Origin of the sequence: Streptosporangium longisporum, from assembly GCF_039534895.1 — a bacterium.
Lineage (GTDB): Bacteria > Actinomycetota > Actinomycetes > Streptosporangiales > Streptosporangiaceae > Streptosporangium > Streptosporangium longisporum.
In genome coordinates this window covers 402,566-863,938 of record NZ_BAAAWD010000006.1, presented here as the reverse complement: position 1 = coordinate 863,938, position 461,373 = coordinate 402,566, and the positions used below count along the sequence as shown (strand labels likewise).

Below are 461,373 nucleotides of genomic sequence, written 5' to 3'. Positions count from 1 at the left end.
TGGGGCTACTTCCAGTACTGGTGGGTGCTGGTCAAGTTCGCCATCACGCTCTCCCAGCTCTACGCGGGCATCTTCCTGCTCAGCCCCAGGCTCACGGCGCTCGCGCACGGTACGCGCGACGCCGACCCCGTCCTTCTCGGGGCGACACTGCTCATGGTCTCGGCCATCGCCTTCCAGGCGTGGGTGTCGGTGGCCAAGCCGTGGAAACGGACCCCCTGGGGGACGAGGCCCGTGAAACCTCCCGCGCCGCCGGCCTGGGTGTCCGGCTTCGTGCTCCTGGCACCCGTTCTCGACTACGTCCTCGCCACGTTCGTGGTCGGCAATCCGACGCCGCTGTTCTGCGTTCTCATCGCGCTCCTCTACCCGCTCTGGCGGGCCCGCGCCTCCCGGCGGGAGAAGGACGGCCGGGTCCCCGCCGCACGCTCGCGCGAGTGAGCGAACGGCCCGGGAAGCAGGTCCCGCGAGTGAGCGGATGGTCCGGGAAAGCTGGCCCCCGCGAGTGAGCGGACGGTCCGGGAAGCAGGTCCCCATGGGTGAGCGGATGCTCCGGGAAAGCAGGTCACCGCGGGTGAGAAAGGGGACTTTCCGGGAAGGTGGCTCCGCGATGGGCGACCGCGCGCCGAGGCTCGGCCGAGCCGCCCGTTCTTCCGGGATGCGCTCTTACAACAGGCTGTCATCACTGTAAAGAGCGAGCGTTAACGAACACCGGTGTTGATCTTGACGAAGATCTGCTTCGGTGTTCACGGCCGTTTCGCCGCATTGTTGGCCGTGGCAGATTTCTGCCGCCCACGAGGCACACCCCCCGGACAAAGGCAGAGACCATGGTCAAACGCGCCCTGGCAACCGTCGCCCTCTTCCTCGTTGCATCGCTCGGACTGGCGCTCCCCGCTCACGCCGTGACGCTGGAGCAGAAGCTCGCCGCGCTCTCCAACTTCTCCCAGCCCACGGCGGCCAGCGCGTCGAGCTGGCGTGCCGCCTGGCAGAACCAGGGAGCCTGGGCGGGCTACGGGTTCGACTGGTCGACCGACCTGTGCTCGACCAGCCCCGACCAGCCGCTCGGCTTCGACTTCCGGATGCCGTGCCGCCGTCACGACTTCGGCTACCGCAACTACAAGGCGGTGAGCCGGTTCCCGGCGAACAAGGCGCGCATCGACAACGCCTTCTACTTCGACATGAAGCAGGTCTGCGCGGGATACTCCGGCGTCTCCAAGACCACCTGTGACGGTCTCGCCTGGACCTACTACCAGGCGGTCAAGGAGTTCGGCACCCTCAACGTCACCAAGGCGCAGATCGAGCGGGTCCGCCAGGCCGCGCAGGAGCAGGCGGCGCAGGAGCAGGCCACCCAGGACCAGCAGGCCACCCAGGACCAGCCCGCTCAGGAGCAGGCGACCCAGGAACAGAGCACCCCGGAGCAGCCCGCCCAGGAGCAGGCCGCGCAGGAGTGAGTACGAGGCGGCCCGGGAACGGGCCGCCCGGCAGCCGGTGCGTGACCCGTCCGCTCCCCGCGCGAGCGGGGGGCGGAGGATCACCGGCGACATGACGAGGCCCGCCCGGATCGCCCGAACCCATCGGGGTCCACCGGGACCGGACGCCTGACGGAGACCGGAGACGACCGGGGCCCGGATCGGGGACGACCCCCCGATCCGGGCCCTGCTCGTGGAACGTCCGTGTTCAGGAGGACGTGGAGCCCTCCTCCGGGGCGAACTGCGCGAGCGCGGCCTCGACCGCGGCGGCGGTGTCGGCCTCTCCCGCGGTGCCCGAGGCCTCGACCGTGGCCGTCCACGCGCGCACCGACCGGAGGGAGAACTCCCGGCCCTCAGGCAAGTCCGCCACCGTGAGGGGATCGGGACCGCTCTCGCCGCCGACGAAGAGGTCCAGTGCCAGAAGGGCGCTGTCCCATCCGGGCCCGACGTAGAGCGCGCCCGCACCGCTGCCCACCATCGCCAGGGGAACGGTGTGCTCGAGTTCGAGGGTGGTGCCCTCTCCGGCCGGGATCAGGCGCACCTCGACCAGGCTGCTCTCGCCCCCGAAGGTCACCCTGAGCAGACGGGGCGGCTCGCAGCGCAGGATCCTCCCGCCCGCGTTGCCCTCCAGCTGGAAGTCGCCGCCGACGCGCAGGTCACCGCTGATCGGCAGGAACCAGCGCTTCATGCGGTCGGGGTCGGTCAGGGCGTCCCAGACGTCCTCGGCCGGGGCGTCGTAGTCGCGTCGCAGCAGGACGGCAACGTCCTCGCCGCCGGCGCCACCGTCGCCGGGCCGGGTGCCGACCTCGCGGTGGATGGCGTTGATCTGGGCGATGATGTCGAACATGACCTTCTCCTAGGTATGAGGGGGGCCGGGCGTGGTGTCCGGGTCCCCGGTCGTCGTGTCCGGGGCCGTGGGCGAGCGGCGTTCGCGCCCGCCGCGGGAGAGCTCGGCGGTCAGCGCGTCGAGGTGCCGGCCCCAGAACCGGCGGAAGCGTTCCAGCCACATGTCGATCTCCCGTAACGGTGCGAGGTCCAGGGCGTACAGGCGTCGGTTGCCCTCCGGCCGGACCGTCGCGAATCCGCTGTCCCGCAGCACGCGCAGATGCTGCGACACCGCCGATCGGGAGATCGCGAACTCCTCGCGGATCGTCGAGGTGATCAGGCCGGAGGCCTGCTCACCGTCGACGAGCAACTCCAGGATCCGGCGCCGGACCGGATCACCGAGAACGTCGAAGGCGTTCACGGATCCGACTATGCCAGCCTGAGCTTATATAAGTCAAGACTGCTATAGCGGTGACCTGGCGACTTCCCCCCGCTTCCCGCACCGGCACGGGATCGAACGCGTCCCGCCCCGTCCCGCCCCCGTCCGGCCCCTCACGAGCGGCCTCGGCCCGGCCGTCGTACGACGGCTCAGGGCCGGTCCACGACCGGATCCTCCAGGACCTGGACGAGGGTGCGCGCCTGGACCCCGTCGCCGTCGGGGCCGGACAGGCCGGCCATGGTCACGAGGGCCTTCCACAGTGCCCATCCGCGTGCGCGCCGCCAGGCGTCGCCGGGAAGACCGGCGGCCTCCCGGAAGATCTTCCGCTCGTCCCCGGCGAAGTGGGTCCACGCCATGACGAGGTCGCAGGCGGGGTCACCGACGCCGCAGGTGCCGAAGTCGATGACCGCGCTGAGCCTCCCCCCGGTGGCGAGCAGGTTGCCCGCGGCGACGTCCCCGTGGAACCACACCGGCGGGAGCGGCCAGGCCGAGGTCAGCGCGCTCGCCCAGACGGCCCGGCAGGCCGCGGCGTCGACGCCGTCCCCGAGCCTGGCGAGGGACTCCTCGACCTCGTCTCCGTAGGCGCTGGGATGGCAGCCCCGGAAGAAGGAGTGACGGCCCGCGGCCGGTCCCCGCTCCGCGGGGGCCTGGCGGAGCGCGGTCAGGAAGCCCCCGAGATCGCGCGCCAGCTCGGCCCGGTCGACGTCCGCGGCTCCGTCGACGGTCTCCCCGGGGATCCAGTGCCGTACCGACCAGGGGAACGGATAGCCGGCCCCCGGGCGCCCGATCGCGACCGGCGCCGGTACGGGCAACGGCAGGTGCCCGGCCAGCGCGGGCAGGCAGCGGTCCTCCTTCTCGACGCTCGCCACGTACCCCTCGTCGCTCGGCAGGCGCACGGACAGCCGGTCGCCGAGCCTGAAGGTGCGGTTGTCCCAGCCCTGGCGGGGCACGGGCTCGACCGGCAGGTGGGCCCACCGGGGGAACTGCTCGGAGATCAGGGTGCCTACGAGGCCGGCGTTGATGTCGATCACGTGCCCCATTCTGCGCACACCCGGCGGGCGTCATCCACCGAGATAATCCTCCGCGCGGCAGGAGCGCGGTCAGCCGGAGGAGTAGCGGGCCGCCATGGCGCGGGAGGTCTCGGCGAGGCGTGCCCGCAGCTCCGGTGGCCCCAGGACCTCGACGTCCGCGCCCATCGCGAGGAACACCCCGTGGGCGTGGTCGATCGACTCGATGGGCAGCAGCGCGCGGATCCAGCCGTCCGGCTCGGCGGTCCCGGTGCCGTCCAGGGCCCGGGCGGCCGCGCCGGTGAGGCGGGACGCGGCGCGGGGCGAGAGGCGGACGACCGCCTCGTCCCGGTACAGGCGGGCGTGGAAGCCGGCCTGGTACCCCTCCCAGTGGCGGGCCAGGTCGAAGTCCCCGGGAGCCTCGAACTCCTCGTCCCGCACGGTGAGGCCGAGGATCTGGTCGACCCGGTACGTCCGCGGCCCCGGCCCGGCCACGACGTACCAGCGACCGGCCTTGAGCACCAGCCCGTACGGCTCCAGGCGCCGGTCGACGTCGGTCGGCTCCTTCCAGCGGCGGTAGCGGACGTCGAGCACACGGCCGCGCCACACCGCGTCGGCGACCTGCGGCAGGTACGGCACGTCGTCGTCCCCGGCGTACCAGCCGGGCGCGTCGAGGTGGAAGCGGGAGCGCATCCGGTCGGCCTGCGCGCGCAGCTCGGGCGGGAGCGCCGCGCGCAGCTTGAGCTGGGCGGTCGCGAGCGCCGAGCCGAACCCCAGGTCGGCCGCGGGCCCCGGGATGCCGGACAGGAACAGCGCCTCGGCCTCGCCGGTGTTGAGCCCGGTCAGGCGGGTGCGGTAGCCGGCCAGCAACCGGTAGCCGCCGGAGTGGCCGGCGTCCCCGTACAGGGGCACGCCCGCGCCGTGCAGCGACTCGATGTCGCGGTAGACCGTCCGGATCGACACCTCCAGCTCCCCGGCGAGCTGGGCGGCGGTCATCCGGCCCCTGGTCTGGAGCAGCAGCAGGATCGACAGGAGCCGGCTGGACTTCACTGACACAAGATGTCAGTGAACCGGCCCTACGGTCCAGCCATGGCTTTCACCGAGAAACTGCTGCGGGTGCCGCCCCCGATCGAGGTGGCAGGCCGCCGCGTCAAGCGCTACCACGTCACCGCCGACCCCTCCGGCATCGATCCGGCGGTCGAGAAGGCGGCGTACGCGATGCTCCCGGAGCTGCTTCCCGAACCGGACGGCACGCCACCGGCCACCTTCGTCGTCCTCCACCGGGGCGGGGACAACGGGGCGTACATCAACGCGTACAGCTGGGTGTGGGACAACGCCCTGCACTTCGGCGGGGCGGTGGCGGGCCAGCCGGTGCTGGGCTGCCCGGACACCGACCCGTCGAACTTCGTCCGGCTGGAGCGGCCGCTGATCGGCTGCGTCTGGGAACTGCCGCCCGTCCTGCACGAACGCGACGCCTGGGTACGGCACGTGCTCGCGCCCACCTCCCCCGACCTGGACGCCTACGTCGGCGACTCGCTCCCCGAGGGCACCACGGGGGACCGCCCGTGAACGACTTCGACTTCCTCGTCGGCACCTGGGACGTCGCCAACCGGCGGCGTACGGACTTCCTCGACGGGACGAGCGAGTGGGAGGAGTTCCCCGCCGTCAGCCGCGCCTCCCGGCACTTCGCGGGCGGGGCGAACTTCGACGAGATCACGTTCCCGACCATGGGCTTCACCGGGCTCACCCTGCGGCTGTACGACGTCGAGCGCGAGCAGTGGTCGCTGTACTGGTCCAACAGCCGCACCGGCACGCTGTTCCCGCCGGTCGTCGGCCGCTTCACCGGCGGCCGGGGCGAGTTCCACGGGGACGACACCCACGCCGGGCGAAAGGTCCGGGCGCGCTTCGTCTGGTCGGACATCACCGAGCGGTCCGCCCGCTGGGAGCAGGCGTTCTCACTGGACGGGGGAGTGACCTGGGTGACCAACTGGATCATGGAGATGACCCGTCGCTGACAGGTCGCGCGGGGGGCGTGACGGCCGTCCCGGCGCCGGCGGGCCACGCGTCGGCGCCGGTGGTCGCGGGCCACGGCACGACGGCACCTCCACCGGCGGCGATGCCACCGGTGGAGGTGCCGTCGTGGCCCCCGTGACGCCGCGGCGGGCCCGGGATCTCCTTCCGGGCCGATCGGAACGTCAGTTCCAGTTGTCGATCTTGACGTCGTCGGGGGCCGGGGAGCCCTTACCGTTCTCGATCAGCGACTTCAGGCTCAGCAGGAAGGTCGCCCACTTGGTGCTGCAGTGGTGCATGAACTCCACCGGCTCCTCCCAGCCCTTGTGCTTGAAGAGAATGACGGTGTGGTCGTCGGCCTGGGAGAGGTCCCAGTCCACGTGCGTGCCGATCCACTCCGCGGGTCCCTCGACCACTTCCCAGAGCACGTGCTTGTCCGGGTCGAGGTCGAGGGTCTTCATGTCGAACCCGCCGTTCGGGAACTGGAAGCGGAGCACGCCGCCGACGTCGTTCCCCTTCCCCTCGGTGTCGGTCGTCCACCAGCCGGCGAGCCCTTCGGTGGTCGTCAGGGCCGAGTAGACCTCGGCCGGAGACGACTTGATCGCGATCCTGTGCAGGATGTCCACCATCGTTGTTCCTCTTCCCCGTGTTGATTCTTGGATGATCTTCATGGATCTCACCGCTGCGCGTCGCGCTGGTCCTTCGCGCGCTGGACGGCCTCGGCGATCCGCTTGATGTGCCGGAGCCTGGCGTCCCATGACGCCCCCACCGACGACAGCTGCGCGACCGCGCGGGCGAGTTGCGCCTCGTCCACCCGGTATCTCCTCTCCCGGCCGGCGGACGTGGCGTGAACCAGGCCGACGCGGTCGAGGACGCCGAGATGTTTCGCGATGGCCTGCCGTGTCACGGGCAGCCGTTCGCTGAGGCTGGTGGCGGTGCCGTCACCGTCCGCCAGGAGCAGGTCGAGCATCCGCCGACGGGTCGGATCACCGACCGCGGACCACAGGTCGTCGTCGACGGCCGCGGTCACGAGGCCGACGCCAGCCGCGTGGCGTACTCTCCGAGCCGGGGGACGAAGGTGTCCCAGCCGTTGACGTGCTGGCCGTACTGCTCCTCCAGCTTGGCGGCCTCCCAGCCCATCTCCCGGAACCCGGTCTCGGTGAGCTTGATCGTGGTGCCCGTGCCCGACGGGGTGAGCTCGAAGACGACCAGCAGCGAAGGGGCGGTGTCGTCGACCTCGCCACCGGGGTAGCCCCAGCGGAACGAGAACAGCCGGGGCGGTTCGGCCTCCACCACGGTCATCGGGGCGACGTCGACCCTGTCGCCCCAGACGAACTCGCCGACGGCTCCGGGCTTCGTCTCGAAGTGGGCGTCGTCGGTCCACCACTGCGAGATGTGCTCGGGACGGCTGACGACCTCGAAGACCACCTCGGGCGAGGCGTCGACGTGGATCTCGCGTTCGATGCTGCCGTACTCCATGATCTTCACCTCTCCACGCGCAACGTTTGGTTGCACTTCACTGTAACGCGCCACGCCTCTTCGCGCAACCATCGGTTGCGGGAGGGGGGGAGCGGCCCGTCCGAACCCCGCCCGGCGGGCGGGAGGACGCGGCCTGCGGACCGGCCCGACGTCCGGGGCCGCCCTTCCTCAGCGGTGCGCGCGGTGGGTGCCGGGGGTGTGGCCGAAGGCGCGGCGGAAGACGTCGATGAAGGCGCTGCTGGAGGCCCAGCCGCACCGGGACGCGACGACCGTGACCGGGACGTCCTCGGCCAGTAGCCGCAGGGCGTGGTGCAGGCGCACCTGGGTGCGCCACTGCGGGAAGCTCATCCCGAACTCGGCCCTGCAGGGCCGGCTCAGGGTACGGTCGCTGACGCCGGCCTCGGCGCCGAGCCGTGCCAGGGTCCGATCGTCGGCCGGATCGTCGCGCAGGACGGCGCACACCGCGGCCAGACGCGGATCCCTGGCGGCCGGCACGTGGACGGGCTGCTGCGTGGAACGGCGGAGCCGGTCGAGCAGGACGGCCCGCAGGCGGAGCCGCTCGGCGGCCGGGCCGTCGGACCGCCCGGTGTAGGCGATGATCAGCTCGCGCAGCAGCGGGTCGACGCCGATGACCGCGGGCCGGTCCAGGCCCAGCGGGTTGTCCTCCACCGGCAGTCCCACCAGGTGCAGGACGGTGTCCCCGTAGGCGCGATGCTCGTGGACGGCCCCGGCGGGGATCCAGATGGCCCGGGTGGCGGGGGCGACCCAGATCCCCGCGTCGGTGGTGACGGACAGCACGCCGCGACCGGCGTAGACGATCTGGTTCTCGTCGTGGCGGTGCGCGTCGATCCCGGCACCGGCGGCCAGGGGACGCAGTCCCGTCATCGCGACCGGGGTGTGGCGGATTTCCGACATCAATTGTCATTTTATCGGAAGCGGGACGCCGTACGCGGAACCGATCATCGAGGGGACGGGTCCCGAAGAGCCCGTCACCCCTTTCCGCACGGTCTTCAGGAGCCCTCATCATGGACGATCTCGCGATTCCCTCCCTGGCGGAGCTGCGCAGGCGCCGCAGCGCGAAATGGCGGACCTTCCCCGACGACGTCCTGCCCCTGCCGGTGGCGGAGATGGATTTCCCCCTGGCCGAGCCGATCGCCAGGGCCCTGCGTGAGGCGGTCGACCGGTCGGACACCGGCTACGCGGCACCGACCCGTGACCTCGCGGACGCGGTCAGCGGCTACGCCCGGCGTACCTGGGACTGGAAGATCGACACCGACGGCGTGCGCACCGTCGCCGACGTCGGGATCGGCATCGTCGAGGTCCTGCGCCGCGTCACCGGTCCCGGGGACCGCGTGGTGATCAGCCCGCCGGTGTACGAGCCGTTCGCCTGGTGGGTGCGCGAGGTCGGAGCCCAGGTCGTCGAGGCGCCGCTGGCCGAAGGGCCGCGGGGATGGCGGCTCGACCTGGAGGCCCTGGAACGCGCCTTCGCCGACCGCGCCACGGCGTACCTGCTGTGCAACCCGCACAACCCCGTCGGGCTCGTCCACCCTCGCGAGGACCTGGTCGCGCTCGCCGGGCTGGCCGACAGGTACGGCGTCCACGTGCTGTCCGACGAGATCCACGCCCCCCTCGTCCTCCCAGGGGCCGAGTTCGTCCCGTTCCTGGAGGTGTCGGACGCGGCCAGGCGCCGGGGGTTCTCGTTCCTGTCCGCGAGCAAGGGCTGGAACCTGGCCGGGCTCAAGGCGGCCGTCGTCGTCACCGCGGACCCGGCGCCCAGGCGGTACGTCGACCGCCTGCCCGCGCACTCCCTCTACCGCACCGGTCACCTCGGGGTGATCGCCACGGTGGCCGCGTTCGACGAGGGTGACCGATGGCTCGCCGGGGCCCTCGGCATCCTCGACCACAACCGGAGGCTGCTGGGCGAGCTGCTGGCGGAGTCGCTCCCCGAGGCCCGTTACGGACCACCGCAGGCGGGCTTCCTGGCCTGGATCGACCTCCGGGCCCTCGGCTGGGGCGACGACCCCGCCGCGCACATCCTCGACGCCGCCCGGGTCGCCCTGAACGCCGGGCACCGCTACGGCTCCGCGGGCGCCGGGTTCGCCAGGCTGAACTTCGGCTGCTCCCCGCAGACCCTCACCGAGGCCGTCGCCCGCATCGCCGCGATCCGCTGAGAGGCCCGTGAGATCACGGGAACACCGGCCGCGTGCCTGCGGAGGCGTCCCGTCTCACCGCACGGTCCGGCGCGAGACGATCCGCGCCACGACGATCTGCCACGCGGCGTACGCGAGGACGAGGATCCGCTCCGGCCATCCGATCGGGACGTCGGGGCCGAAGCCACCGTCACCGGCCCCGAGCAGGACGGCCTGGGCGACCATGAACATGACCAGCGCCGCCGCGGGCAGCGCCGCGCTCCACCACAGTCCGCGCCTGACGGTGGAGAACGAGCCGTCACGGGCGAGCCCGAAGGTGATCAGCAGCGCCGCGACCGGGAGGAACATCAGCGCGAGGCCGGCACCGAGCCCGTGCAGCGTGCCGCTGGTGGACAGCTGATCCTGCGGGGTGCCCAGGGGATCGGTGACGAAGACGCCGCCGGCGACCGTGCCGGCGGCCACGACCGCCAGGACGACCGCGCCGATCCGGGCGGGGAGCCGCCGGGGCCGGGCGAGGAGGGCGATCGCCAGGGCCCCGTAGCCGGTCGCGGACAGCAGGAACGCCACCGTCATGAGCCACCCGAGGTCGCCGAGCGCGTACTCGCTGGTCGTCTGCCAGCTCGTCGAGACGTCGGGACGGATGAGGTGGAGCAGGGCGAGCAGGAGCAGGAACGCGATGCCCGCGATCGACGAGACGTCGGCGGCGCGGGCCGGGAACGACCGCTCCGCCGGTACGGCCGTGCGCCGGTCGTCCTGCGGGGGCGAGGGAGGTGTGAGGGTCACGATGCACTTCTTCCTGGAGCCGGACGGCGTCCTCGGAAGGTGGTAGAAGCCACGTCGCGGTTCTCGACATCGGCCGGTCCGGGCGTCAGCGCCGGGCGTCGTCCAGCTTCGCGCGGAGCGTCGCGGCGTCGACGGGGACTCCCGGGGACTCCCGGAAGTTCTCGGTGTCTCCCCCGTAGACGAGGCCGTACGCCGGGGTCCCGGGCTGGAAACGCCACCCGTCCGCGAGCATTCCCGCGTCCACGGCGTCGTACCCGATGCGGTCGAGGAACGCGGTCGCCTTTTCCTTCGCGTCGGCGTCGTCGCCCGCGATCGCCAGGGCGCTGCGGTCCGCCGCGCCCGAGAGCCTGGCCAGCGCCCGCAGGTGCCCGAAGTAGATGTTGTTGAACACCTTGACGACCCTGGACGTCGTCAGGTGCCGCTGCAGCAGCTCACCGGTCGTGGTGGACGCGTCGTCGAGCTCCGGGATGTTCCCGTCCCGCCCGGGATAGTAGTTGTTGGTGTCCAGCACGACCTTGCCCGCGAGCGGCTCCACCGGAACGTCGCGGTAGGCCCGCAGCGGAACGCTGACGACCACCAGGTCACCCGCCTCGGCGGCCTCGGCGGAGGTCGCGGCGCGGGCCCCGGGACCGAGCTCGCCGACCAGTTCCCTCAGCGTCTCGGGACCTCGGGAGTTGCTCAGCACCACGTCATGGCCGGCCGCGACGGCGAGCCGGGCGACCGTGCCGCCGATGTTCCCGCTGCCGATGAATCCGATGGTTGTCATGGCGACCACCAACCTTCCCCTCCCACCTGTCATTCCCGGCGCCGCGATCATCTAGCCTGACCGGCCATGGAGTACTTCGTGTACGGCCGCGACCGCCCCGGCGCCTTCGACCTCAAGATGAGCCTGAACGACGACCACTGGTCCTTCATGGACGGGTACGGGAGGCTCCTGATCGCCCGCGGACCCACACTGAGCGGCGACGGCGACGACGCCGAGTCCACGGGCAGCCTGCACATCGTCGACCTCCCGGACGCCGAGGCCGCCCGCAGGTTCGCCCACGAGGAGCCGTACTACCGCGCCGGGGTCTTCGAGTCGGTGCTGCTGTGCCGTTTCCGCACCCCCCAGGGCCGCACCATGTGGGACTTCACCGAGGCCGTCGACGGCTACGGCCGGTTCCTGGTGATCACCACGGGCGACTCCGCCCCCGTACCGGTCCCGTCGAAACACATGATCGTGTACGGCGAGCTGCTCACGCTCGACGGCGAGGCGCGGCTCGGCCGGGCGGCCATGGTGGAGGCGCCGGACCCGCAGGCCGCCGCGGCGATGCTGCCGGCCGGGGACGGCCGTACGGAGGTGCATTTCTGGCGCTTCGGCGGCAGGCCACCGAGCGCCACCGCGTGACCCGCGGGAAAGTGCTCCGGGTGCCCGCGCCTGCCTTCTGAGGGACACACGACGAGCGCGAGAAAGGAAGGGACTTTTTCCTCCTCACCTCCGCCAGGCGTCCAGGCAGCGTGCCATGAACCGGAAGGGGACGGCCTGCCCCTGCACCTGGTCGACGGTGCCGGCCAGGTGCAGGTCGAGCTCAGGACAGTGGAAGAGCCAGGTCCCGGTGACTCCCGAGTGCCCGACGAGCGTGACGGGAGGGCGCCCCGACGACATGAGCCGGCCGACCCGGAAGAACATGGTGCCCAGTCCGTACCGGAGGATGGGGATGTCGCGCAGCCGGTTGCGCCGCTCGGTGAGCAGTTCCAGTGAGCAGGCGTCATCGAAGAGGTCTCCGTCGAGCAGCGCCCGCTGGAAGACGAGAAGATCGTCGGTGGTGCTGAACAGGTCGTTTGAGGACTCGATCATCGAGGTCAGCTCCACACGGCGCTGCTTCGCATGAAGCGGTGAGGGCGCCGCGGTCGCGGGATCCGGCGGGCGATGTCCCGGGAGCCAGGTGTGCATGAGGCCGAGCGGACCGAGGATCCGTTCGGTCAGCAGCTCGGCGAACGGCCGGCCGGTCACCGTCTCCATGATGCGGATGAGCAGCTGGAAACCGGTGTCGGAGTAGCGGGCCTTCTGCCGGGCGGCCGTGAGGTCCTGCGGCTCGAAGTGCGGGCGCTGCTCGCGTGTGGCCCGCATCGTGTCCTCGAAGGTCCAGGCCACGTCCTGACCGGCGACGAGGCGCTCGTGCAGGCTGGGGCCCTCACCGCGCTTCTCGAAGTGGTCCGGCAGTCCGGACGTGTGACTCGCGAGGTGGCGCACCGTGATCGCGGACGTCCGGTCGACCCCCCTGAGGACATGGAGCCCGCCGATCGTCTCCGCAGGCAGATAGTCGCCGATCGGCGCCGCCAGTTCGAGCTCGTAGCGCTCGTACGCCTGCAGCACCAGCGTGACGATGAAACGCTTGGTGACGCTCGCGATGAAGAACGGGGTGTCGGGACGCGGCGGGTGACCGTCGGCGTCGGCGGGCCCGGCGGCGGCGGACCAGCGCTGTTCCCCGTCACCGCTTGTGACGGCGACGTTGGCGTGGTGTACGCCGCGGTGCGCGACGAGGCTCTCCAGCAGGCGCGTGAACCGCGCGTTGACGTCGTCGGGAACGCGATTGTCGTGGGCGAGGGTCGTGGCGAGCGGCGATGTCACGTGAACGTCCCCTGTCTGCGTCTTCTCGAGGTGCCCCCGGGGCCACGCCCTCCACCGGCCGGGGCGGGGCCGGTCGGCATCGGTGACGGCCGCCGTGACCATGAGCATCACCTCTCGGGGGTGATGACATGTCTAATAGACATGTCTATGAGAGTCAATAGACTCGACCGGTGGCCCACGTGATCCTCGGTCTGCTCCTGATCGCCCCGCAGACCTTCTACGACCTCATCAAGGGATTCGAGGCCGGCATCGCGCTCTTCTACAGCGCCAGCTCCGGCAGCATCAAACGTGCGCTGGACACCCTGCTCACGCGAGGGCTCATCGAGGTCGCCAGCGTCGAGGCGGCAGGCCGGGGACGGAAGGTGTACCGCCTGACCGACGCCGGTCGCCAGGAGTTCCACGCGTGGATGACCGGGGACCTGACCGGGCCCGACCTGGAGACCGCGGCGCTGTCCAGGCTCTACTTCCTCGGCCTGCTGGAGCCGGCCGAACGCGTACCGGCGCTCCGCCGCATCACGGCGCGCATCGAGGCCGACCTCGCCACCCTCTCGGCCCTCGACGAGCACCTCGGCACCCCGGACGTTCCCGAGGAGCACCACGACCTCGCCACCCACCAGCGCGCGACGCTCGACTACGGCATCGCCTCACACCGCTTCGCGCTCGACTGGTTCCGCGCCCACATCGACCGGCACGAGCCGCCGGACCACTGACACCGCACCGGGTCCCGGCCGGGCCGGTCGACCGTCTCGGCAAGGTCGTCGCCTCCGTACGGCGGCACGCCCGGTGGCGGCGATCCAGTCGTATTGAAGAACTGGAAGGACCCTGCTTCTTCCAACGACGATCTTGATTGAGGCCGGTTGGACGATCAACCGGCATATGGGCCCTGCCGTACACGCCCAGTTCCTTGATCTTGTGACCGAAGAGTTCGAACTGGTCGATCTGCTTCCTGCGGACGTGCGGCGGATGGCCGAACTCGTCCGGCTCTACAGGGACGCCCGGCTCGATCCGGCTGACGTGTCCGTGGTCGCCATCGCCGAGCGTCTGGGCGTCACGCGGATCGTGACGATCGACCGACGAGATTTCACGCTCATCCGCCCTCTGCATGTGCCGGCGTTCACCTTGCTGCCAGAGGTGCTCGCGTGAGGGGCGGCGAGGGGACGACGGGAATCGAACCCGCGCCGTCGTCTTGAGAGACGACTCTCTGCCACCGGAGTCGACGGCATGACGATCAAGCTCTTGACCTCAGTCGTTTCCACCATGAAGGCCTGATGACGCGGGCGGTGGTCCCGTGCGGTACCTCGCCTGTGACGGCGTACGTGAAGAAAGCCTGAAGGTCATGCTCGGTCCCGTTGTCGATCCGCTTGGCGACCTTGTTGTGTGGATAACCTCGAAGTCCCTGGGGGCTCTCCACGGCGGCGGCGTTCTCGACGGTGCAGTACGCCCATACCCAGTCGCTGTTTCGGACGATCATCTCGCCCAGGTACGCCCCCGCACTCATGATCACGCTGTGGGTGACCTCGGGGGACGGTTCGGAGGCGGCGAACTCGGTGCAGTAGGCGTCAAGATGGTGAATGAGCGCCGGGTCCCAATCGAAGAAGTATCCGTCTTCACGTGTGTGCTCGACGAAGTGCCCGGCCAGGCTGCGCATGTGCTCCGCCGTCTCGGCGTCGCTCGGTGGCGGTGGCATCTCCTGTCGTGAGTTCCTGCTCACCATCGACTCCTACGTCCCGCTCCAGATCATCGGCGCAGCTTCTCACGACACGGTCTGAGAACGAAAGCCCTGTTTACGTCGCATGCACCTTACTCACCCGATCGTCCCGTTTTTCGCCAATCTAACTTGTGCTCTGTGCTCGGTTGGTCCTGGCTCGCGACAGGCAGGACGATCGTGTCCCTGTTGCGATGACCGGTGGGCCGTGGTGGGGAGCATGCTCCTGGCGATCATCTTGAAGCCGGGACGTTCCGCCGGAGACCGCTTCAGACCAAGGACGAGTTCGCCTCGGCATTCCTGACAGGCGGGCCGGTCGACCCCTTCTTTCGGCTTCCGTTGTGCCGGCACGCGTCTGTCACGTGATCAAGGTCCTGACCGCCTCCTTGTCAGGACAATTCAAGCCGTCGAGGCTGCTGAGAATGAAACTTTCAGTGGTCAAGCTGAAGTTTCGTGGATCGCGTCTCCGTGTATTTCCTGCTCGTTACAAGGGTGGCGTGACCGATGATACGTGAGATGTTTTTGAGGCCGGGCCTCGAATGGCCATGCTGGACGGTCCAAGATCTGTTCTATAACCTCCGGGTGGTCCAGCACTTTTGAATGATGAGGTGTGAATTGACCGAACGCTCGCGGGGACGTCGCCTGACGACGCCGATCGCACTCGTCATCACGGCATTGGCCGCGATTCTCCTGCCCGTCACACCCGCCCATGCCGCGTACGGCCCGGATCAGCAGGTCTACGTTCAGGTGACCGCCAACGACGGATCCGGAATGCAGCTGGCCCGCCTGGAAGGGACCGTCGCGTTCGACGATTCCAACACGAGGTACCGCTACTCGCTGAACCTCTGCTGGCAGAGCGGCTCCTATCCCCAGCCGTACTTCTCCATCAAGGTCAACGGCTCGCCCGCGGGCTCCCCGGTCTGGACCGGTAACACCTCGGCTGCCGGGTGCCAGCTGGTGGCCCTGTACAGCGCCGACGTCAACGTCGGCAGCGCCGTCTACAACCTCAGCTTCGACGTGACCGCGGGCTGGTTCAGCAGCAGCAACGGATATCAGCACAGGACGCGTACCAAGAGCAGCGGCATCTACGACAATCCCTTCAACTGAGCCGCGTCACGTGATCGCCGTCCGGACCGACGAGCGGACGGCATGGCCGGCAAGGCGGAAGGCGAGGACGGAACATCCGTCCCGGTCGGCCGAAGACACACCCCTTGTTCCCTGACCGGGAACAGGGGGCGTGTCATGACAGCGGAGCGCAGGCTGAAGGTTCGGGGAAATGAAGAGGAAGCCGTACTTCTCGTTCACGGCGAACTCACGATGCCTGCCGGCGAAGCCCGGTCATAGGTGAAGTCCATCCAAGCCGTACGTCACAACCGCCGCACGGCGGTACTGAGCCACCGGTTCGAAAAATTTCGGTACAGGGTTTCTTGAAATGCTGTGATGCGGGTGAGAGACGGTATTTCTCCTTCCCGTGAGTCCCGTGGTGTCGACGATGAGTGAAACCCGACCCCGTGGTGACGATTGCCCGCATTCGCCCTTGAGCTCAGGCGACACCATCGGGGAAAGATTATGCGTCGTTGGCACCGGGTTCTTGAACGACGGTTCCCTGATGGTAGAGAACCGTCCATCCATGAGAATCGTTCTGCCAGATCGTGTCGGCGAAGTACGGGCGAGAGCGCTCAAGGACCGAGGGCCTCCCCGCCCCGCGCGAAACAGGCCTGCGCTTCGCCATCGCCCAGGACGGCGGGAGATGCGTGTGCACCTCGATCACCCCCGGCAGCCCGCGCCGGGACCCGGTCGCCCGTACCGCGTCGTCCGTGCCCCGACGTCGATGGGTCAAGCGGTAATCCGGGTCATCTCCCGCAGTTCCCCCCGGGTCGACTCGCAGTCCATCGCCCGTAGCCGGGCCAGCACCGGTCCGGCGTCCACGTTGAATCGCAGTTCCTCCGGGCAGCTCTCGACGATCCGCCACAGCAGGGCCATGGCCGCGCCCGAGTCGCCGTCCATCGCGTGCGCGGTGGCCACGGCCAGCAGGTGCCGCGCCTGGCGGTCCTTGTCGGGGAGGCGGTCGGCGTCGACGCCCGCCGCGAGGCGGATCGCCTGCGCGTACCGGCCCATCCGGACCGCGACCGCCACCCGGTGCAGGTCCACCTCCAGCGCGAAGTCCGGGCCCAGCCGGTCGCCGATCTTGCGGGCGTGGTTCAGCAGCTCCTCGGTTCGCAGCACGTCGCTCTCCTCGGCGGCGGCGAGCGCGGCCGTCAGGTAGCAGAGCCCGGTGACCTCCGGCGACTCGGGCCGGTCGTCGATCACCGCCAGGCACAGCCAGCGCGCGTCGGCGTACCGGCCGAGCGAGACGAGCACGCCCGCCAGCTCGGCCTTGGTGATCGCCGAGCCCGCCGAGGAGGCCACCGCGCGATCGGCGGCGACCAGGGCCAGCGCGTGCTGGCCGCAGCTTCGCAGCAGCGCCGCGACCAGCCGGTACGCCTGGGTGAGGATGGCCGTACCGGCCTCCCGGTCCGCGCCGGTGGCGACCCTGGCCGACAGGTCGGCCGTCGACAGCAGTGCCGGCAGGCGGCGGCGCGTCTCGGTGTAGCGATGGGGCGAGCGCTGCCAGACCTCCCATGCCGTCGTCACGTGGCGCCGTACCCGCGGCACGCTCTGGGGCGCCTCGCCGGTGAACCGGCCGGGCAGCAGCAGCGCGTTCCCGACCTCGTCGAATTCGCCGTGGTCGCAGGCGTGCGGGAGTTTCGCCCGGCCGCCGACGAGCTCGGAGAGATCCTCGACGCGGAGCACTTCGGCGATCCGCATGATGGTCGACAGCCGGTCCAGGGGTCTCACCCCGTTCTCGACCAGGCGGAGCCATTCTTCACTGCAGCCGACCAGGTCGGCCAGAATTCTCCGGGTAAGGCCGCGCGAGCGGCGCCTGGCCATGATCCGCGCGCCGTCAACCAAGAAATCGCCGGCCATGCCGCCACATTAGGTGAGGAATTCGAGACCCTCGGTGGCCGGAAACGACGGCAACTTCTTGCCATTCATACCCCCCTGAAATGTGGGTTATACTGAAGGGTTCGCCATGACGCAACTCCAGTTGGATTCAGCCGGTCGGGCTCCGCCGACACTGCCGCTACACCATTCGGCAGGAGGAGACCACGATGGCGATCGACGTCGAGTCGATTCGGAAGGAATTCCCGTTTTTCGAAACCGCCCCTGACGGTTCCCGCCCACCCGTATACCTCGACAGCGCCGCCACCACACAGAAACCCGCCGTTGTCCTGGACGCGCTGAACCACTACTACATCCGCACCAACGCGAATGTGCACCGGGGCGTGTACCGGCTGGCCGTACAGGCGACAGAGCTGTACGAAGGGGCGCGAAGCACGATCGCCGCGTTCGTGCGCGCACCGCGGGCCGAGGAGATCGTGTTCACCAAGAACGCGACCGAGGCCGTCAACCTGCTGGCCAACTCGTTCATCTGGGCGGACGGACGGCTCCGCGTCGGCCCCGGCGACGAGATCGTCCTGACCGAGATGGAGCACCACTCCAACCTGATCCCCTGGCGGCTGCTGGCCGAGAGGGTGGGGGCGACGGTCAGATATCTCGGCATCACCGACGACGGCCGCCTGGACCTCTCCGACCTGAACGAGAAGATCAACGAGCGGACCAAGGTCGTCGCGGTCGTGCACGCCTCGAACATCCTGGGCACGGTGAACCCGGTCGCGACGATCGCCGCCCGCGCGCACGAGGTCGGCGCACTGATGGTCGTCGACGCGGCCCAGTCGGTCCCGCACCTCGGCATCGACGTCACCGCGCTGGGAGCCGACTTCGTCACGTTCTCCGGCCACAAGATGTGCGGACCCACCGGAATCGGCGCCCTGTGGGGCAGGTACGAACTCCTGGAAGCGCTCCCGCCCTTCCTCGGCGGCGGCGAGATGATCGAGAACGTCACGGTGGACGCCATGCACTACGCCGCGCCCCCGCTCAAGTTCGAGGCCGGCACACCCCCGGTCGCGCAGGCCGTCGGCCTCGGCGCCGCCTGCGACTTCCTGAACAGGATCGGCATGGACGCGATCGCCGCCCATGACCAGGCCCTGATCGAGTACGCCCTGGACCGGCTCGGCGACGTGCCCGGCATCCGCTTCATCGGCCCGACCGGCACCGCGAACCGGCTGCCGCTGCTGTCGTTCGTGGTGGACGGCATCCCGCTGCAGCGCATGCGCGCGAGCCTGGACGAGGCGGGCATCGCCGTCCGGTCCGGCAACCACTGCGCGCAGCTCGCGTGCAGCAGGTTCGGCGTCCCCGCCGCGATCCGGGCCTCGTTCTACCTGTACAACTCTCCCGACGAGGTCGAGGTCCTCGCCGAGACCCTGGAGACGGCCACGAGGTCCAGGACCGCCGTGACCGCGGACACCTCCTTCGACGTCGGCCAGGTACGGCCGTACAAGGACATCCTGCTCCCGTCGATCTTCCAGCCGTGGGCGGAGCACCTGGTCGAGGCGCTGGCGCCGGCCCCCGGTACCAAGGCACTCGACATCGGCACCGGCCCCGGCACCGTCGCACGGGTGCTGGCCAGGGCGGTCGGCCCCACCGGCGCGGTGGTCGGCACCGACCTCAACCCCGCCATGCTCGCCCTCGCCGTCGAATCACCTTCCGTCGACGGCGCTCCCATCCAGTACGTGGAATGCGGCGCCACCCCGCTGCACGTCTCCGACGAGGCGTTCGACCTGATCACCATGCAGCAGGTCCTGCAGTTCGTTCCCGACCGCGGAGCGGCGCTGGCCGAGATGCGCCGGGCCGCCCGCCCCGGCGCGCGGATCGCGATCGCCACCTGGCAGCCGCTGCACCGCAACCCGCTCTTCCGTGCCCTGTACGACGCCGTCGCCACCGTCCTGGGCCCCGACAGGGCGGATCTTTTCGAGGAACCGTGGTCCCTGCCCGGGATCGAGGTCGCCACCCTGGCGAAGGAGGCCGGTTTCGTCGACGTCGAACTCCGCGAGTGGACGCTGCCGGCCACCGTTCCCGGCGAGCCCGACGCGATCTGCTGCCTGTTCGACTTCTCCGCGGTCAGCCCGTACATCGGTTCGCGTCGCGCCGACCTCACGGCCGCCGTACGCGCGAACCTGGCGCACTGCACGGACGGGACCGGCGTCCACTCGGAGACCGCGGTGACCCTGGTGACCGCCCGAGCCTGACCGCCGCTCTTCCCCGCGAAGGCCACCTCCCGCCGGGAGGTGGCCTTTCCGGCGCCCTCCACCCGTCCCCGGCCACTCTCGGGGGTCAGCCGTCATCAGACGATCGTGAGAGGCCTGCCTGGAACGGCCCGCCCTCGTCACGGCATGCCGGGATCATGCCGCACGAAAGATCCCGGACGTAAGCCGGCCGCTCCGGATCGCGTCACTCCTCGCCGGAGAAGCGCTCCCACGCGGATTGGCGGGTGATTCCGAGAGCCTGGCCGACCTCGGTGGACGGCTTTCCGCAGAAGGAACACCGAGCGAGTTCGGCCAGGGTGTCAGGCGGTGTCACAGCACACTCCTAAGGTGTCAGGGAGCCCTGACACCTCTTGCGCGCGTCGCACGTACCCCCGCCCGGCTCTTCCCGTCTTTCCTTGGTGTGTGGCACCTGTCATCCGAACGCGTCCCCCGGACGGTAGTCATCGCCGGGGCAACGAAACGGAGATGACGGATGGACGATGGATTTGCCGAATATGTGGCGCACCGGCGCTTACGGCTGTGCCGGATGGCATACCTCCTCACCCAGGATTGGGGCACAGCCGAGGATCTGGTGCAGACCGCACTGTCGAAGGCCTGGCTCGCCTGGCGGCGGGTCGAGGGCAACCCCGACCCGTACGTCTATCGGATCATCGTGAACACCCACGCCTCGTGGTGGCGAAGGCGCTGGCGCGGGGAGGTGCCGGCCGCGACCGTCCCCGAAACGGCCGATCCACGCGACACGTCCGCCGAGGTGGACGACCAGGCCGTGTTGTGGAGTGCGATCGGCACGCTTTCCCCGCGCCAACGTGCGGTGATCGTTCTGCACTACTTCGAGGGACGGACGCTCACCCAGGTCGCGGACATCGTCGGTTGCTCACCGGGGGCGGTGAAGCGCCAGCTCAGCCGGGCACTCACCCGTCTTCGCGTCGATCCGGACATGCAGACCATGAAGCTGGAGAGGGTTTAGCGATGAGGCACACCGAGAGTGAACTGCGAAAGCTCCTGACCGAGCACGGCGGGGAACGGGCCCACCACGGACCGTCCGTTCATCTCGACGCGATCGTGAAGCGGGGGCGCCGCACGCGCCGTATTCGGCGGGCGGTGACGGGCGGGACGGCGGCGGCCTTCGCCGTCGCCGCCGTCGGACTGGTGAACGGTCTGCTGACCGGGCCATCCGGGATGGCCGAGACGATGGTCGCCCAGCGTTCCGCGGACTCGGCCCAGGTGGACCCCGGACCGAAGCTTCCCGAAAAGTTTCCCGTGGTGCTGGGAGCCAACAAATTCGACCTTCCCCTCATTCATTCCCAGCGGTTCAAGACGGAAGGCGTCACCCGGACGGTGACCTTCACCCCGAGCAGTTTCTTCACCGGGTACAAGGTGGTCTGCGACGATCCTCGGGCTTGGGTCGTCACCTCACATCAACTCAAGAGCGGCGAGGGCGGCGGAACGGCCGGACGCTGCAGGGAGGGGGTGGGTGGACACCACGACCGGCTCTCGGCGCCCTCCGATTGGCTGAAGCGTCCGCAGTCCATGCAGGTCTGGGTCTTTCCGGCGGATGCCCCGGTCAAGGAGGTGGCGAAAGCCGTCACAGGCTGCCGGCCGATCTGGAAGTCGAAGGGGTGTGACGAGACGGCCCAGTCCCGCGAACTGATGCACCCCGAAGTGCGCGAACGTCTGCTGGCCGAGATCGGCGAACAACCAGGAGGGTGGGCCGTCGGGATCTACGACCGCTCCGCCACGGCCGAGCCCGCGCCGAACGGCGAACCTCCGGCGAACATCGAACCTCCGACGGAAGGCACGTCCACGCCGGCCGGCCGGTAAGGAGCGCTTCAGGGACAAGCGTGTCCTTCGATTCCCAAAGCGGCGAAGGCCCCGGTCCGGATTTACATCCCGACCGGGGCCTTCGCGCGTGGAGCGGGGGACGGGGATCGGACCCGCGCTGTCGGCTGAGAATCATCTACTGACCTTGGCGTCCCGAACCGGGAAACGGGGGACGGGGATCAGAGGGGGCGAGTGAACCGCGCCGAGTTTCGTGGACTTTGTGGTCTGCCCCGGGTCCGGTGGAGTTGATGTACCCCGAGTTCGGTGGAGTCGGGGCACATCAGGTGAGCGGTCCCTGTCACTCCTTGTGCGTTCCTGGCTGATGGCGTGGTTGATCCGCCTGCTTCGTTCGGCTAACCGGCCAGGAGGTCGATCTGTTCCGCTTGGTCGTCTCCCACGGAGATGGTGAACCGAACACCTATCGCTCTGCCGATCCGGTCGAGCATCTCCAGCGTCGGTACTCCACCACCCAGTTCGATACGCGACAGAGCCGGCTGGGAGATCCCTGCTCGCTTGACGACCTCGGCCTGAGTCAGGTTCCTCGCCACACGCACCTCACGGAGCCTGTCTCCGAGAGTCATGTCCCGGACGGCTCGTGTGTACTCGGGGTTCTCTTCGGTCTCGGCTTCCATGAGCCGTTTGGCCTTCAGGGTCTTCCACGTGCTGTGTCCAGCCATCACGATCTCCTGTCGAAAACGTGGACGACGGTCATGTCGTGTTCGAGCCGGCAGGTTTTCTTCGCTTTGACCGCACGCTCCACGTCATCATGCTGTGGCCCGTTGCGGGTCTTGCAAACACCGTGAGCAGAACGATCGCCCTACCTCCGGGTCTCCAGAACGTGATCCGCCAGGACCGTTCCCCGAGGGGCAACCTCAACTCGCTGACGCCATCACGCGGACTTTTGACCTGATCGCCATCCGGCAGGCCACCTCTCTCCGCGAGATACCGGTCCACCTTCGCCATCGCCCGCTGGAACTGCCCGAACGGCAACCCCGTCTGTTCTGGCACGGATCCGGCACGTGATCAACGCCGCCCAGGAGACCTGGACGAGTAACCAAAAGCGAGAAGTGGACGCAGGGCAGACCTGGCGCTCAGCTCCCATTGGGCGTGGCCATCGCCGTCGGTAGCATGAGAGGTAGGATAGAGAGCATGAGTGAGCCTACCGGCAAGTACTCGATCACCATGCCGCGTGACATCGCCGAGGCCGCACGGTCCCGGAGCGGCCCTTCCGGTCTGTCCGCCTACGTCGCCGCCGCCGTCGCTCGCCAGATCGAGCGCGACAACCTCAGCGAACTCATCCAGGTCGCCGAGGCCGAGCATGGCCCCATTGCCGACGACGAAGTCCAGGCACTGCGCGACCAACTCAACCAGGCCCGGCAGGGACAGGCCCACCGTGGGGCGGACACTGCATGACCCGTTCTCTCGCCACCCCCGGCGGCACGCTGGTCCTCGACAGCGAGGGACTGGCCAAAGTCGTCTTACGTGACCGCACGGTCACCACATGGCTCACCCTCGCCCGCGCCGACGATCTCCGCGTCATCACCTCCGCCGCCACCCTCGTCGAAGTGGTCCACCCCCGCATCAACCGCCCGGCTCTGGAGTGGTCGCTGTCCCGCCTTGTCGTTGAACCGGTCACCGAACCGATCGCCCGCCACGCCGCCGCACTTCTGGCTGGCGCCGGCCTGCACGGGCACAAGTACGCCATCGATGCGATGCTCAGCGCAACCGCCCTCGCTGCCCCCGGCCCCGTTACGGTTCTCACCTCCGACCCGGAGGACCTTGCCGCCCTGTGCGGCGGACGCGTCACCGTCATCAAGGTCTGAGCCGCGCGCGATGACGAGCATGACGGAGCGGTGGGAGCGACGAGAGCCAATGGCCCGAGAAGATCGGACAACCTGGAAACGACGAAGGCCCGGCTCGGGAACGCATCCCTGACCTGGGCCTTGAAGCGTGGAGCGGGTGACGGGAATCGAACCCGCGCTGTCAGCTTGGGAAGTCTCTAACCCACCTGGGCGCTGAGCTGGCGAAATGCTGACCTGCGGGGGAGTGCTTCGGTTGCCCGTGATTCCCCGTCAGTTCCCCTTGCTCCCTCTGCTGACGGGCACGCAACGGGCACGGCCTGGGAACCCCGTGCGGACGCACACGCCCCCTCCACCGGATCTTCCCGTCTGCCTCGTCCCACCCCGGAGGGGCAACAGCTCGGGGACGGAGGATCAAGGCCGTCTTCGCGTGTACGCCGGCCGGTAGACGTTCCTCGATCATGGGATGCCAACGATCACAGACGGCCTTGATCCGGAGGAGTCGAGATGTTGGGCTTGCCTGGGACGAGGGAGACGGGAAGATCCGGCTCCTACCTCAGCTACCTACGGCCCTCGGGGTGCAACATCGATCATCCCGGAGCCGAAGTGCCCCCGCCGGAGGCACAGCGGTTTTCAAGAGGACCGTGTTCTTGACTAGGCCATGCCCTACCACCCAGGCGGAAGCACCTCATGCGCTCTTGATCACCAAAGGTTATCCCGCAAATATCCCCCGAACTCCCCAGTTCCCATTGAGGATGATGCAGCTACAGACCATCCCTCTCACCTGCGAAGGCTTGTCTATTACATCATCGGACATACCAAGCACAGTGCCGGTAGCTCACGAGCGTTGGTCGCCTTAAGCGTCTGTTGATCATGTGCACGCTGTCCCATGGAGAGGCAGCCGGCCTGCCCGGACTGCTCCACACATGACCAACCGGCCGAACCGGCTAGTCATGTTTCCCGCTTCACCTGTAGGTGTCGAAGCAAATGACTCTTCTAGTACACAATAGGGATGAATCCTGCTTCAAGCCGTAGCATACAAGTAGATGGTGCTAACCTCGCCATACACCTCACTCGTGCCGCTCAAACTAAGAAATGAGGATTCGAAATGGACCTCATGGACTTCCATAAGCTGACGGACTTCGACTTCGAATGTCTCTGCAAAGATGTATTCGAGAAATTACTTAATGTCAGGCTGGAGATTTTCACATCCGGAAGTGACGGCGGTATTGATTTAAGATACATGAATCGTTATGGCGACAAGGTGATCATCCAATGCAAGCATTGGATGAAAAGCGGCAGGGCAAAGCTTGTCCGACATATGTTAAATGAAGAACTTCCCAAGGCGAGAAATCTTAATCCGACACGTTACATAATTGCATCTACAGTCGAAATGACCAGAGATGCGAAAGATAAATTATACAAAGCATTCGATCCATTTATAGTCTCTCCAAGCGACATCTATGGGGCTCATGAGCTTCTATCCATAATAGGAGATAGCCCGAATATAGTAAGAAAATACATGCGACTTTGGCTCAGCGATGCCAACATGCTTGAAGCTGCAATCTCAAAAAATATTTTGTGGCGATCTGAGCATTTTGCTGAAGAGATAAAAGAAACATTGAAGACGTATGTCCCCTCTAGCAGCTATAGGCATGCACTCAAGATGCTGGATGCGAACCACGCATGCATAATTACTGGAGGCCCAGGAGTGGGCAAGACATCTCTAGCCCAAGTACTCAGCGCACATTATGCATACTCAGGTTATGAACTAGTGGAGATCTCGGAAAACATTGAGGACGCTTATCGAATGTGGGAGTCCGAGGCTAAACAAATATTTGTCTACGATGACTTCCTCGGCCAGAGCACTCTTGAAGATAAGCTATACAAGAATGAGGATGCCCGACTAATATCACTAATGAAGAGAATTGGCAAAGATCCTCACAAAAGACTCATATGCACAACGCGCAGCTACATTTTAGCTCAAGGCAAAAACCGCTATGAACGCCTTGATCGTGAGAATTTTGAGCCAATTACCTGTGTTGTAGACCTGGATTCATATAGCAGGGAGACGAAAGCTAGGATTCTCTACAACCATACATTTTGGTCAACCTGGCCAGCCGTCGAGAAGGCGAAACTCGCCCAGCCCGAGAGTTATCGGAAGATTATTGATCACATAAACTTCAACCCGCGGGTCATATCCGATGTCCTAACAGCTCGTTTCAAAATGAGCGGTGTGTCGGCTGGTGACGGCAGACTCAAGCGGACAAACTCAACCGCGTGTCTTCCCCCGACCTCGTTCCAAATGATCTATGGGAGCGCATAGCTCCGCTCCTGCCGCCCCATCCACCACGCCGCCGACACCATCCAGGACGGCGGCCGATCGACGACCGCATGGCCTTGGCCGGCATCGTCTACGTGCTGCGCACCGGCGTGGCCTGGCGCGATGTCCCGGCCTCGACCATCGGCTGCTCGGGAGTGACCTGCTGGCGGCGACTACGCGACTGGACCGAGGCCGGCGTGTGGCCACGCCTGCACCAGCTACTACTGGACGAATTGCGGGCCGCGGGCCTGCTCGACCTGAATGATGCCGCCATCGACGGATCGCACGTGCGCGCCCTCAAAGGGGGGACCACGTCGGCCCGTCGCCGGTCGACCGAGGCCGGCCCGGCTCCAAGCACCACCTGATCGTCGACGCGCACGGCACGCCGCTGGCAGTGTCGGTGACCGGCGGCAACCGCCACGACGTCACCCAGATGCTCCCCTTGCTCGCGGCGATCCCGCCCATCCGCGGTGTACGAGGCCGACCTCGGCGCAAACCCCGGCGGCTGTACGCCGACCGCGGCTACGACTACCCCAGCCACCGCCGCCACCTGTGGAAACGCGGGATCAAACCGGTCATCGCCCGACGCGGTAGCCCGCACGGCTCAGGACTGGGAACCATCCGGTGGGTGGTCGAGCGGACCTTCGCCTGGCTACACCAGTTCAAACGGCTGCGCATCCGCTACGAACACCGCGCCGATCTCCATCAAGGTCTGCTCGATCTGGCATGCAGCCTCATCTGCCTGCGCCGACTCCGAACCTCATTCTGAAACCGTCAGTAAGTAGACCTTACGATCCCACTTGGGGCGACATCACGACACAGCTATCAGTTAGCTTGGATGACCCGACGCGTGTATGGAGGCATATCTTCGATAATCAACTGACGGAAAAGGAAAGAATTCTTCTAGCTACCTTGTTTTCTCTAGGAGGAGATTCGCTGCTTGAGGAAATAAGAGAAGCGCTCCTACACCGAGCGGACTGGGATGTTTCCCAGGTCAGACGCAGCCTCCAAATCCTCGATGGCACTTTTATTAAGGTATACCACGAGCAGTCGCACCAATACGTGGAGTTCAGCAACCCTTCTGTAAATGACTTCGTTATCCGGAAAATGAGAGACGAAACTGGATTACTGAGAAACGTTCTACTTAATGCACATTCGTTCGACCAGGTCGCCAACATTTGGTTCTACCATCCCGACGCCAACACTTGCGCAAGTAATTATTTCAGCATTGATCTGCGCCACTTATCTTGCGAAATAGAAAAATCCGCACTGTCAACTCTAGAGGCGTCGAATATTTCCGCACGCAAGCTAGTTGGCCATCTAGCTACAGCGCTCGAAATTTCTGACAAGCTCGGCCTTACTCGTCTTGGTGAGCACGTTGCAACTTATCTTAGCAAGCAAGGTTGCATCTACGGTGGACAGCATGAAGATATCGCATATTTAATTAGAAAAGTTGCTGATTCTCCGAATGCTCACATTCGCAAGCACCATAAGGCGGTTCTTATGGAGGGCCTCACGGCTCTATTTAATCGCGATCGCAGAAATAAAGGACTATTTATAGCCGCTATCTATGCGCACAGGCTGGCCGAGTTCGTGGACGAGAGAGTGCTGCATGATATTGATGACCAAGCGGCAGCACGGGCCGACCACCTGATGGAACTTCAAGAATTTGGTTCTCCTGATGAGGAGATTGACGATGAAGAGCTCGTGTCCGCGCTTGAATACATGAGTATTTTCTCAAATTTTCATGACCGCTGGCCGGGGGCCGGTGAAATTATGGATGACCGCGGCCTTAATTTCGGCGATTATAGCGATGAGGAGGAGGGAGACGAGGAGGGTGATCCTAAATGGACAGACGGTCTCATCTACACCATTATGAGCTTTTTGAAGCGCGCCGATGATTAGAACTAAAATCATGATTTAATTCCGTGATCGTATTCCAAGATTTACAAATGCCGATCAGTGCGGCATGAAGATATGGTACCAATGATTTTTCCAATGCCCGAGACCGTACATCCTAAGTGGCTGTGGTCCACTCTCTAATACGCTGGGAATTCGTTTTTTCGCCTCTCATGCCTCACCGCCTGTGAACGCCCTTCAAAAGGCAAGTCGCAATCACTGCTTCACCAGACTGCATGGTGCAACGGTAACAAGCCAGCTTTCGCGATGAGCCAGGATGAGGAACGAACCCTGGATCTTCGATTGCCCCAAGCACCTACAGCATCCAGCCATGTAGTGGCGATCGCAGAGCCGCATCTGTGTGGCGGCGTGGCAACCCTGGTCGGCGCGTTCGGTTGGTACGGCGGGGCCAGCGTGTGGTGCCCGGCCCGGTGTCCCGCCGCCGTTCGGGACCGGCCTCCAGGCCGCACGCCCGGACGGCGGGCGGGCGGAGGGCCGGGGGTACGGCGGCGCGCCGCGCCGCCTTGATATCTACAAGAACAATTCGGCAGACAAGCGGGTCGCGACAAGCGGGTCGCGACAGCTGAACTTGGTTAGGTGATGTGGGGGTATCAACCTGACAGTAGTGTGTCGGTTTCTGCAGTCCTATTCTGCAAGATATGCACAGGGCAAGGGCTGACCGGTGGAGGAGTGCAGTCGACTTTAAGCCGTGGAGTTACCGCGGGCATAAGATCGAACAGAGGAGATAGCCAGCAGCTCTTCTTGTATCTCTTCGCTATTTCAAAGATGCGAACTCCATTAGCATAGTCGCCACTATTCCGGATACGTACTGCTCTTGAGGTGATCCCGCGAACTTTCCTTGTATTTCTTCTAGCAAATCTTGAATGCGAGAATTATCGGGTTTTGGCGATTGGATCTCTCTTGACGCGTTAGCGAGTTGCTTTATAATATGAGAGAATTCCGGACTGATTTCAAGGTGCCGCATAATGGCGTCTCGTAGAAGTATTATTCCCGGATGTATGCGATTAGATCCTGTTGTGGGATTTTTGGTGATATTGCTAGATGGGCCTATAGTCATATAGTCGACGTGTACCGAGCCGTCGGACACCCATAGTCCGTGATTTGTTGGTATTCCCTGCGCCTTGTCGCGTGTGGTTATGTGTAAAGCAATAGCCCTAATGAATTTGGGTGCATATGGCAGCAGAAAGATAATCAATGCTAGCTGCAGCGTCAAAGCAATGTACTCGCCTCCCGGGAGCGGTTGTACTATGCCAGGAAGTACAAGCGCTGCTGCAGCAATGGCAAGTGCGCGACTTATTGGCGCTAGCTCGTCGTCTCGGGTTTTTATCGAACGCGGAATAAACTCTACGCCGCCCTGCTCATTATGTGGAATCAGCCTTATGTTGGGTGATTCGGCGGCGGATAGGGCCATTTTAAGCGTCACAGTGTGTTGGCGCTCTAGGTGTCCAATGATAAGAACCAGGTCGCTTCCGTCTTCTCCACCTTCTGTGACTACGCCAAACTCGGGTTCGGGTAGGGGGTCAAGAATCCACTTAAGAAGCCTTGCGCCCTTGATGTTCATTCGAATGCGCTGATTCTGAACGAGGCGGTTTCCTGTATTTTCGACAAACAGTGTAACAAAGTACAGATTGGAGACTTCTGTCTGGTCGTATTTTACGGACACGGGCTCGGCTAAGCTGCCTGCTGCTGCAGGAAGCGCCAACTGCTGATTTAAATCATATGAAAGCTGCTTGCGTTCTTCTCTTTGCTTCGAGAGATACCAAAACACATAGGAGGATAAGAATGCAAGTAAAGCTGCTACTCCCGCCACGATAAGTTTGCCCCAGAAATCATCATTTACAAACGCCACTGTTCCTCCGAAATTTTGGGCGCAACTTACCATCATCGCGACTTGTGAAGATATCTAACGCTGAGACGTCAGTCCAAGAGTTCTGGCCGGCGATTCGCTAGCGCGGCACGTGCTGAGGCAAAACGCTCATGGAACTCCACAGCAAGCGTTTCCCTTCGATACTGCTTCTGTAGCACGCGGTCGAGGTCTGCGGCGCGGTTGACGAGGTCCGTAAGAGACTTCCGTTCGATGTCAAAGGCGGCTATGCCTTCTTCGACGGCGGCATCTAGGTTGCCGCGTCGGGCATGGACAATCCCTAAATCGATGTGGGCATCAGCAACTCGCATAGGGGCGTTTGATGTGCCGTCCGGACGAGTATGCATCTGAATTGTCTCAAGGGCATGCTCTTCGGCGCGGTCGTTGTCTTCGAGCCACGTGTACGCGGTGGCGGCATAGAAGACCCACTTGGCGTGGTCGAACACGAAGTGATGATCCGGGTTCCCAGGAAGCGGGAGCTTTGCTAGGGCATCGGCTCCTCGGGTGAGGGCCTTGTCAGCTTCGCGGCGGTCGCCGATTCGGGCCAGTCCGCGGGCCTCTTGAAGAGTGAGTTGGACTTGAGCGCTGGATTGGCCGGCGACAGCCTGGCCCATGCGTGCAGAGGTGACGACATCTTCGTAGCGGCCCTCGACCAGGGCGAACCACGCGGACATCTCGTGCGCCCAGCCCATGAGTTCCCCGTGGCCGACCTGGCGGCCCATCTCGTAGGCGGCGCGGCGAGCGGTCTCGGCTTCCTCACGCTCCCCGAGGTCGTAGTGAACGCATCCGAGTAAGGCCGTCAGCCATCCGGTGATGACCAGGAGTTCGCGGTGCTGGGCGAGGGTGATCCGTCCACCGAGTAGACCGTTGACCTGGGCGAGACGCTTCTGGGTCCTGTCACGCAACGTGGCGGCCGAGACGACGGGATAGGCGCGGCAGAGCAGATCGACGGCCTCGGCGAGGGCTTCGAGGGTGCCGGTTCCGACGTCGGACGCCTGGAGCTGCTGGGCGAGTTCCATGGTGCCGTACAGGTCGGCCTCGGCTCGCAACGCGTCCATGGGAATGATGCTGGTGGCTTCGATGAGCTGGCCGGCCCCGCGTCTGTTCGGCCGGAATCCCAGGTCTTCGGGTTGAAGGCCGGTCAACTGGATGATGGCGATCCGGTACTGAGAATGAGGCCATCTGACCTCTCCGGCCTCCCAACGTCGGATGCGCTCCTCATCACACGCCAGGGACTCCTTGATGCCGATCGGTGTCGCGTTGATCCGGTGGGCCAGTTCGGCGCGCGTCAGCCGGTGCTCATTCCGCCACGCTCGGAGCTGGACGTTGGGGATGTTGTCGGGCATCTGGGGCCTTCCTCCCGGCTGGGGGCTCAAGAGGGGGAATTCGGGGGAGCGTTTAGGGGTCCTGACGATCTTGAATTGCCGGTGGACTTGCCATCAAGCAACACGGTACGTCAGCCCGCTTTCCGCCGCAGGAAACGCGGATCAAATTCGAGGAGATGGCGACGGTGACCCGGCCAGACGAGACCAGCGAGACACGCCCCTGCCCCGCGTGCCGGGGGCGTGGAACCAAGCTGCGCAGCTCGCGCCGTGCCCTTCTCGTCGGCGAGAGCAGCGGTGATCACGAGACGCAGGGAGAACAGGCATGTCTCGACTGCCTCGCAACCGGCCGGGTCGAAAGGAACGTGAGATGAACCCGATCATGCAGATCGCTGCGGTCTGCCTCCAGCAGGAACGCCAGCAGAACGAGGCGTTCGCCCTCATGCGGCTACGGGACGCACTGCTGCGGCTACGCGTACGGGCCGAACTGCGCGACAACGACAGCGCGCTGATGATTCCTCGTCCACAGGTGGGACTGCCGGTGTGGGTGTTCGTCGGCTACGGCGGCGCCTTCTACTCCTGGCAGTCCGCCGAGAAGCGCCACCCGATCAACGACGTGGCGGGCGCTGCCCAGGTTCTGGCCGATTACGTCGGTCGATAGGCGGGCGCGGCGGGGCGGTGTCCTTTGGTGCGGAGGGCACCGAAGAGCGTTGCCGCTGCCCCGTCGCGCTCTTCAACATCCCGGCAGGCAGCAGAGCCGGCGCGTGCGGCCCACCCCGTGTAACCGCAGCGTCCTTCTTCCCTCTCTCTGTCTGCCGGGATCTTCTCTGCTCTCGTTCCCCTGCCTGCCGGTGACGTGACAGGCGCGGGGAAGCCAGGTTACGCTCTGACTTGGTAAAACAACCTGTCGGGTGATGGACGGTCGTAATGTCATTAGAGTCTGTGCCGCCGAAGTACGCCCAGCTTGTTCAGGCACTTCAACGGCGCATCGAGTCGGGGGACTACCCTCCGGGCTCACTTCTGCCCAGTGAGAACCAGCTCATCAACGAGTTCGGCGTCTCCCGGCCCACCGTCGTCGCCGCACTGCGCGTGCTACGCGAACAGGGCTGGATCGACTCCCAGCAGGGCAAGGGCCGCTTCGTGCGAGGCCGCCCGGCGATGACCTCGATGGAACAGCCCCGTCCCGGACAGGCGTATCTGATCGGTCCAGAAAGTTCCTCCGACGGTGAGGTGGTGGAGGCGGCGGCGCTGGCCGTGCCCAACCGCATCGCCGCCCTGTTGGACATCGACCCGAAGAGCAAGGCGTTCCTGCGGCGTCGCCTGGTTAGCCGGAACGGCGAGCCCACCGAGATCGTCTCGGTGTGGTTGCCGCTGGAACTCTCTGAGGGCACCGACCTGACCAGTGCCGACCCGCTGGACGAAGGACTTCGCGAGCATCTCCAATCGCGCAAGGGGGTGCGCTTCGACCACATCGTGGAACAGATCGTCGCGCGCATGCCCACCACCGAGGAGGCCAAGCGGCTCGGCATGCTGAAGAACGTCCCGCTGCTGTGTGTCTACGCGGCGGTGCGCGATGCGGCCGGCCATGCCCTCGTCGTGGCGGAGGTGCTTCTCCCGGCCGATCGGCACGAGCTGGAGGACGCCTATCCGATCGGTTAGCTCAGTCTCACCCCGCGAGCCCGCTTAGGTACTTGACCTACCAAGCGGGCTCTCTTATTCTCAAATCACTTGATAGGTTAAGTGTCTATCACTCGATAAGAGGAGTGCCATCATGGCTCTGCAAGGACCCATTCCCGTCACCTTCGCCCAGGTCTTCCCGCACGGCTGTTACGTCGTCGGGGAGGTCGAGGCGGTCAAGGACTTCGACGCCTCCACCAACGGGCGCTTCGTCCAGTCCCGCGACAAGACCACCGGAGAACTCGTCTGGCAGGTCGCGGTTATGGACGCCGACCCGACCGTCAAGCCCGGTCAGAAGACCGTGGCCGTCAAGATCCTCTCCCCGGTCCAGCCCGTTCCGCCGGCCCCCATGCCGAACCTGCCCTTCACCCCGGTCGAGTTCGACCACGTCACCGCAACCCCGTACGTCAACGGCGCCGGACGTCTCGCGTACTCCATCAAGGTCCGCGAGATGCGTGCCCCGCGCACCGTTCCCGTCGCTCTCGCTTCCGCACCCGCCAAGCACACCTCCACCGCTGGAAAGGACGTCGCCTGATGACGCGTCGCAGGACTCACCGCATCAGCACCATCACCCTCAACACCGGCCGTGGCGCCCGCGCCACCAACCACCCCTACCCGGCCCGGACCCCGGTCCTGGCGCTCGACTTCGGCGCCGTCTCGCTCCTGGTCACCACCTCGGCCGGCGACCTCGTCACGGCCTCCGACGTCGAGTTCGCCCGCCAGCTCGCCCACGAGGCCGACCAGTTCGCCCGCTCGGTCGAGAGCAAGTTCACCATCCCCGACCAGGCCGACAGGTCCGACCAGGACAAAGCGGCCTGACACGTAAGCGGGGCCGCTGGAACTGGCATTCCGGCGGCCCCTCGTCTCCCCAGACAGCGAATCAAGAGAGGGCTCAAGCCTATGTTCAAAAAACTGCCCGGTGACGAGGCGCAACACCTCGTCACCACGACCCCCGACACGGCCGTGGTGTTCCGCCCGGCCGTACTCAAGACCCCCGCCATCGTCACCATCGTCATCTTCACCTGGCGGCTGCTGGCCGGTGCCGTGCGGCTGCTGTGGCGCTACCCGATCGCGTCACCCGTCGCCGTCGCTCCCGGCGCGCTGAGCTGGCTGTACGGCTGGCAGTGGGGCATCGCGCTTCTCGTCCTGGTGCCCGTCGCTCTCACCACCTGGCGGCTGGTCGACCGGGCCTCGTTCCTGCGCCTGGTGGGCTGGCGGCTGCTGGCCTGGTGGCGACAGGTGTGGACTTACCGGCGGCACTGGCAACCGGTGATGATCGTCTCTGGTCTCGGCCGTCACCTGCGGGGCCGTGACTACCTGCCCCGCCTCGTCCGCGTCACCTGCACCTCGTGGGCGGACCTGGTCGCGGTGAAGATGCTCGCCGGACAGTCGGTCAAGGACTGGTCCGACCGCATCGAGAACCTGGCCCATGGCTTCGGCGCCACCTCGTGCCGGGTGACCATCGCCCGGTCGGGCCGTCTGCTGCTGGCCTTCCCTCGGCGCGATCCGCTGGCCGTTCCCTTACCCGCTCTACCGATTCCCGCCGTGGCGTCGGTGGAGCCGGTCGAGATCGGCAAGCAGGAGGACGGCACTCCGTGGCGGCTCAAGGTCCACGGCACTCACGTCCTGGTCGCCGGGGCCACCGGGGCGGGCAAAGGCTCGATCATCTGGTCCACCATCCGGGGCCTGCTGCCTGCCGTTCGTGCGGGTCTGGTGCAGATCTGGGCGCTGGACCCCAAGTTGATGGAGCTGTCCTTCGGGCGTGACCTGTTCGACCGCTACGCCGCCGACCCGGCCGAGTGCGCCGATCTCCTGGAAGCAGCCGTGAAGCTTATGCAGGAGAGGGCGGGCCGATTCGCCGGAGTGCAGCGCAACCACATCCCTACCATCGATGACCCGTTCGTCCTGGTCGTGGTCGACGAGGTGGCGTTCCTGACCGCGTATCAGTCCGACAAGGGTCTGAGGGTGCGCATCTCGGCGGCACTGGCGACCTTGACCACGCAGGGCCGCGCGGTGGGAGTCGCCGTCCTGGCGGCGTTGCAGGACCCGCGCAAGGACGTGCTGAGCATCCGCAACCTGTTCCCCGACAAGATCGCGCTGCGGCTGGACGAGTCCGAACAGGTGGACATGGTCCTCGGTGACGGCGCTCGGGATCGGGGCGCGCTGGCCGACCTGATCTCACCTCAGCCGGAGCTCGGCGCGGGCATCGCCTACACCCGTCTGGAGACCTCACCCGAGCCGATGCGTGCCCGTGCCGGCTACGTCTCCGATGCCGATATCCGCGACATGGTCGCCGTGTTCACCGCCGACACGCTGCCGCTGACGGGTGAGGGGGCCTGATGAGAGTCATCCTGCACGGCACACCCGCCGAGATCGAGGGCCTGCCCTTCCGGCGGCTGCGGACGCCCAACGGCTCCGACCTCGCCGAAGTGACGCTGATCGTCGACCTCGACACTGCCTGCCTCCGCAGACACCCCTACAACGACGCCTGCCGGATCATCGCTGACGTGGTCAGCCGAGAGGAGGCCATGTGACCGACACCCCTCCTGTTCCACCGTCCACCAGCCCACCGGACGGCTCCGATCGCACCTTGCCCCGCCTCGTCCGTGACACCCTGCCGTTCGCCCTGGACGTCGCGATCGAGGTCGCCAAGAACAACGGCGTCTGCATCCGGCCGATCGAGTTGCGACGCCTCGACACCCACACCGGTACGGCCGAGTCGTTCAACATCCCCTGCGGCGCCACGCAGGAGGCCAAGTGCCCGCCGTGCGCCAACCGCAACCGCCAGCTCCGCCGGGCACAGTGCCGGGAGGGCTGGCACCTCGACCACGAACCGATCGCCGAACCCAACCCCTCCACCGAGGACCAGCGGTGGCTGATCGAGTTCCGAGCCGACGTGCAGGCCAAGCGCGACGAGGCCGAGAGAAACGGGGAAGACACCTTCAACTGGGACGAGGCGATCGCCGGGATCGACGCGGAGATCAACGCCGCTGGGATGCGGGGCAACGTCCTGGGCGGGCGGTCGACGCCCAAGCGCTCGCGCTCGACCAGGCGGCGTCAGGACGCTCCGGACCTGCCCAAGCGGGCCAAGCAGGATACGACCCTCGGGCGAACCTTCGTCGCCTCCGACGGCAAGGTCTACCGGCCGTCCCTGTTCGTCACGCTGACCCTTCCCTCCTACGGGCGCGTTCGCAACGGCGTCCCGGTCAACCCGAGCACGTACGACTACGCGGCGGCGGCTCGTGATGCCCTGCACTTCTCCAAGCTCGTCGACCGGTTCGTGCAGAACCTTCGCCGGGTGGCCGGCTACGACGTGCAGTACTTCGCCTCCGTCGAACCACAGAAGCGGCTCGCTCCTCATCTGCACATGGCGATCCGCGGGACCATGCCGCGTGCGGAGGTCAAGGCCGTCGCCGCCGCGACCTACCACCAGGTGTGGTGGCCGTCCGTCGATGAAGTCCGCTTCGACGGCGACCACCTGCCGGTCTGGAACGAGCGGGCCGAACGGGCTGAGCCCTACCTGGACGGGCAGGCCGGCGACTACCTCGACCCGGCCACCGGGGAACTCCTGCCCACCTGGGACGAGGCGCTCGACCAGCTCGGCACCGACGAGACGGCCGAACCACTGCACGTGGTCCGCTTCGGTGCTCAGGTCGATGTTCAGGGCGTGCTCGCTGGATCACCGGACGCTGACCAGTGCATCGGCTACCTGTCGAAGTACCTGACCAAGAGCCTCGGCGACCCCCTCGACCCTGAGGACCCGGACAACCACGCTCGCCGTGACCACGCGACCCGCATGGTCGAAGCGCTGCGCTACGAGCCCTGCTCGCCCACCTGCGCGAACTGGCTGCGGTACGGCGTGCAGCCCAAGGGTGCCAAGGCGGGCATGCTGCCGGGCCGCTGCAAGGGCAAGGCGCACAAGGCCAAACACCTCGGCTACGCGGGCCGTCGCGTCCTGGTCTCGCGTAAGTGGTCGAACAAGACCCTGCGGGAGCACAAGCAGGATCGGCGGGCCTGGGTGCTCGACATGCTCGGCCTGCCCGACGAGACGGTGACCGACCCGCATCGCTACGTCTGGCGGCCGGTCTCCTCCAAGGATCCCAACCGCACCCCACTGGCCAAACGGCTGCTACGTGAGGTCGCCAACCGCCAGCGCACCCGCGCACGGCTGATCGAACTCCAGGCCAGGGCGGACGGCCTCCCTGTTCCAGATCTTTCGGCAACTCCGGGACTGGAGGTGGCGGCATGACCAGGAAGACCAGGCAAGAGCCCGCCTCACCTCTCCCGGAACTTGCTCAAGGCCGGCTGCTCACGGTCGAAGAGGCGGCCGAACGGCTGAACACCTCGGTCCGCTTTCCTCGTCGCCTGATCGAGGAACGACGGATCGCCTTCATCCACGTCGGACGCAACGTCCGCATCCCCGAAGCGGCGCTTGAGGCGTTCATCGCTGCCGGGCTGGTCGAACCGATCACCACCACACGACGCAGGAGGGCCGCGTAATGGCCAGGACCACACTCGCCACCCCTGAGGAAGAGCCCCGGAACTCCGCCAAGGGCAAGCCGGCCAAGAGGCGCTTCGGACGCGTTCGGCAACTCCCGTCCGGCCGGTGGCAGGCTCGCTACAGAGGACCGGATGACATCGACCGGGCGGCCCCGGAGACCTTCTCGACCAAGCGCGACGCGGAGGTCTGGCTGACCAAGAAGGAGGCCGAGATCCTCGTGGAGGACTGGAGCAGTCCGGACCTCGGCAAGGTGGCCTTCAAGGAGTACGGCTCCGACTGGGTGAACGAGCGTCCCGGCCTGCGGCCTAAGACGGTCCAGCTCTACGAGGGTCTGCTCCGCCTGCACCTGGTCCCGACTTTCGGCAACCTGGCCGTGAGTGAGATCAAGGCGGCTCACGTGCGCAAGTGGCGCAAGACGCTCCTGGACGGGGGAGTCGGGCCGGTCACCGTCGCCAAGGCGTACCGGCTACTCAAGGCGATCATGAACACAGCCGTGGAGGACAAGATGATCAAGTCCAACCCGTGCCAGATCAAGAGCGGCGGTAAGGAGGAGTCGCCCGAGCGTCCGACGCTCACCATGGAGCAGGTCTTCACGCTGGCCGGTGCGATCGAACCACGGTTCCGGGCGCTGGTGCTCCTGGCGACGTTCGGCAGTCTGCGGTGGGGTGAGCTGGCGGCGCTCCGGCGCAAGAGTCTCAACCTGGATGCCCGCACGGTTCGGGTCGTGGCCTCCACCACCGAACTCAAGGACGGATCGGTAACCATCGGCCTGCCCAAGTCCGTGGCCGGTACGCGGACGGTCGCCCTTCCCGAGGTGGTTGTCTTAGAACTTCGCACGCACCTCGACACGTACACCGACGAGCATGACGAGGCGTTCGTCTTCCTCGGCGCGAAGGGCGCGATGCTGCGGCGGCCGGCCTTCAGCCGGATCTGGGCCAAGGCGCTGAAGCAGGCGAACCTCTCCGGCGTCCACTTCCACGACCTTCGCCATACGGGCAACACGTTCGCCTCGCAGTCGGGTGCGACGCTGCGGGAGCTGATGAACCGGATGGGGCACTCGACCACGCGGGCCGCGCTGATCTATCTGCACACCGAGAACGGACGGGATCAGATGATCGCCGACGGCATGGGAAAGCTCGCCGAAGCCGTCCTCAAAAAAGAAGATCCACCGGCATCGGGCACGTAACGGGCACGGAAGATCGAAGAGGCTCAGAAAACAACTAAGGCCCCGGTTCGGATTCGCATCCTGACCTGGGCCTTTGTGAGTGGAGCGGGTGACGGGAATCGAACCCGCGCTGTCAGCTTGGGAAGCTGATGTTCTGCCATTGAACTACACCCGCGTGCGGTGTGCCGCGTGACCACTCTAGCGGAAACTCGGGAGGCTCTGGACCTCCCCGGCACGAGATTCTCGGCATCCCGAGGGGCGGGAGGCCGCCGTCGCGGGGGCGTGGCGTTGGTAGGTTGCCTCACGTGCTGCTTTCCGATCGTGACATCGCCGCGGAGATCGAGGCCGGAAGGGTCAGGATCGACCCCTTCGAGCCGGAGATGATCCAGCCCTCCAGCGTCGACGTACGCCTGGACCGTTACTTCAGGGTCTTCGAGAACCACCGGTACCCGCACATCGATCCGGCGGTCGAGCAGCCCGATCTGACGCGGATGGTGGAACCGGACAAGGGCGAGCCGTTCATCCTGCATCCGGGGGAGTTCGTGCTGGCCAGCACGTACGAGGTCGTCACGCTGCCGGACGATCTCGCCTCGCGGCTGGAGGGCAAGAGCTCGCTGGGCAGGCTCGGTCTGCTCACCCACTCCACGGCCGGGTTCATCGACCCCGGGTTCAGCGGGCACGTCACGCTCGAACTCTCCAACGTCGCGACGTTGCCGATCAAGCTCTGGCCGGGGATGAAGATCGGCCAGCTCTGCCTGTTCCGGCTCAGCTCTCCGGCCGAGTATCCCTACGGCTCGGAGAAGTACGGATCGCGCTACCAGGGGCAGCGGGGGCCGACGCCGAGCCGGTCGTACCTGAACTTCCACCGGACGCCCATCTGACGGTCACCGGATCCGGGCCGACCGAAAGCCGGGAACCAGGAGTCCGGAAGCTGAGGGACCGGAAGCCGGGGGCTGGGGAAGCCGGAAGTCGAGGGCGGCGAAGCCATAAGTTCCGGGAAAGGGAGCCGAAAGCCGCGAAACGGAAGCCGAGAGACCGAAAGCCGAGGGAGCCGGAAGCCGAAGGGCCGTACGGCCGGGGAGCCGGACGCGGAGAGCGCGGGCGCCGGACGAGGTGGGCACGCGACCGGGGACCGGGAACCGGCCGGGAGCGGGACGGCCTGCCGGGAGCGAGACGCGGTCTGCCGGGGAGGCCGGACGCGGTGGGAAGGCAGGTCGTGATGGAAATCACCCTGCTCGTCGTACGGGATCACGGACCCCGGCCGACCTCCGTGGATCTCCGTCAGGCGCGCCGGAATCGGGGATCCCGGAGGACGGCGCGGGCGACGCGCCGGACGGGCTTCCCGGAGAGAGTCCTATATGTGACCTGGCTTCGGCATAATGTGGCCGAAAACCAGCAAAACGGTCACGGAAAGTTGCCCTCCAGGCTGCCTCAAGCCGAGTGTCTCCGGGTATGCGCCGGGTAGCGACATGAGGAAGAGTGCGTGTCTAGCGGGTGAAGTTCGTATTTCCGCTGGTAACCCGTACCCTTCTCTGCGGACCATCCCCGCACATCTGGAGAACGACGTGCGCCTGCGTCTCACACCGAGTGAGGACAGCTACTACGACTTGTTCGCCGACTCGGCGAACAACCTCGTCACAGCGTCCCGTCTGCTGGTAGAGATCATCAGTGACGGATCGGACCGGGAAGCCCTGGCCGAGAAGATGCGCGCCTGTGAGCACGCCGGTGACGAGCGTACTCACGCGATCATGAACCGGCTCAACGAGAGCTTCATCACCCCCTTCGACCGCGAGGACATCTACCGTCTCGCCTCGAACCTCGACGACGTCATGGACTACATGGAGGCGGCCGCCGACCTCATCGTCCTGTACCAGATCGACCACCTTCCCAAGGAGGTCGTCCGGCAGGTCGAGGTCCTGGAGCGTGCCGCGGAGCTCACCGCCGAGGCCATGCCCAGGCTGCGCTCGATGAAGAACCTGAACGAGTACTGGATCGAGATCAACCGGCTGGAGAACCAGGCCGACCAGGTCTACCGCCGCCTTCTCGCCAAGCTCTTCGGCGGGGAGTACGACGCGTTGACCGTCCTCAAGATGAAGGAGGTCATCGACCAGCTCGAGATGGCCGCCGACGCCTTCGAGCACGTGGCCAACACGATCGAGTCGATCGCGGTCAAGGAAAGCTAAGTGGATCTCACGCTCGCACTCGTCATCGGCGTGGTGGTCGTGGCGCTGGTGTTCGACTACACCAACGGCTTCCACGACGCCGCGAACGCGATCGCGACCTCCGTCTCGACGCGCGCACTGACGCCGAGGGCCGCGCTGTTCATGGCCGCGGCCATGAACTTCCTGGGTGCGCATCTCGGTACGCAGGTGGCCGCCACGGTCGGCAAGGGCATCATCGACGCCCCGAGCGGCAGTCACGGTCTCGTCATCGTGGGGTCCGGCCTGATCGGAGCGATCACCTGGAACCTCGTCACGTGGTACTTCGGTCTCCCCTCCTCCAGCAGCCACGCGCTGATCGGCGGCCTGGTCGGCGCCGCGCTCGCCTCGGCGAGCACCGTCCACTGGGACGGGGTGCTGGAGAAGGTCGTCATCCCGATGATCCTGTCCCCGCTGGTCGGCTTCAGCCTCGCCGGGCTCATCATGATCGCCATCCTCTGGGGGTTCCGCAGGTCCCAGCCCTCGAAGACCAACCGCGGGTTCCGGCTCGCGCAGACCGTCTCCGCCGCGGCGATGGCGCTCGGTCACGGCCTCCAGGACGCCCAGAAGACGATGGGCGTCATCTTCCTGGCCCTCGTGGTCGGCGGGTACCAGAACGACGGTGACCCGATCCCGCAGTGGGTCATCCTCTCGGCCGCCACGGCCATCTCGCTCGGCACCTACGCGGGCGGCTGGCGGATCATGCGGACCCTGGGCCGCCGGATCATCGCGCTCGACCCCCCGCAGGGGTTCGCGGCGGAGGCGGCCGCGGCGACCGTGCTCTACACCGCGGCCATCGGCTTCGGTGCCCCCATCTCGACCACCCACACGATCACCAGCGCCATCATGGGCGTCGGCGCCACCAAGCGCCTGTCGGCCGTGCGGTGGGGTGTCGCGGGCAACATCGTGACCGCCTGGATCCTGACGATCCCGGCCGCCGCGCTGGTCGCCGCGCTGTCCTACTTCGCGCTCCACTGGATGGTCGAGTAGCGGGCCGCGAGGGCCGGGGCGGGCGCGCCGCCCCGCGGACGCCCTCGCCGACGACCGTGCGGGAACGCCGGCCGGGATCCTTCCCGGCCGGCGTTCCGTCGTCACGGGGCCGCGCGGCGGACGCCGGGGAACGGGAGACGGGCGGCGGGCGGAGCGGCCCGCCGCAGATACGTCGCCTCAGCGTTCCGGCGCGCTCTACCGCCGGTACATCACGTCGACGTCCCACCGGGTGAAGCCGAGCTTCTCGTACAGGCGGACCGCCGAGGGGTTGCTCTCGTCCACGTACAGCATCACCTGACTCAGGCCGCGTGAGCGCAGGTACTCCAGGCCCGCCAGGGTCAGCGACCGGCCCAGGCCGCCTCCCCGCTCGCCGGGGTCGACACCGACCACGTACACCTCGCCGATCGGCTCGTGGGCGTGGTCGCCGTCGTCGTGCACCTTGGTCCAGTGGAAGCCCACCAGCCGGTCGGCGCCCCCGGGGCCGTCCTGCCGTACGGCGAGGAAGAAGCCGGCCGGGTCGAACCACGGTTCGTGCCGGCGCAGCCGGAGGTCCTCGATCGTCCACGCACCCTGCTCGGGGTGGTGGGCGAAGGCCCGGGCGTTGAGCGCCACCCACGCCTCCGGGTCGGAACCACCGGGCTCGAACGTGCGCAGCCGTACGCCCTCGGGGAGCTCGAAACCGGGCAGGTCGCCGGACAGGGGGCGGCGCATCCGCCACAGCGATCTGACCTTCTCGAACTGCGCGGACCGGGCGAGCGCCTCGGCCGCGGGGTGCCCGCCGTGCGCCCACAGGCGCAGGCGTCCCCCGGCCCGGTCGAGCGCGGCCCGCAGCAGGTGCGCCCCGTGCCCGCGCCGCCGGAAGGCCGGGTGGACGACCAGTTCCCCGACCGGGCCCTCGACGGGATCGACCGGGTCCACGTGCGCGTAGCCCACCAGGTCGTCCCCCTCGTACAGGAGCACCGCCCCGATCTGCTCGTCGCCTCCGTAGCGCAGGTGCAGCAAGGCCTGTTCGTTGAGCGGTCCGACCCCGTCGGCCTCGGTGGCCGCCTCCGCCACTTCGAGGATCGCGGCCACCTCGGCGCCGCCGAGCGATCCCCGGTGTTCCACACGCGCGTTCATGATGTGGACTCTAGGGGGGCGCGCCGGCCCCGCGTACGACGGGGACTGGCAAAAGCCGCCATGTAGTGATCCGGTGAATCGTTATCTCTCGGACGTTCCACCGTCAGACGGTCCCCCTAGTGTCGTGGTCCATGATGTCTCGTTCCTTCCAGCGGCTGGCGATGGCGGGCGTACTCGCCGGGGCCGGTCTGGTGCTCGCGATGGGACCAGCCGAGGCGGGCAACAAGCCCGCCAAGACGGTGCCGGTCCGCCTGCTCTCCCTCAACGACTTCCACGGCAACCTCGAGCCTCCGACCGGGTCCTCCGGCCGCATGGTCGACGAGACCGGCGCCACCGTCGAGGCCGGTGGCGCCGCGTACGCCGCCACGCACCTCAAGCAGATGTCGGACAAGAACACCCTCAAGGTCGCCCAGGGCGACCTGATCGGCGCCACCCCCCTGATCTCCGCGGCCTACCACGACGAGCCGTCGGTGGAGTTCCTCGGCAAGATCGGCGTCACCGCCTCCGCCGTGGGCAACCACGAGTTCGACGAGGGCTACGCCGAACTGCGGCGCATCATGAACGGCGGCTGCCACCCGGTGGACGGCTGCTCGCCCGCGGGTGAGTGGAAGGGTGCGAAGTTCACCTACCTCGGCGCCAACGTGATCTTCAAGCGGCCGACGCAGACCGCGGAGAAGCAGGCGCTGGACGCCCTGGGCGGCAAGAACACCGGCGCGCTGCGCAACCTGCTCCGGCAGTACGGCATCCCCGCGCTGCCCCCGGTCGCGATCCGCTGGATGAACGGCGTGCCGATCGGCTTCATCGGCCTGGTCACCCAGAGCACCCCGAGCATCGTCACCTCCGAGGGCATCAAGGACCTGGAGTTCATCGACGAGGTCAAGGCCGCGAACGTGGCGTCCAGGCTGCTCAAGCTGGTCGGCATCAAGGCCCAGGTTGTGCTGGTGCACGAGGGCGACCAGGTCACCGCAGGCCAGTCGCCGGACGCCTGCAGCGCCCAGCCGGGCGCGGGCAACCGGATCGCCACGCAGGTGGACGCCGAGGTCGACATGATCCTCAGCGGTCACTCGCACCAGGCCTACCTGTGCACGGTGTCCGACCCCAAGGGCGCCAAGCGCCTGTACAGCCAGGGCGGTTCCTTCGGCCGCGTCATCACCAAGGTCGACTTCCAGGTGGACGTCAGGACCCGTGACGTGGTGCGCTCCACGGTCGTGGCCGACAACCAGGTCGTGACCAGGACCGTCACCCCCGACCCGGAGATCGCCGCGTTCGTCCAGACGTGGAAGGACCGCGTCGCGCCGGTGGCCAACAGGCCGATCGGCAGGATCACCGCGGACATCACCAACACCGCCGTGGCCTCCGGGGAGTCCCCGCTGGGCAACCTCATCGCCGACGCCCAGCTCGCCGCGACGAGGACCGGCGGCAACGCCCAGATCGCCCTGATGAACCCCGGTGGCGTACGGGCCTCCCTGAACTACGCGGGTTCGCCCGCGGGTGAGGGCGACGGCGTGGTGACGTACGGCGAGGCGTTCACCGTGCAGCCGTTCAACAACCTCACGCAGGTGGTCACGCTCACCGGTGCCCAGCTCAAGACCGTGCTGGAGCAGCAGTTCACCGGCGGGCCGAACGCCCAGGCGTTCACCAAGATCCTGCAGCCCTCGTCGAACTTCACCTACACCTACAGCGCGAGCGCGCCGTGGGGTTCGAAGGTCTCCACCATGAAGATCGACGGTGTCGACGTGACGGACACCCAGACGATCCGGGTGGCGGCCAACAACTTCCTGGTCGGCGGCGGGGACGCGTTCCTGGCCTTCAGGGAGGGCACCGACCTGTGGAGCGGCCCGCTGGACATCGACGCCTTCACCGCCTACTTCGCGGCGAACCCGACGATCGCCCCGCCGGTGCCCGGCCACATCACGGTCGTGCCGTAACACCGGCGGAACACGCGCCGCGCCCGTCCGGGCCGGCGCGGCACTCCGCCGGGACGCGGCACGCCGCTCCGGCCGGGGCGGGAACGGGCACGGCGTCGCGTACGCGGTGAGGTACGACCTCGCGGGTGGGGCCCGCCGGAGAGAACGTCCGGCGGGCCCTCACGTGTGTCCGGCCCTCACGTGTGTCCGGCCCTCACGTGTGTCCGGGCCTCACGTGTGTCCGGGCCTCACCCGCGCAGGGCCCACGTGTTGTCCGGACCTCACCCGCGCAGGGCCGCAGGGCGGTGTCCGGACCGCAGGGCGTGCCCGGCCCCCAGGGGGTGTCCTGCGGCCGGAGGCCGCGCGGTGTGCGGGCCGCGGGCCCGGCGCGTACCGCAGGGGATGTACGCCGATCTCCTCCTTGCGCCGGTCGGCGGGCGGGAGCGCCTGTCCTACCGTGTCAGGGTGAGGATCGGGAGGGCGGACGCGCTGATCGCGTTCGGCGTGCTGACGGGGATCGTCGCGGGCGTCTACGGCCAGATGTCCACCTCGGGCTCGCCGGAGCGCCCGCTGGACGTGTTCGGCATCGCGTTGATCATGACGTCGGCGCTGCCGCTGGCGGTGCGGCGGAGCAGGCCCGCGACGGTGGGGGTGATCACGGTGGGGTGCGCGCTGGCCTACTACGCCTGCCGCTATCCCGGGGTCTTCACCGCCGCGCCCGCGCTGATGTCGGTCTACACGGCCACGTCCATGGGACGGCGCCGCCTGGCGATCGCGCTCGCCGCCGCGCTGGGCGTGGGGATCTACGGCCTCATCGCGCTCTCCGACGTCGACCCTGCCCCTCCGGGAGGGCTCTCCCTGATCAGCGGCTGGCTGGTGGCGGTGATGGTCGTCGGGGAGACGACCAGGAACCGCCGCGCCTACCTGGAGGAGGCCGAGCGGCGCGCGGCCGAGGCCGAGCGCACCCGTGAGGAGGCGGCCCTGCGCAGGGCGGGCGAGGAACGGCTGTGGATCGCGCAGGAACTGCACGACAGCCTCACCCACAGCATCTCGGTCATCAACGTCCAGGTCTCCGTGGCCGCGCACCTGCTGGATTCGGACCCCGAGCGCTCCCGGGAGGCACTGGCCGCGATCAGGGAGGCGGGCCGCGACGCCATGTACGAGCTCCGCGCCACGCTCGGGGTGCTGCGGCAGGGCGACCCGGACGACCCCGGGGCGGGACTCGCCCGGCTGCCCGGCCTGGTCGCCCGGGCCGAGGCGGTGGGGCTGCCGGTCAAGGTCCTCGTCGCGGGGGAGCCGCGGGACCTGCCCCCGGTCGTCGACCGGGCGGCCTACCGCATCACGCAGGAGGCGTTCACCAACGTGCTCCGGCACGCCGGGCCCGCGTCGATCACGCTGACCACCGAGTACCGGCCCACGACGATCGTGATCTCCGTGGAGGACGACGGGGCGTCGGACGCGGGGGTCGTCACGCAGGGAATGGGGCTGATCGGGATGCGCGAGCGGGCCGTCGCCGTCGGAGGGTCGTTCACGGCCGGGCCGCGTGCGGGAGGGGGGTTCGCCGTCCGGGCCGAGCTGCCGCTCACCGGGCCGTTCGCGGCCGGGTCCTCCGTCACCGGGGCGCCGCCGTCCGCGGGCGGGCCACCGCCCATGCCCGAGCCGTCCGGAAGGGGACGGCGATGATCAGGGTGCTGCTCGCCGACGACCAGGCGCTGATCCGGGCGGGTTTCCGCGCGCTGCTCGAGACGGCCGGTGACATCGTCGTCGTCGGCGAGGCGGGCAACGGCGTCGAGGCCGTCGAGCTCTCCCGCGCGCTGCGGCCCGACGTGGCGCTGCTGGACGTCAGGATGCCGCTGCTCGACGGGATCCAGGCCACCAGGAGGATCGGCGCCGACTCCGAGCTCGACGCGGTGCGGGTGGTGATCCTGACCAACTACGCCCTGGACGAGTACGTCTTCGCGGCCCTGCGCGCCGGGGCCGGCGGTTTCCTGGTCAAGGACATCGAACCGGCGGAGCTGCTGAGGTCGGTGCGGGTGGCCGCGGCGGGGGAGGCGCTGCTCTCGCCCTCGGTGACCCGGCGGCTGATCGAGGAGTACGTGTCCACCCCGCCCAGGCCCGTGGCCGGACCGGGTCTGGGACGCCTGACCGTGCGGGAGCGCGAGATCCTGGCCCTGGTCGCCACCGGCATGTCCAACCTGGAGATGGCCGAGCACCTGACGATCAGCCACGCCACCGTGAAGACCCACGTCAGCCGGTCGATGACCAAGCTCGGGGCCCGGGACCGGGCGCAGCTCGTCGTCTTCGCCTACGAGTCGGGGCTGGTCACCCCCGGTGCCCCGCCGGACGTGCGTGCCTGACGCCCGACGTGCCCGACGGCGGACGTGCGTGCTCGGCGCAGGTGAGGGTCCGTGGCCGGCGCGTGACCGGACACGGGACGACAGGACGGGTGCGGGGCCGTGACCGGCCGTTAGTTGTGGGCGGGCTCGCGCTCGTCGACGGGCTCGTTGCCGCGCTCGGGCACGAACCGGTACCCGACGTTGCGCACGGTGCCGATCAGCGCTTCGTACTCGGCGCCGAGCTTGGCGCGGAGCCGCCGGACGTGGACGTCCACGGTGCGGGTGCCGCCGAAGTAGTCGTACCCCCAGACCTCCTGGAGGAGCTGGGCGCGGGTGAAGACCCTGCCCGGGTGCTGCGCCAGGTACTTCAGGAGCTCGAACTCCTTGAAGGTCAGGTCCAGGGCGCGGCCGCGGAGCCGGGCGGTGTAGGTGGCCTCGTCGATCGACAGGTCGCCGTTGCGGATCTCGTCGGGGACGTCCTCGGCCGCGGAGAGGCTGAGCCTGCCCACGGCCATCCGGAGCCGTGCCTCGACCTCGGCGGGACCGGCGGTGTCCAGGATGACGTCGTCGACACCCCACTCCGCGGTCAGCCCGGCCAGGCCGCCCTCGGTGACGATCACCACCAGCGGGCAGGCGACACCCGTGGTCCGCAGCAGCCGGCACAGGCTCTTGGCCTGGACGAGCTCGCGGCGCGCGTCCACCAGGATCGCGTCGGCGGGCGGGGCGTCGATCAGGGCGGACGCCTCCGCAGGCGAGACCCGTACCGAGTGCAGCAGTAGTCCCAGCGCCGGAAGCACCTCGGTCGAGGGCTCAAGGGCGTTGGTGAGCAGCAGGAGATTGCTCACGATGTCTCCTTCCCGCGTCATGCCGGCAATAAGCCGTACAAACACGTAAGGACCCGGGGGCTACATTGCCCAGGTCCCGTAGTAGGTGAGGATAACCCACGGGGATGAAGCGTTCAGCGAACGTCCACCTGATGAACACGGGTTCTCCAGGTGAATTCGCCGTAATGACGTGGTAACCCTGCGTGCGGTCGAGGAGATGATTCACAGATGGCGACGGGCATCGTCAGGTACTGGGCGGCGGCCAAGGAGGCTGCGGGTGTGGCGGAGGAGCCGTTCGAGGCGGCCACCCTTGCCGAGTTGATGACCAAAATCACATCGGGCCGTGACGCGCTCGCTCACGTGGTGAGACGATCGTCGTTCCTGGTCAACGGGGATCCGGTGGGGCTGCGGGCCCACGAGAGGGTCGTCCTGGCCGACGGGGCCACGGTGGAGGTGCTGCCCCCCTTCGCGGGCGGCTGAGCCGCGGGAGGCTACCACCTGGGCGTCGTTTCGGACAGGATGGCCAGGGGAGATCACGCCCACGGCCTCACCCCGGAGCCGGAGAGTGAACAGGGAGTCGGATGCGTAAGCTCATCGCTTTTCTGGTCCTGCTTCTCGTCCTCGTCGCGGTCCTGGACCGGGTGGCCGTCACCGGGGTCCAGCGCGAGATCGCCCGGCAGGCGACGGCCAAGTACGACCTGTCCGCCCCGCCCGAGGTGACCATCGAGGGCATCCCCTTCCTCACCCAGGCGATCGCCGGCCGCTACGAGAGGGTCGACGTCGCCGCGGGCGCGATGACGATCTCGGGCGTGGCGCTCTCCAGCGTCGACTTCACCCTGCACGGCGTCACCGCGCCGCTGGAGGGCCTCATCATGCGTCCCCAGCAGGTGGACATGCGCGCCGAGCGGGTGGAGGGGGCCGTCGTGGTCCCGGTGCGGGCGCTCAACCAGCGGGCGCCGCGCGGGGTCAAGATCAGCGTCGCGGGCGACGCGCTTTTGATCAAGGGGGAGATCACGGTGCTGGGACAGAAGGTGCCCGCCGAGGCGACCATGAAGGTGGAGATCGTCCAGGGCGGCCTGCAGCTCCTCGCGGAGAAGGTGACCCTGGGCGGCGGCATCGCGGTGCCCGACCCCCAGCGGTTCCTCGACTACCGCATCCCGCTCGGGAAGCTGCCCTACAACCTCAAGCTGACCGACGTCCGGGTCGTCCCCGAGGGGCTGCGCATCTCGGGGACGGCCTCCGACGTGCCCCTGCGCGGCTGACCGTGTCCCGTGTCTGAACCGGAACGCCCCGCCGTACGTCGTGAGGGTGTGAGCCAAGCCGGAACCGCCGACGAGCAGCTCGTCAGGGCGCTCTTCGACGAACACGGCGGGCCGCTCTACGGCTACGTGCTGCGGCTGACGGGAGACTCGGGAAGGGCGGAGGACGTCGTGCAGGAGACACTGCTGCGGGCCTGGCGCCACCCGGACGCGCTGACCGGACGGTCCATCCGCGCCTGGCTGTTCACGGTGGCCCGCAACCTCGTCGTCGACCAGCACCGGGCGCGCAGCTCGCGCCCGCCGGAGACCGGTGACGAGGCGCTCGCGGTAGTGCCCGCCGAGGACGAGCTGGAGCGGGCCGTGGAGTCGTGGGCGGTGGCCGAGGCACTGGCCGCGCTCAGGCCCGAGCACCGCGAGGTGCTGGCCGAGGTCTACTACCAGGGCAAGTCCGTCCGGGAGGCCGCCGACGCGCTCGGCATCCCCGCCGGAACGGTCAAATCGCGCACGTATTACGCGCTTCGGGCGCTCAAGCTGGCGCTGGAGGAGCGGGGGCTCGCGCCATGACGACGACCTGTGACGAAGTACGGATGTCGCTCGGGGTCTACGCCCTCGGTGCGCTGGAGCCGGACGAGCGGACGCTGGTCGAGACCCATCTCGCCGGGTGCGCCCGGTGCCGCGCGGAGCTGGAGGAGCTGACCGGGGTGGCCACGTTCCTGGGCAAGGTGTCCCAGGCCGACGTGGCGCAGGTGGCGAGCCCGCCCGGCGCGGTGCTCGACCGGCTGCTCAGCGCCGGTGCCCGACGACGCCGTACGACCCGGCTGATGCTCTCGCTGGCCGCCTCGGTGCTGGTGGTCGGGCTCGGCGGCGGGACCCTGTGGACGGTCTCCCAGTCCCAGCAGGACGTCGGCACGGCGGTCTCCGCGCCGCAGCCGGCCGCGGGCGCCGAGACGGAGGCCGGTCAGGGGGCGGACGCCCGGAGCGGAGGCCGGGAGCAGGGGGAGACGCTGCGGGACCCGGGCTCGTCCCAGGACGACGCCCAGACCAAGGCCGCGCCCTCGTCGCCCACCTCCCGGCGGCCCCTTCCGTCGTCCTCGCCGTCCTCGACCGGGGCCCGCCCGTCCGACCCGGAGTCGCAGATCATGCTCGCGCCGAGCGAGGTGCGGGCGGCGGATCGGCGCGGCGCGGTCCGCGCGGTGGCGACCGCGTCCGTGGCGCGGGGGGTCACCACGGTCAGGGTCGTGCTCACCGGGGTGGCCGACGGCACCCGCTGCCGGCTGAGGGTGTTCGGCGACGGCGGTCTCAGGCAGACGGCGGGTGTGTGGACCGTCGGCGGGGCCGCCCAGGACGCCTCGGGCGCCTTCGTGACGACGACCACGATCCCGCCCGAGCGCATCACCTCGTTCGAGATCGCCACCGCCCGGGGACGGGTGCTGATCACCCTCCCCGTCCCCTGATCGCCTCCTGATCGCCCGCCGGCCGGCACCGGCCCGCGTCCGCGGGAATCGCGCGGGGGCCCCGGCGCGTTGTCCTTCGTCATGACCGGGTGGACGGTACTGGCCGTCACGCTCGCCCTGGCCACGCTCGCGGGCGTGCTGGTGCGGCGGCGCGACGGCGTGGTGCGGAAGGCGAGGGGCGGGGTGGAACGGCTCACCGCGGACGACCTGCAGGTGGAGCTCGGAGAGCGGGCGACCCTCGTGCAGTTCTCCAGCGCCTTCTGCCAGCCGTGCCGGGCGACCCGGCGGATCCTCGACGAGGTGGCCCGGATGGTGCCGGGCGTCGCGCACGTGGAGGTCGACGCCGAGTCCCGCCTCGACCTGGTCCGGTCGCTGAACATCATGCGCACCCCCACGGTCCTCGTCCTGGACGCGTCCGGCCGGGTGGTGCGGCGGGCCTCCGGCCAGCCACGGAAGGCGGACGTGATCGGCGCCCTGGGAGCGGCGGTGGGCGAGTGAGCGGGGCACCCTACCGTCCACCGAACGATCTTGTCTCAGAAATTGGACAGGGATGTGACAGATGGCGGGACGCCGGGGTAATGTCATGGGCATGAACCCGACGACAGAGCTGCTCACGAAGCGGCGCGCGGTTGATTTCTGCCGCGTGACCACCGCGCTCTGTCGCGCTTCCTAAGGGCGATCTCAAGCGGCCGTTCGAGCCGCACCGATCTGCACGACCCTTCAGGAGCATCACGCGATGCAAGCCGATCCCCGAGCTCTCCGTTTCGCCGCGGCCGTCACCGCCGTCGTGCTCGCGCTCGTCCTGGTCACCGGTAACCCCTGGTTGCTGGCCGCCCAGGCCGTGGTGTTCGCACTGGGCGTCGCCGGCCTGTCGCCGTACGGAACGGTCTTCAAGGCTCTGGTGAGAACTCCTCCCCGGCAGGTGGAGGACGCCTCGCCGCCGCGCTTCGCGCAGGCGGTGGGACTCGCCTTCGCCCTGGTCGGCCTGGTCGGATACGTCGCACAGATCACGCCGCTGGCCCTCGGCGCCACCGCCGCGGCACTCTTCGCCGCCTTTCTCAACGCCGCTTTCGGGCTCTGCCTCGGCTGCGAGATGTACTTGATCATTCGTCGTTTACCACCCGCCGCACGATGATCCCGGAGGATCAAAAATGAGCCGCTCCGCCGTCCTGGTCGACGCCGACTGGGTCGAGGCCAACCTCGACGCCCCCGGTGTCGTACTCGTTGAAGTGGACGAGGACGCCAGTGCCTACGACACGGGCCACATCCGTGGCGCCGTCAAGATCGACTGGAAGCAGGACCTCCAGGACCCGGTCCGCCGTGACTTCGTCGATCGCGAGGGCTTCCAGGCGCTGCTGTCGTCCCGGGGCATCTCCAACGACGACACCGTGGTCCTCTACGGTGGCAACAACAACTGGTTCGCCGCCTACGCCTACTGGTACTTCAAGCTCTACGGCCACGAGAACGTCAAGCTCCTCGACGGTGGCCGCAAGAAGTGGGAGCTCGACTCCCGCGAGCTCGTCAAGGACGTCACCGAGCGTCCCGCGACGAACTACCAGGCCAAGGACCAGGACCTGTCCATCCGTGCCTTCCGCGACGACGTCGTCGCCGCGATCGGCAAGCTCAACCTGGTCGACGTGCGCTCGCCCGACGAGTTCAGCGGCAAGCTGCTCGCGCCCGCCCACCTCCCGCAGGAGGCGGCGCAGCGCGGCGGCCACGTCCCCACCGCCCGCAACATCCCGTGGTCGAAGACCGCGAACGACGACGGCACCTTCAAGACGGACGAGGACCTCAAGGCCCTCTACGAGGGCGAGGGTGTCGACTTCTCCAAGGACACCATCGCCTACTGCCGTATCGGGGAGCGCTCCGCGCACTCGTGGTTCGTCCTCCACGAGATCCTCGACCAGGCCAGCGTCAAGAACTACGACGGATCGTGGACCGAGTACGGCTCGCTGGTAGGCGTGCCGATCGAACTGGGAGAGGCCCGCTAATGACTCAGGGATGCGCAGCTCCGGAACAGACGGCCGCCATTCCGGCCGGGATCGACCTCGCGGGACAGGCCGTGATCCAGGGCGTGGTCTCGGGCGCCGGCAGGGCGTACGCCCGCCTGCTCGACCACGCCGGCGAGTTCACCGGTGAGGTGGTGGTGTCCGACGAGGGCGTCTTCCGCTTCTTCGCCGCCCCCGGTGACTGGACCGTCCGCATCATCGCGGGCGGTGGCGTCAGCAAGGACATCCCCGCCCAGGCGCGCCTGGGCGAGGTCACCCAGCTCGCCGTGAGCGTCTGACCCGGTAGGGCCGGACCCGTTCACCTCGTCAAGGACCGGTACCCCCTCGGGGGTGCCGGTCCTTGCGCGATGCGGGACCTTTCCGGTGTCTCCGGCCGGTGAGGTCCTCGCGGCCTTACGCCGTCCCCGTTGAAAGGTCAGGCGGGAAGGCGGTCCTCCACCCGCCGTACGGCGTCGGCGTAGTCGGGCTCGGGGGACATGGCCGCCGCCAGGCGCAGGTGCGGCAGCGCCTGCCCGTGCCGCCCGGCGCGCTCCAGGGTCCTGCCGAGCAGGAAGCGGGCGTAGTGGTCGCCGGGGGCACGCTCCAGCAGCGACTCCAGCGTCTCCCTCGCCCGGCCGAGCTGGGCCGAGCCGAAGTAGGCGCGGGCCGCCAGCAGGCGTACGGCCGGGTCGTCACCGTGCTCGGTCAGCAGCGGCTCCAGCGTCCGCAGCGCGCCGAGCGGGTCCCGCAGACCCAGCAGCGCCTCGGCCTGGCGCAGCCACCGGACCTCGTCGGGGAGCTCCCGCGGCGGAGCGGCGTCGCGTACCAGGTCGGCGAGGACCTCCGGGGGCTGCGCGCCCGTGACCGCGGAGGCGCCGACCACGAAGGTCGGTGAGGTGGCGACCCCGTGCGCCTTGCCACGCAGCAGCTCGGAGCGGACCTCGTCCGTGCCGTCGCCGCGCTCCAGCGCCTCGGCCATGCCGTCCAGGCCGGCCTCGGCGGCGAGCGCCGCCAGGGTGGCGCGGTCGGCGATGTCGGCGCCCTCGGTGAAGTGGGCGCGCAGGATCCGCTCGACGACCGCGTCCTGCAGCGCCGCGCCGCCCCGCCCGTGGGCGAGGGCGATCACCCGGTGGGCGTCGAACGTGTTCGCCCGCCACACCGCGCCGTGCCGCCGGTCGGCGCCGCTGCTCCCACCGGTCCGCGGGTCGGTGCTCTCGCCGATCCGCTCTGTGGCGGCGGCGGTTGAGAGACTGGCCCGGTTCCCGGCCGGGGGCAGGGCGGGGTGGCAGGCCCGCAGCGCGCCCTCGGCGACCGGGTCGCGAAGGGCGTCCTCCAGGGGCTCGGACGGTACCGGGGCCATCGGGTCGATGAGGTACGGCCGCCAGACGACCTCCACGTCCTCACCGAGTCCGGCCTTCTCCAGGCGTCGCTTGCCGACGTAGGCCCAGGGGCAGACCATGTCCGCCCAGATCTCCATGCGCTTCATGGCCTCTGCAACACACGACAGGCGTCGTTTATTCGACACATGTCGTTTAGGCTGGGCGGCATGCCCGCAGACGATCCGAGAATCCGCAGGACGCGGGCCCGGCTGCGCTCCGCCGTGCTGGAGCTGGCCGGCGCGCGCGACCCCGACTCGATCACCGTCGCCGAGATCGCCCAGCTGGCCGGGGTGAACCGGGCCACGGTCTACGTCCACTACCGCGACCGTGACGACCTGGTGCTCGACGCCATGGAGACCGCCGTCGCCGAGCTGGCCGCCGACGCCGCGCGGTGCCCCTACCGGGAGCCGGGGCCGGTGCCCGCGTCGCTGATCGCCCTGTTCGAGCACATCGGGGAACGCGCCGGGCTGTACCGCAGGATGCTCGGGCCGTACGGCAGCGCCCGGTTCCGCGCGCGGCTGCACGAGGCCCTGGCCGCGGGACTGGACGACCCCTTCGCCGCGGGCTCCAGGCCTCCCGGGCACGACGACGTGCCGCCGGAGATACACGCCCATCACGTGGCGGGCGCGCTGGTCGGGATCGCCACGTACTGGCTGGGGGAGCATCCGCCCCGTCCCGCGGCCGACATCGCGGCGGCGGCGTGGAGCCTGGTGCGCTGAGCCCTCCGCCGCGTCGGGCGGTTTTCCTGTGGCCGGTGAGGCCGGGGCCCTACGATGCATCGGGTGTCCGGAAGGTCTGTCATGCCGCCAGCTCCGTCCGTTCCCGCGCCGCCCGCGCCGTCACGGGCCGCCGGACGGGAGCCGGCCTCGCTCTCGGCGGCCTCGCTGCCCTCGCACATGCTCGGGATCCTCGCGGCCGGCGCCCTGTCGCTGGTCGTCTGGTTCTCGATGGGACGGGTGGTCCGGGCCCTGCTGATGGTGGCCGCCAGTGAGGTCTCCCACGGCGACCACCGGCAGGTGCGGCTGGTCGTCACCATGTTCCTGTTCACCCTGATCGTGCTGACCGAGCTCGTGGTCATGGCCGGGATGCTGCACTCGGTACGCGGGGCGCTGCGGGAGATCCGGGCCCGGCGCCAGGACGGCGAGGCGGACGAGGGCATGTTCGGCGCGCTGAACCGCGCCACCCTGGTCTTCGCCACCATCTACCTCGCCTGGGGCTTCCAGAGCGCGGACGCCCGGGAGTTCATCGCGGTGGACACGGCCAGGCGGATCGACCAGGACCTCGCCGGGAGCCTGGCGGGCAGGGAGATCGAGGGCGGCACCGGCCTGATCGCGCTGGACCCGCGGATCTCCCTGACCGTCGCCGTGGTCGCGTACCTGCTCAGGACGCTGTTCGGCTGGTGGCACGCCAACGGCAGGGTCACCGGGAGCGGCGTGGCCGCGACCTTTTTCGAGCTGGCCTTCGCCTTCTACAGCCTCAACGCGCTGTTCGCCTTCGCCGAGGCGCGCTCGGACTGGCTCGACCACCGGGCCGTCGTGTCGGCGGTCGAGGGGTGGGCCGAGGACGCGCGCGAGAGCCTGCCGTGGTGGAAGACGTTCTCGCACGCGGCCGGCGACGTCTGGCCGCACGTGGTGGAGGGCCTGATCGTCCCGCTCACCTGGCTGACGGTGGCCTCGCTCGTCTACGGCGCCTTCGCCGAGGACACCCGCGCGGTCGTGCGGGGGACCCGGCTCGACGACGTGGCGACCCGGGTGGAGCGCTCGCACCGCCTGACCCGCACCACGATGAGCCAGGCCACGACCGGGCTCCAGGAGCGGTGGATCCCCCCGGTGAACGCCTTCCGGCTGGTCACCCGGGGTGGTCCCGCGCTCTTCGGCCTGTTCTGCCTGTGCCACGTCGGGATCCGGGTGGCGGCCGACTACGCGGACCGGGGCGTCCGGATGCTGATCGGTACCGAGGAGCCGTTCGTCTGGGTGGCGCTGGGCGGGCCCACGGGTTTTCTGCGGGACCTGGTGGTGGCGGTGCTGACCGTCTGCCTGCTGGCGGCCACGTTCGACATCGCGGCCACCCGGAGCCGGGAGACGGGCCGGGCGCTCACCGGGTGAAGCGCAGCACCAGGTCCTGGGGGATCTCCTCCTTCGCGCTCCTGGCGAACATGTCCTTGACCGACTCGTCCTCGACGATGCGGGCCGTGGAGGGGCGCACGTGGACCTCGACCTGCCCGGCCACCCCCGAGGGCACCATGCCGACCAGGTCGTAGGAGTAGGGCGTTCCCGTCCTGTGGTCCTTGACCTCGTCGGGGAGGTCGTCGCCCTCGGGCAGGGCCTTCCAGACGCGGCCGTCGGGATGCCTGATCTCGACCCCGGGCTCGCCGCGCCGGCTGACGCCCTCGGCGTCCAGGGAGGTCCTGGTCACCTTGATCCTGAGCCATGTACGGCCCGGCGCGGGCTTCTGGCCGGGCAGGTCGTCCAGTTCCCTGACCGCGACCTTCCAGGAGACCCGCATCAGGGTCGCCTCGGCTCCCGCGGCGACCGTCAGGATCCTGTCCGGGGGGTGGGTGTCCCGGTAGACGCTGTAGCCGTTCCAGGTGGAGGCGGCCAGGGCGAGCACCACGGCCCCGGCCGCCCCGGCGGCCCGCAGCGCGGTACGCCCGCGCGGACGCGAGCCCGCGTGACGCCCGCGGGACCGGGCGGACGCCTCACCCGGGGACGGCGCCTCGTCCCGGCCGGGCGGCCTTTCCTCCCGGACGGGCATCCCGTCCCGCGCAGGTACCTCGTCCCGCGCAGATACCCCGTCCCGCGCAGGTACCCCGGCCCGCACGGGAAGCCCGGCCCCGTCCCGGACGGGCGGCCCGCCCCGTGCGGGGAGCCCGTCCCGGGTGGGCCGCGGCTCCCGTTCCGGTGAGAACCAGTCGCGCTCCGGCTCGTGCCCCGGCGTGCCCCGGTACGGCGTTCCCATCAGCCCGTCACCCCCTGCCGGCCGGCGTGTAGACGTCCTTGGCGGCCGCGATCAGGCGCTTGGCGGCCTCCTCGTCCAGTCCCAGGTCGATCTCGATCTCGGGCCCGTTCGGCTCGACGACGAGACCGCCCTGGGGGGCGAGCACGATGCGGGAGCCGGCCAGCTCCCGGGGCGGGATCTCGAAGACCGCCACGCCCTCGGTCCACCAGCCCGGCTGGACGAAGGGGTAGACGATGGTCGAGGTCTCCTCCATCCGGTCGGTCGCCTCGTAGCCGCGCCCGCTGTCGGCCAGCAGCACCGGGGCGCCCAGCCGCTGCGGCTCCCGGGTCGCCGTGGCGCCCACCTCCACGATGACGAAGATCCCTTTCGTGGTGACCCGCTTCTGCCCGTCAGGGGAGTTCCCGGAGCCGCCCGGGGACGCGTTCGCGATGGACCGGGCGGCGTGCACCGCCTTGACCCGGGCGGAGAAGCGGGAGCCGGTGACGTTCTCGCCGACGCTCCCGGTCCAGGTGAGCGGTGCGTCGTGGTCGGAGACGTCCGCGCCGAAGGCGTGCAATCCCACGGCCGCGACCGCCAGCGCGATGCCGGTGAGCACGGCGCCCGCGGCGCGCCACCGGCCCGGCCGCTCGCCGTCGCGGCGGCCGGGTGTCCCCGGTCCTTCCCGGGACTCCCCGCGCGGTCCCGTCTCCGGGTGGGGGCGGACGGGGGTGCTCACGAGCGCGTTCCCTTCGGCACGACGGGGAGCGTGACCCGGGCGGCGGTCACGGGCCTCTGCTTCTTCCCCTCGCCCTTGGTCACCAGGTGCCAGCCCGGCGTCAGGGTGATCCCCTCCCTGAACTCGTACCTGCCGACGTCGATGGTCAGCTCCCGGGGGGCCTGCTGCCCCTCCGTGAGCTCGTAGGCGACCACGACCCTGGCGGGCAGGGCCGGGTGCAGCTGACCGCCCTCCCCGCCGGGGCCGGACACCGACGGGCCGTAGGTGCCGCCGAGTCTGGGGGTGATCGCCAGCAGGGACGAGCCGAAGGACGGGCCGCCCGGCCCGCCGCTGTACGGCAGCCCCATGGACGCGGTCTCCTCGCCCTTGTTGACGACCTCGAACTCGATCTCCAGCAGGCGCTTGGCCGGGCCGCCGAACGCGCCGGGCTCGCTCACCGTCCGGGACTCGACGAACCGGGTGCTGAACTGCTCCTGGTCCAGGGTGGCGCCCGGTCCCAGCCGCTTGGGCGGACGGTCCGGAGCGGTCGCCAGGCCGCCGAGGGCGGCGACGATCGCCAGGCAGGAGGCCGCCGTCAGGGCGGCGAGGGGGACCGCGACGGGACGCCGCCGGCGGGTGGGCCCCTCGGGGGGATCCTCCGGGGAGGCAGTCATGGGAGACGATGGTAATCGGTGAGTCCGTCCCATCCGCCTCATTTATCCCTTAAGCACGGGTGAACCCGGGGAAAATGCAGCGGATTGGCGGGAACGCTGCCCGAATGGGAGGTCGAACTCTTACGCTGTCTCCGAGGCTTCCGATGAGCCCGATGGCGGAGGTTCCGTGGCGGACGTGCATCCCGAGCATGCGCAGCTCCAGGCGGACCGGATCTACCTGGGCTGGCAGTATGCCTTGTTGCACCCTGATCCGGGTCCGGCCCCCAAGCGACCCTCCCCGCTGGAGAACCCTCCCGAGCCCGTCGATCCCGAGTGGATCCGCAGGGAGCGCCTGAACGAGGACCTGCTGAACCGGCCGGTCAGGATCGTGCGCGCGTTCATGGCCGGGCTGGCCACGCTGATCCTCGTGCTGGGCGTCACCGAGATGCTGAGCTGGTCGTTCGCCGCGGTCGGGGTGATCGCCGCCGGTGGCATCGCGGCGTTCTGCAGCTACGCCGTGCACCAGGGCGACCGGGCGGTCCGCCACCGCATCAGGGAACGCGAGGCGGCCGGGGACCGGCTGCGCGAGGAGCGTGACAGGGAGCTCTTCCTCGCCCAGGAGGAGCACGCCGCCCGCTACCGCGAGTGGGCCGAGAAGAAGGAGCGGCACGACCGCCAGCTCACCTGGTACGCGGTGGCCGTACCCGACGAGATCGACCGGATCGACGTCGCCGGGGGCACCCTGCCCGGCTGGTCGGCGCTGATCACCCTGCTCGGCGCGACCCGCCTCTACAGCGGCGGCCACCTGACCGTGCTCGACCTGTCGGAGGGCGCGGTCGCCAAGGACCTCATCGAGCTGGCGCGCAGGGGCGGCGACGAACCCCTGGTCTGGGTGCTCCCGGTCGACCTGCCCCGGCTCGACCTGGGCGCCACGCTGGCCCCGGAGGCCTTCGCCGACGTCCTCGCCCACGTGGTCAGCGTCAGCGAGGAGCACCGTACGACCAGGGACCTGTCGTTCGACAACGCCATCCTGGAGCGCGTCCTGGAGGTCCTGGGCGAGAGCGCCACGATCAACCAGGTCACCGCGGCGCTGCGCGCCCTGGCCCAGGTCGGCGACCCGCGCGAGGACCTGCGGCTCGGCCTGATCACCGCCACCCAGCTGGAGCGGATCGGCACCCTGTTCGGCCGGGGCGTCAGCGACCGGGTGGTGATCGAGCGGGCGTGGGCTCTGGAGTCGCAGCTGCGCAAGCTGGAGACCCTGGGCTCGGAGGCGGTGCGCCTGCCGCCCGCGCGGCTGCGGGTCGTGTCGATGGACCGCCAGGCGGGCGTGTTCGGCAACCGGGTCCTCGGCACCTACGTGGCCACCGCGCTCACCCACATCCTGCGCCAGTCGCCCGCCTCCGAACGGCCCTGGTACCACACGATCATCGTGGCGGGTGCGGACAAGCTCCGCGGCGACGTGCTGGACCGGCTCATGGACGCCTGCGAGACCTCCAGGACCGGCCTGGTGCTCACCTACCGCTCGCTCACCCCGACCGTACGGGAGCGGCTCGGCCGGGGGCACGCGGCCGTGACGTTCATGCGGCTGGGCAACGCCGAGGACGCCCGGATCGCCAGCGAGCACGTCGGCACCGAGCACCGCCTGGAGCTCGCCCAGCTCACCGAGACGATCAGCGCCGCCGGGGCCGGGATGGACGGAGGCTACGTCTCCACGGTCGGCCAGGCCGAGGAGGGCGAGGACGGGCGCGAGACGACACCCGCCGACCTCAAGGAGGACATCACCGAGTCCACCGAGTGGGGCCGCCGCGCGACCAAGGCGATGGGCGACACCGAGCGGGTGCTCCACCGCTCCAGGGAGTTCCTGGTCGAGCCGCACCAGCTCCAGCAGCTTCCCACCACCTCCGTGATCGTCACCGACGCCACCGCCGAGGGCCGCAGGGTCCGCCTCGCCGACGCCAACCCGGCGATACTGACCTTCCCCAGGACGACGCTGGGCGAGTTCGACGAGATCAGGGACGCCGTGCTGGAGCGGGCGCAGGACAGGCGGCCCGACCCGCACGAGCCGAACCCGTTCGAGGACGCGCCGCCCAACCTCGGCCCGCCCCCGGCCAGGCTCGACTGGCGCCGCCGCCGATGAGACGACGACCGGGCCGGTGGGTACGTCAAGGGGGCGTCCGTATGTCGTAATGGGATGGTCAATGCGGAGGTGCGAGCCCCGAGTCAGGTTCGACCGTGGTCACGGGGGTGGCCCACCCCCGATTACGCGTCGGCCGGTACGGCGGAGCGATCCGTGAAGCGTCAACCCTCCGGCCTGGAGCCGGGTCCCCCGGGTGGAGACCAAATGCAGCCAAGTGTGTCCCGTCCGCCCCATGCCCTGACCGGGCCCTGGTACAGAATCCAGGCGATCACGGCGCCCTCGCGCAGTTCCTCGGCCGAGTGGGACTTCGTCACCGTCCTGCCCGCCGTGCTCTCCACGGCCCAGCGCGGCCGGCCCTTCGTGGTCGGCTGGCTCTCGCGGGGATCCGGCGCCCCGCTGGAGCTGATCACCAACGCGGGGCCGCTGACCCCGCCGCGCCCGCCCCGCAGGGCCGCCACCGCCGAGCCGGAGCCCGTCCCGGCCGGTCCCGAGCCGCTGCTCTTCCCCGGCGGCGCCCGCGGCGTGCGGATCGGCGACGAGTGGCTCCGCGACCTGTCGGACCTGGCCTGGACCGTCTGTCCCGGACGGCAGGCCCCGCCGCTGGGCGGGCGGCGCGAACCGGACGCCGACGAGATCAGGCGGCCCACGCTCTTCGAGTCGACGCTGGTCACGCTCATGTCCCGGCCGTTCGCCTGGCTGGTGGTGGCCGAGCAGACCGACCTGCTGGACGCCGAGGTCGCGCACCTGCGCACCCAGCTCAACGTGCTGCGGCAGTACGGCGACGCCTCCGAGCGATCCCGCTACGACGCCGAGCGGGCCGAGCGGCGCATGCAGGAGCTGGACGCCTTCCGCGAGGCCGGGCTGTGGAACGTCCGGGTGCTGGCCGGGGCCGCCGGGCCCGACGAGCTGCGCCAGATCGCCCCGGTGCTGGTCGGCTCCGCCGAGATGAGCCACCACCCCTACCGCCTGCGCAGCGCGCTGTCCGGTCCCGTCCTGGGGTTCGCCGAGGCACTCGCGACGACGCTGCAGGACCCGGCCGACGGCGCCGCGGCCCCGTTCGCGGCCACCGCCGGGGCGCTCGCCGCCCTCGCCGGGCTGCCGCACCGGGAGGTCCCGGGCGTGCGGGTGCTCGACGCGGGCTTCTTCGACGTGACCAGCGAGGCCGACACCGTGCCCGGCGCGCTGACCGTCGAGCTCGGGTCGATCCTCGACGGCCAGGACCGGCCGGTCGGCTCGTTCAAGGTCCCGCTGGCCACCCTCAACCGGCACGCGTTCATCACCGGCGCCACCGGTTCCGGCAAGTCCCAGACCGTCCGGCACCTGCTGGAACAGCTCACCGGCGCGGGCATCCCGTGGCTGGCCATCGAACCGGCCAAGTCCGAGTACGCCGCGATGGGCGGCCGCATCGAGCACCTCGCCCCGGTGACCGTGATCAACCCCTCGGCCCCGGAGAGCGTGCCGTTCAGCGTCAACCCGCTCGCCCCCGAACCCGGCTACCCGGTCCAGGCGCACATCGACATGGTGCGGGCGCTGTTCATGGCGGCCTTCGACGCCGAGGAGCCGTTCCCGCAGATCATGTCGCTGGCCCTGCAGCGGGTGTACGAGGCCAACGGCTGGGACGTGGTGACCGGCTGGGCGGCCCCCGGCGCGGCGGTACGGCCCGCGGTGCCGACCCTGGAACAGCTCCAGCGGCACGCGATGGACGTGATCAAGGAGATCGGGTACGGCCGGGAGGTCCAGGCCGACGTGGAGGGCTTCATCTCACTCCGGCTCCGGTCGCTGCGGGTCGGCTCGGCGGGCCGGTTCTTCGAGGGCGGGCACCCGGCCGACATCGGCGACCTGCTCCAGCGCAACGTGGTGCTCGCCATCGAGGACGTCGCCAACGACGAGGACAAGGCGTTCCTGATGGGCACGCTGATCATCCGGATCGTGGAGCACCTGCGGATGCGGGCCAGGAAGGAGCGCAGCAGCGGGCTGCGGCACGTCATCGTGATCGAGGAGGCGCACCGGCTGCTCCGCGACCGGGGCGCCGGGCGGGCCAGCACGCACGCGGTCGAGCTGCTGGCGGGCATGCTGGCCGAGATCCGCGCGTACGGGGAGGGCATCGTGGTCGCCGAGCAGATCCCCACCAAGCTCGTCTCCGACGTGGTGAAGAACACCGCGCTGAAGGTCATCCACCGGTTGCCCGCCGAGGACGACCGGCACCTGGTCGGCGCGGCGACCAACCTGAGCGAGGAGCAGTCGCGCCAGGTCGTCTCGCTCCCGCCGGGGGTCGCCGCGGTCTTCGCCGACGGCATGGACCGGCCGCTGCGCATCCAGGTGCCGCTGGGCGAGGACCGCGAGCGCCCGGTGCCCGGTCACCTGCCGCCGATCTGCGGGCGCCGCTCGGCCGCGTGCGGGCAGGAGTGCCAGGAGGGCCGGGCGTGCACGCTGGTCGAGCTGCGCGAGGCCGACCTGCTCGCCGAGGCGCCGGAGTGGGCCTGGCTGCGGATCTGGACCGACACGCTGGTGCTGGCGTTCTGCACCAACCGGCCGGTGCCGGGGGTGCCGCGGGCGCTGGCCGACCTGTGGTCGGAGCTGCCCGCGCGGCGCCGCGAGTGCCTGCTGGCCACGACGGTGGAACGGAGCGTGGGCCGCCGCGCGTGGTCGCTGCGTACCGTCGGCGACCCGGCCACGCTGACCGAGCAGGTCGCCGCGGTCGCGACCCGGCTGCTCGGCCCCGACCGCGAGCCCGGCGAACGGCCGGGACCCGCCTGGGTCATCCCGCAGGTGCGGTGGCTGCACGAGGTGGACCGGCTGTTCCCGTACGGCAGGCCCGCTCCCAACCCGCGCGGAGCCGCGCCGGTGATGGAGTACGCGCTGTTCAGCCGCGCCTCGGGCGCCTCGGAACTGCTCGGCCACCGGGCCAAGGCGTTGCGCCACCACCCCCTGTCGATGGAGGTGGACCGCAACCGGGAACTGGCCTGGCGGGCGATCCTGGGCGACGACGAGCGCGAGGGGGTGGACCGCGACGTCGACACCGTCACGATCGGCATCGACCCGGCCGAGCGGCTCCGGCACGTGGCCCAGACGATGGGGGCGGGCTGGCTGGAGAGCGTGCTGTCCTGGCCGCACCGGTTCGTCCTGCCGTTCGACGGCGGCTCACCGGAACCGGCCGAGCTCGCCTTCGCCGAACGGTGAGGCGTCCCGTCCACGGACCCGGGACGGCCCGGAGCGGTGTCCGGGGTGGCCCGGGTGGCCCGGGGCGGCGTTCCGTTCCCGTCCGGCCCGATGATCCGTTACGGGCGGGCGTACGGCGCGCGGCCGGAGGTGGAGGTACCGAAGCAGGGCTAGGATCTGCGGCATGAACGATTCGGCGATCCCGGTCCCCGGGCGGGGCCCACGGGCCGCGGGGTCGTTCCACGACCGGTCGCCACGCGAGGAGACGGCATGACTCAGCTTCCGCTGCGGGCGCAGCTCGCGACCGCTCTGGGCCGCACGGCCGCCACCCTGTCCCGGGTCACCGGACGCGGGGACGGGTCGGTGATCGGGGGCCGGGTCAGCCTGGTCCTGGAGCCCGACCTGCTGCGCAAGCTCGCGCACGACCGCAAGCTCGTGCTGGTCAGCGCGACCAACGGCAAGACCACGACGACGCGCCTCATCACCTCCGCGCTGTCGGAGCTCGGCGACGTCGCCACCAACGCCTTCGGCGCCAACATGCCCGCCGGGCACGTCTCGGCGCTGTCGTCGGCCAAGCACGCCCCGTACGGCGTGCTGGAGGTCGACGAGAAGTACCTGCCCGAGGTGATCGACACGACCGGCGCGGGGGTCATCTGCCTGATGAACCTCAGCCGCGACCAGATGGACCGGGCCGGGGAGATCTGGCTGCTCGCCCAGAAGTGGCGGCGGGCGCTGGCCGGGAAGAACACCCACGTCATCGCCAACGCCGACGACCCGCTGGTGACCTGGGGCGCCTCCACCGCCGCCTCGGTCACCTGGGTGTCGGCCGGGCAGCCGTGGAAGGAGGACTCCTGGTGCTGCCCCGAGTGCGGCGGCCCCCTCGACCGCAAGGGCATGGAGTACGTTCCGCCGGGAGGCGTGGGCACCGGTGCCCCCTCCGTCGCGGGGGAGAACGACTGGGCCTGCCGCGAGTGCACGTTCCGCCGCCCCGAGCCGTCCTGGGTCCTCGACGACGACGCGGTCGTCGACCCGCGCGGGCGGCGCTGGGTGCTGGACATCCAGCTCCCCGGACGCGCCAACCGGGCCAACGCGGCGATCGCGCTGGCCACCGCCGAGGCGTTCGGCCTGCCGGTCGAGCGGGCGCTGCCCCGGCTGCGCGAGGTCAGGTCGGTCGCCGGCCGCTACACCACGGTGGAGCGCGACGGCCGGCACGCCCGGCTGCTGCTGGCCAAGAACCCGGCCGGCTGGCTGGAGGCCTTCGACGTGCTCGACCCCTCGCTGCCGGTCATCCTCTCGGTCAACGCCCAGGGGCCCGACGGCCGCGACACGTCGTGGCTGTGGGACGTCGACTACCGGGTGCTGCGCGGCAGGCCGGTGCTCGTGACCGGCGAGCGCAGGCTCGACCTCGCGCTCCGGCTGGACGTCGCCGACGTGCCGTTCCAGCTCGTCGGCTCGTTCGAGCAGGCGCTCGGCGCGCAGCCACCGGGCAAGGTCGACGTCATCGCCAACTACACCGCCTTCCAGCAGATTCGATCGGAGTTCGGTCGTGCAGTCTGACAGCGCCCTGCGCCTCGTCTGGATCTACCCGGACCTGTTGAGCACGTACGGCGACCAGGGCAACGTCCTGGTCCTGGAGCAGCGCGCCCGGCGTCGCGGCATCCCGGTCGAGACCGTGCACGTGCGGTCGGCCGACGCCGTCCCGGAGAGCGGTGACATCTACCTCATCGGCGGCGGCGAGGACCGGCCGCAGATCCTGGCCGCGGAACGGCTCCGCCGCGACGGTGGCCTGCACCGGGCCGTCCAGCGGGGCGCGGCCCTGCTGGCGGTGTGCGCGGGCTACCAGATCATGGGCACCACGTTCGGCGGCGAGGAGGGCCAGCCGGTCGACGGCATCGGCCTGATCGACATCGCCAGCGGCCGGGGCGAGGGCCGGGCGGTCGGGGAGCTGGCCGGGGACGCCGACCCGGTGCTCGGCATCCCGACGCTGACCGGGTTCGAGAACCACATGGGCGTCACCCGGCTGGGACAGGGCGTCCGGCCGCTGGCGCGTACCGCGGTGGGCACGGGCAACGGCGACGGCACCGAGGGCTGCCACATCGGCAAGATCGTCGGCACCTACCTGCACGGCCCCGCGCTGGCCCGCAACCCCGGTCTCGCCGACCTGCTGCTCACCTGGGCGGTGGGCGCCCAGCTTCCGCCGATCGACGACGCCTGGTTCGAGCGGCTCCGCGAGGAGCGCCTGGCCGCGGTACGCCCGGGCTGAGGCGATCGCGGGTACGGGTGCCCGCATGGGTCTCCGGCCGGGGGTCCCCGGCCGGAGCGGGTGCTCCCGGCCGGAGACGCCGGAGACGGCGAGGGGTCCGCCGGTGGACGTCGTTCAGTAGACGAGGGCCTGGACGCCCTCGCCGAGGACCTCCTCGACGAACGTGGGGGCGCCCGCGATGCGGACCCCCTCGATCACGTCGTCGACCGTGATCTCCCGCCGCGCCGCGCACTGCGTGCAGAGCGTCACCCTGCCACCGGCCAGGACCGCGCCGAGCAGGTCGCCCAGCCCGGCCGCGTGCGGGAGGGAGAACGTCTCCGCCCGCCCGGGAAGGGCGAACCACGACGCCTCGCCGGTCAGCCAGAGTGAGACGGGGACCCCGCTCGCCAACGCCGCCGCGGCCACCGTGAACGCCTGGTTGCAGCGCTCGGGTGCGTCCTCGCCGGCGGTCACCTTGATCACCAGTGATCGTGCCATGTGCGAAGCCTATGCGGGTCCCCCTCGCGGGCGCGAACCGTACCGGGGCGGCTCTAGGCTCGGATCCATGGACGTTCCCGAACTTCATCCCGATCTTGAGCCGATCGCCTTCCTCGTGGGCAGGTGGGAGGGCGCCGGAGTCGGGGGATATCCGACGATCGAGAGCTTCAACTTCGGCCAGGAGATCGTCTTCGGTCACAACGGCAAGCCGTTCCTGACCTACACCAGCCGCACCTGGCTGCTCGACGAGGCGGGCGCCAAGGTCCGACCGCTGGGCACCGAGACCGGTTTCTGGCGCCAGCTTCCCGGACGCCAGCTGGAGGTGTGCCTGTCCCACCCCACCGGCATCGTGGAGATCTACGTCGGGGAGGTGGTCTTCCACAAGATCGAGCTCCAGACCGACGTGGTCGCCCGTACCGCGACCGCCAAGGAGTACACCGCGGGCCACCGCCTGTACGGCCTGGTCAACGGCAACCTGATGTGGGCCTACGACATGGCGGCGATGGGGCAGCCGCTCCAGTCGCACATCTCGGCCGAGCTCAAGCGGGTGGGCGACTTCGTGCCCGACAGCTGATCCGCGGGAACCGGCCGGGGGCGCCGCCGGGTCGCGGGCCGCTCCCGGCCACCGGCCGGTCGCGGCCCTCGTCGGGCACCGTCGGGCGCCGTCAGACACTGTCAGACACTGCCGGGCGCTGTCAGGCGCTTCCCGACCGGGCCGCGGGCCGGCCGGGAGCCGCGTCCGCGGTGGTGTCCCGTGCGGTGGTGTCCCGTGCGGTGACGTCCGTCCCCTCGGCCGCGTCGGTCCCGGGGCGGCGCAGCGTGAGGAGCGCGACCACGAGGGCGGTGAGCAGCAGGGCCGCGGAGACGGTGAAGGCCAGGCGGAAGCCGCCGGTCAGCGCGGCGGCCTGGTCCTGACCGGCGGCCAGCAGCTCCCCGGTACGCGAGGCGGCCAGCGTGGACAGCACCGCGACACCGACGGCCATGCCGACCTGCTGGGTGGTGTTGAACAGTCCCGACGTCAGGCCCGCGTCGTCGGCCCTGGCGCCGGACATGCCGAGCGAGGTCAGCGCGGGCAGCACCAGCCCGCCACCGGCGATGAGCAGCATCACCGGGAGCAGGTCGGTGACGTAGTCCGCGTTCACCGGGACACGGCTGAGCCAGCCCATCGCCCCGAGCAGCAGCGCCAGGCCCGCCACCAGCACCGTGCGCTCGCCGAAGCGGGTGTTGAGCCGTGCGGAGACGAACAGGGACACGCCGCCGATGGCCACCGCCGCGGGCAGCATCGCCAGGCCGGTGTCGAGCGCGCCGTAGCCGAGGACCTTCTGCACGTACAGCGCCAGAAGGATCTGGAAGGCGAACATGGCCGAGAGCGTCAGCATCTGCGCGAGGTTGGCGCCCACGACGTTGCGAGAGCGGAGGATGCGCAGCGGCATCAGCGGGGTCCTGGCGGTGGCTTGGCGGACGAAGAACGCGGCCAGCAGCGCGAGCGACACCGCGCCGAGGCCGAGGGTGTGCGCCGCGAGCCAGCCGTACTGCTCGACCTTGACCACGGTGTAGATGCCGAGCATCAGCCCTGCGGTGACCAGCACGGCGCCGAGCGCGTCGGCTCCGGCGGCGAGCCCGGCCCCGCGGTCGTTCGGCAGAACCCGGATCGCCAGCGCGATCGTGGCCAGCCCGATCGGCAGGTTGATGAAGAAGATCCAGTTCCAGCTGAGCGCGTCGGTGAGCACCCCGCCCAGCACCTGGCCGATCGAGGCCCCGGCGGCACCGGTGAAGCTGAAGACCCCGATCGCCTTGACGCGCTCGCGCGGCTCGGTGAACAGCGTCACCAGGATGCCCAGGACGACCGAGGAGGCCATGGCACTGCCGACGCCCTGCAGGAACCGGGCGCCGATCAGCAGGCCGGGCCCGGTGGCGGCCCCGGCCAGCAGCGACGCGGCGGTGAAGACCGCGTTGCCCGCCAGGAACATGGTCCTGCGGCCGATCAGGTCCCCCAGCCGGCCGGCCAGCAGGAGCAGCCCGCCGAAGGCGATCAGGTAGGCGTTCACCGTCCAGCTGAGCCCGGCGGGGGAGAAGCCCAGGTCTCGCTGGATGGCCGGCATCGCCACGGTGACGATGCTGCCGTCCAGGATCGTCATCAGCATCGCGGCCGACAGGACGGCGAGCGCCGTCCAGCGTGACCTGCCGGTGCCGGCCGGTGCCGGCCGGGAGGAAGGGGTGGGTGACATGGTCGTCTCCTGTCCGAGAGGGAACAGGAAAGACCGTAGCAGATAGTTTTGTTATAGACGATCCTCGTCGGATCTACTTCGTGCTCTGCCGTGCCCTCCGGGCCGCCTGCGGGGCCTCGACCGGGGTGGCCAGGTGTCCTTCCGTCAGCCGTCTCATGGCTCTGACCAGTACCTCGGCCTCGTCGCCCGGCAGCGAGTCCAGGATCGCCCGGTGGACGCCGTCGACGATCTCCTGACTCCGCCGCGCGACCTGGGCGCCCTTCTCGGTGACCACGATGATCCGTGCCCGCCGGTCCGTACGGGACGGCCGGCGCTCGGCGAGCCCGGCCTTCTCCAGGGCGTCGACGGTGACGACCATCGTGGTCTTGTCCATGTCGCCGAGCTCGGCGAGCTGGATCTGGGTGCGCTCCTCCTGCAGGGCGTGGACCAGCACGCAGTGCATGCGCGCGGTGAGCCCGATGTCGGCGAGCGCCGCCGCCATCCGGGTCCTCAGGACGTGGCCGGTGTGGTCCAGCAGGAACGACAGGTCCGGCTCGGTGCAGGTGACTGCCATGGCGATCATGTTCCTCAGTCTACCAATTGGTTTCCTTGTGGATTATCTATGTCAGGACGCATGTGGGCCGGACGCCCCGCGTCTCCGGGAACGACCCGTCGTTAGGCTTCCGGGATGGACACTCCCTTCACCCCCGACGTGGTCGAGGCGATCAAGCGCCACATGAACGACGACCACGCCGACGACGCGCTGCTGATCTGCCGGGCCCTGGGCGGGCGGCCCGAGGCCACCGCCGCGACGACCACCGGCGTCGACGCCGAGGCGATCGAGTTCGCCGCCGTGGTCGACGGGCGGGAGGTCACCGTACGGGTCCCGTGGGGCACCAGGCTGACCGAGCGCGCGCAGGTCCGCGCCGAGGTGGTCCGTCTCTACCGCGAGGCGTGCGCCGAGCTCGGCGTCCCCGCCCGGGGCGAGCACTGATCCATGAGCGGTGATCGGGTGTGCCGGCCGACGGGTCCTGACGGGTGGACCCCGATCGGTGGACCCCGATCGGTGGACCCCGATCGGTGGACTCCGACGGTGAACTCTGACGGGGTTCCCACGGTGGATTCCGAGGGGGGCTCCGGCGAGGCTCTGACGGTGCGCTCCGACGGGGGATCGAAGGCCGGGCATCGTGCGCCGGGTGCCGACCGGCGGGGACGGGACGCGGTCCGGGGCGGACGGTCGGTGAGGCGGTCGGTGACGGTCGGGTCACTGCCGAGACTCTGCGTGACGTTCGTGGAAAGCTCCGAGTACCAAAATTTCCTGACACAGGGAGGTGCGGTGAAGCCACGAGCGCTCGTCCTGGCGCCCATGCGGGGTCCGGAATGGAACCGCCTCAGGGAACTGGCCGACGTCCACTACGACCCGGCCGAGCACCGCCCCCACCGGGCGGACGACCTCGCCCGCCGCCTGGCGGACACCGGCGCGCGCATCCTCGTCACCGAGGCCGACGAGGTGGCCGGCCCGGTCCTGGACCTTCCGCTGCTGGTCGTGGGCTGCGCCCGCGGTGACGCGGAGAACGTGGACCTCCCGGCGGCCACCGGCAGGGGCATTCCCGTGGTCTGCGCCCCGGGGCGGGACGCCGACGCGGTCGCCGAGCTCACCCTCGCGCTGATCCTCGCGGTGACCCGCCGGGTGGCGGTCGGCGACCGGGAGATCCGGCAGGGCGTGGTCTCCCGCCTCCGGCACCGCGCCTGGGAGCTCGCGGGCCGGACCGTGGGCCTGATCGGTTACGGGGCGGTCGGCCGCGCGGTGGCGTGGCGGATGAAGGGGCTGGGCATGCGCGTCATGGTGTACGACCCCGAGGCGGAGGAGAACCGGTACGGTCTCGGCGTCCTGCTGGCCCAGGCCGACGTGGTCTCGGTGCACGCCCCGGCGTCGGCGGGCCCGCTGGTCGGCGCGGCGGAGTTTGCCGCCATGAAGACCGGAGCGATCTTCGTCAACACCGCCGACCCGTATCTGTACGACATGAACGCGCTGGTCGGGGCGTTGAAGACGGGCCATCTGGCCGGTGCCGGTCTCGACCGGTTCGCCGGGGAGTGGCTGGAGCCCGGTCACCCGCTCACCGACATGGACAACGTGGTGCTGACCCCGCACGTGGGCGCGTCCACCTACGACACCGAGATCAACCACACCAGGATGATCTGCGAGGACATCGTCAGGGTGCTGGGCGGGGAACGCCCGCTGCACTGCGCCAACCCCGGCTTCCGGGAGTGACCGTCGCGCAAGGGGAGGGCCGGGAAGGGAAGAACCCCGGGCCACTTCCTCCTGCCGGGCAGGAGGGCCGGTGGACTACAGGCGGGATGAGACTCCCGCCCTCCGGCGGCCCGGGGTTCCGGTGATTGTCGTGGATTCGCCGAACGTCGCCAGACGCCCGGACAGAGTCCGGTCGCGGCGTCCTAGCGGACAGCCACCTCGCTAGCCCAACTATGATCAACCATTGTTCGGACCACCTCCTTTCGGCGTGCCTGTACGTTATGAAATCCTGGGCCCGAGGGCAAATGAATATCCACACCGGTCGCGAAGATCTTCGGACCCGTCCCTGACCAGGTGTTTCTCCCGGCCGCGGCGCCGCTCACGGGGCCGTCCGCGGCGCCGCTGCGAAGCGCCCGCACAGCCGCCGGCGGCACCGCCCGGACCGTCCGCGAGACCGGGCGGGAAGAGGGCCGAAGATCCGGTGATCACGACGGCGAGCAGGGCCCCGGTGCTCTTAGACTCGAGCCATGACCGAGACGTCGTGGCATGAGGAACTGCGGGCGCGCGGTTATCGGGTCACCCCGCAACGCCAGCTGGTGCTCGAGGCGGTCAAGGACTGCGAGCACGCCACCCCCGAGGAGATCTGCGCCCGGGTGCGGGAGACCGCCCGCGGGGTGAACATCTCGACCGTCTACCGGACCCTGGAGCTCCTGGAGGAGCTCGGCATGGTCACCCACAGCCATCTCGGGCACGGCGCCCCCACCTACCACCTGACGGCCGAGGCCGACCACGTGCACCTGGTCTGCCGCGGCTGCGGGGAGATCAGCGAGGTCAGCCCGGACCTGGTGAAGAACTTCGTCACCCACCTGGACACCGAGCTCGGGTTCGCCACCGACGTGCACCACCTGACGATCTTCGGCCGCTGCCGCGACTGCCGCTGAGCCGCGGCCGTCGCTCCCGGCGGGGCCTCGTAGGCTGGGGGTATGCGAAGCCCTCTGCTGGACACTCCCGGCGCGGTCGCGGCCGAGGCCCCCGACGCCGACGTCGCCGGACACTACGGCGACCCGTTCGCCGAGCAGCGCGCGCTGCTCGCCGGGGAGGCGATGGTCGACCGGAGCAACCGCGAGGTCGTCAAGATCGCCGGACCCGACCGCCTGAGCTGGCTCAACAGCCTGACCTCGCAGAAACTCGACGACCTGCCCCCCGGACGGCCGACCGAGACGCTGCTGCTGGACGCCCAGGGCCGGGTGGAGCACCACCTCGTCCTCGTCGACGACGGCGAGGCCGTGTGGGCCCATGTCGAGCCGGGCACCGGTGCCGCGCTGGCCGCCTTCCTCGACCGGATGCGGTTCATGCTGAGGGTCGAGGTCACCGACGTGACCGAGCGCTACGCCGTCGTCTCCGTGGGCGCGAAGGCGCATCCCGTGACGCCCGAGGGGACCGTCGTCATCGGGCAGGACCTCCTGCTCCCGCGCGAGCTGCTGGCGGTCGGGGTCGGCCTGGGCCTGGCCGGGCTCTGGGCGTACGAGGCACTGCGGATCGAGGAGTACCGTCCCCGCCTGGGCTTCGAGACCGACCACAAGACGATCCCGCACGAGGTGGGCTGGATCGGCACGGCCCTGCACCTCAACAAGGGCTGCTACAAGGGGCAGGAGACCGTGGCGCGGGTCCACAACCTGGGCCACCCGCCCCGGCGCCTGGTCTTCCTGCACCTGGACGGCAGCGTCGACACCCTGCCCGGGCACGGCGCCCCGGTGACCCACGACGGCACGGAGGTCGGCTCCGTCGGCAGCTCGGCGCGCCACCACGAGCTGGGTCCGGTCGCGCTGGCCGTGATCAAGAGGACCGTGCCGGTGGACGCCACGCTGGAGGCCGGGGGGGTGGCCGCCTCCCAGGAGGTGGTGGTGCCGCCGGACGCCGGGCGCAACGTCCAGATCGACCCCGCGCTGCGCCGCCGCATCCGCTGACCGCGCGACGCCCGGCCCTGACCCGTCCGGCCACGCCCTGACACGTCCCGGACCGGTCAGGTCCTGTCACGCCCCGGACCGGTCAGGTGCTGTCACGCCCCGGACCGGCCGGATGCTGTCACGCCCTGGACCTCAGGTCCTGTCACGTCCCGGACCGGCCAGGGCCGAGGTGGTCACACCTCCAGGATCAGGGTGATCGGCCCGTCGTTGGTCAGGGCGACCTTCATGTCCGCGCCGAACACCCCCGTCTCCACCCGGGCGCCCAGCTCGCGCAGCGCGGCGCAGACCGCCTCGACCAGGGGCTCGGCCACCGGGCCCGGCGCGGCGGCCTGCCAGGTGGGGCGGCGTCCCTTGCGGGCGTCGCCGTACAGGGTGAACTGGCTGACCACCAGCAGCGGCGCGCCGATGTCGGAGCAGGACCTCTCCCCGGAGAGGATCCGCAGCCCCCAGAGCTTGGCGGCGAGCCTGGACGCCTCCGCCGGGGTGTCGGTGTGGGTCACGCCCACCAGGACCAGCAGTCCGGGCTCGTCGACGGCTCCGACCGTCACACCGTCCACCGTCACCGACGCGGAACTCACCCGCTGCACCACAGCACGCATGTCCCCCATCATCCCGTGCCGTGCCCCCTGCCTAGACTCTGGGCGAAAGGAGACAACGGTGTCTGCTGAGTCATTGTTCGTCGATGTCGTCCGGTCGGGGTTCGTGGAGTCGGTCCACCGGGCCAGGGTGCTCGCGGTGGCCGCCGACGGGTCGCTGGTCAGGGTGCACGGAGCGGTGGACGCCCTGGCCTCGCCGCGTTCGTCGGTGAAGCCCCTGCAGGCCCTCGCCATGGTCCGCGCCGGGCTCGGCCTGACCGGGGAGGCGCTCGCGCTGGCGTGCGCGAGCCACTGGGGGGAGCCGTTCCACGCCGAGGGGGTACGCGGCATCCTCGCCGGGGCCGGGCTGGACGAGAGCGCGCTGCGCTGCCCGGAGGACCTGCCGCTGGACGTCACCACCCGTGACGGGATCCTGCGCTCGGGGAACGGCCCGGCCAGGGTCCACATGAACTGCTCGGGCAAGCACGCGGCGATGCTCGCCACCTGCGTGGTCAACGGCTGGCCGACGGAGAGCTACCTCGACCAGGTCCACCCGCTGCAGCGGGCCGTGCGCGCCACGATCGAGGAGCTGACCGGCGAGCGGATCGCGGCCGGAGGGGTGGACGGCTGCGGCGCCCCGCTGTTCTTCGTCTCCATGCTCGGTGTGACCCGCGGGTTCCGCGCCATGGTCACGGCGGAGCCGGGCACCCCGGAGCGCCGCGTCGCCGACGCGTTCCGCGCCCATCCCGAGTGGACCTCGGGCACCGGCCGGCCGGAGGCCCGGCTGATGCGGGCCGTCCCCGGCCTGATGGTCAAGGGCGGCGCCGACGCGTTCCTGGCCTTCGCCCACACCGACGGGCGCGCGGGAACCGTCAAGATCGAGGACGGTGGCCAGCGGGCCGTGGTCCCGGCCACGGTGACGGCCCTGACCGCCCTCGGGTTCGAGGGGCCCGAGCTGGACGAGCTCGCCACCGTGAGCGTGCTCGGCGGCGGGCGCCCGGTGGGCGAGATCCGGGTGCGCTGACCCTCCCGCCCCCGTCCCCGTCGTCCCCGCCGTCCCTCCCGGCCCGGGGAGTGCGGCGGGGGCGGGGTGTCAGAGCGAGCGGAACTGCCGGGTGGTGGAGATCGCCCCCGAGGTGGTCATGGTGAACGTGCGCATCGAGTCGGCGAACCTGGACAGGTCCCACTCGGCCGGGCCGTGGTACCAGTACAGGTGGTCGGCCTCCTGGCCGTTGCCGGTGACCGAGGAGACCACCCGGGCCCACCGGTCCACGCTGTCGAAGATCACGGCGTAGGGCAGGTAGCGGGAGAACAGCTCCACCCGCTGGGCCACCGGGACGTCGTGGCCGATGTCGCCCGTGGACAGGTACTCCCTGAACCCCAGCGTGTGGGCGAGGGCCCCGGCGCCCTTGGCGGTCTTGGCGGGCATGTACTGGCCGCCGACGGCCAGGGCCGCGCCCGCGATGATCAGCGCCAGGCCGAGCAGCCCGTACGTGGTGAACCAGGCCAGCGCGACCGTGGCCAGCACGCCGAGCACGGTGAGCACCACGCCCCCGGTCGTCCAGCGGGTACGGACCGTGTCGGGGCGGCGGGCGAACCAGCCCTGCGAGACCACGTCGCGGTAGAGCGCCTCGCGGACCTTGCCGAGCTTGGCCCCGAACGAGCCGTGCAGTTCCGAGAGCAGCACGGCGTCGCGGTCGTCGAAGATGGCGTCGTAGAGCTCCCGCTCGTACGGCATCAGCGAGGTGACCTGCCCGCCGGGCAGCCGCACCAGCCTCCAGTCGGGCGTCTGGTAGGTCTGCCGGGGCTGCTCGTCGATCCTGAGATAGCCCCGCACGGCCAGGTCGACGATCGTGGCGGTCACGTCCACCACGTCGGCCTGCTCGTCCATCAGGGTGCCGATCTGGCCGGGACGGACGCCGTCCGGCGGGGCGAAGTGACCGTCCCGCACGCCGCTGAGCGAGCCCGACTCGTGGCCGACCACGCGGGCGTCGCGTCCCCGCGTCCAGTACAGCAGGGCGAGGCCGCCGAGCAGCAGGAGCAGCAGGGCGGCCAGCGCGCCGCCGGTGACGGTGTTCACGGCGAAGGCGTTGGACAGCTCGAAGCGGCGCTCCAGGACCGGTGTGCCCTTGCTGGCGTCGGCGGGATAGCCGACGACCACGGTGAGGACCTCTCCGGCGCCGAGCCCCTGCTGCCCGAACTCGGCGGTGACGCCGGTGTGGTCCATGGACGCCTCGGTGCAGGCCATCGCCGAGGCCGGCGGGCCGGCGAAGCACGACAGGCTCTGCATCGCGGCCGGGCCGTTCACGACGACCTTGGCCCGCTCGACCGGGACCGACCAGCCGCCCACGGCGTACCAGCGCAGTTCCTGGGCGCCGGCCATCGGGGTGACGGTGCCCCCGACGTCGTACTCCAGCGTGGCCTTGCCGGTGCCCTTCAGGGTGATGGCGCCGTCGGCCAGCGTGGCGCCGCCCTTGAGGCCGGTGACCGGGTAGAGCCGGTCGGCGGTGTCGTCGTGGCGGGTCCGGCCGACGAGGCTCCGCGACGGCGGGGGCCCCTCGAAGACGACCTCCTCCTTGACGTGCAGTACGCCGTCCTGCCGGAGCTCCAGCCGGACCGTCGTGCTCGTCACTCGGCCGTCCCGCGCGGCGGGGACGGAGCCCATGGAGCCCGCGGAGCCCACGAGGCCCCTGGAGGCGACCGAGGCCGTCGGGCCCACCGCGGCCACGGAGGTCACCGGGGAGCCGGGGAGGGCGACCACGGGGGCCGGGACGGGGGACGCGGGCACCGAGGGGGCCGCGGAGGCCGGAACGGGGGACGCGAGGCTGGGGGACGCGCCGAGCGCCAGGATGAGCACGGCCGTCACGGCCCGTCTCCCGGCCACCCGGCGCCAGAGGGATGCCGCCATGGCTCGCGAGCTTAGCGAGAACCGCCCGCCCATGACGGACACTCCCAAACCCGGATTTTCACCCGATGAGAACTCATGTACGTCATCCGGTGGATCGTGACGCGGCCCGCGTCCCGGATCCGTCGTGGGGATGCGGCTTTCCGGCCCCGCCCACCGGCGGGTGTCTGCCATCATGTCGGCAGTCCGACGTTTCCCGAGGTGGCATGCGCGCGCCCGTACACAGACGACCGTGGGCGTCCGCGGTCGCGTTTCTCGTGGTGATCTCCTGTCTCGTCCCGGGATGCAGCCTCGGGGGCGTCACGGCCGTACCGGTTCCGGGCGGTACGCCGCACCCCTCCTCCGCCGTGACCATGCCGCCGTCCCGGGCCCCGCTCGTCATGGTCATCGGTGACAGCTTCACGGTCGGCTCCGGTCCGGTACGGGGATGGAACGGCTACGCGGCACGGGTGGCCCGGGAACTGGGCTGGCAGCTCGTCACCGCGGGTGCCGCCGGGACGGGCTACGTCAACCCCGGCAGGGTGGGACGGACCTTCCAGCGCTCCTTCGAGGAGGAGCTCTCCTGGCGTCCCGCACCCGACCTGGTGATCGTCTCCGGCGGGCGCAACGACCGCCGGATCGGGGCCGCCAGGATCGAGAACGCGGCCGTCCGGCTGGTGGGGTCGATCAGGCGGCGGTGGCCGCACACCGGGATCGTGATGGTCGGCCCGATCTGGGTGGCCAAGGCGCCGCCGTGGGCGTACCGGATCAGGGAGGCCGTCGCGATCGCGGCCGAACGGCTGGAGGTGCCCTTCCTCGATCCCCTCGACGTGCTCGACACGCACGGCCGGGGGTGGGGCCGCGGGGCCGTCCTGCCCGACGGCGTGCACCCCACCCTCCTCGGCCATCTGCGCCTGTCCCGCTGGATGATCGCCGAACTGCGGGAACACGGCATCGAGGCCGGCTCGCCGTAGCGGGGCTGCCCCCGGACCGTACGGCCCCGCGCGGGCCGGTGGGATCCGCGCGGGGCCGGGTCGGGGGCGGTGCTCAAAAACGGTGCTCAAAAAACGGTGTTCACAGGACGGTGCTCAGGGGACGGCGGTCAGGAGAGGACGGGGGTGGGCGGGGCTCCGGTGCCGTTCCAGGTGCCGATGAAGCCGAAGGTGGTCGATCCTCCGGCGGGGACGGAGCCGTTCCAGGCGGCGTTGACGAAGGTGAAGGCGGTTCCGGCACCCGAGACGGTGGAGCTCCAGCTCTGGGTGACGCCCACCCCGGCCGGGTAGGTGAGGGTGGTTCTCCAGCTGGTGACGGCACCGGTGCAGGTGACGGTGACCTCGCCCTGGAAGCCGCCCTGCCAGGAGCTCACGGTGCGGTAGGTGGAGGTGCAGCCGGTGGGCGGGGTGGAGGTGGTGGTGAAGGTGGTGGTGGCCGAGGGGGTGGAGGTGTTGCCTGCGGCGTCGCGGGCCACGACGTGGACGGTGTAGGCGGTCTGGGCCGCAAGTCCGGTCAGGGTGATGGAGTTGGTGGTGCTGGAGCCGAGTTTGGTGGTTCCGCGGTAGACGTCGTAGCCGCTCACGGCGCGGTCGTCGGTGGAGGCGGTCCAGGTCAGGCGTGCTCCGGTGGAGGTGATCTGGGACACGGCCGGGGTGCCGGGTGTGGTCGGGGCCTGCGTGTCAGGGGTGCCGGTCCCCCCGGCCAGCGCGTCGTGCACCGCCGTGTAGGCGGGCTTGGCGGCGTAGTTCTCGTCGTAGATCAGGGCCGCGCCCTGGCCGGAGAAGGTGTCGGGGACCCAGGAGTACCTGTCGGTGAAGCCCCACAGCGTGATGCCCGCGCACTGGGGCACCGCGAGACAGGCCTTGACGACGTTGGTGTAGTAGGTGGCCTGCAGGGCGTCCTTGGTGGCGTCGCGCGGCGTCTGCATGCGGATGTCGATCTCGGTGAACCGCACCTGGACACCGAGGTCGGCGAAACGCTGCAGGTTCTCCTGCACCTGGCCCGGGAAGCCGTACTGGATGGCCAGGTGGCCCTGGAAGCCGACGCAGTCCACCGGGACGTCCGCCGCCCGCAGCGAGCGGACCAGGTTGTACATCGCGGTGCTCTTGGCGTTGACGCCCTCGACGTTGTAGTCGTTGATGCAGAGCCTGGCGTCGGGGTCGGCGGCCCGCGCGGCGCGGAAGGCGTCGGCGATGTAGCTCTCGCCCAGCTTCTGGTACCAGAACGAGGTGCGCATGGTGCCGTTGTCGTCGAAGACCTCGTTCACCACGTCCCAGGAGACGACCGTGGGGTTGGAGGCGTAGCGGCCGACGACCTTGGCGATGTGGTTCTGCATGGCCGCGCGCATGGCGTCGGCGCCGAGACTCTGCACCCAGTCGGGCGTCTGGTTGTGCCACACCAGCGTGTGCCCGTGCACCTGCTGGTCGTTCTGGGTGGCGAAGTCGACGATCGCGTCCGCCCCGGCCCAGGTGAACTGGTTCGGGCTGGGTTCGGTGTCCGTCCACTTCATCGCGTTCTCCGCGGTGATCTGGTTGAACTCGCCTCCCGCGATGTCGCGGTAGGCGCTCTCGCTCGCCAGGGGGCCGGTGGCGAGCGCGGCGCCGATGAACTTGCCGCGCGCCTCGGCGTGCTCGCGCAGGGGGGAGTCGGCATGGGCCGGGGTGGCGGGGAGCAGCGCCATGGCGGCCGTGGCGATCGGGATCAGGGCGGCCGCGGCCACCCTGAGCGCCGTGCGGAAACCGGACACGGGAGGTCCTTTCTCGGGGCCGGGAGATCCGGCCGGGAACTGCGATCGGGAGGTCGCCGGGATGTCTGAAGGCGGAACCGAGGGAGGGGGCACGGCGGGTGGCCGTGCCCCCTTGCCCGGCGGACCGGGCTCCGGGCGGTCCTTCCACCGGACGCGCTCCCCGGGAGAGCCGTGCCCTGGGGAGTCGCGTGGAAGGTCTCCGCGAGAAAGCCGCCGTCGTCCGGGCGGGTCCCGTACGGGTGCGTCGCCGTACGGGACCCCGTCGGGGGAGCCGCTCCGTGGGAGCCGCTCGCGAGGAGAGGAGTGGGAGGACCGGGAGGACTAGGAGAGGACGGGGGCGGGCGGGGCTCCGGTGCCGGTCCAGGTGCCGATGAAGCCGAAGGTGGTCGATCCCCCGGCGGGGATGGAGCCGTTCCAGGCGGCGTTGGTGAAGGTGAAGACGGGCGCGGCCGCGGAGAGGGTGGAGCTCCAGCTCTGGGTGATGTTCACGCCCGCGGGGTAGGTCAGCACGCTCTTCCAGCTGGTGACGGCGGCGGTGCAGGTGACGGTGACCTCGCCCTGGAAGCCGCCCCCCCAGGAGCCCGCGGTGCGGTAGGTGGAGGTGCAGCCGGTGGGCGGGGTGGAGGTGGTGGTGAAGGTGGTGGTGGCCGAGGGGGTGGAGGTGTTTCCTGCGGCGTCGCGGGCCACGACGTGGACGGTGTAGGCGGTCTGGGCCGCAAGTCCGGTCAGGGTGATGGAGTTGGTGGTGCTGGAGCCGAGTCTGGTGGTTCCGCGGTAGACGTCGTAGCCGCTCACGGCGCGGTCGTCGGTGGAGGCGGTCCAGGTCAGGCGTGCTCCGGTGGAGGTGATCTGGGACGCGGCCGGGGTGCCGGGCCTGGTCGGGGCCTGCGTGTCAGGCGTTCCCGTACCGCCGAAGATCGTGGCCTCGGCCGCGGTCTGCGCGATGCCGTTCGCGCCGTTGAAGAGCCGCTCTCCCCAGGGGGTGAGGTTGGCGACGTTGAAGTTGGTCACCTGGTCCAGGTACTCGACGCCACCGCCGTTGCCGCTCCACGACCACCCGAAGTAACCGATGCCCCTGGCCTGGGCCTGGGCCATGATCGTGTCCTCGTCGGGGTTGCCGTCGGAGTGGTTGAAGCCGAACTCGCCGACCACCAGCGGCAGCCCCGCGGTCTGGAACGCCTGCAGGTAGGAGGTGACCTCGGCGGCCGTGTCGAACACCCCGTACATGTGCACGGAGAAGACCGTGTTGCGCTGCGGGTCGGCGGCGGCGACGGTCGCCGCGTTGTCGCGCATGGTGAAGCTCCAGTCCTGGCCCCAGTTGGGGGCGTCCACCATCAGCAGGTGCTGGAACCCGTTGCTGCGCATCCGGGTGATCGCGGCGGAGGTGGCCTGGGTCCAGTTCGGGGTGGTGGCGTTGTTGCCGATCGGCTCGTTGCCGATGTTGATGACGACGTAGTCCTCCTGGCCGACGAGCGCGCTCTTGATGCCGATCCAGTAGTCCACGGCCTGGTCGAGGGTGTAGGCGCCGCTCTGCTCGCCGTAGCCGGTGGTGTCGTGGTTCTCCAGCACGCAGATGAGCTTGTTCTGCTTGCAGAGCGAGACGACGTTCGCCACGTCGGCGGCGTTGTTGGCGGTCCACCGGCCTCCGCTGAGGACCACCCGGACGGCGTTCGCGCCGAGCGACTTGATGTCCGCGAACGAACCGGTCTGGCTCGCGTACCAGGTGTGCGCGTGGCTGGTGCCGCGCATCACGAACGGGGTGCCGTTGCCTTCGACGATCTTCGTGCCGCTGACGTGCAGGCCGACGGCGGCGTGGGCGGGGGACATCGAGACGAAGAACGAGAGAAAGAGCGCCGCGAGCAGCGCCAGTCGTGTTCGCATGACCTACCTCTGGTGGAGAGTGCCCGGCCGGGCGGAGGGGTCGTCGCGCCCGGCCGGGGCGTGGGGACGGCGGCTCGTGGGAGCCGTCGCCGGGATTCCGGGACGAGATCCCGGCCCGCGGTGCGCATCACCGGGACCGAGATCTGGGGAGGGCGGGATCGGGGGGCCGAGGTCCGGAGGGGCGGGGTCACGGCCCGCGGTGCGCATCACCGGGGCCGGGGTCCGTGGAGATCTGGAAGGAGAGGGCCCGGCCCGCGGTGCGCATCACCGGAGCCGGGACCCGGGGGAGGACGGGGGCCCGGCCCGCGGAGCGGATCACCGGAGCCGGGACCTGGGAAGGCGAGGTCCCGGCCCACGGCGGGTGGCACCGCGGGCCGGAGCTCAGCCGGTGGTGCAGTTCACCGGAGTGGGGACGCCGTTGGTGCCGTTCTGGCTCGCGGTGAAGCCGAACGACGTGGAGGCGCCGGGGGCGAGAGCGCCGTTCCAGGCCGCGTTCCTGACCGACACGTCCGCTCCCGACTGGGTGTGCGCGCCGCCCCAGAGCTGGCTGATCGTCTGCCCGTTCGGGAACCTCCAGGTGACCGTCCAGCCCGTGATCGCCGAGGTGCCCTCGTTCTTGACGGTCACCTCGCCCTGGAAGGCGCCCTGCCAGTTGCCGCTGACCTTGTAGGTGGCGACGCAGCCGCCGGCCGGGGCGTCGGTGGTGGTGAAGGCGGTGCTCTCGGAGGCGGCCGAGGAGTTGCCGGCCGTGTCCCTGGCCACCACGGAGACGGTGTAGGCCGTCGCCGGGGTCAGGCCGGTGAGGACGTGGGAGGTGCCGGTGGCGGTGGCGACCTTGGTGGTGCCCCGGTAGACGTCGTAGCCGGTGACGCCCACGTTGTCGGTCGAGGCCGTCCAGGTCAGCGTGGCGCCGCTCGCGGTGATCGCCGACACGGCGGGCTTGCCCGGCCGCGTGGGCGCCACGGTGTCCTCCGCCGGGGCCTCGGTGGTGGTGAAGGCGGTGCTCTCGGAGGCGGCCGAGGAGTTGCCGGCCGTGTCCCTGGCCACCACGGAGACGGTGTAGGCCGTCGCCGGGGTCAGGCCGGTGAGGACGTGGGAGGTGCCGGTGGCGGTGGCGACCTTCGTGGTGCCCCGGTAGACGTCGTAGCCGGTGACGCCCACGTTGTCGGTCGAGGCCGTCCAGGTCAGCGTGGCGCCGCTGCCGGTGATCGCCGACACGGCGGGCTTACCGGGCCGCGACGGCGCCACGGTGTCCTCCGGCTCGTCGCCGGGCGGGTTGCCCCAGATCCTCGTCGTGCCCGAGTGGACCGTGATGTTCTGCACCCGCACCGGGGTCGCGCCCGGGGTGGGGGCGACGCCGGTGTAGGACCAGTCGTTGGACGGGTCCCACGTCCCGGTGCTCGCGAGGCGGAACTGCACCTCGCGCCGGTGCTGCGACTGGCCGGCCGGGGCGATCGAGGTGTTCGAGCAGTCGATCGTGACGTAGTAGGTCTTCCCGGACAGCAGGGTCGGGCCGGTCGGGGGCTTGCACTGGTTGTAGGCCGAGGTCACCGTGACCTGGCTCGCGGTCGTGTCGCCGTCGAGGGTGAAGTAGTAGCGGAACGAGCCGTCGGTGAGCTGGCGGGCCGGCCAGGCCGACTGGTTCCTGACGATCGCCTTGATCTCGGTGAACGTCGAGCCGGTGGCGTTCACCCCGGCCTCGATGAAGATCTCCGGGCCGTCCGGGGTCTCGGCGACCGGGAAGTTCGCCGCGGGGGCGCCGCCGTACTCCTTGTACAGGCGGGCCAGCGCGCTGGTGAAGCCCGCGTTGTAGTCGGTGGCGACCTCGTTCATCACGTAGTCGTCGCGCTTGTCGGTGTAGGCGTCGTCGGGGTCGGGCGGGCCGCCGACGAGGGCGCCGTACAGGGTGTGGCGGGTCTCGACCGGGTTGGTCATCTGGTCGGTCCACGAGCCGTGCGCGGTGCGGTGGTGCGGGTTCTTCGGCGGGTTGACGCCGAACCCGATCATGTACGAGGAGTTGCGCGGGTTGTCGCCGAGCGCGTAGTTGATCTGCCGGACCGCGAAGTCGTGGTAGCGCGCCTTACGCGTCGCGTCGGTGATCGAGTCCGAGTGGACCAGCGCCGCGAACGAGGTGTTGGCCGCGTAGCGCAGCGAGCCCCACCGGTCCAGGACCGCCTGGCCGCCCGGGGAGTAGCGGATCCGCTGCCCGTTGACCCCGACCGTCCAGTAGTCCAGCCAGCGGTTGGCGTCGTCGAGGTAGCGCTGCTTGCCGGTCAGCTTGTGCAGCAGCACGTAGGCGCCGTAGGACTTGTCGTCCCAGGCGATCGTCCACTTGTAGGACTTGGTCGTGGACTGCGGCTCGGTGCCGAGGTTGTCGTAGTACGCCTCGGCCTTGGCCAGGTAGGAGGCGTCCTGGGTGGCCCGGTGCAGCCAGATGGCGCCCCAGACCAGCTCGTCGTTGTAGCCGCTCCAGGACTGGTAGTACCCGGCGGCGTCGGTGATGCAGTCGCTGTACTTCTTCCGCACGGTGTCGGCGAAGGTGTAGAGCTGCTTGGCGTGCGTGAGCAGCGTGTCGGCGTACGCCGGGTTCGTCGGGCGGAAGACGATCGACGAGGCGGCCATCGCCGCCGCGGTCTCCCCGGCCAGGTCCGACCCGCCGCAGGAGGCGTCGATCTTGTACGAGGGCCGTTCCATCTGCATGGCCTCGGCCGGGCCCCACCAGGCGTGGTCCTTGCCGCCGTTGCCGATCTGCCCGTAGAGCACGTTCGGCGACGGGTGGGCCTTGATGAAGTAGTCGTTGACGAACTTGAGGTTGTTCAGCAGGTGGGTGAGCTGTCCCGAGGAGGCGTACGCGTCCCGGTACTCCACCGCTCCCCAGGCCAGCATCGTCGCGCTGGCCGCCATCGGCAGGCCGAACTTGACGTGGTCGCCCGCGTCGTACCAGCCGCCGGTCAGGTCGAGGCCGACGTCCTGGCCGTCGGTGAGGGCGGAGTCGCCGCGCCAGCTCACGCGGTTCCAGCTCGGCAGTTTCCCGGCCTGCTGGGCCTCGTAGAACCAGATGGACTTCTGCAGCGCCTCGCCGTACGCGAAGGCGGGTGCGGCGGTCCGTGCGGTGGTCTGGGCGGCTGCCTGGGCGGCGGCCGGTACCGGCACGGCGGCCAGTGCCAGCAGCGCGAGCGCCGCCAGGGTCTTCTTCATGGGGGGTGCCTCTCGGGGGTGGTGCTCGGGGCGTGACAGCAGGTCAGGGATGCCGTCACCTCCCCGAGGTCTCGGGGAGGTGACGCCGGTCCGGCGGGCCCGGCTCACGAGGAGCCGGGCCCGCCGGGCGCGGGATCAGGGGAAGAGCCGGCCGTACTCGGCCAGGGCGACGGCGACGTCGACCTGTGCCCAGAAGCGGTGGTAGTTGAAGGACGGGGCGGGCCCGGTGCCCTTCAGGAAGGCGTCCACCTTCGGCCAGTCCGGGTCGTTCTTGTAGAAGGACCGGATCGACATGAAGGTCGAGTTGGAGTTGATCACGTCGCCGTTGGGCATCTTGCCGGTCCAGCCCGGGGGCACGTAGACCGGGTCGTTGAGGCGGCTGTAGTCGGCCTTGGTCTCGGTGACCGAGACGCCCTTGGCGTCCTGGTTGTTCCTCCAGAGACCGTCGAGCAGACCCTTGGCCACGTTCTTGGCGACGGCGTTACCGGACTTGGCGGCGTAGTACGTCAGCACCTTGGCGTACGAGCCCGCCACACCCACGTCGGTGGTGTAGTCCCTGATGCTGACGTGCAGGCCGGCGTTGGAGCCGGGGCTGGTCGGGTTCCAGGTGTCGGGCTGGCCGGTCCACACCAGCGTCGAGGGGATCTGGTAGGTCCCGTCGGCGTTGATCGTGGTGTTGTCGGTGGCCCACTTGACCCACTTGTCCAGCACGGCCTTGGCGTCGGCGTTGCCGGTCGCGTAGTACAGCTCCGCGACCCGCTCCATCGACCAGGCCTGGAAGCCGAACCACTGGTTGGACGGCGGGTCGTGGTAGACCGGCTGCCAGTCGTAGGCCATGCCGTAGAAGGTCGGCAGCGTCGACGGCGGGGCCGCGTAGTGACCCTGCCAGCTGTTGGTGGCGCCACCGGCGATGGCACCCTCGGTCGACTGGAGCCAGCGGTAGAACTCCAGCTGACGCTTGGTGCTGGTGGTCCAGTCCTGCACCGCGGTCGCACCCTTGGGCTTGAGCGCGTCCACGCTGGACAGGGCCCAGGCGGCCATCGGGTTCTGGTAGCCCGAGTGGTTGTGGCTGGAGCCGATCCTCCAGGCCCAGCCCGCGGAGGTGTCCAGGGCGCCGCCCCAGGCGTAGTACCAGCTCAGCAGGTAGGACGCGCTGTCCTTGCCGGTGCCGGCCGGGCAGGAGGTGCTGGTGCAGCCCTGCTTCTTGAAGTACTTGTCGAACAGGGAGTAGCGCAGGTAGTCACCCATCTTCGCGGCCTTGGAGACGGTGGCCGAGACCTGGGCCTCCTTGCCCTGCTCCTTGGCCCAGGTGTGCGCCCAGTAGGCCACCTGGACGGCGCGCGCGTCGGCGTCGGGGGCGTTGGTGTACTTCCACTGCTTGGCGTAGGAGCTGTCCCCGGTGAACAGGTCGAGGAAGCCGTTGGGGCCGCCGTGCTTGAAGGTGTCGCAGGACGGCTGCGGAATCGTCTCGAAGACCGACTCCTCGGGGCCGCGCTGGTAGGTGTTGATGTACACGGGCTTGGTGGTGCCGTCGCCGCAGCGGCCGAAGCCGTAGGTGTTGTCCACGTCGAGCAGCCAGTGCATGCCGTAGACGTCACTGGTGCCGTAGGCGGTCTTCAGCTCGTTGCCGATCGGGTCGACGCCGACCGAGACGCCGCCGTCCAGCTTGGACGGGTACTGCTTGATGTCGTCCCACTCGCCGGCGTACGTGGCGGGCTTGGCCGGGTTGTAGAAGGAGTTGGTCGGCTGGTCGGCCGTGGCCGGGATGATGTACTTCTCCATCGAGGCCCAGGCCTCGTTGAACTTGGTCCAGTCGCCGGTCACCTTGCCGTAGGCGGCCTCCAGCCACAGGTAGTAGCTGTAGGCCTCGGAGGTGGTCTCGTGCCCGTGGTCCGGCGCCTCGACCAGGAAGGTCTCGACCGAGTGGTAGGGCACGCCCTGCGGCGAGAAGTACCCGTTCGCCGGGTCCTTGAGCTTGTTGTACATCGTGGTGAAGCGCTTGATGTACTCGTTGTCGCCACCGGTGGAGTCGTTGTCGACCTCGGTGGCGGTCGCCTTGGCCGCGGTGTGACCGGTGGCGGTCGAGGTGAACTCGGCGCTGCCGGAGGTCTCGTCGCTGTCCTCGGCGGCGGCGATCCGGACCGTCTGGGCGGTGTTCCAGTTGGCCGTGGTGAAGGTCAGCGACGCGCCCGAGGAGACGGTCAGGTCGCTGTCACCGCTCGTCCTCGCGGTCGTCACGGTGACGTTCGAGGCCGGCGCCTTGGAGAGCTTGACCGACAGGTCGGCGTTGCCGCCCTCGGCGACCGCGAGCGTGGCCGGGGTGACGACCACCGCGGCGGTGGAGGTCCCGGAGACGGTGATCCCGGCGGGCGCGGACGTGGTGGCCAGGCCCTTGTCGTCGGTCGCCCGCGCGCTGACCGAGTAGCTGCCCGCGGCGACGTTCGTCCAGTTGTACGTGTACGGCGCGGTGGTGTCGGTGCCCACCACGGTGCTGCCGTTGAGGAACTCGACCTTGGAGACCGTGCCGTCGGGGTCGGAGGCGTTCGCGGTGAACTCCACCGTGGCGGGCGCGGTGAAGGTCGCTCCGGCCGTGGGCGCGGTGAGCGTCGCGGTCGGCGGCTGGTTGACCGGGGTGGTCCCACCACAGACGGTGCCGTTGACGGTGAAGCTCGTCGGCTTGGGGTTGGTCCCGGACCAGTTGCCGTTGAACCCGACGCTGGTCGAGGCGCCCGTCGCCAGGTTGCCGTTCCAGGCCAGGTTCTTGGCGGTGACGGACTGGCCGCTCTGAGCCCAGGTGGCGCTCCAGCCCTGGACGAGCTTCTGCGTGGTCGTCGGGAAGTCGAACCCGAGCGTCCAGCCGGTCAGCGGGTCACCCAGGTTCTTGATCGACACGCTGGCGGTGAAACCGCCCTGCCAGTCGTTGGTGCTGTAGGTCACATCGCAGGAGACGGCCGCGGCTGCGGGGGAGGCCGCGAGCGCGGTGGTCGTCCCGGCCGCCAGGCTGATCAGCGCCAGCGCGGCGACCCGCCTTCGGAGGCGTGGGAGCGCTCCCGCTTTGATGGGGAATCTATACATGAAATGGGCCTCCATGGGTGGGATCGACGCTAAGCCGCTGGTGGTGACTTTGAGTCGGATCGAGCAGAGGAGAGAAAGGGTGGGAGCGCTCCCATAAGGGATTCTGGGGACGGGGGCGGGGATGTCAATGGCATGTGCCCCCGGTTACGTCGATGTTTCAGGCCCCATGCCGCCAGGCTGCTGCGATCCGGGCGGCGTTTTTCCCGAGTCGTGAAACTTTCAAGCTTTCCCGATCTTGAGGCTCGAGCGCTTGCTTGTGGGCGGGCCTCCCCCGGCCCCCGCCCGGCCCTCGCCACCGGCGAGGTCAGGGTCGCCCGCCGGTGGCCGGACACCCGTCGCGGGGGACCCGCGGGCCCCGTGCCGCGCCTGTGCCGTGCCGGTGCCTCGCCGTGCCGGGAAACGGCGGCGGCCGGGGACGTGAAAGGCCCCGGCGCGCCGCGGAGGTCGTGGGCTCCGGCGCGCGCCGGGGCGCGAATTCACGGTCCGCCGCGTTTTCCCGGCATGCCGTTCCCGGGTCGTTCCGGGTCGTGTGAATCGCCGGACGGAATGGCCCGGCGGCCGTTCCCGGGAATGCGGGCGGATGACATGCGTAAGGGACGTCCCCGTGGATCAGCCGCGATGACGGCGATTGCGCCCGCGGTCCCGCAGGGTTATCACGCTCCCGTCACGCTGGCGGTTTTTGATGCTGCTCCGCTCGCTCCCGCCCGTGGACCGCGCGGACGCCGCCGACGCGCAGAGGCCGTCGGGGCCGACCACCAGATCCAGCGGTACGGAGGCGCCGGGATCGAGCAGGGCCGTTCCCGGGAAGGTCGCCACGAGGCTGCGGATCCCCGGCGGCAGGCCGGTCACGGTCAGGGTGGCCTGGCCGCCCGCGTCCAGCAGGGCCGCGCCCACGCTCACCCCGTCGGAGAAGAACTCGACCGGGCCGGTGGGCGCGGTGGGTCCCGCCGAGGTGACGGTCGCGGTGGCGAGAAGCCTGCCCCCCGGTCCCGGTGAGCAGGCCGCGGACAGCGTGACGCCGGTCGACCTCGGCGGGTCGGCCGCGCACAGGGACCGGGCGACGATGTCGGTGTCGAGGGTGACGGCTCCGTTGCGGGCCAGCAGGCGGCCGTCGACGGTCACGTCGATGGTGGTGGTGATCGAGGTCAGCGCGAGGATGTTGCCCGCGAAGCTGGAGCCGGTGCCCAGCGTGGCCGAGCTTCCCACCTGCCAGAACACGTTGCACGCCTGGGCGCCGTTGATGAGGTTGACGGTGCTGGCGGAGGCGGTCGTCAGGGTGGAGGCGGTCTTGAAGATGAAGACCGCGTTCGGGTCTCCCTGGCCGTCCAGGGTCAGCTCCCCGGTGATGCCGAAGGTGCCCGCGGCGGAGTCGTAGGTGCCGGGGGGTGACGGTGGTGCCGCCCAGCTCGGTGGGCAGGGTGGCGTCGACGGCCTGACCGGCGGCGTCGTTGTAGGCGGTGGTGAGGTCGACCTGGGCCTGGGCGGCGACGGCGTCACCGGCGTTGACGGTGCCGACCACGACGCCGGGCGGGAAGCCGGTGACGGCCACCCCCGGGCTCACCCCGACATCGCCGGTGATGACGGTGGTACCGGTGTTCGTGACCGTCGTCCCCGCCAGGACCGCGAAGTTCCCCGCGGTGCCGAGCGGCACCGGGGTCGCCGCGGCGGCGGTGCCCGGTGCCGCGGTCACGCACCCCAGCGCCACCGCACCGGCCAGCGCCCCCGCCAGCCAGGAACGAACGATATTCCGAGGGATGGCGCGCGAGAAGCCCATGCCCGTCATAATCATTTCCTCTTCTTTTGGTATTTCCCCGTTCAGACGCATTGCCGATGATGCGCCATTTTTCTCACTGTAACGATCGGCCACATCGTATTCGTCATACGACATGCGGGATTTTTCCTGCGGCCATTGATGCCGAATGCGAGGAATGTACGGTGGGCATGCCGCGGGGGCGTGCCGCCCGGCGGCACGCCCCCGCGATGTCGACGGGCGACGCCCGTCATGGGAGTGGGAAAGGATCAGGAACAGGCGATCCCGGACGCGCCGGGGGTGGAGGGGCCGTTGGCGGTGAAGCCGACGACGACGGACTGACCCGCCCCCAGGTCGGCCGCGTGCCCCGGTGCCTTGGCGGTGAACGTGGTCCCGCTCTGCGTGACGGTGGCGTTCCAGCCGCTGCCGAGCGTCACCCCCGACGGCATGGTCCAGCTCGCCGACCAGTTCCTCCAGGTCGACGTCCCGGCGTTCTTCACGGTCAGCGCGCCCTGGAAGCCGCCCGACCAGGAGTTCGTCACCGCGTAGGTCGCCTGGCAGGTCGTGGCCGTCGGGGTGGGCGTGGGGGTGGGGGTGGGCCCGCCGCCCCCGCCGACCGGCGGGATCAGGTACGGCTGCAGGATGCTCTGCTTGGCCTGGTCGATCGTGGTCCAGTCGTCCTTGGCGATGCCGCCGGTGTCACCGGAGTTGGGGTTCCACGACCAGTAGGTGAAGGACATCCCGTTGACCCCGGTGCCCGTGTACTTCATCAGCTCCTGCAGCCAGGTCTTGTCCACGGCCGCCTGGAGCGTGGTGCCGAACTCGCCCAGCATGATCGGGGCGATGTTCTGCTTGTGCAGGTAACCCCAGTACTTGTCCCAGATGGCGGGCATGTTCGCCGGGTAGTCCGGCGCGTCGAACCACGCCTGGCGGTAGACCGAGGTGGCGTACTCGTGCGGCGAGTAGACCAGCCGGTTCGGCACGTTCAGCCGCACCGGGAACTCCCCGGCCTTGGAGAGGTTCCCGCCCCACCAGCCGCAGTCCTCGTCGTTGCTCGGGTCGTTGTCCCAGACGTTCGACAGGCCGCCGCTCGGGCAGCTCACGCCCTCGACGAAGATCAGCCAGTTGGGGTTGACCGAGAGCACCGCGTTGCCCGCGCGCTCGGCGGCCAGACGCCAGTCGCGGGCGGTGTCGCCGCATCCCCAGCAGGCCCCGGTCGCGGCCGGGTTGGTGCCCTCGGCGTGCGGCTCGTTGTGCAGGTCGGCGCCGATGACCGTGGTGTTGCCCGCGTACCGCTGGGCGAGCGCCTTCCAGTCGTTGATCCAGGTGCTCTCGGGCGTCGAGGGGACGTACCACAGGGCCGACTGGCCCGCGGAGGTCGGGCGGTGGCGGTCGAGGATGATCCGCATGCCCTTGCTGCCGGCGTAGTCGATGACCTTGTCGAGGATCTGCAGGGGGCTGTTGCCGACCAGGTCGGGGTTGACGAAGTCGTTCACGCCGGAGGCCGTCGCGCCCGGCTTGAGCGCGTCGTTGGAGAACGGCACGCGGAGCGTGTTGTAGCCGAGCGAGGCCATCGTGTCGATCTGGCCCCGCCAGGGGTTGTTCGACCACAGCCCGTGGAAGGTCTTGTTGTCGGTCTCCATGCCGAACCAGTTGATGCCGGTCAGCCGGACGGTCGCGCCGGTGCTGTCGACGATCTTGTTGCCGGAGGTGTGCAGGTAGCCGGTACCGGTTCCGCCCGCGGCACCCGCGGGAGCCGAACCGAGCGCCACCGTCAACGCGGAGGTGGTCAGGAGCGCCGCCAGCGCAGCCGACCACCTGCGAAAACGCAGGACTTTCATGGGAGCCCTTCGAGGAGGGGAACTGATCGCGGGCAGGAGGTCCCGCGATCGAGGGGTGCGGCCGGTCGCGTTCGTCATGGTTCGGCGCCCACCCCGTGGTCGTCAACATCACGGCCGCGGCCGCTCCCGCCGGAAACGGACCCGCGACCCCGTCTAGCTCGCCCGGGGCGTCCGCGGCCCGGACCGGCGACAGGTGAAAGTTTCACCGGCCCCGCGAGGAGCCGGTGAGGGAACGCCGGACCCGGGACGTCGCGTGCCGGACGGCCTCACCCGGCCGGCTCTCGCGTGCCGGACGGCCTCACCCGGCCAACGCGACCGAGACGAACACGAGTTGCGCCTCCAGCGCGTGCCGGAAGTCGTCGGGCAGCGTCCCCTCCCGGTGCCGGTCGGCGATCTTGCCCCGGATCGGGGCGAGGTCGCGGGAGCAGCAGACGCTGTTGGCCAGCACCTGCCGCAGGTCCAGCGCCACGTCGGGACGGATCCTGCCCTCGTTCTCACCCCTGGCCAGCACCGCGTTGAAGCGGCGCACGCTCTGGCTGAGGCTCGGGACGGAGGAACGGATCGCCTCGGTCCAGGGCGTCTCCTCCGCGGCCTGCCCGCCCCGCTCGGGGGGGTCGCGGAGCTCGCGGCGCGGGGAGGGCGGGAGGCTGAGGGTGGGACGGGCCGAGGCGACCGGGGTCGGACCGGCCGAGTCCAGGACGGTGGGAGGGGCCGTGCCGTGCGCCCGCGGACCGGCCACCTGACCCGTGTGAGGCCCGGACAGCTGGGTCCAGATCGTGACCCCGGCGAGCAGCGCCACGGCCGTGGCGACCACCGCCCAGCGCAGCAACCGTTCCCGGGCGGCCGGACGGGGCGGGGCCAGGGCCAGCCTCAGGCCGTCGGCCACCTCCTGCGCCCTGGGCCGCGCCTCGGGCCGCTCCAGCAGGCAGGACTGGCAGAGCGCGCCGATCCGCGCGGGCATCCCCGGCACCTCCGCCACCGGGGGCGGGCCCTCCCGGTGGACGTTCTCGATCTCCTCCCAGGTGCGTTCCGGGTACGGGGGAGCGCCGGTGAGCATCTCGAAGAGCAGCACCCCCAGCGCGTAGACGTCGCTGGCCGGATCGGCGACGGTGCCGGTCAGCCGCTCGGGCGCCACGTACGGCGGCGTGCCGTAGTCGGAGGCCCGGTCGTCGTCGTCCTCGCCGATGAACGCCGCGATGCCGAAGTCGAGCAGCTTGGCGCCGGTCGAGGTCAGCAGCACGTTCTCGGCGGTGACGTCCCGGTGGACGATCCCCCGCTCGTGGGCGACGGCCAGCACGGTGGCCAGCCTGGCGGCGATCAGCGCCGCCTCCGCCCACGGCAGGGGACCCTCGGCGATCCGGTCCGACAGGGGACGGCCGTCCAGCAGGCGCATCACCACGTAGGCGGCCAGCCGTCCCTGCGCGGTCACGGCCTCCCCGTAGTCGTAGACCTCGATCGCGTCGGGGTGGATGAGGCGCGCGGTGGCGCGCGCCTCCCTGCGGATGAGCTCGCGCTCCCCGCGGTCCACACCGAGCTCGCCGTCCAGCAGCTTGACCGCGACCATTCGCTGGAGCGACTGGTCGAAGGCGCGCCAGATGACGCTCATACCGCCCCACGCGATCCGCTCCAGCAGCATGTATCTGCGGGTCAGCACGTCCCCCGCGCGCAGTCCCCCCGGGTCAGGTGGACTCACGGACCACCAGCTCGGTGGGCAGGATCGGGTTGTCGCACGGGCTGTCGGGTGACCCCATCGAGAGCAGGAGCAACCGGGTGGCGAGTGCGGCGAACTCCTCCACGGGCTGGCGGATCGTGGTGAGCGTGGGCGAGGTCCGGCGCGAGGCGGGGGCGTCGTCGAAGCCGATGACGGCCACGTCGTCGGGCACCCGCCTGCCACTCCGGCGCAGCGTCTGCAGCGCGGCGGCGGCCATCACGTCGGAGGCGGCGAAGACCGCGTCGACGTGCGGCATCCGGCGCAGCAGCCACTGCATGCCGTGCACCCCGGAGGCGTGGCTGAAGTCACCGTAGGCGACCTGCACGCCGGTCATCCCGGCCAGCGCGAGGGTCTGCAGGAACCCGTCCAGCCGGTCACGCGCGGCCGGCAGGGCGGGTGGCCCCGCGATGACGCCGATGGACTTCCGGCCGCCGAGCAGCAGGTGCTCGGCCGCCTGCCGTCCGCCGTCACGGTTGTCCATGTCGACGTGGGGCAGGTCGATGCCGTCCGGGGGACGGCCCGCGCTGCGCACCGGGATCCCCGACGCGGCCAGGGTGACCACGAGGGGATGCCGGTCACGGGCACCGATCAGCAGGACGCCGTCGATCCCGCCGGCGACGAGCGGGGGCGTGGCGATGGTCGAGGTCGCCGCCGTGGCGGTCATCACGGCGAGCGGTACGCCATGCCCGGTGAGCACCTCCTCCGCGGCGGTGATCATCCGCGCGTAGAACGGCTCGGTGAACAGGCGGTGGGCGGGTTCGCAGACGACCAGGGCCACCACCTGGTCCGTTCGGCGGCCTGAGCCGCCTCGGGGAGCACGATGCCTTACATAACCGAGACGCGAGATTGCGTCATGCACCTGCCTACGAGTCGACGTGCTGACTCTGACTGAACCAGTGAGTACCCGGGACGCGGTGGCGGGGGAGACCCCTGCCTCCGCTGCGACCTGGGCAAGTGTGGGTAGATCGGCCATAACTTCCTCCACACCAAGATTCCGCACAGGTGGGAGCGCTCCCAGTGAACGTAGCATTGTTTCGGAAGTGTCAAAAGATGTTTCCGAAAAATCACCATATGTCTGTCAAATTTCTCTGACAACCCAGTCAGGGGCAAGTATCGACATGATGACGGAGTCGTACCACTCGCCGCCCATGAACAGCGCATCACGGCAGACCCCCTCCTGGACGAATCCGAGCTTGCGGTAGACGTGCGCGGCCCGTTCGTTGAAGGCGTAGACCTCCAGGCCCACCCGGTGCAGCGCGGTGGTACGGAAGACGTGGTCCAGGGTGAGCCGGATCGCCTCGGTGCCGTACCCCCTGCCGTAGGCGCGCGGGCCGATGAGCGCGATGCGCAGGTTGCAGGAGAGGTTGTCGGCGTCCAGCTCGTTGAGCACGATCTCGCCCACGTAGGCGTCGTCCCCCGCGGCGCAGATCGCCAGGTCCAGCCGGTCGGCCTGCATTCCGCGCGAGCCGTACCAGCCCTTGAGCGCCTCCAGTTCGGGCCTGCCGTGCGAGCCGGTCAGCCGGACGGTCTCGGGATCGTTGACCAGCTCCCAGAGCCCGTCGACGTGCTCGGGACCGACCGGCCGGAGCGTGACGAGCTCTCCGGGGAGGGTCGGCTTGTGCACGAACATCATCCGGTGTGTCTACCGGTCACCGGCCCTGGGGGCAAGCCCCTGACCGAGGGGCGGACACGCGGGGCCCCGAAAGGGGCCGGTGAGCCCCGCCCGTCGCGGGGCGCCCGGGCACGGGGTGCGGGGTCATGGGGTCACGCGGTCACGGGAACGGATTCGGGGGATCGGGTGGATCGGGTGGATCCGTGAGGTCTACCAGGGTCCGTACGGCCCCTGGCTGCCACCGCCCTTGCCGATCTCCCGCACGGCGGGACGCACGTCGGCCAGGTAGATGCCGGAGGCGATCACCGAGGCGATCGTGAAGATGCTCAGCACGCTGAGGTACTGCACCGCGGCGGCGAAGCCGAACAGCGCGGCCAGGCCCAGGATGAACAGCCAGAGCTTCTTGCTCTGCTTACCGGTGACCGCGAACGCGCGCGCCGGGGTCTTCACGGCGTGCACGAGCGCCCAGCCGGAGAGCGCGAACACGCCGACGGCCAGGATCCAGAAGACCAGGTCCAGGGCACCGTGGATTTGGATCATCGTCTCTCCAGAACGCTCGCCTCACCGGTCTCCCTCAGCCTAATGCCGAAAGCCCTCCCCGCGTCGTCCGGACCCGCACGTAACGGGCGGTCCGGGGCCGGGAGGGCCGGGGCGGGCGGGCCGGTGGGCTCACGCCCGGCCCGCCCCGCGAAAGGACGGCCCCGCACCGGGATCAGGAGGTCGCAGACCTGCCGGAACGGGTGTTCTTCCTGGTGGTGGCGGTGGCCGCGATCGCGGGCTCGGCCGCCTCGGAGACCTCCTCCAGCTCCAGGGCCGCCTCGCCGCTGGCCTTGGAGACGACCTTGCGGCCGCGGGTGGCGAACTCCTCGTAGAGCTCGGTGGCCCTGCCGGCGAACTGGTCGGCGTAGTCGCGGGCCTTGACCGGGATGTCCTTGGCGTAGAACTCGGCCTTGCCGGCGATCTGGCGGGCCCGCTCCGGGAGGTCCTTGGCGGCCTCGCGGATCTCCTCGCGGCGGCTCTGCAGCCTCTGGATCCGCTCGGGAAGCTCGAGCAGCTTCTCGACCGCGAAGTCACCGGCGCCGGCGACGGCGTAGAACGGCTTGGACTCGGCCAGCTTCTTGACGTCGCTGTTGATGATGGGCATGAATGATCAGCCTTCCTTGATTTCCTTGATTTCCTTGATGGCGCGGTCGTCACCCGGGGACGTCCCGTACGGCCTCAGCGCGGAGAGGTAGTCCTCGGGCAGCGGGGTCTCGTCGTCCCCGGAGAGCGCGCCGGCCTCGGCGGCGAGTCGCGCCTCCTCCTCGGCGGCCGCGGCCTGGTTCTCCTTGCGGAACGACTCGTAGATGTCGACCAGCACCTGACGCTGGCGTTCGGTGATGAGATGGTCGGCCCTGATCGCGGCCAGCACGTCGCTCTCCTCGGGCTCGCGTTCCTCGATGAGGCCCGCCTGCACGTAGAGAGCCTGGGAGGAGATGTGCAGCCCCTTGGCGATCTGGTTCAGGATCTCGGCGCTGGGCTTGCGCAGCCCGCGCTCGATCTGGCTCAGGTAGGGGTTGGAGACCCCCGCCGCCGTGGCGAGCTGCCGGAGTGAGATCTTCGCGTGCGTGCGCTGCTCGCGGATGTACTCACCGATCGAGCCGACCTTCGGTAATGCCATGTCTCGATTCTGCATCACCGTGCTTGCAATTGCAAACAGGTTGGCTAACTCCTGCAAGCACCCTCGGGTGAGTCGCTCTGTGAACGCTCCCGGACGCGCCTGGGGTGCCGGGTCGCGCGCTCGGGGTGCGGACCGCGGACGCGACGGCGGCCGCGGGCGTGACGGTCATGGGTGTACGGGCCGTGGACGCGGTAGCCGTGAGCATGACAGGCGTGGGCGTGACGGTCGTGGGCGTTGACCGCGGCCGTGGTCCCCGGGACGACGGCCGGGGTCAGTGCGGGATCAGCCAGAGCAGCGGGGCCGAGGAGGTCAGGACGACCGAGAAGGTGACGATGGCGTAGCGGACGCGGCGGGGCATGACCGGCCCCGGCGTCACCAGGCGCTCGACCCGGGCCATCACCGCGGCCGCGGAGGTCGCCGCGCCCAGCGCGCCGCGCGGCGTGGGGACGGCGTCCGCCGTGCCGAAGCGGAGCAGGGCGGTGGCCAGGCGGCGCGCCGAGCAGCAGCGCCGCGCGACGTCGTCGGCGGCCATCTCCACCAGCAGGGCCACCTCGCCCTGGGCGTCCCTGACCACCCGCGACCAGGGCAGCGCGCGGCGCAGCGCGGCGAAGGGCAGCAGCACCAGGTCGTGCCGCTCGCGTACGTGGGCGGCCTCGTGGGCGAGCACCGCGGTCAGCTCGTCGGCCGAGAGCAGCTTCAGCGCCCCCTGGCTGACCACCACCTGGGAGCGGAGGCCGGGCACGCAGTAGGCGGTGGCGCCGGGGTGGTCGAGCACCCGGACGCCGGGCACCACCGGGTCCTCCCGGGCGATCAGGGCGAGCAGGGCACGGTGACGCTGCCGGGCGCGGAACGTCTGCACCCCCGCGGCGAGGAGCACCAGGATCAGCACCGCGAGCGCGGTCAGCCCGGTGATCAGGGCGAGGATCCTCGGCAGGTCGTACGGCCTGGGGGGCGACTGGCCGCCGAACAGGGCGGCGCCGAAGCCGCCGAGGCCGCGCAGCACCCCCTGGCCGTAGGGCTCCAGGGCGTATCCCAGCAGGGCCCCCGTACCGGCCAGGCCCCAGGTGACGCCGAGCGCCTGCCAGAGCACGATGGCCACGTGCGGAGCGCGGTAGGTCCAGCGCGCCCGGGTCAGCCGCCAGGCTCCGACCGCGCAGGCCAGGGCGAGCATCGCCAGGGCCGTGGCGGTCATCTATTCGCCCTCCAGCTCCTCCTCCAGGTCCGTCAGGGCCCTTCGCAGGATGTCGGCCTCGGTGCCGGTGACGGCCTGGGCGAACCGGGTCAGGGCCGCCGACCGGTCCCCGGTCATGTCCAGCGCCTCCAGCATAAGCTCCGCGATGTAGGCGTCGCGGCTCTCCGCGGCCTCGTACCGCCAGGCGCGGCCGTCACGGGTGCGGAGCAGGAAGCCCTTGCGGGTGAGCCGGTCGAGCACGGTCATCACCGTGGTCGGCGCGAGGTCGCGGTCGGCGATCAGGCGGCCGACCTCCCGCGCCGTCACCGGGGACGGCTGTGCCCAGATGATGTCCATGATGCTGCGTTCAAGCTCGCCGAGTCCCTTCACGCCTTCAAGACTAGCTCCCGCACCACGAGGGGTAGTACTACGGGTTGTCGAGTGACCTTCGTCACAGGCTCCTGACCATGTAGATCTCCTCGCGGTCGTCGCCCGGGGCGACGCGGATGGCGTTCGGGATCCGGCCCACCTCGGCGTAGCCCAGACGGGCGTAGAAGCCCTCGGTCCCGGTGCCTCCGCGCACCGTCAGGTGCAGCGCCTCGACGCCCAGTCTCCGGCCGGCGTCCTCGGCGGCGCGCATGAGCCGCGTCCCGTGGCCCAGGCCCTGGTAGGCGGGACGGACCATCACCCGCAGCACCCGGCGCCAGTGGGAGTACAGGCTCACCCGGGGGTGGTTCAGGACCAGCCAGCACACCACCCGGCCCTCGGGGTCGAACCCGGCCAGCAGGTGGTCGGGCTCGGGGCACGCGGCGAAGGTGGCGGCGGCGGTCTCCTCGACGTCGGCCCGGGTCACCGGGGGCGTGAACCCCACCGCGCCGCCCGCGTTGGTCACCTCGACCCAGCAGTCCAGCAGGTCGCCGGTGAGCGCGGGGGTGAGCTCGGGGTCCAGTACGAACCGCGGTTCCGCCATGGCAGGGGATCGTATCGGGCGATCTCTTCCGGCTCCGGGCGGACCGGGCCGAGGCCGGTTCGCCGGGGTCACGCGCCACCGGGCGCACGGGGTCGCCAGGGTCGCCGGGGTCACGGGGGTCATCGGGGTCGCCGGGGTCGCCGGGGTCGCCGGGGTCGCCGGGGTCACTGCGCCGGGTCACCGCGCCGGGTCACCGGGGTGCGACCGCGCTCCAGGGGAGGGTGATCTCGCCGAGCCGCCAGCGCGACCGGCCGCCGAGCGGGGGGCGGCCGGCCAGCGGCCAGGTCGCGGCGAGCGTCTCGGCGGCCGCGATCCAGCGCTGGCGGGAGCCGTACGCGCGCAGGGGAACGCTGATCGCCCAGGCGTGGTCGAAGTCGCGCAGGAAGGCGTGGACGGGCTCGCCCGGGACGTTGCGGTGGATGAGCGTCTTGGGCAACCGGTCGGCCAGGTCCGAGGGACGGTCGAAGGCGTCGAAGCGGGCCGACAGGGTGAGCGTCACCGGGCCCGAGCGGTCCAGCCCGGCCCAGACCGCGCGGTGACCCACCTCCGAGCAGGTGCCCTCGACGATCACGCCGCCCGGCGCGAGCCGCTCCGACAGCATCGCCCAGTAGGTCCACGCCTGCTCCTCGCCGTACTGGCGCAGCACGTTGAAGGCCCGCACCAGCAGGGGCGGCCTGGCCACCGGCAGCTCGAAGCCGCCCAGCGCGAAGGAGAGCCCCGGCCGCTCGTACGGCCTGGCCGCGGCCACCCGGGCCGGGTCGATCTCGACGCCGACCACCTCGACCGAGGGGCAGATCCGGCGCAGCCGCAGGAACATCTCCAGCGTCGTGGTGTGCGAGGCCCCGTAGCCGAGATCGACCACCAGCGGGCGGTCGGCGGCGCGCAGCAGGCGCCCGTGGGCGGCTGCGATCCACCGGTCGGCCCGCCGCAGGCGGTTGTGGCCGGTGGTCCCTCTGGTGATCTCCCCTATCGGCTTCGGCACCCCCCTTATCCTGCCAGGGGGGTAACAAATGGACCCAATCGCGGTTATGTGTCGGGAATGTTACGGATTTCTCGGTGGTTGAGCTCTCTCGGAGGTGGTGTCGGTGAGGCGACGGCGCGTCGGCAGAGTGGCGACGATCAGCATGCACACGTCCCCCCTGGACCAGCCGGGGACCGGGGACGCGGGCGGGATGAACGTCTACATCGTCGAGGTGGCCAGGCGCCTGGCCGAGCGCGGGGTGGAGGTGGAGATCTTCACCAGGCAGACGTCCAGGGACCTGCCGCCGATCGTCGAGATCGTCCCCGGCGTCTCGGTACGCCACATCACCGCCGGGCCGTACGAGGAGCTCGACAAGGGCGACCTGCCCGGCCAGCTGTGCGCCTTCCTGTCCGGAGTGCTGCGCGCCGAGGCCATGTACGAGCCGGGCCGCTACGACGTCATCCACTCCCACTACTGGCTGTCGGGCCAGGTGGGCTGGCTGGCCAAGGAGCGCTGGGGCCTGCCGCTGGTGCACACCATGCACACCATGGCCAAGGTGAAGAACCTCCTGCTGGCCGACGACGACCGCCCCGAGCCGGCCGCCCGGGTGCTGGGCGAGCAGCAGGTCGTGGAGGTCGCCGACCGCCTGGTGGCCAACACCCCGACCGAGGCCCGCGAACTCGTCGAGCTGTACGGCGCCGTCCCCGACCGCGTCGAGGTCGTCAACCCCGGCGTGAACCTGAAGGTCTTCCGCCCCGCGTCCAAGGGGGCGGCCCGGCATCGGCTCGACCTGCCGCAGGACGCCCACGTCCTGCTGTTCGTCGGCCGGGTGCAGCCGCTCAAGGCGCCGGACGTGCTGCTGCGCGCCGCCGCCCGGATGCTCGTCGAGGACCCCTCGCTCAGGTCGAGGCTCGTCGTGGCCTGCGTCGGAGGGCCCAGCGGCAACGGCCTGGCCCGTCCCTCCTACCTCACCGACGTGGCCACCTCGCTGGGCATCTCCGACGTGGTCAGGGTCGTCCCGCCCACGCCCCAGAACGAGCTGGCCGACTGGTACCGCGCCGCCGACGTCACCGTCGTCCCCTCGTACAACGAGTCGTTCGGCCTGGTGGCCCTGGAGTCCCAGGCGTGCGGCACCCCGGTCGCCGCCGCGTCCGTCGGCGGGCTGCGCACCGCCGTACGCGACGGTGTGTCCGGAGCCCTCGTGCAGGGGCACGACCCCCACGACTGGGCACGGACGCTCGGCCGGTTCGTCTACGAGCCCGCCTGGCGGGACGAGCTGTCGGCGGGCGCGGTGGAGCACGCCGCGGCCTTCGGCTGGTCGGCCACGGCGGCCCGGCTGGAGCAGGTCTACGCCGGGGCGATGGCGAACCTGCACCGGCTCCAGGTGGCGGCGCTCTCGTGAGCCCGGCTCAGGCGCTCTCGTGAGCCCTGCTCATAGGGTGGGGTCATGCGCGAAGTGATCGAGGCGGCGCTGAAGAGCGCCGACGCCTCCTACGAGGAGCCCCGTCCGGGAGCCTTCCTGGTGAAGCTGCCGGGCCAGCACAAGCTCGCCACCATGACCTGGCTGATCGTCGGTGACCAGGCCCTGCACGTGGAGGCGTTCTTCTGCCGCCAGCCCGACGAGAACCACGCCGAGTTCTACCGCTGGCTGCTGACCAAGAACGGCACCACGTACGGCGTGCACTTCGCCCTCGACCCGATCGGGGACGTCTACCTGGTGGGCAGGCTCCCGCTGGAGGCCGTCACCGACACCGAGATCGACCGGCTGCTGGGGTGCGTGCTCACCTACTCCGACGAGGGGTTCGACCGCGCGCTGGAGCTGGGCTTCGCCTCCTCGATCCGGCGCGAGTGGGAGTGGCGCGCCAAGCGCGGCGAGTCGCTGGCCAACCTCCAGGCGTTCGCCCGCTTCGCCGACCCCGGACGCTGAGCCCTTCCCCGTCCTTCTCCCGGGGCCCGTGCCAGGGCTCTTCGCCCAGCCCTTCCCCGGTTCCGCGTTCCTTCCCGGACGCTTCGCGTCCCCGGGCACCGGGCCCCGTCCCGGGCACCGGGGTCTGTCCGGAGGGGGCCCACTAAGCTGGTCGGCATGTCGACTTTGGTGTTGCTCAGGCACGGTGAGAGTGAGTGGAACGCAAAGGGTCTGTTCACCGGATGGGTGGACGCGGGGCTCTCGGCCAAGGGTGAGGAGGAGGCGCGGCGCGGCGGACGGCTGCTGCTCGACGCGGACGTGCGGCCGGACGTGGTGCACACCTCCCTGCTGACCAGGGCGATCCAGACGGCCAACCTCGCGCTGGGCGCCGCCGACCTGCTCTGGCTGCCGGTCAACCGGTCCTGGAGGCTCAACGAGCGCCACTACGGCGCCCTGCAGGGCAAGGACAAGGCGCAGACGCGCGCGGAGTTCGGTGAGGAGCAGTTCATGCTCTGGCGCCGTTCCTACGACGTCCCGCCGCCGCCCATCGCCGACGACGACGAGTACTCCCAGGCGGGTCACGCCCGCTACGCCCTCATCCCCAAGGAACTCCTCCCCAGGACCGAGTGCCTCAAGGACGTCGTCGATCGCATGCTGCCGTACTGGTACGACAGCATCGTCCCCGATCTCGCGGCCGGGCGGAGCGTCCTGGTCGTCGCGCACGGCAACTCGCTCCGGGCCTTGGTCAAGCACCTGGACGGGATCGGCGACGACGAGATCGCCGGGCTCAACATCCCCACCGGCATCCCGCTCCGGTACGAGCTGGACGACGACTTCCACCCGGTCACCAAGGGCGGCCTGTACCTCGACCCGGCCGCGGCCGAGGCCGCCATCGAGGCCGTGGCCAACCAGGGCCGCTGAACCAGGGCCGCTGAACCAGGGTCCCTGAACCAGGCCACTGAACCAGAGCCGCGAACCGGCCCCCTGAACCAGGCCGTTGAACCGGACCCCCGACCGGCCCCCGACGACACGGCCGTCGGCCCCCCGTATGCACGGCACGAGACAGGAAAGGGCCCGCCGGATCCGCTTCGAAGCGGATCCGGCAGGCCCTTTCCTCGTGGGCGTCCGCCCGTCGAGTCGTACGAGGCCGGAGGGGGCAGGGGTCAGAAGGCGTTGGAGTCCGCCGGTCGCGAGCCGGTGACCAGGTAGACCACGTCGTGCGCGACCCGGACCGCGTGGTCGGCGTAGCGCTCGTAGTAGCGGCCGATCAGCGTCACGTCGATGGCCGGCTCGACGCCGTACTTCCAGTCGGGGGCCATCAGGATCGTGAAGAGCCTGCGGTGCAGCTTGTCCATGGCGTCGTCGTCGGCCTCCAGCTCCAGGGCGGACTCCACGTCGCGCGAGGCGATGCAGCTGCCGGTCTTGGTGATGAGGCGCTCGGCGATCTGCCCCATCTCCAGGATGGTGGCGCGGATCTCCGGAGGGATCGCGGAGTCGGGGTGACGCAGCCTGGCGATCTTGGCGACGTGCTCGGCGAGGTCTCCCATCCGCTCCAGGTCGGTGCCCATCCGCAGCGCCGCGATGATCATTCTGAGGTCGACGGCCACCGGCTGCTGCCTGGCCATCAGGTCGAAGATCGTGGCCTCGACCTCCGCGAAGATCCTGTTGACCTCCTCGTCCTGGGAGATGACGCTCTCCGCGAGGTGCAGGTCGGCGTCGAGCAGGGCGGTGGTGGCCCGCGATATCGCCGACCTGACGAGCCGGGTCATCTCGACCAGCCGCCCGGTGAGCGCGTCGAGTTCTTCGTGGTAGGCGTCTCGCATGCCCCTCACGCTATGAGAGGAACGGTGAACGAACCCCGACCGTAAAGTGAACTTTGTGGGAAAGGCCGTGGTCATGCCCCCCGGACCGTCCCTCTCGGGAAGGGCCCGACCTACCATCGAGGACGTGACAGCCTACGGGAGGACCACGTGAGTGAGCTGATGGCGAGCCTGGCCGCGCTGGCCGGTTTCGTCGTGGGAGCGCTGGCCGTGATGGTCGTCCGACAGAACCATGAACAACAGCGGAGTGCGATGACGCCGATCGACAGCGTGGAGGCCGGGGCACTGCCGCAGGGGGTCGCCTCGGTGCTGGCCGTACTGCCCTCTTCGGCGGTCGTGCTCGACAAGGAGGACCGGGTGCTGCGCGCCAGCTCGGCCGCGCGGGCGTTCGGCCTGGTCAAGGGCGACCACCTGATGGCGGCCGAGCTGCTGGCCCTGGCCAGGAAGGTGCGCAGGGACGGCGAGATCCGCGAGAGCGAGATCGAGGTGGCCGGCCACAAGTTCGGCCAGGAGTCGACCAGCTTCGCGGTACGCGTCGCCCCGCTCGGCTCCTACGGCCAGGTGCTCGTCCTGGCCGAGGACCAGACCGAGCACCGCCGCGTCGAGGCGGTGCGCCGCGACTTCGTGGCCAACGTGAGCCACGAGCTCAAGACGCCGGTGGGCGCGCTCTCGCTGCTGGCCGAGACCATCCAGGACGCCGCCGACGACCCCGAGGCGGTCACCCGCTTCGCCGGGCGCATGCAGCACGAGGCGGCCCGGCTCACCTACCTCGTCCAGGACCTGATCACCCTCTCCCGGATCCAGGGCGCCGAGCCCATCCCCACCCCGGGCCCCGTCCTGATCGACGAGGCGGTGCACGAGGCCATCGACCGGTGCAACACCACCGCGGCGGCCAAGGACATCGCCCTGGTCACGGGCGGCGTCGAGGGACTGCAGATATGGGGTGACGACGAGCTGCTCGTCACCGCGCTGCGCAACCTCATCGACAACGCGGTCGCCTACAGCCCCGAGCACACCCGAGTGGTGGTCAGCGCCCGCGCGGCCGGCCCGCACACCGAGTCCGTCGAGATCAGCGTGAGCGACCAGGGGATCGGCATCCCCGAGAGCGCCCAGGAGCGGATCTTCGAACGGTTCTTCCGCGTCGACGCGGCACGGTCGCGCGCGACCGGCGGCACGGGTCTCGGCCTGGCCATCGTCAAACACGTGGCCGCCGCCCACAACGGCGCGGTCACCGTGTGGAGCAAGGAAGGCTCCGGTTCCACCTTCACGCTCCGCCTGCCCGCCTTCGGCGGCATGGCGGTGGCGATACCAGCCACCACCACGATCCCCCTGGAGGCCACGCAGTGACCCGCGTGCTTGTTGTCGAGGACGAGGAGTCGTTCTCCGATGCCCTGTCGTACATGCTGCGCAAGGAGGGTTTCGAGGTGGCCGTGGCCACCACTGGGCCCGAGGCGCTGGAGACCTTCGACCGCAACGGGGCCGACCTCGTGCTGCTCGACCTGATGCTCCCCGGCCTGCCGGGTACGGAGGTCTGCCGCTCGCTGCGCCAGCGCTCCAACGTTCCCGTGATCATGCTCACCGCCAAGGACAGCGAGATCGACAAGGTCGTCGGGCTGGAGCTGGGGGCGGACGACTACGTCACCAAGCCCTTCTCCTCCAGGGAGCTGGTGGCCCGCATCCGCGCGGTGCTGCGCCGCCAGGGCGACGTGGAGGAGCTGGAGTCGGCCGTGCTGGCCGCCGGTCCGGTCCGGATGGACGTCGACCGCCACACCGTCGCGGTACGGGGCGAGGCGGTGCAGCTTCCGCTGAAGGAGTTCGAGCTGCTGGAGGTGCTGCTGCGCAACGCCGGGCGGGTGCTCACCCGGGGGCAGCTCATCGACCGGGTCTGGGGCGCCGACTACGTGGGCGACACCAAGACCCTGGACGTCCACGTCAAGCGGCTGCGCGCCAAGGTCGAGTCGGACCCCTCCAACCCGCGGTGCATCCTCACCGTCCGGGGACTGGGCTACAAGTTCGACCCCGCCGAGGCCTAGAGGCCCGCTTCGTCCGGGCCCCGGCCCGTCCCCGTCACCTGCCCGGTCCAGGTTCGTCCCCGCCCCCTGCCGAGCCCAGGCCCGGGACCGTTCCCGTCGGCCCTCGGCCCGGCGACCGCCCCTCCGGGCGGCCACCGGCGGCCGGGGCCGTTCTCGGCGTCGTCATGCCCGCGGGGCGGCCACGGTCCGGTGGGCCGCCCCGGAGGAGATCGTCAGTGGCCGCCGGTCCCGGAGGTCTCGGCGCCCGTCGCGGCCGGCGTCGGGGTGGGCGTCGGCGTGGGGGCCGCCGAGGCGCCCGGAGCCTGCGGGTAGGCGGTGTACTCGCGGCTGCGCGTGATCACCGGAACCCTGACCTGGATGATGCCGGCGTTGGCGAACTGCAGCTGCACCGGGATGCTCTCCCCGCCCCGCAGCGGCTTCTTCAGCCCCTCGATCAGGATCGTCGGCGTGGGCCTGCCGACGCCGACCCGCTCGTTCTGCGGGAGCGCGACCGGGGCCGTGACCTTCGCCGTGCCGAGCGCCGGGTCGACCCCCAGGCCGACGAGCTGGTCGGTGCCCGCCTGGGTGTTGACGACCGACAGGTAGAGCGGCAGCGCCCCTCCCGCGGGAAGCGTCGCGCCGGAGTCGGGACCCAGGAAGAACGCCTGGGAGATGTCGATGCCCTGTGGCGTCTTGGTCGTCAGCGCCTCGGTCGGCGAGTAGGGCCTGTTGGTGATCGCATCGGTTCCGGCGCCGCAACCGGCCAGAGCCGAGACGGCTGCCAGGAACGCGGCGGCGACGATCGCCCGGTGACGGCTGTTGCGGGTCACGGTGCGAGTTCTCCTTGTCACGCATGAGATAGGGCAAGGGCCACCCTATCGGCGATGATTGCCGGGTTTCCCGGCGCCCCGCCCATCCATCCGCACCCGTGGAACGCAGGTCATAAGTGCTTTTGACCCCCTTGATTCATACAGTTTGGCACTTGTCAAGTCATAAGATGCGGCTTTGACCTGCAGTTATGGTGATTTCACTGTTCCGGGAGGCTGTGGATACGTGGTACTCTTGAGTACAGCGGAAGGGGTACTTGTCACATGACTTTCCAGGTCGGCGACACTGTCGTCTACCCCCACCATGGGGCTGCTCGGATCGAGGCGATCACGACCCGAACCATCAAAGGTGAGGAAAGGACCTACCTGGTTCTCAAGGTCGACAAGGGCGACCTTACCGTCCAGGTGCCGGCTGACAACGCAGAACTCGTGGGTGTTCGCGACGTCGTCGGACAAGAGGGCCTTGAGCGCGTCTTCGACGTGCTTCGAATGCCTCACACCGAAGAGCCCACGAACTGGTCCCGCCGCTACAAGGCGAACCTTGAGAAGCTGGCGTCCGGCGACGTCAACAAGGTCGCCGAGGTCGTTCGTGACCTGTGGCGACGAGACAGGGAGCGCGGGCTCTCCGCCGGAGAGAAGCGAATGCTGGCCAAGGCCAGGCAGATCCTCGTCAGCGAGCTGGCGCTCGCCGAGAAGACCAACGAGGACAAGGCCGAGGCCCTGCTGGACGAGGTTCTCAACTCCTGAACACGAGATTTCCACGGGTGGGCGTCGGTGTCGACGTCCACCCGTTCGCTTCCGGCCGTGAGCTTCACCTCGCAGGCCTGCACTGGCCCGGTGAGACCGGCCTGGCAGGGCACTCCGACGGTGACGCCGCCGCCCATGCCGCCTGTGACGCACTGCTGTCCGCGGCCGGCCTCGGTGACATCGGCGGCCTGTTCGGCACCTCCGACCCTCGCTGGGCGGGTGCCTCGGGCGCCGTCCTGCTGGAGGAGACCGCCCGCAGGGTGCGCGCCGCGGGCTTCGAGATCGGGAACGTGGCCGTCCAGGTGATCGGCAACCGTCCCAAGCTGGCCCCCCGCCGTGCCGAGGCCGAGAAGGCGCTCGGGGCCGCCGTGGGGGCCCCGGTGAGCCTCAGCGCCACCACGACCGACGGGCTGGGCCTGACCGGTCGCGGTGAGGGAATCGCGGCCGTGGCGACCGCGATCGTGGTGAACCTATAGCGCATCCCGGGCGTCTTCTCATACGGAACGTGAAAACGTTCTGGCGAGCGGCGCGGAATGCTCGCCGATCCCTATCAGGCGGTGGCCCGTTTCCTGGCGCGGTACGGGCCACCCCTTTTGGGTGATCATGAGCACGTTGGGTAACCCCTTGGTGACCATGTCTCGTATATCGGGGGGAGCCGGACATGATCGGATCGATCGTCGCCGCAGTCATCATCGGCGCCATCATCGGGGCGCTGGCGCGTCTCATCATTCCCGGGCGTCAGAACATCAGCATCGGCCTGACGCTCATCGTGGGAATCGTCGCCGCGCTCATCGGCACGCTCATCGCCGCGGCGCTCGGGCTGACCAACACGCGGGGGATCAACTGGCTGGAACACCTCATCCAGCTCGTCCTGGCCATTGGCGGGGTCCTCCTTGTGGTGCAGATGCAGGCACGGAAGACGCACTGAAGGAATTTTTGCCGCCTATAGGAATAACTGTGACGTGGGGGGTAGCCACCTGTCCGTGAGGGTGAAGGTCTCACTCTCGCTGGGAGGTTGAAATGACTATCGCGTCCATTCTTGGGGCTATCGTCATCGGTGCTGTCGTCGGCGCCATCGGTCGTCTGCTGCTTCCCGGCAGGCAGGCGATCGGATGGATCCTTACCGTCGTCGTCGGAATCGTCGCAGCCCTCATCGGTACCGCCATCGCGCAGGTTCTCGGCGTGGCGACCACCAACGGGATCGACTGGATCGAGCTCGTCATGCAGGTCGTTCTGGCCGCCGTGGGTGTCGGCCTGGTCGCCGGCCTCAAGCGGTCGAGGGTCTGACGGAGACCTACATGCCCGACGTCCGGCGCAGGACGGGACGCACCGTCCCGATGACCTCGCCGGGCTCCACCGGACATCCCTCCGGCCTGAGATCGCGGTGACGCGCACGATGTCACCGCCGTCAGGAAGGACCCGCTCGGCCCCGTACGGGGTCCCGAGCGGGTCTCGGACGTTCCGGAACGGTTCGAGCACCGTTGCCGAACCGGATCCGGTCCGCTCCTGGCACGGGCCCGGAGGTGAGAGAACGCCGGTCCGCAGCGGGGCGCCGCTCACACGTGTGTGAGCGAATAGCTGCGGGCCGGTCCACCCACGGGTGACCGGCGGCGGCTCCTGAAGGGGCCGCCGCCGGTCTTCCGAGGTGGGAGAACCACGTGGCCCCCGCACCCGGCATCCCGGGTGCGGGGCGCCGGTCACGTTGCCGTACCCGGCGGAGAGATCCGGCCGGGCACACGGCCCCCGAGACCGGGCCGGCTCCTCCCAGGCCCCGGAGCTGGTCCGATCGTCCGCCGTCCTCCCCGGCCCGCCCGGGAGCTACTCCTCGCCCGGGGGGACCGGCGTGCTGCGCATCCGCCCCGAGGGCGGGGCCGCGGTGCCGTCGTAAGCCCGAGCCTCGGTCTCCTCGCCGCTGTCGGCGGCCTCGGCGCCGTGGGCCGGATCGGGTGACCCGCCGCCCTTCCTGCCGGGGGTGCCCGTCTCGTCCGTCCCCGCGGAGCTCTCCTTGGCAGGCCTGCCGGTGACCGGTCTGCCCGCGACGGGCCTGTCGGTGACGGCCCCGGCCGAGGCCCTCCCGGTCGTGCCGCCTCCGGGCCGATCGGGGACGGTGCGGATCGGCTGGGTGTCGGCGTCGCGCTCGCTCACCTCGGGGGCGTCCTGCCCCCCCGTCCCGGACGTTCCGCGACCCGCCACGGGGGCCGTGTCCTGCCGGGTTCCGGCCCTGTCGTGCCCACCCGGTTCTTCCACCTCGTGCCGGGACACGTCGTCTCGCCCGGTCCCGGTCGTGTCGTGCCGGCCCGGCTCTTCGGCGTCGTTCCGGGACCTGTCGTCCCGACCGGTTCCGGTGGTGCCGTGCCCCGCTCCGGTCTCCCTGGCCGGGAGGTCGGCGTCGGCGTCCCAGGTCTCGATCCGCTCACCGACCCTGCCGGAAGGCTCGGGCCGGGCGCCGGACCGGGTCTCGGGACGCGGGCCGGGCGTGTCCTCCTGCCGCGGTGTCCCGGCGGCGGGACGGGGCGGATGGACGAGCACGTCCCCCTCGCGCGGCCGGACCAGGTCGCCCCAGCGCATCGGCTTGGCCGGTGCGGGGACCGCGGGGGCGGGCGGGGGGTCGTCCCGCGGGATGTCGGTGACCTCGGGGGTCTCCGGCGCCGGGGTGGGGCCGATCACCGGCTCGGCCGGGGGCAGGTCGTGGTGGGGGACGCTCTCCAGCGGGGGAGCGGCGTGCGGGTCGAGCATGATCTCGGCCGCCGGATGGTGCACCAGCTGGCCGGAATGACCCGGAAGGTGGTGATCCCCCTGCCCGGGACGTGCCTGCTCGGGGCGTACCGCCTCGGGACGGGTGGGCTCGGGACGGGGGGGCTCGGCCTGCGGGGCGTGCCCGTGCCGCCGGTCCCCGGTCCCGGGCGCGGCCGGGCGTACGGAGGCCGGATCGGTGCCGGCGTCCCTGTCGCCCTCCCCGGGGAAGGGCACGATGTCGCGGGGCGAGGAGCGGCCGGCCGAGGCGGCGTCGGTCGCGGCCCGGCGGGCGGCGGCGTGCTTGATCAGCAGCAGCCAGAGCCAGAGGGCCAGGACCAGGATCACCCACGGGGCGACGGCGACCACGATGGCCGCGCGCTGCTCGTCCACGGCGGCCCGCATGGCGGTGACCACCTCGGCGGCGATCGCCCCGGCGAACAGCAGCGTCAGGATCAGGCCCGCCTGCAGCCGTACCGGCCACCACCCGCCTCTCAGCAGGAGCACGCCGATCATGGCGATCACCAGCAGCGCGTCGAAGGCGGCGGGGTAGAGGTACGCCAGACCTGCGGGGGCCCTGCCCGCCACGGCGAGCGCGCGCAGGTCCTCGAAGGAGAGCACGCAGGCCGCGGCGGTGAGGGCGGCGACGCCGATTCCGGCGACGGCGATCCCGGTGCGGCGGAGGGCGACGGCCACCCGGCTCGGCCGGGCCGAGGCGGTCGGGGGCGGAGGCGGGGGCGGGGACGGACGGGAGACCTGGTCTGCCGCCGCGAGGGGTTTGTCGTCCATGGCGCCTCGAGCCTACAGAATCGGCACCTGGCATGATCGGTGGAGTCGGCTCACGCAGGGAAGTCGGCTCACGAGAAGAGGTAAAGATGGCGATTCTGCCCGATGGCGCACGGGACCTGTTCGATGCGGTGAACTTCGCCACGGTGACCAGCCTCAACGCCGACGGCGGCCCGCACGCCAGCGTTGTGTGGGCCAGGACCGACGGTGACGACATCCTCTTCTCCACCCTCCGGGGGCGGCGCAAGGACGTCAACTTCCGGCGTGACCCGCGTACGGCCATCGTGGCGTTCGACCACGCCGACCCCTACCGCTACGCCGAGGTGCGCGGGAGGGTCGTCCTGACCGACGACCCCGAGGGGGCGCTCATCGAGGAGATGTCGCGCAAGTACACCGGAAAGGCATGGGTCGAGGCGGATCCGCAGGCACGCAGGGTGATCGTCCGGATCGTTCCCGAGCACGTGTTCTATCGCGGTTGATCCACCGGCGTTGTCAGGTGACATTTGCCGCTAATGGCCATAAAAGCCACCGGCGGGTGCCTTCAAGGTCTCACAACCTGGTTTGTGAGGGGAGGTGAGGCATTAGCCTTGCCTTTGTGAGCCTGCAGCTATACGACACCAGCGTACGTACGGTCCGCGAATTCGTCCCGGTCGAACCCGGCCGGGCCTCGATCTACCTGTGTGGTGCCACCGTGCAGGCTCCCCCGCACATCGGGCACATCCGCTCGGGCGTCAACTTCGACGTGCTCCGGCGCTGGATGATCCGGTCGGGGTACGAGGTGACCTTCTGCCGGAACGTCACCGACATCGACGACAAGATCATTCGGGTCGCGGCCACCGAGAACGTGCCGTGGTTCGCCGTCGCTGAGCGCAACCAGCGGGCCTTCACCTGGGCCTACGACGTGCTGGGCTGCCTGCCCCCCACGGTCGAGCCCCGGGCGACCGGTCACGTGCCCGAGATGATCGAGCTGATGGAGCGGCTGATCGCCGCCGGGCACGCCTACGCCGCGGAGGGTGACGTCTACTTCGACGTCATGTCCTACGCCGACCGCTACGGCTCGCTGTCCAATCAGAAGCTCGAGAACATGCGGGCGGCCGGTGACACCGACACCGACTCGTGCAAGCGCGACCCGCGCGACTTCGCGCTCTGGAAGGGCGAGAAGCCCGGAGAGCCGACCTGGCCGACCCCCTGGGGGCGGGGCCGCCCCGGCTGGCACCTGGAGTGCTCGGCCATGGCGACGAAGTACCTCGGGGCGACCTTCGACATCCACGGCGGCGGCGTCGACCTGATCTTCCCGCACCACGAGAACGAGCTGACCCAGTCGCAGGCCGCCGGTGACGGCTTCGCGCGCTACTGGATGCACAACGGCATGCTCAAGATCGGCGCGGAGAAGATGAGCAAGTCGCTCGGCAACTCCCTGCTGGTCCCGGAGATCATCAAGAAGGTCCGCCCGGTCGAGCTCCGCTACTACCTGGCGGCCCCGCACTACCGCTCCTCGATCGCCTACTCCGAGGAGGCGCTGCTGGAGGCCGCCGCGGCCTACCAGCGCATCGAGGGCTTCGTCACCCGGGCCGCCGAGGTCATCCACGACGTCGACGCGCACGCGCCGCTGCCCCAGGCGTTCTCCGACGCCCTCGACGACGACCTGGCCACCTCCCAGGCCCTCGCCGTGGTGCACGAGGTGGTCCGCGAGGGCAACGTCGCCCTGGCCCAGGGCAACAAAGAGCAGGTCGCCAGGCTGTTGGCCGAGACGCAGAACATGCTCGACGTCCTCGGTCTCGACCCGCGCTCGGAGCAGTGGCGCTCCTCGGGCGGCGAGACCGGCATGCGGGCGACCGTCGACGCCCTGGTCGCGGTGGCGCTGGAACAGCGGCAGGCGGCACGGGCCCGCAAGGACTTCGCGGCGGCCGACGGCATCCGCGACCGGCTCGCCCACGCGGGGATCCACGTCGAGGACACCCCCCAGGGCCCCCGCTGGGAACTCTCGCGGTGAAACCAGGCCGTACGCTATAGACCATGGCTGGTGGGGGTAAAGGGTCCGGGCGACCCGCGAAGAAGAAGAGTCCGACCAAGGGCACGGGCGGCAACGTTCGCCGCGGTCTGGAGGGCAGGGGGGCCACCCCGCCGGCGCACATGCGGCACTGGCACAAGGACAAGTCGCGTACCGAGCGGATCGAGCGCGAGGAGAAGGGCGGCAGGACCTCGTCCTCCTCCTCGCGGACCCCGGTCCGCACCAGGCGGAGCGAGGACGCCCCCGAGCACATCGGCGGGCGAAACTCCGTGGTCGAGGCGCTGCGGGCCGGGGTGCCTGCGAGCACGCTGTACGTGGCCCTGCGCATCGACAACGACGACCGCGTCAAGGAGTCCGTCCGCATCGCCGCCGACCGCGGCATCGCGATGCTGGAGGTCGGCCGGGAGAAGCTCGACCGCCTCACCGACGGCGCCGTCCACCAGGGCATCGCCCTGCAGGTCCCGGCGTACGACTACGCCCACCCCGACGATCTGGTCCGCATCGCCCAGGAGGCCGCCGAGGCCCCGCTGATCGTCGCCCTCGACGGCGTCACCGACCCGCGCAACCTCGGGGCCATCGCCCGTTCGGCCGCCGCCTTCGGCGCCCACGGCCTGCTCGTCCCCTCCCGCCGTTCGGCCGGGGTCACGGGCGGGGCCTGGAAGACCTCGGCCGGCACGCTGGCCTCGCTGACCGTCGCCCGCGCCGCCAACCTCACCGCCACCCTGCGGGAGTACCGCGAGGCGGGCCTGTTCGTGGTCGGCCTGGACGGGGAGAGCACGACCGACATCGGCGAGGCCAACCTGTTGGACGGCCCGCTGGTCATCGTCGTGGGCTCCGAGGGCAAGGGCCTGTCCCGCCTGGTCCGCGAGTCGTGCGACCTGGTCGTCCGGATCCCGATGGGAGCCGCGGCCGAGTCCCTGAACGCCGGCGTGGCCGCCGGCATCGCCCTGTACGAGGTGGCCCGCCACCGCCGCCCCTGACGACCGCCGATCACCGGGCATACCTCGGTGACGCGGAGGGGGCGAGCCGACTACACTCGTCAGGCGACCGTGCCGACGTAGCTCAATCGGCAGAGCAACAGTCTTGTAAACTGTAGGTCAGGGGTTCGATTCCCCTCGTCGGCTCGCACACGAAAGGCCAGGTCGACCGATATTCGGTGACCTGGCCTTTCGCCGTTCAGGGGATTTTGTGATCTCCCGTGCCCGATGGCTTTTCATGCCCTGTGAACGCCTTGGCGATGACCTCGTCCCGGCCCCGATCGGCACGTCGGCAGATCACCGCCCTTGCCGAGGTCGCGGTCACGCCGCCGCGGTTCGCGTGATTTCCTGCGAACCGCGGCCGGGACCGGTCTCGCGCGGAGAATCACACAGGCCGGTGGGCGGCCGGATCGTTGAACAATCCGATGGCCGGCATTCCTGGAGTTCATTAGCGTGACCAGGTGCCCAGTTATCACGATCTCGTCGAACAGGCCGCGCACGCGTCCTTGCGCGGATGGGACTTCGGCCGGCTACGTGACCGGACGAGTGGCGGGAACCCGTCGTGGCGATACACCGAGCGGGCCTCGGCGCTTCTCTCGACGGCACCGCGACTGCTCGACCTGGACACCGGGGGTGGTGAAGTCCTGGCCTCTCTGGCCCCACTGCCTCGTCGCACCGTCGCATTGGAAGCGTGGCAGCCGAACATCCCCATCGCCGCCAAGCGGCTTCGGCCACTCGGTGCCACCGTGCTCGGCGGTACGGCGGATGCCATCCCCGTGAGCGAAGCCACGTTCGATCTCGTGTTCAACAGGCACGGCGCCTTGGACGCCGCCGAGGTCGCCCGAGTCCTCGTCCCCGGAGGCCGGCTTCTCACCCAGCAGGTCGGCACCCGCAATGATCTGGAGCTGAACGTCGCCCTCGGCGCACCTGTCCCCGATCCAGAGGAATGGACACTGGCCGTCGCGGTGAATCGCCTTCGCCGTCACGGATTTCGAGTCCTGGACGCCCGCGAAGAGATGATCGACCATGTCTTCCACGACATAGGTGCCGTGGTCTTCCAGCTGCGAGCCGTCCCGTGGCAGATCCGCGACTTCGACGTCGAACGCTATGAGCGGCCGCTACAGAGCCTCCATGAGCGCATCTGCTCACAGGGTGCGTTCACCGCTCGTAGCCATCGCTTTCTCGTCGAGGCCGACCTGCCCGCCGCATCGAGGTCGCACGCCACCTGACCGGAGGCTGCTCCCATCGCCCCGCCATCAAGGCCGTCTGTGACCGTCGGCACGCGGTGGTCGAGGAACGTCCATCGGCCGAGGTGCACGCGAAGACGGCCCTGATCCTCCGTCCCCGAGTTGTCGCCCTTCCGAGGCGGGGCCAGGAAGCCGGGAGGATCCGGTAGGCGAAGCGTGCGCTTGAGCGCCTCAACGATCGGACGTAGCCACCTGGAAACACCCCAATAGACTCCTGCTCTCGTTCGCACGATGGAAAAGGCCCGGTGAGCATGTCGTCCGACCGCACCCATGAACTCTGTGTCGAGATCGGGCGGATCGTGCAGGCAAGTGCCCCGGACGGATGGCGGGAGGCCGATGTCCTTCGCTGCCAGCTCGGCACCTTCGGCATAACCGCGATCACCTATCAGATGGCGGACGGTTCCCAGAAAACTCGAGACGGCAAGGACCTCGGTGACCTTTTCCATCAGCTGAAAGTGGCCGAGTACAAGCCGGGTGAGGGGACATGGTTCGTCTGCCGGCTCGGCTACAGCCTGCGCGGGAAGTCGTACGACTCCATGATGGAAACCTTCGGGATGGAGTCGCCTTTCTCCCAGGACTACACCGCCATGATGCCGCCGGCCTTCGGGATGGAGCTGCCTTTCACCCAGGACATCGAGGTGCCCGCCTGGGCCTGCGTGGAGGAATTGACCATGTTCCCGCGCAGGCCGGATCTCACGCCGCCGTGGATGCACGCCGCCCGGCCCGACGGTGTGCCCCTGCCCGAGAGCGGCTCCACCGCCACCTCACCGGCGGACAACGGGCCCAGCCCTGCCTGGCCTCCTCTGGAAACCATGGTCGCGCGAACCGTCGGCCGAGACGAGGCCCCGGAGACGATCGTTCTCGGAATGGCCGAACATGAGGACGGAACCGGGAATGCCTTGATCTTCATGATGTCCACCGAGGAACCGGACGAGCAGGAGATCGGGCTCGGTATGGACACGTACTGCATCGTCCGCGAAGACCAGGCGGGCACCACCTACGGCGGCGTGACTCACTGCGGGATCGACTCCGGCCACCTGACCCTCCACTTCACCGCGGAGGCCGCGAAGGAACTGAACGTGGAGCCCGTCGTCCGGATCGATCTCCAGATCGACGACGACAGCGTCGAACTTCTCAGAAGCAGCCTGCGAGAGATCCTGCTGTCCGGCCGTCACGACCAGCACCCTGTGGGCCAGGGGTGGGACCCCTTCGTCGGCTCGTAGGCGAAGCGCCAGGTCAACCGGCGTCCGGTGACCTGGCTCTTTGATCCTCAGGTGGGATCGTCGCTCCTTCGTGCCACCCGCTTATTCGAGACCGCCGAACTCGTTCACGGCCTGCTCGACGGTCTCGCGGAATTCCAGCCGCTGATCCAGGTTTCCCTGCCGGAAACGCTCCCTGAGATCGGCCGGAGTCGCCGCGATGAGCAGCCTCCCACCGGCCGTCACGACCCACTTCGCCACACCGATGACGGCCCCGACCCCATTGTCATCCCAGACGGGAACTTCCTTCAGGTCGAGAACCAGGCGCGGGGGACCGTCCGTCTGCAGGCTCCTTATCTCGCCCTGGAGAAGCATCGCCGGAGCAACGTCCCGGGTGAGTCCGCCCTTCACGTGCAGAACGGTGCACTCACCGCGGTGATCCACCTCCAGCGTGGTTCCAGGTCTCTTGCTCGGCATGGCGTACCCGCCTTTCTGTCCCTGCTCGCCGCACTCGGACGGCGCGTCGCACCGGGGTCGCGCCGTCGCGTCGGGATCGCTCCGGCCACCGTTCCCGGCGGCTGCGCTTCCCGTGAGGGCGCCTCATCTCGGCCGCCCACTTCGCCCTCCGGGAGGGCTACACCTGCGGTCCTCCGCGCCCGGAACGTTCACGGTCATGCTTCAGGGCCAGGCGTACGGCGAAGTAGATGACCAGGAACTGCACGAGAGCGCCGAGCAGCATGAAGAGCACGCTCATGACCGAAGTGCCGAAGTTCATGATTTCTCCCTCGTCGCCGTGTGATCAGCCTGCCCGCCCCGGCCCACGCTGTCCATCGCCGATCCCACGACGGGCGCTCTCCTCAAGGCGGCGATGCGATGGCGAAGCCGGTGACGACCTCCCGATCACCGACAGGGGCCGATCCTCGTACGGAGGCGAGGGTGCCGGTCCGAGGCGGCCGGTGAGTGTGCCGATGCTCGCCGGTCCGGATGCCGCGCTTGACGTCAAGCGGGCTTCAAGCCGCAGGATCCCCGCCATGGACAAGACTCAGACGACAGGCCGTACCGGTGACCGCACCGACGCGCTCATCGCCCTGCTCGACATCGCGGACGCCCTTCCCGGGGCGGGCGAACTGCGTGCGCGCTCCTACGAGCTGCTCGGCGTCGCACCGGACACGACGATGGCCGACGTCGGGTGCGGGTCCGGCCGCGCGGTCGCGGAGATGGCCGAGCGAGGCGCGCGGGCGGTCGGCGTCGACCTCGATGAGCGAATGGTCACCGTGGCCCGCGGTCGCAGGCCCGCCATGGACTTCCGGGTGGCGAGCGCCTACGAGCTGCCCTTCGCCGACGGCGAGCTGCACGGCTACCGGGCGGAGAAGGTGTACCACGTCCTGGACGACCCCGCCCGCGCGGTCGGTGAGGCGCGGCGCGTGCTCGCCCCCGGGGGACGCATCGTGCTGATCGGGCAGGACTGGGACACCTTCGTCATCGACGCCGACGACGCCGTGCTCACCCGTACCATCGTGCACGCGCGCGCCGACCTGGTCACCGATCCGCGCGTCGTCCGCCGCCACCGTGCCCTCCTCCTCGACGCGGGCTTCGCCGACGTCACCGTCGAGGTCCACACTGGCGTCTTCACCGACGCGACGATGGTGCCCGTGCTGGCCGACCTCGCCGAAGGAGCGCGCTCGGCCGGGGTGATCAGCGACGCGCAGGCCGAGGCCTGGCTCGCCGAGCAGCGTGAACGGGGCCGTCGTGGGCGGTTGTTCCTCGCCCTCCCGCTGTTCGTGGCCGCGGCCACGCGCCGGTGACCGCCCGGCGTCGCGTCCGGAACCGCGCCGGACGGTGACGGCGCCGGACGGTAACAGGGTCGGACGGGAACGGCGCCGGACGGTAACGGGATCGGATGGGAACCGTGCCGGACGGGAACGGGGTCGCCTCGGGTGTCAGGAGGCGACGGCGACGAGGCCGCCGTCGATGATCAGGTCCTGCCCGTTGACGTAGGACGCGTCGTCGGAGGCGAGAAAGGCGACCGCGCCGGCGACGTCCTCGGGGGTGCCGATCCGGCCGGAGGCCACCGTGGCGATGACGGCGGCCTGGGCCTCCGCGGAGATGTTGGCGTGGAACATCGGGGTCTCGATGTAGCCGGGGCTCACGGAGTTGACCCGGATCCCCCGGGGCCCCAGGTCGGCCGCGAGAGTGCGCGTCAGGGTGTGCACCGCGGCCTTGGTCGCCGCGTACAGGGAGGCGCCGGGCATGCCGCGGTGCGCCGTCCACGACGCGTTGATCACGATCGCGGCGTGGCCGGACAGCAGCGGGAGGACCTTCTGCAGGGTGAAGAACACGCCCTTGACGTTGATGCCCATGACACGGTCGTACTCGGCCTCGGTGATCTCGCCGGCCGGCTGGAACGAGGCGACGCCCGCGTTGGCGAAGACCACGTCCAGCCGCCCGTACCGGTCCCGGATCGAGGTCGTGAGCGCGTCCAGGTCGTGAAGGTCGGCCGTCTCGCCGCGCACCGCCAGGACGCGGTCCCCGCCGTCCAGAGCCGAGACCGCCTCGTCGAGCCTGGTCCGGTCGCGTCCGGTGACGACCACCCGTGCGCCTTCGTCGAGCAGCCTTCGTGCGGTCGCCAGCCCTATGCCGCTGGTGCCGCCGGTGATGAGCGCGATCCTGTCGTCGAACCGTGAGGTTCGGGAGATGCCGTACGTCATGGGAGTCAGCGTGCCGGGGGGCGCGCGGGGTGAACAGTGCGGGCGTATCCGGGGAGTGCCACCACCACCTTCGCCGGAGCGGCGAGTCGGCCGCGGGGAGCCGGCAGCGGGGGAGCCGTCCGCGGGGGAACCGTTCGAGCCGGTGGCGGTCCGCAGGGCGGTCACGCCGGAGCGGTGAGCCGGGTGCGCGGGAGCCGTTCGAGCCGGTCGGCGGTCCCGGTGCCGGGCCGCGGGTTGTACAGCTCCAGATGCCAGCCCGGGTGGTCGGTCACCGCCAGGGGCGTCATGTCGAAGAACAGGTCACCGGCCTCGGGGTGACGCACCGCCTTCACCGCCTGGGCCGGGTGGCCGACGTCGTGGCGCGCCCACAGCCCGGCGAACTCCGCGCTCACCGCGCTCAGGTCGCCGACCAGCCGGTCGAACTCCGGATCCCCGGGAGTGTGCGCCGCGTCGGCGCGGAAGGCGGCGACGACGAGGGGGGCGGCCGCCTCCCAGTGGGCGTGCGCGTCGCGGTAGCGGGCGCTCGTGAAGAACGTGATCAGGCAGTTGTGGTCGGTGTCGCCGTACCCGAACACCGTCCGGGCCGCGTCGTTGACCGCGAGCAGGTTCCAGTGGCGGTCCCGCAGCACCGCGGGGCGCGGGGCCCACGCGTCGAGCAGGTGCCGCAGCTCCGGGGTGACCGCGGCGTCGCGCGTCACGCGGGCCCGGGGCGGGTTGAGACCGGCCAGCAGGTACAGGTGCGCGCGTTCGGGCCCGTCCATGCGCAGCGCCCCGGCGATCGCGTCGAGCACCTCGGCCGAGGCGTTGATGTCGCGGCCCTGTTCGAGCCAGGTGTACCAGGACACGCCGACCCCGGCCAGCACGGCGACCTCCTCGCGCCGCAGCCCCGGCGTCCGGCGCCTGCCCGCCACCGCCATGCCGACGTCGCCGGGCGTGAGCCGTGCCCTGCGGGTGCGCAGGAAGACTCCGAGCTGCTCACGGCGCCGCCGCGTCGCCGCGGGGGGTTCGCTGGTCATGCGCCGTGTAACGACGGCCGGTGCCGGCCGATTCCTGGCGCAGGTCGCGACGCCAGGTGAGCAGGGTGATGCGATCCCCCTTGCGCTCGAAGGTGACCGGTTCGGCGTCCGTCAGGTGGAAGCCGGCGGCGCGCGCCACCGCGACGCTCGCCCCGTTCGCCGGGTCGGCGCGCAGGACCAGGCCGCGCATCCCCAGGGACGTGGCGGCGTACCCGGCCATCACCTCGACGGCGCGCACCGCCAGCCGCCGTCCCCGGTACCGGGCGCCGATCGCGTACGCGACCTCGGCCACCCCGTCGTCGTCGGCCGTGCGGAAGAGCAGCACCTCTCCCCGTGCCCGGTGGCCGTCGTCGGTGACGGCGAGCTGCACGCCGCGGTCGGCGGCACGCGCCGCGCGGGCCCGGGACAGGTACTCCCGGGCGGCGTCGGCGTCGAACGGCGAACGCAGCGGGGTCCAGCGGGCGACCTGAGGCTCGTCGAAGAGGGCGACCATGGCGGGCAGGTCGTCGTCGGTCCACTCGCGCAGGTGCAGCCCGAGGCCGGACAGCCGGATGTGGGAGGGGAAACGGTTCGCGATCTCGTCCGGTGCCGTCATGACGTCGATTCTGCGGGCAGGCGACTCTTGTGATCAAGGTCGTGGGACAGGGCCCCGGCGGGGTGGCGTCTCGTGCAAGCCGTACGAATCGGGGGCTTTCCCGCGACGGGCCGCTGCCCGGTGGTGATTCGGGGAGGTAAGAGCTGGGATTCGCCACGTGCGATCACTCTCCCGTCACATACTGAGACACTGTACAAGCGGAGAGTGACCGACGAGGGGCGCGGCGGTGACGGTAACGATCCTTCAGCGAGTCCGCACGGGGCCGGACGGCTGTGACATCACGGACGGCTGTGACATCAAGGGCGGCCCTGGCGTCACGGACGACCGTGACGCCACGGGCGGCCGGGACATCACGAGAGAGGAGACGGTCCGGTCCGACGTCGACGTCACCGTGATCGTCCCCCTGCACAACTGCCGTCCCTATCTGGACAGGTGCCTGACCTCGCTGCTGATCCAGCGGGTGGCCCTGGAGGTGGTCGTCGTCGACGACGGCTCCACCGACGGCGGCGGGGCGCTGGCCGACCTGTACGCCTCCTACCACCGGGGCGTGGTCCGCGTCGTCCGGCAGGAGGCCTCCGGCGGCGCCGGGCGCCCGCGCAACGTCGGGCTCTCCCACGCGCGCGGCAGGTACGTCTTCTTCTGCGACGCCGACGACTACCTCGGCCCCCAGGCGCTGGAGCGGATGCTCGCCATGGCCGACCGCAACGGGTCGGACATCGTGCTGGGGAAGATCGTGGGGCACGACCGCAGGGTGCCGGTCTCGATGTTCAAGGAGAACGCCGAACGGGTGCCGCTCGGCGACAGCGCGGTCTACAACAGCCTGAGCTGCTTCAAGCTGTTCCGCAGACAGATGCTGGAGCGGCACGCCATCCGCTTCGACGAGACGCTCCTGGTGGGTGAGGACGTGGTCTTCACCACCCACGCCTACTGCCACGCCGACGTGATCTCGGTGGTCGCCGACTACGACTGCTACCACCTGGTCGACCGGCCCGACGGGACCAGCATCATGCAGCGCCCGGGCAGCCGGGACCCGGTCTCCTGGCTTCGGATGATCAAGAAGCCGATCGGGGTGATGCTCGCCCACGTGCGTCCGGGCGAGCTGCGCGACCACCTGCTGCGGCGGCACTTCCGGATGGACGCCTTCGGCAACCTGGGCAGGCCCTTCCTGGAGGCGGGGGAGGTCGAGCGCAAGGAGATCGTCGCAGAGGTGGCCGACATGTGCGAGCGGTGGCTGACCGACGGGGTCCGCGACCGGCTCCCGGCGATCGACCGGAGCCGGATCGCCGCGCTGGAGGACATCGACCGCCTGGTGCGGCTGGCCCACATCGAGTCGGCCGCGGTCCGCAGGGAGCTGACCGCGCTCCGCTGGGAGGGGGCGGGGCGGCTGGCCGTGTCGGGCAAGGTGGCGCTGAGCACGCTGGAGCGCTACGACCGGCCGGAGATCGCGGGCGGGGACCCGGCCCTGCTGCTGCGCCGCAGGCACTCGGGCGCCGGCCCGGCGGAGGAGGTCGTGATCCCGGTGACCGGCGACTGCGCCGAGTTCACCGGGATCGTGGACGTCACCGCCCTGGCCGCGGGCATCTGGGACGTCCACGTCGGCGTCACCTTCGAGGGCGTGCGCAGGATCGCCAGGCTCGGGGCCGACCGGGACGGGATCGTCGTCCCGCCCGCGCCGCGGGTGGCCGGGGACGTGGTCGCCCTGCCGTACTTCACCCGTCCCTACGGCAACCTCAGCCTGGACATCGGCGGGTACGTGGTCCCGGTGCCGGGGGGCGCCAGGCTGGTGCGCGCCCGCTGGACGGCCGGGCACCGGCTGGTGCTCGACGGCCAGGCCGTGGTGGGAACGGCCTGGCCGGCCGGGAAGGCGGTGCGCCACCTCGTCTGGCGGGAGCGCGAGTCCGGGCGGGAGCGGCGCGAGCCGGTCGCGGTCGGCGGGGACGGCACGTTCACGGCCTGCCAGGCGATGGGCCGGCTGGGCCCGGGGACGTGGGACGCCTACCTGGAGCTGGACCTGGGCGGGCCGCCCGCGCGTTTCCGGATCGAGGCGGTGCCCGAGGTGATCGAGCATCCGCGTACCTGGTGGCGGGGGGCGACCCGGTGGAGCGTCCGGCCCTACGCCACCGCGGGCAAGGGGCGGCTCAGCACGGTGGTGCGCACCCTGGGCCCCCGGACGTTCATCAGGCGCATCGTTCGCTAATGCCAATATGTTGCAACTACAAGTCCATGGCCTAAAGTGGGGTCACATCCGCACCTCGGAGGCTTGTCGTGCACGTACCCGATGGCTTTTTCAACGCGGCCGTGTCGCTGTCGGCGGGAGTCGTGGCCGCCGCGGGCGTCACCGTCTGCCTGCGCGGTGCCCGCCGTGAACTCGACGACCGCACGGCCCCGATGGCGGGCCTGGTCGCCGCCTTCGTCTTCGCGGTCCAGATGCTCAACTTCCCGGTCGCCGCGGGCACCAGCGGTCACCTCCTCGGAGGGGCGCTCGCCGCGATACTCGTCGGCCCCTACACGGCGGTGCTCTGCGTGGCCGTGGTGCTGCTCGTGCAGGCGTTCTTCTTCGCCGACGGCGGGCTGACCGCGCTGGGCGTCAACATCACCCTGATGGGCGTCGTCGCGGTGCTGGTCGCGTGGGGCGTCTTCCGCCTGATCACCCGGAGCGTGCGGGGCAGGGGGGCCGTGGTGGCGGCCTCGTTCGTCGCGGCGCTGCTCTCGGTGCCCGCCTCGGCGCTGGCGTTCACGCTGCTGTTCTGGATCGGCGGCACCGCGCCGATCGAGATCGGCACGGTGGCCGCGGCCATGGGCGGCGTGCACCTGCTGATCGGCATCGGGGAGGGCCTGATCACCGCCGTCACGGTCAGCACGGTGCTGGCCGTCCGGCCCGACCTGGTGTACGGCGCCAGGGGGCTCGCCGCGCCGCTGGTGCTGCGCGGCGCGGACGGGGACGTGACCGTCGTCCCGGGCGCCCCGGCCCCGGCCGCGACCCCTCGCGGTCCCGGCTGGTTCCTGCCGGCCGGTGTCGCGGTGGCCGCGCTGCTGGCGGGCGTGGTCAGCTTCTACGCCTCCTCCTCGCCGGACGGCCTGGAGCGGGTCGCCCAGGACAAGGGCTTCATCGGCCAGGCGGCCGACCACGCGCTGGGCGAGCAGCCGCTGGCCGACTACGGCGACGCGGGCGGCCTCCCGGTGGGGGTGGCCGGCCTGATCGGCGTCGGTGCCACCCTGGTGACCGGCGGTGGTCTCTTCCTGGCCGTACGCCGCCGGGGCGGGGACGCCGGATCGGCCGACGAGGGCCGGGAAAAGGCCTCCGTCTAGTGGGGGCGGGCCACGCCAGCCGCCTGCACCGGCCCGGGGACACGCTCGTGCACCGGCTTCCGCCCCAGTGCAAGCTGGTGGCGGTGGCCGGTTTCGCGCTGGTCGTGGTCGCCACCCCGCGCGAGTGGTTCTGGGCCTTCGGGCTGTACGCGCTCCTGCTGGCCCTCGTGGCGGTACTGGCCCGCGTTCCGGCCGGGTTCGTGCTGCGCAGGATGGTGGTGGAGGTCCCGTTCGTGGCCTTCGCCCTGGCCATCCCCTTCATCGGGACCGGCGAGCGGACGACCTTCATGGGACTCTCGCTCAGCGTCGCCGGTCTGTGGGCCGCCTGGAACATCCTGGCCAAGGCGACCCTGGGCGTCGCCGCGAGCGTGCTGCTCGCGGCCACCACCGAACCCCGGATGATGCTGCTGGGCGCCCAGCGCCTGAGGCTGCCGCCGCTGCTGGTGCAGATCGCCATGTTCATGCTCCGCTACCTGGACGTCATCCTGGACGAGATGCGCCGGATGCGGGTGGCCAGGGAGTCGCGCGGGTTCGTCGCCAGGGACGTGCGGCACATCCCGGTGATCGCCAGATCGGCCGGCGCGCTCTTCATCCGCTCGTACGAGCGGGGCGAGCGGGTGCACCTGGCGATGCTCAGCCGGGGGTACACGGGCTCGATGCCGATGATCCAGGACGTGTCCGCGGTGTCGCGGCAGTGGCTGGCCGCCGGTATGTTGCCGGGTGCGGCGCTCGCCGTGCTGCTCGGAAGCTGGGGGATCACATGAGCTCGCCCTGGTCCTCGGCGCCCTCATCGTCCTCGGTGTCCTCGGTGTCCTCGTCGTCACCGCTCCCGTCGCCGTCCGGGCCGGTGCCCGTGCCGCCGTCGCTGGAGGTGAGCCGCCTGGCGTACGCCTACCCGGACGGCACGCAGGCGCTGTTCGGCGTGGACCTGCGGGTCGAGCGGGGCGAGCGGGTCGCGCTGCTGGGGCCGAACGGGGCGGGCAAGACCACGCTGGTGATGCACCTCAACGGCATCCTGACCGCGGGGCACGGTACGGTCTCGGTGGCCGGGCTGCCGGTCGGCAAGGGGACGCTCGCGGAGATCCGCAGGCGGGTGGGGCTGGTCTTCCAGGATCCCGACGACCAGCTCTTCATGCCGACCGTCCGCGACGACGTGGCCTTCGGGCCGGCCAACGCCGGGGTGACGGGACAGGAGCTGGAGCGCCGGGTCCGGGACGCGCTGGAGCGCGTGGGCATGCTGGAGACGATCGACCGGCCGCCGCACCACCTGTCGTTCGGGCAGCGCCGCCGGGTCGCGGTGGCGACGGTGCTGGCCATGGAGCCGGAGATCCTGGTGCTCGACGAGCCGTCGTCCAACCTGGATCCGGCCTCCCGGCGCGAGCTGGCCGAGATCCTCCGGGGGCTCGACGTGACCGTGCTGATGGTCACCCACGACCTGCCCTACGCGCTGGAGCTCTGCGAGCGCTCACTGATCCTCTCGGGAGGCGTCATCGCCGCGGACGGGCCGACCCGCGAGATCCTCACCGACGCCGCCCTGCTGGCCGCGCACCGGCTGGAGCTGCCCTACGGGTTCGCTCCGCCCTGAGGAGCCGGGCCCGGGATCGCTTCGAGAGGTCGTCCGGGTCGGGAGGGACGCCGGGCACCGGAGGGGATGCGACCACGGAGAGTAAGGGTTCCGTACGGGGCCGGAAGTGCCGTCGAGGCCGACAGGCAGGGCCCTGCGGGCGTGGCGAGGGTGAACTTCTCCCGAAGAGTCGCGCGCGACCTCGCGCGGAGTGACGGCGAAGTAAAGTAGGTCTGCCCTTCGGGCGCGAGGAGGACTGATGAAGCTACGGCTGGCTCGCCGCGCCGTCGGTGACACCGTGGTGGTGGCCGTCGAGGGTGAGCTCGACCTGTTCACCGCTCCCTTCCTGCGGGACGAGATCCGTGAGGCGATCAAGCTGGACGGCTCCCGGCTGGTCCTCGATCTCACCGCGCTGTCCTTCATGGACTCCAGCGGGCTGTCGGTGCTGATCGAGGCGTGGCGGCTGGCCACGGGCGAGGGCGGCGGCGTCTGCCTGGCGGCCCCCCAGGCGCCGGTGGCCAGGATCCTCCGCACCACCGGCCTGGACCGGAGGATCAAGGTCTACCCGGACGTGGGCAGCGCCGTCGGCGAGGTCCAGCGGGGCGGAGATTTACCCCACCCCCAGTAGAACTTCATTCGGTCGGCGCGTTAAAGTCCGCTCATGGACCTGAACGGAGCAGCAGCAATCATCTCGGGCGGCGCCAGTGGCCTCGGCGAGGCCACGGCCCGCGACCTGGCCGCGCACGGCGCCACCGTCGTCATCGCCGACCTCAACGAGGAGCGCGGCAAGTCCCTGGCGGGCGAGCTCGGCGGCGTCTTCGTCAAGACCGACGTGTCGGACGAGGGGCAGGTGCAGGCGGCCGTGGACGCGGCGGTGGCGGTCGGCAGCCCGCTGCGCGTCGTGGTGAACAGCGCGGGCATCGGCTGGGCCAGCCGGACCGTGGGCCGCGACGGCTCGCCCCACGACCTGGCCTCGTACCGCAAGGTCATCGAGGTCAACCTGATCGGCACCTTCAACCTGATGCGCATCGGCGCCGCGGCGATCGCCAGGACCGAGCCGGTCGACGCGGACGGCCAGCGCGGCGTGGTGATCAACACCGCCTCGATCGCGGCGCTGGAGGGGCAGACCGGTCAGGTGGCCTACTCCGCGTCCAAGGGCGGCATCGTCGGCATGACCGTCCCGGCCGCGCGTGACCTCGCCGCCGTCGGCGTGCGCGTCAACACCATCTGCCCCGGCATCATCGACACCCCGATCTACGGCACCTCGCCGGAGTCGGAGGGGTTCAAGGCCAAGCTCATCGCCCCGGTGGCCTTCCCCAAGCGCCTGGGCCTGGCGTCGGAGTTCGCGCACCTGGTCCGCGCGCTGATCGAGAACGACTACATGAACGCCGAGACGATCCGTTTCGACGGCGGCATCCGCTTCCAGCCCAAGTAGGAGTCATCCGGTGTCTGACGAGGTTCTGGTCGACGTGGACGGCGGCGTCGCCGTCATCACGATCAACCGCCCCAAGGCCAGGAACGCCATCAATGGCGCCGTCGCGCGCGGGGTCGCCGCCGCCCTGGACGAGCTGGAGGAGCGCAGGGACGTCTCCGCCTACGTCCTGACCGGCGCCGGTGGCACGTTCTCCTCCGGCATGGACCTCAAGGGGTTCCTGACCGGCGACCTCCCGGTGGTGGAGGGGAAGGGTTTCGGAGGCTTCGTCGAGGCGCCGCCGACGAAGCCGCTCATCGCCGCCGTCGAGGGCTACGCCCTGGCCGGAGGGTGCGAGCTGGCGCTGGCCTGCGACATCATCATCGCCTCCGAGGAGGCCAAGTTCGGGCTGCCCGAGCCCAAGCGCGGCCTGGTGGCCGGTGCGGGCGGCGTGATGCGGCTGCCGCGGCGCATCCCGTACCACGTCGCCATGGAGATCGCCCTGACCGGCGACCACTTCCCCGCCTCCCGGCTGTACGAGCTCGGCCTGGTCAACCACGTCACGCCCGCGGGTGAGGCGCTGGCCACGGCCGTCGAGCTGGCGAAGAAGATCGCCGCCAACGCCCCGCTGGCGCTCGCCGCCACCAAGCGGGTGATGGTCGAGTCCGCGGACTGGAGCCGGGAGGAGATGTTCAGGAAGCAGGGCGAGATCATCAACCCGGTGTTCGGTTCCAAGGACGCCATGGAGGGTGCGGCGGCCTTCGCCGAGAAGCGCGCCCCCCAATGGAAGGGCGAGTAACCCCCTTCAAGGGATTTTCCGCCGGGCGCGATCCAAAAGGGTCGCGCCTGGCGCGTTCACGGCCAAGAGTGCGTACGGTAAAGGTATGGACGAGTGCGGCGGGGGCACGTGACGCCCATCCACCGCTCCGAGGCCGGGAGAAGTGAATGAACGACCACGCCCACGGAACGACCCCCGTCGGCCGCTCCACCGGCGCCGTCCTGAAGCGCAGGGCGGGAAATCTGGCGGCGGGCGCCCTGGGGGCCGCGATCATCAGCGTCCTGATGGTCGGTTCCATGTGGGCGGTCGAGGTCGCCGACTATGTCCTTCCTGCGGAGTTCGACGTCTACGGCATCTGGGCCTGGGATCCCGACGGGCTGGGGGGCATCTTCCTCGCACCCTTCCTGCACGCGGGGTTCGGCCACCTGATGGCCAACTCGCTGCCGCTGCTGGTCCTGGGATTCCTGGCCGCGCTGCGCGGGATCGGCCGGTTCCTGGCCGCCAGCCTGATCATCGTCCTGGTCAGCGGCCTGGGAGTCTGGTTCACCAGCGCGCCGCAGACCCTCACGGTCGGTGCCAGCGGACTGGTCTTCGGCTACTTCGGCTTCGTCGTCGCCCGCGGGCTGTTCGACCACCGGGCCCTGGACATCGTGGTCGGCGTGGGCGTGGCGATCGCCTACTACTCGATCATCTGGGGCGTCCTGCCCGGCGAGGCGGGCATCTCCTGGCAGGGACACCTGTTCGGGCTCCTGGGCGGCGTCTTCGCGGCCTGGGTGGTGCGCCGCAGGCGCCGCGCGCTCTCCCCGGCCCGCTGAGGCACGTCCCGGACCGGGTCCGTCCGGCCGGGACGGCGCCATGATGCTCGGTGGGGACGGGTCACTGCCGGGGTCGCCCCACCGGGACGGCTTGCTGAGCGAGGGACGGTCCGCTCCACTCCGGTCAGGTGAGCGGATGTGCTGATTCGACCTCCTCTGCCCCCCTTCGTGCTGAAGGGCGCCGGGCGGGCCTGTGGACGCCGTACGGAACCTGCGCGGTATCGGGTGGCTTCCCACGCCGGGTGGCGTTCTGCGTCCCTCAGGATCGAATAGGGTCGGCCGGGAGCATCGTCGGGGAGGAGGGCCTGCGGCCATGGGGGACGACACCGCGACCGGCACTTCGACCGGTGGGCCCCGGGTGGTGGTCCGGCGCGCGATCCCCACCGAGCCCGCGGTGCGGGGGTCGGAGTCGCTCTTCGTCACCGAGGCCGCCCGCCAGGGCGTACGGCCCACCCGCAGGATGCTCTACGTCGGCCCCGAGCCGGCCGGTGACGACGTCGCCGCCGCGTTGCGGGTCGAGCCCGGCACGGAGGTCCTGGCCCGCAGGAAGATGATGTTCGCCGACGAGGTGCCCGTACGCGTCGCCACCAGCTACCTCCGCCTGGACCTCTTCGGCGGGACCCCGCTGGCGGACCCGGGTTTCCTGCGGCCCAGCCTGCAGGCCGCGATCGAGGCGCTCGGCCACCGGTTCGGCCACGCCGAGGAGCACCTGGTGGCCCGGCCGCCGTCCCCGTCCGAGACCGGGACGCTCCGGCTCGACCCCGGCGAGTGGGTCGTGCGGATCCTGCGTGCCGCATACTCCCGGGACGGCACCCCGGTGCACGTGCTGGAGACCGTCTGCGCCGCCACGCGTCACGTCTTCCCCATCGCACAGGTCACCGGCGCCGACCAGTTCTGACGGGCGGCCGTCCACCGGTCGTCGTTCACCGGTCGTACGCGTCCGGAAGAGGCCAAACGATCATGTCGAGGGCGATCTGCTATGGCCGCATCGAGGGATTTAAGTGACAATATGACAAAATTTCATGTGTGGACCTGCTCGGCGGCGTGCCCGTACGTGTTCCACAGGGCCGTCACCGCCGGGCGCGATCCTCGAGAGGTGGCCGCGGGTGAACCTGGGATCCCTGGAACGCGCGATCATGGACGTGCTGTGGGGCTGTAAGCAGCCACTGCTGGTCCGCCAGGTACAGGACATGCTGAACCGGGACGAGGAACGGAACCTGGCCTACACCACCGTGCAGACGGTCGCCGAGCGCCTCGTCAGGAAGGGGCTGCTGGAGAGGGCCCCCGCGCGCAACGCCTTCCGCTACACCGCCAGCCGCTCCCGGGACGAACACGTGGCGGGACTGATGCTCGCCGCACTGGAGGGCAGCCCGGACCGGGCCCCGGTGCTCTCCCGCTTCGCCGAGGGGGTGACCCCGGACGACGCCCTGCGCCTGCTGCACGAGCTGGCCCGGCGTACCGGGGAACGGGTGCACGTCTCCGGGACGGGCGGCCTCCCGAGCGTGCTGCCCTGAGACGCCCCGCGGGCCGTCTCCTTCGGGAGACGGCCCGGACGGCGGCTACAGCCGCTCGGTGACGTAGTCGATGCAGGCGGTCAGGGCCTCGACGTCGTCGGGGTCGACGGCCGGGAACATGGCGACGCGCAGCTGGTTGCGGCCGAGCTTGCGGTAGGGCTCGGTGTCGACGATGCCGTTGGCGCGCAGCACCTTCGCGATCGCCGAGGCGTCGACCTCGTCGGCGAAGTCGATCGTGCCGACCACGGTGGAGCGGAACTCCGGCCCGGCGAACGGGGTGGTGTAGGAGGTCTTCTCGGCCCAGGTGTACAGGCGCCGGGCCGAGTCGGCCGTGCGGGCCGTCGTCCAGGCCAGGCCGCCGTTGCCGTTCATCCACTCGATCTGGTCGGCGAGCAGGAAGAGCGTGGCCACCGACGGGGTGTTGTAGGTCTGGTCCTTGGAGGAGTTGTCGATGGCGACCGGCAGGCTGAAGAACTCGGGGACGTAGCGACCGCCGGCGGCGATCTCGTCCACCCGGGCGAGCGCGGCCGGGGACATCAGGGCGATCCACAGGCCGCCGTCGGAGGCGAAGCTCTTCTGCGGGGCGAAGTAGTAGACGTCGAACTCGCTCGCCTCGACCGGCAGGCCGCCGGCGCCGGAGGTGGCGTCGACGAGCACGAGCGAGCCCTCCTCGCCCACCCGCCGGATCGGCATCGCCACACCGGTGGAGGTCTCGTTGTGGGTGAGCGCGTAGACGTCGACGCCCTCCTCGGTCCTGGCCTCGGGGTGGCTGCCGACCTCCGACTTGATCACGGTCGGGTCGCCGAGCCACGGCGCCTTGGCGGCGACGGAGGCGAACTTGGAGGAGAACTCGCCGAAGTGCAGGTGCTGGGACCTCTCGCGGATCAGCCCGAAGGCGGCGATGTCCCAGAACGCGGTCGTGCCGCCGTTGCCGAGGACGACCTCGTACCCCTCGGGGAGGGAGAACAGCTCCGACAGCCCCGCGCGGACGCGCCCGACGAGCGACTTGACCGGCTTCTGGCGGTGAGAGGTGCCCAGGACGGCGGCACCGGAGGCCGCGAGAGCCGAGAGCTGCTCGGGGCGCACCTTCGAGGGCCCGCAGCCGAAACGGCCGTCGGCGGGCTTGATGTCAGAGGGAATCACGATGTCAGCCACCTGACCAGCCTACTGAGCCCGCGGGGCGTTCCAGGACGGGGTCCGGATTCTGAGACGAGACGTGTCAGGAAATGGGCGGCATCCAGGGACGGCTGCCGCGCGGACGTCCGCGCGGCAGCCGTGAGGGAGGAGGCGGAGATCTCTAGACGGAGCCGACGACCTCGGAGGCCCCGGGGACGTCCTGGACCGACCGCTGGGAGGGACCCACGTAGTCGGCGCTGGGGCGGACGAGCCTGCCCGTGCGCTTCTGCTCCAGGATGTGGGCGGCCCAGCCCGCGGTACGGGCGCAGGTGAACATCGAGGTGAACATGGACGAGGGGATCTGGGCGAAGTCCAGGATGACCGCGGCCCAGTACTCGACGTTGGTGGCGAGCACCCGGTCGGGCTTGCGGGCGTGCAACTCCTCCAGGGCCGCCTTCTCCAGCGCCGCGGCGACCTCGTACCGGGGGGCGTCGAGCTCCTTGGCGGTGCGGCGGAGCACGCGCGCCCGGGGGTCCTCGGCACGGTAGACGCGGTGGCCGAAGCCCATGAGCCGCTGGCCCTTGTCGAGCTCGGACTGCACGTACTTCTTGGCGTCGCCGACCTGCTCGACGCCCTCGATCATGTGCAGCACGCGCGCGGGCGCGCCACCGTGCAGCGGCCCGGACATGGCGCCGACCGCACCGCTCAGCGCGGCGGCGACGTCGGCCCCGGTGGAGGCGATGACCCGGGCGGTGAAGGTGGAGGCGTTCATGCCGTGCTCGGCGGCGGACGTCCAGTAGGCGTCGATGGCCTTGACGTGGCGGGGGTCGGGCTCTCCCTGCCAGCGGATCATGAAGCGCTCGACGATGGTCCGGCCCTTGTCGATCTCGCTCTGGGGGACCTCGGGCCTGTCCTTGCCGCGCGAGGACTGGGCGACGAAGCTCAGGGCGGTCACGCTGGCGCGCGCGAGGTCGGCGCGGGCCTGCGCGTCGTCGATGTCGAGCAACGGCTTGAAGCCGTACGTGGTGGCCAGCATGGCCAGCCCGCTCTGGACGTCGACGCGGACGTCACCGGAATGGACAGGAACGGGGCAAGGCTCGGCCGGGGTCAGCCCCGGCTGGAACTCGTTATCGACGAGCAGGCCCCACACGTTCCCGAACGGGACGCGGCCGACCAGCTCTTCGATGTCGACGCCCCGATAGCGGAGGGCGCCCCCTTCTTTGTCCGGTTCCGCGATCTCCGTCTCGAAAGCTACTACGCCTTCGAGCCCGGGTTTGAAGTCGGACATTCTCGGCCGCCTCCCTTTCTTGAAGTCAAAGCCTTGATGTCGAGATACCGGCGGGTCATATTCAACCCCCTGGGGCGAGGCGGTGTGCCGCCGGACCCGCCTGAACGCGATCGCCGCAGGTGGGGGGCGCCGTACGGGCTTCCGGCTCGGCACGCGAGAATACCTTCCCGTGGATGCCGCATCGCGACCGCCTTCGGTGGCGGGACTTCGCCGTACGTATCAGGGACTGCCTCTGCTGGAGGCCGATCTCGCACCCGACCCCGTGTCGCAGTTCGCCGCCTGGTTCGGCGACGCCGTGGACGCCGGGCTTCCCGAGCCGAACGCGACCGTGCTGGCGACGGCCTCGGCGGGCGGCCGGCCGACGGCCAGGACCGTACTGCTCAAGGGGTACGACGAGAACGGGTTCGTGTTCTACACCAACTACGAGTCGCGCAAGGGCCGGGACCTGGCGGAGAACCCGCGGGCCGCCCTGCTGTTCCCCTGGCACTCGATCCGCCGCCAGGTACGGGTCGAGGGGAGGGTGGTGCGGCTGCCCCGCGAGGAGTCGGCCGCCTACTACAGGACCCGCCCCTACGGGTCGCGGATCGGCGCCTGGGCGTCGCGGCAGTCGGCGGTCGTGAACTCCCGGCAGGAGCTGGACGACCGGTACGAGGAGCTGGCGGAGCGCTGGCCCGACGACCCGCCGGTCCCCGACTTCTGGGGCGGGTTCCGCGTGGTGCCCGCGGAGGTGGAGTTCTGGCAGGGCCGTACCGACCGCATGCATGATCGCCTCCGTTACCGCCGCTCCGGTGCCTCCTGGGTGGTCGAACGCCTGGCGCCTTGAGAACGTGCCTAGGGGCCGGACGCCCGACCCCGGGAAACCTGCCCCCTATTCGTTCATATATCCGTGTATGTCCGTTGAGAGGGGAGGGGTGCGGGGTCAGGCGATCTCATTTGCGGGCATCCGGCCGGCCCGCGCCCGCCCGCCGTCCCCGGAGCCGGTCGCCGGCCCCTCGCGGAGGCCGTTCCGGCTGCTCGGGAAGGATTTCATGACCGTCGGTGTTGCTGTCCCTTGTCACCGCGGCCCGTTCTCCCAATAGGGTCGTGTTCTCAAACTTCCACGGTCCCGCGCCGCTCTCCCTGGAACGCCGCGCCATGGACGTAGCATCGAGAGAGGACGGGAGGAAACCTTGACCGCACACGGCCTGATCGACACGACGGAGATGTACCTTCGTACGATCTTCGAGCTGGAGGAGGAGGGCATCGTCCCCCTGCGCGCTCGCATCGCCGAGCGGCTCCAGCAGAGCGGTCCCACGGTCAGCCAGACGGTCGCCCGGATGGAACGCGACGGCCTGGTCCGCGTCGAGGGCGACCGGCACCTGACCATGACCGACCTGGGACGCACGCTCGCCACGCGCGTCATGCGCAAGCACCGGCTCGCGGAGTGCCTGCTCACCCAGGTGATCGGCCTGCCCTGGGAGGAGGTGCACATCGAGGCCTGCCGCTGGGAGCACGTCATGTCCGAGTCGGTGGAGGCGAGGCTGGTCGGCCTGCTGAACAATCCCACCGAGGATCCGCACGGCAACCCGATCCCCGGCCTGGAGGAACTCGGCGTCATCGGCCTGCCCGAGGGCCGCCTGGAGACGCTGCCGTCGATGGCCGCGATGGCCGGACCCAGAGATATACCCGCTGTGGTGCGGCGAATTAGCGAACAAGTGCAAAGCGATCCGGCTGTGATGCTTAAACTCAAGCAAGTTGGGATACAACCCGGACGCGAGGTGACGCTCGCGGCGAGCGACGACGGTGTGCGGGTGACAGGTGATAACGAGGCGGACAATTTCCTTGCGGTTCTCCCGCGAGAGATTGCAGCTCACGTTTTCGTCTCCACACGCTGACCGAGGCCCCTTAGCTCGGTTGGATCCCGTTCGGGAGTCCCTCCGCTCCCAGGCCGAGACTGCAGGAGCAACCGTGGTTCGCTTTGCACACACCCGCCCACGAGGGGCGGTCGCCGGATGAAGCGGTGGGGGGATGTTTCCCAGGACGCCGCCGAGCACCTTACGGCCGGTTCCGTCCTGGACCATGCTGAGATGGCGGTGGTCGTCACCGACAGGTTCAGCAACCTGCTCTACTGGAACCCTTTCGCGGAAAGGCTCTTCGGACGTCCGGGAACGTCCGGGCCCCGCGACCCGTCCCTCTCCCTGGGCATCATGGAGAAGGACCACCCGCTGGCCGTCGAGCTCTCCAAGCACGTCCTCAAGGGCGGCGTCTGGGAGGGCACGTTCGACGTCAGGCGCGGAGACGGAACGATCATCTACGTCCGGGCCCAGGCCGTGCCGCTGCGCCATCCCTCGGGAGCGGTGACGGGCATCGTCATCACCGCCCGCGAGGCGATGCGCAGCAACGAGCGCGAGAAGGACCGCTTCGGGCTGCTGGAACGCATCGGCGAGCGCCTCGCCGGTTCGCTGTACGTCGAGGAGACGCTCAAGCGCGTCGCCGAGATGCTCGTCCCGCAGTTCGCCGACCACTGCTTCATCGAACTGATGGAGGAGGGCCGGATGGTCCGCAGGGTCTCCACCCACGTCCAGGGATGGAGCCCACCGGCCGACACCTGGGCGCCGGTCGGCGCGGAGATCCGCTACCCGGCGGGGCACTACGCCGACACCGCGCTGCGCCGCCAGGAGACGATCCTCGTCGAGGACTTCTCCCAGACCAGCTATCCCAGCACCGGCGAGGCCAACACCCGCCTGGCCGCCGAGATCGGCATGACCTCGGCCATCGTGGCGCCGCTGTGCGTGCGCGGCGAGACCCTGGGACTGATGTACCTGGGGCTGTCCAACCTGACCGACCGGCGCAGCCCGCACTACGACGCCTTCGACCGCGACTTCGTGGGGGCCATCGCCACCCGGGTCGCCCTGGCCGTCGACAACGCCCTGCTGTTCGAGGAGGAGCGGCACACCGCGGAGTCCTTCCAGAAGCACCTGCTGCCCCGCGCGCTGCCGCAGCTCGACGGGCTGGAGATCGCGGTCCGCTACTACCCGGCCGCACCCCTGGCCAGCCACGGGCAGGGCATCCAGACACAGGTCGGCGGCGACTGGTACGACGTCATCCCGCTCTCGGCGGGCCGGGTCGGCATCGTCATCGGCGACGTCGAGGGCAGGGGCGCCAAGGCGGCGGCGGTGATGGGCCAGCTGCGCGCGGCGCTGCGCGCCTTCGCCCAGGACGACAAGCCGCCCGCGGAGATCCTGGCCAGGCTCGACGAGTGGACGCGCATCATCGCCACCCCCGAGCAGGACGAGAGCGGCGCCGACATCAGCATCCCGCCCATCGTCACCTGCCAGTACCTCGTCTACGACGCCTGGTCGCGGCAGCTGTCGTTCGCCAACGCCGGTCACGCCCCCCCGCTGCTGCTCATCGGCAACACCTGCACCGAGCTGGACATCCGCGAGGTCGGCCAGCCGCTGGGCGTACGGGCCAAGGGACTGCACGCGGACCTGGTCTACAAGGAGGAGACGCGCACGCTGCCCCGCGGGGCGGCCCTGCTCCTCTACACCGACGGGCTCGTCGATCGTCGCCCCCTCCGCGACGCCGACGGCCATCCGCCCGACGTCGAGGAGACGCTGGCGCAGCTCTGCGGCAAGCTGGCCGAGCTCACCGACGCCTCCGTCGAGCGCATCGCCGACGTCGCCACCGTCGCGGTGCCCGGCGAGATCGACGACGACATGGCCATTCTCGTGATCAGGTCCGCCTCCGAGGACCTGGCCGTCGAGGAGCGCACCTTCCCGGCCCAGCCGATCATGGTGGGGGAGGCGCGCAGGATGGCCCTGGAGGCGTTCGTCAGCTGGAACGTCCCCGAGGAGCGGGCCGAGCTCGCCTGCCTGCTGGTCTCCGAGGTCGTCACCAACGTCGTGCTGCACGCCGCCACCGCCAGCGTCCCGCGCAGGGAGCTGTCGATGGACGGCCCTCCGCTGCCGTTCGACGAGTCCTGGGACGTCCCCGGCTTCGAGGACGACGTCGTCAACGAGAAGGAGTTCACGCTCCGGCTCAGGCGGGGCGGGGAGTCGGTCTGGGTCGAGGTCTTCGACCAGGACCTGCGGCTGCCGCGCATCCGCAGCGCCGGGGAGAACGACGAGGGCGGCCGGGGTCTCTACCTGGTCGACCAGCTCGCCAGACGCTGGGGCTCGCGCCCCACCAAGGAGGGCAAGGCCGTCTGGTTCGAGATCCCCACCAGGTCGCGCTGAGCCACCGCCGACGAGGCTGGAACGTGCTCCCGATCGGTGGTTGACTCGGGGCATGGAGCTGGCGTTCGAACGGCGAGGTACGGGTCCGTCCCTGGTCCTGCTGCACGGGATCGGGCATCACTGGCAGGCATGGCTGCCAGTGCTGGACCGGCTCGCCACCGAGCGCGACGTGATCGCCGTCGACCTTCCCGGCTTCGGGGTGTCACCGCCGCTGCCGTCCGGCACGCCGTACACGCCCGAGAGCCTGGCGGACGCGATCGAGTCCTTCTTCGCGATCCTGGGCCTGCGCGACCCTCACGTGGCGGGCAACTCCCTGGGCGGCTACGTCGCCCTCGAACTGGCCTCGCGCGCCGTGGTCCGCTCGGCCACCGCGCTGTCTCCGGCGGGGTTCTGGAACCGCACCGAACTCGCGTACGCGCGAGCCGTCCTGCGTCTGAGCAGGGCCTCGGCCAGGAGACTCCCCCCGGACCGCGCGCTCGCCCTCGCCGGGGACCCGCTGGGCCGCACGCTGACCGCGGGCCTGATGGTGGCCCGTCCCGCCGGCCTCTCCCCGCAGGCGCTGCTCGCCGCCCTCCAGGCGCTCGGGGACGCCCCCGGATTCGACGAGACCCTGGCCTCGTTCACCGGGCTGATGCCTCCCGCGCCGCCCAAGGTGCCGGTGACGATCGCCTGGGGTGAGCGCGACCGGCTGCTCGTGCGCCGCCAGGCCGTCCGGGCCGCCCGGTGGTCCGGGCAGCGGGTGAAGCTGCTGCGCGGCTGCGGGCACCTGCCGATGACGGACGATCCCGAGCTGGTCGCGCGCGTGCTGCTGGAGGCGTCGTCCGGGTAGGGCGGATCCCGACCCTCGGGCCCGGCCGGTCGAAGGTCCCGATCCGGCTCGCGGCCGGTGGACAGGTCCCGATCCGGCTCGCGGCCGGTGGACAGGTCCCGATCCGGCTCGCGGCCGGTGGGAGATCCGGCCCGGCTCGCGGCGCGGCTAGCGGAAGGTCTGGCCCCAGACGGCGAGCATCACGATCACGAACACGATCATGACGCCCGCGTACGCCATCGGGCCGAGCCGGAAGGCGCGTCGCACCCGGTTCAGGCCCCAGGCGAACAGGAACGCCAGGAAGACCAGCAGAATCAGCCCGCTGTCCATTCGTCACCATCCCGTGGAGGTCTCCGCTGACCAGTATGCGTCGGCGGAGCCGTTCCCGCGGCCGGTTAACCGTTGTGCCCGGCCCATGAGATCGTTGCGTCTCGTGAACAGAACATCGAAGATGACGCGGGTCCTGCCGGTGGCGATGCTGGCCACCGGCCTCTGCGCGTGTTCGGGCGGGGTGGGCCTGTCCGCGGTGGCGCCGACCGCGACCGTCACGGTGACCGCCTCCACCTCCCCGTCCCTGTCGTCCCCGTCCCCCCTCCTCTCACCGTCGGCCTCGCCCTCGGTCGTCCCCTCGCTCACCCCCTCCGCGTCCGAGACCCCCTCGCCCGACGCGCTCTCGCCGTCACCGTCGGCGAGCATCCCCGGTGGCCGGGGCGTCGACGCCAAGCTGCACGGGCAGCTCGCCCTGCGCGGGGTGGACGCGATCACGGTGACCCCCGAGAGCGACCAGGAGGTGAAGGCGCTCCTGCTGCCGTTCACGGTGGTGAACGACGCGAAGGGAGTGATCTGCAGCAACGGCAAGGCCCCGCGCAGCTGCTCGATGGAACAGCTCCAGGAGGCGTTGCAGAAGGACGTCGTCCTCTTCGCCGAAGTGACGATCAAGGACGGGGTGGCGGTACAGATCGACAAGATCACCGAGGAGTGACGGGGCCGGCGCGAGGACCGGCCGGCCCGGGCATCAGGCCGGGATCCGGGTCGCCGACCGGTCCGGAAGCCGCTCCGGGGCCGGGTTCCCGGACCGCACCGGGGCCGGTCCCGAGACAGGCCGGGGGCCGGTTCAGAAGCCGAAGGAACGGCCGATGATCTCCTTCATGATCTCGGTGGTGCCGCCGTAGATGGTCTGCACCCGGCTGTCGACCCAGGCCTTGGCGACGGGGTACTCCATCATGTAGCCGTATCCTCCGTGCAGCTGGAGGCAGCGGTCGATGACCTTGGTCTGCAGCTCGGTGGTCCACCACTTGGCCTTGGCGGCGTCCACCGCGGTGAGCTCTCCGGCGTTCAGGGCGAGGATGCACCTGTCCACGTAGTGACGGGCGATGTCCACCTCGGTGTCCAGCTCGGCCAGGACGAACCGGGTGTTCTGGAAGCTGCCGATGTTGCGGCCGAAGGCCGTGCGGTTCCTGCAGTACTCGATGGTCGTCCGCAGCACCGTCTCCGCCGCCGCCACCGCCATCACCGCGATGGACAGGCGCTCCTGCGGCAGGTTGGCCATGAGCTGGAAGAAGCCCTGCCCCTCCTGCGGGCCGAGCAGGTTGGCCGCGGGCACCCGGACGTTGTCGAAGAACAGCTCCGCCGTGTCCTGGGCGTGCATGCCGATCTTCTCCAGGTTGCGTCCCCGGGTGAAGCCCTCCATGCCCCGTTCGACGACGAGCAGCGAGATCCCGCGGGCCTTGGCCTCCGGGTCGGTCTTGGCGACCACGACGACCAGGTCGGAGTTGATGCCGTTGGTGATGAAGGTCTTCTGGCCGTTGAGCAGGTAGTGGTCGCCCTGGCGCACGGCCGTCGTCCGGATGCCCTGCAGGTCGCTCCCGGCGCCGGGCTCGCTCATGCCGACCGCCGTGATCAGCTCGCCGCTGACGAACCCGGGCAGCCAGCGTGCCTTCTGCTCGTCGTTCGTGAGATCCACGAAGTACGGGGCCATCACGTCGTTGTGCAGCGAGTAGCCCAGGCCGGTCGCGCCGATCGCCATGACCTCCTCGACGATGACGGTGTTGTAGCGGAAGTCGCTGATCCCCGCCCCGCCGAACTCCTCGGGCACGCCGAAGCCGAACATCCCGATCTCGCCGGCCTTCTTCCACACGTCGCGCGGGACGATGCCGTCCTTCTCCCAGCGGTCGTGGTGGGGGGCGACCTCGCGGGCCAGGAACTCGCGTACGGTCTCCCGGAAGAGCTGGTGCTCCTCCTCGAAAAGGTCTCGCTGCACGGTGTGCCTCCTAGGGTCCGTGGTACAGAATACGATTCTGTTACTTCCAGGTACACCCGGTTCCAGGCCTCCCGCGGCCTTCGTGGGGGTGCGCGGAGATCCGTCCAGATCACAAGTGCGCCACGGTATACGCCCGTACCCATCATCTCGCTGCGGCGAAGACGGGTAAAACCGTACGATCTACCCTCGGTGTGCCATGGGTATGCCCGTTCAGGGCGGCCTTCGTGATCGGAGTGTGTGGTGGTTCGGTGGCGATCTCGGCTCCCTAGGACCGTGGCGGTCTCGGCCCTGTTCCTTTTCGGCGGCGCGCTGGTCGCGCTGCCCTCGGGCGCGGCCGGTGCCAGCAACGCCGAACTCGTGGTCGACTACGCCTGCACGGGCGGCATCGCCCTGAACGGCGGCACGGTGAACCTCCGCACCAAGGTGTCGATCCCCACGACGCTCACGGTCGGCGAACCGCTCAGCATCGGCTGGGACCTCAACTACAAGAACGGTAACCCGACCCGGTTCGGCTCGCCCGACTACTTCGAGGCCGGGGCCAAGACCCTGGTCACCGGGAACGTGCAGATCTCCGGGAGCTGGGTCGGTGTCCTGCAGCCGAAGGGCTCCGCCGACCAGCCCGGCAAGCTCCAGCCCGGACAGATCCTGAAGCTTCCCGAGGGGATCTCCGACTCCGCCCACACCGCCGAGGCCGGCAAGATCAAGGTCACCCCCCGGAAGCTGTTCGTGGACTTCATCCCCCCGGCCGGTGAGGTCATGGTCAACGACGACGACCCCCGGGTGAGCTACCACGCGGCGGGCGACTGGCAGGACCTGAACGACCAGGCGCCGACCATCGGCGACCACGGCCGCGACCTTCACCGCACGGACATCGTGAACTCGTGGACCTCCTTCACGTTCACCGGCACCGGGATCGAGTACGTCGCCCGGCGCAGCAACACGGCGGGCAAGGTCGGGTTCAGGATCGACAACCAGGACGCCACGCCGTCCTTCGTCGACGCCTCGAAGAACGCCGACGGCACGCCGACGAACGCCGCGCACCAGGGCGGGGTGACGCTGTGGAAGTTCAACGGCCTCAAGTACGGCAAGCACACCATCGAGGTGAAGAACCTGGAGAACGGCAAGTGGGCACAGCTCGACGCGTTCCGGGTGATCACCAGGGAGCTGCAGAACCCGCCTGAGGACTACCGGGCCACCTGCACGCTCCTCAGCACGCCGGTCTCGGTGGACGTCACCATCTCCGAGGCGGGGGCGAGCCCCTCGGGCAGCGTCTCCCCCTCCACCAGCGTCTCCCCTTCCACGAGCGTCTCCCCCTCGGGCAGCGTCTCCCCCTCGGGCAGCGTCTCCCCCTCGGGCAGCGTCTCGCCCTCGGCCAGTACCTCCGTCTCCCCCTCCCCGTCGGGGAGCCAGAGCAGCGGCCCGTCGGCCGCGCCGAACGGGGGCACCTCGTCGCCCAGGCCGACCCTGACCGTGACCGCCACCGTCATCCCGACCAGGACCGCGCCGACCACGCCCCAGGTGGTCATCACGCCGAGCGGCGGGGCTCAGACCGGTGAGGCGCCGGGCGGAGGCTCCCCCGGACTGGGGCTGCTGGGCGCGGGGACGGCGATGGTGGCCGGGAGCGCGTTCGGCGGCGTGGCTCTGATGAGGCGGCGAGCGGCACACGCGCGAGGCCAGAGGGACGGCTGAAGGAGGCCCGGATGTACCAAGGACCGACCGGCCCCGACCAGTACCACGGCGGCCCCGACCCCTACCACGGTGGTGGCCCCGCGCCCAGGCGCAAGGGGAACCTGCTGATGGGCGGGCTCCTGGTGGCCGGCTCCCTCGGCGGAGTGGCCGCGATCATGGCCGGGCTGCTCACCTACCTGTCCCCGGTGGAGCAGGACGAGCCGTACGGGCCGCCCGTGCCGCAGGCGGCGGGCAGCACCCTGGGACCGCAGGACGTCCCTGGAGGAGAGCAGCCGGTCACCGACCAGCAGCCTCCCGGCGTGACGCTGCCGTCCTCGGTGGGACCGGGCGGGCTCGACGTCCCGCTGACGGCGGCCGCTCCCACGGCGGCCCCGCCGCCGCCCGTGGTCCAGCCTCCGGAGCCGCTGAAGAGCGACGGGGTGAAGCCCCGCCGCCTGGCCATCCCGAGGATCGGGGTGATGGCCCCGCTGATGGCGCTCGGCGTCGACTCCAAGCGGGAGATCCAGACACCCCCGCTGAGCCGGCCCAACCAGGCCGGTTGGTACAGGCACGGCCCGATCCCCGGACAGCAGGGCCCCTCGGTCGTGCTGGGACACGTGAACACCAAGCGCGGGGCCGCGGTCTTCAGCCGCCTCAAGGAGGTCAAGCGCGGGGACAAGATCAAGGTCTCCCGGACGGACGGGACCGTCGTGGAGTTCACGGTCGACGGCGTGGAGCAGGTCAGCAAGAAGGCGTTCCCGTCGAAGCGGGTCTACGGCAACACCGGTGAGGCGACGCTGAGGCTCGTCACCTGCGGCGGCGTCTACAACGCCAGGACCGGCCACTACACCGACAACATCATCGTCTACGCGACCCTGTCGAAGACCCGCCGCGCCTGAGCGTCGCCCGCTCCGCGGACGGGCAGCACCGCTCGCTCCGCGGACGGGCCGCCGGAGAGGCGCACGGGCCGTGTACCGCTTCCCGGAGGATCCACCGGGGAGCGCTCGCGTCGTGGACCGCGGGCCCGGCCGGGTCACCGGAGGAGCACTCGCGCCGTGGATCGTCCCGGCGCGCCCGGCGCGTTCGTTAGCCGTCCGTGCGATCCGGGTAGAAGCCGTTTGTACCAGGTGAGCCCCCCGACCGATCACAAGACGGGGGTGTGCCCAGGTGAGCGTCATGCGGGCCGGTGTCGTGGCCGTAATCATCGGTGTGGCGGCCGTCGGCGGTGTCCAGCACTCGAAACAACCGCATGACCGGTCCTCCGGCTGGATCGCCAAGCGGCCGGCGAAACCGGCGATGAAGCGCGCCGGGGCCTGGACGGTCAGACGGCCGGACGCCGACACCGGACGGCACGACCGGCGCACCTCCGAGCGCTCCTTCGGCCGGGCCTTGGAACGGGCCTTCGGGCGGAAGAAGCCGGGCACCGGACGCGGGTGGGCGGAGCGGCGATCGGGCCGGTCGGAACCGGGACGGTACGGGGGCCGGGAGGCCGGTGACTGGGGAGCCGGCTCCGGACGGTACGCGGAGCGCGACCGCTCCCGGGACCCGGGGTACGGTCGCGGGCCAGGCCAGGACGGGTCCGGGTGGCGCGGCGCCGATGCCGGGCGCGACGGGCGGTGGGGGTCCGGGCGCTCCCCGGGCCCCGGGTCCGGCTCCTCGCGGGACCGCGGGTTCGGCCGCTACGGGGACCGCGGGCTCGGACGTTCGCAGGACCGCGGGTTCGGTCGTTACGGGGACCGCGGGTTCGGGCGTTCGCAGGGCCCGGCGTACGGGCGGCACGACGAGCGCGCGTTCGGACGGCGCGGGTCGGAGGTCCGGCGCGGAGGGGAGGCCCGGCGCGGAGGGAAGCGGTGGTCGGGACGCCAGCCGCGGGCGTACCACCGTCACCGGCACGGGAGGGCCGACCGCTCCCGCCACACCGGTAGGTAGATTACGCCCCATTTCATCCGCTGCTTGCTTGTGCTGGGCATTCGCGCATCCGGTCCGGGTATAGAGGCTTATGCCAATGTGTCCCCCCGCTGAGCCGGAGCGAGGGGTGTACACGGGTGAGCAAGACGCGGGCCGGTGTTCTGGCCGTACTGATAGGAATGGCCGCGATCGGGGCTCTCCACCACGCGGAGACGACGGGAACGCGCGCGGGAGGCCAGGCGGCCGAACGTCCCGGTCATCAGGCGGGACGGTCCGCGACGTCCACCACCGGGCGGGCCGCGGGCGCGAGGACCGGACGGCGCGGGAACCCGGCCTCCGGCAGGCGCGCGGACCGCGAGGTCACGCCGATCGTCATCGCGCATCGCGGCGCCAGCGCCTTCCGGCCGGAGCACACGCTGCTGTCGTACCGGGTCGCCATCTCCATGGGCGCCGACTTCATCGAGCCCGACCTCGTCTCGACCAAGGACCACGTGCTGGTCGCCCGGCACGAGAACGAGCTCTCGGCGACCACGGACGTGGAGAAACACCCCGAGTTCGCCTCCCGCAGGACGACCAAGCTCGTCAACGGCGCCCGGCGCACGGGCTGGTTCACCGAGGACTTCACCCTGGCCGAGCTGCGCACGCTCCGCGCCAGGGAACGCTACGCCCGGCAGCGGCAGGACAACACCGCCTACGACGGCAAGGCCCGCATCCCCACGCTCGACGAGATCGTCCTGCTCGCGCAGAAGCACGGGGTGGGCGTGTACGCCGAGACCAAGTTCCCCACCTACTTCGCCTCGATCGGCCTGCCGCTGGAGAAACCGCTGCTGGAGACGTTCAAGCGGTACGGCTGGGAGGACGAGAACGACCCGGTGTTCATCCAGTCCTTCGAGCCCGGCAACCTCGGGCGGCTGCGTCCCCTCACCCGGATACGGCTCATCCAGTTCGTCGCCGCGACCGGGGCGCCGTACGACCTGGTGCGCGCCGGTGACCCGCGCACCTACGACGACATGGTGACGCCGAAGGGCCTGGCGAGGATCGCCGAGTACGCCGACGGCATCGGCGTGGTCACCAAGCGGATCGGGCCCGGGGAGACCGGAGGCATCGACGGCAGGCGGATCTCACCGGCCGCGCTCGTCGGGAACGCCCACCGCGAGGGCCTCCTGGTGCACGCCACCACGGTCCGCAGGCTCGACGCGCGGCTGCGGGCCGAGCGCCGCGGGCGCGACACCGACCGCGTCACCGAGCAGGTCAGGACATGGCTGAGGCACCTGTACCGGCTGAAGGTGGACGGCGTCATCGCCGACGACCCGGGCCTGGCACGCGCGGTACGGGAGAGCCTGCGCCACGGGGACTGAGGAACGGGCACCCCGGGGAGCGGGATCGCGCGTCACCCGGTGCCGGGACTCGCGGGGTAGCGCAGGATGCGGTCGTCGCCGTCGCGTACGTCACCGCGCCCGTCGGTGTTGGACGTGGTCAGCCAGAGCGCGCCGTCCGGTGCCACGGCGACCGTGCGCAGGCGGCCGTACCGCCCGGACAGCTCGGCCCTGGGCTCGCCGGCCCGGCCGTCGCGCAGCGGCACCGTCCAGAGCCGTTCCCCGCGCAGCGCGGCCACGTACAGCGTGTCCCCGGCGATGGCGGCACCGGACGGCGACGCCTCGCCGGTGGGCCAGGTCACCAGCGGGTCGGTGAACCGTCCCCCGGCGGTGTCGCCCTTGCCCTCCACCTCCGGCCAGCCGTAGTTGCGGCCGGGCTCGATCAGGTTGACCTCGTCCAGCGCGTTCTGCCCGAACTCCAGGGCGAACAGCCGTCCCCGCGCGTCCCACGCCAGCCCCTGGACGTTGCGGTGCCCGAGGCTGTAGACGGCCGAGCCCGCCCGCGGGTTGCCGGGGGCGGGCTCGCCCTCCGGGGTCAGCCGCAGGATCTTCCCGTTCGGGCTGTCCGGGTCCTGCGAGGCGCCGCGCACCCCCGCGTCCCCGGTCCCGGCGTACAGCATGCCGTCCGGGCCGAACGCGATGCGGCCGCCGTTGTGGATGCCCGCCTTGGCGATGCCCTCGAACACCGTCTCGGGCGTGGCGTCGTCGAGGCGGAAGCGCACGATCCGGTTGTCGGACGCGGCGGTGAGGTAGGCGTACACGTACCGGTCCTCGTCATAGCCGGGCGAGACGGCGAGCCCGAGCAGGCCGCCCTCCCCGCCCGGGGTCACGCCGGGCACCCGGTACACCTCGCGCGGCTGCCCGCCACCGGCCGGGACCCGGAGGATCCGGCCGCTGTCGCGCTCGGCCACCAGCGCGTCGCCGCCCGGCAGGAAGGCCAGCCCCCAGGGGGTCCGGATCCCGGTCGCCACCTCCCGGCCCGCACCCAGATCCGGTGTCCCGGTCCCGCCCGGCGCGGGGGAGGCCGAAGGGCTCCGCTCGGCGGCGGGCGTCCCGGTGACGGGCGCGCTCGCGCTCCCGGTGGTCGCGACCGGTGTGGCGGCGGCTCCGGAAGCGGTTCCCGGGGTGGCCGGGTCGCCCGCACAGGCGGCCAGCAGGACCGCCAGCCCGGCGGCGGCCGCGATCCGGCTCGCGTTCTTCCTCATGCTCACCCCTCCTGAAACCGGACGTCCCGGCCGGATGATCCGGAACCGGTCGACCCTTCGTACCCCATGCTGGTCCATGCTCGCGCCCTGACGTGTCCCGCGCGGCCGGACACCGCCGCGCGGAGTGCCCGCGGCCGGGGGTCAGGCCGGTTCGGCGAGCAGGCGTTCGGCCACGTCCAGGTCGGTGATCAGCACGTTGATCCACCCGCCCCGCAGGGCCGCCTTGATCGCGGAGTACTTCCGCTCGCCCCCGGCGACGGCGACCCGGCGCTCCACGGCACGGAAGGTCTCGACGTCTATCCCGACGACCCGCCGGTCGAAGGCCGAGTCGACCACGTCGCCCTGGGCGTCGAAGAAGTGCAGGCACACGTCGCCGACGGCGCCCAGCGAGCGGAGCTCCTCCTGGTCGGCGTGGCCGACGGCGTTGCCGCTCCGCAGCAGGAGCGGGGAGGGCTCCAGGCTGCCGATGCCGACCAGGACGACGGTCAGCTCCCGCCACTGCGCCATCACCTCGACGACCGCCGCGTCCTGCAGCAGCGCGTCGCGGACCATCGGCGTGCCGACGACGCCCGCCGAGGGGACGAACACCGGCCGGGCGCGGGTGACTCCGGCCAGACGGCTGATCAGCCGCGTGGCGTGCACCTGGGCCTCGGGGCTGCCGACCCCCCCGACGACCTGCATGACGCGGTCGGCGACCTGGGTGTTCCTGGGGTGCATGCGCTCGACGGCGGCCAGCAGGGTCTCGCTCCAGGAGGAGATGCCGATGACGTCGCCGCCCGTGAAGGTGGTGTCGAAGTAGGCCGCGGCGGCCGAGCCCAGCGCCGGGATCACGTCGCCCTGGGCGCCGCCGGTGTCGACCACCACCGCGTCCCGCAGCCCGTAGCGCCGCTGGAGCTCCTCCTCCAGCTCGGTGTGCACCCCGTCGGGGAGCACCACGACGGTACGGACGATGCCCCGGGTGATGGCCTCCTTGAGCAGGCGGGAGACGCGCGGCTGCGAGATGCTCAGCGCCGCGGCGATCTCGGGTTGCCGCATGCCCTGCTCGTGGTACATCCGCGCCACCCGCGCCAGCAGGCGCAGGTGGTCGACGGCCACGGCACGGCCGGAACGGTGGACCCGCCCCAGCTCGGGGACGACCATGCACCGCCTCCTCATCAGATCGTCGGACCGGCTCCGCGATCGGCCACTCAGCGTACCGGCCCGGGTTTCCTCATGCCCGATGAGCCCGGACATGGGAGCCGTGACCGGAACCTCCGGCCGGGTCGGCGGCCGGAGGTCCCGGTGGGCGGTCACTTCCTGCCGAAGACCCCGAACTCGTCGGCGTTCTCCTTGGTGACCAGCTCGCAGTCGATGGACTGCTTCTCCTCCGCGCCGGTGGAGCCCGTCTTGATCAGCTTGTCGGCCTGCTCCACGGCGCTCTCGGCGGCCAGCGCGGCCGGCTGGAGGGCGGTGGCGTGCATCTGGCCCGCCTTGACGGCGGCGATGGCGTCCGGGCTGCCGTCGAAACCGACCACCACCACCTTGTCGATCATCCCGGCGGCCTTGAGCGCCGCCACCGCGCCGAGGGCCATCGTGTCGTTGCCCGCGATGACGCCCTGGATGTCGCGGTTCTTCTGGATGATGGTCTCCATCTTGCTGAACGCCTCCTGCTGGTCCCAGTTGGCGCTCTCCTTGGCCACGGACTTCAGGTCCGGGTACTGGGAGATCACGTCGGCGTACCCCTTGGAGCGCACGCTGGCGTTGGTGTCGGACTCCTTGCCGACCAGCTCGACGTAGTTGCCCTTCTCCTTCATGGCCTCCACGAACGACTGGGCGGCCAGCTGGGCGCCCTGGGAGTTGTTGGAGACGATCTGGGCCTTGGCCACACCGGTCGCGTTGATCTCCCGGTCGATCAGGAAGACCGGGATGCCGCTCTGCGTGGCCTTCTTGACCGGGCCGATGGACGCGTCGGCACCGGCGTTGTCCAGGATGATGGCCCTGGCCTTCCGGGAGATGGCGGCGTCGACGAGCTCGCTCTGCTTGTTGGGGTCGTCGTCGTGCGAGGCGACCGACGTCTGGTAGCCGAGCTGCTCCGCCTTGACCTTGGCCGCGTCGGCCTCGGCCTTGAAGAAGGGGTTGTCCGGGGACGGGGTGATGATGGCGATCAGCCCGCCCGCCTCGCCGCCGCCGGACGGGCCGGCCGCCTGGCTGGTCTGCGCGGTGGGCGCGCTCTGCGCCGAGGTCTCGGCGCCCCCGCACGCCGCCAGCAGCGAGGTGCCGGCGAGCAGCGAGAGCGCGAGGCCGAGGCCCCGCCTGCGGATGGAACCAACGATGGGAACGGACATCTCCGGCCTCCGGAAAGTGGTGAACGGTGGGTGGACGAGCGGGTGAGGGGTGGCCGCCACGGGGCGGTCGTCTGGTCGTTCTCCCGCGAGGGGCCGGCGGATCCGGCCGGCTCGGCGGAGCGGCGTCGGCCCGGTGCGGCCCGGTGCCCGACACGGGTCGCGGGGGTAGCGGGGTCAGTCGGGTCGTTTGCTGGCCACCACCGCCGAGACCGCGGCGCCGCGCCGCTGGAACCGCTGCTGGCCCTGGTCCAGCATCACCGCGAGGATGATCACGGCCCCCTTGATGAGGATCTGCCAGAACGTCGACACGCCCAGGATCACCAGGCCGTCGGCGAGGAAGCCGATCACGAAGGCACCGACGAGGGTTCCCCGCACGGTGCCGCGTCCCCCGCTCAGCGCGGCGCCGCCGATGACCACCGCGGCGATCGCGTTGAGCTCGTACGTCTCACCGGCCTGCGGCGCGGCCGAGGTGAGCTCCGAGGCGATGATCAGGCCCGCGATCGCGGCGCAGGCGCCGGAGATCACGTAGACGGCCGTCTTGACCCGGTTGATCGGGACGCCGGATAGCTCGGCGGCCCGCTCGTTGCCGCCCGTGGCGTACAGCCAGCGCCCGAACGGGGTCTTGACGAGCACCAGCGTCACGACGACGGCGAGGATGATCATGATCCAGATCGACGTGGGCAGGCCGAGCGGCCGCCCGCTGCCGAGGAGGTCGAAACCGGTGTTGCCGAGCTGGGGGGAACCGGCGAGGTTGGGGTAGGTCGTGCCGCCGGAGATCAGCAGGGCGAGTCCCCGCGCCACGTACAGCATGCCGAGCGTGGCGATGAACGGTGCCACCTTGAAGCGGGTGACCAGGACGCCGTTCACCAGGCCGACGAGCATGCCGACCGCGATGCAGAGCGCGATCACCCCCCACACCGGCGGGTAGGCGATGACGTCGACGAACCCGAGGGGCAGTCCCTGGAGCAGCTCACCGGCGACGACGCCGGAGAGCCCGACGATCGAGCCGACCGACAGGTCGATCCCGCCCTTGAGGATGACCAGCAGCATGCCGAGCGCGATCACCGCGTTGATCGCGACGTGCTTGGTCATCGTGATGAGGTTCGGCACGGTGAGGAACGACTCCGACAGCAGGCCGAAGACCACGATCAGGACCGCGAGCGCGATGAACGCCCGCAGCTCGAACAGGGCGTTCAGCAGGGACAGACGGCGGGCCTCGGCCGCGACCTTCTCCGGCGGGGCGTCGCCCGGGGCCGGTGGGGCAGGGGTGGTTCTCTGCGAGGTCACGTCGCGTCCTCCTCGGCCGCGTCGATGGCGGCACCGTCCGACACACTCATCAGTTCCTCCCGGGTGATCTCGCCGCGCCGGAACTCACCGGCGACGACCCCGCGGGCGAGCACCAGCAGCCGGTCGGGGATGTGCAGGGCCTCCTCGGCGTCCGAGGTGGTGAACAGGACGGCCAGGCCACGCCTGGCCTGGACCGCCATGAGCTCGAAGATGTCCGCCTTGGCGCCGACGTCGACGCCGCGCGAGGGCTCGTCCAGCAGCAGCACCCGTGGGCCGGTCAGCAGCGCCTTGCCGATGACCACCTTCTGCTGGTTGCCGCCGCTCAGTGAGCCGATGGGCGCCCCGGCGCCGTCCGTCTTGACGGTGACGTCGGAGATCATGCGGTTCACCGCGTCCCGCTCGCGGTCGGCCGAGACGAACAGCCGCCGGACGAACCGGCCCAGCCCGGCCAGGGAGAGGTTCTGCCCCACCGACATCGTCTGGACCAGGCCGTCGCGCTGGCGGTCCTCGGGGACCAGGACCATGCCCCGGTCGATGCGGTCGCGGATGCCCGCGTCCTGCAGCGCGCCGCCGGAGAGCAGCACCTCCCCCGACTGCGCGGGGATCCGTCCGGCGAGCGCCTCCAGCAGCTCGGTACGGCCCGAGCCCATCAGGCCGTAGACGCCCACGATCTCGCCCTCGCGGACGCTCAGCGAGAGGGAGTCGATCGCCAGGCGGTCGGGGTTGGCCGGGTCGGCCACCGTGAGCCCGCGCAGCGTCAGCAACTCCTCGCCGATGACCGGGGTGCGGTGCGGGAACAGGGCGTCCTGGTCGCGGCCGACCATCTGCTCCACGATCCACCGGATGTCGACGGCACCGGCGTCGGCGGTGGCGACCCGCCGCCCGTCGCGCAGCACCACCACGTCGTCGGCGATCTCCAGGGCCTCGTCCAGGTGGTGGGAGATGTAGACCACCGCGACCCCGTTCGCGGTCAGCTCCCGGATCACCCGGAACAGGACCTCGACCTCCGGCGCGGTGAGCGCCGAGGTGGGCTCGTCCATGATCAGTACCCGGGCCTCCTGGAGGAGCGCCCGCGCGATCTCCACGACCTGCTGCTGGCCCAGCCTCAGGTCGCCGACCGGCCGGTCGGGGTCCAGGTCCTCCTCCAGGCTGCGCAGGATCGCCACGGTGGTGGCCCGCTGGGAGGCGCGGTCGATCGTGCCGAACCCGCCGTGGATCTCGCGGGCCAGGAAGAGGTTGTCCTGGATGCTCAGGTTGGGGCAGAGGTTGAGCTCCTGGTGGATGATCGAGATGCCCTGATCGGCGGCGTCCCGGGGGGAGAGCAGCTCGACGGGCCGCCCGTCCATCTCGACGTGGCCGGTGGTCGGGTACTCGATCCCCGAGAGGATCTTCATCAGGGTGGACTTGCCGGCCCCGTTCTCGCCGAACAGCGCGGTCACCCGGCCGGAGGCGACCTCGAAGTCGACGCCCTTGAGCGCGTGCGTGCCGCCGTAGACCTTGGTGACGTCGCGGGCGCGCAGGATCGGGGTGGCCGAGGTCGTCACGACGCCTCCTCGATCGAGATCGGGGTGATGGTCACCACGGAGGGGCTGAGCAGGCTGAAGGCGCCGACGAAGGTGATCTGCTTGCCGGCCAGGTCCGGCGCGTCCAGGGTGGTGAGCAGCTTCCGGCGCATCTGGTTGTTCAGCGCGGTGGCCGCGTCGGCGTACTCCACCTGGTTGAGGAACTGGCCGAAGGTGATGTACCCGGCCGCGTCCCGCAGCGCCGTGCCGTTGATGGCCGGGCCGACCTGCAGCGACACCCGGGTGCCCTCGGGCAGGTCCGGCACGGTCACCGGCATCAGCCCGGACTTCGCCGTCCCCGCCTCACCGGTGCCCTTGACCGCGAAGCTGTAGGGGCCGGTGCCCTGGCGGGTGCCGTACCGCTTTCCGGCCGCGTCCTTGTCGGCGGCCAGCGCCTTCACCAGCACGGGCAGCTCGACGGCCTTCTTCTCGATGGCGGGCACGACCTTGCTCTCGTAGTTCTGCGCGCCGAACGCGGCCGGGTCGAACCGCTTGGGACCCGAGGCCGCGGCCGACTCCGCCGAGCGGTACTGCGTGCTGAACCCGATGGCCGCGAGGAGGAGCGCGACCAGGGCGGCCGCGATCCATCTGGCCGGGATCCGCCGGTGGGGCGCGCTCCCGGCGGGTGCCTGCGCTGCGGTCGGCGTGCTCATGCGCCGCTCCTCTCGGCCAGGCTGTCGCCCGCCTCCTGGTTCGTGGGGTGAGACCCGGCCCCGTCCGGGCCGGTGTCCAAGAAGGTCTCCGGGCCGATGCCCGGGCCGAGGGTCGGGAAGGGGTCCGGGCCGAGGGCAGGGAAGGTATCCGGGCGGGGGTCCGGGGAGGCGTTGCGGTGCGCGTCCGGGCCGGTGTCGCGGGGTACGCCGGCCCGCGGGGACGCGGTCGTCCCGGTAGAGGGCAGGGACCGTCCGACCGCCCGGTGCCAGGCGGCGCGACGGGCGGCCCGGTCCGGCGCGCCGGCGGCCGGGTGGAAGTCGTCGGACGGGCGGGGGCGGGCCTCCAGGTCGGCCAGGCTCCACAGGCCGGCCACCAGCCCGGCCGCGTCGGCCGCGCCGAGCGCGGACAGGTCGTGCTCGGCCGAGCGCGAGACCGTCCGGCCGCCGATGTCGGCCTGGAGCCGCATCATCCGGTCGCTGCGGGTCAGCCCGCCGTCGGCCAGCAGCACCCGTACCGTGCCGGTGGCCCGCTCGACCGCCGCGATCACGTCCTCGACCTGGAAGGCCACGGACTCCAGGGCCGCGGCGACCAGGTGGCCGCGGCGGGCGCCCAGGGTCAGGCCGCTCAGCACCGCGGTCGCGCCGGGCTCCCACCAGGGGGCGCCCAGCCCGCCGAAGGCCGGTACCAGGTGAACGCCCAGCGACGTCTCGGCGGCCTCGTCGAGAAGGGCCGGCGTGGTGGTGCCGAACAGGCCGGCGAGCCAGCCGAGGGTCCGGCCGGTCGCCCGGATGTTGCCCTCCACCGCGAGCACCGGCCCGGTCACGTCCCAGGCGACGCTGCGGCACAGCCCCGGCACGTCCCCGCCCTCGCCGACGGCCATCACCGACGAGCCGGTCCCGTAGGTGGCCTTGACCACGCCGGGCCGCCACCCGCCGTGCGCGAACATCGCGGCGTGCGAGTCGCCCATCACGGCCAGCACGGGCACCCCGTCCGGGAGCGGCGCCAGGCCGCGGACCGCGGGGAAGGGACCGCGGGAGGGGACGATCCTCGGCAGGACCTCGCGCGGCACGCCGAACAGGTCCAGCAGCGCGGGGTCCCACCGCCGGGTCGCCAGGTTCATGAGCTGGGTACGGGAGGCGTTGCCGACCTCGATCAGGTGCTCACCGGCTCCGGCACGGTCCCCGGGGCCGCCGCCCAGGCGGTTCAGCAGCCAGGAGTCGACCGTTCCCAGGCACAGCTCGCCCGCCAGGCTGCGGCGGCGGTCCGGGTCGTGGGTGTCGAGGAGCCGGCGGGCCCTGAGCGCGGAGAACATCGGGTCCAGCGGCATCCCGCTGGACGCGCGCACCGCCGGGCCCGCGCCGGTGGCGGCGAGCGCCAGGCAGTCCGCCGCCGTGCGCTGGTCCTGCCAGCTGATCAGGGGACCGGCCGGACGGCCGGTGCGGCGCTCCCAGAGCACCAGCGACTCGCGCTGGGTGCTGAGGCCGACCCCGGTGACCCGGGGGGCGAGCGAGGGGTCGACGCAGTCCGCGACGGCCCGGCGCACGCTCTCCCAGATCTCCTCGGCCGACTGCTCCACCCAGCCCGGACGGGGCTGGCTCTCGGAGACCGGGGCCGATCCGCGCGAGACGACCTGGCCGTCGCGGGCGACGAGCAGCGCCTTGGTGGAGCCCGTTCCCTGGTCGACGGCCAGAACGAGCGGGCCGGTGCTAGCCATGTCCCAGCAGTTCGCGCACGGCGGCGGCGACACCGTCGGCGGAGAGCCCGAAGTGGTCGAGCAGGAACGAGGCGTCCCCGGTGGGGGCGAAGACCCGCGGCACACCGAGGATCCGCATCGGGCACGGGTGGCGGGCCACCACGACCGAGGCGACGGCCGCGCCCAGCCCCCCGCTGACCGTGGCCTCCTCGGCGGTGACGATGCCCCGGGTCTCGCGGGCGGCGGCCACCACGGCCTCCTCGTCCAGCGGGGACACGAAGGGCATGTTCAGCACGCGTACCGACACGCCCTCGTCCCGGAGCCGGTCGGCGGCCTCCAGAGCCCGGGAGACGAGCGAGCCGACGGCGATCACCGTGACGTCGCCGCCGTCGCGCAGCAGGACGGACCGGCCGCGTTCGAAGGGGGCGTCGCCGGGGGTCACGTCGGGCACCTTGAAGCGGGGGACGCGCAGGTAGGAGGGCCTGCCGGAGGCGGCGGCCCAGCGTACGGCCGCGCGGGTCTGCGTCGGGTCGGCCGGTACGACCACGTCCAGGCCGGCCACCGCCCGCATCCACGACAGGTCCTCGATGGAGTGGTGCGTGGGGCCGAGCTCGCCGTAGGCCATGCCGGGGCTCTGGCCGCACAGCACGACGTGCGTCTCGCTGTAGGCGACGTCGGCCTTGATCTGCTCCAGGGCGCGGCCGGTGAGGAACGGCGCCGCCGCGCAGACGAAGGGGATCTTGCCCGCGTTGGCCAGCCCCGCGGCGACGCCCACCAGGTCCTGCTCGGCGATGCCGACGTTCACCAGCCGCCGGGGGAACTCCTGGCGGAAGCCCACCAGGTTGCTCGACCCGACGGAGTCGTTGCACACCGCGACGATCCGCTCGTCGGTACGGGCGAGCGCGATCAGTTCCTCGGCGAACGCCTGGCGGGAGTCGAAGGTCGGCCGCTGGTCGGTGACCGTCATCGGACCGGCTCCAGCTCGGCGAGGGCCGCCTCGACCTGCTCGGGACTGGGCACCTTGTGGTGCCACTCCACCCGGTCCTCCATGAACGACACGCCCTTTCCCTTGACGGTGTTGGCGATGACCACGACCGGCTTCCCGCTGGTGGAACGTTCCAGGGCGCCCAGCAGCGCGAGGTGGTCGTGGCCGTCGACCTCGCGGACCTCCCAGCCGAAACTGCGCCACTTGTCGGCGAGCGGCTCCAGCGTCTTGGTCTCCTCGGTACGGGCGCCCTGCTGGAGGCGGTTGCGGTCGACCACGGCCGTCAGCGACGACAGCCCGTAGTGGGACGCGGTCATCGCCGCCTCCCAGTTGCTGCCCTCCTGGAGCTCGCCGTCGCCCAGCACCACCACGGTCCGCCAGGGCGCCCCGTCGAGCTCGGCGCCGAGCGCGCAACCGGTGGCGACCGGGAACCCGTGCCCGAGCGCCCCGGTGTTCGTCTCCACGCCGGGCACCTTGATCTTGTTGGGATGCCCGTTGAGGGCCGAGAGCGGGGCCATGAAGGTCTCCAGCTCGGCCGTCGGGAAGAAGCCGCAGTGCGCCAGGGTCGAGTACAGGGCCGCCGCGCAGTGGCCCTTGCTCAGCACGAACCGGTCGCGGCCCTCCCAGCGGGGGCGTTCGGGGTCCACCGACAGCACCCCGTAGAAGCAGGCCACCAGGATGTCGGTGACCGACAGGTCGCCGCCGACGTGACCCAGCCCGGCCCGGGAGATCATCTGGACGATGCTCCGGCGGACCTGGACGGAGACACGCTCCAGCTCGGCGACCGCGTCCCGGGGGTCTCCCGCGCGGATGCGCCCGGAGACCTCCCGGTACTCGGTGAGGCGCAGCGGATCAGCCGTCAACATGGCGCTTCCATTCCTCGGCGCGGTTCTCGACATGGTCGTCATGGTCGTCATGGTCGTCTCCGTGACGGTGGCCGGTGGCCCGCCCGCCGGGGGAGAGCCCGGGGAGGGGCTCGCGGACGGACCGGGACAGGGTCCGGGGGAAGGCTCGGGGAGAGCCCTGGGGCTTTCGCGGGAGCCCGGGGGAGGCGGGTTCCCGCGGAGCCCGCGGAGCCCGCGGAGCCCGGGGGCGGGGGCCCGGACCGGAGGCGAGGGGGAGGATTCCGGCCGGGAGCCGGGGAACGGCGCCGGGGGGCCGGCGGGGCGGGGGCGTCACCGTTCGACGAGGGAGCTCAGCAGGGCCTGCTGGACGATGCGCTGCGCGGCCAGCGCGTCCTGGGCCTTCTGCGCGGCGGCGAGGGCCTCGCGATCCACCAGGTCGAGAGCGCGATGAATGTTCCTCATCACCCGTATACCCGCTCGGGCGGCTTCCACCGAGTTCTCGCGGAACGGGAATTGGTCGAGCTGCCAGACGCCGTCCCAGCCCGCGTCGCGCAGCGCGTAGAAGAACTCGAAGGTCTCGGTCAGGTGGACCGAGCCGACGACCATGTCGTCGTCCCAGCCGCGGTGGTTGTCGTTGACGTCGATGGCGAACAGGCGCCCGCGGGAGATCGCCAGCCGTGCCGCGTCCGCCGGGGACTCGCCGCCGTAGAGGGAGTGGCCGAAGTCCAGCAGGATGCCGACGTTGGGCAGGCCGATCTCCTCGATGGCCAGCAGGGTCTTGGCCGCGGAGGAGAAGACCATGCTGTTGCGCGGCTCGCGCGGCTTGTACTCGATCGCGAAGCGCAGGTCGGGGAAGGCCGTGGCCAGCTCGCGCACCGCGTCCAGGGAGAAGCGCCACAGCTCGGAGTGGTCGGCCTGGAAGGGGTAGTCCCATCCGTCCTGGCCGGGCCAGAGCTTCACGTAGTCGCATCCCAGCTCCCGGGCCGTCTCGGCGCCCCGGGAGACCAGCTCGACCGCCTGGCGGCGCACCTCGGCGTCGGGGTTGGTGAACGCGCCGCGGACGAAACGCCGGGTGTAGATCTCCGGCGTGACCGCGATCGCCCGCAGGCCGTTGCGCTCCAGGGCCGCCTTCACCTCGTCCAGGCCGAGCTCGGGCGGGTCGAAGGGGAATGTCAGGTCCACCACGGACAGATCGCCCACCTGGCCGGCCAGGTCGATCGCCTCCAGCGTGCTGACCGGCGGGCCGTAGCCGTCGGTGGCGTACCGGTCCACGTACCGCCCGAAGTGCCAGATACCTGCGCCGAAGGTCGGCTCTTGAATATCTATGCGTGAGTGACTAGACATAACCCTGACGGTAGGATCAGCCGGGCGTCCATGTCAATGAAATCTTTCGGCAATGTCCGCGACGCTCCGGAGTCACCGCCGGGACGGGCGGGCCGGTTCCACCGTGCCCGCCGGGGCTGCGGGGCGGAAGGCTCTCACCTGCGACGACGTCGACCTTGACCAGGTTTTTCCCCGTGATCCCGGCGCCGCCACCCGGGGGTCACGGGCGTGGGCCGGCGCGCGCCGTCCGGCCGGGAGGCTTATGACGATCTTCGGCGAAACATGCCGGTAACATGTATCGGTTGCCAGGGAAGACGGCTTTCGTCCCGCCGTTCGTGCTTCGTCCATGTAGCGTGGCGTTTGCGGTGGGATAGATGGGAATTTGTGTCCGTTTAGCCGACCGGCTCGCATGGCCGGGTTCGTGTTCGTAGGATCTATGCCGAACCTTGACCGAGACCTGTAAGCCCCCCACCGGTACGAGCCGGTGACATCCGGAACGAGGAGAGACCGTGCTGAAGTCCAGGACGCGGCGGCGTATGGCGGTCAAGACGGCCGTGATCGCGGCGGCGGGCGTAGGCGTCTTCGGTGCGTTCCCGGCGCTCGCCTCGATCTACGCCGCCCCCAAGCCCGTCACCTACACCTGCACGGTGGTCGGGGGCACGGCCATCGCACCCACGTTCGCGTTCCAGATGGACCTCACCGGTCCGACCGCGGCGGTGACCAACGCGCCGCTCACGGCCACCTGGAAGATCGGCGCCCCCAGTGGGACGCCCTCCTTCGTGGCGCCCATGCCCATCCCGGCGACCATGCGGCTCGTGATCGACGCCGACATGGACGTCTACAGCGTTCCCAGCACGCCCGCGCTGGTCCCCACCGGGCTGCGTTCGGTCGCCGCCACCGCTCCGGCCGTCGCGATCACGTCGGGTCAGCCGCTGACCGCGCCCCCGCTGGTCGTCACGGTGACGCCCACCGCCACCGGCGTCGTCGCCTTCCAGCCCGACACCTTCAGCGTCCTGATGAACACCGGCACCGGGACGGGCACCGGGACCGACACCGAGCTGTTCAGCTGCAGCGTCGCGGATCCGGTGCAGGCGAGCGCGGCGGCGCTGCAGGTCACCGTCAAGGCGACGATCTCCACCTCGACCTCCCCGAGCGCCTCCGCCTCGGTCAGCCCGAGTGCCTCCGCCTCGGTCAGCCCGAGCGCGTCGGCCAGCCCCAGCGCCTCGGCCACCCCCAAGCCGACGATCACCGTCACCCGGACCAGGACCTCCAAGCCCACCAGGAGCCCCGACGAGCAGATCGAGGAGACCCCCGACGGCGCGGCCTCCACGGGCGGCGGCGGGGACGCCGGGCCGGACGCCCGCACGATCATGTTCAGCGGCATGCTGATGGTGGCACTCGCCGGAGCCGGGGGCCTGGTGCTGCGGCGCCGCACCGCCGGGCGCGGCTGATCGGGGCCGCCGGATGACCGCCCCTCCGCCGGAAGGATGGCCGCCGGGACAGGTGCCCGGGTACCGGCCGGTGGGCCCGCCCTACCCGCCGCCCGGCGCGCAGCAGTACGGCCCGCCGTACGGGGAGTGGCCGCCCCCGGAGCCCCCCGCGCTCGACGGCGGGCGGGTGATGCGGTCGGTGCTCATCCTGGCGGGGATCGCCGGGGTGATCACGGTGCTGGTGGGCGTGCTGTTCATGCTGGCCTCCCCGGAGGAGTACGGCCTGGCCGACGGACGCACCACGCTGCCGCCGCGCAGCGAGGTGGCCGGGGCGCCGGCCGACCCGTACTTCAAGGGACCCGCGACCGCGCCGCCGCCGCAGCCCACCGTGCCGGCGGCACCGCCCATGCAGCCCTCGTCCCCGGTACGCCTGGTCATCCCCAAGCTCGGCGTCAACGCGCCGGTCAGGTCCGTGGGGCTGGACCGCAAGGGCGCGATCGAGGTGCCGCCGGTCGGCAACCCGAACCTGGTCGGCTGGTACCGCTCGGGTCCCACCCCCGGCGAGGCCGGTCCCGCGATCATGCTCGGGCACAAGGACACCCGCTCGGGGAGTGCGGTGTTCAGCCGCCTCGACGAGATCCGCAACGGCGACGTCATCGAGGTGCACCGCAAGGACGGCATCATCGCCGTCTACACGGTCGGCGGGCTGGAGCAGGCGGAGAAGTCGGTCTTCCCCACCCAGCGGGTGTACGGGGAGTCCCCCGTCCCGCGGCTGCACCTGATCACGTGCGGCGGCGTCTACGACCGCGCGACCGGCCACTACACCGACAACGTCATCGCCTACGCGACCATGACGAGCACCAGGAGCGCCTGAGCCGTTCCCCGGCCGCCCCGGACTCCCGCGGCGTCCCGGTCCCCGCGGTCACGCAGGGTCCCCGCGGTCCTCAGGGGCCCCGCGGTCACGGAGGGTCTCCGCGGTCACGCGGGGTCCCGGTGGTCAGGCCGGGTCGCCGCGGTCAGGCCGGCGTCACGCCGACGGGGTCCGGATCGTCTCGACGAGGCGCGCGAAGCTGTCGGAGCCCCGGCCCGCGTCGATCGCCCGCCGGGCGGTGGCGTGGGCGGCGGCCAGCACGCCGATGTCGAGGCCGTGCCCTTGCGCCGTGTGGACGATGTGCTCCATCCCGGCCGCGGCCGAGAGCAGGTCGGAGCCGTCCGCCGGGTACTCGCCCTTGTCGGCCTTGACGGCGAAGTCGTCGATGATGTCGGGGAGCAGGCCGCTGATCCCCTTGGCGTACGGGGCGAGGTCCCGGGCGGAGATGTTCTCCGCCGCGGCCAGCGCGAAGGCGTGCACGATGCCGCTCATCGCGGTCCAGAAGACGTCCAGCAGCGCGACGTCGTGGGCGGCGGCCCGGCCCGGGTCGGTGCCGAGGTGCACGGCCGTGCCGCCCAGCTGCTGCAGCACCGGCCGGTGCGCCTCGTACACGGACTCGGGCCCGCTGTACAGGACGAGGGTCGCAGGGCTGCCGATCACGGTGGTGGGGACCATGATCGCACCGTCCAGGTAGCCGGCGCCGGTCCCGGCGGCCCAGGCCGCGGTGGCGCGGGCACGGTCGGGGGAGTCGGCGGTGAGGTTCACCACCGTACGGCCCGCCAGCTCACCGGCCACGGGTTCGAGGATGGCGTGGACGGCGTCGTAGTCCAGCACGCAGACGACGACGAGAGGGCTCGCGGCGACCGCCTCGGCGGCCGTGGCGGCGAGGACGGCACCCTCGGCCACCACCTCGGCGGCCTTGCCCGCCGTGCGGTTCCAGACGGTGACGGGGTGACCGGCCCGCAGGAAGGTGGTGGCCAGGGCCCGGCCCATCGGCCCGAGGCCGAGGACGGTCACCGGCGAGGGCAGGCTGGGGGAATGGCTCATCGGGTGCTCCCGTTCAGAGGGGTGAGGACGATCGTGGATCGGTCGGAGGTCGGAGGGGACATGACCCGTGAGGTACACGTCTGTGGCGTCGGCGCCGCGATCGACATCGTCCAGGGCAAGTGGAAGACGTTCCTCCTCTGGACGCTCGCCGAACGGCCCCGCCGTTTCGGTGAGACCAGGCGGCTGGTGCCGGGCATCAGCGAGAAGGTGCTCACGGAGCAGCTGCGCGAGCTCGAGACGGACGGGATCGTCCACCGCGAGGTCTACGACGAGTCGCCACCGAGGGTGGAGTACTCGCTGACCGCGAAGGGACGAGGGCTCTTCGAGGCACTCGAAGTCCTGGACGTCTGGGGCAGGCGGCACCTTGAGGAGGATCGGGTGTCGGCCGGGGTGCGTGGCGCGCCTTCACCAGACTCCCTGTCGCGCGCGATCTGATCAAGTACGCACCTGGAAGTGGGTGCCCACCTCCGGGTACGTGACCCCGGTGCGTCGCACGACCGCTGCCCGGTGGCGGCCGGGGCGGGGGCTCCCGGGTTCGCCGGCCGGCCCGGCGGCCGGTTCGCTCCCGGATCGGGTCCGGCCTTGCGACGGTGGGCGAAGGCCCGCCCCGGGAAGGCGTGGACGAAAGTTCTGTTGTAATCTCCTACTGACCGAACATTGCTCGGTTTCATACGCAGGAGGCACTGTGGCAGAGGCGTACATCGTCGGGGCGGTCCGTACCCCGGTCGGTAAGAAGAAGGGCGGTCTGTCCACCGTCCACCCCACCGATCTGGCCGCGCACACCCTGGGAGCGCTGATCGAGCGCACCGGGGTCGACCCGTCCGCGGTCGAGGACGTGATCATGGGCTGTGTCATGCAGTTCGGCCCGCAGAGCATGGACATCGCGCGCAACGCCTGGCTGTCGGCGGGCCTGCCGGAGAGCGTCGCCGGTGTGACCATCGACCGCCAGTGCGGCTCCTCCCAGCAGTCGATCCACTTCGCGGCCCAGGGAGTGCTCTCGGGCACCCAGGACCTGGTGGTGGCCGCCGGGGTGGAGTCGATGAGCGTCGTCCCCATGGGGTCGAGCATCACCGCCGCCCTGGAGAAGGGCATGCCCTTCCCCTTCGGCGAGAAGTGGGTCGAGCGCTACGGCAAGCAGGAGATCTCCCAGTTCCGCGGCGCCGAGCTCATGTGCGAGAAGTGGAACCTCAAGCGCGACGAGCTGGAGCGGTACGCGTACGAGAGCCACCAGCGGGCGGCGAAGGCCATCGCGAACGGCTACTTCAAGGACCAGATCGCCCCGATCAACGGTGTCGAGGACGACGAGGGCCCCCGCCCGGACACCACCCTGGAGAAGATGGCGTCGCTGAAGACGCTGCGGGAGGACGGCCAGATCACGGCCGCCACCTCCTCGCAGATCTCCGACGGCTCGGGAGCGCTCCTGATCGCCTCCGAGCAGGCGGTCCGCGACCACGGCCTGACCCCCAGGGCGCGCATCGTCACCCTCGCGCTCACCGGCGACGACCCGGTCTACATGCTGACCGCGCCGATCCCGGCGACGCAGAAGGCGCTCAAGCGGGCGAACCTCTCCATCGACGACATCGACGTCACCGAGATCAACGAGGCGTTCGCCCCGGTCCCGCTGGCGTGGATCAACGACCTGGGCGCCGACCCGGCCAAGGTCAACCCGAACGGCGGCGCGATCGCCCTGGGCCACCCGCTGGGCGGCACCGGCGCGATCCTGATGACCAAGCTCCTGCACGAGCTGGAGCGGACCGGCGGCCGGTACGGGCTGCAGACGATGTGCGAGGGCGGCGGCCAGGCCAACGTCACGATCATCGAGCGTCTGTGACCCGGCGTCCGCGGCACCTCGCGGGGGCCGCGGCCCGCGACCGCGAGGTGTGATCGAGGTCCCGCGGCACACGGAAGGCCCCGGCCCCGGACTCCTCCGGGGCCGGGGCCTTCGTCGAACACGCGGTCCTCGCCCGGGAGGGCACGCCGTCCCCGGCGAGGCCCCGACCGCCTCGTGAACCCCCGGCCGGGGGTTCACGGAAGGGACGGGGCCCTCAGGGGATCAGCGACCACCCTTGCCCGGGATGCGGCGCGGCTGCCGGGTGGGCCTGATCGGCATCGGCGGCATCGGCCTCGGCGTCCGCTTGGGCACCGGGGGCGTGACGCGCTCGGCCGGCGGGGTCCGCGGCTCGAACGGTCCGTTGATCTTGACGGTCGTGACGGGAAGGGCGGACACGGGGCCGCCGTCGTGCTTCCGGGCGGCGTGAATTCGCATATGGACTCCTTGAGGCATGTGGCGACGCGGTGAGATCCCGGTCGAGACTCAGCTGCCGCGTCGGAACGGACGGGCCTGACGGCTGAGTGCGGGCGGATCAGCGATGGCTGATCGACGCCGGCTCCTAGGAGTTGATCCACATGTGAACGAGGTTACGTCGCCGCCGCCGGGACGTGCAAGACGTTTTCCGGCGGCGGCGCGCGGTGCGGTTCCAGTACGCGGTGTGGTTCCAGCGTGCGAGCCGCCGACGCGCGCGGGTCACCGCGACAGGCGCGTCACTTCTTGGGGACGCGGGCGACGCAGAAGACGGTCTGCCCGAACGGCGGGCGGACGAAGCGCTCGATGAGCCGGGTCAGCGGCACCACCGTACGGTCGTAGATCTTGACCAGGCGGGGGTCGGGGTAGCCGACACCGCCGCGCCGCACCGCGGCCCACCAGGCGATCCCGCCCAGGAAGTTGATCGGCTTGAGCACGTCGATGTCCAGGCCCGCCTTGGAGACCGTGCTGCGCAGGGTGGCGGGGGTGTAGCGGGTGACGTGGCCGACCTTGCGGTCGAAGTCCCCGTACAGCTGCATGTAGCCCGGCACCCAGATGATGATCCGGCCGCCGGGGAGGGTGACGTCGGCCAGCGACCGCAGGGCCTCGACGTCCTCCTCGATGTGCTCCAGGACGTTCATCAGCACGACGGTGTCGACCTTCTCGCCGATCGGGATCTCGGTCGGCAGGCCGAACTGCAGCACGTCGATGTCGTCGCGGCCCTCGAAGCGCTTGTTCAGCTGCTCCACGCAGTAGGGGTCGAAGTCGCTGACCACCAGCCGGTCCAGGCGGGGCAGGAACTGCTCGGCGAAATGGCCCAGACCGGAGCCGATCTCCAGCATGGAACGGCCCACGTGCGGGGCGACCATGTCGAACTCGTACTGCCGGTAGTTCTTGGCCTCGTCCCCACCGAGGTGGTTCTCCAGGGCCTCGTCACCGGCCGCGGGTTGCACTACGCGGTCATACCCAGACATGCGGTTCCGTCCAGCTCGTTCGGGGAAGGCCGCGGCGCGAACCGCGGATCAGGGACAGCCAGAGTCTAGTGGCCCCGCCCGCACCGCGGCCTCCCGACGATCGATGCCGGACCCGGCCGTCCGCGCCCCACCGGGATCGGGGCCCCGTTCCGCCCCTGGTTACCGGCTCCGCCGAATCACCGATAAAGCACCTGCATTCTCGCCCTTTCCTCCGTACGGGAGAAGTCCGGCCCGGATGCGGCGGTGAGATGTGCACCGCAGGGCAAGGAAAGCCCCCCTGGAAAACGATGACCCGGCCGTTCGTGATGTGGGAGGAGTGCGATTCCCGGTAAGTGAAAAAGGAGCGCGAACCCATGGAACAGGTCCAGTGGTGGCGTGGGAACCTCCCCGCGGAGACGGATTCCCTCATCGGCCGGGAGAGCGAGGTGCGGCGGTTGCTGAAGCTCGTGGCCGACACGCCGCTGACCACGGTCACCGGTGCCGGAGGCGTCGGCAAGTCCCGGATCGCGGTCAGGGCCGCGCGGGAGCGGCACGGCCACCACCCGGACGGGGCCTGGCTGGTGGAGCTGTCCGGTGAGCGCAACGGCGACCTGCTCGCCGACACGGTCGCGGCCGTGCTCGGCCTTCCCGAGCGGTCCGCGCGGCCGCAGACCGAGGCGCTGGCCGGGTTCCTCGCGGGCAGGAGGCTCCTGCTGCTCCTCGACGGGTGCGAGCACGTCCTGCCCGCCTGCCGGGAGCTCGTCACCGCGATCGGGGCGGCCGCTCCGGACGTGCGGATCGTCGTGACCTCCCGCCGCCCGCTGGGACTCACGCGGGAGGCGCTGCTGCACGTCGAGCCCTTCGACGTGCCCGGCCCGCGGGACCCCGTCGGCCCGGCGGTACGTCCCCGGACGCAGGGACGCTCCTCGTGGGAGGGGCCTGCGGGCCGCGACGCGCTCCGGTTCTTCCTCGACCGCGCCGCCGCCGTGCCGAAGGCGGAACCGGCCGGAACCGGCCCGGCACGGACGGAAGCCGCAACGCCCGCGGAGACGGGCAGGCTCGCGGGGGCGAGGAGGACGACGGCGACGGCGAAGGCAGGGGCGAAGGCGGGGACGACCACGGAGACGGGTACGACCGCGCGGGCGACGGTGGAGGCGGGGCTCAGGATCTGCCGCCTGCTGCACGGTGTCCCGCTCGCCGTCGAACTGGCGGCCGGAGGGCTCCGTACGGTGTCGCCGGGACGGCTCGCGGACCTGGTGGAGAACCGCCTGCGCGAGCCGTCCGGCAGGAGCGTCCCGGCCGGCCGCCCGCGGACCCTTCCCGGCGGGACCGCCCTCACCGGGACCGCCCTCACCGGGACCGCCCTCACCGGGACCGTCCTCGACGAGCCCGTGCGCGACCCGGACACCTGCGACCGGGCCGTGCGCGCCGCGCTCGACGTGGCCCACGACCTGTGCACCCGCAGGGAGCGGCTGCTCTGGGCCGGGCTCTCGGTCTTCGCGGGGGGCTTCACGGCGGCCGACGCCGAGTGGATCTGCGGTGGCGGGGACCTGTACGACGTGCCGGAGCTGCTGGAGCGGCTGGCCGCGCGGTTCCTGCTGGACCGGATCCCCGGTGGCTACCGGCAGCCGGTCGCGGTCCGGGAGTACGGCGGCGAGCGGCTCGCCCTGCGCGGCGACGAGGCGACGACGACGCGCCGGCACCGCTACCACTACCTGGACCTGGCGCGCCGGGCCGAGGCCGGCTGGTACGGACCCGGGCAGGAGGAGTGGGCGGCCAGGCTGGCCTTCTCCATGGCCGACCTGCGCGCCGCCCTCGACGTGACCTCCCCGGTCCGCGTCGAGCTGGCCGGCACGCTCTGGATCCTCTGGTTCTGCCTGGGACGGCTGAACGAGGGCCGCTACCACATGGGCCGGGCGATCGAGACGGCCCCGGTGACCGATCCCGGGCTGCCCCGGCTGCTGTGGGCGGACGGCTGCGTGGCCATCGCCCGGGGCGAGCTGGAACAGGGCCGCTGCCGGGCCGAGGCCGCCCTGTCCGCGGCGCTCGACTGGGGGGACTACGCGGCGGCCGGGCACGCTCAGCTCGGGCTGGCCAGCCGGTCGCTGCTCGCCGGAGCCCTGGACGAGGTCGAGCCCCGCGTCGAGCGCGTGCGCGAGTGCTTCCGCAGGGCCGAGACGGCCACCGTCAGCGAGCCGCTCGCCCTGGTGACGGCGGCGACGGCCGTCACCTGGCGCGGCGAGTTCGGCCGGGCCGTCTCGGTGCTGCAGGAGGTGCAGCGGCTCTGCGACGCGCGCGGCGAACGCTGGGTCCGCGCCTGCGGGGACTACGTGCTGTCCATCGCCCAGCTCGGCCTCGGCCGGCCGGCCGAGGCGGCGGAGGCCGCCCGGCAGTCGCTCGACGCCAAGTGGCGCCTGCGCGACGCCATCGGGGTGGCGCTGGCCGTCGACCAGCTCGCGGTGATCGCCGCGGTCCAGGGCGACGGCCGCCGCACCGCCAGGCTCCAGGGGGCGGGGGTACGGCTCGGGGCGACCTTCGGGCTCCGCGACCTCGGCTCCGAGGGCATGTCCGAGCCGAGGACCGTCGCCCAGCGGACCGCCAGGCAGCTGCTCGGCGACGAGACCTACGAGGCGCTCTTCGCCGAGGGCTACGGGGACGAGCCGGACGCGGCGGTCGCCTACGCCCTGCGGTGAGGGTCGATCCGGTCGTCCCGCTCGACCGTCCGACACCGGCCGGTCGTCCCGCTCAGCCGTCCGACACCGGCCGGTCGCCCTCCCGCTCAGCCGTCCGACGCCGACCGGTCGTCCCGCTCACCCCTCCGACGACGGCCGGTCGCCGATCCGCTCGGTGCCCGACGCAGGCCGGTCGCCGTCCCGCCCGTCGTCCGACGCCAGCCAGTCGTCGATGCCCTGGAAGAGCCGCTTGCGCACCTCCTCCGGGGCGGCCGAGACCCGGATCGACTGGCGGGCCAGCTCGGCCAGCTCCGGGTCGGAGAATCCGTACACCTGCCTGGCCAGCTCGTACTGGGGCAGCAGGCGGGCACCGAAGAGCAGCGGGTCGTCGGCGCCCAGCGCGATCGGCACCCCCGCCTCGAACAGGCGCCGCAGCGGCACGTCCTCGGCCCGCTCGACCACCCCGAGGCCGACGTTGGACGTCGGGCAGACCTCGCAGGCGATCCCCCGCGCGGCCAGGCGCTCCATGAGCCGCGGCGACTCGGCCGCGCGCACCCCGTGGCCGACCCGGTCGGCCTCCAGCACGTCCACGCACTCGGCCACGCTGGCGGCGCCCAGCAGTTCCCCGCCGTGCGGCACGGCCAGCAGCCCGGCCCGCTTGGCGAGCCGGAAGGCCCCGTCGAAGTCGCGGGCCCGGCCGCGCCGCTCGTCGTTGGAGAGACCGAACCCGACCACGCCCTGGTCCATGTAGCGCGTGGCCAGGCGGGCCAGCGTCTTGGCGTCCAGCGGATGGCGGGTGCGGTTGGCGGCCACCACCACCGCGATCCCTATCCCGGCGTGGTCGGCGGCCCTGCGCGTCGCGTCGAGCATCAGCTCCATGGCCGAGGTGAGGCCGCCGAACGTCGAGGCGTACCCGGACGGGTCGATCTGGATCTCCAGCCAGCCCGACCCCTCGGCCGCCTCGTCCTCGGCCGCCTCGCGCAGCAGGCGGTAGACGTCGCTCTCGCGCTGCAGCACCGAGCGCGCGATGTCGTACAGCCGCTGGAAGCGGAACCAGCCCCGTTCGTCGGTCGCCCGCAGCTGCGGCGGCCAGTCCTCCTTCAGGGAGTCGGGAAGGTGTGAGCCGTGCCCACGGGCGAGCTCGACGAGGGTCGAGTGCCGCATGGAGCCGGTGAAGTGCAGGTGCAGGTGAGCCTTGGGCAGTTCGCTGAGGGGACGTGGCATTTCAACATGGTGCCGTACCCGGGGTGGTCGCGATGTTTCTTGGTCTCAACCTGACGGGGTCTCCGTACGTTGGGGAGGGCGAAAGGGGACCTCGATGACGGAAGAAGACGAGGCGGCCTTCGACGAGTTCCTGGCCGCACGGAGTACGGCGCTGCTGCGTACCGCGATCCTGGTCTGCGGCGCGTCGCCGCACGACGCCGAGGACCTGGTGCAGAACGCGCTGGAGAAGGTCTACCGGCACTGGGGCCGGATCCGGCACGACAATCCCGAGTCCTACGCCCGCAGGGTCGTGGTGAACGCCGCGATCAACGTCTCCCGGCGCCGCAGGGTGATCCAGGAGATCACCTTCGCCCGTCCCCCGGAGACCGCGGTGGACGCGCCGGACGTGGACCTGCGCGACGCGCTCCTGGCCGAGCTGCGCAGGCTGCCCGCGCGGATGCGGGCGGTGCTGGTGCTGCGCTACTGGGAGGACCTGTCGGAGAACGAGACCGCCACGTTGATGGGCTGCTCGGCGGGGACCGTGAAGAGCCAGGCCGCACGGGGGCTGGCCAGGATCCGCGAGCGGATGGGCACTTTGGAAGGGGTACGGGGATGACGCTGGAACAGGAACTGTCCGAGGCGATGGGGGAGCACGTGGCCGACGTGCGGGCCTCCTCCCTGATGGGTACGAAGATCCGCCGCCGGCACCGCGGCAGGCGGGTCCGGGTCCGCACGGCCGGGGCCGCCCTGGTCACGGTCGCGGTGGCCGGGGCCGTTCCCTCGTACCTGGCGCTGACCGAGGGGCCGCGGGCCACGGTGGCCGGTCCGGCCGGGACGGATTCCGAGGCCAGGGCCGGGATCGCCCCGCCGGTCGAGGTGCCGCGCGCGATCAAGATGACCGTGGCCGAGGCCAGGGCGGTCCTGGAGGCGGCGGGCCTGACGGCGAGCGTCGAGGGCGAGACCGGCGAGGCGGGCCTGGTGGTCGAGCAGACCCCGCACATCGGGGAGAGCGTCCCCCGCGGGTCCACGGTCAGGCTGGTGGCGATCGACCCGGCCCGGCCCGCGCCGTCCTCGACGACCGATGGCCCCGAGGAGAGGATGACGATGCCGCAGGACCTCGGTGACCTCGGGGACGGCCGCGCGTTCGGCGGCGTCAGGTTCGGCTACCTGCCCGACGGCCTGGAATGGGGGAAGTGGTCGGGCAAGAACGGCTTCGGCACCACGAGCTACACCACGACCTGGCAGCGGCCGGGCCTGCCCGAGGGAGAGTACGACGTCCAGGCCGTGGTCTACCGGGACGGCGCGGTCGCGCAGCTGAAGAAGCGGATGAAGGGGTACGAACGGCAGGGCGCCGAGCCGATCACGATCGACGGGCGCACCGCGTACCTCGTCCGGGCGGGCGAGGCCGCCTCCCAGCTCGACGAGAACGGCACCCTCACGCTCGTGTGGACCGAGAACCGGGACGTGGCCGTCGAGGTCATGATGAGCCCCGGCTACGCCGGTGAGTTCGGCGACCGGGCCGGGACAGAGATGAGGAAGATCGCCGAGGGGGTCGAGCCCACGAGGTGAGGCCGGGTCGGCGGTCGATCCCTCTCACCGTTTCCCCCGCGGTTCGGTAATTACGCTTTTACCTCAAAGGTGTTATTTCGGACGGACGTCACCGGTTTTCGGCGGCGTCCGTCCATATCTCATTCCGCCATATATCAAGGAAATCTGGGAAACGGGCTTTCAGTCGAGCGCGCCCCCGTGCGACCGTAGAGCCACACGTTGTCAGGAAGACGGTGGGGCTGCCATGGAAGCGGACGTCTTCGTCGGCAGGGAGACCGAACTCGCCGACGTGTCCGCCCTGCTGGAGAGGGTCCGGCACGTCACGCTGACCGGTCCCGCCGGAGCCGGCAAGACCGCCCTGGCCCTGCGGCTGGCCCGCACCCTCGCGCCGGCGTTCCCCGGCGGGGTGCACGTCGTGGAGCTGGCCGAGGCGCCCGCGGACCTGGACTCCCTGGCCGGGACGCTCGCCGACGCGATCGGCGCCCCTCGGCGGCCACGGACCCCGGCGCTGCGCGCGCTGGCCGACGGGCTCGCCGAGCGCCGGAGCCTGCTGATCCTCGACACCTGCGACCGCGTGGTCGGCGCCGCGGGCATCCTGGTCGGCCTGCTGCTGCGCTCCGTCGAGGAACTGCGCGTCCTGACCACCAGCAGGCAGCGGCTGGGCCTGCCCGGTGAGCACCTCTACCCGGTCGGCGGGCTCCGCGACGCGGACGCCGTCCGGCTGCTGACCGCCCTGGGTCCCGGCCGCCCCGACCCCGGCGACACCGGCGGCCTCGACGTCCCCGACGTCCCCGACAGGGCCGACACGGACCCGGCAGGGTTCTGCGGGAGCCTGGACAACCTGCCGCTGGCCATCCGGCTCGCCGTGACCGGCCCGACGGCGGACGGCACCGTCCACCGGCACACCTCCATGCGCGTCGCCCTCGGCTGGAGCCACGAGCTCTGCACCCCGCTGGAGCGCCTGCTCTGGGCTCGGGCCTCGGTCTTCGCCGGCACCTTCGACCTGGAGGCGGCCGAGGGGGTCTGCGCCGACGACGCCCTCGCCTCCGCCGACGTCCTCGACGGATTGCTCGGCCTGCTCGACAAGTCCGTCCTGGTCCGCGAGGAGGGTGAGGGCGGGGTCCGCTACCGCCTGCTGAACACCGTCCGCGACTTCGGCGCCGTCTGGCTGGACCGGCTCGGCGAGACCGAGGAGATCCGTCGCCGGCACCGCGACCACTACCTCGCCCTGTCCGCCCGCGCCGAGATGAGCTGGCAGGGCCGCCAGCTGGAGTGGTACCGCAGGCTGGTCCTCGAGTGCGGCAACATGCGCGGTGCCATCGAGTACTGCTACGCCAGGCCCGAGGAGTACCGCAGGGGCCTGGACCTGGTCGGCAACCTGTGGTTCCTGTGGGCCTGCTGCGGCATGCAGGCGCCCGGCGACGACCTCCTGCAGCGGGGCCTGGACCTGGAGCACGCCGCGGGCCCCGAGCGGGTCAAGGCCCTGTGGGTGCACGCCTGGGTCTCGATCCAGCGCGGCGACCTGGAACGCGCCGAGCGGACCCTGGCCGAGTGCGCCGCCCAGGACGCCGACGGCTACGCCACCGCCTACGTCAGCCAGTTCCAGGCCCACCTGGCCGTCGTCAGGGGCGACGTGGGCGAGGCGCTGCGGCTCATCAAGCACGCCCGGGTACGGCACCGCTCCACCGGCAACGTCTTCCCCGGCTTCCTGCCCACCTACACGGTGGTCGCCACCGCCATGATGCTCACCGGCCGCCACGACCAGGCCGTGTCCGTGCTGCGCGAGGGACGCGAGCTCTGCGACTCCTGCGGCGACTACTGGACCCTCATCCGCCTGGACCTCCTGCTGGGCCAGGCCGAGCACCTCCTGGGCAACACCGCCTCCGCGGCCGCCTCCGCCCGCGACTCGCTGCGCGGAGCCCGCCTGTTCGGGGACACGGTCTCGCTCATGGAGGCGCTGGAGGTGTTCGTCGTGATCGCCGAGTCGTGCGGCGACGACGTCCTCGCCGCCACCCTGTTCGGGGCCTCGGGGGCCGCGTGGCGCGAGGCCGAGGTCCCGCCCAGCCGGTCCCCCATGATCGCGAACCTGCTCCGCACCGCGGAGCTGCGGCTGCGCGGGCGCCTGGGCAGGACGAAGTTCGAACGGCTGCTGGAACAGGGAGGTTCGATCAGCCTGCGGGACGCCGTGGACCACGCGCTGCGGGGAGAGTCTTCTTGACGCGGCGCGGCAACCTGCCGATCGAGATGAACAGCTTCGTCGGCCGCGCGGCCGAACTCGGCGAGATCGCGGAACTGCTCACCCGCACCCGCCTGCTCACCCTGCACGGGGCCGGGGGGGGTCGGCAAGACGCGCCTGGCCCTGCAGGCCGCGCGCGTCCTGCAGGGTGGCCACCCCGACGGGGTCTGGGTGGCCGAGCTCTCCGACGAGACCGACGGGGACCTGCTCGCGGGCGTCGTCGCCGGCGCCTTCGGCCTGTACGAGACCGGCGGGCGCCCGATCCTGGACCGCCTCGTCGACCTCCTCTCGGCCCGGCGCCTCCTGCTCGTGCTCGACGCCTGCGAGCACCTCGTCGGACCCTGCGCCGCCGTGGTCACGGCCCTGCTGGACGGCGTGCCCGGCATCCGGATCATGGTGACCAGCCGCCAGGAGCTCGGCCTGCCGGCGGAGGTCGTGCTGCCCGTCGAGCCGTTCCCGGTGCCCCCGCCGGAGGCCGCCGACCTCGCCGGCTACGACGCGATGAGCCTCTTCCTCGACCGCGCCACGGCCGTCGCCCCCGGCCTGCGCACCGACGAGCGGGCCCTGATGGCCGTCGCCAGGCTCTGCAGGAGGCTCGACGGCATGCCGCTCGCCATCGAGCTGGCGGCCAGCCACATGCGCGGGCTCTCGGCGACCCAGCTCGCCGACCGGTTCGAGAACCGCTTCGGGCCGCCCTCCGGCGGCGTGGGACTGCTCCTGCGCCACACGCTGCACGCCGCCACCGGCTGGAGCCACGAGCTGTGCACCCCGGCCGAACGCCTGCTCTGGGCCCGCCTGTCGGTCTTCGCCGGCACCTTCGGCGCGGAGTCGGCGCGCGGCGCCTGCGAGGACGGGCGCCTGCCCGGCGTGCCCGAGGTGCTCGACGCGCTCGCGGCCAAGTCCGTCGTCACCCGGGTCGGGGACCGGTACCGGCTGCTCGACACCATCAGGGACTACGGCCGCGACCGGCTCGACGAACTCGGCGAGACGGACCTGACGATCCGCCGGCACCGCGACCACTACCTGTCCGCCGCCCGGCGGATGAGCGCGCGCTGGTCCGGCCCGGACCAGATCGCCTGGGCCGACTGGGCGTACGGGGAACTGCGCGACATCCGGGCCGCCCTCGACCGCTGCCTGGCCTCCGGCGACCCCCGTACGGCACTGGAGCTGGCCGGGGCCCTGCGGGTGCTCTGGTGCCACCTGGGCCTCGTCCGCGAGGGCCGCCGCTACCTGGACCGCGCGCTGGCCGCGGTCGCCGCCCCCGACCGGGTGAGGTCCAGGCCGCTGTGGGTGGCCGCCCACCTCGCGGTCGTCCAGGGCGACATGTCGCTGGCGCGCGCCAGGGCCGAGGAGTGCCTGGAGTCGGCCCGGTACCACGGCGACACCGAGGCCGAGGCCGAGGCCCACCTCCGCCTGGCCGCGACCGACATGCTGGCCGGTGACCTGGAGGGCGCCCGGGAGCGCGTGCTGCGCGGGGCCGCAGGGCTGCGGCGGACCGGGACGGAGTCGCCCGGCGTGCTCCTGGTCCCCCTGCTGCTCGCGGGGATCGCCACCTTCGGCGGCGACCTCGACGAGGCGGTGGAGATCCTGCGCGAGACGCGCCGCAGGTGCGAGGCGCGCGGCGAGCTGTGCCAGCGCGCCATGGCCGACTACGTCCTGTCGCTGGCCCTGTTCAGCCGCAGGGAGCTCACCGCGGCCGCCGCCGCGGCCAGGGCGGCGCTGGAGACCAAGTGGCGGCTGCGGGACACGGTCGGCAGCGTCCTGGCCATCGGCCAGCTCGCCAGGATCGCGGCCGGCGCGGGCGACGGCCTTCGCGCGGCCTGGCTGCTGGGCGCCGCCCGGCGGATCTGGATCACCTTCGGGCTGCCCGGCCAGGGCGTGGACTCGGTGTTCGAGCTCCGCGAGGCCGCCGCGGCCCGCGCGGCGACCCTGATCGGTGAGGCCGCCTTCACGCGGGCCTTCGAGGAGGGCTCGGCCGCCCACTTCGACGCCGCGGTGGCCTACGCCCTGCGGGACTGAGCTCAGCCGGCCTGGCCGAGGAACTTGGCGATGCGTCCCACACCCTCGGCGAGGTCGTCGTCGCCGAGCGCGTACGACAGCCGGAAGTAGCCCGGGGTGCCGAAGGCCTCGCCGGGGACGACCGCCACCTCGGCCTCCTCCAGGATGATCTCGGCCAGCTCCGCGGAGGTCGCCGGGCGCCTGCCGCCGAACTCCCTGCCCAGCAGCCCCTTGACCGACGGGTAGGCGTAGAACGCGCCCAGCGGCTCGGGACAGAGCACCCCCGGGATCTCGTTGAGCATCCGGACCATGGTCCGGCGGCGCCGGTCGAAGGCCTCGCGCATCTCGGCCACCGCCGACAGGTCACCGCTCACCGCGGCCAGCGCGGCGATCTGGGCGACGTTGGAGACATTGGACGTGGCGTGCGACTGCAGGTTGGCCGCGGCCTTGACGACGTCCTTGGGACCGATCAGCCAGCCCACCCGCCAGCCGGTCATCGCGTAGGTCTTGGCGACGCCGTTCAGGATCACGACCCTGTCGCCCAGCTCCGGGACCACCGTGGCGATGCTCGCGAACGTCGCGTCACCGTACGTGAGGTGCTCGTAGATCTCGTCGGTGACGACCCACAGGTCGTGCTCGGCCGCCCAGCGGCCGATCCGCGCGACCTCGTCGGGGCCGTACACGGCGCCGGTCGGGTTGGAGGGGGAGACGAACAGCAGGACCTTGGTGCGGTCGGTGCGGGCCGCCTCCAGCTGCTCCACGCTCGCGAGGTAGCCGGTGGTCTCGTCGGTCACCACGTCGACCTGCACGCCCCCGGCGAGCTTGATCGCCTCGGGGTAGGTCGTCCAGTACGGGGCCACGACCAGGACCTCGTCACCCGGGTCGAGCAGCGTGGCGAACGCCTCGTAGACGGCCTGCTTGCCGCCGTTGGTCACCAGCACCTGGGACGCGTCCACCCGGTAGCCGGAGTCGCGGAGGGTCTTGTCGGCGATCGCCTGCTTCAGCTCGGGAAGGCCCCCGGCCGGCGTGTACTTGTGGAACCGCGGGTTCCGGCAGGCCTCGGCGGCGGCCTCGACGATGTAGCCGGGGGTCGCGAAGTCCGGCTCGCCGGCGCCGAAGCCGATGACCGGGCGGCCCGCCGCCTTCATCGCCTTGGCCTTGGCGTCCACGGCGAGCGTGGCGGACTCGGAGATCGCGGAGATACGCGCTGAGATGCGAGGACGGGTCATGCCTCCATGGTTACAGACCTGTGCCGCCGATCCCGCCGGATATCCACCATCCGGACCCCCTTCCGGACCCCCGCCCGGGCCCCGCGGCGCTGCCCGCGCCCGTCCCCGCGGCGCCGTCCCTGGACGGGAAGCCCCTGACCAGGGCTCTCACCAACCGGTTCGACGTGATGGCCAATCACCCGTAGACTCCGGCATGGTCTTTCCGCCGCATGCGTGAACCGGCGGTCAAGACCGTGAGCCACGGACAAACTTCGGTCCAACCGATGTATGGTGGTTCATGTCTTAGGGCACTAGCGCAATTGGTAGCGCACCGGTCTCCAAAACCGGCGGTTGGGGGTTCGAGTCCCTCGTGCCCTGCGAGGAGCGGTCCGCGCATCTGGCGTCTAGCGCGCCGCTGATATGCGTTGGACTCGAAGGATTCAGGTGAGGACTGTGGCGATCGACACGCGCGGCGAAACCGCAGACAAGCCGAGCGGTGAGAAGAAGACGAAGCGCACTTCTCCCGCCCTTTTCTATCGGCAGGTTGTCGCCGAGCTGCGTAAGGTCATCTGGCCTACGCGTAAAGAACTGATCTCTTACACCATCGTCGTCCTGGTATTCGTTCTGCTCCTGGTCGGGATCGTGTCGGCGTTGGACGCGCTCTTCACCGAGGGTGTGCTGAGAATCTTCGGCGGAGCCTGAGCCGCGCCATCCGGCGGGTGAGGTGTCCCAGGACGCCCCGCCGGCCATCGACCATCGACGAAAAGAGATAGAGCACCGTGTCCGAGTCTGCACAGTCGGCCGGCCAGTCCCGCGACGAGCGCGAGGACGGGCCGGAGGAGGCCGTCGACGTCACCCGGGATTCGCTTGACGATTCCGACGGGCAGACCGTCGACGCCGAGACCGACGCCGAGATCGCGGAGGCCGGGTCCGGCGGCGACGCCGAGACGTCCGACGCCGACGCGGAGATCGAGCAGGCCGGGCAGGCCACGGCCGGTGCCGCCGACGGCGAGGACGGCGGCGTGGACGAGGACGGCGACGTCCTGCCCGACGTCGACCCGGTCGAGGACTTCAAGCGGCACCTGCGCGGCCTGTTCGGCGAGTGGTACGTGATCCACTCCTACGCGGGCTACGAGAACCGGGTGAAGTCGAACATCGAGACCCGGACGCAGTCCCTCAACATGGAGGACTACATCTTCCAGGTCGAGGTGCCCACCCACCACGTGACCGAGATCAAGAGCGGCAAGCGCCAGCTGGTCAAGGAGCGGGTGCTGCCCGGCTACGTGCTGGTCCGGATGGAGCTCACCGACGAGTCCTGGTCCGCGGTGCGCAACACGCCCGGCGTGACCGGCTTCGTGGGCCTGTCCAACAAGCCGAGCCCGCTGAGCCTGGACGAGGTCGCCAAGCTGCTCGCGCCCGAGCCCTCGGAAGAGGTCAAGAAATCCACCGCCAAGGCCTCGGCCGCGACGGTCGACTTCGAGGTCGGCGAGTCCGTCACCGTCATGGACGGCCCGTTCGCCACGCTGCCCGCCACGGTCAGCGAGATCAGCGCCGAGTCCCAGAAGCTCAAGGTGCTCGTGTCGATCTTCGGCCGCGAGACCCCGGTCGAGCTCTCGTTCAACCAGGTCTCGAAGATCTGACCCGGTCACGTAGACTTCATCAGTCTGCCCCGCGTTCGCGGGGATGGTTCCACGACCGCCGCGCCGCTCACGGTGCAGTCGCGGCCGGCTCCGCGTGCGCGGGGGTCGGGAACATCGCTCAGAGAAGAAGGACCCGGAGAGAATCATGCCTCCCAAGAAGAAAGTCGCAGCGCTGGTCAAGGTTCAGCTTCCCGCTGGCCAGGCCACGCCCGCACCGCCGGTCGGTACCGCCCTCGGTCCGCACGGCGTCAACATCATGGAATTCGTGAAGCAGTACAACGCTGCCACCGAGGCCCAGCGGGGCAACATCATCCCCGTCGAGATCACCATCTTCGAGGACCGCAGCTTCACCTTCGTCACGAAGACGCCCCCGGCGCCCGAGCTGATCAAGAAGGCCGCCGGTGTCGCGAAGGGTTCGGCCGTCCCGCAGAAGGACAAGGTGGGCAAGCTCACCAGGGAGCAGCTGCGCCAGATCGCCGAGACCAAGATGCAGGACCTCAACGCCAACGACGTCGAGGCGGCCGAGAAGATCATCGCCGGCACCGCACGGTCGATGGGCATCACGATCGCCGACTAGCACCATCCGCCGTACGTTCCCGGCGGTGACCTCGTGGCGGTGAACACGCCCGCGGGTCGGCCGGGAGGCGGCGGCGATCGCGACCCAGGTCGCGCCAGGACACCGCACGTCGACGTCGAGTGGAGGGGCCCGCGCAGGCCCGTACCACGGACACTCGGATTCACAGGAGTGATCACATGAAGCGCAGCAAGGGATACCGCGCCGCAACGGCGCAGGTCGACCGCGAGACCCTGTACAGCCCCGCCCAGGCGGCCAAGCTGGCCAAGGAGACCAACGTCGCCAAGTTCGACGCCACCGTCGAGGTGGCCCTGCGGCTGGGCGTGGACCCCCGCAAGGCCGACCAGATGGTCCGCGGCACCGTCAACCTCCCGCACGGCACCGGCAAGACCGCCCGGGTCCTGGTCTTCGCGACCGGCGACCGTGCCGAGGAGGCCCGCGCCGCGGGCGCCGACATCGTCGGTGCCGACGAGCTGATCGACGAGGTCGCCAAGGGCCGCCTCGACTTCGACGCCGTCGTCGCCACGCCGGACCTGATGGGCAAGGTCGGCCGCCTGGGCCGCGTGCTCGGCCCCCGTGGCCTGATGCCGAACCCCAAGACCGGCACCGTGACCCCGGCCGTCGCCAAGGCCGTCACCGACATCAAGGGCGGCAAGATCGAGTTCCGTGTCGACCGGCACGCGAACCTGCACTTCATCATCGGCAAGGTGTCCTTCGGTGAGCGTCAGCTCATCGAGAACTACGCCGCCGCCCTCGACGAGGTGCTCCGTCTCAAGCCGTCCGCGGCCAAGGGGCGTTACGTCAAGAAGGTCGTCTTCTCCACGTCCATGGGCCCCGGCATCCAGGTCGACCCCAACCAGACGCGGGCGCTGACCGCCGAGCTCGACGCCTGATACCAGACGCGTTCCGCAGAGGGCCTCGACCGAATGGCCATTCGGTCGAGGCCCTCTTTCGTTCCTCCGGACGACGCGCCCGGCCGAGTCGACGCGTAGTGTCGTAAGTCAGGATCATCGGGGGAAACGAAGGAGTGAGGACGAAATGCGCCGAATGGCTCCCGCACTTGCACTGGGAGCGGCCGCGCTCGTCGCGGTCGCCGGATGCGGTGCGCAGCAGAACACCGTGGCTCTCGGAAACGTCAAGCTCGCCGCGGCCGACGCGGTGCAGCAGAGCGCGCAGAAGGCCGAGGCGGTCACCTCGTACTCGGCGGACGTGGTTCTCGACACCAAGGGCGGCGGCCAGCAGGGCTCCGGCAAGGTCCAGGGCAGCATGCTCTACCAGAGCCAGCCCGAGCTCGCGACCGACATCAGGCTCGACACGATCAACTTCGGCGGGCAGAACGTGCCCGGCGGTGCGCGGGCCATCCTGACGGACGAGACCGTCTACGTGAAGTCCGAGATGCTGAACCGGATCGGCGGCATCACCAAGCCGTGGGTCAGGGTGCCGCTCAGCCAGGTCGGCGCCGAGGGACAGGCCGAGATCAGGAAGTTCATGGACCAGGCCAGGCAGTTCGACCTGGCCGGCACCGTCAAGCTGCTGACCGCGTCCAAGGACGTCAAGGCGGTCGGCACCGAGACGGTCGGCGGGGTCGACACGACCCACTACAGCGGCACGTTCCCGGTCGCCGAGGCCGCCCAGCTGGTCGACCCGGCACAGCGTGAGAAGCTCCAGGAGGGCCTCTCGCACGCCAAGGACGTGAAGTTCGACCTGTGGGCCGACGCCCAGAGCCTGCCCCGCAAGGTGACGCTCAGCGGCTCCGAGAAGGACGCGACGTTCAACCTGACGGCGCTCTTCAAGGGCTTCAACGAGCCCGTGGAGATCACCGCTCCGCCGGCCGACCAGGTGGACGACCTTCCCAAGGGGCGCACCGGGAACTGACGCTCCCTCGCCCCCGCTCTTGCGCCCGCGCCCCCGGTCCAGCGACCGGGGGCGCGGTCGCGTCCCGCACCGCCGTACGTCCCCGCGCCCGGCGGCCCGCTCCCGTCGCCGTCCTCGTGCCCGTCTCCGTCCCCGTGTATGTCCCCGCGGCCGTGCCGGATCCGCCGCCGCCGGCCCGGAGCGGATCGGTCGCCGGGATCGATTTGGCATCCGGGGCGACAGGACGTACGCTGTCAACGCCGAAGACCGCCGGTCGTCGTCGGGCCTCATGGCCTGCCGACCTAAAGGATCCACGTTCAGTGGACGGCCCGCGTAGGTGTGATGTGAGTTTTCATCTGGACTAACCTCCTCATGTGAGCCCCGTGCGCCTGCGCCGGGGCTTGTTCTCTTTTCCAGGCCCTTTACCCCGGCGGCACATCTGGAAGGAGGCCCATGGCGAAGGCAGAAAAGGCAACGGCTGTCGCAGAGCTGAAGAGCAGCTTCGACGGCTCCAGCGCTGCCGTTCTGACCGAATACCGCGGTCTCACCGTCGCCCAGCTCAAGCAGCTGCGTGTTTCTCTCGGTGAGAATGCGAAGTTCGCCGTGGTGAAGAACACGCTGACCAAGATCGCGGCCTCCGAGGCCGGGTTCAGCCAGCTCAACGACCTGCTCGCGGGTCCGTCGGCGATCGCTTTCGTCAACGGCGACGTGGTCGAGGCTGCCAAGAGTCTGCGTGAATTCGCCAAGGCCAATCCCCTCCTGGTCATCAAGGGCGGCGTGGTCGACGGCAGGTCGATGACGCCGGACGAGATCACCAAGCTTGCCGACCTCGAGTCGCGCGAGGTTCTCCTCGCGAAGCTGGCCGGTGCCCTGAAGGCGAAGCAGGGCCACGCGGCCGCCGTCTTCAACGCGCTGCCCACCAACATGGCTCAGCTGGTCGAGGCCCTGCGCGCCAAGCGCGAAGGCGCCGACGAGTAGGTCCGCGCAGGCGGTCACAGGGGATTAACGCAACCGCGGTCCCAACTTTCCCAGCACGTCAGATCCGTATGGAGGAACCATCATGGCGAAGCTCAGCACCGACGAGCTGCTCGACGCTTTCAAGGAGATGACTCTTCTTGAGCTGTCCGACTTCGTGAAGGTCTTCGAGGAGACCTTCGACGTCAAGGCCGCCGCTCCGGTCGCCGTCGCCGCCGCGGCCGCCCCCGGCGCCGCCGCCGCCGAAGAGGTCGAGGAGCAGGACGAGTTCGACGTCGTCCTCGAGGCCGCCGGCGAGAAGAAGATCCAGGTCATCAAGGAGATCCGCGCCCTGACCAGCCTGGGCCTGAAGGAGGCCAAGGACCTCGTCGACGGCGCTCCCAAGTCCGTCTTCGACGGCAAGGTCAACAAGGAGCAGGCCGAGAAGGCCAAGGCCGCCCTCGAGGGTGCCGGCGCGACGGTCACCGTCAAGTAGTTCGTTCGCTCCACACGCAAAGAGCGGGTCCACCAGGTGCCGGTGGCCCGCTCTTTTCGCGTTCTCACGCCGTCCCGTGAGACGCCGTGACGATCCCCGGAAGCCATCGGACCCCCTTCCAATCCGGGCGATCGCGGTTACCGTTGATCCCATCGAGGGCTTGCGCCGGTGGAGTCTCCGCCACACCGGGGGCGGACGTCGTCCGGCGGGTCCCGGAAGGGCGGCAGGGTGGGCGTCGAGGTCGTGGCCGAGGGACCGGCCGGGTCGTTCGGCAGGCAGGTCCTCCGGGAGGACGTCACGCCGCCCCTCCCCGCGGGGGAGATCCCGCACCGGCCGCGGGCGCTGAGCGGGCGTTGAGCGCCGCGGGTGCGCCAAGGCCGCCGTACGTGCCGGTGTGGCGGGTTATGATCCGGCGGTCGGGGAGCATGCCGTCCCTGGAGGCGGGGGAGCCGCGCCCGTCCGCCCGCGTTCCGCAGACCGCGTGAGGGGAGAGAACGCATGGCATCGCACGCCGCCCGTCCCCCAGGCTCCCGCCGCCTGCGCCGCGCCCGTGCCCGCAGGCCGCGCAGGCTCGCCGGGCCGGTGCTCGCGACGCTGATCGCGGTGCTGATCGCCGTGGCGTTCTGGGTCGGCACGGACCTGCGCGACGCCCAGGCGGCGGCCGACGACAGGCAGGCCGCGATGCGGGCCGCGGGGACGCACGCCGTGCACCTGCTCTCTGTGGGCCACCGCGCCGTCGACGCCGACATCGGGCGCGTCCTGGCCACCTCCACGGGCACGGCCAGGGCCGAGTACGCCGAAAGCGCCGCGGAGCTGAAGAGGACGACGGCCGCGGGCAGGCTGCTGCGCACCGGCGCGCTGCGCGCCACCGGCCTGGTCTCGCTCAGGGACGGCACGGCCCGGGTGATGGTGGTGGGGGACGAGCTGACCAGACGGGACGGGGGCAAGGACGCCCCGCAGGAGCGGTTCCACCGCTGGAACATGGAGGTGACCAAGGTCGGGACGGCCTGGCTGGTGTCCAAGGTGGAGCCGGTGCCGTGACGGGCGCCTCCCGGCTGGCGGTCGGGCTCATGGCCGCCGTCGCGCTCGCGCTCTCCGCGGTGATCTGGATCATGCACACCGACCTGAGCCGGCTCCGCGCCGACGAGGAGGCGGCACGGGAGGCGCTGGCCGCCGCCCGCGCGGTCGCCGCCGACATGCTCTCCTACGACCACCGGACGATCGAGCAGGATTTCGCCCGGGCGGGCGGGTACACCACCGGGGCGCTCAGCCTGCACTACCGGGAGCTGTCCCGGACCATGGCGGCACAGGCCCGGCGCGAGAAGGCGGTCCAGCAGGCCGCCGTGACCGGGGCCGGGGTGGAGTCGGCCTCGGGGCGTTCGGGCCGCGTGGAGGTGCTCCTGTTCATGAACATCAGCACGGTGAAGACCCTCAAGGGCGAGGAGGAACCCCGCCGTCAGGTCAGCCGGAACCGGGCCCGTTTCATCATGGTCGAGAAGGACTCCCGCTGGCTGGTCGCGGAGCTCTCCACACTGCTCGGGGACCCCCCTCCGCCGTGATCGGCGCGCCGCTTCATTCAATTGTTAGCAAAGACCTGGTTTGAGTTCGGTCGGCCACCGGGTACACCGGCCATGGCAGCGTCGATCGTCGGTCGAACCATCGGCCGGCGACCGGAACGCCGGGTTACTCAGCGTCAGTCACACCAGGTCGGTCACCGTCTTGGATCGTGGAGGTGTACGCAGGTCACCCGGTGGGAAAACTCCCATGGCCGCAGCTGTTTCCCGGCCGAAATGTCAGCTCCCGGGCTTGACGTTTCGGTTCTGAAGAGCGATGCTGCGACCAACGTGGAGCTTGCAGCGAGACTGAAGTGGACAGGTGTATGCCGTTCGGCTACACTGCCCCTTTGCGCTGCCCTTTGACGACCCGCTTCTTTTGGTGCTCTGATGCATGGTCGTCTGGCGTGCGTGTAGTCAGTCCGCCGCGAGCCCTCGGAAGGACATCTGTTGGCAGCCTCGCGCAACGCCTTCGCCGTACCCGCCGGTCCCCGTCGTGTGTCTTTCGCACGAATTCAGGAGCCGCTAGAAGTTCCTGACCTTCTCGCCCTACAGACCGAGTCCTTCGACTGGTTGCTCGGAAACGAGAAGTGGAAGGGGCGGGTCGAGGCGGCTCGCCAGGCCGGGCGCAAGGACGTTCCGGCCCAGTCGGGCCTTGAAGAGATCTTCGAGGAGATCAGTCCCATCGAGGACTTCTCCGGAACCATGTCCCTGTCGTTCCGGGATCACCGGTTCGAGCCGCCCAAGTACTCCGTCGATGAGTGCAAAGACAAGGACATGACCTACTCCGCCCCGATGTTCGTCACGGCGGAGTTCATCAATAACACCACCGGTGAGATCAAGAGCCAGACCGTGTTCATGGGCGACTTCCCGCTCATGACCGGCAAGGGAACGTTCATCATCAACGGCACCGAGCGTGTCGTGGTCTCCCAGCTGGTCCGCTCGCCCGGTGTCTACTTCGACCGCAGCGTCGACAAGACCTCCGACAAGGATCTCTACGGCTGCAAGGTGATCCCGTCGCGGGGTGCCTGGCTGGAGTTCGAGATCGACAAGCGCGACAGCGTCGGTGTGCGCATCGACCGCAAGCGCAAGCAACCCGTCACGGTGCTGCTCAAGGCCCTCGGCTGGACCAGCGAGCAGATCCTCGAGCGGTTCGGCCAGTACGAGTCCATGCGCGCGACCCTGGAGAAGGACCACACGGCCGGCCAGGACGACGCGCTGCTCGACATCTACCGCAAGCTGCGCCCGGGCGAGCCGCCGACCAAGGAGTCGGCGCAGACGCTGCTGGAGAACCTGTACTTCAACTCCAAGCGCTACGACCTCGCCAAGGTCGGCCGATACAAGATCAACAAGAAGCTCGGGGTGGACAGCGAGATCACCCAGGGCACCCTGACCGAGGACGACATCGTCGCCACCATCGAGTACATCGTCCGGCTGCACGCCGGCGAGGTCGAGATGCCCGGCGCCAACGGTGAGATCGTCGTCGAGACCGACGACATCGACCACTTCGGCAACCGCCGTCTGCGCACGGTGGGCGAGCTCATCCAAAACCAGGTCCGCCTGGGCCTGGCCCGTATGGAGCGCGTCGTGCGTGAGCGCATGACGACCCAGGACGTCGAGGCGATCACGCCGCAGACCCTGATCAACATCCGCCCCGTGGTGGCGTCGATCAAGGAGTTCTTCGGTACCTCCCAGCTGTCGCAGTTCATGGACCAGACCAACCCGCTGGCCGGCCTGACGCACAAGAGGCGTCTGTCCGCGCTGGGTCCCGGTGGTCTGTCCCGTGAGCGGGCCGGCTTCGAGGTCCGTGACGTGCACCCCTCGCACTACGGCCGGATGTGCCCGATCGAGACCCCGGAAGGCCCGAACATCGGCCTGATCGGCTCGCTGGCCTCCTACGGCCGGGTCAACTCCTTCGGCTTCGTCGAGACGCCCTACCGCAAGGTCGTCGACGGCCGGGTGACCGACCAGGTCGACTACCTGACCGCCGACGAGGAGGACCGGCACGTCATCGCCCAGGCGAACACGCCGATCGGTCCCGACGGAACGTTCCTCGAGCCGCGAGTCCTGGTCCGGAGGAAGGGCGGGGAGTTCGAGTCCCTGCGCGCCACCGAGGTCGACTACATGGACGTCTCGGCACGCCAGATGGTGTCCGTGGCGACCGCGATGATCCCGTTCCTGGAGCACGACGACGCCAACCGCGCGCTCATGGGCTCGAACATGCAGCGTCAGTCGGTGCCGTTGCTCAAGAGCGAGGCGCCGCTGGTGGGCACCGGCATGGAGTACCGTGCCGCCACCGACGCCGGGGACGTGATCACCGCCGAGAAGGCGGGCGTGGTGGAGGAGGTCTCCGCCGACTACGTCACGGTGATGAACGACGACGGCACCCGCACCACCTACCGGGTGGCGAAGTTCAAGCGCTCCAACCAGGGCACCTGCTTCAACCAGAAGCCGATCGTGGCCGAGGGCGACCGCATCGAGGTCAATCAGGTCGTGGCCGACGGTCCGTGCACCGACAGCGGTGAGATGGCGCTGGGCAAGAACCTGCTGGTGGCGTTCATGCCGTGGGAGGGTCACAACTACGAAGACGCGATCATCCTGTCGCAGCGCCTGGTGCAGGACGACGTGCTGTCCTCGATCCACATCGAGGAGCACGAGGTCGACGCCCGCGACACCAAGCTGGGCCCTGAGGAGATCACCCGCGACATCCCCAACGTCTCCGAGGAGGTGCTGGCCGATCTCGACGAGCGCGGCATCATCCGCATCGGCGCCGAGGTCGTGCCGGGGGACATCCTGGTGGGCAAGGTCACGCCCAAGGGTGAGACCGAGCTGACCCCCGAGGAGCGGCTGCTGCGGGCGATCTTCGGTGAGAAGGCCCGCGAGGTGCGCGACACCTCGCTGAAGGTGCCGCACGGCGAACAGGGCAAGGTCATCGGGGTGCGGGTGTTCTCCCGCGAGGAGGGCGACGAGCTTCCCCCCGGCGTCAACGAGCTGGTGCGCGTCTACGTGGCGCAGAAGCGCAAGATCACCGACGGCGACAAGCTCGCGGGCCGGCACGGCAACAAGGGCGTCATCTCCAAGATCCTCCCGGTCGAGGACATGCCCTTCCTGGAGGACGGCACGGCCGTCGACATCATCCTGAACCCGCTGGGCGTGCCCGGCCGGATGAACGTCGGCCAGGTGCTGGAGACCCACCTGGGGTGGATCGCCGCCCGCGGCTGGGACATCTCCGGCATCGAGGAGGCGTGGGCCGAGCGCCTGCGCGACAAGGGCTTCGCCGAGGTGGAGCCGCGTACCAACATGGCGACCCCCGTCTTCGACGGCGCCAACGAGGAAGAGATCATCGGTCTGCTCGACAACACCCTGCTCAACAGGGACGGCGGGCGCATGGTCGGCGCGAACGGAAAGGCCCAGCTGTTCGACGGGCGTTCCGGTGAGCCGTTCCCGCACCCGATCTCCGTGGGTTACATCTACATCCTGAAGCTGCTCCACCTGGTCGACGACAAGATCCACGCGCGGTCGACCGGTCCGTACTCCATGATCACTCAGCAGCCGCTCGGCGGTAAGGCCCAGTTCGGCGGCCAGCGCTTCGGTGAGATGGAGGTCTGGGCCCTGGAGGCCTACGGCGCGGCCTACGCGCTGCAGGAGCTGCTGACCATCAAGTCCGACGACGTCCTGGGCCGGGTGAAGGTCTACGAGGCGATCGTCAAGGGCGAGAACATCCCCGAGCCGGGCATCCCGGAGTCGTTCAAGGTCCTCATCAAGGAAATGCAGTCGCTGTGCCTGAACGTCGAGGTGCTCTCCAGCGACGGCATGTCCATCGAGATGCGCGACACCGACGAGGACGTCTTCCGCGCCGCGGAGGAGCTCGGCATCGACCTGTCCCGGCGCGAGCCGAGCAGCGTCGAAGAGGTCTGATCTAGAAGCTGAGGGGGATTACAAGTGCTCGACGTCAACTTCTTCGACGAGCTTCGGATCGGCCTCGCGACCGCCGACGACATTCGCCAGTGGTCGCACGGTGAGGTCAAGAAGCCCGAGACCATCAACTACCGGACGCTCAAGCCCGAGAAGGACGGACTCTTCTGCGAGAAGATCTTCGGCCCGACCCGGGACTGGGAGTGCTACTGCGGCAAGTACAAGCGCGTCCGCTTCAAGGGCATCATCTGTGAGCGCTGTGGCGTCGAGGTGACCCGTGCCAAGGTGCGCCGCGAGCGGATGGGCCACATCGAGCTGGCCGCTCCGGTCACGCACATCTGGTACTTCAAGGGTGTCCCGTCCCGTCTGGGATACCTGCTCGACCTGGCCCCGAAGGACCTCGAGAAGGTCATCTACTTCGCGGCCTACATGATCACGCATGTCGACAAGGAGATGCGCGAGCGCGACCTGCCGTCGCTGGAGGCGAAGATCTCCGTCGAGCGGCAGCACGTCGAGCAGCGCCGTGACTCCGACATCGAGGCCCGCCAGCGCAAGCTGGAGACCGACCTGGCCGAGCTCGAGGCCGCCGGGGCCAAGGGCGACCAGCGCCGCAAGGTGCGCGAGGGTGCCGAGCGCGAGATGCGGCAGCTGCGCGACCGGGCCCAGCGCGAGCTGGACCGGCTGGACGAGGTCTGGAGCCGTTTCAAGAACCTCAAGGTCCAGGACCTGGAGGGCGACGAGCTGCTCTACCGCGAGATGCGCGACCGCTTCGGCCGCTACTTCCGCGGTGGCATGGGCGCCCAGGCCATCCAGGAGCGGCTGACCAACTTCGACCTCGCCCTGGAGGCCGAGAACCTCCGCGAGACGATCCGCAGCGGCAAGGGCCAGAAGAAGGCCCGCGCGCTCAAGCGTCTCAAGGTCGTCTCGGCGTTCCTGAACACCCGCAACTCGCCCAACGGCATGGTCCTGGACTGCATCCCGGTCATCCCGCCGGACCTGCGCCCCATGGTGCAGCTCGACGGTGGCCGGTTCGCGACCTCGGACCTGAACGACCTCTACCGCCGGGTGATCAACCGGAACAACCGCCTCAAGCGGCTTCTCGACCTCGGCGCGCCCGAGATCATCGTGAACAACGAGAAGCGGATGCTCCAGGAGGCCGTCGACGCGCTGTTCGACAACGGCCGCCGTGGCCGCCCGGTCACCGGACCCGGCAACCGCCCCCTGAAGTCCCTCAGCGACATGCTCAAGGGCAAGCAGGGCCGGTTCCGCCAGAACCTGCTGGGCAAGCGAGTCGACTACTCCGGCCGTTCGGTCATCGTCGTCGGCCCGCAGCTGAAGCTGCACCAGTGCGGCCTGCCCAAGCAGATGGCGCTGGAGCTGTTCAAGCCGTTCGTGATGAAGCGCCTGGTGGACCTGAACCACGCGCAGAACATCAAGTCGGCCAAGCGGATGGTCGAGCGTGCCCGGCCGGTCGTGTGGGACGTCCTCGAAGAGGTCATCACCGAGCACCCCGTGCTGCTCAACCGCGCGCCCACCCTGCACCGCCTGGGCATCCAGGCCTTCGAGCCGCAGCTGGTCGAGGGCAAGGCCATCCAGATCCACCCGCTCGTGTGCACCGCGTTCAACGCGGACTTCGACGGTGACCAGATGGCCGTGCACCTGCCGCTGTCGGCCGAGGCGCAGGCCGAGGCCCGCATCCTGATGCTGTCCACCAACAACATCCTCAAGCCGGCCGACGGCAAGCCCGTGACCATGCCCACCCAGGACATGATCATCGGCCTGTACTCGCTGACCACGCTCAAGGACGAGGACGAGAACGGCGCGGGCAGGGGCCGGGTCTTCGGCTCGGTGTCGGAGGCGCTCATGGCCTTCGACCGCCGCGAGCTGGACATCCAGTCGCTGATCCAGATCCGGATGAAGGGCGACGTCCCGCCGCCCCGCGACTGGACCGCCCCCGAGGGCTGGGAGCCCGGCGAGGGGTACCGCCTGGAGACCACCCTGGGCCGGTGCCTGTTCAACCAGACGCTGCCGGCGAACTACCCGTACGTGAACTCGCAGGTCGGCAAGAAGCAGCTCTCGGTCATCGTCAACGAGCTGGCCGACAAGTACCCCAAGGTCGAGGTCGCGGCGGCGCTCGACGCCCTCAAGGACGCCGGTTTCTACTGGGCGACCAGGGCCGGTGTGACGATCTCCATCGAGGACGTCATCGCGCCGCCGAACAAGGCCGAGATCATGGAGACGTACGAGCGCCGGGCCGACAAGGTCCAGCGGGAGTACGAGCGCGGTCTGATCACGGACGAGGAGCGCCGTCAGGAGCTCATCGAGATCTGGACGCACGCGACCAGTGACGTGACCGACGACATGCAGAAGGCGTTCCCGAAGACCAACCCGGTCTGGATGATGGTCCAGTCGGGCGCCCGAGGGAACCTGATGCAGGTCCGGCAGATCTCCGGCATCCGTGGCCTGGTGTCCAACACCAAGGGTGAGACGATCCCGCGTCCGATCAAGGCCTCGTTCCGCGAGGGCCTGTCGGTGCTGGAGTACTTCATCTCCACCCACGGCCAGCGGAAGGGTCTGGCGGACACCGCGCTGCGGACCGCCGACTCCGGCTACCTGACCCGTCGTCTGGTGGACGTGGCGCAGGACGTCATCGTCCGCGAGATCGACTGCGGCACCGACCGCGCCGTGCCGCTGCACGTCGCCGACCGCGACGCCCAGGGCAACCTGGTCAAGGCGGAGAACGCCGAGAGCAACGTGCACGGCCGCATCCTCGCCGAGGACGTGGAGGTGGACGGCAAGGTCGTCGTGCAGATGGGCGTCGACATCAACGACGCCCACGTCACCGCCCTGGTCGAGGCCGGTGTGGAGACCGTCAGGACCCGCAGCGCCCTCGTCTGCGAGGCCAAGATCGGTGTCTGCGCCACCTGCTACGGCCGCTCGCTGGCCACCGGCAAGCTCGTGGACGTCGGCGAGGCGGTCGGCATCATCGCCGCCCAGTCGATCGGCGAGCCCGGCACCCAGCTGACGATGCGGACCTTCCACACCGGTGGTGTGGCGGGCGCCGACATCACCCACGGCCTGCCCCGTGTCACCGAGCTGTTCGAGGCGCGCGTCCCCAAGGGCGTCGCCCCGATCAGCGAGGCCGAGGGCCGGGTCCGCATCGACGAGACCGACAAGACGCGGAAGATCGTGGTCGTCCCCGACGACGGCTCCGAGGAGGTCGCGTACCCGGTGTCGATGCGGTCGCGGATGCTCGTCTCCGACGGGCAGCGGGTCGGCGTCGGCCAGCAGCTGATCGCCGGTGCGGTCAACCCCAACGAGGTGCTGCGCATCCTCGGCCCCCGCGCCGTGCAGCTGCACCTGGTGGCGGAGGTCCAGCAGGTCTACCGCTCGCAGGGTGTGTCGATCCACGACAAGCACATCGAGATCATCGTGCGGCAGATGCTCAAGCGCGTGAACGTGCTGGAGTCCGGCGACGCCGACATGCTGCCCGGTGAGCTCGTCGAGCGGCCGCGCTTCGAGCGGATCAACCGCGAGTGCGTGGCCGAGGGCGGCACGCCGGCCTCGGGACGCCCGGTGCTGATGGGCATCACCAAGGCCTCGCTCGCCACCGAGTCGTGGCTGTCGGCGGCGTCCTTCCAGGAGACGACCCGGGTGCTCACCGACGCGGCGATCCACGCCAAGTCGGACTCGCTGCTCGGTCTCAAGGAGAACGTCATCATCGGAAAGCTCATCCCGGCGGGTACGGGCATGCCCCAGTACCGCAACATCCGGGTCGAGCCCACCGAGGAGGCCAAGGCCGCGATGTACACGGTCGGCGGCTACGACGGCTCCGCGGCCGACTACACCTTCGGCTCGGGCTCGGGCGAGGCCGTGCCGCTGGAGGAGTACGACTTCGGTCAGTACAACCGCTGAGCGAGCACGCCCGGCACAGTGATCGAGACGGCGCCCGGTCCCCGCGAGGGGGCCGGGCGCCGTCCGTCTTGACCGGAACGTTGCGGCCGAAGCCGTACGTCAATGCGGAGAACGACCGGAGAAGTGTCCGGGGCCGGGTAAACTTCGGTGTGGACCCGGACGTGGTCGGTCGGAAACCGGTCACGGGAGCCAGGGCACGGATGCGGGCGCGCGTGACGGCGCCCGGCCAGTGCGGTCGTTTTGACGTGTTGCACTGGGCTGGGTAGTCTTTCCCTTCGTGCCCATGTCTTCATGGGTCCTCATGCGTGCGCGTCGACGGTTTCCCATCGAGGAGTCGGCAGGGGCGCCGTGTGGCCTCCTCCAGCGGATCGTTCCTTTCCGGGACGTGGTACGACACCCCGCGACACGCCCGAACGCGTGGGTCGGAGGAGCTGGAAGAACCGCAGGTCATGACACCGGCAGTACCTGCAAATGCACCACATTCGAATAACCGGCTAGCACGAACGGAGACGCGGTGCCCACGATTCAGCAGCTGGTCCGCAAGGGCCGCCAGGACAAGGTCACCAAGACCAAGACCCCGGCGCTCAAGGCCAGCCCTCAGCGACGCGGCACCTGCATGCGCGTTTACACCACGACCCCGAAGAAGCCGAACTCCGCCCTCCGCAAGGTGGCGCGTGTCCGGCTGACCAACGGCATCGAGGTCACGGCTTACATCCCCGGTGTCGGTCACAACCTCCAGGAGCACTCCATCGTGCTCGTCCGTGGTGGGCGTGTGAAGGACCTTCCGGGTGTTCGCTACAAGATCATCCGTGGTTCGCTCGACACCCAGGGTGTCCGCAACCGCAAGCAGGCCCGTAGCCGTTACGGCGCGAAGAAGGAGAAGTAGGAATGCCTCGCAAGGGTTCTCCTGGCCGTCGTCAGCTCATGGCCGACCCGGTTCACAACTCGCCCCTGGTCACCGCTCTGATCAACAAGGTGCTCCTGGACGGCAAGCGATCCATCGCCCAGTCCATCGTGTACGGCGCCCTCGAAGGCGCCAAGGAGAAGACCGGCAACGACCCGGTCGTCACCCTCAAGCGCGCGCTGGACAACGTCAAGCCCACTCTCGAGGTCCGCAGCCGCCGTGTCGGTGGCGCGACCTACCAGGTCCCGGTCGAGGTGCGCGCGGCGCGCAGCACCACCCTGGCCCTGCGCTGGCTGGTGCAGTACTCCCGCGCCCGCCGCGAGAAGACCATGACCGAGCGTCTGATGAACGAACTGCTCGACGCCAGCAACGGCCTCGGCGCAAGCGTCAAGAAGCGCGAGGACACCCACAAGATGGCCGAGTCCAACAAGGCCTTCGCCCACTACCGCTGGTAACAGCGGGTTCGACGAGACGACGAGGACGCGAGAGAAGTGGCCACCACGACCGCTCTTGACCTGGCCAAGGTCCGTAACATCGGGATCATGGCCCACATCGACGCGGGCAAGACCACGACGACCGAGCGCATCCTGTTCTACACCGGTATCAACTACAAGATCGGTGAGGTCCACGAGGGCGCAGCCACGATGGACTGGATGGAGCAGGAGCAGGAGCGTGGTATCACCATCACCTCCGCTGCCACGACCTGCGAATGGCTCGGCCACACGATCAACATCATCGACACGCCGGGCCACGTGGACTTCACGATCGAGGTGGAGCGCTCGCTCCGCGTCCTCGACGGTGCCGTCGCCGTGTTCGACGGCGTCGCCGGTGTCGAGCCGCAGTCCGAGACGGTCTGGCGTCAGGCCGACCGCTACGAAGTGCCCAGGATCTGCTTCGTCAACAAGATGGACCGGGTCGGCGCGGAGTTCCACCGCTGCGTCGACATGATGGTCAGCCGCCTGAACGCGACCCCCGCCGTCATCCAGCTTCCCTGGGGCGTCGAGGCCGACTTCAAGGGCGTCATCGACCTGGTCAAGATGAAGGGCCTGCTCTGGAGCGCCGAGGCGGCCAAGGGCGAGATGTACGAGACCGTGGACATCCCGGCGGAGCACGCCGAGGTCGCCCGCGAGTGGCGTGACAAGCTCGTCGAGACGGTCTCCGAGAACGACGACGAGCTGATGGAGCTCTTCCTGGAGGGCGTCGAGCCCACCGAGGAGCAGCTGGTCGCGGCCATCCGCCGCGCCACGCTGAAGAGCGTCATCAACCCGGTCCTGACCGGCACCGCGTTCAAGAACAAGGGCGTCCAGCCCCTGCTCGACGCGATCGTCGCCTACCTCCCCGCCCCGATCGACATCGCGGCCTTCAAGGGCCACGCGGTCGGCAAGGAGGAGGAGATCATCGAGCGTCACGCGGACGTCACCGAGCCCTTCTCCGCGCTCGCCTTCAAGATCATGAGCGACCAGCACCTGGGCCGTCTCACCTACATCCGCATCTACTCGGGCACGCTCGAGACCGGCACCGCCGTGGTCAACTCGGTGAAGGGCCGCAAGGAGCGGATCGGCAAGATCTACCAGATGCACGCCAACAAGCGCGAAGAGCGCCCGTCGGCGGTCGCCGGTCAGATCGTCGCCGTGATGGGCTTGAAGGACACCACCACCGGTGACACCCTGTCGGACCCGGCTCACCCCGTGGTCCTGGAGTCGATGAACTTCCCGGCGCCGGTCATCAGCGTCGCCATCGAGCCCAAGACCAAGGGTGACCAGGAGAAGCTGGGCACCGCGATCCAGCGGCTGGCCGAGGAGGACCCGTCCTTCCAGGTCCGTCGTGACGACGAGACCGGGCAGACGGTCATTTGGGGTATGGGCGAGCTCCACCTGGAGATCCTCGTCGACCGGATGCGCCGCGAGTTCAAGGTCGAGGCCAACATCGGCCGGCCTCAGGTGGCCTACCGGGAGACCATCCGCCGCAAGGTGGAGAAGGTCGACTACGTCCACAAGAAGCAGACCGGTGGTTCGGGCCAGTTCGCCAAGGTCATCATCGACATCGAGCCGCTGGGCGAGGGCAACGACGGCTACGAGTTCTCGAACAAGGTCTCCGGTGGCCGCATCCCGAGGGAGTACATCCCCTCGGTCGACGCGGGCGCCCAGGAGGCTGCCGAGTTCGGTGTCCTGGCCGGCTATCCCATGGTCGGGGTCAAGGTCACCCTGCAGGACGGTGCCTACCACGAGGTGGACTCGTCCGAAATGGCCTTCAAGATCGCCGGCTCGATGGCCTTCAAGGAGGCCGCGCGCAGGGCGGACGCCGTAATCCTGGAGCCGATGATGGCCGTCGAGGTCACCACGCCCGAGGACTACATGGGTGACGTCATCGGTGACCTCAACGGTCGCCGCGGGCAGATCCAGGCGATGGACGAGCGCTCCGGCGCTCGCATCATCAAGGCGCTCGTGCCGCTCTCCGAGATGTTCGGCTACGTGGGAGACCTCCGTAGCAAGACGCAGGGACGCGCGAGCTACAGCATGCAGTTCGACTCCTACGCGGAAGTGCCTGCGCACATCGCCAAGGAGATCGTCGCGAAGGTGCGGGGCGAATAAGTCCGGCATCCGTTCCGGGTGCGGGAGGCGAGGAGATCGCCGCCCCGCCACCGGAGGGGTGCGGGGCGGATAAGTCCGGTATCCGTTCCGATCCATGAGCGGGCTCGCCCGCTCATGGATCGGGGGATGCGGGGCGATTCGGTCCGGCATCCGTTTTTGAAGACGCAAGTCACGTCAGAATCTCTAAGGAGAGAGCAGTGGCCAAGGCCAAGTTCGAGCGGACCAAGCCGCACGTAAACATCGGCACCATTGGGCACATCGACCACGGCAAGACCACTCTGACCGCGGCGATCACCAAGGTGCTCCACGAGCGTTTCCCGAACCTCAACGAGGCGACCCCGTTCGACAAGATCGACAAGGCGCCCGAGGAGAAGGCTCGTGGTATCACGATCTCCATCGCGCACGTCGAGTACCAGACCGAGAAGCGCCACTACGCCCACGTGGACTGCCCCGGTCACGCCGACTACGTGAAGAACATGATCACCGGTGCGGCTCAGATGGACGGCGCGATCCTCGTGGTCGCCGCCACCGACGGTCCGATGCCGCAGACGAAGGAGCACGTCCTCCTGGCCCGCCAGGTCGGCGTCCCCTACATCGTCGTGGCCCTCAACAAGTCCGACATGGTGGACGACGAGGAGATCCTGGAGCTCGTCGAGCTCGAGGTCCGCGAGCTTCTCTCGGCCCAGGAGTTCCCCGGCGACGACCTGCCGGTCGTCCGCGTCTCGGCGCTGAAGGCGCTCGAGGGCGACTCCAAGTGGGGCGACTCGATCATCGAGCTCATGACCGCCGTGGACGAGAACGTCCCCGAGCCCACCCGTGAGACCGAGAAGCCGTTCCTGATGCCGATCGAGGACGTCTTCTCGATCACCGGCCGCGGCACCGTCGTGACCGGTCGTATCGAGCGCGGTGTCGTCAAGGTCAACGAGACCGTCGACATCATCGGCATCAAGGAGACCAAGACCACCACCACGGTCACCGGTGTCGAGATGTTCCGCAAGCTGCTCGACGAGGGCCAGGCGGGCGACAACGTCGGTCTGCTCCTCCGTGGCATCAAGCGCGAGGACGTCGAGCGCGGCCAGTGCATCATCAAGCCGGGCACGACCACCCCGCACACCGAGTTCGAGGCCCAGGTCTACATCCTGAGCAAGGACGAGGGCGGCCGCCACACCCCCTTCTTCAACAACTACCGCCCGCAGTTCTACTTCCGCACCACCGACGTGACCGGCGTGGTGAACCTCCCCGAGGGCACCGAGATGGTCATGCCGGGCGACAACACCGAGATGAACGTCCAGCTCATCCAGCCCATCGCGATGGAGGACGGTCTCAAGTTCGCCATCCGTGAGGGTGGCCGCACCGTCGGTGCGGGTCGAGTGACCAAGATTCTCAAGTAGGACGATCGCGGAGTGGCGGCCGGCCTCCGTACGGGACCGGCCGCCACACCACGAGGGGCCCGCGCCGCAGGGCGCGGACCCGGCAGGACCCACGAACCGTGATCTCGCAGTGGCTTCGGCCGGAAGATCTGCCGAAGTGACTGCCAGATCACGGAAGAAAGCGCGGACTCTCAGCGTCTGCTACGTGGGACACGTACGGAGAACGCCCCCGAGGGGGGACACGGGCTCCCGTACGAGGCGGAGGGGACGTCGCGAGGCGGACCCGCCCCACAGCACAGCGGCAACAGGCCGCACGTAACTTTTTCAGACGACAGCGAAGGACACCGAGGCCATTATGGCGGGACAGAAGATCCGCATTCGGCTCAAGGCCTATGACCACGAGGTCATCGACGTTTCGGCCAAGAAGATCGTCGAGACGGTGACACGGACTGGCGCCAAGGTCGCGGGCCCGGTGCCGCTGCCGACCGAGAAGAACGTGTACTGCGTCATCCGCTCGCCGCACAAGTACAAGGACAGCCGCGAGCACTTTGAGATGCGCACGCACAAGCGGCTCATTGACATCATCGACCCGACGCCGAAGACCGTCGACTCGCTCATGCGACTCGACCTTCCCGCCGGCGTCGACATCTCGATCAAGCTCTGAGGGAACGCACTGACATGGCTAAGCAGATCAAGGGCGTCCTGGGCAAGAAGCTCGGCATGACCCAGGTCTTCGACGCGGACAACCGGATGGTCCCGGTGACCGTCGTCGAGGCCGGTCCGTGCGTCGTGACCCGCGTCCGCACCCCCGAGAAGGACGGCTACTCCGCCGTTCAGCTGGGCTTCGGGCAGGTCGACCCACGGAAGGTCAACAAGCCGCTCGGCGACTACCTGCGCAAGCACGACATCACCCCGCGCCGTTACTTCGCGGAGATCCGCACCGACGACGCCGGTGACTACACCCTGGGCCAGGAGCTCTCGGCCGACACCTTCGAGGCCGGCCAGTTCGTCGACGTGACGGGCAAGAGCAAGGGCAAGGGCTTCGCCGGTGTCATGAAGCGCCACGGCTTCAAGGGCCTGGGCGCCTCCCACGGTACGCAGCGCAAGCACCGCTCGCCGGGTTCCATCGGTGGCTGCGCCACCCCGGGCCGCGTCTTCAAGGGCGTCCGCATGGCCGGCCGGATGGGCAACGTCCGCACGACCGTCCAGAGCCTCAAGGTTCACGCCATCGACGCCGAGAGGGGCCTCATCCTGATCAAGGGTGCGATCCCCGGCGCCAACGGCAGCCTGGTCCTGGTCCGCACCGCCACCAAGAAGGGGGCTGCCAAGTGAGCACCATTGACGTCCTCGACGTGAGCGGCGGCAAGGCCGGCACCGTCGACCTGCCGGAGGACATCTTCGGCACGAAGGTCAACATCCCGCTGATCCACCAGGTCGTCGTGGCCCAGCTCGCCGCTCGCCGGCAGGGCACCCACAAGGCCAAGACCCGCGGTGAGGTCCGGGGCGGCGGCAAGAAGCCGTACCGCCAGAAGGGCACCGGCCGCGCCCGTCAGGGCTCGACCCGCGCCCCGCAGTTCGCCGGCGGTGGCGTCGTCCACGGCCCGGTGCCGCGGGACTACTCGCAGAAGACTCCCAAGAAGATGAAGGCCGCCGCCCTGCGCGGTGCCCTGTCCGACCGGGCGACCGGTGGCCGCGTTCACGTGGTCAGCGGTCTGGTCGCGGGGGAGACCCCGGCGACCAAGGCGGCTCTCGAGTCACTTCGCAGGATCACCAAGGCCCGTAGCGTTCTCGTCGTCGTCGACGAGGGTGACGAGCTCACCTGGCTGAGCCTGCGCAACGCTCCCGAGGTCCACCTGCTGGACGCCGGGCAGCTCAACACCTACGACGTGCTCTGCTACGACGACGTGGTCTTCACCCAGGCGGCCTACGACCAGATCGTGGCCCGCCTGAGCAAGAGCGGGAAGGAAGACGCCTGATGGAGAAGATCGCCGACCCGCGCGACATCATCATCAAGCCGGTGGTCTCCGAGAAGAGCTACGGCCTGATCGACGAGCACAACAAGTACACGTTCCTGGTGCGGAAGACGGCCAACAAGACGCAGGTCAAGATCGCCGTAGAGAAGATCTTCGGTGTCAAGGTGGCCAGCGTCAACACCATCAACCGCCAGGGCAAGCGCAAGCGGACCAGGTTCGGCTACGGCCAGCGCCCCGCCACCAAGCGGGCGATCGTGAGCCTGGTCGAGGGCGACCGGATCGACATCTTCGGTCAGATCGGCTGACGCGCTCGCTCAGTACGTACAGGGAGAAAGCCCCTCACCAGCCGGTGAGGGGCATTCGACCGGATTAACCGACGAAGGATGAACGAAAAAGATGGGCATCCGTAAACTCAAGCCGACGACCCCGGGTCGCCGCGGCGCCAGCGTCTCGGACTTTGCCGAGATCACGCGCAGCACGCCCGAGAAGTCGCTGCTTGCACCCTTGCACAGCAAGGGTGGCCGTAACGTCCACGGCCGAGTCACCACCCGTCACCAGGGCGGTGGCCACAAGCGCGCCTACCGGATCATCGATTTCCGGCGTCACGACAAGGACGGGATCCCGGCCAAGGTCGCTCACATCGAGTACGACCCGAACCGCACGTCCCGCATCGCGCTGCTGCACTACGCCGACGGGGAGAAGCGCTACATCCTCTGCCCGACCGGCCTGAAGCAGGGCGACAACATCGAGAACGGCCCCACGGCCGACATCAAGCCGGGCAACTGCCTCCCGCTGCGCAACATCCCGACGGGTACCTTCATCCACGCGGTGGAGCTCCGTCCGGGCGGTGGCGCCAAGCTGGGCCGGTCCGCCGGCGCGCAGATCCAGCTCCTGGCCAAGGAGGGACAGTACGCCACGCTGCGTATGCCCTCCGGCGAGATGCGCCAGGTCGACGTCCGCTGCAGGGCCGCCGTCGGCCAGGTCGGCAACGCCGAGCAGGCCAACATCAACTGGGGCAAGGCCGGACGCATGCGGTGGAAGGGCAAGCGCCCCACCGTCCGCGGTGTCGCGATGAACCCGGTCGACCACCCGCACGGTGGTGGTGAGGGTAAGACCTCCGGCGGTCGTCACCCCGTCAACCCCAAGGGCAAGCCCGAGGGTCGTACTCGTGCGGCGAACAAGGCCAGCGACCGGCTGATCATCCGCCGTCGTACCAAGCGGAAGAAGCGGTAGGAGCAGCCAAAATGCCACGTAGCCTCAAGAAGGGTCCCTTCGTGGACGACCACCTTCAGAAGAAGGTGGATGTCCAGAACGAGAAGGGCACCAAAAACGTCATCAAGACGTGGTCGCGGCGCTCCATGATCGTGCCCGACATGCTCGGTCACACGATCGCCGTTCACGACGGCCGCAAGCACGTCCCGGTGTTCGTCACCGAGTCGATGATCGGCCACAAGCTCGGCGAGTTCGCCCCGACGCGAACCTTCCGCAGCCACGTCAAGGAAGACCGCCGCAGCCGGCGATAAAGCGCCTCACAGGGAGGGCTCGTCCCGCCCGCAGACGGCCGGACGGCGAGAGCCGTACCGGTCACCACCGGGCGAGACGGACCCGACCGACACGAAGCAGAAGGTAAGAGGAGTAAGCGATGGAAGCCAGGGCTCAGGCGCGGTTCGCGCGCCACACGCCCATGAAGGCCCGCCGCGTGGTGGACCTCATTCGCGGGCTGCCCGCTTCGGAGGCGCAGGCCGTGCTGCAGTTCGCTCCCCAGTCGGCGAGCGAGACCGTGTACAAGGTGCTGTCCAGCGCCATTGCCAACGCGGAGCACAACTTCAAGCTCGACCGGGAGACGCTCTTCGTGAGCCGTGCCTGGGTCGACGAGGGCCCGACGCTGAAGCGGTTTCGTCCCCGCGCCCAGGGTCGCGCCTATCGGATCAACAAGCGGACCAGCCACATCACCGTGATCGTGGAGTCCCGCGAGCCGAAGGGGAGGACCCGCTAGTGGGTCAGAAGGTCAACCCGCACGGGTTCCGCCTCGGCATCACGACCGACTTCAAGAGCCGGTGGTACGCCGACAAGCTCTACAAGTCGTACGTGGCCGAAGACGTGGCGATCCGCCGCATGCTCAAAAAGGGCATGGAGCGGGCCGGCATCTCCAAGGTGGAGATCGAGCGGACCACCGACCGGGTACAGGTCGACATTCACACCGCCCGTCCGGGCATCGTCATCGGCCGCCGAGGCGCCGAGGCGGACCGGATCCGCGGTGACCTCGAGAAGCTGACCAAGAAGCAGGTCCAGCTGAACATCCTCGAGGTCAAGAACCCTGAGATCGACGCTCAGCTCGTCGCCCAGGGTGTGGCCGAGCAGCTGTCCAGCCGTGTCTCGTTCCGCCGTGCCATGCGCAAGGCGATGCAGTCGGCGATGAAGAGCGGCGCCAAGGGCATCCGGGTGCAGTGCTCGGGTCGTCTGGGCGGCGCCGAGATGTCCCGCTCGGAGTTCTACCGCGAGGGCCGCGTGCCCCTGCACACCCTCCGCGCGGACATCGACTACGGCCTGTACGAGGCCCGCACCACCTTCGGCCGCATCGGCGTGAAGGTGTGGATCTACAAGGGTGAGGCCCCGACCAGCCGCGCCGAGCGCGAGGCGGCCGCCGCCGGTGCCCGCGCCGGCGGCCAGCGCCGTGACCGCGACGACCGTCGTGGCCCCGGTGCCGGTGGCGGCGACCGTCCCCGTCGTGGTGGCGGCGGCGCCGGTGGCGCCCGTCGTGGCGGCGGTGCCGGTGGCGCCGGTGCCGGTCGTGGTGACCGCGCCGCGGCTCCGTCCGCACCCAGGAACGAGGCGGCCTCGCAGGCCGCCCCCGAGACCGGCCCGGCTGCGCAGCCGGGTGCTGAAGGGAGCTGACCATGCTGATCCCGCGCAGGGTCAAGCACCGCAAGCAGCACCGGCCCGACCGTCACGGCGCCGCCAAGGGCGGCACCAGGGTCGTGTTCGGCGAGTTCGGCATTCAGGCGCTTGAGCACTCCTACGTGACCAACCGCCAGATCGAGTCGGCTCGTATCGCGATGACCCGTCACATCAAGCGTGGCGGAAAGGTCTGGATCAACATCTACCCGGACCGTCCCCTCACCAAGAAGCCGGCCGAGACCCGCATGGGTTCCGGTAAGGGTTCGCCGGAGTGGTGGATCGCCAACGTCAAGCCCGGCCGCATCATGTTCGAGCTGTCCGGTGTCGCCGAGCCGGTGGCTCGCGAGGCCCTGCGGCGCGCCATGCACAAGCTGCCGATGAAGTGCCGGTTCGTCAAGCGTGAAGTGGGTGAGGCGTGATGGCTAAGGGCCTGACCGCTGGTGAGCTGCGGGTGGAGGACCAGGACACGCTGGTCACGAAGCTGAAGGAAGCCAAGGAGGAGCTGTTCAACCTCCGCTTCCAGGCCGCGACCGGCCAGTTGGAGAGCCACGGGCGGCTGCGTGCCGTTCGCCGCGAGATCGCCCGTATCTACACCGTGATGCGCGAGCGGGAGCTCAAAATCGTCACGGTAGAGAAGGAGTCGATCGATGGCTGAGGCCGTGGAGACCACCGAGAGCACCGAGAGCACGACCAAGGCGCGGAACTACCGCAAGACCCGCGAGGGCCTGGTCGTCAGTGACAAGATGGACAAGACCGTCGTGGTCGCCGTCGAGGACCGCGTCAAGCACCCCCTGTACGGCAAGGTCATCCGCAGGACGACCAAGTACAAGGCGCACGACGAGGCCAACGACTGCGGCGTCGGCGACCGCGTTCTCCTGATGGAGACCCGGCCGCTGTCGGCCAGCAAGCGCTGGCGCGTCATCGAGATCCTCGAAAAGGCCAAGTAGGCCACACGCCTCGTGGGGGGTGACGGGTGTCACCCCCCACGACGGCGTCCAAGGGGGCGAAGCGATCTTCGCCCCGCCTCGGCCGCGGTCCGTCAGGGCTGTGGTCGCAGGACAAAGACCCAGCAGGTTCCGCAAGGCTCACCCGAGGGTGAGAACCGGCGAGACAAACAGGAGTTCAAGTGATCCAGCAGGAGTCGCGGCTCAAGGTCGCCGACAACACCGGTGCGAAGGAAGTCCTTTGCATCCGGGTGCTCGGCGGCTCGGGCCGGCGCTACGCGGGAATCGGCGACATCATCGTCGCCACGGTCAAGGACGCCATCCCGGGCGGCACCGTGAAGAAGGGCGATGTGGTCAAGGCCGTCATCGTCCGTACTGTCAAGGAGCGCCGCCGGCCCGACGGCTCCTACATCCGCTTCGACGAGAACGCCGCCGTCATCATCAAGGACAGCGGCGACCCGCGGGGCACTCGCATCTTCGGTCCCGTCGGACGCGAGCTGCGTGACAAGAAGTTCATGCGGATCATCTCGCTCGCGCCGGAGGTGTTGTAATGCCGAAGCTGCACGTGAAAAAGGGTGACCTGGTACTGGTCATCGCCGGCAAGGACAAGGGCGCCAAGGGCCGCGTGATCGCCGCCCACCCGCGTGACGAGCGCGTGGTGGTCGAGGGCGTCAACATGGTCACCAAGCACACCAAGGAGACCAACCAGGGTCCGCGCGGCGCCAAGAGCGGCGGCGTGCAGACGATGGAGGCTCCCATCCACGTGAGCAACGTCAAGAAGCTCAAGGATGACGCCAAGCCCGCCAAGGCCACCAAGGACGACGACACGTCCACCAAGGCCACCAAGGACGACACGTCCGCCAAGGCCGAGGCCAAGCCCGCCAAGGACGACAAGCCCGCCAAGAAGGAGACGGCCGAGGCCGCCTCCGACGAGACGGGTGGGGACAAGTGATGACCGCGAACACCACCGAGACCGAGCAGCGGGCCCTTCCGCGCCTCAAGCAGCGCTACCGCGAAGAGATCATCGCGAAGCTGAACGAGGACTTCGGGTTCGAGAACATCATGCTGGTGCCCACGATCACCAAGATCAAGGTGAACATGGGCGTCGGCGAGGCCGCGCGCGACTCGAAGCTGATCGAAGGCGCCGTCCGCGACCTCACCGTGATCACCGGCCAGAAGCCGGCGGTCGTCCGCGCCCGCAAGTCCATCGCGCAGTTCAAACTGCGCGAGGGCATGCCGATCGGCGCGCACGTCACGCTCCGCGGTGACCGCATGTGGGAGTTCCTCGACCGGCTGCTCTCGCTGGCGCTGCCCCGTATCCGTGACTTCCGGGGCCTGTCGCCCAAGCAGTTCGACGGTAACGGGAACTACACCTTCGGTCTCACCGAGCAGGTCATGTTCCACGAGATCGACCAGGACAAGGTCGACCGTCAGCGGGGCATGGACATCACGGTCGTGACCACCGCTAAGACCGACGACCAGGGCCGGGCGCTGCTGAAGCACCTCGGATTCCCCTTCAAGGAGGCCTGATCATGGCGAAGACGTCGCTCAAGGTCAAGGCTGCTCGCAAGGCCAAGTTCGAGGTCCGGGCCTACACCCGCTGCTCGCGCTGTGGCCGTCCCCGCGCCGTCTACCGGAAGTTCGGCCTGTGCCGCATCTGCTTCCGCGAGATGGCGCACCGGGGCGAGCTGCCCGGCATCACCAAGTCGAGCTGGTAGCCCTCCGCGCGGTCCCGTGACCCCACGGGTCCGCGCGGTCTCCGGCCCCGCATAGAATCTCGATACTCACCGGGCGCTGATCGAAGCGCCCATGACCGCACCGTAGGTCCCCTGTGGAAACCGCGGTGAGGAAGGCCACCGGCCATGACGATGACCGACCCGATCGCAGACATGCTGACGCGTCTGCGAAACGCGAACTCGGCGTACCACGACAGCGTGGCGATGCCGTACTCGAAGATCAAGGCGCACATCGCCGAGATCCTCCAGCAGGAGGGATACATCCAGGCCTGGACCGTCGAAGACGCCAAGGTCGGGAAGAACCTCGTGGTGGAGCTCAAGTTCGGGCCGAGCCGTGAGCGGTCGCTCGCGGGCCTGCGCCGGGTTTCCAAGCCCGGCCTGCGGGTCTATGCAAAGAAGGACAACCTGCCCCGAGTCCTGGGCGGACTGGGCGTCGCGATCATCTCGACGTCCGGCGGTCTCATGACGGACAAGCAGGCCGGCAAGCGTGGAGTGGGCGGGGAAGTCCTCGCCTTCGTTTGGTAGAGGGGAGAACGAACAGCATGTCAAGAATCGGACGGCTGCCCATCCCCGTACCGAACGGAGTGGACGTCGCCATCGACGGCCGGGACGTCACGGTCAAGGGTCCTAAGGGCACACTTTCACACACGGTCGCGGAGCCCATCGCGATCGCCAAGGGCGACGACGGGAACCTCTCCGTCACCCGCCCCAACGACGAGAACAAGGTCCGTGCGCTGCACGGCCTGTCCCGCACCCTGGTCGCCAACATGGTGACCGGTGTGACCCAGGGGTACTCCAAGACCCTGGAGATCGTCGGCGTCGGTTACCGCGTCCAGGCCAAGAGCCCGACTCAGCTCGAGTTCGCTCTCGGTTTCAGTCACCCGGTGATCATCGACGCCCCCGAGGGCGTCACCTTCCGCGTCGAGCGGCCGACCCTGTTCCACGTGGACGGCATCGACAAGCAGAAGGTCGGCGAGATCGCCGCGAACATCCGCAAGTTGCGCAAGCCCGACCCGTACAAGGGCAAGGGCGTGCGTTACCAGGGTGAAGTTATCCGCCGCAAGGTCGGAAAGGCTGGTAAGTAGGCATGGCTGGCAAGACTGCGTTCGGCAAGCACACGGCCGCCCGCGCCGTCTCGCGGGCCCGCCGCCACGGCCGAGTCCGCAAGAAGGTGGTCGGCACGGCCACGCGTCCGCGTCTGGTCGTCAACCGCTCCACGAGGCACCTCTTCGTGCAGATCGTCGACGACGCCCAGGGCCACACGCTGGTGAGCGCGTCCACCATGGACTCCTCGCTGCGTTCGGCGGACGGCGCCAAGACCGACAAGGCCAAGCAGGTCGGCGAGCTTCTCGCTCAGCGGGCCAAGGCGGCCGGGATCACCGCGGTCGTGTTCGACCGGGGTGGCAACCGCTACGCGGGCCGTATCGCGGCGCTCGCGGAGAGCGCCCGCGAAGGCGGACTGGAGTTCTGATGACTCCTTTCCGAGGACCGCAACCGATGGCCCGTCTTACGAATGAGAAGAGGAACCACTAATGGCTGGAGCTCCGCGTCGCGGTGGCGCCGCCGGTGGCGAGCGGCGTGACGGTCGTCGTGACGACCGCCGCGGTGGCAACGCTGACAAGGGCGTCTCGTACATCGAGCGCGTCGTGAAGATCAACCGAGTGGCCAAGGTCGTGAAGGGTGGTCGTCGCTTCAGCTTCACCGCCCTCGTCATCGTCGGTGACGGCAACGGCATGGTCGGCGTCGGCTACGGCAAGGCCAAGGAGGTGCCCGCGGCGATCGCCAAGGGTGTCGAAGAGGCCAAGAAGAACTTCTTCAGGGTGCCCCGGATCCAGGGCACCATCCCGCACATCGTGCAGGGCGAAGAGGCCGCGGGCGTCGTCTTCCTGCGTCCGGCCTCGCCCGGTACCGGCGTCATCGCCGGTGGCCCGGTGCGCGCCGTGCTGGAGTGCGCCGGCATCCACGACGTGCTGTCCAAGTCGCTCGGCTCGGACAACCCGATCAACATCGTGCACGCCACCGTGGCGGCTCTGAAGGGCCTCAGCAGGCCCGAGGAGATCGCCGCCCGCCGTGGCCTGCCGATCGAGGACGTCGCGCCCAAGGCGATGCTCAAGGCTCGCGCCGAGGGTCTCGCCGAGGCCGCGGCCGCGAAGGCGGTGAGCTGACATGGCACGCCTGAAGATCACCCAGGTCCGCTCGAAGATCGGTGGCAAGCAGAACCAGCGTGACTCGCTGCGCTCGCTCGGTCTGAAGCGAATCGGTGACGTCGTCGTCAAGGAGGACCGCCCGGAGATCCGCGGCATGGTCACCGTGGTGACGCACCTCGTCACCGTGGAAGAGGTCGACTAGACATGGCAGAGAACACTCCGCTCCGCATCCACCACCTGCGTCCGGCTCCCGGCGCCAACAAGTCCAAGGTCCGCAAGGGCCGTGGCGAGGCGTCCAAGGGCAAGACCTCGGGTCGTGGTACCAAGGGCACGAGGGCCAGGAACAAGGTTCCCCTGGGCTTCGAAGGTGGCCAGGTCCCGCTGCAGCGGCGCCTGCCCAAGATGAAGGGCTTCTCCAACGCCCTTTTCAAGACGACCTACCAGGTCGTCAACCTCGACCGGCTCGGTGAGCTGTTCCCCGACGGTGGCGACGTCACCGTGGAGACGCTCGTCGCCAAGGGCGCGGTCCGCAAGAACCAGCTCGTCAAGGTTCTGGGAACCGGTGAGCTGTCCGTGGCGTTGAACGTGGAGGCGCACGCGTTCTCCTCGGCCGCCAAGGACAAGATCGCCGCTGCCGGGGGCTCCGTCTCCGAGCTGTAGGTGTCATCATCACGTGGCGCGGGGGCTCAGCAATGGGCTCCCGCGCCCGTAGTGCGTTAGAGTTCGCTGGACAGTGGGCCTCGACTCATTTCCTCGGGCTCATTGACTGGATATGGCAAAGATGGAACACCCCCGCACCATCGCTGACCGACCTCGCCTTTCAGGCGCGCAGGAGGGACCGTGCTGACCGCATTTACCCGAGCGTTCCGTACGCCGGACCTGCGTAAGAAGTTGCTCTTCACCTTGGGCATCATCGCGCTGTTCCGACTTGGATCGGTTCTGCCGACCCCGGGTGTGCATACCGAGAACATCAGCCGTTGTCTCACCCAGGCGCAAGCGGGGGACGCGGGCAACATCTACGGAATGGTGCAGCTGTTCAGCGGCGGCGCGCTTCTGAAACTTTCAGTCTTCGCCCTGGGCATCATGCCCTACATCACCGCGAGCATCATTCTTCAGCTGCTCGTCGTGGTGATTCCGAGGCTGGAGGCCCTTCGGAAGGAGGGCCAGGCCGGGCAGACCAAGATCACGCAGTACACCCGTTACCTGACGGTCGGGCTGGCCGTTCTCCAGTCGACCGCCTTCGTGGCGCTGGCGCGCAGCGGGCAGCTGTTCCCGCAGTGCCGCGAGGAGATCCTGCTCGACAAGGACAACGTCTTCGCCATCGTCACGATGGTGCTGACCATGACCGCCGGCACCGCCGTGGTCATGTGGCTGGGTGAGCTGATCACCGACCGCGGCATCGGCAACGGCATGTCGATCCTGATCTTCACGCAGGTCATCGCGGTCTTCCCGTCCGAGCTGATGAACATCGCCCGCCAGAAGGGTGCCTTCGTCTTCGCCGTGGTCATCGTCGTCGGTATCGCGATGATCGCCCTGGTCGTGATGGTCGAGCAGGCCCAGCGCCGCATCCCGGTGCAGTACGCCAAGCGCATGGTCGGCCGCCGGATGTACGGGGGGACCTCCACCTACATCCCGCTCAAGGTCAACCAGGCCGGCATCATCCCGGTCATCTTCGCCTCGTCACTGCTGTACCTGCCGCAGCTGATCACGACGCTCTTCACGAACACCCAGTCGGAGCCCCACCCGATCATCCAGTGGATCTCCCAGGAGTTCGGCGGCGGCGGCACCACCCCGACGTACATGATCACGTTCTTCCTGCTGATCGTCTTCTTCACGTACTTCTATGTGTCGATCACCTTCAACCCCGTTGAGGTCGCCGACAACATGAAGAAGTACGGTGGGTTCATCCCGGGCATCCGCCCGGGGCGCCCGACGGCTGAGTACTTGAACTTCGTGCTCACGCGACTCACCGCTCCCGGCGCGCTGTATCTGGGCCTGATCTCCATGGTGCCGATCGTCGCGCTGGCGCTCGTCGGCGCGAGTCAGAACTTCCCGTTCGGAGGGACGAGCATTCTGATCATGGTTGGTGTCGGCCTTGACACCGTGAAGCAGATCGAGAGCCAGCTGCAGCAGCGCAACTATGAAGGCTTCCTGAAGTAGTGCGCCTCGTCCTGGTCGGGCCCCCCGGAGCGGGTAAGGGGACACAGGCCCAGTTCGTCGCATCGAACCTGTCGATCCCGAAGATTTCGACAGGTGACATCTTCCGCGCCAACGTCTCGGGCGGCACGGAGCTCGGCAAGCTTGCCAAGGAATACATGGACCGCGGCGACCTCGTGCCCGACGAGGTCACCATCGCGATGGTCCGCGACCGTCTCGCCGAGAAGGACGCGCAGGACGGTTTCCTGCTCGACGGCTTCCCCAGGAACGTGCCCCAGGCCGAGATCCTGAAGAAGATCCTCGCCGAGTTCGGAGCCGGGCTGGACCTCGTCCTGGAGCTCGTGGTCGACGACGAGGAGGTCGTGCGCAGGCTGGCGGGCCGCCGTACCTGCAGCCAGTGCGGCCGTATCTGGCACGTCGACTTCGACGACAAGAAGGACGACGTCTGCGACGCCTGCAACGGGAAGCTCTACCAGCGCGACGACGACAAGGAGGAGACCGTCAGGCACCGCCTGGAGGTCTACCAGGAGCAGACCGCCCCCCTGGTCTCCTTCTACGCCGACGAGGGCATCCTGGTCGGCGTGGACGCCACCGGTCCGGTGGAGGAGGTCACCCGGCGCGCGATGGAGGCCCTGAGCCCCTACGCCGGCTGACGACGCGGTCATATACGCCCTGTACGCCACCCATGGGTTCCCATGGGTGGCGTACTGCCATTTAGGGCAGAATCGGGGGAATTGGCGTCCCGGTCCGTCCGTTGAGTCACCCCAGGGGGTGTGCAGGTGTTCAAGAAGAACAAGCACGGAATCCAGATCAAGACGCCCGAGCAGCTCGACAAGATGCGGGCGGCCGGCCTGGTGGTCGGCCGCACCCTGAGCCTGCTGCGCGAAAGCGTCCAGCCCGGCATGACGCCCCTGGACCTCGACGCCATCGCCGAGAAGGCCATCCGCGACGAGGGGGCGATCCCCTCGTTCAAGGGCTACCAGGGTTTCCCCGCGACGATCTGCGCCTCGGTCAACGACGAGGTCGTGCACGGCATCCCGAGTGATCGCCGCAAGCTGCGCGAGGGCGACATCATCTCGATCGACTGCGGCGCCATCCTGGACGGCTGGCACGGCGACTCGGCCGTGACCGTGCCGGTCGGCGAGGTGGCCCCCGAGCTGACCGAGCTCATGCGGGTCACCGAGGAGGCCATGTGGCGGGGCATCGCCGCGCTCACCGTGGGCCGTCACCTCTCCGACATCGGCCACGAGGTGGAGCGGTACGTCCGCTCCCAGGGGCGCTACGGCATCCCGCAGGAGTACGGCGGGCACGGCATCGGCACCGAGATGCACATGGACCCGTGGGTGGCCAACCACGGCAGGCCTGGCCGCGGGCCGAAGTTCGAGCCGGGAATGTGCTTCGCGGTCGAACCCATGGTCAACCTGGGGACGGACCGGACCAAGGTGCTGGCCGACGACTGGACCGTGGTCACGGTGGACGGGAAGATGTCCGCGCACTTCGAGCACAGCGTCGCCGTGACACATAATGGTCCTTGGGTACTGACCGCGCTTGACGGGGGTGAAGAGCGGCTTGCCAACCTGTTGGGAGACGCGGGCTAGTTCGGGCCCGGTGCTGAGTGGATGTGGTTGACATGCCGTCCGGTCCTGAGATGCGGGCCTCCGACGGGGACCGCGACAAGGTCGCCTCGGTCCTGCGGGAGCACTACGCCCAGGGGCGTCTGACCACCGAGGAGTTCGACGAGCGCCTGGAACAGCTCTACACCAGCAAGACCTACGGGGAGCTGGCCACGCTGACCTACGACCTCCCCGACGTCGACATGCGCAGCCTCCCCGAGACCCCTTCCAGGGCCCCGCAGCGTGCCACCGGGGCCGCGGGGGCGTCGGCGGCGGACAAGGGCCTGAGGGCCGCCTGGGCCGTCTGGGCGACGGCCAGCGGCGTCAACTGGATCATCTGGCTGATCGTCGGCGTGACCTCCGGGCTCGACTTCCCTTACCCCTGGCCACTGTGGGTGATGGGTCCCTGGGGTGTGGTGTTGCTGGTGTCCACGCTCGCCTCCGCCGCGGGACAGTCGAAAAAGCCGTAATAGTGCACTCTGCGGCTTGAGTGTGCATTCCTCCGCAGAAGGGGACGACGAATCTTCCTAACGTGAGCGGTGTCCGAACGGCAGGACCCCCGCTCCACAGGAGGAAGAAACCATGAGCATGATCCGTACCGCTCTCGTCGGTGCCGCGCTGGCCGGTTCGCTGGCCGCGGGTGTGGCCGCCGCCCCGGCGTCGATGGCCTCCGCCGCCCCCGCCTCGACGGCCTCGGCCGCCGTGGTCCAGGAGGCCCAGGCGTCGAGCAAGCACTTCTTCGGCCCGTACTACTCCGGCTTCGGCCGGGGCGAGAGCTTCGGCAAGCGCTCCTACTTCAAGGGCTACTGGACCAAGGACAGCGGCCGCTACTGGTTCTACGGCGACCTGTTCGACCGTGACCGCGACCGCGACCGCAGCTACGTGTGGTTCAAGTGGCACGACCGCTTCGGCTCACACACCAAGGTCTTCAAGACCTCCGGCCGCTCGCACTTCGACCGCTTCGGCGGCTTCAGGAAGAGCAACGGCTTCGACGACTTCAAGATCCGGGTCTGCGAGGGCGACAACAAGTTCGACGACTGCGGCCGCTGGGGCGACGCCTTCTGAGAAGGTGACCCGCCCACGACGGGCCCCCGCCACGGCGAGGGGGACCTTGCGTCCAGGAGCCGATCGCGAGGAGCCCCCCGGTGGCCTGCCACCGGGGGGCTCCTCGCGTGGGAGGCGCCGGGAGGGTCAAGGAGGTCCGGGAGGGCCGGGAGGCATGGGGGCGCCGGGGCCGGTGCCGCGGCGTGGGAACGGCTCCCCGCATCCGTGAAGGAGGGCCCGGGTGCTGGCCTGACCAGGCCGGACGTGTCACAATGAGGGCGCGGGTACACGTGCGCCGAGCCGCGCCGTCCGTCCCTTGCGGGATCTGCGGTATCCTATGTAGCGGTTGTGTCAAGGCACCGGCCGTGTGTTTCGCCTTTCCTCGCCCGGTGCCGTACACTCCTTTTTCGGTTCACTATGACCATTGCGCATCGGCGGTTTCGCAACCGTCGCTCTCATCGAAGCGCTGGGTCGCGGCTGCGTAGTGTTCCGAAGCCTCAGACGACCGATCAGTGAAACGCGAGGGACATGGCCAAGAAAGACGGCGCCATCGAGATCGAGGGCACTGTGGTTGAGTCGCTCCCGAACGCGATGTTCAGGGTGCAACTCGACAACGGCCATAAGGTCCTGGCCCACATCAGCGGGAGGATGCGGATGCACTACATCCGGATCCTTCCTGACGACAGGGTTGTCGTCGAACTGAGCCCCTACGACCTCAGTCGTGGGCGGATCGTCTACCGATACAAGTAAGCGTCTGAGGGACGAATAGGACTATGAAGGTCAAGCCGAGCGTCAAGAAGATCTGCGACAAGTGCAAGGTGATTCGCCGGCACGGTCGCGTCATGGTGATCTGCGACAACCTGCGCCACAAGCAGCGCCAGGGCTGATTCGCTCCACCAGGCCCCGCAAGAGTCCGCTCCACGTGGCGGACTCGACCCATGTCGGGCCGACACCGTAAATGCGTCTCACACCTGCGTCGGCGGCTTCGGCCGTACCCCGCAGGAGACCCCCGGTCGGAGGCCGGGGCCCTCACCCCGGGCATGGGGAGGGGAAGTGAGGCGTAAGACCTCCGTCACAACGAAGGAGAATGCCCCACCATGGCTCGCCTTGCTGGTGTGGACCTCCCCCGCGACAAGCGGCTGGAGATCGCTCTCACCTACATCTTCGGAATCGGCCGCACCCGTGCGCTCGAGACCCTCAAGGCCACCGGCGTGAACGGCGACCTCCGTGTCCACCAGCTCACGGACGAGGAACTCGTCCCGCTGCGTGACTACATCGAGGCGAACTACAAGATCGAGGGTGACCTCCGTCGCGAAGTTCAGGCCGACATCCGCCGCAAGATCGAGATTCAGTGCTACCAGGGCATCCGGCACCGCCGTGGCCTTCCCGTGCACGGTCAGCGCACGCAGACCAACGCGCGTACCCGCAAGGGCAAGAAGAAGACCGTGGCCGGCAAGAAGAAGCCCGGTAAGAAGTAGTCCGCGTAGCCGCAGGACCGACCACCTCAGGAGTGAAGGCACAGAATGCCTCCTAAGAGCCGCCAGGGTGCACCCAAGAAGGTGCGCCGCAAGGAAAAGAAGAACGTCGCTCACGGGCACGCCCACATCAAGAGCACGTTCAACAACACGATCGTCTCGATCACCGACCCGAGTGGGAACGTGATCTCCTGGGCCAGCGCCGGCCACGTCGGGTTCAAGGGCTCCCGTAAGTCCACCCCGTTCGCCGCGCAGATGGCCGCGGAGAACGCCGCCCGCCGCGCGATGGAGCACGGCATGCGCAAGGTCGACGTCTTCGTCAAGGGTCCCGGCTCCGGCCGTGAGACCGCGATCCGCTCGCTTCAGGCGACCGGGCTCGAGGTCGGATCCATCCAGGACGTCACCCCCGTGCCGCACAACGGCTGCCGCCCGCCCAAGCGCCGTCGCGTCTGACGCCCAGGAGAAGATAGAAAATGGCTCGTTACACGGGTGCGGACTGCAAGCTCTGCCGCAGGGAGAAGACCAAGCTCTTCCTCAAGGGTAAGAAGTGCGAGTCCGCCAAGTGCCCCATCGAGATCCGTCCTTACCCGCCGGGTGAGCACGGCCGCGCTCGTCCCAAGGAGTCGGAGTACCAGCTCCAGCTCCGGGAGAAGCAGAAGACCCGCCGCATCTACGGCGTCCTCGAGAAGCAGTTCCACAACTACTACGAGGAAGCCAACCGCAAGACCGGCAAGACCGGCGAGAACCTCCTCCAGATCCTGGAGAGCCGTCTCGACAACGTGGTCTACCGCGCCGGTTTCGCCGAGTCGCGCGACGCCGCCCGCCAGCAGGTCCGTCACGGGCACATCCTGGTGAACGGCAAGAAGGTCGACATCCCGTCGTACCGGGTGCGCGAGCACGACATCGTCGAGGTCCGCGAGAAGTCGCGCAACCTCCTGCCCTACGAGGTGGCCCGCGCCACCGCCGGTGACAAGACGTACCCGGCGTGGCTGGGCGTCATCCCGGACGCGCTCCGCGTCCTGGTCCACCAGCTCCCGGTCCGTCAGCAGATCGACACCCAGGTCCAGGAGCAGTTGATCGTCGAGCTCTACTCCAAGTAGCGGCTCTGTCGGTGCCGTGCGGCCCTGTGCCGCACGGCACCTATGCTGTTGTTCGAGCGGCGTCAAATAGCGGGCGCCGCCATGCAAGGGAGATCCCACATGCTGATCGCTCAGCGCCCCTCCCTCCTTGAGGAGTCCCTCGAGGAGACCCGGTCCAAGTTCATGATCGAGCCGCTGGAGCCGGGTTTCGGCTACACCATCGGCAACTCGCTGCGGCGCACGCTGCTGTCGTCCATCCCGGGCGCGGCCGTGACCAGCATCCGCATCGAGGGCGTGCTGCACGAGTTCACCACCGTGCCGGGCGTCAAGGAGGATGTCACCGACATCATCCTGAACCTCAAGGACCTGGTCGTCTCCTCCGAGCACGACGAGCCCGTGGTGATGTACCTGCGCAAGCAGGGCCCCGGTGACGTCACCGCCGCCGACATCGCGCCCCCGGCCGGTGTCGAGGTGCACAACCCCGAGCTGCGCATCGCCACCCTGAACGGCAAGGCGAAGCTGGAGATGGAGCTGACCGTCGAGCGCGGTCGCGGCTATGTCTCCGCCGCCCAGAACAAGCAGCCCGGCCAGGAGATCGGCCGCATCCCGATCGACTCCATCTACTCGCCGGTCCTCAAGGTCACCTACAAGGTCGAGGCGACCCGTGTCGAGCAGCGCACCGACTTCGACCGCCTGATCCTGGACGTCGAGACCAAGCCGTGCATGAAGCCCCGCGACGCGGTGGCCTCCGCCGGCAAGACCCTGGTCGAGCTGTTCGGCCTGGCCCGCGAGCTGAACGTCGAGGCCGAGGGCATCGACATCGGCCCGTCGCCGACGGACGCGGCCCTGGCCGCCGACCTGGCGCTGCCGATCGAGGAGCTGAACCTCACGGTCCGCTCCTACAACTGCCTCAAGCGCGAGGGCATCCACACCGTGGGTGAGCTCGTGGCCCGCAGCGAGCAGGACCTTCTCGATATAAGGAACTTCGGCGCCAAGTCCATCGAAGAGGTCAAGCAGAAGCTGCACGAGATGACGCTGGCCCTCAAGGACTCCCCGCCCGGGTTCGACCCGAGCGCGGTGGCCGGCGGCGGTTACGACGACGACGACAGCGCCTACGTCGAGACCGAGCAGTACTAGAGCCTCACGCCCCGCCGGACCGGTGCCCGCACGGGTCCGGCGGAGGTACGGGTTCCGCGCGTTTCACGATGACGGGGGCCCTCCGGCCCCCGGCCCGACCCCGGTACCTCGTACGGCCGGGGCGGTTTCACTCCCAAGGAGAACGTTATGCCCAGGCCCACCAAGGGTGCCCGTCTCGGCGGCAGCCCGGCCCACGAGCGGCTGATCCTGGCGAACCTCGCCACCCAGCTGTTCCAGCACGGCCGGATCAAGACCACCGTGGCCAAGGCGAGGCGTCTGCGCCCGCTGGCGGAGAAGCTGATCACCAAGGCCAAGCGGGGCGACATGCACAACCGTCGCCAGGTCCTGACCGTCGTCAAGGACAAGGGCGTGGTTCACCACCTCTTCACCGAGATCGCCCCGACCTTCGCGGAGCGTCCCGGTGGCTACACCCGGATCACCAAGATCGGTCTCCGTAAGGGCGACGCCGCCCCCATGGCCGTGATCGAGCTGGTGTCCGAGCCGCTGAACCAGGTCCGGGTCGGCCAGACCCAGGCCGCCGCCAGGCCGGCCGCCGCGCCGAAGCCCGCGGCGGAGGAGGCCACCAAGGCCGAGACCGAGGAGACCAAGGCCGAGCAGGCCGAGGCGACCGAGGCCGGGACCGCCCAGGAGCCGAAGGCCTCCGAGGAGGGCGCGGAGACGAACGAGGCTCCCGCCACCGAGGCCAAGAAGGACGACGCCTGATCTCTCAGGTCCGGTGAACGGGCCCGGCACCCTCCCAGCGGGGGTGCCGGGCCCGTTCTCGTTCCCGAGGGGTCCGGCCAGGCGCAGGAAGGAACATCGTGGTACGGCTTCGGCTGGATCTCGGCTACGACGGCACCGACTTCTCCGGCTGGGCCAAGCAGCCGGGGCGGCGCACGGTCCAGGGAGAGATCGAGGAGGCGCTCGGCAGGATCCTCCGCCTTCCCGAGCCCCCGGCGCTGACCGTGGCCGGACGGACCGACGCCGGCGTGCACGCCCGGGGCCAGGTGGCCCACGTCGACCTGGACGCCGCCACGCTCGCCGCGCTGGACGGCCGCGCCCGCAGGAAGGGCCCGGAGCAAGAGATTCCGGTGGACGAGGCTCCCGGGGAGCCCGGTGCCGCGGCCGAACTCGATGAGCGGCTCTCCGCGCTCCGCAGGAGGCTGGCCGGGGTCCTGCCCCCGGACGTACGGGTGCATCGCGTCACCGTGGCTCCTGAGGGCTTCGACGCCCGTTTCTCGGCGCTGTCGCGGCGGTACGCCTACCGGGTCTCCGACGCCCCGGGCGGGCCCGACCCGCTCCGCCGCCGTGAGGTCCTCTGGTACGCCCGCCCCCTGGACGTGCCGAGGCTGAACGCGGCCGCCGCCGCGCTCCTCGGCGAGCACGACTTCGCGGCCTTCTGCAGGAAACGCGAGGGCGCGACCACGATCCGCGAGCTGCAGCGGCTGGACTGGGCCCGGCAGGACGGTCTGGTCGTCGCGACCGTGGTGGCCGACGCCTTCTGCCACTCCATGGTCCGCGCGCTCGTGGGCTCCCTGCTGCCGGTGGGCGAGGGACGGCTCGGGGTCGACTGGCCGGCCGGGGTGCTGGCCCGGGCCGTACGGGACTCCGGGGTGCACGTCGCGCCCGCGCTCGGGCTCTGCCTGGAGGAGGTGCGCTACCCCGGCGCCCCGGAGCTCGCCCGGCGGGCCGCGGAGACCCGCCGGGTGCGGACGCTCAGCTCGTGACGCGCCGCTCGACGACCTTCGCGGTCTGGTCGCGGAACGCCCCGCTGACCTTGGCGAGGGTCTTCTCCTTGGCGGTCGGGGTGTGGCCGTCGCTGAAGGTGGCGTAGCTGAACACGATGTAGCGGCCCCACACCATCCCGGCCGCGTAGCCGCCGGCGATGTGCACCCGCTCGGCCCCGCTGCCGGCCGCGGCGGGCAGGCCGCGGAACCACAGGTTGTCGTCCAGCTTCTTGGCCCGGTCGGCCGCGATCGCGGACTCGCGGGTGGGCAGCACGGCGATCCCGGTGGTCACGGCGTACCTGCGCTTGCCGTCCACGTACGTCGCCCGCAGCACCCGTCGGCAGTCCTGGTCGCGCAGGGTGTCGGCGAACTTGCCGGCCGCGGCCTTCTGGCACCGTTCGGTGACGTCGGTCTTGACCCGGGTGAACGTGGTCCCGTCCAGGGTGACCTTCTTGACGAAGGCGTCGGACACCTTCACCGTGCCCGGGTCGGTCTTCTCGGAGTTGAGCACCGTGGTGTTGACCGGCTCCGGCTCGGAGGTGATGTTCAGCTCGTTATCGGTGTCGATCTCTCCCGGGGTGGGGATCGGGTTCGCCGCGGTCGCGGACTGGTCGGCGCTGAAGGAGCGGTAGGCGAAGAAGGCGCCGATACCGATGCCGATCACCACGACCGAGACCACGGCCGCCAGCAACAGCGTGCTCGCCCGGCTGCGGGACGGCGCCGGGGGGGTGGGGGGCGGCTCGGGGGTGAACTCCGACAGCGGCGTGAACGGGCCACGCGCCGTCGCCGGATCGCCCGGGGAGGTACCCGTCTGCGGACCGTCCGCCTGCGCGGGGACCGCAGGCAGGGCCGGGAAGATCGGGATGCCGCCCGGCGGGGTCGCCTCGTCCACCGGGGGCGGGGGTGGAACGGGCAGGGAGGGACGGGCCGTCCGGGGACGCGTGACCTGCTCGGTGTCCTGATCGTCGGACCGTTCGAGGGGCGGCACGGGTGACTGCGCACCCGGCTCCGTCACCGGTGGAGTCATCGGCGAAAACATCGGCGGAGTCACCGGTGGCACCACGGGAGCGGAGGACGCGCCGGGTGATCCGGCGGGCGACCCGACGGGCGCGGAGGGCGCGGGAGGTGCGGACGCGAGGGGGCCGGGGGGCAGCGGCGGGGCGGCCGGTGGCTCCTGCCGAGGAGCCGGACCGTGGAGGGCCGAGGCGCCCTGGTCGGCGGGGGCGGGACCGGGGACCCACGCTCCCGTCCGTCCGGGCTCCTCGAAGGTGCCGGGCGCCTGCCGTCCCGCCCCCTCGGGAGCGGGGAGCGCCGGAGACTCCACCGCGTCGGGCGTGCCGGGCGCTCGCGCTCCCGCCCGCCCGAACTCGGCGGGTACCGCGGGTACGGCGGGTGCCGGGGATCCCGCCCTGCCGGACGCGCCGGGTACGGCGCCCCGGACATCGGCGGTGGTCTCGTCGGTCTCGCCGGCCGAGACGGCCTCCGGTGGCCAGACGGCGACGTCCCCGGGCTCCCCGGGACGGCCGGGCGACTCCTCGGGATCGGACCAGACCGGCTCGCCGGTGGCGGCGGGCCAGGGGGAGGCCTCCTGCCCGGCTGCGGGCCAGACCTGCATGCCCGCGGCGGCGGCGGTGAAGGCCGGGGGAGGCTGCCACGGCGGGGCCCCGGGGACGACCGGCCCCTCGGGGAGCGTCCGATCGCCCGGCGGGCTCACCGGACCGGGCGACGAGCTCAGGACGTCGGACGAGGACGAACCGGCGGGACCGGGCGGGGACCCCGGGGACCTCGGGGACCCCGGGGACCTCGGGGAACCCGGCGGTGGCGAGCCCAGGGGGTCGTGCGGGAAGCCCTCGGGCCGTACGGGCCAGGCGGGGCGGCCGGGCTCGGGGGGCGTGGGGGAGTTGATCCACGCCGGGGGAGCCGGCTCCGGCCGGGAGAAGTCGGTCCAGGGAGGACCTGCGGGACCTGCGGGACCCGCGGGATCACGGCCGTGAACCGGGTGACCGGGATCGGAGGGGTCGAGAAGATCGAAAGACCCGGAGCTCGGCTGACCTGGGCCGGGCAGACCTGGGCCGGGCAGACCTGGGCCGGGCAGGCCGGAGCCCGGGGCTCCGGAGGTCGCGGGACCGGGAGCCGTGAGGCCGGGAGGCGGAGCGCCGAGCGGGCCCAGGGGACCCGACCCTGAGGGGCCGGGAGCCGGGAGGCCGGGTGCCGGAGCGTTCAGGGGGTCCGGGAGGCCGGAACCCGAAGGGCCGGAGCCCGAGGCGCCGGGATCCGAAAGACCGGGGCCCTGAGGACTCTGGGGGCTTTGAAGACCCTGAGGACCGAGCGGGCCGGAGGGCCCGGAGCCCGGCAGGCCGGAGCCGGACGCGCCGGAGCCGGGGACGGCGGGATCCGAGAGGCCGAAGGTGCCCGGGACGCCGGAACCCGAGGGCCCGAGAGGACCGAGCGGGCCCAGCGGCCCGGAACCCGACGGACCTGAACCGGACGGTCCTGAACCCGACGGACCCGACGGACCCGACGGGCCGGCACCCGGGGAGCCGGGAGCCGCGTGAGCGGGACCCGGGGGGCCGAGGGGACCCGAGGGGCCGTAGCCCGAAGGACCGCCCGGAGCCGAAGGACCGCCCGGGACCGGGAAGGCCGGGGATGAGGACCCCGGAACAGGAGAACCGGGAGCCGGGGAGCCCGGTCCTGCGGCCTCTCGGGGGAGGCCGGTCCAGGCGGGCCCGGCGTGCGGGTCGGCCGGAGGCGCGGGAGGCTGTGACGGCGGGTCGGACCAGCCCGGGGGCGGGTCCTCCTCCGGCTGGGCGTACCAGTCGTAGGGGACCCCGTCGTCCACGGGAACCGTCCATGGCGAAGCCGCCCCCGGGGCCGGCTCCTGCCACGCGGAGGGGCTGGGAGGCTGCTCTTCACCTGCGACTTCGGCCCGCAGCACGTGTGGCGAGGGTCGGCCGAAACTCGGCGGTGGCGTCGCCGGTGCCGCCGAACCCTCGGTGTCACGGTGCTGATCGGACCCGGATTCCTGGCCACGCATACGCCGAAGCCTAGCGACAGCCGGAGATCGCCATGCGGGTATGGCTGTATCGTCTGCCGGATTCATACCCGAAAACGGTGGTATGGCTCCTTGGTCAGGGCCGCTTGCCGGTCAGGGAACGCGAGTCCAGCGCGGGAGTGACGGTCGCGTCCACCACGGCGTACGCCGTCCGGCTCAGCTTCTTGGCCTCGGTCTTCTTGGGCAGATGGCCGTCCTTGTACTGGAACCAGACCAGGATCGCGTAGTGGCCGTGGGTCCAGTAGCCGACCGACGCCTGTCCCGCGCCGAGAAGCTTGGTGACCTTGTCCTTGCCGGGCAGCGCCTTGAGGTACTCCTCCTGCTTCTTGTCCGACTTGACGGCGATCACCTTGGTCGCCCCGGCCGAGGTCTTGAGGTTGGCGACCCCCACGGTGCCGATGATCTTCCCGGAGGAGTCCCGGAAGCTGGCGCGCAGCAGCTGGGTGCACTTGGCGGCGGTGAGCGCCTTCTTCAGCTTGGTCCCCACCACGGCCTCCTCGCACTTCTTGTCGAGCCTGCGGGTGGTCATCAGATAGGTCTGGTCGCCGGCCCGGACCTTCTCGCGTCCGAACAGCTCCTTCAGGGTCAGGGGATGCGGGTCCTTGGCGCGGGAGGAGGCGAAGCCGAACTCGCCGCTGGGGATCTCGACGGTCGGCGCGGCGGGGTTCTCCGCCGCGGGGCCGGCCGAGCCGGGGCCCGCCGCGGGGTCGGATCGGGCCAGCATGGCCAGGCCTACGCCCCCGGCGACCAGGAGGGCGAACGCCCCGGCCGCGATGAAGATCGGGCGGTACGAACGGGGGCCCTCGTCGTAGGGGCTCCACATCCGCTGGGGCGGCCGTTCCTTCGGGGTCTTCTGCGAGCGGGGGGACCCGGGGGGCGGTGTGGAGCCCCGCGAACCTCGCGAGCCCCGTCCGCTCCGCCTGCCCTCGACCGTCTCGGCGGCGCGGGGATCCCCGGGCGCCCCGAAGGCGCCGGGGGCGTCGGTGGCCCCGGGATCACCGAAGGAGCCGGGGTTGCCGAAAGACCCCGGAGCGCCGAACGCTCCGGGAGCGCCGGGACGGCCGGAGTCGCCGGGACCACCGGAAGGGCCTCGGGCGCCGGGAGCCCGGGAAGGACCTGGAGCACCGGGAGCACCGGAGGGGCCCGGGGCGCCGGGCGCGCCGGGAGGCCCGGCGGGGCGGTCGGGCGCCGAGGGGTCGAACCAGTGCCGGTCCTGCGCGGGCGGCGGTGCGTCGGGCCGGTCGGGCGGTGCGTCGGGCCGGTTGTAAGGCCGGCGGCGCGGCGGCTCCACGGGAAAACCCATGCGCCGAGGGTAGCCCGGTATCGGGGCCACGGGCCTCAGGAGTATCCGAAGTCCTGGGTCCACCAGGGCCCGTCGACCCCCTGGACGGCTCCGACGCCGGTGGCCCTGAGCTCGCAGTTGAGGATGTTGCGGCGGTGCCCGGAGGTCTTCATCCAGTTGGCCACCGCCTCGTCCGGGGAGGTGTAGCCGCGGCCGATGTTCTCGGCGCCGCCGTCCCGGTAGCCGGCGGCCTCCATCCGCTCCCAGGGCGAGGTGCCGTCGGGGGAGGTGTGGGAGAGGGCTCCGCGGGCCGCCATCCCGGCCGAGTGCCTCCCGGCCGACCTGGCCAGCCTCCTGTCCATCCGGAGCGGCCCGCACCCGGCCCGCCTGCGCTCGACGTTGATCAGGCGGACGACCTCCCGCTCCATCGCCCCGAGGGCGGAGCTGGCGGCGTCGTCGCCGTTGAGCAGGTAGCGGGAGGGGCCGCCCGGGCCGGTGCGGTCGCCGGTGGACGGGGTGGCGGTCCCGGAGGGGCGCGGGCGCCGGTTCTGGGAGGCGGTGGGGCGGACGGCCCGGGCCAGCGGGGCGCGCTGCTCGTCCGGCTGCTCGTCCGCCCGGCCCGCCGCCGCGCCGCCTGTCGGGGTGGCCATGGCGGGGCCGGCGTTGTCCAGGTAGATCTGGTCGACGGCCGTGCCCTCGCGGCTGTTGCGGCCGATGAAGAAGCCGGCCAGCAGGACGGCGGCCAGGCACGCGAACATCCCCATGCGACGCAACCGCGCTCGCTGGGTACGCCGGGCGTGAGGAAGCTGCCACATACCGCTATCAAAGATAGGGATGTTCGCGGTGATGAAGAAGGGAATATTGAGAACGAATCAAAACCGTTCCGTGAGACGGGCCCGGCCGGGTCCCGGCGGATCGCGGCGCGGCGGCCCCGGGCACCGGCCGGGCCCGGGTAGACTGACCGCGTACCGGTGTGGAGCCCTGTCGTTTTGACCAGCGCTCATCCGCACCGGTATTCTGCTAGTTCGTTGTGTGCGAATTGGTCTCCTCTGCAGACCGATACGCGGCGCGTCCGGCGTCATCTCCTCTTTCCTTGGAGACGGAAGGTCCGGGCTGTCGTGTGCCCGCACCTACCGACCATGTTGCTGTCACCTCCGACAGCGCCGACGACGCGACCAAAGAAGGCATACGACCGTGCGCACGTACACACCCAAGCCTGCCGAAGTCGAGCGTCAGTGGCACATCATCGACGCCACCGACATCGTGCTCGGCCGGCTGGCCAGCCACGTCGCGATCCTGCTTCGCGGTAAGCACAAGCCGACCTTCGCCAACCATGTCGACACCGGTGACTTCGTCATCATCATCAACGCCGACAAGATCGCGCTGACCGGCAACAAGCTTGAGCAGAAGAAGGCGTACCGCCACTCGGGCTACCCGGGCGGACTGCGCTCCATGACCTACGGCGAGCTGATGGACAAGCGTCCCGACCGCGCCGTCGAGAAGGCCGTGAAGGGCATGCTGCCGAAGAACGCCCTGGGCCGGAAGATGATCAAGAAGCTCAAGGTCTACGCCGGTTCCGAGCACCCGCACCAGGCGCAGCAGCCGGTGCCCTTCGAGCTCACCCAGATCGCCCAGTAGTCGCTAGCCGCTTGTCGCCAGCAGCGTCGGCCGAGGGCCGGCGCCGAGTAGGAAAGTTAGAGGAGAACCGTGGCTGAGCCCACCGGTGTCGAGACGCCCGTCGAGGGCGATCAGGAAGCGTACTCCGCGGAGGAGTTCCCCTCCGAGTACACCTCCGAGTCCACTGCCGGCGGCACTGACGCCGCCGTCCGCAAGCCCATCACCACCGGTAACTCCTACGGCACGGGCCGCCGCAAGGAATCCGTCGCCCGGGTGCGCATCGTGCCGGGCACCGGCAAGTGGACGATCAACGGTCGCACGCTGGAGAACTACTTCCCCAACAAGGTGCACCAGCAGATCGTCAACGAGCCCTTCGTGGTGCTCGGTGCCGAGGAGCAGTTCGACGTCATCGCCCGCATCAACGGCGGCGGCGTCACCGGCCAGGCCGGTGCGCTGCGCATGGGCCTGTCCCGCGCGCTGACCGCGCTGGACGTCGAGGTCAACCGGGCGCCGCTGAAGAAGGCCGGCTTCCTGACCCGTGACGCCCGCGCCACCGAGCGCAAGAAGTACGGTCTCAAGAAGGCCCGTAAGGCCCCCCAGTACAGCAAGCGTTAAGTTGGGTCGCCTCTTCGGCACCGACGGGGTACGTGGGGTCGCCGGTCGCGACCTCACGGCCGAGCTCGCCATGGACCTGTCCGTGGCCGCGGCTCATGTCCTCGGCGATGCCGGGGCGTTCAACGGCGGCGGGCGGCGAGACCGTCCCGTCGCCGTCGTGGGCCGGGACCCCCGCGCTTCAGGAGAGTTCCTGGAGGCCGCGGTGGTCGCCGGCCTGGCGTCGTCCGGCGTGGACGTTCTCCGGCTCGGCGTGCTGCCCACCCCGGCGGTCGCTTATCTGACCACGGCTCTCAGAGCCGACATGGGCGTGATGATCTCCGCCTCCCACAACCCCGCTCCCGACAACGGGATCAAGTTCCTCACCCGCGGCGGATACAAGCTGCCCGACGCGGTGGAGAACGACATCGAGCAGCGGCTCGGCGAGAAGTGGGAGCGTCCTGTCGGTGCCTCGGTCGGCCGCGTACGCGAGGCGTACGGCGAGGCCGACCGTTACGTGTCGCACGTGCTGTCCACGGTGGACGGCCGTCTCGACGGTCTCAGCGTGGTCATCGACTGCGCCCACGGAGCCGCCCACATGGTGGCCCCCGAGGCGCTGCTGCGGGCCGGGGCCACCGTCGAGACGATCGGGGCACGCCCCGACGGCCTCAACATCAACGCCGGGGTGGGCTCCACCCACCTGGAGAAGCTCCAGCAGATCGTGGTCTCCCGCAACGCCGACGTCGGGATCGCCTACGACGGCGACGCCGACCGCTGCCTGGCCGTGTCGCACACCGGTGAGATCATCGACGGCGACCAGATCATGGCGGTGCTGGCCATGGCCATGCACGCCGAGGGCACGCTGACGGGTGACACCGTGGTGGCCACCGTCATGTCCAACCTGGGCTTCAAGATCGCTCTCAAGAACGCCGGCATCGACGTCGTCGAGACCGCCGTGGGCGACCGCTACGTCCTGGAGGCCATGAGGGCGGGCGGCTACAACCTGGGCGGGGAGCAGTCGGGTCACGTCCTGATGCTCGACCACGCCACCACCGGCGACGGGTTGCTGACCTCGCTTCACCTGCTGGCGGTGGTCGCGCGGCAGAAGCGGTCGCTGGCGGAGCTGGCCTCGGTGATGACCCGGCTGCCGCAGGTGCTGGTGAACGTCAAGGGCGTGGACCGGACCAAGGCCTCGGTCCCGGAGCTGTCGGCTGCGGTCACCGCCGCGGAGTCGGAGCTGGGTGAGAGCGGCCGGGTGCTGATCCGGCCGAGCGGCACCGAGCCGATGATCCGCGTCATGGTCGAGGCGGCCTCGGCCGAGCAGGCCGAGTCGCTGGCCGGCCGCCTGGCCGACGTCGTCCGTACCGCCTGCGTCTGAACGACCGAAGCACGGCCCGCACTTCGGTGCGGGCCGTGCTTCGTTTCGTGACCGGCGCCGCCAAGGTCGCGCAGCACCCGTTTCGCCGCGCTTTCGGTCCCTCGCCCAGAAAGAGGAACGGGGTCGCCGACGCGTGGCGGGAGCAATGGCCGACGCCACAAGCCCGGCCGCTACCTGTCGCCGCCACCCCCGTAGCGACTTGGAGCAACGGAGTACCGGGGTTCCGCGCTCCATTGCTCAGGAGTGTGACCGAAGCTGTGCGTCCAAGGTCCAGATACCGACCTCCACATTGACGACCCTTGCGCGGTAGAGCTCCCGTTCGGTCAGGATGCAGAGATCGCCCAGGCCGAGCTTGACCATCACATGGTCGGCGAATGTCGTCCCGGTTCCCGCGCCTGCGAGAAGCGACCGGAGGAAGTTCTCCCCCCACTCGACGGTGTGCAGCACCCAGGGGGCCTGGTTGGTGACGACCAGTTTGAGAAGATCGCTCAGCTTGTCGGCATGCTGTCTGCGAAGCTGCCCGTCGGCGAGCTGCGCGATGTGGTTGCCGGTCTCGATGACCGCTGTGATGGGCAGGATGAGATCGCACTCCTGCCTTTTCTTCTTCAATTGGTCGATGACCGGCTGGTGATCCTGGTTCTTCCCAGGGATGTCGAGAAGGTTGCAGAGCACAGAGGTGTCGACGAACTCCACTCTTCGCGCCATCGTCAGCCGATCCCCATCAGCCGGTCGAACTCGGTGAAGTCGCGATCCGGGACGGGGGCATGCTCCAAAAGGCCGGAGGCGACGACCGTACCGAGGTCGCCTTGAGCCATCAGGCCGGGATACCCCTCCATCTCCGGGAGTTTTCTGAGGTGGGAGAGTCCCGTGGCAGAGTCACGAGAGCAGACGACGACATGTTGGTGCTCTGTCGGCCGCAGTGCCGAGAGCAGGGCGGGGCTGTGTGTCGTAAAGATCACTTGGGATGCGTGGTCCAGGGTGGCCTGCCTGACGAGATCGAGGATCTGGGTGGCCTGGGAGGGATGCAGGCCGTTCTCCAACTCCTCGATGACCAGGGTCGGGGATCTGTCGTCGTCCGCCGCCCCGCGTCCGTCGAGGTCAAGGTCTTGTCCCTGTCGGAGCAAGCTGGTGGCGATGGCCGCGAATCTCAGCAGGCCGTCGCTCATCTCCCTGGCAGGCGTGATGGACTCCTCCTCCCTGAGGGCCAGCATCACGTCGTTGAGCTGCGAACGAATGATCTCGATCCCGGTCACCTCGTACTCGACGAGGCTCCGTACGCGGGTGACAAGCTGCCGGAACCGCTGGGGGTCGTGTTCTCTCATGTGGTTGATCACCGCGGGAAGGTTCTCCGCGGTTCGGCGCAGCCGGATGTCACGGCTGGGGACGTACTGCCGCATGAGATGTGGAACGGGGTCAAGATGGAAGACCCCGCGAAGCGTCTCCAGGACGTCCTCGGCAGCGGTGATGACACGCCGTTCGGTCTCCGTCTCGCCCGCCAGCCGGAAGGGAAGCTGACTGGTGAGGAGTCGGGTGGACCGGAACGGAGCCCGAGGGTCCCGCCCTCGGCGTCCGTTGTACCAGGTGGCCTCGATGCTTCCGGCTCCCGGATTCGGGTCCATCGTTTTGAGAAGGTCGTGCTTTGTCCGGCTCGCCGGGTTACGCGTCGAACGGTTTTTACCCGAGAAACCGGTGAGAGTCTCACTGATGATCTCCGGCTCCGGATGGAGTCGGATTCCGACATCAAGGTCGACGTAGAAATAGCCTTTGCCGAGTCGCTCGGGAGCCAAAATGCTGCATCCCAGCCGGAATCGGTCCGTCCCGTGGGGAGGGCACCCTTCTATGCCCCCGCGAAGGGGTCCCTCGTCGCCTCGCCTGCTGTCCAGCGCGTCGACGAGATCCGCTCCCGAGGCCAGCCGGGAGAGTACTTCAAGCCCGTCCAGGGCATTGGACTTTCCGCTGCTGTTACGGCCGATGAGCGTGGTCATGTCGCCTAGAGGAAGTGACGCGTCACGAAAAGTCTTGAACTCGGTGAGGCGTAGTGCCATCAGGCGGGACTTCATGGGGAAACCGTACACGCGCCCTCTATGACAGAGGGCGCGCACACGGTCACTCGTCGCCGGTGAGGGAGAAGCTCCGCAGGCGCCTGCCCGCCCACAGGACCGCGCCGACGGTGACGACGGCGAGCGCCGGGGCGGCGAAGCCGAGGGCGATCTCGGTGGAGAAGAACGCCGAGGACGACAGCTGGTCGGCGACCGTCTGGGCCCACTGCTGGATGGAGAAGCGGCGGGCGCCGGGCACGAAGTTGCCGACCACGCCCTCCCAGACGAGCGCGTAGACGATGCCGATCGTCACCGCGTGCCGGGTCAGCACGCCCAGCAGCATGAACACCGCGGCGTAGGCGACCCCGCCGACCAGCGAGCCGAGCGCGAAACCGGAGGCGATCCCGGACTCGGTGCCCACCAGCAGGTAGGCCGCGACGAAGGTCGGCACGGTGCCGAACAGCGCGAGCAGGGAGGCGGCGACCACGAACTTGGTCTGCGCGATCACCGGCCGGGAGATCGGCTTGGAGAGCAGGTGAATGATCGTGCCGTCGTCGATCTCGGGGGCGATCACCCCCGTGCCCGCGATCAGGCCCAGCAGCGGGAGCATGGTGCCGATGGCGAAGGTCTGCATGAGCGTGACCGCGCTGCGCTCGTCGTCGGCACCGAGGAACCGCAGCAGGACGGCCATGGCGATCAGCGCCACCGGCAGCATGATCAGCAGCCAGATCCGGCGGCGGCCCAGGAGCGCCCGGTAGGAGAGTCCGGCGATGACACCGTTCATGGTCAGCTGCTCCTGTTGATCAGGTAGGAGAAGACGCTCTCCAGGTCTTCGTCGGAAGGGGAGACCTGCCAGAGGCGTACGCCCGCGTCCTTGGCGACCCTGGGCAGCAGCCGGGTGAAGCGCCGGAAGTCGACGGCCTGCACCTCCAGGCCCGCCTCGGTCAGCGACACCGCGCCCGAGGAGGCGTCGGCGATCAGCGCGGACGCCAGGCGGCGGTCGTCGCTGGAGCGGACCCGGAACAGGTGCGGCCGGTCGGTCATCCGGCGGCGGATCTCCCGGAAGTCGCCGGAGGCAGCGTGACGGCCGGCCACCAGCACCTCGATGTGCTGGGCGACCCGCTCGACCTCCTCCAGGATGTGCGAGCTGAACAGGATGGTCTTGCCCGCGGTGCCCATGGCGCGGACCAGGTCCATCAGGTGCAGGCGCTGGCGCGGGTCCATGCCGTTGAACGGCTCGTCGAGCAGCAGGACCTGCGGGTCGTGCACCAGGGCGGAGGCCACCTTGACGCGCTGGCGCATGCCCTTGGAGTACGTCTCGATCCTGCGGTCCTTGGCGCTCTCCATCTCCACCAGGGCGAGCGCCTTGCGGGCGGCGTCGTCGGGGTTGGGCAGGCGGTGCAGCCTGGCGCTGGAGAGCACGAACTGCCAGCCGGTGAGGAAGCCGTAGACGGCCTCCCGCTCGGGGACCAGGCCGATGGAGCGGTAGATCTGGTGGTTGCGCCAGATCGGGACGCCGTCCAGGGTGGCGGTGCCGCCCGAGGGGGCCAGGAACCCGGCCATCATGTGCAGCAGCGTGGACTTGCCCGCCCCGTTGGGGCCGAGCAGGCCGGTGACGCCGGGGCCGATGGTCATGGTGATGTCGTTGACGGCGACCACGTTGCCGTACCAGCGGGAGACCTGGGCCAGTTCGATGTTCATCGGGAGGCCGCCTTACGGTAGCGCGCGACCAGGGCCGTCACGGACAGGGCGATCAGCACGAGCACGAGCGCTCCGGCGACCAGGGGCCCGGCGCCGGAGGGGTAGATGACGCTGGAGGCCGGGGGCGCGTCGAAGATCCCGACGTGCACGGCGGCGTCGACCATGAAGAACGGGTTGATCAGCCAGGCCCACGAGGCCATGGCGTCGTCGCCCATCGACTCCAGCGTCGCGTACAGCACGGTCGAGACCGCGGAGGCGAGCAGGTAGAAGGCGATGATCGAGGCGACGCCCAGCCCCCGCCGGGGGGTGAACGAGGCGATGGCCACGCCCAGGCAGGACAGCAGCACCGCGTAGCAGACCGCGCCGGCCATGGCGGTGAGGTACGCGCCGGTGTGGGTGTCCCCGGGCAGGTCGATGACCACCTCGCCGATGAACAGCACCGTGAGCGGCACCGCCAGCAGCAGGAACATGGCCGCCGTCATCGCCGCGAGCTTCGCCCCGACGTAGTCCCACAGCGTCACCGGGCGCGACAGGTAGAGCGGCAGCACCCGGAAGCGCAGGTCCGGCGCGACCGCGTACGGCGACTGCGAGGCCAGGAAGATCGCGAGCACTGCCTGCATGACGACCGCGTACTCGGTGTAGCGCATCCCCTCCTGCTTGGCCAGCGCCATGATCGCGATGGAGACGACCGCGGGCAGCATCATGACGCCCACCAGCACGAAGGGGATGATCTTCGAGCGGACGGTACGGCCGAGCCCGAAGATCCCGCGCAGGGTGTGCACGGTCAGCGCGGCGGTGGCGTGGCCGCGTCCGAGCCGCGCCCCCTCGTAGTGGCGGTATCCGATGTCGTGGATGACACCCGTGGGCTCAGACACTGGCGGGCTCCCTGAAGACGTCCTCGATGCGCTGGCGGCCCTGTTCCACCCGGATCAGGCTGAGGTCGAGCTCGCAGACGGCGTCGCGGAGCGTGTCGAACGTCTCCGGCGCGCGGACGTGGACGAGCAGCGTCCTGCCGTGCGCGGTGACGGTCTCGCCGAGCTCGGTCAGCCGGGCCGCCAGCGCGTCCTGACCCTCCTCCACCTCGACGGAGACGGTCTGGGTCTGCTGGGTGAACTCGCCGATGGCCGAGGAGCGCAGCAGCTTGCCTCCGTCGATCACGATGACGTGGTCGCAGACCCGCTCCAGCTCGCCCAGCAGGTGCGAGGTGACCAGCACGCTGATGCCGAAGTCCGAGCCGATCCTGCGGATCAGCGCGAGCATCTCGTCCCGGCCGGCCGGGTCGAGGCCGTTGGTCGGCTCGTCCAGCAGCACCAGGCGCGGGTCGTGCACCAGGGCCTGGGCCAGCTTGACGCGCTGCTTCATGCCGGTGGAGTAGCCGCCCATCGCCCGGTAGCGCTCCTCGTACAGCCCCACGTGGCGCAGCACGTCGGCGGCGCGCTCGCGGGCGGCGGTGCGCGGCAGGCCGGACATCTGGGCCATGTGCACGGTGAACTCGGTGGCCGACAGGTCGGGGGGCAGGCAGTCGTGCTCGGGCATGTACCCCACGACCCGGCGGATCTCGGCGCCGTGGGTCGTCACGTCCATGCCGAGCACCTGGGCGCCGCCCTCGCTGGGGTCGAGCAGGCCGAGCAGGATCTTGATCAGCGTGGATTTGCCCGCGCCGTTGGCGCCCACCAGGCCGGTCACGCCGGGGCCGACGGTGACGGTGAGCCGGTCGAGCGCCGTCACCCGGGGGAAACGTCTGGTCAGTCCCTCGGTGGCGAGGATAGTCATGGTCGGACCTTATCGGCCGGGATGGGACGGGCACCTCGGCCATACGAACGAGTCGTCCCTCGTCCGAAAGGGCAGCGCCGGGGCCGCCGGCCGGGACCTGGGCAGGACGGCGGGCCCGGATCCGGGCGGGAACACGCGCCCGGATCGGGGTGGGACCGCGGGTCCGCGTCCGTCGTCGGCCCGGGGAGCGGAGGCCCGGCGCGCGCCCGGCCGCCGGGACCACCCGGCGCCCGGGACCGGCATGGGACCGGCGCGGGACCGGTACGGACACGGGGCCGGGGTCCGGCGGCCGTCAGCCGGGGCCGGGGCGTGCCGGAAGCCGCATGCCGAACCGGGACCAGTAGGCCTTCTGGACCAGGAGCGTCACCACACCGGAGATGACCATGCCCGCGATGTTCACCGCGAGCTGCAGGGCGGAGCCGGCCATGTCGTCCCAGCGGGAGAGCGCCGCGGCGACCGCGAAGTAGCCGGCGGCGGGGACCGTGGTGACCGAGATGAAGACGCCGACCAGCGCCGAGGACTTGCCCGCGGTGACCGAGAGCACCCCGGCCGCCCCGGCGAGCAGCGCCACGATGAACGACCACCGGTCGGGTTTGACGATGAACTCGATCTCCTCGTGCCCGCTCAGCGAGCCGGCGTCGATCCAGCCGAGCCAGCGCGCGGCCAGCGCGAAGGCGAACGTGATCGCCAGGGCGGCGCCGAAGCCCAGGACCAGGGTACGGAGCGCGCGGCCGATGAGGTGGCGGTCGAGGCGGAGCAGGCCGAAGCAGACCGCGGCGACCGCGCCGAACTCCGGCCCCATCACCATCCCGCCGATGATGAGGATCGGCGAGTTGACGATCACGCCGATCGCCGCGAGCAGCGTGGCGATCGTCAGGAACGCCAGGAAGGCCCAGGTGAGCTGGATGTCCTCCTCCACCCGCTGGGCGAACTCCGCCCAGACCACGGCGTCGTCCCCGTCGCCTGGCGCCTCCTCCCTGGCGCGGTCGGCCACCTCGGAGATGGACAGGTCGATCTGCTCGGCCGCGATCGACCCCTCGGCGTGCAGGCCCAGCTCCTGCAGCCGGTCGATCACCTCGTTGGCCGACTCCCGGGCGATGTCGAACTGCACGAGGTCACCGGCGGGGGAGCGCGCGGCGCCGGGGAAGACGACGATGTTGACGACGCCGACGCACTCGTCGAGCACCTTCAGCACCCCGTCCGACAGCTCCGCCGGGGTGATCACGCGTAGATGTAACACGGGCCAACCCTAGGACCTGTGCCGTGACCCGCTGAAGCCCGCGGGCGACGCGGGCACGCGGCGGCTCCCGGGACCGATGCCGGGTTCGACGATCCCGCCGTACGGCGGCAAGGAGCGGGGCTCGTCCGGTGCGGGTCCTTTGCCGTGGAGGTCGGGCTCCGGGGACGGGGGCGAGGGCCGCGGCGGGTCAGATGCGGCGGAGCCTGACGCGCCTGATCGAGTGGTCGGCGCCCTTGTGCAGGACCAGGTCGGCCCGGCCCCGGGTGGGGGAGATGTTCTCGACGAGGTTGCGCTCGTTGATGTCGCGCCAGACGTTCCTGGCGAAGTCGGTCGCCTCCTGCTCCGACAGCTCGGCGAGGTGCCTGAAGTAGGACTTGGGGTCCTCGAAGGCCGTCCGGCGCAGCTTGTGGAAGCGGTCCACGTACCAGTCGCGGATGTGCTCGACCTTGGCGTCCACGTAGATCGAGAAGTCGAAGTAGTCGTTGATCGCCAGCGCGGTGGGCGGTGCGGGCTGGAGCACGTTCAGGCCCTCGACGATGAGGATGTCGGGGCTGCGCACGGTCTGGACCGCGCCGGCCACGATGTCGTACTCCAGGTGGCTGTAGACGGGGGCGGTGACCTCGGGCAGGCCCGCCTTGACGCCGGCGACGAACCTGACCAGGGCCCGCCGGTCGTAGCTTTCCGGGAAGCCCTTGCGGTGCATGATGTCCCGGGCGGTGAGCACCTCGTTGGGGAACAGGAAGCTGTCGGTGGTGATCAGGTCCACCCGGGGGTGCTCGGGCCAGCGGGCCAGCAGGGTGTGCAGCAGCCTGGCGGTGGTCGACTTGCCGACCGCGACGCTGCCGGCGATGCCCAGCACGTACGGGGCCGCCCGCCGCCCGCCGCCGAGGAAGGTGTTCAGCGCCGCGCTGCGCTGCCTGGCGCCGGTGAAGTGCAGGTTGAGCAGCCGGGTGAGCGGCAGGTAGATGTCGGTGACCTCGGCCAGGTCGATCGGGTCGTCGAGGCCGCGCAGCTCCTCCAGCTCCTCCGCGGTGAGCGTCAGCGGGGTGTTCCTGCGCAGCTCGCTCCACTGGGATCGGCTCAGCTGCACGTACGGTGTCGCGGCGTCCGGACCGTTGGCCATGGTGCATGAGCCTACTGATCGCACCGGGACGCGCTCCGGCCGGGGCGCCGGGCGGGATTCTTGGGCTGCGCTGGGGGTTCTCGATAGGTACGGTGGCCGATCCTCAAGGAAGGGGGGTGGCCATGTGCGGGATCGTGGGATACACCGGGCGGCGGCAGGCGATCGAGGTCGCGGTCGAGGGGCTGGGACGGCTGGAGTACCGGGGGTACGACTCCGCGGGAGTGGCCCTGGTGGGACCCGGCGGCCTGGCGGTGGAGAAACGGGCGGGCAAGCTGGCCAACCTGCGCTCTGCGCTGCTCTCCCGGCCCGCGCCGCCGTCCACGACCGGGATCGGGCACACCCGGTGGGCCACGCACGGGGCCCCGACCGACCGCAACGCCCACCCGCACACCGACTGCGCGGGGCGGATCGCGGTCATCCACAACGGGATCATCGAGAACTTCGCCGCGCTCCGGGCCGAGCTGGAGGACGCCGGGCACCTGCTCGTCTCCGAGACCGACACCGAGGTGGTGGCGCACCTGCTGGAGGAGTTCGCCGCCGGGGGCCTGGCCGAGGCGATGCGCCGGGTCTGCCTGCGCCTGGAGGGGGCCTTCACGCTGCTGGCGATCTCGGCCGACGAGCCCGAGGTGGTGGTGGGGGCACGGCGCAACTCGCCGCTGGTGGTCGGCCGCGGGGACGGGGAGAACTTCCTCGGCTCGGACGTGGCGGCGTTCATCGCCTACACGCGCGAGGCGGTGGAGCTGGGCCAGGACCAGGTGGTCGAGCTGCGTCCCTCGAAGATCACGGTGGTCGACTTCAACGGCATGCCGGCCGAGACGCGCGACTACCACGTGGGCTGGGACGCCGCGGCCGCCGAGAAGGACGGCTACGACCACTTCATGCTCAAGGAGATCGCCGAGCAGCCCCGGGCCGTCGCCGACACGCTGCTCGGCAGGGTCGGCCGGGACGGCCGGCTGGTGCTGGACGAGATGCGCCTGTCGGACCAGGAGCTGCGGGACATCAACAAGATCATCCTGGTCGCCTGCGGGACCTCGTACCACGCGGGGCTCATCGCGAAGTACGCCATCGAGCACTGGGCCGGGCTGCCGTGCGAGGTCGAGGTGGCCAGCGAGTTCCGCTACCGCGACCCGATCCTCGACCGCGACACGCTGGTGGTCGTGATCAGCCAGTCCGGCGAGACCATGGACACCCTCATGGCGGTACGGCACGCCCGCGGGCAGCGCTCCCGGGTGCTGGCGATCTGCAACGTGAACGGTTCCACGATCTCCCGGGAGTCCGACGCCGTCCTGTACACCCACGCGGGCCCGGAGGTCGCGGTGGCCTCCACCAAGGCGTTCCTGACCCAGCTCGTCGCCTGCTACCTGGTGGCGCTCTACCTCGCGCAGGTGCGGGGCACGAGGTTCGGCGACGAGATCACCCAGATCTTCGACCGGCTGGCGCAGCTGCCGTCCAAGGTGAGCGAGGTGCTGGCGACGGTCGAGCCGGTCCGCGCGCTGGCCAGGTCGCTGGCGGGCGAGCGGTGCGTGCTGTTCCTCGGTCGGCACGTGGGCTTCCCGGTCGCGCTGGAGGGAGCGCTCAAGCTCAAGGAGCTGGCCTACATGCACGCCGAGGGGTTCGCCGCGGGCGAGCTCAAGCACGGCCCGATCGCCCTGATCGACGCGGGGTTGCCGGTGGTGGTCGTGGTCCCCTCCCCGACCGGCCAGCGGGTGATCCACGACAAGATCGTGTCCAACATCCAGGAGATCCGGGCCCGCGGCGCCAGGACGCTGGTCATCGCCGAGGAGGGCGACCTCGCGGTCGAGCCGTACGCCGACACGCTGATCCACATCCCGGCGGTGCCGACCCTGCTCCAGCCGGTGGTCGCCACGGTGCCGTTGCAGGTCTTCGCCTGCGAGCTGGCCACGGCCAAGGGGCACGACGTCGACCAGCCCCGCAACCTCGCCAAGTCGGTCACGGTGGAGTGAGCCCTTCCCGGGGCTCCCGCGGCCCGCGGGCGGCGCCGGGGAACGTCGACGGACGTCGAGGGACACCGCTGCACCGGTGACGTCATCGGCACCACGGACACCGGGAACACCACGGACACCAAAAGCGGCAAAAGCCTCGAAGAAACCTATGGGCACCGGAAACCGGCAAAAGAGGAGTCGTTTACCTTTCCGGATTATTAATTATTCATAAATGCCCTATAGCGGTCCTCCGGAACAGATTAACGTTGCGTGAACGTACCTGATCCAAGGGAGCCACAGATGGATCGTCGCCGTTTCCTCGCCCGGAGCACCGCACTGGCGGCGATCGGGGTGGCCGGGCCCTTCGCCGGGGTCGCGCGGGCGGGACAGAGCGGGCAGGTCCGCTCCGGCAGCGGCTACGGGCCGCTGGTTCCGATCGCGGACGAGCGGGACGGCGTGGTCCGCCTCCACCTGCCCTCCGGCTTCCACTACCGCTCCTTCAGCGTCGCCGGCGACACGTTCACCGACGGTTCGGTGGTCCCCTCGCGGCACGACGGCATGGCCGCCTTCCGGGGGCCCGGAACCAGCGCGATCCTGGTCCGCAACCACGAGGTCAACGGGCCGGTCGGCGCGTTCGGCGACCCGGCCAAGGCCTACGACCCGGCGGCCGGCGGCGGCACCTCCACGCTCCGGGTCAGCCGCTACGGCGAGGTGCTCGCCTCCGCCCCCAGCCTGACCGGCACCCAGATGAACTGCTCGGGCGGGCCGATGCCCTGGGGCGCCTGGGTGAGCTGCGAGGAGACCGTCAACGGCCCCGACGTGGGCAACGACCCCACCGGCCAGGACAACAGCAAGCTGACCCAGAAGCACGGCTACATCTTCGAGGTCCCGATCGACGGCCGCGGCCGCGTGCCGATCAGGAGCGCCGGGCGGTTCGCCCACGAGTCGGCCGCGTTCGACCCGCTCACCGGCGCGATCTACCTCACCGAGGACGACTTCCTCTACCCGTCGGGCTTCTACCGTTACCTGCCCCCCAAGAATCCGCTGGCCGCGGGCCGCATCCTCGACGGCGGCAGGCTGCAGATGCTGGCCGTTCAGGGTGCCCCGAACAAGGACCTCTCGCTCGGCCAGCCCGCAGGGGCCTCCTACGCGACGACCTGGGTGGACATCGACGACCCCGACCCCACCTACACCGGCACCACCACCTACGAGACGGCCATGCTGGCGGTCTCCTCCCAGGGCAGGGCCAAGGGGGCGGCGCTCTTCTCCCGGCTGGAGGGGGCGGTCAGCCACCACGGCACGATCTACTTCGTCTCCACCCAGGGCGGCGCGACCGCGCCCGGCGACACCCCGCCCGGCGGCTACGGCAAGGGACGCGGCCAGGTGTGGGCGTACGAGACGTGGAGCGGCCGGCTCAAGCTGGTCTACGAGTCGCCGGGCTCGGTCACCCTGGACCTGCCGGACAACGTCACCACCAGCCCCCGGGGCACCCTGGTCCTGTGCGAGGACGGCTCCGACGGCAACTACCTGCGCGGGCTCACCGCCGCCGGTCAGATCTTCGACTTCTCCAGACTGGCCCCGGTCCAGGGCGACTCCGGCGCCGAGTTCGCCGGTTCGACCTTCGGCCCCGGAGGCCACACGCTCTACGTCAACATGCAGGCGTCCCAGGGCATGAGCTTCGCCATCTGGGGTCCCTGGCAGCGCGGCGGCTTCTGACCGGCCCGCGGGGCCCTTCCGGAGAAGGCCCCCGCGAGTCGGGCCGCCGGGCAGGGGGCCGCGAGAGGCCCGGCCGTCACGGGGAGGGCCGGGTCACCAGGGGAGCGGGCCCTCCTGCGCGCCGAACGTGCCGGTCGGGCCGTCCTGGCCGAGGAGGGCCATCCGCACGGCCACCGCGGCGCCCTCGGCCGCCGTGCGGGTCCCGGTGTGGCCGGTCAGGTCGGTGGCGCAGTGCCCGGGATCGACGGCGTTGACCAGGATCCCGGATCCGCGCAGCTCGTTGGCGTACATCACGGTGATCGCGTTGAGCGCGGTCTTGGCGGAGTTGTAGGCCAGCATCGTCCAGTCGCGGTTGATGCCGTCCCTGGCCGCGGTGAGGGTCAGCGAGCCCAGCCGGGAGGTCATGTTGACGATCCTGGCCTCGCCGGAGGCCCGCAGCAGCGGGATCATCGCGTGGGTGACCGTGACGACCCCGAACACGCCGACCTCGTACGTGCTCCGCATGTGCCCGGCGGTCACGTCCGCCGGGGCCACCCCGTAGTCGCCGCAGAGCGCGGCGTTGTTGACCAGGACGTCGAGTTTTCCGAACTCCTCGCCGACGACCTTGGCGGCGTCGCGGGCCGCCGCCTCGTCGGTGACGTCCAGCGGCAGCGGGCGGGTGCCCTCGGGCGCCTGGCCCTCGTCGCGTACCCCGGCGAACACGGTCATCCCGTGTTCGGCGAGCTGCCGTGCGATCTCCCTACCGATGCCCCGCCCCGCCCCGGTGACCAGTGCGATTTTCATGAGCCGTCGTTCCCCTCTTCGATGTCCGTAGATGTCCTGCGATGTCCACGCCAAGGACGCACAGTATGGGCGGGGCCGCTTGGAAGTGACCTGGGGGCGGGTTGTGACGGCGCGGCCCTCCAGCGGCCGGCGGCCCGCGGGCCGGACCCCTCGGACCTCCGCCCGGGTGTCCGCCCGGCCCTGGGCGTCACGGCACCGCCGCCCTCTCTTCTAGCCTGGGGGGATGATCGTTGGTATCGGCGTCGACGTCGTGGACGTGGCCAGGTTCGAGGTGACGCTGACGCGCACGCCCGCGCTGAGGACGCGCCTGTTCACCCCGGCGGAGAGCGGGCTGGCCACCGAGTCCCTGGCCGCCCGGTTCGCGGCCAAGGAGGCCGTCGCCAAGGCGCTGGGGGCGCCTCCCGGGCTGCCGTACCGGGACGCCGAGGTCGTGCGCGGCGAGCACGGCCGGCCCGAGCTGCGGGTGACCGGCCGGGTGGCCGACGTCGCCCGTGAGCTGGGCGTGGCCCGCTGGCACGTCTCGCTGACCCACGACGGGGGCGTCGCCATCGCCTACGTGATCGCCGAGGGATAGATTCGGTGGAATGCGGACCGCGTACACCTCCGACCAGATCAGGGCGGCCGAAGCCGCGCTGATGGCGACCCTGCCCGAGGGGGCCCTGATGGAGCGGGCGGCCACCGGGCTCGCGGTGGTCTGCGCCAGGATGCTCGGCGGCGTGTACGGCTCCCGCGTCGCGTTGCTGGTCGGCGGCGGCGACAACGGCGGGGACGCCCTGTACGCCGGGGCGCGCCTGGCCGCCCGGGGAGCCCGGGTCGAGGCGATCGCGGCCGGCACGCGCGTCCACACGGGCGGGCTGGAGGCCCTGCGCCGCGCGGGCGGCCGGGTCGTCGACCCCGAGGGCGCGGCCGCCCGCGCGGTGCTCGGCGCGGCGGACCTGATCGTGGACGGGATGGTCGGCATCGGCGGGAGCGGGGCGCTGCGGGAGCCGTACGCGACCCTCGCCCGGCTGGCGGCCGAGGCACCCGGCGAGGTCCTCGCGGTGGACGTGCCCAGCGGGGTGGACGCGAGCAACGGCCAGGTGGAGGGCGCCGCGGTCCAGGCCGACGCCACCGTCACCTTCGGCGCCTGGAAGACCGGGCTGCTCGTCGACCCCGGCCGCGGGTACGCGGGCCGCACCGAGCTCGTCGACATCGGCCTCGGTCCCCACCTGCCCGATCCCGCCGTGACCGCGCCGCAGGACGCCGACGTGGCGGCCCTGCTGCCCAGGCCCGGCGCGACCTCCGACAAGTACCGCCGGGGCGTCGTCGGGATCGCGGCGGGCAGCGAGCGCTACACCGGCGCCGCGGTGCTGGCCGTGGGCGGGGCGCTGCGGGGCGGGGTGGGCCTGGTCCGCTACGCCGGGACCGCCGAGCCGGTGGCCCAGGTACGGGCCCGCTGGCCCGAGGCCGTGATCACCACCCTGGCGCCCGGCGAGGGCGTGGAGCGGGTCGGCCGGGTGCAGGCATGGGTGCTCGGCCCGGGGCTCGGCACCGGCGACGAGGCGCACGCCGTGGCCCGCTCGGTGCTGGCGAGCGACGTGCCGGTGCTCGTCGACGCCGACGGCCTGACGCTGCTGGCCGCCGACCGGTCGCTGCTCCACCGCTCCGCGCCCGTGCTGCTCACCCCGCACGCGGGCGAGCTGTCCCGCCTGACGGACGTACCCCGCGACCGGATCGAGGCGCGGCGCCTGGAGAACGTACGGCAGGCCGCGGCGGAACTGGGCGTGACCGTGCTGCTCAAGGGCTCCACCACGCTCGTCGCCCAGGAGGGGCGGCCGGTCGTCGTCAACCCCACCGGCAGCCCCTGGCTGGCCACCGGCGGGACCGGGGACGTGCTGTCCGGCCTGACGGGTGCCCTGCTGGCCGCCGGCCTGGACACCTACGACGCGGCCTCGGCCGGTGCCTACCTGCACGGGATCGCCGGGCGCAGCGGCCCGCTGTCCGCCTGGGACGTGGCCCAGGCCCTGCCGGAGGCGGCCCGTGGCCTGGTCAACGGGCGTCGGAGGGGTGTCCCAGCTGCCAGACTGGGGCGATGAGCTTCCCGACGACTCCCGCCGAGGCACGGGTGGATCTCTCGGCGATCCGCGAGAACCTGGCGCTGCTCACCGGTCACGCCCCCGGCGCCGAGATGATGGTGGCGGTCAAGGCCGACGCCTACGGGCACGGAATGGTCCCGGTGGCGCGCGCCTGCCTGGAGGGCGGGGCCGGGCGGCTGGGCACCGCCTTCGTCCGCGAGGCCCTGGAGCTGCGGGCCGCCGGTGTCACCGCGCCGATCCTGGCGTGGATCATCCCGCCGGGGGAGCCGCTGGAGGAGGCCGTCGCCGGGGACGTCGAGCTGTCGGCGTCCGGTCCGGCGACGCTCGACGCGATCGCCGACGCCGCGGCCGCGGCCGGGCGTACGGCACGGGTGCACCTCAAGGCCGACACCGGCCTGTCCCGCGGCGGCGCGACGATCGGGGACTGGCCCGCGCTGCTGGACCGGGCACTGGCCCGCCGGGCCGAGGGCACGATCGAGATCGTCGGGCTCTGGTCCCACTTCGCCTGCGCGGACATACCGGGGCACCCGTCCGTGGCCGACCAGATCACCGTCTTCGACGAGGCGCTGGGCATCGCGGAGAAGGCCGGGCTCGGTGGGTCGCACGTGATCAGGCACATCGCCAACTCGGCGGCGCTGCTGACGCTTCCGCACGCCCGCTACGACATGGTCCGCTCCGGGATCGCGGTCTACGGGCTGAGCCCGGTGCCCTCGATGGGGGACTTCGGGCTCCGTCCCGCGATGACGCTCGTGGCGCGGGCCGCGCTGGTGAAACGGGTGCCCGCCGGGTCCGGTGTGTCCTATGGACACCTCTATGTTACGGATCGGGAAACCACGCTTGGCCTGGTTCCGCTCGGGTATGCGGACGGCGTCCTGCGGCACGCCACCAACCGAGCGGAGGTGCTGGCGGGTGGCCGCAGGCGGCGGATCGCCGGCCGGGTCTGCATGGACCAGTTCATGATCGATGTGGGAGACGATCCGCTGGCGGAGGGCGACGAGGTGATCCTGTTCGGTGACGGCTCACGAGGTGAGCCGACCGCCCAGGAATGGGCGGATTCCCTTGGCACGATCACGCATGAGATCGTGACCGGGATCGGATCGCGGGTCCCGCGCGTTCACCGGTGAAGGGCATCTCAGGGGGGCTCATGAGTACTACCAGACGGCGCAGGGCCGGGGTCGCGGGTGCGATCGTCGGTGCGGCGTCCGCCGGAGTGGCCGCCGCGGCCCTCGCCAAGCGATACGCCGTCGGCCGCATCAGGCTCCGCCCCGACCTGGAGGCGAGCGAGCCCCTCGGAGAGCTGCGCGGCCGCCCCGCCACGGTCACCGCCTCCGACGGTGTCCACCTGTACGCCGAGGTGGACGGCCGCGAGGACGCCCCGCTGACCGTGGTCTTCTGCCACGGCTACACGCTCAACCTCGACTCCTGGCACTACCAGCGGCGCGACCTGCGCGACTCCTACCGCCTGGTGCTGTGGGACCAGCGCTCCCACGGGCGCTCGCCGCGCATCCCGACCGAGGACAGCTCGATCGACCGGCTCGGCGAGGACCTGGCCGAGATCATCGAGACGCTGGTGCCCGGCCCGTGCGTGCTCGTCGGCCACTCCATGGGCGGCATGACGATCATGGCGCTGGCCGACCGGCACCCCGAGTGGTTCGGCGACCGGATCAAGGGCGTCGCGCTGATCTCCACCTCGCCCGGCAGGCTCGGTGAGATCTCCCTGGGTCTGCCCGCGCTGGTGGCGAAGGCGGTGCACCTGGTCACGCCGAGCGCGGTGTCGATCCTGCGGCGCGGCGGCACGCTGGTCGACAAGAGCCGCCAGGTCGGCAACGACGTGGCCTTCCTGGCCCTGCGCCACCTCGGGTTCGCCGATTCCAGGAACGTCAGCCCCACGCTCGTCGACTTCGTGGAGTCGATGATCCGCTCCACCCCGTTCGAGGTGATCGCCGAGTTCTACCCGGCGCTGGTGTCGCACGACAAGATGAACGCGCTCGGTGTGCTGAACGGCGTCTGCACCGCCATCATGGTCGGTGACGAGGACTGGCTGACACCGGTCGAGCACAGCAGGGAGATGGCCAAGGCCCTGCCGGAGGCCCGCTTCACCGAGGTCCCCGGCAGCTCGCACCTGGTCCAGCTGGAACGGCCGACCGCCGTCAACGACGCGCTGCGCGACCTGCTCAAGCGGGCCGCGGCCGACGGGGGCGCGGAGGCGGGCGGCACCGGCGCGAGCGGCGACGGCGTCGCCGCGGACGGCTGAGACCGGCCGGGATCGGTCGGGGTCGGCCGGGACCAGCCGGGTTCGGTCGGGATCGGCTGGGACCGGTCAGGGCCGGCTGAGGCCGGCCGCAAACGGCCGGGACCGGTCGAGGCCGGTCGGGACAGGGCTCCGGGCCCGCGCGGGCCGGGCCACAGAGATCGACAGGAGTGACGAGGCACGTGAGAGACGTGGCGACCGCCGAGGAGATGCGGGAGCTGGGCGAGGAACTGGCGGCGCTGCTGCGGCCGGGGGACCTGGCCGTGCTGTCCGGCCCGCTGGGCGCGGGCAAGACGACCCTGGTGCAGGGGATCGCCGCCGGGCTCGAGGTGCGCGGCCCGATCACCTCGCCGACCTTCGTGATCGCCCGGGTGCACCCCTCGCTCTCGGACGGCCCGGCCCTGGTCCACGTCGACGCCTACCGCCTCGGCGGTGACCTGGAGGTCGACGACCTGGACCTGGACGCCTCGCTGGAGGAGTCGGTGACCGTGGTCGAGTGGGGGGAGGGCCTGGTGGAGGGGCTGGCCGAGGACCGGCTGGAGATCGTCATCGCCCGGGGCGCCGCCGAGGAGGCGGGCGAGGGCCGCACCGTCGCGCTCCGCGGTGTCGGGGCCCGCTGGGAGGGCGTCCTCTGAATCCCCTACGGGGACGGGGAAATCCTGGCACGCTGGCACTACTCCCCATTGGTCTAGATCGTCCGGCGTGATGATCGACTGTTGCGGGTTTGCCCATGTTTAATGGGGAACAGGTGGGTCATCGTGCCGGGCGAGGGTCGTCGGCCGGAGGGCGAAACGGAGTTCGACGGTGCCAAGCGTCAAGCGTGTCGCGGTTGCAGGAGCCATCGTCCTTTTCGGGATGACCGGATGCACGGCCGAGGCCACCTCGGGGGGCAGCCCGACGGGCACGCCCACCCCGACCCAGCCTGATTTCGGCATCAGCAGGCAGGACATCGAGGTCCAGCTCCAGCCGGCCCGTGCCAGGGCCGGGCAGAAGGTATGGATCCTGGCGAACTGCCCGATCCCGCAGGGAGGGCCCGAGCACCGCGGCACCGCCTCCTCCCGGATCTTCCGCACCCCGGTGACCCTCGACCCGATCCTCGCCACGCCGACCCCGGACCCCGCGGCCACCGCGACCCCGACGCCGCGCCCCTGGGTGCGCGGCCAGGCGACCGTCGCCGCGGGCACCGCCGTGGGCGTCTACGAGATCAACGCCAGGTGCGAGGGGACCAACGACACCGGCACGACCAACCTGCGGATCGTGGCCGCCACCGAGCCCAGCTCCACGCCCACCTCCAGGCCGACCAGGACGATCATCAGCACCGAGGGGCCGGGCACCGGTGGCGGCGGCACCGCGGCCGGTGGGCCCGCGGACCCGGGCGCGCCGATCGGCACGGCCGGGGTGCTGCTCGCCGTGGCGCTGGCGGGTGGCATCGGCATCGCGGTCGTGCGTCGCCGCCGCTCGTAGTCCGCGATGGCCGACTCCACCCGCTGGTCCAGGATCGTCATGGCCGGTGTCATCACCGGGATCGTCATGGTCGCGATCAACGGCAGGGGCGGGGACGAGGAGAAGCCGCAGGCCCGTGCCCCGGTCGTGCCCAGCCGCATCGACATCCCGTCCCTGGGGATCAAGGCGCCCCTGATGAAGCTCGGCGTGGACGACGGCCGGGTCGAGCTGCCGCCGTACGAGAAGCCGAACGTCGCGGGCTGGGTCACCGGCAGCGTGGTCCCCGGCGACAAGGGGCCCGCGGTGATCCTGGGGCACGTGGACACCAAGACCTCGCCCGCGGTCTTCTACCGGCTCAAGGACATGCGGCAGGGGCAGGTCATCAAGGTGGTGCGCAGCGACGGCAAGGTCGCCCAGTACCGGGTGGACACGATCGAGCAGATCAGCAAGAACCGGTTCCCGGCCGACAAGGTCTACCTCGAGGACGGCCTGAGGCTCATCACCTGCGGCGGGACCTTCGACCGGGACGAGAACGAGTACCGGGACAACCTGATCGTCTACGCCACCCTGGTCGAGACCTGAGACGTGAGCTCTCGCGGGACGGACTAGGCTAACTGTCCGTGCTGGTCCTGGCCTTTGACACCGCCACCCCCGCCGTCACCGCAGCGCTGCACGACGGTGAGAGGGTCCTCGCCGAGTCGACCACGGTCGACGCGCGCCGCCACGGCGAGTTGCTCGTGCCCACGATCGAGACGGTCCTGCGGGAGGCCGGGGTCTCCCTCGGCGACGTCACCGCCGTCGTCGCGGGCTCCGGGCCCGGTCCCTACACCGGCCTGCGGGTCGGTCTGGTGACCGCCCAGGCCCTCGCGACGTCGCTGGGCGTCCCGGCGTACGGGGTGTGCACCCTCGACGCGCTGGCCTACGGCAGCGGCCTGGACGGGCCGTTCCTGGTGGCCACCGACGCGCGGCGCAAGGAGGTGTTCTGGGGCCGTTACGCCGACGCGCGCACCCGGCTGTCCGGGCCCTCGGTGGACCGGCCCCACGACCTGCCGGGGGATCTCCCGCTGGTCGGCGCGGGCGCGCGGATGTACGCCGAGGTCCTCGGCGCCTCCCGGCTGGCGGACGCTCCGGAGTACCCCTACGCGGGTGCGCTGGCCGCGCTGGCCGCCACCGCGCTCGGCGAGCTGGGCACCGGCGGCTCCCGGGAGGCCGGCGAGCCCCGGCGCACCGGTGAGCCCTGGGGCACCGACGCGAGCACCGACGCGAGCACCGGCACGGGCGAGCCCGGCGACGCCGACGGGGCCACGGGGGAGACCGCGGCCGCCGGTGAGGCCGAGGGGGCCGGTGCCCGCTCCGTGCTGGGCCCGCCCCTGCCGATCTACCTGCGCCGTCCCGACGCCCGGGTGCCGTCGGCGCCCAAGAAGGTCTCCACGTGACCCCGGTGCTGCGCCGGATGACCGCCGACGACCTGCCCGCGGTCATGGAGATCGAGCGGACCGTCTTCCCGGACGACGCCTGGAGCGAGGGCATGTTCCGCGGCGAGCTCGACGACCAGCCGAGGACCAGGCACTACCTGGTGGCCCTGGTCGACGACGTGATCGTCGGCTACGCCGGGCTGGCCGCGGCGGGCGACCAGGCCGACGTCCAGACCATCGCCGTCCTGGCCGAACGGCGCCGGAGCGGTGTCGGCGGCGCTCTGCTGACCGAGCTGCTGGCCGAGGCCGCGCGCCGGGACGCCGTCTCGGTCTTCCTGGAGGTACGCGCGGACAACCCGGACGCGCAGGCGGTCTACCACAGGTTCGGGTTCGAGCAGATCGGCCTGCGCCGCCGTTACTACGAGGACGGCACCGACGCGATCATGATGAGGAAGGATCTCCATGAGTGACGAACCGGTGGTCCTGGGCATCGAGACCTCCTGCGACGAGACGGGCGTGGGCATCGTCCGGGGGCACACCATGCTGGCCAACGCCATCGCCTCCAGCGTCGAGCAGCACGCCCGCTTCGGCGGGGTGGTGCCCGAGGTCGCCTCCAGGGCCCACCTGGAGGCGATGACCCCGACCGTGGAGCGGGCACTGGAGAAGGCCGGACTGCGGCTGGCCGACGTCGACGCCGTCGCGGTCACGGCCGGGCCCGGCCTGTCCGGGGCGCTGCTGGTGGGCGTCGCCGCCGCCAAGGCGTACTCGCTGGGCCTGGGCGTGCCGCTGTACGGGGTCAACCATCTGGCCGCCCACGTCGCGGTGGACCAGCTGGAGCACGGGGCCCTGCCCAAGCCGTGCGTCGCCCTGCTGGTCTCGGGCGGGCACTCGTCCCTGCTGCTGGTGCCCGACGTCGCCAAGGAGATCGTCTCGCTGGGCTCCACGGTGGACGACGCCGCGGGCGAGGCGTTCGACAAGGTGGCCAGGGTGCTCGGCCTGCCGTTCCCGGGAGGTCCGCACATCGACCGGGCGGCCCGCGAGGGCTCCGGGACCGCCGTCGCCTTCCCCCGCGGCAAGTACGAGGACGGGACGCTCGACTTCTCCTTCTCCGGCCTGAAGACCGCGGTCGCCCGGTGGGTGGAGGCCAGGCAGAAGGCGGGGGAGACGGTTCACGTGCCCGACGTGGCGGCCTCGTTCCAGGAGGCGGTGGTGGACGTGCTGACCCGCAAGGCCCTGCGGGCGTGCGCCGAGCACGGCGTCCAGGACCTGCTGATCGGGGGCGGTGTCGCGGCCAACTCCCGGCTGCGCGCGCTGGCGCAGGAGCGCTGCGACGCGGCCGGTGTCCGGCTGCGGGTCCCCAGCCCCGGGTTGTGCACCGACAACGGGGCCATGGTGGCCGCCCTGGGCTCGGACCTGGTGTCGGCGGGCATCACGCCGTCCCCGCTGGACATCCCCGCCGACTCCTCGCTGCCCGTCACCACCGTCCACGTGTGACGCCCGGGAGCCCCCTTGGCCTCGGAGTGGTTCCCGTGTGCCCTTGCACGCCCCCGCATGCCCCCGTGCCGCCGGCCGGTCTCAGGCCGACGCCGGGTGCAGGGACAGCACCGGGTAGTCGGTGTAGCCCCGGTGGTCGCCGCCGAAGGCCGTGGCGAAGTCGGCCTGGCTGAGCTCGGCGCCGAGCCGCAGCCGGAGCGGCAGGTCGGGGTTGGCCAGGAACGAGGCGCCCAGCGAGACCAGGTCGGCGCCGCGCTCCAGGGAGTGCGCGACCCTGGCGGCCGGGTCGCCGATCGCGGGGGTGTTGAGGATGAGGGCGTTCGGCCACGCCTTGCGGATCCCCTGTTCCAGGTCGTCGGAGGCGCCCGCCACCAGGTGCAGGTAGACGAGGTCGAGCGCGGCCAGCTCGTTCACCAGCGCCGGGTAGACCTCGTGCATGTCCTCCTCGACCAGGTCGCCCATGCCGTTGCCGGGCGAGAGCCGGATGCCGACCCTGGAGGCGCCGATCCGGTCGACGACCGCCCGCGCGGTCTCCACGGCGAAGCGGATCCTGTTCTCCACCGACGACCGGCCGAAGCGGTCCTCGCGCAGGTTGGCGTTCTGTGACAGGAACTGGTGGATGAGGTAGCCGTTGGCGCCGTGCAGCTCGACCCCGTCGAAGCCGGCCTCGATCGCGCGGGCGGCGGCGTCCGCGAAGTCCTGGACGGTCGCCTCGACCTCGGCGGTGGTCAGCTCGATCGGCGTGAGGTGGTCCTGCATGCCCGCGGGCGTGAAGATCTGCCCGGCCGGCCGTACGGCGGAGGGGGCGACCGGCACGGCGCCGGTGTTGTCGGGGTGGCCGATCCGGCCGGAGTGCATGATCTGGGCGAAGATCCGCCCACCCGCCGCGTGCACGGCGTCGGTGACCTCACGCCACCCGGCCACCTGCTCGTCGGTGTGCAGGCCGGGGGTGTTCATGTAGCCCTTGCCGGCATGGCTGGGCTGCACCCCCTCGGTGACGATCAGGCCCGCGGAGGCCCGCTGGGCGTAGTAGAGGGCGGTCAGCGAGGACGGGACGCCGTCGGCGTCGGCCCGCGAGCGGGTCATGGGGGCCATCACCAGGCGGTTGTGCAGGGTGATGTCACCGAGCGCGAACGATGAGAAAGGCATGACGTTTCCCTTCTTGGCCGACCAACTTGGCCAGCCAAGGGTTATTTCTACAACTTGGTCGGCCAACATGCAAGCGGTAGTCTCGACAGGGACGGAAAGGACCCGGACATGGCGGAGACGCGGATCGAGACGGTGTACGAGGCGGACGGAAGCTGCGACGGCACGGGCGGAGGCTGCGGCGAATACGAGGAGAGCCTCAACTGCCTGATGGTCGTCGCCGGCCGTGACCACCGTGCCCTGCTCGCGAACCTCCTCGCGGAGATCGACCTGTACCCCGGTCAGGAACGCGTGCTGGGCGCGCTGGGGGACCACGGTCCCCAGTCGCAGAACGCGCTGGCCAGGATCGTCGGCGTCGACGTGTCCACCATGACCAAGACGCTCCAGCGCCTGGAGCGCAGCGGGTTCGTCAGCCGCAGCCCCTGCCCGGCCAACCGGCGGATCAGCATGGTCGAGATCACACCCGCCGGGCGCGCGCTCCTTCCCGAGGTGGACCGGGTCATGGCCGAGCTGCAGCACCGGATGACCCGGGGGCTGACGGCCGAGCAGGTCGAGGAGCTGTCGTCCCTGCTCAAGGTGGTCAAGGGGAACCTCTGCCGCGAGACGTACCCTCCGGGAGGGCAGGTCGCGGGCGCCCCGGTCGTCGCGGGTGGGACGATCCCGGCGACCGCGCGGATCGAGCCCGCGCGCACCGGGGCCGCATAAGCCGGCACCGCACGGACCGGAACGGCACGGACCGGGACTGCGCGGACCCGGACCGGGTGAACAGGGACCGCACAGGCCGGGATCGCACGGACCGGAACCGCGCGGACCCGGGCCGGGCTGACAGGGATCGCACAGGCCGGACTCACGTGGACGGAGCCCGCGTGGATCGGGCCCGTGTGGCCCGGGGCCCGGGGCCCGGTCAGCCCTTGTCGGGCCTGGCCGGGCGCAGTAAAGCCTCCGCGAGCGCCAGCATGGTCTCCTCCAGGGCGCCCAGGCGGCGGGTCAGGTCGGCGTGCGCGGGCTCCACGGTCTCGCTCAGCGCCTGGGTGAGCTGCTCGCGGTCGGGCCGGGCGCGGACCATCTCGGCCAGCGGGGCCAGCGCGGCCTCGGCCCGCCGGGCGCGCTCCTCCAGGGTGTCGAAGCGCTCCCGCTGCTCGTTGGCCTGGGCGCCGATGAGCACGTCCAGGCCGAGGATCGCGGGCAGGAAGCCGACCCGCTCGTCCAGGCTCTCCAGGCGCTCGGCCGACTTCTCCGCGTGGCCGTCCAGGGTGGACAGGCGGGAGTCGATGACGTCCATGCGGCCGGTGACCCGGCCCTCGATGTCGTCGAGACGCTCCTCCAGGGTGTCGAAGCGTCCTCCGGCCGCCGTCCGGTGGCCGTCCAGGCGGTCGATGCGGCTCTCGACGGCCGCGGTCCGCTCGTCGATCCTGGGCACGACCAGGTCGACCCTGCCGCTCACCTGGTCGACCTTGGCGTTGAGCTGGTCGACCGCGGCCAGCACCCGGTCGGTGGCGGTGACCAGGGCCTGCTGCAGGCTCGTGGACGCCTCGAGCATCCCCGCCTCGACGCGCCCGGTGCGCTGGGCCAGGTCGGCCAGCGCCCGGTCCAGCCGGCTGAACCGGTGCGCGGCGATGCCCATGTCGGCCTGGAGCCGGGCGAGGTGCTCGGCCAGCCCGCGTACCTGCTCGTCGACGCCCTGGGTGCCGTCCGAGATCGCGCGCAGCCGGGCCAGGGCCTCCTCCACGCCCTCGCCCATGGCGCCGAGGTCGGTCCACAGGCTCGGCAGCTCGCCGACGTCCGAGATCCGGTCGCGCACCGCGTCGACGCGCCGTCCGACGGCGTCGACGTGGTCGCGGACCGCCTCGACGTGCTGGGCCAGGCCCTCGGCCCAGGTGGGCGGGCGGGCGGCGATCTCGTCCAGGCGCCCGTGCACGGATTCGAGGGTGCCGTTCAGCCCGCCGATCTCGCGCTCCCTGACCTCGCGGAGCAGCCACTCCATGCCCTCCAGGCGCTGCCGGATCTCGTCGAGCACGGCGCCCTGGGTCCGCTGCTCGTAGACGTGGTCCTGGGCCGCGCGGGCGAGGAGCTCGCGCATCCGGTCGGAGATGGCGGTCTGGCTGCCCGCCTGGAACAGGGCGTGGTCGGAGTGATCCACCGAGAACTCCTTCACTCGCCGACGGTCGGCCGCGCGGTGGGATGGGGTCGGTCGCTGATGAACGCTGATGAACGCTGACGAATACTGCTGAACATGGTGAAACCGCAGACGAGAGAGAACTCCCGCCCCGAAACCTTAGCCGGTGGATCAAGGTTTTCCAGCGGCGAGACTAAAAGATGGGAATTGCCGGCTGATTGGAAGAATTAACTATTTTGGCTGGTCAGCCGGGGCTGCAGACGAAGGCGAACGGCCGCTCGCCGATCCGGGTGAGAATGACCGTGACGGATTCACCGCCGGAGAGGCGAAGGTCTTTCCTGAGCCGGTCGACGTCCACCGCGGAACCGCGTTTCTTGATCGTCACGTTTCCGGCGTCGCGCTCGCGCAGCGCCGCCCGCAACCGCTTGAGCGAGAACGGCAGCGTCTCGTGGACCTCGTACCGGGACGCCCACGGCGTCGCCACCGCGTCGTCGCCGGTGATGTAGGCGATCTGCGCGTCGAGCAGGCGCCCGCCGACCGAGGCGGCGATCTCCGCGACCAGGTGGGCCCGGATCGCCGCGCCGTCCGGCTCGTAGATGTAGCGGCCCACCGGGCCGGTGGGCGGGGCGCCGAGCGCGGGGTCGGGCGTCATCGTGACGCCGGACGGCAGGAGCGTGGCCCTTCGCGGTGTCGCCCCGGCCAGCGCGCCGCACCAGATCACCGCCTCCTTGACGTCGCCGCGCCAGGAGACCCACTCGGCCTCGGCGCCGTCGGGGACGAATTCGTACGGGATGCCGGGGGCGACCTTCAGGCAGGCGGCATCGGCGCGGGCCACCATCCCCAGCACCGCGGGCCAGGGCGGCGAGTACCCCATCGGGTCGAAGGTCCTGCCCCGGGCGGTGCGGCGCGCGGGGTCGGCGAACAGCACGTCGAAGGCGGCCGGGTCCAGGACGGAGGCGTCGGCGGCGCGGACCGAGACCCGCTCGCCCAGTCCCAGCGCGTCCGCGTTGGCCCGCGCCACCGCGGCGGTCAGCGGGTCGGCGTCCACGGCCTCGACCGTGCATCCGGCCCTGGCCAGGGCCAGCAGGTCGCCGCCGATGCCGCAGCAGACGTCGGCGACCCGCGCGCCCGCCGCCAGGCGGCGCGCCCGGTGGTCGGCGACCTCGCGGCGGGTGGCCTGCTCCAGCCCGGCCCGGGTGAAGTACATCAGGTCGGCGTCGGGGCCGAACTTGTCCCTGGCGCGCACCCTGAGCGCGGCCTGGGTGAGCGCGGCCGACGTCAGGTCCGCGTCGTAGTGCCTCCGCAGGCGGGTCACCGCCGTCACCGGGTCGTCGCCGACGGTCCCGGCCGCGGCGGCGAGCGCCTCCTGGCCGCGCGGGGTGAGCAGCTCCCGGAATGCGTCGAGATTCACAGCAGCCGACGCTATCGCCTTCCGTCACGGGCCTGGTGAGGGGTTTTCCTCCCGGTTCGCCTTCCGCTCCAAGCGCAGAAGGGCGCTCCGTGTTGACTGTCAAGGCCTCCTTGCATACTGTTCCGTATTGGCACTCTCCCCGTGAGAGTGCCAAATCAATGCGACGAGGCAGGTCTGACACCCGCGACGGCAGACCGCTGGTCGCCTCTTCTAGATCGTTCAAATCTGAAGGGGAGGTCCGACGTGACGACCGCCACCAAGGTTCCCGTTAAGCCGCTCGGCGACCGCATCGTGGTCCAGCCGCTTGAGGCCGAGCAGACCACCGCTTCCGGTCTGGTCATCCCGGACACCGCCAAGGAGAAGCCGCAGGAGGGCAAGGTCCTCGCGGTGGGTCCCGGCAACTGGGACGACGCCGGCACGAAGCGTGTTCCGCTCGACGTCAACGAGGGCGACGTGGTCCTCTACAGCAAGTACGGCGGCACCGAGGTGAAGTACGGCGGCGAGGAGTACCTGGTGCTCTCCGCCCGCGACGTGCTCGCCATCATCGAGAAGTAGATCTCGCTTCACAAAAAGATGACGTATCGAGCCCCGGGTCGCGACAGCGCCCGGGGCTTTGATGCGCCGACGTACTTATAGAGAGGATTGTCATGCCGAAGATCCTGTCGTTCGAGGAGGACGCGCGCCGAGCTCTCGAGCGCGGCGTGAACGCTCTCGCGGACGCGGTCAAGGTGACGCTGGGCCCGCGTGGTCGCAACGTCGTCATCGACAAGAAGTTCGGTGCGCCCACCATCACCAACGACGGTGTCACCATCGCCCGTGAGGTCGAGCTGGAGGCGCCGTACGAGAACCTCGGCGCGCAGCTGGCCAAGGAGGTGGCGACCAAGACCAACGACGTCGCCGGTGACGGCACCACCACCGCGACCGTCCTGGCCCAGGCCATGGTCCGCGAGGGCCTGCGCAACGTGGCCGCCGGCGCCCAGCCGCTCTCCCTCAAGCGCGGCATCGACATCGCCGCCAAGACCGTCAGCGACCGGCTCATCGAGTCCGCCCGCCCGGTCGAGGACAAGAAGGAGATCGCGCACGTCGCGACGATCTCCGCGCAGGACGCCAAGATCGGCGAGCTGATCGCCGAGGCGTTCGACAAGGTGGGCAAGGACGGTGTCATCACCGTCGAAGAGTCCAACACCATGGGCCTGGAGCTGGAGTTCACCGAGGGCCTGCAGTTCGACAAGGGTTACCTGTCGCCCTACATGGTGACCGACCAGGAGCGCATGGAGGCGGTCCTGGAGGACCCCTACATCCTGATCACCCAGGGCAAGATCTCCTCGGTCGCCGACTTCCTGCCGCTGCTCGAGAAGATCGCGCAGACCAAGAAGGCCCTGCTGGTCATCGCCGAGGACGTCGAGGGCGAGGCCCTGGCCGTCCTGGTGACGAACAAGATCCGCGGCACCTTCACCTCGGTCGCGGTCAAGGCGCCCGGCTTCGGTGACCGCCGCAAGGCCATGCTGCAGGACATCGCCATCCTCACCGGTGGCCAGGTCGTCAGCGAGGAGATCGGCCTCAAGCTGGAGCACGTCGGCGTCGAGGTGCTGGGCACTGCCCGCCGCGTCGTGATCACCAAGGACTCCACCACCGTCGTCGACGGTGCCGGCGAGGCCACGGCGATCGCCGACCGCGTCAAGGAGATCAAGCTCGCCATCGAGCAGTCCGACTCCGACTGGGACCGCGAGAAGCTCCAGGAGCGTCTGGCCAAGCTCTCCGGCGGTGTCTGCGTGCTCAAGGTCGGCGCGGCCACCGAGGTGGAGCTCAAGGAGAAGAAGCACCGCCTGGAGGACGCGATCTCGGCCACCCGCGCCGCGATCGAGGAGGGCATCGTCTCCGGCGGTGGCTCCGCGCTCATCCACGTCTCCAAGGCCCTCGACGACCTGGGCCTGACCGGGGACGAGGCGACCGGTGTCTCGATCGTCCGCAAGGCGCTCGTCGAGCCGGCCCGCTGGATCGCCGAGAACGCCGGTCTCGAGGGTTACGTGGTGACGGCCAAGGTCACCGAGCTCTCCGTCGGCCAGGGCTTCAACGCCGCCACCGGCGAGTACGGCGACCTGATCGCCCAGGGCGTCATCGACCCGGTCAAGGTCACCCGCTCGGCCGTCCAGAACGCCGCCTCCATCGCCGGCATGCTGCTGACGACCGAGGCCCTCGTGGTGGACAAGCCCGAGGAGGAGGCCCAGGCCTCCGGCGGTCAGGGCCACGGTCACGGCCACGGCCACTGATCGGTACCGCTCCCGCGCGGCCCGCGTCCCCCTCGGGGGACGCGGGCCGTTCGTGTCTCCGCGTCCGGGACCGCCGGGCCCGCGTGGAGGATGAAAAACGTTCGCTTCCGGCGGTGAACCGAAAGCGGCCCCAAAGCGTCATGGCACGTCTTCCGGCGTGGAAGATCCAAAAAACGCTTCTGCTCTATAGAACGCATTCTGGCAATCGAGCGGAATATTCCTACATACCGTAGTCGATAGTGTCGCCCCTTGATTACGCGCGGTTATCACCGCCTCAATGTGACCAATCCGTAGCCGTTTGCCATGACGACAGGCACTATCAGGGCGGGCATCATGCCTAACGTGACCGAGGGATGCGTCGCCGACGCCAAAAATGGGGTGAGGCTTGCGACGAGGTCCGATGGGGTCGCCCACAGGGATGATCTCAAGGATCTGACAAGCCTCGCCGTTCAGGGGGATCGCACCGCGATCGAGGCTCTGATCGCGCAACTGCGGCCGATGGTCGTGCGTTATTGCCGTGGTCGTCTGGGCCGGGTCTCCGGTCAATATCACATCGCGGACGACGTGGCCCAGGAGGTGTGCATCGCGGTGCTGTCCGCGCTGCCCCGCTACCGTGACATGGGCCGCCCGTTCGCGTCCTTCGTCTTCGGCATCGCCTCCCACAAGGTGGCCGACGCGCTGCGCAGCTCGGTGCGTTCGGCCGTGCCCACCCAGGACCTTCCGGACGGCCCCGACGAGGGGCCCGGGCCGGAGGAGACCGTGGTGCGCTACATCGAGGCCGAGCATGCCCGCCGGCTGCTGTCGCGGCTGCCGGACAACCAGCGGGAGCTGCTCATGCTCCGGGTGGTGTCGGGCCTTTCCGCCGAGGAGACCGGTAATGTACTCGGCATGTCACCAGGTGCGGTTCGCGTCGCCCAGCACAGGGCGCTGGCCAGGCTTCGGGCGATGGCGGAGCTGGAGTCGATAGCTTGACCGCGGAGCCGCTGAGCAGGGGCCGCGAGCGGAGACCCGAACCGCGGGACGGGGCTCGCGACGACCCGGAGCGAGAACGATCATGACAACGGTTCACCCGCGACGTCCGGCTCGCAGGTACGGGCCGGACGAGGATCCGGCCGTGACCGAGACCGAGGCGGTCGTCGAGGCACTGTCCCGCAGGACACCGGTCTCCCCCTCGAGGGCCGGAGACGTCGCGGTCGCGCTACTGGCGGCCCTGGCCGACGACGTGGATCAGCGGTGTTCCTCGGTGTCGATCACACCGTCCACGTAACCCCGGGCGTACTCCCAGCTCACGTAGTCGGTGGGATCGGGCTCGTAGGCGGGCTCATGGACCTGCGGCTGGCCGTTCTCGATCATCTGGCGCAGGTTGCCTCGGAGCAGTTCCCAGTCGAAGTAGTGCTGCTCGCCGCACTCGGGGCAGTCGAGCACCAGGCCGAGCACTCCCTGGGGCTCCAGCAGTGAGCGGAAGACCTCCACGTCGGCGAGGTCGGTCATGGCCTCGTCGCGCTCGTCCGTGGTGAGCGGCTCGGGATCGTCGGGATCGCCCAGCGCCGCCGCCGGGTCGTCGGGGTCATCCGCGAACGGGTCGCGAGGGACATCGTCGAGCACGATCCCACCTTATGGCCTGGATGTGACAGAGAGGCATGGAACTGCACGAGTGCGGCGGTCCCGGGCGAGGCGCCTCCCGCCCTGCCTGGGACGTCCGGCGCCTCGGAAGGCCGCGGAGAGCCGGGCGTCCCAAGAACGCGGGAGACCGTCCCCGACGCGTCGGAGACGGTACCCGAAGGCTCCCAGGGGGTCGTGGAGGTCCCCGGTCGCCGGTCGCCGAGGAGGGCCGCGGTCCTAGGAGAGCCAGCCGCGCCGGGCCGCCTCCACCCCCGCCTGGAAGCGTGACTGCGCGCCAAGCTCGGCCATGGCGTCGGCGAACCGGGCCCGTACCGTGCGGACCGAGACGCCCAGCTGCCGGGCGATCATCTCGTCCGGGACGCCCTGACCGGCCAGCCGCAGCACCCGGACCACGACGTCGTCGCGGTGGGTCCAGGGCAGCCGGGCCGAACGGGCCCACAACTCCCTGAACAGGGAACCGAGCGCGGCCACCACGACGGGCGCCCGGAGCAGGTGGAAGTTGTAGGCGTTCTCCGGCAGCGTGCCTCCCCACTGGGGCGGCAGGCCCGCGGCGTCGGCCCCGGCGACCAGGAACCAGCTCGGCACCACGTCCAGGGTGCGCACCTGGGCGCCGGCCCGCTCGAACCGGTCCAGCTTGTCGCGCAGGCCCGGGATCTCCAGCGTGTGGACCGGGATGACGACCCGGCAGGAGAGCAGGCCGGCGTGCTGGGCCCCGATCCACTGGTCGGCGTAGCGGTGCGCGAAGTCGCTCATCATCCGGCCGTCCGGGATGGCCGACAGCAACGTGAGCGGCGGGGACTGCACGGCCATGCCGATCACGCTCTCGTAGAACTCGTCGGCCCCGCCGACGGCCTCCACCGGGAACCGGCCGGCCTGGTAGTCGTGCCCGGCGTCGTACTGGTGGATGAAGCCGCGGATCGAGCCGAGCACGCGGTCGATCCCGCGGCTCTCGGCGGCCAGCCGGTCCAGCCTCTCGGCGATCAGGTTCCCCAGGGCGGTGGCCGGGTGCCGGGCGAGGTACTCACCGCCCTGCTCGGTGACCACGCCCAGCCGTACCAGGGTGGCCAGCTCACGGGCGATCGGCTCCGACGAGCCGTCGGTGGCCTGGACCAGGTCGTCGCGGGTGGCACGGTGCAGGCGCAGGACCGTGTTGTACAGGCTGGCCTGGGCCGGGGTGAGCCCCAGCGTCTCCAGGGGGTCGGACGGGCCGGACGTGATGGATGTGTCAGTACGCATCAGTGAGGGACTCCTGCAGATGACACGGGGGGTCTGGCGAGGATAGCCCGGTGAATCATCCCTGTCCGGGCGTTGCCTCTACCGGCATGCCGTCGTGTGCAACTTCGTGCAATTGCACGTTTCTACATTGCCTGCCGAACGTATCGTGACGCACCCTTGACGCAGCGTCGGTACCGACACGGATGTCGCCGCCATCCGGGTGCGGAGGGGGGTCCGGTGGCGCCAAGGCGCTTCGTGACGGTACCGGTGATCCGGGGGACCGAGCGGGTCACCGACCGCTCGGCCCCCCGACCTCTCTCCCTCTCCCGGACGGCTGTCTCCCCTGACGGCCCGCCTTCCCGGAGGGGCCGTCCCGAGGTGTCGCGCCCGCCTCCCCGGACGGCCCTTCCCGGGACGGCCCGTCCTTCCCCGTCCTTCCCCGGCTTTCTTCGACGACGACCCTCTTTGGCGACGCCTCCGGCCGTGGCCCCCCGCCACGCGCGGGCTTTTCCCCCGGGTCGGCCCGGATCGGTGCCAGACTCTAAACTGTGAGCTCGGGGGTCGGCGCCTTTCCCCGTCATGAGAGCGCCGTGGCAGGAGGGTTGCTGATGGGCAAGTTCACCGAACCGGGGCTCACGTACGACGACGTGCTCCTGGTCCCCGCCTATTCGGACCTGCAACCGGGTGAGGCCGAGACCACCACGCGCCTGTCCAGGGGCATCACCCTGAGGATCCCGCTGATCTCCGCGGCGATGGACACGGTGACCGAGGCCCGCATGGCGGTGGCGATGGCACGCCAGGGCGGCATCGGCATCCTGCACCGTAACCTCTCGATCGAGGACCAGGCCCAGCAGGCCGACCTCGTCAAGCGCTCCGAGGCCGGGATGGTCACCAACCCGGTCACCTGCTCCCCGGACGACACGCTCGCCGACGTCGAGCGCCTCTGCGCCACGTACCGGATCTCGGGCGTGCCCGTGACCGACGGGACCGGGGTGCTCGTCGGCATCGTCACCAACCGCGACATGCGCTTCGAGACCGACCAGAACCGCCCGGTGCGCGAGGTCATGACCCCGATGCCGCTGGTCACCGCGCCGGTCGGGGTCTCCACCGACGACGCGTTCGACCTGCTCAGGCAGAACAAGATCGAGAAGCTTCCGCTGGTGGACGCCGGTGGACGGCTGCGCGGGCTGATCACCGTCAAGGACTTCACCAAGAGCGAGAAGTACCCGATGGCGACCAAGGACGCCGACGGCAGGCTGGTCGTGGGGGCGGCCGTCGGCGTCGGCGGTGACGCCGACAAGCGGGCGGCCGCGCTGATCGAGGCCGGGGTCGACGTGATCGTGGTGGACGTCGCGCACGGTCACTCCAAGGGACTCGCCGACATGATCGCCAAGATCAAGGCGAACGGCGGGATCGACGTGATCGGCGGCAACATCGCCACCCGCGCGGGTGCCCAGATGCTGATCGACGCCGGGGCCGACGCGGTCAAGGTCGGGGTCGGCCCGGGCTCCATCTGCACCACCCGGGTGGTCGCCGGTGTCGGCGCCCCGCAGGTGACGGCCATCCACGAGGCGTCGCTGGCCGCGGGGCCCGCCGGGGTGCCGGTGATCGGCGACGGCGGCCTGCAGTACTCGGGCGACATCGTCAAGGCCATCGCGGCCGGGGCCGACTCGGTCATGCTCGGGTCGCTCCTGGCCGGCTGCGAGGAGTCCCCGGGCGAGCTGATCTTCATCAACGGCAAGCAGTTCAAGTCGTACCGGGGGATGGGCTCGCTCGGCGCGGTCCGCAACCGGGAGCGCGGCGGCACCTCCTTCAGCAAGGACCGCTACGCCCAGGCCGACGTCGGCACCGAGGACAGGTTCATCCCCGAGGGCATCGAGGGCCAGGTCCCCTACCGCGGCCCGGTCGCCGCGGTGGCCCACCAGCTCGTCGGCGGCCTCCGCCAGGGCATGTGGTACGCCGGATGCCGCACGGTCGCCGACATGCACGAGCGGTGCGAGCTGATGCCGATCACCGCCGCGGGCCTGAAGGAGAGCCACCCGCACGACATCCAGATGACGGTCGAGGCCCCCAACTACCACGGTCGTTAGAGCGGCGGGCACGGCGCGCGCGTGAGGGTCACGACGCGCGCCGCATCCGCATGAACGGGAAAGACAGGCATATGACTCAGGTGGAGATCGGCCGCGGCAAGAACGGCCGTCGTGCCTACGCGCTCGACGAGATCGGCATCGTCCCCTCGCGCCGGACCCGCGACCCCGAGGAGGTCTCGATCGCCTGGCAGATCGACGCCTACCGCTTCGAGCTGCCCGTCGTGGTGAGCCCGATGGACAGCGTGGTCTCGCCGCGGACCGCCATCGAGGTCGGCAGGCTCGGCGGTCTCGCCGTGCTCGACCTCGAAGGGCTCTGGACCCGGTACGACGACCCGATGCCGCTGCTGGAGGAGGTGGCCGCGCTCAAGGGCGCGCCCGCCACCAAGCGGCTGCAGGAGATCTACAACGCGCCGATCAAGGAGGAGCTGATCGGCCGCCGGATCGAGGAGATCCGCGCCGCCGGGGTGGCCACGGCCGTCCGGCTCTCCCCGCAGCGGACCGTCCAGTACCACAAGGCCGTCATCGACGCGGGCGTGGACATCTTCGTGATCCGCGGCACCACGGTCTCGGCCGAGCACGTCTCCGGCAGGGCCGAGCCGCTCAACCTCAAGCAGTTCATCTACGAGCTCGACGTCCCCGTGATCGTCGGGGGGTGCGCCACCTACACCGCGGCGCTGCACCTGATGCGGACCGGCGCGGCCGGGGTGCTCGTCGGCTTCGGCGGCGGCGCCTCGCACACCACCCGCACGGTGCTGGGCGTGGTGGTGCCGATGGCCACCGCGATCTCCGACGTGGCCGCGGCTCGCCGCGACTACATGGACGAGTCGGGCGGGCGCTACGTCCACGTCATCGCCGACGGCGGCATGGGCACCTCCGGTGACATCGCCAAGGCGATCGCGGTGGGAGCGGACGCGGTCATGGTCGGCTCGCCGCTGGCGCGGGCCTCCGAGGCCCCCGGCCGCGGCTTCCACTGGGGGTCGGAGGCGCAGCACCCGGAGCTGCCCCGGGGCAAGCGGGTCGAGTTCGGCACGGTCGGCACGCTGGAGCAGATCCTGCAGGGTCCCTCCTCGGTGGCCGACGGCTCGATGAACCTGATGGGCGCGCTCAGGCGCACCATGGCCACCGCCGGGTACTCCGACCTGAAGGAGTTCCAGCGCGTCGAGGTGGTCGTCGCCCCCTACGTCACCTGAGAACGGCCCCGCACCCGCGGGGCCGTTCCACCGCCGGGCCGTCCCGTCCGCCGGGGGCCGTTCCCACGCCCGCCGGTCCGTTCCACCCGCCGGGCCGTGACCCGGTGGGTGGTCCGGTGCGTGACCCGGCGGGGGCGGGCCGGTGGGTCAGCGTGGGTCAGCGCGGTTCGGTGATCCAGGAGCCCCGGCGCATCACCCCGGAGACCTCCAGGTCATCGGAGAGCACCACCAGGTCGGCCTGCTTGCCGGCCGTGATCGAGCCCAGGCGGTCGTCGAGGCCGAGCACCCTGGCCGGGGTCAGGGACGAGATCCCGGCCGCCTCGGTCAGCGAGAGGCCCACCTCGCGCACGGCGCGCCGGAACGCGACGTCCATGGTCAGGGTGCTGCCCGCGATGGCGCCGCCCTCGGCCAGCCGGGCCACCCCGTCGATCACGTTCACGCTCATCGGGCCCAGCCCGTAGACGCCGTCGCCCATCCCGGCCGCCGCCATCGCGTCGGTGATCAGCGCGGTCCTCGCGGGGCCCGCCGTCGTGAAGGCCAGGCGGGTCATGGCCGGGTGCAGGTGCACACCGTCGTTGATCAGCTCGACCGTGACGCGCTCGTCCTGGAGCAGGGCGGCGATGGGCCCGGGGTCGCGGTGGTGCAGCGGCGGCATCGCGTTGTACAGGTGGGTCGCCACGCTGCCGCCCGCGTCGATGCCCGCGATCGTCTGCTCGTAGCTCGCGTCGCTGTGACCGAGGGCGGCGATCACGCCGCCCGCCACCGCCTCGCGTACGGTGTCCAGCGCGCCGGGCAGCTCCGCGGCGAGGGTGACCATCCGCACGTGGCCGCGTCCGGCCTTGATCAGCCGGGCGAGCTCCCGCGGGGAGGGTTCGCGCAGCAGGGCCGGGTCGTGGGCCCCGCACCGGGCGGCGGCGATGTAGGGGCCCTCGAAGTGGATCCCGGCCAGCAGGCCGTCCTCGCACAGCTCGGCCAGCGCCGCCGCCGCCGAGGCCAGGTCGTCCAGGGAGGCGGTGACCAGGCTCGCGACGAGCGTGGTGGTGCCGTGCCGGGAGTGCAGGTCCGCCGCGGCCCTCGCCTGCTCGGGGTCGCCGGAGGGGAAGGAGCCGCCCGCCCCGCCGTGGTTGTGGATGTCGACGAAGCCCGGCACGACGTACCGGCCGGCCAGGTCCAGCCCGGGCCCGGGGGCGGCGCCCTGCCCCACGTGGGTGATGCGGCCGTCCTCGATGGTCAGCCAGCCCTCGTGGACACCGTCGGGGGTCACGACGCGGGCGTCGGCGAGTGTGATGCTCATGGCCCCATCCTCCCGGGTCCGCGTGCGGACGCCTCCCCGGCCCGGGGCTCCGCGCCGGGGAGGATCTTCTGCCCTCATCCCGAGCCCACGTGCTCCATGAGGGCGAGGTAGCCGTCCTCCAGGGTCGGTTCGGCCGGGAGGGCCGCGGGGCCGGGGGGGACGGGGGCGATGACGCGGTAGCGCGTTCCGGTGCCCTCGGGGACGGCGGCCACGACCTTGCCGTGTGCGGGGGCCGGGCCGGGGGTGGTCAGGGTCCACACCCTGTGGTCGGCTCGGGAGACCAGCGCGCCGACGTCCCCGGTGAAGGCCAGGCGTCCCCGGGCGAGCACCGCCAGGAACCGGCAGGTCTGGGCCACGTCCTCGACGGTGTGCGTGCTGAGCAGGACCGTGCGGTCGCCCGCGAGCCGGGAGAGCAGGGTGCGGAACCGGATCCGCTCCTCGGGGTCCAGGCCGGTGGTCGGCTCGTCCACGACGAGCAGGCGGGGATCGGCGAGCAGCGCCTGGGCGATGCCGACCCGGCGCAGCATGCCCCCGGAGTAGCCCCTGAGCCTGCGGTCGGCGTCCTCGGTCAGGGCGGCCACGTCGAGCAGCTCGCCGATCCGGCGTCGCCGGGTGGTGCGGGAGTCGATCCCCTTGAGCAGGGCGATGTAGTCGAGGAATCCCCGCGCGGTCAGGTCGGGGTAGACCCCGAGGTCCTGCGGGAGGTAGCCGAGCGTCCGCTGCACGGCGAGGCGTCCCTCGGCGGTGGCGATGTCGTGCCCGCCGACGCGGACCGTCCCCGAGGTGGGCCTGAGCAGCCCGGCCAGGATCCGCATGAGCGTGGTCTTGCCCGCGCCGTTGGAACCGAGCAGGCCGTACATGCCGGTCGGCACGTCGAGGTCGATCCCGTCGAGGGCCCGTACGCCGCCCCGGTAGGTCTTGGTCAGGCGGGAGATCTCGATGCGCATGTCAGGACTCCGTCCGGAGGGCGTGCAGGCGGGTGAGGAACAGGACGCAGGCCGCGAGCCCGAGCATCAGGCCGATCCACAGGCACGCGACGGCGGGGGTGGCCTCGGGCCGCAGGAAGCTCAGTGCGGCGTCCGGCCAGGGGGCGTAGCGCGTGCTCTCGGGCGTGATGACGAGGTGCGGGGCCGGTTCCGGTACCAACTCATGGCCGAGAAGGCCGAAGGCCACGTACTTGGCGCTGGGCGACAGGACGCTGTGGGTCAGCGTCGGCATGACGTTGCTGGTGACGACGTTCCCCCAGAACCAGTAGGCGACGAACAGCACCTGGAACGGGATCGGCGGCATCAGCAAGGGACCGGCCAGGGCGAGCGCCCCGGTGAAGAGCAGCCCGGGGACCAGGGCCAGGACGAGGATCGCCCCCGCCCAGCCCAGCGCGGCGGGCTCGCCCTCGGTGATCGCGTAGGCCACGGCCCGGCCGGTGTGGGCGAGCGCGAGCGGTACGGCGGTGGCCGCGCAGACGCCGAGGTACTTGCCGATCAGACGGGAGGTACGGCCGGCCGGGGTCGCGTCCAGGAGCTCGCCCACGCCGAGCCGCCGGTCGCGGACGAGCCGGTCGGTGATCAGGCATCCGTAGACCATGGGCGGAAGCGTCATGAGCAGGGAGGCCGACACGACCATGGCCGTCTTCGGGGCGTCCCCCGCACGTCCCAGGGTCGGGTCCAGGTACAGCGGAAGGAGACTCACGGCGGTCGCCGTGTAGACCAGCCCGTGGACGATCCACAGGGCGGGACGGCGGATCTGCATGCGGAACTCGTAGCGGAAGGTCGCGATCATGTTCTCTCACTTTCGGGAGGTCGCCCGGGGTCGCCGAGCGGGGGACGGGCCACCGCGGGCCTCATGATCTGCGGGTCGCGCGGACGCGCCGGATCGGTTCACCCGCACCGGCGGCGGCCACGGCGGCGACCGCCAGGGCCAGGGCGAGCCCGATCGTGAGCGGGCTCGTCGTCCAGAAGTCCCGGAGACCCGCTGTCACGGGCAGGCCGGTGGTGGTCATCGCGTGGAGGACCCAGATCGCCAGCCCGGTGCCCATCGCGCCCACGGGGTTCCAGCACACCGACAGCAGCAGGCTGAGCGCCGCGAGCATCGCCATCGGACCCAGCCAGGCGGCGATCAGCGACATCAGCCCCCACGAGGGGGAGCCCTGCGGGAGCGCCGTCATCGCCGCCGAGGCGAGCAGCGCCAGCGCCAGGTCGTAGCCGAACACCAGCGTCACCCGGGCCAGCAGGACGACGCGCGGTGAGACCGGCGTGGCGGCGACCAGCTCGAAGGCGTCGTCGTGCTCGGGGCCGTACGCCATGGCGAGGCCGGCCAGGGCGACCAGCGAGACGACGAGGGAGAGCACGTCGCCCGCGGCCTGTCCCTGGGCCATGACGAGGAGGACGCCGACCGCCATGACCAGCGCGGAGGTCGGCCAGACCGCCGGGTGCAGCAGCCTGGCCTCCATCGTCAGCAGCGCCCACGCGCGGTACGGCCCGGGGGCCGAGGCCGCCTCGTCCGGTTCGAGCCGGGTCAGGGCGGACCTCGCCAGGACGGCGCGGACGATCCCGGGGCCGGGCGGATCGGGGATGCCGTCGTGGAACCCCCGCAGCTCGGGCCATTCGTGGATCTCCACCGGCGGTCCGGGACGGCCGGCATCGCCGGGGTCGCCGGGGCCGCCGGGGTCACGAGCGCGGCCCGGACCCGGCGGTCCGGGTCGTGCGCGGGCCTTCGGCGGCACGGACGGGTCGTGGGGCCGCCACGGCTCAGGACGTTCGTTCATCGGCGTACTCCCTCAGGGTCGCTCGGGCGTGGTGCAGGCGGCTCTTCACCGTGCCGACCGGGATCTCCAGGACCTCGGCGATCTCCCGGTGGCTCAGGTCGCCGAGGAAGGCGAGCACGACCACCTCGCGCTGGGCCAGCGGAAGCCGGGCCAGCGTCGCCCGGACCCGTTCCTGGCCCACGGCCAGTTCCTCCGGTCCCGGCAGGGGGTCGGCGCCGTCGTCCGGTTCGGCCGCCACGGGGGGCGGGACGCCGCGGAGCCGGTTGTGCGCCTGCCTGCGCGCCACCCCGAACAGCCAGGTGCTCACGCTGGAACGGCCCCGGTAGGTGCCCGCCGAGCGCCACACGGCCAGCAGCGTGTCCTGGAGGATCTCCTCGGCCGTTCCCCGGTCCCCGGCGAGCCGGTAGAGGAAGGCGAACAGGGGACCGGCGTAGCGCTCGTACAGCGCGGTCAGCGCGGCCGCGTCGCCGTCGGCCACCGCGGCCAGTACGCGCCCGTCGTCCCGCCGGGCACGGGCGGGCCGTGCGGCACCGGACCGGTGCGGCGGCATCTTCTCGGCACCCCTGCTCATGTCGTGTGGGTAGCGACCAGGGTGGCCGGAGGTTCACGTGATCTCGCCGGGATCCCTGGGAGAAGGGGCCCCGGCGACGGGTTCGCGCTGTTCACCGGGGTTGTGACGGGAATCTCGCCCGTCGTTTCCTACCGGCCGGTAATGGTGCCTAGGGTAGATGGGTAGATACCTCACGTAAGGCGACAAGACGCACCCCAGGGGGTTGCACATGACGGCGCGAATGGGCACGGGACGGCTCGGGCCTGCCGAGCGATCCGCCGCACTGGCGCAGATGAGCGCCGCGGAACTCGACGTGGTGGTGATCGGAGGCGGGGTCGTCGGAGCCGGGGTCGCGCTGGACGCGGTGACCCGGGGACTGTCCGTGGGGCTGGTGGAGGCACGCGACTTCGCCTCCGGCACCTCCTCCAGATCGTCCAAGCTGATCCACGGGGGTCTGCGCTACCTGGAACAGCTCAACTTCGACCTGGTCAGGGAGGCGCTCCAGGAACGCTCGCTGCTGCTGCAGCGGATCGCCCCGCACCTGGTCCGGCCGGTGCCGTTCCTGTTCCCGCTCAAGCACCGCGGCTGGGAGCGGCCCTACGTCGGCGCCGGCCTGGTCCTGTACGACACCATGGGCTTCTCCTTCGGGTCCGGCCGGGGGATGCCCGGCCACCGGCACCTGTCGCGCAGGCGGGCGCTGCGGCTGGCGCCCTCGCTGCGCAAGAGCGCCTTCACCGGCGCCGTGCAGTACTGGGACGCCCAGATCGACGACGCCCGGCACGTGATGACCACGCTGCGCACGGCCGCCATGTACGGGGCCAGCGTGGCCTCCAGGACGCAGGTGGTGGGCTTCCTGCGCGAGGGGGAGCGGGTCACCGGGGTCCGGGTGCGCGACCTGGAGAACGGCGGCGAGATGGAGATCCGGGCCCGCCAGGTGGTCAACGCCACCGGCGTGTGGACCGACGACCTCCAGGAGATGGTCGGCGGACGGGGGCAGATCCACGTACGCGCCTCCAAGGGCATCCACCTGGTGGTGCCGCGCGACCGGATCCACTCGCTCACCGGGATCATCCTGCGGACCGAGAAGTCGGTGCTGTTCGTCATCCCCTGGGGCCGTCACTGGATCATCGGCACCACCGACACCGCGTGGGAGCTGGACCGGGCCCATCCGGCGGCGTCGCGCTCCGACATCGACTACGTCCTCGACCACGTCAACGAGGTGCTGGAGGTCCCGCTGACCCGCGAGGACGTCGAGGGCGTCTACGCCGGGCTGCGCCCGCTGCTGTCGGGGGAGTCGGAGGAGACCTCCAAGCTCTCCCGCGAGCACGTGGTGGCGCACCCGGTGCCGGGGCTGGTCATGGTCGCCGGAGGGAAGTACACGACGTACCGCGTCATGGCGAAGGACGCGGTCGACGCGGTGGCGCACGGCCTGGACTACCGGGTCCCGCCCTCCTGCACCGACCGCATCCCGCTCGCCGGGGCCGAGGGCTACCAGGCGCTGTGGAACTCCCGCCACCGGCTGGCCCACTCCTCCGGGCTGCACGTGGCCAGGATCGAGCACCTGCTCCAGCGGTACGGGTCGATGATCGACGAAGTCCTGGCGCTGGTCGAGCAGGACCCCTCGCTGGGCAAGCCGCTCACCGGCGCGGACGACTACCTGCGGGCGGAGGTGGTCTACGCGGCCACCCACGAGGGCGCCCGGCACGTGAACGACGTGCTGACCAGGCGCACGCACATCTCGATCGAGACCTTCCACCGGGGGGTGGCCGTGGTCGAGGAGGCCGCGCAGCTGCTCGCCGGGCCGCTGGGCTGGGACGCCGAGCAGATCAAGCGTGAGGTGGAGTACTACACCAAGCGCGTGGAGTCCGAGCGCCTCTCCCAGGAGCAGGACACCGACCAGGAGGCCGACGCCATCCGCCTGGGCGCCCCGGAGATCGTGCCGGTGGCGACCCCGGAGACGCACCCGGTCTGACGGCCGGGGACGCGTCCGATCCTTGGGACGGCCGGGGACGCGTCCGATCCTTGGGACGGCCGGGGACGCGTCCGGTCCGATCCTTCGCAGACGAGTGCGGCCCCCGCCGGGAGGCGGGGGCCGCACTCGTCTTTCTCAGGCACTCGTCTTTCTCAGGCACTCGTCTTTCTCAGGCACTCGTCTTTCGCGGGTCCCGGGTACGGCGTGGCGAGCCTTGCCGTACCCGGGGAGCCCGGTGTCGTGAAGGAACGAGGCGCTAGCGGGTGAACGCCTGGAACTCGGCCGCGCGCAGCTGGTCCCTGGCGGGGCTGGCGGTGGCGCAGTCGGTGAAGGAGTTGGGGTCGGCGTCCTGCTCACCGGCGTAGAGCGGGTTGCCGGTGCACTGGGTGGAGACGGCCCGCAGGGTCAGGTGGGTCGCCGTGGTGGTCGGGATCGCGAAGGACTTCATGATCAGGTCGGCGCCTCGGGGACGCGGCAGGCGGGTCTGGAAGGCGTCGGCCGGGCTGGTGTAGACGACCGAGAAGGACTCCGGCGAGGAGCAGTCCTTCTTGGTGGCGTCACAGGCCAGGACCTCGAAGGCACGCAGGGCCGTGAACCGGTTCTGGGCGCCGGGGTCGGCGGTGTCGCCGATGTTGGGCCGGAGCATGGCGCTGACCTGCACCCGGCGGACCTTCACCGGGTCGGTCCCGGCCAGGTCCACGGTGACGGCCTTGCCCTTGACCGGCGCGGTGAGCGAGGCCCAGTTCGTCGCCTCGGTCTCGTCGATCAGGCGGGCGTGGTTGACGCCGTCACCGGCCGCGGTGGCACCGAGCGCCGCCGAGGCGAGGTTCTTCGGCACCGACACCGGCAGCGGCAGCTTCACGCCCGGCAGCACCGCGTACTTCAGCCGGGTGTGCCCGTACCCGTTGCCCGCGACCACGAAGTCGTACAGGCCCGGGGTCATGGTCACGGTGTCACCGAGCTCGGTCGCCGGGTCGGTGTCGGCCACCGGCACCACGCGGCCCTCGTAGTGGCCCACGTACAGCCGGAGCGCGGCGCCCTTGGACTCCAGCAGCGGCTTGAGCTGAAGCTGCCCGTTCTTGCCGGACGGGTTGACGAAGCTCGGCGTCGGGTCGGGGTCGTTCGACCCGGAGCTCGCCGCGCCCTCACCGAGACCGTGCTCGGCGAAGGCCCGCCACATGATCCCCTGGTTGGCCCCGCCGAAGCGGATGGCGTCGGCCGCGAGCAGCGCGTCGCGGTGGTCGACGTAGCTGACCGCGCCGGAGGCCATCAGCAGCAGCGCGTCGAAGGAGAGCTGGGCCCAGCGCCGGTTGCCGGGGCACTGGGTGAGCGGGGTCTTGCCGTCGGCGCACGCCTTCTGCCTGGCCGGGGTGCCCTGGCCGTACTTCTGCACGAAGGCCTTGCGCACGTCGAACTGGGTGGCCGACCAGATCTCGCCGTCGGCGTGGACCTGCTGCCCGACGAGGTCGTAGGCGATGTCGCTGTAGTTCAGCGGCGAGGTGGACATGTCGTAGTTGCGGATTCCGGCCTTCTTGTCGCCGGTGACGTAGCCGCCGGTGACGTACGGGGTGTCGCCCGCGGGACGGAAGCCGTACTCGGACAGGTACTCCATCGCGAACAGGTCCGAGGTGCTCTCGTTCATGGCCCCGGCCTGGGCGCCGCTCCATCCGGCGTCCGGGCCACCGATCATGCGGCCGGAGATCGCGTGGGTGTACTCGTGCCCGATGACCGACATGTCGTAGTCGCCGTCCACGCAGGGGGCGTAGAACGCGCCCGCGACCGGCTGCCAGAGGTACATGTTGGTGATGGGGGCGACCCCGTCGGGGCCGGTGATCTGGTTGGCGTTGTCGCGCACGCTGAGCACCCGGGCGCCCGCCTGGGCGTTGCCCTGCTCGGGGTCGCCGTCCAGGCCGCCACGCTCGCCGTTCTCCTGCTGCATGTTCCACGCGGTCTCGGTGAAGCCGAGCCGGTAGGACCAGTCGTGCATGCGGTTGTGCATGACGTGCAGGTTGGTGATGGCGGCCTCGAGGTCGGCCTCACCGGGCTGGTCCAGCGCCGCCGGGTCGCACTTGGCCCCGTACCACTTGTTGGTCCACGGGTAGACGTACTCGCGGCTGGGCGTGTTCACGTTGCTGCGGGTGCCGACGGTGTACGGGTCGCCGCTGGCGCGGTTCTCCACGGTCTTGGCGGCGTTGCCGATGCTGGTGAACGTGGGGGTGCCGGCGACGTGGTCGAAGTCCCACGGCTTGCCGGTGGCCGGGTCGGCCCCGATGACGTCGCAGCCGGGGCCCGCGATGGAGCACCACGTCGCACGGGTGTCGGCGGAGGAGTAGTCGGCCGGGGGGTTGGCCGGGAACGCCTTCCAGCGGGGGTCGTCCGGTGCGGAGTGGTGGTCGACCAGGTTCTCGCGGGTGAGGATCTCGCCGCTGACCGCGTCCACGTGCGTGGTGTAGGCGGCGGGCTCGCCCTGGCCGCCGCCCACCAGGACGACCTGGAACGCGTTGTGCGTCCCGTCCGGCGCGGGGACCGCCACGGGCGTGGCCTTCTTGACCGTGGCCGTGGCCAGGTCGATCCCGCCGTCCCTGGCCGCGGCCTCCAGCGCCTGCTGCTGGGTGAGCCGGGCGGCGGGGGGCGCCTGGGTGGAGCGGGAGAGGGTCGAGGTGACGTGCAGGACCTTGCCGTCCTTCACGCCGACCACGACCTGCCCGTCCACGCCCGCGGGCAGGTCGCCGAACTTCTGCCTGAGCAGTACGGCGTGCCCGTCCCCGACGGGGTTGGCGGCGATCTTCTGCAGCGCGTCCACTGCTTCGGCGGAGAGGCCGAACAGGTTCTCGTTCGCCTTGAGGTAGGCGCGCGCGGCCTGCTCGGGGTCGGCGCCCAGTCCCTCGGCGAGGGGGGCGGAGGAGGTGACGACGGCGGGGGTGCCGAGAGCGTTCCAACGGACCGTCGCGGCGCTCGCCAGTGATCGGGCGGACGACGACGGGGGCGCGACACTGCCGCGCCGGTTGTCCAGGTCGGGCTTGGCGCCGTGTTCGGCCTGGAAGTCGAGAGCCCTGGGGGGCTGCCCTCCGGGTTCGCCCTGGGCGACTCCCGGAAGGGGAAGTACGAGCGCCGCTGTCGCGGCCGCTATGACGGTGAGGCGTAACCGGGGGTTGGTCGGCACCGATCCTCCTGCGCAGAGATGGCCGTCGTTGGCCATGCCACACGCGACTCGCGTGTGTTGCGCAAGAGGTAACACCTATTCAAGTGACATGACAAGATATTGTAAAGAGGGATATGTAGGTGTAAGAGGGGCCCTATGGGGACGGGGAAACCGTCCCCCGGCGGGTGGGCCGGGGCACGGTCCCGAGGTGGCGAACGCCTGTCAGGAGAACGGGATCCAGGCCCGTTCGGCCAGGCCGTCGAGGGTGTTGATCTTGAGTCCGAGGTCGGAGACCGTCCACAGCTCGTCGCCGATGACGACCGAGCGGCGGATTCCCGGGTCGTAGGCGGCGAGACGGGTGTTGTTCGCCCGCTTGCGCGCGGAGTGCTGGATCGTGCCGACCTTGGTGATCTCGGTGTCGCCGATGTCGAGGACCACGGCGGCCCCGGTGGTCGGCTCGCTCCCGGTCCAGGAGCTCAAGGGGATGACCGCGGTGCCCGTCTTCGGCCAGTACAGGAAGGCGTGCGGGTCCCACTCGGCCTCGGAACCGGAGTCCTTCTGGAACATCTGCGACAGGCGGCGCGGGGCGGCCGGGTCGCCGACGTCGAACAGGGAGACCTGGGTGCCGAGCGTGCGTCCCTGCTCGCTCGCCTCCTGGCCGACGCCGATCAGCCGTCCCTCACCGGCCGGGTGCAGGTACGCCGAGTAGCCGGTGATCTTCAGTTCGCCGGTCGCCCTCGGCGCGGCCGGGTCGCGCAGGTCGAGCGTGTAGAGCGGGTCCACCTGGCGGAACGTCACCACGTAGCCGAGCGGGCCGATGAAGCGCACCGAGTAGATCCGCTCGCCCCGCCCGAGCCCGCCGACCTCGCCGGTCTTGACCAGGGTGTCGGCCTTGAGCACGTGGACGGAGCTGGAGGTGTTCGGCACGCCCCGCGGCTCGACGGCGGGGTCGACGGCCGGGTCGGGGGCGGGAGCGGTGGACGGGTCGGCCGACAGGTCGGCGGACGGGGAGGCGGACGAGCCGGCGGACGGGCCGGCGGACGGGGAGACGGGCCGTGCGGGCAGGGTCAGGGTGGTGGCGACCCGCAGGTGCCCCTCGTGTTCCGACAGGGAGTACTGGTTGAGCAGCCTGCCCGGGACCCTGCCCGAGGCGACGTAGCGCGGCGCGCCGGGCGCGGTGACGTCGAACCGGTGGATCTCGGTCTCCTCGGGAGGCTCCACCGGCTCCGCCGACGGCGTGCCGGTGGCGGGCGAGGAGACGACCGGGGTGGCCGTGCCCGGCGTGACGGCCGGGGGCTCGGCCGGGACCGGCGAGGTGACCGGCGCGCTCGGGGCGGGCTCGGGGGAGGCGGTGGACGCGTCCGGGGCCGGTTCCGGCAGCAGGCTCGGCTGCGGGTCGAGGCCGGGGACGGCGCCCGGGGCCGCCGGGGCGTCCGGCGCGGTCGTGCCGGGCGTGGCCGTCGAGACCGCCGGGGGAGCCGGGGACGCCGGGGGCGGCGAGGACGCGGTGGGGGTGGCGGCCGGGGTCGCCGGGGCGTCGTCGACGATCACCGAGTCGATCGGCCGGGGCGACCACCAGCCCGGGTTGCTGGTCACGTACAGGCTGGAGCCCGTCCCGTAGACGGTGTCGCCGTCGGCGACCACGCTGATCGGGGCGGTGTCGGTGAGCGTTCCGGCCAGGTCGAGGGTGTGCACGCTCAGCATCGACGTGCCGGTGTACTTCGCGGGGTGGCTGATCCGCTCGCATCCGACGGTGCGCTTCGAGGCCGTCCCGCCGGTGGGCGCCAGCTCGTACCGGGGCAGCCACGCCTCGATCGGCGCCTTGGCGACGATCTCCGCGTTCCGCCGGGTCCGCTCGGCCTCCGAGACGTCGCCGTGGTCGGGGAACTCGATCCGCGGCTGGTTGCGGACCACGATCCGCACGGTCGAGCCGACCATCCGGGCGTCCACGTGGGAGCCCTCGGGGGTGAGCGAGCCGATCACCTTCGGCTTCCCGGACAGGTCCACGAGGGCGTAGTGCGGCCCGCCGATCGCCGCGCGCTTGGACGTCGCGCCGAACGGGACGATCCCGCCGCCGGAGAACAGCACCAGTGCCCGGTCACCGCTGACCAGCAGGTCGGCCGGGGCCCACATCTCGGGGTTCACCAGCCTGAGCGTGCCGGTGACCTTCCTGGTCGCGGTGTCGACCACGCGCAGCACGCCGCGGTTCACGGTGATCACGCGCTTGCCGTCGGTCTTGACCAGGTCCGGCTCGTCCACCCCGGCCTCGTGCACGTTCGTGGTGGAGTGCTCGGGCGCCTCGCCCCCGCTCTTGGCGGAGGCGGCCGAGTCCCGCGCCGTCGCGTACAGGATCGAGGGCCCGCCGAGACCCCAGGGGCCGACGTTCCCGGCCGTGGACGCGCGCAGCCCGGCCAGCATGTCGTCGCAGCCGTCGTAGGCGACCAGCGTGACCGGGGGCAGCTTGACGGTGCCCTGCGTGGCCGTCCTCGTGCCCGGCGCGCCGCCGGTCCCCGTCTGCGTGCACGCGGTGGCGAGCAGGGCGGCGGCCAGGGTGACCGCGCCGACGGTGCCGGCCGTACGCGTCGATGTCCTCATGCCCCTATGACGGATCGCGGGGGCGGGCGGTTCAACGGCTTGCTACCGGTTGGTAGCCATGACGGGTCCGTCCCGATTACCCTGCGAACATGGCCGTTCCCCCCGAAGTGACGCGGGCCCTGTCCCCCCGCATGATCGAACGCGTCGTACGACACGTGGCCTCCACCGGCAAGACGCAGGAGATCGTCGCGCCGTTCACCGGTGAGGTCCTCACCGAGATGCCCGTCTCCACCGCCGACGACGTCCGCGACGCCTACCGGGCCGCGCACGAGGCGCGGCGGGCGTGGGCGGCGCTGCCCGCCCGGGAGCGCGCCGAGCCCTTCCTGCGCCTGCACGGCGCGATCCTCGACCGCCGTACCGAGGTCCTGGACATCCTGCAGTGGGAGACCGGCAAGGCGCGCAGGCACGCCTTCGAGGAGGTCCTCGACGTCGCGGGCTGCACCCTGTACTACGCGCGGCGCGCCCCCGGCCTGCTGGAGCCCGACCGGCGCGTCCCCTTCATGCCGCTGGCCACCAGGACGGTGGAGAACCACCGCCCCAAGGGGGCGGTGGCGGTGGTCTCGCCGTGGAACTACCCGCTCTCGCTGGGCGTCACCGACGTCGTCCCGGCGCTGCTGGCCGGCAACACCGTGGTGCACAAGCCCGACACCCGGACCGCGCTCTCCACGCTCTGGACGATCGACCTGCTGGTCTCGCTGGGCATGCCCCGGGAGATCTGGCAGGTCGTCCTGGGCGAGCCCGCCGAGGTGGGCGACGTGCTGATCGAGGGCGCCGACTACGTGGCGTTCACCGGCTCCACCCGGGCCGGGCGCCGGATCGCCGAGCAGGCGGGCAGGAACCTGATCGGCTGCTCGCTGGAGCTCGGCGGCAAGAACCCGATGCTGGTGCTCGACGACGCCGATCTCGACCTCGCGGCCCAGGGCGCGCTGCGCGCCTGCTTCACCAACGCGGGGCAGCTCTGCCTGTCGGTCGAGCGGCTCTACGTCCACGACTCCGTCCACGACGCGTTCGCCGACAGGTTCGTCCGCCAGGTCGGCAACATGAGGCTCGGCGCCGGGTTCGACTGGAACCTGCAGATGGGCTCGCTCTCCTCCCGGCGGCAGCTGGAGGCGGTCACCGCGCAGGTCGACGACGCCGTGGCCAAGGGCGCCCGGGTGCTGGCCGGAGGCCGGGCCCGCCCGGACCTGGGCCCGTTCTTCTACGAGCCCACCGTGCTGACCGGCGTGGACGAGAGCATGGAGCTCTGCCACGCCGAGACCTTCGGGCCCGTCGTGGCGCTGTACCGCTTCGGCGACGACGACGAGGCGGTGGAGCGGGCCAACGACACCGCCTACGGGCTCAACGCCTCGGTCTGGACCCGCGACGTGGCGCGCGGCCGTGCCCTGGCCGCCCGGATCGACGCGGGGACCGTCAACGTCAACGAGGGGTACGGCTCGGCCTACGCCTCCTACGACGCCCCCATGGGCGGCATGAAGTCCTCGGGGCTTGGCCGCCGTCACGGGGCCGAGGGCCTGCTGAAGTACACCGAGTCGCAGACCGTCTCCAGCCAGGCCCCCTGGCTGGGTTTCGAGCCGATCCTCGGCATGACCTACGAGCGGTACGCCGACACCCTCGTGAGCGTCTTCAAGGTCCTCAAGGCGCTCCGGGTGAAGTGAGGTTCCGTGTTCGACCATGACGTGCTGGTGATCGGATCGGGATTCGGCGGCAGCGTCTCGGCGCTGCGGCTGACCGAGAAGGGCTACCGTGTCGCCGTGCTGGAGGCCGGGCGCCGCTTCGACGAGAGCACGCTGCCCAGGACGTCCTGGCGGGTCCGGGACTTCCTGTGGGCGCCCGCGCTGGGCCTGAAGGGCATCCAGCGCATCCACGTGCTCCGCGGCGAGAAGGGCACCGGCGTCATGGTCCTGGCGGGCGCGGGGGTCGGCGGCGGTTCCCTGGTCTACGCCAACACCCTCTACGAGCCGCACGAGGCGTTCTTCCGGGACGCCCAGTGGGCGGGCATCACCGACTGGAAGGCCGAGCTGGCCCCGTACTACGACCAGGCCAAGAGGATGCTGGGCGTGGTGCTCAACCCGACCGTCACCCGCGCGGACGAGGTGATGCGCACGGTCGCCGAGCGGATGGGCGTGGGCGACACCTTCCACATGGCCCCGGTCGGCGTCTTCTTCGGCACCCCGGGCGTCGAGGTCGACGATCCCTACTTCGGCGGGGCCGGGCCGCGCCGCAGCGGCTGCACCGAGTGCGGCGAGTGCATGACGGGCTGCCGCCACGGGGCCAAGAACACGCTGGTCAAGAACTACCTGCACCTGGCCGAACGGGCCGGTGCCAAGGTCTTCGCCGAGGCCACGGTCACCTCGGTCGCCCCGCTGGAGGGCGGCGGCTACCGCGTCGAGGTGCGCAGGACCGGCACGCCCTGGCGCCGGCGCGTGCTCACCGCCGAACAGGTGATCTTCGCGGCCGGGACGTACGGCACCCAGCGGCTGCTGCACCGGCTCAGGGCGGACGGCACCCTGCCCCGGATCTCCGACCGGCTGGGCACCCTCACCCGGACCAACTCCGAGGCGCTGCTCGGCTTCGAGCGCCTGTCGGTGAAGGGGGAGAAGCTCAACCGCGGGGTGGCGATCACCTCCTCCATCCACCCCGACGCCCACACGCACATCGAACCGGTCCGCTACGGCGACGGCTCCAACGCGATGGGCATGCTCCGCTCCCTGCTCATCGACGGCGGTGGCACCCCGCGCTGGCTGAGGTTCCTCGGCGAGGCCGTACGCGGGCCGCACCGGGTGGCGCGGCTGTTCGACCATCGCCGCTGGTCCGAGCGCTCGATCATCGCCCTGGTCATGCAGGCCAAGGACAACTCGATCACCCTGTCGGCGCGCCGGGGGCCGTTCGGGCGGCGGCTCCGCTCGGGGCGGGGGCACGGCGAGCCCAATCCCACCTGGCTGCCCGCGGGCCACGAGTTCGTCCGGCACGCGGCCGAGGAGATCGGCGGCATGCCCGGCGGCTCCTGGCTCGACCTGTTCGACATCCCGGCCACCGCGCACTTCCTGGGCGGCTGCGCGATCGGCGCCGGACCGGAGACCGGGGTGATCGACCCCTACCACCGCGTCCACGGGTACGAGGGCCTGCACGTCGCGGACGGCTCCGCGGTCTCGGCCAACCCGGGCGTCAACCCCTCGCTCACCATCACCGCCCAGGCCGAGCGGGCGATGGCCCTGTGGCCCAACCGGGGCGAGCCGGACCCGCGTCCGACCGTCGGCTCCCCGTACGTCCGCCTGGCGCCCGTCGTCCCCAAGAACCCGGCCGTCCCGGCCGCGGCCCCCGGGGCCCTGCGCCTGCCCATCGTCCAGATCACCTGACGGGAGGCGCCGATCTTCTCGCGCCGGGGCACGGCAGGGCGTCCGCCGATCCCGATGTGCTCACGAGCGGGTCCGGTCCGTCGCGGGAGAGATCACTGCCCCCACCTCTCCGGTTCCCGTCGTCCGTACTCGACGAGGAGTTCCAGGGCCCGCCGCTGGCCGGGGCTCATGTCGGTCGTCATCATCTGCCCGAACCGTGCCGTGCCGGCGACGGCGGACGCCTGCTCCTCGGTGAGCTCGGCGGGTATGTCCGCGGGCAGCAGGCCGGGCAGCATCGCGTAGAGCTCACCCGCGATCTCCTCGACGCGAGGGTCGTCCGTGCCGGCGTCCGCCAGCGCGGCCAGTCTCAGGTTCCACCCCTGCCAGGGTGAGTCCTGTCCGGCACCGGCGAGATAGGGGTCCACGAGCTCGGGTGCCGCCACCTCGGCCGCCCGGAGGAAACCGGCCTCGTCCCGCGGCACACCGAGGCCGCGCACGGCCGCGGCGAGCTCGGGCGACAGTGTCGGGTCGTCCCCGTGTTCAAGGAGGCGCGCTATCACGGCACGGCGGCGCTGGATCTCCGACCCCCTGCCGGCCAGTTGCGTGTCCAGCTCGGTGAGGATCTCCCTCATGTCCGCCCCGCCGGTGTCCGCCAAGGCGTCGGCGACCTCGCCGAGTCCCATGCCGAGCGCGGTGAGCCTGCGGATCTGGAGCAGGCGGCTCAACGCGTTCATGCCGTACCTCCGGTAACCGCCGGAGGTGCGCTCCGGCTCGGCGAGCAGCCCGATCCGGTGATAGTGACGTACGGTTCGCGGGGTCACGCCCACGAGCTTGGCGATCTCGCCTATCAGCAACATGGCGACCAGTAGAACCCCTGTCCCTGCGACAAGGTCAACCCCGCCGAGGCCGCGTCCGCAGGGTCAGTGGCCGCTGGCCTCCCGGCACGCCTCGGACGCCCCCGCCATCGTGACGGCGGTGATCGCGCGGGCGGCGTCGCCGAGCGCGGTGAGCTGCTCGGGCGTCAGCACGTCGACGACGAGCCGGCGCGCCTCGCGGACGTGACCGGGGGCGATCTCCTCGACCCTGGCGAAGCCGGCGTCGGTGAGCCGCGCCTGCGTGCGCCGGCCGCCGCGGCAGGCCTCGCTGTGCCGCTCGACCCAGCCGGATCGCTCAAGGCGGGTGATCGCGTGGGAGAGCCGTGAGAGCGACCCCTGAGACAACGCGGCCAGGTCGCTGAGCCTCACCGTGCGGCCGGGCGCCTCGGAGAGGGCCGCGAGCACCTGGTACTCGAAGGAGTTCACGCCGGCGTCGCGCTTGAGCTGCGCGTCCAGTGCGGGCGGCAGGGTCATGAACAGGGCGACCAGTGCCCGCCATTCGCGCTGCTGGTCGGGCGACAGCCACGGCGGGTCGGGCTCGGGGGTGTCTTCGCGAGGGGTATCGGAACTCACACGCCAATCCTACCTGGTGACTTGAACATTCAAGTCGTTCGGCATATCGTCGACTTGAACATTCAAGCCGACTCGTTCGTCAGGGGAATCCCATGTCCGTGCTCCGCGTCGACGCCTCCATCCAGGGCGACCGCTCCGCCAGCAGCGCACTCGCCGACCGCATCCTCGACGAGTTCGCCGCCGCCCGCCCCGGAGTGCCGGTGGTACGGCGTCACCTCGGCCGGGACCCGCTGCCCGCGCACGCCTGGGAGACCGCGATCTCCGGCAGCTTCCTTCCGGAGGCGGACCGCACCGCCGCGCAGCGCGAGGCGCTCGCCACGGCCGAAGGGCTTGCCGGCGAACTGCGGCAGGCGACAAGCGCCGTGCTCGCATTGCCGCTCTACAACTTCGGCGTCTCGCAGCACGTGAAGACGTGGATCGACCTCACGCTCGCCGGAGCGCCGCACGGCACCCGCCTGCTCGACGGCACGCCGACCGTCCTGGTCACCACCCGCGGTGGTGCCTACGGTCCCGGCACCCCGCGCGAGGGGTGGGACCACAACATCGACTACCTGCGCCGGATCCTCGCCGACATCTGGGGCGCCGACCTCACGGTGGTCGAGCGCGAGTTCACGCTCGTCGGCGTGAACCCGGCTCTCGACGAGTTCACCGAGATCGCGGCGATCATGCACAAGACGTCCGAGGAGGCGGCGGCCGAGGCCGGAAGGGCCCTCGCCGCCCGGCACGCCGCCTGATCCCTCGCGGGGAACCGGTTCCGGACGGCCGGCGCGCCGACGGCCTGAGCCTGATCGAGCGGCGAACGTTCTCGGGCGGGGCGGCCCGCACCGGATACGCCCTCTGAACGCTCCCGCGGCACCCGTCCCTGCTATCAGGTACCTTATAGTCAACTATCAGGTGCCTGATAAGGGGTGGATCGTGAGAGTTCTGGTCATCGGGGCGGGGATGGGCGGGCTGACGCTGGCCCAGGCACTGCGCCGCAACGGGATCGACGTGGTCGTGCACGAGCGCGACCGGGCTCTGGAGGCCACCGGCGGATACCGGCTCCATCTCGACGACCGGGCCTGCGCGGCACTGCGCCGCCACCTCGCGCCGGCCCACTACCAGGCGCTGCTGGCCAGCTCGGCCGGGCCGCAGGCGTTCACCCGGTTCGCGGTCGCCGACCACAGGATGCGGCTGCTGTTCGCCGAACCCCGCGAGCGGGCGTCGGAGACGCTGATGATCGGCCGGATCCCGCTGCGGCGACTGCTGGCCCACGGCCTGGGCGACGCGCTGCGGCTGGGGTCGGAGTTCACCGGGTACCGGACCCACCCCGACGGCACGGTCACCGCGTCCTTCGCCGACGGCGGCACCGACCACGGTGACCTGCTGGTCGGTGCCGACGGCGTGCGGTCGCGCGTCGCGCGGGCGCTGGCCGGACGTCCGACGTCCCTCCCGGCCGGGGTGAGCGGCATCGCCGGCCGCACCCCCCTGACACCCGGCACCCGGCCCCTGATCCCCGCGTTGCTGGCACGGGGGCCCGCCCTGGCGTTCGGCCCCGGCGGCGTCGGGCTGTTCCTCACCGTCCACGACCCCGGCTCCGGTACCGCGGTCGACTCCGCGACCTGTACGGAGATCGCGCCGATCACCGAGCCGCCCACCCTGATCTGGGGTGCGCTGGCGCCGGACAGGGCCTACCCCGGCCGGCCGCGCGAGCTCGACGGCACCGCGCTGGTCCGGCTCGCCGGCTCACTCCTGCATGGCTGGGACGGGGCCGTACGCGCGCTGGTGCGCGCCGCCGACCCCGCGACGGCGGCCTTCTTCGCCTTCCACGCCGCCGACCCCGACGCCGACCTCACCCCGTGGCCAGCCGGTGCCGTCACCGCGCTGGGCGACGCCGTCCACGCCATGCCTCCCACCGGGGGCAGGGCCGCGGCCACCGCCGTCCGCGACGCCGACGTGCTCGCCGAGGAACTGCTCCTGGTACGGGACGGGGAGTCCACGATCCCGCTGGCGGTGCACCGTTTCCAGAACCGGATGGCCGCCTACGCGGGCGAGGCCGTGCGCACGTCGATGCAGCCGTTGCGCTGGATGCAGCGGCTCGCCACACCGGCGGGGACCCGGGCCTCCCGGATCGCGCTGCCGACCGTCGCCGCCGCCGCACGGCTGGGCCGCACCCTCACCGGGGCCCGCGGTGCCTGAGGCGCGGCCCGGCGAGGGGACATGGCCCGAGGGCGAACCGGACCTGCCGCTCTGGGAGCTGATCCAGACCTCCTACGTCGTCGCCCGGGGCTTCACCGAGGTCTTCGGCGCCGTCGGGCTCACCCCCACCCAGTTCGGCGTGCTGGCCTCACTCGCCGACGGCGACGACCTCAGCCAGGCCGAACTCGCCCGAACGATCATGGTGCGGCCGCAGAGCCTCGGCGAGGTGGCCGCGTCCCTGATCGAGCGCGGCCTCGTCGAGCGCGACGGGCCGGGCGGGCGCGGACGCCGCGCGGCACTGCGCATCACCGCCGAGGGTCGGGCGATCCTCGGCCGCGCCCTGCCCGGCGTCATGGCCTTCAACGCCCCGCAGGCCATGGGGCTGTCGGACACGGACGCCGCCGAACTGGTCCGGATGCTCCGCACCGTCCGCGCCACCCTGTCCTCCGGGGGAGGTCCCGGATCCGAGTGATCGGATGCGTCGTTGCCGCACCGAAGGTCCTCGGCTGGCAAAGACCGGCGTCAGGCCACCGCATGGCGGAGCCGCTCGCGATCCTTTTCCGGAAGCCGCTGCTGGAGGCGTCGGGCGCGGATGAGCGAGTCCGCGATCTCGCACACCTCGGCGAGCTCCACTTCCATGGACGAGACCTCGGCAAGGCGATTCCTGTGAAGCCAGGTCGCCACCTCGGCCCACGACCACAGGCTCACGCGGGGACGCCGCACCTTCGGTTCGGGGAAGTCTCCCGGCCCGCGGCGGCCGACGGCCCAGTGATCGGCCGTGGCGAAGGTCCGGCCGGTACGGTCGGCGATCTCGGCGAGCGTCACGAGGTCCTCGCTCACCCCGGTCACCTCGACTCCCGCCGAGCGTCCCTGGGCGATCGCGGACGCGACGGCCTCCACCGCCCCGGCGGCCTCACGATCGAACGCGGCGACACCGGGCCCTCCCGCGGCGGGATCGAGTGACACTGTGGCGTCGTCCCATCCGGCCTCGTACAGAGCGTCGATCACCGCTTCACCGCTCGGAGCCGTGAAGCGGAGTTCGAAACTGTAGACGGTCATGGGACTCACCCTCCCTCTGGTAGGTCGTTCTCGAACCCGTGCGGGCACTGGTCGACGAGACGTCGCAGCCGCTTGGCGTGCTCCTCGGGTGAGCGCGGTGTCGACCAGATGGACGTGGGAGGTTTGCATCCTCGATGCCCTCCGGGACATGAGGCACGTCCCCAGGCATGGCCTCCTGCCTTCTCGACGATCCAGCCTGCGGTGATCATGTAATCGATCGCCGCTCGTATCTCCTTGTTGGGATGCCGATCCATGCAGGAATGATGATACCTGATGTAGAGCTAATTCTACAGAACACGTAAGGCGATGAGATGGAAGGCCGGTAGGCCGTACCTCGTCGAGCGGAATCCTCGGATTCACCACTTATGGCCTCCCTCCTCAAGGTTCTGCTCGCCGTGGAGTTGGGACACGAAAGCGCTGCTGTACGACGAGAGCCTCCCGGTCGTCGACCGGGAGGCACTCGTGTCTCCGGAGCAGAAACTGGAAGTCGAACTCGCCCTTCTCGGTTCCGTCGATGAAGGCGTCCCAGCCGCCGGTGCTCACCACGAAGGGGGGCCTTGTGGAACCCCTGTGACGACGCGGCCACAAGCTACGCTGAAGCTCCAGCCCAGGGGACGTGACCGAAGGGGGTGGGGCGACGATGAGCGTGCACCTCGAGCACGAGCCCCTTCATGGCCTCGCCCGCCGGGTCGTCCGGTTGGCCGAGGAAACCCAGCACGCCGCTCAAGTGCTCGAACGCCGCCTGGAAGCGCTGGAACACCGCACCGGAGTCGCCGACAGAGCCGAACGCATCCTGAGCATTGCCGTCAGCATGCGAACCCACCTTGGCCAGGACGAACTGTCCACCGATGACCTCTACGGCCCGGACACCGTCCTGCCTTGCCAGGAGAGTGCTGCCCGGTCCTCCACTTCTTGCCGGTTCGCAGGTTGATTCCCACGATCCGGGCTGCCTCGCGCGTACTGAAGCCCTGATGCGTGAGTCGGAAATATTCCTCCTGCTCACGCATCAGGGCTCGTGACTCCTGCGATCTCCGGTTCTTCCAGATCTCGAGGTCCATCGCACCCCTTCAAGCCGGAGTGTTGCGACGACCGCTAGAAGGAGCAGGTGGCTGAGGGTCCTTGTGTCTTTTGGGCACCTTGGAAGTCGAATTCGCCCTTCTTGGCTACGTCGACGAACGCGTCCCAGACGCCGACGCTCACCACGAAGGAAGCCTTCTCCGGGGCCTCGGTGTCGCGCAGGCCGACCCTTCCCCCCGGACAGCGGAGCCACCTCAAGGCAGTCGCCGCCGTTGGGGCCGCTCTTGGTCGCCTTACGCCAGACCGCGTTCTCCAGCTCCTTGCTCAGGTCCACACTTTCTCCGCCTCTCTGATCAACCCGGTGGAGACGTGCTGAGATGTGCATGAACTCGAATCATGTCGTACCCGATTCCCCGCATCAGTGAGACACGGACATGCCAGCCGACCACGGGCCGGGGCAGCCCCGGCACCTTCTGAGCGCGGGTCAGCCGGTGGGCCGCTGGACGGGCTGGGTCTCGGTCCGGTAGATGAGGGTCGTCTCGACGTGCACGATCTCCGGGCGGATCAGGAACTTCTCCAGCAGGAGCCGGTGCAGGCGGTCGGCGTCGGCGACCGCCACGTGGACCAGGAAGTCCTGCGGCCCGGCCACGTGGAACAGGGCGATGGTCTCGGGCAGGCCGAGGACGAAGGCCCGCAGCGGGTCCACGAGCTGGCTGGTGTGCGGTCGGACCCGCAGGGCGAGCAGCGCCTGCAGGGGACGGCCCAGCGTCGCCGGGTCGACCTCCGCGCGGAAGGCGCCGATCACTCCGCGCCTGCGCAGGGAACGCACCCGCTCCAGCGCGGTGGACGGGGCGACGCCCACGCGCTCGGCCAGGTCCTTGTTGGGCAGCCGCGCATCCTTCTGCAACTCGACCAGAATCCGCCGATCCACCGAATCCAGTTCGACACTCATCGTCTTCGGTCCTCCGCGATTCGGACAGGATGGCGAGCCACCGTGAATTCCACCAGTATCCCCGTGTGATGTGGAATGTCGAAGAATTCGTGAACGCGGCGAACGCGACCGTCGGTGAGCTGGCCGCCTACGTCGACGAGAGCCAGCGGGGCGTGCCGCCCGTCATCCGCCGCAGGCCCCCGCGCGAGCTGGCCGAACGGCTCGGTCTCGCCCGGTGGATCCGCGAGGGCGGGATGACCGCCGACGACCACGCGGAGTTCCTGCGGGTCTACCTCGCCGAGGGCACCCGGCTGCACCACCCCGCCTACCTCGGCCACCAGGTCGCCGTGCCCGACTTCCCGGCGGCGCTGGCCGACCTCGTCCACGGGGTGAGCAACAACCCGATGGCGATCTACGAGATGGGCGCCTCGGCCGCGACCGTGGAGTTCGAGGTGCTGCGCTGGATGCTCGCCACGGTGGGCTTCGGCGAGGCGGGCGGCGGGGTGCTGACCCACGGGGGGTCGCTGGCCAACCTCACCGCGTTGCTGGCCGCGCGGGCCTCGGTGGCCCCGGACGCGTGGACCGACGGCGTACCGGGCGATCTGGCCCTGCTCGTCCCGGCCTCGACGCACTACTCGCTCACCCGCGCCGCCGCGATCCTCGGCCTGGGGGAGCGGGCCGTGATGCCGCTGGACGTGGATGGGCTCGGCAGGATCGACGTCGCGCGCCTGCCCGAGACCCTGGAGCGGGTACGCCGTGCCGGGCGGCGTCCGATGGCCCTGGTGGCGAACGCCTGCGCGACCGGGACCGGCCTGTACGACGACCTGCGCGGCGTCGGCGGGTTCTGCGCGGCCAACGGGATCTGGTTCCACGTGGACGGCGCCCACGGCGCCTCGGCGCTGCTGTCGCAGGGGCACCGCCACCTGCTGGACGGGATCGAGCTCGCCGACTCGCTGATCTGGGACGCGCACAAGATGCTCCGTACCTCCAGCCTGGCGGCGGCGGTGCTGACCCGCAGGGAGGGCGACCTGGACGCGGCCTTCCGGCAGAAGGCCAGCTACCTGTTCTACGGCGAGCAGGGCTTCGACCTCATCGGCAGGACCGTGGAGTGCAGCAAGGCCGAGCTGGGCCTGAAGATCTTCCTCAACCTGGCCTGGCGGGGTGAGCGCGGCCTGGGCGAGTACGTCGCGCGGCGGTACGCCACCGCCCACCGCCTGTGGGAGCTGGCCACGCGCCGGCCGGGCTTCACCTGCCCGTACGAGCCGGAGAGCAACATCGTCTGCTTCCGGTACGGCACCGGCGACCAGGCGGCCGTCCGGGAACGCCTGATGGAGGACGGCTCGTTCCAGCTGACCTCGACCGAGATCGGCGGCGTCCGGCACCTGCGGGCGGTGGTGATGGCCCCGGCCACCGACGACAAGACGCTGGAGGCGCTGCTGGACCGCGTCGCCGAGCCGGACGGGCGGGTGCACGGCGGGACGGTCCCGGGGTGACCCGTGCGACAACGGCCCGGGTGACCCGTGCGACGACGGTCCCGAGATGACCGCGTGCGACGACGGCCCGGGGTGCCCCTGCGACGACGGTCCCGGCCCGAGGGGGGACCGCGTGCGACGACGGGCCCTCCCCGAGGGGACCTTGTGCGACGACGGGCCCCTGCCCGACCGCGGAGAGGGCAGGGGGCCGTGTGATCAGTTGTCGGTGCAGAACATGTGGATGCGGCAGTTCGTCACGCGACCGGCCTCGTTGGCGGCCGGCTCGCGCTCCTGCAGATCCTGAAGGTCCTGAACGTCGAAGGACATCGTGTTCACCTCCCTGTCGATCTCGTGGCCACGCCTGCGGCGGGCCGCTTCTCCTTCCACCGCCCGGGAGCGGGCGGTGAGCCTGTGAGGGGGGATCGCCAGGCGTCCCCCATGACGTCGTCGAGCATCCACGGCCGCGCGTGCCCGTGCCGGAGGCGCAGGAGGAAGGCGACGACGCCGGCCGTACCGCCGAGGAAGGTCGGCACGACCGTGGAGAACGGGTCCGGCACGAGCGTCCTGCCCGAGCGGGAGACGGCCCGTGCCCGCAGGCATCCGGCCAGGTCACCGGCCTGCCGCAGGTAGCGGTCCTCGCCCGTGAAGGCGGCCATGTCGAGCAGGAACTCGCCCTCGCCCGGCAGGCCGTGGCACGGGACCGTCCCCGTCTGCCACCGGGTGCGGTGCGCCGCGACCGCCGCCTGCCGGGCCAGCCGCAGCGCACCGGCCTCGCCGGTGGCGCGCCAGTACCGGACGAGGAAGGAGCCGATGCCCGACGACCCGCTGCACCAATGCGGCCGTCGCGGCCGGAGCGTGCGGGGCTCCTCGGCCAGGGTCGGCCACCAGGCGCAGTCGCCGTCGACGTCGGCGTGCTCCTCCAGGGCGGCGGCGACCTCGCGCACGGTCGCCATCCACTCCGGACGGTCCAGGGCGACCGCTCCGTAGAGCAGCGCCGTGCCGATCCCGGCGATCCCGTGCGCGAAGCCGAGGTGGTCGGCGCCCGCCAGCCCGGAGTCGAACGACTCCGGGACCGGCCAGCGCGGTTGCCCGCGCCGGTAGGAGCGCGCGGCGTGCAGGTTCTCGAACGTCCTCGCGGCCCGCTCACGGAGCACGGGGTCACCCGAGCGGACGGCGAGCCGCAGCACCGCCATGCCGGCCCCCGCCAGCCCGTGCGTCACGTCGGAGTTCGGGTACGCGACCGGCAGCCGGGCCGCCGCCCGCAGCGCCACGTCCATGGTCTCGCCGTCACCGGCCGCCTCGGCCGCGTCGTACAGGGCCCAGACGGCCCCCGAGCGCCCGAAGTACAGGCCGGGAGGCCAGAGGTCCTCGGCGGCGAGGCGTCCGCGCAGCCACCGGGTCACCCCGGCCGCGAGCTCCGCGAGCTCCGCGACCCCGGCGGGCCCGGCCGTCTCCGTCGCCTTCGCGGTTCTCGCGGCCTTCGCGGCCTTCGCGGTGTCGTGCGGTGCGCGGGAGGCGAGGGTGAGGACGCCGAGGATGCCCGGTACGCCCCCGTTCACCGAGCACGGGTCCGCCTCGACGCCGCGCTGGACGCCCGGCCACGGCGACGGGCCCTGCCCCGAGGTGTCCGCCGTCTCCACCAGCCACGCCAACCCGTCCGCCACCAGGTCGTCCACCCCGCCGTCCGCCCCGCCGTCCGTCACGGTACGGACCGGGGGACGATCGGCCACCGGTGCCCGGTCCACGGCCGATGGGTGATCCGCGATCGACGCGTGGCCCGCGACCGGTGTGCGGTCCGCGACCGGTGGGTGGTCCGGGGGCGGCGTGCGGTCCGTGGCGAGCCCCGCCAGGTACGCGGTGCAGCGGTCCAGCGGCCAGCGTCGTTCCGGCTCGGTGACCAGCCCCTCCACCAGGGGCCGCAGCAGGGCCAGGGCCGGGTTGGACGCGGACACCGCGGCGACGTGGTCGAGCAGGCGCCGTCCCCGGGCCGGGCCGGTGACGCCGTCCTCGGGAAGTTCCAGCCCCGCGCCCACCGCGAGGAAGTAGACCAGACCGCCGAGCCCGAACAGGTCGGCCTCCCGGCCCGGGGCGGGCCGGAACCTGCCGCCGTACGGCACCAGCTCCGGGGCCAGGTAGCCGGGGGTCCCGCCGATCATGACGATCTCGCCGGGCGCCGCCACGTGCTCCGGGTCGATGAGCCGGAGGTCCCCGCCGGGAAGGATCATCACGTTGTCCGGCGAGAGGTCGCGGAAGACGTACCCGCACGCGTGGACGGCGCGCAGCGCCTCGACGAGGCGCCGCACGATCGGCAGGATCTCGGCGGGCCCGTGCCCGAAACCGTCGTGCCCGACGGGACCGGCGTTCTCCTCCGACCAGCGTCGCAGCGTCGTGCCGGGGACGTGCTCCTCGACGAGGAAGACGTGCCCGCCCTGCTCGAAGAAGTCGACCACGGCGGGCACCAGGCCGGTGCCGGCCAGCGCCTTCAGGCGGGAGCGCTCGGTCGCCAGCCGGGAACGGGCGTCGTGGCCCGCGAGGTCGGACGACGCGTGCGGACGCCCCTCCTTGATCACCACCTCGGCGCCGCTCACGTCGTCCCGTGCCAGGTACACGCCGCCCCTGTTGGCGTGTCGTACGGCCTCGCGGACCACGAAACGGCCGTTCAGCATCACGGCCGCCGGTGCCGGGCGGCCGTTCCCGTTCCCGTTCCCGCTTCCGGTCCCGTCGCGGGTGCCGGAGGGCCGCGCCCCACCGGCCGGGTCGTCGGAAGTGGAGACCCCCGAGGTGGAGGCCCCAGAGGTGGAGATCCCCGAGGTGGAGGCCCCCGAGGTGGAGGCCCCCGCAGTGGAGATCCCCGGCGTGGAGGGGCCCGCGGACGTGGCGGCCGGGAACGCGGCGAACGGGGAGGTCGCGAAGGACGGTGGCGAGAACCTCGGCAGCCGCTCGTCGGGGATCGCCCTCCCCTCCGGTGTGCGGATCCGCAGCTCGTAGAACCCGTCGTTGCCGAGCACCCGGTGCCCGCCGAAGGTCCCGTACCGGTAGTGGACGATCCCGCCCGGCCGCCAGGGGCGGTCCGACAGGATCGCCGGGCCGGGCAGCCCCCAGGTGGCCTCGTCCAGGAGGGCGGCCAGCCGGGCCGCCTCGACGTCGTCCGCGGGGTAGACGGTGACGAACTTCCCCGCCTGCGCGCGGGGGCAGTGCGGCATCAGGAGTTCCCAGTAGTCGTCCAGCCGCGCCGGGAACTTGAAGGCGCACCCCTCGGCGGAGAGCACCCGGACGACCCGGGAGAGCACGACCGGAGCCGAGAGCATGGTCGCGGAGACGTGGAGCTTCCAGCCCTGCGCCGGCAGGACGCCTCCCACGGGAGCGATCCGGCACCAGAAGTCCTCGTCGGCGATCGACCAGGCGCGGGCCGGGGCCCGCCCGATCTCGGCGATCGCGATGTCACGCAGGAGGGCGTCGTCGCCCGGAGCGTTTCTCACGGCAGATCGTCCCGCCCTTCTGCTCTCACGGTTCCGCGTCACCTGGAGGCCACGTGGAAACGCACGGAGACCACGTGGGAATCGCCCCGGGACGACCCGAGGGTCGCCGGGAAAGAGCGGCGCGAGGACCTCTCGCCGGTGGTCGTACCGGCCGGTCCGAGGTCCGTCCGGGCACGTGTGCCCAGGTCCGCCGGGGTCGGCGGTGGTGGTCGCGCGTATGTGCGAGCGGCGGGATCCGCCGCGTTCCCTCGCCTTTCGGCGCTTGCACCAGAGAACACGGCGGACGGCGGGAGTGCCAGGTAAAAATACGCATCCGCGACCCGTCGCCCCCATTCCGACGGCCTTTAAAGCGCATTTTTCGTATTTACAGTATTCAATTCGTGGTGGTCTCCTCCCCGTCCCGCCGCCCGGCCCGGACCGCCGCGAGAACGGCGAGCCCGGCGACCTGCGCCGAGGCCAGGACGATCACACCGGCGCGGAAGCCGCCGGCCCCGCCCCCGGCCAGATGCCACGCCAGGGACGTCACGGCCGGGCCCACGGTGAAGCCGAGGGTCCGGACGGTGGCGCCGACCCCTCCGGCCGTGCCCGTCATGCCGGAGGGTGCCGCGGCCAGCAGCGCGACGTTGTTCGGGGCGTTGAACAGTCCCTGACCGGCACCGACCAGCGCCAGCCGCCAGGCCAGGTCCACGAGCCCCGCGGACGGGCCCAGGGTGAGCATGCTCAGCGTCCCGGCCAGGGTCACCGCGCCGCCCGCGACGGCGATCACGTTGGGCCGGTACCGGTCGGCCAGCGCCCCGCTGACCGGTGAGCACACCGCCATCCCGCCGACGAAGAACAGCAGCGCGACCCCCGTCGTCCCGGGGGTGCCCCGCAGCACGTCGGCCACGAGATAGGGCAGCAGGAACAGCGTCAGCCCGACGACCGAGCTCATCAAGAGCAGGGCGGCCAGCGGCAGGCCGTACGCGCGGCGGCGGACGAGCGTGATCACCGGCCGGGAGGCGGGCAGCCGGCTCCACGCCACGGCCAGCGCCAGGGCGGTGACCGCGAGCGGTACGACGACGACCGCGCCGCCGCCGACCCGGTCGAACGCCAGGAGCAGGGCGGCGACCGCGCCCCCCAGGATCGCGACCTCGCCCAGCAGCGACCGGTCCGGCGCGGGCAGCCCGCCCCGGCCGCCGGGAACGGTGCGGTACCCCAGCCACAGCACGACGAGCAGGATCGGGATCTTCAGCAGGAAGACCGGGCGCCACCCGTAGGCCCCGGCCACGAGCCCTCCCAGCGACGCGCCGGCCATCGTGCCGAGGGGCATGATCGTGGCGATGTAGCCCAGGGCGCGGCCGCGGTGCTCGGCCCGGACGCTCGTCCGTACGACGGGCATGTAGATCGCGACGACCAGGCCCCCCGCGATCCCCTGCAGCACCCGGGCGACCAGGAGTGTCCAGAACGCCGGCGCGAACGCCGCCAGCAGGCTCGTCAGCCCCACCCCGGTCACCGCGACCATGAGCACCGACCGCAGGTCGGCGCGGTCCACCCACCGGCCCGCGGGGACGGCCAGGGCCGCCGTGGGCAGGACGTAGGCCAGCAGCACCCAGGCGGTCGCGGCGGGGCCGACGCCCATCTCGGCCCCGATCACCGGCAGGGTGACCGCCGCCAGGCTCATCTCGACCGAGACGACCAGCATCGCCATGGCGAGCGCCACCACCGGTCCCCATCGCGTGCGCTCCACGGCCCCGGCCGTGGTCGGTGTCCCGTGCTCGTTCATGGTCACGACGCTAGGGAGGGACGCGCCGCGGCGCTTCTGTCGATCGACTGGCGCCGGCGACCGGACGCGCAGGTCACGCGGGGCCGGGGCCCGCCTGCGGGGGGCCGTGCCGGTCGCCGTGAGACACCAGTCATATGACTCATGCGGCGCCGTCCCGCCTCCTCCTACCGTCGGTGTCACCGACCGAACACGACATGAAGGAGATCACGGTGTCCCAGGACCGGCTGCGTCTGGCGATCATCATCGGCAGCACCAGGGAGGGACGTTTCGCCCCGACCGTGGCCCGGTGGTTCACCGGCCGGGCCGAGCGGCACGGCGACATGGACGTCGACGTGCTGGACCTGGCCGAGGCCCGGCTGCCCGCCACGCTCACCAACGAGCCCCCGCCCGAGGTGGCCGCGATCACCCCGCGGCTGGCCGCGGCCGACGCGTACGTCGTCGTGACCCCGGAGTACAACCACAGCTTCCCCGCGTCGCTCAAGAGCGCCATCGACTGGCACTTCACCGAATGGCAGGCCAAACCGATCGGCTTCGTCTCCTACGGGGGCATGGCCGGCGGGCTGCGCGCGGTGGAGCACCTGCGGCAGGTGTTCGCCGAGCTGCACGCGGTGACCGTCCGCGACACGGTCAGCTTCCACGGCGCGCACGACCGGTTCGACCCCGACGGCCGGCCCCACCGGCCCGAGGGGTGCGACGCGGCGGCCGCGTCCATGCTCGGCCAGCTCGCCTGGTGGGGCCACACGCTGCGGGAGGCCAGGTCCAGGCGGCCCTACACCGGCTGATCCGTCCCCTCACCGAACCGATTCAGGAGATCGTCATGCACGCCATCCGGCAGTACGCCTTCGGCCCCGCCGAGAACCTGCTCCACGAGGAGGTCGAGGACCCCTCGCCCGGCCCGGGACAGGTCCGCATCGCGGTACGGGCCGCCGGGGTCCACCTCATGGACACCTCCATCCGCGCCGGTTCCGCCGGCGAGCTGCCCTTCCCGCTCCCGGACCTGCCGATGACCCCCGGCCGCGAGGTGGCCGGCGTCGTCGACGCGGTGGGCGAGGGCGTCGAGGAGAGCTGGCTGGGCCGCAGGGTCGTCGCCCACCTGGGCCTGGCCAGCGGCGGCTACGCCGAGTTCGCGGTCCGCGAGGCCGAGGCGGTGCACGCGCTCCCCGACGGCCTGGCGGACGACGTCGCGGTGGCGATGATCGGCACCGGCCGCACCACCATGGGCATCCTCGACGTCGGGCAGATCGTGTCGGACGACGTGGTGCTGGTGACCGCGGCCGCCGGCGGGATCGGCAACCTGCTCGTCCAGGCGGCGCGGAACCTCGGCGCGACCGTCGTGGGCGTGGCCGGAGGCCCGGCCAAGACCGAGCGGGTCCGACGGCTGGGGGCGTCGATCGCCGTCGACTACGACACGCCCGACTGGGGCGGCCGGGTGCGCGACGCGCTGAACGGGCGCGAGGTGACGGTCGCCTTCGACGGGGTGGGCGGAGCCCTGGGCCGTACCGCCCTGGAACTGCTCGGCGTCGGCGGCCGGTTCGTCATGTTCGGCTGGTCGGCGGGGAAGCCGACCGAGCTGTCCACCGGCGACCTCTACGCCCGCTGCCTGACCGCCTCGGTCGCCCTGGGCCCGCGGATCCTGAAGGCGCCCGGGGGGCTGCGCGGCCTGGAGGAGCGCTCGCTCGCCGAGGCGGCGTCCGGCCGGCTCGTCCCGGAGGTCCAGCGGTTCGCGCTCGCCGAGGCCGCGCTGGCGCACACGGCCCTGGAGACGCGGGCCACCGTGGGCAAGGTCGTGCTGGTCCCCTGAGCAGGTCACCTGCGGGCCGCGCACATCGGTTGAGTAGCTTCTAGTCATGTTCCACGGGCGTACCGACGAGCTGGCGGTCATCGACCGCCTCCTGTCCGACGCCCGCAGCCGCCGGAGCGGGGCGCTGGTCGTCCGCGGGGAGGCCGGGATCGGGAAGTCCGCCCTGCTCGACCACGCGGCGGCGGCGGCCGGTGACATGCGGGTGCTGCGCGGGGTCGGGATCGAGTCGGAGAGCGAGCTGCCGTTCGCCGGCCTGCACCTGCTCCTGCGGGGGGTCGCCGACCACGTCGACGCCCTCCCCGACAGGCAGGCGCGGGCTCTGCGCGGCGCGCTGGGGATGGCGCCCGTGCCCGGCGGCGCGCCCGTGTCCGGCGGCGACCGGTTCCTGACCGGCCTGGCGGTCCTGACCCTGCTGGCGGACCTGGCCGAGGACCGCCCGCTGCTGTGCCTGGTCGACGACGCCCACTGGCTCGACCACGCCTCCGCCGAGGTCCTGCTGTTCGCCGCCCGGCGCCTCGGCGCCGAGGGCATCGTCCTGGTCTTCGCCGCCCGCGACCTGCACGCGCCCGCCTTCCCCGCGCCCGGCCTCACAGAGATGCGCCTGTCCGGGCTGGACGGGACGACCGCCGCGGACCTGCTGGCCGGGCACGCCGCCGACCTGCCCCGGCACGTGCGGGAGCAGATCCTGCGCGAGGCCCGGGGCAACCCGCTGGCCCTGCTGGAGCTGTCGGCCGCGCAGCGCGAGGGCCAGCTGCCCGCCTACCCGTACAACCTGGGGACGCTGCCGACGCACAGCCGGATCCAGCAGACCTTCACCGACCGGATCGCCACCCTGCCCGAGCGCACCCGCACCCTCCTGCTGGTCGCCGCGGCCGACGACACCGGCGATCCGGCCGTCGTGCTCGGGGCCGCCGCGCGGCTCGGCGCGGACGTCGAGGACCTGGAACCGGCCGAGCACAGGCGCCTGCTGCTGTTCACCGAGGACCGGCTGGTCTTCCGGCACCCGCTGATCCGGGCCGCCGCCTACCGGGGGGCCACGCTGAGCCGGCGGATCGCGGTGCACCGGGCCCTGGCCGACACCCTGGGGACGCACGCCGACGCCGACCGGCGCGCCTGGCACCTGGCCGCCGCCAGCACGCGTCCCGACGAGGAGGTCGCCGCCGCCCTGGAGCGCAGCGCCGAGCACGCGCGCGCACGCGGCGGGTACGCGGCGATCGCCGCGGCCTACGAACGCGCGGCCTCGCTCAGCCCCGACCGGCGCGGCAGGGGCAGGCGCCTGGCCGTGGCGGCACGGGCCGCCGTCGACGCCGGGCAGCTCGACCGGGCGGTCACCCTGGCCGACCAGGCCGTCCCGCACGCCCTGGACCCGACGACGGCGGCGGAGGTCGCCAGGGTCCGGGCCACCGTCGCCGGCGAGCGGGGGCAGCCGAAGGTGGCCCACGAGATCCTCGCCGAGGCGGTGCTCTCCACCGCCGGGCACGACCCGGACACGACGGCGGCCATGCTCTTCGACGCGGTCGAGGCCGCCTGGTTCGCCGGTGACCTCGCGGCCGTCACCGGCGTCGTGGAACGGGCCCGCACCCTGGGCCACGCCCCCGACGACCGCGTACGGGCCCTCGTCCGGGTGGCCGCGGGGCTCACCGGCCTGGCGGCCGACGAGGTCGGGGACGGGCTGCCGGCGCTGCGCGAACTGATCGGCCTCACGGCGGGCGGGCCGCACCGGGCGGGCTTCCGGGAACGCGCGCGGGTCACCTGGTGGCATCTGATGCTCGGTGAGCACGTCGCGGCCCACGACCTGGCCGTCGCCCTGGTGCGGGACTGCCGTACCGAGGGCGCGATCGGCGTGCTGCCGCGCGCCTTGGCGCTGCTGGCCAGAGCGCAGATGCCCCAGGGGCGGTACCGCGACGCGCTGGCGAGCGGCACCGAGGGGCTGCGCATCGCGCACGACACCGGTCAGAGCGACCACGAGGGCTACCACGCGGTCGTCCTGGCCCAGATCGCGGCCGTCGAGGGCGACCAGGAGCGCTGCGCCGACCTGGTGAAGGAGGTCCTGGCGCGGGGGACCGGCGCGAACCCGGTGTGGGCCGCGTGCGCGCTCAGCCTCCTCGACCTCGGCCTCGGCAGGCACGAGGCCGCCCTGCACCGGCTGGAGGGCGTCACGGCCGGCCCCAACCGGCTGGACACCCTCTCCAGCCTGCCCGACCTCGTCGAGGCCGCGGCCCGCCTCGGGCTCCCCGGGCGCGCCGCGGAGTCCTGCCGCCGCTACCGGGGCTGGGCCGAGCAGACCGGGCAGCCCTGGGCCGGTGCCGTCGCGCTGCGGTGCCGGGCGCTGCTCGCTGACGACGAGGAGGAGGCCGGCGCGTACTACGCGCGGGCGGTCCGGCTGCACCGCACCGGGGAACGCCCCTTCGACCGGGCCAGGACCGAGCTGCTGTACGGCGAATGGCTGCGCCGCTCCCGCCGCAGGTCGGACGCCCGCCCGCCGCTCCGCTCCGCCCTGGAGATCTTCGAACGGCTCGGCGCCGCGCCGTGGGCCGCCCGTGCCCGCACCGAGCTGCGCGCCTCCGGCGAGAGCCTGGCCGCGCGGGATCGCCGCACCGGCCCGCTGAGCAGCCTCTCCCCGCAGGAGTTCCAGGTCGTACGGCTCGCCGCGGCGGGCCTGAGCAACCGCGACATCGGCGCCCAGCTCTTCCTCAGCCCCAGGACCGTGGGCCACCACCTGTACAACGCCTATCCCAAACTGGGCGTCGCCACCCGCGGTGAGCTCGCCCGGCTCGACCTCTCGGCGGAGACGGGCTAGCGGCGCGTGCCCTGTTGTAGCGTCGCGGTCATGACCGAACCCGACGGCCGCCTTCGTGCGGTCTGCGACCTCACCGTCTCCGGCGTCAGGGAAATGGCCGGGCGGCACGAGTACGACGGCATGATCCAGGACCTGTCCCCGGAGGGGGTGCGCGCCGGGCTGGCCGCGCTGGGCCGGGGGCCGCTGCCCGCCGACCCCTACGACGCCGCCCACCTGCAGATCTTCGAGGAGGCCCTGCGGGTGCAGTTCGGCGAGCTGCAGCTGCACCGGCGCAACCCCCTGGAGCACCTGGGCAACCTCGACCTGGCCACCTACGACCGCGAGTACGCGCCCGAGGTCGACCGGGAGGCCGCCAAGCACGCCCACCTCGCCCTGTGGCCCGAGGCGGTGGACAACGCCGTGGCCTCCCTCGACATGCTCAGCGCGCCGGTCGCGACCGCGCTGCTCGGAGCGGTGCGCGGCCTGGGGTCCGGGGTGCCCGGGGACGCCAAGGAGAGCGCGCGCGAGGCCGCGTTCAGGGCCCACGCCCGGCTGGTGGAGCACGTCGAGAAGGCCGCCCGTTCCGGGGACCCGGACGCCTCCCTCGGTGCCGACGGCCTGGCCCGGCTGATGGGCACGGGCGAGGGCCTCCCGGTCGACCTGGGACGCCTCGCCGAGCGCGCCGACGCCGAACGCGACCGGCTGATGGCCCGGCTGGCGGAGGCCTGTGCCGCCCTGGGCTTCGCCGGCCGGCAGCCGCTGGACGTCGCGCGCGAGCTCGTCAGGGACCACCCCGGTCCCGGGGGCGTGATCGAGGCGGCCAGGGTCGGCACCGAGCGGGCGATCGCGTTCACCAGGGAAAAGGACCTGGTGCCCCACCACGACGGGGAGTGCCTGGTCGGCATCGCGCCCGAGTCGCGCCGGTGGGCGATGGCGATGATGAGCTGGGCGGCGCCGGGCGAACCCGACGGTCCCTCCTGGTACCACGTCACCCCGCCCGACCCCTCCTGGCCCGAGCGCGACATCGAGGAGTGGCTGGAGGTCTTCAGCGAGACCACGCTCCCGGCGATCAACGTGCACGAGGTCGCCCCCGGGCACTTCTCGCACGGCCGTGCCCTGCGCCACGTCCGCTCCGACGTGCGGCGGACGCTGATGTCGCTGGCCTTCGCCGAGGGCTGGGCGCACTACGCCGAGGAACTGTGCGTGGAGGAGGGCTTCGCGCCCGGCGACCCGCGCTTCGAGATCGGCGTGTGCCTGGAGGCGCTCCTGCGGGTGACCCGGCTGGCCTGCGCGATCGGCGTGCACTCCGGCGCGATGACCGTCGAGGAGGGGGCCCGCCGCTTCACCGCCGACACCCACATCGCCGGTCCCGCGGCCCTGTCGGAGGCGGCGCGTGCCACCTTCGACCCCACCTACGGCCGCTACACCTGGGGCAAGCTGGAGATCCTCGACCTGCGCGAGCGCGCCAGGGCCGAGTGGGGCTCCGGCTTCGGGCTCAAGCGCTTCCACACCGCCATGCTCGACCTCGGCTCCCCTCCGCTGGGCCTGCTCGGCCACGCGCTGGGGACGGCGCCCGTCCCCGCCTGAGGGCCCCGGCGGGCGGGCCTGCGGGGCCTTTCCCGCCCTCGGTGACCGCTGACCGGTGATCGCCGGTCAGCGGTCCACGGCCGTGGTCCCGCCGTCGACGACCAGGTGGGCGCCGGTGATGAAGGACGCCTCGTCGCTCAGCAGGAACCGTACGGCCGCGGCGACCTCACCGGGGCGGCCCAGGCGGCCCAGGGGCGACCTGGTCCTGAAGGACTCCAGGTGGCCGGGGTCGCCACCGGTGGCGTGGACGAGCATCGGGGTGTCGATGTAGCCGGGGCAGACGGCGTTCACCCGGATCGGCACCAGCTCGTGGGCCATGGACCGGGTCAGGCCGAGCATCCCGGCCTTGGAGGAGCAGTACGCCGGGATGAACGCCTGCCCGACCAGGCCCTCGATCGAGGAGACGCCGACGACCGCGGCGCCCTCCTGCCCGCGCAGGTCCGGCAGCAGGGCCTTGACCAGCATGGCGTGCGCGCGCAGGTTGACGTCGAGGACCGCGTCCCAGGCGTCCTCGGTCAGGTCGCCGAGGGCCATGGGCGCGGCGATCCCGGCCGCGTGGACCAGCCCGCCGATCCGCCCGAGGGCGTCGCGGCTGACGGCGATCGCGGCGGGGAAGGCCGAGGCGTCGGTGACGTCGACGGTCACGGCGACCGCGGCGGCCCCGTTCATGGCGACGAACGAGGCGGTCTCCTTGGCGCCCGGCCCGTCCAGGTCCCAGATCGCGACCGGGCGCCCGGCCTCGGCCAGCGCCAGCGCGCAGGCGCGGCCGATCCCCGACGCCCCGCCGGTGACGACGACTCCGCTGCTCGTCATGGGGCCTCCTCGACCGCCGGTGGTCTCCAACGTTAACCCGGTGGCCGATCGGTCACCAGATGCGCCACGGACGGGCACTCCCCGTACCCGAGCAGGGGCGCGGGCGGGCGCCGATAGACTGGCACGACCGCTCTGTTCCCTTCGGGGGTTCTTTTGGGGGTCTTGGTGTCTGAGTTCGACACGGTCCTGGTCGTCGACTTCGGCGCGCAGTACGCGCAGCTGATCGCGCGACGGGTACGTGAATGCCACGTCTACTCCGAGATCGTCCCCTCGACGATGCCGGTGGAGGAGATGATGGCCAAGAAGCCCAAGGCCATCATCCTGTCCGGCGGCCCGTCGTCGGTGTACGCCGAGGGCGCCCCGGCCGCCCCCGCGGGCCTGTTCGGCACCGGCGTGCCCACCTTCGGGATCTGCTACGGCTTCCAGGTCATGGCCCAGGAGCTCGGCGGCGAGGTGGCCAGGACCGGGACCGCCGAGTACGGCGGCACCCACCTGGACGTGAGCGACCAGGGCGTGCTCTTCGCCGGGCTGCCCCGCAGCCAGTCGGTCTGGATGTCCCACGGCGACAGCGTCTCGGCCGCCCCCGAGGGGTTCCTCGTCACCGCCGCGACCGCCCAGACGCCCGTGGCCGCCTTCGAGCACCCCGAGCTGGGGCTGTACGGCGTCCAGTTCCACCCCGAGGTACTGCACTCCGAGCACGGCCAGGCCGTCCTCAAGCGCTTCCTCGACGCCGCGGGCTGCCGCCCCTCCTGGACGATGCTCAACATCGTCGAGGACGCGGTGGAGGCGATCCGCGCCCAGATCGGCCCCGAGGGCCGCGCCATCTGCGGCCTGTCGGGCGGCGTCGACTCCGCGGTGGCCGCCGCCATGGTCCAGCGGGCCATCGGGGACCGCCTGACCTGCGTCTTCGTCGATCACGGGCTGCTGCGCAAGGGCGAGGCCGAGCAGGTCGAGCGCGACTTCGTGGCCGTCACCGGCGTCAAGCTCCGGGTGGCCGACGCCCAGGAGCGCTTCCTGAAGGCGCTCGACGGGGTCACCGACCCCGAGGAGAAGCGTAAGATCATCGGCCGCGAGTTCATCAGGGTCTTCGAGGACGAGCAGCGCGCCATCCTGGCCGACGGGCCCGTCGACTTCCTCGTCCAGGGCACCCTGTACCCGGACGTGGTCGAGTCCGGCGGCGGCACCGGCACCGCCAACATCAAGTCCCACCACAACGTCGGCGGCCTCCCCGACGACCTGCGGTTCTCGCTGGTCGAGCCGTTGCGCGCACTGTTCAAGGACGAGGTCCGCCGGGCCGGCGAGGAGCTGGGCCTGCCCGCCGCCATGGTCTGGCGCCAGCCGTTCCCCGGCCCCGGCCTGGGCATCCGCATCGTCGGCGCGGTCAGCCGCGAGCGCCTGGAGATCCTCCGCGAGGCCGACGCCATCGCCCGGGAGGAGCTGACCCGCGCCGGACTCGACCGGGACATCTGGCAGTGCCCGGTCGTGCTGCTCGCCGACGTCCGCTCGGTGGGCGTCCAGGGCGACGGCCGCACCTACGGCCACCCGGTCGTGCTCCGCCCGGTCTCCAGCGAGGACGCCATGACCGCCGACTGGTCCCGCGTCCCGTACGACGTGCTCGCCCGGATCTCCACCCGCATCACCAACGAGGTCCGCGAGATCAACAGGGTGGTGCTCGACGTGACCAGCAAGCCGCCGGGCACCATCGAGTGGGAGTGACCCTCCGAAGGGAGTGATCGGTCGGCTCGCCGGGACGGAGCGTGGCCGACGGCAAGGCTTCGCAAAGTGCCGGACGGTAGGTTGGGGCGGGTGTCCTCCACCTCTCCGATCGGCGCCGGCGCCCCCCCCGGCCTCCGCCGCCCGCCTGGCGTGGCTCGACGCGCTGCGCGGCCTCGGCGCCGTCGCCGTCATGCTGGAACACCTGCTGCCCTGGTTCATGCCCTCCCTGAGGCCGTACTGGTTCAACCTCGGCATGTACGGCGTCCTGGTGTTCTTCCTGGTCAGCGGCTACATCATCCCGGTCTCGCTGGAGCGGCGCGGGGACGTGCGGGCCTTCTGGATCAGCCGGGTGTTCCGGCTGTACCCGATCTACCTGCTGGTCGTGGCCGGGGTGCTGGTGGCGGCGATCTGGATGCCGGTCCGCGAGCAGGTGCCCAGGGACCTGTCGTCGGTCCTCGCGCACGCCACGATGCTGCTGGACGTGGTACACCGGGGCGGCCTGGCCGACACCATGTGGACGCTCTCGTACGAGATGGTCTTCTACCTGATCGTGACCGCGCTGTTCGTCGGCGGGGGACACCGGGCGAGCGGGACGATCGCGGTGGCCTTCGGGACGGTCGCGGTCGTCGCCGGGCTGGTGCTGACCGGGCCGCTGCTGCAGGGGCCCTGGCCCGCCCTGGTGTCGGGCCCGGTGTTCCTCGCGGGCCTGGCCTGCCTGCTCGGCGGCAGGTTCCGCAGGAGCGCCGCCTACGTGCTGGGCGCGATGGCCCTGGTGCTGCTGATCTTCTCCGGTTTCGTGCCGTGGCTGGGGGCGGTGATCCTCGCGGTGATGTTCGCCGGGACCGCGATCCGCCGCTGGGAGGAGGGGGCGGGAGGGCTCGTCCCGGTCGCGGTGACGGCCGTCCTGGTGGGCGTCACCCCGGTCTGGGCGCCCCAGGCGGGCTGGTGGTGGGTGCAGCCGGGGCCGTGGCTCGCGACCATGGCGCTGGCGGGGGCGACGTTCGCCGGGGGGATGGCCCTGCGCGGGCGCGGGCTGCCCCGGTTCCTCGTCTGGCTGGGGCTGGTGAGCTACTCGGTCTACCTGCTGCACCATCCGCTGCTGCGGATCTTCCACGCCGTCGTCGGGGACGTGCGGGCCGCGGGGCAGGCGGTGCAGCTCTCGCTCAGCGCGGTGTTCGTGCTGATGGTGCTGGGCCTGAGCCTGCTCACCTACCGCTACGTGGAGCTTCCCATGCAGCGGCTGGGCAGGCGGCTGGCCCGCGGGGCGTCCGCGGGGGACGCCGGTGGCACGGGCGGTGCCGGGGGAGCGACGGCCGACGGGAGCACGACCGGCACGACCGGAACGGTCGGCGCGGGGGGTGCGGCTCCCGGGCCGCCGTCCTCGGGCGACGGGGCTCGGGAGCCGTCCTGTGGGACCGGAGGTCAGGAACCGTCCGCCGGGGACTGCGCGAAGTCGTCCGGGTCGCCGGTGGGCGAGTCCGAGGTCAGACCCTCGTCCTTCTCGGAGCCGACGGGGTAGACGTCCCCGGGCGCGGTGGCCTTGGCGCCGCGCAGCGAGGAGACCGACACCATGTGGTAGCCCTGCTTCTGCAGCGACGCCAGCAGCTTCGGCATCACCTTGACGGTCTGCTCCACCCAGTCGTGCATGAGGATGACGCCGTCACGCTTGGCGTTCTTGAGCACCTCGTCGTGGATGGCCTTCTCGTTCCTGGTCGCCCAGTCCCGCGAGCCGCCGTTCCACAGGATGATCGGCATGCCCATCTGCTTGGCGATCGCCGTGACCCGCTCGTCGAACTCGCCGTACGGGGGGCGGATCGTCGTCGGGTACTTGCCGGTGACCTTCTTGACGATGTCCTGGGTGTTGATCAGCTCGTCGCGGATCTTGTCCTCGGACGCCTCCCGCAGGTGCGGGTGGGTGTAGCTGTGGTTGCCGATCTCGTGGCCCTCGGTGACCATCCGCTTGGCGAACGCGGGCCGGGACTTCACGTACTGGCCCTCAAGGAAGAACGTCGCCTTGGACTTGTGCTTCTTGAAGGTGTCGAGCAGCTTGTCGGCGTACTTGCCGGGACCGTCGTCGAAGGTCAGCGCGATGCACTTGACCTTCGCGCAGTCCACGGGCACGGGCTTGGCCTTGCCCGTCTCCTTCGCCTTGGAGGTCGTTTCGGGCTTGTCCGCACTCCACGCGGTGGTCGGAACGGAAACCATGGCCAGCGCGCAGGATGCGGCCAGCAACATTCGGACAGGAGACTTCATGAGGGGAGCTCCGGGTCAAATCGACGTCGGTCGAAGGGGCATCCTATCGAGACTGCTGAGGCCCTCCGGGGCGGAAGAGTCACGATGTTCTGTGAAACCCGGCCTCGCCGGGGCCCGGGACGCTCCGGCGGGCGTGTCGCAAGCTTGGTGATTACCCAGGTCACGGCTGCGTATATCGGCGCGGGCGCCCGGGGCGGGTGCCCGATGATGGGCACCCGCCCGCTGCCGGAACCCGCTGGGAAGACCATGACGATCAGTACGGTGCGGCCGAGCGTCACCGGGGAGAAGCGGCGGGAGACCCCCGGTTCCCCGGCGGACCCCGGCCGGTGGTTCACGCTCGCCTGCTACGCGACCGGCCAGCTTGTGCTGCTCGGCTGGTGGCTCGCCTTCCATCCGGGGCTGATGAGCCCCGACTCCGTCACCTACGTCGAGCACGTCACGACGGGTCCCTGGGTGGGCGGGCAGTCGGTCGCCTACGACGCGCTGCTCGGGCTCTGCCTGTGGCTGACCGGGGACGTGTCCGGGGTCACCCTCCTGCAGACGGCCGCGATGGCCGCCGCGCTGGCGCACCTGGCGGGCGCGCTCCGGCCGCTGGGCCCGAGGCGGGGGTGGCTGCTCGTCGCGGTCGGGTGCGCCACGCTGTCGCCGCCGCTCGGCGCCTTCACCGTGACGATCTGGAAGGACGTGCCGTTCACGATCTGCGCGGTACTGGCCGCGGGCACCGCGATCGGGCTCGCCTCCGGGCGCACCGCGCGCGGCCCGTCGGGTGGTCCGCCGGGTGGTCCGGCGTCCTCGGCGGGCCCGTCCGCCGAGGACGCCGCGGGCCGTCCCGCCGGTGACGCGGCACGCGGTCCCGCGGCCGGACCTACGGCCGGTCCCGCGGCCGGTCCGGCCGGGGGTGCCGCGCGGGCCGGGTCCCGGCGGCGGGGCGGGACCCGGCGGAGGCGCAGGCCCGGCAACGGCTGGGTCTGGGACCGGCGTCACGCCGCCCTGGGCGCCGAGCTGCTCGGGCTCGGCCTGTTCCGCCACAACGGCTTCCTGGTCGCGCTGATCGCCGCCGTCCTGCTGGTCCTGCTGCTGCCCGGTGCCCGCCGGTGGGTGGCGGTGACCGCGGCCGGGGCGGTGGCCGTGCCCCCGCTGCTGCTGGGGGCCGGCTATCCGGCCCTGGGCATCGCGCCGCCGTCCCGCACGTTCGCCTACCAGACGGTCTTCGGCGACCTCGCCGTGGCGTACGGGGAGCGTCCCGAGCTGTTCGGCCGCGAGGAGCGGGCGCTGCTGGAGACCATCGCCCCGCCCGACGCCTGGCGGCGGGGGGCGACCTGCCAGACCATGGCGCGGATCTTCTTCGACCCCGCGTTCGGCCACGCCGCGGCCGAGCGGCGGATCTCCGACGTCCTGCGGCTGTGGCGGAGCCTGCTGGTCCGCGCGCCCGGCCTGATGCTCGGCACCCGCATCTGCCGCGCCGCGCTCGCCTGGCAGATCGGCTCGACCGCGGGCGAACCCGGCGGCGAGCTCTACCGCTTCTCGACGCACGACCCCCGGCTCCCCGCGGCCTGGGAGGGCACCGCGACGGCCTCGGTGATGCGGCAGCGGCCCTTCCTGCCGGTCCTGCGGAGCGCCGGGCTGACCGCGCTGGACGCCGCCACGGTCAGGCAGTTCGAGTGGCTGCTGTGGCGGGGGCCGCTGTGGTGCTACCTGGCCTACGCCGCGGCCGCGCTGGCCTGGCGGCGTACCGGGAGCAGGGCGGCGCTCGCCGGGGCCGCGGTGGTCGCGGGCCAGCAGCTCGGCGTGATCCTCACCAACACCGCGCCGGACTTCCGGTTCATGGTGACGCCGATCCTGGTGGGGATCCTGCTGACGCCGCTGCTGGCGCGGGAGGTACGGATCCTGGCGGCCCGCCGCTGACCCGCGGACCGGCCGTCCGGCGACCGCTCCCGCCGGGGGCCGGTCCGCGGACCGCTCGTCGGGCCGCTCTTTCGGCCGATCTCGCCGGAGGCCGGCCCGCGGACCGGCCGTTCAGCGGTCGATCTCGTCGAAGAGCGCCTCCCACCGGTCCAGGACCCGGGGCAGCCGGTACTCGCCCATCCGCTCCCTGCCCCGCGCGCCCATCGCGCGGCGCAGCTCGGCGTCGGACATGAGGCGTTCCAGCGCGGCGGCGAAGCTCGCGGCGTTGCCGGGCTCGGCCAGCATCCCGTTGTCCCCGTCCCGGACCAGGGTCCGCACGCCCGCCGAGGCGTCGCTGGCCACGGCGGGCAGGCCGCAGGCGGCGCCCTCGGCCAGCACCAGCCCCCACCCCTCGAAGTCGCTGCTCAGCGTGACGATGGAGGCGTCGAGGTACTCGGACTCGACGTCGGCGACCTGCCCCCGGAAGACGATCCGGTCGCCGAACCCGGTCTGCCACGCCTGCGCCTCCAGCGCTCCTCGCAGCGGCCCGTCACCGATGATGTGCAGCTCCCACCGCTCGGCGACGGCCGGGGCCGCGGCGGCGAAGGCGTCGATCAGCAGGTCGATCCGCTTGACCCGGACCAGCCGTCCCGCCGAGACGATCCGGGGGGTGCGCAGCGGGGCCGCGCGCTCGGGGAAGATCCCGACCGGGTTCAGCATGGTCCCGCAGTTGGCGAGCCGGTGACCGGCGAAGGACGTGGCGTAGTCCTCGCAGAGGAAGAGCGCCTTGTCGTAGTGGGCGTAGTGCTTCTTGATCAGCCTGAGGTTCGGGGACTCCACCGCCTCGGCGTACGACTGGTGGTACTGGCCGACCTTGGCGATGTGCTCCAGGGGCAGGTCGGCGATCCAGTGGGCGGCCCAGGGGGAGGCGACGACCAGGTAGCCGCCGCGGACCGGGTCGGTCAGCCGCAGCAGCCGCGTCCTGGCGGCCGCGACCTCCCGCGGGGAGCGCCGGGGCCTGCCCCTGCGCCACGGAAGCGCGCGGGCGGCCTCGGGGGCGGGCGTGTCGTACAGCGTGGCGCGCCGGTAGAGGGGGTCGGCGACGTAGGTCTGCGGCTGCCTGGACGGGTTGATGCTGATCATGGTCACCCGGTGGCCGCGTGCCCCGAGGCCCTGGGCCAGGGTGTGGATCACCCGCTGGGACCCGCCCATCGAGTCGGCGTCGGTGCTGAGGAAGAAGACGTCGCGGGCTCTCATCGGATGATCTCCTGCGGGGAACGGGGGAGGAGGGGGGAACGGGGGTCGCGCCGGCGTCGCGCGGCCCACCGGGAGACCCGGGGGACGCGGGGGACGCGGGGGCTCGTCGTCGCACGGCCTGTCCTCGGCCGTGGGGGACGTGGGGGACGTGGGGGACGCGGTCATCGGACGGCCTCCCCGAAGAAGGCGTCCACGACCCTGGCGGCGGCCTGCCCGTCGTCGAGGCCGCACCAGCGCTCGCGGAAGCGGGCGTAGCGCTCGGTGCAGGTCTCGGCGACCTCGTCGAGCCCGGCCAGCGCGCCGGCCAGCTCGCCGGTGTCGCGCAGCAGCGGCCCCGGCGCGACCTCGGCCAGGTCGAAGCAGACGCCCCGCTGGGCGGAGGCGTAGCGCTCGTGGTCGTCGACGTAGTACAGGATCGGCCGGCCGAGGCAGGCGTAGTCGAACATGATCGAGGAGTAGTCCGTCACCAGCACGTCCGAGGCCAGCATCAGGTCGTTGACCTCGGGGTAGGCCGAGGCGTCCCGGACGAGGTGGCCCAGCGGGTCGGGCACCGAGAACCGGTCGTAGCGGTGGGCCCGGACCAGGATCACCCAGTCCGGGTGGAGCGCCTCGGCGAGGGCGGGAAGGTCCAGCCGGATCGAGTCGCCGCTGAAACGCCCGCCGTCGCGGTAGGTGGGTGCGTACAGGACGACCCGTCTGCCCGCGGGGATCTCGAAGAACTCCCGTACCAGCCGCGCCCGCTCGCGCTGCGCGGGTTCGGCGTGCCGTACCAGCACGTCGTTGCGCGGGTAGCCCGCGTGCAGCGGCTCGCCGTCGAAGCCGCTGGCCCGGGCGAAGTCGCGCTGGAAGTCGCGGCTCGGCGTGAGCAGCACGTCCCAGCGCGCCACGGCCTCGGCGTACCTCCTGGCCAGGGCGGGCTGCGCGCGGTGCCGGGGTTCCTCCAGGCCCATCTTCTTGAAGACCTGGCCGTGCCAGGTCTGCAGGTAGCGGGTGCCGGCGCGCTTGCGGTAGCAGTAGGGCAGGTTGTGGCTGTCCACCCAGTACCCGGCGCGGGCCAGCGTCCAGGCGTAGCGGAAGGTGTCGCGCCGGACGAGGTCGACGTCCTCGGGGAAGCGCTCGGGAACGCCCGCGTGCGACCAGACCGCCCGCAGCTCGGTGGCGCGCCGCTGCAGCTCCTCGTGGACGTAGCGCGGGTTGCCGGTGTAGTCGCTCCCCTCGGCCGACTCGAACAGCACCAGACGCCGGTTCACCGGCACGACCGCGCTGACCAGCCGGTAGAAGCGGCCCAGGTTGCGGGGGGTGGCGAGGTCGGTGAGCAGGCTCCGCCACAGCTCGGCCGGCCTGGGGAACCGCCGCCGGGGGACCGGGCCGAGCCTGCGCGCGGTGAGGCGGAACGGCGCCTCGGGCGAGGACTCCAGGACCAGCCGTGCCGGGCCGCCGGACACCTTCGGGCCCCCGGACGCGCGGGACGTCCCGGACCTCCCGAACCTCCAGGACGCGCCGGACACCCGGAACACCCCGGATCTCCCGGATCTCCCGGATCCCCCGGGCACCCGAGATCCTCCGGATTTCCCGGGCCTCTCGGGGCCCACCTCGCCCACCGAGGTGAACGACAGGCCGGGGGAGGCCAGCAGGGGCCTGACGTTGTGGCGCTCGCCCTCGCTCAGCACGACCATGACGGCCTGCGGCCGTACGACGCCGTCCGGCCAGACCAGGTCGGACAGGGCGATCGACACCGTCCCCTCCAGGACGACCGGCCCGTCCGGGGACCCCGTCCCGCCGGGCGATCCGGCCCCGTCTAGGGACCCCGTCCCGTCCGGGCCGCTCCCCGCGGGCACCGGCGCGAACGGGATCGAGGCGATCGTCCTCCTCCTGCCGCCGAGGCGCAGCGACGCGGACGGCGCCCGGCCGTCGAGCACCCGGCCGGGGTCGTAGGTCCGTACCGTCAGGTCCACCCGGTCCCCGGACGCCTGCAGGTCGACCAGCTCGTGCCGCAGCAGCGCGCCGGCCAGCGGCTGCTCGGCCAGGTGCAGCTCGGTGACGTCCAGCTCGCTCCGCCCCCGCTCGTCCGCCGGTGGCGTCGTCCCCCAGAACACCCGCCCGTCGTGCGCGACGACCTGCCGGGGCGGGATCGAGGAGGCGCCGCCCAGCTCGACGGCGGCGAGCGCCGCGTCGGCGCCGCGCCGCTCGCGGACGAGCTGGATGCAGACCCGCTCGGCCCGGCTCAGCCGCCGGATCGCCTCCGGCTCCAGGGTGTCCACGTACGGGATGACGATGCCGGCGAACTCGTCGATCCACCGCGGGTCGCGCAGCGGCAGGTCGCCCAGGTAGAGGCGGAGGTCGTGGGAGAGGAAGCGGAAGTCCTTGTCCTGCTTGAGGTCGAGGGAATGGGTCTCGGCCAGCACGCGGTCGCTCAGCTCGGCGGCCGTGACGCGCTGGCGCACGTTCTCCAGTTCGTGCCGCCGGGAGGAGATCGACCTGGTCGCCGGGGTGGCCGCGAGCAGCCAGCGGTAGACCGGCCACGGCACCAGGGCGAACAGCTTGCTGCGGCAGAACAGCTCGGTGGACCAGACGATGTCCTCGTGGTGGATGTCCTCGTGGAACCGGATGCCGGTGGCGTCCAGGAAGCTCCGCCGGTACAGCTTGTTGGTGGCCAGGCAGTTGAAGAGCAGCTCGGGCTCGGCGCGGATGCCCTCCACGGTCCGCCGCTCGGCGAACAGCTGCGGGTACCACAGGGTGACGGCGCCGGTCGCCTCGTCGACGCGCTCCACGGTGCCCATGACGAAGTCGGCGTCGGTGCGCTCGGCCTCCAGCAGCAGGCTCTTGCAGGCGTGCCGGGGCAGCTCGTCGTCGCTGTCGAGGAACATCAGGAAGGGTGCGCGGGCGGCGTCCATACCCGCGTTGCGGGGAGCCCCGCAGCCGCCGCTGTTGGCCGGGAGCCGCACGTAGCGGACCCGGTCGTCCTGTTCGGTGAGCGCCCTGGCCACCGCCGGGGTGTCGTCGCCGGAACAGTCGTCCACGATGATCACTTCGAGGTTCTTGAGCGTCTGGCCGAGAACGGACCGTACGGCCCGGGGTAACCGGGGCGCGTCGTCGTAGGTGATGACGATCACGCTGACGTCGGGGACCGTGAAACGCTGTGTCATGGTGCGCAACTCCAGACGGCTGGGAGGAAAGCCTTGATCTGCGACGGTTCCCGGACGGGCGGGAGCCGGACAGGGCGTGACGGGACCGCGGGAGGCCCGTGCGGGCGTCCGTGCGGTGCTCACCGGACGGACCGGGACCGGCCGCCGGGTGGCGTAGGCCGGTCCGCACCGGTTCGCAGGGGTCGACAGTGGTTCGCGAGGTTCGCGAAGTCGACGATGGTTCGCGTGGTTCGCGATGGTTCGTACGGGCGGACGGGGGCGGTACGGCGCCCGTCCGGCCGGAGGGCAGCGGGTCAGCGGGTCATCGGGCCGGGACCTCCCGCGGCACGGGGGCGTCGCGGCCGGTGCCCCCGCGCGGGCCGCGGGCCGCGGACTCCTCGTGGTAGTCGGCGTCGACGTTGACCTTCCAGACGTCGTGCCGGGCCTTTTCCGCGATGTTCTCCACGGTCAGCATCGCGGTGAGCATGGAGTGGTCCTGGTTGTTGTACCGGTGCATGCCGTTGCGGCCGACCGGGTGGACGCGGGGCCACTCCACGTCGAGGTACTTCCTGAGCACCTCCACGTTGTGGGCGTGGCCGGCGTCGTAGACCGGGTAGGCCTTCGGCATCCGCACCACGTACCCCCGCTCGACCGCGCCGGAGGCGACCAGGCCCAGGCGCTCCAGCTCCCGGGTGCCGAACGCCACGAGGTCGTCGTCGACCATCCGCCACAGGTCGTCGCCCTCGGTGACGAAGTACTCCAGGCCCAGGCAGGTCCGCCCGGCCCGCACCAGGTCCGCCGACCAGGAGCCGTAGTTCTGCACCCGGCCGAGGCGCACCTCGGGGGAGTGGATGTAGATCCAGTTGTCGGGGAAGGAGAACCGCTCGGGGACGACCAGCGCGACGGTGAGGAAGTCGCGGTACCTCAGCCCGGCCGCGGCCTCGGAGACCACGTCGGGCACGTCGGGCCCGAACGCGCGGATCAGGGCGCCGAGCGGCATCGAGGAGATCAGGTCGTCGCAGTACACCTCGCGGACGACGTCCGCCGGTTCGCGGGCCGCGTGCGGGCCCGGGGAGCCGTCCCGCTCGGCGGGCCCCTCCGAGCGGACGGTCACGGCCAGCCGGTCGCCGTGGCGGCGGATGCGCTCGACCCGGGCGCCGAGGTGCACGGCACAGCCGCTCTCGCGGAGCCGGTCGGCGCAGGCCTCCCACATCATCCCCGGCCCCAGCCGGGGGTAGTGGAACTCCTCGATCAGGCTGGTGATCTCCTTGCGCCTCCTGCCGGGGGTGAGCGCGTTCGCGACGGCCCTGCCCAGCGAGAGGTCCCGGATCCGCTGCGCGGCCCAGTCGGCCTGGATGCTCGCGGCCGGGACGCCCCAGACCTTCTCGGTGTAGGTCTTGAAGAAGATCCCGTACAGCCGCCGGCCGAACCTGGCCGTGACCCAGCCCTCGAAGGTGGACTGGTCGGCCGGTGGCCGGATCCGGGCCCGCAGGTAGGAGCCGACGCACCGCACGGACTCGACCGGGCCGAGGTTGGCCAGGGCGTTGGACGCCTTGAGCGGGTAGTCGTAGAAACGGCCGCGGTAGTGGATGCGGCTCATCCTCGGCCGGAGCGGGAAGTCCCGCTCGTCGAGGAGCTCGTGCCAGAACTCCCTCACCCGCGGCACCTTCGTGAAGAACCGGTGCCCGCCGATGTCGAAGCGCCAGCCGTCGCGTTCCTCGGTACGGCTGATGCCGCCCACCACCGGGTCGGCCTCGAAGACCTCGCACGGGCGTCCTCGCCGGGCCAGCTCGTAGGCCGCGGTGAGCCCGGCCGGCCCCGCTCCCACGACGACTGTTGACTCCATGCGTCTCCCCCCGCGAATGCCGTTCGCTGCGATCCCGCCCGTCTCGGTCACCGATCGTGTCGGACGCCGAGGGGGGAACGAGGGGTCATTACGACTTACCAGGACGTGTGCATTCCCAGCCTTGACCGCACCGTGGGGAAGGCGTTGCCGCGGCGCGGGGCGACCGGCCGCGGGGTCCGCCCGGCGCGGGGACCGGGACGGTCAAGACTCGGTCAGCGCAGTTCATGGCCGTCATGTTTCGGGCTCGCCCGTCCCTCCGCGAAGCCATGCTGCTGACGTGACGTCCACCTCGGGTCCGGGGCCGCCGGGTGGTGCCGGCGGGGGGACGGGCCTTCTTCGCCGCTCCCCGGCGGCCGTCCGGTCCCCGCCCCCGCCCGGGACGTCGTCCACGAGGAGTGGATCTTCACCTGCGTGCCGTCTCCGGTGTTCGAGCCGATGGACCGGACCGTGAGCTTTCGACTACCGGAGGACCGATCGTGGCCCCAGTGAGCATCATCGTGCCCATCTACGACGTGGAACCGTACCTTGAGGCGTGTCTGGAGTCGCTGGTCGCGCAGACCTGGGCCGACATCGAGGTCGTGATGGTGGACGACGGTTCTCCCGACTCCAGCGCGGAGATCGCCGAGAGCTTCGCCGCGCGCGACGCGCGGTTCCGGCTGATCCGGCAGGAGAACACGGGGCTGGGCGGCGCGCGCAACACCGGCGTCGGGCACGCCACCGGCGATTTCCTCGCGTTCGTGGACAGCGACGACATGCTCCCGCTGACGGCCGTCGAGGCGATGGTGTGCAGCCTGACCGACAGCGGGTCCGACCTGGTGACGGGCAACGTGCTCCGCTTCAGCGGCAAGGGGGTGCGCCAGTCGCCGATGCACAAGGCGATCTTCGCCGGTTCCGCCCGGCGCACCCACGTGAGCGCCGACCAGGCCCTGCTCAAGGACCGGCTGGTCACCAACAAGCTCTGGCGCCGCTCCTTCTGGGACGAGCACGGCATGAGCTTCCCCGAGGGGGTGCTGTGGGAGGACATCGCGGTCTCGCTGCCCGCCCACTTCCTGGCCGCGTCGGTGGACGTCCTGTCCACCCCGGTCTACCTGTGGCGCGAGCGCGAGGGGGAGAACGTCTCGATCACCCAGAACCGGGGACACGTCAAGGGGATCGAGGACCGGTTCGCCGCGATCACCTCGGTGCGGAGCTTCCTGGCCGGCACCGGCAGGACCGCGCACCTGGCGGCGTGGGACCGGATGGTCCTCGACGGGGACCTGCCGACCTTCCTGCAGGTCTTCGACCAGGCCGGTGAGGCGTTCCAGAACCGCTTCCTGGACCTGGCCTGCGCCTACCTGGAGCAGGCCGGGCCGAAGGTCCTCTCGCTCGTCCCGGCGCAGCGGCGGGTGAAGTGGGCCCTGGTCCGCGAACGCCGCGTGGACGACCTCGTCCAGGTGCTGGAGTGGGACAGGACGGTCAAGCCGACCGCCCGCGTCGTCGGCGGCGGGGTGCGCGGCTACCACCTCAACACCCCCGTGCAGGTCGGGCGGTCCCTGACCCGGATGCGCGAGGAGCTGGACCTGCGCCAGCGGGTGGACACCATGGACTGGCGGGACGACGCCCTGGTCGTCGAGGGCCGGGTCTCGGTCCGCTACCTGCGGGCCCGCAGGAGGATGCAGCAGCACGTGTTCGCCTGGCTGGTCCCCGAGGGGCCGGGCCGCAGGATCCGGCTCCCGGTGACGGCCCGGCGGAGCCTGTCGCTGGTGGACACCGGCCCGCGCAGGCGCAAGGACTGGTGCGGGTTCCGGCTGACCGTCGACCCGGACCGGCTTCCGGCCGGCTCGACCTGGCGGATCGAGCTGCGCGTGCTCTCCCGGGGCCTGCTGCGGCAGGGCGCGCTGGCCCAGCCGAGCCCGGCCGCGCGGCGGCTGGAGTTCTCCGGCCGCGAGTCCGGGAACGTGGTGTGGACCGAGTGGACGGCCGGTGAGGAGTTCCGGCTCCGGGTGGAGCGGCCCGGCGGCCGGGTCACCGGGCACCGGGTGGCCGAGGGCGTGCTGCGCCTCACCGGCCGGTGCGAGAGCGGCCTGGGCGCCGCGCCGGTGCTGCGGCTGGTCCGGCCCCAGGGCGGCCGGGACCGGCGCTACCCGATGACCGTCACCGGCGACGCCTTCGAGGCGACGATCGGCCTCGACGACGTGCTGTCGGAACGCTGGCCCGCCCTGGACCCGGCGAGCCTGGAGATGAGCGCGCTCCACCCCGGCGCCGAGTGGCACTTCGAGATCCTCCCCGAGGAGGGCCCGGCCCGGCCGCTGATCGTCGCCGACGGGGTGGAGCGCGGCCTGCACCGCCTGCGCGGGCGCGACCTGGTGCTGGACCGGTCGCAGCGGGGCGGGTTCGTGCTGCGCGAGCAGCGGCCCACCTTCTACGTGGAGCGGGTGCACTGGGACGAGCAGGGGCACCTGAGGCTGACCGGGGCGCCGATGCGGCCCATCGACGGCCCGGCCTGGCTGGTCGTCACCTCCCGCAACCGGTTCACCGAGCGGCTGTTCCCGCTGGTCGACGGCACGGTCACGGTGACGCCCGAGGGGAGCGACACGCTCGCCGGGCGGCTGCCGCTGCCCGCGGGCACGCACGGCTTCTCGGTCCGCACCGGCCTGGGCGACATGCGGGTGGAGTTCCGCCCGTCCGCGCCGCTGGAGCACATCTCGGCCACCCGGACGTTCACCTTCGAGACCGACGTGATGGCCGAGGCCGTGTTCACCGTGGGCGACGACCTGCGCGCCTCGGGCAGGCCCAAGCAGCAGCGGCTGCTGCGCGAGGACTTCTACCCGGCGCGCCGCGCCGAGCCGCTGCGGCCCGCCGTCCTGTTCGACAGCTTCGGCGGCAGGCAGTTCTCCGACAGCCCCAGGGCGATCTACGAGGAGCTGCGAAGGCGCGGCTCCGACCTGGAGTTCATGTGGCTCGTCCGGGACGGCCAGGTGGAACTGCCCGAGGGGACGGTTCCGGTCCGGCGCTACGGGCGCGAGTTCTACGAGGCGCTGGCCCGCTGCCGGTACGTCGTCACCAACAGCGACCTGCCCGCCTGGTTCGAGCGCAGGCCCGAGCAGACGGTGCTGCAGACCTGGCGGGGCACGCCGCTCAAGCGCGTCGGCTTCGACGTGGAGAAGGTGCCGTTCGCCCGGCCCGACCACCACGAGCGGCTGGCCAGGACCGTCGCGCAGTGGAGCCACCTGATCTCGCCGAGCCCCTGGTGCAGCTCGGTCCTGGACAGCGCGCTGCGCTTCCAGGGGGAGATCCTGGAGATCGGCTCCCCCCGCGACGACCTGCTGCGCCGCGGCGGGCCCGAGGAGGTCGCGCGGCGGGCGGCGCGGGTCCGCGAGCGTCTCGGCCTGCCCGAGGGCAGGAAGGTCGTCCTCTACACCCCGACCTGGCGGGACGACAAGTTCTACAGCAGGGGACGCTACCGCCTGGACCTGCACCTGGACCTGGAGCGGATGGCCGACGAGCTCGGCGAGGAGTACGTGTTCCTGCTGCGCAAGCACCCGACCGTGACCGACCGGGTGCCGCGGGCCGGCGACGGCTTCGTCCGCGACGTCTCGGTGTACCCGGACGTCCAGGAGCTCTACCTGGTCGCGGACATGCTGGTCACCGACTACTCGTCGGCCATGTTCGACTTCGCGGTGACCGGCAGGCCGCTGCTGTTCTACACCTACGACCTGGAGCGCTACCGCGACGAGGTGCGCGGCTTCAACTTCGACTTCGAGGCCGAGGCCCCCGGCCCGCTGCTGCGCACCACCGAGGAGCTCGTCGCGGCCGTACGGGACGCCGGCGAGACCTGCGCCGAGTACCGCAGGGCGTACGAGGCGTTCACCGCGCGGTTCTGCCCGCTGGAGGACGGCGGCGCGGCGGCGCGGGCCGTGGACCGGCTGTTCTGCTAGCGGCCCGCCCCGCCCGTGCGGCGGGGCGGGGCCGGTGGCGCGATCCGGAGGCCGGGGAGCTCTCTCCCCGGCCTTTCGCGCCCTCAAAGCGGCCGATCGCTTCGGCGCGGGCCGGTCAAGAAGTGGCATGGAGATCTTCTAGTAGTTACAGAGCGTAGATGACAGGAGACACGGCGTGGCCATGCTGGAACACATGAGGGCCTATTCGTTGGACGACGTTCTCGCGACCCGGAAACGAAAAGACTCCTGGTGGACCGTCTTCCTGGTCGACCCGGTGGCGTGCAGGCTCACCCTGCTCGTCGCCAACCACACGTCCGTCACCCCCAACGGCCTGACCCGCCTCTCCCTGATCCTCGGGATGTGCTCCGCGATCTGCTTCGCGGGCGGGCGGCTGGTGGCGGGGGCCCTGCTGTTCTACGTGAGCTTCGCGGTCGACTGCATGGACGGGAAGATCGCCCGTCTGAAGGGGACCGGCACCGCGTTCGGCCTCTGGCTCGACTACGTGGGCGACCGGATCAGGGTGGTCTGCTGCGCCTCCGGCCTGGCCTCCGGGCAGTACGCGGTCACCGGTGACGTCTCCTACATCCTGCTCGGCGCCGGGGTGGCCGTGCTCGACCTGTTCCGGTACGTGAACGCGCCGCAGATGAAGCGGGTGCGCGAGACCGTCAAGGAGAACCGGCTCGGGCACCTGGCGTCCGTCGGCCCCGCCGGTTCCGTTGGCCCTGCCGAGCAGGGAGCCGCCGGCCGCTCCGGGCACAACGGGCGCGCCGGGCACACGGGACACACGGGGGACGCCGAGGTCGTCATGCTCCGCGAGCCCATCACCCCGCGCGAGCCGCTCACGCCCCGTGAGCCGATCACCCCGCGTGAGCCGCTGCGGGACGCCGGGTTCGGCGACGAGGCCGCGCCGCCGGTATCGCTGTCGGTGTCGCCGTCGGGGGAGCCGGTGCGGCGCGCGGGGAGGCGCTCCAGGCTGCCCCGGCGGGTCGGCCGCCTGCTGGCCCGCCACCGGGTGCGGACCCACCTGATCAGCGGCATCGAGTTCCACGCCGCGGTGTTCGTGGTCGCCCCGCTGATCGGGACGGCCGCGCTGGTGCCCGTCGCGGTCGGGGCCGGGGCGCTGCTTCTGCTGAACGAGGTCTTCCTGATCTACCGAATGTGGCTCTTCGCCCGGGTGGCACCCGTCGTGCCCCTCGTGGAGAAGGCGCCGCGCGTATCTGTTTGACCAAGCGTTACGGGGGTTCGTTGTCATGCAGTCCGACCGCCCGATCTTCGTGATCGGTTGTCCGCGTTCCGGCACCACCATGTTGCAGCTCATGCTGCACTCGCACCCGCGCATCGCGGTGCCGCCGGAGACCCGGTTCGTGGTGCCCGGTTACTACCGCAGGTTCTCCTTCGGCGACCTGCGCGAGGAGCGCAACCGCCGCAGGGTCGGCCGGTGGATCGTGAGCGACAAGGACACCAAGTTCAAGGAGCTCAAGCTCGACGGGGAGAAGCTGATCGAGGACATCGTCGCCGGTCCGCCGACGCTGGGGTCCGCGATGGGCATCACCTTCCGCTCCTACGCCGAGCAGTACGGCAAGAGCCGCTGGGGCGACAAGCGGCCCAGCTACTACCACCACGTCGACCTGCTGACGCGGCTCTTCCCCGACGCCCAGTTCGTCCACCTGATCAGGGACGGCCGCGACTGCGTGGCGTCGCTGAAGGAGATGCCCTGGTACACCAAGGACGTCTTCCACGCGGTGGTCAACTGGAGCGAGGCGATCGACTACGGCCGCAGGCACGCCAGGAGGCTCCCCGCCGACAGCTACTACGAGCTGCGCTACGAGGACCTGACGGCCTCCCCCGAGACCGAGCTGAGCAAGCTCTGCGGCTTCCTCGGCGAGGACTACGACCCGGCGATGGCCGAGCCGTACCACGTGGCCCGGGTGGCGATCCCGCAGCACAAGGTGTGGCACAGCAACACCCACGGCGACGTCACCACCGCCAGGGCGGGCTCGTGGAAGGCCAGGCTGGACCCGTGGGAGATCTCGGTGTGCGAGACCGTCCTGGCCGAGCGGCTGACCGCCAACGGCTACGAGCTCAGCGGCGCGCCCGCGGCGAGCAAGGCCCACATCGCGGCGTGCGAGAAGGCGGCCTCCAAGCGGCGCTGGGCGCGCAGGCGCAAGGAGCTGCGCGACCGGGTCAACCGGCTGCGCGAGCCGAGCCCGGTGGCCGCCAGGCTCACCAGCCGGCAGCTGGGCGAGCTGGCGAAGGTCTGACCATGAAGCCCGATCGCCCGATCTTCATCCTGGGCTGTCCCCGCTCGGGGACGACGATGCTTCAGCTGATGCTGCACGCCCACCCGCGGATCGCCATCCCGCCGGAGACCCGCTTCATGATCTCGGCCTACCAGCGGCGGCTCCGGTTCGGGGACCTGGAGGACGCCGAGCGCAGACGCGAGCTGGCCGAGTGGGTGGTCGACCGGCACCAGACGCGCTTCCACGAGCTGAACCTGGACCGCGACGAGGTGCTCGGGCAGATCGTCGCGGGGCCGCCGACGCTGGGCTCTGCGCTGGGCATCGTGCTGCGCGCCTACGCGGCCGGGCAGGGAAAGACGCGCTGGGGCGACAAGCGGCCCTCGTACTTCCAGTACACCGACGTGCTGCTGCGGCTCTTCCCCGACGCCCAGTTCGTCCACCTGATCAGGGACGGCCGCGACTGCGTGGCGTCGCTGAAGGAGATGCCCTGGTACAACGGGAGCCTCTACAGCGCGGTCTCCGTCTGGGCCGAGGCGATCGACTTCGCCCGGCACGGCGCGCCGAGGCTGCCCGGCGGCAGCTACCACGAGCTGCGCTACGAGGACCTGACCGCCGACCCCGAGGCGCACCTGCGCAGGCTGTGCGAGTTCCTCGGCGAGGACTACGACCCCGCCATGTGCGACCCGGCCTCGGTGGCCGACGTCGCCGTGCCCGCGCGCAAGACCTGGCACGCGCTCACCCACGGCGAGGTGACCACGGCGCGGGCCGGCTCGTGGCGCGAGCGGCTCGACCGCGCCGAGATCTCGCTCTGCGAGAGCGTGCTCGCCGACCGCCTGGAGACCTACGGGTACGAGCTCAGCGGCGCGCCGAAGGCGGACACCTCGCGGATCGTCGGCTACGAGCGGACCGTGGCCAAGCGCAGGCTGGCCCGGGTCAAGCGGCTCACGTTCGACCGGCTGATCCGGCTGCGCGAGCCGAACCCGCTGGGCGCGCGGCTCACCGCCGCCCAGATCGTGCTGGCCGGGGTGCCGATGCCGCGCACCGAGCCGGCGAGGGTCACCGGGTGATCTCCTCGAACAGCGTCTCCCACCGGTCCAGGACCAGGTCCGGCCGGAACGTCTCGACGTGCGCCCGGGCGGCGGCGCCCAGCCGCCGCCGTTCGGCGGCCGAGGCCATCAGCCCGGCCAGCGCGGTGGCGAGCGCGCTCACGTCGGACGGGGGGCACCAGCAGCCCGGTCCGCCCGTCCAGGACGAGCGACCTGAGCCCGCACGACACGTCGAACGCCACCGCCGGGATCCCGTAGGACGCGGCCTCGCCGACCACCAGCGGCAGTCCCTCGTGCTCGCTGGACAGGGCCAGCACCGAACCGCCCAGGTACTCCCGGCCCATCAGGGCCGCGGGCACCGGGCCGCGGAACACCACCCGGTCGCTCACCTCGCACGCCGCGGCGTGCGAGCGGAGCCGGTCCAGCTCCGGGCCCTCGCCGATCAGGTGCAGCTCCCAGCCCTCACCCGCCCGCTCGCGGTCCCCGCGGTCGCCGGGGTCCTCGGGCCGCCCGTCCGCGGGCAGGACCGCGCCGGGGAACGTCCCGCCCCCCGTCCCGCCGCACGCCTCGGCGAAGGCGGAGATCAGCCGGTCGAACCGCTTCACCCCCCCGAGCCTGCCGATCCCGAGCACCCGCCGGGCGGTCAGTTCCGCGGTCCGCGACGGCCAGACCGGCAGCGGGTTCGGGATGGACCAGGTGTTGGGCAGCAGCGCGTGCTCGGAAAAAAGCCAGGCGTCCTCCTCGCTGAGGAAGACCGCCTTCTCCAGGGAGCCGTAGTGGCCGCGGACCGAGCGCAGGTGCCACGACCCCCGGGCGTGCTCGTAGGAGCCGTGGTACTGCCCGATCGGCAGCAGCCGCTCGGGCAGCAGCCGCCGGATCCGGGTGACCACGCTGGGCGAGGCGAGCACCGCGAACCCCGGCCCCACGTCGCGCAGCAGCCGCTCCAGCGTCCTGCGCTCGCGCCTGCTGCCCGTCCGCGAGAGCCTGCCCACCGGCGTCCGGTGGATCACGTGGGTGGTGTAGCGCGGGTGTTCCACGTACCGGAACGGGCTCTCGGCCCGGTGCAGCCCGATCACGTGCACCTCGCGGCCCCGCTCGGCCAGCCCCTGCGCCACGGTGTGGGTGACCCGCTGCACGCCGCCCAGGGTGTCGGCGTCCAGGCAGGCGAACACGACCGCCTCCCGGTCGTGGCGGCTCACCGGAACCACCCCGGGATCGGGAGCCGGATCGGCGACCGCCACCCGGCCCGGCGCGCCCGGCCGTCCGTCCGGCCGTCCGCACCCGCGCGGTCCCGCGCGCGCCCGTCCGGCACGCCCGGCACGAGGACCGGCTCGCCGACGCGCTCCGGTACGGACCGGACGGCCGGTCCGGGGACGCGCTCCGGGGAGGGGCCGAAGAAGTCGTCCACCACCCTCGCCGAGGCGTGCCCCCTCTCCTCGGCGCACCACAGCTCGCGGAACGCCCGGTACCTGGGGGCGAACGACGCGGTCACGCCCTCCAGGTCCCGCAGCGCCTCGATCAGCTCCCCGGTCGTGGTCAGGCAGGGGCCGGGGGCGATGGCCGGCAGGTCGTGGTAGACGCCGCGCTCCAGGTGGCGGTACTCGTCCCAGTCGTCGATCAGGAACAGCATCGGCCGCCCGGTGACCGCGTAGTCGCACATCAGCGACGAGTAGTCGGTCAGCAACGCGTCCGAGAGCAGCATCAGGTCGTTGACCTCCGGGTACGACCCGGCCGGGCGGACGAAGTGACGCAGGTGCTCGGGCACCCGGAACCGCTCGACCGGGTGGGTCCGCAGGACCATCGTCCACTCGCCGGACAGGGCCTCGGCCATCGCCGTCAGGTCCGCCCTGACGGACCGGCCCGACCCCCTGGCCCGGTCGCGGTAGGTGGGGGCGTACAGCAGCACCCGGGAGCCGGGCGGGATCTCCAGCCGTTCCCGCGCCCGCCGGGCCGCCTCCGGGTCGCCGCGCACGAGCACGTCGCACCGGGGCGAGCCGTGGCGCAGCAGCGGCCCCCGGTAGCCGTTGGAGGGCACGAAGACCCGCTCGAACTCGGCGCTGGGCGCCACCAGCGCGTCCCAGCGCTCCACCGCCGCCCGCCAGGCCGCCCTGGGCGCGTCGAAGTCGGCGCGCAGGTCGGGCGCGTCGAAGCCGACCGACTTGATGCCCTGCCCGTGCCAGGTCTGCAGGTAGCGGGTGCCGGACGGCTTGGGGTAGGCCAGCGGCATGCCGTGGCTGTCCACCCAGTAGCCGGCCCTGGCCATGGTCCAGACGTGGCGCCAGCTCATCCGGCGCACCAGCCGGGTGCCGGGCGGGAAGTTCCGCCGGTTCCGGGACACCGACCAGACCGTCCTCAGCGGCGTGCCCCGCCGCCTGAGCTCCTCGTACACGTAGCGGGGGTTGCCGGTGTAGCCGGCGCCGACGTCGGACTCGAACAGGACCAGGTCCCTGCGGGGCGGCAGCACCGAGATCAGCCCCTTGTAGACCCGGAGCTTCACCTCGGGCGCGCCGATCCTGCGCAGCAGCCGGACGCCGGCCCGCCGCAGCTTCGGGAGCCGCCGCAGCGGGCCACGGCGCCGCCAGACCACCCGCAGGAACGCCGCGGATCCCTCGGCCCGGACGGTCACGTCGTGGTGGGGGACCGCGGCCGTGAACGGCGCGGCGGCCGGGTCGACGAGCAGCCGGTCGGAGGTGGTCCTCCCGTCGGGACGGACGATCTCGACCACCGGGTCGTAACGGCCGTCGAACCCCAGGCGGCCGTGCCTGATCCCGGCGAGGTCGACCGTCGCCTCGCCCAGGTACTCGCCGCCGGGCTGCGCGCGCGGTCGCAGCGGCACCCGGTGGTCCCGGAACCGCAGGAACGCGGTCCAGCCGGGGGTGGCCTCCAGGACGCCGAACGGGTCGTAGGTCCTGATCGACAGCCTGAGCGTCGTGCCCTCGCCGGTGACGACCGCCTCGTGACGCAGCCGGGAGGCGGTGTAGGGCAGCTCGGCCATCCGCAGCGGGGTGATCTCCCGCCTGGGGTCCGCCGCCGTGCCCCAGTAGGTGTGCCCGTCCCGTCGCAGGGCGGCGCGCGGCGGGGCCTTGGGCCCGTTCAGCGACCGGGCGGCGATCAGCAGCTCGTCGGGCCGGCCGTCGGTGATGAAGCTGCAGCAGACCCGCATGAGCGGGTCCACGGTCTCGAACACCACCGGGTCGAGCTCGGCCAGGTAGGGGCGGACCACCGAGACGAACTCGGCGATCCACGCCAGGTCGCGGGCGGGCAGCGGGTTGAGGTAGACCCGCAGGTCCTGGCGGACGAAGCGGCGCTGGCGCTCGTGCACCAGATGGCCGAGGCCGTTCTCGCGCAGGATGTCGTCGCTCATCCTGGCGGCCTGGATCCTGGAGCGGACGTTGGCCATCTCGGTCAGGCTGAGCGAGATCGACGGCCGCGTCTCGCCACCGGCCGCGGCCCGGTGCCACAGGTAGACCACCCAGGGGACCACGGCGAACCGCCGCGCCGCGCAGTACAGGGCGGTGCTGAAGACGTGGTCCTCGTAGTGGATGTCCTCCGGGAACGGCACCCGGCGCAGCAGCTCGGCCCGGTAGAGCTTGTTGGTGCTGAAGGAGTCCAGGAACATCTCCGGCTCCTGGGCGATCCCCTCGACGGTCCTGCGCCGCGCGAACAGGGCCGGGTAGTAGCGGGCGGTCTTGCCGGTCCGCTCGTACAGCCGGGAGATCTGCCCGGTGACGAAGTCGGCGCCGGTCCGCTCGATCTCCAGCAGCAGGCTCTTGCAGGCGTGCCTGGTCAGCTCGTCGTCGCTGTCGAGGAACATCACGTACGGTGCCCGCGCGGAGGCCACGCCCCTGTTGCGCGGGGTGCCGCAGCCCCCGCTGTTGACCTCGGTGCGCAGGTAGCGGACCCGGGGGTCCTCGCGCTGCAACGCGCGGGCGACGGGTTCGGTGCCGTCGGTGCTCGCGTCGTCGACGATGATCACCTCGACGCCGCGCAGCGACTGCCGGAGCACGGATCGTACGGCCCTGGGCAGCCGGGTGGCGTCGTTGTAGGTGATGACCACAACGCTGCATTCAGGGATATTGATCACATTCTGAGGTATTCCCGAGAAAAGCGGTTACTTGTCCCTCTTGTGCAGTAATGACGCTGTTTTTGATGTTGTGTGAATTTACAAGGGGTGAGACGGTCGCTCGTCCCCCTTCCCGGGCCGTGCGGGTCCGGTCTCAGCCGTACGGGCCGCTCCCCGTGAGCGGGACGCCGTCCTGGAGGTACGCGGTCCGTCCCGTGCGGCGGGCCGACAGGCAGGCCCGCAACCGGTGCGCCCGCGCCGGGGGCAGGAAGGCGTCCGCGTCCGCCGCGTCCACCATCCGCCACTCGCTGAGCTCCTCCGGAGGCAGCCGGATCGCCGCCCGCCCCCGCTCGTCCAGGACCCCGCCGTCGAAGAGCACCCGGAACCCGCCGGGCCGCCCCGCGCGAGGACGCATCCAGTCCGCGCACAACAGCACCGGGACGGGGAGCGGGAGCGTCAGCCCGAGCTCCTCGACGGCCTCCCTCGTGGCCGCCTCCCACGGCGTCTCCCCCTCCTCGACCGTCCCGCCGGGGAACTCCCACCCCTCCTTGTACGTCGGCCGGACGAGAAGGACCCGGTCGGCCTCGTCCGTGATGAACAACGCGGCCGCCGAGGGATGGCGGGCGAGATCGCGGAAGTAGTCTTCGACGCTCATGGGGCCGACCGTAACGGAGGACGCCGAGAACCCGGGCGCACTCCTGCCGCCAACGGGCTTCCCGCAGCCCTGGGGGACCTCGGGCGGGCTTCGGGCTGGGCGGCTCCGCTCTGTGCGGTCCCCGGGCGGGGAGCGGGCCGTGGAAAGCGGAGCGTCATGCGTCCGGTCGCCGGTTCAGGGGCGGCTCAGCGCCGGTTCAGGGCCCGGCGGATCAGCCAGGCGACCAGGACGAGGAGCGCGAGGGCGGCGACCACCGGGGCGACGCGCTTGAGCAGCGGCAGGCCCGCCACCTCCAGGAGGTTCAGGGCCTCCTCGTCGGGGCTGAGCGAGGTGCGCGAGGTACCGGCGGGGTGGCTCCGGCGTGTGTCGGCCTCCTCGCCGAGGACCACGTCGGGAGGGGTCGGCACCGCGCTGAGGTGCCTCCCGGTCCCACCCGGCCCGGAAGCGGCGGGAGCGGCGGGAGTGGCGGGGACGGCCGCCGGAGGGCTCATCCCCTCCGGGCCGTCCGGGCCGCCCAGCCCGGAGGCGGCGGCACCCGCACCGGCCGTGCCCGCACCGGCCGTGCCCGCACCGGCCGTGCCCGCACCGGCCGTACCCGCACCGGCCGTACCCGCACCGGCCGTACCCGCACCGGCCGTACCCGCACCGGCCGTACCCGCACCGGCCGTGCCCGTCTCGGACGGGTTCTGACCGTCCGTGCCACCACCACTCGTGCTCGTACCACCCGTGCCGGAGCCCGCGGTGCCGGAGCCCGCCGTGCCGGAGTCCGCGGTGCCGGTGTCGTCCGGGGCAGGGGGCGTGGCACCCGCGGTGCCCGGGCCGGTGGTGCTCTCCGTGGCGGGAGCCGCGGGGGCGGTGGCGCCCGCGGGGCCGGGGAAGCCCGTGGGCGGGTCCTGTCGGCCCGAGGTCTCCGTGGCGAGCGTCTCCGCGGCAAGGGCCTCGGCGGCGGGGGACTCGGGAGTGGGGGTCCCGGGGGCCGGGGCCGTCGCGCCCGCCGGGCCGGGGGCGGCCGTCCTCGCGTCCGCCGCGCCGTCCGGACCCTTGGGGCGCTTCGGGCCCTTGGAACCCTTCGATCCCTTCGCGCCGCCCGGGGTCGCCGGCGTCTCGCCGGACTGCTCGGCGGGCACCGCCTCCGGTGCCGAAGGAGCGCTCCAGCCGCCCACGCCGCCCGTGTCGGGCGTGGTCTCGGCGGCGGTCTCCACGCCGGGGCTCTCGCCCAGCAGCCGGGAGAGGTTGGCCGCGAACCTGTCGATCAGCTTCCCGCCGACCTCGGCCATCACGCCCCGGCCGAACTGGGCCGGGCGGCCGGTCACGGTGAAGGAGGTCTCGACGGTGACGCGGGTGGTGCGGCCCTCGGGGTGCAGCCGGGCGACGACCGTGGCACCGGCGGTGCCCGAACCCCTGGCCTCCTTGCCGGAGGCCTCCAGGGTCATGGAGCGGGCGTCCTCGTCCACCTTCTCGTAGGAGGCACGTCCCTGGTAGGTGACCGTGATCGGCCCGACCTTCACCTTCAGCTTGCCGGTGAAGGAGTCCCCCTCGACCTTGTCGACGGTGGCGCCGGGCAGGCAGGGCGCGACGCGCTCGACGTCGAGCAGCACCGGCCAGGCCTGCTCGACCGGCACCGGGACCGTGAACTCGTGCTCGAATCGCATCGCCATCGATCCGCTCCTTGTCGATCGGTCGCTGCTGCGACATTACGACTACACGGGGTCGTATTCCAGTACACCGCTGCGGAAGCGGTCGAGGGACCCAACGCAACCCATAGTTATATTTATGCCTCTATATCGGACCACAATGGCTCGTAACGGTCCCAGCCGGTCGGTGTCCGTATCCCTGGTACTGCCCATCTGGGCGTGGACGATGCCTCGGCGCCCGGTGATCCCGGCCGGATCGGGAGGCCGTCCCCGATCCGGCCGGGACCCGATCACCCCGGCCCCGCGTCGAACGGGGCTCAGCCGATCGCGCTCCTGACCGCCCGCCGGGTCAGCACCCGGGCCAGATGGCGGCGGTAGTCGGGCCTGGCGTGCAGGTCGGACGAGGGCGAGGTGCCCTCGTCCGCCCGCGCGCACGCCTGTGCGATCGGATCGGCCGTGCCGTCGGAGCCGGGGGAGGCGAGATCCACCCCGCGCAGCGTCTCCTCCACGGCCCCGGCCCGCACCGGGACGGAGCCCATGTTGGTCAGCCCGATCCGGGCCTCCTCGACGATCCCGTCACCCCGCCGCACGGCCGCGGCGACGCCGACGATCGCCCACGCCTGGGCGGTCCGGTGGAACTTCTCGTAGTGGAACCCCCACCCCGGGCCCAGGACGGGCACCTTGACGCCGGTCAGCACCTCGCCGGGACCGAGCGCGGTCTCCAGGTAGTCGACGAAGAAGTCGGCCGCGGGGATCTCCCGCTCGCCGTCGCCGGAGCGGGCGACGAGGACGCAGCCGAGCGCCAGCGCCACCGCGGGCAGGTCCCCGGCGGGGTCGGCGTGGGCCAGGGAGCCGCCCAGCGTGCCACGGTGCCGTACGGCGGGATCGGCGACCGTGGCCGTGGCCAGCGCGAGCAGCGGGGCGCGGTCCCTGATCACGGCGGAGCGCAGCACCTCGTCGTGGGTGGTGAGCGCGCCGACGAACACGTGGTCGCCGCGGTCGTCGATGCCGCGCAGCCCGGGCAGGCGCCCGAGGTCCACCAGCGTGGACGGGTAGGCCAGCCGGAGCCGCAGCAGCGGCAGCAGCGACTGCCCCCCGGCCAGCACCTTGACGTCGTCGCCGGAGTCCGCGGCCTCGCCGAGCACCCGGCAGGCCTCCTCCAGCGACTCGGGCCTGACGTAGTCGAACGACGCGGGGATCATCGGTCGCCTCCCTCGGAGCCGGTCCCCGCCCCGGTCCCGGTCGTCGAGGACCCGGTGTCCGGGGACCCGGTGTCCGGGGACCCGGTGTCCGGGGACCCGGTGTCCGGGGACCCGGCCGCAGAGGATCCGGCCGCAGAGGAACCGGTGGCAGGAGCTCCGGAGACCGGGGGGCCGTCCGCCGGGGTGCCCGCCTCGGTGACGGCGCGCCAGACGCGCTCGGGGGTGCAGGGCATCCGCACGTCGTTCACCCCGAAGGGGCGCAGCGCGTCGACGACCGCGTTGACGACCGCGGGTGTGGAGGCGATCGTCCCGGCCTCGCCGACGCCCTTGACGCCCAGCGGGTTGGTCGTCGACGGGGTCTCCGTACGGTCGGTGACGAAGGCCGGGAGGTCGGACGCGGCCGGGATGAGGTAGTCGGCCATGGTCGCGGTGAGCAGGTTGCCCTCGGCGTCGTGGACGGCCTCCTCGAACAACGCCTGGGCGACGCCCTGGGCGATGCCGCCGTGCACCTGCCCCTCGACGATCAGCGGGTTCACCACCGATCCCACGTCGTCGACGGCCACGTAGGCCCGGATCCGCACCGCGCCCGTCTCGGTGTCCACCTCGGCCGCGCACAGGTGGGTGCCGTGCGGGAAGGAGAAGTTGTCCGGGTCGAAGGTCGCGTCGGCGTCCAGCGCGGGTTCGAACCCGTCGGGCAGGTCGTGCGCGGCGAAGGTCGCCAGTGCCAGCTCCTGGATGGTCTTCCCCACCCCGGTGCCGCGGACCGTGAACGTGCCGTCGGCGAACTCGACGTCGTCGGCGGACGCCTCCAGCATGTGCGCGGCGAGGATCCTGGCCCGTTCCTTGACCTTCTCGCAGGCGGCCAGCACGGCGACGCCGCCCACGACCAGGGAGCGGGAGCCGTAGGTGTCCATGCCCTTGTGGGAGACGGCCGTGTCGCCGTGCAGCACCGAGACGTCCTCGAACGGCACGCCCAGCGCGTCGGCGACGATCTGGCTCCACGCGGTCTCGTGCCCCTGCCCGTGCGGTGAGGAGCCGGTGACGACCTCGACCTTGCCGGTGGGGAGCATCCTCACCGAGGCGTGCTCCCAGCCGCCCGCGCCGTAGCTGAGGCTGCCCAGCACCCGGGAGGGGGCCAGCCCGCACATCTCGGTGAACGTGGAGACGCCGATGCCGAGCTGCACCGGATCACGCCGGTCGCGGCGGTCGGCCTGCTCGGCCCTGAGCTTGTCGTACCCGAGCAGGGCCAGGGCCCGCTCGGTCGCGGCCTCGTAGTTGCCCGAGTCGTAGGTGAGCCCGCAGATCGTGGTGTACGGGAACTCCTCGTGGGTGATCCAGTTGCGGCGGCGCAGCTCGACGGGGTCCATGCCCAGCTCGTGGGCGAGCTCCTCCATCGCGCGCTCGATCGCGAACGTCGCCTCCGGCCGCCCCGCGCCCCGGTAGGCGTCGGTCGGAACCTTGGTGGTGAAGACGCCGGTGCAGGTGAAGTCGTAGGCGTCCATCTTGTAGATGCCGTTGTACATGAACGCGCCGAGCAGCGGCACGCCCGGCGTGATCAGCATCAGGTAGGCGCCCATGTCGGCCAGCAGGTTCACCTGGACGCCCCGCACCCGCCCGTCCCGGTCGGCGGCGACGCGGATCCGCTGGAGCTGGTCGCGGCCGTGGTGCGCGGTCAGGTTGCCCTCGGAGCGGGACTCGGTCCACTTCACCGGCCTGCCCAGCCGCCGGGTCAGCAGCAGGGCGAGCACCTCCTCGGCGGTGACCTGGAGCTTGGAGCCGAAGCCGCCGCCCACGTCCGGGGCGACCACCCTCAGCTTGTGCTCGGGGATGCCGGTGGTCAGCGCGAGCATGACGCGGAGCACGTGCGGGATCTGGGTGGCCGAGTACAGCGTGAAGGAGTCGCCGTCGGTGGTGGCCACCACCGCGCGGGGCTCCATGGCCGTGGGGATGAGCCGCTGCTGCACGTAGGTGCGCTCGATCACCACCGGGGCGTCGCGGAACGCCTCCTCGATGTCACCCCCGGAGAACCTCCAGGTGAACGCCCGGTTCCCGGCGGACGCGCCCTCGTGGACCCTGGGGCTGCCCGCGGTGAGCGCCTCGGTCATGTCGAGCACCGCGTCCAGCGGCTCGTAGTCGATCTCGATCGCCTCCAGGGCGTCGGCCGCCCGGTAGCGATCGGTGGCGACCACGCAGGCCACCGCCTCGCCGACGTAGCGGACCTCGTCGACCGCCATGGGCGGGTGGTCGGGGATCAGGACGTCCTCGCTGACCGGCCAGGCGCACGGGAGGCTGCCCTGCTCGTCGGCGAGATCCCGGCCGTCGTAGACGGCGACCACGCCCGGCCTGTCGCGCGCGGCCGAGGTGTCCACCCGGGTGATCCTGGCGTGGGCCATCGGGCTGCGCAGGAAGGCCACGTACATCATGCCGGGGAGCTGGATGTTGTCGGTCCAGGTGGTGCGGCCGGTGACCAGCCGGGCGTCCTCCTTGCGCCTGCGTGCCCTGCCGACCTCGTGGGCCGCGGACGGGGTGCCGAGCGCGTCGCTCTCGGCGATCCGCTCGGCGACCAGGCCCGCGTCGAGCTGCTCGGTCACGGCGTCCGCACCTGCCCTTCGGTCTCCTGCCGGGCCGCCCCGGGCCCCGGCGTGGCGGACGGGCCGGCCGTCTCCCGCTCCCCGTCCGGCCGTGACATCTCCCGGGCGCCGCGCCGTACCGCCCGGACGATGTTGGTGTAGCCCGTGCACCGGCACAGGTTGCCCTCCAGACCCGCGCGGACGGCCTCCTCCGACGGGTCGGGGTCGTCCCTGAGCAGGTCGATCGCGGCCATGATCATGCCCGGGGTGCAGTACCCGCACTGCAGGGCGTGCTCCTCGTGGAAGGCGCGCTGCATGGGGTGCCACTCGGTGCCCTCCGCGAGGCCCTCGACGGTGACGACGTCGCTCCCGTCGGCCTGTACGGCCAGCACGGAGCAGCTCTTCACGCTCACCCCGTCGAGCAGCACGGTGCAGGCGCCGCAGTTGCTGGTGTCGCAGCCGACGGGCGTACCGGTCCTGCCCAGCCGGTCTCTCAGCAGGTGGACGAGGAGGAGACGCGGTTCGACCTCCTCGTCGTAGCGGACCCCGTCGACGGTGAGGGATGTTCGAGGCATACGTCCTCCCGGTGCACCCGGTGGGCATGGAGCTGTGAAAGCCGACAAAAGTGAACGTACGCCCCTGCTGTTGTCGGTCAACCCCTCCGCGCCACGCCACGCCGGTGCCGGGCCCCTCTACCGGCATCGGGCCCCTCTACCGGTACCGGGCCCGTCGGCCGGCACCGGCGGGCTCCTCGGCCGGTATCGGACCCCTCGGCCGGCAGCGGGCTCTCCCGGTCAGCGCCGGATCACCCTGGCCAGGATGGCGACCAGGCCCGCCAGGCCGAGGCCGCCGACCAGGATCGTGAACATGATCAGCGGTTCGACGGACGGCCGGCTCACGAACACGACCCCGGCCGAGACGAACAGCATGCCGCTGAGCAGCGCCATCCAGTCCGTACGGTGCACGCGCCGGCGCTCGCGGGGCTCTCGGGACCCGGGACGTGCGGCATCATGCGGCACGGCGCACCTCCACGTCCCCGATGCCCGCCTTGATGTTCAGCACGATGGTCGCCACGTCCTCCTCCGGGTCCACCTCCGGCTCCAGGACCCTGCTGTGCCGGATGTCGGCACCGCCCTCCACGGTGTGGTCGATCTTGACGTCGCCGAACCTGGTGTAGCCGTTCACCTCGGCCCTGACCGTCGCCGGCAGGACCACGCTGATCTCCCCGACCGTGACCGACGCGTCCAGGACGGTCCGCGAGCCCGGTGGCAGCACCAGCTCGCTCAGGTCCAGGGTGCCCTCGCCCACGCCCACCTCGTAGCCGCGGGCCACCTCCGACAGGGCGACGGGCTCCCAGCGGTAGTTGCCGAACTTCTTGGGCATGCCGGCGAGCAGGGACCCGCCGACCAGGGCGATCGACAGCACGGTGCCGATCACGACCAGCCCGGCTCCGCGGCCGACCCAGGCGGCGACCAGCAGGCCGGCGCCGATGACGGCGAGCGCGGCGCCTCCGGCGACGGTCATGTCGACCGATCCCGAGGTGGACTGGATCGCCACGGTGATCCCTCCAACGATCATGGCCAGGATGATGGTGACGACCCCCACGAACGACCTGGGCCGCCGGGGCACGGGCGGTGCCTGGGCCACCTGGCCGTACCCGGACAGGTCGTAGGGGTCGTGCAGCTGTGCCCGCCTGCGGGGGTCGAGGGGCTGGTAGGGCCCGTACGGCGAGAAGGGCTCGCCCGAGGAGTCGAACGACGAGCCCGCGGTGCGGTACGGGGCCGACGCGGTGCGGTAGGGGGCCGAGGGGAACCCCCCGGACGGCCCGGCGGGACCCGGGGCGTACCCGCCCGGGGAGCCGGGGGCGGGCGGCTCCGAGGCCGGCTCACCACCCGGCCCGGCGACGGCGCGGGCCGGGGGGTGAGCGGCGTTCCCGGAGGCGTGCGCCGGACCGGGAGCGTGGGCGGAGCCGGGGGCGTCCGCGAAGCCGGGAGTGTCCACGGGGCCGGGAGTGTCCATGAAGCCGGGGGTGCTCGCGAAGCCGGGAGTGTCAGGGCCGGGAGTGGGGCCGGGGACGCGCGACGGACCCGGGGTGTCCGCGGGGCCGGGGGCGTCCACGGGCGAGGTGACGGACTCCGCGGCATGGGCGGAGGTGAACGCGGAGGTCCGCGCGGCGTTCCCGGGGACGGTCCCGGGGACGGTCCCGGTGTCCCGGACGTCCCCGCCGCCCCCGGCGTTCCCGGTGTCCCTGGCGTTCCCGGGCACCGGCGGTCCCGCGTGCCCGCCGGCCCAGGCTGCGCGGGCGGCGTGGTCGTGCTCCCCGACCGGCCGGGGGCCGTCGGAGGCTCCCTGCCAGGAGTCGCCGGGACGCGTCCTCCCGCGGCGGCGCAGGCGGTCGGGCAGCGACCGGGCCACGGCCAGCAGGTCGACCCCCCGGGCGTGGGCGGCGAGCAGGGCGATGGCGAAGACGGTGCCGACCACGATCGTCCCGGTGCCGATGCCGTCCGAGGAGACGTTGATCGCCAGGCCGAGGACGAAGACGCCGGTCAGCAGGGTCAGGACCGTCTCGCCGTCGAAGTCGCGCCGGGTCCACTGCTCCAGGTGGCCGGGGCCGCCGTCGGTCTCGCGCATCAGCAGGAAGGCCGCGATGTAGAGGATGATGCCGATCCCCGAGCCGAGGACCAGCACCGCGAAGCCGACGCGGAACAGCACCGGGTCGATTCCGGCGTACCGCCCCAGGCCGGCGCAGACGCCGGTGAGCATGCGCCCCTGATCGCTGCGCCCCAGGTTCCGCTCCCCCTCGGGGAGGGCGGACTCGGAGCCGGGCACGCCGCTCCTGTGCTCCTGGGCCCGGCCGGTGTCTTTCATGCTCTCATCGTGGCCTTTCCGGCTCCCCGCCGCATCCGGGAGACCCCTGAGTGACCCCGGAGAGCAGGTCCTTCCCTCAGGGTCGCTTCAGGGGAACGCCTGATGCGGTGGCACGCTGGTTCGTGTGACGATGCTGACGATATGGCTGACCGACAGACACTTCTCGACACGGCGCCCGTGACGTCCAAGGACGCGCCCCTTCCCCGCCTCGTGAGGCCGGTGCAGGGGCGGCTGGTGGCCGGGGTGGCCCAGGGGGCCGCCGCCCAGCTCCGGCTCGACCCGGTCGTGCTGCGGCTGGCCTTCGTGCTGCTCACCGTGGTGGACGGCTTCGGTGCCGTGGCCTACGCCGCCCTGTGGATGTTCACCTCGCGCGAACCCCACGAGGGCAGGGAGCCCGCCAGGGACTGGAGCCAGATCGCCGCGTACGGCGCGATCGGGCTGGCGCTCGTCGCGCTGAGCTGGCTCACCGGGACCTCGGGGGCCGGGCTCGGCGCCTGGCCGCTCGCCGTGGGCGGCATCGGCTCGCTGATCCTGTGGCAGCAGGCCGACCCCGACCGGCGGCAGCGCTGGATGAGCCACACGGTGGGGCAGGTCCGCCAGAACCGGGTCCGCACCTTCCTCGGGCTGGTGCTCGTGGTGGTCGGCGCGATCGGCTTCCTGGTGGCCAACGACGAGCTCGGCAAGGCGCGTCCCGGCATCGTGTTCACGCTGGTGGTGGTGGGCGGCGTCGCGCTGATCGCGACCCCCTGGCTGGCCGCCCTGTGGAAGGAGCTGCAGCGCGAGCGCCGCGAGCGCATCCGGCAGGAGGAGCGCGCCGAGGTCGCCGCGCACGTGCACGACTCGGTGCTGCACACGCTGACGTTGATCCAGCGCAGGGCCCAGGACCCCCGCGAGGTGATGCGGCTGGCCCGCGCCCAGGAGCGGGAGCTGCGCAACTGGCTGTACCAGCCCCAGCAGGACGCCGACGCCTCGGTGGCGGCGGCCGTGCGGCGGGTCGCGGCCGAGGAGGAGGACGCCCACGGAGTGCCGATCGAGGTCGTCTGCGTCGGCGACGGCCCGCTGACCCCCGAGCTGTCCGCGATGATGCAGGCCGCCAGGCAGGCCATGGTGAACGCCGCCAAGTACTCCGGGGCCGAGGTCGTCTCCGTCTACGCCGAGACGGAGCCGGACGAGGTCACCGTCTTCGTCAGGGACCGCGGGGCCGGGTTCGACATGGACGAGGTACCCGAGGATCGTATGGGTATCCGCCAGTCGATCATCGGCAGGATGGAACGCCACGGGGGCAGCGCCCGGGTGCGTACCGAACCCGGCGAGGGTACGGAAGTGATGCTGACCATGAAACTGGAGAAGGCGTGAACGAGCGGCGAGTCATGACACGGCTGCGGGGGACGCGATGAGCACGGTGAAGGTACTGATCGTCGACGACCACCGGCTGTTCCGCTCCGGCGTCCGCGCCGAGCTGGGCGACTCCATCGAGGTGATCGGCGAGGCCGAGGACGTGGAGTCCGCGGTCAAGGCGATCGCCGAGCTCGGCCCGGACGTGGTCCTGCTCGACGTGCACATGCCCGGGGGCGGCGGGCAGGAGGTGCTGCGCAAGGTCCTGGGCTCCGGCTCCACGGTCCGTTTCCTCGCCCTGTCGGTCTCCGACGCGGCCGAGGACGTCATCGGCGTGATCCGCGGCGGCGCCCGGGGGTACGTGACCAAGAACATCAGCGGGCGCGAGCTCACCGACGCCATCCGCCGGGTGGCCGAGGGGGACGCGGTCTTCTCGCCCAGGCTGGCCGGGTTCGTGCTGGACGCGTTCTCCTCCAGCGAGGCCCCGCCGATCGACCCCGAGCTCGACTCGCTGACCCAGCGCGAACGCGAGGTGCTGCGCCTGATCGCCCGGGGGTACGCCTACAAGGAGATCGCCAAGGAGCTCTTCATCTCGGTCAAGACCGTGGAGACCCACGTCTCGTCCGTGCTGCGCAAGCTCCAGCTCTCCAACCGCCACGAGCTGTCCCGCTGGGCCACGGCGCGGCGCCTGGTCTGACCCGGGCCGGGTGCCCGGGAGGACCACGGGGGACGCCCCGGCCGACCCCACGCCTTCCGGGAACGCGGGACCGGCCCCGGTTTCTACTCCGGCCTCGGCCGCGGCTCCGGCTTCGGCTCCGGGGGGACCGCCCGGGGGCCGTGCCGGATTCTTGCCCTCGAATCGGCCGCGATCTCCTGTACGAGCAGTGCCTTATGTGCGACTCTGCGAAGTATGGGACGTGATGTACCAGCGATGGTGTTCAGCCGCGAGGACAGGCGGCGCTACCGGGACAAGGTGCGCCGGTGCCTCGACGTCTTCGCGCAGATGCTCCGCGAGTCCAGGTTCGAGTTCGACAAGCCCAAGGCGGGGCTGGAGATCGAACTCAACCTGGTGGACGACCGCGGCGAGGCCACCATGCGCAACACCGAGGTGCTCCGGGCCATCGCGGAGCCCGACTGGGCCACCGAGCTGGGCCAGTTCAACGTGGAGATCAACGTGCTGCCCGAGTCCCTGGAGGGCGACGGGGCGGCCCGGCTGGAACAGGTGATCAGGGATCGCCTCAACCACGCCGAGGAGCGGGCCAACACCGTCGGCGGGCACATGGTCATGGTCGGCATCCTGCCCACCCTGCGCGAGCGGGACGTCCACGAGGGCACGCTCTCGGCCAACCCCCGCTACAAGCTGCTCAACGAGCAGATCTTCGCCGCCAGGGGCGAGGACCTGCACCTGTCGATCGAGGGCGACGAGTTCCTGGAGACCTACGCCGACAGCATCACCCCCGAGGCGGCCTGCACCAGCCTCCAGCTGCACCTCCAGGTCAGCCCCGAGGCGTTCGCCGCCAACTGGAACGCCGCACAGGCGATCGCGGGACCCCAGGTGGCGATGGCGGCCAACTCCCCGTTCCTGTTCGGCCGCAGGCTCTGGCAGGAGACCCGGATCCCGCTGTTCGAGCAGGCCACCGACACCCGGCCGGTGGAGCTGAAGGCCCAGGGCGTACGGCCCAGGGTGTGGTTCGGCGAGCGGTGGATCACCTCGGTCTTCGACCTGTTCGAGGAGAACGCCCGCTACTTCCCCGCGCTGCTGCCGCTCTGCGACGAGGAGGACCCGCGCGAGGAACTGGCCCGGGGGAACGTTCCCTCGCTCGGCGAGCTGACCCTGCACAACGGCACCGTCTACCGGTGGAACCGGCCGGTCTACGCGGTCGTGGACGGCACCCCGCACCTGCGGGTGGAGAACCGGGTGCTGCCGGCCGGCCCCTCGGTGGCGGACGTCGCCGCCAACGCCGCGTTCTACTACGGGCTCATGCGCGTCCTGCCGTACGCCGAACGCCCGATCTGGACGCGCATGTCGTTCGCCGCGGCCGAGGACAACCTGCATGCCGCCGCCCGGCACGGCCTGGACGCCCGGCTCTACTGGCCCGGCCTCGGCGAGGTGACCGCCTCCGAGCTGATCCTGCGCCGCCTGCTGCCGCTCGCCTACGAGGGGCTCGACCTGTGGGGCGTGAACCCCGAGGCCAGGGACCGGTTGCTGGGGATCGTCGAGCAGCGCTGCCTGACCGGCACGACCGGGGCGAGCTGGCAGATCGCGGCCGTGAACGGGTTCGGCGACATCGACAGGCACGAGGCGCTGCGCCGGATGACGCTGCGCTACATCGAGTACATGCACACCAACGAACCCGTCCACACCTGGCCGTCCCCCTGAGACGCCGTGCCCTTGGACCACCGTGCCTCCGGAAGGCCGTGCCCCCGGAGCGCCGTACCCCGGGGACGCCGTACTTCTGAGACGCACCGTGCCCGACAGAGGCCGTACCTGGGAGACGCCGCGGGGGCGGGGGGTCCCCTTCGCGCGGGGAGACGGCTTCGGTCACGATGGGGGTATGAGAAGAGCGCTCCTCCTTGTTCTGGTGCTCGTGACGGCGGCCCTCACCGCCTGCGGGGTCGTCGTCGGGGGCGGGAGCGGACAGGGTGATCCGGTCGAGGGCGGCGGGGGCGACGGGGGCATGGCCACGGCCGAGGCGCGAGGCCAGACGTTCACCTCGGACGTCGAGCTGGCCAGGGAGCTCACCGAGGCCTACTGGAAGCAGACGTTCGCCGCGTCCGGCCTGACCTACCGGCCGGTCACCGACTTCATCGCCTACCAGGGGGACAACGGCCCCGCCTGCGGCGACCAGCAGGCCGTGCCGAACAACGCCTTCTACTGCCCGGCCGGGCACTTCATCGCCTATGACGAGAACTGGATGCGCGAGCTCTACCGTCAGATGGGCGACGGCTCGGTGTACGTGATCATCCCGCACGAGTTCGGGCACGCCGTGCAGATCCAGCTGAACACCGCCTTCCGGCTCAACGTCGAGCGGGAGCTCCAGGCCGACTGCTTCGCCGGGGGGACGCTGGGGGCCCTGGTCAAGGGCGGTTCGCTGCAGACCGAGCCCGGGGACGAGGACGAGCTCCTGGTCAACCTGGCCGCCGCGGGCGACCCCACCGACGACTGGCTGCGCCCGGACGCCCACGGCACGGCCCAGCAGCGCCAGACGATGTTCGCCAAGGGCTACGACCGGGGGACCTCCGCCTGCTGAGACACCTCGTGGTGGGTGCCCGGCCGTTCCCCGAAGACCGATGTCCCGGCGTCACGCCCCGCCTGAGACCTGTCCGACAGATGATCTCGGTGGATGCGGCCGGGTGGTCGTTCACGGGCCGACGATGCCCGGCGACGGACCGAGCCCCTGCCGCCCGCGGCCGATGACCGGTGAGGCGTTCTTGTACTCTGATCGAAACTTCCTGATTCCGGGGGCACGATCCGGAGGACAGGCAGGCTCGCATTGACGGATCTGGTCTTCGACAGCGGCGCTCTTCCCGTATCCGAGCGGCTTCCCATCTGGCGTGAGCTGGCCGCCTCGGCGTTGCTCCCGGCCACGATCGAGTCCGAGCACCGAGAGGATTTTCATGCGTCGATGCGGCTGCGGGCGCATGGGCCGGTGCAGGTCAGTACGGTCACCTGTTCGGCCCTGACCTCCACACGATCCTCGAGTCTGATCCGCCGCGGTGACCCCGACATGTACTTTCTCGCACTGGTGCGACGAGGAACCCTGGGGCTGACCTACGCCGACAGGGAGGTGGGCCTGAGCGCGGGAGACCTCGTCATGTACGACTCCTCGACCCCTTTCAGCGCCCACATGATCACCCCTACGCTCTGGGCCCGGAAGGTCCTGGTCGCGATCCCGAAAACGCTCCTTCCGCTTCCGCCGAACAAGATCGGGCCGCTCCTGGGGAGCAACATCGGCGACAGCGACGGTCTCGGTGACATCCTCCGCCGTTCGATAGCTCACGCGGCTCTTCCGTCGACCGCCGGGACGGAGGGCGGGATCAGGCTCAGCGGTGCGCTGCTCGACCTGCTCTCCGTCCTTCTGGATCACCTGGCGGGCGATGTGCCGATGCCCCCCGAGACACGTCACCACGGGTTGCTCCTGCAGGTGCGGGCGTTCGTCCTCCGCAACCTCGGCGACCCGGGTCTGACACCGCAGACGATCGCGGAGGCGCACGGCATCTCCCGTCGCCAGCTGAACCGGCTTTTCCAGGATCAGGATCTGCCCGTGGCCGCCTGGGTACGACAGCGCCGCCTGGCCCGGTGTCACCGCGACCTGGCCGACCCGAACCTGCGATCAGAGGCCGTACACGTCATCGCATGCCGCTGGGGGTTCGCCGACGCCCCCTCCTTCACCCGCGCGTTCCGTGCCCGCTACGGCATGACACCGACCGAGCACCGGCATGCCGCACTCCGTTCCGCCGGGCCCGCAAGAACAACGAACCCGGCCTGAGGAATCAACGACTTTCTTCTCGTACCACCTCAGAATCGGGGTCGTACCAGAACACCGTTCGCATCTCCGGCTCATCGGAACGAACACCTCCGCGGGCGGATCACTCGTAACGGCGCCGACCGGCTCCGTACCGCCCGACGACGCACCGTCGACGGGCCCGCCATCCGGAAAGGGCGGTGCGGGCGAACGCCCGGCCGCCGTGTTCGCCGTGTTCGCCGGGCGATTCCCCTCGCTCCGGCACCGACACACCCGCTTCGTGATCCCGAACCCAGGAGGCATGGAATGCTCCACCGCACGATTCGCAACGCGGCACTCGTATGCGGCGTCGCGCTGCTGCTCGCCCCCATCGGCGCCACGACCGCCAACGCCGACACGATCGTCACCTATTCGGGGGTGGGTGTCGGTGGCTGCACGATCTACCTGCAATATCGCACCTCCGACGGCTACGTACGGCTCAAGACCGTGAACGACAACGAGGAGGTCGCGGCGGGCTGCACCAGCGAGCTGTACCGCAAGCGCTACAACGACGACGGCAGCGTCCGCTACGACTGGACGGCTCTCGGTGCCGAAAGGGTCGTCGGCCGATTCACCACCGCGTACACGGGATGGCACTGGAACGGGACGAACGCCGGAACGAAGGGTTTCGTCGAGAGCCACGCCGGTGACGCGTCCGGGTGGACCCTGGCCAAGTGGTAGGCGCTCGCCGCATGACCGGCACCCGCCCGGCCGATCCGTCGAGACCACCGTGGTGACCGGACGTCACGCACCAGAACAGGAAGTCACGCACCAGAACAGGAAAAGGAGAAGAACATGAACGCCAGAGGAGAGGTGCGGCGAGTGTCGGCCGTCACGACGGCGATCCTCGTCGCCACGCTGGGCCTGGCCGGTCCGGCCCAGGCGGACCCGGACCCGGCGACCGCCGGAATCACCCAGGCCGATCCCGGCCCGTCGAGCGTCGACTCCGCCTTCGACGCCGGCTCGTCGGGCGAGGCCGGTGTCCAGGCCGCGGAGTACATCCCCGGCAAGGATGTCGAGGTGGGGAACTGCAAGGGATGGCTGAACCGCAGGACCACCGACGGTTACGTGCAGGCGCTGGCCCAGTCCTGGGGCAACGAGTGCTACATGATCCTGGAGCGCAAGCGCCTGGGCGCGGGTGGCTATGACTGGACACCGGTCTCGGACACCCGCCTGGTCGGCATCGGCTACGTCACCAAGACCGGCTGGCACTGGAACGGCACGGACGCCGGCTCACGGGTGTGCGTCGTTAACGCCACCCTCGGCGGCACCGTCAAGTGCGGCGCAGGCGCGTGGTGACCAGCCGGTCCACGGGCCCCGCCGGACCTTCCCGATGACGAGCGGACACGCCGACCGCGGGGGCGCGGCGTGCCGCAGAAGTGATCGACGACGCGGCGGATGCATGCGGATCCTCCGGGAGGAGTGACCCTTGCCGGCCACCGGCCGGTCCGGCCGGGTGCGGAGGGGCGGGCCCGGGCGATGGTGGAGCCGATGCCGAGGAGGGACTCGATCCGCTGCCGGGCCTCGTCGGTCGGCCCACCTCGTCGCACCATGAGGAATCATCCGACCGCATCACCGAGATCGTTCATCGGACACGCCTTGGTCTGAGGGCCGGCGCGTCGACAAGGGGGTGATGTCATGCGGAAGACGGTCCGGGAGATCGACCGGGCCGTGCGGGGCGCCTGCCGTACGAGTGACCCCGAGCTGTTCTTCCCGCCGGCGGAGTCGGCCCGGCACGAGGCGTGGGCGAAGGCGGTCTGCGAGCGGTGCCCGGTGCTCCAGGAGTGCCGGGCCTACGCGGTGCGGGCGGCCGAACCGGAGGGGATCTGGGGCGGCCTGACCGTGAGGGAACGCCGCGGGCTGCGCTTTTCCGACGACCGGCGCCGGGCCGCCGCGAGCTGAACATCGCTCGCGTAGCCTCGAATCGGATCCGAGAGGCGCGGGCGGGCCGTAAGGCGTCCCGGGTCGACGGCTCCCGGCGCGTCCCGGCACGCGGGACGCGGGACGACGTCCCGAGGAGTCTGATCATGGAACACGACCCGGCACGGAACGGACCGTGGCAGGCCGCCGATGTGGCGCGGACCGGATTCCCGCCCGCCGGCCCGGCACGGGGTCACCCCGAAGTCGCCGCCAGGGCGCGGGGGAACCGTGGGGTCGCCGGTCCGGCGCGGGGCCGCTCGGGAGCCGCCGTCCAGGCCGGGGCGGTGGCCGTGCTGGTGGCGGCCAACGTGCTCAACAACCGGCTGGCCCCCAGGCTGGCACCGCTGACCTCGGCCACGGCCGTCGGCGCGCTGCTCGTGATGGCCCGCCGTTCCGGGATCTCCTGGGCCGAGATGGGGTTCCACGAGCGAGCGCGCGGCCTGAGGATCGGCGGGGCGCTCGCCTCCGCGGTGGCCGGCTCCTACGCCGTGGGCATCGCGATCCCGGCCACCCGCCGTTTCTTCCGCGACGAGCGGGCCCTGTCGCTCTCCCGTGCCCGCGCGCTGGAGGAGGCCCTGCTCCAGGTGCCGATCGGCACGGTCCTGCTGGAGGAGGTGGGCTTCCGCGGGGTGATGCACGCCCTCGTCGCCCGCTCCCACGGCCACGGTACGGCGACCGCGGTCTCCTCGGCCCTGTTCGGCCTCTGGCACGTCCTGCCCGCCATCGACATGATGGCCGCCAACCCCGCCCTGAGCGGCCTGGCCTCCGGCACCCCCGACGAGGCCGCCGCGTCCGGGCCCCTCTCAGCGTCCGTCTCCGGGACCGTCTCCGGGACCGTCCCCGGGTCGGTCTCCGGGGGCGTCTCCGGGCCGGTCCCGGTGGGGACGGCTTCCGGGAGCGCGACGGCGCCCGCCTCCCCGGGGACGACCTCCGCCGGGCCCGTCGCCGGGCAGGCGTCCGTCCGGCAGGTGGCGCGCGTCGTGGCCGGTTCGGTGGTCGCGACCGGGCTCGCCGGGGTGCTCTTCACCGAGCTGCGCAGGAGGGGTGGTCTGGCCGCGCCCGCGATGCTCCACGTGGCGACCAACTCCCTGGGCTACCTCTTCGCCCGCCTGGCCCCGCCGGAGGCGGACCCCGCCTCGTAGCGGGCTCCTGCCGCAGGCGGCCCCCTGCGCACACGAGGGGACCCGACCTGCGCGGGAGAGGACCCAGGCGGTGGAGGCGCGCTGAAAGGAGAGGAGCGGGCGATGGAGACCCTCTGGAAGGAAAGGATCAGGCGGTGGAGACGCGCTGGAAGGACTCGATGTAGCGGCCCTCGCCGAACCCCGCCTCGACGGCGATCCGGGAGAAGTGGCCCCGCAGGGACGCCTCGAAGTCGTTCTGGTGCCCGACCTGGCTGACGTGCGAGCGCAGCGCGGCGAGCTTGCGGTCGAAGGTGCCGGTGACGTCCACGTGGTGGTCGGGCGCCGGGCCGCCGTTCAGCCAGACCTCGCGGACGGTCCACGCCTGAAGCCCCTCGTCGCGCAGCAGCTCGGGGAAGGCGTAGGGGTTGCGCGCGTCGGGGTAGACGGCGTCCAGCGTGCAGCCGCCGACCGCGCGGTGGTCGGGATGGCTGGGGGCGATGAACCGGTGGTTGCGTTCCGGGCTGTGGGTGATCACCAGGTCCGGCCTGACCTGGCGGATGACCCGGGTGATGTCGCGCCGCAGGTCCAGGCTCTGCACCACGGTCCCGTCGCGGTAGCCGAGGAAGCGGAGATCGGTCACGCCGACCACCTTGGCGGCGTCCGTCTGCTCGGTCCGGCGCAGCTCGGCCATGCCGCCGTTGTCCAGCTCGCGGTCGAAACCGCCCGCGTCACCGTCGGTGACCACGCAGTACGTCACCTCGACGCCCCGGTCGGTGAACTGCGCGATCGCGCCCGCGGCGGCGAAGTCGACGTCGTCCGGGTGCGCGGTGACCACCAGCACGCGGTCGATCTGGTCCTCGGACACGATGGGAACGCCTTTCCGTCGCTTTCGCGTACCACTCGATCAGCACAACCGCCGGGGAGTCCGTCCGCATTCCTTGCGGTCGGCGGACCCGGTTGTCGGCCGGTCGCTCTAACCTAGGTGGCGTGTCGATCCCAGCCTCTTCCCTGACCCACCCGTTGCTCGACGGGCTCAATCCCCAGCAGCGCGAGGCCGTCGTGCACCACGGCAGCCCCCTGCTCATCGTCGCGGGCGCGGGGTCGGGCAAGACCCGGGTGCTGACCCACCGCATCGCCTACCTGCTGGGCGAGCGCGGCGTGCACCCGCAGGAGATCCTGGCGATCACCTTCACCAACAAGGCCGCGCGGGAGATGAAGGACCGGGTCGACCGGCTCATCGGCCCGCGCTCGGCGGCGATGTGGGTGATGACCTTCCACAGCGCCTGCGTGCGGATCCTGCGCCGCGAGGCCAAGCGCCTGGGCTTCCCCAGTGGCTTCTCCATCTACGACCAGGCCGACTCCCAGCGCCTGATGGCGATGGTCTGCCGGGAGATGGACCTCGACCCCAAGCGCTACCCGCCCAGGTCGTTCTCCGCCCAGGTGAGCAACTTCAAGAACGAGCTGATCGACTACGAGACGGCGTCCGGGCAGGCGTCCACCCACCTGGAGCGCAAGCTCGCCGAGGCGTACCGGAACTACCAGCAGCGGCTCACCGAGGCCGGGGCGATGGACTTCGACGACCTCATCATGCTGACCGTGACGCTGTTCCAGATCTTCCCCGACGTGGCCGAGCACTACCGGCGCCGCTGGCGTCACATCATGGTCGACGAGTACCAGGACACCAACCACGCGCAGTACACGCTGATCCGCGAGCTCACCGGCCGGGCCGAGCCGCTCACCGCGGACGGGGAGCCGGTCAGGGAGGGCGGCGGCGACCTGCCCCCGGCCGAGCTGTGCGTGGTGGGCGACGCCGACCAGTCGATCTACGCCTTCCGGGGCGCGACGATCCGCAACATCCTGGAGTTCGAGCGCGACTACCCCGAGGCCAGGACGATCCTGCTGGAGCAGAACTACCGCTCCACCCAGACGATCCTGTCCGCGGCCAACGCGGTGATCTCGCGCAACCAGAGCCGCAAGCCCAAGAACCTCTGGTCCGACCAGGGCGCCGGGCCGAAGATCATCGGGTACGTGGCCGACAACGAGCACGACGAGGCCATGTTCGTCGCCCAGGAGGTCGACCGGCTCACCGACGAGGAGGACCTGGTGCCGGGCCAGGTCGCGGTGTTCTACCGGACCAACGCCGCCTCCCGGGTGTTCGAGGAGATCTTCATCCGGACCGGCCTGCCGTACAAGGTCGTGGGCGGGGTGCGCTTCTACGAGCGCAAGGAGGTCCGCGACCTGCTGGCCTACCTGCGGTTCCTGTCCAACCCGAACGACGTGGTCTCGCTGCGCCGCATCCTCAACGTGCCCAAGCGCGGCATCGGCGAGCGCGCCGAGGCGATGGTCGAGGCGTTCGCGACCAGGGAACGCATCCCCTACTGGGAGGGGCTGCGCCGGGCGGACGAGGCGCCGGGCATGGCCACCCGCTCGCTCAAGGCGATCAAGGACTTCGTCGCGCTGATGGACGAGCTCATGGTGAAGGCCGACGCGCTGTCGCCCTCGGAGCTGGCCCAGGAGGTGCTGGTGAGCACCGGCTACCGCCTGGAGCTCACCGCCTCCACCGACCCGCAGGACGAGAGCCGCCTGGAGAACCTGGACGAGATGATCTCGGTCGCCTCGGAGTTCGAGGAGGCCAACCCCGAGGGCACGCTGGTGGAGTTCCTGGAGCAGGTCTCCCTGGTGGCCGATGCCGACCAGATCCCGGCGGCCGACGGGGGCCAGGGGGTGGTGACGCTGATGACGCTGCACACCGCCAAGGGCCTGGAGTTCCCGGTGGTGTTCCTCACCGGCATGGAGGACGGCGTCTTCCCGCACACCCGCTCGCTCGGCGAGCCCAAGGAGCTGGAGGAGGAGCGCCGCCTGGCCTACGTCGGCATCACCCGGGCCGAGCGGCGCCTCTACCTCTCCCGGGCGGCCGTCCGCAGCTCCTGGGGCTCGCCCGCGTTCAACCCGGCCTCCCGTTTCGTCTCGGAGATCCCGGCCGAGCTGGTCGACTGGCGCAGCGACCCGGAGAAGAACGCCTGGGGCGCCGCCACCCGCCGCGAGTCCCGGCCCGCCCCGGCCCGCAGGCCCGGCGGCAGGACGATCCCGAACCTCACCCCGGGGGACCGGGTCACCCACGACGCGTTCGGCCTGGGCACGGTCGTGTCCGTGGACGGCGTCGCCGAGAAGACCAAGGTAAAGATCGACTTCGGTGGTGGCGGGGAGAAGACCCTGCTGCTGGCGTACGCGCCGCTGGAGAAGCTCTGAGTCCTGCCGCGAGCGAGGCCGGGGAGCGGGGCCATCCGGGTCGCCCCGGATCCGCCCCGGGTCGCTCCGGGGGCGGCCGGGAGGCGGATCACAACGGGGGCGTCCGGGAAGCGGGTCCCGTCCCCGGGCGTCCGGGGAGCGACCGGTGCCGCTCCCCGGAACCGTGGCGCGGGCCGGACCGACCCGGTCAGTTCTCGAAGAACCCCCGGACCGGGTCCTGGGCCCCCCGGGCATCGTCGGCGCCGACGGTGAGCTCGTCGAATTCGGCCACCTGGTCGGCGGGCGGCGCCTTGATCGTGACCTTGGTGCCCCAGCCGGTGTAGCGGGTGTCGTTGACGTAGGTCAGCTCGGTGCTGTTCAGGCCCCGGGTCGACTCCGTGTACGACGACACGACCCGGCGGACCAGCAGGTCGGAGCCGAGGTAGATCTTCCAGCTCACCGGGAGGGTGGCGGACCTGCCGGTGGGCTTCGTGCCGAGCATCGCCCGCACCGAGGGGGATACCCCGAAGAGCTCGCCCAGCGTGATCGTGCCCGAGTGGACCGTGGTCCGGGTGCCGTCCCAGGTGCCTCCCGGACGCCTGGCGGCGGTGCGGGCCAGGGTCGCCCGCAGCGTGCCCGGCTCGACGGTGCTGATGATCTGCTGGACGGCGCTGACCAGGGAACCGGTGTCGCCGGGCGTGCGCAGCCACTTCTTGCCCTCGGGCATCGAGTCGGCGTAGATGCCGCCCGAGGTGTACGCGGTGCCCTTCACCGAGATGGTCCGCGAGGGGGCGAACACGCCCGCGAGCCCGTCCTCGCCCTTGGTGGGAACGGTGAACCGGGTGGTCAGGTCCGAGGCGACCAGGCCCTTTCCGCCGAACTCCAGCACACCGGATCGCCGGGTGAAGATCGTCCGGTACTTCTTCCCCTCACCGATGATCTTCGTGTTCTCGGCGAGCCTCACGCCCCGGTGGGCCTTGAACCGGCGGGTGAGCGCCGAGACCGGGTCGGCCGCCGAGACCCGCCGATCGGCCGCCGGGGTCAGGGAGGCCGGTCCGCTGGCGGCTTCGGCCGGAGCGGGGAGGGCGGGCAGGGGAGCGATCAGGGCTGCCAGGGTGGCGCCGGTCAGGGCGGCGAGCGTTCGCCTCATCGAGGGGATCCTCCCGTAGGTGTCCGCGCGTCGTCGCGGAGGAGGAAAAGATTCTTGCCTATACGGCGAAACAACGGATCAAGAATCGGCGATCGATCGCGGAATCGGACGCCCGGACGGCCCCGCCCCCGGCAGGTGACACCTGCCGGGGGCGAGGGAGCTCACTTGCCGCTGAGCAGGGGGATGGTCTCGACGGCCTCGAAGCCCGCCTGGACGTCCTTGACGGTGGCGATCTGGTCGGCCGGCGGAGCGGTGATCGCGACCGGGGCACCCCAGTTGGTGTAGGCGGTGGTGATCGTCGAGCCCCCGCTCGAGATCGTCAGCCTGGCGGGAAGTCCACGGCCGTCCAGGAACAGCTTCCAATTGATCTTCATCTTGGCCAGGGGCTCGAGCAGCTTCTGCCCCACCCCCGCCCGGAACCACGGCGAGACCTTGTGGAGCTCGCTGTAAGTGATCTTTCCCGCGTAGGCGGAGGTCTGCTTCACCGTGGCGTGCGCGAGCAGGGCCTTGAGGGTGGCGGGCTCGGCCGCGTTGACGGGCTGGCCCATCGAGCCGGTCACGCCGTGCGTGTCCTCGGGATACTGCAGCCAGGACCTGTCCGTCGGCATGAACCGGCTGAACGCCCCGCCTGAGATGTAGGCCTTGTTCCCGATCCGGACGACCCGCTCGGGCTCGGCCAGCCCGGCCATCAGCTTGTTGAACCGCTTGCTCTCCGCGCTGCCTTCCTCGTCGTTCGACTCAAGGCCGAGTCCGAGGTCGCCCTCCTTGATGCGCAGCGTGGTGGTGTGGTCGGACGCGATCACCCCGGAGGTGCCGAACTGCAATTCACCGACGCGCTTGCCGAGGACCTCGGTCTTTTGCTGCCGGCGAATCTTGATGGTGTCGGTGTAGGTGACACCGCGTCCGTTCTTGAACTGGCTCTTCAGCGCGGTGACCGGATCGGCGACCTGCGCGTGCGCGGTCGATGCCAGCGCCGGGACGCCCAGCACGGCCGTTGCGGCGCACGCCAGCCCGGCGATGTATCGCTTCAAGGGAAGTCCTCCTGATGGTGCCCCGCACCCTGACGGCGAGGGGTCTGCACACTCTCGCAGTGCTAGATCACGAAAAGATAGCGCATGCGGACGTTCGTCTTGAATTAATCGTGCATATTCCGTGCAGGACGCCTCTTCGCGTTCAGGGATTCCGTCCGGAGTGCCGGGATGGGCATTCTTGTTTCCGCGCGATCACGGAACGTTGTTTTCCCGTTTTTCCGACATGAAGGGGACCCGGCTTTCTTTCGCCGTTCCGGGGAATTCACGGCGCGTTCGTCGTACCGGGAGAGCGGCGGTATTCCGCAGGCGGCGGCGCCGGGCCGTGGCGCGCGCCGGGGAAGGGTCCGGAGGGAGAATCGAACCGGTCGCCGGACCGTACCGGGACGGGGCCGGTTACGCTGCCGACAGCTCCCGTGTTGCGGGGGAGCGCAGACAAGGAGGTCTGTATGGATGCCGTGCCGAGGATCCGCGTCGTCATCGCCAAGCCGGGGCTGGACGGTCACGACAGGGGAGTGAAGATCGTGGCGCGCGCGCTGCGGGACGCGGGGATGGAGGTCGTCTACACCGGCCTGCACCAGACGCCCGAGCAGGTGGTGCGCACCGCGATCCAGGAGGACGCCGCGGCGATCGGCCTGTCCATCCTGTCCGGCGCGCACATGACGCTCTTCGCCAGGGTGCTGGAGCTGCTGAAGGAGAACGACGCGAGCGACATCGTGGTCTTCGGCGGCGGGATCATCCCCGAGGCCGACATGCCCGCGCTCCAGGAGATGGGGGTCGCGCGCATCTTCACGCCGGGCGCCACCACGCAGGAGATCGTCGACTGGGTCCGGAGCGCGATCCCCTCGCCGGTCTGACGACCGGCGCGGACCCGTCCGGGCCGGACGGCGCGCGGACCCGCCGGACCCGCCGGGGCGTCACGGACGTCTCCAGCGGACCGGCGCGAGGGTCGGCGCGGAGATCGGTGCGAAGATCGACGCGGGGGTCGGCCGTGCCGTCGCGGACGTCTCCGGCGGACCGGCGCGGGCGGTTTCTCGCGCCCCTCGCACCCCCCGCGAGGTCACGAACAACATTCGGCCAGGCGATCATGGACCCGGTTGCCTGGTCATGTCATCAGGCGGGCTAGGCTTCATTGGCGCAAAACCGCCGGGCTCCCCCTTGGATCGTGGAGCCGGCCCGCTCACATCTGTACACCAGCCGGACAAGCAAGGACGGACCCTCGTGGACCTGTTCGAACATCAGGCGAAGGAGCTCTTCGCGGAGTACGGCATCCCGGTGCCGCGCGGCGTCGTCGCGCACACCGTGGAGGAGGCACGGGCGGCAGCCGAGCAGCTGACCGGCCGTGTCGTCGTCAAGGCCCAGGTCAAGACCGGTGGTCGAGGCAAGGCCGGTGGCGTGAAGGTCGCCGACGACGCGGCCGACGCCGAGCGGAAGGCCACCGACATCCTCGGCATGGACATCAAGGGCCACACGGTCCACAAGGTCCTGATCGAGGAGGCCAGCGCGATCGCGGAGGAGTACTACTTCTCCTTCCTGCTCGACCGCGCCAACCGTACGTTCCTCGCCATCTGCTCCGCCGCGGGCGGCATGGACATCGAAGAGGTCGCGCACAGCACGCCGGAGAAGGTGGCGAAGGTCCCGATCTCCCCGCTGGACGGCGTCGACCGGGCCAGGGCCCGCGAGATCGCCCAGGCCGGTGGGCTGCCGGAGGCGGCGCTCGACGGTGCCGCCGAGCTCATCGAGAAGCTCTGGTGCGCCTTCGTCGACGAGGACGCCTCCCTCGTCGAGGTCAACCCGATGATCCTGTCCGCCGACGGCCAGGTGAAGGCCCTCGACGGCAAGGTCACCCTCGACGACAACGCGGTCTTCCGCCAGACGGACCACGAGGCCTTCGAGGACAAGGCGGCCGAGGACCCCCTGGAGGCCGCGGCCAAGGCCAAGGACCTCAACTACGTCAAGCTGGACGGCTCCGTCGGCATCATCGGCAACGGCGCGGGCCTGGTCATGTCGACCCTCGACGTCGTCGCCTACGCCGGCGAGGCGTTCCCCGGCAAGCCCAAGCCCGCCAACTTCCTCGACATCGGCGGCGGCGCCTCGGCCGAGGTGATGGCGGCCGGCCTGGAGATCATCATCTCCGACCCCGCGGTCAAGTCGATCTTCGTCAACGTCTTCGGCGGGATCACCGCCTGCGACGCGGTCGCCAACGGCATCGTCTCCGCCTTCAAGCTGCTGGAGACCCGCGGCGAGAGCGTGAGCCGCCCGCTGGTCGTCCGGCTGGACGGCAACAACGCCGAACTCGGGCGTCAGATTCTCTCCGACGCCAAGCTCTCCGGCGTCGAACTGGTGGACACGATGGACGATGCGGCCAAGCGGGCCGCCGAACTCGCCGCGGTAGGTGCGTAATGGCCATCTGGCTGACCGAAAACAGCAAGATCATCGTCCAGGGCATGACCGGCGGTGAGGGCACCAAGCACACCCGGCGCATGCTCGCCTCGGGTGCCCGCGTCGTCGGCGGGGTCAACGCCCGCAAGGCCGGCACCGTCCACGAGGGCCTGCCCGTCTTCGGCGCCGTCGCCGAGGCCATGAAGGAGACCGGCGCCGACGTGTCGGTCGTCTTCGTGCCCCCGGCGTTCACCAAGGACGCCGTCAAGGAGGCCATCGACGCCGAGATCGGTCTCTGCGTGGTGATCACCGAGGGTGTCCCGATCCACGACACCACCGAGTTCTGGGCCTACGCGGTCGCCAAGGGCGGCAAGACCCGGATCATCGGGCCGAACTGTCCCGGCATCGCCTCGCCCGGCGCCTCCAACGCGGGCATCATCCCGGCCGACATCACCAGCGCCGGCCGTATCGGCCTGGTCTCGAAGTCGGGCACGCTGACCTACCAGCTCATGTACGAGCTGCGCGACATCGGCTTCTCCACCGCGGTCGGCATCGGCGGTGACCCGGTCATCGGCACCACCCACATCGACGCGCTGCAGGCGTTCCAGGACGACCCGGCCACCGACGCGATCGTGATGATCGGCGAGATCGGCGGCGACGCCGAGGAGCGGGCCGCCGCCTACATCGAGCAGCACGTCACCAAGCCGGTCGTCGCCTACGTGGCGGGCTTCACCGCTCCGGAGGGCAAGACCATGGGCCACGCGGGCGCGATCGTGTCCGGCTCGGCCGGCACCGCGCAGGCCAAGAAGGACGCCCTGGAGAAGGTCGGCGTGCGCGTCGGCAAGACCCCGAGCGAGACCGCGCGGCTGATGCGCGAGGTTGTCCAGGCGCTCTAGCCGTACCGGCGGGCACCGCGCACCGGAGCGCACGAAAGCCGCGTACCGGAGCGCACGAGAACCGCGCGTCGGAGCACACGAGAAGCGCGCACGAGAAGCGCACGAGGGACCGCGCGGCGGCGCCGCGCGGGGATCGCGTACCACCGAAGGGCGTCCGGCATCTCGCCGGGCGCCCTTCCGCGTCCGGCCCCGATCCGGCCACGGCCCCGATCCGGCCACGGCCCCGATCCGGCCACGGCCCCGATCCGGCCACGGTCCCGGTCGCCGTCACGGTCCCGGCTCCGGCTCCGGCTCCGGTCACGGCCACGGCACGGCCACGGCCACGATCCCGGCCACAGCCCCGGTCCCGGATACCACACGTCCCCGCCGAGGGGCGGTGCGCGACACGCGGGGCGCAGGAGTCCCTTCCACACCGGAGATGCTGAGACCATCGACTACTGTGACGGCCCTTTTCGATCAGCTACGGACGGCTCCCCGCAACGTCCTCAGCCGTATCCCCCTGCCCGGCCTCACCGGTGACGACGACGACGTCCGCCGGCCGCTTCCCGTCTCCGGGATGCTCGCCGCCGCCTGGACGCTCGGCGTGGGACTGGCGGTGCTCACCACGCTCACCCTGGTCGGCTGGATCGCCGCTCCGCGCGGCGCGCTGGGAGTCGGCCTGCCGGCGGTGTTCCGGACCGCGTCCCAGCTCTGGCTGGCCGCCCATCACGCGGGTTTCGCGATCCCGGGCGGCTCGGTGGGACTGCTCCCCCTGGGCCTGACGATCCTGCCCGCCTTCCTGCTGTACCGCGCCGGGATGTGGATGGCCCGCGACGCGGACCTGCGGCTCCGCCTTCCGGCCCGGTTGCCCAAGAACACCCCCAGGGAGGTGTCCAACGCGCGCCGCAGGGCCCAGCTGGTCCTGGTCGCCCAGGCGGGCATCTCGCTGGCGGCGCCGTACGCGCTGCTGGCCGGGCTCATCGCGCTGATCACCAGGAACGAGATCACCCAGCCCTTCCTGGGCGACGTGCTGATCAGCCATCTCGTGCTGGCCTTCATCGCGGGCTCGGTGGCCGTCGCCAGGACGATCGGGCCCTGGCGGTCCATGCTGCGCCTGCTGCCCGAGCGGCTGCGCTCGGTCGTGGCCGGTACGTCGGCCGCGTTGACGATCATGCTCGTGGCCGGTGCGATCCTGGTGACCGGGGCCACCGTGGCCAACTTCGGCCAGGTCGGCGAGCTGTCGGGCGTCCTGGCCCCGGGATTCGTGGGCGGGCTGCTGCTCCTGCTGATCCAGGGGCTCTACCTGCTCAACGCCGTGATCTGGGCGATGGCCTACATCGCCGGTCCCGGCTTCGCGGTCGGCACCGGCACGCTCGTCGCGCCGACCGGGGTGCAGCTGGGCACGGTGCCGAGCCTGCCGATCCTGGGCGCGCTGCCGGAGGCGGGCCCGACCCCGGCCTGGGTGATGGCGGTGGTCGCGGTGCCGTTCGTGGCCGGCGCCGTGGCGGGCGTGCTGGTCGTGCGGATCTCCCCCTCCTCCTCCTACGAGGGGGCTCCGCTGTGGGGGCTGGCCTGCGGGCTGGGCACCGGGGCGGCGGCGGGCCTGCTGGCGGCGCTCTCGGGCGGTTCGCTCGGTGGCGCGCGGCTCTCCGAGGTGGGCCCGGCGGCCTGGGAGGTGATGCTCTCGGTGACGCTGGAGGTGGGCGTCGCGGCCGGGATCGCGGCCGGGCTGGCCAACTGGTGGCTGCTCTTCCGCGGGCACGGTACGGCCGTCACCAAGGCGGCGGCCAAGGTCGGCACGGCCACCGCGCCGGTCCGCAAGGCCGGCGTCAAGCTCGCGCGGGCCGCCGGGTCGGTGGCCGGCAAGGCCGGTCTCGCCGAGCCCGAGGAGCTGCGCAGGCTTCCCGGTCACTGGCTGGACGCCACCGAGTGCGACACCCAGCCGATCCCGGTCATCCGGGACGACTGGGAGGACGAGCACGCCTCGGCCGCCGCGGAGGACACGCTCGCGAACCGCCGCCCCGACCCGCCGCGCCCGCCCCGGCGCGACATCGTCGACGAGACCGACGACAAGGGCGGTCACGTCATCTACGTCGACCCCTACGCCTGGGACCGCGACTGAACGACCCCGCGCCCGGGGCCGCCGGACGACACCACCCGCGGCCGACGACGGACGCGGGCGGTGCGGTCGTCCGGGGCCCCTTCCGCTTCCCACGACGTCCCCGAGGGCGCCGGACGGTTCCTGCGGGGCCGTCCGGGACGGTTCTCAGGGACGGTTCTCAGGGCGGGAAGGGGAACTGCATCTGACCGGGCCGCACGAAGGGCATCTTCTTCTCCAGGGCCCGTTCGAGCTGCTCGACGCACTCGTTCTGGGACGCGACCGTGCCCGCGCCCCTGCCGCACTCGGCGTAGGCGGCCAGCTCGTCGCTGAAGTAGAACTGCATCGCGGACATCGCGACCGACACCACCAGCGCACCGGCCGACAGCACGACGCCCACCACGGCGATGCCGGCGGGCTTGCGCACGGAACGCAGCGTCCCGATCGCGCGTACCGAGGTGACCAGGGCGAAGAGCGCCATCACGACCCCCGCCAGGGGGAGCACCAGCGTCATCACCACCGCTGCGACGGCGAGCCACAGCGCTCTGCGGCCGGCACTCTCGGCGGGCCGCACCTGGACCGGTAGTGTCACCTGACCTCCTTGTATCGTTCGTACGGACAGGCCGATACCCTTGCAGCGGCGTGAGTCCCCGTCCGAATGGAGAGCGTCGGTGTCATCCCAGGCCGTTCGGCTTGTGGTCCTCGTGTCCGGTTCTGGAACCAACCTACAGGCCCTGCTGGACGCCGTGGCAGACGAGACCTACGGTGCCCGCGTGGTGGCGGTGGGGGCCGACCGCGACGGGATCGAGGGGCTGGCCCGCGCCGGCCGGGCGGGGGTGCCGACCTTCGTGGAGCGGCTGGCCGACCACCCGGACCGCGGGGCGTGGGACCTGGCCCTGGCCGGGCGCATCGCCGGGCACCGGCCCGACCTGGTGGTCTGCGCGGGCTTCATGAAGATCCTCGGCGAGCCGACCCTGCGGGCCTTCCCCGTCCTGAACACCCATCCCGCGCTGCTGCCCTCCTTCCCGGGCGCGCACGGCGTGCGGGACGCGCTCGCGTACGGCGTGCGCGTCACCGGCTGCACGGTGATGCTCGCCGACGCCGGCGTCGACACCGGGCCGATCATCGCGCAGCAGGCCGTGCCGGTGCTGGACGGCGACGACGAGGCCACCCTGCACGAACGCATCAAGACCGTCGAGCGCGACCTGCTCGTCGACACCGTCGGACGGATGGCCCGCGAGGGCTGGACCGTGACCGGCAGAACCGTCCGACTCGGACGCACCGGCGAATGAGCCGGATCCCCGGGAGAGACCCGGAAACGACCATGAGGAGCACGAAGTGACCCGCATCGCCATCCGGCGCGCGTTGATCGCGGTGTATGACAAGAGCGGGCTGGAGGAACTGGCCCGCGGCCTCGACGCCGCGGGTGTGGAGATCGTCTCCACGGGGGGCACCGCCGCGAGGATCGCCTCCTTCGGCGTCCCCGTCACTCCCGTCGAGTCCCTGACCGGCTTTCCCGAGTGCCTCGACGGCCGGGTCAAGACGCTGCACCCGCGGGTGCACGCGGGCCTGCTCGCCGACGGCGGCAACCCCTCGCACGTCAAGCAGCTCGAAGAGCTGGAGATCGAGCCGTTCGAGCTGGTTGTGGTCAACCTCTACCCGTTCCGGCAGACCGTCGACTCCGGCGCCTCCGACACCGAGTGCGTCGAGCAGATCGACATCGGCGGTCCGGCGATGATCCGGGCCGGGGCCAAGAACCACGCCACCGCAGCGGTCGTGGTCGATCCGGCCTCCTACGGCGACGTGCTCGCCGCGGTCGAGGCGGGCGGTTTCACCCTCACCGACCGCCGCCGCCTGGCCGCCGCCGCGTACGCCCACACCGCCGCCTACGACACCGCGGTGGCCTCCTGGTTCGCCGAGGTGTACACGGCCGAGGAGGGCGCCTGGCCGCGCTACATGGGCGCCGCCTGGGAGCTGCGCTCGCCGCTGCGCTACGGCGAGAACCCGCACCAGGGCGCGGCCCTGTACGCCGACCAGAAGGACGGCCTGGCCGCGGCCGAGCAGCTGCACGGCAAGGAGATGTCCTACAACAACTACCTGGACGCCGACGCGGCCTGGCGGGCGGCGTGGGACTTCGACGGCCCCGCCGTGGCGATCATCAAGCACCAGAACCCGTGCGGCGTCGCGGTCGGCGCGGACGTCGCCGAGGCCCACCGCAAGGCCCACGCCTGCGACCCGGTCTCGGCGTACGGCGGCGTGATCGCGGTCAACGCCGAGGTGAACGGTGAGCTGGCCGCGCAGATCGCCGAGGTGTTCACCGAGGTCGTGGTGGCCCCCTCCTTCACCGAGGAGGCGCTGGCGACGCTCACCGCCAAGAAGAACATCCGGCTGCTCGCCTGCCCGGGCGGGCCGTCCAACCCCTCGGAGTTCCGCCGGATCGACGGCGGGCTGCTGGTGCAGGCCGCCGACCGGATCGACGCGCCCGGGGACGACCCGTCCGCCTGGGAGCTGAAGGCGGGGTCGGCCGCCTCTCCCGAGGTCCTCGCCGACCTGGCCTTCGCCTGGAGGGCGTGCCGTTCGGTGAAGTCCAACGCGATCCTGCTCGCCGCGGACGGGGCCAGTGTCGGCGTCGGCATGGGCCAGGTCAACCGGGTCGACTCGGCGCGGCTCGCGGTCTCCCGGGCCGGGGAGCGCGCGCGGGGGGCCGTGGCGGCCTCCGACGCGTTCTTCCCCTTCGCGGACGGCCCGCAGATCCTCATCGACGCCGGGGTGAGGGCGATCGTGGAGCCGGGCGGCTCGATCCGGGACGAGGAGGTCGTCGCCGCGGCCGAGGCCGCCGGGGTGACCCTCTACTTCACCGGTACCCGTCACTTCTTCCACTGACCCCGCACCGGGGTACGGCCGCCGCGTGACCGTGGCGGCCGTACACGGGAGATAGGAAAGTGGCCGTTTGGACAGGACTGGTCAGCTGAAAATGGTTTGAACCGCGGTTAGGGTGAAGCATCCTCTTTCGTCCGAATCGTGGAGTTCCCCTATGCCGCTGCTCGACCACGCCCTGTACGCCTTCGTGATCATGCACGGCCTCTGGGGAAGCCCCTGGATGATGATCGTCATCGCGCTCGGCGCGGCCTACCTCGGCGGACGGGCCATGGAGCTCATCCCGTTCACCCGCAGGATCATCGAGCGCAGGGAAGCGGAGCGCGGCTGATCCCGTGAGAGGGTGGCCCCTATGAGCGCGCGGATTCTCGACGGCAAGGCCACGGCGGCGAAGATCAAGGCGGACCTCGCGGTGCGGGTGGCCGCGCTGGCGGAGCGGGGCGTCGTCCCGGGGCTGGGCACCGTGCTGGTGGGGGCCGACCCGGGCAGCCAGATCTACGTGGCGGGCAAGCACCGCGACTGTGCCGAGGTGGGCATCTCCTCCATCCGCAGGGACCTGCCCGAGGACGCCACCCAGGCCGAGGTCGAGGCGGTCGTCGACGAGCTCGACGCCTCACAGGAGTGCACCGGCTACATCGTCCAGCTCCCGCTGCCCCGTCACCTCGACACCCAGGCGCTGATCGAGCGGATGGACCCGGCCAAGGACGCCGACGGCCTCCACCCGGTCAACCTGGGCCGCCTGGTCCACATGGTCGACGCGCCGCTGCCCTGCACGCCGTACGGGATCGTGGCGCTGCTGCAGGAGTACGGGGTGCCGATCAAGGGGGCCGAGGTCGTCGTGGTCGGCCGGGGGATCACGGTGGGCCGCTCGCTGGGCCTGCTGCTGACCCGCCGTTCGGAGAACGCCACGGTCACCCTCTGCCACACCGGGACGCGGGACCTGGCGGCCCACACCCGGCGCGCCGACATCGTCGTCGCCGCCGCCGGGGTGCCGCACCTGATCACCCCGGACATGGTGAGGCCCGGAGCCGCGGTGCTCGACGTCGGCGTCTCCCGGGTCGACGGGAAGATCGCCGGTGACGTCGCCCCCGGCGTCGGGGACGTCGCGGGCTTCCTCACCCCCAACCCCGGAGGCGTGGGCCCGATGACCCGGGCCATGCTGCTCACCAACGTGGTCGAGGCCGCCGAGAGACGCGTCCGCGCGCACGGCTGACCACGCGGCTGACCACCGGCGGAGCCGTCCCCGGCGGACGCGGCCGATGGGATCGGTGGCCCGTGTCCGGACGGATGACGGGTGGATCCGGGCCCGCGGGCGAACCGTCCCGCGGGCGGGGCCCTGTTACGAGGCCCTGCGGTTGGCGCCGCTGCTCGCCGTCTGCGGCTCCGCCGCGCCGGAGGCCCGTTGCGGGGGCACCACCGGGGTGGGCCTGACCAGCCCCAGGGCGACGACCTCGTTCGCCAGCCTGGTGCGCCGGTTGGTCCCCTCCGGGATCCGGAACTTCTGGTAGAGGCGCAGGAGGTGCTGCTTGACGGCCGCCTCCGTCACCACCAGGTCGTCGGCGATCTCCCGCGCCGTGGCCGGTGCCACGAACGCCTCGTCCGAGAGCGCCGGACGGCAGAGCGACGTCAGGACGTCCACCTCCCGCCTGGTCAGCTCCGGTGCCGCGGCGCGGCGGAGCTCGACCTCCGGGGCGAAGTCCTCACGCGGGACCCCGCCGATCCTGCCTCGTGCCGCGCCGAAGGACACCACGTCACCGTCGTCCAGCACCCTGCGGGCGATCGGCCGGCCGTTGACCCGCGTGCCGTTGCGGGACAGGCCCAGATCAACGACGTAAAGGTAGGGTCCGCGCCGGACGAATTCCGCGTGCAGCCGGGAAACACTCGGATCGGTGAGCCGGATGTCCACTCCCCGGCCACGTCCGATCGTCGTGATCTCGGGGCGCAACGGGACCACCTCGCCTGTGTCCTCGATGCGTATGAACGGCCCCTCCACGGCAGTTCCTCCCCAGGTAGCCCGCCGTAACTATTCCTACAGCTCCGGCTTACCCAAACGAGGTGATGGGGAATCGCCTTTGCCAGAAGGAGAATCCCCGGTGAAATTGGCCTGTACCTCTTGGGAGGGTTTCCCCTGCTCACGGGTAGACTTCGCTCACAGATAAGCGGAGGAAACACTCATGGCGGACAAGCCCACCAAAGGTCTCGCCGATGTCGTAGCCGCGTCCACAGCGCTCAGCGACATCGACGGTCAGGCCGGTCGCCTCTTCTATCGCGGATACGACATCCACGATCTGGCCGGCCGTACGAGCTTCGAGGAGACCGCGCACCTGCTGCAGTACGGCACGCTCCCCACCGCGGAGCAGCTGGCCGCCTACGGGCAGGAGCTGGTCAGGGGGCGTACGCTCGGCACCCTGGCCGAGGCCAACATCGCGGAGATCGCGGAGAAGCAGGCCCCGATGGAGGCGCTGCGCACGCTGGTCTCGCTGGCCGGGGGCGACGATCCGGACAAGGACTCCAACGAGCCCGAGGCGAACCTGCGCAAGGCGGCCCGGCTGACCGCGCAGCAGCCGATCCTGGTGGCCCGCTACCACGCGGCCAGGACCGGGTCCACCGTCGCCGATCCCGACCCCGAGCTGAGCGTGGCGGCGAACTTCCTGCTGCAGATCACCGGCCGTACCCCCGGTGAGCGCGAGGTCGAGATCTTCGACGCCTGCCTGGTCCTGCACGCCGACCACACGATGAACGCCTCCACCTTCGCCGCCCGGGTCTGCGCCGCGACCCTGTCGGACATGCACTCGGCCGTCGTGGCCGCCATCGGCACCCTCAAGGGCCCGCTGCACGGCGGGGCCAACGAGCAGGTCATGCGCGGCCTGGAGGCGATGGACCCGGGCGGCGTCGCGGCCGACGTGCGCGAGCGGCTCGCCGCCGGTGAGAAGATCATGGGCTTCGGGCACCGCGTCTACAAGACCGAGGATCCGCGCGCCACGCACCTGCGCAAGATGTCCAAGGAGCTCGGCGAGGCGTCCGGCGACGACACCTACTACCGGATGTCCAAGGAGATGGAGGAGGTCGTCTTCGAGACCAAGGGCCTCTACCCGAACGTCGACTTCTACGCGGCGACCGTCTACCACTACCTGGGCATCCCGACGGACCTGTTCACTCCCGTCTTCTCGGTCAGCCGCATGTCAGGATGGACCGCGCACGTCATCGAACAGCACGCCGACAACCGGCTGATCCGGCCGGACAGCGAGTACATCGGCGAGCGGGACCAGAAGTGGAAGCCGATCTCCGAGCGATGAGCCGGGGTCAGGGGCGGGAGCGGGTGATGGACCGGTGAACGCGCGAGCGGCCGCGGTGAACGAGGAACGCTGGGGGGCCTATCCCCTGGTGCTGGGCGGCGCGCTGGCCGCGCTCGTCCTCGCCCTGGTGCTGGGCCTGCCCTACTGGGGCGGGATCGCCATGGGTGCCGTCATGACCCTGGGGGCGCTCGCCCGGCTGGCCGGGGGCGGGCGGCTCGCCGTCCGCCGCAAGGCCACCGACGTCGTCACGCTGGGCGGCCTCGGCGTCGTGCTGATGGTGGCCGGGATCATCCTGGAGTTCAAGGACCTCATGCCGATGCGATAGGTCGGGTGACCGGGTGCGCCGCGAGGTGATCGACCCCGTCCGATAGCCTCAACGGCCAGTGAGCCTCAAAAAGGACTGTGCTGGTCAAATTAGTTCAGAAGGGGAACCATACGCATGCCCAAGATCAAGGTAGAGGGCCCCGTCGTCGAGCTTGACGGCGACGAGATGACCCGGATCATCTGGCAGTTCATCAAGGACCAGCTGATCCTTCCCTACCTGGACGTCGACCTGAAGTACTACGACCTCGGGATCGAGCACCGCGACGCCACCGACGACCAGGTGACGATCGACGCCGCCAACGCCATCAAGCAGTACGGCGTCGGCGTCAAGTGCGCCACGATCACTCCCGACGAGGCCAGGGTCGAGGAGTTCGGCCTCAAGAAGATGTGGAAGTCCCCGAACGGGACCATCCGTAACATCCTCGGCGGCGTCATCTTCCGCGAGCCGATCATCATGTCCAACGTGCCGAGGCTCGTCCCCGGCTGGACCAAGCCGATCATCATCGGCCGTCACGCGTTCGGCGACCAGTACCGCGCCACCGACCTGAAGGTCCCCGGCGAGGGCAGCCTGACCCTCACCTACACCCCCAAGGACGGCTCCGCGCCGGTCGAGCTGGACGTCTACGACTTCCCCGGCCCCGGCATCGCGATGGCCATGTACAACCTGGACGACTCGATCCGCGACTTCGCCCGCGCCTCCATGCGCTACGGCCTGTCGCGCGGCTACCCGGTCTACCTCTCCACGAAGAACACGATCCTCAAGGCCTACGACGGCCGCTTCAAGGACATCTTCGCCGAGGTCTTCGAGTCGGAGTTCAAGGCCGACTTCGACGCCGCCGGGATCACCTACGAGCACCGCCTGATCGACGACATGGTCGCCGCGGCGCTCAAGTGGGAGGGCGGCTACGTCTGGGCCGCCAAGAACTACGACGGCGACGTCCAGTCCGACACGGTCGCCCAGGGCTTCGGCTCGCTCGGCCTGATGACCTCGGTGCTGCTCACCCCCGACGGCCGGACCGTCGAGGCCGAGGCCGCCCACGGCACGGTGACCCGTCACTACCGCGAGCACCAGAAGGGCAACCCCACCTCCACGAACCCGATCGCCTCGATCTTCGCGTGGACCCGGGGCCTGCAGCACCGCGGCAAGCTCGACAACACCCCCGCGGTGTCCGACTTCGCCGACAAGCTGGAGCAGGTCTGCGTCGAGACCGTCGAGGGCGGTCAGATGACCAAGGACCTCGCCCTGCTGGTCGGCGGCGACGCCAAGTGGCTGACCACCCAGGACTTCCTGGCGGCGCTGGACGAGAACCTCAAGAAGAAGATGGGCTGACCAAGCTCTGACGTCCCGGGAAGGGGCCGCCCGACGGCGGTCCCTTCCCGCGTTCCCGCGACCCTTCCCGCACCTCCCGTGACGTCAGGGCCGCGCGCACCGGCTCGCCGGTCACAGGGCCGTCGCGGCCCCCAGGACGAGGGCGGCGTCGGCCGGGAGGCCGGCCAGCCGGTGCGCGCGGCCGGTGACGGCGTTCACCCGGAACAGGCCGAGCGGCTCGTCCCCGTCCGCGGCGCTCATCCTGACGACCACCTCGCGGCCGTTCAGCCAGCTCACCACGGCCCCCTCGGCGGGCCGTCCCGCCTCGGGGAGCGGGAGCCGCCGCAGGACGCGCCGCGCCGCGGTGTCGATCACGTGCAGGCCGAGCGGGCCGCGCGCGTCCCGGTGCACCGCCTTGCCGCCGCCCACCGCCGCGGCGTACCTCCCGTTCGGGGAGCCGGCCCAGGTGCCGTACCGCTCGCTGAGCCATGGGGTGGCCCTGTCCGCGGGAAGCTCCCGCGTCGCGGGCACGGAGGTCAGGGCGCCGGTCGTGAAGTCGGTCCGCAGCCGCCGCTCGCCGAGCACGACGGTGAAGTGCCGCCCGTCGGGGGAGACGCGCACCAGCGTGCCCTTCTCGGTGTCGGCCGGTACGAGGACCGGTGACAGGTAGCGCTTCACTCCGCTGCCGAGGTCGTGGGCGACGTAGCGGCGCTCCGCGGCGCTGAGGTACGCGATGCGACGCCCGTCACGGCTGATGGCCGGATCCAGCCGGGGACGCTTCCCGTCGCCGTGCGCGAGGCGCTGGGCGGCGTCGGGGACGCTGACCGTCGACTCGCAGGATCCGCCCTCGCAGTCCCCGGGAGCCGCGTTCGCGGAGGCGCCGGGGGCCAGCCGCAGCGTCCAGCCCGCGCAGACCACGTCGCCGTCCCGCGCCGGGGTGCCCTCGCCGGGACAGCGGGCCGGCACCGCGTACCGGATCACCGAGGAGGTCCGCGGGGCCCGCCACGGGGCAGGGGACGCGGTCGTGCCGGGCGGCGCGGCCTTCGGGGACGCGGCCTTCGAGGGGGTGGTCCCGGGGGAGGCGCCGGTGTCGGCCGGGGAGCCCGTCGGGGAGGGGGCGGGTGTCGGGGTGGCGATCGCCCGTACCGGCTCGTGGCCCTCGATCGCCTCGACGCCGCCGCGGCCGCCCAGCGCCGAGTTCAGCACCTCGCCCCGCTGGAGCACCGTGAAGGCGACGATGAGGGCGACCGGGACGAGCGCCGCCGCCACGGTGAGGAGCACCCCGCGGACCCGGCGGCGCTTGAGCGTGCGCACGCACAGCGCGCTCAGGTCGGGGACGGACGCCTCCCCGGCCGCCGTGGCCATCCTCGCGACCAGGCGCTTCTCGTCGCCCTTGGTGAGGGTCTCGACGGCTTCGGCGATCTCCGTCCGCACGGTCTCCTCGGGCACCCCGAGGACGGCCGCCATCTCCGCACGGGTCCTGCCGTCGTGCAGGCAGGCCACGACCAGCAGCCGCTGCCGGGCCGGGAGCCGCACCAGCGCCGTCGCCCCGGCGGCGCTCGGCCGCTGCAGGAACCGGCGGTAGAGCGCGATCTGGGCGTGCGTGGTGGGGTTCTCCCAGACCGGTGGCGGCCAGGACAGGGCCACGGTGTGGAAGGACCGCAGCACCAGGCGGATGGCCTGCTCGTGGCTACCGGTGAGGAGCAGTGCGGTGCCGACGAGGGAACGCTGATCGCGCTGCACGAACTCGCGATAACCGATATATCGGCGCATGGACGTTTTTGCTCCGGCTTGCCTGAGGGACGTACGACGGTAGCGATCTAAGCGGCTTGAACGGGAAAATGGGGCGATTGTCGGAAATCGGGGAGTCGTGTTCGCCCGTCACCCCGGCCGTGGCACGGACGGGGAACGAGCCCTGCGGTAAGGAGTGCGCGGTCACGTCGGGGTAACGGTGGGGGCGGGCGGGTCATGGCGCCGTAAAGTTTGCCACGTCGAAGATTACGAGACCCCAAGGACGATGATGCCGCAGATCGCCCCACTGGGAGCGGGGGAGCCGGACCGGCTCGGGCCGTTCCGCGTCCTCGGGCGCATCGGCGAGGGCGGGCAGGGCATCGTCTACCTCGGGGTCGACGCCGCCGGGGAGCGGGCGGCGATCAAGTTGCTGCACGTGAAGTTCTCCGGCGACGCCGTCGCCCGGTCGCGGTTCGCCCGGGAGGCACGGGCCGCCCAGCGGGTCGCCTCGTTCTGCACGGCCGGGGTGCTCGACGCCGACCTGGAGGGCGACACCCCCTACATCGCCAGCGAGTACATCGAGGGCAGGTCGCTGCGGGAGGTCGTGGAGAGCGACGGCCCCCTGCGGGGCGCCCCGCTGCAGAGGCTGGCGATCGGCACCGCCACCGCGCTGACCGCGATCCACCACGCCTCGATCGTGCACCGGGACTTCAAGCCGGACAACGTGCTCATCGCCGCCGACGGCCCGCGGGTGGTCGACTTCGGCATCGCCCGCATCCTCGACTCCACCGGCACGATCACCAGCCGGGCCATCGGCACCCCCGCCTACATGGCGCCCGAGCAGATCGCCGGGGCCGACGTCGGGCCGCACACCGACGTCTTCGCCTGGGGCGCGACCATCGCGTTCGCCGCGACCGGCGAGACGGTCTTCGACGGGGGGTCGATCGCCGTGGTGCTCAACCGCATCCTCAACCACGAGCCCGACCTCGGCGTGCTGCCGGAGCCGCTGCGCGGCGTGGTCGGGGCGGCGCTGGCCAAGTCCCCGGTCGGCAGGCCCTCCGCCGACCAGCTCCTGCTCCGGCTGCTCGGCCACCCCGACGGGGCGAGCGCCTCCCCGGCGATCCTCACCCAGGGGGCCGAGGTGGCCGCCCCCGACGAGCCCCGGGCCGGTGACCGGCGCGGCCAGGGGACCGGTCCCGGCACGGACCCCGCCGCGCGCCTCGCCGCGGACCCGGACGGCGACGCCACCAGCCAGCTCCGCCTTCCCGGCTCCGGGACGCGGCCCCGGCCGGGTACGGGGGCCCAGAAAGGCGCGGACAGAGGCCCGGAGAGAGGCGCGGACAGAGGCGCGGAGAGAGGCGCGGGCGGGCCGCCGCCGTCCACCGGCTTCCGGGCCGAGCGTCCCCACGACGACCGGCCCGACCTGTCCGACCGGCCCGACCGGCACGGCGCGTTCGACGGGCACGGCGCGTTCGACGGGCCCGGCCGGGGGGACCGGTACGGCCCGGACGCGGAGGCACGGCCCGGCCGGGACGACCGGTACGCTCCCGCCGCCCAGGGTTTCTCCGCCCCCCTGCGGGACACCACGCCGCTCCCCGGCCCCGACGAGTGGACCGGTCACCCCGAGCACACCGGTCCTGAGCACACCGGTCCCGAGTACGGCGGTCGCGAGCACAGCGGTCCCGAGTACACCGGTCACCCCGAGTGGACCGGCCACCCCGAGCACGCCGGTCACCCCGGTCACGGCGCCCCGGTGTCGCCGCCGAGCTGGCAGGGGCCCGTACGCACCGGAGGGCCGGACGGGCCCGGACGCCCGCGCCGGGGACGCTGGATCGCCGCCGCGCTGGCCCTGTTGCTGCTCGCGGGGGCGGCCGCCGCCGTCGTCTGGTGGCCGCGGACCCCCTCCGGGGGCACGCCCGTGCGGCCCTCCGGGGAGGTGTTCACCTCCGTGGTGGACAAGGCCGCCAGGACCGGCAGGCTCGTCGTCGGCATGCGCGACCACCTGCCCGGTGTCGCGCTGCGGAACGGCGACAGGTGGAGCGGCTTCGAGGTCGACCTGGCCCTGGAGATCGCCGAGGCGCTGGGGGTGCCGGAGAGCGGCGTGACCTTCCGGAGCACCGCCCGTGACGAACGGCCGAGGCTGCTGGCGGCCGGAGACGTCGACATGGTGCTGGCCACGTACCCGATCAACGAGGTCGACGACGTGACCTTCGCCGGGCCCTACTACCTCGCGCACGTCGACGTGCTGGTCAAGGACGAATCGCCCATCCGTACCGTGAAGGGCCTGGAGGGCAGCCGGATGTGCCGGCCCGAGGCGAGCGCCTCGGTCGCCGCGCTGCAGAAGGCGGTGGCACGGATGGAGCTCCTGCCCGCGCGGACCTACGCCGAGTGCATGGAGATGCTGCGGGACGGCCGGGTCGACGCGGTCCCCGGCGACGACCTGCTGCTGGCCGGCTACGGCGACCGGGAGAGCGTCCGGCACCGGCTGCTCGGCCTGGAGCTCACCGACGAGCGCTACGCGGTGGCGCTCAAGCGGGGCGACGAGCGCACCTGCGAGGCCGTCAGGGGGGCGATCGCCGAGCTCCACCGGAACGGCACGGTCCGCGGGCTGCTCGACCGGCACTTCTCCCGGGTCGGCTTCCCCGGCCGGGAGAACGACCTCCCGGCCATGGCGGCCTGCGGCTGAGACCCGTCCTGCCGGCCGGGGGCGATCGCTGAGGCCCGTCCCACCGGCCCGGGGGCCGATCGGGGTACTCGCCGGACGGCCGTCCGCGACGGACGGGTAACATCCGAGCGTCACAGTTCATCCTTCGAGTGGGGGAAGGTCATGGCCCAGACTCCCGTAAAGGTCACCGTCACCGGTGCCGCCGGTCAGATCGGCTACGCGTTGCTCTTCCGCATCGCCTCGGGCCAGTTGCTGGGCGCCGACGTCCCGGTCACGCTGAGCCTGCTGGAGATCCCGCAGGCCGTGAAGGCCGCCGAGGGCACCGCGATGGAGCTCGACGACTGCGCGTTCCCGCTGCTGCGCGGCATCGAGGTCACCGACGACCCGAACACGGCGTTCAACGGCGTCAACGTGGCGCTGCTGGTCGGGGCCCGTCCCCGGAGCAAGGGCATGGAGCGCGGCGACCTCCTCCAGGCCAACGGCGGCATCTTCGGCCCGCAGGGCAAGGCGATCAACGACAACGCCGCCGACGACGTCCGCGTGCTGGTGGTCGGCAACCCGGCCAACACCAACGCGCTCATCGCGCAGCAGAACGCCCCCGACGTCCCGGCGGAGCGCTTCACCGCGATGACCCGCCTGGACCACAACCGGGCGCTGTCCCAGCTCGCCGCCAAGCTCCAGGTCCCGGTCGCCGAGATCAAGAAGATGACCATCTGGGGCAACCACTCCGCCACCCAGTACCCGGACCTCTTCCACGCCGAGGTCGGCGGCAAGGTCGCGGCCGAGCTGGTCGACGAGACCTGGCTGCGCGACACCTTCATCCCCACCGTGGCCAAGCGCGGCGCGGCCATCATCGAGGCCCGGGGCGCGTCCTCGGCCGCCTCGGCCGCCAACGCCGCGATCGACCACGTCTTCGACTGGGTCAACGGCACCGACTGGACCTCGGCCGCCATCCCCTCCGACGGCTCGTACGGCGTCCCTGAGGGTCTGATCTCGTCCTTCCCGGTCGCCTCGCGCGGCGGCAGGTGGGAGATCGTCCAGGGGCTGGAGATCGACGCCTTCTCCCGCGAGAAGATCGACGCCACCGTGGCCGAGCTGGAGGAGGAGCGCTCCGCGGTCCGCGAGCTCGGCCTGATCTGACGCGACCGGCCCCATCCGGTACGGGTCCGGCCCGATCCGGTACAGGGCCGGCTCGGTACGGGCCCGGCCCGGCCGGAAAGGCGGCGTGTCGCTCATCGCCGGGCGGCGCGTCCCGTCGTTCAATGATCACTTGTGGTCGGGGGATCGATGGTCCGGGGGCACGCCGCGGCGCGGGTCGCCGCCGGTGTGCTCTGTCTCGTGCTCGCGGCGCTGCCCCGGGCGGCGCTCGCCTCGCCGGAGGGCGACGGCTGGGGCGGCGCCGACCTGTCGGTGCGGCTGCTGGTCTCCCCGGCCAGGGCCCAGCCGGGCCGCCTCCTGAGCTACCGGGCCGAGGTGGGCAACGCCGGGCCGGGTGACGCGGTGCTGCCCGTGCTGACCGTCCGGCTGCCGGACGGGGTGGACGTGCTGGGCTCCGACGTCGCCGAGTGCCTGCCCGGCGTCGTGGCCGGGGAGGTGGTCTGCGCCTCGTCCGCCGACGTCCCGGCCGGGACGTCCGGCGGGGTGAGGATCGACGCGATGGTGCGGCCCGGCGCGCGGGGCCCGCTGGAGGCGAGCGCCACGCTCTCCTCCGGGGTCGTGGACGGCGACGAGACGAACAACTCCACGCGGACCCTGACCGAGGTGGGGGAGGGGACGGACCTGGCGGTCACGGTGTCGCGCCGGGTCCGGGCCGGTCGCCTCGTCGTGATGTCCGCGGTGGTGCGCAACCGCGGGCCGCGGCGCGTCCACGACGCCGGGATCCTCCTCGACACCGGCGGGGCACGGCTGCTGGCGGCGCGCGGCGCGCGGTGCGACTCCCGCCCGGGCCGTACCGGCTGCCTGCTGCGCGCGCTCGGCGCGGGCGGGAGGGCGAGCCTGCTGCTCGCCTTCGCGGCCCGCGACCGCGGGGGGCGGGCGGAGGCGACCGTCCACTCGGCACGGGTGGGCGACCGCCGTCCCGCCAACAACACGGCCCGTTTCCGGCTGGGCTAGTCCCGGCCGGTCAGGGCGGCCCAGGCGTCGGCGACGACGTCGCGGACCGACGGGTGCTCGGGCTTCCAGCCCAGCTCGTCCCGGATCTTCTCGGACGAGGCCACCAGCACGGCCGGGTCACCGGCGCGGCGCTCGCGTACCACCGAGGGGATCTCGTGACCGGTCACCTCGCGGCAGACCGAGAGCACCTCCTGCACCGAGAAGCCGGTCCCGCTGCCCAGGTTGTAGATCCGGTGCTCGCCCGGGGTGCAGGCGTCCAGCGCCAGCAGGTGGGCCCCGGCCAGGTCGGCCAGGTGGATGTAGTCGCGCACGCATGTGCCGTCGGGGGTCGGGTAGTCCGTGCCGAACACGCTGACCGGCTCGCGCCCGCCGAGCGCGACGGCGAGGACGTTAGGGATCAGGTGGGTCTCCACGGTGTGACGCTCGCGGTAGACGCGGCCGTCCCGGTCGGTGTACGCGCCGCCCACGTTGAAGTAGCGCAGGCTCACCGCGGCCAGCCCGTACATCCCGGCGAACGCGCTCAGCGCGGTGTCGACCGCGAGCTTGGACGCGCCGTAGGGGTTGGTCGGCCGGGTGGGGTCGGTCTCCCTGATCGGGGAGCGCTCGGGCTCGCCGTAGGTGGCGGCGGTGGAGGAGAAGACGATCCGGCCCACCCCGGCGCTCCGCATGGCGTCGAGCAGGGCGAGGGTGCCGCCGAGGTTGTGCGCCCAGTACAGGTCCGGCCGCTGTACGGACTCGCCGACCAGCGACTTCGCCGCGAAGTGCAGCACGCCCTCCACCCCGTCGAGCACCCCGGCGGCGTCGGTGATCGACCCCTCGACGAACCGGGCGCCCGGCGGGACCGCGTCGGCGTGGCCGGTGGACAGATCGTCCAGCACGGTGACCTCGTGGCCCGCTTCGACGAGTTGCGCCGCCACGGCGCTGCCTATGTATCCGGCGCCGCCGGTGACGAGCAGCTTCACGGATCCTCCTGTTGGATGATGTTTGGACTTGTTGACTTTTGTAAGTCTAGCGCCAGCATATGCTGGCACATCACATATCGGCCACCGCCGGAACGGGCGGCCGCCATGACGGAGACGACCTCGTGAACAGCGTCCTGGCGAACATCGCCCTGGTCATGATCTTCGTACTGATCGGAGGGTTCTTCGCCGCAGCAGAGATGGCCATGGTCTCCCTGAGGGAGAGCCAGGTGCGGCGGCTCGACGCTCAGGGCCGCAGGGGGGCCAGGGCCGCGAAGCTCGCCCGCGACCCCAACCGCTTCCTGTCCGCGGTGCAGATCGGCGTCACCGTGGCCACCATGCTCTCCGCGGCCTTCGGCGCCGACACCCTGGCCAAGGACCTCATCCCGGTGGTGACCGGCTGGGGGGTCCCCGCGGCCGTGACGGCCCCGCTCGCGCTGGTCCTGGTGACGCTGGCGATCTCGTACGCCTCGCTGGTGCTGGGCGAGCTCGCCCCCAAGCGGATCGCCAGGCAGCGGGCCGAGGGGATCTCCCTGCTGGTCGCGCCGTTCCTCGACCGGATGGCCGCGCTGTCGCGGCCGATCATCTGGGGGCTGTCGAAGTCCACCGACGGGGTGGTCAAACTCCTGGGCGGCAACCCTGACGCCGACCGCGAGGAGATCTCCACCGAGGAACTGCGCGACATGGTGGTCGGCCACCAGGAGCTCACCGCCGACGAGCGCCACCTGATCGGGGAGGTCTTCGCGGCGGGCAAGCGGCAGCTGCGCGAGGTCATGCTGCCGCGCACCGAGGTGGAGTTCATGTCCGCGGACACGCGGCTGGCCGAGGCGGCGGTCATGGCCGCGGCCATGCCGCACTCCCGCTTCCCGGTCTACCGCGACTCCTACGATGACATCGTGGGCTTCGTCCACATCCGCGACCTGCTGGACCCGGTGCTGACCGGCTCCATCGAGCCGATCAGCGAGCTGGTGCCGATCCGCCCGGTCAAACTGGTCCCCACCAGCAAGCGGCTGATGGCCACCCTCTCGGAGATGCGCAAGGAGGGCCACCACCTGGCGATCGTGGTGGACGAGTACGGCGGCACCGCCGGCATCGTCACCCTGGAGGACCTGGTCGAGGAGCTCATCGGCGACATCCGCGACGAGCACGACGTGGAGGACGAGCACGTCGCGCTGCCCGCGGGGGAGGCGGAGCTGGACGGGCTGGCGACCCTCGACGAGGTGGCGACCTCCAGCGGCGTCCGCCTGCCCGACGGCCCGTACGAGACCCTGGGCGGGTTCCTGATGTCCTCCCTCGGCCACCTTCCGGTGCTGGGGGAGCGGGTGGAGGTCCCCGGATTCGACATGACCGTCACCGAGATGGACGGCCGCAGGGTCTCCCGGGTGAGGATCAAGCGGAACACCTCCCGCCAGGACGCGCAGGCCGCCGCCCCCGAGGACTGACCCGGCACCGCGCCGGTACCCGTGCCCGGGTGCGGACCAGTCCGCGTCGGGCCGTGGGCGGTGCCCGTGCCCGGGAGACCCCGGGGCGGAGGAGGCGCCGGGGGCCGGGAACCGGGGGGACCAGGGGACCAGGGACCGGTGGGCGTTTCCGCCCTGGGCACCGATCACTCCGGACAGCTGACACAATTGTGTGCCATGGCCAGTCCTCGCGTCCTGTCGGGAATCCAGCCCACCGCCGACTCCTTCCACCTGGGCAACTACCTCGGTGCCGTACGGCAGTACGTCGCCATGCAGGAGGGCCACGACGCGTTCTACTGCGTCGTCGACCTGCACGCGATCACGGTGGACTACCGGCCGGAGGAGCTGCGCAGGCGCACCAGGGTGGCCGCCGCCCAGCTCTTCGCCGCGGGCCTGGACCCGGAGCGCTCCACGGTCTTCGTGCAGAGCCACGTCCGCGAGCACACCGAGCTGGCCTGGGTGCTGATCTGCCTCACCGGCATGGGCGAGGCCGGCCGGATGACCCAGTTCAAGGACAAGTCCGCCAAGCAGGGCGAGAGCTCGGCCAGCGTGGGGCTGTTCACCTACCCCATCCTGCAGGCCGCGGACATCCTGCTCTACCAGGCCAACAGGGTGCCGGTGGGCGCCGACCAGAAGCAGCACCTGGAGCTCACCCGCGACCTGGCGCAGCGCTTCAACCACCGCTTCGGCGAGACCTTCACGCTGCCCGAGCCGCACATCGTCAAGGGGGTCGAGAAGATCACCGACCTCCAGGAGCCGACGGCGAAGATGTCGAAGTCCTCCTCCTCCGCCGCGGGCATCCTCGACCTGCTGGAGCAGCCGGGCCCGCTCCGCAAGAAGATCATGCGCGCCGTCACCGACACCGGCTCCGAGGTCCTGGCCGACGACGAGAACAAGCCGGGCGTCACCAACCTGCTGCGCATCCAGTCCGCGCTGAGCGGTGTCCCCATCCCCGAGCTGGAGGCCCGCTACGCCGGTCAGGGGTACGGGACCTTCAAGAAGGACGTCGCCGAGCTGGTGGTCGACACCTTCACCCCGATCCGCGAGCGGACCGAGAAGCTGCTCGCCGACGAGGCCGAGCTCGACCGGATGCTCGCCGTCGGCGCCGCGCGGGCCCGCGCGGTGGCCGCCGAGACCATGGCCAGGGTGCGCGACCGGGTGGGGTTCCTGCCCACCCCGTGATCGGCGGCCCCGACCCGCCCGATCCGCGCGAAGGCCCCGACCCCCGGTCTGTCGTCACCCCGCCTCACCCGTCACGTCCGCTCCACCTCCCCGTCCTCGCCCCGCCCGTCACACCCGGTCTGGCCCGCATCGCGAGCCCCCGCACGGACGGCGGTCTTTCCGTCGCCGTACGCGGTCGAGACGGCGGTGACGGGGTAGGGGGCGCAGGTGACAGGTGTATGGGAACGCATGCGGACGGTCCAGGAACGGTTCGGGGCCCGGCTCGGCTCGGCCCGGGTCAGGTGGCACTGGCTGGACCATCTGGTCAGGACCTTCCAGCGTTACCAGATCCAGTCCGGCGACCGGCTCGCCGGGGCGGTCAGCTACTTCGCCTTCCTGTCGTTCTTCCCGGTCGTCGCGCTGGCCTTCGCGGTCTTCGGCTACTTCCTCGCCGTCACCCCCGACGCCCCGGACACCCTGCGCAAGGCCATCGACCAGTACCTGCCGGGCCTGGCCGACAAGCTGCCGATCCAGGAGATCGCCGACTCGCGGACCAGCGCCGGGATCATCGGCCTGCTCGGCCTGCTCTACGCCGGGCTCGGCGCGATCGACGCGCTGCGCGGCGCGCTGCGCGAGATCTCCATGACCACCGAGGCGCCGCTCGGCTTCGCCATGGCCAAGCTCAGGGACCTGGCCGGGCTCGTCCTGGTCGGCACCACGATGGTGGCCTCGGTGCTGGTCGCGGGCTTCGCCACCCAGGCCAGCGGGACGGTGGCCGGATGGGTGGGGCTGTCGGGGTCGGTGGTGGCCACCACCACGATCTGGCTGGTCGGCCTGGCGGTGAGCGTGCTCGCCGACGTCGTGGTGTTCCTGATCCTGCTGCGCTGGCTGGGCCGCCTCCGGCAGCCGTTCCCGGTGCTGCTGCGCGGCGCCCTGTTCGGCGCGATCGGCTTCGCCCTGCTCAAGCAGCTCGCCGCGCTGGTGCTGTCCAGCACCCTGAACAACCCCGTCTACGGGGTGTTCGCCGTGGTGGTCGGGCTGCTCGTGTGGATCAACCTCTCGGCCCGGGTGATCATGTACGCCGCCGCCTGGACGGCCACCGCCTCGCTCGGCCCGCCGCCCGACCCCACGCCGGTCCCGGCGACCGCCATCCCCGTCTGAGCCGCGGATGACCGGCGGGTGACCGGCGGGGTCCGGCGGTCGCGCTCAGCGGAAGCGCCGGCGCAGGCCGTACGCCAGCCAGGCCAGGCCGCCCAGCAGGCCGGCGCCCAGGACGTAGTAGCCGATCGGGACGTTCCCGCCGGCGGGACGGGCCGCGCCGGGCGGGTCGGTCGCGGCGACCGGTGCCGGGACGGCCGGGGGCGCGGGGGTGGCGGGCGCGATGGGGGACGGGGTGACCGCGGGGGCCGGGTCGACCAGCCGCCCGACCGGGGTGACCCGGCCGCGGTTGGCGAAGCCCCAGTCGAGCAGGTCGGCGACCTCGTCCCAGAAGTAGCCGTCGTGGCGCATGATCGACACGATGATCGTGTGGCCGTTCCGCCGGGCCGCGCCGACGAAGCTGCCCTGGGCCTTGGAGGTCCAGCCGTTCTTGACGCCGATCATGCCCTTGTAGCGCCAGAGCAGCTTGTTGTGGTTGCCGATCTCGTAGTAGCCCTTGGGTGCCGGGAATTTGTCCGTCTTCAAGCTGATATATCGGCGGAAATCAGGGTTGGCCAGGCCGGCGCGGGCGATCAGGGCCAGGTCGTAGGCCGAGCTGCTCTGCCCGGGCTTGTCCAGCCCGCTCGGGGTCCTGGCCACGGTGTCGAACGCCTGCAGGCGCCTGGCCTCGGCGTTCATGTCGGCCAGGGTGGCCGTCAGGCCGCCGTTGGCCTCGGCCAGCGCCATCGCGCTGTCGTTGCCGGAGACCAGCAGCAGCGCCTTGAACAGGTCCTCGACGGTGTAGAGCGGCTTGGGGACCAGGCCGACCGCGCTGCCCTCCTCGTTCACCGCGCGCCGGCTCGGCGTGACCTTCCGGCTCTTGTCCAGCCTGGGGATCAGGGTGAGGGCGGTGAGCGCCTTGAGCGTGCTCGCGGGCAGGTAGCGCCCGTGGGCGTCCTTGGCGGCCAGCACCGCGCCGGTCCCGGCGTCGGCGATCACGTACGCCCTGGCGGCCGTCTTGGGCGGGGCCTTCACGCCCGAGGGGACGATGAGCCCCCGCTCCCCGAGCCGGGAACCGCCGACCGGTTCCCCCGCGCCGTTCGGCCCGAGCGGGCCGGTGCCCGACGGGCCGGCTCCCCGCGAACCGGTGCCCGCAGCCTGCGAACCGGTGCCCGGCAGCGCGGCGATACCCGGCGAGGTGCCCGGTGCGGCGCCCGGTGCGGTGCCCGCGGGCGTGCCCGGCGCCCGGGCCCCGGCCTGTGCGGGCGCGCCGAGGAAGGCGGTCGCCGCGAGCAGCACCCCGACGGGCGCGACGTGTCTGGTCCCCATGATGATCTCAGGGTAGCTTCGTGCCGGTTCGCATGGAGTACAGGTGCCCTGACCGGCTACGCACCACTCGGCGGAATACTGACATCATGCAAATATCGCGAAAGATCGCCGCTTTTCTGATCGGCCTTGCCGCTTTCATGATCTTTGAATGGATCAACCTTGGCTTCAACCTCGCGGACGGTCATCCCACGTCGTTCTACGTGGTCCACGGGATCCTGGTCGCGGTCAACCTGGTGCTGGCCGTGGTGCTCGGCGCGATCGGCCTGCGGGCACTGCGCGGCTTGCGGGAGGCGAGGTGACCGGTGTGACCGGTATGACCGGGACGGCCGCGGCGGGGTGACCGGGGAGCGGGCCGGAACCGCTCAGGCGGGACGGCTCAGCGTCGAGACGGTCCTGCGGTGCAGCTCGGCGGCCTCCTCGGCGGAGTCGCCGATGCTGGTGAACCCGAGCTTGCCGAACTCGGTGACCGCGCCCAGCAGGTGCAGCACGTTCCCGGTACGGCGCTCCCGGTCGAAGCCGAGGCCCTCCTCCTGGACCAGCTTGACGACCTCCCCGGGGGTGCGTCCCCGCAGGCAGGGGGCGGCGCAGTTGTCCGTCGCCACGTAGTGCTTGGCCGTGCCCTCGTGCACGAGCAGGCCGCTGCCGGGGTCGTAGGAGGCGCCGGTGGTCAGGACCGCGGCCCCGAACGGGTGGGTGGTCCCGCCGATGCGCAGGTTGATCTCGCACAGCAGCGTCCGGTAGCCGCCGCCGGCCTTGACGGCGAAGAAGTCGACGCCGAACAGTCCCACCACGCCGCGGTCCGCGAGGATGCGGGCGATCCGCTCGGCGTACGCGCTGAGCTCGGCCCGGTACTCCTGGCGCGCGGGGAAGCTGCACCCCTGGTAGACGTCGTCGTTGGGGCCGCCGAGGACCTGCTCGTGGGTGGCGACCACGTCGACGGTGCCGCCCGGGGTGATCCTGGCCAGCGCGCTGGGGGAGCGCAGCGGCCGGTCCTCGATGAACTCCTCGACCACCGCCCCCCGCTCGGCGATCTTCTCGGCGAACGTCGCCCAGTTCTCGTCCGGCGCGGAGAAGCTCGTGGGGCAGTCGGTGATCGGGCGGTCGTCCCTGGTCAGGATGGCGTTGCCCATCCCCGAGTAGCTGTTGTTCAGCTTGACCATCAGCCGGGGCGCCGGGCTCATCGCGCGGGCGGCGCGCTCCACCTCGGTCAGCGACCGCAGGTCCCCGAACCCCCTGACCGTCGGCACCTCTGCCTGTGCGCCGAGCGTCCGCCCGCCGCTCTTGGAGCCCAGGTGGGCCAGGGCGGTGGGAGGGCCGTAGATCGGCAGGGAGAGGATCGCGGCCAGGCGCTCCTCGTACTCGCTGACCACGAACGGGACCATCCAGGCGCCCCCGTCGTCCTCGCGGGGGAGGCCGAGCGACGCGCGCAGGTGCTCGATCACGTCCGGGCGCCGGAGCAGCGCCTCGCTGAGCGGGTGCGTGTCGGGATCGTCCAAACTGATCATTTGCAGCCGCGTGCGGGCCTCGTCGGGATCGTCGAGGAAGCTCAGGTAGTAGTCCACGATCGCCCCGTCCACGGGCAGCGAGGTCACGTAGACGACCGAGACGCCGGGCCTTCTGAGGGTCAGCAGCAGGAACAGCAGCCGCTCCTCGTAGCAGCGGGCCGCGGGGATGCTGCGCAGCTCCTCCTGAGGAAGGGAGAGCGAGGGAATGACCAACAGGGCGCCCTCGTCCGGTTCGAATATGCTCAAACGCGACCATCTCTTCCCGAATGGGATGTTAGTGATCATATGCGAAGTGAAACACGCACTCTTCCTGTTTACATCACTCCGTCGGGTGCGATGACCGGCACCTGAGGGTCACGTAAATTGCCAGGTAGGCGAGGTTTGGGAGAGCCGTGCGGCCGCCTTTCCCACCGGATCCGCCGCCGCGAGGGACCAGTGTCCCCATGGTCAATCGGAGCCATCTTTCGTGGTCCCCCTGAGGCGCAAGTGCCAGAAGAGGAACGTGAGGTGACAAAACATTTGGGCCGGATGTCGGCGAGCCCCTCGGGGAGAGCGATAAAGTCGTTGTCATCGCCGACGCGACGGCTACCCCGGACCACCGGTCCGCCGTTCCCGCGCCGGTGACGGACCAGTCCGCGCAGATGCGGTCCGGGAGACCCACCCCGGCCCGTCGGCGCGGCGATCGCTTTTTTCGAGGCGGCCCCGTGGACACAGAGATCCCGGACGGTCGCACAGGTGCGTCGAGGATCCACAGCCCGCCGGCGCGGATGGGACGGTGAGCAATGCGGGGGCGTAATTTGCGGGGAGAGCTCGACACGTTCCTTGCCGCTGGCGAGCAGGAACTGATCGGTTTCCGTCGAGACCTGCACATGCATCCCGAGCTCGCGTTCGCCGAGTACCGCACCACCCAGCGTGTCGCCGAGCGCCTGAGCGCCGCCGGCCTCGTCCCCTCGGTGCTGCCGCGCGGCACCGGCCTGCTCTGCGACGTCGGCAGCGGTGACGGCCCGACCGTGGCGCTCCGGGCCGACCTGGACGCGCTGCCGGTGCCGGACGAGAAGGACGTCCCCTACAGCTCGACGGTCCCGGGCGTCTGCCACGCCTGCGGGCACGACGTGCACACCACGATCCTGCTCGGCACCTCGCTGTTCCTGGCCCAGCAGGCCGAGGCGGGCCTGCTGCCCGGCCGGGTCCGGCTGATCTTCCAGCCCGCCGAGGAGCTTCCCGGCGGCGCGCTGGAGGTCATGTCCGCGGGCGGCATCAGCGGTGTCGACCGCATCTTCGGGCTGCACTGCGACCCGCGCCTGGACGTCGGCAAGGTCGGCCTCAAGACCGGCCCGATCACCTCCGCCTGCGACCGGGTCACGATCCGGGTGAGCGGCCCCGGCGGGCACACCGCCCGGCCGCACCTCACCGCGGACCTGGTCTTCGCGCTCGCCAAGATCCTCACGGAGCTGCCCGCCGCGCTCTCCCGGCGGATCGACCCCCGTTCCTCGCTGAGCCTGGTCTGGGGACGGGTCGAGGCGGGCTCGGTCGCCAACGCCATCCCGGACGACGGCATCGCCGAGGGCACCGTGCGCTGCCTGGACGAGGCCGCCTGGCACGCGGCCCCCGACATGATCAAGTCGCTGCTGGAGTCGGTCGCGGGCGCGTACGGCGTCGAGGCCGAGATGGACTACGTGCGCGGCGTGCCGCCGGTGGTCAACGACAAGGTCAGCGTGCAGATGCTGGCCGAGGCCGCCGAGGGCGTGCTCGGCCAGGGTGCCCCGGTCCCCACCGAGCAGAGCCTGGGCGGCGAGGACTTCGGCTGGTACCTGGAGTCCATCCCCGGCGCGTTCGCCCGGCTGGGCACCCGCCGGAAGGGATCGACCGAGTCGGCCGACATCCACCAGGGCACCTTCGACGTGGACGAGAGCGCCATCGGCACCGGAGTGCGCTTCCTGGCCGCGACCGCGCTGACCGCGCTCTGGGAGGGTCAGCGCCCGGTCAGTGACGACGCCCTGATGGCCGTGAACGCCGACAACTAGCCCCCGCCGAGCAACTTCGGACATATTTGGGCAAAATTACTCAACGGATCCGGTCAGAGGGGCATCGGGGACCGGAGCCGGGCGGGGGCCCGGCCACCAGGGCCGTCCGGTGTCCCCCGCGCGGTGGTTTCGTCACGCTGCGTGTGTCACAGGGCGGCCTGAGCTGGATAACGGACCTGTTGCGGACTGGTGTGACGGTTTGGTCAACCCTGACGGACCAACTATCTTCCGTGCAGGGTTGCCGTGCGTCTCTTCGCGCGTGCACTGAGAACGCGAAGGGAGTCATCTTGCTTCAGAACCGATTCGGCAAGCTGGCCGCGACCGCACTGGCGGGCAGCATGCTCATGGGAGCTGCCGCGTGTGGTGGAAGCGAGGAACCGACCACGTCGGCCCAGCCGAGCGGGGCCGCCAGCAGTGCGGCGTCGGCCGCGACCGGACCCAAGGTCGGTCTCGCGTACGACATCGGCGGGCGTGGTGACCAGTCGTTCAACGACTCCGCGGCGGCCGGTCTGGACAAGGCCAAGGCCGAGCTGGGCCTGGCCGAGACCAACGAGCTCGAGGCCGGCACCGGTGAGACCGAGGCCGCCAAGGAGGAGCGGCTCCGCCTGCTCGCCGACGGCGGCTTCAACCCGATCATCGCGGTGGGCTTCGCCTACTCCAACCCGGTCAAGAAGGTCGCGACCGAGTTCCCCGACATCAAGTTCGCGATCGTGGACGACGCCGCCGCGGCCGCTCCCAACATCTCCAACCTCCTCTTCGCCGAGCACGAGGGCTCCTTCCTGGTCGGCGCCGCCGCGGCGCTGAAGAGCAAGAAGAACCACGTGGGCTTCGTCGGCGGCGTCCAGGTGCCGCTGATCAACAAGTTCGAGGCCGGGTTCATCGCCGGTGCCAAGGCGGTCAAGTCCGACATCAAGGTCGACGTCAAGTACCTGACCCAGCCGCCGGACTTCACCGGCTTCAACGACCCGGCCAAGGGCAAGACCGCGGCCGAGGGCATGTTCGACGCGGGCGCCGACGTGGTCTACCAGGCCGCGGGCGGCTCCGGCGGCGGCGTGTTCGAGGCGGCCAAGGCCGCCAAGGGCCTGGCCATCGGCGTCGACTCCGACCAGGCGAAGACCGCGGCCCCCGAGCTGCAGGGCGTCATCATGACCTCCATGGTCAAGAAGGTCGACGTCGCCGTCTTCGACTTCCTGAAGAGCTTCACCACCAACTCGGTGAAGGCCGGCACGACGACCTACGACCTCAAGGCCGACGGCGTCGACTACTCCACCACCGGTGGCCAGGTCGACGACGTCAAGTCCAAGCTCGACGAGTACAAGCAGAAGATCATCTCCGGCGAGCTGACCGTCCCGGACAAGACCTCCTGATCCGAACGCTCACGCGGGGCCCGGCGGACATCCTCCTCCGGGCCCTTCGCCCTATCCTCACCACCACGTTCCGTATCGGGCATCCGTGCGGAGGAGGCCGTCATCAGCACCCCGGCACCGGCCGTCGAGCTCGAGGGGATCACCAAACGATTCCCCGGCGTCGTCGCCAACCGCGACATCTCCCTTTCCGTACGGCAGGGACACGTGCACGCCGTCGTCGGCGAGAACGGCGCGGGCAAGTCCACCCTCATGAAGATCCTGTACGGCATGCAGCGCCCGGACGAGGGACGGATCCGCGTCAACGGCGCCGAGGTGGGCTTCCGCTCCCCCGGTGACGCGATCGGGGTGGGCATCGGCATGGTCCACCAGCACTTCATGCTGGCCGGCAACCTGACCGTGCTGGAGAACGTGATCCTGGGCAGCGAGCCCCGCAAGAGGGGCGTCGCCATCGACTTCGGCGCCGCCCGCGCCAGGATCCGGGAGATCTCCGACTCCTACGGCCTGGGCATCGACCCGGACGTCACCGTCGAGGACCTGGGGGTGGGCGCCCGCCAGCGGGTGGAGATCCTCAAGGTCCTCTACCGCGGGGCCCGGATCCTCATCCTGGACGAGCCGACCGCCGTGCTCGTGCCGCAGGAGGTCAAGGAGCTCTTCGCCAACCTGCGCGAGCTGGTCCGCGAGGGGCTCACGATCATCTTCATCTCGCACAAGCTGGACGAGGTCCTCTCGGTGGCCGACGCTATCACCGTCATCCGCCGCGGCACGACCGTGGCCGAGGTGGACCCCAAGGACGTGAGCGCCCGGCAGCTCGCCGAGCTCATGGTCGGCAGCGAGCTGCCCAGCCCGCAGACCGGCGAGTCCACGGTCACCGACACGGTGGCGATCTCGGTGCGGGACCTGAGGGTCCACTCGGACGGGGAACGCTGCGTCGTGGACGACGTGAGCTTCGACATCCGCAGGGGCGAGGTGCTGGGCATCGCCGGGGTCGAGGGCAACGGCCAGGCCGAGCTCGTCGAGGCCATCATGGGCATGCGCCCGGCCGACGGCGAGATCCGGCTCGGCGAGCACGACATCTCCGGCTGGACGACCCTGCGCCGCCGCGAGGCCGGCATCGGCTACATCCCCGAGGATCGCCACCGGCACGGCCTGCTGCTGGAGGCCCCGCTGTGGGAGAACCGCATCCTCGGCCACCAGACGCGCAGGCCCAACGTCAAGGGGCCCTGGATCGACCGCGCGGGAGCCCGCGAGGACACCCGCCGCATCGTCGAGAGCTACGACGTCCGCACGCCGGGCATCGACGTGGACGCCTCCGCGCTGTCCGGCGGCAACCAGCAGAAACTGATCGTCGGCCGGGAGATGAGCGGGGACCCCGTCTTCCTGATCGCGTCCCATCCCACCCGCGGTGTCGACGTGGGAGCCCAGGCCGCGATCTGGGACCACCTGCGCGCGGCACGCGCCGCGGGCCTGGCGGTCCTGCTCATCTCGGCCGACCTGGACGAGCTGATCGGCCTGTCGGACACCCTCAGGGTGATCCTGCGCGGCCGCATCGTCGCCGAGGTCGACCCCAAGGACGTGACGCCGGAGCGGCTCGGCTCGGCCATGACGGGTGCTGGAGAGGCGGCATGAACACCCACGTAGCGCACACGCCCCCCGGGACGCCCGGATGAGCGCGAAAGAATCGACCTTCGCCGACCGGCTGCTCGGCCGGGTCTCACCGGCGGGGCTGCTCTCGCTCGTCGCGCCGGTCACGGCCATCGTGTTCGCCGCGCTGGTCACCATGGTGATCCTGGGGCTCATCGGCGCCCCGCCGGTGGACACGCTGGTCGCCATGGGCGAGTACGCCGTCCGCCCTCGCTCGATCGTGCTGACCCTGAACGCCGCGACCTACTTCTACCTGTCGGCGCTGGCGGTGGCGATCGGGTTCAAGATGAACCTCTTCAACATCGGCGTCGACGGCCAGTACCGCCTCGCCGCGCTGACCGCCGCGGCCGTCGGCGGCGCGGTCGCGCTGCCCGCCCCGCTGCACGTCGCGCTGATCATCTTCGTCGCCGTGCTGGTCGGTGCCGGCTGGGCGGCCATCGCCGGGCTGCTCAAGGTGCGCCGCGGGGTCAGCGAGGTGATCTCCACGATCATGCTGAACGCCATCGCCACCGCGCTCGGCTCCTGGCTGCTCAACAAGGAGCGCCTGGCCGTCGAGGTCGCGGGCAGCAACAACATCGGCACGAAGCCGATCCCGGCCTCCGGCCAGGTGCCGGGGCTGGCGATCGTCTCGGGCACCCAGACGAAGGTCTTCGGTCTGATCCTGCTCTCGATCGCGATGGGCGTCCTGTTCCACGTGGTGATCAACCGGACCCGCTTCGGGTTCGACCTGCGCGCCACCGGCCGCTCGGAGCCGGCCGCGGTGGCCAGCGGCGTCAACGTCAAGAGGATGATCCTCGTCTCGATGATCCTGTCCGGCGCGGTGGCGGGCCTGGTCGGCATGCCGCAGCTGCTGGGCTCCTCCTACAGCTACAGCCTGGACTTCCCCACCGGTCTCGGCTTCACCGGCATCGCGATCGCGCTGCTGGGCCGCAACCACCCGGTCGGCATCGCGTTCGGAGCTCTGCTGTGGGCCTTCCTCAACACCTCGGCCGGCATCCTGCAGCTGAAGAAGATCTCCCCGGACATCGTCAACATCATGCAGGGGGTGATCGTGCTCTCGGTGATCGTCGCCTATGAGCTGGTGCACCGCTACCAGGTCGCCGCCGAGCAGCGCCGCGTGAGCCGCCAGATGGCGAACACCCCGGCCGAGGAAGGAACGCCGGCATGAGCCAGAACGCCCTCGCCACGCCGGAGGCCCCCTTCCTGAGGCCCGAGACCCCCGCCCGCAGGTTCAGGCTCACCTGGCGGACCCTGCTGCTCGCCCTCGGCGCGCTGGTCCTGCTGCTGTCGTTCACGCGGTCGGTCACCGGCGCCGTCGACCTCACCTCGGCCGGCGCGATCAACGCCGCCATCGCGCTGGCCATCCCCATCGGCCTGGCCGGTCTGGGCGGCCTGTGGGCGGAGCGGGCCGGAGTGGTCAACATCGGCCTCGAAGGCATGATGATCATGGGCACCTGGTGCGGCGCCTGGGGTGCGATCCAGTTCGCCAACCCCTGGGCGGGTGTCGTCGCGGGCGCGATCGGCGGTGCCCTGGGCGGCCTGCTGCACGCGATCGCCACCGTGACGTTCGGCGTCGACCACATCATCTCCGGTGTCGCGATCACCATCCTGAGCGAGGGGGTCACCCGGTTCCTGTCCAAGGTCACCTTCGCCGAGATGCCGGGCGGCGGCGACTCCCAGTCGCCCCCGGTGCCCAAGCCCGAGGTGGTGAGCCTGCCGCTGGTCGGTGATCCGCTCAGGGCCCTGGAGGCCGAGCGGTGGTTCCTGCTCTCGGACGCGGCGGGCATCCTGCGCGGCCTGACCACGAACGTCTCGCTGCTGACGATCCTGGCGATCCTGCTCGTCCCGCTGTCGTACTACGTGCTCTGGCGCACCGCGTTCGGCCTGCGGCTGCGCTCCTGCGGGGAGAGCCCGGTGGCCGCCGAGTCGCTGGGCGTCAACGTCTACCTGCACAAGTACGTCGCCGTCGTCGTCTCCGGTGCCCTGGCGGGCCTGGGCGGCGCATTCCTGGCGCAGGTGGCCGCGAGCGCCTACCGCGAGGGACAGACCGGCGGGCGCGGCTTCATCGGCCTCGCCGCCATGATCTTCGGTAACTGGCGGCCGGGCGGTCTGGCCGGGGGTGCGCTCCTGTTCGGCTACACCGACGCGCTGCAGCTGCGTCGGGGCGGCGAGTCGGTGCACGCGCTGCTGCTCGTGGTGGTGATCCTGCTCGTCGCCGTGGCCGTCTACCAGCTCGTACGGCAGAACCGGACGCGGGCCGCGCTGATCACCGGCGTCGCGGCGGTCGCCGTGTTCGTGGTGTTCGCGCTGACCGACTCGATCCCGTCGGAGTTCACCTCGGTCACCCCGCACATCACCACGCTGCTGGTGCTGTCGCTGGCCGCGCAGCGGCTCCGCCCGCCGGCCGCGAACGGCATGGTGTACCGCAGGGGACAGGGGAAATGACGTGACGGCGGGGCAGGGGGACGTGACACGCACGACGCGACGGGGACGGCCCGCACCGTCCCCACGAGGGGAGACGGTGTGACCGACACGGGTACGGACGGCGGCACCGGCGAAGGCGCCGGGACGGGCACGGGCGTCGACTGGGCCGCGCTCAAGGACGAGGCCGTACGGGCCATGGGGCACGCCTACGCCCCCTACTCCAAGTTCCCGGTCGGCGCCGCCGCCCTGGTGGACGACGGGCGGATCGTGTCCGGCTGCAACGTCGAGAACGCCTCCTACGGCCTGGGCCTGTGCGCCGAGTGCGGGCTCGTCTCCGCGCTCCAGGCGACCGGCGGTGGCAGGCTGGTGGCGTTCACCTGCGTCGACGGGCACGAGGAGCTGCTCATGCCGTGCGGCAGGTGCCGCCAGCTGCTGTACGAGTTCGGCGGCCCCGAGATGCTGCTGGAGACCGTCGACGGCCCGAGACCGATGTCGGAGATCCTGCCCTACGCCTTCGGGCCCGACGACCTGAGCCGGGGAGCCTGACCATGGACGCCGTCGACCTGAGCCGGAGGGCCTGACCATGGACGCCATCGAGGTCATCTCCGCCAAGCGGGACGGGCGCGAGCTGTCGCCCGGGCAGATCGACTGGGTGATCGACGCCTACACCCGGGGCGTCGTGGCCGACGAGCAGATGTCCGCCCTCGCCATGGCGATCCTGCTCAACGGCATGAACCGGCGGGAGATCGCCGGATGGACCCGGGCGATGATCCGCTCCGGCGACCGGATGGAGTGGTCGGCGCTCCCGGGTCCCACCACCGACAAGCACTCCACCGGAGGCGTCGGAGACAAGATCACGCTGCCGCTGGCCCCGCTGGTCGCGGCCTGCGGGGGGTACGTGCCCCAGCTGTCCGGACGGGGGCTTGGCCACACCGGCGGCACCCTGGACAAGCTGGAGTCCATCCCGGGCTGGCGGGCCTCGCTCTCCAACGACGAGATGCTCGGCGTGCTCGGCGCGGCCGGGGCCGTGATCTGCGCGGCGGGCGACGGCCTGGCCCCGGCCGACAAGAAGCTGTACGCGCTCCGCGACGTCACCGGGACCGTGGAGTCGATCCCGTTGATCGCCTCCTCGATCATGTCGAAGAAGATCGCCGAAGGGACCGGCGCGCTCGTCCTGGACGTCAAGGTCGGCTCCGGGGCGTTCATGAAGACCGTGGAGGAGGCCCGAGAGCTGGCCACCACCATGGTCGAGCTGGGCACCGACGCCGGGGTGGGCACGGTCGCGCTGCTGACCGCGATGGACCGGCCGCTGGGCCTAGCCGTGGGCAATGCGCTGGAGGTCGCCGAGTCGGTCGAGGTGCTCGCCGGGGGCGGGCCCGCCGACGTGGTCGAGCTGACCGTGCTGCTGGCACGGGAGATGCTCGCCACGGCCGGGATCACCGGGGGCAGGGACCCCGAGCGGGCCCTGGCCGACGGCTCGGCGATGGACGCCTGGCGACGGATGATCACCGCCCAGGGCGGCGACCCGGACGCCCCGCTGCCCCTGGCCGCCGAGACGACGGAGGTCGTCGCGCCCTCGTCCGGCGTGCTCTCCCGGCTCGACGCCTACGGGGTGGGCCTGGCGGCCTGGCGCCTCGGCGCGGGACGGGAACGCAAGGAGGACCCGGTCTCCTCGGGCGCGGGCATCGTCCTGCACGCCAAGCCCGGTGACCCGGTCCGCGAGGGCGCCCCGCTGATGACGCTGTACGCCGACGACGCCGGGCGCTTCGAGCGGGCGCTCGCCGCCCTGGAGGGCACCTACGCCGTCGGCGAGGCGGCCGACGAGGACCTGCTGCCCCTGGTGATCGACCGCGTCACCGCCTGACCGCGGCCTCCCGCGAGGCCGAGCCCTCCGCCTCCTCGGGGCGGGGGGCCGTGGCGTCTCCGGTGTCTCCGGTGTCCTGTGCGTCCCTGGCGTGCTCGGCGTCCCCGGCGCGCGGGCCGGGGAGTCGCGGTGCCGAGCAGCGGCCCCCGGTGACCTCGGCGCTCCCGGCGTCCCAGGCGTCCTGCGTCTCCTCGGAGAGCCGCGCCGGGCCGGAGGGCCGGCAGGCGCCGGGGTCGACAGGGGCGAAGATCTCGCCGATCACGGCGCGGTGGGTGGGGCGGGCCGTGGCGTGACGCTCGCGTCCCTGCCCGGTGATGCCCACGTAGATGCCGCGCCGGTCGTCCTGGCAGACGGCCCGGGTCACCAGACCCGCCTTCTCCAGACGGGCGAGCAGCCGGGAACAGGCGCTCTGACTGAGGTGGACGGCGTCGGCGACCTCCTGGACCCGGTACTTCTCCTGGCCGCCCTCGACCATCCGTTCCAGGACCTCGAACTCGCTCATGCCCAGCCGGTGCCGTTCGGAGAGCTCGCGCTCCAGCGCGCAGGCGGCCGCGGCGTGCATCGCCAGGATCTGGCGCCAGGCGCGGACCGCGTCCTCCTCGTTCATGTCGCGGATCGTACCACCCGTGAAGGATAGATGCACAGGAACTAAATTCTCTTGCATTAAATGCGGACGCATGTATTGTCGGTCCCCATGACCTCCTCATCGACTTCACCGGATGACGAGCGCTGGAGTCCCGCACTGTGGGCCGCGCTCACCGTGCTCTGCGCCGTGGTCTTCCTCGATGCCCTCGACGTCTCCATGGTGGGCGTGGCCCTGCCGTCGATCCAGGCGGACCTGGGACTGTCCACCTCCTCGCTGCAGTGGGTGGTCAGCGGCTACGTGCTCGGCTACGGCGGCCTGCTCCTCCTCGGCGGCCGGACCGCCGACCTGCTCGGGCGTCGCAGGGTCTTCCTGGTCGCCCTCGCGGTCTTCGCCGTGGCCTCCCTGCTCGGCGGCCTCGTCGACGACGGCACGCTGCTGATCGCGGCCCGCTTCGTCAAGGGCGTCAGCGCCGCCTTCACCGCGCCCGCGGCGCTCTCCATCATCACCACGACCTTCGCCGAGGGCCCGGCCCGCAACAGGGCCCTCAGCTTCTTCACCGCCTCCGGCGCCAGCGGCTTCTCGCTGGGTCTGGTCATCTCCGGCTTCCTGACCGAGCTCGGCTGGCGCTGGACGTTCCTCATGCCGGTCCCCGTCGCGATCATCGCGCTGGTCGCGGCCCTGAAGTACCTGCCCAAGCGCCGTGAGGAGCGCGCCGAGAGCGGCCACGACCTGCTCGGCGCGATCACCATCACCGGCTCCATGCTGCTGCTGGTCTACGCCGTGGTCGAGGCGCCCGACGCGGGCTGGAGCTCGCCGCGCACGATCGCCTCGCTGCTGGGCGCCGCCGCGCTGCTGGCCGCCTTCGTGATCACCGAACGGCGCGTCAGGCACCCGCTGGTGCGCCTGGGCATCCTGCGCTCCGGCCCGATCGTCCGCGCCAACCTCGGGCTGGTGATCCTGTTCGGCTCCTACGTCGGCTTCCAGTTCGTGGCCATGCAGTACTTCCAGAACTTCCTGCACTGGTCGGCCCTGCAGACCGCGCTGGCCTTCCTTCCCGCCGGACTGCTGGTCGCGGTGACCTCAACCCGGATGGGCACGCTGGCCGACCGGTTCGGCACCGCGAAGCTGATCGTGGTCGGCTCGGCCGCCCTGGCCGCCGGGTACGCGTTCTTCCTCCGGCTGAACGCCGACCCCAGCCTGTCCACGCTGATCATCCCCGGGATGGTGCTGCTGGGCATCGCGTTCGCTCTCTCATTCCCCGCGCTGAACATCCAGGCCACGAACGGCGTGGCCGACGACGAGCAGGGACTGGCCTCCGGGCTGCTCAACACCTCCGGGCAGGTCGGCGGGGCGGTCGTGCTGGCCGTCGTGACGGCCGTGCTGACCTCCGGCACGGGCGCCGACCCGATCGGCTCCTTCCGTGCGGCGATCATGGTCTCCGGGATCCTCGCCCTGGTCGGCCTGGTGATCGCCCTGACCGGCCTGCGGACGCGCCGCCCGCTCGCCGTCACCGAGGAGGAGGCGGTCCTGGAGGCGGTCTAGGACCTCTCCTGCGGGTCCGTACGCCTCGGCGCGGACCCGCGGACGACTCGCGGCCCGGGACGGGAACGACGGGGACGAGGGAGAACGGGGACACGGGGACACGGGGCCCCCGGCGCCCCCGGGGGACCTCGCCGGGTCGCGGGCGCGCCGCCGCCGGTCACAGGGGCCCGGCGGCGGCACCCTTCCCGCGCGGCCTTCACGACGCGCCGCCACGACCGGGGCGCGGTGCTTGACTCCTCCCTCGGACGGCTGTCACGATCCGGCCAGGGCACAGGTGGGCGACAGGGGTGAGAGCCGCGCTCCACCTGGGCATCTAACGGGGCAGGAGGCTCATCATGAACCGCACCCTCGTCCCCTTCGCGCTCGTTCCCCTGCTGGCGCTGGCGGCCTGTGGCACGACCACGCAGACCACGACCCCCTCCTCGGGGGCTCCGGCGGCCACGGCCCCGGCGGACGGCGCGACCGGCACGACGGCCACGCCCTCCGTGGCCGCGCCCGCCGGGCTGCGTCCCCCGACGAGCACCAAGGAGATCGAGGTCGACCGGACGACCGGCACCACGCCGATCGTCACCGGGGCCCGGTTCGCCGAGCACCCGGGGTTCGACCGGGTGGTGATCGACCTCAAGGGGGACCTGCCCGGGTACACCGCGCGCTGGGTGGCGGAGCTGGTCCAGGACGGGTCGGGCGACCCGATCGACGTCAAGGGTGGCGCCTACCTCCAGCTCACGATGACCCCGGCCGCGGCGCACACCGAGGCGGGCACGCCGACCTGGACCGGCGGGCCGATCTTCCAGGCCGGGCTCGGCAACGTGCGGAACGTCGTCAGGACCGGCGACTTCGAGGCCGTGGTGGGCGTCGGCGTCGTCCTGAAGCGCAAGGCCGCCTTCCGGGTGCTGGAGCAGAAGAGCCCGAACCGGCTGGTCGTCGACATCGCGCACTGACCGCACCGACGGCACCGGCCGTCCGCACGGTCCGAACGGCACGGCCCTAAAGGCACGGCCCGCCGCGGTCCTGCGCGGCCGGACCCGGCCCGGCGGGTGCCGCGCACGGTGACCACCGCGCCGGTGCCAGACTGGTGCGATGGTACGCAAAATCGAGGGTGCGACGCGGATTCCCGTCCCGGGCGGCAAGACGATCGACGAGTACGTCGGCCGGGTCAACAGCGGTGACGAGCGGATCTCGATCGCCCACATGAAGGCACCCGCCGGGTGGGAGGAGCCCGCCCAGACCCCCGAGTTCGCCGAGTACACGCTCGTGCTCTCCGGCACGGTCCTGGTGGAGCACGACGGGGGCGTCACCGAGGTCGGCGCGGGACAGGCCTTCGGCTGCGAGCCGGGCGAGCGGATCCGCTACAGCGCCGGTCCCGAGGGCGCCGAGTACGTCGCCGTCTGCCTGCCCGCCTTCGCCCCCGAGGCCGCCCGCCGTGAGGACTGACCCGGACACGTGTCGCGACACCCGCCCCGGCACCCGTCGCGACGCCCGTCGTGCCGGCCGAGGCGATGACCGCCCGCCGGACCCCGGCGGTAGGCTGATGAGATGAGTCAGCTACCCACCTTCGAGCAGATCCGCCTGGCCCCCAAGGTGCTGCTCCACGATCATCTCGACGGTGGCCTGCGACCGGAGAGCATCATCGATCTGGCCCGGGAGACGGGCTACGACCGGCTGCCCGCGACCGACACCGAGAGCCTGCGCGCCTGGTTCCGGGAGTCCGCCGACTCCGGCTCGCTGGAGCGCTACCTGGAGACCTTCGACCACACCGTGGGCGTCATGCAGACGCGCGAGGCGCTGATCAGGGTCGCCGCCGAGTGCGCCGAGGACCTGGCCGCCGACGGCGTGGTCTACGCCGAGGTGCGCTACGCGCCCGAGCAGCACACCTCGGCCGGTCTGAGCCTGGAGGAGGTCATCGAGGCGGTCCAGGAGGGTTTCGCCTCCGGCTCCGCGGGACGCGGCATCCGGGTGGGGACCCTGCTGACCGCCATGCGCCACCAGGCCAGGTCCATGGAGATCGCCGAGCTCGCGGTCCGCTACCGCGACGCCGGGGTGGCCGGGTTCGACATCGCGGGCGCGGAGGCGGGCTACCCGCCCACCCGCCACCTCGACGCCTTCGAGTACCTCCAGCGGGAGAACGCCCACTTCACCATCCACGCCGGTGAGGCGTTCGGCCTGCCGTCCATCTGGCAGGCTATCCAGTGGTGCGGCGCCGACCGGCTCGGCCACGGTGTCCGCATCATCGACGACATCTCGGTCCAGGACGACGCCGAACCCAAGCTCGGCCGCCTGGCCGCCTACGTCCGGGACAAGCGCATCCCGCTGGAGATGTGTCCCACGTCCAACCTGCAGACCGGTGCCGCGACCTCCATCGCCGAGCATCCGATCGGGCTGCTGCGCCGCCTGAACTTCCGGGTGACCGTCAACACCGACAACCGGCTGATGAGCGGGACGTCCCTGTCGGAGGAGTTCGCCAAGCTGTCGGAGGCGTTCGGCTACGGGTGGGACGACATGCTGTGGTTCACGGTCAACGCCATGAAGTCGGCGTTCCTGCCGTTCGACGAGCGCCTGTCGCTCATCAACGGCGTCATCAAGCCCGGGTTCGCGCGGCTCAAGTGGCAGGCGTGAACGGGTTCGTACCGGCGAAGTGAGTTCTCTCCGATGAAGCAGGTGTTCCGCTCCACCTTCGCCGTGATCATCGGCTGGGTCTGGATGGCCTTCGCCGCCTTCAACGCGGTCGACCTGGTGGTCCGCTACGGCGGGCGGAGTTCGATGGTCGCCGCGGCGGTGCTGGCGGTGCTGACCGCGCTGGTCCTCCTCACCTGCCTGCGCCCGGCGCTCGTGCTGACCGAGGAGGGGGTGCTGGTCCGCAACCCGCTGCGGAATACCTTCGTGCCCTGGCGGGCGGTGGACGGGGTCACGGTCTCGCACTCGATCACGATCGTCTCCGGCGAGCGGAAGATCCGCTGCTGGGTGCCGCACGTCTCCGCCCGCGAGCGGGCCGCCGCGACCCGCAAGGCCGGTGCCCCGGGACGGCGGGGCCGCTTCGAGACCGAGCCGGTCCGCTCCAAGGGGGAGCGGGCGGCCGCCGAGGCGGTGGCCGGGAGGACCCACGCCGACTGGGTGGCCCAGCAGATCACCGAGCGCGCCGAGGCGGCCCGGCGCGCGGCCCGGGCACGGGAGGCCGCCGCGGCACCCGCGTCCACCGGAGCCACGGCGTCCGGGAGCACGGCGTCCACCGCGGCACCGGCGTCCACCGGGGCCACGGCCTCCGAGGGCACGACGTCCACCGGAGCCGTGCCGTCCACGGGGGTCACGGCGTCCACCGGGGACGGCACCGGCACCGGGGCGGGCGCGCCCCGGACGACCTGGGCCCCGACCGCGTTGGCCGCCCTCGCGGTCGCGGCCCTGCCGACGATCGCGGCCTTCCTCGTCTGAAACCCGCACGCGCCTCGTCTGAAACCCGCACGCGCCTCGTCCGAAGCCCGCACGCGCCTCGTCGGAAGCCCGCACGCGCGGGCCCCGGGGCCTCCGCGGCCCCGGGGACGTCAGAGCCCGAGGGCCTCGGCGAGGTCGGCCCTGAGGGAGTCCAGCTCGGCGGCGGCCCGCGCGCGGGCCTCGGAGACCTCGCCGGTCACCGGGATCACGACCTCCAGGTAGCACTTGAGCTTGGGCTCGGTGCCCGAGGGGCGGACGACCACCCGGGCGCCGCCGGACAACCGGTAGCGCATCCCCTCGGTGGGCGGCAGCCCGCCTGTCCCCTCGCTCAGGTCGTCGGCGGACTCGACCTCGCGACCGCCGAGCCGCGCCGGCGGCGTCGCCCGCAGGCGGGCCATCGCGCCGGCGATGAGCGACAGGTCGGCCACCCGGAACGAGAGCTGCGAGGTGGCGTGCAGGCCGTGGCGGCGGGCCTGGTCGTCCAGGAGGTCGAGCAGGCTCCGGCCCTCCAGCCGGGCCTCGGCGGCGATCCCGGCAACGGTCAGCGCCGCGCCGATGCCGTCCTTGTCGTGCACGGGCAGCCCGGCGCCCGAGCCGACGCTGTACCCCAGCGCCTCCTCGTACCCGAAGACCAGTCCTTCACCGGCCTTCATGATCCATTTGAAGCCGGTCAGGGTCTCGGCGTAGCGCACGCCGTGCGCGGCGGCGATCTTGCCGAGCAGTGACGAGGACACGATGGTGGTCGCCACCAGGCGGTCGTCGCCCGAGGTGTGCCGGATCACGTGCTCGCCGAGCAGCGCGCCCAGCTCGTCGCCGGTCAGCATCCGGTGGCCGCCGCCGGGCAGGGGCACGCCCACCGCGCAGCGGTCCGCGTCGGGGTCGTTGGCCAGCACCAGGTCGGCGCCGGTCCGCGCTGCGAGCTCCAGCGCGAGGTCCATCGCGCCGGGCTCCTCCGGGTTGGGGAAGGCGACGGTCGGGAAGTCGGGGTCCGGCTCGGCCTGCTCGGCCACGGTCGCGGGCGCCTCGAACCCGGCGGCGGCGAAGGCCCTGGCCAGGGTGACGCCGCCCACGCCGTGCAGCGGGGTGTACGCCACCCGCAGCCCGCGGGCCTCACCGATCGGCAGGGCGGTCAGCGCCTCCAGGTAGGCGGCAACGACGCCGTCGTCCAGGAGGGTCCAGCCCGGGTCGCCGGGGGAGCCGAGGGGGAGCTCGGAGACCGGCCCGGTGGCGTCGATGGCCGCGGAGATCTCCGCGTCGATCGGCGGCACGATCTGGGAGCCGTCCCCCCAGTAGACCTTGTAGCCGTTGTCCCGGGGCGGGTTGTGACTGGCGGTGACCGTCACCCCCGCGTCCGCGCCGAGGTGGCGGACGGCGAAGGCCAGCACCGGGGTGGGCAGCGGGCCGGGCAGGAGCGAGGCGCGCAGCCCCGCCCCGGTGAGCACGGCCGCGGTGTCGCGGGCGAAGGCGTCGGACTTGTGGCGGGCGTCGTAGCCGATCACGACGTGCCGCCCGGGGCCGAGGACGCGGGCCAGGCCGGCGGCGGCGCGCATGACCGTCACCCGGTTCATCCGGTTGGGCCCGGCGCCCAGCTCGCCGCGGAGCCCGGCGGTGCCGAACTCCAGCCGGGAGCCGAACCGCTCGCGCAGCGCGTCGTCGTCACCGCCGTCCAGCAGGCCGGTCAGTTCCGCGCGGGTGTCGGGGTCGGGGTCCTGGGCCAGCCAGGATCGGGCGAGCCCTGCCAGGTCGCTGTTCATGCATCACCTCTCGGAGGCCGAGGCCGTGGGTGGTCGCCGGAGCCTGCCGCCGCTCCGTCCTACAGCCTGCCCACGACGCTGGCCAGCAGACCGCCCATGCGGGTGGCGGTGGCGCGGCCCACCTCCAGCACCTCCTCGTGGTTGAGCGGCTCGCCCACCAGCCCGGCGCCTGGGTTGGTGACCAGTGAGACGCCCAGCACCTCGGCGCCGCCCTCGCGCGCCGCGATCGCCTCCAGCACGGTGGACATGCCCACCATGTCGCCGCCGAGGATGCGGCACATGCGCACCTCGGCCGGGGTCTCGTACGTGGGGCCGCGGAAGGCCACGTAGACGCCCTCGGTCAGCGACGGGTCCACCTCGCGGGCCAGCTCGCGCAGGCGCGGGGTGTAGACGTCGGTGAGGTCGACGAAGGTGGCGCCGGTGATCGGGCTGGCGCCGGTCAGGTTGATGTGGTCGCTGATCAGCACCGCCTCGCCGACCTCCTGGGTCTCCGGGCGCAGCCCCCCGGCGGCGTTGGTCAGCACGATCGTGCCCGCCCCGGCCCTGATCGCGGTCCGCACCCCGTGCACCACGGGGTCCACCCCGCGGCCCTCGTAGAGGTGGGTACGCCCGAGGAAGATCAGCACGTTCCTGCCCGCCGGGGTCCGTACGGCGCGGATCCGGCCCGCGTGCCCCTGCACGGCGGGCGGCAGGAAACCGGGCAGGTCGGTCACGGGGATCTCGGCGACGGTCTCGCCGATCGCGTCGGCGGCCGGAACCCAGCCGGAGCCCATCACGAGCGCGACGTCGAAGGAGTCCACTCCGACGGCGCCTCTCAGCGCGTCCGCGGCGTCCGTGGCGAGGGCGTAGGGGTCGTTGGTCACCTCACCGAGCGTACCGGTCACCGCCGCGACCACGTCCGTTCCGTACCCCTTCCCGAGGTTCCCGAGGTTCCCGAGGTTCCCGAGGTTCCGCGGGCTTCGGGGTTCCGGGGGCTTCGGGGTTCCCGGGAGGGCGGCCACGTGCCGGGCCGTCACCCGCGCCGGGGTGGATCACCGGGTCCGCCGCGGGTGGCGGACGGCGGGCGTCAGCCTCCCAGGGAGGTGCAGGGCCGGCCGCGCAGGTCCCTGACGTAGTCGTCCGGGGCGCCCGCGCGCTCGGCGGCCTCGGCCAGGATGCCGAGGTAGCGGGCCGAGGGCAGGCCGCCCTCGTAGCCGTCCAGCACGTAGAACCACGCCACGACCTCGCCCTCCAGGGTCTGCACCCGGAGTTTGACCTTGTGGTACAGGCCGCGTGCCGCGCCCTCCCACTGGTCGAGGGAGCTCTCGTCCCATTCGGGAACGTCGTACAGGACGACGAAGACCTGGTCGGCCGGGTCCTCGACGATGGAGGCGAGGGCCCCCTCCCAGCCGAGGTCGTTCCCGCCGAAGGTCAGGCGCCAGCCCTGGAGCCAGCCGGTCCCCCTGATCGGGGAGTGAGGGGCCCGCTGGGCCATCTGCTTGGGGTCCATGTTGCTGCCGTAAGCGGCGTAGACAGGCACGGTGCCCAACACTAATCGAAGATCGGCCGGACGATCGCCCGGCGGGGAAGGCGCGCCGACATCCCCGTGTGTCGCGGGGTTCGCGAGCGCTTTCGCGATTGGACGGGACGCGGAGCGACGGTCGCTCCCGTCATGCGGGAGAATGGTACATGTGACGAGGATAGTGATCATCGGTGGCGGTCCCGGCGGATACGAGGCGGCGCTGGTGGCGGCCCAACTGGGGGCGCGGGTCACCGTGGTCGAGCAGGACGGCCCCGGCGGGGCGTGCGTGCTCACCGACTGCGTGCCGTCCAAGACGCTGATCGCCACCTCCGTGCGCAAGCAGGCGCTCCTGGACGCCAGCATGCTCGGGGTGCACTACACCGGCGGCCCCGACGGCGACGTCGGCGGCGTCATCGCCGACATGCCGCTGGTCAACAGACGCGTCAAGGAGCTGGCCCGCGCGCAGTCCGCCGACATCGCCGCCCGGCTGGCCGCCGAGGGCGTCGAGGTGGTCACCGCCCCCGGGCGGCTGGTCGACCCGCAGGTGGTCAGGGCCGGGGACCGGACGATCCGCGCGGACGTCGTCATCGTGGCGACCGGCGCGACCCCCCGCATCCTGCCCGGGGCCGAGCCCGACGGCGAGCGCATCCTGACCTGGCGGCAGCTGTACGACCTGGAGGAGCTGCCCGAGCACCTCATCGTGGTCGGCTCCGGCGTCACCGGCGCGGAGTTCGCGGGCGCCTACCGCTCGCTGGGCTCGGAGGTCACCCTCGTCTCCTCCCGCGACCGCATGATGCCCAACGAGGACGCCGACGCCGCCGAGGTTCTCGAAGAGGTCTACCGCCGCCGCGGCATGAACGTCATGGGCCGCTCCCGCGCCGAGTCCGTCAAGCGCACCGCCGACGGCGTGGTCGTCACCCTGGAGGACGGCCGCACCGCCGAGGGCACCCACTGCCTGATGACGGTCGGCATGATCCCCAACACCGCGGGGATCGGCCTGGAGGAGGCCGGGGTCACCCTCGCCCCCGGCGGGTTCGTCCAGGTGGACAAGGTCTCCCGCACCTCCGCGCCCGGTGTCTACGCGGCCGGGGACTGCACCGGGGTGCTGATGCTCGCCTCGGTGGCTGCCATGCAGGGCCGGATCGCCGTCTGGCACGCCTTGGGCGAGGCCGTGCAGCCGCTCCGCCTGGCCACGGTGGCCTCCGCCATCTTCACCGACCCCGAGATCGCCGCCGTGGGCGTCGCCGAGAAGACGGTCCGCGCCGGGGAGATCGAGGCCAACATCGTCAAGCTTCCGCTGGCCACCAACGCCCGCGCCAAGATGCAGGGCTTCAACGACGGCTTCGTGAAGCTGTTCTGCCGCCCGCACACCGGCATCATCCTGGGTGGCGTCGTGGTCGCCCCCCGGGCCTCGGAGCTGATCCTCGCGGTGTCGGTGGCCGTCCAGCAGCGGCTGACCGTCGACCAGCTCGCCCACACGTTCGCGGTCTACCCCTCCCTGTCCGGCTCCGTCACCGAGGCGGCCCGTCGCCTGATGCAGCCGATGACCCCCAGCGGCATCTGACCGCTCCGGCCCCCGCCCCCCGGCGGACCTTCCGGCCGGCGCGGGGGAGGGGTCAGCGGACCCTGGGCCGCAGGCGGTTCAGCGCGTTCCGGCCGTCCTGGACGGCCTGGGCCACGAAGTGCAGCTCCTCCTGGCGCCTGGCGATCGACAGGGCCTGCTTGGCGGCCTCGTACGCGTCCAGGGCGTGCCGCCAGTCGCGGTCGGCGGTCATCCCGCCGCGCCCGCCGAGCTGGAACTCGTAGTCGAGCTGGTCGATCTCCTCGCCCAGCCGGGTGATGTCCTCCTCGGCGCCGTGGCGCATCAGTGCGAACTGCTGGGCCCGCCGGGTGCGCCCCTGGGCGCTGATCCCCCAGGCCACCACTGTCAGCGCCAGGCCCACCGCGCTGATCACGACCATGATCAGGCCCACCGACGCGCCACCGCCCCGGGCGGCGCCGGCCGACGGGGAGGCCGACGGCTCGCCGGAGAAGATGCCGAGGTCGGGGACCGTGATCGGCGTCGAGGGGTCCAGGCCCGTGGGAGTGCCCTTGGAGCCGGTGAGGTCGGCGTCGTCGGCCTGGATGAAGGACGCGCCCTCGACCAGGGCCCCGGTGAAGTCGGCGCCGTCCAGCTCGGCCTGGGTGAAGGTGACCTCCCTGAGGTCGGCGTCCTTGAGCGTGGCGTTGCGCAGGTTCGCCTGGCCCATCTTGGCCTCGTGCAGCTTGGCCCGGGTGAAGTCGGCCTTGCGCCCCTTGATCTGGCCGGGGGTGCTCTCCTCCAGGTCGGCGTCGATCAGCTTGGCGTTGGTGAAGTCCGCCTGGGTCAGCTCGGCCCTGGTCAGCGCCGCCCTCGACAGGTCCGCGTGCGGGAAGTACGCCTGCCCCGCCTCGGCGTCGACCAGGATCGCGTCCCGCAGGTCGGCGTGGTCGGCGTGCATCTGCCCCAGGTCGGCCTCGGTGAGGTCGGCCCTGCGCAGGTCGGCGTACTTCAGCGTGGCCTGGGTCAGGTCGGCCTGCTTGAGCGAGGCGCCCTGCAGGATCGCGCCGGTGAGGTCCTTCTGGGTCAGGTCCACCCCGTCCAGCTTCGCCTTGGTCAGGTCGGCGCAGCGCAGGTTCGCCGGGAGCCTGGCACCCTCGGTGAAGTTCCTGCCGCGCAGGTTCGCGCCCTCGCCGGGGCTGCACGGCCCGGTCGCGGCCTGGGCGGGAGAGAACAGTGTCCCCGACAGCGCGATGATCGCGACGGTGAGAGCCAGGGGGATGGGACGACGCACGGGAGCCTCCTTCAAAGCAGTCCCGATGGTGTCAGCGGATCATTGCATCCCGCTAGACGGCCGCTTGCATCGTTCTCCGGACGCCACCCGCCGGTGCTCCCCGGATCCCGGGCAGGGACGCGGGCGCGGCCGGTGGCGTGCTGTCCACCGTGAACCGGATCGGCGCCGCCGCCGGGAGCTCTGCGGAGGGATGATCGCACGCACGCCCGGCCGACACGGTCGGTATCGTCGGGGCATGACCGATCACCGCGCGGTCGACGTGAACGGGATCCGGCTCGCGTACCGGGTGTCCGGAGCCGTCGACGCCCCGCCGCTCGTCCTGCTGCACGCGCTGGGCAAGACCGCGGCCGACTGGGACGGCGTGGTGGCCGCCTTCGAGCCCCACTGGCGGGTCCACGCCCTGGACCTGCGCGGGCACGGGGACAGCGCCTGGCCCGGTGACTACTCCCTGGAACTCATGCGCGACGACGTGCTCGGATTCCTGGACGCCCTGGCGCTCGACCGGGTGACCCTGGTCGGGCACTCGCTGGGCGGGTTCGTGGCGTACCTGCTCGCCGAGGACCACCCCGAGCGCGTGGAGCGCCTGGTCCTGGAGGACGTCTCGGCGCCGCTGCCCCGGGAACGGACCGTGCCGGTCAGGCCGGACGGGGCACTGCCCTTCGACTGGGCGATGGTGCTCGCCGTCAAGAAGCAGATCGACGATCCCGACCCGGTGTGGCTGGACCGGCTCGGCCGGATCACCTCGCCGACCCTCATCGTGGCGGGCGGGTCGCTGAGCCACGTGCCGCAGGACCTGATCGCGGAGATGGCGCGGCGGATCCCCGACGCCCGTGTCGTCACCGTCGAGGCCGGGCACCTGGTGCACGACGTCCGGCCCCGCGAGTTCACCGACGCGGTCCTGGCGTTCCTGCGGCCGTGAACACCTCTCCCGCCGCCGTGGCGCAGATCGCCGTCCCGTTCCTCTGGCTCGGGATGGTGCTGGCCATCTCGTTCCTGGAGGCGCCGCTGAAGTTCCGGGCGCCCGGGATCACCGTGCCGCTCGGGCTCGGCATCGGCCGGTTGGTCTTCCGGGCGCTCAACGTCGCGGAACTCGTCCTGGCCGTCTTCCTCACCCTGGCGCTGCTCCTGAGCGGCACGGGCGGCACGGGCGGGCTCGTCCTCGGAGACGTCGCGACGACGGTGCTGGTCGCCCTCTGGGTGCTGCTGGCCGTCCAGGTGGCGGTGCTGCGGCCCCGCCTGGACCGGCGCGCCCGGCAGATCATCGAGGGCGGGAACCCGCCGCGGTCGTACCACCACCTGCTCTACATCGCGGCCGAATGCCTCAAGGTCGTGCTGCTGGTCACGCTCGGCATCCTGCTCGCCTCCCGGCTCCTGCCGTGACGCCCACCGGGTGACGGCGGCGGATCACCGCACGGCCCGCCACGCGGGCGGGTCCGCGAGGGGTGGATCACCAGCCAGGCGGACGCGCGCTCAGCCTGCAGGCGGACGACGGGCGCCGTCGTGACGGCGAGCATGGATCCCGCTCACCGCAGGCTCTCGTAAGGACACGAACATGTTCAAGAAATATCTGCCGGCCGCGCTGGCGGCGGCGGCGGTCGCCACCCTCACCCTGGCCCCCGCAGCCCCGGCCGCGGCCGTCGCGGAACCCACGATCGAGGTCGTCGCAGGGAAGACCTCGGTCCTGAAACAGTCGAACAGCAAGTTCAGCTGCCCGACGAACGAGGTGCTGATCGGCCGCGAGCACCGCGGTGACGAGAACGGTGACACCACGTTCCACTGCGGCCGCATCTACATCGACGGCATCCAGGTCACGGTGCTCAAGCTGGACTTCTGGGGCACCAGGACGGACGAGAACGATCACGACTACCACGCTCCGGAGAACCGGGCCATCGTCGGAATCCGGCACGACGGGGACGAGAACGGCGACACCATCTACTACAGCGGCTCGCTGTTCTGGCAGGGCAAGCCGGTGCAGGTCCTCGCCGGGTACCTGGAAGGCTGGCTCAGGGAGAACAACCACGCCTCGATCGGCGGCGCCCAGCAGGTGATGACCGGCCGCAAGCACCAGGGGGACGAGAACGGCTGGACCCAGTACGAGTACGGCTGGGTCTCGTTCAGGGGCTGATCGCGGAGCCGGCCGGTGATCCGTCCCGCGGGGGACGCCCCCACCCGGCCCGGATCCCCCCTGAGGTCAGCGCCACTCCCGGGGGCGGGAGGCGGAACGGTCGAGGTCCAGGTCGTCGTGCGTTCGCACGGCGTAACCGCCCGGGGGGAGGGTGACGCCCTCCACCTTCTGCTCCTCGTCGCCGTGATTGACGGCGAAGAACCAGTCGCCGCGGCGGACGAGTTCCACGGGGGCGGGGGTCAGGCCCAGCAGGCGGGCGTAGGCGTCGTCGGACAGGCGGGTGGAGACGTACAGGGCCGTGCCGGAGCCGTGGGAGTGGCGGGTGATCGCGGGCCGTCCGTCGAGGGGGGTGCCGGAGGCGTGCGGGCCGGTGTAGACGGCCAGCGCCTCGGCGCCTTCGAGGTGGACGTGCTCGCTCCAGAACGTGCCGGTCTCCCCCCGGGGGCCCGGGAAGGTCGCCGTGTGCTCGTCCGGGACGTCCGGGGCGTTCAAGTCATCCGGGGCTTCCAGGTCGTCCGGGGCGTTCAGGGCGTTCGGGGTTTCCGGGGCCGACAGCGTGAGGGCGACGTCGGGCGGGAGGGGGTGGAACTCCTCGACCCTGATGCCGAGGAGGTCGCGCAGGGCGCCGGGGTAGCCGCCGAGGCGGACGCGGGCGTGCTCGTCGGCGACGCCGCTGAGGTAGGAGACCACGAGCGTGCCGCCGCCGGAGACGTAGCGGCGCAGGTTGTCGGCGTCGGCGTCGCAGATGAGGTACAGGGCCGGGACGAGCACGAGCGGGTACGCCGACAGGTCGGCCGAGGGGTGCACCAGGTCTGCGGTGACGCCGTGCCGGTAGAGCACCCGGTGGGCCTGGCGTACGGCGTCGGTGCAGGTGATCTCGGACGACGGCAGGCCGGGCGCCTGCAGGGCCCAGTCCGCCTCGGCGTCCACCAGGATCGCGGCCCCGGCCTCGACCGGGGCGGCGCAGGCGTCCACCAGGGTCGGCAGCAGCGCGCCCAGCTCGCAGATCTCCTCGAAGATCCGTGAGTCGGGCCCGGCGTGCGGCACCATGCCCCCGTGCCAGAGCTCGGCGCCGCCCCGCGAGGCCCGCCACTGGAAGAACATCGCCCCCCGCGAACCCCGTGCCACGTGCGACAGGCTCAGCCGGGTGATCTCCCCGGGTCGTTTGGCGACCATCCGGGGGCCGGTGTAGGTGACCACGGCCTGTTCCATCAGCAGCCAGGGCTTCCCGGAGGCCCAGCCGCGGGCCAGGTCGGCGGCGAACGCGGTCTCGGCCGGAGGGTCGGCCGAGGGGTAGTGGTCGATCGCCACCACGTCGACCTCGTCGGCCCAGTGCCGGTGGTTCACCGGCACCCAGTCGCCGAGGACGAAGTTCGTGGTGACCGGGACGTCCGGGGTGATGTCCCGCAGGACGGCCTTCTGGTCACGAAAGTGGTCGAGCATCGCGTCGGAGACGAACCGCCGGAAGTCGAGCACCTGGGAGGGGTTGGGCAGGTACTGGGTGGCGCGGGGCGGGGTGATCTGCTCCCAGGCCGAGTAGTGCTGGCTCCAGAACGAGGTGGTCCAGGCGTCGTTGAGCGCCTTCAGGGTGCCGTGCCGCTCCCGCAGCCAGACCCGGAAGGCGTCCGCGGCGTGGTCGCAGTGGCAGACGGTGCCGTACTCGTTGTGCACGTGCCACATGGCCAGCGCGGGGTGGTCGAAGTAGCGCTCGGCGAGGGCGTCGGCGATCCGCAGGCAGGCGTCCCGGTAGGCGGGGGCGTGCACGCAGTAGGTGTCGCGGCTGCCGTGGGACAGGCGGGTGCCGTCGGCGGTGACGGTGAGGGCGTCGGGGTGGGCCAGGCCGAACCAGGGCGGTGGCGAGGCGGTCGGGGTGGCGAGGTTGACGGCGATCCCGCCCTCGTGCAGCAGGTCGAGGACGCGGTCGAGCCAGCCGAAGTCGTGGACCCCGGGCAGGGGCTCCAGCCGGGCCCAGGAGAACACGCCGACGCTGACCAGGTTGACCCCGGCCCGCCGCATCAGCGCGACGTCCTCCTCCCAGACCTCCTCGGGCCACTGCTCGGGGTTGTAGTCCCCGCCGTAGTACAGCCCGCCGGTCCGTCCAGGCCAGTCCACGCTCGCCCCTTTGTTTGGATGCAAACTAAACTAATTATCACGAGTCACCGGTTTCGTTCAAGAGGCGGATCGTTCGTCCCCTCCGATCCGGGCGCTCGGTGCGCGGGGCCGCGGGGCGTGCCTGGCCATTGACGTTTGTTGGTTTGGACGTAAAACTAATTCCGCAGCCGCACGTCGAGCTCTGGAGTTCCCATGCCCTACCGTCCCCCGCTGGTCGCGCACGAGTACTTCGTCGCGGATCCGCCGGAGCTGCCCGTCCGCCTGCACGGCGAGGAGGGACTGTCGGCGCTGATCTCGGCGGAGCCGGTGGCCTCCGACGAGGCAGGGGTGATCCTCAAGGCGGTGACCACCGCCGAGGAGACGCTCCTGGTCCAGGTGGGGGTCGCGGGCGAGGGCGTGATCCGGGTCAGGCTGGGCCAGGACGCGGACGCGCGGACCCGGTCGGCCGCGGCGATCACCATGGTCACGCCGGGCGAGTTCGCCGGGGCCCGGGTGGAGCACCGGGACGGGACGATCCTGCTCGACGCGGGCTCGCTCCGCGCGGAGATCACCCTGTCGCCCTGGCATCTGAGGTTCACCGACGCGAGCGGGGCGCCGCTGCTGGAGCAGGACCGGGGGCACACCGACATCAGCGGCCGGCTGCGCACGCTGCCGTTCGGCCGCTCGGCCTCGAACGGGACGGTGGCCGGGTACCACGAGAGCTTCGTGGCCGGGGCCGACGAGGCGTTCACCGGGTTCGGCGAGTCCTTCACCCGGCTCGACAAGCGCGGCCAGCGTCCCCTGATGTGGAACTTCGACGCGTTCGGCGCCGAGTCGCAGCGGGCGTACAAGAACGTGCCGTTCTACCTGTCCAGCAGGGGTTACGGCGTGCTGGTGGACAGCGGGGCGCCGGTGGAGTTCGACGTGTGCCAGAGCACGCACAGCTGCGTGCAGATCGTGGTGCCGGACGACCTCATCGACTACTACGTGATCGCCGGTCCCACCCCGCCGGAGGTGCTCGGCCGGTTCGACCTGCTGACCTGCGCGCCGCAGCTCCCGCCGAAGTGGGCGTTCGGCACCTGGATCTCCTCGGGGTTCTTCGTCGACACCCAGGAGCGGGTGATGAACAGGGCGCGCACGATCCGCGAGCGCGGCATCCCCTGCGACGTGCTGCACCTGGACACCTACTGGCAGACCGACGGCCACTGGTCCGACCTGCGCTGGGACGCCGGCGGCTTCCCCGACCCCGAGGGCATGCTGGCCGAGCTGGACGCCATGGGCTTCAAGGTCTGCCTGTGGATGAACCCCTACGTCTCCCACCTCAGCCCGGCCTTCCCCGAGGCCGCCGAGAACGGATATTTCCTGAAAAATCCGGCCGGGGAGGTCTACGTCGCGGACTGCTGGCACGGCTCGTACCCGCCCTGCGGCATCGTCGACTTCACCTCGCCCGCCGCCGTCGAGTGGTTCAAGGGGCTGCTCCGCCCGCTGCTGGAGCAGGGCGTGCAGGTCTTCAAGACCGACTTCGCCGAGGGCGTGCCGCACGACGCCGTGGCGGCCAACGGCATGTCCGGCACCGACCTGCACAACGTCTACACGCTGCTGTTCAACGACGTCGTCTCGGAGGTGACCCGCGAGGTCACCGGGCACGGCATGGTCTGGGCGCGCTCGTCGTACCTGGGCGGGCAGCGGCACGCGGCGCAGTGGAGCGGCGACACCTACACCAGCTACCCGGCGATGGCCAGCACACTGCGCGGCGGGCTGGCGCACGGCCTGTCCGGCATCCCGTTCTGGAGCCACGACGCCGGGGGCTTCACCGGCCGTCCCACCGACGACCTGTACGTCCGCTGGACCCAGTTCGGCGCGCTGTCCCCGCTGCTGCGCCTGCACGGCACCACCAGCCGGGAGCCGTGGGAGTTCCCCGAGGTGGAGGCCGAGGCGGTGGAGGCGCTGAGGCTGCGCTACCGGCTCATGCCGTACATCTACAGCGCGGCCGTGGAGGCCGCCAGGACCGGGGCGCCGATGATGCGCGCGCTGTGCGTCGACCACCCCGACGACCCGGTGGCCTGGCAGGCCGACCTGGAGTACCTGCTCGGCCGCGACCTGCTGGTGGCGCCGATGACCTCGCCCGAGCAGGTCAGGAAGGTCTACCTGCCCGCGGGCGAGTGGGTCGACCACTGGACCGGCGAGGTGCTGACCGGCGGCCGGTACGTCACGGCCGCCACACCGCTGGACCGCATCCCGCTGTACGCGCGGCACGGCGCGATCGTCCCCGTCCTCGCCGACCCGGGCGGGACCGTCGGCGACGGGCCGTTCGGGGAGATCACCCTGGTCGCGTACGGCGTCGCGGAAGGCCGCACCACCGTCCGCGACCTCGACGGGGACACCGTGATCACCTCCGTCCCGGACGGGGAGGGCCTGCGGGTGACCGTCTCGGGGAGCGCGCGGATCGCGGGCGTCGAATTCGTGGGGACCGACGTCCCGGTCGTCATCACCACCACCTAGGAGAAGAACCATGCTCAACCTGAGAGCGGGTGTCGCCGTCGTGGCGGCGGTCGTGGCGCTGGCCGCCTGCGGCGGCACCGAGCCCGCGGCGCAGTCACCCGCCGCCGGTGGTCCCCGCGTCCTGAAACTCTGGCACTACGAGGCCGCCGACAGCGCGATGGGCAAGGCCTGGACCGAGGCCGTCAAGCAGTTCGAGGCGTCCCACCCCGGGGTGACGGTGAAGTTCGAGGAGAAGGCGTTCGAGCAGATCCGCCAGTCCGCGGGCATGATCCTCAACTCGGACGAGGCGCCGGACGTGATGGAGTACAACAAGGGCAACGCCACGGCCGGGCTGCTGTCCAAGCAGGGGCTGCTCACCGACCTGACCCCCGAGGTGACCAGGCGCGGCTGGGACAAGCTGCTCAGCCCCTCGCTGCAGACGACCGCGAGGTACGACGAGCGCGGCGTCATGGGCTCGGGCAAGTGGTTCGGCGTCCCGAACTACGCCGAGTACGTGATGGTCTACTACAACAAGGACGCCTTCAAGAAGGCGGGCGTCGAGGTGCCCACCACCTTCGAGGAGTTCACCGAGGTCCTCGACACGTTCGCGAAGAAGGGCACCACCCCCATCGCGATGGGCGGCGCCGAGTACCCCGCGCAGCACATCTTCTACCAGCTCGCGCTGAGCAAGGCGCAGCGGCCCTGGGTGGACGCCTTCCAGCTCTACAAGGGCAAGGTCGACTTCAAGGGACCGGAGTTCACCTACGCGGCCGACACCTTCGCCGACTGGGTGAAGAAGGGCTACATCGGCAAGGACTCCGCCGCGGTCAAGGCCGAGGACATGGGGGTGTCCTTCATCGGCGGCAAGTACCCGATCCTGATCTCCGGCAGCTGGTGGTACGGCCGCTTCGTCAGTGACGTCAAGGACTTCGAGTGGGGCTCGTTCCTGTGGCCGGGCGACACGATGAGCGCCGGGTCCAGCGGCAACGTCTGGGTCGTCCCCGAGAACGCCAAGAACAAGGACCTCGCCTACGACTTCATCGACATCACGATGAAGAAGGAGATCCAGAACCTGCTGGGCAACTCCGGCGGCATCCCGGTGGCGGCCGACACCGCCGCGATCACCGACGCCAAGAGCAAGGAGCTGATCGAGAACTTCAACACGCTCTCGTCCTCCGACCGGCTGGCGTTCTACCCGGACTGGCCGGCACCCGGCTACTACGACGTGCTCGTGTCCGGGCTGCAGAACCTCGTCAACGGGTCCAAGTCCTCCGCCGAGGTCCTGGACGAGCTCGCCGCGCCGTACCAGGAGAACCTCGCCGACCTCGGCAACTGAGCACGCCCCCCGACCGCGCGGCCCGGCCACGGCCGAGCACGGCCGAGCACGACCGGCCCGCGCGGCCCGGCGACGTACGGGGCCCCCGTACGCGTGGACACACAGAGAGGAGACCTCCGATGCAGAGGTCTCGTGACCGCGGGTACCGGGTGTTCCTGCTGCCCGGTGCCCTGCTGTTCACCGCGGTCGTCGCGGTGCCGTTCCTGATGAACGTCGGGATCGGCTTCACCCGGTGGCAGGGGGTCGGCGATCCCCGGTGGATCGGGCTGGACAACTACTCCCGGCTGCTGGCCGACGCGCGGTTCTGGACCTCCTTCCGCAACAACGTCGCGCTGATCGTCGCGATGGCGATCGTCCCGACGATCGTCGGGCTGGTCCTGGCGGCCACGCTCTTCGACCACGTGGGCAGGAGGTTCGGCCCCCGCACGGCCGGAGCGCTGCGGGCCGCGTACTACCTGCCGCAGGTGCTGCCGGTCGCGGTCGCCGGCATCGTCTGGGGCTGGATCATGCACCCGCGCTTCGGGGCGCTGAACGAGTTCCTCGCCCTGCTGGGGATGGAGCCGAGGAACTGGCTCGGCGACCCGGACTGGGCGCTGCCGAGCGTGATGGCCATCATGGTGTGGTTCCAGATCGGCTACCCGGTGGTCATCTTCATGGCCGGGCTGCAGCGGGTGGACCCCGCGCTGTACGAGGCCGCGGAGATGGACGGCGCGTCGTGGTGGCGGCGGTTCTGGCACATCACGATCCCGCAGATCCGGCCGGAGATCTACGTGGTCCTGCTGACCTGCACGATCGCCGCCCTCAAGGTCTTCGGGCCGATCTTCGTGCTGACCCGGGGCGGCCCCGGCGGGGCCACGCTGGTGCCGTCCTACTTCAGCTACCAGAACTTCTTCGAGAAGGCCAACGTCGGATACGGCTCGGCGATCGCCACCGTGCTCACCCTCGTGATCATCGTGGTGACGGTGCTGTTCCTCCGGGTTCAGGACAGGGAAGCATGATCCGGAAATACTCGGTCCTGGCCGCGCTGGTCGTGCTGGCGGTCGTGATGCTGGTGCCGTTCGCCATCGTCACGCTCAACGCGGTGAAGTCCCCGGCCGAATACTCCGCGGGCGGCCCGCTGAGCCTGCCCGGCTCGCTGTACCTCGACGGGATCGTCGAGTTCTGGAACCGGGTCGACTTCGGCGGCAAGCTCTGGAACAGCCTGCTGATCAGCGGCTCGGTGGCCGTGCTGGCCACCGTGCTGTCGGTGTTCAACGCGTACGCGATCGGCATCGGCAGGGTGCGCGGCCGGATGTGGATCCTGGTGCTGTTCCTGGTGGCCAACACGCTCCCGCAGGAGGCGCTGGTCTACCCGCTGTACTACCTGTCCAAGCAGGTGGGGCTGTACGACACCCGGCTCGGGGTGATCATCATCTTCACGGTGATCCAGAGCGCGTTCGGCACGTACCTGCTCTCCTCGGTGCTCGGCCGCTTCCCGCGCGAGATCCTGGAGGCCGCGGCCCTGGACGGGGCGGGCAAGTGGCGGGCCCTGTGGCAGGTCGTGGTGCCGATCAGTAGGCCGACGCTGAGCGTGCTGCTCGTCTTCTTCTTCATCTGGACCTGGAACGAGTTCTTCCTGCCGCTGATCTTCCTCATCTCCAACGAGAACCAGACCGTCCCGGTCGCGCTGGGCGTCCTGCAGGGCGACAAGATGATGGACGCGACGATGTCCAGCGCCTCGGCGCTGCTCGGCATCCTCCCGGCCGTGGTCTTCTTCCTCATCTTCCAGCGCACCCTGACCCGCGGCGTGACCGTGGGCGCCGTCAAGTGACCCCGCGCTTCCGCGGTCCTCACGCTCCTCGAATGCCCTGACCCTCGAATGCCCTGCCCCTCGAAGGTCCCGACCCTCGATGGCCTCGACCCTCGGAACCCCGGGGCCGCGGAAGCCCTCCCCTCTTCGACTCCCCCTGACCTGGAGGCGAAATGTCCCTGTCGACCAAGGCCGTCGCGGCCGTCGCCGCGACGGCCCTGACCCTGGGGCTGTGCGCGGCACCCGCCCGCGCGGCCTACGAACACCCCTTCCGTGATCCCTCGCTCCCGCTGTCCCAGCGCGTGGACGACCTGCTCGGCCGCCTGACCCGGGCCGAGAAGATCTCCTGGCTGCACCAGTACCAGCCGGCCGTGGAGCGGCTCGGCATCGGGCTGTTCAAGACCGGCACCGAGGCGCTGCACGGCGTCGCCTGGTCCACCGACATCGACGACGGCGGCAACGTGGTGACCGCCAGGGGCACGGTCTTCCCGCAGGCCGTCGGCCTGGCCAGCACCTGGGACCCGGCCCTGATCAAGAAGGTCGGCACGGCCGTCGGCGAGGAGGCCAGGGGCTACCACTCCGAGAACCCCCGCGTGTGGGGCCTGCAGCTGTGGGCGCCCGTGGTCAACCTGCTCCGCGACCCCCGCTGGGGCCGCAACGAGGAGGGCTACTCCGAGGACCCGCTGCTCACCGGCGCGATCTCCACCGCGTACGGCTCGGGCATCCAGGGCGACGACCCCGACCACCTGCGGGCGGCGCCGGTGCTCAAGCACTTCATGGCCAACAACAACGAGATCCGCCGCGACACGACCTCCTCCAGCCTGCGCCCGCGCGTGCTCAACGAGTACGAGATCCCGGCCTTCAGGACGGCGCTGGAGGCCGGGGCGGCCACCGGCGTCATGACGGCCTACAACCTGGTCAACGGGCGGCCCGCCACGGTCACCGACCTCACCTCCACGGTCGACGCCTGGAGCGACCGGCGGCTGTTCAACGTCTCCGACGCCGGAGGCCCGAACAACCTCGTCGGCTCCCAGGCCTACTTCGCCACCCGGGCCGAGGCCGCCGCCGCCGTCGTCAAGGCGGGGGTGTCGAGCTTCACCGTCGACAACACCGACGGGGCGCCGACGGCGGCCGCGGTCGGCGAGGCGCTCGCGCGGGGGCTGCTCACCGAGGCCGACCTCGACGAGGCCGTCCGCGACATCCTGCACATCCGGTTCCGGCTCGGCGAGTTCGACCGGGACGGGGGACCGTACGGGAGGATCACCAAGGCGGTGGTCGACAGCCCGGCGCACCGCGCGCTGGCGCGCAGGACCGCGGCCGACGCGGCGGTGCTGCTGAAGAACTCCTCCGCGACGCTGCCGATCTCCCCCGGCACGAAGGTCGCGGTGGTCGGCCCGCTGGCCGACACCCTCTACACCGACTGGTACTCGGGCTCGCTCCCGTACCGCGTCACCCCGCTCGACGGCATCAGGGAGCGGGCCGCGGGCACCGTCTCGGCCGAGGGCGTCGACCGGATCGCCCTGAAGTCCGGCGGCAGGTACCTCACCGCGGGCACCGGCGCGGGCGCCGACCTGAGGCTCTCGTCCACCACGGCCGGGGCCACCGAGCAGTTCGACGTCTTCGACTGGGGACAGGGCGTCGTCACCCTGCGCAGCGTCGCCAACGGCAGGTACGTCAGCCGGGCGAACTGGTCCACCCTGGTCAACAGCCAGGAGCAGCCCACCGGCTGGTTCGTGCAGGAGCAGTTCAGGCTGGAGGCCCAGGCCGACGGCACGACGCTGCTGCGCTACGCCGGGTACGAGACCGCGCAGGACTGGTTCGGCCCGAACGTCTACGTCAAGGCCGCCGCCGACGGCACGCTCTCGCTGACCGTCGCCGCGGACGCCACCCGCTTCGAGACCGAGACCGTGCGCAGCGGCGTCGACGAGGCCGTCGCGGCGGCGAAGAAGGCCGACGTCGCGGTGGTCGTGGTCGGCAGCATGCCGTTCATCAACGGCCGCGAGGACCACGACCGGACCGACCTCGGCCTGGCCGAGGGACAGCGCGAGCTCGTCGAGGCGGTCCACGCCGCCAACCCGAACACGGTCGTGATCCTGGAGAACAGCTACCCGACCACGATCGACGCCCTCCAGCGGAAGGTCCCGGCGATCCTGTGGACCACCCACGCCGGAGCCGAGACCGGCCACGCCCTGGCCGACCTGCTCTACGGCGACGCCAACCCGGCCGGACGGCTCACCCAGACCTGGCCGAGACAGGGCACGCCCCTGCCCGGCATCCTCGACTACGACATCATCACAACGGGCGCGACCTACCTGTACTCCACGGCCGACCCGCTGTACGCCTTCGGTCACGGCCTGAGCTACACCACCTTCGGCTACCAGGGCCTCAAGGTCGTCCCCAAGGACGGCGGGCACGAGGTGAGCGTCCGGGTGACCAACACCGGCACCCGGGCCGGTGACGAGGTCGTGCAGCTCTACACCCACCAGCACGCCTCCCGGGTGAAGCAGCCCGTCAAGCAGCTGCGCGGCTTCCAGCGGGTGCACCTGGCCCCCGGGCAGGCCAGGACGGTGACGTTCCCGCTCAGGACCGCCGACCTGGCCCTGTGGGACGTGACGCGGGGCCGCTTCGCCGTGGAGACCTCCACCCACGACGTCCTGGTCGGCTCGTCGTCGGAGCGGATCCGGCAGCGGGCGACCGTACGGGTGACGGGCGAGCGCATCGGTGCCCGGGACCTCACCCGCACCACCCGCGCCGCCGACTTCGACGACCACTCCGGGGCCGAGCTGGTCGACGAGACCACGGTGCGCGGTGACGCGGTCGGGGCCTCGGCGGGGGAGTGGATCTCCTTCGAGGACGTGGACTCCGGCTCCGGGGTCACCGGCGTCCGGCTCGGGGTCGCGGCCACCGCCGCCTCCTCGGTCGAGGTCCGCCTCGGCTCGCCGACCGGCACCCTCGCCGGGACCGTGCCGGTGGCCGCCACCGGCGGCGTGTACTCCTGGGCCACCGCGCAGGCCCCCGTCCAGGGCGTACGGGGAAGGCAGGACGTCTACCTGGTCTTCAAGGGGGGACTGCGGATCAGGGACGTCACCTTCACCCACTGAGCCTTCACCCACTGAGCCTTCACCCACTGAGCCTTCACCCACTGAGCCTTCACCCGCTGACCGGCGGCGCGTCCCGTGTGCGGCCCGTTCTCCCCGTCCCGGCGGGGGAGCGGGCCGCACCCGTCCGGTGGGCCGGATGACCAGGGGTCCCGAGGGTAAAGGGGAAGGCACGAGATCCCGCAGGGATGTCTCGGGTCACCGATCCGGCGGGACGCGCCGGATCGTCGCGGCCCGCCTGTTGCCTGGTTCTGGGAGGACGACCATGACGACCACTACCCGCCCCGCAGAGGCGTCCGGCCGGTTCGCCATCGGGGGCGACCTCAACGTCAACCGTCTGGGTTTCGGCAGCATGCAGCTCACCGGCGAGGGGGTGTGGGGGGGAGCCGCGAGACCCGGAGGAGGCCGTCCGGGTCCTGCGCCGGGCCGTCGAACTGGGCGTGACCCTCATCGACACCGCCGACTCCTACGGCCCGTTCGTGGCCGAGCGGCTCATCAGGAAGGCGCTGCACCCCTACCCCGACGACCTGGTCATCGCGACCAAGGCGGGGCTGACCCGGCAGGGGCCCGGCCAGTGGCGCCCGGTCGGCCGTCCGGAGTACCTGCGCCAGCAGGCCGAGCTGAGCCTGCGCCACCTCGGCGTGGAACGGATCGACCTGTTCCAGCTGCACCGCATCGACCCCGCGGTGCCCGTCGCCGACCAGGTCGGGGAGCTCGCGCTCCTGCAGCAGGAGGGCAAGATCCGTCACATCGGTCTCAGCGAGGTGGGCATCGAGGAGGTCGAGGAGGCGGGCAGGTCGGCGAGGATCGTCTCGGTGCAGAACCTCTACAACCTCGCGCACCGCGACGCCGAGCCGCTGCTGGAGTACTGCGAGGCCAACGGCGTCGCCTTCATCCCCTGGGTCCCGCTGGCGACCGGGAGGCTGGCCGAGGCGGGAGGCCCGCTCGCCGAGGCGGCCGCCGGCCACGGGGCCTCGCCCTCGCAGCTCGCGCTGGCCTGGCTGCTGCGGCGTTCGCCGGTGATGCTGCCCATCCCGGGCACCTCGACGGTCGCGCACCTGGAGGACAACGTCACCGCCGCGACCGTCACGCTGACCGACGAGCAGTTCGAGGCGCTGTCCAAGGGGGCCTGACCCCCGGCCGCTTCCCCGCTTCTGCCCCTGCCCCATACCCGGCTCGGCCGGGCCTGCTTCGTGAGCCCGCCCGGTTCCCTCGGGAGCCGGGCGGGCTCACCGTTCCCCCAGGCCGGCGCCGTCGTCGACGATCACCCTGCATGATCCCTGAAAAATCTCGGCGAGATGACTTGCAACCTCGGCCGCCAATAACCTATAACTGAAGTAACAAGTTTCCGAGAAGGCAGGCTTGAGGAAACCTGCCAGGTTCACCGGAGGTGGTTACCGATGCTGCTCACGTCGATCGACCCGTTCGTGCAGGAGTTCGACCGCCGCTTCGACCGGCTCGCCCGCCAGGCCTTCGGCGGGTCCGAGGGCGCCGCACGCGGGGCCATGCCGCTCGACGGGGTCCGCCGCAAGGACGACGTCCTGCTCAAGTTCGACCTGCCGGGCATCGACCCCGACTCCATCGAGGTCACCGTCGACCGGGGCGTGCTCACGGTGAGCGCCGGCCGCGAGGAGGAGTACGGCGAGGACGACCGCCTGTTCGTCCGCGAGCGCCCGATGGGCACCTTCACCCGGCGCGTCTACCTCTCCGAGCACCTCGACGCCGACAAGGTCGACGCGGCCTACTCCAACGGGGTGCTGGCGGTGCGCATCCCGGTCATCGAGCGGGCCAAGCCCCGCAAGGTCGAGATCCAGAAGGCCGAGAACGTGTCCGAGCAGAGGTCGATCAAGTCCTGAGGGCACCGGGCCTGAACGTGGAACCGGGCAGGGTGGACGGCCGGAACCTCCGGCCCCACCCTTCCGCGTTTCGAGAGAGGGAACCGTATGGCCCGCCTGCCCTTCGACGACGAGCACGCCCCCCTGTACTCGGTCGGCCAGGTCGCCGACATGCTCAACGTCGAGCAGGCATTCCTGCGTCGTCTCGACGAGCACGATGTGGTCCGCCCGGCGCGTTCCAGCGGCGGCCAGCGCCGCTACACCCGTCACGAGATCGGTGATCTCCAGGACGCCATCCGGCTGGTCGGCGAGGGCATGACGCTCGCCGCGATCCGCCGGATCTTCGCGCTCCAGCAGCAGGTCCGCGAGCTGGAGGAGGAACTGGCCAGGGAGCGGGAGGCCCGCTCGGGGGGTTGACCCGGGGCCCGGCCACGCGCCGGGCCCACCCGGCCCCCGGGTCGCCCGGCCTGTGACCGGCCCGGAACCCGTGCGGGGCCCGTGCGCGGCTCGTCCAGGGCTCGTCCAGGGCTCGTCCGGGGCCCGCCATGATCCGCCCAGCCGTCGAAGCCGGCCCGCCGAGGCGGCCGTCAGGACCTGTCCGAGGAGGCCCGTCCGACGGGACCCGCTCAGCCCTTGATGGCGCCGATGATCACTCCCTTGGTGAGGTGCCGCTGGACGAACGGGTAGACGAACAGGATCGGCAGCAGCGCGACCACGACGATGGCCATCTGGATCGCCAGGCTCGGCGGCAGCGACTGGCCCGGGACCGTGCCGACGCCGGACTGGCCCACGATCAGGGCCTGGCCCTGGAGCACGTACTGCCGCAGCACCACCTGCAGCGGCCACTTGGCGTTGTCGTTCAGGTAGAGGACGGCGTTGAAGAACGAGTTCCAGTAGCCGACCGCGTAGAACAGCCCGATGACCGCGGTGACGCCCTTGGACATGGGCAGCACGATCTTCCGCAGGATGGCGAACTCGCTCGCGCCGTCGATGCGGGCGCTGTCGGAGACCTCCTCGGGGATGTTCATGAAGAACGCCCGCATCACCACCAGGTTGAAGGCGGTGACCGCGCCGGGCAGGATCAGCGACCAGTACGTGTCGATCAGCCCCAGCGAGCTGACCAGCAGGTAGTTGGGGATCAGGCCCGGGCCGAACAGGAACGTCAGCAGCACCAGGAACAGCAGCGGCCGGTGCAGCAGCGAGCCGGGCCGCGACAGCCCGTAGGCGGCCAGCACGGTCACGCTCAGGCTGATCGCCGTGCCGACGAGGGTCACGCCCAGGCTGACCCCGACCGACCGCGTCACCACGCCCCCGGCGAACAGCTCCCGGTACGCGGCCAGCGAGAGCCCGCTCGGCTTGATGACCAGGCCGCCGGAGGCGGTCACCGCCTCCTGGGTGGACAGGCTGGTCAGCACGACCATGTAGATCGGGAAGAGCACCGAGGCGACGATGATCGTCAGCAGGAGCCCCTTGAGGAGCCCGCCGACCCGGCTGGGCCGCTCGGCCCAGGGAGGAAGAGTCGTCATGATCGTTTGTAGATTCCCTGCTCGCCGAATCGGTGGGCGACCTTGTTGGCCACCAGGATCAGGATCAGTCCCACCAGCCCCTTCACCAGGCCCGCCGCGGCGCCGTAGCTCCACTCGCCGGTCAGCAGCGTGCGCCAGTACACGAAGGTGTCCAGCACCTCGGCCGCGTCCCGGCCGACCGCGTCGCGCTGCAGGAAGAACTGCTCGAAACCGACGTTGAGCGCCTCGCCCAGGCGCAGGATCAGCAGCAGCACGATGACCGGACGCAGGCCCGGCAGGGTGATGTGCCACAGCCGCCGCCAGCGGCTCGCGCCGTCCACGGCCGCGGCCTCGTACAGGTTCTGGTTGATCGCGGCCAGCGCGGCCAGGAAGATGATCGTTCCCCAGCCGGCGTCCTTCCAGATCGTCTCCGCCGTGACCAGCGCGATGAACGTGTCCGGGTTGGTCATCAGGTCGACGCCGTCGTAGCCGTTGTCGCGCAGTGTCTGCGACAGCAGGCCGGCCCCGCCGAACATCTGCTGGAAGAGCGTGACCACCAGCACCCACGAGAAGAAGTGCGGCATGTAGACGATGCCCTGGATGAACAGGCGCAGCCGGGGCCGCACCACGCTGTCCAGCAGCACGGCCAGCATGATCGGCACCGGGAAGTAGAAGATCAGCTGGAAGGTGGTGATCGCCAGGGTGTTGAGCGTCGCGTCCCAGAAGCTGTCGTCGAACATCAGCCACTGGAAGTTGGTGAACCCCACCCACGGGCTCTCGGCGACGCCCACGTACGGCGAGTAGTCCTGGAACGCGATCACGTTGCCGAGCAGCGGGACGTAGTGGAAGACGATCAGCAGGCCGACGGCGGGGAACGCCATCAGCAGCAGCTGCCAGTCGCGTTTCAGCCGCGAGCGGAGCGGTTGTGGGCGCGTCCGTCTTGTCCTCGGGCCCCTTTTACGGACATCCTTGGAGGTGCCGGTGCCGGCGGGTGAGGTCAGGTCACCCGCCGGCCCGGTCTTCGTGTCGTTCCTAAGCACGGCCGTTTTCCTGCAGGACCTTCATGTAGAAGTCGCGGCCCTCGTTCCCGCCGTCCCGCTGCCACTCGGAGACGATCTGCTTGACGTCGCTCACCGGGCGCCGGCCGCGCATGATGTCGGTGAACTTGTCCTCGGTGGGCACCTGCAGTCCCGAGAGCTTCGACGGCCGCTGGATCCTGATCCCGTCGAAGGGGCCCTTCTCCAGGAAGGGGAAGGACGCGTTCTGCCACTCGACGTTGGCCTTGACCGCGTCCGGCCAGATCCAGTCCACGTACAGCGGGCGCCCGCCGAGGAAGCCGTAGGTGTAGGCGACCTCCTTGCGGCCCAGGTCGGTCGACTGCGGCACGTTCTTGTCGTCGCGGGTGAAGTGCTTGCCCTCCACGCCGAAGTTGGCCAGCTCGTACTCCTTGGTGCCGTACGGCGCCGCGCACCAGTTGAGGACGGAGAGGATCTCCGCCACCTTCTCCTTGGGCAGGCCCTTCTTCACGAAGGTGAAGATGCCGGCCGCGGTGCCGTGGTGCATCAACGGCTTGCCGCCGTCGTGCGCGAAGACCGGGAAGGCGCCGATGTCGAAGCCCGGGTTCTTGGAGCGGTGCTGCTGCAGCAGCTCCTTCCAGGCGCCCAGGCCGTCGCGGTAGACGAGGATCTGCCCGGCCCCGATCAGGTCTTTTTCGTTGGAGCCCTTGCTGCCGACGACGCTGGGGTGGACCAGCCCGGCCTTGAAGACCTTCTGCATGAACTCCAGCATCTGCACGTACTCGGGCGTCTCGTACTTGTGCACGAGCTTGCCGCCCTCGTAGCGCCACTCCTGCGGGACGCGGAAGGTCGGCCACATCATCTCGTGGATGCTGCCGAACGCCCAGCGCTTGGCCTTGGCGTCGGTGATCTCCTTGCCCAGCTCGAACAGCTCGTCGGCGGACCTGGGGTTGGCGTTCCACCCCTTCTCCTCGAAGATGTCCTTGCGGTAGAGCAGCGCGAGCGGGTACGGCTCGGTCGGGAACGGCACCGCCATCAGCTTGTCGTTCCACACCGACCACTGCCACGCGGCCGTGGGCAGGTTGGCCAGCAGCGCGTACGGCTTGACCTTGTCGCCCTGCAGGTAGGGGGTCAGGTCCTCGAACGCCCGGTCGACGGCGGTGTTGAAGTCCGCCATCTTCTCGATCTCCCAGCTGGGGATGACCATGATGTCGGGGATGTCGCCGGAGGCCAGGCGGGCGATCGCCTTGTCGGCGTAGACGGTGCCGTCGGTGATCTGGAACTCCACGGTGGAGCCGATGTCGGCGTTGACCGCTTGGAAGTAGGAGTTCTCCGACAGGCCGGGAGGGGGCGGGCCCCACAGCGGGGTCATGGCCTTGTACGTGCCGCCCTTGCCCGCCTTCTGGGTGAGCGCGGGGGTGGGGTCGGCCGGGTAGGAGGTGAACCCGCCGCTGACGTCGGGGACGCCGGGCAGCGTGGAGACCGTGCCGGGCAGGTCGGGCTTGACGCCGGGGAAGGCGGTGTAGGTGGGGGTGAGGGTCGTCAGCTTGTCCGCCGCGGCGGCCTTCGCCCCGCCTCCGGCGCCGGGCCGGGGCCCTGCCGGTGCCGAGCAGGCGCCCAGCAGTCCGCCGCCCGCGGTCATCGCGGCGGTGAGGCCCACCAGTCCGAGAAATCCGCGGCGGCTGGTCACGGCGCCCTTGGGAAGATCCTTCACGGGGCGCTCCCTTCGTTGTTCCGGGGTGGATCGGGGGTGTCGTGGGGAGAGGGTCCGGGGTAGAATTAGTTCGTCTGTTGACCAAACAAATTAGTCGAGGGTGGCCGCCGCCACAAGGGACCGCCGATCGCGGGCCACGGTGGGGCGATCACAGATTGGTGAACGATGGGGCATGATGGGGCCAGCCTGGCCGAGCGGGAGCGGGATTCACCTTGATCACATCAACGACCGACCCGCGGCCCGCCGACTTCGCCGACGTGCGGGCCACCAACCTCGCCGTGGTGCTGAGGTTCGTGCGCGGGAACGCGCCGTGCTCGCGGGCCGACATCGCGGCCTCCACCGGTCTGAACAAGGCGACCGTCTCCAGCCTGGTCGCCGACCTGATCGACCGCCGCCTGGTCCGGGAGACCGGCCTGACCGAGAACCGGGTCGGCCGCCCCGCCACGATGCTGGTGCTCGACGGCTCGCCGTACGCGGCGATCGGCATCGAGATCAACGTCGACTACCTCACCGCGGTCGCGGTGGACCTGTCGGGGGAGCGGCTGCTGTCGTGGCGCAGGTCCTTCCCGGGTGCGGGCGGCACGGCCGGGCAGGCCATGGCCACCGTGGCCGGGATCGTCCGCCGGGTGGTGGGCCGGATGGCCAAACAGGAGCGTCAGGTCCTCGGGCTGACCGTCGGCGTGCCGGGCCTGATCGGCACCGACGGTGGCGTGCGCATCGCGCCCAACCTGGGCTGGCGCGACGCCGACCTGTGCGGTGACCTCACCAAGGCCCTGCGCGACCCGGGCTTCCCGGTCCAGGTCGACAACGACGCCAACCTCGCCGCGCTGGCCGAGCACCGCTTCGGGCCGCACGCCGGGACGGCCAACCTCGTCTACCTCACCGGTGAGATCGGGGTCGGTGCCGGGATCATCCTCGACGGGCGTCTTCGCCGTGGCGGTCAGGGCTACGGCGGGGAGATCGGCCACATCCAGCTCGACCCGCTCGGGGCCGAGTGCCGCTGCGGGCGGCTGGGCTGCCTGGAGGCCGTCGCCGGGATCGGTGCCGTGCTGGAGCATGCCGCGCTCTCGCCCGCCGAGGTCGAGGTGGAGCTGGACGAGGTGGTACGGCTGGCCGGCGCGGGCGACCCCCGCACGCTCGGCGTGCTCGCCTCGGTCGGGCGGAACCTGGGCAAGGGGGTGGCCGTGCTGGCCAACCTGATCAACCCCGAGGTGGTCATCCTGGGCGGCTACTACGTGCCGCTCGCCCCCTGGCTGCTGCCCGCGGTCGAGACCGAGGTGCGGGGCCGCACGATCGCGCCCGAGGCCGGGGGCTGCCGGGTGGTGGCCTCCACCCTCGGCTACGGCGCCGCCGCGCTGGGAGGCGCCGCCATGGTCCTCGACTCGGTGGATTCGGGTCGTTTGCCCCGCATCTCTTGACCGGGGGCTCACGGAAGGGCACCCTTCAGGGAAGCTCCGTTCGAAACACGCGCGTAACGAGCAGTGAAACGCGGTGTGACGGCCGGAGTTTTCCCGGACCGATTATCGAAGCGCTTCGACAGAGGCGTTCTTCGCGCAGGCCAGTCGAAGCGCTTCGACGCTCTCAGAGGGATGGTCCCCCATGACCGAACCGTTCCGTGACCCGGATCTGCCGCTCGCCACGCGCATCGCCGACCTGCGGGACCGGCTGACCCTGGCGGAGAAGGTCGCCCTGCTGCACCAGTACCAGCCGCCGGTGGAACGGCTCGGCCTCGCCCCGTTCCGCACCGGCACCGAGGCGCTGCACGGCCTGGCCTGGCTCGGACCGGCGACGGTGTTCCCCCAGGCGGTCGGGCTGGCCAGCACCTGGGACCCGGACCTGGTCAGGCGGGTCGGCGAGGCCACCGGCGACGAGGTCGTGGCCTTCCACCGCAAGGACCCGGCCGGGGCAGGGCTCAACGTCTGGGCGCCGGTGGTCAACCCGCTGCGCGACCCGCGCTGGGGCCGTAACGAGGAGGGCTACTCCGAGGACCCCTGGCTGACCGGGGTCATGGGGGAGGCGTACGCCTCCGGCCTTCGTGGGAGCGCTCCCAATATTCTGAAGACCGCCCCCACCCTCAAGCACTTCCTGGGCTACAACAACGAGACCGACCGCTGCGTCACCTCCAGCGACCTGCCGCCCCGGGTGCTGCACGAGTACGAGCTCCCCGCCTACCGCCCGGCCCTGGCCTCCGGTGCCGCGGTCGCCGTGATGCCCTCCTACAACCTGGTCAACGGCCGTCCGGCCCACCTCAGCCCGCTGATCGCCCAGGTGCTGCGGGCCTGGGCGCCCGACGACATCCTGGTGGTCAGCGACGCCTACGCGCCCGCCAACCTCACCGGCCTGCAGGCCTACCACGACGACCTGCCCGAGGCGTACGCCCACGCGGTCAAGGCCGGGCTGGACAGCTTCACCCAGGACGACGACCGGCCCGAGGCCACCCTGGGCCACCTGCGCGCCGCCCTGGAGCGCGGCCTGCTCACCGAGGCCGACGTGGACGCGGCCGTGGGGCACGCCCTGTCGATCCGCTTCCGGCTGGGCGAGTTCGACCCGTCCACGCCGTACGACGACATCACCGAGGAGGTCGTCAACCGCCCCGAGCACCAGGCGCTGGCCCGCGAGGCCGCCCGGCGCTCCATCGTGCTGCTGCGCAACGACGGCCTGCTTCCGCTGCCGCCCGGGACGCGCAGGATCGCGGTCATCGGCCAGCTCGGCGACACGCTCATGGAGGACTGGTACTCCGGGACGCTCCCGTACGCGGTCACCGCCCGCGCCGGGCTGGCCGGGCGGTGCGAGACCGTCTTCTGCGAGGCGGTGGACCGGATCACGCTCTCGGTGGACGGCGGCCACGTCGTGGCCGACCCCGACGGCGGCCCGCTCGGCATCGCCGCCGAGCCCGGCCTGTTCGACCTGTTCGACTGGGGCGGCGGCAGCTACGCCCTGCGCTCGGTGGCGACCGGCCGCCACCTGTCGATCGACGACGACGGCGTGCTGGTCAACGACCAGCCCGGCCCCAACGGCTGGGAGGTGCGCCAGACCTTCCGCACCGAGGAGCGCCCGCGCGGCACCGTGGCGTTCCGGCACATCTCCACCGGCCGCTACCTCGCCCTGGAGAGCGAGCCGGAGGCCCGCCTGGACGGCCGTCCGGGCGGTTCCCGCTTCCGCCTGGCCGACGACGCCGACGCCGCCGCCTGGATCACCCTGGAGACGGTGGTCAGCGGGGCCGAGGCCGCCGCCGCGCTCGCCGCGACTGCGGACGTGGCCGTGGTGGTCGTGGGGGACCACCCGCTGGTCAACGGCAGGGAGACCGAGGACCGCCTCGACCTGGAACTGCCCGCCGCCCAGCAGGCCGTGGTCAGGGCCGTGCGCGAGGCCAACCCCCGGACCGTGATGGTGATCAGCAGCGGCTACCCGGTGACCTGGGAGGGCGACGACCCGCCCGCGGTGCTCTGGTCCTCGCACGGGGGCCAGGAGTACGGGCACGCGCTGGCCGAGGTGCTGTTCGGCGACGCCGACCCCGAGGGACGGCTCACCCAGACCTGGTACCGCTCGGCGTGCGAGCTGCCCGACCTGCTCGACTACGACATCATCGCCTCGGACGCGACCTACCAGTACTTCCGCGGCACCCCGCTCTACCCCTTCGGCCACGGCCTGAGCTACACCGACTTCGACTACTCCGACCTGGAGGTCGAGGTCACCGGCGGACGGCTGGTCGCCTCGGCCACCGTCACCAACACCGGGTCCCGGCCCGGCGTGGAGGTCGTCCAGATCTACACCCGCCAGCGGCGCTCCCGGGTCAAGCAGGCGCTGCGGCGGCTGCGCGGCTTCGTCAAGGTGCGGCTCGACCCCGGCCGGAGCACCCGGATCGACTGGGACCTCGACATCCGGGAACTGGCCTTCTGGGACGTGGTCGGGAACCGGTTCGTCGTCGAGGACGCCCCCCACAAGATCATGATCGGCCGGTCCGCGCGCGACATCCGGCTCTGCGCGTCCTTCCACGTCGAGGGCGAGCACATCGGCCCGCGCGACGCCTTCGCGGCCCCGATCCCGGCGGTGGACCACGACGAGTACGACTCGGTCTCCTTCGTGGACGCCTCCCGGGTCTCCGGCGACGCGGTGCGCTCCACCGCCGAGGGGGCGTGGATCGTGTTCCGCTCGGTGGACCTGGGCGCCGGAGCCGCCTCCTGCTCGGTCCTGGCCACCAGCGTCGAGGGCGGCGTGATCACCCTGCGCCTGGACGACCCCCTCTACGGGCCCGTTGCCGGCGACCTTCCCGTCCCCCGCGCCGGCCGCTACGACCTCACCGAGGTACGCGGCGGACTTGCGGAGGCCCAGGGAGTCCACGATCTTTATCTGGTGTTCGAGAACGCGGGGATCACCGTGGCCACGCTGAGCCTCTGCGAGGCCACGTGAGCGAGCGGGCCGTGACCATCAGCGAGGTCGCCCGGCACGCGGGGGTGGCGGTGAGCACGGTCTCGTACGTGCTCAGCGGGAAACGCGCGATCTCGGCCGACACCCGGCGCCGGGTGCTCGACAGCGTCCGGGTGCTGGGCTACCACCCCAACGCCGGGGCGCGGGCGCTGGCCAGCCGGCGCTCCAACGTCATCGCCCTGGTGCTGCCGCTCCGGGTGGGGATGCACGTCCCGGTGCTCATGCAGTTCGCCACCTCGGTGGTCACCGAGGCCCGGCGCTACGACCACGACGTGCTGCTGCTGACCGCGGACGAGGGCTCGGACGGGTTGCGCAGGGCGGCGGCGAGCGCCCTGGTGGACGGTCTGGTCCTGATGGACGTGGAGCTCCACGACAGCCGGGTGCCGCTGCTCAAGGACCTGGCCGAGCCCAGCGTGCTGATCGGGTTCCCCTCCGACTCCGCGGGCCTGACCTGCGTCGACCTCGACTTCGCGCGGGCCGGGGCGCTCTGCGTGGAACACCTGGCCGAGCGCGGGCACCGCGAGATCGCGCTGCTCGGCGCCCCCTCGGTCGTCTACGACCGGGGCACCGGGTTCGCCCGGCGCACCCGGGAGGGGTTCGCCGTCGCCATGGCCGAGACCGGGCTGACCGGCGTGGCCCTGCCCTGCGAGGAGGACTTCGACCGGGTCTGTGCCGCGATCACCGGCCTGCTGGACTCCAGGCCGGGCCTGTCCGGGCTGGTCGTGCACAACGAGGCCGCGGTCAATCACGTGCTCGGGGCGCTGCGCCAGAGCGGCCGGCGGGTGCCGGACGACATCGCGGTGGTGGCGATCTGCCCGGACGACATCGCGGAACGCTCCAGCCCGCCGCTGACCTCGGTGCTGATCCCGGCCGAGGAGGTGGGCCGCCAGGCGGTCCGGCTGCTCATGGAGAAGCTGGAGGGCCGCGCCGTCCCGGACGGCACCCTGCTCCAGCCCCGGCTGACCGTACGCGCCAGCACCTGAGGGGCCGGCACCTCGGTGTCATGACGACGGCGGGCGCCCCCCGGCAAGGGGAACGCCCGCCGTCGTCTTCTCGATCTTCTCTGACGGTCCGGCCTCTCCGACCGTCCGGGGACCGGTGGCCCGCCGAGGCGGTCACCGGCCTCCCGGCCGGAGGTCCGTGCCGGTGATCAGGGTCTTACCAGTCGCCGCCACCGAAGTCGCCACCGCCGAAGTCGCCTCCGCCGCCGAAGTCGCCCCAGCCTCCGCCGCCGAAGTCGCCTCCGCCGCCGAAGTCGGTGCCCGCGGCCTGGTCGCCGCCGCCGTAACCGCCGTAGCCGAAGCCACCGCTCATCATGCTGCCCATCATGGTGCCGACCATCATGCCGGTCATGACGTCGCCGAAGCCGCCGTAGTAGCCGTAGGCGTAGGGCTGGTAGGCCGGTCCCGCGTCGTAGTACGGGCGGCGCTGGCCGTTGACCATGACCTCGCGGGTCTGGGGCTCGAAGCCGCGCTCGACGGCCTCGGCGTCGGCCGCGCAGGCGGGCACGTCGCGCAGCGCGCCACCGGGCGGGGCCCAGCGCACGTCACGGATCGAGGGGCCGTGCTGCGGGTTGAAGAAGCACGGCGAGCGCCGCTCGGGCAGCGGCAGGTGGTTGACGCGCGCCTTCACGCAGGCGAGGGCGTAGCGGCCCTCCTCCAGCGCGGTGGTCACGCCGCGGAGCTCGTCGGGGCGCTTGACCGCCACCAGCTCCGTCTTGGCCCGGTCGTAGGAGTCGAGGGCACGCTGCCAGTCCTGCTGGTGGTCGGCGCCGTCGTTGAGGAGCTTGACGTCGGTGTCGAGCTCGGTGATCTCCTCGCCGAACTTGGTGACGTCCTCGTCCACGGTCTGCTTGACCGCGGCCAGCTCGGCGGCCTCGCGGGTCTCGCGCTCCTTCTTCTTCTTGCGGGAGTAGAAGAAGAGACCGCCACCGCCGGCCAGGGCCAGCACGAGCAGGCCGACCAGCACGCCGGCGCCGGAACCGCCCGAGGAGCGGGAGCCGGAGGAGGAGGCGGGGGCGCCACCGGAGACGGCCGCGTCGTTCGCCAGCTTGACGAAATTGATCACGTTGTCGGTCGGGCTGCCGGTGGTCTTGGCCCGGCCGAGCAGCTCGTCGACGTCGACGCCCCTGATGTTCGTGACGCCGAACGGGGTCTTACCGCTCATCACCAGGACGGTGGACTTGGGCCCGACGCTCTTGAGGGTCGAGCTCAGCAGGGTCCTCGCCTGGGACTGGCTGGTGATCGCTCCCTGGGGGAGCATGGCGACGTAGACGGAGGACGTCTGATCCGCCGCGTCGCGCATGGCGTTCGCGGCGTTCTCGGGGATGCCCGACGCCGGATCGAGGTAGAAGTTGTCGCCGTCCTTGAGGCCCGAGGCGATCACACCGGGGTCCGGTGCCGCGGCGTGGGCCGCCGGGGCGATCATGAACATGGCCAGGAGCCCGGCGAACACCGCCACGAGCGTGGCACTGAAACGACCTAGCGCGGCTTTTGTGATGGTCACGGCAGAAAGCCTCCTTCGTCCTGAAGACGAATGAGCGGACGTCAGAGTTCCCACGTAGTTCCCTAGTCGTGCCTTCGTAGTTCGGTCGTGGCCTCGTAGTTTCCTACGTCTCTCGACCGTATCCCCTTCGTACCCGAGGTGGGCGCCGTGGTCCGTGATCGTCCCCGTCGCGCCTTCTCCTCCCCGCGCCCCCTGCCCCGCACGCGGGCCGTCATGCCTGCGGGAACCCGCCACCCCGCCCGGGCCCGACGGGAACGCACGCCCGTTGGGCCCCGGCTCTCCGCGGGCCTTGTCCAGGGCCCGCGGAGCCCCGGGGAGGCGCGGAAAGACCCTCAGGCGTCCTTGATCTCGCAGATCACGGCCCCCGAGGTGACCGTCTGGCCGACCTGCGCCGCCAGCCCGGTGACGGTGCCCGCCCTGTGCGCGGCGATCGGCTGCTCCATCTTCATCGCCTCCAGCACGACCACGGTGTCACCGGCCGCCACGGTGTCGCCGTCGGCGGCCACGACCTTGACGATCGTGCCCTGCATCGGGCTGACCAGCGATTCGCCGCTCGCGGCCTTCCCGGCCGCCCCGCCCCGGTTCCGGCGCGGGGCCCTCGGCGTCGTCCGTCCGGTGCCCACGCCCGCTCCGGCGCCCGAGGCGGCGAACCCCGCGGGGAGCACCACCTCCAGCCGCTTGCCGCCCACCTCGACGGTGATCCGCTCCCGCTCGGCCGGCTCCCCGTCCGGGCCGCTCTCCCCCTCGTACGGCGGGATCGTGCCCGCGAACTCGGTCTCGATCCAGCGGGTGTGCACCGAGAACGGCTCGCCGGTGAACGCGGGGTCGCCGACCACGGCCCGGTGGAAGGGGATCACGGTCGGCATGCCGCCGACCTCGAACTCGGCCAGCGCCCGGCGCGAGCGCTCCAGGGCCTGCTCCCGGGTGGCGCCGGTCACGATCAGCTTGGCGATCAGGGAGTCGAAGGACTGCGGCACGGTCATGCCGGCCTCGTACCCGGAGTCCAGGCGCACGCCGGGGCCGGACGGGACGCTCAGGCGGGTGATCGTGCCCGGGGCGGGCAGGAAGCCGCGGCCGGCGTCCTCGGCGTTGATCCGGAACTCGATCGAGTGACCGCGCGGCGCGGGGTCGTCGTAGCCGAGCTCCTCGCCGTCGGCGATCCGGAACATCTCCCGTACCAGGTCGATGCCGGAGACCTCCTCGGTCACCGGGTGCTCGACCTGCAGGCGGGTGTTGACCTCCAGGAAGGAGATCGTCCCGTCCTGTCCCACCAGGAACTCGCAGGTGCCCGCGCCAACGTAGCCCGCCTCGCGCAGGATCGCCTTGGAGCTGGTGTGCAGCAGGTCGATCTGCTCGGGCGTCAGGAACGGCGCCGGGGCCTCCTCGACGAGCTTCTGGTGGCGGCGCTGGAGCGAGCAGTCCCGGGTGGAGACCACGACCACGCCGCCGTGGGCGTCGGCCAGGCACTGGGTCTCCACGTGCCGGGGACGGTCCAGGTAGCGCTCGACGAAGCACTCGCCCCTGCCGAACGCGGTGACGGCCTCGCGCACCGCCGACTCGTACAGCTCGGGGATCTCCTCGATCGTACGGGCCACCTTGAGGCCGCGCCCGCCACCGCCGTAGGCGGCCTTGATCGCGATCGGCAGGCCGTGCTCGGAGGCGAAGGCGACGACCTCCTCGCTGCCGGAGACCGGATCCGGGGTCCCGGCCACCAGCGGGGCACCGACCTTCTGGGCGATGTGACGGGCCTGCACCTTGTCGCCGAGCGCGACGATCGCGGCCGGGGGCGGGCCGATCCAGGTCAGTCCCGCGTCGATCACGGCCTGGGCGAAGTCCGCGTTCTCGGCGAGGAAGCCGTACCCGGGGTGGACGGCGTCCGCCCCGGTCTCGGCGGCGATCCGCAGCAGCTTGCCGATGTCGAGGTAGGTCTCCGCGGGCGTCCGCCCGCCGAGCGCGTGGGCCTCGTCCGCGACCCGGACATGGAGCGAGTCCAGGTCCTGGTCGGCGTAGACGGCGACGCCGGCCAGCCCGGCGTCCTTGCACGCGCGTGCGATCCGCACCGCGATCTCACCACGATTGGCGATCAGGACCTTGTGCACCGAGGTCGTTCCCTTCAGTACGTACGGACAGAAGGCTGGCGGGCCTCCAACGGAGTGTAGGCGCACCCTGATCACCCGGCGGCGATGGGGCGCCCGAGCGGCCGGGGAGGCACCGCCGTCGACGTGCACGACCCGGCCGGACGCGTCACCCGGTCGCCCCGGGCGGCGGACGTCTCCGCGACGGCGTGACCGACACCGGTTCCCCGCCCGTCATCACGATCCCACCCACCGCCGATAACTCCCTGCTTCACGAAAAATAGGGATAATGAAGAACGTTAGCCTCTCGGCAACGACGGGAACGTCCATATCCGCTCGGTATAACCCGGATCCCATGTGATCCATTCGCCTATCGTGATTTCGTTTGGTCACCGTCCCGACACTGATCCGAAGGAGACTGGCATGAGCCAGAACTTGCTCGGCGGCAATCCCGCGGAAATGCAGCAGATGGCCACCCAGTTCACCCAGCAGGCCGACCAGGTCAGGGCCACGGTGGCCGCGCTGGACCGCGAGGCCGCGAAAGTCGGGACCGCCTGGACGGGGCCCGGTGCCCAGCGTTTCGGCGAGGCGTGGCAGAACTACCGCGCCGCGTTCCAGCGCATGTCCGAGGAGCTCGCCGAGGCCTCCAGGGTCATCAACACCTACCGCGGCAACATCGAGTCCGCGACGCGCTAGAGGACGGCCGGGACGCCCCGGTCCTCGAGGAGACGCCTTCGAGGACCGGGGCGTCTCCGTGTGCGGCCCCCTGTTCGTGCGGTCCCGTCCGTGCGGCCCTGTCCGAGCGCGGCCCCGCACGGGTCGTCCGTGCGGGACCCGTCCGTGCGGGACCCGTCCGTGCGGGACCCGTCCGTGCGGGACCCGTCCGTGCGCGGCCAGGCCAGGGCCGGGGCGCCGCCGTCCTCACGTGACGGCGGCCTGGACGGGGGTCACCGAGCCCGCGATCACCAGCAGGCCGCGTCCCGGGGGGCCGCCGACCGCGCCACGGGGCAGGCGGACGGTGAACAGGTCGCCGTCGGCCGGGCTCTGCACCGAGAGCAGCAGGCCGGTACGGCCCTTGCGGGCCTCGGCCGTGAACCCCCGGTAGGCGGTGGTCAGGTCGCCGGTGGTACCACCGACGATCATGCCGTGCTCGCCGTCCCTGCCGCTGCGCAGCACCTCCTCCAGCGCGGTCCCCAGGGGCGAGTCGGCGGAGATCAGCTCGGCGTCGTCGACGACCACGACGTAGCGGTCGTGCCCGGCGACGGCCCCGTGCAGATCCCCGCCCGCGTCCAGCACGGCCAGCACGCCCGGGGTGTCGACCAGCGTGCACAGCGGGCTGCGGCGAGGCGTGACCAGGACCGCGGGCGTGCCCTGGGACAGCAGGGAGTGGGTGGCGGTCAGCAGCGCCGTGGACCTGCCCGACCTGGGCGGGCCCGCGACGACCGCGGCCGGGCCGTGGGCGAGCAGGTCGATCCCGAGCGGGGCCAGCGAGTCGCCCCCGACCCCGAGCAGCGCCCACAGCGGGGACGGCGGCCGGAAGGCGGGCGCGAGGTCCATGGCCTGCGCCGCGGTGACGCGCATCGGCAGCGCGTCCACCCGCATCGGCGGGTCACCGGTGATCTCCGGTGCCGAGCGGGCCAGCGCCTGGAGCGCGGCGACCTGGGCGGGGCCCGAGGGGTCCTCGCACAGGAGCGCGACCTGGCTCTCGGTCGTGCCGTGCTCCCCGCCGGACAGCGCCCGGCCGGGCGCGATGGTGGCGGGCAGGTCCTTGACGGGCAGCCCGGCCAGCCCGTAGTCGGTGGGGTCGGCCAGCCGGAGGATCAGCCGGTCGTCGAAGACCGTGGAGATCTGCCCGATCAGCGCGGACCGGTCACCGGTCACCACCGCCCGCAGGCCGACCGCCGGGCCCTCCCGCAGCAGCTGCATCAGCGCCTCGATCAGCCGCCCGTAGTCGTAGGCCTCGAACGCGGCGACGAACCCCTCCCAGCGGTCGAGCATCAGCACCAGCCACGGCAGCCGGGGCCCGTCCGCGGCGCGGAGCTCGGCCAGTGAGGCGTACCCGGCCTCGGCCAGGAGCTGCTGGCGCCGTCCCACCTCGGCACGGAGCCGGGCCAGCAGCCGTTCCACCCGGTCGAGCTGGTCGCGGGTGACCACCGCCCCGCAGTGCGGCATCGCCACCAGGGGGAGCAGTGCCCCCGAGCCGCAGTCGATCGCGTGCAGGTGCACGTCGTCGGGGGAGGCGCCCGCGGCGATCGATCCGGCCAGCGTGCGCAGCGCCGTGGACCGCCCGCTGCGCGGGGCGCCGGCGACGAGCAGGTGCCCGCCGTGGGCCAGGTCGAGCGTCAGTGCCCGGCGGTCCTGCGCCCAGGGCAGGTCGGTGACCCCGAAGGCCAGCGGCGCCACCTCCTCGACCCCCGGCCGGTAGGGCAGCCCGCCGTTCGCGGAGCCGCCGGACCGGTCTCCGCCGGACCGGTCTCCGGATGACCGGTCTCCGGCGGGCGGGACGAGGCCGGGGACGGTCACCAGGTCGGGGAGCGGCTCCAGCCACGGGCTGGGCTGCTCGGCCACCCCGGCCACCCGGGCGGCCTCCACCAGCGCGTCGACGAGCAGCGACAGGTCGGTGACGTGGCCGCTCTCGGCCCCGGCCTGGACGGGCCTGGGCCGTCCCAGGTCGTGCCAGCCGACCTCGCTCACCCGTACCCGGCTCTCCCCGCCCGAGGCGCCGGGACTGCGGCCGCCGATCCGCGCGGCCTGCACGCCCGTCGCCGCGCCCGCCCCCGACTTCACGTAACACCGCCCCGGCACGGACTTGGGGATGTACGAGGCGTCGGGACGGCCGATGACGTCGGCGGACTCGGCGGACTCGGTGACGCGCAGCGCGATCCGCAGGGAGGTGTTGGCCTGGATGTCGGCCGTCACCACGCCGCCGGGCCGCTGGGTGGCGAGGATCAGGTGGATGCCGAGCGAGCGCCCCCGCCTGGCGATGTCGACCAGCCCGGTCATGAAGTCCGGCAGCTCGCTGACCATGGCCGCGAACTCGTCGATGACCAGGACCAGCCTGGGCAGCGGCGCCGGGGGCTCCAGGGCCGCCATGGATGCCGTGGACGCCGGGAACGCCGTGGACCCGCCGCGCCCGCGCAGCGGCCTGACCGGCGCGCCGCCCCCGGCGACGAGCAGGTCGCGGGAGGCGCGGGCGGTACGGGCGTCGCGCAGCTCGTGGTAGTCCTCGATGTCCTTGGCCCCGGCGGCCAGCAGCAGGCGCTCGCGGCGGCGGATCTCCGCGGCCAGGGAGGCCAGGGCCCGCTGGGTCAGGTGGCCGTCCAGGTCGCTGACCATGCCCACCGTGTGCGGCAGCCGCACGCACTCCTTGAACGCGGCGCCGCCCTTGTAGTCGATCAGCACGAACGTCATCTCGTCCGGCCGGTTGGCCGTCGCCAGCGAGCAGATCAGGGTCTGCAGCAGTTCCGACTTGCCCGCGCCGGTGGTGCCCGCGATCAGGGCGTGCGGCCCGTCCCGGCTCAGGTCGACCGAGAACGGCCCCTCGGGACCCACCCCGATGACGGCCTCGGTCGTCCGTCCCCAGCGTCCGGCCAGGTCGGAGCCTGACAGCGAGGGCAGCCCCAGCAGGTCGAGCAACCGCGCGGAGTCGGGCAGCGCCAGGCCCGCGTCGTCGCGGCTGACGTCGCGGATGGGGGAGAGCGAGCGGGCCAGCCGGTCGCACCAGGCGGCGCCCACCTGGTCGGCCAGGATCTCGCCGAGGTGGTCCAGGCCGCCGCCGCGCAGCCGCAGCGTGCCGTCGGCCTCCGCCGCGGCGACGGTGACGCACTCCTCGGGCAGCAGCCGCTGGTCGCCGTCGATCGCCAGTGTGTACACGCCCGCGCGAGGGCCCCGGCGCAGCACCTGCGGCATGCCCGGCAGCGCGCGCAGCATCTGCGCGCCGTCCAGCACCACCAGCACGTCGTAGGGACGCTCGTCGTAGACGGGCGCGGCGTACGGCTGCCCGGCGCCGTCGTCCCCGGCGCCGCCGAGGTCGCCCCAGCCGGCCGGGATGCGGCCCAGCCTGGCCGCGGTACCGGTCGCGGCCTCGTCGCCGAGACGTTCGTCGATCATCGCGGCCAGCTCGGCCACCCGGCGGGCCGCGGCCTCGGGGTCGGCGCCGACCAGGGCCACGCAGTCCTCGCCGCCGCGCGGGGCGCAGTGCGGCAGCCAGCGGACCCAGTCCCAGCGCTCCTCCCCGTCGCCGTGCGCCGACAGTACGACGATCGCCAGGTCACGCGGGCTGTGCAGGGCGGCGGCCTGGCCGACCAGCCAGCGCGCCACCCCGGCCGTGACCTGCCGGGGCCCGGTCAGGCCCGCGACGCCCAGGCGGCGCATGGCCAGCGCCACCGGCACCGCATGGCAGAGCGGCGGCTCGGGGAGCGGCGCGTCGACCGCCGCGGAGCGCTCGGCGGCGAACTCCAGCTCGGCGGGCAGGTCGGCCAGGCCGAGGCGCAGGCGTAGCGCGTCGGGGTCGTGGTCGCGCCGCTCCCACAGCCGCCGCCGCGGGCCGGTCACGGTGAGCAGCACCTCGGCGGGGTCGGGGGCGGCGGTGCGGCGGGCGGCCTCGTTCTCGGCGCGGGCGCGCTCCACGGCCGCCTCGAACCCCTTCATCCGCTCCCTGTAGAGCTTGAGCTCCTGGCGGTACTGCTTGCGGCCGTGCCGCCGGTCGCTCCACCACTGACCGATCATGATCAGCGGCGTCATCAGCGCGAACAGCAGGAAGTACCACGTCTTGAAGGCGATGGCCATGCCCACGCCCAGCACGGCAGGCAGGAACGCGGTCAGCAGTTGCAGCCGCATGGTCTCGGCCCGCTTCGGCTCGGCCGGGACCTCGAAGCGGCGCGTGCCGCCCGGCGGGCGGAACCTGGGCGGCCGGTTGTAGGCCAGCCCGCCGTCCGGCTGCGCGTCCAGGTGCGCGTCGGGAGGCTCGACCGCCCGCAGCGTGAGCACGGTCCCCCCGCAGCTCAGCACCGCGTGCTCGGGCCAGGCAAGCGGCCCGGAGACCGGGTCGCGGTCCAGCAGGGGAACGGGCCCGTCCTCCTGTCCGGGCTCGACGGTGATGGCGTCCGGGGTGAGCCGGACCACCGCCGCCCGCGCGGGCAGCCGGGGATCGGCCACGGGCACCGCGCACGCCGGGTCGGAGCCGACGGTGTGCACGCCCAGGCTGAGGCGGTGCACGGACCCGGCCGCGGGCCCGCCGACGACCCGGATCTCCACGATCCCGCCCGGCTCCTCGGCGACCGTGGCCGTCGCCAGGGAGCGGTCGAGGGTGACCAGGTCGCCGTCGCGGAGCAGGCCGAGCACGGGCGCGGACGGGTCGAGGGGACGGCCCTCCAGCCAGAGCGGCGGCGGCCCGGACCCGCCCGCATCGCGGCCCAGCCCGTACGGGGCCCTGCTGCGCGTCAGCCGCACCACGTTGCTCGGCCGCTCGCCGCCCTGCCCCGCCAGGGACTCGGCGAGCCGTGCCACCGTGGTCGTCTCGTCGCCCTCGACCACGATGTCGCGGTCGGCGTGCTCGCCGAGCACGGTGAGCATGATCCGCATCGCCGCTCTCCTCGGGTCAGGCCCTGGATCTACCGTACAGAGTGGAAACCGTCTCGCAGAGGGTGTTCGCGGCAATGTCATGGCACGCGGGCTGGTATGTGGAAAACGTCCCAGCCTGTGGACAACCGCCGGTGGGCACCGGGCCGTCATGCCGGTCCACGTGGGCGTTCGGCCTCCCGGGGGCGCCCGCCCGCCGTCCCGTCGCGGGGACGAGGCTGTGGAAAACCTGTTCGGAGAGTCGGGTCCTTCGATGCCCTCGCGGCCTCGGTCGCCAGGTGGGAAGGGGCCCGTACGACGTCTCGATCCGATGACGTCGTGCTCCGGTGGTGCCGCGTCCGGGCGGCGGGTCGTTCCCGAGGGACGGGGCCGCGGGAGAAGGCCGTGAACAGGGGATGTGAAGGTGTGAGCCAGGGCCGGTAATGTCCGCTGTAAATGCCGGGACGATTGTTACAGGAGTTGATTACCGTCCTTATCACCCGAATAAGTCTCGTGTCATCTAGCGGAACCGCCACTTTCTTCTGAAGTGACGTTGACAGACGCGTTCCTATCAAACGAGCATGGGTTCTGGCTTTTGTCCGTCGGAGCGTCCGCATGGTGCGCATAATGGCGTAAATTCGACCAGTAGTTCCACGCGTTTATGACCACTCTGGGAGTCCCCCGACCCATGAGGACCAGTGAGAAGCCAGCGGGCCGCGCCCCGGTGAACGCCGAGCGGCAGACGTCGGCGGGTGCCCTGTCCGGCCCGGCGTCGCGCAAGCTCCCGGTGCCCCCGCGCGAGCGCAAACCCGCCCTCGCAGCCCTCGCCGTCCTCCTCATCCTGGGCGGCGCCCTGGCCACCACCCTGCTCGTCCTGCGCAGCGGCGACCGCGTCTCGGCGATCGCCATCTCCCAGCAGGTCGGCGCGGGCCAGCCCTTCACCGAGGCGTCGATGAGGGAGGTCCAGATCGCCGACACCGGCATCGGCTACGTCGCCTGGTCCCAGCGCGCCCGCGTCGCGGAGAACTACGCCCGCGTCACGATCATCCCCGGCACGCTCCTCACCCGCGAGATGGTGGTCTCCGCCAGCAGGGAGCAGGGGCCGGGCAAGGCGCAGGTCGGTCTCTCCCTCAAGCCGGGCCAGACGCCGGGCACCCTGGAGCGCGGGGACCGGGTCCAGGTCGTGCACGTGCCGAGCGGGAGCCGCGGAGAACGTCAGGGACGGGTGCTGGCGCAGAGCGCCCTGGTCCACCAGATCGGCACCCCGGGCAGGACCGGGGCGAACGGCCAGGTCACCATCATCGTGGACAGTTCCATCTCGCCGGAGATCGTCGCCTACGCCTCCGCCGGTGAGATCGCCCTCGCCGAGCTGCCGGGAGCGCGCTGACGTGGCGCTCATCGTGCTGGCCGCCGACAAGGGCGCGCCCGGCGTGACCACGGCGGCCACCGCGCTGGGCGCGATCTGGCCGCGCCCGGTGCTGCTGGCCGAGTGCGACCCGGCGGGCGGCGACATCGCCTACCGGCTGCCCGCCGACGACGGCGGGGTGCTCAACCCGGGGCGGGGCCTGCTCACCCTGGGGGCCACCGCCCGCCGGGGACTGCGTCCCGACCAGATCCACGAGCACACCCAGAAGATCATCGGCGGGCTGGACGTGCTGGCCGGGCTGACGCACGGCGAGCAGGCGGCCGGGCTGACCTGGCTCTGGGGCCCGCTCGGCAGGGCACTGGCCGCCATGCCGCACGCCGACGTCCTGGCCGACTGCGGGCGCCTGGGCGGCCACCCGCACCTGGCCGAGCTGACCGCGGAGGCCGCGCTGGTGGTGCTGTTCACCAGGGCGAGCCTGGACCACGTCGCCCACCTGCGCGAACGCCTGCAGGTGATGCCGCGCGAGCCGCAGGTGGGCGTGGTGGTCATCGCCGACCCCCGGCAGTACCGCACGACGATCGACGAGGTCCGCCGGATCGTCGTGGGCACCGGCAGGCCGGTCGCCTTCGTCAGCGGGCTCGCGCACGACCCCAAGGGCGCGGAGCTGCTGCGCGGCCAGTGGGGCGGGCGCCTGGACCGCTCCCTGCTGATCCGTACCGCCCGCGAGCTGGCCGGTCGTCTCGCCGCCCAGGTCCGCGCCCCCGACGTGGCGGGCGTGGCGTCGAACGGAGCCGGACCGTGACCGTCGACCACGCGCTGGTGAAGCGCTTCCGGCAGGAGGTGGGCGACAGGCTGGCCCACCAGCGCCGCCTGGACCAGGCCGGCGGCCTGCCGCCGATGACGGGCGAGGACGAGCGGCAGTTCGCCCGGGCGCTGATCGCCCAGATCCTGGAGGAGTTCGCCCGCGGGGAGATCGGCGTCGGCAGGACCCCTCCCACCGCCGAGGAGGAGGAGGCGCTCGCCGCGGGCATCCACGCGGCCCTGTTCGGCGTCGGCCGCCTCCAGCCGCTGCTCGACGACCCCGAGGTCGAGAACATCGACATCAACGGCTGCGACCGGGTCTTCGTCGGCTACGCCGACGGCCAGGAGCTGATGAGCGACCCGGTGGCCGAGTCCGACGAGGAACTCGTCGAGCTGGTCCAGATCCTCGCCGCCTACAGCGGCCTGTCCAGCAGGCCGTTCGACACCGCCAACCCCCAGCTCGACCTGCGCCTTCCCGACGGCTCCCGGCTCTCGGCCGTGATGGACGTGACGATCCGCCCGTCCATCTCCATCCGCCGTTCCCGGCTGGGCAAGGTGTTCCTCAGCGACCTGGTGGGCAACGGGACCCTCACGCCGGAGGTGGGACGCTTCCTCGCGGCCGCGGTGGCGGCCAGGAAGAACATCATGATCTCCGGCTCGACCAACGCCGGGAAGACCACCCTGCTGCGCGCGCTGGCCAACGAGATCCCGCCGTCCGAGCGGCTGATCACCGTCGAGCGCGCCCTGGAACTCGGCCTGGACCAGTTCCCCGAGCTGCACCCCAACGTGGTCGCCTTCGAGCAGAGGCTGCCCAACTCCGAGGGCCAGGGCGAGATCACCATGGCGGAGCTGGTCCGCCGCTCGCTGCGGATGAACCCGTCCCGGGTGATCGTCGGCGAGGTCCTCGGCGACGAGATCGTCACCATGCTCAACGCGATGACCCAGGGCAACGACGGCTCCCTGTCGACCATCCACGCCAACTCCTCGATGGAGGTCTTCAACCGCATCGCCACCTACGCGCTCCAGGCGTCCGAGCGCCTGCCGATCGAGGCCACCCACATGCTCATCGCGGGCGCGATCGACTTCGTGGTCTTCATCGAGAAGCGCAACGACTACGCGGTGGGCGGCAGGCTGCGCCGTTTCGTCTCCAGCGTGCGCGAGGTGGCCGGGGTGGACGGCCGGGTGCTCTCCTCCGAGGTGTTCGCGATGTCCCCCGACGGCCGGGTGCTGCCGCACGCGCCGCTGTCGTGCCTGGAGGAGCTGGCCCACTTCGGCTACGACCCGGGAGGCTGGAGATGACCTTCCTGCCCCCGGGCCTGTTCGACCCGCTGGTGATGCTGGCGGGCGTCGCGGTCGGCACCGGGCTGTTCCTGCTCTTCGTCTCGGTGTACGGGGTGCGCCCCCGGCCGTCCACCCCGGGCAGGAAGGCGGGCCGGCGCGCGTTCCTGCGCGCCCTGTCCACCCGGTCCGCGGTGGGCGCCATCGCCGGGGTGCTCGTGCTGGTGGTGACCGGCTGGCCGGTCATGGCGGTGGGCGCGGTGCTGCTCTCCCTGGCCTGGCGCGGCCTGTCCGGCGGCGCCGCCGAGGAGCGCACCGCGATGCGGCGGCTGGAGGCGCTGGCCGCCTGGACCGAGTCGCTGCGCGACACCATCGCCGGGGCGGCCGGGCTGGAGCAGGCGATCCCGTCCTCGATCCGGGCCGCGGCCCCCACGCTCCGCCCGCACCTGCGTTCCATGGTCGACCGTCTGCACACCCGGATGGCGCTGCCCGACGCGCTCAGGCTGTTCGCCGACGAGCTCGACGACCCCTCCGCCGACCTGGTGGTGGCCGCCCTCATCCTCAACTCCAAGCTGCGCGGCCCGGGGCTGCGCGACGTGCTCGGCGCGCTCGCCGTGTCGGCCCGCGAGGAGCTCGACATGCGCCGCCGGGTCGAGGCCGAGCGCCGCTCCACCCGGCGCAGCGTGCAGATCGTGGTCGGCACGGCCATCGCCTTCGCCGTCGCGCTGGTCGTGTTCAACCCGGCCTACGTGCAGGAGTACGACAACGCGCTCGGCCAGGCCGTGCTCGTCGTGGTCGCCGGGCTGTTCGGCGCCGGGTTCGCCTGGATGCGCCGCCTGGCCCGGTTCGACAAGCCCGCCCGCCTGCTGGGACTGCCCTCCTCGGGGGAGGTGGCCGGTGACTGAGGCGCTGCTCGCGGGCTCGGTGCTCGGCATCGGCCTGTTCCTGCTCCTGCGGGCGCTGTTCCCGGCCCGTCCCGGGCTGGTGACGCGGCTGCTGGCGCTCGACGCCGCCAGGGAGGGCGGGGACGCGCCCCGTGCCCGGCTCGTCATGCCCGACGAGGAGGTCAGCGCGTTCCGGCGCGGCCTGGGGGTGCGGATGGCCCGCTTCTACGCGGCCAGGGGCTGGGAGGCCCACTCCGCCAGGGCGGACCTCGCGCTGCTCGGCAGGTCGTTCGAGGGCTTCCTGGCCACCAAGGTCCTGCTGGCGTTCTCCGGGCTGCTGGCGTTCCCGCTGCTGGTCGGCTGGCTGGTGCTGATGGGGTGGGGGGCCGTCCCTCACCGTCCCGCTCTGGGCCGCGCTCGCGGTCGCCGGGGTCTTCTTCGTCCTGCCCGACCTGCAGATCAAGCGGGACGCCGCGCGGATGCGCCGCGACTTCCGGCACGTCGTCGGATCCTTCCTGGACCTGGTCGCGATGAACCTGGCCGGGGGACGCGGGGTGCCCGAGGCGCTGATGATGGCGGTCTCGGTGGGCAGCCCCGGGCCCGACGACGAGGGGGCCAACTGGGCGATGTCCCGCATCCGCCAGGCGCTGGGCAACGCCAGGATCGTCGGCATCACCCCCTGGCAGGCCCTCGGCCAGCTCGGCGACGAGATCAACGTCGACGAGCTGCGCGACCTGTCGGCGGCCCTGGGGCTGGTCGCCGACGACGGGGCCAAGGTCCGCTCCTCCCTCACCGCCCGCGCCGCCACCATGCGGCGCCGCGAGCTCGCGGAGATCGAGGGGCAGGCGGGCGAGCGTTCCCAGTCGATGCTCGTCGCCCAGCTGCTGCTCTGCGCGGGCTTTGTGATCTTCCTGAGTTTCCCGGCCGCTATGAAGATGTTGGGGTCCTGACCATGCTGAACCATCCGTGGGTCGTGTACGCGACCGTCGTTCTTCGCGTCCGGATCGACAGAGCGCGCAACGCCCCCACCCGGGGCGCCTCCGCGGTCGAGTGGGTCATCATCACGGCCATCATCGCCGGGGTGGCGCTCGGCCTCGCCACCCTGATCAAGACCCTCGTCGAGGGCAAGCAGGCCGAGATCTCCAACCAGTTCGGCGGGGGCGGCGGAGGCGGCGGGGGCGGTGAACTTGGCGACCCGTGACCGTGGCGGGCGCGGCGAGCGCGGTGCCACGGTCGTCGAGCTGGCGATCGTCATGCCGGTGGTGCTCGTCGTCGTCCTGCTCATCGTGCAGTCCGCCCTCTGGTTCCACGGACGTCAGATCGCCGACGCCGCGGCCAGGGAGGGGGCGCGGCTCGCGCGGGTCGACACCGACTCCTGGCGGCAGGACGGCGAGTCCCGCGCCCAGGAGGTGATCCGCACCGTCGGGCCGAAACTCCTCGACGGCGCCACGGTCACGGCCTGGGAGGAGGGCGACCGGCGGGGCGTCGAGGTGACCGCCACGGCGGTCCAGGTCATCCCGCTGCTGCCGTCCACCACGTTCACCGTGACCGCGCGCTTCGGCGGTCCCATCGAGTGCTTCCGGCCCGACGACGGGAGCGAAGGGTGTCAGTGAGCCTCCAGTGATCCCCCTGCCCCGGCGGGTCCCGCCGTCCGGTGACGACCGCGGGTCGCTCAGCACCGAGACGGTGCTGCTGGCCCCGGTCTTCCTGCTGTTCCTGCTCTTCCTGGTGGGGGCCGGAAGGGTGGTCGAGGCCCAGGGCGAGGTCAACGGCGCGGCCAGGGACGCGGCCAGGGCCGCCTCCGTCGAGCGCACCCAGGCCGACGCCGAGGACGCCGCACAGGAGGCGGCCGGTACGGCCCTGTCCGGCGAGTGCGAGCCGCGGGTCGATCTGGCCGGTACGAACTGGCGGCCGGAGGGCGTGGTCCGTGTCGAGGTGACCTGCTCGCTGAACCTGGACTTCCTGGGGTTCGGCGCGGCCAAGGAGATGAAGGGCGACTCGGTGGTCCGGCTGGAGCGGTTCCGCAGGGTCGAGGTGCTGAACCCGTGAACGTCCCCCCGACCCGAGTCCGGCCCCTGGAAGGGACGGGGCCGGTACGCCCGCCCGCGGCCCGGCGGAGCCTCGCGCGCCCGGCCGCGGCGTCACGGGTGCCCGCGTGCCCGGCCGGGAACGGTGAGCGAGGGTCGATGTCGATCTTCACGGTGATCTTCTCGGTGGTGGTGTTCCTGCTGGCCGGGCTTCTCGTGGACGGCGGGGCCGCCATCAACGCCCGGCTGCGCGCCGCCGACGTCGCCGAGCAGGCGGCCAGGGCCGCGGCCGACCAGATCGACGTCGAGCACCTGCGCGCCACCGGCGAGGCCAGGCTGCTGGGAGGGGACGAGTCCTGCGCCAAGGCCGAGGAGATCGTCTCGGCCCACGGCGGCGACGTACGGCTCGCCGGGTGCACGCCCGCGGGCGGGACCGAGGTCACCGTGGACGTCTCGGTCGCCTGGAAGGCGTTCTTCCTGGCGGCGTTCGGCTTCCCCGGCGCGGACATGAAGGCCACCGCCACGGCCGGACCGGACACCGGGGAGGACCCGGCGCCGTGAACGGCCGGCCCATGGATCGACCGACGACGAACCTGGACGAGGAGGGAGACGAATGACCACGCGACAGCCCGCGCGCATCAAGGACAGGCGCACACCGGGAGACCTGCTGGCGGGTCTCGGAGCCCTGGTCGTCCTGGCCGCGCTCGTCGCGGGCGTCCCCTACGCCCTGCTCCGGCTGGCCGGGCCGCCGCTGCCGCCCGAGCTGCTCGACCTCGACCTGCTGACCAGCCAGGTGGGCACGAGCACGATCGTCGCGATCCTCGTGCTGCTGGTCTGGCTGGCGTGGCTGCAGATGGTCGTCTGCGTGCTGGTCGAGATCTACGCCGGGCTGCGCCGGGTCGGCATGCCCGCGCGGGTGCCGTTCTCCGGCGGCACCCAGATGTTCGCCAACCGGCTGGTCTCCGCGGCCATGCTGCTGTTCACCGTCTCGGCGGTGGCGCTGCCGGTCGCGAGGCTGACCAGCCTGCCGCCCGCGCCCCCGGGCGTCGTCGCCACCGGGCTGGCGACGGCCTCCGGCCCGGCCGCGGCCGAACGGGCCGAGCTGGAGCCGGCACGCAAGGCCAGGAAGGTGTACGTGGTGCAGCCGCCGCACGGGCGCCACCACGAGAGCCTCTGGGAGATCGCCGAGAAGTGCCTCGGCGACGGCCGCCGTTACCCGGAGGTCTACCGGCTCAACCAGCACAAGGAGCAACCGGACGGCAGCCGCCTGCGGATGGCCGACCTGATCAGGCCCGGCTGGGTTCTGGACATGCCGGACGACGCGCGCAACGTGCACATCGTCCCCGCGGGGGAGTCGCGCGACGACATCCTCGAGGACCACCGCGGCAAGCCCACCGAACTGGACGGCCGCACCCAGACGTTCACCCCCGGCGCGGACCTCCCCGCGGAACAGGGCCGCGACGTCCCCGTGCCCCGCGACGCCCGTGACGCCCGTGACGCCCGCGACGTCCGCGACGTCCGTGCGCCGTCCGAGACCGGCCCCGATCGCGCCGACCGGCAGGAGCAGGGCCGCGCCGACCGGCCAGAGCCCGGTGCGGCCCGGCAGGAGCCCGGCGCGACGGCGGACACCGAGCGGCCCGCGCGGCGCGACGCCGACACGGCCGGGCCCGCCCGGAGCGGACAGGACGACGAGCGGCAGGCCGAACGACCCCCCGGACAGGACCGGTCCCAGGACCAGGCATCCGGCCAGGACCCGGCCCAGGACCAGCCGGCCCAGGACCAAGGGCAGGACCAGGGGCTGGGCATGCTCGACTACCTGGCAGGGGCCTCGCTGGCGGCGGCCGGGCTGCTGGCGGCGCTCGGGCGCAGGCGCAGGCAGCAGCTCTGGCACCGGGCGTTCGGCCGCAGGGTCGTCCGCCCCAGGGGCGACGCGGCCGAGGCCGAGGTCGCGCTCCGGCTCGGCGCCGACGCCCCGGGCAGCCGGATGCTCGACATCGGGCTCAGGCTCCTGGGCAGGTCCCTGGCCGCCCAGAACCGGACCCCGCCCACGATCTACGCCGCGCACCTGTCGCCGCAGACCCTCGACCTGTGGGTGCACCCGCCCGACTCCGAGGCCCCGGCCCCCTGGACGGCCCACGACGGCGGCCAGGTCTGGCGGCTCCCCGCGCACGAGGGACGGATGCTCGACGAGCAGGCGTTCGCCGACGCGCCCGCGCCCTACCCGGGGCTGGTCTCGCTCGGCTCCAACGGCGAGGGCCGGGTGCTCGTCGACCTGGAGGCCGCCCACGGCCCGATCCGCATGCACGGCCCGCAGACCACCGCGGCGCTGGCCGCGCTCGCCGTGGAGCTGGCCACCAACCGCTGGTCGGACCGGATGCGGGTCACCCTGGTCGGTTTCGGCGAGGAACTGACCGTGATCGCCCCCGACCGGATCAGGTACGCGGGCGGCCTGGCGGAGGTCCTCCCCGAGCTGGAGGCGGAGGCGGCCGGGGCGGGGGCGCGCGGCGGCGAGGTGCTCACCGGCCGCGTCCAGGGACGCGCCGCCGACCCGGCCTGGACCCCGCACTACCTGCTCTCCGCGGTCCCGCCCACCGCCGAGGAGGGCCGCCGCCTGGCGCTGCTCGCCAGGAAGGGCGTCAGGACGGCCACCGGGTACGTCGTCGCGGGCGACGTCCCGCACGCCACCTGGAACTGGGCGATCACCGAGGAGGGCCGGGCCGAGGTGGACGCGCTCGGGTTCGACGTCGCGGCGCAGCTGCTGCCCCGCCGCCAGTACCGGGCGCTGATCGACCTGTTCCTGGCGGCCGACCGGATCGAGGGCGAACCGCTCCCCGACGAGCCGGAGCCGATCCCCGCCACACCCTCGGTCGAGGTGCGCATCCTGGGTCCCGCCGAGGTCGTCGGCCCCCCGCCCATGGAGGAGGGGCGGGCGGTGCTCGCCGTCGAGCTCGTCGTCTACCTGGCCACCCACCCCGGCGGCGTCCACCCCGTGGTGCTCGGCGGCATCCTGTGGCCGAGGGGCGTGCAGCAGGTCGTCCGGGACGCCACGATCGCCAGGGTCGTCGCCTGGCTGGGCACCGACGGCCAGGGCAGGCCCAACCTCTACGCCGACGAGTCCGGACGGCTCCGGCTCGGTCCCGAGGTGTGCACCGACTGGACGGTCTTCCGCGATCTCGTCCGCCGTTCGCACGCCGACCCCGGCGGGCGCCCCGCGCTGCTGGAGAGGGCCCTCGACCTGGTCCGCGGCCCGCTGCTGAGCGGCCGCCCGCGCGGCCGTTACACCTGGCTGGCCGCCGACGACCTGGAGTACGACGTGACCGCGGGAGTGGCGGACGCCGCCCACCGGCTCTGCGAGGTGCGGCTGGCCCGCGGCGAGATCGACGAGGCCGTGGCGGCGGTACGGGCCGGGCTGCTGCTGGCCGCCGACGACGAGGGGCTCTGGCGCGACCTGCTGCGCGCCACCCACCTCACCGGCGACCCCGTCCGGCTGCGTGCCGTGGCCGACGCCCTGCACCGGCGGGCCGCCTCCCACCCGTACGGCGGCGGGATGGCCCCCGAGACCGACGCCCTGATCGACGAGCTGCTGCCCTCGTGGCGGATGCGCTCGGCCCCGACGGCATGACGGCCCGTGCGCCGGGGCCCCGTACGGGAGGAGTCCCCGCGGAACGGGCCGGCCGGGGACGAGCGGGCGCGGGACGGACCGGAACGGATCGGGCGGAGACCGGTGAACGAGACGGGACGAAGGAGGCGGCCATGCCGAATCGTGCATACCGGTGGTTCCGGCGGGCCGGCGCTCCTAGCGTGACCCGTATGCGTGCCGTGATCGCGCTGGCCCTGCTCCCGGTCCTGGTCCTTCCGGCGGCCTGCGCTCCGCCGGAGCCTCCCCCGTTCGTTCCGGCCGATCTCTCCTCCGGCACCGGAGCCTCCGTGTCCACCGCCTCGCCGGGTCCCTCGACCGGAGAGGCGGCGGCGCCGAGGACGGAGACGGTCAGGGTCGCGCCGGGCGTGCGGGTGGTGGTCGAGTGGCCGGTCGCCCCCGACCCGGACCGGAGCGCGATGATCGAGGTCTTCCGCGACTACGTCGCCGGGGCGTTCCGGGCGGTGACGAGCGAGGGCCGCGACACCGGTTACCTCGGCCTGGTCGAGCACGACGCGGCCGACGACGCGTCCGCCTGGGCGCAGGCGTTCCTCGACCGGCGCAGGTCGGTCCGGGGGGTCGCCCGGTTGTACATGCCGAACGTCAGCGCGGTGAGTGGTTCGGGTGACGACCGGGGGGCGCAGCTGGACGTCTGCGTCGACGAGACGAGGATGCGGCTTCTCGACGCCTCCACGGGTGAACCGGTCCCCAGGCAGCCCGACTGGACGAGGAAGCCCTTCCTGCAGTCCGCGGCGATGGGCCGGACCGAGGACGGGAGCTGGCGCATCAGGCTCTTCCGCCACGCCGAGCTCCCGGACGAGCGCGCGAAGGGGTGCCTGAGATGACGTCGTCCCCATGGCCGTGTCCGCGTACCGGAGGTGCTTGATGATCGGGAAAATGATCGTCGCGGGGCTGCTGATGCTCGCGCCCCCGGCAACCGCGGCTGTGTCCCCGGTGACCGCGGCCGCGCCGGTGGCCGCCGACCCAGAACCCCAGGGCACGACCGGGGAGGCCTACCAGAGGGGACGCGAGGCCGGGGTCTCTCTCAAGGACTCCCAGATCGTGATCACCGGCACGGGGCTCACCGGGAAGAGCGACGGCTACCGGATCAAGCGCCCCTGCTGGTACGAGCCCCGCGGGAACGCCGAGGAGAGGCTGGAGGCGGAGCGGAAGGCCCTGCCCGACGCCCTCCCCGAGCAGGAGTGGAAGAGACGGAAGGAGGCCCTGGAGAAGTTCGAGGAGAAGGTCGGCCAGAAGGGCACCTGGTGGCAGCGCGCCTACAACTCAGCCGACCCGGCCGGTATGGCGTGCGTGGCCGCCCTGGGCGAACCCGACGTCTGGGCTCCGCCCGGCACCACCCCGCCCAACGGGATCACCATCGAAGAGCTCGTCGAGATCGCCCGCGCCGCGCTGACCGTGCCCGACCCGAAGATCGAGATCAATCCGGACGTCAAGAGCTACGTCAACCTGCCGACCTGGGTCTGGCTGGGGGGCGCCGGTGAGACCACCCGCTCGGTGACCGCGACGCTGCCCGGGGTCATGAGCGCCACCGTGACCGCCACCCGCGGGGGGATCGACATCGACTCGGGCACCACCGGCGACCGGGCGAGGGTCGCGAAGAGCGGGTGCGGCGAGGGCGGCGTGCCGTACCGCAAGGGCGCCGACGACGGCGACGACCCTCCCTGCGGGGTGACCTACCTGCGGGCCTCGGTCGACCAGCCGCGCGGCGTCTACGAGCTGACGGTCACCGCGGTCTGGGACATCGAGGTCGAGGACGACGTGGTGCCCTTCGCCTACGACCCGGTCGAGGTCGGCGCCACCCGGGACGTCCCGGTGGGCGAGGTGCAGAGCACGGTCAGGAAGACCGGCTAGCGACTCCGGCCCTCCGGGGCCCGAGTGCCCGGGGCGCTCGCGGGCCCCGGGGCCCGGTGCTCCCTCCCGGCCCGGGAGGGCACCGGACGCGAGGGCCCCGGCCCCGGGTGCCTTCGTCCTCCCGGAACCGGGGCCCTCGCGGCCACCCGGTGATGCGCGTCCCTAGTGCTCCCGGATCCGGAGCCGCTCGGCGGCCGGGGCCCCCTCGTGGGTGAGCAGCCACTGCTTGACCGGGGTGCCGTAGTAGTAGCCGCCGTACCCGCCGCCGGACGGCAGGATCCGGTGGCAGGGCACGAAGGGCGCGATCAGGTTCCGCGCGCACGCCGAGCCCGCGGCCCTGGCCGCGGTCCTGGGCAGCCCCGCCCGCTCGGCCAGCTCGGCATAGCTGATCGTGACGCCCGCGGGCACCTGGCGCAGGGCGGTGAGCAGCCGCTGCCGGATGGGCGTTCCCGGCTGCTCCACCGGCACCGCGTCGAGGGCGGTCAGGTCACCGTCCAGGTAGTCGCGTACCGCCCGCGCCGGCCGGCCCAGGTCGTCGGTGACGTCCATCCCCTCGGCGCGCAGCTCGGGGGAGAGCCGTTCGAACATCTCCTGCGGGCCGGTGGTGGTGAAGCCCGCCGCCAGCAGCACGCCCTGGCGGGCGAGCATGGCCAGCGGGCCGATCGGGGTGTCGAGAACCTGTGCCTCTATCATTCCGAACTCCAAAGGTGCAGCGCGGCGTACGCCCGCCAGGGGCGCCACCGCTCGATGTGACTGTCAGGGATGCCCAGGCAGGCCATGGCCCGCCGCAGGCCGAGGTCTCCGCCGGGCCAGGCGTCGGGGTCGCGCAGTGCCCGCAGCGCGATGTAGCCCGCGGTCCACGGGCCGATCCCGGGGACCTCCAGCAGACCGGCCACGGCCTCGGAGGGCTCCTGCCCGCCGTCCAGGTCGATCTCGCCGGCCGCGACCTTCGCGGCGAGCGCCCTGAGCGTGGCGGTGCGCCGCCCGGTCAGGCCGAGCCCGTCGAGGTCGGCCTCGGCGAGCCGGGCCGCGTCCGGGAACAGCAGGCCCGGTCCCGCGGCCGAGGCCGGGCTCCCGGCGCGGGCGGTGACGCGGCCCAGCAGCGTACGGGCGCCCGCGACGGAGATCTGCTGGCCGACCACGGCGCGGACGGCCATCTCGAAGCCGTCCCACGCGCCGGGCACCCGCAGCCCCGGGCGGGCGGCGACGAGCGGTGCCAGCGAGGTCTCGCCCAGCGCGGCGGAGATGGCCTCCGGATCCGCGTCGAGGTCGAGCAGCCGCCGGCAGCGGGCCACGATCCGGGCCAGGTTACGGGTGTCCTCGACGCTCACGTCCAGCCGGACGCGACCGGGTTCCGGGGTCAGGGTGACGGTGCCGCCCGCGACGGCGCGGCTGTAGGACGTCGCGTCCGCCCGCTCCAGCCCGGGGATCGCCCGCGCCGCCAGGAACCGCATCAGGGTGTCGGCGTCGTAGGGCTCCCTGTGGTGCAGCCGCAGGGTCAGCACGCTGGCCGCGGTTCCCGCGGTTCCCGTCCCGATGGCCGCGCCGGTCCCGCCCCGGGCCCCGGCGACCCCGACCCCGGCCCCGGCCCCGGCCGCCCTGCCCGTCGTCGCGCGCAGCTCGCCGGGGGTGAAGCCGTAGGTGTCCTTCATGGCCGCGTTGAACTGCCGGACGCTGCCGAAGCCCGCGGCGAACGCCACGTCGACGATCGGCAGCGCGGTCTCGGTCAGCAGCTGCTTGGCCAGCAGCAGGCGCTTGGTCCTGGCCACGGCCAGCGGCCCCACGCCGATCTCCGCGGTGAACAACCGGTGCAGGTGACGGCCGGTGATGTGCAGCCGCCCGGCGAGCCCGGTCACCCCGCCGTCGTCGGCCACGCCCTCGTCGATCAGCCGGAGCGCCCGGCCGACCAGGTCGCCCCGGTGGTCCCAGCCGGGGTCGCCGGGGCTCAGCTCGGGACGGCAGCGCTTGCAGGGCCGGAACCCGGCCGCCTCGGCGGTGGCCGCGTACCGGTAGAAGCGCACGTTGCGGGTGGCGGGGGTGCGGGCCGGGCAGACCGGCCGGCAGTAGATGCGGGTGGAGGTGACCGCCGTGTAGAACCGCCCGTCGAACCGGGCGTCCCTCGCGGCGACCGCGCGGTAACAGGCGTTGAAGTCGAGCTCTCTCACGGACACGATGACGACGCTACCCGCGGTACGCCCGGCATCGCTGGCGGGAATCGGACACGACGGCGGAGGCCCTGACCCCTCCCCGAAGAGCGGGAACCCTACTTGGAGGAGACACCGACACCGATCTCGAACTCCCGGTAGACCCGTGCCCAGAACCCGTCGCGGAGCCAGACGCGGGCCTCGGGATAGGGACGCAGCGAGTGCCCGAGCTCCTTCTCGGCCTCGATGAGCAGCTCGGTGTCGATCACCGTGGGCAGGATCGGGCCGGGCAGCAGGTCGCGGATGTTGTCGCGGCCACGGGTGAGGATCCACTTCTGGGCGACGTGCTCGCCGACCTCCTCGACACGCGGGCGGCTGGGGCCCAGCTTGGTGACCTGGCCGACCGGGATCTTGGGTTTGGCGGTCGCCGCCGTCCGGCCGGCGAAGACCTGGGCGGGGGAGGGCGCGGCCGGGGCGGCCGGGACCGGGACCGGCGCGGGGGCACGGCTGAAGTAGGAGCGCAGGAAGTCGGCGCTGATGATCTCGACGGTGTCGGACTCCCAGACCAGGCGCTCGGCCTGGTTGGTGCCGTAGGGCGGCTCGACGCCCCACAGGTGGATCCGCACCCCGTAGGCCTGGGCGGCCTCGACGGCCGGGACCATGTCCTCGTCCCCGGCCAGCAGTATCGTGTCGCTCACCGCGTGGTGCCTGGCCAGCGCCTCCAGGTCGCTCCTGATCTGCGCGTCCACGCCCTTCTGCTGCCCGCGCGCGTTGAGGTTGCCCAGGCGCACCTTGACCCAGGGAAGCTGCGCGATGACCCGCTGGTCGACGGTCGGCACCCGGTCGCGGGCGGCGTCGTACCAGTAGATCCGGAGGAGCTCGCCATGGATGCGCTCCTCCGCGTGCTTCTGCAGCGCCTGGATCAGCTCGTCGGCCGCCACCCGGTACTCCTTGCGCTCCTTGGCGGCGAGCAGCACCTCCCCGGCGGCGGCGTAGAGGTATCCGACGTCGACCAGGACGGCGTACTTGCCGGGGATGGGGCGTGACGTGAGGTCCAGGATGGTCATGGCGTCCTCCAGGCCTCGGAACTAGCTGATCGGCTGACTATATGCGCCCATTTCTTAGATGGTCCCAACTCTCGCGCAAGTTGACACCCCGTTCTCGGGATCTATCTGGGCAGTGCGCTTGATCTCCATGCGCCTTGTCCAATAGGGAGTGCTTTTCGCAGGTGATGCGCGTGATTGCTCCAGGATTTCGGTGTCTGCGGGTCTTGTGACGCCGGAATCGGTGGCCCGGCCTGCGCGGAGAGGGCGATCACCACGGCCGCGATCTCCTCGGCCGTGGCGTCCCCTTTGACGATCTTCAAATGGTTCACAGCGGTATGTTCCCGTGCTTCTTGGGGGGCAGGGTGGCGCGCTTGTTGCGCAGTGCCCGCAGTGCCCTGACGATCTGGACGCGGGTGTCGGAGGGGCGGATCACCGCGTCCACATACCCTCGTTCGGCCGCGAGATACGGGTTGGCGAGCGTGTCCTCGTACTCGGTGACCAGCCGGGCCCGCTGGGCGTCCGGATCCTCGGCCGCCATCAGCTCGCGCCGGTAGAGGATGTTGACCGCGCCCTGCGCTCCCATCACCGCGATCTGCGCCGTCGGCCAGGCCAGGTTGACGTCCGCGCCCAGGTGCTTGGACCCCATGACGTCGTACGCGCCGCCGTAGGCCTTGCGGGTGATGACCGTGACCAGCGGCACGGTCGCCTCGGCGTAGGCGTAGAGCAGCTTGGCGCCCCGGCGGATGATGCCGTTCCACTCCTGGTCGGTGCCCGGCAGGAACCCGGGGACGTCCACGAAGGTCAGCACCGGGACGTTGAAGGCGTCGCAGGTACGGACGAACCGCGCGGCCTTCTCCGAGGCCGCGATGTCCAGCGTCCCGGCGGAGCTCATCGGCTGGTTGGCGACGATCCCCACCGAGCGTCCCTCGACGCGGCCGAACCCCACGATGATGTTGGGCGCGAACCCGGCGTGCACCTCGAGGAACTCGCCCTCGTCCAGGACGTGCTCGACGACCTCGTGCATGTCGTAGGGCTGGTTGGCCGAGTCCGGGATCAGGGTGTCGAGCTCGCGGTCGGCGTCGGTGGTCTCCATCACGGGGTCGGCGGCGAAGACCGGCGTCTCGTCCATGTTGTTGGACGGCAGATAGGACAGCAGCGCGCGGGCGTACTCCAGGCAGTCGGCCTCGTCGGCGGCCTCGTAGTGCGCCACCCCCGAACGGGAGTTGTGCGTGTGCGCCCCGCCGAGCTCCTCGAACGTCACCTCCTCGCCGGTGACGGTCCTGATCACGTCGGGGCCGGTGATGAACATGTGCGACTTCTCCGCGACCATCAGCACGAAGTCGGTGAGCGCGGGGGAGTAGACGGCGCCGCCCGCGCACGGGCCCATGATCAGTGAGATCTGCGGGATCACCCCGGAGGCGTGCACGTTCCGCTTGAAGATCTCGGCGTACAGGCCGAGCGAGACCACGCCCTCCTGGATGCGCGCCCCGCCGGAGTCGTTGATGCCGATCACCGGGCAGCCGGTCTTCAGTGCGTGGTCCATCACCTTGACGATCTTCTCTCCGAAGACCTCGCCCAGGGAGCCGCCGAAGACGGTGAAGTCCTGGGCGAAGACCGCCACCGGACGGCCGTCGACCGTGCCGTACCCGGTCACCACCCCGTCGCCGTACGGCCGCTCGCGCTCCAGGCCGAAACTGGTGGACCGGTGCCTGGCGAGCTCGTCGAACTCCACGAAGCTGCCCTCGTCGAGGAAGGCCAGGACCCGTTCCCTGGCGGTCATCTTGCCCTTGGCGTGCTGCCTCTCGACGGCGCGCGCCGAACCCGCGTGGGCGGCCTCGTGCAGCCGGCGCTCCAGGTCGGCCAGTTTCCCGGCGGTCGTGCGGATGTCGGGTCCGGGATCCACCGGCTCGGCGCTCATCGAAAACCTCCAGTGCGGGCGTCCCCGGCTCTGGCCCCGGGGAGGGACACGGCACGGTATCGCGCGGTGCCGGTCCAGTTTCGCCTGCCTCCACGGCGAGAGCCAAGCCGCCCGTGTGCGCGGGGGCCGGGCCGGTGGACCCACCGCGGATCCCCCTGGGCAGGCCGTGGATCTAGGGTGGTCCGATGGCCGATTCCGGACGATCCGCGGCGAGGCGGCCGCGAACTATCGGGGCAGATCATTCGTTCCCCCACCAGGGTCGGCCGATCCCCAAAGGAGGCACCATGCCGGACGTCATGGAAGCGGTACGGACCAGCGGTCTGGTCAAGAGATTCGGGCAACAGGTGGCCGTCGCGGACGTCGACCTGGTGGTGCCCCGCGGCGGCTTCGCCGGCCTCGTCGGCCCCAACGGCGCGGGGAAGACCACCACGCTCAGCATGGTCACCGGCCTGCTCCGCCCCGACGGCGGCTCGATCCACATCGACGGCGTCGACGTCTGGCGCGACCAGGTCGCGGTCAAGAGCCGCATCGGCGTGCTGCCCGAGGGCCTGCGCCTGTTCGAGCGGCTGTCGGGCCGGGAGCTGCTCTCCTACAACGGCCAGCTCCGCGGCATTCCTCGCGTGCAGGTGCGGCAGCGCTCCGACGAGCTGCTGGAGGTCATGGGCCTGACCGAGTCGGCCGACAAGCTCGTCGTCGACTACTCCACCGGCATGCGCAAGAAGATCGGCCTGGCCGCGGCGCTGCTGCACAACCCCGCGGTGCTCTTCCTCGACGAGCCGTTCGAGGGCGTGGACCCGGTCAGCGCCAACACGCTCGTCGAGGTGCTCCGGCGCTACACCGCCTCCGGCTCGACCGTGGTCTTCTCCAGCCACGTCATGGAGCTGGTCGAGCGCCTGTGCGACTGGGTCTCGGTGATGAACCGCGGGCGGATCGTCGCGCAGGGCCCGCTGGACGAGGTCAGGGCGGGCCGCAGCCTCAACGAGGCGTTCCTCGCCCTGGTCGGCGCCCGCGCGGGCGAGGGAACGAGCGGGCAGGAGGGCCTGTCATGGCTGGGCGCGACCCCCAGATGAGCGCCGTCCCGACCCCCGCCCCCGCCCCCGTCCCCACCTCGGCCGCCCCGGCCGCCGCCCCGGTGGGCCCCATGGTGTTCGTACGGCTGAAACTGCGGCTCGTCGCGGGCAACCTGCGTGGCAGCACCCAGCGCCTGCTGGGGTTCGTCTTCACGGTGCTCGCCGCGATCGTGCTCGCCTCCTTCGGGTTCCTGATGATGGCCGGGCTGCGCCTGACCTCTCCCGACCTCGCCGTGGACGTGGTGACCGTGCTGCTCACCTTCCTCCTGGTGGGCTGGGCGATCGTGCCGCTGCTGGCGTTCGGGCTGGACGACACCCTCGACCCGTCGCGCCTGGCGCTGTTCCCGCTGCGCACCGGCAGGCTCGCCACCGGCATGTTCGCCGCCTCGATCACCGGGGTCTGGCCGGCCGCCACGCTGATCGTGACGCTCGGGGCCGTGGCCGGGCTGGCCCGCGGGGTCGGCGGGGCGCTGCTGGGCGTGGTCGCGGTGCTGCTGCACTTCGCGCTCTGCGTCGTCCTCTCCCGGCTGGCCACCACGGCCCTGTCGAGGGTGCTGCGCAGCCGCAAGGGACGCGACGTGCTGGCCGTCTCCGCGATCTTCGTGGTGCTGGCGGCCCAGCTGCCCAACCTGCTGCTGAACGGCGGCCTGTCCGCCGACCCGCAGGCCCTGCTGCGCTCCCTGGCGTCGGTGCTGCGCTGGACCCCGTCCGGCCTGGCCGCGCACGCCGTCGCCGGTGGCGGTCTCGTCGCGCTCACCGGGATCGCGGTGCTCGCCGCCCTGGTCGCGGTGATCGGGTGGCTGTGGATCACGGCCCTGCGCCGTGCCCTGGTCTCCACGGACGCCTCCACCCAGGGTGCGGCGGTGCGCGACTCCGGCGGCCTGTCGGCCAGGTTCCTGCCGTACGGCCCGCTCGCCGCGGTCGTGGGCAAGGAGCTCAAGTACGCCCGCCGCGACCCCCGGGGCAGGGTCGGCTGGTTCGCCGCCGTGGCGGTCGCCGGGATCATGGCCTTCTCGATCAACGACGGCAGCAGCCCGGCGAGTGTCGGCCTGGCGGTGGCGCCAGCCTGCCTCGGTGCCGCGATGATCGCCATCCAGGGGTGCAACGCCTTCGGCATCGACGGCCGCTCCCTGTGGATGAACACCGTCGTGTACGGGAACGACCGCGACTGGCGGACCGACCTCACCGGGCGGCACCTGGCCGTGGCGGTGATCGCGGTCCCGCTGCTGCTGGCGCTCTCCGTGATCGCCGCGCTGCTCGCCGGGAACCTGCTGTGGGCGGCCCCGGCGGTGCTCGCCGCCTGGGGCGTCCTGGGTGTCGGCCTCGGCATGGGAGCGCTGACCAGCGTGTGGCTGCCCTACACCGTGCCCGAGCGGCTGAACGCCTTCACCGGCGCGGCTCCCGGCCAGGGCGGCATCGCCTTCGCGGCCTCGTTCGGCGCGCTGCTGGGCACCGGGGTGCTCTCGCTGCCGATCCTGGTGCCGATGGGGATGGGTCTCACCTGGGTGTGCGCGCTGGCCGTCCCCTACGGCCTGCTGCTGTCCTGGGCCGGTCGCAGGATCGCCGCAAGGCAGGCGTTCGCCCGGTATCCGGCCCTGCTGGAGGCGACCTCGGCGGCCACCTGAATGGTCTAGTCCAATGGGTGAGACCGGTCTCCGCCGGTGGAAACCCGGTCGGTACTCTGACGAGCATGGCCACCATCGTGTCCCAGCAGGCAGAGCGTTCCTCCGCTGTCACCGAGATGCCCGACGAGCTGCGCGCGGACGTGCGGCTGCTCGGCGAACTCCTCGGGCAGGTCATCGCCGAACACGGCGGCGATGACCTGCTCGCCGATGTCGAACGACTGCGCAAGGCCGTCATCGGGGCGCGCCGCGGGCAGGTCTCGGTCGACGAGATCACCGCGATGGTGGCCGAATGGCCCGTCGACCGCGCCGTGCACATCGCCCGGGCCTTCACCTGCTACTTCCACCTCGCCAACCTGGCCGAGGAGCACTTCAGGATCCGCATCCTGCGGGTCCGCGACACCGGTGAGGAGCCGCTGCCGGAGTCGCTGGCCCAGGCCGTCCAGGAGCTCGGCGGCGGCAAGGTCGCCGACCTGGTCGAGGGACTGCGCCTGCACCCGGTGCTGACCGCGCACCCCACCGAGGCCCGCCGGCGCGCCGTGGTCACCGCCATCCAGCGCATCAGCGGCCAGCTCGCCGCGTACAACAGCTCCGACCGGGGGGGCCGCGGAGCGGGCCGAGACGCGGCGGCGGCTGCTGGAGGAGATCGACCTGCTCTGGCGCACCGCCCAGCTGCGGTCCACCAAGCTGGACCCGCTGGACGAGGTCCGCACCGCGATGGCGGCCTTCGACGAGACCCTCTTCCGGGTGGTCCCGCAGGTCTACCGGGCGCTGGACGCCGCGCTCGGCGGCAGCACCGGCACCGGACGCCCCCGCGCCCGCGCCTTCATCCGGTACGGGAGCTGGATCGGCGGCGACCGCGACGGCAACCCGAACGTCACCGCCAAGGTGACCCGTGACGCGGTGCTCATCCAGGCCGAGCACGTGCTGATCGCCCTGGAGAACGCCACCTCGCGGATCGGCCGCTCGCTGACCCTCAGCGCGGGCTACACCCCGGCCTCGCGCGAGCTGCAGGCCGCGCTGTCCGCCGCGGAGAACGACCACCCCGACGTGGTCTCGGAGATGGCCACCCGCTCCCCGGGCGAACCGCACCGGCAGTGGCTGATGTTCGTCGCGGCCCGCATCGCGGCCACCCGTCAGCGCGGCCTCGACCTCGCCTACCGCTCGCCCGAGCAGCTGCTGGCCGACCTGCGCACCGCCCAGGAGTCGCTGGTCGCGGCCGGGGCGATGCGGCAGGCCTACGGCGAGCTGCAGCACCTCGTCTGGCAGGTGGAGACGTTCGGTTTCCACCTGGCGGAGCTGGAGGTGCGCCAGCACTCCCAGGTCCACGCGGCCGCGCTGGAGGAGATCGCCGCCGGGCGCACCTCCGAGCGGACCGAGGAGGTGCTGGCCACGATCCGCACCATCGCCTGGATCCAGGAACGGTTCGGGGTGACCGCCTGCCGCCGCTACGTCGTCTCCTTCACCCGCTCGGCCGACGACATCGCCGCGGTCCACGAGCTGGCCGCGCACGCCCTGGGCGAGCGGGCCCCGCGCCTGGACGTGGTCCCGCTGTTCGAGTCGGGCGCCGACCTCGCCGCGGCCCCGGCCGTGCTGTCGGGGATGCTGAAGATCCCGGCCGTGCAGGCCGCGCTGGCCGAGGAGCGGCGCCTGGAGGTGATGCTCGGTTACTCCGACTCCGCCAAGGAACTCGGCCCGGCCGCGGCCACCCTCAAGCTGTACGAGGCCCAGGAGGCGCTGGCCGCCTGGTCGGCCGAGCACGACGTACCGCTGACGCTCTTCCACGGCCGGGGCGGCGCCCTGGGCCGGGGCGGCGGCCCGGCCAACCGCGCCGTGCTCGCGCAGGCCCCCGGGTCGGTGGGCGGCCGGTTCAAGGTCACCGAGCAGGGCGAGGTCATCTTCGCCCGCTACGGCCACGACGCCATCGCCCGCCGGCACATGGAGCAGGTCACCTCGGCGGTGCTGCTGGCCTCCACCCCGTCCATCGAGGCGCGTACCGCCGAGGCCGCCGGGCGGTTCCGCGGGGTGGCCGAGCGGGTCGCCTCCGCCTCGGAGAAGGCCTACCGGCAGCTGACCGAGGCGCCCGGCTTCCCGGAGTGGTTCTCCCTGGTCAGCCCGCTGGAGGAGATCGGCTCGCTCCGGCTGGGCTCCCGCCCGGCCCGCCGCGGCCTGGGCGCCCCCCGCTCCCTGGACGACCTGCGGGCCATCCCGTGGGTGTTCGCCTGGGCACAGACCCGCGTCAACCTGCCCGGCTGGTACGGCCTGGGCAGCGGCCTGCAGGCGGTGATCTCCGAGACCGGGCTGGAGGAGCTGCGCGCGGCCTACCGCGAGTGGCCGCTGTTCGCCTCGCTGCTGGACAACGTGGAGATGTCGCTGGCCAAGACCGACCGCGACATCGCGGCCCGCTACCTCGCGCTCGGCGCCAGGGACGACTTCGTCGAGCAGGTGCTCACCGAGTACGACCTGACCCGCCGCCTGGTGCTGGAGACCACCGGCCACACCCGCCTGCTGGAGGACCGGAAGGTCCTCTCCCGCGCGGTGCAGCTCCGCGACCCGTACGTGGACGCCCTGTCGCACCTGCAGCTGCGCGCGCTGTCCACGCTCCGCGCGGACGAGGGGCTCTCGGAGGAGGAGCGCGAGAACCTCTCGACGCTGCTGCTGCTGTCGGTCAACGGCGTCGCCGCGGGCCTGCAGAACACCGGCTGACCGGCCCGGTCCCCGTCCCGGTCCGGTCCCCTGATTGTTCCGTTCCGTGCCCGTCCCGCCAGGACGGGCGCGGTCACGGGGTGAGGCGGTGCGCTCCGGCGTAGACGTTGAAGCGCTCCTCGCGCAGGAAGCCGACCAGCGTCATGTCGAACTCCCTGGCCAGCTCGACGGCCAGGGAGGAGGGCGCGGAGACCGCGCAGACGACCGCCAGGCCCGCGGTGAGGGCCTTCTGCATGATCTCGTAGCTGGTCCGCCCGCTGACCATGAGCAGGTGACCGTCCAGCGGCAGCCTGCCGGTCGTCATGGCCCAGCCGACGAGCTTGTCCAGCGCGTTGTGCCGTCCCACGTCCTCGCGGACCGCGAGCGTCTCTCCCCCGGGGGTGAACAGCCCGGCGGCGTGCAGCCCCCCGGTCTTGCCGAAGACGCCCTGGGCCCGCCTGAGCCGGTCGGGGAGGCCGTACAGGACCTCCGGGGAGACGAGCGGGCCCTGCCCGGCGGGTGCCGGGGGGCAGCGGTCGCGCAGCGCGTCGAGGCTCGCGGTGCCGCAGACGCCGCACGCGCTCGACGTCACGAAGTGCCGGTCCAGCGAGGGCAGGTCGGGCAGCGGGCCGTGGAGCCGTACGGTGACGGTGTTGTAGCGCGCCTGCGGGGGCACGTCCTCGTCGGTGCAGTAGGCGATGGACGCCACGCCGGCCGGGGTGGCGACGCCCTCGCCGTACAGGAAGCCTGCGGCCAGCTCGAAGTCGTGCCCGGGGGTGCGCATGGTGATCGCGACCGTGCGGTGCTCCGAGCCCGAGCGGATCCGGATCTCCAGCGGTTCCTCGGTGGCCAGGTCGTCGCGGCGCTCGTGCAGGGTGCCCGAGCGCATCTGCCCGACCCGCGCCCGGGTGGTGGGGCCGGGCCTGCGCACGGTCTCCGCCCGCGGGTCGGGAGGTCCGCTCATGCCCATCCTCCAGCGCGTCCGGCGACGGTGACGATCAGGCCACCATATGCGCTGCCGCCGGGTCACGGACGCGGGCCCTGCGACGACATACGGTGATTAGGTACCGGTCGCTCCCCGAGGAAGGCAGGATGGTGAGGTGCTCGATTCGCCCTTCACCGATCTCGAACGCCCGCCGCTCTCCCAGGCCGCGCTCACCCGGGCCCTGGTCCGCCCCGGTGGCCTGTGGTCCGACATCACCGTGGTCGCCAGGACCGGATCGACCAACGCGGACCTCGGGCAGGCCGCCCGCGACGGCGTCCGGCAGGGGGCCGTCATCGTCGCCGAGACCCAGTTCGCCGGACGGGGCAGGCTCGGCCGGGCGTGGAGCGCTCCACCGCGCTCGGGCCTGACGTTCTCCATGCTGTTCCGCCCCGACCCGCCCCCGGCCAGGCAGGGCTGGCTTCCGCTGCTCGTCGGCCTGGCGGTCGCGTCCGCGGTGCGGAAGGTCACCGAGGTCGACGTCCGGCTCAAGTGGCCCAACGACCTGCTGGTCGGTGAGCGCAAGCTCGCCGGGGTGCTCGCCGAGCGGATCGACAGCGCGGTGATCGTGGGCGTCGGGCTCAACGTGAGCCTGCGCGCCGAGGAGCTGCCGGTGGAGACCGCCACCTCGCTGGTCATCGAGAAGGCCACCGGCGCCGACCGGGACCCGCTCCTGCGCGCGGTGCTGAGGGAGGTCGAGACCCACTACCGGGAGTGGTCCGAGGCCGACGGCGACCCCGAGGCGTGCGGTCTGCGGGCCGCCTACCTGGCGGCCAGCGCCACGGTCGGCCGCCGGGTCCGGGTGGAGCTGCCCGGGGAGCGGGTGCTGACCGGCACGGCCACCGGCGTCGACCACGCGGGTCACCTGCTCGTCGACGCCAAGGGGGAGCAGCACGCGCTCAGCGTGGGGGACGTGGTGCACGTCCGCCCGCAGGGCTCGTGACCCCGCGTGCCCTGCCTTTCCTCCGCCCGCGTGCCGGCCGTGCGCCGTCCGTGACCCGGCCGTGCGCCGGCCGTGACCCGGCCGTGCGCCGTCCGTGTCCCCTGCCGGTTCGTGACGCCGCGCGTGTTCGCTCCCGCGGCTCATGACGCGGGGCCCGCGGACGTGCCACGATTTGGCCCATGGGTCTACCCGATCACCAGATGACGGAGGGGGAACGACGGATCAGGTCGTTCCGCCCTCACTGGAAACGCCTCATCGTGCCGTTCCTCGCGCTGATCCTGATCATCCTGGCGTCCGGTGCCGCCGTCTTCTTCATGCCCGACTTCGAGTACACGTTCTACGCGCTGATCGCGGTGGCCGTGATCAGCGTCGGCCTGCTGACGGTGTGGTCGTTCGTGCCGTACCTGCGCTGGAGGAACACCACGTACGTGCTCACCTCGCACCGGCTCACCATCGGCACCGGCGTGCTGAGCACGTCCGTCGACGACATCCCGATGGCCAAGGTCGTGGCGGTCAGCGCCGACCAGACGCTGACGGAGAGGCTCTTCGGCTGCGGCACGCTCGTCGTGGAGTCGGCGGGCGACAGCGGCCGGATCACGCTCCGCGACATCCCGCGCATCCAGGAGGTGCGGACCGAGCTGTTCCGCGCGATCGACGAGGCGGCCGACGGGGAGCCCTCCGAACCCGGCGGGCGGTGACCGATGGGGCGTGACCTCCCCGACCGGGGCGAGGACCCGTACCGGAACCCCGCGGGGAGCCCCGGAGAGGGGCCCGGGAGCACCGGGGGCCGGATCGGGACGGATGCGGAGGCGGCGGGCACGCGGGAGACGGTCCCGGAGGCGACGGGACCGGGCGGGACGGATCCGGCCGGGCGGGTGCCCGCGGGGCGCCCGACCGCGGAGCAGATCGAGCACCTCTTCGTCGGCACGGCCCCCCGCTACACCCGGATCGAGGTGGCGGCGCTCGCCGGGGTCCCGCAGGAGCTCACCGAACGGATCTGGCGGGCCCTGGGGTTCGCCACGCTTCCCGACGACGCCGTGGCCTTCACCGACGCGGACGTCGCGGTGCTGCTGCGGGTCCGGGCGATGATGGAGAACGGCCTGATGGACGACCGGACCGTCATCCGGATGTCCCGGGCGCTCGGCCAGACCACCGCCAGGCTCGCCCAGTGGCAGGCCGAGATCATGATCGGCGCCATGCTCGACCCCGGGGAGCGGCCGGCCGACGAGGACCTGGCCGCGGTCATGGACACCTCCCGCCGGCTGCTCCCGGACTTCGAGAAGGTGCTGGTGCACGTCTGGCGCGCCCAGCTCGCCGCCGCGGGCACCCGCCTGCTGACCGTCGCCGACATCGACGACCGGATCGCGCCGGCCCGGCTCACGCTGACGGTGGGCTTCGCCGACCTGGTCTCCTTCACCCGGGTCTCCCGGGAGCTGGACGAGCGCGGCCTGGCCGAGCTGGTCGAGGGCTTCGAGGCGCGGGCCTCCGACGTCGTCGCCGAGCACGGGGGACGGCTGATCAAGACCCTCGGCGACGAGGTGCTCTTCTCGGCCTCCGACCCGCGCACGGCCGCGACGATCGCCCTGGACATGGTCGAGACGGTCCGCCGGTACGGGCCGGACGTGCGGATCGGGCTGGCGTACGGCCCGGTGGTGCCGATCATGGGGGACGTGTTCGGCACCACGGTCAACCTGGCGGCCAGGCTCACGGCCATCGCCCGTCCCGGCACGATCGTCGTCGACGACGGGCTGGCCGGGGCGCTGGAGGGCGCGCCCGGCGTCGAGGTGGGCCGCATCCCGCGCCGGCCCGCCCGCGGACTCGGGGTGGTCCAGCCTTATGTTCTGCGCCGGAGTCCTGATAGTCATTGACCGACCACCGAGCTCCGGGTGCGGCCCCGAGGACCGTCCCGCAGGGAGGCGAGCGCACGGAGCCCCGCGAGTACCGTGGAGCCTCGCGAGGGCTCGCGGGGGCTCTCGGGGGCTCTCGGGGGCTCGGAGAGTTTCCGGAACAGATGAGGTGCAGGAATGCCGTACACCGTGCAAGGCGTGGTCGCGCGTGGCAAGGGCGAGCCGGTCTCGCTGGAGACCGTCATCGTGCCCGATCCGGGACCGGGGGAGGCGGTGGTGACCGTCCAGGCCTGTGGCGTCTGCCACACCGACCTGCACTACCGGGAGGGGGGCATCAACGACGAGTTCCCGTTCCTGCTGGGGCATGAGGCCGCCGGGGTGGTCGAGGCGGTCGGCGAGGGCGTCACCGAGGTGGCCCCCGGTGACTTCGTGATCCTGAACTGGCGGGCGGTGTGCGGGAACTGCCGGGCGTGCCTGCGCGGCCGTCCGTGGTACTGCTTCGCGACCCACAACGCCTCCCAGGCGATGACCCTGGAGGACGGGACGCCGCTCAGCCCGGCGCTGGGCATCGGCGCGTTCGTCGAGAAGACGCTGGTGGCGGCCGGGCAGTGCACCAAGGTGGACCCCTCGGCCCCGGCGAAGGTGGCCGGGCTGCTGGGGTGCGGCGTGATGGCGGGCCTGGGTGCGGCGATCAACACCGGCGGGGTGGGGCGTGGCGACAGCGTGGCGGTCATCGGGTGCGGCGGTGTCGGTGACGCGGCCATCCTGGGGGCCCGGCTGGCGGGCGCCTCGAAGATCATCGCGGTGGACGTGGACGACCGCAAGCTCGGCTGGGCCACCGAGTTCGGCGCCACCCACACGGTCAACTCCCGCACCCAGGACGTGGTCGAGACGGTCAAGGAGCTCACCGGCGGCAACGGCGCGGACGTGGTCATCGAGGCCGTGGGCCGTCCCGAGACCTACAAGCAGGCGTTCTACGCCCGTGACCTGGCCGGGACCGTGGTCCTGGTGGGGGTGCCCACCCCGGAGATGACGCTGGAGCTGCCGCTGATCGACGTCTTCGGCCGCGGTGGCGCGTTGAAGTCCTCCTGGTACGGCGACTGCCTGCCCAGCCGCGACTTCCCGATGCTCATCGACCTGTACCTGCAGGGACGGCTGGACCTGGACCGCTTCGTCTCCGAGACGATCGGCCTGGGCGACGTCGAGGAGGCCTTCGCGCGGATGCACCGCGGCGAGGTCCTGCGCTCGGTGGTGATCCTGTGATCGACAAGATCATCACCTCCGGCACCTTCTCGCTGGACGGCGGGACCTGGGACGTCGACAACAACGTCTGGATCGTCGGCTCGGCGAGCGAGGTCGTCGTCGTCGACGCCGCGCACGACGCCGCCGCGATCGCCCGGCGGGTCGGTGGCCGGGAGGTCAGGGCCATCGTGTGCACCCACGCGCACGACGACCACATCGACGCGGCCGCCGAGCTCGCCCAGCGGACGGGCGCGCCGGTCCTGCTGCACCCGGCCGACCAGGTGCTGTGGGAGATGGTCTACGCCGATCTGCCCTATGTCCCGCTCCAGGACGGCCAGGTGCTCTCGGCCGGAGGGGTCGAGCTGACCGTGCTGCACACGCCGGGCCACTCCCCGGGCGCGGTCTGCCTGTACGCCGCGGACATCTGCACGGTCTTCAGCGGTGACACCCTGTTCCAGGGCGGTCCCGGCGCGACGGGGCGGTCCTTCTCCTCGTTCGGCACGATCATCGAGTCGATCAAGGGACGGTTGCTGACCCTGCCCCCGGAGACGGTCGTGCACACCGGCCACGGGCCCTCCACCGTCATCGGCCAGGAGGCGGGTCACCTGGAGGAGTGGCTGGCCAGAGGGCACTGAGGAGGCGCCGAGGGCGTCCGTGAGCGTTCCGGACGCCCCGGGGCATTCCCGGCCACCCACCGGCCGGCCGGAGGGCCTGGGCGGCGTGTGACGGGGGTGCGGGACAAAACCGCGGGGCCGTGCCGGTGACCTGTCCCGGAAGGGCGGGCGGGGTCGCGGGAACGGCAGGAGGGTGTGACGGCCGGGTGAGTGTGCCCTACCTCACATAGGCAAGCCTAACCAAATGAGTTACCTTAGGTGTGCCTTACCTATGGTACCCTCATGAGAGGTCACACCCGCCGTGTACGTATGCGTCTGCCGAGCGGTCACCGAGAACGAGGTGCACGACTGCATCTCGGCAGGGGCGAAGAGTGCGCGCCAGATCCGCGACTCCACGGGCGCCGGTGGCGACTGCGCTTCTTGCGTGCGGAAAATTTGTGCGATCCTGAAGCGGTCTGAAGACTTGATGCCGACCGCATAGCACGAGGAGCCCGATCATGCAGGGCGACAAGAAGATCATTGAACTGCTCAACGAGCAGCTCACCGCAGAGCTGACCGCGATCAACCAGTACTTCCTTCACGCCAAGATGCAGGAGAACTGGGGTTACACCCGGTTGGCCAAATACACCCGCGAAGAGTCCATCGACGAGATGCGCCACGCGGAGAAGCTCACCGACCGCATCCTCTTCCTGGAGGGACTGCCCAACTACCAGAAGCTGGGCACCCTGCACATCGGCCAGACCGTGGCGGAGCAGCTCCGCGCGGACCTGAACGTCGAGCTGGAGGTGGTCACCCGCCTGCGGCCCGCCATCGTCCTGATGCGCGAGAAGGGCGACGCCACCTCGGCCCGGATCTTCGAGGAGATCCTGGAGGACGAGGAGCGCCACATCGACTACCTGGAGACCGAACTGGGGCTGATCGGAAGCCTCGGGGAGCAGCTCTACCTCGCCCGCTACGCCGAGCCGCCGACGGCGGAGTGACATGAATCGAGCGGAACACGCCCACCGGATCCCTTCCGGTCGGGCGTGTTCTGTTTTGTCGGCCGATCCTTTTGGGCCCCTGTGCTTTCGAGGGGCTTACTAGGTGGGGGACCTACCGCTCGGCCTCAGGCCGTTGCGGGATGACTATCCGGGATTTATCAGTGTTTGCCCAGGTCAATGGATAGGTCAACGACACGTCAAACCGCGCGCTGTACCCGGGAAACGATCCCCTAAGGTCCTACGATCGCAACATGACCTGTGTACTACTCGCCGAGGATGACACCTCGATTTCCGAACCATTGGCGCGCGCGTTGCGCCGCGAGGGTTATCAAGTAGAGGTGAGCCCTGACGGCCCGCAGGCTCTGGAACGAGCGCTGTCGGGCGGCATCGACTTGATCGTTCTCGATCTCGGTCTTCCCGAGATGGACGGCCTGGAGGTGGCCCGGCGCATCCGCGCCGAGGGCCACGGCACTCCCGTGCTGATACTCACCGCCCGCGTCGACGAGGTGGACACCGTGGTGGGCCTCGACGCCGGGGCCGACGACTACGTGACCAAGCCTTTCCGTCTGGCCGAGCTGCTGGCGCGCGTCCGCGCCCTGTTGCGGCGCGGCACGTCCGAGACCCCGGTGGTCCAGGGCGTGCGCATCGACGCCGACTCCCGGCGCGCCTGGATGGGCGACAAGGAACTCCATCTGACCACCAAGGAGTTCGACCTGCTGAGGGTCCTGGTCCGGGACGCCGGCAAGGTGGTCACCCGCGAGCAGATCATGCGCGAGGTGTGGGACACCAACTGGTGGGGGTCGACCAAGACCCTGGACATGCACATCTCCTGGCTACGCCGCAAACTCGGGGACGACGCCGCCAAGCCCCGGTACATCACGACGGTTCGAGGGGTCGGCTTCAGGTTCGAGCGCGAGTAGGAGATGCGCCGCCGCCTGCTCTCCTCAACCCTCCTCGTCGCGGTCATCGGGGTGTTGTTGCTCGGCATCCCCCTCGGTGTGGCGGTCAACCGGCTCATCGAGGAGGAGGCGACCCAGGCGCTCTCCTCGCACGCCAAGAGCCTGCTGGGGGAGGTCGAGTACGCCCGGATCCAGGACCAGCCGGTCGACGAGCAGCAACTGGAACGTAAGTACTCCGACCTTTACATTCAGATTTACGCGAAGGGGACACCGCCCCAGGTGATAACGGTGGGCACCGAGCCCCCCGAGAGCCAGAAGATGACCGAGGACGCCCAGTCGGAGAACGGCGTGTACGTCGCGGTCAGCCGGGACAGGACGGAGGTGGAACGCGAGGCGCACGCCTGGCTCTTCCTCATCCTCGGACTCGCCGCGGCTGCCCTGGCGGTCGCGGTGGGGCTCGCCATCGTGCAGTCGCGGCGCCTGACGCTCCCGCTCAGCGACCTGGCGATGATCGCCGAGCGGCTCGGTTCCGGTGACGCCCGGCCCAGCAAGCACCGCTACGGGATCCAGGAGCTCGACCGGGTGGCCGAGGTGCTGGACCGGAGCGCGACCCGCATCTCGGACTTGCTGGCCAGGGAGCGGGAGTTCGCCACCGACGCCTCCCACCAGCTCCGCACCCCGCTCACCGGCCTGACCATGAGGCTGGAGGAGATCGTCGCGGCCGCCGACGAGCCCGGCATCGTCAAGGAGGAGGGCGAGGCCGCGATCGTGCAGGCCGAGCGGCTGACCGCCGTGATCGACGAGCTGCTGGCCACCGCCAGGAGGCAGCGTCAGGCCCAGGCCGAGATCGTGGAACTCGACGCGCTGCTCGACCAGCAGTTCATCGAGTGGGGGCCGGCGTTCCGCCGGGCCGGGCGGAGGCTGAAGCTGGCCGGCACGCGCGAACTCCAGGCCCTGGGCACCGGGGGCGGCATCGGCCAGGTCGTCTCCACCCTGCTGGAGAACTCGCTGGGGCACGGCGACGGCACGGTGACCGTGACGACCAGCGTCAAGGAGAGGTCCGTCGTGATCGAGGTCGCGGACCAGGGCAGGGGCATCCCCGACGACCTGGCCCCGAGGGTCTTCGAGCGGAACGTCAGCGGGGGCGGCAGCACGGGTCTGGGCCTGCCTCTGGCCAGGGCTCTGGCCGCCGCCGACGGCGGGCGCCTGGAGCTGGTACGGCCCCGTCCCGCGGCGTTCGCGCTCTTCCTGCGCCAGGTGGGGGACACCGGCAGGAACCGCGTCGTGCGCGGGCCCGCCTGACCGCACGGGACGGCCCGTCGCGGCGTCCTCGTCCGCGGCGCGGGGGCCGGGCAGGGTTTTGCGGGGGCTTGCGGGGGTTTGCGGGCTCAGTGCTGCCGGGGCGGCCGCACGTCCTCCTCCTGGGTCGTGTTCAGCAGGTACACGTGGCCGTTCACCTGGCCGGTCGGCGCCGGGGCGACCGGGGTGACGCCCGGCAGGAAGACCCACTTCTTGTAGGACCAGAACCGGAACAGGGTGCCGAGCCCGGTCCCGATGAGCAGCGCGACGTTGTAGCTCAGCGCGTCCTCCAGGCCGAGCGTGTAGGTCACGAAGCCGATCACCAGCAGGGAGATCAGCAGGCCGATGCCGTTGAGCACGAAGAACAGGAAGTACTCGCGGGCCAGGCCGCTCTGTTCCCGGTCCTTGAACGTCCAGTGGCGGTTGCCGAGGTAGGCGAAGGTGGCCGCGACGACGGTGGCGATGACCTTGGAGGTGAGCGGCCCCCAGTCGAACCCGAACCGGAGCAGGTTGGTGGTACCGGTGTCGATCAGGAAGGCGATCGCGCCGATCGCGCCGAACTTCGCCAGTTCCCGTGCCAGCCCGGCGAGCCGCCGGTAGCCGTTTCGGAGAAACTCCACGTCCGTGCACGGTCCTTTCGGGTCGACCGGTGATCCACCACGTCGGAGGACCTCGAACACTCTCGGATCAGGGTACCGGTGCGGCGCGCGAGGCCGCGTGACATCATCTCGATTTTCTCATAGTCCCCATCAGGGACTATTCACGAAATGTCGTATATTGCGGCTCGGGAAGACGCCCCGGCGTCACGCCAGGCCGGTGGATCGCGGGGAACCTCCGGACCCCTCCGGGGTGGAGGGGGCGCCACCCCGGCGCAGGACACGCCGGGCGGTCGTGCCTGCGAGGCGACCCGGAACGGCCGCCCGGCTCCCGCGCCGATCCCGCCCCCGACCGACCAGCCGACCGGCCGACCGGTCCCGTACCGGGGGCGGTACACTCGACCGCCGTGAGCAGCCATTCTTCGGCCCATCCCCGCGGACCCGTCGTCGGCATGATCGGGGCGGGCCAGCTGGCCCGGATGACCCAGCAGGCGGCCATCGCCCTCGGCGTCGAGCTGAGGGTCCTGGCGGGCTCGCCCGACGAGAGCGCCGCCCGTGTGATCGCCGACGTGCGCCTGGGCGACCACCGGTCCCTGGCGGACCTGCGCGACCTCGCCAAGGGGTGCGACGCGGTCACCTTCGACCACGAGCACGTGCCCACCGAGCACGTCCGTGCCCTGATCGAGGACGGCTTCTCCGTGCACCCCGGCGCCGACGCGCTCGTGCACGCCCAGGACAAGGCCGTGATGCGAGAGCGGCTGACCGCGATCGGCGCCCCCTGCCCGCCCTGGCGGCGGGTCGGGACGGCCGCCGACGTCGAGGCTTTCGCCGCCGAGCACGGCTGGCCCGTCGTGCTCAAGGCGGTCCGCGGGGGGTACGACGGGCGGGGCGTCTGGGTCTGCCGCTCGGCCGGGGACGCGGCCGAGGTGCTGGCCTCCGGCGTGCCGCTGATGGCCGAGGGGTTCGTGACGTTCGAGCGGGAGCTCGCCGTGCTGGTCGCCAGGTCGCCGCACGGGCAGGGCGTCAGCTACCCGGTGGTGGAGACCGTCCAGCGGGACGGGATCTGCGTCGAGGTGCTCGCCCCCGCGCCAGGCCTCGATCCGGAGCTGGCCGCCGCGGCCCAGGAGATCGCCCTGAACATCGCCAAGGAGCTCGGCGTGACCGGCCTGCTGGCCGTGGAGATGTTCGCCGTCCCCTCCGGCCTGATCGTGAACGAGCTCGCCATGCGCCCGCACAACAGCGGGCACTGGACGATCGAGGGTTCCCGCACCTCCCAGTACGAGCAGCACCTGCGCGCCGTCCTCGACCTGCCGCTCGGGTCTCCCGCGCCGACCGCCCCCGTCGTGGTGATGGCCAACCTGCTGGGCGGCGACGACCCCGACGTCTTCGCCAGGTACGAGCACGTGATGGCCCACGATCCCGGGATCAAGGTCCACTTCTACGGCAAGGAGGTGCGGCCGGGGCGCAAGATCGGCCACGTCACCGCGCTCGGCACCGACCTGGACGAGGTCCGCGCGCGCGCCCGGCACGCCGCGGTCTACCTCACCGAGGGCCGGTACACCTGAGAGCCGCCGTCACCGGGGCCCGGCCGCCCCGGTGGTACGGCATCATCGGGCACGCGACCACCGGGCGCGACGTCCCCAGGGCGTGACCGCCCCCGGAGCACGGCATCACCGAGAACGCGGCCCCCGCGGCCCGCAGGCAGGGAGAGATCATGGTCACCGTCGGCATCGTCATGGGCAGCGACTCCGACTGGCCGGTGATGAGACTCGCCGCCGAGGCGCTCGCCGAGTTCGGGGTGGCCTTCGAGGCCGACGTGGTCTCCGCGCACCGCATGCCCGAGGAGATGATCGCCTACGGCGCCGGGGCGGCCGGACGCGGGCTGAAGGTGATCATCGCGGGTGCCGGGGGAGCCGCCCACCTGCCGGGCATGCTCGCCTCGGTGACCCCCTTGCCGGTGATCGGCGTGCCCGTCCCGCTGAAGTACCTCGACGGCATGGACTCCCTGCTGTCGATCGTCCAGATGCCGGCGGGCGTCCCGGTCGCGACCGTCGCCGTCGGGGGCGCCCGCAACGCGGGCCTGCTGGCCGTGCGGATCCTGGCCGCCGCCGACGAGGGGCTCAGGGCGAAGATGGAGGCGTTCCAGGTCGCCCTCAAGGAGCAGGCCCATGCCAAGGGCGAGCGACTCCGCGCCGAGGCCGCCCAGCTCGGAGCCTGATTATTCCCGTTTTGACCACCATTTTAGGGAATTGCGGATAGACGGGAATACGGGGGGAAGGAGATGATTCTCGCAGATTCGGGAGGTTGAGAATCATGAGGAATGCGATCCGTGCCACCCTTGGGCTCACCATGGCGGTCCTGGCCGTGTTCGGCAGCGTGGGCGCCGGTGAGAGCCGGTCACCGGCCCACTCCGACGTGAGCTCCATCTCGGCGCGCTGACACCCGCCCGCGGTTCCCGGTCTTTCCCCGCCCTTTCACGGGCCTCGCACCCGCGGGGTTCCCCTCTGTCACCGACACCCCCGTCCCCGGTCCCTTGAGGGATCGTTCGTCCTTTCCGGGCCTCGTGCCCGCGGATCCGCGCGTCCCCGTACCCCCGTGTTCCCGTGTTCCCGTGTCCGCGCGACCACCGGCGCCGAAGGCGGTCCCGGTCTATCGTGTCGTGTACGTGGACCGCGGCATCGAAGGGGACGTCATCGATCGCCCCGAGACGTGGCGGAGATCCACACCCGTTCCGTAGAGAGCTCCGCGCGGGGCCCCGTCCCGGCCGGCGGGCATTGAGCGACGAAGGTGAGGGGCGACATGGACGCGGACCTCAGCAAGGCCGTCTGGCGCAGGGCGGCTCCCGAGGGGGACGGTGACGGCAACTGCGTCGAGGTGGCCGTGGTCGACGACGTCGGCGAGGGCCACAAGGCCGGGACCGGCCCCCTGTACGTGCTGCGCGACTCCAGGAACCCCGAGGGGCCGAAGTTGTTCTTCACCCGGGCGGAGTGGGACGCCTTCGTCGGCGGGGTGAAGCTGGGGGAGTTCGACGACTGATCGCGCGGGGGCTCACGATCCCGGCCGGTCCGGGCGGCCCCCGCCCTCGGGCGACGGACCGGAACGCCCGTCCCCAGGGCTTTTCATGACCCAGGTCAACGTTTCTCCGTGCCCATCTCCCTGAAATATCCACTAAAAGTATCGTTAATCCAAATTGAAGGCGATTTTATGTATTTGCCTTTTATGGCGGATACGGTGGAGAGCGAAAGATTCGAGAGATCGGCAATGAAGAGAGGTGGCCATGAACTTCAATGCGATCTTTTCCGGGACTTCCCGGCTCGAGCACGACCCGGACCGCTGGAGACGCCGCTACCGGCGTCGGCGCCGCTGGTACAGGGACTACTGGTACTACTACTGGTGACGTGAAGCACGGCGGACCGGGGAGCGACAAGACTCCTCGGACGCCGGTCGCGAAAGCGGCGGGCCCCCGGCCGATATCGGGAGCCCGCCGCTTTCGTGTGAGATCACCGTCGCGCGAATCGCCTCCCGCGTGAAGCCCCTCCTGTGTGAAGCGGTCCTTCGCGTCGGGTGCCGTTCACGGGGGACGGCCTTCGCACGAGGCGATTCCTCGTACCCGGCGGCGTCCCCGTGAGGCGCCACCGTCCCCGGGCCGCCGGGCGGACCCGGGGCCGGGACCGGGGGTCAGGGACGGCCGAGGGCGCGGTAGTGCCAGCCCGCCGCCCGCCAGACCTCGGCGTCGAGGGCGTTACGGCCGTCAACGATCTTGCGGGAGGCCACCACCGAGCCCAGTTCCTCGGGATCCAGGGCGATGAACTCCTGCCACTCGGTCAGCAGCAGCACGACGTGGGCGTCCTTGGCCGCCTCCAGCGCGGACCCCCCGTAGGACAGGTTGGGGTGGGCACGGCGGGCGTTCTCCTGGGCCACCGGGTCGTAGACGGTCACCCGGCCGCCCTGTTCCCTGATCTTCACCGCCACGTCGAGGGCCGGGGAGTCGCGGATGTCGTCGGAGTTGGGCTTGAAGGCCGCGCCGAGCACCGCCACCGTACAGCCGCGGAACGACCCTCCGGCCAGCTCGCGGGCCAGGTCGACCATCCGGGCGCGGCGGCGCATGTTGATCGCGTCCACCTCGCGCAGGAAGGTCAGCGCCTGGTCCGCGCCGAGCTCCCCGGCACGGGCCATGAAGGCCCTTATGTCCTTGGGCAGGCACCCCCCGCCGAAACCGAGCCCCGGGTTGAGGAACTTCCCCCCGATGCGGTCGTCGAAGGAGAGCGCCAGCGAGAGCTGCTTGACGTCGGCGTGCGCGGCCTCGCAGACCTCGGCCATCGCGTTGATGAAGGAGATCTTCGTGGCCAGGAAGGCGTTCGCGGCCACCTTGACCAGCTCGGCCGTCGGATAGTCGGTGATCACTATCGGGGTGCCCATCTCCAGCATGGAGGCGTACACCTCCCGCATGACCTTCTCGGCCCGGTCCGAGGCGACGCCCAGCACGATCCGGTCGGGGTGCAGGGTGTCCTTCACCGCGAACCCCTCGCGGAGGAACTCGGGGTTCCACGCCAGTTCGGCGCCCGCGCCGATGGGCGCGAGCCGGGCCAGTTTGTCGGCCAGTCGCTGGGCGGTGCCCACCGGGACGGTGGACTTGCCGACGACCAGGCACTCACGGTTCAGGTGGGGGGCGAGCGACTCGATGGCGGCGTCCAGGTAGGACACGTCCGCGGCGTACTCCCCGGGCTTCTGGGGGGTGCCCAGGCACAGGAAGTGCACGTCCCCGAAGGCCGCGGCCTCCTCGTAGGAGGTGGTGAAGCGCAGCCGCCCGTTGGCCAGGTTGCGCCTCAGCACCTCCTCCAGCCCGGGTTCGTAGATGGGCAGATCCCCGGCCTGAAGGCGGCCGATCTTCTCCGCGTCCACGTCGAGGCTGAGCACTTCGAAGCCCAGCTCGGCCATGCATGCGGACGTCGTCGCACCGAGGTATCCGGTTCCCACCATCGTCAGGCGGTAGGCCACTGGTGCTCCTTTCGGTTCTGCCCAATTCTTTGCCGTCAGGGTATCGGCATCCGACACGGTCACTTTGCCACCTGCGCAAACGCCGGGACAGAGATCTGACGGGGTGGATCGCTCCATACTTTGTTGGACGTCCTACTATTTGCCCATGAGCTACCCTCTCTACGCGTTGCCCGAAGAGCACCAGATGCTCCGCGAGACGGTCCGCGCCCTCGCCGACGAGAAGATCGCCCCCCGCGCCGCCGAGGCCGACGAGACCGGGGAGTTCTCCTGGGACGTCTACAAGGCGCTCGTCGCGGCGGACCTGCACGCCGTGCACGTTCCCGAGGAGTACGGCGGTGCCGGTGCCGACGCCCTCGCGACCGTCATCGTCATCGAGGAGGTGGCGCGGGCCTGCGCCTCGTCCTCGCTGATCCCCGCCGTCAACAAGCTCGGCACCGTCCCGCTGCTGCTGTCGGCCTCCGAAGAGCTCAAGCAGCGCTACCTGGCACCGGTCGCGCGGGGCGAGGCGATGTTCTCGTACGCCCTGTCGGAGGCGGAGGCCGGCAGCGACGCGGCCGCCATGAAGACCCGCGCGGTGGCGGACGGCGACCACTACGTGCTCGACGGCGCCAAGATGTGGATCACCAACGCCGGAGTGTCCGAGTACTACACGGTGATGGCCGTCACCGAGCCGGGCGTCGGGGCCAGGGGCATCTCGGCGTTCGTCGTGGAGAAGGGCGACGAGGGCGTCAGCTTCGGCGCCAAGGAGCGCAAGCTGGGCATCAAGGGCTCCCCGACCCGCCAGGTCATCCTCGAGAACGTGCGGATCCCCGCCTCCCGCCTGATCGGCGAGCCCGGCACCGGCTTCAAGACCGCGCTGGCCACGCTGGACCACACCCGCATCACCATCGCCGCCCAGGCGCTCGGCATCGCCCAGGGCGCCCTCGACTACGCGGTGGGGTACGTCAAGGAGCGCAAGCAGTTCGGCAAGGCCGTCGCGGAGTTCCAGGGCGTGCAGTTCATGCTCGCCGACATGGCCATGAAGCTGGAGGCCGCCCGGCAGCTCACCTACGCGGCCGCCGCCAGGTCCGAGCGGGCCATGGAGGGCGAGCCGCAGAAGGACCTCACCTTCTTCTCCAGCGCCGCCAAGTGCGCCGCCTCCGACGCCGCCATGGAGATCACCACCGACGCCGTCCAGCTCCTGGGCGGGTACGGCTACACCAGCGACTACCCGGTCGAGCGCATGATGCGCGACGCCAAGATCACGCAGATCTACGAGGGCACCAACCAGATCCAGCGCATGGTGATGGCCCGTCAGCTGCTGAAGTAGACCCCGGAGCGCACGGACCCCGACCCACCCTTCGGGGACGGGGTTCGCCGGTCCATGTGCCGGACGTCACGACCCGTGGCGGTCGCCGTCCTGGAGGGGGGCGTCAGGGTGAGCCGGGGGCGGGTGAGGGGCCGCGCCAGTCGAGGCACACGGTGGTCGCGTCGTCGGCCATGTGCCCCTGACAGGCGTCTATCACCGCGGCGACCAGGGCCTGGACGACCTGCCTGGGGTGCTGGTGGCGGGTGTCGCGCAGGAGGGCGGGCAGATCGACGGCCGCGGCGCCGCGTTCGTGCATGCCGTCGGTGATCAGCAGCAGCCGGTCGCCGGCGCGCAGATCCAGGCGCTGCACCCGGTAGGAGCCGCGCGCGGAACCGCGCAGAGCGATGCCGAAGGGCGGGTCGATCTGCAACGTCACCTCCGTCACCGTGCCCTCGCGCAGGCGCAGCGGCCAGGGATGGCCGGCGTTGACGAGTTCGGCGCCGGTGCCGTCCATGCCGATGCGCAGCAGTTGCCCGGTGGTCATGGCGCCGCGACCGTGGTCCAGCATGGCCTGGTGGGCCTGGCGTGCCTGCTCGGCGATGTCGGCGCCCGCGCGGCGGGCTCCGCGCAACGCGTTGACCGTGAGGGTGGCCAGCAGGGCCGCGTCGACGTCATGGCCCATGGCGTCGGTGAGGGAGACGTGCAGATTCTCATGATCGAGGGCGTAGTCGTAGGTGTCGCCGCCGATGTCGTCGGCGGGCACCAGGCCCGCGGCGAGGGTGAAGTCGGCCGCCTCGCAACAGGAGGCGTCCGGAAGAAGCCGGTACTGGATCTCCGCGGCCAGGCTCGTCGGGGTGGTGCGGCGGCGCACGTGGTAGAGGTCGGTGAAGCGCCGGTCGGTGATGATGATGTACGCCAGGGCGTGCGCGGCCTGGGCGACCTGCTCCAGCACGTCGTGGTCGAGGGAGGGAACGGTCACCTCCAGCACCCCGATCGCGTCGCCGCGGTTGCTGACCGGTGCGATCACCCTCCGCCCGCCCTCGCCGTCGGCCACCGAGTACGGCTCCTGGGTGCGCAGCACGTCCTCGTAGTCGCTGCCGTCGAGCCGGATGTACTCGGCACCCTGCTTGTTCTGCACCGTGCTCTGCTCGGTCACCCGCACCAGTTCGCGTCCGATGAGGTCGACGAAGAGGAAGGACACCCGCTTGGCCCCGAACCGCTCCCGCAGGTTGCGCGCCACCACGTCCAGGGACTCCATCGGCGCGGCGGCCTCCGCGGCAGCCAGTACCTCGGCCAGCCTCAGCCGTTCCTCGGCCATACCGCCTCCTTCGTCTTCTTCCGTCGGTCACATCCGGCGGGATGGCGCATGAGCCGACCTTCCCATGGTCCCGTTCCCGCGGGTCAGGCGGCCACTGGATCGGTGGCGGGGCCGTCATGCTTCCACCGGCCGGGCCGTCGACCGCCGAGCCGGCCCTCCCGCGCGGGGGGCAAAGGCGACGCCCGGCCACATCGGGGTGGTCCGGACCCGAGGTGAGAGGTGAGGGGCCCCGGCCGGTGCCGGAGGTTTCCCGGCCGGCCGCCCACGACTCCGCCGCCCTGACGGTGCCGGCCCGCACCCGGTTCGATCCTTCAGTTCCCGGCGCCGAAAATCTACAGTGGCCGGAGTAGACATCTGTGGTGGGCGGGGGTAGTGTTCCTGACATCGCAAGGAACGGATCCACGAGGGCAGAGCAGGACGTAGGCATCACGACGAACTGCCCGGACGAGCGTGGACAGCTGGACGATCAAAGACGATGCAGTGAAGAAGGACGAACGTCGGACGTGCCGGAGCCGGGTGGTCGAAGGGTTCCGGTCGTGGACGCACCGCCACGGCGGTGAACGACAGACACGTCGGACGTGCCAGGACCAGCGGTAGGCGAAGGGTCCCGGCCGTGGGCGAAGCAGCCGCGGTACGAGGTGAGCGGGCAGGACGTCGGACGTGCCGGAGCCGAGCGGTCGAAGGGTTCCGGTCGTGGACGCACCGCCACGGCGGTGAACGACAGACACGTCGGACGTGCCGGAGCCGGGTGCTTGAAGGGTTCCGGTCGTGGACAGGCCGCTACGGCGGTGAACGACAGACACGTCGGACGTGCCAGGACCAGCGGTAGGCGAAGGGTCCCGGCCGTGGACGGCGCGGCTGCGGTACGCACGTGATGCATGTAGTTCAGGTAGGCCGGCCCCAGGGCCGGTGGACGGTGTTGAATCTCGAGGGCCCCGGCGCATCATGGCGCCGGGGCCCTGTCGGTGTTCTCCCGGAGAACGTACGACGCTCTCCGGGAGAACGTACGACGTGAGCGGGTCAGCCCGGCACCAGGGTCCAGGACTGCTGGTCGTTGACGAAGGCGGCGGACGTGCCCGCGACCTGGAAGGAGTCGGCGCGGCCGTTGTAGGGGTCGAAGGTCGACTGCAGGGCGGTGCCGCGGGCCTTGTTGACCAGGCGGTAGTAGCCGTCGGACGTGGCCGTGATCCGCCAGAGCTGGGCGTCACCGGCCTCCGCCGGGGTGTTCATGATCTTGTAGTTGCCGGTGCCGCCCGGGTAGGGGTCGGCCGTGGTGGTGAGCCGGGCGCCGGGATATCCGACGTTGGTCAGGGTGTGGTAGCCGCCCCCGGCGTCGGCGATCTGCCAGCGCTGCTGGTCCCAGCCCCAGGAGGCGGGGGTGACGGCGGAGGCCCGGCCGGCGCCGCCGTCGTAGGCCTCGCCCGCCGAGTGCAGCGCGACGGTCGGCTGTGCCTTGTTGACCACCCGGAACACTCCGACCGGGCCGGTCCGGCGGCCGGTCGCGAAGGCCGTCCCGTGGCTGGTCGGCCTGCCGCCGGCGTCGTGGAGGGTGGAGAACAGGCAGGTGGGGCTGTGAGAGCAGTTGTCGGCGAACCAGGCGTAGCGCTGGACGTAGGGCAGGCTCTCCAGCAGCGCGACGATCTTCTGGATCGCGGTGTCGGCGCGGGCGTGGGTGGGCGTGCCGTACATCGCCTTCCAGGCCGAGGTGTCGATGGTGCCGATCTCGGTGAGCCAGATCGGCTTGCGCCACTTGTTCCAGGCGTCGGCGAGGATGCCGCGTACCTCCTCGACGACACCGGGGTTGGTCCAGTCGGGGTAGATGTGCAGGGTGATGACGTCGACCCGGTAGCCGCGCTGCTGCGCGCCGGTCATGAAGTCGTCCAGCCAGCCGCTCCAGTAGTTCGCGGGCGCGGGGCTGCCGAGGGTCAGGCCGGTGCTCTGCAGGGACGGCCACGTGTCGAGCGCCTGGGTGACGGTCATGTTCGCCTGGTCGGCGAGGTCGGGCTCGTTGAAGCCGAGCAGGTGGGTGTACCTTCCCTGCTGCCGTCCGGTCGTCAGCGCCGAGATCGTGGCAGGGGTGGCCGCCGCGCCGTTCCACACCATGGGGACGAACTCGACGCCGTTTCCCGCCTGCCCGGTGGTCGACCAGTTGTAGTACCAGCGGGAGCCGGTGGCCGCCAGGCGGGCCTGGTCGCCGCTGTAGGCGATCGCGCCGACGCCCTTCTTCGGGGTGGGGTTCACCGGTACGCCGCCGGCGTAGTCGACGAGGTAGGCGACGTCGCCGGTGGCGGTGACGGCGGCTCCGGTGCCGTTGACGACGTGGTGGATGCCGCCGCTGCCGGCGAGGAAGACGGAGGCCATGCCGTGCAGGGCGACGCCGGCGCGGTCGGGCACCTCGATCGCCCGGTCGGCGAAGACCCGCTGGTTCTGGTTGAAGAAGGAGTAGACGCCCAGGCCCCAGGCCTGGTGGGTGGTGACGGACGCTCCCACCCGGTAGGAGGCGTAGCCGTTGGACGCGCCGTTCCTCCAGGAGGCCTGGCCGGGCGGGTCGTAGGGCAGCTCGCTCTGGTAGAAGACGGTACGCCCGCCCTGGCCGTTCCAGACGGTCTGGTGCTTCTGGTAGTGCTCGACGAACAGGCCGAGCGCGGTGACGTCGTCGCCGTTGACGGTGACGCCGGTGTCGGCGGTGTTGGCCGACCACCCCACGCCCGTCCCGTGGTCGGCGCGCCAGGCCCAGATGTTGTCGATCAGGACGTCGTCGCTGTTGACCAGCAGGCTGTTCGTCGCCCTTCCCGCAGTGGCGCCTCCGATGCGGAAGAACACGTCCTGGACGGAGACGGGGTCGGCGGCGTGGGACACGCCGGTCTTGGCGGCACCGACCGTCAGGAGGTTCGGCGAGGTGACGGGCCCGGCGTCGACCATGAGCCCGGCGAGCCGGACGCCGTCGACGTCCGCGACCTCCAGGGCCGCGGTGCCGGTGGTGGGCTGCAGCGTGGCGAGCCCGAGGCCCAGCACGACGGTGCCGGCCCGTCGCACCGCGAGCGCCCGGTCGAGCCGGTAGATCCCGGGGGTCAGCAGCAGGTGCCTGCCCGCCGCGAGGTGGGCGTTGATGGTGGCGGCGGTGTCGGCGGGCTTGGCGATGTGGAAGGAGGAGATCGGGATCGAGGTGCCCGGCGAGGCTCCCCCGGCCCACGTGGTGCCCGAGGACGCGGTGCGCAGCGAGGGCACGAACACCGAGTAGGCGCCGGAGGCGTCCACGGTCAGGAAGGGCTTCTCCCTGCTGACCGGTGTGCTGGCGAGCGTGGTCATCTGCGGGTCGGGGAAGCTCTGCGGAGGGGCGCCCCGGACGCCGGAGAAGACGGTGTTCCACACCGATCCGCTCCAGCCGCCGATCCGGCTGTCGCGGGTGTAGTACTGCTGCTGGGTGGTGGCGTCCACCCGCCCGTCCACCGCCGAGTCGGCGATGAAGCCGCCGCTGGAGTAGCCGAAGTTGGCGGTGCGCAACTGCAGGTCACCCCGTACGTGGACGCGCCGCAGCGGTGCGGCCTGGGAGACCGCCCACCGGTTGACGCCGCCCGCGGGGGTGATCGAGAGGTTCTCGGCCGAGCGCCAGAAGTTCGTGAGCGCGTTCTCCCCGGCGGGTGAGGAGTCGGGCCGTCCTTCGACGCGGACGGCACCGTTGACGACCACGTCGTCGGGGGAGGAGCCGAGTCCGGCGACGGAGGTGTAGTAGCCGATCTTCGCGTCCACGGTGTAGTTGCCGGGCTTGAACAGGAAGGCGGTGCGCCGGGTACCGAACTCG

At 71.3% G+C, this 461,373-nt stretch carries 414 protein-coding genes, 3 tRNA genes and 6 pseudogenes (2 of these 423 only partly in view); 274 read left to right on the top strand and 149 right to left on the bottom strand.

Going from position 1 to position 461,373, the window contains the following annotated elements; genetic code table 11:
- Together ABD832_RS07935 and ABD832_RS07930 are read left to right on the top strand one after the other, a co-directional pair.
- Positions 1-435: the 3' portion of a hypothetical protein gene (locus ABD832_RS07935; RefSeq protein ID WP_344890542.1), read on the top strand. Its footprint begins 219 nt before the window's first position; the window shows 435 of its 654 coding nt (coding positions 220-654); its start codon lies beyond the left edge, outside the window; it ends in the stop codon at positions 433-435.
- A 386-nt stretch (positions 436-821) separates the two neighbouring features.
- Positions 822-1,445, top strand: a complete 624-nt coding sequence (locus ABD832_RS07930; protein WP_344890539.1) for a phospholipase — start codon at positions 822-824, stop codon at positions 1,443-1,445.
- Between the two features lie 226 nt (positions 1,446-1,671).
- Here the strand turns inward: ABD832_RS07930 and ABD832_RS07925 are convergent, their stop codons facing one another.
- The 4 genes from ABD832_RS07925 to ABD832_RS07910 all read right to left on the bottom strand — a co-directional run bounded on the left by ABD832_RS07925 (position 1,672) and on the right by ABD832_RS07910 (position 4,784).
- On the bottom strand, positions 1,672-2,310 hold the full coding sequence (locus tag ABD832_RS07925) for an SRPBCC family protein (RefSeq protein WP_344890537.1): 639 nt from the start codon (positions 2,308-2,310) through the stop codon (positions 1,672-1,674).
- A 9-nt stretch (positions 2,311-2,319) separates the two neighbouring features.
- Positions 2,320-2,709: an ArsR/SmtB family transcription factor gene (locus tag ABD832_RS07920; RefSeq protein ID WP_344890535.1), complete on the bottom strand. Its 390-nt coding sequence runs from the start codon at positions 2,707-2,709 to the stop codon at positions 2,320-2,322.
- Between the two features lie 167 nt (positions 2,710-2,876).
- The gene (locus ABD832_RS07915) at positions 2,877-3,758 is read right to left on the bottom strand and encodes an aminoglycoside phosphotransferase family protein (RefSeq protein WP_344890532.1); all 882 of its coding nucleotides are present in this window, start codon (positions 3,756-3,758) and stop codon (positions 2,877-2,879) included.
- A gap of 69 nt (positions 3,759-3,827) precedes the next feature.
- Complete coding sequence (locus ABD832_RS07910) at positions 3,828-4,784, bottom strand: helix-turn-helix transcriptional regulator (protein WP_344890529.1); 957 nt, start codon at positions 4,782-4,784, stop codon at positions 3,828-3,830.
- A 39-nt stretch (positions 4,785-4,823) separates the two neighbouring features.
- On the opposite strand from ABD832_RS07910, the gene ABD832_RS07905 reads away from it, so the two are divergent.
- Entirely contained in the window at positions 4,824-5,303 is a 480-nt protein-coding gene (locus ABD832_RS07905; protein ID WP_344890526.1) for a hypothetical protein, read from the top strand.
- Complete coding sequence (locus tag ABD832_RS07900) at positions 5,300-5,749, top strand: hypothetical protein (RefSeq protein WP_344890523.1); 450 nt, start codon at positions 5,300-5,302, stop codon at positions 5,747-5,749. Before ABD832_RS07905 ends, ABD832_RS07900 begins: the two co-directional genes overlap by 4 nt.
- Positions 5,750-5,929: 180 nt before the next feature.
- Here the strand turns inward: ABD832_RS07900 and ABD832_RS07895 are convergent, their stop codons facing one another.
- The 4 genes from ABD832_RS07895 to ABD832_RS07880 form a co-directional block, all read right to left on the bottom strand.
- Positions 5,930-6,373 carry an SRPBCC family protein gene (locus tag ABD832_RS07895; RefSeq protein WP_344890520.1) on the bottom strand — a complete coding sequence of 148 codons (444 nt, stop codon included), beginning with the start codon at positions 6,371-6,373 and terminating at the stop codon, positions 5,930-5,932.
- Positions 6,374-6,420: 47 nt separating this feature from the next.
- A complete protein-coding gene (locus ABD832_RS07890) occupies positions 6,421-6,774 on the bottom strand; it encodes an ArsR/SmtB family transcription factor (protein ID WP_344890517.1) in 354 nt (117 codons plus the stop codon).
- Complete coding sequence (locus ABD832_RS07885; protein WP_344890514.1) at positions 6,771-7,223, bottom strand: SRPBCC family protein; 453 nt, start codon at positions 7,221-7,223, stop codon at positions 6,771-6,773. Before ABD832_RS07885 ends, ABD832_RS07890 begins: the two co-directional genes overlap by 4 nt.
- Positions 7,224-7,391: 168 nt before the next feature.
- Entirely contained in the window at positions 7,392-8,138 is a 747-nt protein-coding gene (locus tag ABD832_RS07880; protein WP_344890511.1) for a helix-turn-helix transcriptional regulator, read from the bottom strand.
- A gap of 110 nt (positions 8,139-8,248) precedes the next feature.
- On the opposite strand from ABD832_RS07880, the gene ABD832_RS07875 reads away from it, so the two are divergent.
- Positions 8,249-9,394 carry a MalY/PatB family protein gene (locus tag ABD832_RS07875; protein ID WP_344890508.1) on the top strand — a complete coding sequence of 382 codons (1,146 nt, stop codon included), beginning with the start codon at positions 8,249-8,251 and terminating at the stop codon, positions 9,392-9,394.
- Between the two features lie 54 nt (positions 9,395-9,448).
- Here ABD832_RS07875 and ABD832_RS07870 read toward each other — a convergent pair whose 3' ends face one another.
- Both ABD832_RS07870 and ABD832_RS07865 read right to left on the bottom strand, forming a co-directional pair.
- Positions 9,449-10,156 (bottom strand): DUF998 domain-containing protein, encoded by a 708-nt coding sequence (locus ABD832_RS07870; protein WP_344890505.1) that lies wholly within the window; start codon positions 10,154-10,156, stop codon positions 9,449-9,451.
- Between the two features lie 85 nt (positions 10,157-10,241).
- Positions 10,242-10,922, bottom strand: a complete 681-nt coding sequence (locus ABD832_RS07865) for an NADPH-dependent F420 reductase (RefSeq protein WP_344890503.1) — start codon at positions 10,920-10,922, stop codon at positions 10,242-10,244.
- Positions 10,923-10,988: 66 nt separating this feature from the next.
- Here ABD832_RS07865 and ABD832_RS07860 point away from each other — a divergent pair, with 66 nt between their 5' ends.
- Positions 10,989-11,543: a YciI family protein gene (locus ABD832_RS07860; protein WP_344890500.1), complete on the top strand. Its 555-nt coding sequence runs from the start codon at positions 10,989-10,991 to the stop codon at positions 11,541-11,543.
- Positions 11,544-11,627: 84 nt separating this feature from the next.
- Here ABD832_RS07860 and ABD832_RS07855 read toward each other — a convergent pair whose 3' ends face one another.
- Positions 11,628-12,767 (bottom strand): serine hydrolase domain-containing protein, encoded by a 1,140-nt coding sequence (locus ABD832_RS07855; RefSeq protein WP_344890497.1) that lies wholly within the window; start codon positions 12,765-12,767, stop codon positions 11,628-11,630.
- Positions 12,768-12,937: 170 nt separating this feature from the next.
- Here ABD832_RS07855 and ABD832_RS07850 point away from each other — a divergent pair, with 170 nt between their 5' ends.
- Together ABD832_RS07850 and ABD832_RS07845 are read left to right on the top strand one after the other, a co-directional pair.
- Positions 12,938-13,477 carry a PadR family transcriptional regulator gene (locus tag ABD832_RS07850; RefSeq protein ID WP_344890494.1) on the top strand — a complete coding sequence of 180 codons (540 nt, stop codon included), beginning with the start codon at positions 12,938-12,940 and terminating at the stop codon, positions 13,475-13,477.
- Between the two features lie 112 nt (positions 13,478-13,589).
- The gene (locus tag ABD832_RS07845; RefSeq protein ID WP_344893378.1) at positions 13,590-13,910 is read left to right on the top strand and encodes a PIN domain-containing protein; all 321 of its coding nucleotides are present in this window, start codon (positions 13,590-13,592) and stop codon (positions 13,908-13,910) included.
- 85 nt (positions 13,911-13,995) lie between these two features.
- On the opposite strand, the gene ABD832_RS07840 is transcribed toward ABD832_RS07845, so the two are convergent.
- Positions 13,996-14,481 (bottom strand): hypothetical protein, encoded by a 486-nt coding sequence (locus tag ABD832_RS07840; protein ID WP_344890492.1) that lies wholly within the window; start codon positions 14,479-14,481, stop codon positions 13,996-13,998.
- 666 nt (positions 14,482-15,147) lie between these two features.
- On the opposite strand from ABD832_RS07840, the gene ABD832_RS07835 reads away from it, so the two are divergent.
- Complete coding sequence (locus tag ABD832_RS07835; protein ID WP_344890489.1) at positions 15,148-15,579, top strand: hypothetical protein; 432 nt, start codon at positions 15,148-15,150, stop codon at positions 15,577-15,579.
- Positions 15,580-16,308: 729 nt separating this feature from the next.
- Here the strand turns inward: ABD832_RS07835 and ABD832_RS07830 are convergent.
- The gene (locus ABD832_RS07830; RefSeq protein WP_344890486.1) at positions 16,309-17,439 is read right to left on the bottom strand and encodes a helix-turn-helix domain-containing protein; all 1,131 of its coding nucleotides are present in this window, start codon (positions 17,437-17,439) and stop codon (positions 16,309-16,311) included.
- A 185-nt stretch (positions 17,440-17,624) separates the two neighbouring features.
- Between ABD832_RS07830 and ABD832_RS07825 the strand changes: the two genes are divergently transcribed.
- From ABD832_RS07825 to ABD832_RS07815, 3 genes are all read left to right on the top strand, one after another.
- Positions 17,625-19,661: a SufS family cysteine desulfurase gene (locus tag ABD832_RS07825; protein ID WP_344890483.1), complete on the top strand. Its 2,037-nt coding sequence runs from the start codon at positions 17,625-17,627 to the stop codon at positions 19,659-19,661.
- Between the two features lie 490 nt (positions 19,662-20,151).
- Positions 20,152-20,646 carry a SigE family RNA polymerase sigma factor gene (locus tag ABD832_RS07820; RefSeq protein WP_344890481.1) on the top strand — a complete coding sequence of 165 codons (495 nt, stop codon included), beginning with the start codon at positions 20,152-20,154 and terminating at the stop codon, positions 20,644-20,646.
- 2 nt (positions 20,647-20,648) lie between these two features.
- Positions 20,649-21,500, top strand: a complete 852-nt coding sequence (locus ABD832_RS07815; protein ID WP_344890478.1) for a hypothetical protein — start codon at positions 20,649-20,651, stop codon at positions 21,498-21,500.
- A 353-nt stretch (positions 21,501-21,853) separates the two neighbouring features.
- On the opposite strand, the gene ABD832_RS07810 is transcribed toward ABD832_RS07815, so the two are convergent.
- Entirely contained in the window at positions 21,854-22,177 is a 324-nt protein-coding gene (locus tag ABD832_RS07810) for a helix-turn-helix domain-containing protein (protein WP_344890475.1), read from the bottom strand.
- Positions 22,178-22,649: 472 nt separating this feature from the next.
- Here ABD832_RS07810 and ABD832_RS07805 point away from each other — a divergent pair, with 472 nt between their 5' ends.
- The 5 genes from ABD832_RS07805 (at position 22,650) to ABD832_RS07785 (ending at position 27,527) form a co-directional block, all read left to right on the top strand.
- Positions 22,650-22,913: a CopG family transcriptional regulator gene (locus tag ABD832_RS07805; protein ID WP_344890472.1), complete on the top strand. Its 264-nt coding sequence runs from the start codon at positions 22,650-22,652 to the stop codon at positions 22,911-22,913.
- Positions 22,910-23,323: a PIN domain-containing protein gene (locus tag ABD832_RS07800; protein ID WP_344890469.1), complete on the top strand. Its 414-nt coding sequence runs from the start codon at positions 22,910-22,912 to the stop codon at positions 23,321-23,323. Before ABD832_RS07805 ends, ABD832_RS07800 begins: the two co-directional genes overlap by 4 nt.
- A 1,084-nt stretch (positions 23,324-24,407) precedes the next feature.
- The gene (locus ABD832_RS07795) at positions 24,408-25,625 is read left to right on the top strand and encodes an nSTAND3 domain-containing NTPase (RefSeq protein ID WP_344890466.1); all 1,218 of its coding nucleotides are present in this window, start codon (positions 24,408-24,410) and stop codon (positions 25,623-25,625) included.
- Positions 25,580-26,391 (top strand): IS5 family transposase gene (locus tag ABD832_RS07790; RefSeq protein WP_344890464.1). Its coding sequence is split into 2 segments (ribosomal slippage): positions 25,580-25,922 and positions 25,922-26,391, totalling 813 coding nucleotides; the frame shifts between segments, so codons are not numbered across the junction. Before ABD832_RS07795 ends, ABD832_RS07790 begins: the two co-directional genes overlap by 46 nt.
- On the top strand, positions 26,349-27,527 hold the full coding sequence (locus ABD832_RS07785) for a hypothetical protein (protein ID WP_344890461.1): 1,179 nt from the start codon (positions 26,349-26,351) through the stop codon (positions 27,525-27,527). The genes ABD832_RS07790 and ABD832_RS07785 overlap by 43 nt, the downstream gene beginning before the upstream one ends.
- 769 nt (positions 27,528-28,296) lie before the next feature.
- Here the strand turns inward: ABD832_RS07785 and ABD832_RS07780 are convergent.
- Positions 28,297-29,391 (bottom strand): hypothetical protein, encoded by a 1,095-nt coding sequence (locus ABD832_RS07780; protein ID WP_344890458.1) that lies wholly within the window; start codon positions 29,389-29,391, stop codon positions 28,297-28,299.
- A 68-nt stretch (positions 29,392-29,459) separates the two neighbouring features.
- Positions 29,460-30,752, bottom strand: a complete 1,293-nt coding sequence (locus ABD832_RS07775) for an NsdA family TPR-like regulatory protein (RefSeq protein ID WP_344890455.1) — start codon at positions 30,750-30,752, stop codon at positions 29,460-29,462.
- Positions 30,753-31,053: 301 nt separating this feature from the next.
- Between ABD832_RS07775 and ABD832_RS07770 the strand changes: the two genes are divergently transcribed.
- The 9 genes from ABD832_RS07770 (at position 31,054) to ABD832_RS07730 (ending at position 38,092) form a co-directional block, all read left to right on the top strand.
- Positions 31,054-31,389: a hypothetical protein gene (locus ABD832_RS07770; protein WP_344890452.1), complete on the top strand. Its 336-nt coding sequence runs from the start codon at positions 31,054-31,056 to the stop codon at positions 31,387-31,389.
- A gap of 281 nt (positions 31,390-31,670) precedes the next feature.
- Positions 31,671-32,387, top strand: a complete 717-nt coding sequence (locus ABD832_RS07765) for a GntR family transcriptional regulator (protein WP_344890449.1) — start codon at positions 31,671-31,673, stop codon at positions 32,385-32,387.
- A gap of 112 nt (positions 32,388-32,499) precedes the next feature.
- The gene (locus ABD832_RS07760) at positions 32,500-32,940 is read left to right on the top strand and encodes a plasmid replication, integration and excision activator (protein WP_344890446.1); all 441 of its coding nucleotides are present in this window, start codon (positions 32,500-32,502) and stop codon (positions 32,938-32,940) included.
- Positions 32,940-33,224, top strand: coding sequence for a hypothetical protein (locus ABD832_RS07755; RefSeq protein ID WP_344890443.1), 285 nt, complete (start codon positions 32,940-32,942; stop codon positions 33,222-33,224). The genes ABD832_RS07760 and ABD832_RS07755 overlap by 1 nt, the downstream gene beginning before the upstream one ends.
- Positions 33,225-33,305: 81 nt before the next feature.
- Positions 33,306-34,745 (top strand): FtsK/SpoIIIE domain-containing protein, encoded by a 1,440-nt coding sequence (locus ABD832_RS07750; protein WP_344890440.1) that lies wholly within the window; start codon positions 33,306-33,308, stop codon positions 34,743-34,745.
- Positions 34,745-34,939 (top strand): hypothetical protein, encoded by a 195-nt coding sequence (locus ABD832_RS07745; RefSeq protein WP_344890438.1) that lies wholly within the window; start codon positions 34,745-34,747, stop codon positions 34,937-34,939. The genes ABD832_RS07750 and ABD832_RS07745 overlap by 1 nt, the downstream gene beginning before the upstream one ends.
- 56 nt (positions 34,940-34,995) lie before the next feature.
- The gene (locus ABD832_RS07740) at positions 34,996-36,654 is read left to right on the top strand and encodes a replication initiator (protein WP_344890436.1); all 1,659 of its coding nucleotides are present in this window, start codon (positions 34,996-34,998) and stop codon (positions 36,652-36,654) included.
- Entirely contained in the window at positions 36,651-36,905 is a 255-nt protein-coding gene (locus ABD832_RS07735) for an excisionase family DNA-binding protein (protein WP_344890434.1), read from the top strand. The genes ABD832_RS07740 and ABD832_RS07735 overlap by 4 nt, the downstream gene beginning before the upstream one ends.
- The gene (locus ABD832_RS07730; protein ID WP_344890432.1) at positions 36,905-38,092 is read left to right on the top strand and encodes a tyrosine-type recombinase/integrase; all 1,188 of its coding nucleotides are present in this window, start codon (positions 36,905-36,907) and stop codon (positions 38,090-38,092) included. The genes ABD832_RS07735 and ABD832_RS07730 overlap by 1 nt, the downstream gene beginning before the upstream one ends.
- An 80-nt stretch (positions 38,093-38,172) precedes the next feature.
- Here ABD832_RS07730 and ABD832_RS07725 read toward each other — a convergent pair.
- Positions 38,173-38,246 (bottom strand) — tRNA-Gly (locus ABD832_RS07725).
- 130 nt (positions 38,247-38,376) lie between these two features.
- On the opposite strand from ABD832_RS07725, the gene dcd reads away from it, so the two are divergent.
- From dcd to ABD832_RS07710, 3 genes are all read left to right on the top strand, one after another.
- Positions 38,377-38,952 carry a dCTP deaminase gene (gene dcd, locus ABD832_RS07720; RefSeq protein ID WP_344890430.1) on the top strand — a complete coding sequence of 192 codons (576 nt, stop codon included), beginning with the start codon at positions 38,377-38,379 and terminating at the stop codon, positions 38,950-38,952.
- A 684-nt stretch (positions 38,953-39,636) separates the two neighbouring features.
- Positions 39,637-40,254 (top strand): DUF47 domain-containing protein, encoded by a 618-nt coding sequence (locus tag ABD832_RS07715; protein ID WP_030924556.1) that lies wholly within the window; start codon positions 39,637-39,639, stop codon positions 40,252-40,254.
- On the top strand, positions 40,255-41,259 hold the full coding sequence (locus ABD832_RS07710; protein ID WP_344890427.1) for an inorganic phosphate transporter: 1,005 nt from the start codon (positions 40,255-40,257) through the stop codon (positions 41,257-41,259).
- A gap of 195 nt (positions 41,260-41,454) precedes the next feature.
- Here ABD832_RS07710 and mshD read toward each other — a convergent pair whose 3' ends face one another.
- Complete coding sequence (mshD, locus tag ABD832_RS07705) at positions 41,455-42,378, bottom strand: mycothiol synthase (RefSeq protein WP_344890424.1); 924 nt, start codon at positions 42,376-42,378, stop codon at positions 41,455-41,457.
- A gap of 131 nt (positions 42,379-42,509) precedes the next feature.
- Between mshD and ABD832_RS07700 the strand changes: the two genes are divergently transcribed.
- From ABD832_RS07700 to ABD832_RS07690, 3 genes are all read left to right on the top strand, one after another.
- Entirely contained in the window at positions 42,510-44,306 is a 1,797-nt protein-coding gene (locus tag ABD832_RS07700) for a bifunctional metallophosphatase/5'-nucleotidase (protein ID WP_344890422.1), read from the top strand.
- A gap of 444 nt (positions 44,307-44,750) precedes the next feature.
- Positions 44,751-45,968 (top strand): sensor histidine kinase, encoded by a 1,218-nt coding sequence (locus tag ABD832_RS07695; protein WP_344890420.1) that lies wholly within the window; start codon positions 44,751-44,753, stop codon positions 45,966-45,968.
- Positions 45,965-46,642 (top strand): response regulator, encoded by a 678-nt coding sequence (locus tag ABD832_RS07690; RefSeq protein WP_344890417.1) that lies wholly within the window; start codon positions 45,965-45,967, stop codon positions 46,640-46,642. The genes ABD832_RS07695 and ABD832_RS07690 overlap by 4 nt, the downstream gene beginning before the upstream one ends.
- 110 nt (positions 46,643-46,752) lie before the next feature.
- Here ABD832_RS07690 and ABD832_RS07685 read toward each other — a convergent pair whose 3' ends face one another.
- On the bottom strand, positions 46,753-47,466 hold the full coding sequence (locus ABD832_RS07685) for a winged helix-turn-helix transcriptional regulator (protein WP_344890415.1): 714 nt from the start codon (positions 47,464-47,466) through the stop codon (positions 46,753-46,755).
- Positions 47,467-47,673: 207 nt separating this feature from the next.
- Between ABD832_RS07685 and ABD832_RS07680 the strand changes: the two genes are divergently transcribed.
- The 9 genes from ABD832_RS07680 to ABD832_RS07645 all read left to right on the top strand — a co-directional run bounded on the left by ABD832_RS07680 (position 47,674) and on the right by ABD832_RS07645 (position 52,445).
- Entirely contained in the window at positions 47,674-47,925 is a 252-nt protein-coding gene (locus ABD832_RS07680) for a MoaD/ThiS family protein (RefSeq protein WP_344890413.1), read from the top strand.
- 101 nt (positions 47,926-48,026) lie between these two features.
- Positions 48,027-48,707, top strand: a complete 681-nt coding sequence (locus ABD832_RS07675; RefSeq protein WP_344890410.1) for an LmeA family phospholipid-binding protein — start codon at positions 48,027-48,029, stop codon at positions 48,705-48,707.
- 48 nt (positions 48,708-48,755) lie between these two features.
- On the top strand, positions 48,756-49,268 hold the full coding sequence (locus ABD832_RS07670) for a sigma-70 family RNA polymerase sigma factor (RefSeq protein WP_344890407.1): 513 nt from the start codon (positions 48,756-48,758) through the stop codon (positions 49,266-49,268).
- Positions 49,265-50,158: a zf-HC2 domain-containing protein gene (locus ABD832_RS07665; protein ID WP_344890405.1), complete on the top strand. Its 894-nt coding sequence runs from the start codon at positions 49,265-49,267 to the stop codon at positions 50,156-50,158. The genes ABD832_RS07670 and ABD832_RS07665 overlap by 4 nt, the downstream gene beginning before the upstream one ends.
- An 81-nt stretch (positions 50,159-50,239) precedes the next feature.
- Positions 50,240-50,656 (top strand): TlpA family protein disulfide reductase, encoded by a 417-nt coding sequence (locus ABD832_RS07660; RefSeq protein WP_344890402.1) that lies wholly within the window; start codon positions 50,240-50,242, stop codon positions 50,654-50,656.
- 61 nt (positions 50,657-50,717) lie between these two features.
- On the top strand, positions 50,718-50,831 hold the full coding sequence (locus ABD832_RS42060) for a putative leader peptide (protein WP_413224752.1): 114 nt from the start codon (positions 50,718-50,720) through the stop codon (positions 50,829-50,831).
- Between the two features lie 63 nt (positions 50,832-50,894).
- On the top strand, positions 50,895-51,293 hold the full coding sequence (locus ABD832_RS07655; RefSeq protein ID WP_344890399.1) for a DUF4395 domain-containing protein: 399 nt from the start codon (positions 50,895-50,897) through the stop codon (positions 51,291-51,293).
- A gap of 16 nt (positions 51,294-51,309) precedes the next feature.
- Complete coding sequence (locus tag ABD832_RS07650) at positions 51,310-52,149, top strand: sulfurtransferase (RefSeq protein ID WP_344890396.1); 840 nt, start codon at positions 51,310-51,312, stop codon at positions 52,147-52,149.
- Positions 52,149-52,445, top strand: a complete 297-nt coding sequence (locus tag ABD832_RS07645) for a DUF1416 domain-containing protein (protein WP_344890394.1) — start codon at positions 52,149-52,151, stop codon at positions 52,443-52,445. The genes ABD832_RS07650 and ABD832_RS07645 overlap by 1 nt, the downstream gene beginning before the upstream one ends.
- A 137-nt stretch (positions 52,446-52,582) precedes the next feature.
- Here ABD832_RS07645 and ABD832_RS07640 read toward each other — a convergent pair whose 3' ends face one another.
- Positions 52,583-53,632 (bottom strand): DsbA family protein, encoded by a 1,050-nt coding sequence (locus tag ABD832_RS07640; protein WP_344890391.1) that lies wholly within the window; start codon positions 53,630-53,632, stop codon positions 52,583-52,585.
- 60 nt (positions 53,633-53,692) lie between these two features.
- On the opposite strand from ABD832_RS07640, the gene ABD832_RS07635 reads away from it, so the two are divergent.
- Positions 53,693-54,244, top strand: coding sequence for a TetR/AcrR family transcriptional regulator (locus ABD832_RS07635; protein WP_344890387.1), 552 nt, complete (start codon positions 53,693-53,695; stop codon positions 54,242-54,244).
- Positions 54,245-54,325: 81 nt separating this feature from the next.
- Complete coding sequence (locus ABD832_RS07630) at positions 54,326-55,630, top strand: hypothetical protein (RefSeq protein ID WP_344890384.1); 1,305 nt, start codon at positions 54,326-54,328, stop codon at positions 55,628-55,630.
- Here the strand turns inward: ABD832_RS07630 and ABD832_RS07625 are convergent.
- The 3 genes from ABD832_RS07625 to ABD832_RS07615 form a co-directional block, all read right to left on the bottom strand.
- On the bottom strand, positions 55,620-56,279 hold the full coding sequence (locus ABD832_RS07625; RefSeq protein ID WP_344890382.1) for a hypothetical protein: 660 nt from the start codon (positions 56,277-56,279) through the stop codon (positions 55,620-55,622). The two genes, ABD832_RS07630 and ABD832_RS07625, sit on opposite strands and share 11 nt — an antisense overlap.
- Before the next feature lie 211 nt (positions 56,280-56,490).
- A complete protein-coding gene (locus ABD832_RS07620) occupies positions 56,491-57,198 on the bottom strand; it encodes a hypothetical protein (RefSeq protein WP_344890379.1) in 708 nt (235 codons plus the stop codon).
- A complete protein-coding gene (locus ABD832_RS07615; protein ID WP_344890377.1) occupies positions 57,195-57,851 on the bottom strand; it encodes a hypothetical protein in 657 nt (218 codons plus the stop codon). The genes ABD832_RS07620 and ABD832_RS07615 overlap by 4 nt, the downstream gene beginning before the upstream one ends.
- A gap of 166 nt (positions 57,852-58,017) precedes the next feature.
- Between ABD832_RS07615 and ABD832_RS07610 the strand changes: the two genes are divergently transcribed.
- The 4 genes from ABD832_RS07610 (at position 58,018) to ABD832_RS07595 (ending at position 65,389) form a co-directional block, all read left to right on the top strand.
- The gene (locus tag ABD832_RS07610) at positions 58,018-59,967 is read left to right on the top strand and encodes a hypothetical protein (protein WP_344890374.1); all 1,950 of its coding nucleotides are present in this window, start codon (positions 58,018-58,020) and stop codon (positions 59,965-59,967) included.
- Between the two features lie 204 nt (positions 59,968-60,171).
- Positions 60,172-63,147 (top strand): ATP-binding protein, encoded by a 2,976-nt coding sequence (locus ABD832_RS07605; RefSeq protein WP_344890371.1) that lies wholly within the window; start codon positions 60,172-60,174, stop codon positions 63,145-63,147.
- Between the two features lie 249 nt (positions 63,148-63,396).
- Entirely contained in the window at positions 63,397-64,683 is a 1,287-nt protein-coding gene (locus ABD832_RS07600) for a MurT ligase domain-containing protein (protein ID WP_344890368.1), read from the top strand.
- On the top strand, positions 64,673-65,389 hold the full coding sequence (locus ABD832_RS07595) for a type 1 glutamine amidotransferase (RefSeq protein WP_344890365.1): 717 nt from the start codon (positions 64,673-64,675) through the stop codon (positions 65,387-65,389). The genes ABD832_RS07600 and ABD832_RS07595 overlap by 11 nt, the downstream gene beginning before the upstream one ends.
- Before the next feature lie 114 nt (positions 65,390-65,503).
- Here the strand turns inward: ABD832_RS07595 and ABD832_RS07590 are convergent, their stop codons facing one another.
- Entirely contained in the window at positions 65,504-65,866 is a 363-nt protein-coding gene (locus tag ABD832_RS07590) for a DsrE family protein (protein ID WP_344890362.1), read from the bottom strand.
- Positions 65,867-65,933: 67 nt separating this feature from the next.
- Here ABD832_RS07590 and ABD832_RS07585 point away from each other — a divergent pair, with 67 nt between their 5' ends.
- Positions 65,934-66,440, top strand: coding sequence for a heme-binding beta-barrel domain-containing protein (locus ABD832_RS07585; RefSeq protein ID WP_344890359.1), 507 nt, complete (start codon positions 65,934-65,936; stop codon positions 66,438-66,440).
- Positions 66,441-66,561: 121 nt separating this feature from the next.
- On the opposite strand, the gene ABD832_RS07580 is transcribed toward ABD832_RS07585, so the two are convergent.
- Both ABD832_RS07580 and ABD832_RS07575 read right to left on the bottom strand, forming a co-directional pair.
- Entirely contained in the window at positions 66,562-68,094 is a 1,533-nt protein-coding gene (locus ABD832_RS07580; RefSeq protein ID WP_344890356.1) for an MFS transporter, read from the bottom strand.
- Positions 68,095-68,167: 73 nt separating this feature from the next.
- Positions 68,168-68,656 carry a MarR family winged helix-turn-helix transcriptional regulator gene (locus tag ABD832_RS07575; RefSeq protein WP_344890353.1) on the bottom strand — a complete coding sequence of 163 codons (489 nt, stop codon included), beginning with the start codon at positions 68,654-68,656 and terminating at the stop codon, positions 68,168-68,170.
- A gap of 105 nt (positions 68,657-68,761) precedes the next feature.
- Between ABD832_RS07575 and ABD832_RS07570 the strand changes: the two genes are divergently transcribed.
- From ABD832_RS07570 to ygfZ, 4 genes are all read left to right on the top strand, one after another.
- A complete protein-coding gene (locus tag ABD832_RS07570) occupies positions 68,762-69,067 on the top strand; it encodes a DUF2470 domain-containing protein (RefSeq protein ID WP_344890350.1) in 306 nt (101 codons plus the stop codon).
- A gap of 342 nt (positions 69,068-69,409) precedes the next feature.
- Entirely contained in the window at positions 69,410-70,345 is a 936-nt protein-coding gene (locus ABD832_RS07565; RefSeq protein ID WP_344890347.1) for an NAD(P)-dependent oxidoreductase, read from the top strand.
- Between the two features lie 506 nt (positions 70,346-70,851).
- A complete protein-coding gene (locus ABD832_RS07560) occupies positions 70,852-71,265 on the top strand; it encodes a Fur family transcriptional regulator (RefSeq protein ID WP_344890344.1) in 414 nt (137 codons plus the stop codon).
- A 42-nt stretch (positions 71,266-71,307) separates the two neighbouring features.
- The gene (ygfZ, locus tag ABD832_RS07555; RefSeq protein WP_344890341.1) at positions 71,308-72,291 is read left to right on the top strand and encodes a CAF17-like 4Fe-4S cluster assembly/insertion protein YgfZ; all 984 of its coding nucleotides are present in this window, start codon (positions 71,308-71,310) and stop codon (positions 72,289-72,291) included.
- Between the two features lie 173 nt (positions 72,292-72,464).
- Here the strand turns inward: ygfZ and dtd are convergent, their stop codons facing one another.
- Complete coding sequence (gene dtd, locus ABD832_RS07550) at positions 72,465-72,890, bottom strand: D-aminoacyl-tRNA deacylase (RefSeq protein WP_344890338.1); 426 nt, start codon at positions 72,888-72,890, stop codon at positions 72,465-72,467.
- Between the two features lie 58 nt (positions 72,891-72,948).
- On the opposite strand from dtd, the gene ABD832_RS07545 reads away from it, so the two are divergent.
- Positions 72,949-73,890, top strand: a complete 942-nt coding sequence (locus ABD832_RS07545) for an asparaginase (RefSeq protein WP_344890335.1) — start codon at positions 72,949-72,951, stop codon at positions 73,888-73,890.
- A gap of 69 nt (positions 73,891-73,959) precedes the next feature.
- On the opposite strand, the gene ABD832_RS07540 is transcribed toward ABD832_RS07545, so the two are convergent.
- Positions 73,960-75,774 carry a DUF2207 domain-containing protein gene (locus tag ABD832_RS07540; RefSeq protein WP_344890332.1) on the bottom strand — a complete coding sequence of 605 codons (1,815 nt, stop codon included), beginning with the start codon at positions 75,772-75,774 and terminating at the stop codon, positions 73,960-73,962.
- Positions 75,775-75,977: 203 nt separating this feature from the next.
- On the opposite strand from ABD832_RS07540, the gene ABD832_RS07535 reads away from it, so the two are divergent.
- Positions 75,978-76,724, top strand: coding sequence for an SGNH/GDSL hydrolase family protein (locus ABD832_RS07535; RefSeq protein ID WP_344890329.1), 747 nt, complete (start codon positions 75,978-75,980; stop codon positions 76,722-76,724).
- Positions 76,725-76,852: 128 nt separating this feature from the next.
- On the opposite strand, the gene ABD832_RS07530 is transcribed toward ABD832_RS07535, so the two are convergent.
- The 6 genes and pseudogenes from ABD832_RS07530 to ABD832_RS42055 form a co-directional block, all read right to left on the bottom strand.
- Positions 76,853-78,490, bottom strand: a complete 1,638-nt coding sequence (locus ABD832_RS07530) for an endo-1,4-beta-xylanase (RefSeq protein ID WP_344890326.1) — start codon at positions 78,488-78,490, stop codon at positions 76,853-76,855.
- 321 nt (positions 78,491-78,811) lie between these two features.
- Positions 78,812-80,371: a cellulase family glycosylhydrolase gene (locus tag ABD832_RS07525; protein WP_344890323.1), complete on the bottom strand. Its 1,560-nt coding sequence runs from the start codon at positions 80,369-80,371 to the stop codon at positions 78,812-78,814.
- Between the two features lie 381 nt (positions 80,372-80,752).
- Positions 80,753-83,569, bottom strand: coding sequence for a glycoside hydrolase family 9 protein (locus ABD832_RS07520; RefSeq protein WP_344890320.1), 2,817 nt, complete (start codon positions 83,567-83,569; stop codon positions 80,753-80,755).
- A 135-nt stretch (positions 83,570-83,704) separates the two neighbouring features.
- On the bottom strand, positions 83,705-86,644 hold the full coding sequence (locus ABD832_RS07515; protein WP_344890317.1) for a glycoside hydrolase family 48 protein: 2,940 nt from the start codon (positions 86,642-86,644) through the stop codon (positions 83,705-83,707).
- A gap of 609 nt (positions 86,645-87,253) precedes the next feature.
- Complete coding sequence (locus tag ABD832_RS07510) at positions 87,254-88,141, bottom strand: ice-binding family protein (protein WP_344890314.1); 888 nt, start codon at positions 88,139-88,141, stop codon at positions 87,254-87,256.
- A pseudogene (locus ABD832_RS42055) lies at positions 88,089-88,205 on the bottom strand (hypothetical protein); the annotation flags it as partial. The pseudogene ABD832_RS42055 and the gene ABD832_RS07510, both read right to left, overlap by 53 nt.
- Here ABD832_RS42055 and ABD832_RS07505 point away from each other — a divergent pair.
- Complete coding sequence (locus ABD832_RS07505) at positions 88,183-88,500, top strand: hypothetical protein (RefSeq protein WP_344890311.1); 318 nt, start codon at positions 88,183-88,185, stop codon at positions 88,498-88,500. The pseudogene ABD832_RS42055 and the gene ABD832_RS07505 overlap by 23 nt on opposite strands.
- Positions 88,501-88,663: 163 nt before the next feature.
- Here the strand turns inward: ABD832_RS07505 and ABD832_RS07500 are convergent, their stop codons facing one another.
- The 11 genes from ABD832_RS07500 to ABD832_RS07450 all read right to left on the bottom strand — a co-directional run bounded on the left by ABD832_RS07500 (position 88,664) and on the right by ABD832_RS07450 (position 98,341).
- Complete coding sequence (locus ABD832_RS07500) at positions 88,664-90,235, bottom strand: cellulase family glycosylhydrolase (RefSeq protein WP_344890308.1); 1,572 nt, start codon at positions 90,233-90,235, stop codon at positions 88,664-88,666.
- A gap of 298 nt (positions 90,236-90,533) precedes the next feature.
- Positions 90,534-91,928, bottom strand: coding sequence for a serine/threonine-protein kinase (locus ABD832_RS07495; RefSeq protein WP_344890305.1), 1,395 nt, complete (start codon positions 91,926-91,928; stop codon positions 90,534-90,536).
- Complete coding sequence (locus ABD832_RS07490; RefSeq protein ID WP_344890302.1) at positions 91,915-92,919, bottom strand: LacI family DNA-binding transcriptional regulator; 1,005 nt, start codon at positions 92,917-92,919, stop codon at positions 91,915-91,917. Before ABD832_RS07490 ends, ABD832_RS07495 begins: the two co-directional genes overlap by 14 nt.
- 105 nt (positions 92,920-93,024) lie before the next feature.
- Positions 93,025-93,579, bottom strand: a complete 555-nt coding sequence (locus ABD832_RS07485) for a GNAT family N-acetyltransferase (RefSeq protein ID WP_344890300.1) — start codon at positions 93,577-93,579, stop codon at positions 93,025-93,027.
- A gap of 189 nt (positions 93,580-93,768) precedes the next feature.
- Complete coding sequence (locus ABD832_RS07480) at positions 93,769-94,098, bottom strand: DUF2516 family protein (protein ID WP_344890297.1); 330 nt, start codon at positions 94,096-94,098, stop codon at positions 93,769-93,771.
- Between the two features lie 172 nt (positions 94,099-94,270).
- Complete coding sequence (locus ABD832_RS07475; protein ID WP_344890294.1) at positions 94,271-94,702, bottom strand: hypothetical protein; 432 nt, start codon at positions 94,700-94,702, stop codon at positions 94,271-94,273.
- Between the two features lie 6 nt (positions 94,703-94,708).
- On the bottom strand, positions 94,709-95,218 hold the full coding sequence (locus ABD832_RS07470; protein WP_344890291.1) for a helix-turn-helix domain-containing protein: 510 nt from the start codon (positions 95,216-95,218) through the stop codon (positions 94,709-94,711).
- Between the two features lie 271 nt (positions 95,219-95,489).
- A complete protein-coding gene (locus tag ABD832_RS07465) occupies positions 95,490-96,410 on the bottom strand; it encodes a M56 family metallopeptidase (protein WP_344890288.1) in 921 nt (306 codons plus the stop codon).
- Positions 96,411-96,779 (bottom strand): BlaI/MecI/CopY family transcriptional regulator, encoded by a 369-nt coding sequence (locus ABD832_RS07460; RefSeq protein ID WP_344890285.1) that lies wholly within the window; start codon positions 96,777-96,779, stop codon positions 96,411-96,413.
- Between the two features lie 61 nt (positions 96,780-96,840).
- Positions 96,841-97,359 (bottom strand): GNAT family N-acetyltransferase, encoded by a 519-nt coding sequence (locus tag ABD832_RS07455; protein ID WP_344890282.1) that lies wholly within the window; start codon positions 97,357-97,359, stop codon positions 96,841-96,843.
- A 190-nt stretch (positions 97,360-97,549) separates the two neighbouring features.
- Complete coding sequence (locus tag ABD832_RS07450; RefSeq protein WP_344890279.1) at positions 97,550-98,341, bottom strand: class I SAM-dependent methyltransferase; 792 nt, start codon at positions 98,339-98,341, stop codon at positions 97,550-97,552.
- Positions 98,342-98,438: 97 nt separating this feature from the next.
- Between ABD832_RS07450 and mshA the strand changes: the two genes are divergently transcribed.
- The 3 genes from mshA to ABD832_RS07435 all read left to right on the top strand — a co-directional run bounded on the left by mshA (position 98,439) and on the right by ABD832_RS07435 (position 101,147).
- The gene (gene mshA, locus ABD832_RS07445; RefSeq protein ID WP_344890276.1) at positions 98,439-99,722 is read left to right on the top strand and encodes a D-inositol-3-phosphate glycosyltransferase; all 1,284 of its coding nucleotides are present in this window, start codon (positions 98,439-98,441) and stop codon (positions 99,720-99,722) included.
- A gap of 45 nt (positions 99,723-99,767) precedes the next feature.
- Positions 99,768-100,247: a type III secretion system chaperone family protein gene (locus ABD832_RS07440; RefSeq protein ID WP_344890273.1), complete on the top strand. Its 480-nt coding sequence runs from the start codon at positions 99,768-99,770 to the stop codon at positions 100,245-100,247.
- A gap of 156 nt (positions 100,248-100,403) precedes the next feature.
- Complete coding sequence (locus tag ABD832_RS07435) at positions 100,404-101,147, top strand: phosphoglyceromutase (protein WP_344890270.1); 744 nt, start codon at positions 100,404-100,406, stop codon at positions 101,145-101,147.
- Between the two features lie 242 nt (positions 101,148-101,389).
- Here ABD832_RS07435 and phoU read toward each other — a convergent pair whose 3' ends face one another.
- Positions 101,390-102,049 (bottom strand): phosphate signaling complex protein PhoU, encoded by a 660-nt coding sequence (gene phoU, locus ABD832_RS07430; protein WP_344890267.1) that lies wholly within the window; start codon positions 102,047-102,049, stop codon positions 101,390-101,392.
- 159 nt (positions 102,050-102,208) lie between these two features.
- Between phoU and ABD832_RS07425 the strand changes: the two genes are divergently transcribed.
- Together ABD832_RS07425 and ABD832_RS07420 are read left to right on the top strand one after the other, a co-directional pair.
- Complete coding sequence (locus ABD832_RS07425) at positions 102,209-103,393, top strand: sensor histidine kinase (RefSeq protein WP_344893375.1); 1,185 nt, start codon at positions 102,209-102,211, stop codon at positions 103,391-103,393.
- Positions 103,390-104,079 carry a response regulator gene (locus ABD832_RS07420; RefSeq protein ID WP_344890264.1) on the top strand — a complete coding sequence of 230 codons (690 nt, stop codon included), beginning with the start codon at positions 103,390-103,392 and terminating at the stop codon, positions 104,077-104,079. Before ABD832_RS07425 ends, ABD832_RS07420 begins: the two co-directional genes overlap by 4 nt.
- Positions 104,080-104,291: 212 nt before the next feature.
- Here ABD832_RS07420 and ABD832_RS07415 read toward each other — a convergent pair whose 3' ends face one another.
- The gene (locus tag ABD832_RS07415; RefSeq protein WP_344890261.1) at positions 104,292-104,888 is read right to left on the bottom strand and encodes a copper chaperone PCu(A)C domain-containing protein; all 597 of its coding nucleotides are present in this window, start codon (positions 104,886-104,888) and stop codon (positions 104,292-104,294) included.
- A gap of 261 nt (positions 104,889-105,149) precedes the next feature.
- Between ABD832_RS07415 and ABD832_RS07410 the strand changes: the two genes are divergently transcribed.
- From ABD832_RS07410 to ABD832_RS07395, 4 genes are all read left to right on the top strand, one after another.
- Positions 105,150-105,632, top strand: a complete 483-nt coding sequence (locus tag ABD832_RS07410) for a CarD family transcriptional regulator (RefSeq protein ID WP_030924410.1) — start codon at positions 105,150-105,152, stop codon at positions 105,630-105,632.
- A gap of 17 nt (positions 105,633-105,649) precedes the next feature.
- A complete protein-coding gene (ispF, locus tag ABD832_RS07405) occupies positions 105,650-106,108 on the top strand; it encodes a 2-C-methyl-D-erythritol 2,4-cyclodiphosphate synthase (protein ID WP_344890258.1) in 459 nt (152 codons plus the stop codon).
- A 185-nt stretch (positions 106,109-106,293) separates the two neighbouring features.
- Positions 106,294-106,560: a GlsB/YeaQ/YmgE family stress response membrane protein gene (locus ABD832_RS07400; protein ID WP_344890255.1), complete on the top strand. Its 267-nt coding sequence runs from the start codon at positions 106,294-106,296 to the stop codon at positions 106,558-106,560.
- Positions 106,561-106,652: 92 nt separating this feature from the next.
- Positions 106,653-106,919 carry a GlsB/YeaQ/YmgE family stress response membrane protein gene (locus ABD832_RS07395; protein WP_344890252.1) on the top strand — a complete coding sequence of 89 codons (267 nt, stop codon included), beginning with the start codon at positions 106,653-106,655 and terminating at the stop codon, positions 106,917-106,919.
- A gap of 531 nt (positions 106,920-107,450) precedes the next feature.
- Here ABD832_RS07395 and ABD832_RS07390 read toward each other — a convergent pair.
- On the bottom strand, positions 107,451-109,154 hold the full coding sequence (locus ABD832_RS07390; RefSeq protein WP_344890250.1) for a DUF2637 domain-containing protein: 1,704 nt from the start codon (positions 109,152-109,154) through the stop codon (positions 107,451-107,453).
- A gap of 86 nt (positions 109,155-109,240) precedes the next feature.
- Between ABD832_RS07390 and ABD832_RS07385 the strand changes: the two genes are divergently transcribed.
- The 6 genes from ABD832_RS07385 to ABD832_RS07360 all read left to right on the top strand — a co-directional run bounded on the left by ABD832_RS07385 (position 109,241) and on the right by ABD832_RS07360 (position 114,609).
- Positions 109,241-109,630, top strand: coding sequence for a PPOX class F420-dependent oxidoreductase (locus ABD832_RS07385; RefSeq protein ID WP_344890247.1), 390 nt, complete (start codon positions 109,241-109,243; stop codon positions 109,628-109,630).
- A gap of 116 nt (positions 109,631-109,746) precedes the next feature.
- Positions 109,747-111,144 carry a cysteine--tRNA ligase gene (gene cysS, locus ABD832_RS07380; protein ID WP_344890244.1) on the top strand — a complete coding sequence of 466 codons (1,398 nt, stop codon included), beginning with the start codon at positions 109,747-109,749 and terminating at the stop codon, positions 111,142-111,144.
- A gap of 23 nt (positions 111,145-111,167) precedes the next feature.
- The gene (gene rlmB, locus ABD832_RS07375; protein WP_344890241.1) at positions 111,168-112,142 is read left to right on the top strand and encodes a 23S rRNA (guanosine(2251)-2'-O)-methyltransferase RlmB; all 975 of its coding nucleotides are present in this window, start codon (positions 111,168-111,170) and stop codon (positions 112,140-112,142) included.
- Positions 112,143-112,213: 71 nt separating this feature from the next.
- Positions 112,214-112,286, top strand: a tRNA-Thr gene (locus ABD832_RS07370).
- Positions 112,287-112,600: 314 nt separating this feature from the next.
- A complete protein-coding gene (locus ABD832_RS07365; protein ID WP_344890238.1) occupies positions 112,601-113,368 on the top strand; it encodes a class I SAM-dependent methyltransferase in 768 nt (255 codons plus the stop codon).
- Between the two features lie 269 nt (positions 113,369-113,637).
- Positions 113,638-114,609: an Imm10 family immunity protein gene (locus tag ABD832_RS07360; protein ID WP_344893372.1), complete on the top strand. Its 972-nt coding sequence runs from the start codon at positions 113,638-113,640 to the stop codon at positions 114,607-114,609.
- Between the two features lie 81 nt (positions 114,610-114,690).
- Here ABD832_RS07360 and ABD832_RS07355 read toward each other — a convergent pair whose 3' ends face one another.
- Entirely contained in the window at positions 114,691-115,062 is a 372-nt protein-coding gene (locus ABD832_RS07355) for an STAS domain-containing protein (protein ID WP_344890235.1), read from the bottom strand.
- Between the two features lie 157 nt (positions 115,063-115,219).
- Complete coding sequence (locus ABD832_RS07350; RefSeq protein WP_344890232.1) at positions 115,220-115,360, bottom strand: hypothetical protein; 141 nt, start codon at positions 115,358-115,360, stop codon at positions 115,220-115,222.
- A 256-nt stretch (positions 115,361-115,616) separates the two neighbouring features.
- Here ABD832_RS07350 and ABD832_RS07345 point away from each other — a divergent pair, with 256 nt between their 5' ends.
- Positions 115,617-116,390, top strand: a complete 774-nt coding sequence (locus tag ABD832_RS07345; protein WP_344890230.1) for a methyltransferase domain-containing protein — start codon at positions 115,617-115,619, stop codon at positions 116,388-116,390.
- Between the two features lie 135 nt (positions 116,391-116,525).
- Here ABD832_RS07345 and ABD832_RS07340 read toward each other — a convergent pair whose 3' ends face one another.
- From ABD832_RS07340 to ABD832_RS07330, 3 genes are all read right to left on the bottom strand, one after another.
- On the bottom strand, positions 116,526-117,293 hold the full coding sequence (locus ABD832_RS07340) for a glucose 1-dehydrogenase (RefSeq protein WP_344890227.1): 768 nt from the start codon (positions 117,291-117,293) through the stop codon (positions 116,526-116,528).
- Positions 117,294-117,454: 161 nt separating this feature from the next.
- On the bottom strand, positions 117,455-118,309 hold the full coding sequence (locus ABD832_RS07335) for a helix-turn-helix transcriptional regulator (protein ID WP_344890224.1): 855 nt from the start codon (positions 118,307-118,309) through the stop codon (positions 117,455-117,457).
- The gene (locus ABD832_RS07330; RefSeq protein WP_344890221.1) at positions 118,269-118,904 is read right to left on the bottom strand and encodes a GNAT family N-acetyltransferase; all 636 of its coding nucleotides are present in this window, start codon (positions 118,902-118,904) and stop codon (positions 118,269-118,271) included. The genes ABD832_RS07335 and ABD832_RS07330 overlap by 41 nt, the downstream gene beginning before the upstream one ends.
- A 226-nt stretch (positions 118,905-119,130) precedes the next feature.
- Between ABD832_RS07330 and ABD832_RS07325 the strand changes: the two genes are divergently transcribed.
- The 10 genes from ABD832_RS07325 (at position 119,131) to ABD832_RS07280 (ending at position 128,295) form a co-directional block, all read left to right on the top strand.
- Complete coding sequence (locus ABD832_RS07325) at positions 119,131-121,101, top strand: glycosyltransferase family 2 protein (protein WP_344890218.1); 1,971 nt, start codon at positions 119,131-119,133, stop codon at positions 121,099-121,101.
- A 68-nt stretch (positions 121,102-121,169) separates the two neighbouring features.
- Positions 121,170-122,213, top strand: coding sequence for an energy-coupling factor ABC transporter permease (locus ABD832_RS07320; RefSeq protein WP_344890215.1), 1,044 nt, complete (start codon positions 121,170-121,172; stop codon positions 122,211-122,213).
- A gap of 47 nt (positions 122,214-122,260) precedes the next feature.
- Positions 122,261-122,977, top strand: coding sequence for a cobalt ECF transporter T component CbiQ (gene cbiQ / locus ABD832_RS07315; protein WP_344890212.1), 717 nt, complete (start codon positions 122,261-122,263; stop codon positions 122,975-122,977).
- 89 nt (positions 122,978-123,066) lie between these two features.
- Complete coding sequence (locus ABD832_RS07310) at positions 123,067-123,798, top strand: energy-coupling factor ABC transporter ATP-binding protein (RefSeq protein ID WP_344893369.1); 732 nt, start codon at positions 123,067-123,069, stop codon at positions 123,796-123,798.
- 238 nt (positions 123,799-124,036) lie between these two features.
- The gene (locus ABD832_RS07305; protein ID WP_344890209.1) at positions 124,037-124,405 is read left to right on the top strand and encodes an STAS domain-containing protein; all 369 of its coding nucleotides are present in this window, start codon (positions 124,037-124,039) and stop codon (positions 124,403-124,405) included.
- A gap of 33 nt (positions 124,406-124,438) precedes the next feature.
- Positions 124,439-125,212 carry an SDR family NAD(P)-dependent oxidoreductase gene (locus ABD832_RS07300; protein WP_344890206.1) on the top strand — a complete coding sequence of 258 codons (774 nt, stop codon included), beginning with the start codon at positions 124,439-124,441 and terminating at the stop codon, positions 125,210-125,212.
- Positions 125,213-125,222: 10 nt separating this feature from the next.
- Positions 125,223-125,987 carry a crotonase/enoyl-CoA hydratase family protein gene (locus ABD832_RS07295; protein ID WP_344890203.1) on the top strand — a complete coding sequence of 255 codons (765 nt, stop codon included), beginning with the start codon at positions 125,223-125,225 and terminating at the stop codon, positions 125,985-125,987.
- Positions 125,988-126,133: 146 nt separating this feature from the next.
- A complete protein-coding gene (locus ABD832_RS07290; RefSeq protein ID WP_344890200.1) occupies positions 126,134-126,781 on the top strand; it encodes a rhomboid family intramembrane serine protease in 648 nt (215 codons plus the stop codon).
- A gap of 313 nt (positions 126,782-127,094) precedes the next feature.
- The gene (locus tag ABD832_RS07285; RefSeq protein WP_344890197.1) at positions 127,095-127,679 is read left to right on the top strand and encodes a GntR family transcriptional regulator; all 585 of its coding nucleotides are present in this window, start codon (positions 127,095-127,097) and stop codon (positions 127,677-127,679) included.
- Between the two features lie 208 nt (positions 127,680-127,887).
- A complete protein-coding gene (locus ABD832_RS07280; RefSeq protein WP_344890194.1) occupies positions 127,888-128,295 on the top strand; it encodes a BlaI/MecI/CopY family transcriptional regulator in 408 nt (135 codons plus the stop codon).
- A gap of 45 nt (positions 128,296-128,340) precedes the next feature.
- Here ABD832_RS07280 and serC read toward each other — a convergent pair whose 3' ends face one another.
- A complete protein-coding gene (serC, locus tag ABD832_RS07275; protein WP_344890192.1) occupies positions 128,341-129,450 on the bottom strand; it encodes a phosphoserine transaminase in 1,110 nt (369 codons plus the stop codon).
- A gap of 142 nt (positions 129,451-129,592) precedes the next feature.
- Positions 129,593-130,699: a citrate synthase 2 gene (locus ABD832_RS07270; RefSeq protein ID WP_344890189.1), complete on the bottom strand. Its 1,107-nt coding sequence runs from the start codon at positions 130,697-130,699 to the stop codon at positions 129,593-129,595.
- Between the two features lie 169 nt (positions 130,700-130,868).
- On the opposite strand from ABD832_RS07270, the gene pdxH reads away from it, so the two are divergent.
- The 4 genes from pdxH (at position 130,869) to ABD832_RS07250 (ending at position 135,745) form a co-directional block, all read left to right on the top strand.
- The gene (pdxH, locus tag ABD832_RS07265) at positions 130,869-131,522 is read left to right on the top strand and encodes a pyridoxamine 5'-phosphate oxidase (RefSeq protein WP_344890186.1); all 654 of its coding nucleotides are present in this window, start codon (positions 130,869-130,871) and stop codon (positions 131,520-131,522) included.
- A gap of 346 nt (positions 131,523-131,868) precedes the next feature.
- A complete protein-coding gene (locus ABD832_RS07260; protein ID WP_344890183.1) occupies positions 131,869-132,573 on the top strand; it encodes an iron-dependent transcriptional repressor DtxR in 705 nt (234 codons plus the stop codon).
- Between the two features lie 117 nt (positions 132,574-132,690).
- Complete coding sequence (locus ABD832_RS07255; RefSeq protein ID WP_344890180.1) at positions 132,691-134,916, top strand: ATP-binding SpoIIE family protein phosphatase; 2,226 nt, start codon at positions 132,691-132,693, stop codon at positions 134,914-134,916.
- Positions 134,917-134,968: 52 nt separating this feature from the next.
- Complete coding sequence (locus tag ABD832_RS07250) at positions 134,969-135,745, top strand: alpha/beta fold hydrolase (protein WP_344890177.1); 777 nt, start codon at positions 134,969-134,971, stop codon at positions 135,743-135,745.
- 147 nt (positions 135,746-135,892) lie between these two features.
- Here ABD832_RS07250 and ABD832_RS07245 read toward each other — a convergent pair whose 3' ends face one another.
- A complete protein-coding gene (locus ABD832_RS07245; protein ID WP_344890174.1) occupies positions 135,893-136,054 on the bottom strand; it encodes a hypothetical protein in 162 nt (53 codons plus the stop codon).
- A 103-nt stretch (positions 136,055-136,157) separates the two neighbouring features.
- On the opposite strand from ABD832_RS07245, the gene ABD832_RS07240 reads away from it, so the two are divergent.
- A complete protein-coding gene (locus tag ABD832_RS07240; RefSeq protein ID WP_344890171.1) occupies positions 136,158-136,706 on the top strand; it encodes a hypothetical protein in 549 nt (182 codons plus the stop codon).
- Between the two features lie 132 nt (positions 136,707-136,838).
- Here the strand turns inward: ABD832_RS07240 and ABD832_RS07235 are convergent, their stop codons facing one another.
- The gene (locus ABD832_RS07235; protein WP_344890168.1) at positions 136,839-137,984 is read right to left on the bottom strand and encodes an acyl-CoA dehydrogenase family protein; all 1,146 of its coding nucleotides are present in this window, start codon (positions 137,982-137,984) and stop codon (positions 136,839-136,841) included.
- 273 nt (positions 137,985-138,257) lie between these two features.
- Between ABD832_RS07235 and ABD832_RS07230 the strand changes: the two genes are divergently transcribed.
- The 3 genes from ABD832_RS07230 to ABD832_RS07220 all read left to right on the top strand — a co-directional run bounded on the left by ABD832_RS07230 (position 138,258) and on the right by ABD832_RS07220 (position 142,918).
- Positions 138,258-139,673, top strand: coding sequence for a hypothetical protein (locus ABD832_RS07230; protein WP_344890165.1), 1,416 nt, complete (start codon positions 138,258-138,260; stop codon positions 139,671-139,673).
- An 11-nt stretch (positions 139,674-139,684) separates the two neighbouring features.
- Positions 139,685-140,551 (top strand): class F sortase, encoded by an 867-nt coding sequence (locus ABD832_RS07225; RefSeq protein WP_344890162.1) that lies wholly within the window; start codon positions 139,685-139,687, stop codon positions 140,549-140,551.
- A gap of 1,146 nt (positions 140,552-141,697) precedes the next feature.
- Positions 141,698-142,918, top strand: a complete 1,221-nt coding sequence (locus ABD832_RS07220; RefSeq protein WP_344890159.1) for a glycerophosphodiester phosphodiesterase family protein — start codon at positions 141,698-141,700, stop codon at positions 142,916-142,918.
- A 32-nt stretch (positions 142,919-142,950) separates the two neighbouring features.
- Here the strand turns inward: ABD832_RS07220 and ABD832_RS07215 are convergent, their stop codons facing one another.
- The 10 genes from ABD832_RS07215 to ABD832_RS07170 all read right to left on the bottom strand — a co-directional run bounded on the left by ABD832_RS07215 (position 142,951) and on the right by ABD832_RS07170 (position 154,835).
- Positions 142,951-144,141, bottom strand: coding sequence for a PQQ-dependent sugar dehydrogenase (locus tag ABD832_RS07215; RefSeq protein WP_344890156.1), 1,191 nt, complete (start codon positions 144,139-144,141; stop codon positions 142,951-142,953).
- Positions 144,142-144,282: 141 nt separating this feature from the next.
- A complete protein-coding gene (locus ABD832_RS07210; RefSeq protein WP_344890153.1) occupies positions 144,283-145,281 on the bottom strand; it encodes a sugar-binding transcriptional regulator in 999 nt (332 codons plus the stop codon).
- A gap of 149 nt (positions 145,282-145,430) precedes the next feature.
- Complete coding sequence (locus tag ABD832_RS07205; protein ID WP_344890150.1) at positions 145,431-146,465, bottom strand: D-ribose ABC transporter substrate-binding protein; 1,035 nt, start codon at positions 146,463-146,465, stop codon at positions 145,431-145,433.
- Between the two features lie 174 nt (positions 146,466-146,639).
- Positions 146,640-147,752, bottom strand: coding sequence for an ABC transporter permease (locus ABD832_RS07200; RefSeq protein ID WP_344890147.1), 1,113 nt, complete (start codon positions 147,750-147,752; stop codon positions 146,640-146,642).
- Positions 147,749-149,296: a sugar ABC transporter ATP-binding protein gene (locus ABD832_RS07195; protein WP_344890144.1), complete on the bottom strand. Its 1,548-nt coding sequence runs from the start codon at positions 149,294-149,296 to the stop codon at positions 147,749-147,751. The genes ABD832_RS07200 and ABD832_RS07195 overlap by 4 nt, the downstream gene beginning before the upstream one ends.
- Positions 149,293-149,967 carry a DUF2291 family protein gene (locus tag ABD832_RS07190; protein ID WP_344890141.1) on the bottom strand — a complete coding sequence of 225 codons (675 nt, stop codon included), beginning with the start codon at positions 149,965-149,967 and terminating at the stop codon, positions 149,293-149,295. The genes ABD832_RS07195 and ABD832_RS07190 overlap by 4 nt, the downstream gene beginning before the upstream one ends.
- Positions 149,964-151,682, bottom strand: coding sequence for an FGGY family carbohydrate kinase (locus tag ABD832_RS07185; protein WP_344890139.1), 1,719 nt, complete (start codon positions 151,680-151,682; stop codon positions 149,964-149,966). The genes ABD832_RS07190 and ABD832_RS07185 overlap by 4 nt, the downstream gene beginning before the upstream one ends.
- Positions 151,675-152,628, bottom strand: coding sequence for a transketolase family protein (locus ABD832_RS07180; protein WP_344890136.1), 954 nt, complete (start codon positions 152,626-152,628; stop codon positions 151,675-151,677). Before ABD832_RS07180 ends, ABD832_RS07185 begins: the two co-directional genes overlap by 8 nt.
- A complete protein-coding gene (locus ABD832_RS07175) occupies positions 152,625-153,512 on the bottom strand; it encodes a transketolase (protein ID WP_344890133.1) in 888 nt (295 codons plus the stop codon). The genes ABD832_RS07180 and ABD832_RS07175 overlap by 4 nt, the downstream gene beginning before the upstream one ends.
- 309 nt (positions 153,513-153,821) lie before the next feature.
- Positions 153,822-154,835: a sugar phosphate isomerase/epimerase family protein gene (locus tag ABD832_RS07170; protein WP_344890130.1), complete on the bottom strand. Its 1,014-nt coding sequence runs from the start codon at positions 154,833-154,835 to the stop codon at positions 153,822-153,824.
- A 488-nt stretch (positions 154,836-155,323) separates the two neighbouring features.
- On the opposite strand from ABD832_RS07170, the gene ABD832_RS07165 reads away from it, so the two are divergent.
- Positions 155,324-156,265: a hypothetical protein gene (locus tag ABD832_RS07165; RefSeq protein WP_344890127.1), complete on the top strand. Its 942-nt coding sequence runs from the start codon at positions 155,324-155,326 to the stop codon at positions 156,263-156,265.
- A 52-nt stretch (positions 156,266-156,317) separates the two neighbouring features.
- The gene (locus ABD832_RS07160; RefSeq protein WP_344890124.1) at positions 156,318-157,118 is read left to right on the top strand and encodes a class F sortase; all 801 of its coding nucleotides are present in this window, start codon (positions 156,318-156,320) and stop codon (positions 157,116-157,118) included.
- Positions 157,119-157,271: 153 nt separating this feature from the next.
- Here the strand turns inward: ABD832_RS07160 and ABD832_RS07155 are convergent, their stop codons facing one another.
- Positions 157,272-158,162 carry an NAD(P)-dependent oxidoreductase gene (locus ABD832_RS07155; RefSeq protein WP_344890121.1) on the bottom strand — a complete coding sequence of 297 codons (891 nt, stop codon included), beginning with the start codon at positions 158,160-158,162 and terminating at the stop codon, positions 157,272-157,274.
- A gap of 60 nt (positions 158,163-158,222) precedes the next feature.
- Between ABD832_RS07155 and ABD832_RS07150 the strand changes: the two genes are divergently transcribed.
- The gene (locus ABD832_RS07150; protein ID WP_344890118.1) at positions 158,223-158,597 is read left to right on the top strand and encodes a winged helix-turn-helix transcriptional regulator; all 375 of its coding nucleotides are present in this window, start codon (positions 158,223-158,225) and stop codon (positions 158,595-158,597) included.
- Positions 158,598-158,847: 250 nt separating this feature from the next.
- Positions 158,848-159,993, top strand: a complete 1,146-nt coding sequence (locus ABD832_RS07145) for an acetyl-CoA C-acetyltransferase (protein ID WP_344890115.1) — start codon at positions 158,848-158,850, stop codon at positions 159,991-159,993.
- Positions 159,994-160,215: 222 nt separating this feature from the next.
- Here the strand turns inward: ABD832_RS07145 and ABD832_RS07140 are convergent, their stop codons facing one another.
- On the bottom strand, positions 160,216-160,428 hold the full coding sequence (locus tag ABD832_RS07140; protein ID WP_344890112.1) for a hypothetical protein: 213 nt from the start codon (positions 160,426-160,428) through the stop codon (positions 160,216-160,218).
- A gap of 275 nt (positions 160,429-160,703) precedes the next feature.
- On the bottom strand, positions 160,704-161,417 hold the full coding sequence (locus ABD832_RS07135; RefSeq protein WP_344890109.1) for a class I SAM-dependent methyltransferase: 714 nt from the start codon (positions 161,415-161,417) through the stop codon (positions 160,704-160,706).
- A gap of 374 nt (positions 161,418-161,791) precedes the next feature.
- On the opposite strand from ABD832_RS07135, the gene ABD832_RS07130 reads away from it, so the two are divergent.
- Complete coding sequence (locus ABD832_RS07130; protein ID WP_344890106.1) at positions 161,792-164,110, top strand: ATP-binding protein; 2,319 nt, start codon at positions 161,792-161,794, stop codon at positions 164,108-164,110.
- 117 nt (positions 164,111-164,227) lie between these two features.
- On the opposite strand, the gene ABD832_RS07125 is transcribed toward ABD832_RS07130, so the two are convergent.
- A complete protein-coding gene (locus ABD832_RS07125; RefSeq protein ID WP_344890103.1) occupies positions 164,228-165,313 on the bottom strand; it encodes an adenosine deaminase in 1,086 nt (361 codons plus the stop codon).
- A gap of 94 nt (positions 165,314-165,407) precedes the next feature.
- On the opposite strand from ABD832_RS07125, the gene ABD832_RS07120 reads away from it, so the two are divergent.
- The 4 genes from ABD832_RS07120 to ABD832_RS07105 all read left to right on the top strand — a co-directional run bounded on the left by ABD832_RS07120 (position 165,408) and on the right by ABD832_RS07105 (position 171,095).
- Positions 165,408-165,908: a SigE family RNA polymerase sigma factor gene (locus ABD832_RS07120; RefSeq protein WP_344890100.1), complete on the top strand. Its 501-nt coding sequence runs from the start codon at positions 165,408-165,410 to the stop codon at positions 165,906-165,908.
- Positions 165,905-166,861: a PASTA domain-containing protein gene (locus tag ABD832_RS07115; RefSeq protein ID WP_344890098.1), complete on the top strand. Its 957-nt coding sequence runs from the start codon at positions 165,905-165,907 to the stop codon at positions 166,859-166,861. The genes ABD832_RS07120 and ABD832_RS07115 overlap by 4 nt, the downstream gene beginning before the upstream one ends.
- Before the next feature lie 223 nt (positions 166,862-167,084).
- A complete protein-coding gene (locus ABD832_RS07110) occupies positions 167,085-169,058 on the top strand; it encodes an ATP-binding protein (protein ID WP_344890095.1) in 1,974 nt (657 codons plus the stop codon).
- Positions 169,059-169,247: 189 nt separating this feature from the next.
- Positions 169,248-171,095: an ATP-binding protein gene (locus tag ABD832_RS07105; protein ID WP_344890092.1), complete on the top strand. Its 1,848-nt coding sequence runs from the start codon at positions 169,248-169,250 to the stop codon at positions 171,093-171,095.
- Positions 171,096-171,097: 2 nt separating this feature from the next.
- Here the strand turns inward: ABD832_RS07105 and ABD832_RS07100 are convergent, their stop codons facing one another.
- Positions 171,098-172,303, bottom strand: a complete 1,206-nt coding sequence (locus ABD832_RS07100) for a pyridoxal phosphate-dependent aminotransferase (RefSeq protein WP_344890089.1) — start codon at positions 172,301-172,303, stop codon at positions 171,098-171,100.
- Between the two features lie 284 nt (positions 172,304-172,587).
- On the opposite strand from ABD832_RS07100, the gene ABD832_RS07095 reads away from it, so the two are divergent.
- From ABD832_RS07095 to truA, 51 genes and pseudogenes are all read left to right on the top strand, one after another.
- Positions 172,588-172,660, top strand: a tRNA-Trp gene (locus ABD832_RS07095).
- Between the two features lie 75 nt (positions 172,661-172,735).
- On the top strand, positions 172,736-172,984 hold the full coding sequence (gene secE / locus ABD832_RS07090) for a preprotein translocase subunit SecE (protein WP_344890085.1): 249 nt from the start codon (positions 172,736-172,738) through the stop codon (positions 172,982-172,984).
- A 77-nt stretch (positions 172,985-173,061) separates the two neighbouring features.
- Positions 173,062-173,922, top strand: a complete 861-nt coding sequence (gene nusG, locus ABD832_RS07085) for a transcription termination/antitermination protein NusG (RefSeq protein ID WP_344890082.1) — start codon at positions 173,062-173,064, stop codon at positions 173,920-173,922.
- 145 nt (positions 173,923-174,067) lie between these two features.
- Entirely contained in the window at positions 174,068-174,499 is a 432-nt protein-coding gene (gene rplK / locus ABD832_RS07080) for a 50S ribosomal protein L11 (RefSeq protein ID WP_344890079.1), read from the top strand.
- A gap of 176 nt (positions 174,500-174,675) precedes the next feature.
- Entirely contained in the window at positions 174,676-175,389 is a 714-nt protein-coding gene (gene rplA / locus ABD832_RS07075; RefSeq protein WP_344890076.1) for a 50S ribosomal protein L1, read from the top strand.
- 154 nt (positions 175,390-175,543) lie between these two features.
- A complete protein-coding gene (locus tag ABD832_RS07070) occupies positions 175,544-176,371 on the top strand; it encodes an SCO4651 family lipoprotein (protein ID WP_344890073.1) in 828 nt (275 codons plus the stop codon).
- Between the two features lie 432 nt (positions 176,372-176,803).
- The gene (rplJ, locus tag ABD832_RS07065) at positions 176,804-177,328 is read left to right on the top strand and encodes a 50S ribosomal protein L10 (protein WP_344890070.1); all 525 of its coding nucleotides are present in this window, start codon (positions 176,804-176,806) and stop codon (positions 177,326-177,328) included.
- 82 nt (positions 177,329-177,410) lie between these two features.
- A complete protein-coding gene (gene rplL, locus ABD832_RS07060; RefSeq protein WP_344890067.1) occupies positions 177,411-177,800 on the top strand; it encodes a 50S ribosomal protein L7/L12 in 390 nt (129 codons plus the stop codon).
- A gap of 228 nt (positions 177,801-178,028) precedes the next feature.
- On the top strand, positions 178,029-178,157 hold the full coding sequence (locus ABD832_RS07055; protein ID WP_344890065.1) for a hypothetical protein: 129 nt from the start codon (positions 178,029-178,031) through the stop codon (positions 178,155-178,157).
- Between the two features lie 141 nt (positions 178,158-178,298).
- Positions 178,299-178,841 carry a hypothetical protein gene (locus ABD832_RS07050; protein WP_344890062.1) on the top strand — a complete coding sequence of 181 codons (543 nt, stop codon included), beginning with the start codon at positions 178,299-178,301 and terminating at the stop codon, positions 178,839-178,841.
- The gene (locus ABD832_RS07045; protein WP_344890060.1) at positions 178,838-179,359 is read left to right on the top strand and encodes a hypothetical protein; all 522 of its coding nucleotides are present in this window, start codon (positions 178,838-178,840) and stop codon (positions 179,357-179,359) included. The genes ABD832_RS07050 and ABD832_RS07045 overlap by 4 nt, the downstream gene beginning before the upstream one ends.
- A gap of 444 nt (positions 179,360-179,803) precedes the next feature.
- Positions 179,804-183,271 (top strand): DNA-directed RNA polymerase subunit beta, encoded by a 3,468-nt coding sequence (gene rpoB, locus ABD832_RS07040; protein WP_344890057.1) that lies wholly within the window; start codon positions 179,804-179,806, stop codon positions 183,269-183,271.
- A gap of 24 nt (positions 183,272-183,295) precedes the next feature.
- Entirely contained in the window at positions 183,296-187,183 is a 3,888-nt protein-coding gene (locus tag ABD832_RS07035; protein ID WP_344890054.1) for a DNA-directed RNA polymerase subunit beta', read from the top strand.
- Positions 187,184-187,697: 514 nt separating this feature from the next.
- Positions 187,698-188,069, top strand: coding sequence for a 30S ribosomal protein S12 (rpsL, locus tag ABD832_RS07030; protein WP_012887826.1), 372 nt, complete (start codon positions 187,698-187,700; stop codon positions 188,067-188,069).
- Positions 188,070-188,071: 2 nt separating this feature from the next.
- Entirely contained in the window at positions 188,072-188,542 is a 471-nt protein-coding gene (gene rpsG / locus ABD832_RS07025) for a 30S ribosomal protein S7 (RefSeq protein ID WP_012887827.1), read from the top strand.
- Between the two features lie 87 nt (positions 188,543-188,629).
- The gene (gene fusA / locus ABD832_RS07020; RefSeq protein ID WP_413224031.1) at positions 188,630-190,678 is read left to right on the top strand and encodes an elongation factor G; all 2,049 of its coding nucleotides are present in this window, start codon (positions 188,630-188,632) and stop codon (positions 190,676-190,678) included.
- A gap of 197 nt (positions 190,679-190,875) precedes the next feature.
- On the top strand, positions 190,876-192,069 hold the full coding sequence (tuf, locus tag ABD832_RS07015) for an elongation factor Tu (protein WP_344890047.1): 1,194 nt from the start codon (positions 190,876-190,878) through the stop codon (positions 192,067-192,069).
- A gap of 334 nt (positions 192,070-192,403) precedes the next feature.
- Complete coding sequence (rpsJ, locus tag ABD832_RS07010; RefSeq protein ID WP_030912931.1) at positions 192,404-192,712, top strand: 30S ribosomal protein S10; 309 nt, start codon at positions 192,404-192,406, stop codon at positions 192,710-192,712.
- A 14-nt stretch (positions 192,713-192,726) separates the two neighbouring features.
- A complete protein-coding gene (gene rplC / locus ABD832_RS07005) occupies positions 192,727-193,380 on the top strand; it encodes a 50S ribosomal protein L3 (protein ID WP_344890044.1) in 654 nt (217 codons plus the stop codon).
- Complete coding sequence (gene rplD, locus ABD832_RS07000; protein ID WP_344890041.1) at positions 193,377-194,024, top strand: 50S ribosomal protein L4; 648 nt, start codon at positions 193,377-193,379, stop codon at positions 194,022-194,024. The genes rplC and rplD overlap by 4 nt, the downstream gene beginning before the upstream one ends.
- Positions 194,024-194,326: a 50S ribosomal protein L23 gene (gene rplW / locus ABD832_RS06995; RefSeq protein ID WP_030912923.1), complete on the top strand. Its 303-nt coding sequence runs from the start codon at positions 194,024-194,026 to the stop codon at positions 194,324-194,326. Before rplD ends, rplW begins: the two co-directional genes overlap by 1 nt.
- Before the next feature lie 91 nt (positions 194,327-194,417).
- Positions 194,418-195,254, top strand: coding sequence for a 50S ribosomal protein L2 (rplB, locus tag ABD832_RS06990; RefSeq protein ID WP_344890038.1), 837 nt, complete (start codon positions 194,418-194,420; stop codon positions 195,252-195,254).
- Positions 195,255-195,265: 11 nt separating this feature from the next.
- On the top strand, positions 195,266-195,544 hold the full coding sequence (gene rpsS / locus ABD832_RS06985) for a 30S ribosomal protein S19 (protein ID WP_012887835.1): 279 nt from the start codon (positions 195,266-195,268) through the stop codon (positions 195,542-195,544).
- Positions 195,545-195,663: 119 nt separating this feature from the next.
- Entirely contained in the window at positions 195,664-196,017 is a 354-nt protein-coding gene (rplV, locus tag ABD832_RS06980) for a 50S ribosomal protein L22 (RefSeq protein WP_344890035.1), read from the top strand.
- A complete protein-coding gene (rpsC, locus tag ABD832_RS06975; protein WP_344890032.1) occupies positions 196,017-196,916 on the top strand; it encodes a 30S ribosomal protein S3 in 900 nt (299 codons plus the stop codon). The genes rplV and rpsC overlap by 1 nt, the downstream gene beginning before the upstream one ends.
- A gap of 2 nt (positions 196,917-196,918) precedes the next feature.
- Positions 196,919-197,338, top strand: coding sequence for a 50S ribosomal protein L16 (gene rplP / locus ABD832_RS06970; protein ID WP_184538242.1), 420 nt, complete (start codon positions 196,919-196,921; stop codon positions 197,336-197,338).
- Positions 197,338-197,574 carry a 50S ribosomal protein L29 gene (gene rpmC, locus ABD832_RS06965; protein WP_344890026.1) on the top strand — a complete coding sequence of 79 codons (237 nt, stop codon included), beginning with the start codon at positions 197,338-197,340 and terminating at the stop codon, positions 197,572-197,574. The genes rplP and rpmC overlap by 1 nt, the downstream gene beginning before the upstream one ends.
- Positions 197,567-197,866 (top strand): 30S ribosomal protein S17, encoded by a 300-nt coding sequence (rpsQ, locus tag ABD832_RS06960; protein WP_344890024.1) that lies wholly within the window; start codon positions 197,567-197,569, stop codon positions 197,864-197,866. The genes rpmC and rpsQ overlap by 8 nt, the downstream gene beginning before the upstream one ends.
- Before the next feature lie 179 nt (positions 197,867-198,045).
- On the top strand, positions 198,046-198,414 hold the full coding sequence (rplN, locus tag ABD832_RS06955; protein WP_012887841.1) for a 50S ribosomal protein L14: 369 nt from the start codon (positions 198,046-198,048) through the stop codon (positions 198,412-198,414).
- Between the two features lie 8 nt (positions 198,415-198,422).
- Positions 198,423-198,710, top strand: a pseudogene (gene rplX / locus ABD832_RS06950) (50S ribosomal protein L24); the annotation flags it as partial.
- Positions 198,711-198,814: 104 nt separating this feature from the next.
- Positions 198,815-199,393: a 50S ribosomal protein L5 gene (gene rplE, locus ABD832_RS06945; RefSeq protein ID WP_344890020.1), complete on the top strand. Its 579-nt coding sequence runs from the start codon at positions 198,815-198,817 to the stop codon at positions 199,391-199,393.
- A gap of 2 nt (positions 199,394-199,395) precedes the next feature.
- Entirely contained in the window at positions 199,396-199,581 is a 186-nt protein-coding gene (locus tag ABD832_RS06940; protein WP_012887844.1) for a type Z 30S ribosomal protein S14, read from the top strand.
- 144 nt (positions 199,582-199,725) lie between these two features.
- Positions 199,726-200,124 (top strand): 30S ribosomal protein S8, encoded by a 399-nt coding sequence (rpsH, locus tag ABD832_RS06935; protein WP_030912900.1) that lies wholly within the window; start codon positions 199,726-199,728, stop codon positions 200,122-200,124.
- 17 nt (positions 200,125-200,141) lie between these two features.
- Positions 200,142-200,684 (top strand): 50S ribosomal protein L6, encoded by a 543-nt coding sequence (gene rplF, locus ABD832_RS06930; RefSeq protein ID WP_344890017.1) that lies wholly within the window; start codon positions 200,142-200,144, stop codon positions 200,682-200,684.
- Between the two features lie 2 nt (positions 200,685-200,686).
- Complete coding sequence (gene rplR, locus ABD832_RS06925; RefSeq protein WP_344890014.1) at positions 200,687-201,070, top strand: 50S ribosomal protein L18; 384 nt, start codon at positions 200,687-200,689, stop codon at positions 201,068-201,070.
- Between the two features lie 61 nt (positions 201,071-201,131).
- Entirely contained in the window at positions 201,132-201,764 is a 633-nt protein-coding gene (rpsE, locus tag ABD832_RS06920) for a 30S ribosomal protein S5 (protein ID WP_344890012.1), read from the top strand.
- A gap of 1 nt (position 201,765) precedes the next feature.
- Positions 201,766-201,948 (top strand): 50S ribosomal protein L30, encoded by a 183-nt coding sequence (gene rpmD / locus ABD832_RS06915; protein WP_012887849.1) that lies wholly within the window; start codon positions 201,766-201,768, stop codon positions 201,946-201,948.
- Positions 201,949-201,950: 2 nt separating this feature from the next.
- Positions 201,951-202,406, top strand: coding sequence for a 50S ribosomal protein L15 (gene rplO, locus ABD832_RS06910; RefSeq protein WP_344890009.1), 456 nt, complete (start codon positions 201,951-201,953; stop codon positions 202,404-202,406).
- A 180-nt stretch (positions 202,407-202,586) separates the two neighbouring features.
- Complete coding sequence (gene secY / locus ABD832_RS06905) at positions 202,587-203,906, top strand: preprotein translocase subunit SecY (RefSeq protein WP_344890006.1); 1,320 nt, start codon at positions 202,587-202,589, stop codon at positions 203,904-203,906.
- Complete coding sequence (locus tag ABD832_RS06900; protein WP_344890003.1) at positions 203,906-204,556, top strand: adenylate kinase; 651 nt, start codon at positions 203,906-203,908, stop codon at positions 204,554-204,556. The genes secY and ABD832_RS06900 overlap by 1 nt, the downstream gene beginning before the upstream one ends.
- Before the next feature lie 126 nt (positions 204,557-204,682).
- The gene (gene map / locus ABD832_RS06895; protein ID WP_344890001.1) at positions 204,683-205,501 is read left to right on the top strand and encodes a type I methionyl aminopeptidase; all 819 of its coding nucleotides are present in this window, start codon (positions 204,683-204,685) and stop codon (positions 205,499-205,501) included.
- Between the two features lie 32 nt (positions 205,502-205,533).
- The gene (locus ABD832_RS06890; RefSeq protein ID WP_344889998.1) at positions 205,534-205,986 is read left to right on the top strand and encodes a DUF1707 SHOCT-like domain-containing protein; all 453 of its coding nucleotides are present in this window, start codon (positions 205,534-205,536) and stop codon (positions 205,984-205,986) included.
- Between the two features lie 112 nt (positions 205,987-206,098).
- The gene (locus ABD832_RS06885) at positions 206,099-206,581 is read left to right on the top strand and encodes a hypothetical protein (RefSeq protein ID WP_344889996.1); all 483 of its coding nucleotides are present in this window, start codon (positions 206,099-206,101) and stop codon (positions 206,579-206,581) included.
- A 507-nt stretch (positions 206,582-207,088) separates the two neighbouring features.
- Positions 207,089-207,310: a translation initiation factor IF-1 gene (gene infA / locus ABD832_RS06880; protein ID WP_012887858.1), complete on the top strand. Its 222-nt coding sequence runs from the start codon at positions 207,089-207,091 to the stop codon at positions 207,308-207,310.
- Positions 207,311-207,333: 23 nt separating this feature from the next.
- Entirely contained in the window at positions 207,334-207,447 is a 114-nt protein-coding gene (rpmJ, locus tag ABD832_RS06875; protein ID WP_003956441.1) for a 50S ribosomal protein L36, read from the top strand.
- Between the two features lie 210 nt (positions 207,448-207,657).
- On the top strand, positions 207,658-208,038 hold the full coding sequence (gene rpsM, locus ABD832_RS06870; RefSeq protein WP_344889992.1) for a 30S ribosomal protein S13: 381 nt from the start codon (positions 207,658-207,660) through the stop codon (positions 208,036-208,038).
- Positions 208,039-208,083: 45 nt separating this feature from the next.
- Positions 208,084-208,488 (top strand): 30S ribosomal protein S11, encoded by a 405-nt coding sequence (rpsK, locus tag ABD832_RS06865; RefSeq protein ID WP_012887860.1) that lies wholly within the window; start codon positions 208,084-208,086, stop codon positions 208,486-208,488.
- Positions 208,489-208,508: 20 nt separating this feature from the next.
- On the top strand, positions 208,509-209,135 hold the full coding sequence (gene rpsD / locus ABD832_RS06860) for a 30S ribosomal protein S4 (RefSeq protein WP_344889988.1): 627 nt from the start codon (positions 208,509-208,511) through the stop codon (positions 209,133-209,135).
- 99 nt (positions 209,136-209,234) lie between these two features.
- Entirely contained in the window at positions 209,235-210,251 is a 1,017-nt protein-coding gene (locus tag ABD832_RS06855; RefSeq protein ID WP_344889986.1) for a DNA-directed RNA polymerase subunit alpha, read from the top strand.
- A 147-nt stretch (positions 210,252-210,398) separates the two neighbouring features.
- Positions 210,399-210,974: a 50S ribosomal protein L17 gene (rplQ, locus tag ABD832_RS06850; protein ID WP_344889983.1), complete on the top strand. Its 576-nt coding sequence runs from the start codon at positions 210,399-210,401 to the stop codon at positions 210,972-210,974.
- A gap of 98 nt (positions 210,975-211,072) precedes the next feature.
- The gene (gene truA, locus ABD832_RS06845) at positions 211,073-211,978 is read left to right on the top strand and encodes a tRNA pseudouridine(38-40) synthase TruA (RefSeq protein WP_344889980.1); all 906 of its coding nucleotides are present in this window, start codon (positions 211,073-211,075) and stop codon (positions 211,976-211,978) included.
- On the opposite strand, the gene ABD832_RS06840 is transcribed toward truA, so the two are convergent.
- The 3 genes from ABD832_RS06840 to ABD832_RS06830 all read right to left on the bottom strand — a co-directional run bounded on the left by ABD832_RS06840 (position 211,968) and on the right by ABD832_RS06830 (position 217,127).
- The gene (locus ABD832_RS06840) at positions 211,968-213,692 is read right to left on the bottom strand and encodes a hypothetical protein (RefSeq protein WP_344889978.1); all 1,725 of its coding nucleotides are present in this window, start codon (positions 213,690-213,692) and stop codon (positions 211,968-211,970) included. The two genes, truA and ABD832_RS06840, sit on opposite strands and share 11 nt — an antisense overlap.
- A gap of 1,414 nt (positions 213,693-215,106) precedes the next feature.
- Positions 215,107-216,333 carry a hypothetical protein gene (locus ABD832_RS06835; RefSeq protein WP_344889975.1) on the bottom strand — a complete coding sequence of 409 codons (1,227 nt, stop codon included), beginning with the start codon at positions 216,331-216,333 and terminating at the stop codon, positions 215,107-215,109.
- A 35-nt stretch (positions 216,334-216,368) separates the two neighbouring features.
- Positions 216,369-217,127, bottom strand: coding sequence for a CAP domain-containing protein (locus ABD832_RS06830; protein ID WP_344889972.1), 759 nt, complete (start codon positions 217,125-217,127; stop codon positions 216,369-216,371).
- A 379-nt stretch (positions 217,128-217,506) separates the two neighbouring features.
- Here ABD832_RS06830 and rplM point away from each other — a divergent pair, with 379 nt between their 5' ends.
- From rplM to glmM, 3 genes are all read left to right on the top strand, one after another.
- Positions 217,507-217,950: a 50S ribosomal protein L13 gene (gene rplM, locus ABD832_RS06825; protein ID WP_344889969.1), complete on the top strand. Its 444-nt coding sequence runs from the start codon at positions 217,507-217,509 to the stop codon at positions 217,948-217,950.
- 69 nt (positions 217,951-218,019) lie between these two features.
- A complete protein-coding gene (rpsI, locus tag ABD832_RS06820) occupies positions 218,020-218,544 on the top strand; it encodes a 30S ribosomal protein S9 (RefSeq protein ID WP_344889966.1) in 525 nt (174 codons plus the stop codon).
- A 1-nt stretch (position 218,545) separates the two neighbouring features.
- On the top strand, positions 218,546-219,898 hold the full coding sequence (glmM, locus tag ABD832_RS06815) for a phosphoglucosamine mutase (protein WP_344889964.1): 1,353 nt from the start codon (positions 218,546-218,548) through the stop codon (positions 219,896-219,898).
- A 237-nt stretch (positions 219,899-220,135) separates the two neighbouring features.
- On the opposite strand, the gene ABD832_RS06810 is transcribed toward glmM, so the two are convergent.
- The 8 genes from ABD832_RS06810 to coaA all read right to left on the bottom strand — a co-directional run bounded on the left by ABD832_RS06810 (position 220,136) and on the right by coaA (position 227,774).
- Positions 220,136-220,591 (bottom strand): hypothetical protein, encoded by a 456-nt coding sequence (locus ABD832_RS06810; RefSeq protein ID WP_344889961.1) that lies wholly within the window; start codon positions 220,589-220,591, stop codon positions 220,136-220,138.
- Positions 220,592-220,605: 14 nt separating this feature from the next.
- Complete coding sequence (locus ABD832_RS06805) at positions 220,606-221,958, bottom strand: AAA family ATPase (protein ID WP_344889958.1); 1,353 nt, start codon at positions 221,956-221,958, stop codon at positions 220,606-220,608.
- A 46-nt stretch (positions 221,959-222,004) separates the two neighbouring features.
- On the bottom strand, positions 222,005-222,721 hold the full coding sequence (locus tag ABD832_RS06800) for an ABC transporter permease (protein ID WP_344889955.1): 717 nt from the start codon (positions 222,719-222,721) through the stop codon (positions 222,005-222,007).
- Positions 222,722-222,723: 2 nt separating this feature from the next.
- On the bottom strand, positions 222,724-223,638 hold the full coding sequence (locus tag ABD832_RS06795) for an ABC transporter ATP-binding protein (protein ID WP_344889952.1): 915 nt from the start codon (positions 223,636-223,638) through the stop codon (positions 222,724-222,726).
- Positions 223,635-224,513 (bottom strand): ABC transporter permease, encoded by an 879-nt coding sequence (locus tag ABD832_RS06790; protein ID WP_344889949.1) that lies wholly within the window; start codon positions 224,511-224,513, stop codon positions 223,635-223,637. The genes ABD832_RS06795 and ABD832_RS06790 overlap by 4 nt, the downstream gene beginning before the upstream one ends.
- Positions 224,506-225,411: an ABC transporter ATP-binding protein gene (locus tag ABD832_RS06785; RefSeq protein WP_344889947.1), complete on the bottom strand. Its 906-nt coding sequence runs from the start codon at positions 225,409-225,411 to the stop codon at positions 224,506-224,508. Before ABD832_RS06785 ends, ABD832_RS06790 begins: the two co-directional genes overlap by 8 nt.
- A 292-nt stretch (positions 225,412-225,703) precedes the next feature.
- Positions 225,704-226,636: a DUF389 domain-containing protein gene (locus ABD832_RS06780; protein WP_344889944.1), complete on the bottom strand. Its 933-nt coding sequence runs from the start codon at positions 226,634-226,636 to the stop codon at positions 225,704-225,706.
- Positions 226,637-226,838: 202 nt separating this feature from the next.
- A complete protein-coding gene (gene coaA, locus ABD832_RS06775; RefSeq protein WP_344889942.1) occupies positions 226,839-227,774 on the bottom strand; it encodes a type I pantothenate kinase in 936 nt (311 codons plus the stop codon).
- A gap of 5 nt (positions 227,775-227,779) precedes the next feature.
- Between coaA and glmS the strand changes: the two genes are divergently transcribed.
- Together glmS and ABD832_RS06765 are read left to right on the top strand one after the other, a co-directional pair.
- Positions 227,780-229,738 carry a glutamine--fructose-6-phosphate transaminase (isomerizing) gene (glmS, locus tag ABD832_RS06770; protein WP_425582569.1) on the top strand — a complete coding sequence of 653 codons (1,959 nt, stop codon included), beginning with the start codon at positions 227,780-227,782 and terminating at the stop codon, positions 229,736-229,738.
- A 279-nt stretch (positions 229,739-230,017) separates the two neighbouring features.
- Positions 230,018-231,433 carry a PhoX family protein gene (locus ABD832_RS06765; protein WP_344889939.1) on the top strand — a complete coding sequence of 472 codons (1,416 nt, stop codon included), beginning with the start codon at positions 230,018-230,020 and terminating at the stop codon, positions 231,431-231,433.
- A 93-nt stretch (positions 231,434-231,526) separates the two neighbouring features.
- Here ABD832_RS06765 and ABD832_RS06760 read toward each other — a convergent pair whose 3' ends face one another.
- The gene (locus ABD832_RS06760) at positions 231,527-232,216 is read right to left on the bottom strand and encodes an SDR family NAD(P)-dependent oxidoreductase (RefSeq protein WP_344889937.1); all 690 of its coding nucleotides are present in this window, start codon (positions 232,214-232,216) and stop codon (positions 231,527-231,529) included.
- A gap of 223 nt (positions 232,217-232,439) precedes the next feature.
- On the opposite strand from ABD832_RS06760, the gene ABD832_RS06755 reads away from it, so the two are divergent.
- The 10 genes from ABD832_RS06755 to tsaD all read left to right on the top strand — a co-directional run bounded on the left by ABD832_RS06755 (position 232,440) and on the right by tsaD (position 240,894).
- Positions 232,440-232,790, top strand: a complete 351-nt coding sequence (locus ABD832_RS06755; protein ID WP_344889934.1) for a holo-ACP synthase — start codon at positions 232,440-232,442, stop codon at positions 232,788-232,790.
- Between the two features lie 10 nt (positions 232,791-232,800).
- A complete protein-coding gene (locus ABD832_RS06750; protein ID WP_344889932.1) occupies positions 232,801-234,291 on the top strand; it encodes an NAD(P)H-hydrate dehydratase in 1,491 nt (496 codons plus the stop codon).
- Positions 234,288-235,415 carry an alanine racemase gene (alr, locus tag ABD832_RS06745; RefSeq protein ID WP_344889929.1) on the top strand — a complete coding sequence of 376 codons (1,128 nt, stop codon included), beginning with the start codon at positions 234,288-234,290 and terminating at the stop codon, positions 235,413-235,415. Before ABD832_RS06750 ends, alr begins: the two co-directional genes overlap by 4 nt.
- 20 nt (positions 235,416-235,435) lie before the next feature.
- Positions 235,436-236,545: an alpha/beta fold hydrolase gene (locus ABD832_RS06740; RefSeq protein ID WP_344889927.1), complete on the top strand. Its 1,110-nt coding sequence runs from the start codon at positions 235,436-235,438 to the stop codon at positions 236,543-236,545.
- 179 nt (positions 236,546-236,724) lie between these two features.
- Positions 236,725-237,177, top strand: coding sequence for a tRNA (adenosine(37)-N6)-threonylcarbamoyltransferase complex ATPase subunit type 1 TsaE (gene tsaE, locus ABD832_RS06735; RefSeq protein WP_344889924.1), 453 nt, complete (start codon positions 236,725-236,727; stop codon positions 237,175-237,177).
- A 220-nt stretch (positions 237,178-237,397) separates the two neighbouring features.
- A complete protein-coding gene (locus tag ABD832_RS06730; protein WP_344889921.1) occupies positions 237,398-238,006 on the top strand; it encodes a hypothetical protein in 609 nt (202 codons plus the stop codon).
- A gap of 6 nt (positions 238,007-238,012) precedes the next feature.
- On the top strand, positions 238,013-238,567 hold the full coding sequence (locus ABD832_RS06725) for a class F sortase (protein WP_344889919.1): 555 nt from the start codon (positions 238,013-238,015) through the stop codon (positions 238,565-238,567).
- A gap of 38 nt (positions 238,568-238,605) precedes the next feature.
- The gene (gene tsaB, locus ABD832_RS06720; protein ID WP_344889918.1) at positions 238,606-239,421 is read left to right on the top strand and encodes a tRNA (adenosine(37)-N6)-threonylcarbamoyltransferase complex dimerization subunit type 1 TsaB; all 816 of its coding nucleotides are present in this window, start codon (positions 238,606-238,608) and stop codon (positions 239,419-239,421) included.
- Positions 239,418-239,870 (top strand): ribosomal protein S18-alanine N-acetyltransferase, encoded by a 453-nt coding sequence (rimI, locus tag ABD832_RS06715; RefSeq protein WP_413224057.1) that lies wholly within the window; start codon positions 239,418-239,420, stop codon positions 239,868-239,870. Before tsaB ends, rimI begins: the two co-directional genes overlap by 4 nt.
- Positions 239,863-240,894, top strand: a complete 1,032-nt coding sequence (tsaD, locus tag ABD832_RS06710) for a tRNA (adenosine(37)-N6)-threonylcarbamoyltransferase complex transferase subunit TsaD (protein WP_344889915.1) — start codon at positions 239,863-239,865, stop codon at positions 240,892-240,894. The genes rimI and tsaD overlap by 8 nt, the downstream gene beginning before the upstream one ends.
- Positions 240,895-240,975: 81 nt before the next feature.
- On the opposite strand, the gene ABD832_RS06705 is transcribed toward tsaD, so the two are convergent.
- Positions 240,976-242,043 (bottom strand): alkene reductase, encoded by a 1,068-nt coding sequence (locus ABD832_RS06705; RefSeq protein WP_344889912.1) that lies wholly within the window; start codon positions 242,041-242,043, stop codon positions 240,976-240,978.
- 108 nt (positions 242,044-242,151) lie between these two features.
- Between ABD832_RS06705 and ABD832_RS06700 the strand changes: the two genes are divergently transcribed.
- Positions 242,152-242,745, top strand: a complete 594-nt coding sequence (locus tag ABD832_RS06700) for a MarR family winged helix-turn-helix transcriptional regulator (protein ID WP_344889910.1) — start codon at positions 242,152-242,154, stop codon at positions 242,743-242,745.
- A 199-nt stretch (positions 242,746-242,944) separates the two neighbouring features.
- On the opposite strand, the gene ABD832_RS06695 is transcribed toward ABD832_RS06700, so the two are convergent.
- A complete protein-coding gene (locus ABD832_RS06695; RefSeq protein WP_344889908.1) occupies positions 242,945-244,180 on the bottom strand; it encodes a hypothetical protein in 1,236 nt (411 codons plus the stop codon).
- A gap of 220 nt (positions 244,181-244,400) precedes the next feature.
- Complete coding sequence (locus tag ABD832_RS06690) at positions 244,401-245,567, bottom strand: class I SAM-dependent methyltransferase (RefSeq protein WP_344889905.1); 1,167 nt, start codon at positions 245,565-245,567, stop codon at positions 244,401-244,403.
- Positions 245,568-245,810: 243 nt separating this feature from the next.
- Here ABD832_RS06690 and groES point away from each other — a divergent pair, with 243 nt between their 5' ends.
- The 3 genes from groES to ABD832_RS06675 all read left to right on the top strand — a co-directional run bounded on the left by groES (position 245,811) and on the right by ABD832_RS06675 (position 248,809).
- A complete protein-coding gene (gene groES / locus ABD832_RS06685) occupies positions 245,811-246,122 on the top strand; it encodes a co-chaperone GroES (RefSeq protein WP_344889903.1) in 312 nt (103 codons plus the stop codon).
- 92 nt (positions 246,123-246,214) lie between these two features.
- Positions 246,215-247,837, top strand: a complete 1,623-nt coding sequence (gene groL / locus ABD832_RS06680; protein ID WP_344889900.1) for a chaperonin GroEL — start codon at positions 246,215-246,217, stop codon at positions 247,835-247,837.
- A 333-nt stretch (positions 247,838-248,170) separates the two neighbouring features.
- Complete coding sequence (locus ABD832_RS06675) at positions 248,171-248,809, top strand: sigma-70 family RNA polymerase sigma factor (protein WP_344889898.1); 639 nt, start codon at positions 248,171-248,173, stop codon at positions 248,807-248,809.
- 255 nt (positions 248,810-249,064) lie between these two features.
- Here the strand turns inward: ABD832_RS06675 and ABD832_RS06670 are convergent, their stop codons facing one another.
- Positions 249,065-249,442: a DUF5319 family protein gene (locus tag ABD832_RS06670; protein WP_344889895.1), complete on the bottom strand. Its 378-nt coding sequence runs from the start codon at positions 249,440-249,442 to the stop codon at positions 249,065-249,067.
- Between the two features lie 234 nt (positions 249,443-249,676).
- The gene (locus ABD832_RS06665; RefSeq protein ID WP_344889893.1) at positions 249,677-250,696 is read right to left on the bottom strand and encodes a helix-turn-helix transcriptional regulator; all 1,020 of its coding nucleotides are present in this window, start codon (positions 250,694-250,696) and stop codon (positions 249,677-249,679) included.
- Between the two features lie 587 nt (positions 250,697-251,283).
- Between ABD832_RS06665 and guaB the strand changes: the two genes are divergently transcribed.
- Together guaB and ABD832_RS06655 are read left to right on the top strand one after the other, a co-directional pair.
- Positions 251,284-252,765 carry an IMP dehydrogenase gene (guaB, locus tag ABD832_RS06660; protein ID WP_344889890.1) on the top strand — a complete coding sequence of 494 codons (1,482 nt, stop codon included), beginning with the start codon at positions 251,284-251,286 and terminating at the stop codon, positions 252,763-252,765.
- 71 nt (positions 252,766-252,836) lie between these two features.
- On the top strand, positions 252,837-253,955 hold the full coding sequence (locus ABD832_RS06655; protein WP_344889887.1) for a GuaB3 family IMP dehydrogenase-related protein: 1,119 nt from the start codon (positions 252,837-252,839) through the stop codon (positions 253,953-253,955).
- Between the two features lie 157 nt (positions 253,956-254,112).
- Here ABD832_RS06655 and nagA read toward each other — a convergent pair whose 3' ends face one another.
- From nagA to ABD832_RS06630, 5 genes are all read right to left on the bottom strand, one after another.
- Entirely contained in the window at positions 254,113-255,249 is a 1,137-nt protein-coding gene (nagA, locus tag ABD832_RS06650) for an N-acetylglucosamine-6-phosphate deacetylase (protein WP_344889885.1), read from the bottom strand.
- Positions 255,250-255,323: 74 nt separating this feature from the next.
- Positions 255,324-256,196, bottom strand: coding sequence for an ABC transporter ATP-binding protein (locus tag ABD832_RS06645; protein ID WP_344889882.1), 873 nt, complete (start codon positions 256,194-256,196; stop codon positions 255,324-255,326).
- A 1-nt stretch (position 256,197) separates the two neighbouring features.
- A complete protein-coding gene (locus ABD832_RS06640) occupies positions 256,198-257,028 on the bottom strand; it encodes a hypothetical protein (RefSeq protein ID WP_344889880.1) in 831 nt (276 codons plus the stop codon).
- A gap of 61 nt (positions 257,029-257,089) precedes the next feature.
- Positions 257,090-258,013, bottom strand: a complete 924-nt coding sequence (locus ABD832_RS06635; RefSeq protein WP_344889877.1) for a hypothetical protein — start codon at positions 258,011-258,013, stop codon at positions 257,090-257,092.
- The gene (locus ABD832_RS06630; RefSeq protein WP_344889874.1) at positions 257,997-258,584 is read right to left on the bottom strand and encodes an RNA polymerase sigma factor; all 588 of its coding nucleotides are present in this window, start codon (positions 258,582-258,584) and stop codon (positions 257,997-257,999) included. Before ABD832_RS06630 ends, ABD832_RS06635 begins: the two co-directional genes overlap by 17 nt.
- A gap of 208 nt (positions 258,585-258,792) precedes the next feature.
- Between ABD832_RS06630 and ABD832_RS06625 the strand changes: the two genes are divergently transcribed.
- On the top strand, positions 258,793-260,535 hold the full coding sequence (locus ABD832_RS06625; RefSeq protein ID WP_344889872.1) for a glycerol-3-phosphate dehydrogenase/oxidase: 1,743 nt from the start codon (positions 258,793-258,795) through the stop codon (positions 260,533-260,535).
- 256 nt (positions 260,536-260,791) lie between these two features.
- Here ABD832_RS06625 and ABD832_RS06620 read toward each other — a convergent pair whose 3' ends face one another.
- Both ABD832_RS06620 and ABD832_RS06615 read right to left on the bottom strand, forming a co-directional pair.
- Entirely contained in the window at positions 260,792-263,698 is a 2,907-nt protein-coding gene (locus tag ABD832_RS06620; protein WP_344889870.1) for a M36 family metallopeptidase, read from the bottom strand.
- A gap of 201 nt (positions 263,699-263,899) precedes the next feature.
- The gene (locus ABD832_RS06615) at positions 263,900-266,272 is read right to left on the bottom strand and encodes a beta-propeller domain-containing protein (RefSeq protein WP_344889867.1); all 2,373 of its coding nucleotides are present in this window, start codon (positions 266,270-266,272) and stop codon (positions 263,900-263,902) included.
- Between the two features lie 89 nt (positions 266,273-266,361).
- Between ABD832_RS06615 and ABD832_RS06610 the strand changes: the two genes are divergently transcribed.
- The gene (locus ABD832_RS06610) at positions 266,362-267,927 is read left to right on the top strand and encodes a succinic semialdehyde dehydrogenase (protein ID WP_344889864.1); all 1,566 of its coding nucleotides are present in this window, start codon (positions 266,362-266,364) and stop codon (positions 267,925-267,927) included.
- 6 nt (positions 267,928-267,933) lie between these two features.
- A complete protein-coding gene (locus tag ABD832_RS06605) occupies positions 267,934-269,628 on the top strand; it encodes a GMC oxidoreductase (protein ID WP_344889862.1) in 1,695 nt (564 codons plus the stop codon).
- 92 nt (positions 269,629-269,720) lie between these two features.
- On the opposite strand, the gene ABD832_RS06600 is transcribed toward ABD832_RS06605, so the two are convergent.
- Together ABD832_RS06600 and ABD832_RS06595 are read right to left on the bottom strand one after the other, a co-directional pair.
- The gene (locus tag ABD832_RS06600; RefSeq protein WP_344889859.1) at positions 269,721-270,464 is read right to left on the bottom strand and encodes a MerR family DNA-binding transcriptional regulator; all 744 of its coding nucleotides are present in this window, start codon (positions 270,462-270,464) and stop codon (positions 269,721-269,723) included.
- Between the two features lie 63 nt (positions 270,465-270,527).
- On the bottom strand, positions 270,528-271,055 hold the full coding sequence (locus tag ABD832_RS06595) for a MarR family winged helix-turn-helix transcriptional regulator (RefSeq protein ID WP_344889857.1): 528 nt from the start codon (positions 271,053-271,055) through the stop codon (positions 270,528-270,530).
- A 92-nt stretch (positions 271,056-271,147) separates the two neighbouring features.
- On the opposite strand from ABD832_RS06595, the gene ABD832_RS06590 reads away from it, so the two are divergent.
- The 3 genes from ABD832_RS06590 to ABD832_RS06580 all read left to right on the top strand — a co-directional run bounded on the left by ABD832_RS06590 (position 271,148) and on the right by ABD832_RS06580 (position 273,705).
- Positions 271,148-271,789 (top strand): FMN-dependent NADH-azoreductase, encoded by a 642-nt coding sequence (locus tag ABD832_RS06590; protein WP_344889854.1) that lies wholly within the window; start codon positions 271,148-271,150, stop codon positions 271,787-271,789.
- Positions 271,790-271,970: 181 nt separating this feature from the next.
- Positions 271,971-273,233, top strand: coding sequence for an FAD-dependent oxidoreductase (locus ABD832_RS06585; protein ID WP_344889851.1), 1,263 nt, complete (start codon positions 271,971-271,973; stop codon positions 273,231-273,233).
- Positions 273,226-273,705: a MarR family winged helix-turn-helix transcriptional regulator gene (locus ABD832_RS06580; RefSeq protein WP_344889848.1), complete on the top strand. Its 480-nt coding sequence runs from the start codon at positions 273,226-273,228 to the stop codon at positions 273,703-273,705. Before ABD832_RS06585 ends, ABD832_RS06580 begins: the two co-directional genes overlap by 8 nt.
- A 50-nt stretch (positions 273,706-273,755) precedes the next feature.
- Here the strand turns inward: ABD832_RS06580 and ABD832_RS06575 are convergent, their stop codons facing one another.
- A complete protein-coding gene (locus ABD832_RS06575) occupies positions 273,756-274,292 on the bottom strand; it encodes a hypothetical protein (RefSeq protein ID WP_344889846.1) in 537 nt (178 codons plus the stop codon).
- A 640-nt stretch (positions 274,293-274,932) separates the two neighbouring features.
- On the opposite strand from ABD832_RS06575, the gene ABD832_RS06570 reads away from it, so the two are divergent.
- Positions 274,933-275,223: a hypothetical protein gene (locus ABD832_RS06570; RefSeq protein WP_344889843.1), complete on the top strand. Its 291-nt coding sequence runs from the start codon at positions 274,933-274,935 to the stop codon at positions 275,221-275,223.
- On the opposite strand, the pseudogene ABD832_RS42050 reads toward ABD832_RS06570, so the two are convergent.
- The 3 genes and pseudogenes from ABD832_RS42050 to ABD832_RS06560 form a co-directional block, all read right to left on the bottom strand.
- A pseudogene (locus tag ABD832_RS42050) lies at positions 275,189-275,350 on the bottom strand (IS30 family transposase); the annotation flags it as partial. The gene ABD832_RS06570 and the pseudogene ABD832_RS42050 overlap by 35 nt on opposite strands.
- The gene (locus tag ABD832_RS06565) at positions 275,299-275,694 is read right to left on the bottom strand and encodes a DUF397 domain-containing protein (RefSeq protein ID WP_344889840.1); all 396 of its coding nucleotides are present in this window, start codon (positions 275,692-275,694) and stop codon (positions 275,299-275,301) included. The pseudogene ABD832_RS42050 and the gene ABD832_RS06565, both read right to left, overlap by 52 nt.
- A gap of 99 nt (positions 275,695-275,793) precedes the next feature.
- The gene (locus ABD832_RS06560) at positions 275,794-276,261 is read right to left on the bottom strand and encodes an Lrp/AsnC family transcriptional regulator (protein WP_344889838.1); all 468 of its coding nucleotides are present in this window, start codon (positions 276,259-276,261) and stop codon (positions 275,794-275,796) included.
- Between the two features lie 68 nt (positions 276,262-276,329).
- On the opposite strand from ABD832_RS06560, the gene ABD832_RS06555 reads away from it, so the two are divergent.
- A complete protein-coding gene (locus tag ABD832_RS06555) occupies positions 276,330-277,733 on the top strand; it encodes a pyridoxal phosphate-dependent decarboxylase family protein (RefSeq protein WP_344889835.1) in 1,404 nt (467 codons plus the stop codon).
- A 311-nt stretch (positions 277,734-278,044) separates the two neighbouring features.
- Here the strand turns inward: ABD832_RS06555 and lanL are convergent, their stop codons facing one another.
- Together lanL and ABD832_RS06545 are read right to left on the bottom strand one after the other, a co-directional pair.
- The gene (gene lanL / locus ABD832_RS06550) at positions 278,045-281,191 is read right to left on the bottom strand and encodes a class IV lanthionine synthetase LanL (protein WP_344889833.1); all 3,147 of its coding nucleotides are present in this window, start codon (positions 281,189-281,191) and stop codon (positions 278,045-278,047) included.
- Positions 281,192-281,564: 373 nt separating this feature from the next.
- Entirely contained in the window at positions 281,565-282,953 is a 1,389-nt protein-coding gene (locus tag ABD832_RS06545; RefSeq protein ID WP_344889830.1) for an MFS transporter, read from the bottom strand.
- Positions 282,954-283,126: 173 nt separating this feature from the next.
- Here ABD832_RS06545 and ABD832_RS06540 point away from each other — a divergent pair, with 173 nt between their 5' ends.
- The 4 genes from ABD832_RS06540 to ABD832_RS06525 are packed head-to-tail and all read left to right on the top strand — an operon-like array spanning position 283,127 to position 289,120.
- Positions 283,127-283,735: an NADPH-dependent FMN reductase gene (locus ABD832_RS06540; RefSeq protein WP_344889827.1), complete on the top strand. Its 609-nt coding sequence runs from the start codon at positions 283,127-283,129 to the stop codon at positions 283,733-283,735.
- 35 nt (positions 283,736-283,770) lie between these two features.
- The gene (locus ABD832_RS06535) at positions 283,771-284,754 is read left to right on the top strand and encodes a zinc-binding dehydrogenase (RefSeq protein WP_344889824.1); all 984 of its coding nucleotides are present in this window, start codon (positions 283,771-283,773) and stop codon (positions 284,752-284,754) included.
- 46 nt (positions 284,755-284,800) lie between these two features.
- On the top strand, positions 284,801-287,554 hold the full coding sequence (locus ABD832_RS06530) for a helix-turn-helix transcriptional regulator (RefSeq protein ID WP_344889822.1): 2,754 nt from the start codon (positions 284,801-284,803) through the stop codon (positions 287,552-287,554).
- Positions 287,555-287,584: 30 nt separating this feature from the next.
- Complete coding sequence (locus tag ABD832_RS06525) at positions 287,585-289,120, top strand: DUF885 family protein (protein ID WP_344889819.1); 1,536 nt, start codon at positions 287,585-287,587, stop codon at positions 289,118-289,120.
- A 66-nt stretch (positions 289,121-289,186) separates the two neighbouring features.
- Here the strand turns inward: ABD832_RS06525 and ABD832_RS06520 are convergent, their stop codons facing one another.
- The gene (locus ABD832_RS06520; protein ID WP_344889817.1) at positions 289,187-289,933 is read right to left on the bottom strand and encodes an SDR family NAD(P)-dependent oxidoreductase; all 747 of its coding nucleotides are present in this window, start codon (positions 289,931-289,933) and stop codon (positions 289,187-289,189) included.
- A 153-nt stretch (positions 289,934-290,086) separates the two neighbouring features.
- Between ABD832_RS06520 and guaA the strand changes: the two genes are divergently transcribed.
- Both guaA and ABD832_RS06510 read left to right on the top strand, forming a co-directional pair.
- Complete coding sequence (guaA, locus tag ABD832_RS06515; protein ID WP_413224076.1) at positions 290,087-291,649, top strand: glutamine-hydrolyzing GMP synthase; 1,563 nt, start codon at positions 290,087-290,089, stop codon at positions 291,647-291,649.
- Positions 291,650-291,794: 145 nt separating this feature from the next.
- On the top strand, positions 291,795-293,168 hold the full coding sequence (locus ABD832_RS06510; RefSeq protein ID WP_344893360.1) for an acyltransferase family protein: 1,374 nt from the start codon (positions 291,795-291,797) through the stop codon (positions 293,166-293,168).
- Here the strand turns inward: ABD832_RS06510 and ABD832_RS06505 are convergent.
- On the bottom strand, positions 293,072-293,884 hold the full coding sequence (locus tag ABD832_RS06505) for a polysaccharide deacetylase family protein (protein WP_344889811.1): 813 nt from the start codon (positions 293,882-293,884) through the stop codon (positions 293,072-293,074). The two genes, ABD832_RS06510 and ABD832_RS06505, sit on opposite strands and share 97 nt — an antisense overlap.
- Positions 293,885-294,148: 264 nt before the next feature.
- Here ABD832_RS06505 and ABD832_RS06500 point away from each other — a divergent pair, with 264 nt between their 5' ends.
- Positions 294,149-295,807 carry a hypothetical protein gene (locus tag ABD832_RS06500; protein WP_344889808.1) on the top strand — a complete coding sequence of 553 codons (1,659 nt, stop codon included), beginning with the start codon at positions 294,149-294,151 and terminating at the stop codon, positions 295,805-295,807.
- Between the two features lie 111 nt (positions 295,808-295,918).
- Here the strand turns inward: ABD832_RS06500 and ABD832_RS06495 are convergent, their stop codons facing one another.
- The 3 genes from ABD832_RS06495 to ABD832_RS06485 form a co-directional block, all read right to left on the bottom strand.
- Positions 295,919-297,043: a glycosyltransferase gene (locus ABD832_RS06495; protein WP_344889806.1), complete on the bottom strand. Its 1,125-nt coding sequence runs from the start codon at positions 297,041-297,043 to the stop codon at positions 295,919-295,921.
- Positions 297,044-297,204: 161 nt separating this feature from the next.
- Positions 297,205-300,189, bottom strand: a complete 2,985-nt coding sequence (locus tag ABD832_RS06490; RefSeq protein ID WP_344889803.1) for a CDP-glycerol:glycerophosphate glycerophosphotransferase — start codon at positions 300,187-300,189, stop codon at positions 297,205-297,207.
- Between the two features lie 301 nt (positions 300,190-300,490).
- On the bottom strand, positions 300,491-302,014 hold the full coding sequence (locus ABD832_RS06485; RefSeq protein ID WP_344889800.1) for an NAD(P)/FAD-dependent oxidoreductase: 1,524 nt from the start codon (positions 302,012-302,014) through the stop codon (positions 300,491-300,493).
- A gap of 485 nt (positions 302,015-302,499) precedes the next feature.
- Here ABD832_RS06485 and ABD832_RS06480 point away from each other — a divergent pair, with 485 nt between their 5' ends.
- The 4 genes from ABD832_RS06480 to ABD832_RS06465 all read left to right on the top strand — a co-directional run bounded on the left by ABD832_RS06480 (position 302,500) and on the right by ABD832_RS06465 (position 309,238).
- Positions 302,500-305,931: a bifunctional glycosyltransferase/CDP-glycerol:glycerophosphate glycerophosphotransferase gene (locus ABD832_RS06480; protein ID WP_344889798.1), complete on the top strand. Its 3,432-nt coding sequence runs from the start codon at positions 302,500-302,502 to the stop codon at positions 305,929-305,931.
- A gap of 193 nt (positions 305,932-306,124) precedes the next feature.
- A complete protein-coding gene (locus ABD832_RS06475) occupies positions 306,125-307,156 on the top strand; it encodes a CDP-alcohol phosphatidyltransferase family protein (protein WP_344889795.1) in 1,032 nt (343 codons plus the stop codon).
- Positions 307,157-307,181: 25 nt separating this feature from the next.
- Positions 307,182-308,192, top strand: a complete 1,011-nt coding sequence (locus ABD832_RS06470; protein WP_344889792.1) for a sulfotransferase family protein — start codon at positions 307,182-307,184, stop codon at positions 308,190-308,192.
- 2 nt (positions 308,193-308,194) lie between these two features.
- Positions 308,195-309,238, top strand: coding sequence for a sulfotransferase family protein (locus tag ABD832_RS06465; protein ID WP_344889789.1), 1,044 nt, complete (start codon positions 308,195-308,197; stop codon positions 309,236-309,238).
- Between the two features lie 197 nt (positions 309,239-309,435).
- On the opposite strand, the pseudogene ABD832_RS06460 reads toward ABD832_RS06465, so the two are convergent.
- From ABD832_RS06460 to ABD832_RS06420, 9 genes and pseudogenes are all read right to left on the bottom strand, one after another.
- Positions 309,436-309,822: pseudogene (locus ABD832_RS06460) on the bottom strand (glycosyltransferase); the annotation flags it as partial.
- A gap of 590 nt (positions 309,823-310,412) precedes the next feature.
- Positions 310,413-313,274, bottom strand: a complete 2,862-nt coding sequence (locus ABD832_RS06455; RefSeq protein ID WP_413224086.1) for a bifunctional glycosyltransferase/CDP-glycerol:glycerophosphate glycerophosphotransferase — start codon at positions 313,272-313,274, stop codon at positions 310,413-310,415.
- A 160-nt stretch (positions 313,275-313,434) separates the two neighbouring features.
- The gene (locus ABD832_RS06450) at positions 313,435-313,935 is read right to left on the bottom strand and encodes an NUDIX domain-containing protein (RefSeq protein ID WP_344889785.1); all 501 of its coding nucleotides are present in this window, start codon (positions 313,933-313,935) and stop codon (positions 313,435-313,437) included.
- A 185-nt stretch (positions 313,936-314,120) separates the two neighbouring features.
- Positions 314,121-315,593 (bottom strand): SRPBCC family protein, encoded by a 1,473-nt coding sequence (locus tag ABD832_RS06445; RefSeq protein WP_344889783.1) that lies wholly within the window; start codon positions 315,591-315,593, stop codon positions 314,121-314,123.
- 293 nt (positions 315,594-315,886) lie between these two features.
- Positions 315,887-316,771, bottom strand: a complete 885-nt coding sequence (locus ABD832_RS06440; RefSeq protein WP_344889780.1) for an FAD binding domain-containing protein — start codon at positions 316,769-316,771, stop codon at positions 315,887-315,889.
- The gene (locus ABD832_RS06435) at positions 316,768-319,323 is read right to left on the bottom strand and encodes a xanthine dehydrogenase family protein molybdopterin-binding subunit (protein ID WP_344893357.1); all 2,556 of its coding nucleotides are present in this window, start codon (positions 319,321-319,323) and stop codon (positions 316,768-316,770) included. Before ABD832_RS06435 ends, ABD832_RS06440 begins: the two co-directional genes overlap by 4 nt.
- Before the next feature lie 35 nt (positions 319,324-319,358).
- A complete protein-coding gene (locus tag ABD832_RS06430; RefSeq protein ID WP_344889777.1) occupies positions 319,359-319,916 on the bottom strand; it encodes a (2Fe-2S)-binding protein in 558 nt (185 codons plus the stop codon).
- A 219-nt stretch (positions 319,917-320,135) separates the two neighbouring features.
- Entirely contained in the window at positions 320,136-320,306 is a 171-nt protein-coding gene (locus ABD832_RS06425; RefSeq protein WP_344889775.1) for a hypothetical protein, read from the bottom strand.
- Positions 320,307-320,349: 43 nt separating this feature from the next.
- A complete protein-coding gene (locus ABD832_RS06420; RefSeq protein ID WP_344889772.1) occupies positions 320,350-322,209 on the bottom strand; it encodes a PspC domain-containing protein in 1,860 nt (619 codons plus the stop codon).
- A gap of 141 nt (positions 322,210-322,350) precedes the next feature.
- Between ABD832_RS06420 and ABD832_RS06415 the strand changes: the two genes are divergently transcribed.
- The 9 genes from ABD832_RS06415 (at position 322,351) to ABD832_RS06375 (ending at position 331,111) form a co-directional block, all read left to right on the top strand.
- Complete coding sequence (locus ABD832_RS06415; RefSeq protein ID WP_344889770.1) at positions 322,351-323,565, top strand: ATP-binding protein; 1,215 nt, start codon at positions 322,351-322,353, stop codon at positions 323,563-323,565.
- 37 nt (positions 323,566-323,602) lie between these two features.
- Positions 323,603-324,241 (top strand): response regulator, encoded by a 639-nt coding sequence (locus ABD832_RS06410; protein ID WP_344889767.1) that lies wholly within the window; start codon positions 323,603-323,605, stop codon positions 324,239-324,241.
- A gap of 234 nt (positions 324,242-324,475) precedes the next feature.
- Entirely contained in the window at positions 324,476-325,924 is a 1,449-nt protein-coding gene (locus ABD832_RS06405; RefSeq protein ID WP_344889764.1) for a glutamate-cysteine ligase family protein, read from the top strand.
- A gap of 22 nt (positions 325,925-325,946) precedes the next feature.
- The gene (locus ABD832_RS06400) at positions 325,947-326,795 is read left to right on the top strand and encodes a neutral zinc metallopeptidase (protein WP_344889762.1); all 849 of its coding nucleotides are present in this window, start codon (positions 325,947-325,949) and stop codon (positions 326,793-326,795) included.
- A 243-nt stretch (positions 326,796-327,038) separates the two neighbouring features.
- Positions 327,039-328,034: a helix-turn-helix domain-containing protein gene (locus tag ABD832_RS06395; protein WP_344889759.1), complete on the top strand. Its 996-nt coding sequence runs from the start codon at positions 327,039-327,041 to the stop codon at positions 328,032-328,034.
- Positions 328,035-328,316: 282 nt separating this feature from the next.
- A complete protein-coding gene (locus ABD832_RS06390; RefSeq protein WP_344889756.1) occupies positions 328,317-328,730 on the top strand; it encodes a hypothetical protein in 414 nt (137 codons plus the stop codon).
- A gap of 114 nt (positions 328,731-328,844) precedes the next feature.
- Complete coding sequence (locus ABD832_RS06385) at positions 328,845-329,348, top strand: hypothetical protein (protein WP_344889755.1); 504 nt, start codon at positions 328,845-328,847, stop codon at positions 329,346-329,348.
- A gap of 339 nt (positions 329,349-329,687) precedes the next feature.
- Positions 329,688-329,951 carry a WhiB family transcriptional regulator gene (locus tag ABD832_RS06380; RefSeq protein WP_344889753.1) on the top strand — a complete coding sequence of 88 codons (264 nt, stop codon included), beginning with the start codon at positions 329,688-329,690 and terminating at the stop codon, positions 329,949-329,951.
- Positions 329,952-330,076: 125 nt separating this feature from the next.
- On the top strand, positions 330,077-331,111 hold the full coding sequence (locus tag ABD832_RS06375; protein WP_344889750.1) for a CPBP family intramembrane glutamic endopeptidase: 1,035 nt from the start codon (positions 330,077-330,079) through the stop codon (positions 331,109-331,111).
- Between the two features lie 127 nt (positions 331,112-331,238).
- On the opposite strand, the gene ABD832_RS06370 is transcribed toward ABD832_RS06375, so the two are convergent.
- The gene (locus ABD832_RS06370) at positions 331,239-331,958 is read right to left on the bottom strand and encodes a PIG-L deacetylase family protein (RefSeq protein WP_344893354.1); all 720 of its coding nucleotides are present in this window, start codon (positions 331,956-331,958) and stop codon (positions 331,239-331,241) included.
- A gap of 119 nt (positions 331,959-332,077) precedes the next feature.
- On the opposite strand from ABD832_RS06370, the gene pcrA reads away from it, so the two are divergent.
- On the top strand, positions 332,078-334,339 hold the full coding sequence (gene pcrA, locus ABD832_RS06365) for a DNA helicase PcrA (RefSeq protein WP_413224096.1): 2,262 nt from the start codon (positions 332,078-332,080) through the stop codon (positions 334,337-334,339).
- A gap of 187 nt (positions 334,340-334,526) precedes the next feature.
- On the opposite strand, the gene ABD832_RS06360 is transcribed toward pcrA, so the two are convergent.
- Together ABD832_RS06360 and ABD832_RS06355 are read right to left on the bottom strand one after the other, a co-directional pair.
- Positions 334,527-335,468: a hypothetical protein gene (locus ABD832_RS06360; protein WP_344889748.1), complete on the bottom strand. Its 942-nt coding sequence runs from the start codon at positions 335,466-335,468 to the stop codon at positions 334,527-334,529.
- Positions 335,469-335,629: 161 nt separating this feature from the next.
- The gene (locus ABD832_RS06355; protein ID WP_344889745.1) at positions 335,630-336,499 is read right to left on the bottom strand and encodes a hypothetical protein; all 870 of its coding nucleotides are present in this window, start codon (positions 336,497-336,499) and stop codon (positions 335,630-335,632) included.
- Between the two features lie 446 nt (positions 336,500-336,945).
- Here ABD832_RS06355 and icmB point away from each other — a divergent pair, with 446 nt between their 5' ends.
- From icmB to ABD832_RS06335, 4 genes are all read left to right on the top strand, one after another.
- Entirely contained in the window at positions 336,946-337,353 is a 408-nt protein-coding gene (icmB, locus tag ABD832_RS06350; RefSeq protein ID WP_344889743.1) for a coenzyme B12-dependent isobutyryl CoA mutase small subunit, read from the top strand.
- A 364-nt stretch (positions 337,354-337,717) separates the two neighbouring features.
- Positions 337,718-338,899, top strand: a complete 1,182-nt coding sequence (gene sucC / locus ABD832_RS06345) for an ADP-forming succinate--CoA ligase subunit beta (protein WP_344889740.1) — start codon at positions 337,718-337,720, stop codon at positions 338,897-338,899.
- Positions 338,899-339,774 (top strand): succinate--CoA ligase subunit alpha, encoded by an 876-nt coding sequence (sucD, locus tag ABD832_RS06340; protein WP_344889737.1) that lies wholly within the window; start codon positions 338,899-338,901, stop codon positions 339,772-339,774. The genes sucC and sucD overlap by 1 nt, the downstream gene beginning before the upstream one ends.
- A gap of 439 nt (positions 339,775-340,213) precedes the next feature.
- Entirely contained in the window at positions 340,214-341,875 is a 1,662-nt protein-coding gene (locus ABD832_RS06335; protein WP_344889735.1) for a cell division protein PerM, read from the top strand.
- Between the two features lie 157 nt (positions 341,876-342,032).
- Here the strand turns inward: ABD832_RS06335 and ABD832_RS06330 are convergent, their stop codons facing one another.
- Positions 342,033-342,443, bottom strand: coding sequence for a hypothetical protein (locus ABD832_RS06330; RefSeq protein ID WP_344889732.1), 411 nt, complete (start codon positions 342,441-342,443; stop codon positions 342,033-342,035).
- A 79-nt stretch (positions 342,444-342,522) separates the two neighbouring features.
- On the opposite strand from ABD832_RS06330, the gene purN reads away from it, so the two are divergent.
- The 4 genes from purN to ABD832_RS06310 all read left to right on the top strand — a co-directional run bounded on the left by purN (position 342,523) and on the right by ABD832_RS06310 (position 345,941).
- Complete coding sequence (gene purN, locus ABD832_RS06325) at positions 342,523-343,143, top strand: phosphoribosylglycinamide formyltransferase (RefSeq protein ID WP_344889729.1); 621 nt, start codon at positions 342,523-342,525, stop codon at positions 343,141-343,143.
- Positions 343,144-343,189: 46 nt separating this feature from the next.
- The gene (gene purH, locus ABD832_RS06320) at positions 343,190-344,734 is read left to right on the top strand and encodes a bifunctional phosphoribosylaminoimidazolecarboxamide formyltransferase/IMP cyclohydrolase (RefSeq protein WP_344889727.1); all 1,545 of its coding nucleotides are present in this window, start codon (positions 343,190-343,192) and stop codon (positions 344,732-344,734) included.
- A gap of 151 nt (positions 344,735-344,885) precedes the next feature.
- A complete protein-coding gene (locus tag ABD832_RS06315) occupies positions 344,886-345,059 on the top strand; it encodes a hypothetical protein (RefSeq protein ID WP_344889725.1) in 174 nt (57 codons plus the stop codon).
- Between the two features lie 21 nt (positions 345,060-345,080).
- A complete protein-coding gene (locus tag ABD832_RS06310; RefSeq protein WP_344889722.1) occupies positions 345,081-345,941 on the top strand; it encodes a bifunctional methylenetetrahydrofolate dehydrogenase/methenyltetrahydrofolate cyclohydrolase in 861 nt (286 codons plus the stop codon).
- Positions 345,942-346,067: 126 nt separating this feature from the next.
- Here ABD832_RS06310 and ABD832_RS06305 read toward each other — a convergent pair whose 3' ends face one another.
- Entirely contained in the window at positions 346,068-346,721 is a 654-nt protein-coding gene (locus ABD832_RS06305) for an FHA domain-containing protein (RefSeq protein ID WP_344889718.1), read from the bottom strand.
- A 181-nt stretch (positions 346,722-346,902) separates the two neighbouring features.
- Here ABD832_RS06305 and ABD832_RS06300 point away from each other — a divergent pair, with 181 nt between their 5' ends.
- The 3 genes from ABD832_RS06300 (at position 346,903) to ABD832_RS06290 (ending at position 349,678) form a co-directional block, all read left to right on the top strand.
- The gene (locus ABD832_RS06300; RefSeq protein ID WP_344889716.1) at positions 346,903-348,024 is read left to right on the top strand and encodes a citrate/2-methylcitrate synthase; all 1,122 of its coding nucleotides are present in this window, start codon (positions 346,903-346,905) and stop codon (positions 348,022-348,024) included.
- Between the two features lie 34 nt (positions 348,025-348,058).
- Positions 348,059-348,349 (top strand): hypothetical protein, encoded by a 291-nt coding sequence (locus tag ABD832_RS06295; RefSeq protein ID WP_344889713.1) that lies wholly within the window; start codon positions 348,059-348,061, stop codon positions 348,347-348,349.
- Positions 348,350-348,463: 114 nt separating this feature from the next.
- Entirely contained in the window at positions 348,464-349,678 is a 1,215-nt protein-coding gene (locus tag ABD832_RS06290; protein WP_344889710.1) for an NADP-dependent isocitrate dehydrogenase, read from the top strand.
- A gap of 111 nt (positions 349,679-349,789) precedes the next feature.
- Here ABD832_RS06290 and ABD832_RS06285 read toward each other — a convergent pair whose 3' ends face one another.
- A complete protein-coding gene (locus tag ABD832_RS06285) occupies positions 349,790-351,400 on the bottom strand; it encodes a sigma factor-like helix-turn-helix DNA-binding protein (protein ID WP_344889708.1) in 1,611 nt (536 codons plus the stop codon).
- Between the two features lie 277 nt (positions 351,401-351,677).
- Between ABD832_RS06285 and ABD832_RS06280 the strand changes: the two genes are divergently transcribed.
- The 3 genes from ABD832_RS06280 (at position 351,678) to ABD832_RS06270 (ending at position 356,165) form a co-directional block, all read left to right on the top strand.
- Entirely contained in the window at positions 351,678-354,074 is a 2,397-nt protein-coding gene (locus ABD832_RS06280) for a protein kinase domain-containing protein (RefSeq protein WP_344889705.1), read from the top strand.
- 141 nt (positions 354,075-354,215) lie between these two features.
- Positions 354,216-355,193 (top strand): malate dehydrogenase, encoded by a 978-nt coding sequence (locus tag ABD832_RS06275; RefSeq protein WP_344889702.1) that lies wholly within the window; start codon positions 354,216-354,218, stop codon positions 355,191-355,193.
- Positions 355,194-355,325: 132 nt separating this feature from the next.
- Positions 355,326-356,165 carry a COG1361 family protein gene (locus ABD832_RS06270; RefSeq protein WP_344889700.1) on the top strand — a complete coding sequence of 280 codons (840 nt, stop codon included), beginning with the start codon at positions 355,326-355,328 and terminating at the stop codon, positions 356,163-356,165.
- Here the strand turns inward: ABD832_RS06270 and galE are convergent.
- Positions 356,162-357,127, bottom strand: coding sequence for a UDP-glucose 4-epimerase GalE (gene galE / locus ABD832_RS06265; protein ID WP_344889697.1), 966 nt, complete (start codon positions 357,125-357,127; stop codon positions 356,162-356,164). The two genes, ABD832_RS06270 and galE, sit on opposite strands and share 4 nt — an antisense overlap.
- Before the next feature lie 122 nt (positions 357,128-357,249).
- On the opposite strand from galE, the gene ABD832_RS06260 reads away from it, so the two are divergent.
- The 3 genes from ABD832_RS06260 (at position 357,250) to ABD832_RS06250 (ending at position 360,906) form a co-directional block, all read left to right on the top strand.
- Positions 357,250-358,566: a hemolysin family protein gene (locus ABD832_RS06260; protein WP_344889695.1), complete on the top strand. Its 1,317-nt coding sequence runs from the start codon at positions 357,250-357,252 to the stop codon at positions 358,564-358,566.
- A 195-nt stretch (positions 358,567-358,761) separates the two neighbouring features.
- A complete protein-coding gene (gene trpS, locus ABD832_RS06255) occupies positions 358,762-359,766 on the top strand; it encodes a tryptophan--tRNA ligase (RefSeq protein ID WP_344889692.1) in 1,005 nt (334 codons plus the stop codon).
- A gap of 228 nt (positions 359,767-359,994) precedes the next feature.
- On the top strand, positions 359,995-360,906 hold the full coding sequence (locus ABD832_RS06250; protein WP_344889690.1) for a YihY/virulence factor BrkB family protein: 912 nt from the start codon (positions 359,995-359,997) through the stop codon (positions 360,904-360,906).
- Positions 360,907-360,951: 45 nt separating this feature from the next.
- Here ABD832_RS06250 and ABD832_RS06245 read toward each other — a convergent pair whose 3' ends face one another.
- Positions 360,952-362,211, bottom strand: coding sequence for a D-alanyl-D-alanine carboxypeptidase family protein (locus ABD832_RS06245; protein WP_344889687.1), 1,260 nt, complete (start codon positions 362,209-362,211; stop codon positions 360,952-360,954).
- Between the two features lie 32 nt (positions 362,212-362,243).
- Between ABD832_RS06245 and ABD832_RS42045 the strand changes: the two genes are divergently transcribed.
- Positions 362,244-362,510, top strand: a complete 267-nt coding sequence (locus ABD832_RS42045; RefSeq protein ID WP_425582577.1) for an SCO4848 family membrane protein — start codon at positions 362,244-362,246, stop codon at positions 362,508-362,510.
- Positions 362,511-362,573: 63 nt separating this feature from the next.
- Here ABD832_RS42045 and ABD832_RS06235 read toward each other — a convergent pair whose 3' ends face one another.
- Positions 362,574-363,962, bottom strand: coding sequence for a peptide ligase PGM1-related protein (locus tag ABD832_RS06235; RefSeq protein WP_344889682.1), 1,389 nt, complete (start codon positions 363,960-363,962; stop codon positions 362,574-362,576).
- A 536-nt stretch (positions 363,963-364,498) separates the two neighbouring features.
- Here ABD832_RS06235 and ABD832_RS06230 point away from each other — a divergent pair.
- The 7 genes from ABD832_RS06230 (at position 364,499) to ABD832_RS06200 (ending at position 373,036) form a co-directional block, all read left to right on the top strand.
- Positions 364,499-365,740, top strand: coding sequence for a M20 family metallopeptidase (locus tag ABD832_RS06230; protein WP_344889680.1), 1,242 nt, complete (start codon positions 364,499-364,501; stop codon positions 365,738-365,740).
- Between the two features lie 287 nt (positions 365,741-366,027).
- Complete coding sequence (locus ABD832_RS06225) at positions 366,028-367,107, top strand: BMP family lipoprotein (RefSeq protein WP_344889677.1); 1,080 nt, start codon at positions 366,028-366,030, stop codon at positions 367,105-367,107.
- Between the two features lie 102 nt (positions 367,108-367,209).
- Positions 367,210-368,733 (top strand): ABC transporter ATP-binding protein, encoded by a 1,524-nt coding sequence (locus tag ABD832_RS06220; RefSeq protein WP_344893348.1) that lies wholly within the window; start codon positions 367,210-367,212, stop codon positions 368,731-368,733.
- A 37-nt stretch (positions 368,734-368,770) separates the two neighbouring features.
- Positions 368,771-369,916 carry an ABC transporter permease gene (locus tag ABD832_RS06215; protein ID WP_344889675.1) on the top strand — a complete coding sequence of 382 codons (1,146 nt, stop codon included), beginning with the start codon at positions 368,771-368,773 and terminating at the stop codon, positions 369,914-369,916.
- The gene (locus tag ABD832_RS06210; RefSeq protein WP_344889673.1) at positions 369,913-371,193 is read left to right on the top strand and encodes an ABC transporter permease; all 1,281 of its coding nucleotides are present in this window, start codon (positions 369,913-369,915) and stop codon (positions 371,191-371,193) included. Before ABD832_RS06215 ends, ABD832_RS06210 begins: the two co-directional genes overlap by 4 nt.
- A gap of 78 nt (positions 371,194-371,271) precedes the next feature.
- Complete coding sequence (locus ABD832_RS06205; protein ID WP_344889670.1) at positions 371,272-371,718, top strand: cytidine deaminase; 447 nt, start codon at positions 371,272-371,274, stop codon at positions 371,716-371,718.
- A gap of 37 nt (positions 371,719-371,755) precedes the next feature.
- A complete protein-coding gene (locus tag ABD832_RS06200) occupies positions 371,756-373,036 on the top strand; it encodes a thymidine phosphorylase (RefSeq protein ID WP_344889669.1) in 1,281 nt (426 codons plus the stop codon).
- Here the strand turns inward: ABD832_RS06200 and ABD832_RS06195 are convergent.
- The gene (locus tag ABD832_RS06195) at positions 373,026-373,643 is read right to left on the bottom strand and encodes a MarR family winged helix-turn-helix transcriptional regulator (RefSeq protein WP_344889667.1); all 618 of its coding nucleotides are present in this window, start codon (positions 373,641-373,643) and stop codon (positions 373,026-373,028) included. The genes ABD832_RS06200 and ABD832_RS06195 overlap by 11 nt on opposite strands.
- Before the next feature lie 87 nt (positions 373,644-373,730).
- On the opposite strand from ABD832_RS06195, the gene ABD832_RS06190 reads away from it, so the two are divergent.
- The 5 genes from ABD832_RS06190 (at position 373,731) to ABD832_RS06170 (ending at position 378,590) form a co-directional block, all read left to right on the top strand.
- Complete coding sequence (locus ABD832_RS06190; RefSeq protein ID WP_344889665.1) at positions 373,731-375,164, top strand: MFS transporter; 1,434 nt, start codon at positions 373,731-373,733, stop codon at positions 375,162-375,164.
- Between the two features lie 335 nt (positions 375,165-375,499).
- Complete coding sequence (locus ABD832_RS06185; protein ID WP_344889663.1) at positions 375,500-376,105, top strand: AMIN-like domain-containing (lipo)protein; 606 nt, start codon at positions 375,500-375,502, stop codon at positions 376,103-376,105.
- 139 nt (positions 376,106-376,244) lie between these two features.
- Complete coding sequence (locus ABD832_RS06180; protein ID WP_344889660.1) at positions 376,245-376,598, top strand: cupin domain-containing protein; 354 nt, start codon at positions 376,245-376,247, stop codon at positions 376,596-376,598.
- A 102-nt stretch (positions 376,599-376,700) separates the two neighbouring features.
- The gene (locus ABD832_RS06175; RefSeq protein ID WP_344889657.1) at positions 376,701-377,780 is read left to right on the top strand and encodes an adenosine deaminase; all 1,080 of its coding nucleotides are present in this window, start codon (positions 376,701-376,703) and stop codon (positions 377,778-377,780) included.
- A 33-nt stretch (positions 377,781-377,813) separates the two neighbouring features.
- Positions 377,814-378,590 (top strand): PH domain-containing protein, encoded by a 777-nt coding sequence (locus ABD832_RS06170; protein ID WP_344889654.1) that lies wholly within the window; start codon positions 377,814-377,816, stop codon positions 378,588-378,590.
- Between the two features lie 110 nt (positions 378,591-378,700).
- Here ABD832_RS06170 and ABD832_RS06165 read toward each other — a convergent pair whose 3' ends face one another.
- The 3 genes from ABD832_RS06165 to ABD832_RS06155 all read right to left on the bottom strand — a co-directional run bounded on the left by ABD832_RS06165 (position 378,701) and on the right by ABD832_RS06155 (position 381,863).
- Entirely contained in the window at positions 378,701-380,344 is a 1,644-nt protein-coding gene (locus ABD832_RS06165) for a phospho-sugar mutase (protein WP_344889651.1), read from the bottom strand.
- Positions 380,345-380,403: 59 nt separating this feature from the next.
- Positions 380,404-381,207, bottom strand: a complete 804-nt coding sequence (locus ABD832_RS06160; protein WP_344889649.1) for a purine-nucleoside phosphorylase — start codon at positions 381,205-381,207, stop codon at positions 380,404-380,406.
- Positions 381,208-381,410: 203 nt separating this feature from the next.
- Positions 381,411-381,863, bottom strand: coding sequence for a gamma-glutamylcyclotransferase family protein (locus ABD832_RS06155; RefSeq protein ID WP_344889646.1), 453 nt, complete (start codon positions 381,861-381,863; stop codon positions 381,411-381,413).
- A gap of 151 nt (positions 381,864-382,014) precedes the next feature.
- Between ABD832_RS06155 and ABD832_RS06150 the strand changes: the two genes are divergently transcribed.
- Positions 382,015-383,409: an NAD(P)H-quinone dehydrogenase gene (locus ABD832_RS06150; protein WP_344889643.1), complete on the top strand. Its 1,395-nt coding sequence runs from the start codon at positions 382,015-382,017 to the stop codon at positions 383,407-383,409.
- 52 nt (positions 383,410-383,461) lie between these two features.
- Here ABD832_RS06150 and ABD832_RS06145 read toward each other — a convergent pair whose 3' ends face one another.
- Positions 383,462-384,658: a pentapeptide repeat-containing protein gene (locus ABD832_RS06145; RefSeq protein WP_344889640.1), complete on the bottom strand. Its 1,197-nt coding sequence runs from the start codon at positions 384,656-384,658 to the stop codon at positions 383,462-383,464.
- Positions 384,659-384,893: 235 nt separating this feature from the next.
- Between ABD832_RS06145 and ABD832_RS06140 the strand changes: the two genes are divergently transcribed.
- The 3 genes from ABD832_RS06140 to ABD832_RS06130 all read left to right on the top strand — a co-directional run bounded on the left by ABD832_RS06140 (position 384,894) and on the right by ABD832_RS06130 (position 386,783).
- Positions 384,894-385,577: an alpha/beta fold hydrolase gene (locus ABD832_RS06140; RefSeq protein ID WP_344889638.1), complete on the top strand. Its 684-nt coding sequence runs from the start codon at positions 384,894-384,896 to the stop codon at positions 385,575-385,577.
- Positions 385,574-386,038 carry a hypothetical protein gene (locus ABD832_RS06135; RefSeq protein WP_344889635.1) on the top strand — a complete coding sequence of 155 codons (465 nt, stop codon included), beginning with the start codon at positions 385,574-385,576 and terminating at the stop codon, positions 386,036-386,038. The genes ABD832_RS06140 and ABD832_RS06135 overlap by 4 nt, the downstream gene beginning before the upstream one ends.
- A 172-nt stretch (positions 386,039-386,210) precedes the next feature.
- Entirely contained in the window at positions 386,211-386,783 is a 573-nt protein-coding gene (locus ABD832_RS06130; protein ID WP_344889633.1) for a hypothetical protein, read from the top strand.
- A gap of 66 nt (positions 386,784-386,849) precedes the next feature.
- Here ABD832_RS06130 and ABD832_RS06125 read toward each other — a convergent pair whose 3' ends face one another.
- A complete protein-coding gene (locus ABD832_RS06125; protein ID WP_344889630.1) occupies positions 386,850-388,895 on the bottom strand; it encodes a beta-galactosidase in 2,046 nt (681 codons plus the stop codon).
- A 192-nt stretch (positions 388,896-389,087) separates the two neighbouring features.
- Between ABD832_RS06125 and ABD832_RS06120 the strand changes: the two genes are divergently transcribed.
- From ABD832_RS06120 to ABD832_RS06085, 8 genes and pseudogenes are all read left to right on the top strand, one after another.
- A complete protein-coding gene (locus tag ABD832_RS06120; RefSeq protein ID WP_344889627.1) occupies positions 389,088-391,376 on the top strand; it encodes a TIM-barrel domain-containing protein in 2,289 nt (762 codons plus the stop codon).
- A 10-nt stretch (positions 391,377-391,386) separates the two neighbouring features.
- Positions 391,387-392,691, top strand: a complete 1,305-nt coding sequence (locus tag ABD832_RS06115) for an ABC transporter substrate-binding protein (protein WP_344889624.1) — start codon at positions 391,387-391,389, stop codon at positions 392,689-392,691.
- Between the two features lie 119 nt (positions 392,692-392,810).
- Positions 392,811-393,689, top strand: coding sequence for a carbohydrate ABC transporter permease (locus ABD832_RS06110; protein ID WP_344889621.1), 879 nt, complete (start codon positions 392,811-392,813; stop codon positions 393,687-393,689).
- Positions 393,686-394,501: a carbohydrate ABC transporter permease gene (locus ABD832_RS06105; RefSeq protein ID WP_344889618.1), complete on the top strand. Its 816-nt coding sequence runs from the start codon at positions 393,686-393,688 to the stop codon at positions 394,499-394,501. Before ABD832_RS06110 ends, ABD832_RS06105 begins: the two co-directional genes overlap by 4 nt.
- Positions 394,502-394,653: 152 nt before the next feature.
- Positions 394,654-397,581 carry a glycoside hydrolase family 3 protein gene (locus ABD832_RS06100; RefSeq protein ID WP_344889615.1) on the top strand — a complete coding sequence of 976 codons (2,928 nt, stop codon included), beginning with the start codon at positions 394,654-394,656 and terminating at the stop codon, positions 397,579-397,581.
- Between the two features lie 262 nt (positions 397,582-397,843).
- Positions 397,844-398,711, top strand: a pseudogene (locus ABD832_RS06095) (aldo/keto reductase).
- Between the two features lie 267 nt (positions 398,712-398,978).
- Complete coding sequence (locus tag ABD832_RS06090) at positions 398,979-399,434, top strand: Hsp20/alpha crystallin family protein (protein WP_344889612.1); 456 nt, start codon at positions 398,979-398,981, stop codon at positions 399,432-399,434.
- 87 nt (positions 399,435-399,521) lie between these two features.
- Positions 399,522-399,830, top strand: coding sequence for a helix-turn-helix domain-containing protein (locus ABD832_RS06085; RefSeq protein WP_344889609.1), 309 nt, complete (start codon positions 399,522-399,524; stop codon positions 399,828-399,830).
- A 209-nt stretch (positions 399,831-400,039) separates the two neighbouring features.
- Here ABD832_RS06085 and ABD832_RS06080 read toward each other — a convergent pair whose 3' ends face one another.
- From ABD832_RS06080 to ABD832_RS06070, 3 genes are read right to left on the bottom strand one after another with little or no spacing between them, the layout of a single operon-like run.
- Positions 400,040-400,939, bottom strand: a complete 900-nt coding sequence (locus tag ABD832_RS06080; RefSeq protein ID WP_344889606.1) for a carbohydrate ABC transporter permease — start codon at positions 400,937-400,939, stop codon at positions 400,040-400,042.
- On the bottom strand, positions 400,936-401,919 hold the full coding sequence (locus tag ABD832_RS06075) for an ABC transporter permease (protein ID WP_413224138.1): 984 nt from the start codon (positions 401,917-401,919) through the stop codon (positions 400,936-400,938). The genes ABD832_RS06080 and ABD832_RS06075 overlap by 4 nt, the downstream gene beginning before the upstream one ends.
- A gap of 31 nt (positions 401,920-401,950) precedes the next feature.
- A complete protein-coding gene (locus ABD832_RS06070; protein ID WP_344889600.1) occupies positions 401,951-403,648 on the bottom strand; it encodes an ABC transporter substrate-binding protein in 1,698 nt (565 codons plus the stop codon).
- A gap of 212 nt (positions 403,649-403,860) precedes the next feature.
- Between ABD832_RS06070 and ABD832_RS06065 the strand changes: the two genes are divergently transcribed.
- The 3 genes from ABD832_RS06065 (at position 403,861) to ABD832_RS06055 (ending at position 409,059) form a co-directional block, all read left to right on the top strand.
- Positions 403,861-405,066, top strand: coding sequence for an ROK family transcriptional regulator (locus ABD832_RS06065; RefSeq protein WP_344889598.1), 1,206 nt, complete (start codon positions 403,861-403,863; stop codon positions 405,064-405,066).
- 181 nt (positions 405,067-405,247) lie between these two features.
- Positions 405,248-408,058 carry a glycoside hydrolase family 3 C-terminal domain-containing protein gene (locus ABD832_RS06060; RefSeq protein WP_344889595.1) on the top strand — a complete coding sequence of 937 codons (2,811 nt, stop codon included), beginning with the start codon at positions 405,248-405,250 and terminating at the stop codon, positions 408,056-408,058.
- Positions 408,059-408,069: 11 nt separating this feature from the next.
- Positions 408,070-409,059 (top strand): LacI family DNA-binding transcriptional regulator, encoded by a 990-nt coding sequence (locus ABD832_RS06055; protein WP_344889592.1) that lies wholly within the window; start codon positions 408,070-408,072, stop codon positions 409,057-409,059.
- A 175-nt stretch (positions 409,060-409,234) separates the two neighbouring features.
- On the opposite strand, the gene ABD832_RS06050 is transcribed toward ABD832_RS06055, so the two are convergent.
- Both ABD832_RS06050 and ABD832_RS06045 read right to left on the bottom strand, forming a co-directional pair.
- A complete protein-coding gene (locus tag ABD832_RS06050) occupies positions 409,235-410,581 on the bottom strand; it encodes a hypothetical protein (RefSeq protein ID WP_344889590.1) in 1,347 nt (448 codons plus the stop codon).
- A 332-nt stretch (positions 410,582-410,913) separates the two neighbouring features.
- A complete protein-coding gene (locus tag ABD832_RS06045; protein WP_344889588.1) occupies positions 410,914-412,680 on the bottom strand; it encodes an acetyl/propionyl/methylcrotonyl-CoA carboxylase subunit alpha in 1,767 nt (588 codons plus the stop codon).
- Between the two features lie 399 nt (positions 412,681-413,079).
- Between ABD832_RS06045 and ABD832_RS06040 the strand changes: the two genes are divergently transcribed.
- On the top strand, positions 413,080-413,352 hold the full coding sequence (locus tag ABD832_RS06040) for a WXG100 family type VII secretion target (protein WP_344889587.1): 273 nt from the start codon (positions 413,080-413,082) through the stop codon (positions 413,350-413,352).
- 225 nt (positions 413,353-413,577) lie between these two features.
- Here the strand turns inward: ABD832_RS06040 and ABD832_RS06035 are convergent, their stop codons facing one another.
- On the bottom strand, positions 413,578-418,239 hold the full coding sequence (locus ABD832_RS06035) for a type VII secretion EssC family protein (RefSeq protein ID WP_344889585.1): 4,662 nt from the start codon (positions 418,237-418,239) through the stop codon (positions 413,578-413,580).
- A 664-nt stretch (positions 418,240-418,903) separates the two neighbouring features.
- Between ABD832_RS06035 and ABD832_RS06030 the strand changes: the two genes are divergently transcribed.
- The 12 genes from ABD832_RS06030 to ABD832_RS05975 all read left to right on the top strand — a co-directional run bounded on the left by ABD832_RS06030 (position 418,904) and on the right by ABD832_RS05975 (position 430,080).
- Positions 418,904-419,602 (top strand): hypothetical protein, encoded by a 699-nt coding sequence (locus ABD832_RS06030; protein ID WP_344889583.1) that lies wholly within the window; start codon positions 418,904-418,906, stop codon positions 419,600-419,602.
- A 1-nt stretch (position 419,603) separates the two neighbouring features.
- Positions 419,604-420,383 (top strand): CpaE/TadZ family protein, encoded by a 780-nt coding sequence (locus ABD832_RS06025; protein WP_344889581.1) that lies wholly within the window; start codon positions 419,604-419,606, stop codon positions 420,381-420,383.
- Positions 420,380-421,681 carry a TadA family conjugal transfer-associated ATPase gene (locus ABD832_RS06020; protein WP_344889574.1) on the top strand — a complete coding sequence of 434 codons (1,302 nt, stop codon included), beginning with the start codon at positions 420,380-420,382 and terminating at the stop codon, positions 421,679-421,681. The genes ABD832_RS06025 and ABD832_RS06020 overlap by 4 nt, the downstream gene beginning before the upstream one ends.
- The gene (locus ABD832_RS06015) at positions 421,678-422,565 is read left to right on the top strand and encodes a type II secretion system F family protein (RefSeq protein ID WP_344889571.1); all 888 of its coding nucleotides are present in this window, start codon (positions 421,678-421,680) and stop codon (positions 422,563-422,565) included. The genes ABD832_RS06020 and ABD832_RS06015 overlap by 4 nt, the downstream gene beginning before the upstream one ends.
- A gap of 458 nt (positions 422,566-423,023) precedes the next feature.
- Positions 423,024-423,494, top strand: coding sequence for a type II secretion system F family protein (locus tag ABD832_RS06010; protein ID WP_344889568.1), 471 nt, complete (start codon positions 423,024-423,026; stop codon positions 423,492-423,494).
- Between the two features lie 2 nt (positions 423,495-423,496).
- A complete protein-coding gene (locus ABD832_RS06005; RefSeq protein WP_344889566.1) occupies positions 423,497-423,745 on the top strand; it encodes a Flp family type IVb pilin in 249 nt (82 codons plus the stop codon).
- Positions 423,726-424,157 (top strand): TadE/TadG family type IV pilus assembly protein, encoded by a 432-nt coding sequence (locus tag ABD832_RS06000; protein WP_344889563.1) that lies wholly within the window; start codon positions 423,726-423,728, stop codon positions 424,155-424,157. Before ABD832_RS06005 ends, ABD832_RS06000 begins: the two co-directional genes overlap by 20 nt.
- Positions 424,158-424,164: 7 nt before the next feature.
- Positions 424,165-424,593 (top strand): TadE/TadG family type IV pilus assembly protein, encoded by a 429-nt coding sequence (locus tag ABD832_RS05995; protein ID WP_344889560.1) that lies wholly within the window; start codon positions 424,165-424,167, stop codon positions 424,591-424,593.
- A 137-nt stretch (positions 424,594-424,730) separates the two neighbouring features.
- Positions 424,731-425,132 (top strand): pilus assembly protein TadG-related protein, encoded by a 402-nt coding sequence (locus tag ABD832_RS05990; RefSeq protein WP_344889557.1) that lies wholly within the window; start codon positions 424,731-424,733, stop codon positions 425,130-425,132.
- 52 nt (positions 425,133-425,184) lie between these two features.
- The gene (locus ABD832_RS05985; RefSeq protein WP_344889554.1) at positions 425,185-428,193 is read left to right on the top strand and encodes a BTAD domain-containing putative transcriptional regulator; all 3,009 of its coding nucleotides are present in this window, start codon (positions 425,185-425,187) and stop codon (positions 428,191-428,193) included.
- A gap of 188 nt (positions 428,194-428,381) precedes the next feature.
- A complete protein-coding gene (locus tag ABD832_RS05980) occupies positions 428,382-429,053 on the top strand; it encodes a hypothetical protein (protein WP_344889552.1) in 672 nt (223 codons plus the stop codon).
- Positions 429,054-429,093: 40 nt separating this feature from the next.
- A complete protein-coding gene (locus ABD832_RS05975; protein WP_344889549.1) occupies positions 429,094-430,080 on the top strand; it encodes a hypothetical protein in 987 nt (328 codons plus the stop codon).
- Positions 430,081-430,242: 162 nt separating this feature from the next.
- On the opposite strand, the gene ABD832_RS05970 is transcribed toward ABD832_RS05975, so the two are convergent.
- From ABD832_RS05970 to ABD832_RS05955, 5 genes are all read right to left on the bottom strand, one after another.
- Positions 430,243-430,773, bottom strand: a complete 531-nt coding sequence (locus tag ABD832_RS05970; RefSeq protein WP_344889546.1) for a methylated-DNA--[protein]-cysteine S-methyltransferase — start codon at positions 430,771-430,773, stop codon at positions 430,243-430,245.
- Positions 430,770-432,251, bottom strand: a complete 1,482-nt coding sequence (locus ABD832_RS05965; RefSeq protein WP_344889544.1) for an AlkA N-terminal domain-containing protein — start codon at positions 432,249-432,251, stop codon at positions 430,770-430,772. The genes ABD832_RS05970 and ABD832_RS05965 overlap by 4 nt, the downstream gene beginning before the upstream one ends.
- 92 nt (positions 432,252-432,343) lie before the next feature.
- Positions 432,344-433,291, bottom strand: a complete 948-nt coding sequence (locus ABD832_RS05960) for an NYN domain-containing protein (protein WP_344889541.1) — start codon at positions 433,289-433,291, stop codon at positions 432,344-432,346.
- Between the two features lie 101 nt (positions 433,292-433,392).
- Complete coding sequence (locus ABD832_RS42040; protein WP_413224118.1) at positions 433,393-433,599, bottom strand: acyl-CoA carboxylase subunit epsilon; 207 nt, start codon at positions 433,597-433,599, stop codon at positions 433,393-433,395.
- Positions 433,596-435,188: an acyl-CoA carboxylase subunit beta gene (locus ABD832_RS05955; protein ID WP_344889539.1), complete on the bottom strand. Its 1,593-nt coding sequence runs from the start codon at positions 435,186-435,188 to the stop codon at positions 433,596-433,598. Before ABD832_RS05955 ends, ABD832_RS42040 begins: the two co-directional genes overlap by 4 nt.
- A 284-nt stretch (positions 435,189-435,472) precedes the next feature.
- On the opposite strand from ABD832_RS05955, the gene ABD832_RS05950 reads away from it, so the two are divergent.
- The 3 genes and pseudogenes from ABD832_RS05950 (at position 435,473) to ABD832_RS05940 (ending at position 440,586) form a co-directional block, all read left to right on the top strand.
- Positions 435,473-436,258 (top strand): ABC transporter ATP-binding protein, encoded by a 786-nt coding sequence (locus tag ABD832_RS05950; RefSeq protein WP_344889536.1) that lies wholly within the window; start codon positions 435,473-435,475, stop codon positions 436,256-436,258.
- Positions 436,234-437,883 carry a hypothetical protein gene (locus ABD832_RS05945; protein ID WP_344889533.1) on the top strand — a complete coding sequence of 550 codons (1,650 nt, stop codon included), beginning with the start codon at positions 436,234-436,236 and terminating at the stop codon, positions 437,881-437,883. The genes ABD832_RS05950 and ABD832_RS05945 overlap by 25 nt, the downstream gene beginning before the upstream one ends.
- Positions 437,884-437,948: 65 nt before the next feature.
- Positions 437,949-440,586: pseudogene (locus tag ABD832_RS05940) on the top strand (phosphoenolpyruvate carboxylase).
- A gap of 73 nt (positions 440,587-440,659) precedes the next feature.
- Here the strand turns inward: ABD832_RS05940 and fdhD are convergent.
- Positions 440,660-441,529: a formate dehydrogenase accessory sulfurtransferase FdhD gene (fdhD, locus tag ABD832_RS05935; protein WP_344889530.1), complete on the bottom strand. Its 870-nt coding sequence runs from the start codon at positions 441,527-441,529 to the stop codon at positions 440,660-440,662.
- Positions 441,530-441,665: 136 nt separating this feature from the next.
- Between fdhD and ABD832_RS05930 the strand changes: the two genes are divergently transcribed.
- The 9 genes from ABD832_RS05930 (at position 441,666) to ABD832_RS05890 (ending at position 449,374) form a co-directional block, all read left to right on the top strand.
- Positions 441,666-442,490 carry a biotin--[acetyl-CoA-carboxylase] ligase gene (locus tag ABD832_RS05930; RefSeq protein ID WP_344889527.1) on the top strand — a complete coding sequence of 275 codons (825 nt, stop codon included), beginning with the start codon at positions 441,666-441,668 and terminating at the stop codon, positions 442,488-442,490.
- 179 nt (positions 442,491-442,669) lie between these two features.
- The gene (locus ABD832_RS05925) at positions 442,670-443,188 is read left to right on the top strand and encodes a PH domain-containing protein (RefSeq protein WP_344889524.1); all 519 of its coding nucleotides are present in this window, start codon (positions 442,670-442,672) and stop codon (positions 443,186-443,188) included.
- 3 nt (positions 443,189-443,191) lie between these two features.
- Positions 443,192-444,358: an adenylate/guanylate cyclase domain-containing protein gene (locus ABD832_RS05920; RefSeq protein WP_344889521.1), complete on the top strand. Its 1,167-nt coding sequence runs from the start codon at positions 443,192-443,194 to the stop codon at positions 444,356-444,358.
- Positions 444,359-444,514: 156 nt separating this feature from the next.
- Positions 444,515-445,600 carry an S-(hydroxymethyl)mycothiol dehydrogenase gene (locus ABD832_RS05915; RefSeq protein ID WP_344889518.1) on the top strand — a complete coding sequence of 362 codons (1,086 nt, stop codon included), beginning with the start codon at positions 444,515-444,517 and terminating at the stop codon, positions 445,598-445,600.
- Positions 445,597-446,214, top strand: a complete 618-nt coding sequence (locus ABD832_RS05910) for an MBL fold metallo-hydrolase (RefSeq protein ID WP_344889515.1) — start codon at positions 445,597-445,599, stop codon at positions 446,212-446,214. Before ABD832_RS05915 ends, ABD832_RS05910 begins: the two co-directional genes overlap by 4 nt.
- A 280-nt stretch (positions 446,215-446,494) precedes the next feature.
- Positions 446,495-446,674 carry a (2Fe-2S)-binding protein gene (locus ABD832_RS05905; RefSeq protein WP_344889512.1) on the top strand — a complete coding sequence of 60 codons (180 nt, stop codon included), beginning with the start codon at positions 446,495-446,497 and terminating at the stop codon, positions 446,672-446,674.
- 16 nt (positions 446,675-446,690) lie between these two features.
- Positions 446,691-447,173 carry a bacterioferritin gene (gene bfr / locus ABD832_RS05900; RefSeq protein WP_344889510.1) on the top strand — a complete coding sequence of 161 codons (483 nt, stop codon included), beginning with the start codon at positions 446,691-446,693 and terminating at the stop codon, positions 447,171-447,173.
- Between the two features lie 251 nt (positions 447,174-447,424).
- Positions 447,425-448,093, top strand: coding sequence for a response regulator transcription factor (locus ABD832_RS05895; protein ID WP_012888073.1), 669 nt, complete (start codon positions 447,425-447,427; stop codon positions 448,091-448,093).
- Positions 448,094-448,096: 3 nt separating this feature from the next.
- Positions 448,097-449,374 (top strand): ATP-binding protein, encoded by a 1,278-nt coding sequence (locus tag ABD832_RS05890; RefSeq protein WP_344889506.1) that lies wholly within the window; start codon positions 448,097-448,099, stop codon positions 449,372-449,374.
- Between the two features lie 86 nt (positions 449,375-449,460).
- Here ABD832_RS05890 and ABD832_RS05885 read toward each other — a convergent pair whose 3' ends face one another.
- Positions 449,461-449,991: a GtrA family protein gene (locus ABD832_RS05885; protein WP_344889503.1), complete on the bottom strand. Its 531-nt coding sequence runs from the start codon at positions 449,989-449,991 to the stop codon at positions 449,461-449,463.
- A gap of 428 nt (positions 449,992-450,419) precedes the next feature.
- Between ABD832_RS05885 and ABD832_RS05880 the strand changes: the two genes are divergently transcribed.
- The 4 genes from ABD832_RS05880 to ABD832_RS05865 all read left to right on the top strand — a co-directional run bounded on the left by ABD832_RS05880 (position 450,420) and on the right by ABD832_RS05865 (position 453,003).
- A complete protein-coding gene (locus ABD832_RS05880) occupies positions 450,420-451,532 on the top strand; it encodes a 5-(carboxyamino)imidazole ribonucleotide synthase (protein ID WP_344893345.1) in 1,113 nt (370 codons plus the stop codon).
- Between the two features lie 149 nt (positions 451,533-451,681).
- A complete protein-coding gene (gene purE, locus ABD832_RS05875; protein WP_344889500.1) occupies positions 451,682-452,185 on the top strand; it encodes a 5-(carboxyamino)imidazole ribonucleotide mutase in 504 nt (167 codons plus the stop codon).
- A 95-nt stretch (positions 452,186-452,280) separates the two neighbouring features.
- Entirely contained in the window at positions 452,281-452,406 is a 126-nt protein-coding gene (locus ABD832_RS05870; RefSeq protein ID WP_344889497.1) for a hypothetical protein, read from the top strand.
- A gap of 360 nt (positions 452,407-452,766) precedes the next feature.
- A complete protein-coding gene (locus tag ABD832_RS05865) occupies positions 452,767-453,003 on the top strand; it encodes a DUF397 domain-containing protein (RefSeq protein ID WP_344889494.1) in 237 nt (78 codons plus the stop codon).
- A gap of 642 nt (positions 453,004-453,645) precedes the next feature.
- Here the strand turns inward: ABD832_RS05865 and ABD832_RS05860 are convergent.
- A complete protein-coding gene (locus tag ABD832_RS05860; protein ID WP_344893342.1) occupies positions 453,646-454,947 on the bottom strand; it encodes a UDP-glucose dehydrogenase family protein in 1,302 nt (433 codons plus the stop codon).
- Positions 454,948-455,110: 163 nt separating this feature from the next.
- On the opposite strand from ABD832_RS05860, the gene ABD832_RS05855 reads away from it, so the two are divergent.
- Entirely contained in the window at positions 455,111-456,274 is a 1,164-nt protein-coding gene (locus tag ABD832_RS05855; protein ID WP_344889492.1) for an acyl-CoA dehydrogenase family protein, read from the top strand.
- 103 nt (positions 456,275-456,377) lie between these two features.
- On the opposite strand, the gene ABD832_RS05850 is transcribed toward ABD832_RS05855, so the two are convergent.
- Complete coding sequence (locus ABD832_RS05850; protein WP_344889489.1) at positions 456,378-457,571, bottom strand: PP2C family protein-serine/threonine phosphatase; 1,194 nt, start codon at positions 457,569-457,571, stop codon at positions 456,378-456,380.
- Between the two features lie 1,020 nt (positions 457,572-458,591).
- Positions 458,592-461,373: the 3' portion of a glycosyl hydrolase gene (locus tag ABD832_RS05845; RefSeq protein ID WP_344889486.1), read on the bottom strand. The gene runs 245 nt beyond the window's last position; only the last 2,782 of its 3,027 coding nucleotides appear in the window; its start codon lies off the right edge, out of view — the gene reads right to left on this strand; it ends in the stop codon at positions 458,592-458,594.

Coding starts and splice junctions, on each gene's coding strand:
- ABD832_RS07270 (WP_344890189.1), bottom strand. CDS start 130,699: ATGTCCGACTTCAAACCCGGGCTCGAAGGCGTAGTAGCTTTCGAGACG.
- ABD832_RS06535 (WP_344889824.1), top strand. CDS start 283,771: ATGCACGCCATCCGGCAGTACGCCTTCGGCCCCGCCGAGAACCTGCTC.
- ABD832_RS06230 (WP_344889680.1), top strand. CDS start 364,499: ATGCGGGGGCGTAATTTGCGGGGAGAGCTCGACACGTTCCTTGCCGCT.
- ABD832_RS06520 (WP_344889817.1), bottom strand. CDS start 289,933: ATGACGAGCAGCGGAGTCGTCGTCACCGGCGGGGCGTCGGGGATCGGC.
- ABD832_RS07170 (WP_344890130.1), bottom strand. CDS start 154,835: ATGTCTAGTCACTCACGCATAGATATTCAAGAGCCGACCTTCGGCGCA.
- ABD832_RS07665 (WP_344890405.1), top strand. CDS start 49,265: ATGACGACGACCTGTGACGAAGTACGGATGTCGCTCGGGGTCTACGCC.
- ABD832_RS07250 (WP_344890177.1), top strand. CDS start 134,969: ATGGAGCTGGCGTTCGAACGGCGAGGTACGGGTCCGTCCCTGGTCCTG.
- mshD (WP_344890424.1), bottom strand. CDS start 42,378: ATGAACGCGCGTGTGGAACACCGGGGATCGCTCGGCGGCGCCGAGGTG.
- ABD832_RS07865 (WP_344890503.1), bottom strand. CDS start 10,922: ATGACAACCATCGGATTCATCGGCAGCGGGAACATCGGCGGCACGGTC.
- ABD832_RS07770 (WP_344890452.1), top strand. CDS start 31,054: ATGTCTCGACTGCCTCGCAACCGGCCGGGTCGAAAGGAACGTGAGATG.
- ABD832_RS07645 (WP_344890394.1), top strand. CDS start 52,149: ATGACTCAGGGATGCGCAGCTCCGGAACAGACGGCCGCCATTCCGGCC.
- ABD832_RS07225 (WP_344890162.1), top strand. CDS start 139,685: ATGTACCAAGGACCGACCGGCCCCGACCAGTACCACGGCGGCCCCGAC.
- ABD832_RS07635 (WP_344890387.1), top strand. CDS start 53,693: ATGCCCGCAGACGATCCGAGAATCCGCAGGACGCGGGCCCGGCTGCGC.
- ABD832_RS07425 (WP_344893375.1), top strand. CDS start 102,209: ATGGCGAGCCTGGCCGCGCTGGCCGGTTTCGTCGTGGGAGCGCTGGCC.
- ABD832_RS42045 (WP_425582577.1), top strand. CDS start 362,244: ATGGAGTACAGGTGCCCTGACCGGCTACGCACCACTCGGCGGAATACT.
- ABD832_RS07810 (WP_344890475.1), bottom strand. CDS start 22,177: ATGGCTGGACACAGCACGTGGAAGACCCTGAAGGCCAAACGGCTCATG.
- ABD832_RS06105 (WP_344889618.1), top strand. CDS start 393,686: ATGATCCGGAAATACTCGGTCCTGGCCGCGCTGGTCGTGCTGGCGGTC.
- ABD832_RS07360 (WP_344893372.1), top strand. CDS start 113,638: ATGTCGTCCGACCGCACCCATGAACTCTGTGTCGAGATCGGGCGGATC.
- ABD832_RS07540 (WP_344890332.1), bottom strand. CDS start 75,774: ATGGCGGCATCCCTCTGGCGCCGGGTGGCCGGGAGACGGGCCGTGACG.
- sucD (WP_344889737.1), top strand. CDS start 338,899: ATGGCCATCTGGCTGACCGAAAACAGCAAGATCATCGTCCAGGGCATG.
- ABD832_RS06015 (WP_344889571.1), top strand. CDS start 421,678: ATGACCTTCCTGCCCCCGGGCCTGTTCGACCCGCTGGTGATGCTGGCG.
- ABD832_RS06200 (WP_344889669.1), top strand. CDS start 371,756: ATGGACGCCATCGAGGTCATCTCCGCCAAGCGGGACGGGCGCGAGCTG.
- ABD832_RS07305 (WP_344890209.1), top strand. CDS start 124,037: ATGAAGCTACGGCTGGCTCGCCGCGCCGTCGGTGACACCGTGGTGGTG.
- ABD832_RS06700 (WP_344889910.1), top strand. CDS start 242,152: ATGGCGGAGACGCGGATCGAGACGGTGTACGAGGCGGACGGAAGCTGC.
- coaA (WP_344889942.1), bottom strand. CDS start 227,774: ATGGCCAACGGTCCGGACGCCGCGACACCGTACGTGCAGCTGAGCCGA.
- ABD832_RS07605 (WP_344890371.1), top strand. CDS start 60,172: ATGCAGCCAAGTGTGTCCCGTCCGCCCCATGCCCTGACCGGGCCCTGG.
- ABD832_RS06555 (WP_344889835.1), top strand. CDS start 276,330: ATGTGGAATGTCGAAGAATTCGTGAACGCGGCGAACGCGACCGTCGGT.
- ABD832_RS06785 (WP_344889947.1), bottom strand. CDS start 225,411: ATGACTATCCTCGCCACCGAGGGACTGACCAGACGTTTCCCCCGGGTG.
- ABD832_RS07115 (WP_344890098.1), top strand. CDS start 165,905: ATGACGCTGGAACAGGAACTGTCCGAGGCGATGGGGGAGCACGTGGCC.
- ABD832_RS07185 (WP_344890139.1), bottom strand. CDS start 151,682: ATGGCTAGCACCGGCCCGCTCGTTCTGGCCGTCGACCAGGGAACGGGC.
- ABD832_RS07660 (WP_344890402.1), top strand. CDS start 50,240: ATGACCGGGTGGACGGTACTGGCCGTCACGCTCGCCCTGGCCACGCTC.
- ABD832_RS07340 (WP_344890227.1), bottom strand. CDS start 117,293: ATGACGTACGGCATCTCCCGAACCTCACGGTTCGACGACAGGATCGCG.
- ABD832_RS06440 (WP_344889780.1), bottom strand. CDS start 316,771: ATGATCCCCGCGTCGTTCGACTACGTCAGGCCCGAGTCGCTGGAGGAG.
- ABD832_RS05950 (WP_344889536.1), top strand. CDS start 435,473: ATGCCGGACGTCATGGAAGCGGTACGGACCAGCGGTCTGGTCAAGAGA.
- ABD832_RS06525 (WP_344889819.1), top strand. CDS start 287,585: ATGACCGAACCCGACGGCCGCCTTCGTGCGGTCTGCGACCTCACCGTC.
- ABD832_RS06610 (WP_344889864.1), top strand. CDS start 266,362: ATGGCCGTTCCCCCCGAAGTGACGCGGGCCCTGTCCCCCCGCATGATC.
- ABD832_RS07600 (WP_344890368.1), top strand. CDS start 63,397: ATGACTCAGCTTCCGCTGCGGGCGCAGCTCGCGACCGCTCTGGGCCGC.
- ABD832_RS07535 (WP_344890329.1), top strand. CDS start 75,978: ATGCGCGCGCCCGTACACAGACGACCGTGGGCGTCCGCGGTCGCGTTT.
- rplB (WP_344890038.1), top strand. CDS start 194,418: ATGGGCATCCGTAAACTCAAGCCGACGACCCCGGGTCGCCGCGGCGCC.
- ABD832_RS07345 (WP_344890230.1), top strand. CDS start 115,617: ATGGACAAGACTCAGACGACAGGCCGTACCGGTGACCGCACCGACGCG.
- ABD832_RS06210 (WP_344889673.1), top strand. CDS start 369,913: ATGAGCCAGAACGCCCTCGCCACGCCGGAGGCCCCCTTCCTGAGGCCC.
- ABD832_RS07285 (WP_344890197.1), top strand. CDS start 127,095: ATGGGGGACGACACCGCGACCGGCACTTCGACCGGTGGGCCCCGGGTG.
- ABD832_RS06545 (WP_344889830.1), bottom strand. CDS start 282,953: ATGAACGAGCACGGGACACCGACCACGGCCGGGGCCGTGGAGCGCACG.
- ABD832_RS05850 (WP_344889489.1), bottom strand. CDS start 457,571: ATGGCCGAGGAACGGCTGAGGCTGGCCGAGGTACTGGCTGCCGCGGAG.
- rplR (WP_344890014.1), top strand. CDS start 200,687: ATGGCTGGCAAGACTGCGTTCGGCAAGCACACGGCCGCCCGCGCCGTC.
- ABD832_RS07880 (WP_344890511.1), bottom strand. CDS start 8,138: ATGTCGGAAATCCGCCACACCCCGGTCGCGATGACGGGACTGCGTCCC.
- ABD832_RS07215 (WP_344890156.1), bottom strand. CDS start 144,141: ATGAGGAAGAACGCGAGCCGGATCGCGGCCGCCGCCGGGCTGGCGGTC.
- ABD832_RS07525 (WP_344890323.1), bottom strand. CDS start 80,371: ATGCGAACACGACTGGCGCTGCTCGCGGCGCTCTTTCTCTCGTTCTTC.
- ABD832_RS06940 (WP_012887844.1), top strand. CDS start 199,396: ATGGCGAAGACGTCGCTCAAGGTCAAGGCTGCTCGCAAGGCCAAGTTC.
- ABD832_RS07730 (WP_344890432.1), top strand. CDS start 36,905: ATGGCCAGGACCACACTCGCCACCCCTGAGGAAGAGCCCCGGAACTCC.
- ABD832_RS07625 (WP_344890382.1), bottom strand. CDS start 56,279: ATGCCCGTCCGGGAGGAAAGGCCGCCCGGCCGGGACGAGGCGCCGTCC.
- ABD832_RS07155 (WP_344890121.1), bottom strand. CDS start 158,162: ATGAGCCATTCCCCCAGCCTGCCCTCGCCGGTGACCGTCCTCGGCCTC.
- ABD832_RS07755 (WP_344890443.1), top strand. CDS start 32,940: ATGACGCGTCGCAGGACTCACCGCATCAGCACCATCACCCTCAACACC.
- ABD832_RS06315 (WP_344889725.1), top strand. CDS start 344,886: ATGCCGCTGCTCGACCACGCCCTGTACGCCTTCGTGATCATGCACGGC.
- ABD832_RS06410 (WP_344889767.1), top strand. CDS start 323,603: ATGAGCACGGTGAAGGTACTGATCGTCGACGACCACCGGCTGTTCCGC.
- ABD832_RS06500 (WP_344889808.1), top strand. CDS start 294,149: ATGACGATCAGTACGGTGCGGCCGAGCGTCACCGGGGAGAAGCGGCGG.
- ABD832_RS06570 (WP_344889843.1), top strand. CDS start 274,933: ATGAGCGTGCACCTCGAGCACGAGCCCCTTCATGGCCTCGCCCGCCGG.
- ABD832_RS06495 (WP_344889806.1), bottom strand. CDS start 297,043: ATGAGAGCCCGCGACGTCTTCTTCCTCAGCACCGACGCCGACTCGATG.
- ABD832_RS05925 (WP_344889524.1), top strand. CDS start 442,670: ATGGGTCTACCCGATCACCAGATGACGGAGGGGGAACGACGGATCAGG.
- ABD832_RS07590 (WP_344890362.1), bottom strand. CDS start 65,866: ATGGCACGATCACTGGTGATCAAGGTGACCGCCGGCGAGGACGCACCC.
- ABD832_RS07175 (WP_344890133.1), bottom strand. CDS start 153,512: ATGTTGACGGCTGATCCGCTGCGCCTCACCGAGTACCGGGAGGTCTCC.
- ABD832_RS07640 (WP_344890391.1), bottom strand. CDS start 53,632: ATGAAGCGCATGGAGATCTGGGCGGACATGGTCTGCCCCTGGGCCTAC.
- ABD832_RS06805 (WP_344889958.1), bottom strand. CDS start 221,958: ATGAAGTCCCGCCTGATGGCACTACGCCTCACCGAGTTCAAGACTTTT.
- ABD832_RS06615 (WP_344889867.1), bottom strand. CDS start 266,272: ATGAGGACATCGACGCGTACGGCCGGCACCGTCGGCGCGGTCACCCTG.
- ABD832_RS07390 (WP_344890250.1), bottom strand. CDS start 109,154: ATGGACGACAAACCCCTCGCGGCGGCAGACCAGGTCTCCCGTCCGTCC.
- ABD832_RS06635 (WP_344889877.1), bottom strand. CDS start 258,013: ATGAACGAACGTCCTGAGCCGTGGCGGCCCCACGACCCGTCCGTGCCG.
- nagA (WP_344889885.1), bottom strand. CDS start 255,249: ATGAGCATCACACTCGCCGACGCCCGCGTCGTGACCCCCGACGGTGTC.
- ABD832_RS06765 (WP_344889939.1), top strand. CDS start 230,018: ATGGATCGTCGCCGTTTCCTCGCCCGGAGCACCGCACTGGCGGCGATC.
- ABD832_RS06290 (WP_344889710.1), top strand. CDS start 348,464: ATGCCCAAGATCAAGGTAGAGGGCCCCGTCGTCGAGCTTGACGGCGAC.
- ABD832_RS06885 (WP_344889996.1), top strand. CDS start 206,099: ATGAGCATGATCCGTACCGCTCTCGTCGGTGCCGCGCTGGCCGGTTCG.
- ABD832_RS06675 (WP_344889898.1), top strand. CDS start 248,171: ATGCCTAACGTGACCGAGGGATGCGTCGCCGACGCCAAAAATGGGGTG.
- rplA (WP_344890076.1), top strand. CDS start 174,676: ATGAAGCGCAGCAAGGGATACCGCGCCGCAACGGCGCAGGTCGACCGC.
- ABD832_RS06005 (WP_344889566.1), top strand. CDS start 423,497: ATGCTGAACCATCCGTGGGTCGTGTACGCGACCGTCGTTCTTCGCGTC.
- ABD832_RS07070 (WP_344890073.1), top strand. CDS start 175,544: ATGGCTCCCGCACTTGCACTGGGAGCGGCCGCGCTCGTCGCGGTCGCC.
- ABD832_RS07675 (WP_344890410.1), top strand. CDS start 48,027: ATGCGTAAGCTCATCGCTTTTCTGGTCCTGCTTCTCGTCCTCGTCGCG.
- ABD832_RS07820 (WP_344890481.1), top strand. CDS start 20,152: ATGGACGATGGATTTGCCGAATATGTGGCGCACCGGCGCTTACGGCTG.
- ABD832_RS06170 (WP_344889654.1), top strand. CDS start 377,814: ATGAAGCAGGTGTTCCGCTCCACCTTCGCCGTGATCATCGGCTGGGTC.
- tsaD (WP_344889915.1), top strand. CDS start 239,863: ATGAGTGACGAACCGGTGGTCCTGGGCATCGAGACCTCCTGCGACGAG.
- ABD832_RS07410 (WP_030924410.1), top strand. CDS start 105,150: ATGACTTTCCAGGTCGGCGACACTGTCGTCTACCCCCACCATGGGGCT.
- ABD832_RS07735 (WP_344890434.1), top strand. CDS start 36,651: ATGACCAGGAAGACCAGGCAAGAGCCCGCCTCACCTCTCCCGGAACTT.
- ABD832_RS06505 (WP_344889811.1), bottom strand. CDS start 293,884: ATGTTGCTGGCCGCATCCTGCGCGCTGGCCATGGTTTCCGTTCCGACC.
- rplE (WP_344890020.1), top strand. CDS start 198,815: ATGACCGCGAACACCACCGAGACCGAGCAGCGGGCCCTTCCGCGCCTC.
- ABD832_RS06800 (WP_344889955.1), bottom strand. CDS start 222,721: ATGAACGGTGTCATCGCCGGACTCTCCTACCGGGCGCTCCTGGGCCGC.
- ABD832_RS05990 (WP_344889557.1), top strand. CDS start 424,731: ATGTCGATCTTCACGGTGATCTTCTCGGTGGTGGTGTTCCTGCTGGCC.
- ABD832_RS06215 (WP_344889675.1), top strand. CDS start 368,771: ATGAGCGCGAAAGAATCGACCTTCGCCGACCGGCTGCTCGGCCGGGTC.
- ABD832_RS07570 (WP_344890350.1), top strand. CDS start 68,762: ATGGACACTCCCTTCACCCCCGACGTGGTCGAGGCGATCAAGCGCCAC.
- purE (WP_344889500.1), top strand. CDS start 451,682: ATGGTCACCGTCGGCATCGTCATGGGCAGCGACTCCGACTGGCCGGTG.
- ABD832_RS06760 (WP_344889937.1), bottom strand. CDS start 232,216: ATGAAAATCGCACTGGTCACCGGGGCGGGGCGGGGCATCGGTAGGGAG.
- ABD832_RS06590 (WP_344889854.1), top strand. CDS start 271,148: ATGTCCGTGCTCCGCGTCGACGCCTCCATCCAGGGCGACCGCTCCGCC.
- ABD832_RS07120 (WP_344890100.1), top strand. CDS start 165,408: ATGACGGAAGAAGACGAGGCGGCCTTCGACGAGTTCCTGGCCGCACGG.
- ABD832_RS06175 (WP_344889657.1), top strand. CDS start 376,701: ATGAGTCAGCTACCCACCTTCGAGCAGATCCGCCTGGCCCCCAAGGTG.
- ABD832_RS07800 (WP_344890469.1), top strand. CDS start 22,910: ATGACCCGTTCTCTCGCCACCCCCGGCGGCACGCTGGTCCTCGACAGC.
- rplJ (WP_344890070.1), top strand. CDS start 176,804: ATGGCGAAGGCAGAAAAGGCAACGGCTGTCGCAGAGCTGAAGAGCAGC.
- ABD832_RS07125 (WP_344890103.1), bottom strand. CDS start 165,313: ATGCCACGTCCCCTCAGCGAACTGCCCAAGGCTCACCTGCACCTGCAC.
- ABD832_RS07435 (WP_344890270.1), top strand. CDS start 100,404: ATGTCGACTTTGGTGTTGCTCAGGCACGGTGAGAGTGAGTGGAACGCA.
- ABD832_RS07520 (WP_344890320.1), bottom strand. CDS start 83,569: ATGAAGAAGACCCTGGCGGCGCTCGCGCTGCTGGCACTGGCCGCCGTG.
- ABD832_RS07905 (WP_344890526.1), top strand. CDS start 4,824: ATGGCTTTCACCGAGAAACTGCTGCGGGTGCCGCCCCCGATCGAGGTG.
- ABD832_RS06465 (WP_344889789.1), top strand. CDS start 308,195: ATGAAGCCCGATCGCCCGATCTTCATCCTGGGCTGTCCCCGCTCGGGG.
- rlmB (WP_344890241.1), top strand. CDS start 111,168: ATGGCTGGTGGGGGTAAAGGGTCCGGGCGACCCGCGAAGAAGAAGAGT.
- ABD832_RS07210 (WP_344890153.1), bottom strand. CDS start 145,281: ATGGTCGTCCCCGAGCTGGGGCGGGTCCACCGTTCCGGCCGTGCCGTG.
- rplO (WP_344890009.1), top strand. CDS start 201,951: ATGGCAGAGAACACTCCGCTCCGCATCCACCACCTGCGTCCGGCTCCC.
- ABD832_RS07700 (WP_344890422.1), top strand. CDS start 42,510: ATGATGTCTCGTTCCTTCCAGCGGCTGGCGATGGCGGGCGTACTCGCC.
- ABD832_RS07925 (WP_344890537.1), bottom strand. CDS start 2,310: ATGTTCGACATCATCGCCCAGATCAACGCCATCCACCGCGAGGTCGGC.
- rplQ (WP_344889983.1), top strand. CDS start 210,399: ATGCCCAGGCCCACCAAGGGTGCCCGTCTCGGCGGCAGCCCGGCCCAC.
- rpsK (WP_012887860.1), top strand. CDS start 208,084: ATGCCTCCTAAGAGCCGCCAGGGTGCACCCAAGAAGGTGCGCCGCAAG.
- ABD832_RS07290 (WP_344890200.1), top strand. CDS start 126,134: ATGAACGACCACGCCCACGGAACGACCCCCGTCGGCCGCTCCACCGGC.
- ABD832_RS07395 (WP_344890252.1), top strand. CDS start 106,653: ATGACTATCGCGTCCATTCTTGGGGCTATCGTCATCGGTGCTGTCGTC.
- ABD832_RS05855 (WP_344889492.1), top strand. CDS start 455,111: ATGAGCTACCCTCTCTACGCGTTGCCCGAAGAGCACCAGATGCTCCGC.
- ABD832_RS07515 (WP_344890317.1), bottom strand. CDS start 86,644: ATGTATAGATTCCCCATCAAAGCGGGAGCGCTCCCACGCCTCCGAAGG.
- alr (WP_344889929.1), top strand. CDS start 234,288: ATGAGCTTCCCGACGACTCCCGCCGAGGCACGGGTGGATCTCTCGGCG.
- ABD832_RS07475 (WP_344890294.1), bottom strand. CDS start 94,702: ATGCCCATCATCAACAGCGACGTCAAGAAGCTGGCCGAGTCCAAGCCG.
- ABD832_RS06405 (WP_344889764.1), top strand. CDS start 324,476: ATGGTGTTCAGCCGCGAGGACAGGCGGCGCTACCGGGACAAGGTGCGC.
- ABD832_RS06445 (WP_344889783.1), bottom strand. CDS start 315,593: ATGGCGATGCGATTCGAGCACGAGTTCACGGTCCCGGTGCCGGTCGAG.
- fusA (WP_413224031.1), top strand. CDS start 188,630: ATGGCCCACATCGACGCGGGCAAGACCACGACGACCGAGCGCATCCTG.
- ABD832_RS06375 (WP_344889750.1), top strand. CDS start 330,077: ATGGAACACGACCCGGCACGGAACGGACCGTGGCAGGCCGCCGATGTG.
- glmS (WP_425582569.1), top strand. CDS start 227,780: ATGAGCCTACTGATCGCACCGGGACGCGCTCCGGCCGGGGCGCCGGGC.
- ABD832_RS06035 (WP_344889585.1), bottom strand. CDS start 418,239: ATGCGGATCATGCTCACCGTGCTCGGCGAGCACGCCGACCGCGACATC.
- ABD832_RS06485 (WP_344889800.1), bottom strand. CDS start 302,014: ATGGAGTCAACAGTCGTCGTGGGAGCGGGGCCGGCCGGGCTCACCGCG.
- ABD832_RS07650 (WP_344890396.1), top strand. CDS start 51,310: ATGAGCCGCTCCGCCGTCCTGGTCGACGCCGACTGGGTCGAGGCCAAC.
- ABD832_RS06190 (WP_344889665.1), top strand. CDS start 373,731: ATGACCTCCTCATCGACTTCACCGGATGACGAGCGCTGGAGTCCCGCA.
- rplC (WP_344890044.1), top strand. CDS start 192,727: ATGGCTAAGCAGATCAAGGGCGTCCTGGGCAAGAAGCTCGGCATGACC.
- ABD832_RS06245 (WP_344889687.1), bottom strand. CDS start 362,211: ATGGGGACCAGACACGTCGCGCCCGTCGGGGTGCTGCTCGCGGCGACC.
- ABD832_RS06855 (WP_344889986.1), top strand. CDS start 209,235: ATGCTGATCGCTCAGCGCCCCTCCCTCCTTGAGGAGTCCCTCGAGGAG.
- ygfZ (WP_344890341.1), top strand. CDS start 71,308: ATGCGAAGCCCTCTGCTGGACACTCCCGGCGCGGTCGCGGCCGAGGCC.
- ABD832_RS05880 (WP_344893345.1), top strand. CDS start 450,420: ATGATCGGGGCGGGCCAGCTGGCCCGGATGACCCAGCAGGCGGCCATC.
- rplK (WP_344890079.1), top strand. CDS start 174,068: ATGCCTCCCAAGAAGAAAGTCGCAGCGCTGGTCAAGGTTCAGCTTCCC.
- ABD832_RS07140 (WP_344890112.1), bottom strand. CDS start 160,428: ATGCGAATTCACGCCGCCCGGAAGCACGACGGCGGCCCCGTGTCCGCC.
- ABD832_RS06165 (WP_344889651.1), bottom strand. CDS start 380,344: ATGAACAGCGACCTGGCAGGGCTCGCCCGATCCTGGCTGGCCCAGGAC.
- ABD832_RS07355 (WP_344890235.1), bottom strand. CDS start 115,062: ATGCCGAGCAAGAGACCTGGAACCACGCTGGAGGTGGATCACCGCGGT.
- ABD832_RS06665 (WP_344889893.1), bottom strand. CDS start 250,696: ATGCGTACTGACACATCCATCACGTCCGGCCCGTCCGACCCCCTGGAG.
- ABD832_RS07480 (WP_344890297.1), bottom strand. CDS start 94,098: ATGATCCAAATCCACGGTGCCCTGGACCTGGTCTTCTGGATCCTGGCC.
- ABD832_RS06040 (WP_344889587.1), top strand. CDS start 413,080: ATGAGCCAGAACTTGCTCGGCGGCAATCCCGCGGAAATGCAGCAGATG.
- ABD832_RS06750 (WP_344889932.1), top strand. CDS start 232,801: ATGCGGACCGCGTACACCTCCGACCAGATCAGGGCGGCCGAAGCCGCG.
- phoU (WP_344890267.1), bottom strand. CDS start 102,049: ATGCGAGACGCCTACCACGAAGAACTCGACGCGCTCACCGGGCGGCTG.
- ABD832_RS05915 (WP_344889518.1), top strand. CDS start 444,515: ATGCCGTACACCGTGCAAGGCGTGGTCGCGCGTGGCAAGGGCGAGCCG.
- rplW (WP_030912923.1), top strand. CDS start 194,024: ATGGAGAAGATCGCCGACCCGCGCGACATCATCATCAAGCCGGTGGTC.
- rplL (WP_344890067.1), top strand. CDS start 177,411: ATGGCGAAGCTCAGCACCGACGAGCTGCTCGACGCTTTCAAGGAGATG.
- dtd (WP_344890338.1), bottom strand. CDS start 72,890: ATGCGTGCTGTGGTGCAGCGGGTGAGTTCCGCGTCGGTGACGGTGGAC.
- ABD832_RS07470 (WP_344890291.1), bottom strand. CDS start 95,218: ATGGCATTACCGAAGGTCGGCTCGATCGGTGAGTACATCCGCGAGCAG.
- ABD832_RS06640 (WP_344889880.1), bottom strand. CDS start 257,028: ATGATCGCGACCTTCCGCTACGAGTTCCGCATGCAGATCCGCCGTCCC.
- ABD832_RS06565 (WP_344889840.1), bottom strand. CDS start 275,694: ATGCACATCTCAGCACGTCTCCACCGGGTTGATCAGAGAGGCGGAGAA.
- ABD832_RS07930 (WP_344890539.1), top strand. CDS start 822: ATGGTCAAACGCGCCCTGGCAACCGTCGCCCTCTTCCTCGTTGCATCG.
- rplF (WP_344890017.1), top strand. CDS start 200,142: ATGTCAAGAATCGGACGGCTGCCCATCCCCGTACCGAACGGAGTGGAC.
- ABD832_RS06250 (WP_344889690.1), top strand. CDS start 359,995: ATGCGGACGGTCCAGGAACGGTTCGGGGCCCGGCTCGGCTCGGCCCGG.
- ABD832_RS06080 (WP_344889606.1), bottom strand. CDS start 400,939: ATGACGACTCTTCCTCCCTGGGCCGAGCGGCCCAGCCGGGTCGGCGGG.
- ABD832_RS07100 (WP_344890089.1), bottom strand. CDS start 172,303: ATGACCCGTCCTCGCATCTCAGCGCGTATCTCCGCGATCTCCGAGTCC.
- ABD832_RS06115 (WP_344889624.1), top strand. CDS start 391,387: ATGCTCAACCTGAGAGCGGGTGTCGCCGTCGTGGCGGCGGTCGTGGCG.
- ABD832_RS07205 (WP_344890150.1), bottom strand. CDS start 146,465: ATGTCCGTTCCCATCGTTGGTTCCATCCGCAGGCGGGGCCTCGGCCTC.
- ABD832_RS07805 (WP_344890472.1), top strand. CDS start 22,650: ATGAGTGAGCCTACCGGCAAGTACTCGATCACCATGCCGCGTGACATC.
- ABD832_RS06030 (WP_344889583.1), top strand. CDS start 418,904: ATGAGGACCAGTGAGAAGCCAGCGGGCCGCGCCCCGGTGAACGCCGAG.
- ABD832_RS07490 (WP_344890302.1), bottom strand. CDS start 92,919: ATGGCCGATCTACCCACACTTGCCCAGGTCGCAGCGGAGGCAGGGGTC.
- ABD832_RS07815 (WP_344890478.1), top strand. CDS start 20,649: ATGAGGCACACCGAGAGTGAACTGCGAAAGCTCCTGACCGAGCACGGC.
- ABD832_RS05945 (WP_344889533.1), top strand. CDS start 436,234: ATGGCTGGGCGCGACCCCCAGATGAGCGCCGTCCCGACCCCCGCCCCC.
- rpsQ (WP_344890024.1), top strand. CDS start 197,567: ATGGCTGAGGCCGTGGAGACCACCGAGAGCACCGAGAGCACGACCAAG.
- rpsH (WP_030912900.1), top strand. CDS start 199,726: ATGACGATGACCGACCCGATCGCAGACATGCTGACGCGTCTGCGAAAC.
- ABD832_RS07680 (WP_344890413.1), top strand. CDS start 47,674: ATGGCGACGGGCATCGTCAGGTACTGGGCGGCGGCCAAGGAGGCTGCG.
- ABD832_RS07130 (WP_344890106.1), top strand. CDS start 161,792: ATGGAACAGGTCCAGTGGTGGCGTGGGAACCTCCCCGCGGAGACGGAT.
- ABD832_RS07350 (WP_344890232.1), bottom strand. CDS start 115,360: ATGAACTTCGGCACTTCGGTCATGAGCGTGCTCTTCATGCTGCTCGGC.
- ABD832_RS06390 (WP_344889756.1), top strand. CDS start 328,317: ATGCTCCACCGCACGATTCGCAACGCGGCACTCGTATGCGGCGTCGCG.
- ABD832_RS07465 (WP_344890288.1), bottom strand. CDS start 96,410: ATGACCGCCACGGCCCTGGCGATGCTCGCCCTGGCCTGCGCGGTCGGA.
- guaB (WP_344889890.1), top strand. CDS start 251,284: ATGGGCAAGTTCACCGAACCGGGGCTCACGTACGACGACGTGCTCCTG.
- ABD832_RS07750 (WP_344890440.1), top strand. CDS start 33,306: ATGTTCAAAAAACTGCCCGGTGACGAGGCGCAACACCTCGTCACCACG.
- rplV (WP_344890035.1), top strand. CDS start 195,664: ATGGAAGCCAGGGCTCAGGCGCGGTTCGCGCGCCACACGCCCATGAAG.
- ABD832_RS06310 (WP_344889722.1), top strand. CDS start 345,081: ATGAGCGCGCGGATTCTCGACGGCAAGGCCACGGCGGCGAAGATCAAG.
- ABD832_RS06705 (WP_344889912.1), bottom strand. CDS start 242,043: ATGCCTTTCTCATCGTTCGCGCTCGGTGACATCACCCTGCACAACCGC.
- rpsS (WP_012887835.1), top strand. CDS start 195,266: ATGCCACGTAGCCTCAAGAAGGGTCCCTTCGTGGACGACCACCTTCAG.
- ABD832_RS06490 (WP_344889803.1), bottom strand. CDS start 300,189: ATGACACAGCGTTTCACGGTCCCCGACGTCAGCGTGATCGTCATCACC.
- ABD832_RS06470 (WP_344889792.1), top strand. CDS start 307,182: ATGCAGTCCGACCGCCCGATCTTCGTGATCGGTTGTCCGCGTTCCGGC.
- ABD832_RS06010 (WP_344889568.1), top strand. CDS start 423,024: ATGCGCCGCGACTTCCGGCACGTCGTCGGATCCTTCCTGGACCTGGTC.
- ABD832_RS07690 (WP_344890417.1), top strand. CDS start 45,965: ATGATCAGGGTGCTGCTCGCCGACGACCAGGCGCTGATCCGGGCGGGT.
- ABD832_RS06475 (WP_344889795.1), top strand. CDS start 306,125: ATGAGGGCCTATTCGTTGGACGACGTTCTCGCGACCCGGAAACGAAAA.
- ABD832_RS07785 (WP_344890461.1), top strand. CDS start 26,349: ATGCAGCCTCATCTGCCTGCGCCGACTCCGAACCTCATTCTGAAACCG.
- ABD832_RS05865 (WP_344889494.1), top strand. CDS start 452,767: ATGGACGCGGACCTCAGCAAGGCCGTCTGGCGCAGGGCGGCTCCCGAG.
- ABD832_RS07330 (WP_344890221.1), bottom strand. CDS start 118,904: ATGACGGCACCGGACGAGATCGCGAACCGTTTCCCCTCCCACATCCGG.
- ABD832_RS06740 (WP_344889927.1), top strand. CDS start 235,436: ATGAGTACTACCAGACGGCGCAGGGCCGGGGTCGCGGGTGCGATCGTC.
- fdhD (WP_344889530.1), bottom strand. CDS start 441,529: ATGAGCGGACCTCCCGACCCGCGGGCGGAGACCGTGCGCAGGCCCGGC.
- ABD832_RS06450 (WP_344889785.1), bottom strand. CDS start 313,935: ATGAGCGTCGAAGACTACTTCCGCGATCTCGCCCGCCATCCCTCGGCG.
- ABD832_RS06120 (WP_344889627.1), top strand. CDS start 389,088: ATGCCCTACCGTCCCCCGCTGGTCGCGCACGAGTACTTCGTCGCGGAT.
- ABD832_RS06835 (WP_344889975.1), bottom strand. CDS start 216,333: ATGGGTTTTCCCGTGGAGCCGCCGCGCCGCCGGCCTTACAACCGGCCC.
- ABD832_RS06385 (WP_344889755.1), top strand. CDS start 328,845: ATGAACGCCAGAGGAGAGGTGCGGCGAGTGTCGGCCGTCACGACGGCG.
- ABD832_RS07745 (WP_344890438.1), top strand. CDS start 34,745: ATGAGAGTCATCCTGCACGGCACACCCGCCGAGATCGAGGGCCTGCCC.
- ABD832_RS06090 (WP_344889612.1), top strand. CDS start 398,979: ATGCTGCTCACGTCGATCGACCCGTTCGTGCAGGAGTTCGACCGCCGC.
- ABD832_RS06725 (WP_344889919.1), top strand. CDS start 238,013: ATGGCCGACTCCACCCGCTGGTCCAGGATCGTCATGGCCGGTGTCATC.
- ABD832_RS06185 (WP_344889663.1), top strand. CDS start 375,500: ATGAACCGCACCCTCGTCCCCTTCGCGCTCGTTCCCCTGCTGGCGCTG.
- ABD832_RS05985 (WP_344889554.1), top strand. CDS start 425,185: ATGACCACGCGACAGCCCGCGCGCATCAAGGACAGGCGCACACCGGGA.
- ABD832_RS06575 (WP_344889846.1), bottom strand. CDS start 274,292: ATGACCGTCTACAGTTTCGAACTCCGCTTCACGGCTCCGAGCGGTGAA.
- ABD832_RS07630 (WP_344890384.1), top strand. CDS start 54,326: ATGCCGCCAGCTCCGTCCGTTCCCGCGCCGCCCGCGCCGTCACGGGCC.
- ABD832_RS06195 (WP_344889667.1), bottom strand. CDS start 373,643: ATGAACGAGGAGGACGCGGTCCGCGCCTGGCGCCAGATCCTGGCGATG.
- ABD832_RS06280 (WP_344889705.1), top strand. CDS start 351,678: ATGCCGCAGATCGCCCCACTGGGAGCGGGGGAGCCGGACCGGCTCGGG.
- icmB (WP_344889743.1), top strand. CDS start 336,946: ATGGATGCCGTGCCGAGGATCCGCGTCGTCATCGCCAAGCCGGGGCTG.
- ABD832_RS07255 (WP_344890180.1), top strand. CDS start 132,691: ATGAAGCGGTGGGGGGATGTTTCCCAGGACGCCGCCGAGCACCTTACG.
- ABD832_RS07585 (WP_344890359.1), top strand. CDS start 65,934: ATGGACGTTCCCGAACTTCATCCCGATCTTGAGCCGATCGCCTTCCTC.
- ABD832_RS06560 (WP_344889838.1), bottom strand. CDS start 276,261: ATGAGTGTCGAACTGGATTCGGTGGATCGGCGGATTCTGGTCGAGTTG.
- ABD832_RS07190 (WP_344890141.1), bottom strand. CDS start 149,967: ATGAGCACGCCGACCGCAGCGCAGGCACCCGCCGGGAGCGCGCCCCAC.
- ABD832_RS06600 (WP_344889859.1), bottom strand. CDS start 270,464: ATGTTGCTGATAGGCGAGATCGCCAAGCTCGTGGGCGTGACCCCGCGA.
- ABD832_RS07840 (WP_344890492.1), bottom strand. CDS start 14,481: ATGGTGAGCAGGAACTCACGACAGGAGATGCCACCGCCACCGAGCGAC.
- ABD832_RS06645 (WP_344889882.1), bottom strand. CDS start 256,196: ATGCGCATCGAGATCTCCCGCCTGACCAAGACCTACCGGGGCGGCGTA.
- ABD832_RS06890 (WP_344889998.1), top strand. CDS start 205,534: ATGCCGTCCGGTCCTGAGATGCGGGCCTCCGACGGGGACCGCGACAAG.
- ABD832_RS42060 (WP_413224752.1), top strand. CDS start 50,718: ATGGCGGGACGCCGGGGTAATGTCATGGGCATGAACCCGACGACAGAG.
- ABD832_RS07400 (WP_344890255.1), top strand. CDS start 106,294: ATGATCGGATCGATCGTCGCCGCAGTCATCATCGGCGCCATCATCGGG.
- ABD832_RS07335 (WP_344890224.1), bottom strand. CDS start 118,309: ATGACCAGCGAACCCCCCGCGGCGACGCGGCGGCGCCGTGAGCAGCTC.
- ABD832_RS05860 (WP_344893342.1), bottom strand. CDS start 454,947: ATGGTGGGAACCGGATACCTCGGTGCGACGACGTCCGCATGCATGGCC.
- ABD832_RS07580 (WP_344890356.1), bottom strand. CDS start 68,094: ATGTCACCCACCCCTTCCTCCCGGCCGGCACCGGCCGGCACCGGCAGG.
- ABD832_RS07825 (WP_344890483.1), top strand. CDS start 17,625: ATGGCGATCGACGTCGAGTCGATTCGGAAGGAATTCCCGTTTTTCGAA.
- groL (WP_344889900.1), top strand. CDS start 246,215: ATGCCGAAGATCCTGTCGTTCGAGGAGGACGCGCGCCGAGCTCTCGAG.
- ABD832_RS05955 (WP_344889539.1), bottom strand. CDS start 435,188: ATGAGCGCCGAGCCGGTGGATCCCGGACCCGACATCCGCACGACCGCC.
- ABD832_RS06275 (WP_344889702.1), top strand. CDS start 354,216: ATGGCCCAGACTCCCGTAAAGGTCACCGTCACCGGTGCCGCCGGTCAG.
- ABD832_RS05975 (WP_344889549.1), top strand. CDS start 429,094: ATGATCGGGAAAATGATCGTCGCGGGGCTGCTGATGCTCGCGCCCCCG.
- ABD832_RS06180 (WP_344889660.1), top strand. CDS start 376,245: ATGGTACGCAAAATCGAGGGTGCGACGCGGATTCCCGTCCCGGGCGGC.
- ABD832_RS07775 (WP_344890455.1), bottom strand. CDS start 30,752: ATGCCCGACAACATCCCCAACGTCCAGCTCCGAGCGTGGCGGAATGAG.
- ABD832_RS07860 (WP_344890500.1), top strand. CDS start 10,989: ATGGAGTACTTCGTGTACGGCCGCGACCGCCCCGGCGCCTTCGACCTC.
- rpsM (WP_344889992.1), top strand. CDS start 207,658: ATGGCTCGCCTTGCTGGTGTGGACCTCCCCCGCGACAAGCGGCTGGAG.
- ABD832_RS05970 (WP_344889546.1), bottom strand. CDS start 430,773: ATGATAGAGGCACAGGTTCTCGACACCCCGATCGGCCCGCTGGCCATG.
- ABD832_RS07875 (WP_344890508.1), top strand. CDS start 8,249: ATGGACGATCTCGCGATTCCCTCCCTGGCGGAGCTGCGCAGGCGCCGC.
- ABD832_RS07500 (WP_344890308.1), bottom strand. CDS start 90,235: ATGAAAGTCCTGCGTTTTCGCAGGTGGTCGGCTGCGCTGGCGGCGCTC.
- ABD832_RS05890 (WP_344889506.1), top strand. CDS start 448,097: ATGCGCCGCCGCCTGCTCTCCTCAACCCTCCTCGTCGCGGTCATCGGG.
- ABD832_RS07110 (WP_344890095.1), top strand. CDS start 167,085: ATGGAAGCGGACGTCTTCGTCGGCAGGGAGACCGAACTCGCCGACGTG.
- ABD832_RS07180 (WP_344890136.1), bottom strand. CDS start 152,628: ATGACGGTCACCGACCAGCGGCCGACCTTCGACTCCCGCCAGGCGTTC.
- rpsG (WP_012887827.1), top strand. CDS start 188,072: ATGCCTCGCAAGGGTTCTCCTGGCCGTCGTCAGCTCATGGCCGACCCG.
- ABD832_RS07830 (WP_344890486.1), bottom strand. CDS start 17,439: ATGGCCGGCGATTTCTTGGTTGACGGCGCGCGGATCATGGCCAGGCGC.
- rplP (WP_184538242.1), top strand. CDS start 196,919: ATGCTGATCCCGCGCAGGGTCAAGCACCGCAAGCAGCACCGGCCCGAC.
- ABD832_RS07895 (WP_344890520.1), bottom strand. CDS start 6,373: ATGGTGGACATCCTGCACAGGATCGCGATCAAGTCGTCTCCGGCCGAG.
- ABD832_RS06420 (WP_344889772.1), bottom strand. CDS start 322,209: ATGAAAGACACCGGCCGGGCCCAGGAGCACAGGAGCGGCGTGCCCGGC.
- ABD832_RS07455 (WP_344890282.1), bottom strand. CDS start 97,359: ATGGCGGAACCGCGGTTCGTACTGGACCCCGAGCTCACCCCCGCGCTC.
- ABD832_RS06630 (WP_344889874.1), bottom strand. CDS start 258,584: ATGAGCAGGGGTGCCGAGAAGATGCCGCCGCACCGGTCCGGTGCCGCA.
- ABD832_RS06755 (WP_344889934.1), top strand. CDS start 232,440: ATGATCGTTGGTATCGGCGTCGACGTCGTGGACGTGGCCAGGTTCGAG.
- ABD832_RS06830 (WP_344889972.1), bottom strand. CDS start 217,127: ATGTGGCAGCTTCCTCACGCCCGGCGTACCCAGCGAGCGCGGTTGCGT.
- ABD832_RS06380 (WP_344889753.1), top strand. CDS start 329,688: ATGCGGAAGACGGTCCGGGAGATCGACCGGGCCGTGCGGGGCGCCTGC.
- ABD832_RS07050 (WP_344890062.1), top strand. CDS start 178,299: ATGGCATCGCACGCCGCCCGTCCCCCAGGCTCCCGCCGCCTGCGCCGC.
- ABD832_RS07385 (WP_344890247.1), top strand. CDS start 109,241: ATGGCGATTCTGCCCGATGGCGCACGGGACCTGTTCGATGCGGTGAAC.
- ABD832_RS07655 (WP_344890399.1), top strand. CDS start 50,895: ATGCAAGCCGATCCCCGAGCTCTCCGTTTCGCCGCGGCCGTCACCGCC.
- ABD832_RS06085 (WP_344889609.1), top strand. CDS start 399,522: ATGGCCCGCCTGCCCTTCGACGACGAGCACGCCCCCCTGTACTCGGTC.
- ABD832_RS06430 (WP_344889777.1), bottom strand. CDS start 319,916: ATGCCTCGAACATCCCTCACCGTCGACGGGGTCCGCTACGACGAGGAG.
- rpsJ (WP_030912931.1), top strand. CDS start 192,404: ATGGCGGGACAGAAGATCCGCATTCGGCTCAAGGCCTATGACCACGAG.
- rpmJ (WP_003956441.1), top strand. CDS start 207,334: ATGAAGGTCAAGCCGAGCGTCAAGAAGATCTGCGACAAGTGCAAGGTG.
- ABD832_RS06060 (WP_344889595.1), top strand. CDS start 405,248: ATGACCGAACCGTTCCGTGACCCGGATCTGCCGCTCGCCACGCGCATC.
- ABD832_RS07560 (WP_344890344.1), top strand. CDS start 70,852: ATGACCGAGACGTCGTGGCATGAGGAACTGCGGGCGCGCGGTTATCGG.
- ABD832_RS07760 (WP_344890446.1), top strand. CDS start 32,500: ATGGCTCTGCAAGGACCCATTCCCGTCACCTTCGCCCAGGTCTTCCCG.
- bfr (WP_344889510.1), top strand. CDS start 446,691: ATGCAGGGCGACAAGAAGATCATTGAACTGCTCAACGAGCAGCTCACC.
- ABD832_RS07440 (WP_344890273.1), top strand. CDS start 99,768: ATGCGCGAAGTGATCGAGGCGGCGCTGAAGAGCGCCGACGCCTCCTAC.
- ABD832_RS06625 (WP_344889872.1), top strand. CDS start 258,793: ATGACGGCGCGAATGGGCACGGGACGGCTCGGGCCTGCCGAGCGATCC.
- ABD832_RS06530 (WP_344889822.1), top strand. CDS start 284,801: ATGTTCCACGGGCGTACCGACGAGCTGGCGGTCATCGACCGCCTCCTG.
- rpsD (WP_344889988.1), top strand. CDS start 208,509: ATGGCTCGTTACACGGGTGCGGACTGCAAGCTCTGCCGCAGGGAGAAG.
- ABD832_RS07885 (WP_344890514.1), bottom strand. CDS start 7,223: ATGGAGTACGGCAGCATCGAACGCGAGATCCACGTCGACGCCTCGCCC.
- ABD832_RS05895 (WP_012888073.1), top strand. CDS start 447,425: ATGACCTGTGTACTACTCGCCGAGGATGACACCTCGATTTCCGAACCA.
- ABD832_RS06655 (WP_344889887.1), top strand. CDS start 252,837: ATGACTCAGGTGGAGATCGGCCGCGGCAAGAACGGCCGTCGTGCCTAC.
- ABD832_RS07615 (WP_344890377.1), bottom strand. CDS start 57,851: ATGACTGCCTCCCCGGAGGATCCCCCCGAGGGGCCCACCCGCCGGCGG.
- ABD832_RS06360 (WP_344889748.1), bottom strand. CDS start 335,468: ATGAGGCGAACGCTCGCCGCCCTGACCGGCGCCACCCTGGCAGCCCTG.
- rpmD (WP_012887849.1), top strand. CDS start 201,766: ATGGCACGCCTGAAGATCACCCAGGTCCGCTCGAAGATCGGTGGCAAG.
- ABD832_RS05960 (WP_344889541.1), bottom strand. CDS start 433,291: ATGACCATCCTGGACCTCACGTCACGCCCCATCCCCGGCAAGTACGCC.
- ABD832_RS07795 (WP_344890466.1), top strand. CDS start 24,408: ATGGACCTCATGGACTTCCATAAGCTGACGGACTTCGACTTCGAATGT.
- ABD832_RS06140 (WP_344889638.1), top strand. CDS start 384,894: ATGACCGATCACCGCGCGGTCGACGTGAACGGGATCCGGCTCGCGTAC.
- ABD832_RS07575 (WP_344890353.1), bottom strand. CDS start 68,656: ATGATCGCCATGGCAGTCACCTGCACCGAGCCGGACCTGTCGTTCCTG.
- ABD832_RS05870 (WP_344889497.1), top strand. CDS start 452,281: ATGAGGAATGCGATCCGTGCCACCCTTGGGCTCACCATGGCGGTCCTG.
- rpmC (WP_344890026.1), top strand. CDS start 197,338: ATGGCTAAGGGCCTGACCGCTGGTGAGCTGCGGGTGGAGGACCAGGAC.
- ABD832_RS06130 (WP_344889633.1), top strand. CDS start 386,211: ATGTTCAAGAAATATCTGCCGGCCGCGCTGGCGGCGGCGGCGGTCGCC.
- ABD832_RS06100 (WP_344889615.1), top strand. CDS start 394,654: ATGTCCCTGTCGACCAAGGCCGTCGCGGCCGTCGCCGCGACGGCCCTG.
- trpS (WP_344889692.1), top strand. CDS start 358,762: ATGGCCAGTCCTCGCGTCCTGTCGGGAATCCAGCCCACCGCCGACTCC.
- infA (WP_012887858.1), top strand. CDS start 207,089: ATGGCCAAGAAAGACGGCGCCATCGAGATCGAGGGCACTGTGGTTGAG.
- ABD832_RS07300 (WP_344890206.1), top strand. CDS start 124,439: ATGGACCTGAACGGAGCAGCAGCAATCATCTCGGGCGGCGCCAGTGGC.
- ABD832_RS07150 (WP_344890118.1), top strand. CDS start 158,223: ATGACCCGTGAGGTACACGTCTGTGGCGTCGGCGCCGCGATCGACATC.
- ABD832_RS07485 (WP_344890300.1), bottom strand. CDS start 93,579: ATGATGTTCGTGCACAAGCCGACCCTCCCCGGAGAGCTCGTCACGCTC.
- ABD832_RS07245 (WP_344890174.1), bottom strand. CDS start 136,054: ATGGACAGCGGGCTGATTCTGCTGGTCTTCCTGGCGTTCCTGTTCGCC.
- ABD832_RS06795 (WP_344889952.1), bottom strand. CDS start 223,638: ATGAACATCGAACTGGCCCAGGTCTCCCGCTGGTACGGCAACGTGGTC.
- ABD832_RS05980 (WP_344889552.1), top strand. CDS start 428,382: ATGCGTGCCGTGATCGCGCTGGCCCTGCTCCCGGTCCTGGTCCTTCCG.
- rpsE (WP_344890012.1), top strand. CDS start 201,132: ATGGCTGGAGCTCCGCGTCGCGGTGGCGCCGCCGGTGGCGAGCGGCGT.
- ABD832_RS06730 (WP_344889921.1), top strand. CDS start 237,398: ATGACCGGATGCACGGCCGAGGCCACCTCGGGGGGCAGCCCGACGGGC.
- ABD832_RS06300 (WP_344889716.1), top strand. CDS start 346,903: ATGGCGGACAAGCCCACCAAAGGTCTCGCCGATGTCGTAGCCGCGTCC.
- ABD832_RS06110 (WP_344889621.1), top strand. CDS start 392,811: ATGCAGAGGTCTCGTGACCGCGGGTACCGGGTGTTCCTGCTGCCCGGT.
- ABD832_RS05920 (WP_344889521.1), top strand. CDS start 443,192: ATGGGGCGTGACCTCCCCGACCGGGGCGAGGACCCGTACCGGAACCCC.
- ABD832_RS06415 (WP_344889770.1), top strand. CDS start 322,351: ATGGCTGACCGACAGACACTTCTCGACACGGCGCCCGTGACGTCCAAG.